The sequence below is a fragment of the Amycolatopsis sp. QT-25 genome (genome assembly GCF_029369745.1).
GTDB lineage: Bacteria > Actinomycetota > Actinomycetes > Mycobacteriales > Pseudonocardiaceae > Amycolatopsis.
On record NZ_CP120210.1, the window covers coordinates 6457305 to 6918677 of the forward strand.

Sequence of the window (461373 nt, forward strand, 5' to 3'; positions counted from 1 at the left end):
AAGCGCGCTCGGCTCCTGGCGGATGACCTCGGCGGCGATGTCGTTGATGTAGCCGCCCGCGTAGCCGTCCTCGGGAGCGGGCTCGCCCTTGGCGGCGGCGATCAGGGACCGGACGAAGCGGTCGATCTGCGCGCCGTGGTCGTTGAAGTAGTACTCCCTGGTGACCAGGCCGCCCTGCGCGGACAGCACGCGGCCCAGCGCGTCGCCGACCGCGGCCCAGCGCGTGCCGCCGAGGTGGATCGGGCCGGTCGGGTTCGCCGACACGAACTCGAGGTTGATCTTGACGCCCGCCAGCGTTTCGCCGACGCCGTACTTCTCGCCGGCGTCGAGCACCTGCTGGACGATCTGGCCCTGCGCGCCCGCGGCGAGCCGCAGATTGAGGAAGCCGGGCCCGGCGACCTCGGCCGAGTCGATCCCGTCGGTCGCGGCGAGGGCTTCGGCCAGCGCGTCGGCGAAGTCACGGGGCTTCATCCCCGCCTTCTTGGCCACCTGCAGCGCCAGGTTGGTCGCGTAATCGCCGTGCTCGGGGTTGCGGGGACGTTCGATCGTCACCTTCTCCGGCAGCACGGAATCGTCGAGGCCGCGCGCGGTGAGAACCTGCACGGCGGAGTTACGGACCAGGTCGGCGAGAGCTGCGGGAGTCACTCGCGGAATTCTAGGTGTGACCTGGTCCGCGGTTCGCAGCGACCGCCGGAAGGTGTGAGCCAAGCCGGTGATCAAGCGGTGCGTTCACGGTGATCAGACGCGCGGTCTCTACACTGGCCCGCGCAGGGACCACCCCCTTTGGAGAACGCAGGAGCCATGGCTAACGGGACAACCAGAAAAAAGGGCGCGTCGTCGAAGAACGCCATGAAGGCCGCCCGTAGTTCCGTCGTGTCCAAGAAGGGCACGCCCTGGGGCACGATCATCGCCGTCGTCGCGATCGTCGCCCTCGCCGCCTCGGTGGTCACTTATTACATGATCGCCTCGGCTCCGAAACGCGAGCAGAAGACCCGCGAAGAAGCCGCTGCCGCCTTCGCGCCTTCGCAGCAGGACCCGGACCCCTCGAAGCGCATCTCCGGGGTCGTGACCGCCGTTTATCCTGGCCAGGCGCACGTCACGGCCACCGAGCGCGTCGCCTACGACAAGATCCCGCCCTTCGGCGGCCCGCACGACCAGTCCTGGGCCGCGTGCAACGGCGTCGTCTACGAAAAGGCCGTCCGCAACGAGAACATGGTCCACGGTCTCGAGCACGGCGCGGTCTGGATCGCCTACAACCCGGCCCAGATCTCCGGCGACGCGCTGGAGCTGCTGCGGGTCCGCGTCGAAGGCAAGCCGTACACGGTGATGTCGCCGTACCCGAACCTGGACAAGCCGATCTCGCTCCAGTCCTGGGGCCACCAGCTGAAGCTCGACTCCGCCTCCGACGAGCGGATCGACCAGTTCATCGCCGCGCTGCGCACCAACCCGTACGGCGCGTACCCCGAGCGTGACGCCACCTGCGACGCCCAGATCGAGCCGGGCGACTTCGACCCGACCCCGCCGGGGCCGGACGCGAAGCCGATGGACTACAAGGGCACCGCCGGCACGCAGCAGGACCAGCCCGGCGCCGGACAGAGCGGCATGCCGTCCGCGCCCGCCACCCAGCCCTCGGCGCCCGCGAGCAAGTAGTGAGCCAAGTGGACCCCGATCTCCAGTACATCGACGAGCCGGACGACACCTCGAAGTCGACCAAGAGCCGATGGCTGGTGATCGGGGCCGCCCTGGTCGTCATGCTGATCCTCGGCTTCGGCCTCGGTGCCCTGACGACCAGGCTGACCGACTCCGACTCCGACACCGAGCCCGCGACCCCGGCCGCGGGCTCGATCGAGGTCGGCTTCGCGCAGGACATGTCCGTGCACCACCTCCAGGCCGTCACCATGGCGGGCTGGGCGCGGGACCACACGACCGATCCGGCGATCCAGACCCTCGCCTTCGACATCGAGCGCACCCAGACCGGCCAGGTCGGCCGGATGAAGGGCTGGCTAGGCCTGTGGGGGCAACCCGAGCAGGCGACCGGCGCCTACATGACCTGGATGACCGAACCGATGGCGGGCCACGGCGCACACGGTGACGCCGGCATGAAACCGTCGAACGGCGCCCCGATGCCCGGTATGGCGACGACGGCCGAACTGACCAAACTGCGATCGCTGACCGGCAAGGAGATGGACGTCTTCTTCCTCCAGTTGATGCTGCGGCACCACGAGGGCGGGACGGCGATGGCGCAGTACGGCCACGACCACACGACGATCGCGGACGTGAAGTCGCTGACGCGGAGCATGCTGGTTTCGCAGGGTGCCGAGATCACTTTGATGAAGGGGTTGTTGCAGGAGCGCGGGGCGGCTCCGCTTCCTGCTTGATTCGCCGCTTGGGGCTTGTGATGTACATGAAGGCCCCCTTCCTTGCGCCTGGCGCAAGGAAGGGGGCCTTCATGTACTCGGGAAGGTGCGCAGGGGGTCGCTTTAAGCATCGTTCACGCCCGTCGAGGGCCGACGATGGAGGATTCGGGACGTCGAGTGTCCCGAATCCTTCATCGTCGCGAGGCACGCCGGTCCACGTCAGGCGAGCGGGGAAGCTTCGGGACGTCGAGCGTCCTGAAGCTTCCCCGCTCACCTGACGAAAATACCGCAGGCGGCTACCAGGAAAGCTCCCGGCAGCGCTGCGCGCATTGGGGCACTTCTATCTGCAGCGTCGCGTGCTCGATCGAGTAGCGGTCCGCCAGGAGGTTCTGTGCTTCGGTCAGCACCGCGGCCTGCTCGACGGTCGGCGCGATGGTGAGGTGCGCCGAAGCGACCTCCATCCCCGACGTCAGCGTCCAGACGTGCAGGTCGTGGACGTCCTCGACACCCTTCAGCCCGCCGAGTTCGGCCTGGATCCCGGCGACGTCGACCCCCTTCGGCGCGTGCTGGAACAGGATCCGCAGCGCACGCCGGGCGAGGGCGTAGGTGCGGGGCAGGACGAACAGGCCGATCGCGACACCGATGATCGGGTCGGCGTAGCGCCAGCCGGTCAGCAGCGTGATCGCGCCGCTCAGCAGCACCCCGACGGAGCCGATCAGGTCGGCGAGGACTTCGAGGTACGCGCCGCGGACGTTGATGCTCTCCTCCGCGCCTTTGCGCAGGACCAGAAAGGAGACGATGTTCGCGACGAGACCCGCCGCGGCGGCCAGCAGGACGGGCAGGCCGGGTACGACGGGCGGGTCGCTGATGCGGCCGACGGCCTCGATCAGGACGTAGCCCCCGACACCGAACAGCAGGATGGCGTTGCCCAGCGCCGCGAGCACTTCGGCCCGGTAGAACCCGAACGTCCGGGTGAGGGTCGGGCCGCTTCGCCGGGCGAGCAGGATGGCCGCCAGCGCCATGCCGACCCCGAGGACGTCGGTGAACATGTGCGCGGCGTCGGAGATCAGCGCGAGCGAGCCCGTGGCGAACCCGACGATGAACTCCATGACCATGAAGCCGGCGCCGATGACCAGGGCGATCGTCAAGCTCTTGAGGTAGCGGCCTGACGCGCTCGACGGCGAGGCCGTCCCATGCCCGTGCCCGTGACCCATTGCTCCGCCTCTCGTGAAGTCGACAGGCCGAATATATTGTCACATGCGCATATGTGCAATACAGGTGAGCCTAAGTTCACCATGTCTTAAGCGGCACAAGGAAGCCATCCCCCAGGAGGGCCTTCCCGAAACCCGGAACCGACACGCACCGCTACCGAAGTGACCGGAAGAACCTTCGGAGCTGGCCGACGAAGGCCGCGGGCTGTTCGAATGCGGCGAAGTGTCCGCCCTCGGGCAAGACCTCGTACCAGCGAAGATCGGTGTAACGCAGCTCCGCCCAGCACCGGGACGGCCGGATGATCTCCCGCGGGAAGATCGAGATACTCGAAAGAACCTCAACAGCCGAGAGTTCTCGCTCCTTGCTCTCTTAGTAGATCCGCGCCGACGAGGCCGCCGTCCCGGTGAACCAGTAGACGGAGATCGCGTCGAGCAGCTGCCGCCAGGAGAGCGCGGTCTCCGGCGAGCCGTCGTTGTCGGTCCACTCCCGGAACTTTCCCGCGATCCACGCCGCCTGCGCCGCCGGTGAGTCGGTGAGGCCGTAGCCGAGCGTTCGCGGACGTGTGGCCTGCTGCCGCGAATACACGGACCCGGCCACGCGGAACCGGGCGAGATCGCCGATCGCCGCTTTCCCCTCCGCCGTCGGCTCACCCAGCCGGGCTCGTCGTACGGAACTCCCGCCATGCCACGTCGACCGCTCTCCCGACCCGGCCGACGGCAGACGCAACCTGATCAACCTCACCGACCCCGGCACCCGGCGCCTGGACCAGCTGGAAAGCCTGGTCAGCGACACACAGGACACGTTCCTCGCACCACTGGACCCCGCCGAACGGGAGCAGCTGACCGGACTGCTCGCCCGTCTCGTCGAGCACCACAACGGCTAACGACCACCACTCGCGAGAGCCCAGGGATACATGCGCTAAGCTTCCCACGTCGCTCAGGCGGCAACGCCCTCGTAGCTCAGGGGATAGAGCACTGCCCTCCGGAGGCAGGTGTCGCAGGTTCGAATCCTGCCGAGGGCACACTTCAGATCAGCACGAATCGGCCTCTACCGGCGAAACCGCGGTAGGGGCCGATTCGCGTCATTCCCGGCTGACCACGCGGAACCCGGCCATACCCCAGGTGTGCGCGGACAGAGCTTTCCGGCCACCCAGGGTGTCGAGCTCGGCCCTCGTTTGATTCCCCTGATGTTCAGTCGTTGCCCCCTGATCAGGATGATCTTGTCCGGGCCGGCCGGTAATCTCCGGCGGACGAGGCGAACAAGGGGGAAATGCTCGTGTCCAGCCACTTCGAGGCCATCGGGATCGGCGTCACCGACCAGGACGAATTCCGGGAGAGGGTCGTCTCCCTGATCAGTATGGGCGAAGCCCGGCAGATCACCGCGAAGCTCAGCGAGCACGTTTGGACCGATCCCTCGGGCGCCCGGCTGGTCGCGCAGGTCCACCACCGCGGGATCGAGTACCTCCTGCCGTGCCTGGCAGGCACCACGCCCGCGATACCGGTGCGCGACGTTCGCCTTGTCGGCGACGAGACCGTGACGCTCGAACTCCTCGACGGCGTCGATGGGAAGTCGATCTGTCCCGCCGCGGTGGAGCTGGAAGACGCAGCGGTCCTCGCCCACTCCGGCGGGCGGCTCGAGACCGGGTCCCTGGTGCCGGCCGCGTTGGCCGAAGACGTCACCGTGCACGCCGACGCCGAGGCCTACTTCGCGGCGCAGAATGACGACAGGCCGAAATACGCCGCCGACCACTTCATCCCTTCCGGCACCTTCGCGCTCGGAGAACCCTCGTCCGACTGGACGCCTTCCGCTCACGCGCTGTTCGCCGGCGAGGTCCTCGAAGCCGAGACACCCGTGAACACCGTCACCGGTGCGGCGTTCCATCGGATCCGGGTCCGCACCATCGCCGCGATCGAACTCGACGTCGCCATCGCGGCCACCGACCTCGCGGAACCCCCCACACGCGGCAACATCGTGACCGGGACCTTCTTCCTGACCGGCAGGCTGGGACTACAGCCCGCGGAGCCCACGGTGAAACGTCGGCGCTGGTTCCGACGCTAGCCCGCTACCGGGCTCCGGAAATGGTCCGGAGTCCGGTGATCAGGCGGTCGACGTGTTCGGCTGTCGTGCCGATGCCGATGCTCGCGCGGACCGCGGTCGGCGTGGTGGTGCCCGCTTCGTCCAGCAGCCGCCGGGTGAAGGGGTGGGCGCAGAACAGGCCGTCGCGCACGCCGATGCCGAACTCGGCCGCCAGGCGGGTGGACACCGTGCGTGTCTCCACGCCGTCGACGGTGAAGGAGACGATGCCCAGCCTGTCCGGCCAGCCGCCACCGGCCCCCAGTATCCGCACCGCGGGGAGTGCCGTCAGGCCGTCGTGCAACCGCGCCAGGAGAACGTCCTCGTCGGCCCGGATCGTGTCCGGGTCCGCGGCGGCGAGGGCGTCGCACGCGGCGGCGAGGGCCACGGCGCCGATGACGTTCGGGGAGCCAGCCTCGTGGCGCGCGGCGCCGGACGTCCAGCGGACGTCGCCGGGTTCGTCACCGACGTGCGCGGTGGCACCGCCGCCCGAGAGGTACGGCCGCGCGCGGTCGAGCCAGTCGGCGCGGCCAGCGAGTACGCCGGTACCGAAGGGGGCGTAGAGCTTGTGGCCGGAGAAAGCCACGTAGTCGAGGTCGAGCGCGGCGATGTCGACGCGCCGGTGGGGCGCGAGCTGCGCGGCGTCCACCGCGATCCGGGCGCCGAAGCGGTGGGCGGTGGCGGAGAGTTCGGTCAACGGCCAGACCTCACCGGTCACATTGGACGCTCCGGTGACGGCCAGCAGCACCGGCCCCTCGTGCTGCTCGGCGAGCGCGTCCGTAGCGGCGGAAACCGCTTCATCCGGCGACGAAGGTGCCGGGAGCCGGACGACTTCGTCCCAGGCCAAGAGGTTCGCGTGGTGTTCGCCTTCGAAGGTGAGGACGACGGTGCCCGGCGGAACGGCGTGCGCGAGCAGGTTCAGTGCGTCGGTGGTGTTGCGGGTGAACACCAGCTCGTCGTCGGGGCGGCAGCCGAGGAACCTGGTGACGGACTCGCGAGCGGCCTCGTATTTCTCCGTACACAGCCGGGAAAGCGCGCCGGCACCGCGGTGCACGCTCGCGTAGAGCGGGAGCAGGTCCCCCACCACGTCGGCCACTTCGCGCAGGCACGGCGCGCTCGCCGCGTAGTCCAGGTTGGCGTAGGCGATCTTCGTCCCGTCGGCCACTTCCACCTCGACGTCGGAGCCCAGCACGCCCAGCGTGTCCCCACTCATCCCGAAGCTCCTCCACCGGCCGGACCGCCTGTTGCCTCCACATGGTCGCAGCGTTCTCACTGGGCGGACATCTCCTGCGCTGCCGGGATCAGGAAAAGGTCCACGGCGAAGTGGCGATCGCGCAACCGTTCCGTTCGAACCGGCCGGGACGACGTGCCACGAGCGTGCCGAGATCACGCCGGACGGGCACCGCGATCGGGCCCAGTCTCCGTTCCCATTCCGCCACCGGCCGCTTGCCCAGCGCCTTGGTGATCGCGTCCGGCAATTCCTCCCTCAGCGGCGAGGAAATGTCCAGGAGCGAACACAGCGTCTCGACCTCTTCGGTCACGATCGCGAGCAGCCCGTCGGCCGCGGGGAAGACACCGTCGACGGCGGCGGACGACGGCGCGTGCAGCAGTGCGTCGGCCGCGGCCAGCAGCGACGTGGTGACCGCGCCACCGCGGCCGGTACGCTGACGCGCCACCAGCGCGGCCAGGATCCCTTCCGCCGAAACGAATCCGCCCGCGACGTCCACCATGATCATCAACGTCGGCCGCGCGGGGGCCCCGGCGGGAGCCAGTGCGTCGGCCACCCCGGAATAGGCCTGGACCATGTAGTCCGTACCGGCGGGCGGGTTCTTCCCCAGCGCGTCGCCCCAGCCGCACGCCGCCGCGTAGACCAGCCCGGGATTCACCGCGTGCAGGGTGGCCGCGTCCAGGCCGAGCTCGGCGTCCTTACCGGGCGCCCAGTTGTGCAGGAAGACGTCGGCGTCGCGGATCAGCTCCAGGACTTCCGCACGGCCCCCCGCCTGCTTGAAGTCGATCTCGGCGACCCGCTTGCCGTCGTTGAGCACGCGGAATTTCGCCGAGCAGTCACCCGCCATCGGCGGCATGCCCCGCAGCGGGTCGCCACCCGATGGTTCGATCCGGGTGACGGTCGCGCCGAGCAACGACAGCAGCCTGGTCGCCAGCGGACCCTGCACCCGCCGCGTCGACTCGACGACGTGGATCCCCGCGAGCGGCAGACCGGCGGTGGCGCCGGCTCCGGGCGGCGCCGCCCGTCCGGCACGGAAGGTCCACGGCGGCAAGCCCACGTCGGGGTCGGCGCTCCGGTCGGCCACCGTCCGCACCGGGCAGATGTGCATCCCGGTCGACGCGGCGATCGAGCGGATCTCCGCGAACGGGGCGGCCTCGGCCGCCTCGTGCAGCTCGCGCGGGAGCGACACCGACGCACGTTCGTAGCGGAGGAGGAACGGCCGCCAACCCTGGCCGATCGCGCGCCCCGGCGTTCCCAGCGAGTCCCAGAACCCTTGCCAGGCCTCACCGCTGAAGGCTTCGACCTCGAACGCGACCCCGTCGGCGGAGACGAACGGCGGCCGCGCCACCGACGGGTTCTGCTCCGGCCCCTCGGGATCTTCGTCCGCGGTGGCCGCCGCGATGTACTGCCCGACCGCGAGCAAGGCGACGTCGTCCGCGCCCAGCTCGACCCGGGACACGGGATTTCCGCGCAACTGGGCCAAGGTCGTGGCCAGCAGACCTTGCACGGCGGCTATTCCCGTGAGTGTCGAAACGTAGTCGACGCCCAGCGGACGCGGCTGCGCCTCGGACCGGCCGTGCAGTGCCATGATCCCGCAGTCGGCCTGCACGAGGTTCTCCGGGAACGGCCCGCGTAAACCTGCCTCGACGACCACACCCGGCCCGCTCAGGCCGAAGGCCCCAGGCCGCGCGGCATCGACTTCGGCCGCCAGCATCCGCAGCCGATCGAGCGCGGTCTCGACGGCCGGGCCGGATTCACCACACTGGACGTGGAAACCTTTCAAGGGGGCGGAAAAGGACACGACGAACCTCCGGGAAGCGGATGCGGGAACGGCCTGGCGTCCGCTGTGGCGGACACCAGGCCGGAGGGGTCCGATGGCGAAGGACTACACCGGAACCGATTCCCCACGCGGACGTGGCACCGCGGCGGCCTTGCGGGCGGCCCGCCGCTTGATGACCCGCTCGCCCCAGTTCATCAGGGGGCGTTCCAGCAGGTAGTACGAGATCGTCGACAGGATGATGGTGCCGACCAGGGTGACCAGTTGCAGTTCCCAGAACCCGGTGCCGGCGCGGATCAACATCAACGGCATCGGTTCCCCGTTGAAATAGGCGTTCGGCTTCTGCAGATAGAAATGCATCACCGCGAACTGCCACAGGTAGACGCCGTAGGAGATCTTGCCGACGAACAGGATCACCCGGTTGGTGAACACCGCGCGGATGAGGCGCGACTCGGGACCGGGCGCGACCATCGAAAGCAACAGGGTCGCCGAGAGAATGGCCAGCAGGCCGTAGAAGATCCCGAGCGCGGTGAGGCTGTAGTAGTCGTCCATGCCGATCTCACTGCCGGGGCGGGCGCAGTTGATGAGCAGGCAGGTCAGCGCGATGCCCAGGAACAAGACGCGGTGGCGGCCGGCGAAAGCGAGCAGCTTGGGCGTGTCCCGAGGCGACGCCTTCTGCAACTCCAGCCAGATCGCGATGACCATGCCGATCGCGACCTCCGGCATCAGGCCCATCGGGTACCAGAACAGCGCACGGGTGCCGAGGCCGTTCATCTGCGAGTACAGCAGCCAGGCGATACCGGCCGCGAACAGGAGCGGTACCGGGAGCATCATCCGGTACGCCCGCGCCCGCGCGGTCTTGCCGCGGGAGGCGAACTTGAAGGTGGCCCAGGCCAGCAGCGGCAGCAGGAGGTAGAACTGCGCCATGTCCGGCACGGTCCACGTGATCTCCATGCCGTTGCTCCAGCCGTCCCAGTCGTAGATGTGCAGCAGCAGCATCGGACGGAGGACGTCCCACAGGTTCTCGACCTGCTGGAGGTTCAGGGCGACCAGCACCACGAGGTACATCGCGTAGTAGGCGGGGAGCAGGCGCAGCACCCGCCGGATCACCGTGCCTTCGCGTTTGCGCGGGGTGCCGTTGATGATCGACTTCGCGAATCCCTGGTAGACGAACATGCCCGTGAGCACGAAGAAGACGCCGGCGAAGATCTGCAACCCACCGGTGAAGAAACCACCGACCGCACTGGTCGAAGCGATCGTGCCGCCGAGTTCCTTGGTGCCGAGCACTCCCGCGATCATCGCGACGTGGGTGAAGAGCAGGGCCAGCGCGCAGACCCCGCGCAAGCCGTCGACGGCGAGATAGCGTTGCTTGGCTGGCTTTTCCGCGGCTGCGGGCGGCCCGCCAGTCCGCGTTGCGGTAACGCTCATTTGTGCGTCCTTTCTCCCAAAAGCAGAGGGGGCGAACCGCGCTCGAGCATTTCCACGTCACGCGGCGGAACCCAGACCGGTAACCGGCTGCCTCGCAAGCTTCGCACCGCCGCACGAGCTACGTCTTATCCCATTCTGCGAGCATTTTCGCCGAATAGGCCGTGCTTCAGTGGGCGTAAGTCCGTGAAGGCCTCCTTGAGGACTCTGGGTCCCTCAAGGAGGCCTTCACGGACTGGACGAGGCTCAGGCGGCTTCTTCTTCGAGGCGTCGCGCGATGTCCGCGCGCAGGACCTTCTTGTCGATCTTCCCGATCGGCGTGCGCGGCATCGCGTCGACGACGACCAGTCGCTCCGGCAGTTTGAACCGGGCGACCCCCGCCGTCTCCATGACGTCGATGACGTCCTGCAGCGCGACGGAATTGCCGGGCGTCGGCACGACGTAGAGGCAGCCACGCTCCCCCAGCACCGGATCCGGCATCGCGACCGAGGCCGCCATCTCCACCGCGTCGAGCTGGTAGGCGAAGGACTCGACCTCCTCGGCCGCGATCTTCTCGCCACCTCGGTTGATCACGTCCTTGGTGCGTCCCTCGACGACGACGTAGCCGTCCGGGCGCAGCCGCACGACGTCGCCCGTGCGGTACCAGCCGTCCGGGGTGAAGGCGCGCTCGTTGTGCTCGGGCGCGCGGTAGTAGCCGCGGATCGTGTACGGACCGCGGGTGATCAGCTCGCCCTGCTCGTCCGGCGGGACCGGGTTCCCGTCGGGGTCGACGACGCGCAGTTCGTCGGCCGGGTTGATCGGTCGGCCCTGGGTGTCGCAGGTGATGTCGAACGGGTCGTCCAGCCGGGTGAGGTTGGTCAGCCCTTCCGCCATCCCGTAACCCTGCTGCAACGTGCAGCCGAAGACCGAGCCGATCTGCCGGACCAGCTGGTCCTGCAGCCGTGCGGCGCCGAGCGTCAGCACCTGGAACGAGGACAGGTCGTGGTGCTGGTCGGCTTCGCGGTATTCGAGCCAGCGCACCACGATCGCCGGCACCACCGACGTCACCGTGGCCCGTTCGGCTTCGATCGCGCCGAGCGAGTCACGCGGGGACGGCGACGGCGAGACGACCACGCGGCCGCCTGCCCACAGCACGCCGAGAATCGCGCTCAGCGGGTAGTTGTGCCCGAACGGCAGCACCGCGAGATACACCGAAGACGCGTCGAAACCGAAGGCGTCGGCGGATCCGTCGACATAGCAGGCGTAGTCGTCGTGGGTACGCGCGATGAGCTTCGGCAGGCCCGTGGTGCCACCGGAAAGGATCAGCAGCGCGACCGAGCGCGGGTCGGGGGTCAGCGCGTCCAGCTCGGCGCGCGCCGCCGCCGCATCCGTGGCGGGCGCGCACAGGGCGCGCAGGTCGACGTGGCCGTCGCGGACGTCACCGGCGACGATGACGTGCTCGATCGTCTCGGCCCCGGCGGCGATGCCGGCCGCCAGTTCCTGGTGGTCGAAGTCCTTCACGCGATCCGGCACGGCGATCGCCCGCGCCTCGGACAGTTCGGCCAGATAGGACAGTTCGTGCCTGCGGTGCTGGATCAGCGCCATCACCGGGATCACCCCGAGCCGGAAGCACGCCAGCGTCAGCACGACGAACTCCCAGCCGTTGGGCAGCTGGACCAGGAGCCGGTCGTCGGGCCGGAGCCCCAGCGCGCGCAGCCGCTGCGCGGCACCGTCCACCCGCGACAGCAATTCGGCGTAGGTCAACCGGAAGTCGCCGTCGGTCAGCGCTTCGACGTCCGGAGTCACGTCGGCCGCGGTCACGAAGCGCGAAGCGAGCGCCTGGCCCTTCCAATGGCCTTCGGCGACGTAGCGCTCGACGAGGTCGGCGGGCCACGGGACCGTTCCCGCACGGCTCGGCTGGACAGGTTTCGAGGGCACGACGGCCTCCCTTTCTCGTGGAATCATCCGAAGCGCGCGGGCATGGTCTTGGCGCCGTTGACGAAGTTCGATTCGAGCCGGGTCACCGGACCGGTCAGGCGCAGGCGGGGCAAATGCGGCAGCAGTGCGGTCAGCAGCGTCGACATCTCCAGCCGGGCAAGATGCGCGCCGAGGCAGAAATGCGGGCCGATGCCGAAGGACAGGTGGGGATTGGGATCGCGGCCCAGGTCCAGCCGGTCCGGGTCGGTGAACACGGCCGGGTCGCGGTTGGCCGAGGTGTAGTAGACGACGACCTTGTCGCCCTCGGCGATGGGCTGCCCGGCGATCTCCGTGTCCCGGACGGCGGTGCGGCGGAACTGCATGATCGGCGTGACCCAGCGGATCAGCTCGTCGACCGCGGTGGCCACCGGCACCTCACCGGACACCAGTCTGTCCCGTTCCGCCGGGTGGTTCACCAAGGCCTCCAGCGAACCGGAGATCAGGTGACGGGTGGTTTCGTTGCCCGCCACCACCAGCAGCAACCAGAAGCTGCAGAACTCGCGGTCGCTCAGGCGTTTTCCGTCGACCTCGGCGTTGACCAGCCGGCTGATCAGGTCGTCGGCCGGGGTCTCGCGCCGGGACATGCCGAGCTTCATCGCGTAGGCGAACGCTTCGGCGAAGGTCCGGCGGTACGCCTCGACGTCGCCGCCGCCGAACTCCGGGTCGTCGAAGCCGACCAGCGCGTTGCTCCAGCGGTAGAGCAGGTGCCGGTCTTCCGGTGGGAACCCGAGCAGATCGCACAGGACCAGCAGGGGCAGCTCGGCGGCGAAGTCGGCGACGGCGTCGAACTCGGCGCCGCCGGTGACCTTCTCCACCAGCCGCCGCGCGTGCCCGGCGATGCCGTCGCTCAGCCCGCGGACCGATTTGGGGGTGAACACGGTCGCGACCAGGCGGCGGATCCGGACGTGTTCCGGGCCGTCCATGCTGACCAGCAGTTGCCGGGTCTGCTTGAGGTCACCCGGCGTGCGCGGGTCGGGCAGGAAGGCGCCCTTGGCCGCGGACGAGAACTCCTCGGGCCGCCGTGACACCGAGTAGACGTCGTCGTAACGCGTCACCGCCCAGTAACCGGACCCGCGCTGGGTGGTGCTGCCGACGCTGGAATGCCGCGTCAGCAACGGTTCCGGGGTCCAGGCCACCGGTTCGGTCTCACGACGGCGAGCGAACTCCACGTGCGGCACGCCCTTGGCGAACGTCGCCGGATGCGCGATGTCGGGCCGCTCGATGCCGATCGCGGCGAAGCTCTTGCGCAGCACGTCCTTGCGGAGTTTGCCGGTCGCTTCCCGGGGCAGCCGTTCGATGACGTGGTACGTCCTCGGGGTCTTGAAGCCCGCCAGGGACCCACGGCAGAACGGGTCCAGCAGGGCGAACAGATCGGCGGGGGCGGCAGGAGCGTCGGCGGTGACCTCGACGACGGCGGCCACTCGTTCTCCGAACTCGTCGTCGGGGACCCCGATGACGGCGACGTCCCGGACCACCGGATGGTTGAGCAGCACGGCCTCGATCTCGGCCGGGTAGACGTTGACCCCGCCGGAGACGATCATGTCCTGCGCGCGGCCGGTGAGATAGAGGAAGCCGTCCTCGTCGAGATGACCGACGTCGCCGAAGGTGAAGGTGCCCGGTTCCAGATGCGCGGACCGCGTCTTCTCCGGGGCGTTGTGATACGAGAAGCTCCGACCTTTGCCGCGGCGGACGAACACCTGCCCGGAAGCACCGGGAGGTTGCGGGGTGCCGTCCTCGCCCAGGATCACGATTTCGTTCGGGGGAATGGCCTTGCCGACACTGCCGGGGTGCGCGAGCCAGTCACGCGAGCCGGTGATCGTGACCGCGCCGCCCTCGGTGGCGCCGTAGTACTCCGTCAGCACGGGGCCCCACCAGTCGATCATCCGGCGTTTGACCTCCGGCGGGCATGGTCCGCCACCGTGCCATACGCGGCCGAGGCTCGTCCCCGAGAACCGCGCGCGGACCTCCGGCGGCAGCCGCAGCAGGCGGATGAACTGGGTGGGCACCAGATGCGCGGCGGTGATCCGTTCGCGGTCGATGGTGTCCAATGTGGACTCGGGGTCGAACGACCGGCGGAGCACCAGCGTCGAGCCGAGCAACAGGCCGAGCAGGGAGAAGAACAGCTGGGACGAGTGATACCAGGGACCGTCGAGCAGGCACCGCTCACGTGACGGGACGTCCAGGACGACGTGCGCGTACCGGGTCAGTTTCGCCACCCGGGAGAACGGCGCGCCGACGACGAAAAGCCCGTTCACCACGCCTTTGGGCGCGCCCGTGGTGCCCGAGGTGTACAACATCGTGGCGCCGCAGGTCTGTCTCTCGGGTTCGGCCGGGGACATCCGCGCCAGCAACGGTTCCGCCGCTTCGAAGCCGGCCTCGTCCGCGGAGCCGGTGACGATCAGCGTCGTGCATTCCCCGGTGGACCGCGCCACCGCGCGGCCCGCCGTCTCGGCGTACGAGGGCTCGGCGACCAGCGCCTTGCTCCCGGAATCCGAGACGATGTAAGCGATCTCGGGATCGGTGAGATGCCAGTTGACCGGTACCACGGTGATCCCGGAGTGCAGGCACGCCAAGAGGACCTCGAAGGTCTCGCGGCGGTTTCCGAGGACACAGGCCAGCCGGTCGCCCTCGCCGAGCCCGCGGTCACGCAGCAGGGCGATCCAGCGGTTCACCCGCTCCCCCAGCAGCCGCCACCCGACCGCGCCCGCCTCGTCGACGATCGCGCTCCCGGCCCCGTCCTCGGCGATGTAGTCGTTCAGTAGCGTCGGCATGACCTTCCCCTCAATCTCCTTCGGTGAACCCGCGACCGCGATCGACGTCGGCAGGGCGCTGCCTGGTCGTTCCACGTCACGACGGCGGATCAGGCGCCCTGCCACCGCGATAGCGGGGCCTTCGGCCGGGCGGGTTCAGGTGTCCGGCCGTTTTCAGCTCCGCCGGCAGGCTCAGTTCAGCAAATCCGGTTGGCGGCGCACGAGGTCGGCGTACAGCGGCCGGAAGTTGAGCCGCCCCATCCCCGGCGTGCCGATCATCGACGCGGTGTGCCGCGCGACCCCGGGCTCGATCGGCACCGGCTTCCCGGCCGCCTCCGCGAGCAACTGCACGTGACAAGAGCTGTCCATGGTGGTGAACCACCAGGCCGCCTCCTGCACCGTGCCGCCGACCGTGAGCAGCCCGTGGTTGCGCAGGATCACCGCCTTGCCCGTGCCGAGGCGCACCGCGATCCGCTTGCCCTCGTCGGAATCCAGCACCACGCCGCCGAACTCGTCGAAGACCTCGTGGTCCTCGTAGAACGCGCAGGCGTCCTGGGTGATCGGGTCGAGTTTGCGGCCCAGGGCCGCCCACGCGCGCCCGTAGGTGGAGTGCGCGTGCGCGACCGCGACGACGTCGGGCCGCGCCGCGTGGACGTGCGAGTGGATGACGAACCCGGCCGGGTTGATCCTCCCGTCGCCTTCGACGACCGCACCCCGGCTGTCGACCAGCAGCAGGTCGCTGACCCGGACGTGTCCGAAGTGGACACCGAACGGGTTGATCCAGAACCGGTCGGGGTCGCCGGGGTCGCGGGCGGTCACGTGCCCGCCCGCGCCCTCGTCGAAACCGCGTACCGCGAACAGCCGCATGGTCGCCGCCAGGCGTTGCTTGCGGTAGAGCCGTTCCTCTTCGACGGTCCTCATCCGCAACCGCCCGGGCTGTCCCAGTCGTAGGCGGCGCCCTCGTCCAGCAGTTCGGCGGGCACGCCGTACCACTGGTCCGTGGGCAACTCGGTGACCGTGGCCTCCTGGTCCTCGCTCATGCCGCACGCTCCTCTCGCACCGTGGGCCGCCACACCCCGAGGAATCCGTCCAGCCGGTCGAATCCCCAGAAGCGGTGCCGGCCCCATTTGAAGTAGGGGATGCCGAAGATGTCGTCGAGATAGGCCTGGTAGAGGCACTCGACGCCCTCGGCACGGATCTCCGGGTCGTCGACGGCGCCGACGGCCAGCTCCGGGTCGAGCCCGGCCCGCTCGGCCGCGGCGCGCACGACGTCGGGCTCGCAGATGTTCTCGCCGCGGCCCCAGCGGGCGTCGTTCAGCGCGTCGTAGAACGGCCACTCGGCACCCTCGCGGCGTGCGCGCAGCCAGGCCAGATGCGGCAACTCCCACCACGGTTCGATGTCGATCGGCCAGGCCATCTTGCGGCCCTGCTGCTCGGCGATCCGCTTGGTGTCCATCAGCATGTACAGATGCTTCGCGCGGCTCATCTGCACGTAGTGGAACTCGCCACCGCGTTCGTCGAGGCCCGCGCCGGTCACCGTGTCCGGATCCCAGTACGGGAAACATCGCAGCTGTTCGAGTGCGCCGGGCACCTCGGCGCGCAGCTTGTTGATCGCGAGCCAGCTGTACGGGCTGCGCAGCGAGAAGTACAGCTTGGCGGGACGGCTCATGCCCGGTCCCCGATCAGCGCGTGCACGACACCCTCGTCGAGCTGGGCCATCCCGCCCGCGCCGGGGCCTGCCGCGATGGCGTAGCCGTGCAGGATCTGGGCGGTGGCCACCGGGACCAGCTCCTGGCCGCGCTGGACGTAGCAGTCCATCCGGCCGTCGAACATGACCCCGCGCAGGATGTCGGTGACGGTGAACACGGTGTGCACCGTCTCCTCCATGCGCGCGTCCTCCAGCAGCCGGACGCGGGCGCGGGAGACGACCGGGATCCACGCGCGTTCGGACAGCATGCGGCCGACGGAGATGCCGCGGTCGGCGAGGTACCGGTCGACGACCTCCTCCAGCGTCCGGACGAAACCCGAGTGCTGGACGCGGTCGGAGTAGTGGCAGTAGAAGTACGGCGCCCGCCAGGACCACAGGAACGCGCCCGGCGCCTCGGTCAGCACCGACTCGGCGGTCTCGCCCGCCGGGATCGCGATCCGCTCCACCGTGGACGTCAGCGCCGGGACCTCCAGCCGCGCCAACGCCTCGGGCGCGGCCGCCGTGCTGTCGGCCGCCCGCTCGCGGACCAGCGCGACGGTGACCTTGCCGCGCAGCACGGTGACCTTCTCGCCGTCGCGGACCACCGAAAGCTGGACGTTCAGCTTGTCGCCGCGGCCGGGGGCGACCTCGACCTCGACCTCGTCGTCGAGTTCCAGCACGGCGGGCAGCTGCACCGAGCAGTCCACGATCTCCGCGCCGAGGCCGTGCTCGAGGAACAGGTCGCGCGCACTCGTGCCCTGGTCGCGCAGCCACTGCAGGACACCTTGCTCGACCAGGTACATGAAGTGCTTGAACCCGATCCAGGTGCGGATGTTGGCGCCCTCGAACGCGGGGCGGCCGTGCGTGACGGTCCGGCCTGGCCGCAGGACTGCGGTCATCGGAGCTCACCTACCTTCGGAAGGGCCCGGACGTCTTCGACGAGGCCGGTCACCTCGGCCGCGGCGTACCGGGCGTAGCGAACGTGGAAGAAGTGGTCACCGCGGTCGAGCGTGCGCAGCGTCGCCCCCGGCATGCCGTCGGCGAGCGCGACGGCGGATTCGGCGGGCAACGTCGGATCCATCCCGCCGACCAGCACCTTCGTCGGGATCTCGACGTTGCCGAGCTGGAGATCGGCGCTGGCGGCGTAGCGGTCGAACACCGCCGCGAAGCCGAGCGGCCCGGCGCGGTTCAACGCGATCTTGACCATGCCGTCGACGACCTCGGGGTCCAAGGTGGCCGCTCGTTTGCCGAGCCGGGCGCGGACCCCCTCGCCGACGTGCGCGGTGAACGTCTCGCGCGAGCGCTCGAACATCCGCCAGGTCACCTCGTACCGGGGCAGCCGGTAGAACGGGCAGAACAACGCCACCGACGCACCGACACGCGGGTCGAGCCCGCACATCAGTTCCAGCGCGGCGTTGGCGCCGAAGGAATGCGCGACCAGGACGTCCGGGACGGCACCGACCATGTCCAGGCCGTCGCCGAGCCAGGTGCCGAAGGAGCGGTTGCGCCAGCGGAAATCGTTGCCCGCCTTCCACGGCAGCTCGAGCGAAACCACCCGGTAGCCCTGATCGAGATGCGTGGCCAGCGGCGTCCAGCTCTTCCAGTGGCCCTCCATCCCGTGCGCGAACAGCACCAGCGGCGCACCGGGCCTGCCGGGCGCGATCGTGTGCGCCTTCACCGCCGAACCGTTCACCGGTACCCCATCTCATCGCTGTGGTCTGTGTCTGTTGGTGAACCCGCGTCCGCGATCGACGTCGGCAAGACGCTGCCTGGCCATCCACGTCACGACGGCGGACAAGGCGTCCTGCCACCGCGATAGCGGGGCCTTCGGCCGTGGCGGGTTCACGCGTTCGGTCCTGTTCGCGGGTTCGTCTCAGCTCCGCCGACAGGCTCTGTGACGGCGACCGAGACCGCCGGCCTGCCGTCCGGCCGGTGCGGGCCGATGCCCACGCGGCCTTCGCCTTCCGCCACGGCGAGGTGGGCGGCGAGCGCGAGCTCCACGACCCCGTGCGCGCCGGAGAAGTCGCCCCACCGTTCCTTGACGTCGAAGCCGCCGGATCCGACCGTGCGCCGGGGCGGCGCCTCAGCCTCCCCCGGGTCGACGTCGACCACGACGGACCCGGTTTTCTCGCGCCACGGCTCGAGGAGCACGCAGGCGCTCCCGGAGCGCAGCGGTCCGTCGTGCAGGATCGAGGCGATCTCGTCCTCCGGTTCGGCACCGACGAGCACCACCCGCGTGGCCCGGCCGGAACGCAGCAGCAGACTCGCCATCCGCAGGCCGGCCTGCCCGGCCGTACTGCCGGAACACAGCATCAGGTTGGGGCCGCCGAAACCGAACCACAACGCGACCGTGCTGGCCACGACGTTCGGTGACACGTTGGGCGCGTCGAGCACGCTCACCCCGCGGCCGCCTTCGGCCTCGACCGCGCGCGTGACCTTCGCGACCGTCTCGACGTTGCCGAGGTTGCTGCACGCGACCACGGCGGTGCCGGTTTCGATCGGCCCGGAAACCCGGTGCCCTGGTTCGAAGCCGAGGGCGCGATGCACCGCGCACAACGCCAAGCGGGTCGCGGGTTCCTTGTACAGCAAGCCTTTCCGGCCGAGTACGGTGGCGGCCTTCTCCGGCGGCGCGCCGTCGAACTCCTCGATCCCCGGCAGGTGCAGGCTCCAGCCGGTGAGCAGCGACCGGGTCTCCCTGCCGCGGCCGGTCATACCCGCTCCAGCAGGGTGACGGCGTTGACGCCGCCGAAGCCGAACGAGTCGACCTGCACCAGCTCCGGCCGCGCGGCGACCGTGTCGCCGATGACCAGCCGTAAGCCGATGCCCTCGTCGAGTGGGTCGGTCAGGCCGGCGACCGCGGGAACCTCGCCGGAGGCGAAGATCCGCAGCGCGACGTCCACGTTGACCAGTGCGGCGCTGCCCGAGGTGTGCCCCGTCGACCCCTTGACCGCGGTGACGAGCGGATTCCCGCCGCCACCGAGCACGACCTTCCGCAGCGCTTCGCATTCGACCGGGTCGTTGAGCGCGGTGCCGGTCGCGTGTGCCACCACCACGTCCACATCGGACGGTGCGCGGTCCGCACGCGTGTAGGCGTCGGACATCGCACGGGCGATGCCCTCGATGTCCGGCGCCGTGGCGTGGTGGGCGTCGCACGAAAGACCGGTCGCGGCGACCCGGCCGAGCACCGGGCCGTCCCAGCTCTCGGGCACGACCACGAGCGCCGCCGCACCCTCGCCGAGGAGTACGCCGGTGCGCTCGCGGTCGAACGGGCGCACCCGCTCGGTCGGCGTCTCGGCGACGCGGCCGACCATGGCGAGCATCGACCGCGTCATCGCGTCGGCGGCGGCGACCACGACGGCGTCGCATTCGCCCAGCTCCAGCATGTCCTGGGCGAGCGCGAGGACATGACCGCCGGCGCTGCACGCGTTGACGATCGTGGTCACGTACGTGGCATCGGGCAGCGTCTCCGCCACGACGTCGGCGAAGTCCAGCCGTCCGGCGGACACCGGCTCGCCGGTGAGTGCCAGCCGTTCCACCGCGGACAACTCGCGCAATCCCGTGCCGACGAGGACGGCGACCCGCCGCGCAGCGGTGTCCACAGTGTCCACAGTGTCCGCGGTGTCCACAGTGTCCGCAGTGTCCAATCCGGACTGAGCGACCGCTTCCTTCAGGCATTCGGCCAGGAGCCGCCCCGCGCGGAACGGCTCACCGGCCAGCTCTGCGTGATAGCCGTAAGCCACGTTCAGCCGCCCGGAATCGCCGTACCGCAGCGGTGAGACGCCGCAAACGCCGCGGAGCAGGCCGTCGAACGTCTCCGCTCCCGCACCGAGGCAGGTGCGCACCGCGCTACCCGCGATCAAGACCGCCATCGGCGTACCTCCTCACGATGGCGGCGCCCACGGCACCGTCCGCGCCCCGCGCGGTGAGCAGGCTCAGCCCACCGGGGCGGGCATCGCGGTCTTCGGCCAGCAGTACACCCAGTGCCACCGCGCCGGAGGCCGCGTCGCATTCGCCGAACAGCCGCTTGACCATGACCCGGTCCGGGCGGTGGCCCAGTGCCCGGGCGATCGGGCCGAACTCGCGCTCGTCTCCGTCTTCGACCTCACCCGTGTACACAGTGGACACTTCGAAGGCGTCGATGCCGGCCTTCGCCAGCACGCGGTGCACACAGCCGGCGAGCGCGGTCTCGGCCGCCTCACCGCCACCCGGCCCGTAGGCCGTCGCGACCGCGAGGACACCGGCGCGCTGCCGCGTGCCCGCCCACTCGGGGGTGTTCTCCTTGGCCAGCACGAACATCCCGGCGGCCTCCCCGGCGGCGACGACGTCGGCCACCCCGGTCAGCCGGGTCGCCCACGCGCGGTGCGGGGTGAACTCCTCCACGGCGCCCGCGACGACGACGTCGACGTGCCCGCGCTCGATGGCGTTGCCGGCGTACCGAAGCACGTTGAGGAAACCGAGGGTGCCGCCCGCGATGGTGGTGTTCGCCCCCCGGAGACCGAACCGGATGGCGACCTGCCCGGCGGCGCAGTTCATCACCGTGTTCGGGAACAGCATCGGGTTGACCAGGTAAGGCTTGTCCTGCACCAAGGTCTCGCGGGTGTAGTCGCTGGTGGACTTGAAGCTGCCCAGCGAGGTCCCCAGCACCACGCCGATCCGCGGCCGGACTTCGTCGTCGAGGGACACCCCGGCTTCGCGCAACGCCTCCTGGCAGCACACCACGGCCAGCCCGGTGGCCCGGTCGAAGGTACTGGTCCCCTTGCGCCCCAGATGTTCCCGCGGGCTGAAGCTGGGGAGGAAGTGCCCGTTCGCCGCGGGCATCGGCTCTTCGTAGAGGTCGCCGATCTCATGGCCTTTTTCGACTTGGCCTGCCTCGGCCAGAGCGAGCCGCTTCGCCAGCGCGTCCACACCGACGCCCGCGGAGGTCAGCGCGCTCCAGCCGGTCACCACCACACCGCTCATTCTGGCGCTCCCAACATCACGATGGCGTTGTTGCCACCGAAGGCGAAACCGTCGTTCTGGACCACCCGCACGGTCGCCGGACGGGCCGCGTTCGGCACCGGGTCGACGCCCAGTTCCGGATCCGCGGTGGTCCAGTTGACCGTGGGCGGCAGGAAACCGCGGTCGATCGCGATGGTCGAGGCGATGGCCCCGAACCCGCAGGCCGCGCCCATGGTGTGGCCGAGCATCGACTTGATCGAGCTGATCGGCGGCGGGCGCTCACCGAAGACCTCGATCACCGCCTTGCTCTCGACCAGGTCGTTCACCTGCGTGCCGGTGCCGTGCGCGCAGATGTAGTCCACATCGGACGGGGAGACACCGGAGTTGCGGTGTGCGATGCGCATGCACTCCGCGACCGTCGGCGCGTCCGGCGTGACCGGGTGGATGGCGTCGCAGTTGACGCCGTACCCGAGCAGTTCCGCGTAGACCGTGGCGCCCCTTTTCCGGGCGTGGTCGTAGGTTTCCAGGGTGAGCACGGCGCCACCCTCGCCGGTGAGGATGCCCGCGCGGTCCTTGTCGAACGGGGTGCAGGCGTCCTTCGCCAGCGCGCCGAGCCGGAAGAACCCGGCGTGTGCCCAGCGGCACACCGAATCGGCGCCGCCGGCGAAGACGACGTCGGCCTCGCCGCCGGCCAGCAGGTCGTAGGCGTAGCCGATCGCGTAGTTGCTCGCCGAGCAGGCGGTCGCGATGGTCAGCGACTCGCCGGACAAGCCCAGCTCCTCGCTGACCGCGTTCGCCAGCCGGTTGGCGGGCAACTGGGTCAGCAGGGCCGGGTCCTGCGCGGCGAACCCGCCTTCGATGATCTGCGCGGTGAGCGCCTCCGCGACCGCGGACTCACCACTGGTGGTGCCCATGATCGCGTGGGCACGCCCCGGCGCCACCGACGTCAGGTCGAGCCGGGCGTCGGCCAGCGCCAGCCGAGCGGCGCCGGCCGCGAACTGGCTGGACCGGCCCCACTCCGCCGGGTCGACCCGGCGAAGATGGGCCGCCGGATCGAAGGTGTGGACCTCGCCCGCGTTCCGGTGCGGGAACCCGGCCGGGTCGAAGCTGGTGATGGGCGAGATCCCGGATCGGCCGGTGCGCAGCGCCTCGGCGAACGCGGCTATCCCGATCCCGATGCTCGACACCGGGCCGACCCCGGTCACGACAACGCGGGCCACGGTTCATCCCTTCTTGACGGAGTGCCGGATCAGGGCGTCGTTGACCGCCTTGAGCGTGCGCAGCTCCGGCAGTTCGGCCTGCGGGATCTCGATCTTGTACTGCTTGTCGATCCGGGCGAGGATCTCGATGGCACGCAGGGAGTCGGCCTCGTAGTCGTCGATGAAGTCCCCGTTGTCCTCGAGTTCCTCGGGCTCGAGTTCGAGCACCTCGGCGACCAGCTCGCGGAGCTCCTCGAGCTGGGTGTCGGTCTGCGTCATGACGATCCTCCGGTTTCGTTGTCCGCGTGCGGTTCTCACGCCGCGGGCCGCACTGGGCGCCGCGTCGCGGTCAAAGTGGTGACGGTCGCGATCAGGCGATCACCGACCCAGGTCCGGCCGGTGGCGAAGGCCGTGTCGGCCAGTACCGACTCCAGCCGGACCTCGTGGCGCAGCACGTCACCAGGGCGGGCGGCGGCCGTGAAGTGGTAGTCACGGGCGCCGATGAACATCAACGTCGAGTCGTCGTCCTCCACCGGCGCGCGGCCGTCGAGCCAGAGGAGCGCCGCGCTCTGCCCGAACGACTCGATCATCAGCGACTTCGGGTAGTCGTAGCTGCTCGCCGGCGCGCCGTCGGGGATCCCCGCGTAGCACGGCTCGGTGCCGGTGACCGCCTTGATCGTGACGATCGACTCGCCGGGGACCAGGTCCAGCACCCGGTCCACCAGCAGCAGCGGATACCGCTGCGGCAGCAGGATCCGGATGTCGTGGTGCCCGGTCATGCCGCGTCCTCCTCGAAGGTGGCGCGGACCTTGGCCGTCGTCGTCTCACCGAGTACGGCCTTGCCGATCACTTCCCAGCCGTCCCGGACGCGCTTCGCGGTGGCCGTGAGGACCATGAGGTCGCCGTCGAGCAGCGGCGCGAGGAACCGGACCGAGCGGACGGTGCGCAACCGGGCGTTCACGGCCTCCCGCATCGCCTGCTCCAGCGTCTCGATGACGAAGACGCCGGGGTACACGGCCTGGCCGGGGAAATGCCCGCGCAGATTGGGTTCCTTGCCGTCCACGGTGATCCGGGCGACGAGTTCGAAATCGTCCCCCTGCTGCCGGACGTCGAGGGTGTCGACCGCCCGCAACGGTGCGGCGAAGGCGGGAATCCCGATCACAGCGTGATCCCCCCGTCGATCTGCAGCACCTGTCCGGTGATGTAGGAGGCGCGGTCGGAGACCAGGAACGCGACCAGTTCGGCGACGTCCTCGCCGGTGCCGAAACGTTTGGCCGGAATCTGCGTGAGTGCCTTGGCGCGCTGCTTCTCGCCGAGGGAGCCGGTCATGTCGGTCTCGATGAAGCCGGGCGCGACCACGTTGACCCGGACACCGTGCCCGGCGACCTCCTTGGCCAGCGACTTGCTGAAGCCGATGATCCCGGCCTTGCTGGCGGAGTAGGCGGTCTGGCCCGCGTGGCCGTGGACGCCGGCGACCGAGGACATGTTGACCACGACACCGCCGCGGTTCTTCATGAACCGGAAGGTCATGGCGCGGCAGAAGTTCCAGGTGCCGGTGAGGTTCGTGGCGAGTACCGCGTGCCAGTCCTCGGCACTGGCGAGCACCAGCGGGCTGTCCTTGGTGATCCCGGCGTTGTTGACCAGCAGATCGATCGGGCCGAGTTTCTCCTCGGCGTCCTTGACGAATCGCTCGACCGCTTCGGAATCGGCGACGTCGCATTCCGCGAAATACGAGGGAACCCCGACGGCGGCGATGTCCTCTTCGGTTTCCTCCGACGCGGCGCTCGCTTTCGAAAAACACCCCGCGACGGCGTAGCCCTCCTGGGCCAGCCGCAGCGCCACGGCCCGGCCGATCCCTCGTGAAGCCCCGGTGACCAGGGCCCGGTGGTGCTCCGCCACGACGCCTCCTCGTTTTCCAGCACAATTTGTTTCCATTTTAAGAAGCGCGGCGCAAACTATTCTTCTCATCGTTTGCCGCGAGCTCGGCGAGTACTTCGGCGGTGTCCGCGCCCGGCCGCGGCGCACCGTGGCGGACCTTCGTCGGCGTACGGGAGAATTTCACCGCCGGCCCGACGATCGGCGCGGTGGTCCCATTGCTCAGCACCGTTTCCTGGAGCATCGCCCTGGCTCGGACGTGCTCGTCGGCGACGGCTTCGGTGAGCGTGCGCACCGGCGCGGCGACGAGCCCGCGGCCGTTCAGCACGTCGAGTGCTTCGGCGAGCGGCCGTCCCGCGCACCAGCCGGAGATCATCGTGTTGATCGCTTCCCGGTTGGTCATCCTCGCGGCGGCCGTGCGGAATCCGTCGGCGAGGCCGAGTTCCGGTCTGCCGATGATCTCGGCGAGCGCGCGCCAATGCCGGTTGATCGCGACGGCGAGGTACAGATGGCCGTCCGCGCATGCGTAGACGTTGGCGGGTACGACGAAATCGGTCTCGTTGCCCACCCTCGGCGGCGGAGCGCCCGTCGCGGCGAGCGTCGGTAAGCCACTGCTGCTGGCGAGCAGGCAGTCCACCATGGACACGTCGACGTGCTGCCCTTCGCCGGTCCGGTTCCGGTGCGTCAGCGCGGCGAGCGCGCCGATCGCCGCGTGCAGGCCTGCCAGCTCGTCGGCGAGGAACGTCGGAGCACGCACCGGCGGCCCCTCGGGCAAGCCGTTGAGCGACATCCATCCGGCAGCGGCCTGGATCGCGGGATCGTAGGCGGGCAGATGGGCTTTCGGGCCGTACTGCCCGAAACCGGACACCGACACGAACACGACGTCCTCGCGTGCCGCCCGGCAGGCCTCGTACCCGGCGCCCCAGCCGTCCAGCGTGCCGGGTTTGTAGTTCTCGACCACGATGTCCGCGTGCGCCACCAGCGCCAGGAAGCGCGTGCGGTCGGTGTCGTCACGCAGGTCCAGCCCGGCACTGCGTTTGTTGCGGTGCACGGTTTCCCGGAACCACGACAGCCCGGTGCCGGGGATGTTCGGCGGCACCTCGCCGTCGTGGCCGTCGGCGAGCTCGACGCGGACCACGTCGGCCCCCATGTCGGCCAGCACGCAGGTGGCGAGCGGACCGGACCAGACCTTGGTCACGTCCAGCACGCGCACGCCCTCCAGCGGGCCGGCCGAACCCGTCCGCGCCCGGCGGAAGAACTCCTCTTCGCGCATGGTCAAAGCCTTTCCAGCAATGAGGCGGTGCCGAGCGAACCGCCACAGCACATGGTGATCAGCGCGGTCGAGGTGCCGGTGCGCTCGAGTTCGTGCAGCGCCGTCACGAGCAGCCGGGTCCCGGTCGCGCCCAGCGGATGGCCGAGTGCGATGGCACCGCCGTTGACGTTGACGCGGTCGATGTCCGCGCCGTGCGCCTTGGCCCAGTTCAGCACCACCCCGGCGAAGGCCTCGTTCACCTCGCAGATGTCCACATCGGACAGTTGGCGGCCGGTCCGGCGCAGCACCCGTTCGGTGGCGACCACGGGCCCGTCGAGCAGGTAGTAGGGGTCGGCGCCGGTGACGACCTGGCCGACCAGCCGCGCGCGTGGCGTCAGGCCGAGCGCGCGGGCCTTCCCGTACGACATCCAGAGAACGGCGGCGGCCCCGTCGGAGATCTGCGACGTCGAACCGGCGGTGTGCACCGCGCCCTCGACGTTCGGCCGCAACGCGGCGAGCCCCTCGCGGGTGGTTTCGCGGAGGCCCTCGTCGCGGGTGACCGTGCCGACCGGGGAGACTTCGCGGTCGAACCGGCCCTCCTGCCACGCGCGGGCCGCGCGCTGCTGGGAAAGCAGGCCGTAGTCGTCGGCGTCCGCACGGCCGATGCCTTCGCGCGCGGCGATCCGCTCGGCGCCGCCGAATTGGGCCTTCGGCGGGTCGTCCCACGGATAGTCGCGCGTCTTGTAGTGCCCGGGGCCCTGGTAGAGGTTCGTCCCGATCGGCACCCTGCTCATCGACTCGACGCCGCAGGCGATCCCGGTGTCGATCGCGTCCGCGGCGATCAACGCGGAGATCAGGTGGTTCGCCTGCTGCGCCGATCCACAGGAGACGTCCACTGTGGAGCATCCCACGGCCGGATCGTGGCCGGAGTTCAGCCAGGCGTTGCGGGTGACGTTGAGGCTCTGCTCACCGGACTGGGTCACGCAGCCGCCGATGATCTGGTCGACGTCGCCGGGCTCGATACCGGCGCGGGCGATGACCTCCAGCTGGACGTGCCGCATCAGTTCGACGGCCTTCAGCTCGGCGAGCACCCCACCGCGTTTGCCGAGCGGGGTGCGGACGGCGGAGACGATGACCGGGGTCCGGTCGTTCAGCGCGGCCACGGGCGGGTACCTGCCTCTCCGCCGGACGGGGTGCCCGGCTTCCCCATCGTGGTGCGGCGCCCGGCGGGCGAACGTCTCACGGATTGCGGAGCCGACCAGCGGTTCTCCGTAGTTGCGGGAATGGCTCGCGTGCCCCCTCACGATCATCGACGCTGGTTATGGTGCGTACATGCGGCTGGACGACAGCGAAGAGCAGGCGGCATTCCGGGCGGGCCTCGAAACCTGGCTCGCCGAACAGTTACCCGACGCCACGCCGAGCGCGCCTCGTGCTTGGTCCGCCGACGAACTGCGCGCCTGGAGCAAGGCACTGCACGCGGCCGGATACGCCGGTCTGACCTGGCCCGCCGAGCACGGCGGGCGCGGGCTTTCCCCTGCCTACCAAGCGATCTACGCCGAAGAGAGCGCGCTGGCCGAGGCGCCGGACCACGCCGGGGTGATCGGGCTCGGCATGGTCGGCCCCGCGATCGTCCACTATGGAACGGACGCGCAGAAGGCCACCCATCTTCCCCGTATCCTTTCCGGGGAGACGATCTTCTGCCAGGGCTTCTCCGAACCGGACGCCGGCTCGGACCTCGCCTCGGCGCGCACCCGTGCCCGCCGCGTCGACGGCGGTTACGTCGTCGACGGCGAAAAGGTCTGGTCCTCCTACGCCCATTTGGCCGACCACTGCCTGCTGCTCGCCCGCACCGACCCGGACGCGGCCAAACACCGCGGCCTGACCTGTTTCCTGCTCGACATGCGCGCCCCCGGGGTCGAGGTGCGGCCGCTGCGGCAGTTGTCCGGCGACACCGATTTCAACCAGATCCTGTTGTCCGGCGTCGAGATCCCCGAGGACCGCGTGCTCGGTGAACCGGGACAGGGCTGGCGGGTCGCGTTGACCACCCTCGCGCACGAGCGCGGCACGTTCGGCATCACGCTCACCGCGCGGCTGGCCGTCCAGCTCGACAGGCTGGTCAAGACCGCCAAGGTGTGCGGAGGCGACACCGACCCGCGGGTCCGCGCCGAAATCGCCGAGCTCCACGTCGAGCTGCAGGGCCTGCGCTTCACCGGATACCGCGCGCTGGCCGCGATGGAACGGACCGGTGAACCCGGACCGGAAAGCTCGATCCTGAAGCTGCGCTGGTCGCGGGCGAACCAGCGGGTGAGCGCGCTCGCGCTCCGGCTGCTCGGCGCGGGCGCGGCGGCCGACGGGACCGATGCCTTCTGGGGCGGCTACTGGCAGCATCAGCGGTTGCGCAGCCGGGCCAACAGCATCGAGGGCGGGACGTCGGAGATCCTGCGCGGCATCGTCGCGGAGCGGGTCCTCGGCCTGCCGAAATCACGATAGGGACGGTTGGCGGAGCTGAAGATGGACCAGAGCAGTGCCCGAACACGCGGACCCGCCCGGCCGAAGGCCCCGCTGTCGCGGTGGCAGGGCGCACTACCGACCGTCGTGAGGCGGAAGACCGACCCGCGGCCTGCCGACGCCGATCGCGGACGCGGGTTCACCAAGGCAGTGAGGGAGCATCGATGGACTTCGCGCTGACCGAGGACCAGACCGGACTCAAGGCCGCCGCCCGCACCTACCTCGAGGACACCTACGGCCTCGATCGGATCGCGGCGCTGGCCGACGACGGCGAGCAGGACCTCGCCGCCTGGCCCGAGCTGGTCCGGCAAGGCTGGCTGGACACGGACCTCGGCCTGGCGGAGTTCGTCCTGCTGGCCGAGGAGGGCGGCCGGGCGCTGCATCCGGTGCCCTGGTTCGCCACGGCCGGGCTCGCCCTGCCCGTGTACCGGGCCGCGGGCGTCGTACCGCCCGGCCCGGCCACCCTGGCCGACGGCGGCGACACCTGCCGCGCGGTACGTCGCGACGACGGCTGGCGGCTGGACGGCGCGGTACAGACCGTCCTGCACGCCGACGTCGCCACGGAACTCCTGGTCGCCGCCCGCACCCCGGCCGGGGTGGCGTTGTTCGGTGTCGACCCGGCCGCCGCTTCGCTGTCCGCGCGCGACGGCGTCGACCCGCTCCGGGCGACGTCCGACGTCGCGCTGGCCGGCGCCGAGGGACGGTTGCTGATCGGGCCCCCCGGCGCCGCGTCACTGCTCTCCGCGCTCCGCGACCGGGCGACGACCCTGCTCGCGGGGGAGGCCATCGGCGTCGCGGACCGGGCGCTGGCGATCGCCGTCGAGCACGCGAAAGCGCGGACCCAGTTCGACCGGCCCATCGGTTCCTTCCAGGCGGTGAGCCAGCAGCTCGCCGATGGCTACGCCGAGGTCGAACTCGCGCGTTCGCTGGCCTACCGCGCCGCGGCGGGCGAGGCCCGCTCCGCGGAAGCGGTCGCGTGCGCCGCGCACGCCGCGAGCCGCGCGGCGATCACCGTCTGCGAGACGGCGATCCAGGTCTGCGGCGGGATGGGCGTCACCTGGGAATTCCCGCTGCACCGCTGGTTCCGGCGCGCGTTGTGGCTGGAGGCGGAACTCGCCTCGTCGAGACCGTTGGCAGCGATCGCGCATTCACTGTTCGGGGAGCACTCATGAGCCTGCAACTGCACTGGTTCCTGCCGTCACACGGCGACGGGCGGGAGGTCGCCAAGACCGCCGACGGGGTCGCGGCACCCGGCGCCCGCCGCGAACCGGACATCGAGTACCTGACCCAGGTCGCGCTCGCCGCCGACCGTTTCGGGTTCACCGGGATGCTGACGCCGTTCGGGTTGTTCTGCGAGGACCCGTGGGTGGTGGCGTCGGCGCTGGTGGGCGTGACACGCTCGGTGAAGTTCATGATCGCCATGCGACCGGGCTTCGTCTCGCCGCTGCTCGCCGCGCAGACCGCGGCGACGTTCCAGCGCGTCTCCGATTCGCGGCTGCTGCTCAACATCGTGACCGGCGGCGACCCCGACGAGCAACGCCGCTACGGCGACTGGCTCGACCACGACCAGCGGTACGCGCGCACCGGCGAGTTCATGGACGTCTTCCGCCAGGCTTGGCCGGGTTCGCGGTTCGACTTCACCGGCACGCATTACACATTGAAGGCCGGCCTGGTCGCCCGGCCGCACGCGGTGCGGCCCACCTTGTTCCTGGGTGGCTCTTCGTCGGCCGCGCTGGAAGTCGCGGCCGCGCAGGCGGACGTGTTGCTGATGTGGGGCGAAACGCCCGCGGCGATGGCCTCGCACCTCGAACGGTCCCGTGCGCGAGCGGAGGCGTTGGGCCGTTCGCTGCGCTTCGGGACGCGGTTCCACGTGATCAGCCGGGACACCTCCGCCGAAGCGTGGAAGGTGGCCGACCAGCTGCTCGCCGGAATGGACCCGGCCCGGATCCGGCAGGCACAGGAACGGTTCGCCGCCACCGAATCCGAAGGCCAGCGGCGGATGGCGGCGTTGCACTCCGGCACCACCGACTCGCTGGAGATCCACCCCAACGTCTGGGCGGGCTACGGCCTGGTGCGTCCCGGCGTCGGCACGGCCTTGGTGGGCAGCCACGAGGAAGTGGCCGAACGGATCGAGGAATACCACGCCCTCGGGCTCGACCACCTGATCCTTTCCGCGCAGCCGCATCTCGAAGAGGCCTATACCTTCGGCGAAGGCGTCATGCCGATTTTGCGGAAACGCGGCCTGCTCACGGACCCGCTCTGACCCGAAACTCGCGTGATTGGAATCGTAACTCGCGTGATCGAAGCCGTAACTCGCATGATTGGAATCGTAACTCGCGTGATCGAGGCCGTAACTCGCCGAAACCGGTCCGCATCGTGAGTTACGGCTGTGGACACGTGAGTTACGGCTCCGATCACGCGAGATACGGCTGGAAACACGTGAGTTCCGCCGCCAAGCCCGAGATACTTGAAGGACCCCTTCCTCGCGTCTGACGCGAGGAAGGGGTCCTTCAGGTACTTTCACGTGCGCTATCCTCTTGCTCGACGGTGGGGGAATTGGGACACGCGACGTCCCAATTCCTCCATCGCCGTTCGATCCGGCCGCGAGCGTCAGCTGAAGCTGATGATCACCCCGCCACCGTTGCCGGCGGCGTCACCGAGACCGACGACGCAGGTGATGGCCTTGCAGTCCACCGCGCCGTAGCTGCTGCCGTCGGGCAGCACGCCGGTGAAGTTCTTCTGCACGGTGACCGAGGCCGAGATCTTCCCGGCCGCGTCAGCGACCAGCGACTGCTGCGAAGGGCTGCAAGGGAACTGCCCCGTCGCGTCCTGGGCGCACTCGCCGACGCGATAGGTACCGCCCGGCGTCAGGCCGGTTCCGACCACCTGGACCACCGCACCGTCCGAGAGTCCCGACGACGGCGTGACCGTGACGGCCGCCGCGGCGGAGGCACCAGGGGCGACGACGGCCAGCAGGCCGAGAGCGGCGATGGCGGAACCGGCGAACTTGGCGACAAGCTTTGCGGACACAGTAATCACTCCGATTCATTGACAGGGAATTTCCGACTTCACCAGGCGCGGGTTCCGTTACCCCCCGGCGTCCTGGTAACAACGTTACGATCACCGGACCTAGATCGTCAACGATTTCTTCGAGCAGTTTTCGAGTAGGCCGTAAGAAAAAAGGTGCAATAAACTCGCGCGCTTCGTGCGTAATTCACAGGCCGCGGGCAAGCCAGGAGAAGAAGGCGCGACGGCGCGCACGGGAACCTGATTCAGTGACCTCTGGGACCTCCGTGACCTCTGCGACCTCTGCGACCTCTTCCAGCTCCGATTTCCTGTTCGGTGGCGCACCGGAAAGGCACGCCGCCTATACCGCGCTGCGCGAAACCGGCCCGGTCCGGAGGATCATGCTTTCCTCCGGCACCAGCGGCTGGCTGGTCAGCGGTTACGCCGAAGTGCGCCAGGCCCTCGCGCATCCGGGGCTGAGCGGGCGCACCGGCGTCGTCGGCGACCGGCGCGGGTTGTCCGAGGACGTCCGGCTCGGCATGAACACGCATATGCTGAACCTCGATCCGCCGGATCACACCCGGCTCCGGAAGCTGGTGTCCGCCGCGTTCACCGTGCGCCGGATCGCCCAGTTGCGCCCCAGGATCGAAGCCATCACGGCGGAACTGCTCGACGCCGTGGCCGACCTCGACGAGGTCGACCTGATCAAGGCACTCGCCTTGCCGCTGCCGATCCGCGTCCTCACGGAGATGCTCGGCGTGCCCGAGGACGAGGCCGGCGCCTTCCACGGCTGGACCGAGATCCTCACCGCCAGTGCCCTCCCCGTCGACGAACTCGACGCGGCCGCCGCCGAAATGCTGCGCTATGTCAGGAAACTTCTCGCCGCGAAGCGTGAGAACCCCGGCACGGACCTGCTTTCGGCGCTCGTCACGGTGCACGACGGCGAAGACCGGCTGACCGAGCACGAGCTGACGTCGATGGTCTTCCTCCTGTTGATCGCCGGACACGAGACCACCGTGCACCTGATCGGCAACGCCACCCTCGCCCTGCTCGAGAACCCGGCGCAGCTCGCCGCGTTGCGCGCGGATCCGGACGGGATGCCCGCCGCGGTCGAGGAATTCCTGCGTTACGAGAGCCCGGTGCACGCGGCGATGCGGTACTCCACCGAGGAAGTCGAGCTCGGCGGCGTGACCATCCCGGCGGGCTCACTGGTCATCGTGTCGTTGCTGGCCGCGAACCGCGACCCCGCCCGTTTTCCCGGCGCCGACACTTTGGAACTCGGCCGCGCGGACAATCCGCAGCTCGCCTTCGGACACGGCATCCACCACTGTCTCGGCGCGCCGATGGCCCGGCTCGAAGGCGGGATCGCCCTCGCCGCCCTGCTCACGCGGTTCCCGGACCTGCGCGAGGCCGTGCCCGCGGAAAGCCTCCGCTGGCGCGTCAGCATGGTGATGCACGGCCTCGAAGCGCTTCCCGTCCGGCTTCGCTGACCCCTTGTCCTCAAAGGACGGTCGACCGGTGGACGCGGGCGGCAAACCCGCAGGCTGGGATAAGACGCGGCCGAAAGCGCGGTGCGACACTTTCGGAGACGATCACGAATTCGCGGTGCGTATCTCACGTCCGTGAGCCGCGTCATCTCCTATTCCTGGGAAGGGAGTAGAACGTGTCCCAAGACCTAGGCACCCCGGTCACGAGCACCCCACCGCGGGGCGCCGCCCCGCCCGCGCGGACGCCGAAGAAGAAGACCAAGACGGGGTTGTCCGCATCGGCGGCCAGACGCGTCGCCGTCCTGAGCGCGCTCGTCGCCGGCGTCGCCTACGGGTGGGGTATCGGCGGGAACGCCGCACACTACGCCTACGCCGCCGCGGTCCGCGGCATGTCTCAGAACTGGCACAACTTCCTTTACGGCGCCTACGATCCCGCCGGGTTCATGAGTGTCGACAAGGCACCCGGCGCGCTCTGGTTGCAGGCACTGTCCGTCCGTGTCTTCGGCTACGAGACGTGGGCGCTGCTGCTGCCCGGCGTCATCGCGGGCGGTGTCTCGGTGTACGTCCTGTTCGTGCTCGTGCGCCGCTGGGCCGGGCACGCGCCGGCGGCACTGGCGGCCGTCCTGCTCGCCGCGACGCCGATCACCGTCGCGGCCACCCGGGTCAACCTGCCCGACTCGACACTGATCTTGACGCTGCTCGTCGCGACCTACGCCTTCTGGCGGGCACTGGAGAAGGCGTCGCCGCGCTGGCTGCTGTTGACCGCCGTGCTCGTCGGCGTCGGCTTCCACATCAAACTCGCCATGGCGCTGGCCATCCTGCCGGTGCTCGGGATCGTCTACCTCGTCGCCGCGCCGGTCTCGGCGGGACGCCGGGTGCTGCACCTGCTCGGCGCCGGTGCGGTCACCGCCGCGGTTTCGTCGATCTGGATGCTCATCGTCTCGTTCACGCCCGCGGGCTCCCGCCCGTACATGGACGGCAGCACCTCGAACTCGGTGTGGCAGATGGTGTGGGCCTACAACCTCTTCGACCGCGCGGACGCCGCGAAGGCCGGGAACTCGGCCGAACTGCCCGTTCTGCCCGACGGCAAGGTCACGCCGGTCGACCAGGGCGGTGACACCGGGGTGTTCCGGCTGTTCAACGACCTGATCGGCGGCCAGATCTCGTGGCTGCTGCCGCTGGCGCTGCTGCTGCTCGTCGTCGGCCTGGTCGCCACGGGCCGCGCCCCGCGCACCGACAAGCAGCGCGCGGGCTGGCTGCTGTGGGGAGGCTGGCTCGTTCTCTTCGCCGGCGCGCTCAGCTTCTCGCAGAGCATCCACCCGTACTACACGAGCCTCCTGGCACCCGCCATCGCCGCGATCGGCGGCGTGGGCCTGCACCTCGCCTGGACGACCCGCCGTCACCCGTGGGTGCTGCCGGTCGGGCTCCTCGCCACCGGCGCCTGGGCGTTCGTGCTGATGAGCCGTTCCAGTGACTACGTGCCGTGGCTGCGGCCGGTCGTCGTGGCCGCCACCGTCCTCGCCGCGGTGCTGGTCCTCCTGCGCCGCACGGGGAAGTTCGCCGTCGTGACCGGGGCCGTGGCCGGGGTCGCGCTGCTGGCCGGGCCGGTCGCCTGGGCGGCACCGGCCTTCCACCCGCCGACGGATCCGCGCACGGCGATGTTCCAGAACTTCAACCCGCTCGCGGGGCCGGACCCGAACGCGCTCTCCACCGGCATCGACCTGACGAAGCTCATGGCCGGCGGCCCGAAGCCCGGCGCGGCCGGCGGACAGGCCATGCCGCTGCCACCGCCGATCATGTTCCAGATGATGCCCTCGGACGCCGACCGGAAGCTCCTCGGTTTCCTCCGGGCCAACGACCGCGGCGAGCGGTTCGACCTGGCGACCTTCGGCGGCACCGGCGCCTCGCCCTACATCCGGGCGGGCCTGTCCGTCATGCCGATGGGCGGCTTCGTCGGCACGATGCCGATGCCGACCGCCGCCGGTCTCGCGGAAGCCGTCCGAAGTGGACAGGTCAGGTTCGTGCTGTTCGGTGGATTCGCCTACGACAGCCCGACCGCGCTGGCCCGCAAGGACTGGGTGGTGCGCAACTGCACCCGGGTCCCGCCGCCCGCCTACACCGCGAACCCGTGGATGGGCTTCACCTCCGCCCTGTTCGACTGCAAACCGGGAGCGTGATGCCCGATGACGGCTGAACTCACCGCGGCACCCCGCCCAGCCACGGGAGGCCGCCGGACGGCGACCGTCGAGATCGTCATCCCGGTGCTCGACGAGGAACGTGCCCTGCACGGCTGCATCACCACGCTGAGCGCGTTCCTCGGCGACGGCTTCCCGTTCCCCTGGTCCATCACCATCGCCGACAACGGCAGCACCGACCGGACGTGGGAGATCGCCACCGAACTGGCCGAGCGGAACCCGCGCATCTCCGCGCGGCGGGTGCCGGTCCGCGGCCGGGGCGCGGCGATCAAGGCGACGTGGGGAGCCAGCACCGCCGACATCGTCGCCTACATGGACGTCGACCTGTCGACCGGGTTGGAGGGCCTGCTCCCCCTGATCGCGCCACTGGTCAGCGGGCACTGCGAGATCACCATCGGGACCCGGCTCGGCCGCGGCTCGCGGATCCGCCGCAGTCTCAAACGCGAGATCGTCTCCCGCACCTACAACGCGATCACGCGGCACGTGTTCGGGCTGCGCAGCACCGACACGTCCGCCGGCTTCAAGGCGGCCCGGCGCGACGCCGTGGTCGGCCTGCTGGAAGCGGTCGAGGACGACCACTGGTTCTTCGACACCGAGCTGCTGATGCTGGCCGAGCACAACGGCCTGCGGGTGCACGAGGTGCCGCTGGACTGGGTCGAGGACGTCGATTCGCGGGTCAAGGTCACGCAGACCGCGATGGGGAATCTGAAGGGCCTGGTCCGCGTGGGCCGGGCGATCGCCGCCGGTAAAGGACGGGTGAACGTGCCGGAGATCCCGCAGTTGCGCGCCACCCATCCCGACGCCGTGCTCGCCGAACCACGGGCCGCGACCTTGGCGAAATTCCTCGGGTTCGCGGTCATCGGTGTCATCTCGACAGTGCTCTACACACTCCTGTATCTGCCCTTGCGCGTGCCGCTGACACCGGCGGGGGCGAACCTGGTCGCGCTGGTGCTCGTCGGGGTGGCCAATACCGAGGCCAACCGGCGCTGGACGTTCAACCGCGGCGGCGGGCACCGGCTCGGGTTGCACGCCCGCGCCGCGATCCTGTTCGCCACCACGTATCTGCTGACCACGATGGCCGTGACCGGGCTGCACCTGATCGCCCCGGGTTCCGGGCCGATCGTCGAACTGCTCGTGCTCATCGTCGCCTACGGGCTGATGACGCTGCTGCGGTTCGTGGCCCTCGACCGCTGGGTCTTCGCCCGGCACCGGAAGGAGCGCCGGTGAAGACGGCGGACGTCACGCGCATCACCGAGATGGAGGACCGCCACTGGTGGTTCCGGGAGAAGCGGCACCTGCTCGCCGACGAGCTGAACCGGCTCGGCCCGCCCGGCCGCGCGCTCGACATCGGCGCGGCGGGCGGCGGCAACACGCGGGTGCTGCGCTCGCGAGGCTGGGACGTCGTCGCCACGGACTACGACGAGAACGCCGTCGAGATCGCCCGTTCACGCGGCCTCGACGCGATCCACGCCGACGCCCGTGACCTGCCCCTGCCGTCTTCGTCCTTCGATCTGGTGGTGGCGTTCGAAATCCTCGAGCACATCCAGGAGGACGACCAGGCCGCGGCGGAACTGTTCCGGGTGCTGCGGCCCGGCGGCTCCGCGCTGATCAGCGTCCCGTCCGGAATGGACCTGTGGTCGGCGCACGACGTCGCGGTGCACCACGTGCGCCGCTACGACCGGGCTTCGCTGCGGAAGGTCGTCGAGGACGCCGGCTTCGTCGTCGACGAGCTGTGGAGCTGGAACGTCCTACTCCGGCCAGTGGTGGCGCTGCGGCGGCGTTCGGCCCGCGGGAACGAACTGAACGAGCACACGCCCTGGCTGGTCAACCACGCCCTGACCGCGATCGTCACGGCGGAGCGGTACCTCCCGACGCGCTCGCGCCGGGGTGTCTCGCTGATCCTGAAGGCCCATAAGCCTTAGCGGTACATGAAGGCCCCCTTCCTTGCGCCTGGCGCAAGGAAGGGGGCCTTCATGTACCTGGTCGCCGAGGCCGCGTGGGTCGGTGAAGGGCACGCGCGTCAAGGCCCCTTCCCCCGGTTGAGCCGGGGGAAGGGGCCCTTGACGCGCTTGTGGAGCTAGGCGGCGCGGAGGCCGGCCGGGGGAACGTCCCAGGCGGTGCCGCGGTGCTCCAGGTACCAGTCCACCGTCTTCGTCATGCCTTCCTCCAGCGTGACCAGGGAGTCCGGCTCGATGCCGACGGAAAGCAGGGTCGAAACGTCGGCCGTGACCGGGGTGTTCGGTGTCTCACCCGGGCGCATGGGCAGGTCGGTGATGCCGACCCGCGGGTAGCCGCGCTGCTCGCACAGCTCGATGACGAGCTCCGCCACCTCGCGGATCGTGACCGAATCGGCAGGCCCGATCTCGACCGTGTGCTCCAGCACCCGTCCCTCGGCGGCGACCTCCAAAGAGGACACCAGGGTGCGGGCGACGTCGCCGACCCACACCATGTCCGAGATCTGCCGCCCACCGCCGTAGAGCTCCACCGGGATGCCGGACAGTGCCCGGCAGACCAGCGCGGGGGTGATCTTGCGGACCTTCCCCGCGGCGAACGGCGGCGCGGCCTTCTGGCGCGGGCCGTAGGCGTTGACCGCGCGGACGCAGTTCACGCGGGTGCCGCGGTCGGCGTTGAACATGCGGACGAACCGCTCGACCGTGGTCTTCGAGATCGAGTAGCTGTTGTTCATCCAGTGGTTGCCGACGCAGATGTACACGCCGGGCAGGTCGTACTGGGCGACGGCCTCGAGGAAGTTCAGGCCGCCCATGACGTTGGTCTCCACCGCGGGGCGCGGATTGGTGATCGTCTCCTGGGTGCCCAGCACGGCGGCCAGATGGATGATCCCGTCGCAATGCGCGGCGAGTTCGGTCAGCGCCGTCGCGTCACGGATGTCGCCCAGCATGACCTCCCACGGCCCGCCGTCCCCCTCGCCACGATGGTCGAACACGACCGGCGTGTGCCCTCGCGCGGCGAGTTCCTCGCAGACGTACTGCCCGATGAACCCGGTGCCACCGGTAACACCAACCTTCATTTTAGCCACCTTTGCCCGATAGGCTGGGAATTCCAGGACTTTTTCCTTTTCGCAGAATCCCATCGGCGGGTTCGCCGGGACGCCTCCAATACTGCCCCGAAAGGCAGTATCGGAAGGCGGGATTCAGCCGAGGAAGTTCTTCAGCGCGCCGACGACCTGAGCGGGCTGTTCCTCGGAAAGGTAATGTCCGGCCCCGGCGATCTTGACCACCCGCGGATCGGCCGCCTTGGCGGGCAGCACCTGGGTGAAGTACTGGTGATTGAACTCACCCGCGAGGCCGAGCACCGGCATGGTCAGCTTCCCGTACGACGACCCGGCCGCGATGTCCTGGGCGAGCGTCCGGTACCAACCGTTGCCCGCCCGGACGGCCTCCCGTGTGTGGTAGGCCCGCGCGTAGACGTTCCGGTCGAAGTCGCTGACCGCCGACGGCGCCACCGAGAGCTGGTCGATCATCGCGTCCACCAGATACCGCGAGCGACCGGAGACGAGCTGCTCCGGCAGGCCTTGCAACTGGTTGAACGTCCACCACCACGGGGAGAACTGGCCGGGCCCACTGGGCAGCAACGGCAGCTGGTAAAGGCTCTTGTCGGGCGCGACCACGTCCATCAGCGCCAGTTTCCCGACCGCCTGCGGGTACTTGATCCCGTAGCTGTGCGCGACCATCGCGCCGATGTCGTGGCCGACCAGATCCGCCTTGGCGTACCCGAGCTCGGCGAGCAACGCGTGGATGTCGGCGGCCATCGTCTCCTTGTCGTAGCCCGCCTGCGGCTTCGACGATCCGCCCATCCCCCGCAGGTCGACGGCGATCACCCGGTGGTTCGCGGCCAGCGCCGGCATCACCTTGTGGAACGCCCACCACGTCTGCGGCCAGCCCGGCAGCAGCACCACCGGACTGCCGGAACCACCGGCGACATAATGCAGCCGGACGCCGTTGACGTCGGCGTGGGAGCTGGTGAACCCGCCCTGCAGCGACCGGGCGAGCGCCGCGTCGGAATGTCTCCAGCTCGTATTCGCGGAGCTTCCCGCCGCCGCGCCCCCCAGCAGTATCACCGCCGCGACCGCGGCCAGCGCGATCATGACCTTCTTGAATCTGCTCATGAATTCTTCTCCCACCGCCAGGGAAATGGTCATCGACACATCAATGATCAGCCGCGTTGGCCGAAAAACACATCTCGATTGTTGCGGAGGAGAGAAAAACTCACGAACCCCGGTGCCGGATCAGCGGATTCGCGTGATTGAACGGACGACACGCGCGTTCAAAGGGACGACACGCGCGCGGCCGCGTTCCGCCGCGAGCCGTCCGCCTGATCACGCGTGTCGTCCCTCCAGGCACGGGAAAACGTCGTTCGCGCCGAGCCACGGTCACGCCGCGCGCGACTCGCTGTCCGGGCGGGGCAGCTCCGTCACGGTCGCCCCCGGCGCGGGACGACGCCGGCCTGCCCGCAGCACCCTGCGCACGATGCCCGGTTTCATCAGCGCGGCCGGCGGGTCGACCAGTCCGGCCACCCGCATGAACGCCGCCGTGATCCCCGGATCGATCGTCGCCGCGTACTGGACCTTCGCCATGTACGCGTTGCCCATCTTGACCTTGAGCGTCCGCTTTCCCTCCACGCCGGGGAAGTCCAGGTCACCGCTGGTCGAAATGTCCCACGGGTCGTTGACGACCTTGCCGATCTCGCGCAGGAACCGCCGCGAGTCCGGTTCGGAACGACGACGGAGATGCTCGCGCAGCGCGATCGCCTCCATCGACGCGACCGTCATGCCCTGGCCGTACACCGGGTTGAAACTGCAGAACGCGTCACCGAGCACGAACAGCCGCTCCGGGAACCGCTTGAGCCGTTCGTAGCGCCGCCGCAGGCTCGCCGGGAACTTGAACGTCACCGGCTCGATCAACGGCTGCGCGTCCTTCACCGCTTCGTAGATCTCCTTGGCAGGCAGCGACTTCACGTAGTCGAGATAGCCGCGGGCGTCGGTCGGCGGATGGTCGCCGAGGAGGCCGGTCAGCGAAAGGATGCACTCGTCTTCGTTGACCTGGCCGAAGAACGCGCCCCGTGGATGCGCGGGCGAGGCGACCGGGTTGATCGACTGCCAGCCGCCGAACATCTCCGGCCGCTTGCGGAACATGCGAGTCGTGTACGCCAGCCCGACCTTCACGCGCTCCTCGGCTGGCCGTTCGAAGCCCAGTTCCTCCAGCCAGACCGGCGTGCGCGTACCTCGTCCGGAGGCATCGACGACCAGGTCCGCGCCGAGGCGTTCCTCCGGTGAGCCGTCCCGCGCCTGCACGCGGACCCCGATGATCCGCTTGCCCTCACGCGTGGCGAGCAGGCCGTGGACGTCGGTGCGCTCGCGGTAGGTGACGTTCGGCAGTGCCGCCGTACGCAGCCGCAGGTGGTGCTCCAGCACCGGGCGCAACGCCGTGATCGACGGCAGCCCGCTGTCGGCGGGCATGACCTGCTTCCCGTCGAAGTACCACTTCATCCGCGCGAGATCGCCGACCGGGACACCCGAGTCCCGCAGGTCGCCGAGCAGGTTCGGGAAGAGTTCCTCGAGGATGAAGTAGCCGCGTGCGTGCAGGCCGTGCGCGTGCCAGGTGTGCGGGGTCCCGCGCCGCGGCTTGTCCACCCCGAGCACCTCGTCGCGGTCCACGACCACGACCTCGCGGTAGAACTCGGAAAGCACTCTCGCCGCCAGGGTGCCGGCGACACTGCCGCCGATCACCACCGCGCGTTTGCCGACGGGTTCGTTCATGACCATGGCTCCTTGGTGCTCAGGCCGCGAGGTCGCCGGACGCGGGCGGAGCCTGGCCGATCGTGGCGGTGGGGACAGTGGAATCGACCGGGCCTGCCGTCTTGACGCGCCGCGCGGTGCGCAGCACGCCGACCACCAGGCTCGGGCGCATCAGCGCGGTCGGCGGGTCGACCAGGCCCGCGGCCCGGAAGAACGCCTCGGTGAACCGGCCGTCGAGAGTCGCCGCGGAGTGCAGCTTCGCCATGTACGCGTTGCCCATCTTGACCTTCAGCGGACGCGGGCCCTCGACACCGGGGAACGCGAGGTCCCCGCCCGCCGAGATGTCCCACGGCACGTCGATGATCGGGCTGATCTCCTTGAAGAACCGCAGCGGCCGCACGCCACCGGCGTCGAGATGCGTGGCGAGGTGGGCGGCCTCCATGGCCGCGACCGTCATGCCCTGGCCGTACACGGGGTTGAACGCGCAGACGCCGTCCCCGATCACCAGCATGCCTTCGGGGAAGCGGCGCAGCTTGTCGAACCGGCGGCGGACGCTGGCGGGCACCTTGAAGCTGGTGATCTCGCTGATCGGCTTCGCGGTGCGCACGGCCCGGTGGATCTCGGGTGCGTCGAGTGTCTTGGCGAACTCGAGGAAGCCCTCGGCGTCGCGCGGCGGGTGGTCGCCGAGCAGGCCGGTCTGCGACAGCAGGGCGACGTTCCCCGGCAGGTTCACGAAGAACGCGCCGCGCGGGTTCGCGGGCGAGGCGACCGGGTTGATCGCGAGGTCGTCGCCGAACGGGTCGGTGTCCAGCTCGAACAGCCGCGAGGTGTAGGCGAGGTCGATCTTGATCTTCTCCTCGGCGGGCCGCTCGTAGCCGAGTTCCTCCAGCCACACCGACGAACGGCTGCCACGGCCGGTGGCGTCCACGAGCAGGTCGGCGAGGATCGTCTCCGGTTCGGCGTCGTCGCCGGTCACCCGTACGCCGACGACCCGCGAGTGGTCGCCGGTGGCGACGAGCGACTGGATCACCGTGCGCTCGCGGACCTCCACGTTCGGCAGCGCGACGACCCTCGCCCGGACGTGCTCTTCGAGCTCCGGGCGGGTCGCGGACACGCTGAGCAGGCCGGAGTTCTTCTGCCGCAGGCGTTTGCCGTTGAAGTACCAGCGCAGGCTGCCGGAGAGGTCACCGCTGGGGACGCCGTTGTCGGTCAGCTCCGCTTGCAGGCCGGGAAACAGGTCTTCGAGGATCTGCTGGCCGCGGGCGAGCAGCGCGTGCGCGTGATGCGCCTGCGGCACGCCGCGGCGGGTCCCGGCGACGCCGACGATCGTGTCACGCTCGACGATCACGACCGAGCGGTAGCGTTCCGAAAGCACGCGGGCGGTCAGCAGGCCGGCCATGCCGCCGCCGAGCACGACGGCGCGTTCGCCAAGGTATTCGCCCATCGCGGGGTTCCTCCAATAGGGTAGTCGGCCGGGCCGTCGGAGTCCGACACGTGAAGAATCGTCGTCCGCCCGCGGCCGGGTGGCGTCTCTTCGACTGCGGTTTCACCAAAGCCTTGTGCGGCAACGAGTTCTCGAGCGGATCTCCAGTCCCGGTTGTTAGCGTCGATCAAGTAATTCCGGCTGTCGGCGTAGTTGGAGAGGTCTCATGCGCGCAAAGACCCGGATCCTCGTGATCGGCGGCGGACCGGCGGGTTCCACCGCTGCCGGGCTGCTGGCCAAAGAGGGATTCGAAGTCACCCTTCTCGAGCGGGAACATTTCCCGCGCTACCACATCGGCGAATCGCTGCTGCCCTCGTGCCGTCCGATCCTCGAACGTCTCGGCGTCTGGGACAAGATCGCGGCGGCCGGGTTCCAGCCCAAAGGCGGCGCCTACTACTTCTGGGGACCCGAAGAGTGGGAGGTGCGCTTCCGGCCGCACGGCCGTGACGGCAGCACCAGCGCGTGGCAGGTCATCCGCGCCGATTTCGACAAGATCCTGCTCGACCACGCGCGCGAGGTCGGTGTCGAGGTCCACGAGGGCATCGCGGTGAAGAAACTCGACTTCGACGGCGACCGCCCGGTCGCGGCGCACTGGGCCGAGGCCAAGAACACGGCCAACAGCGGCCGGATCGAATTCGACTACCTCGTCGACGCCTCCGGCCGCGGTGGCGTGCTGGCCACCAAGTACCTGAAGAACCGCAAGTTCCACAACGTGTTCCGCAACGTCGCCGCCTGGTCGTACTGGAAGGACGCGAAGGAACTCGACCGCGGGCCGCGTGGCGCGATCACCGTCGCCTCGGTCGGTGACGGCTGGTTCTGGGGGATCCCGCTGCCCGACGGCACGATGAGCGTCGGGCTGGTCACCGGCCGGGACTCGTTCAACGCCGCGCGCAACGAACTCGGCGGCGTGGATCCGGTGTACCACAAGGCGATCGGCGACTGCCCGGCGATACAGCAGCTGCTGGTCGAGGCCGAGCAGGTCACCGAGGTCAAGGTCGAGCAGGACTATTCGTACGCGGCCGAGCAGTTCCAGGGCCCCGGCTACCTGCTCGCCGGCGACGCCGCCTGCTTCCTCGACCCCCTGCTGTCGACCGGCGTGCACCTGGGCACCTACAGCGCGCTGATCGGCACCGCCGCGATCGGCAGCGTCCTGCGCGGTGAGATCAGCGAACCCGAGGCCTGGGACTTCTACGAGGTCGTGTACCGCCGCGCCTACGAACGGCTGCTGGTGCTGGTGTCGACCTTCTACGAGAGCTACCGCGGCAAGGAGCACCACTTCTTCCGCGCGCAGCAGCTGTCCGAAAAGGACTGGGCGGGAATGGACGTGCAGGCCGCGTTCGACCGGTTCGTCACGGGTATCGCCGATCTCGAGGACACCGAGGAGGTCTACCGCCGGATCCAGGGTCACCTGCTCGGTGACGAAAGCGGCAAGCACAACCCGCTGGACAACCTCAACCGCGTGCACGAGCACAAGCAGGCGCCGGAGAAGCCCGAAAAGGCGATCAACGGGCTGTACCTGAGCTACGAGCCGCAGATCGGCATCCGGCGCGCGTGAGCGCCGCCACTCTTCCACCGGCCTAGGGAAAGGGTCCCCATGTCAGCCACGCTTCACGGTATGCCCGAGCGGTTCGACGTCATCGTCATCGGTGGCGGCCCGGCGGGCGCGACCTGCGCCGGTCTCCTCGCGAAGGAGGGGCGTACGGTCCTGGTCCTCGAGCGCGAACGGTTCCCCCGCTACCACATCGGCGAATCGCTGATCCCGGTCGGGATGCGCCCGCTGCAGGAACTGGACCTGCTCGATCGCATGGAAGCCCGCGGCTTCGAACGCAAGTACGGCGGCAGCCTGGTGTGGGGCAACCGGGACGTGCCATGGAACTTCTCGTTCATGAAGGCCGCGGAGGGCACCTACGCCTACCACACCCGCCGCGCCGACCTCGACACGCTGATCCTCGACCGCGCCCGCGAACTCGGCGCGTACGTCGTGGAGGAGACGACGGTCAAGGACGTGCTCCAGTCCGACACCGGCCGGGTCACCGGTGTCCGGTTCACCCTGCGCGGTTCGGCGGGCGACTACGAGGCCAGCGCCTCGCTGGTCGTCGACGCGTCCGGCCAGTCCCGCGTGATCGGCCGGAAGTTCAGCGACATCACCTGGCACAACGAGCTCCGCAACGTCGCGGTCTGGACCTACTACGACAACTGCGACCGGCTGCCCGGTGACGAGTGGACCAACATCCTCATCGAAGGCACCGCCGACGGATGGTTCTGGGGCATCCCGATCGACAAGGGCACGATGAGCGTCGGCTACGTGACCAAGTCGGACCTCGCCAACGCGGACGACCAGTCGCTGGAGCAGCTCTTCCTGAGCGAGCGGGACAAGACCACCCGGCTCAAGGGGCTGCTGGCCAACGCCCGTCAGCACGCGGGGTACCGGACGGCGCGGGACTGGTCCTACACCAACGAAACCTTCTACGGTGACGGCTGGGTGCTCGTCGGCGACGCCGCCGCTTTCGTCGACCCGCTGTTCTCCACCGGTGTCGCGCTCGCGACGCTGGCGGGCAGCTCATTGTCCAAAGTGGTCGACAAGATCCTGGACCACCCGGCCATCGAGGAGAAGGCGCTCGACCGGTACGCCGGCAACTACCGCGCCTTCTTCGACGAGATCCGCAACTTCGTCGAGCGCTTCTACGACCGGACGAAGTACAAGGAGTACTACTACGACCTCGCGCAAGAGGTCGTGGACCCGGAGCAGCTCCACGCGCCGAGCATCGACTTCGTCACGCTGGTCTCCGGCCTGTCGGGCAAACACCCGCTGTTGAAGATCAATCTCGACGACCTGATCGCGAACGTCACCGAGCCCTGAGCGGGGATCCGAAAGTGGAAAGCAAACCCGGCACCGGCCACCGGTCGCTGTTCGTCTACATAGGACTGGTCGTGGTGCCCGTCGTGGTCGCGATCGTCCTGCTGGCCCGTGGCGACGATGGTGACGTCGTCGCCACGGCGAAGGCGTCCTCCGGGCCGTCGCTGGCGCAACTGCTGCTGGCGATCGCCGTGGTGGTCGGCGCCTGCAAGGTGGTGGGCTGGCTGGCCCAGCGGATCGGGCAGCCCGCGGTGATCGGCGAGATCACCGCGGGCGTCCTGCTCGGTCCGTCGGTGCTCGGCGCGCTGTGGCCTTCGGGCGCGGCCGTACTGATCCCGCCCGCGGTGGTGCCGCAGCTCAACGTCGTGGCGCAGCTCGGCGTGATCTTCTTCGTGTTCCTCGCCGGGCTGGAGCTGAACACCCGGCTGCTGCGCGGACGCGGACGGCTCGCGCTGGTCGTCAGCCACGTCAGCATCGCGCTGCCGTTCCTGCTCGGCGTCGGGCTCGCCATGGTCGCCTACACTCGGTTCTCCCCACCCGGCGGCGGATTCCTGCCGTTCGCGCTCTTCTTCGGCGTGTCGATGAGCATCACGGCGTTGCCGGTGCTGGTGCGGATCCTGCACGAGATCGGGCTCTTCCGCAGCGAGATCGGCGTGGTGACGCTGACCTGCGCGGTGGTCGACGACGTGACGGCGTGGAGCCTGCTGGCGCTGGTGATCGCGCTGACCACCGCGTCCTCGCTGTTCGGCGTGGTGCTGACGGTCCTGCTGACGGCGGCGTTCGTCGCACTGCTCGGCCTGGTCGTCCGGCCGCTGCTGCGAAAACTCGTGACGCGGGTTCCGGTGGCGAGCCTGCAGAAAGCCGCGCCGCTTTCGGTGGTCGGCGTGCTGGTGTGCGCGATGGCGACCGAATGGATCGGCGTGCACGCGATGTTCGGCGCGTTCGTGTTCGGCGTGGTCTTCCCCAGGGACAACCCGATCGCGACCTGGCTGCACGACAAGGCAGGGGGGCTGACGACGGCGTTGATGCTGCCGTTGTTCTTCGCCTACAGCGGGTTGCGCACCGACATCGGCCTGCTCTCCGGCGGCGGCGCGTGGCTCTGGTGCGGCGCGATCCTGCTGGTGGCCGTCGCGGGCAAGTTCGGCGGCTCGGCACTGGCCGCGCGTGCGGTCGGCGAGAACTGGAACCGCTCGCTGCAGGTGGGCGCGTTGATGAACTGCCGCGGCCTGACCGAATTGGTCGTCCTCAACATCGGGCTCGACCTCGGCGTGCTGTCCCCGACGCTGTTCACCATGCTGGTGATCATGGCGCTGGTCTCGACCGCGATGGCGGCGCCGATGGCGACCTGGTTCGCCCGGCGCGACGGCCAGAACGTGGTGGATTTCCTCGACCGCACCTCCGAGCGTGCGGCGGCTTGACCCACCGGCAAGCAGGAAGACGCGGGGGCATCCGCCCGCTGCGAAGCTGGAACAGTCGACGATCTAGGAGGTCAAGGTGTCGAGCACCGATGTTCCGACGCGGGAGGAACTGGTTCGCCGCGTGGCCGAACTCGCCCCCGCACTGAAGAAGCACTCGAACTGGCAGGAACAGAACCGGCGGGTGCACGAGGAGTCCATCGAGGCACTGGCCGACGCCGGCGTCTTCAAACTGCGCCGCCCCAAGCGTTACGGCGGCTACGAAGCCGACACCCGGACTCTGGTCGACGTCGCCACCGAGATCGGCCGCGCCGACGGCTCCACCTCGTGGGTGGCCTCGGTGTACTGGATCCCGACCTGGATGGCCTGCCAGTTCCCGGAGGCCGTGCAGGACGAGGTGTTCGCCACCCCGGACGTCCGCGTCTGCGGCACGCTGAGCCCGTCCGCGATGGCCGCGCCGGTCGACGGCGGGGTCGTGGTGAACGGCAAATGGGGTTTCATCAGCGGGGCACTGCACGCCCAGTGGCAGGAGATCATCGCGATCCTCGTGCCGCCGGAGGGCGAGCCGTACCCGATCATGGCGCTGGTGCCCATCTCGGATCTGCTGATCGTGGACGATTGGGACACCTCGGGCCTGCGCGGCACCGGCAGCGTGTCGACGGTGGCACAGGACGTCTTCATCCCGGCCGAGCGGGTGCTCCCGCTGCCGGCGGTGCTGGAGGGCCAGGGCACCGCTTCGGTCTCGATCTACCGGGCACCGCTGCTTCCGGTCGCCTCGGCGTCCTCGGTGGGGACGCTGGTGGGGATGGCGAAGGGCGCGCAGGACACTTTCCTCAAGCGGTTGCCGGACCGCAAGATCACCTACACCGCCTACGATTCGCAGCGCGAAGCCCCGATCACGCACCACCAGGTGGCCGAATCGGCGCTGAAGATCGACGAGGCCGAGTTCCACGCGCATCGGCTGTCCACTCTGGTCGACCGGAAGACCGCGGACGGCTCGCCGTGGAAACTCGACGAACGCGCGATAGCGCGGGCCGACCTCGGCGCCGTGGTCCGCCTCGCCAAGGAAGGCATCGACATCCTGGCCGGCGCCTCCGGCGGTTCGTCGGTCTACCACGGCATCCCGATCCAGCGCATCGCCCGCGACGTCGCCGCGGTCAACCTCCACGCGCTGATGCACCCCAACACCAACACCGAGCTGTACGGCCGCGTGCTCTGCGGGCTCGAGCCCAACACCCTCTACATCTAGGAGGATCCTCCGATGACCACGACCGAAACCGGTACCGCCGCCGACCAGGCGGCCATCGCGGCGCTGACCCAGAAGGTGATCGCCGCGTGGGCCTACCACGACGCCGACTCCTTCGCCGGCGTCTTCACCGAAGACGGCACGATGATCCTTCCCGGCGTCTACAAGAAGGGCCGCGACGAGATCCGGTCGTTCCTCGTGGAATCCTTCGAGGGCGACTACAAGGGCACCCAGGTCACCGGGCGTCCGCTGGAGATCCGGTTCTTCACCCCGGACTCCGGCGTCCTGATCACCCAGGGCGGCGTGCTCGGCCCCGGCGAGACCGAGGTCGCGGACTCGCAGTCGATCCGTGCGTCGTGGACGGTCGTCAAACGGGACGGCGCCTGGCGGCTGGCGTCCTATCAGAACACCCCGGCCAAGCAGCAGCTGCCCAAACCGGGCACGGCCGCCTGACCCTCCCCCTCGGAACCCGGGCCTCCCCTCCTTCTGGGCCCGGGTTCCGCCCTGTCCGGGGATGCTTTCGGCCGGGAGTTCGTGAAATCCGTGAAGGCCTCCTTGAGGGACTCTGGGTCCCTCAAGGAGGCCTTCACGGATTAGCGGGACTGCACGTGCCCACGCGAGTGACGGCCACCTACCCGATGGCGAAGACCTCGACCGGATGCGGGATGCGAACGTGCCCCGCGGAAACCGTGCCGAGTCCGGCGACCGCGTCGAGCAGTTCCCCGCGACCGGTCCCGCCGCGCCACGGCTGGTGCCGGGCGAAGGTCAGGAATTCGAGCAACCGGTGCGCCGGCGCGGAAACCGGCACCGCGATCTCCGCGCCCACCGTGACGGACCGGAACTCGATGCCGAACCGCGCCAGTTCCGCCGCGAGCGTCTGCGCGAACAGCGGACGCGTGACGCCTTGCCGTGCGAGAGAGTCCGCGAAAGGACCGTTCAGCCGGTTCAGCGGGGTCACCGCCACGATCAGGACCCGGTGCCGGTTGCGGGCCTCCTTCAGCACGGCCATGCCGTCGTCCGCGTCGAGGTAGCACAGCGACTGGACGAAGAGGCCGTACTCGGTCGGGCTGACCCGGAGGTCGGCGACGTCGGCCATGCTCACCGTGAGCACGCGATGGCCCCGCACCTTCGGCAGCCCGGCGAGCTCCGTGCGCAGCCGTGCCACCGCTTCACCGTTCGTGTCGACGCCTTGGAACCACACCGTTCTCCGCGGCACCCGAGCGATCAGTTCCAGTTCGAACATGCCGAACCCGCAGCCGTACGACGTGAGTTCGAGATCGGCGTCCGCACCGATCAGTCTCGACGTCTCCTCGACCATCAGCCGCTGCTGATCGGTCAGGCTCCGGAAGGTGGCATTGCAGGTGTTGTAATCCCATTCGTCCATCGGCGCTCCCCGGTCCAGGCCCCCGAAACACCGAAGCCGTGGCGCGCGGGCGTCACGGCTTCGGTGGTCGAGCGGCGAATACTCAGATCCGCTTCTTCAAGGCACGTACCGAAAGCGCCCCGAACACGATCGCGATCACGGCCGCCCAGATGAGCGACCAGACCACCGCCGAGGTGACCCCGACGCCGCCGTTCATCAGGCCGCGGCACGCCTTGAGCAGGATCGCCACCGGGCTGACCTCCGCGAAGGCCTGGAGCCAGGAGGGCATCGACTCGACCGGCGCGAACACCCCGCTGACGAAGTTCAGCGGGAGGATCACCGCGAACGCGAACACCTGGACCTTCTCCGCCTGGTCGGCGGCGACACCCACCAGCGTGGGCACCCAGGAGAACGCGATCGCGAACACCAGCAGCAGCAGCCCGGCCGCCAGCACGCCGAGGAAACCCTTCTCCGGCCGGAAACCGAGCAGGAGACCGACGCCGACCACCAGCAGTACGGACCAGACCTGCTTGAACTGGTCGCCGATGATCCGCCCGGCCAGCGGCGCCCAGCGTGCGATGGGCAGCGAACGGAACCGGTCGAACACGCCCTGGGAAAGGTCGGTGTTGAGGCCGATGCCGACGTTGATGGTCGCGAACAGCATGCTCATCACCAGCATGCCCGGAATCATGAACTGCAGGTACGCGTGCCGGTCCCCGGAAATGGCGCCACCGAAGACGAACGTGAACAGCAAAGTGAAGATGATCGGCTGGAAACTGATGTCGGCCAGCTGTTTCGGCTCGTGCTTCACCGAAACGGTGCTTCGCCAGGCGAGGGTGAACATCTGCGAGACGCCCTGAAAGAACCCGACCCTGGCCGACAACTGCCGCGGCGGCAGCGTCGTGGTCACGGCGGTCATCGGATCTCCTCGGTCTCTTCAGCGGTCTCTTCGGTCGTCTCCTCGGCCGGACGCCCGGTCAGGCTCAGGAACACCTCGTCCAGGCTGGAGCTGCGCAGGGACAGCTCACCGATGACGATGCCCGCCTCCTCCAGCCGCCGGACCGCGCCGGGCAACGCCGCCGGGTCGGTGACCGGGACGCTGACGACCTGGCCCGAGATGTCCGGCGTCACGCCGGCGATCTCGCCGATCAGCCGGGCGACCTTCTCCAGGTCGGCGGGCTGGGCGCCGCGCACCGTCAGGCGCTGGGCGCCGGTGCTGGCCTTGAGTTCGTCCGGGGTGCCCTTGGCGATCACCTTGCCGTGGTCGACGACCACGATCTCGTCGGCGAGCGCGTCGGCCTCTTCGAGGTACTGGGTGGTCAGCAGGACCGTGACGCCGTCGGCGACCAGGCCGCGCACGACGTCCCACAGTTCGAGCCTGCTGCGCGGGTCGAGGCCGGTGGTGGGCTCGTCCAGGAACAGCAGGCGCGCGTTGCCGACCAGGCTGGCGGCCAGGTCGAGCCGGCGGCGCATACCGCCCGAGTAGCCCTTGGCGGCCCGTCCGCCCGCCTCGGTGAGGGAGAACCGCTCCAGGAGCTCATGCGCGCGGGCCTTGGCCGCCCGCCGTGAAAAGCCGAGCAGCCGCCCGATCAGCAGCAGGTTCTCCACGCCGGTCAGGCTTTCGTCGACCGAGGCGTACTGCCCGGTCAGTCCGATCAGCTGCCGCACCTGGTGGGCGTCTTTTTCGATGTCGTATCCGGCCACGGTGGCGTGGCCCTCGTCCGGGGTCACCAGCGTGGACAGGATCCGGACCGTGGTGGTCTTCCCGGCGCCGTTCGGCCCGAGGACCCCGAGCACGGTACCCGTGCGGACGGTCAAGTCGACCCCGTCGAGCGCGGTCGTCTCGCCGAACCGTTTCACCAGCCCTTCGGCGTGGATCGCGAATTCCGTCTCGATCCCCCGCGGCCCCGGGCCGGCCCTCGACGCGGTCGCGGGTTCGACGTTCTGCAACATGACGCACTACCTTCCTGTTCCTCACTACGGAGACACTCTCGTGCGGTTACATCATGCGACCGGGCGCGGCGCGGGAGGAGTGAATGGTTAATCTCTCGGGTATGAATTCTTCATTTTCGGGATGAATGTCCCATCATCGCAACAGCACACTGCACCGACAATACCCACGCGGGCCGCGGTCGCACTTCTCCATAATTGCGGCAAATAATCGTGGTCGGTTCCCGAATTCCGCTGCTAACCTGCGAATGTCCGCCTTTCGGCGAAAACGCGATTACCCAGCCAGGAAAGGACCGTCTCGGTCATGGTCGCCGTCATCACCGCAGCTCCGCGGGCCGGCACGGTCTTCGCCGGATTCGCCGCGTACGGCGCGTTGTGGGGTCCGTATCTTTCGATGCTGCCGGACGTCCGCCACGCCACCGGCGCCGGTGAGGCGCAACTCGGTGCCGCGTTGCTGATCGGCGCACTCGCGGCGATGCCCGCCATGTTCGCGATCGGCAAGCTGCTCGACCGGTTCGGTCGTCCGGTGGCCGTCGCGACTTTCGCCGGCTTCGCGCTCATCGCGCCGACCCCCGCTCTCGCCGGATCCGTTCCCGGCCTGTTCCTGACCCTGGGTTTGTTCGGCTTCGGATCCGGTGCCTGCAATGTCGTCGTGGTCGCGCTGGCGGCGTCCGCCGAAGCAGGCGACGGGCCCCGCGTGATGAACCGGGCGCACGCGTTGTTCAGCGTCGGCCTGTTGACGTGCAGCCTCGGCACCGGGGCGGCGCGGAGCGCGGGTGTCCCCGCGGAGGTGATCGCGCTGACGCTTTCGACGCTGGTCGTGCTCGGCGCGGTCGTGGCGAGGAACTCCGTGCCGGGGCGGCTGGTGCGGCAGGGCCGCGAACCCGGACAGCGGACGCGGCTCGGCCCGGCGGTCCTGTTGCTGTGCCTGCTCGCCGCGCTCGCCATGGTCGTGGAGAGCGGTGTGCAGCAGTGGAGCGCGGTGTTCCTGGCCGACGTCACCCGGGCACCGGTGGGGATCTCCGCCGCCGCGCCCGGCATCTTCGCCGCGGGCATGGCACTGGGCAGGCTCGGCGGGCATTGGCTGTCCGGCCGCGCCTCGGATCGCCGGGTGCTGCTCGCCTCCGGCGCGCTCTCCGGAGTGGGCGTGCTGCTGCTTTCCCTCGCCGACGCGCCGGTACACGGCCTGATCGGCACCGCCGTGGTGGGCGGCGCGATCTCGGTGTCGACACCCACCGTCTACGGCCTGATCGGGCGCGGGGCGGCGCCGGAGGACCGCGGCGCGGTGATCGGCTCGGCCGCGTCGCTGGCCAGCGTCGGCCTGCTGCTCGGCCCGGCCGTGGTCGGCCAGATCGCCGGACACACCGACCTGAGGGTCGCCATCGCGGCCTTGTCCGTGGCCTCGGTCGCGGTCTGCCTGCTCGCGCTGCGCGTGCCCGCCCGGAACGACTGATCGACAGGAGGAACCGGATGACCGGCGTAACAGGAGGTCGTGGAGGCTCGGATTTCGCCGAGGGACGGCATCGGCGGCTGCTCGTCGGGGACGACGTCCCGGCCGGGTGTCCTCTCGGTTCCCGCTCGCGCGACGGGCGGCGTGAATGGCTGGTGAGCAGCTATTCCGAAGCGCGCGAGTTCCTGCGCGACAAGCGGTTCAGCCGGGCCGTGCTGGCCGAGACGACCCATCCGCGTGGTCCGGCCACCCGGATGTCGGTGACCGATCTCGACCCGCCCCGGCACACCCGGATCCGGAAACTGATCGGCGGCGCGTTCTCCGCGCGCCGCGCGGAACAGCTGCGCGATCACGTGGAAACCGTCGCCACCGATCTGCTCGACCGGCTGATCGCGACGGGCCCCACGGCGGACCTGATCGCCGATTTCTGCGCTCCGCTGACCTTCGGCGCACAGGCCGAACTGCTGGGGGTGCCGCCGTCGCGGCGCGAGGCCGTCCGCAAACGCGCGAACGCACGGCTCGGCAAGCCCGGCTCCCCGCGATCCGCCGTCTATCAGGGTGAACTGCTGCTGCACGACGAGGTCGCCATGATGCTCGCCGACACCGAGGACCCGCCGTCCGGGCTGATGGCGGAACTCGTCGCGGCACACCGTTCGGGTGCTCTCGACGAAAGCGAGCTGACCGGTCTGGCGGCGTCGCTGTTCTTCGACGGGCACGCGCTGGCCGCCGCGCAGATCACCAACACGGTGCTGTGCGTGATCTCCCGTCCGGGAACGCTGGCCGAGCTGGACGCGAAGCCGGCGCTGCTGGACGCCACCGTCGAGGAAGCGCTGCGCTACAGCCCCGCGGTGAACTTCAGCATGACGCGGATCGCGACGGAAGACGTCACCCTCGCGGGCACCCGGATCGCACCGGGCGACCTGGTGACCGCGCTGCTCCCGGTGGTCAACCGCGACGAGGACGTCTTCGCCGAACCGGACCGGTTCGCGATGGACCGCAACGGCAGGCATCTGTCCTTCGGGCACGGCACGCACCACTGCATCGGCGCCCACCTCGCCCGGGTCGAGATCCAGTCGGCGTTGCGCGCGCTTTCCCGTCGCGCACCGGAACTCTCGCTCGCCGTGCCCGAATCGTCCCTGGACTGGACCGTCTCGCCGACGATGCGCGCATTGTCGGCGTTGCCGATTCGCTGGAATTCTTCGGTCGTGCCGGACTCTTTGGAGCGTCGCGATCGGCAGTGGGAGGATCGGCCCGCGGCCTGAACTCAGGCTTCCGGTCAACGAAGGAGTTTTCATGCGCGAAATCGCCGCGGGATTGTTCATGTCGCTGGACGGGGTGGCGGAACAGCCCGATCGCTGGATGGGTCAGTACTGGTCCGACGAGATGAGCGAAGGCATCGCCGAGAGCCTCGCCGCCTCGGACGCCATTCTGATGGGCAAGGACACCTACTTGGCTTTCGAGCAGTTGTGGAAGCCCCAGGGGGACAGCAACCCGATGGCGGCGTTCCTCAACGGCACGCACAAATACGTCGTTTCTTCGACGCTCGACGAAGCGACACTGACCTGGCCGGACACGAGCCTGATCACCGGCGACGTCGCGGGTGAGATCATCCGGCTGAAGGAAGCGCCCGGCAAGACGATCCGCGTGCCCGGCAGCCCGAAACTGGTGAGCTGGCTGCTCGCCGAAGACCTGCTGGACGAGCTGGCGCTCAACATCATGCCGCTGGTGGCCGGCGAGGGAGCACGGCTGTTCGACGGCATCGGCAAGGAAATCCCGCTGACCCTGACGAAGTCGGATTCGCTGAAGACCGGCGTCATCGGAGCCGTCTACAACCGGGCGGAGTGAAGCACGGAAAGCGCGGCTCGGCACCGACGTGAAAAATTCATTCTTCCGTCGTGAAGAAAACATACCCCGATCGCACGTGAACGGACTTCCGGGGAACCCCTCGGCACTGCGATACTGGCGAGCAGGCGCGATCGTTCACGCGCGACGGCGAGGAAAGGACCTTCTGTGACTGCCGCAGCCCGCAAGACCAAGCAACCGGCGGGTGAGGGAATCCGCGTCACCGGCGCTCACGAGAACAATCTGAAGGATGTCTCCCTCGAGCTCCCGAAGAACCAGATCACGGTTTTCGTCGGGGTGTCGGGTTCCGGGAAGTCTTCCGTCGTCTTCGACACGATCGCCGTCGAGGCGCAGCGTCAGCTGAACGCCACCTTCCCCTGGTTCATCCGCAACCAGCTGCCCAAACACGAACGACCGCAGGTCGACGGGATCGAGAACCTGACCACCCCGGTCGTCGTCGACCAGCGCCCGCTCGGCGGGAACGCCCGTTCGACGGTCGGCACGGTCGCCGACATCCATCCGCTGCTGCGGGTGCTGTTCTCGCGTCAGGGAAAGCCCAGCGCGGGCAACCCGTCGCTGTACTCCTTCAACGACCCCAACGGGATGTGCCCCGAGTGCGAGGGAATCGGGCGCGCGCTGCGCCCGGACCCCGAGCTGATGCTCGACATGACGAAGTCGCTCGACGAGGGCGCCATCCTGGTGCCGGGCTACCCGGTCGGCAGCCCCGGCTGGCAGTTCTACGCCAACCACGACGCCATCAACCCGGCCAAGAAGCTGAACAAGTACACCGCCAAGGAGATGGACACCCTGCTGCACGGCAAGGAGGGCAAGGTCCAGCTCACCTTCAAGAACGGCAAGACGCAGACGCTGACGTTCGAGGGCCTGGTCGCGAACTTCACCCGGCGCCACCTCAAGCGCGACACCGGGTCGATGAGCGAGAAGACCCGCGCCCAGGCGGAGAAGTTCATCACCGAAGGGCCCTGCCCGGCCTGCCGCGGCGGAAGGTTGAGCGAGACCGCGCTGGCGACCAAGCTGGCGGGCAAGAACATCGCGCAGTGGTGCGAACTGCAGATCACCGACCTGATCGAGCTGATCCGGTCCATCAAGGACAAGCAGACCAGCGCGATGGCACAAGGGGTGCTGGCCGCGCTCGAGCGCATCGAGGCGATCGGCCTCGGCTACCTTTCACTGGACCGTGCGACGACCTCGCTGTCCGGCGGCGAGGGGCAGCGGCTCAAACTGGTCAAGCATCTGGGCAGCGACCTGACCGGCCTGACGTACATCTTCGACGAGCCCAGCGTCGGCCTGCACCCCCGCGACGTCGGCAGGCTCAACGACCTGCTGCGGGCGTTGCGGGACAAGGGCAACACGATCCTGGTGGTCGAACACGACCCGGACGTCATCGAGATCGCCGACCACGTGGTCGAGATCGGGCCGCGGGCGGGTGTGCACGGCGGCGAGGTGGTCTTCCAGGGAACGTACCGGCAGTTGCGCGCCGGCAAGACGCTGACCGGGGCCGGGCTGGCACGCGCGGGTGCCGTCAAGACGGATCCACGGCGTGCCAAGGGAAAGTTGCCGATCAAGCGGGCTTCATTGCACAACCTGAAGAACGTCACGGTCGACATCCCGACCGGTGTGCTCACCGCGGTCACCGGTGTCGCGGGTTCGGGTAAGAGCTCGTTGATCTCCGGTGTCTTCCGCGAGGCGCATCCGGACGCGATCTTCGTGGACCAGGCGCCGATCGCGGCGTCCTCCCGGTCGACGCCGGCGACGTACCTCGGCCTGATGGACCCGGTGCGCAAGCTCTTCGCGAAGGCGAGCGGCGCGAACGCGGCGTTGTTCAGCTTCAACTCCCAGGGCGCCTGCGAGGAATGCCAGGGCCGCGGCGTGCTGATCACCGAGGTGTCCTATATGGACCCCATCACGACGCATTGCGAAAGCTGCGACGGGCGGCGGTTCAAAGACGAGGTGCTCGCGCACAAGCTGCGTGGCAAGTCGATCGCCGACGTGCTGGAGCTGTCGGCCGAGCAGGCGGCGGAGTACTTCACCGAGGCACCGGTGCTGGCGAAGGTGAACGCGCTGATCGAGACCGGGCTCGGATATCTCGGGCTGGGACAGGCGCTGAGCACGCTATCCGGTGGTGAACGCCAGCGCATCAAGCTGGCGGACCGGCTTTCCGGCGGCGGCAACGTCTACCTCCTCGACGAACCGACCACCGGCCTGCACATGACCGACATCGACATGCTGCTCGGCCTGCTCAACGGCATGGTCGACGCGGGTAACACGGTGGTGGTGATCGAGCACAACCTGGCGGTGATCGAGCAGGCCGACTGGATCATCGACCTCGGCCCCGGCGGCGGCAAGAACGGCGGCGAGATCGTCTTCACCGGCCCTCCCGAAAAGCTCCTGACCGCGGAGAGTTCGCTGACCGGCGAGTATCTCAGGCGCTACCAGCAGGCCTAGGCGTTGTCCTGCAAGTCCCGGCTCCTCGACTGAAGGGGACGTCCCACGCGGGGCGTCCCCTTCAGTGCGTTCGGGCTCGTTCGCCGCAGGATGCGAGACGCACGACACCGCCGGGATCCGCCATGCTGGGAGCCGATTCGGTGAGGAGGCTCGGATGGCGGTGCGGCTGGAGCTGACCGGCGGGCTGGAATGGCTGGATTCGCTTCCGGAAAGCGAACGCGCGACGGTTTTCACCGCGTTGTTCGCCCTCTGCGACGGCTCCGCGTTCCTGACCTACGGCGTTTTCCAGGTCGGCGGTGGTCCCGACCGGTTCCTGCTGACCGTGGCGCCCGAACTGGCGATCCGGATCCGCATCGCTTGGACGCGTTCGGAATTCGAACTGCTCGGGTTCACCAGGAAGGCCCTTCACTGGCCGCAGGAGCTGGACGCGCTGTGAGAGCCGATTCCGTTGCGGCATCCGGCTGCGGGCAACGACGTGCCCGGTGTCCCCCGATCGCCACACCGGAAAGTGCTGCTCGCCTGAGACGTGCACATGGTCCGCGGTGCGCTCGTCGCGCTGCTGAACCTGGAATCCGACATCGAGGTCGTCGCCCGAGTCGCTTCGGGTGACCAGATCCTCCCGGCCGTGAAGGCCGTCCAGCCCGACGTCGCGGTCATCGGCATCGGCCTGCCGGGCAAGGACGGGCTGACCGCCGCCACGGAGATCCGCGAATGCCCGCCCGGCTGCCACACGCTGATCCTCACCAGCCTCGGCCGCCCTCCGCCGGCGAGGAAAACGGGTCCCGCAGCGGTTACGCGGAGACCAAGTCGCACGCGGAGCAGCTGATCAGCACCGCGTACCAGCGTGGGCTGCCGTCGGCGACCTACCGGTTGCCCCGGATCGTCGGCGACTCGCGTACCGGACAAGGGAACACGCGGGACATCATGCTGCGTGTCCTGCGGATCATCCTCGAACTCGGCTGCGCGCCCGACACCGAGATCGAGGAACCGTGGATCGCGGTGGACGAAACGGCGGGCGCGCTCGCCAGGCTCGGCATGGCACAGCACCGGGACGGCGGCCGGTTCGTGCTGGCGAGCCGTCGGCCGATGCGGCTCACACACCTGGTCGAGCTCCTGCGGAGCACCGGCACGGAGATCGGCGTCCGGCCGGTGGCGGACTGGCTCGCGCTGCTCGAAGCCCACTCCCCCGAGGAACACGCCATCCTGCAGTCGCTCTTCGGCTCCGCCACTCCCACCGGACGGCCGAGCAGTGACTTCGCACCGATCGTCGTGCCGAGCCCCGACGACGGCGCCCTGCTCCGGTACGTCGACCGCATGCTCGTCCGGACCTCCGTAGAAGGCACAGAAGGGCTGTCGCGAAAATGACCAGTGAAATCCGGGTGGCCCGGTACCGCTCCATGAAACAGATCAGGGAATTCGAAGAGCGCTGCCTGGCCATGGCCATCGCCGGTGAGATCGACGGCGGCATCCACCCGTACATCGGGCAGGAAGCGGTGGCCGTGGGCATCTGCGCGAACCTGACCGACCGGGACTCCATCACCAGTACGCACCGGGGGCACGGTCACGTGCTGGCGAAGGGAGCGGATCCGCGCCGTCTGCTCGCCGAACTCCTCGGCACCCTCGAAGGCTTCAACAAGGGTCGCGGCGGGTCGATGCACGCCGCGGACATGAAGCTGGGCATCCTGGGCGCCAACGGCATCGTCGGTGCCGGCGGGGCGATCGCCTCCGGCGCCGCCTGGGCCGCCAAGGCGCGAGGGAACTCGGAGGTCGTCGTCAGCTTCTTCGGCGACGGGGCGATGAGCCAGGGTGTCCTCCTGGAGGCCTTCAACCTGGCCGCGATCTGGTCACTGCCGGTGCTCTTCGTCTGCGAGAACAACATGTACGCGACGAGCCTCAAACTCGAATCGGGGCTCGCGGGCGGTGCGGCACGGCGCGCGGAAGGCTTCGGGATGGTCGCGCGCACGGTCGACGGCATGGACGTCGAGGCGGTGGCGGAAGTCGCGGCGGAACTCGTCGAAGGGTGTCGCGCGGGCCGGGGCCCGGCGTTCCTGGAATGTCGGACGTACCGGTTCTTCGGGCATCACTCCGTGCTCGAACTCCTGGGCGTCGAGTTCCGCGATCCCGGCGAAGTGGCCCGGTGGCGCAAGCGGGATCCGCTTCTCCTGCTGGGAAACCGGCTGGGTGAAGACGTCGTCGCCGAGATCGACGCCGCTGTGAAGACCGAAATCGACGAGGCGGTCGAGTTCGCGAAGAACGCCCCGTCGCCCGATCCGAAGGACGCATTGATGTACCTGTACGCGGGAACGACCGCCGTCCGGCCTGGGGTGATCCTGTGAGCGAGCTGCCTTCTCCGTCGAATTTCGGCTACATGCACGCGATGAATCTCGCCCTGCACGCCGAGATGGCGGCCGACGAGGACGTGTTCCTGCTCGGCGAAGACGTCGGCGTCGGCGCGAGCGGGGTCACTTCGGGGCTGCTGCCCCGGTTCGGCCCGGAGCGAGTGCTGGACACGCCGTTGTCCGAGCAGGCCTTCACCAGTTTCGGGACCGGCGCGGCGATGGCGGGCAAGAAACCCGTGATCGAGTTCCAGATCTCTTCGCTGATCTACCTGGTCTTCGAGCAGATCGTGAACCAGGCCCACAAGTTTTCGCTGATGACCGGCGGGCAGGTGCGGATCCCCGTCACCTACCTCGTGTCCGGTTCGGGTTCGCGGTTCGGCTGGGCGGGTCAGCATTCGGACAACCCGTACAGCCTGCTCGCCCACGCCGGGATCAAGACGGTGGTCGCCGGCCTGCCCGCGGACGCCTACGGGCTGCTGCGGTCGGCGATCCAGGATCCCGACCCGGTCGCCGTGTTCGCCCCGTCGTCGTTGCTGGGGGCGACGGATGTGGTCTACGGGGGTGAGGAGGAGATCGTCCCGCTGGGCGAGGCGAACGTCGTCCGCGAGGGCGGCGACCTGACGGTGGTGGCGGTGGGCCAGCACGTCGGTACGGCGATCGAGGTCGCCGAGAGCCTCCACGGCCGGGCCGACATCGAGATCGTCGACCCGCGAACGGTCTACCCCTTCGATTGGGAGTGCCTGCGCAAATCGGTCGACAAGACCGGGCGGCTGGTCGTGATCGACGACTCGAACCGCATGTGCGGGCTCGGGGCGGAGATCGTCGCGACGGCGGCCGAGGAGTTCGACCTGGCGGCGCCGCCGAGGCGGGTGTGCCGCCCGGACGGCACCGTCATCCCGTACGCCCTCGCGCTCGACAAGGCCTTGGTGCCGGGACCCGGACAGTTGCTGGCCGCCATCAACGCGACGCTGAAATGAGGTGCCGATGAACGAGACCTCGGACCGCTACCGGCGGACGCAGGACGCCTTCGACGCCGTACTCGCGGCCGTGCCCGAGGACCGGTGGAACGCGACGTCGGCATGCGAACACTGGACGGTGCGTGACGTGACGGGTCACGTCATCTGGGGCTTGGAGGTGCTGCGGCAGCACGCGGACGGGCGGGAATTCTCGGTGGAGGACGGGCCCGCGGGTTCGGAGAAGCCCGGCGAGCTGGCCGGCGACGCCCCCCTCGCCGAATGGCGCGCGACCCGCTCCGCGACCGACGCCGTCCTCACCGACGAGATGCTTCTTCGGCCTGCTCCGGCTTGGTACGTGGCCAACCGTCCCGATGCGACGGTCACGGATTACCTGGCCTTGCTCACCTTCGACACCCTGGTCCACACCTGGGACATCGGCTCGGTGCTCGGCATGGACGTGCGCATGGAACCCGACCTCATCGCACCGTCGTTCTCGCTGGCCCGGTTGATCATCAGCCGCACGCCGGGCACCTTCGGCCCGCGGGTGAAACCACCCGCCGACGCCGACCCCCAGGCCCGGTTCCTGGCCTTCCTGGGCCGCACGGCCTGAGAGTTCCGCCCCCAAACACGCGAGTTCCGCCTTCAAACACGCGAGTTCCGCCTCCAAGCACGCGAGTTCCGCCTCCTTGAGGGATCCGGGGTCCCTCAAGGAGGCCTTCACGGACTCCTGTGTCGCTTATGCTCCCCGTGTGTACTCACCGATCCCCGTCCTGAACGAGCTGAAGGACCTCTACGACTCGGCCGGCGACTTCATCGCCGATGGCTTCGAACTCCACGACTACGACGACAAGGACCGTTTCCCCAAGGAGCTGGACGACCCGGAGTTCCTGTCGCGTTTGATTCCCTTCGCTCAGGCGAACGGGAGCGGCTCGACGTACGCGATCTGGCGATCCGGCGACGAGACGGACCTCGCCCTGTCACCCGTCGTGGTCTTCGGCGACGAGGGCGGGGAGCAGGTCGTCGCCCGCGACTTCCGGGATTTCCTGCGGCTGCTGGGCTACGACGGTGAGGTCATGGTCGACCACGATTCGGCCGACTACTTCCGCGAGGAAGACGACGACCACAGCGGCTCACACGACGAGCTCGTCGAGTGGCTCCAGGCGCGAGACCTGACGCCTGCCGAAGACCCGGATGCCATCGTGGCCGCCGCTCAAGAGGCTTACGGGGAGCGATTCCGGGCGTGGATCACGCCGTTCTACGAGCAGGTCGGCTGGGTCTGACCAGGTACTCGCCTGTCCGCGAAGGCCTCCTTGCCTGCTTTGAAGAGCCTGAAGGCCGTACTCGCGTGCTTGAAGGCGGAACTCTCGCACCGTTAGACCCCTCTCACTTTTCCTCTTGACGCTCACCGCCGTTTCGTTATAGCTTCTAACTATAGCGAGAGCTGCTAACGAAGCGGCTCGCGACCAAGAGGAGAAGGATCATGTTCGGCACCGCACGCCACCGGCTCGCCGCCCGCGCCGCCCTGCTCACCGTCCCGCTGACCCTCGCCGGCGTCCTCGGCGCCACGACGCCCGCCCAAGCCGCTCCCACTCCCGCTCCCACTCCCGGTCACGGTCACGGTCCCGGTCACGGTCACCAGCCGGCTTCCCTCACCTGCCAAGGCAAAGGCATCGACCGCGCCGCCAAGGTGCACTATCGGACCGAGACCTTCGTCAAGGCACCGCCGCGCACCGTCTGGAACCTGCAGACCGACGTGGAGGCCTGGCCGACGTGGCAGAACCCCGCCATCCCCGTCACCATGAAACGCTTGGACGACGGCCCGTTCCGCAAGTATTCCCGCTTCCAGTGGACCATCCCCGTCCCGCCCGGCATGCCGTACCCGCCCGGTGACGTGACCATCGTTTCCACCGTCCGCCAGCTCCAGCCCGGCAAGTGCATCCGCTGGACCGGGCCCCTCGACGGCCCGGGCGGCATGCACATCGACGGCGTCCACGTCTGGAACTTCGTCAAGGTCCCCGGCGGCGTCATCGTCCGCACCGAAGAGAGCCACACCGGCCCCCAGGTCGACAAGGACGTGCCCAATTCCACCGAGATGCTCGGACAGGGCCTCGAAATCTGGCTGAAGGACCTCAAGACGGCCGCCGAAAAGCGGTAGCGAAGACGGCATGCCGACCGCGGCCAAGGCATGTCCCCAGGGGTGGCACGGCGCCGCGCACCTTCCGAAGAGCTCCCTGCCCCTCGATAGGCTTTCCAGATGCGGATCATCGGGCCGGACGATGCTCTTCCCGGACGCCGGCTCCGGCGAGTCGCGGTGGCGGATCCCGCCGGAGCCGGCAAGGTCGACGCCGGCGCGGACCCTGTGCGAGCGCAGGGGATTACCGATCGTCGAGTTCGAGTCCTTCTTCCACGCGCCGGGCTGGACCGTGCGGGAGACCTGGCAGGCCGGCGTCCTGGAATTCATCGACGGTGACGAGTGGGCCATCGAATGGCAGGGCGAACAGGTCCGGGAGCGGATGACCGCACGATCGGACGTCCTCGTCCGGCTCGATCATCCCCGTGCCCTGACTGTGGCACGCACGGTCGTCCGGACGCTGAAACGTCACATGGGGTGCGGCTCGAAGATCGCCGGGGGGGGAACGTCGAAGGCCCTCTGTACACGTTCTTCACCGACGACGACCACATCGTGAAGCTCGCCTGGCGCTACCGCCCGATCATGCGCGCTCGCGTGCACGGGGTCATCGCCGAGAACCGGTATCCGGACCTCGGCGTCGTCCGCCTGCGAGGTCAGCGTCAGGTCGATCGCCGGCTCGACGGCCCCCTGGCCCGGAATCTCCGCTAGCGGAGATTCCGGAAGCGCCACACCACACCGAGCCGAGGGTCCCCCGTGGGACTCGGTTCGATCCGTTCCACCGCGAAACCCTCGCGTTCGTAGAAGGCTCCCGCGCGTTCGTTGGCCACGAAATGCTCGATGTACAGCCGCCGGGCGTCCGCGGGCAACTGTCCGATGAGGACTTCGAGCAGCCGCTTGCCCAACCCGCCACCCCGGTGACGAGGATGCACGTACAGCTTGTAGATCACGTGCTCGGCGCCATCGAGTCCGCGCTGGCCGACCCCCACCAGGTGCCCGCCGTCTTCGGCGACCACCACCGCACCGCGGGCCACGGCGCCGGCGACGTTCGTCTCGTTCCACCACATCCGCACCTGCTGGGCAGCGGCTTCCTCACCGATCAGCGGCGTGTAGTGGGCTCGGACGTGCTCCTCACCGAAGCGGCAGATGGCCATGACGTCGTCTCGATCGGCGTCCCGCACGATCGGTTCGCTTCCCATCGCGGTACCTCTTTCAGGCTCTGGCCCGAATTATCACCACCGGAGGGCCTTTCGGGCACTTCCCGTTCCCCCGGGTTGTCCGGACGCCCGTGCGATGGTAACGATACGTGACGATCTCGGGCAGTTCCGCGGACCGCCTCGTCGACCTCGCACTTTCTCCGATCGTGCCCCGACCCAACCGAGCCAAGGCGACGCATGCAACCCAATTTCGACGCAGGTGAGGACTTCGCCCTTCTTTTGGAGCGAGAAGCCAGGAAACTCCAGGAAAAAGCCGAAGCCCTGACGGCCGCGTTCACCTCCTCCGCGTCCACGGTGCGGTCCCCCGACGGCTCGGTGACGGTGACGGTCGAGGCCAACGGTTCGCTGAGCGCGATCGAGTTCGGCGACCGGGCCACCGCGCTGGGACCGGCCCGGCTCTCCTCCCTGGTCATGCGGACGGTGCGCGAGGCCCAGCGCAAGACCGTGGAGAAGGTCACGGAGTCCTACACCGGGATCAACGGCAACGACGAGGCCGCCGAACTGGTCCGCACGTTCCTGCCGAAGGTCGAGGACGAGGAAACCGCCCCGGAGAACCCCGAGCAGGACAAGTGGGCTCCCGAGGCGCACCACGAGGACCCGCGTCCGCAGGCGGCGTACCGGCCGCCGCCCCCGCCGCAGGCAGGCCCCCCGATGACCCCGCAGCCGGGCCGTCCCGTGCGGCCGTCGCAGCCACCGGCGCCGCGACCCCGGCGACCGGCCACCCCCGACGACGACGAAATGAGCCCGTGGTGAGCGGATTCGGTGTCAAGACGGAAACCCTGAACGAGTTCGCCGGCCACCTCGACAGACTCGAGGACGCGTTGCGCAAGAGCGCCGACATGGTGGGCGGCTGCGTGGCGGACCCCGGCATCTTCGGCATCTTCGGCGGCCAGATCTACGGCGCCGGCGCGAGCATGCACTGCGGGAAGGCGCGGGACCACCTGAACAAGTACTCCGAGAACGTGCGGGAGTTCTCGGACAGGGTGCGCGAGGCCGCGAAGAAGTACGACGCCAACGAGCAGGAGTCGGAGAAGCTGATCACCGAGGCCGGCAAGGGCGTCGACGAGGTGAAGGTCAAGTGAGCGACGAGTACCACCGGAACGACTTCGGCAACAACAGCGGCACCAAGGCCGAGGACTTCAAGGACGAGAAGAACAGCTTCCTCGCCGGCAGTGGGGACACCACGGGCGCGGGATTCTTCGACTCCGCGTTCGCGCTGAAGAAGGCGGTCGACGAAGGCGACAGCCTCAGCATCGGGCTGGCCTCGGCGGGGATGGCGATCGAGGCCCTCGGCATGGTCGTCGACCCGATCGGGTCGCTGCTCACCGCCGGGATCGGCTGGCTGATCGAGCACATCGTCATCTTCCGCTGGCCGCTGGACTTCCTCCTGGGTGACCCGAAGGGCATCGAGGCGGCCAAGACGGCTATCTACAACGAGGGCAAGGCCGTCAAGGAGTGGTCGGAGGACCATGCGGCCGCCACCAACAAGTTCCTGGAGAAGTGGGACGGCGAGGCCGCCGACAAGTTCCGTGCCGACATGGAAGGCGTCGCCGCCCAGATCGACGCGCTCGCCGAGTACGTCGATTTCGCGGGCAAGCAGATGGGGATCGCGGGTGCCGTCATCGGTGCGGTCCGCGGCATCGTCCGCGACATCATCGCCATGACGCTGGCGGGCATCATCAAGGCCGCGATCGTGGCGGTGGCACTGGCACCCGTCACCTTCGGCGGATCGATCATCGCGGCGATCACCTCCATCATGACCACGGTCGGCGTGGCGATCGCCAAGATCGCCAAGCAGATCGCCGACACGGCCAAGAAACTCGCCGAGATGCTCAAGATCCTGGCCAAGACCCGCGGAGCGGCGGACGACGTCGTGAAGCTGACGCTCGGCGGCGGCAAGGTGACGCTGCCCAAGCCGAAACCCGGTGGTGGCACGCCGATGCCCGGCGGCAAGAAGCCGATCGAGGGCCCGCCCGCCAAACCGGCCGACACCACTCCGGACGCGAAGCCCGACGGTCCCAAGCCTCCCCTGGAGAAGCTCAGCGACATCCCGTCCAGGATCGTCGGCGAAAAGCTGGGGAAGGTACTGGATGGGCACCCGGACAAGGCCAGGATCATGGAGAACTTCAACTACTGGAACAGCTTTCCGCTCGGCCGGCTGGCACAGAAGCATCCCGACATCGCGAGGGCGATCGACTCGACGATCAAGGTGCTCAGTGACCCGACCTACGGTGCGTCGGGCCTGGCCGGGAAGACCATCGTCGAGCTGACGAAGGCCATCCCGCCGGCCGTGAAGGAGCAACCACCGGAGGACAAGGAAGAGAAGTGAGCGTCGGCGGCTCCGTACCGGTTTCGGTACGGGGCCGCTTTGTGCTTTCGTCCGGTCCATGACGGAACGGGTGAACATCTCCTCCGGCGGGGACTTCGAGCGGGTCTTCGGCTACAGCCGGGCGGTGCGCGTCGGCGAGCACATCCACGTCTCCGGGACGACGGCGCGGGAACCCGCCCGATCCGGTGAGGCGTACGAGCAGGCCACGGCCGTGCTGTCGATCGTCGAGACCGCGTTGCGGGACGCCGGTCCGAGTTCGGTCGCGGTGGTCCGCACAGTCACTTACGTGACCGACATCCAGGACGCCGAACTCGTCGCGCGGGCGCACCGCGAAGCCTTCGGTGACGTGCTTCCCGCGGCCACGATGGTCGAGGTCTCGGCGTTGCTCGACCCGAAGACGAAGGTCGAGGCCTACACCCTCGAAAAGTAGGTCACCTCCCGAACGAACCGACCAGCGCCTCGGGAGCCTCGCCCGTCTCGTGGAGCCTGCGGGCTCGGAGACGTCGGCGACGAACCCGCTCGCCTCGATGCCGTCCTCGGCGAGTTCGGCGACGAGTGCTTCGAGGTTCTCGGTGGTGCGCGCGACGAGGGCGATGCGGAACCCCTCGCGGCCGAAGCGACGCGCGAGAGTCACGGTAATCGAGATCTGGCGCTATCCCGGGAGCCGGCCTGGGTGCCCCCGGCCCTACCTCAGGAATCGATCTCCGGCGTGATCCCGCCCGCCGCGGCGAGCGCGCGATGCAGCGCCAGCTCCGCGGTCGGCCCCTCGGCCAGCACGATCCCGGTGCAGGACCGCTGATCCGCGAGGTGCCGGATCTCGTCACCGGGGCTCGCCGTCGGATACCACTCAGGCGCGCCCGGGAGACCGGGCAGCCTGTCGAGCCCTGACCAACCCTCCAGCACGCCTTCCGCGGCCGGATACGCCAGGACGAACGCGACGCCCGGTCCTCCGCCGAACTCCTGGGTGAGCAATACGGGCTCCTCACCGAGCGCCATGGCGATCATCGCGGAGTAGACGTTGGTACCCAAAGACCGGCAGAGTGCCTCACCGAGCATCGCCCCGCCGATCCGGATGTTGATCTCGACGACTTCCGGCCCGTCGGCGGTGAGCACGAATTCGGTGTGCGCGAAGCCCTGCTCGTGTCCGGCGGCCTTGAGCACCCGGCCGATCCAGTCGGCCAGTCCGGCGTGTTCGGCCGCGGGGAAGGCCACCGGGAACGCGGCGGCCTCCTCACGCCGCACGGGTTCGGGCGACAACTGCCGGGAGAGGATCCCGAGCAGCCGCGTCCTTCCTTGCCAGGAAACGGTTTCGGCACTGTAGAGCGGGCCGGCGAAGTACGGTTCGGCGATCAGATGGCCCTTGAGCGGCGTTTCCTTCGCCTCCAGCCTGGCTCGCTCGAGTTCGTCCCGGTCGCGGACCAGCCACACCCCGCGTGACGACGTTCCCGAAGAGTCCTTGACCACCAACGGAAATCCCAGTTCTTCGGCGACCATGACCGGCACCGGCCTGCCGCGCGTGAGCCCGTGTTCGTACAGCAGATCGCGTACGGAACCCTTGTCCCGCAAGACACGGACGGCGGCGGCGGCGGGACCGGGCAGACCGAGCCGAGCGGTGAGTTCCGCACCGGGAAGTGCCCAGGTGTCGGTCGAATTGATGATCCCGGCCAGATCCGGGATGGCGCGCAACGCCGTTTCACAGGCCTCGATGTCGGTGGTGTCGATGTCGACGACCTCGACCCTGTCCGGTCCGAGGGTGCCGAGTTCGTACCGGTAGATGTCGCGGTTCCCGGTGAACAGCACCAGTCGCCGCCCGGCTTCCGCCGCGGCGTCGGCCAGCCTGCCGAGACCGAAGGTCAAGGCTTCCAACAGGACGACGGTCACGACGCCCGCTCCTTCCGGTACAGCGACTGTGCGGGAACCCCGAATCGGCGGCGGCTCCAGTCCATCGCCGCCCACGGCAGGGCGAGTTCGTCCAGTGAAGCGATCTCGCGCGGGGCGAGCCCCGCCGGGTCGACAGCCTCCCGGTGCCGGGCGAAGACCCTTGCCGTGTAGCGATGTCCGGTGTCGGCGCCGATCACGACGTGGTTCCGGTCCGGATCCCGCGCCGCCTCCCAGCCCGCGACGAGGTACGCGGCACCGGTGGAAAGCCCGGCGAAGACGGCGTGGTCGCGCATCAAGCCGATGGTCCCGGCCATGGCGTGCACGAAGTCCAGCCAGTGGATCCGGTCGTACAACGCGTGATCGACGTTGCCGAACGGGATGGCGGACCCGATCCCGGCGATGATCGCGTCCGGATCGGTGAACCGCTCGCTGCCGAAGGTGACACTGCCGAACGGCTGGACGCCGGTGAGGCGGACGTCCGGATCGCGTTCGCGCAGCGACCGCGCGATCCCGCCGGTCGACGCGCCGGTGCCGACACTGCCGACGACGGTGAGCGGGCCGGACGGCAGCGCGCGGGCGACGAGGTCGGCGACCTCGCCGTAACCCAGGTAGTGCACGGGATCGTGGTACTGACGCATCCAGTGCATACTCGGATGGCGTTCCAGCAGTTCGTGCACGCGCGCGACGCGGCGCCGCTGGTCGAGGCGGAGGTCGTCCGACGGCGGCATCTGATCCACCGTCGCGCCCAGGATCTCCAGCTGCGACCGCATGGTGAGGTCGACGGTGGTGGAGGCGACGATATGGCAGCGCAGACCGTAGCGGTGACAGGCCATCGCCAGCGCGAGCGCGTAGATCCCGCTGGAGCTGTCGATCAGCGTCTGTCCTTTTCGGACTGTTCCGTCGGCGAGCAGTGACCGGACCGCGCCGAGCGCCGCGTAGACCTTCAGGGTTTCGAAGCGGATCAGCACGACGTTCGGCGTGAGCCGGATCAACGCCGGGGTCTTGATCGCGTCGGTGACGTGTGCGTGGACCAGCGCGGACATCCCGTTCACCGGCCGATCGAACGCAGGTACGCGGCCAGCGATTCGGCGGCCGCCGCGTTGCGCGGACCGCTCACCAGATCGCCGTAGGAGACGACGTGGAACCGGTTGTCGCGCACGGCGGGGGTGTTCTTCAGTTGTGGCGCGGAGCTGAGGAACGCGATCTTGTCCCGCGCGGGCTGGTCCGCGTAATCCACCACGACGATCACCTCGGGTTCGGTCTTCACCACCGCTTCCCAGCCGACGCTGCCCCAGCCGTCCTGGAGGTCGCGGAAGACGTTGGTCCCGCCCGCGGCGTCGATGATGTCGTGGGGAGCGGCGTGTTTTCCCGCGGTGAAAGGCTGGTCGGTGCCGGAGTCGTAGACGAACACCTTGGCGGGCGGGGTCTTCGGCGCTCCGGCGCGGACCTTGTCGAAGCGTCCCTTGAGTTCCGTGACCAGTTCGTCGGCCCGCTGACGGACGCCGAAGATGTCACCGAGGTTGCGCAGGTCGGTGTAGAGCGCTTCGAGCGGCGTCACTTCCGACTTCGCCGCCGGGTATTCCCAGCAGGTCTCGGTGTGCAGATAGCTGCGGATGCCGACCTGTTCCAGCAGTTTCGGGGTGATCCCGCGCTCCTCGCTGAAGCCGGAGTTCCAGCCGGCGATCACCCAGTCCGCCTTGGCGTCGACCAGGATCTCGCGGGTGACCCGCGAGGTGCCGAGCCGTTCGACCTTGGCGTAGTCGTCCTTCCACGGCGACCCGGCGATCGACGGATCACCGAGCGAGTTCATCACGTAGCCGCGCATCCGACCGGCGAGCCCGAGCGCGAACATCTTCTCGGCGCCGGAGACGTCGTAGGCCACCGGGCGCTGCGGCGCCGGAAAGGTGACCTGCGCGCCGCAGTTGGTCACCGTGGCCTGTGCCGGTGCGGCCGGTCCGGCCTCGACCTGGGCACCACAGGCGCTCGACAGCAAGGCCGCGGTGAAAAGCGCGGCCACCCTGGACGGCTTCATCGGGAGATCCCCTCGGTTTCGTCGGCGGGAAGGTCGTACAGCAGTTGGAGCGCCCCGGTCACGGGATGGGTCACCTGGGTGACCTCGACGCCGAACACGGCGCGGACCGTCGCGGGCGTGAGCACTTCGGCCGGGGTCCCGCAGGCGGCGAGCGACCCGCCGCGCAGCAACGCGATCCGGTGACAGACGGCGGCGGCGAGGTTGAGATCGTGCAGGGCGACGAGCACGGTGAGCCCGCAGTCGCGCAGGAATTTCAGCAGTTCCACCTGATGGCGGACGTCGAGGTGATTGGTCGGCTCGTCGAGGACCAGCACCTCCGGTTCGCCGACGAGCGCCCTCGCCACCAGGACCCGCTGCCGTTCGCCGCCGGAAAGCGTCAGCACACTGCGCTGGGCGAGATGGGTGATGTCCAATCGCCGCAACGCTTCCCGGCACAGCGCGCGTTCGCGGGCCGAGAGCCGGAGGTTGCCACGCTGATGCGGCGACCGGCCGAGTGTGACGACCTCCTCGACGGTGAAGTCCAGATCCGCGCGGCTGTCCTGGGTGAGCGCGGCGATCCGGCGGGCGGTGTCGCGCAAACCCTGCTCCGCCAGATCGATGCCGTCGAGCAGGACGGCACCCCCGGACGGGGTCAGCGCGCGGTAGACGCAGCGCAACGCCGTCGACTTGCCGCTGCCGTTGGGGCCGAGAAGGCCGACGACCTCGCCCGCCCCGACGTCCAGGCTCAGTTCGCGGATCAGCGTCGATCCGGCCACCTCGACGGAAAGCGCGCTCAAGGACAGCATCAGCGACCCCCGAACGCGTAGCCGCGGCGCCGCATCACGACGAGGAACACCGGGACGCCGATCAGCGCGGTGATCACGCCGAGCGGCAGTTCCTCCGGCGCGACGAGCGTACGGGCGAGCAGATCGACCCACACCAGGAAGACCGCGCCCACGAGCGGGGCGAGCGCCAGCACCCGGCGATGCCCCGAACCGGCGATCATCCGCACCACGTGCGGCAGGACCAGCCCGACGAACCCGATCGAGCCGCTGACCGCCACCAGCAGTCCGGTGACGACCGCGGTGAGCAGGAAAAGCCGGCGGCGCAAGGCGGCCGCGTCGGTGCCGAGGCTCATCGCGGTCTCGTCGCCCATGGACAGGACGTCGAGCGCGGTGCCGTACCGCAGCAGGACCACGATCGCCACGGCCACCCCGAGCGCGGCCAGCGGCAGGGCCGCCCAGGTCGCCGCGCCGAGGCTGCCCAGCAGCCAGAACAGCACGGTCTGCGCGGCCTGGCCGCTCGGCGAGAGGTAGACGAGCACGCTCATCACGGCTTGGAAGGCGTAGGTGAGCGCGACCCCGGTGAGCACGAGACGCAACGGCGTCAGGCCGAATCCACCGCGGGCAGCCAGATACACGAGCGCCGTCGCACCCAGCGCGCCGAGGAAGGCGGCCGTCGACAGCGCCAGCACGCCGAGCCCGGCGAACAGGCCGAACACCACGACGGCGGCGGCGCCGACGGAGGCGCCCGACGAGATCCCGAGCACGAACGGATCGGCGAGGGCGTTGCGGACCAGGGCCTGCACGGCGACCCCGACCACCGCGAGCCCCGCGCCGACCACGGCCGCCAGCAGTACCCGTGGGGTGCGGACCTGCCAGACGATCGAGTACCCGGTGACGTCGTCGCCGGTGATGGTGCCACCGATGATCGCCTTTCCCAGATAACGCAGGACATCCGGGAGCGCGACGGTGGTCGGGCCGAGTGCGATGCCCGCGATCAGCGAGAGCAGGAGCGCCGCCGACAGCAGCAGCACCGGGCCGGTGAGCCGCAGCGGGCGAGCGGCTCGTTCGCCGGACCCAGCGTCGTCCGGTTCGGCGAACAGGCGAAGCGGTTCAGCCGGCACGTTCACCACGCACGATCAGGCGGCGTGCGTGGTTGTCGTACGGCGAGCCGTCGAAGTCACCGAAGCACTCGACGCGGTGAAGCCCACCGTCTCGAACAGCGCCTTCAGCTCCGCGGCGCTGTAGAGGAAGGACAGGATCGACGCCTGCTTCGCCACACCATCGCGGATCAGCGTCCATTCGGTCTCGAGGCGGGTCCAGTCGTCGAGGATGGTGTCGCGCATGAACACCGTCCCACCGTCGACGTCGACCGCTTTCGGGTGGCCGACCCAGCCCGCGAGCACCTCCTTGCCGAGGACGTCGACCAGCAGCCTGCCACCGGGTGCGAGACTCGCGTAGGCGTTCCGCAGCACGGTGAGGTTGTCACCCGGTTCGGTGAAGTAGCCGAACGAGGTGTACATGTTGACGATCAGGTCGTACGCGCCGGACTCGGTGTACTCCAGCATGTCGGCCTGGATCAGTTTCGCGGCGACTCCGGCGCTTTCACAGGCCTCGCGCGCGCGTTCGAGCATCGCCGGGCTGAGGTCGACGCCGGTCACGTCGGCACCCTTCCTCGCCAGCGGCACGACGTGGATCGCCGGGCCGCACGCCAGATCGAGCACTTTCGCGCCATCGGCGACCTGGAGCAGCGGTGACGTGGCCGTCAGGCGTTCGGCCTCTTCGGCCCGGCTGGGCGGGAACATCACGTCCGCGAAGCCGACCCACAGGTCGTCGTCCTCGTACCAGTGCATCTCTCTCCGCTCGCCGGGCCGCAGGATTCAGCCCCACAAGTCGTCGAAAGGTCGTCTCCGGTTCCCGGTTTCGCCGCCTTTCTCGTGGAGTGATCACGCGAGTGCCGGTCGGGATGGGCGTGAGGGGCGTGTGCAGTACATGAAGGACCCCTTCCTGTACCCAGGCGCAAGGATGGGGTCCTTCATGTACCGGGGACCGGCTGGGGCAGGTGAGCGAGTCTTCCGCGGTACGGGCCGGACCGGGGGGTCGTGAGGGGCGATTCCGATTATCGAGAGGTAAGTCGAGCCTGTCGTGTCGCAGGGCTTGTGGTCGCTCTGTGCAGGCGGTCTCGAAGTCCGTGAAGGCCTCCTTGAGGGACCCTGGGTCCCTCAAGGAGGCCTTCACGGACTTGCCACCTACACGAACGCTTGCCTTACCCCTCAATGGGCCGGCCGCTCAGGGAGGCGGGATCAGCTCGATGAGGAACGCCTGGTCGGGCGCGCCGGAGCAGCGTTCCCGGACGACCTCCGTACCGGCGACGGTGTCCATGTCACGCAGGCCGAGGCACTGGCTGGTGCCGATAGGGCGGATGACGAAACGCCCCTCCTCCGCCGGACCGGCCGAGCCGATGGTGAACAACTGGTCCATACCATCGTCGTCGCAGTCGTCGCGGGGTTCGATCAGGTCGTGCCCCGGCCCCTCGTTCACGACCGTGAGGCAGCCGACCCCGCTCTCCGGATGGTGCCACTGGATCTGCACGGCGTTTTCTTCGCCGACCGGGTCGATGAACAGATGTGGCGACGTGTCACCACCGCAGAGCTGCTGGGCGACGATGGTGCCGGCATAGTGCCTGGTCCGGTCCGTCCCTTCGGCGAGACAGAACTCGGGAGAGCGGGCGGGGCGGATCTGCGCCCAGCTGCCCACCTCCCGGATGTCCAGCCCCGGCACCACGGCCACGGTGTCCTTGCCCTTCGACGCCACGCCGAAGGACCGGGTCAGATAGCCCAGGGTCCCGACGAGGACGACGCTCACGACCGCGGCCACGATCAGCGGGCCACGCCAGCGCCGAGGTCGCCGCGTCTCCGGCGCGGGCTCCGGTTCCGGCGGAAGCGCGGGGGTCACCTTCACGTCGTCGACGAGCCGCAGCGGAACCCCCATCGCGATCCGCGTCCGGGCGCCGAGCCACCGTCGTACCTCTTCGTCGTTCAGCCCGCACGCGCGCGTGAACGTCTCCACGAACGATTCGCGGGGCAATGTGGTCCGGCCGAGAGTGGTCGCGACCGTACTCGCCGGAAGCGTTCCCCCGAGTTCTTTCGCGCGTCCGGCCAGCTGTCGATAAGTCAATCCGGACCACGTTCTCAATACACGCAGTGCCGCCGTGAACTCAGCCGGTGAAGACGCCGAGTCCGGTGCTGGAACAGCCGTCGACGACTCCCCGTCGCCGTCCCCCTCATCCACGATCATCGCTCTAGATTGACTGAACCGATCTCGACCGTGATACCGCCATTCAGCGGCGCCGAAACCTGCTGTTCGGGCGACTCGAACGATTTCGAACAAGGCCGAACTGGCCGAAGGTTGCCCACGCGCTGGTCAGGAAGTCAGGCTGACCCCAGTCGGTCCCCAAGCCGGCCCCCACGAGGGGAGCTCGGGAATACCGGGCCGAAGAAACATGAGCAAACCAGAAGAGTCCGCACGATCATCGTCAAGGGCGACGGTGAACCCGGCGGAAACACCTGGTTCACCTCGGAAGGTATCCACTGAAATTCCTGCTTTGAAAGACCGGATGACGTTCGACGTCGCCCTCATCGGGCCATGACCTGCTGATTCCGAAGAGAAATCCTCGTGCGCCGCACATCTGAGCACACGCGAGGAATGAAAGCTGCGATTCCAGCAGCGAACCGGCGGTTCGCAGACCGACCCACCGCGCCGATCGTATCGGCCCGGTGACCGTGCGTGGACATAAGCGACAACCATGCCTGACGCGGTATGCCCGGTCTCGGTCGAACCCGGTCGTCCATAAATGGCGAACATCGGATTGTGTGGAGCGTTGTTGATGTATAGCGGGCAAAATGCCGTGGCCGAGAGGCAGGTCGTCGTCGTCGGGGCCGGTAATGCGGGTCTTTGCGCGGGTATAGCCGCGCTGCAGGAGGGCGCGATCTCCGTCAGTGTCCTCGAAGCCGCGCCGAAAGAACTGCGCGGCGGTAACAGTTCCTTGACCAGGACCATGCGTTTCTCTTGGACAGGAAGCCGCTTCATCGCGAGCCTGTTGCGAGAGGCGGACAAAAGCCGGGTCGAAGAGATCTTGGCCGGCCGGCCGGGGTACACGGACGAGCAGTACCTCGACGACTGGTTGCGCGTGTGCGGGGATCAGGTGGACGTCGCGCTGATCGAATCGATCGTCCGCCGTTCCACCGAAACGATCACCTGGATGCGCGGCTTCGGCCAGCGCTGGGCACCGCGGCCGACCCCGCTCCCCGGCGACGTGCCGATCGTGCTCGACGGTGGCGGCCAGCGCCTTCAGGACCGCAACTTCGACCGGTTCGAACGGCTCGGTGGAACGGTCTTCCACGACAGCGCGGTCACCGGCTTCGAGAAGACCGCCGACGGCCGGTACCTGGTCCACGGATCCGGGCCCGCCTTCCCGGTGATCGCCGACGCGCTGGTGCTGGCGTCCGCGGGTTTCGAGGCGAACACCCGGCTGCGGGAACGCCACCTCGGCGAGGACTGGCGGGACGTGAAGCTGCGCGGCATACCGTTCAACGACGGTGTCCCGCTGGCGGCGGCCGTCGAATTCGGCGCCGACACCGCGGGCAACTGGGAAAAGTGCCACACCACGCCGCAGGGTGTCGAGCTGCCCGACCACATGCTGCCCGGGCAGATGCACGAATCCCACGGCCTCGCCAGGTACGCCTTCCCGCTGGGTGTCGTGGTCAACCGGGAAGGGCACCGGTTCTTCGACGAAGACGGCGGCTACAGCAACCTCACCTACGTCTCGCTCGGGCAGAAGATCCAGGAACAGCCGGGACGGATCGCGTTCCAGATCTTCGACGACAAGGTCGTCTCGGCCGGGGCACTCCCGAAGGGCTACCTCGGCGATCCGGCGTCGGTGACCGTCTCCTCGATCGAGGAAGGCGCCCGTCGGCTCGGCATCGACGCCGCGAACCTGGCGGCCGAGATCGAGCGGTTGCACGCCGGCCGAACGGAGAAGCGGCTCGACACGCCGCCGTTCCTGTTCGTCCCGGTGGTCTGCGGTCTGACCTTCACCTATGGCGGGCTGTCCGTGACCCCCGGCGCCGAGGTGCGCGGCGGCGGTGAACCGATCGACGGTCTCTACGCGGCGGGCGTGATCGTGGGCGGGCTCTACGACCAGGGCTATCCGGGCGGAACCGGCTTGATGGCGGGCGCCGTCCTGGGCCGGATGGCCGGCACGTCCGCCGCCCGCCACGCCATCCGGTCGCGGGGAGGGGAAGCCCGTGTCGGCACCGTCGCTGGCTGAGAAGACGATCGTGATCGTCGGACTCGGCAAGATCGGGTCCCTGTACGCCGCGTGCTACGGGCAAGCGGGTCATCGGCTCCGCACGGTGGACCTCGGCGACGGCGCCGAGTGGGACCAGGTGGCGCGGGTGCCGGATCCGACGGGCGTCGACGCCTGGGTGGTCGCCACCCCGACGGCGACCCATCTCTGCGTGGTCGAAGAGATCCTGCGGCTTCAGCCCGACGCGCGGATCCTGCTCGAGAAACCGGCCTGCTACCCGGACGAACTCGACGCTCTCGGCCGCACGATGCTGCGGCATCCCCGTGCCCGGATCATCGTCAACGACGTCTATTCCCACAGCGAGGCCGTGCAGCGCTTCGCGGCGTCGGTGCGGGAAGCCGGTGCTTTCGACGCGATCCGGAAGATCACCATCGAATTCACCAAGAACCGGGAGTTCGACGTCGCGAACGGCAGGTTCGTCGACACTCGATACGGCGAGGCCGGCTACGAGGGCTTCCACATGCTCAGCATTCTGCGCGCGATCCTTCCGGTCGATCAGTACCGGACGTACCTGCGCACGGTGCCTTCGTCGGTGACGGCGGAAATGCGGGTGCTGACCTCGGCGATCGACCTGCCGGACGTCGAGCTCTACACGTCGTCGACCGGCGCTGTCGCCTTTCCGGCCTTGGCCGGATTCGCCTTCCCCGAGGACGTGTCGAGGGACTTCGTCATCCCCGCCACCATTCCCTACGGCTCCGAGTTCCGGTATCGCTTCGCCGACGTGGAATTCCACTCCGGCAAACACGTCACCCTCGTCTTCGAACCGTTCTTCGGCTCCGGACTCGACCACAAGAACATCCACGCCGTTCACGTCCGGCACGCCGGCGACCTTCTCGAACCGGTCGCGGCACGCCATTTCCTGATCACCGTCAACCACTTCAAGGAGGCACTTCTGACCCAGCTGAACCTGTTGGGGCACCTCGACGAGGGCAGCACGGTGACCCGGCCCGCCGAGCACCGGTTCCTCGCCGCGCTGGGTTCGGCGATGTTCACCGGCACCTTCCCGCAGACATCGGAAAACGACCACGAAGAGTTCGCACGAATTGGGAGCGAAGCATGACACGAAGCATTGAGGACCTTTCGACGCTGTTGCGACCGGCCAAGGACATGCTGGCCGAGGTCTCGGACCGCGAAGCGGCACTGACCGAGGTCACGAGCCAGCTCAAGAACGACGACGCGGCCCGCGAATTGTTCGGGAAGGTGTGCCGATTCGAGGCCCCCTTCACCGCGAGCTGGATCCACGGTCCCGGCGACAAATCCCCTTACCTGTCCCTGGAACTGGCCGCGGCTTCCCTCGACGACGACCGGCATCGCGCCCTGCTCGCCGACATCGTGCTGTCGACGTCGCCCTCCATCCCTTACGACTACCGGGCGCTGGCCGCGGAAAAGCTCGTCCAGGTCGGCACGGGTCGGTTCGCCGACGCCCTCCAGGAAGTCGTCGACTCGTACGAACCGCTGCCCAACCGTGGCCTCCAGGCCAAGATCGCCGTTCCCACCGACGGCATCGACCACCTCTTCGACATCCCGGAAACGGTGACCGGCAGGCTCGATCTCCTGATCGCGGCCAGCAAGGCGAAGACGCTGGAGACCAGGCACCTGCTCGCCGTCCGGGTCCTCGCGAACGGCGTCCTGCCGACGGAACCGGCCGGCGAAGCGGAGCGGCTGATCCTCGAAGACGTCGGGACGACCATGGTGGCGGCGTCGGACTACCTCGTGCCGTGGGACCAGGAGTTCCCCGGGGAGCACGGTTCCGGTCTCACCCTCGCGGAACTGGTGCGCATCACGCTGATGTGCGGGGAATTCTCGCTTCCGGACACGACCGTCCGGCCGATCCTGGTCGACTTCTACCGCTCGGTGCTGCGGACCGGCGGCCGGTCGATCATCGGCCTCTCGGCCGGCGTCTTCCACGTGGAGCACGGCACGCTCGCCACGCCCTCGTACTACTACCAGGGCCGCGACGCGATCCTCGGCAAGGGCTGCGTGATCGACTGCGTGGGCGGGGCGGTCCTGCAGGCGGGTTCGTTCCTCGGCGGCGGCTACATGCCGATCCTGATCCACACCCACAAGCACATCCGCAAGGGGGGCCAGGCCGCCGCCTCGGAGCGCAAGCAGATCCTCCCGTGCGTTTTCGCGGCGGAAGCGGGCGCTCGCTATCCGATGGACGCCATCGGCCTGTTCGAGACCGTGGACTACCTCGGCAAGGAGACCCCGTACCAGGGAATCCGGGCGATCCCGCACGCGTGACGCACGACTTGTTCGGCTGAGCACGAAATCCGTATCTCGCGATGCCATCGGGCAGGGCGGTTCCGTCCTGCCCGATGGCATCGCAAAGTGGAGGGTGAAGAGAATGGGTGCAACATCGGGGGCCAAGGTCGCCGTGATCGGCGCGGGCTACGTCGGTCTCACGACGGCCGCGTGCCTCTCGTCCTTGGGACATCGGGTCGTCTGCGCGGACGTCGACCAGGAGAAGGTCGACGCGTTGCGGCGCGGCGAGGCGACCATCAGGGAACCGGGTATCTGCGAACTGGTGGTCGGCGGGCTGGCGTCCGGGCGGCTGGGCTTCGTGCTCGGCGCGAGCGCGGCGGCGGCCGGGGCGGACATCGTGATCCTGTGCGTGCCGACGCCGATGGGCGTGACCGGCGCGGCGGATCTGACCACACTGGAGTCCGTCGTGACCGAGGTGCGGGACCTGCTGCCGACCGGCTGCGTCGTGGTGAACAAATCGACGGTTCCCGTCGGCACGGCGGCCCGCGTCGCGCGCCTGATCGACCGCGCCGACGTGGCGGTGGTGTCCAATCCCGAATTCCTGCGCGAAGGGTTCGCGGTCCGCGACTTCCTGAACCCGGACCGGATCGTGGTCGGCTCGGCCGATCGCGACCCGGTCTCCGCCCGCCGTGTCGCCGAGCTGTACGAGAAACTCGACACCGCCGTCCTGGTGACCGATTCCGCGAGCGCGGAGATGATCAAGTACGCGTCCAACTGCTACCTGGCGACGCGGCTGTCCTTTGTGAACACCGTCGCCGAACTCTGCGAATACCTCGACGCGAACGTCGACGACGTGACCGCGGGGATGGGGTACGACGCGCGGATCGGCAAGGCGTTCCTGCGGCCGGGGCCGGGCTGGGGTGGCTCGTGCCTGCCGAAGGACACTTTCGCGCTGCTGCACATCGCGGAATCCGCGGGCAGTGACTTCACCCTGCTGCGAGCGGCGATCGAGACCAACCTCAAGCAGCAGGACCTGGTGGTGGACAAGGTGCGCAAGGCCGTCGGCGGCACCCTCGCCGGCACCCGGATCGGCCTGCTCGGCTTGACCTTCAAGGCCGGAACGGACGATCTGCGGGACTCCCCGGCCCTGGCCATCGCGGCCCGGCTGGCGGCCGAAGGCGCGGACCTGTCCGGCTACGACCCCAGCGTCCGCGCGCCGGTGCCGGGCGTGACCGACAACGTGCGGATCACCGGCACCGCCTATCACGCCGCGAAGGGCGCGGCCGCGCTCGTGGTGCTGACCGAATGGCCGGAGTTCCGCGCCCTCGACTGGTCCCGGATCGCCGACCGGCTCGACGGCCGGGCCGTCATCGACACCCGGAACCTCCTCGACCCGGTCGCCGTGGCCGGGACGGGGCTCTCGTATCAGGGCATCGGCCGTCCGGACAGCGCCGGGAAGCCGTCGCCGAGCACCGTCGGCATGGTGCGGCAAGCAGGGTGATCACGGGGCGGACGGCGAGTGGCCCTGCTCGTCGTCCCACCCCTCCGGCGTCGCCGAACAGGAGGACGGATGCCGAAGCGAACCAAGTCCTGGTCCGCGCTTTTCGCATTGTGCCTGGGTTTCTTCATGGTCATGCTGGACGTCGGCATCGTGAACATCGCGGTGCCTTCGCTGGTGCGCGAACTCGGCACCGACCTGACCACGGTGATCTGGGTGACCAGCGTGTACCTGCTCGCCTACGCCGTCCCGATCCTGCCCGCCAGCAGACTGGGTGACCGGTTCGGGCCGAAGCGCGTCTTCGTCGCCGGTCTCCTGGTGTTCACCGCCGCCTCGCTGTGGTGCGGGCTTTCCGGCACCGTGGAAACGCTGATCGTCGCCCGCGCGGTGCAGGGTTTCGGCGCCGCGCTGCTGACCCCGCAGACCACGGCTTTCATCACGCGGTTGTTCCCGCCGGACGAACGCGGCCCGGCGATGGGCGCCTGGGGCAGTGTCGCCGGACTCGCCATGATCGCCGGTCCGGTGCTGGGCGGCGTGCTCGTCGACGATCTCGGCTGGGAGTGGATCTTCTTCGCGAACGTCCCGATCGGGCTGATCGCGCTGGTGCTCACCCTCGTCCTCGTCCCCGACTGGCGACCGGGGAATTCGCACCGGTTCGACGTTCCCGGCATCCTGCTCTTCGGCGCCGGTCTCGTCTGCGTCGTCTTCGGTGTCCAGAATGGACAGACCTACGGCTGGGGCACGGTCGCCGCCGGGATCTCGGTCTTCGACCTCATCGTGGCCGGGGTGCTGCTGCTGGGCAGTTTCGTCCTGTGGCAACGGGTCGACCGCCGCGAACCGCTGCTGCCGTTGCGGATCTTCCGCCACCGCGACTTCTCCCTGGGGACCGCGACCGCGGTGGCGGTCGGCTTCGCGATGACCAGCATGCTCCTGTTACTGGTCATCTACGTGCAGTCGGTACTCGGCCTGTCCCCGGCCGAAGCCGGCCTGCTCATCGCACCGCTCGCCCTGGTGTCCGGCGGCGTCGCGCCGTTCGCCGGACGGCTGTCGGACCGGGTGAATCCCGGGTACCTGGTGATGTTCGGGTTGCTCTGCCTGTCCGGCGGCCTCTGTGTCCTCTCGCTGGTGATCATCCCGGCGAGTTCGCCGCGGGCCCTGATCCCCGCCCTGCTGCTCTGCGGTCTCGGCGTCGGGTTCACCTTCTCCCCGATGAACAACGTGACCATCGGCTCGGTCGACCGTGCGCTGGTCGGCAGCGCGTCGGGCATCTTCAACACCGCGCGCCAGGTCGGCGGGGTGCTCGGCGGCGCGGCCGTCGGAGTGCTGCTGCAGGCCCGGACCAGCGCCTCGATGGCCGTCCGGGCGAACGAGGCGGCGGCCGCGCTGCCCGCCGAATTCCGGCAGCGCTTCGTCGAGGGCTTCACCGGTGAGGCCGGGTCGGCGGCCGCCGCCACCGAGTTCGGCGGCTCCCCCGCGGTCCCGGCGGACCTGCCGTCCGAGGTCGCCGGCCAGGCACGGGAACTGGCCGCGCAAATCACCGGGGCCGCGCTCACCGATGCCGTCAAGACCGCCTTCCTGCTTCCGGTCGGTGTGCTGCTCGTCGGTGTGCTGTGTTCGGCGGGTATGCGAGCCACCCGGCGGCGTCCGATCGGGCAGGACAGATCGCCCGATCGGATGGCCGCGACCCGGTGATCACCGGCCCGGCCTCGCTACCGTCACTGCATGGCACTCGTACCGCCGGTCGGCCTGGGCATCTGGGACGACGTCGACCGCGCAGAAGGCGCGCCGGTGGTGAACCTCGGCGACCTCACCGCGCGGTGGACCAACGACCGCTGGCGCTCCGCCCTGCACCGGGTCGTGCCGGGTCCGTCAGCGGCGAAGGGTGGCGTTCTTCTTCGGCGGCGACCACGACGCGCGGTTCGCAGGCCTCCCGGCCTGCCGCTCCGCCGAAATATCCGCCGGACCGCGGCTGTGGAAAAATTTCCGGTGGAAGACGTCCGGTCCTCCTCCGGCGGCTCCGACGTCCCCGGCAGAAGGCACCGACGCGGTGCCCGCCGAGAGGAGAGAACCGTGAAGTACATGATCATGATGATGGGGTCGCAGCAGGACCTCGACAGCATCGGTGGCAACTGGAGCGCCGACGACGTCACGGCCCTGCACGAGTTCATGGCCGACTGGAACAACGCCCTGGTCGAATCCGGGGAGTTCGTCGACGCGCAGGGCCTTTCCCAGCCTGCTCACGCCCGGCGCATCTCCCTGCGCGACGGCGCGCCCGTGGTGACCGACGGACCGTACGCCGAGACGCAGGAGGTCCTGGTCGGCTACACCATCGTCGACACCGCGAGCTACGACCGCGCGACCGAGATCGCGGCGAAGCTGGCGGACACCCCTCATCCGGAGGACATGTCGCTCGGCCGCGAGTGGTACGTCGACATCCGGCCGTGCGCCGACAGCTTCGAAGAACTGGAGCTGTAAGTGCCGGACAGCGGTGCCGAGGAGCTGCTGCGCACGCTGTCGCCGCAGGTCCTCGGCGCCGTCGTCCGCCGCTACGGTCACTTCGACCTGGCGGAGGACGCGACCCAGGAAGCACTGCTCGCGGCCTCGACGCGATGGCCCGCCGGCGGACGCCCCGACGATCCGCGCGCCTGGCTCATCACCGTCGCCTCACGGCGGCTGACCGACCTGCTCCGCGCCGAGCAAGCGCGGCGCCGTCGCGAGGACACCGTCGTCCAGCGGACGTTGCCGGAGGAGCACCTCGCCCCTTCCGCGGACCGGCGGGCCGCCGACTCGGACGACACACTCGTCCTGCTCTTCCTGTGCTGTCACCCGTCGCTCTCACCCGCGTCGCAGATCGCGCTGACCCTGCGGGCGGTCGGCGGCCTCACCACGGCGGAGATCGCCCGCGCCTTCCTGGTCCCCGAAGCGACGATGACCCGGCGGATCACCCGCGCGAAGGCCGGCATCAAGTCCAGCGGCGTCCCGTTCGGCATGCCACCGGCGGCGGACCGCGCCGCGCGGCTCGACGCGGTGCTGCACGTGCTGTACCTGATCTTCAACGAGGGTTACGTCAGCACGTCCGGCCCCGATCTGGTGCGGGGCGAGCTGTCCGCCGAAGCCATCCGGCTGACCAGGATCGTCCACCGGCTGTTGCCGGACGACAGCGAGGTCGCCGGCCTGCTCGCGCTGATGCTGCTCACCGACGCGCGCCGCCCGGCGAGGACGGGGCCGGACGGCGCGCCGATCCCGATGTCCGGACAGGACCGGAGCCGGTGGGACACCGAGTACGTCACCGAGGGCGTCGCGCTGCTGTCCGAGGCCTTGCCGCACGGCCCGACCGGGCAGTTCCAGATCCAGGCGGCGATCGCCGCATTGCACGACGAGGCGCCGAGCGCCGAAAAGACCGACTGGCCGCAGATCGAGGCCCTCTACGAACTGCTGTTGCGTCTCTCCGACAATCCCGTGGTGGCGTTGAACCACGCCGTCGCCGTCGGGATGGCTCGCGGTCCGCGAGAAGGGCTGGCGGCACTGGGAAAACTCGGCGACCGGATCTCCGGTGACCACCGCTACCACGCCGCCCGCGCGCATCTGCTCGAACTGGCAGGCGAAACCGCCGCGGCCATCGAGTCCTATGTGGACGCCGCACGGCGGGCGACGGGCCTGCCGCAACAGCGCTATCTGCACTCACGCGCCGCACGCCTGCGCTGACTCGTGTGGATCCCGGCAAGGCACGGAGGGCGAACGTGGTGAGCTGGAGGCGGAGCGACCTCGCCGAAGCTCTGGCCCGCCCTCGACGACGTCGTGAGTGACAAGGAGCGTTCTATTGAAGGGTAAGGCAATCGTGTCGTGTCGCCGGAGCTTCGGATGGCCCGATCGCCGGAGTCCGGCACGGCTGTCATTGTCCACAAAGGACTTCAGAAAGGTTCTCGGCGCCCGGTTTGAGCATTTGTACAGCCTTACGCGGGGTCGTGAATGGCGAGGACGGTCAGGTCGAAAGTGTCTCGGATACCACCGCATTTCGACCTAAGCTGATCACAGGCCCGTGGCGGCCCCCCTCCCTACACCGAAGGCACGGCAAGGAGGCCCTCACGCACTTCGGCAGACGAGGGTCGGGTCTCGTCGGCTTCGCCGGTGCGCTGGGGGCGAACATGGGGTACATGAAGGCCCCTTCCTTGCGCTAGACGCAAGGAAGGGGCCTTCATGTACCCCACAACAGAGAACCACGGCGGGCACAGGGGTCTATTCGCCACTCACGCCCCCCGGTACAGACCTCGCACCAGCCCGGCTTCTAGCAGCTCAGCAGCAGCCCGGTGACAGCCGTGCAAGTCGATGTCGACGTGTCGTTGGCCGCGTTCGGGTCGGCGACGGAGCTCTGCGTGATCTTCGCGGTCGTCTTGACCTGCCCGAGGGACAGCAGCCCGGCGGCCACCGAGAACTTGGCCGTGCCACTGGCTCCGGAGGCGAGCGACGAGAAGTCGCAGTGGACGGTCTTCGTACCGCCCGGATTCGAGCAGGTGGACGAGCCGGTGAAGTCCAGCCCGGTGCCCAGGGTGGACACCACCCGGACGCCGGACGCCGCGGCCGGGCCCGCGTTCGTGACCTTGACCGTGTATTCGATTGACGACGTCAGGACCCCGCGCGGCGACGCGGTCAGCGTGACACCGAGGTCGGCGGCGCTCGGCGTGTCGGTGACGGTCAGCACGGGACCGTCGAGGATCTCGAAACTGTAGTTGTCACCGACGAACTGGTGCTGCAGGGTGACGTCGCCCAGCGGGGCGTCGTCCTTGATCCGGAAGGTGAACACCACGGTCTTGCTCTGGCCGGGGGTCACGGTGCCGACCCCGCCGCGGATACTGCCGCCGAGCATGTCGCAGGCGAACGCACCGGGGCAGGACACCAGGTCGACGATGCCCGGCAGCGAGGATTCTTTGCCATACAGCGTCGCCTTGCCACCTTCGACGGTCGACGTGGCGTCGGCGTTGTAGACGGTTTGCGTGACGGTGAACGTCTGTCCACGTTGGACGGTGGTCGGCGAGACCGCCACCGCGCTGGTCGGCGGGGCCGCGTTCGCGGAAACGGGCGTCACGAGCATGATCGTGGCCACCGCGGCCACCAGAGACAGAAGTGAGGCTCTTCGAAGCTTCATCGTTTCTCACTGTTCCGGTCGGGGGCGTCGCGCCGATCGGTGCGGACAACGATCAGTCGCCGAAGAACGGGCGTTCGTTACCGTTGTCTCGCCCCGAGTGGCCCGCCGGCCCTCACCCGCTCGGACCAACAGTGCCGCGTGTTCCCTGGTCACGGCGACATCGTGGCGGCACGGCGGAGCGTGGAAGCGCATTCGCCTCCGCGTAGGCGAATTGATCCTTTTAGCCCCTTCGCGCCCCGTTCGACTTCTTCCCGCAGGGCACCACTTTCGCTGTACTCCCGGCGCAGCCGTCCGATGTCGGCGCGAGCCGGGATGGGCGTCGCGCAGGGTGTCCGCGCCTGGCAGAGAGCGCTCGCACCGCTGATCCCGGCCGAACGGCGCGTGGTCGTCGATACCCTGCACGCCTGCGAAGACGGACCGGCCGATCAGGAGGAGCGGTGCGCTACCTGCTCATGCTTTGCGGGAGCGTCGGCGACGACGCGCTCGAAACGGACATCACCGAGCCCTGCCGCGCCTGGGGTGAAGAGATGACGCGACGGGGCCTGCGCGTCAACGACATGGGTCTGCGTCCGCCCGAGTCGGCGACGGCCGTCCGCGTCCGCGACGGCGAGGCGCTGCTCACCGACGGGCCGTTCGCCGAGACCAAGGAACAGATCGGTGGCAGCACCATCCTCGAATGCGAAAGCCGCGAACAGGCCGTCGAGGCGGCGAAAACCCACCCCTGGGCCGCGATCGGGACGATCGAAGTGCGCGAACTGCTCGAGCCGGTGAGCTGATCGCCGTCGTCAGAGTTCGTCCGGCAGGCCGTCGCGCGCGTACACGAGAGCGAAACGATCGCAGTTGCGCGGCGGCCCGTTCGGTTCCTCCGGATACGGACCGCGTATCCGGGTGCGGAACATCCGGGGCCGGTTTCGTTGCGGTAACCGAGGGGTGCGCTCCTAGCATCGCGTTCGCCGCCGGTGATCGGAAACCGGCAAGGGAAAAGGAGCACGATGAGCAGGATCGTCATCTTCGGGGCAGGCGGACGCGGAGGACGCCGAGCCGTCGCCGAGGCCGTGAGCCGCGGGCATCAGGTCACCGCCGCCGTCCGGGATCCCGGACGCCACGCGGACCTCGCCGGGGACCACGTCACCTTGACCGCCGCCGACGTCACGGTCGCGGACGACGTCGCGAAGGCGGCCACCGGGCACGACGCCGCGATCAGTTCCATCTACCGCGCGGATCTCCCGTCGCGGGAGTACTACCCGGCCGCCGCGCACGCGCTGATCGACGGCCTCGGCCGGGCCGGCGTCGCGCGACTGGTCGTCGTGGGGGTCGGATCGGCGTTGGAGATCGCGCCGGGCGTCGCGTTCCACGACCAGCCGGGCTGGCCGCCGGAGCACCGCGAGTTCTCGCTCGGGCACACGGCGGAACTGGAGGTCTTCCGTGCGTCCGGCGGCGATCTCGACTGGGTGATCATCGCGCCGCCGCCGGGGATGCTCGACGAACACGCCGACCGTACGGGCGAATACCGCAGCGGGGACCACCGGGTACTGCCGCGCGCGGCGGACGCGGCGCCGTTCTCGTACGCGGATCTCGCGGTCGCGCTGCTCGACGAGGTCGAACGGCCGAACCACGCACGAGCGATGGTCGCCGTCGACCACTGAGGGAAGAAGGCCTTCACGGACAGACGATCGACACCCTCACCACAGGGAGCCACAACGGCGGCGTGTGAAGGCCCCTTCGCCCGTCTCGATCGAGGGAACTCGACGGCCGCAAGTACCTGGAGGCCTTCTTCAGCGCGGCGAAGGGGGCCTCCAGGTCCTGCAACCTCAGCGCTCCGGCGTCTCGCCACCGTTCTGCTCGGCCAGGAACCGCTCGAACTCGGAGCCCAGCTCCTCGGCGGTCGGCATGTGCTCGACCGACTCCGCGAGCAGGCTCTCCTTGTCCGACGCCTCCATGAAGGTGTCGTACTGCTGTTCCAGCGCGCGTACGACGTCGGCGACCTTCTCCGAACCGGCGACCTGGCGGGCGATCTCGGCCTCCGCCTCGTGTGACGCCTCCCGCAGGTCGCCGTCCGGCAGGTTCAGCCCGGTCGCCGAGGCGACGGCGCCGAGCAGGTTCAGCGCGGCGCTCGGGTACGTCGAATCCGCCAGGTAGTGCGGCACGTGCGCGGCGAAGCCGGAAGCGTCGTGTCCCCACTCGCCGAACCGGAACTCCAGCAGCCCGGCGACACTGCCCGGCACCTGCATCCGGTTGGGCAGCGGGCGGTGTTCGCCGACCAGTTCGTTCCTGGTCGCGTGTGCGGTCACCCCGAGCGGGCGGGTGTGCGGCGCGCCCATCGGGATGCCGTGGAAACCGGTGGTGAGCCGGACGTCCCAGCGTTCCACCAGCGCGCGCACGGCCGCGCAGAACCGCTCCCAGTCGTGATCCGGTTCCGGCCCGGTGAGCAGCAGGAACGGCACGCCGTCGGCGTCGTGCAGCAGGTTGACGACCAGTTCGGGGGCGTCGTAGGCCTCCCAGTGGTCGAGGGAATAGGTCATCGCGGGGCGGCGCGAGCGGTAGTCGATGAGGCGGTCGACGTCGAAGCGCGCGATCACGCGGTGCTCGAAGGAGTTCAGCAGATGCTCGGCGACGAGCTTGCCCGCCGAACCGGCGTCCATGAACCCGTCGAAGTAGTGCAGGAGCACGGCCCCGCCGAGGTCAGGGACGTCCGAGTCCACCTCGTACAGGTCTTCCGGGTCCAGCGCCACCAGATCCTCCAGGTTTCATGGGTACGACCGTCCACCGGTGACAACGCCCCGACAGGGGGTATCCATTCCGCCGACGGTGGTCTGGATCCTATCGGGCCGTGACGATTGTCGTGGGCGGTCCGCACGGAGGTGGTGCAGGGTGAAGGGGTGACAGAAGAGACGCTCAGCCTGCGCCCGCCCGCCCATCGGGTGAGCCGTCGCGCCATCGGTTACTGGACGGTGTGGGCCGCGGTCGGCTGGGCGGTGCTCCTCGGCGTCCAGCTGGTGTTCGTCCTCACGAGTGACGACGCGCCGACGTGGCTCACGGTGACGCTCATCGTCTCGTGCGTGCTCGCGCCGCTGCATCTGCTGGTCATGCCCCGGTGGCGCTACCGGATCCACCGCTGGGAGGTCACCGGCGAGGCCGTGTACACCCAGGAAGGATGGCTCAAACAGGACTGGCGGATCGCGCCGATCTCGCGGATCCAGACCGTCGACATCGAGCGGGATCCGGTCGAGCAGCTGTTCCGGCTGGCGAAGATCACCGTGACGACGGCGTCGGCCGCGGGCCCGGTCAAGATCGCCGGTCTCGACCACGCCGAAGCGCTGGCGCTGGCCGCGGAACTCACGAAGACCACGCAGGCCACCCCCGGTGACGCGACATGAGCACCGAGGCACCACCGGACGCCGCCGTCGGCCAGTGGCGACGGCTCGATCGCCGGATGCTGCTGATCCGGCCGGTGCTCGACGTGGTCAAATCGCTCCCGGTGCTGATCGGGACGGTGCTCCTCGGCCGGGGCAACGGCTGGGAGTGGTTCGGGCTGGGGATCACCGCGCTGACCGTGCTCGTCGGTGTCTCGCACGTGCTCACTTCGCGGTATCGCATCGCCGAGGGCCAGGTGGAATGGACCACGGGCCTGCTGCTGCGCAAACACCGCGCGATCCCGCTGGACCGGGTGCGCACGGTCGACGTCACCTCGGAACCGAAGCACCGCCTGTTCTCCCTCAGCGCCGTGCGCATCGGCACCGGACGGCATTCGCCCGCGCGGGGCGCGAGCGGCGACCAACTGGTGCTCGACGCCGTCAGTCAGGCCGAAGCGGATCGGCTGCGCACGGTTCTCCTGCACCGCAAGGAGCTCCCGGCCGAAGCCGAGGCCGCCCCGCCGCCGGAGGAGGTCGTCGCGGAGGTCGACCGGAAGTGGGTGCGGTACGCGCCGTTCACCCTCTCCGGGCTCGCCGTGGTGGGCGCGGTGTTCGCCACGGTGTGGCATTTCGCGCACCAGTTGAACATCGCCCCGGAGAACGTCGGCCCGCTGCGGGAGCTCTTGGACGACCTGGCGAACACGGCGGTGTGGCTGATCGTGGTCGTCGCGGCGGTCGCCCTGCTCGTGGTGGTCTCGCTGCTTTCGGTCGGCGGTTACGTGCTCTCGTTCTGGAACTTCAAGCTCACCCGGGAGGCGGAGGGCACCCTGCACGTCCGGCGCGGGCTGCTCACCACGCGTTCGGTGTCCATCGAGGAAGACCGGCTGCGCGGCGTCGAGGTGAAGGAACCGCTCCCGCTGAGGATCGCGGGCGGGGCGCGGCTCACCGCGATCGCGGGCGGACTGCGCGAGGGCAAGGGCGGGGACAAGGGCGGCGGGCTCCTGCTGCCACCCGCGCCCGTCGGCCGGGTCCACGAGGTCGCCGCCGACGTGCTGCGGGAGAACTTCGCTCCGGCCACCGTGCCGATGAACCGGCATCCCCGACGGGCACTGACCAGACGGCTCACCCGTGCGGTGGGTGCCGTGCTGCTGCCGGCGGCGGCCCTGTTCGGCCTGGCCTGGATCGATTTCCTGCCGTCGTGGATGTGGCAGGTCGCGCTCGGCCTGGTGCCGCTCGCCGCGTTCGTGGGCTGGGATCGTTACCGCGCTCTCGGCCACGCGATCGTCGGGCGCTACCTGGTCAGCCGTTCCGGCTCATTGGCGCGAGCGACGGTGGCGATCCGGCGTGAAGGGGTCACCGGAATCGTCGTCAGCCGCTCGTTCTTCCAGCGCCGCGCCGGGTTGATCACCGTGACGGCCCCGATCGCGGCGGGCAGCGGCAGCTGTCAGGTGGTCGACGTCGGCGAATCGGCCGGACTGGCGATGGCGGAGCAGGCCGCGCCCGGTCTGCTCACCCCCTTCCTGCGCCGGGAGACTCAGCGGTAGCCGGTGACGTCCGCCGGTGGGCCGCGATCCTGGACCTCGACGAGATAGCGCCAGCAGTCGGGACGGCTGCCGTCGAGGTCGGTGAATCCGTATTTTTTCGCCAATTCGCCACTGGACACCGATTTCCCGTTCCAGCGGCCGACTTCCGCGTCATCGGCCAGTGCCGCGACGGCCCTGCCGGCGAACGCGGGGCTTTCAGAAATGGCGAAATGCGGCTGCGCCTTCGTGGCGTCCTGGCAATTCTCTTCGGTGACCCGGTAAGCGTCGAGCATCGCCTCGGAACGCGACCGGTCCGGCGTGACCGCCACCGCGGTACCGCCATGCGGTGCCAATTCGTGGCCAATTCGTGGCCGAGGGCGAACGCCATCCGGTTCACCGCGGTCTTGACGAGGCCGCGGAAGAACGAAACACGGTAGTTCTCCGAGTCGTACTCGGCCGTTCCGTCATCGACCGCCACGACCAGTGCCCCCGGCTTCCCGATCATGAGCGGAAGCGCGAAATGGCTGGTGATGACATGGGGTGTCGACGGCGAGCCGCAGGGTCCCGCAGCCCGATGTCCAAAGTGGACTACCAGACCGTTTTGTCCCACTCGATGGGCGCGCCGTAGATGTCGTCGACCAGCACGTGCAACGCGCCCTGTCCGGCGTCGATCCGTTGCACCAGTTCGCGGACCTGGGCTGCCTCCAAATGGTCCACACCGATCGCGATCCCGTGCGCGCCCGCTTCGCCGACGAGCGCCGCCGTCTCCTCGATCGTCTCCGGGCGCTTCATTTCCGGCCGCCGGGAACGGGTACTGCGGCCGGTCACGTAGACGGTCGCCCCGGCGGCACCCGACCGGACCGCTATTCCCCGCCCGGCGCCGCGGGTCGCCCCGGTGACCAACGCGATCTTGCCGGCCAATGGCTTTTCCCTGGTCTCAAAGCCAGCAAGAAGTCCGCTTGTTCGTGGACCAAAGACCCTGGTCCGCAATTCACACAATGTGCTATTTTCTTGACTCTTTGTGATTGCCCCGGCGAGAGGTCGAGATGACGCCTGCCGCACGATCCCTGGACACCACCACCCCGCCGAAACGCACCCCCGGCGCCAGCAGCTCACGCAAGGTCCTGCAGCTGCTGCTGTCCTTCTCCGAACGCCGCTGGGACGCCAGCGTCGCCGAACTCGCCGCGAGGATCGGCACCCCGGTCGCCACGACGTATCGCTATGTCGCGCTGCTGAAGGAACTCCAGCTCCTGGAGGAGGGAAGGACGGGGCGCTATCACGTGACGAGCCAGGTGATGCCGCTCGCGCGGGCCGCCCAGCTGGCCAACGACCTCGCCCGCCTGGCCCGGCCGGCGATGGAGGAGGCGGCGCGCGCGCTCGGGGAGACGGTGCTGTTGTTCCAGCATTTCGGCGACTCCGCCGTCTGCGCCGACCGGGTGGAATGCGAACGCGCGATGCGGTTCACCTTCCAGCCCGGCCATTCCGTCCCGCTCGGCACCGGCGCGTCGGGCAAGATGCTGCTCGCCATGCTGCCGGAGGGCGAACGCGAAAGACGGCTTTCGTCGATCGTCCACCGCCGCGGCCCGAGCGTGCGAGAAGAGGTCAAACGCGCCGGGGCGAACCGGTATTCGGTCAGCTGGGGCGAACTGGACGACGGTGTCTGGTCCTGTTCGGTGCCGATCCCGGGCACCGGGCCCCGGCCCGCCGTGCTGACCCTCGCCGCCCCGGCGACCCGGATCGGCGACGACGAGAAACGGGCCGCCATCGTCGCGCTCCAGTCGTACGCGAGCAGGATCCACCGGGCCATCTCTTCGTTCTCCCTCTGATCCGCGCGGCCAAGTGAGCGCCGGTGAAGCGTGTCGTCCGTCCAGTCACGCGTGTCGTCCGTCGGATCACGCATGCCGTCCCACCAGTCACGCGAGATCGCCAAGTCGGTACCGGTGCCCGCCAGAAGTCCGCCAATTCGCGCGCACCCGCTCCCGGCGGCGGGTAGAACTCGATCCGTGATCCGACTCGCCACCCCCGAAGACCTGCCCGCGCTCCAGGACATCGAACGCGCGGCGGGCGAACCGTTCCGCACACTCGGCATGGCCGCGATCGCCGACGACGACCCGCCGTCGATCGCGGACCTCACGGCCTTCCAGCGCGAGGGCCGGGCCTGGGTGTGGGACGACGGCGACGGCCCGGTGGCGTATCTGCTCGCCGAGGTCGTCGACGGCCACGGCCACCTCGAGCAGGTGTCCGTCCATCCGGATCACGCGCGGCGGGGCCTCGGGCGCCGGTTGATCGACCACGCCGCCGGCTGGGCCGCGCGCGAAGGCCTCGCGGGGCTGACGCTGACGACGTACGCCGAGGTGCCGTGGAACGCGCCGTACTACGCCCGGCTCGGCTTCGAGCCCCTCGACGAGGAGAGCCTCACCGAAGGTCTGCGCACCATCCGAGCGCACGAAATCTCCCGTGGGCTGGACGCGTGGCCGCGGGTGACCATGCGGCGATGACCCGCCCGAGGGGGTCGGATTGGCGAGGGTCGTCGAACATGTGTTCTACTGTCCGCGCCGGCCCCGGAGGGGGAAGCTCCGCGGGCCGGCACCGGACTTCAGGGAGGCACGGATGGCGGTCAAGATCACCCATCTCACCAACGGCCAGCAGGTGCGCTTCGCCAACGCGGACGGCGCCCGGCGGTACGCCGAGATCATCGGCGGCGGGGTCGACAAATGGCGATTCACCGTGGTCAGCGGGCACGAGTTCCCGGAAATGCCGGGGCGGGTGGTCAATGTGCCGGTATGGCGTATGACCTCCAGATGACATCGAGACCGTCCGCGGTGTTCGTCACCGCGGGCTTCGAGGGCGAAGAACTCCGCCTCCAGCGCGGCGGGCCCATGCGGGTCCGCCGCGCTGGGGGGTCATGAAGGGACTTGGTCCCGTCGGCTGTGCCCTTCATGACCGCGCGCGCGGCCCTCGTGCACGTCACGCACCGCACTCGACACTTGCCCGTGCCGGTTGCGGCGGACGTGACATGAAGGGGCCTTTCCTGGCGAAATTCGCCAGGAAAGGCCCCTTCATTGCGTCTTGGCCTGACGAAGCCCGCTGGACCAGCCGGTCGAGCGCGCGGGCAGGGCCGAAGCGAGCAGGTCCAGTTCGGCCTCCGCCGCGATCAGCGGCGGCGACGCCGCGATCCCCTTGGCCGGGTTTCGCACGAGGACGCCCTCCTCGCGCGCGCCGGCCCGCTGCGACCGGTTCGGCGCGCCCGCGTCGGAGGCGAGGAAACGACCCGACGCTCAATCCCGCCGGCCGTAAGCGGCCAGCAGCTGTTTCTCCGCGTCCCGCAGATATTTCTCCAGCGCCGTCTCCGCGGACCCGAACCGTCCTCGTTCCAGCTCCCGCAGGATCCGCTCGTGCCGCCGCAGGAACGGCTCGAAGAACGCGCGCGTGTTCTCCGTCAGGACGAAGAAGAGCCGCGTCTCCGCCAGTACCTGACGCATCGTCGTGCTGACCCGCTCGCTGCCCGCCAGGTCGCCCACCGCTTGGTGGAACGCGATGCTCGCGGTCCCGACGGCCTGCCAGTCGTCTTCGCCCGCCGCGGCATGTCCCTCCCGCACCGCGGTCCCGATGGCCGAAAGGTCCACAGTGGACAATTCGGACGCCCGTCGCAGCGCACCGCATTCGGTGACCCGCCGCATCACGTAGAGATCCGAGATGTCCTGCACGGTCAGTTCCCGGACGAACACGCCGCGGTTGAGTTCGTGTACCGCGAGCCGCTCGTGCGCCAGGAGCTGGAAGGACTCGCGCAGCGTGTTGCGTGAAACACCCAGTGCGGCGCTGATCGACGGTTCGGAAAGCCTCGACCCGGGCGGGAACACCCCTTCGGTGATGCGCTGGCGCAGGATCTCGGCGACCCGCTCCGCTGTCCCGCTCCGTTCGAGCAAGGGTCTGTCGCGGGCCAGTGCCTCCTCGGCGGCCGAAGTGGACATGGCGCTACCTGACGCCGAGTTCGAAGTCGAGACCGTACCGGTTGCCCGGCAGGGCACCGGCGGCCTCGGCACCGTCGATCGGCAGCGCGACCCCGTTGCCGGACCGCGACTCGTCACCGGCCGGGAAGACGACCGCCTTCGCGACCTCCCACGCCTCGCCGACCCGGTCGGTCTCGGCGAGTACGAACTCGTCGACCTGTCCTTCGTCCGCCGCGTCCACAAGGGAGTGCCGGACACCTTCGGCGGGTTCGGCGAGTTCGCGGACGTCGCTGGAGAACACGGCCGTGCCCTCGGCGACGAACTCCTTCACCGTGGCGAGGCCGATGCCCCTCGCGCCGCCGAAGACCACCGCGACCTTGCGCCGTATCTCCAGCACGTCACGGAAACCGGCCGTCGCCGGCAGGGCGGTGCGTGCTCCCTCCCGCTCGATCAGCGCGTTCGTGACCAGCGTGGTCCCGTGCACGAACTGCTCGACGTCATCCGCGTGCGACCCGGCGTCGGCGAGTGTCCTCTTGAGACCTTCCTCCACCGCGCGAGCAGGCTCGTCGCGGGTCGTCAGCACCTTGCCGGGGGCGACGGCACCGCTCTCGTCGAGCACGCAGAGATCGGTGAACGTGCCGCCGATGTCCACGCCGACGCGAAGGCCGGTCACGGGGATTCCTTGCGATACCAGCGCGGCGAGGCGTTGAGCGGTGGCGCCATCTTCGCGCGGACGACCAGTACGTTCGGCTCGTCGGACTCGACGAACTCACCGAGCAGTCGCCGGAACGCGCGTCCGAACCCGGACACGCGGTCCGCGTGCACACCGAAAGACCGCGCCAGGCCGACGAAATCGGGACTGTCCCAATCGATGCCCCGGCGCGGCAGGCCGGCCCGGTCCTGGTCGTAACGCAGCATTCCGTAGCCACCGTCGTCGACGATGATCACCGTGACCGGCAACTGCTCCTGCGCCATCGTGGCGAGATCACCGCAGGCGAACAGGAATCCGCCGTCACCGCTGACGCAGATCGCGCGGCCCGTGCCCGCGACACCGGCGCCGAGCGCGGCAGGGAAGCCGTAGCCGAGCGTGCCCCAGCCCATCGGGTACGCGAGTTTGCGCGGCGCGCGGACACGGTGGAAGCCGCCGATCCAGTATCCGGCCACGCACATGTCCGCGACCACGACCGCGTCCGGCGGCAACACCTCGTCGAAAGTGGCCAGCAGATCCGCCGCCTGCGGTTCTTCTTCCCTGATCCGCCGGCGGACCCGCGCGGAGACCTTGGCGAGCCTGCCGACGAGAGCCGCGATACCGGGCCGTTCCTCGACCTTGAGCGCCTCGGTGAGCACCCGGGCGTCGCCGACCAGCGTGATGTCCGGCTGGTAGTTCTTGGCGGCGTCGTCCGGATCGACGTTGATCGCGATGAGCTTCTCCGGCTGCGGCATCAGCCAGTTCTGCGTCATCAGCCCGTCGAAGTCGGTGCCGATGGCGAGGACGACGTCGGCCTCGTCCCACAGCGCCCCGACCTCGGGCGCGTGCACCGGATTCGGGGCGAGACAGGGATGATCGACCGGCAGGAGGCCGCGAGCGCCGAACGTGGTGAGCACCGGCGCGGCCAGCCGTTCGGCGAGCTTCCCGATCGCCTCACCCGCCCCGGCGCGCGACGCGCCACCGCCCGCCCAGATCAGCGGCCGTCCGGCGGTGGCCAGGGCTGTCTCGGCCTCGGTGAGATCCGGGATCTCGGCGGGCCGGGCGTGCGACCTCGGCGGACGACGCGCCGGTGTCCGCTCCGACAGGAAGTCGGCCGGGATGCCGAGGTACACCGGCCCGCTCTGTGGCTGGAGCGCGAGCCGGGCCGCGCGGTGGAGCGTCGCGGCGACCTGGTCGGCGCTCGGGACGGTGAACCCGGCCTTGGTGACCGGCGCGAACATCGCCTGCTGATCCGAGGTCTCGTGCAGCACGCCGCGGACCACGCCGGGCCGCCGCAGCGTGGACGGGATGTCGGTCGCGATGACCAGCACCGGCGCGGCCGACGCCATGGCCTCGCCGACGGCGGCGAGCGTGTTCGCCGCGCCGGGCCCCGTGGTCACCAGCGCGACACCGAGCTTGCCGGTCGCGCGGGCATAACCGTCCGCCGCGTACCCGGCCGTCTGCTCGTGCCGGACACCGACGAGCCGGATGTCCGTAGCGGCCAGCGCCTCCCATAACGGCAGGTTGTGCACCCCGGGGAGACCGAAGACGACTTCGGCCCCCAGAGCGGTCAGCGCGTCGGCCAGATGCTGGGCTCCGGTGGGTGCAGGCACCCCGCCGATAGTGCCAGATCGTTCAACGATCCAGCAACCATCACGCCGTCCCCGGTATTGGCTACCTAACCTTGACCAGGGCGGTGATGCGGGTCGACCACTCGGCGCGTGCCGGGTGTCGACGATGGAGGATTCGGGACGTTGAGTGTCCCCATTCCTCCATCGTCGAAGAGGCGTTCCGGTCCCGGTACTGATCACCCAGCGAACGAAGGTCCGCCAAGGCTGCCTTCACGGACAGTGGCCTCAGTACAGCCCGGTCGCGTAGGCGGGACCGTAGTAGGTCTCCAGGTCGGCGAGGGAATCCTCCGGCCGTTCGAAGGTCTTGGAGAGCATCGCCCGCGACGGCAGCGCATCGGGCGCCCAGCTTTCCGGCGACCAGAGCTTCGACCGCATGAACGCCTTCTGGCAGTGGTGGAAGATCTCGTCGATGTCGACCACCAGCGCCAGCTTGGGCCGGCTGCCCTTGACGATCATGTCGTCGAAGAACGGCGCCTCCCGCACGAGCCGCGCGCGGCCGTTGATCCGCAGGGTGTCGCCGCGGCCGGGGATCAGGTAGATCAGCCCGACGTGCGGGTTCGACAGCACGTTGCGGAACCCGTCGGCGCGCCGGTTGCCGGGGCGCTCCGGGATGGCGATCCGCGAGTCGTCCAGCACCAGGGTGAACCCGGCGGGGTCGCCCTTCGGCGAGACGTCGCAGGTGCCGTCGGCCGCCGACGTCCCGATCAGCACGAACGGCGACTCCGCGAGCCACTGACGGTCCATCTCGTGCAGCTTCGGGCGCGCCTTGTTCGCGGTCCGCTCCAGCGGCGGCGGCAGGATCTCGCGCAGTTCCGCCTCGGTGGTGACTTCGACGAACTCAGACAATGTTGTGCTCCCTCGTCACGGCCCGGTCGCCGGCGAACCGGCGGACATCGAGCCCGGTGATGTCGATGGCCGGGACCCGCCCCAGGTAGAGGTCCCGCACGAGCTCCCCCACCGCCGGGCCCATTTGGAACCCGTGTCCCGAAAAGCCGGTGGCGTAGAAGAACCGCGACAGGTGGACGCTTTCCCCCACGATCTGGTTGCGGTCGGGGGTGACCTCGTACAGCCCGGCCCAGCCGCCGCGGATTCCCGCGCCGAGTACCGCGGGCACCCGGCGTGCGGCGATCTCGGCGAGTTCCGGCAGCCAGTCGCCCGGCTGGTAGCGGGTGTCGAAGCCGGGATCGCCGTCACCGTCGCAGAAGGACATCGCCAGGCCGAGGCCCTCGCGGTGGAAGTAGAACGCGGACGGCATCTCGATGGTCAGCGGCACCGATCCGGGCAGGCCCGCGACCGGCCCGGTGAACACGACCTGCCGCCGGAACGGCCGCACCGGAAGGTCGACGCCGGCGAGTTCGCCGATCCGTCCCGACCACGCACCCGCCGCGCAGACCACCGCGTTCGTCCGCACGAGGCCTTCACCGGTCAGGACACCGGTGATCTCGTCGCCGTCGCGTTCGATCCCGACGACTTCGACACCGGTCCTCAGCATCGCCCCGTGCCCGCGGGCCGCCCGCGCGTAGCCCTGGACCGCGGAGTCCGGTGTCGCCTTGGCGTCGTCCGGCGACCACAGGGCCGCGATCACGCCTTCGGTGTCGATCAGCGGGGAGAACCGCCGCGCTTCGGCGGGCTCGACGAGCCGGCTGCGGACGCCGTAGGAGTTCTGCAGTTCGGCGCAGCGTTCGAATTCGGGCAGGTCGGCGGCGTCGGTGACCAGGTACAGGTAGCCGTCGCGACGGAAGTCGATCTCGGTCCCGTACGTCTCGGCGAAAGAGGCATACTCGGCCAGCCCGCGCAGCCCGATCTCGATGTTGACGCGCGTGGTGAACGACGACCGGATCCCGCCCGCGGCCTTGGCCGTCGAGCCCCCGCCCAGGAGCCCGCGTTCGAGCAGCAGCACCGAGACCCCGGCCGCGGCGAGCCGGTACGCGCAGCTCACCCCGATGATGCCGCCGCCGATCACGACGACTTCGGCGCGTTCAGGGAGTGGCTCCATCCGGGTCCCCGATCCGTTCGTCCTGGGGCGGCGGTCCCGGCGGCGTGCCGTCGCCGAACGGGCGCCCGCCCAGCTGCTCCCGGTGGTGCGGCGCCGTCCAGCCGGACAGGTCCGGTCCCAGTGGGACGATCCGCGTCGGGTTCACCTGCTCGTGCACCGCGTGGTAGTGCCGCTTGATGTGGTCGAAGTCGACGGTGTCACCGAAACCCGGCGTTTGGAAGAGATCACGGGCGTAGGCCCACAGCACCGGCATCTCGGTCAGTTTGTTCCGGTTGCATTTGAAATGCCCGTGATAGACCGGATCGAAGCGGACGAGCGTGGTGAACAGCCGGATGTCCGCTTCGGTGATCGTGTCACCGACGAGGTAGCGCTGTGTTTCCAGCCGCTCGGAAAGCACGTCCAGCATGGCGAAGAGCCGGATGTACGCGTCTTCGTACGCGGCCTGTCCGGTCGCGAACCCGGCTTGGTACACAGCGGCGTTGACGTCCGCGTAGACGCCTACGTTGACGTCGTCGATCTCGTCACGCAGTCGCTCCGGGTAGAGGTCGGGCGCACCGGGCCGGTGGAGACTGGTCCATTCGGTGGACAGATCGAGGGTGATCCGCGGGTAGTCGTTGGTCACGAGCCGCTTGCTCGGAATGTCCACAATGGCCGGAACGCTGATCCCGCCCATGTAGTGCGGGTCGGCCGCGTGATAGGCCTCGGCCAGGTACTTGATGCCGAGTACCGGATCCCGGTCGTCGGGATCGAGGGTGAACCGCCAGCTCTTCTCGTCCTGGATCGGGTCGGCCACGGCCACGCTCAGCGCGGACTCGAGACCGAGCAGCCGCCGCACGACCAGCGCTCGGCTCGCCCAGGGACAGGCCCGGCTGACCACCAGCCGGTATCTCCCCGCCTCCACCGGCCAGCCGTCACGGCCGTCGGCGGTGACGCGCGCGTCGAAATGGTTGGCGGACCGACGGAACTCTCCTGAGGGGTTCTCGGCGGGAAAACGTACCTCGAACCTGCCCGTCTGCGGATCGGTCGGGATCGTCATGTGATCCACCCTAAAGCGTGAGATGGTGGTTTCGGTGTGCGTAAACTCTGGCACCCGGCGTGCTCGCACGCCGTAGCGCGGAAGGTGGTCCGACGATGCCGTTCATGCCCGTGACCGACTCGATGTTCCTTCTCGTCGAGACGCGTGAACATCCGATGCACGTCGGCGGGCTGCAACTGTTCAAGAAACCCGAGGACGCCGGACCCGACTACCTGCGCGACATCCGGCGGAAACTGCTCGATTCCGACAACATGCGCCCGGTGTTCCGGCGCCGTCCCGCCCGGCCGCTCACCACCGCGGGCCACCTCGCCTGGTCGACCGACACCGACCTCGAACTCGATTACCACTTCCGGCATTCGGCGCTGCCCCGGCCCGGCCGGATCCGCGAACTGCTGGAGCTGACCGGACGCTGGCACAGCACCCTCCTCGACCGGCATCGCCCCCTCTGGGAGATCCACCTGATCGAGGGGCTGCAGGACGGCCGGTTCGCGATCTACAGCAAGATCCACCACGCGCTGATGGACGGCGTCTCGGCGCTGCGGCATCTGCAGGGCACCCTGTCGGAAGACCCGTTCGACCTCGACTGCCCGCCGCCGTGGGGCTCGCGGCCCGAACCCGACGGGAGCCGCAACGGCAAGGCTTCCGCCTCGCTGTTCCAGACCATGGGCAAGACGGTCAACCAGCTCGCCGGGATCGCGCCCGCCGCGATGAAGGTGGCGCGCGAGGCGTTCCAGGAACACACCCTGACGCTGCCCTCGCAGGCGCCGAAGACGATGTTCAACGTCCCGATCGGCGGCGCCCGGCGGTTCGCGGCGCAGTCGTGGTCGCTGGACAGGGTCCGCGAGATCGCCACGGCGGCCGGGGTGTCGCGCAACGACGTCGTCCTCGCGATGTGCTCGGGCGCGCTGCGCGACTACCTGATCGAACAGAACGCGCTTCCCGACACGCCGCTGACCGCGATGGTCCCGGTGTCCCTGCGGCGCAGGGACACCGGGGACGCGGCGGGGAACAACATCGGCGCGCTGCTGTGCAACCTGGCCACCCACCTGACGGATCCGGCCGCACGGCTCGCGACGATCAGCGCGTCCATGCGGAACGGCAAGAAGCTGTTCTCGGAGCTGACCCCGCTACAGACACTGCTGCTGTCGGGGATCAACGTCGCCCGGCTCGGCGTGTCGCCGATCCCCGGTTTCGTGAACAACACGAAACCACCGTTCAACCTGGTGATCTCCAACGTGCCGGGGCCGCGCAAGCGGCTGTACTGGAACGGCGCGTCGCTCGACGGCATCTACCCGGCGTCGGTGCTGCTCGACGGGCAGGCGCTGAACATCACGCTCACCAGCAACGGGGACGAGCTGGACTTCGGCATCACCGGCTGCCGCCGCAGCGTCCCGCATCTCCAGCGCATCCTGACCCACCTGGACACCGCGCTGGTCGAACTCGAACACGCGGTGTCCGTCGGGCGCGGCTGACCCCGCGTTTCGGCACCTGGTTGCGGCGGTTCGACGTGGGACCACCGCAACCAGGTGCCGAAACGCGTCGGGGGGCTAGCTGCCGTCGGAGACGTAGAGCGCGCCCGGCGTGATCGTGTACAGGCGGCCGTCCGGGCCGGCGACCGCGTCACGCGTGCGGCCGAGGTTGGTCCAGAGCTTGCCGCCGTTGCCGTTCAGGTCCAGTTTGTACGTGCCGCCCTTGAGCGAAGCCATGTACAGCGAGCCTTGGTAAGCCGCGAGTCCGCTCGGCGTCGCCGAGGACGTCGGCCAGGCCTTGACCGGGTTGGTCATCCCCGCCGTGCTGCACGGACCCTCGCAGGTCGGCCAGCCGTAGTTCTTGCCCGGGTCGATCTTGTTCAGCTCGTCGAGCCTGTTGGCGCCGATGTCGGAAACGTACAGCTGCCCGTTCGCCCAGGTCAGCCCCTGGACGTTGCGGTGGCCGTAGGAGTAGACGCGGCTGTTGAACGGGTTGCCGGGCGCGGCCGCGCCGTCGGTGGTGACGCGCAGGACCTTGCCGCCGAGGGAGTTCTTGTTCTGCGCGTTGGCGCCGTTCTGACCGTCGCCGGTACCCGCGTAGAGATGGCCGTCGGGGCCGAACCTGATCCGCCCGCCGTGGTGGTACTGCGAACCACGCGGGATGCCGGTGACGATCGGCGTCGGGGTCTGGCCCAGCTTCAGCTTGGCGATCCGGTTGTCGGAACTGGTCGTGTAGTAGATGAAGACCGTCTGGTCGGCGGCGTAGTTCGGCGAGACGGCGATGCCGAGCAGGCCGGCTTCCGCGGTGACGCTCACCCCGGGGATGGTCTGGACCGTGGTGACCTTGCCCGCCTTGTCGATCTTGCTGATCGTCTTGGCGTCCTTCTGCGTGAAGAGGCCGGTGCCGTCGGGCAGGAAGTCGATCGACCAGGCCTGGTCGAGGCCGCTCGCGAGCTGCCTGATCGCCTGGACGGACGGCGCTTCGGCGGCCGCCGCCGGGACGGCCGCGATCGACACGGCCGTCGCCGCGGCGAACGTGGCGGCGAGAGTACGACGTAAGGACATGGGACGCCTCCTTCAGCTACACCCCTGGAGCTCGGATGGCGGCGGTGGACGGATGGTCGGGTGCATCCGCCAAGTTGGATACAAACACACCATAGGATGAAACGGACACCACTGGACGGGCTATCGGAAGCCCCTGTCGTTAACCGTTGCGTGTGCCGAGGGTGACCATCGGGGCGGCTCGATCGGCCATAGGTAGGAACCTTTACAAAACCCCGCCGGAAGTCGGTTCTTACGTCTGGTCAGAATCGGCGGCCCGCTTCTAGGGTGACGGGGGCTCGGCCCCTGTTCGATCCCATGTGGACGTTAGGAGTAGAAATGAGCGAAACCGTCGAGGTATGGACCACCCCCGACTTCGTCGAGTACGAGACCCCCATGGAGGTCACCGCCTACGCGGCCCGCATGGAGGACTGATCTCGCATCCGGTGGTGGGGGGCCCGCCCCCACCACCGCACCGCCCGTCCCGATCAGCGAGCCGTTGGAGGCAGCACGGTGTCCCTCATGTCGTCGTCGGACTTCATCGCGGCCTTGCGCGGGCTTTCGCACCGCTATTGGGGCACCCATCCGTTCCACGAGCGGATGCACCGCGGCGACCTGTCCGAAGACGAGCTGAGGATCTGGGCCGCGAACCGCTGGTACTACCAATGCGTGCTCCCGCAGAAGGACGCGGCGATCATCAGCAACTGCCCGGTACCGGAAATACGCCGGGAATGGCTCGACCGCATCGTCTATCACGATGGGACCAAGGCCGGAGACGGCGGAATCGAGCGATGGCTCCGCTTGTGCACCGCGGTGGGGCTCGACCGCGAGGAGGTTCTCGATCAGCGACACGTCGCCCCCGGCGTACGGTTCGCCGTCGACGCCTACGTGACTTTCGCCCGCACGAAACCTTGGCTCGAAGCGGTCGCTTCGGGGCTGACCGAAATGTTCGCCGGCCATCTCATGCAGCGCCGGGTCGCCGACATGCTGGCGAACTATTCGTGGATCGCGCGGGACGACCTCGACTATTTCACCAATCGCATCGACAAGGTCTCCGGTGAGGGCAAGGGGACGCTCGACATCGTGGTGCAGCACGCCGTCACCCGTGAGCAGCAGGAGAAGGCGATCGCGGCGTTGTCGTTCAAGACCGACGTGCTCTGGTCGATGCTCGACGCCATCGAGCGCGCCGCGGACCAGGAGTAGCGATGAGCACCCTCGAACCGGGCTCGGTGCCGCGGCTGCGGCGCGGGGTCCGGCTGAGCTACGACCAGACCAGGGAAACGCACGTCCTCCTGTTCCCCGAAGGCGTGCTCGTCCCCAATCCGACCGCCGCCGCCGTGCTCGGGCTCTGCGATGGCGTCGCAGACGTCGCGGCGATCGCTTCGGCCTTGTCCGAACGCTACGCCGGTGTGCGCGAAGACGAAATCCTGGACCTTCTGTCCCGGCTGGGAGAACGGCGGATCGTCGAATGGACCTGAAACCCGCGGCACCGCCACTGGGCATGCTGGCCGAGCTGACCCATCGCTGCCCGCTGCACTGTCCGTACTGTTCGAATCCGGTCGAGCTGATCGCCCGCGACGGCGAACTGTCCACTGAGGAATGGCTTTCCGTGCTGTCACAGGCACGGGAACTCGGTGTGCTCCAAGTGCACCTGTCCGGCGGCGAACCACTCGCCAGACCGGACCTGCCCATCCTGGTCGAACACGCCACGAAACTGGGTTGCTACGTGAACCTGGTGACGTCCGGGCTCGGTCTGACGGAGTCCAGATTGGACGATCTCGTCGAACGCGGCATCGCGCACATCCAGCTGTCCGTGCAAGGCGCGACAGCCGAACGCGCGGACCGGCTCGCCGGCGCACGGGCCCACGACCGGAAACTGGTCGCGGCCGAGCTGATCAAGAAGGCGGGCCTGCCGCTTTCGGTGAACGTCGTCCTGCACCGGCAGAACCACGATCAGCTCGCCGGGATCATCGACCTCGCCGAAGCGATGGGCGCGGACCGGCTCGAACTGGCCAACACGCAGTACTACGGCTGGGCCCTGCGCAACCGCGACGCCCTGATGCCGACCAGGCGGCAACTCGACGAGGCCGAGCCGATCGTGCGCGCGGCCATCGAACGGCTGCGCGGTCGCATGGAGATCATCTACGTCGTCGCCGACTACTACGAGCGGTACCCGAAGCCCTGCATGTACGGCTGGGGCGCACGGCAATTGACCGTGGCGCCCGACGGGAACGTGCTGCCGTGCCCCGCGTCGACGGCGATCGAGACGCTGGAATTCGACAACGTGCGGGACAGGCCGCTGGCGTGGATCTGGTACGAATCCGGTTCCTTCAACGCCTATCGCGGCGAGGACTGGATGCCGGACACCTGCGGCACCTGCGAACGCCGCGCGATCGACTTCGGCGGCTGCCGGTGCCAGGCGTTCCAGCTCATCGGCGACGCCGCGGCCACGGATCCGGTGTGCTCACGATCGCCCCAGCGCGACGTCGTCGACCTCATCCTCGCCACGCCCCCGAAAACGGACGACCTCGTGATGCGGGCGCCGCGATGAGGGTGATCCTGCTCGGCACCGCGGCGGGCGGCGGTTTCCCGCAATGGAACTGCGCCTGCGCGTTGTGCGTTTCGGCCGCGCCGCCGCGGACGCAGGACTGCGTCGCGGTGAGCGCGGACGGGCAGGGCTGGTACCTGCTCAACGCGTCACCGGACATCCGCGCGCAGATTCTCGCCACACCACCGTTGCGCGCCGGGCCCGGGCCGAGGGAGATCCCGCTGCGCGGGGTCCTGCTCACCGACGCCGAACTCGATCATTCACTCGGCCTGCTTCTGCTGCGGGAAGCGGGCGGGCTGCCGGTGTGGGCGCCGGACGCCGTCCTGCACGCGCTGTCCGAACAGTTCCCCGCGCGCTCGATCATCGACGGCTACGGCGGCTGGGACTGGCTGCCGTCGTCGGAGGTCGCCATCGACGGTCTTCGGGTCAGCACGCTTCCCGTGAGCGACAAGCGGCCGAAGTACGCGCGTTCGTCCACCGAGGATGGTTCGTGGGTGGTGGCGTACCGGATCGAGGATCCGCAGACCGGCGGTGTCCTCGTGTACGCTCCCTGTCTGAAGAGCTGGCCGGACGGCTTCGACGAGTTCACCCGCGATGCCGGCCTCGTGTTGCTGGACGGAACCTTCTTCGCGCCGGACGAGATGTCGGGTGCCACCGCGGCGAAGGTCGGCGACGGCGCCCAGCTGGCGATGGGGCATCTGCCGATCACCGGAAGTCTAGCGAAGCTCCGCCCCGGCCCGCGTTGGGCGTATACGCATCTGAACAACACGAACCCGGTGATCGACCCTGCCTCGCCGGAGCACGCCGCCGTCCTGGCCGGCGGCGCCTCACTTCCCTTGGACGGCAGTGAATTCAAGCTCTAGGCGACGTCTTCCGGGCTCGCGCCCGACACGGGAACGGCGTCGGTAATGAGCCGATCGAGTTTGGTGAGGTCTTCCGCGGTGAGGTCGGCTTCGGCCGCGGTGAATTCTTTGAGCCGGTCGACGACGGCGAGATCGCGCCGGAAGATCTCCCCGGTGAACGCCGAAGACCGGGAACGTCAGTCGGCCTTCTCGAACGTCGTCTCCGGCGTGAAAAACCGGTCAGCAGGCCACTGCCCAGCGGGCTGTACATGAGCACGCCGATGTCGTTCTTCCGCGCGTACGGCAGCACAGTGGTTTCGACGTCACGGCGGAACAGGTGGTACGGCGGCTGCCAAGTCTCCACCGGACGGGTCCGGCCGAAGGCGGCCGGCCCCGCGGCGTCGTCGTTCGAGACACCGACGTGCCGGATCTTTCCGGCGTCGACGAAATTCCTGCCGAGGTCGATGTGGTCGACGTCGAGGAAACGAAGGCTGTCCTCGATTCCCTGCGTCAGCCACTCACACCGGGAGTCGCGCGAGCGGTCGGAACGCGGCTCGATGCCGCCCTTCGTGGCGAGGACGAGGTTGTCGCGGTCGCGCTTGAGCTCTTCGCGCAACACCTTCCCGAGCATCGCTTCGGACATCCCGAAACCGTAGGCCTGGGCGGTGTCGAAGAAGTCGACTCGGAGTTCGCGGGCATAACGGATCGCGGCGATGGCCGCGTCCTCGTCGAAGGAACCTCAGTCCCCGCCGAGCCGCCAAGGTGCCGAAAGCGATCCTCGAGACCACTCCTGCCCGGTGGCGTCGTACGCATGACTTCAGCAGTGCACAGACGCCGGTTCACCACACCGGATCTCCCAGCCGACGAACCCCCAAATAACTGTTTGACGGTCGGCGTCCGGCAGCCGATACTCGCCTCATGTCCGAATCTCCCGGCCTCGACGGGCTGCGTGTCCTCGCCCACCCCGTACGGTTGCGCATTCTGTCGCTTTTGACCGGTGTCGCGATGAGTGCGGCCGAGGTCGCGCGCGAACTCGGTGAGACACAGGCGAATGTCAGCTATCACCTGCGGCGGCTGCACGAGGCCGGCCTGCTCGACGTCGCCGAGGTGGTGCGGATTCGAGGAGGGCTGGCGAAACGCTACCGGCACGATCCGGAGTCCGGAGCGCGGTTCACCTCGACGAACCCGCGGGAGGAGCAGCTTCTCCTCGCGACAATGGCCGAAGAACTCAAGCGCCGCAGCGAATTTCGCGTTCCGGGCGAACGCGCGTCGATGACGGACGCGGAGATGTGGGTCGACCGCGAGACCTGGGAGAAGGCGCTCGAACACGCGCGCGAACTGAGCAGGCTGCTGCACTCGGCCGCGCGGCCGCCCCGCACTCGGGACACGATCCCGGTCAGCGCGACGGTGTCGCTGTTCGAGATGACACGATCGTGACGTCGCTGCGCGAGCCCCTGCGCCACCACAACTTCCGCTGGCTGATCGGCGGTCGCACGTTCGGGGAGTTCGGCAACGCCGTCGCCCCGCTCGCGCTGGCGTTCGCGGTGATCGACCTGACCGGTTCGGCCGTCGACATCGGCATCGTCGTGGGCGCGCGTTCGGTGGCGAGCGTGGTGCTGCTGTTGTTCGGCGGGGTGCTGGCGGACCGGTTGCCGCGTTCGGTGATCCTGCAGGGCACCGAACTCGCCGCCACACTGACCCAGGCGGTCATCGCGACGAGTGTCCTTTGTGGATTCGCGTCGATCCCGCTGCTGGTCGGCCTCAGTGTGGTCAACGGCGCGGTGTCCGCGATCTCCGCGCCCGCCTCGGCGTCACTGACCCCGTCGACGGTGCCCGCCGAACTGCTGGCACCGGCCAACGCCCTCGGCAGGCTGCTCTCGAACTCCGGCCGGATCGCCGGCGCCGGCCTCGGCGGCATCCTGGTCACCGCGGCCGGCCCCGGCTGGGCACTCGGCGGGAACGCGCTGCTGTTCCTGGGTTCCGCCCTGTCCTACCGGCGTATCCGCCTCAGCCGCCGGGAACGGGTCCCCGGCAGTCGCCCGCTGGCGGAACTCGCCGAAGGCTGGCGCGAGTTCCGGTCACGGACCTGGGTGTGGGTCGTGGTCGCGCAGTTCATGGTGGTGAACGCGGTCATCGCCGGCGGGATCGCGATCCTCGGTCCCGTCGTCGCCGACAGTAGTTTCGGCCGCTCCGGTTGGGGGTTCGCCCTCGCCGCGCAAACGATCGGCTCACTCGTCGGCGGGATCCTCGTGGCTCGATGGCAGCCACGGCGCGCGTTGTTCGTCGGCGTCGCGGTGATCCTTTTCGAAGCGCCGCCGTTGCTCCTTCTCGGCCAAGCGCCGTGGCTGCCGCTGCTGCTGGCGGCCATGTTCGTGTCCGGCCTGGCGATCGAACAGTTCGTGGTCGCGTGGGACGTCTCGCTGCAGGAGAACGTGCCCGGCGAAAAGCTCGCGCGTGTCTACTCCTACGACATGCTCGGCTCCTTCATCGCCCTGCCGCTCGGCCAGATGGCGGCCGGGCCGGCCGCGCAGCACTTCGGGGTCGGCACGACGCTGCTCGCGTGCGCCGCCCTGGTCGTGACGGCCACCTGTCTCGCACTGTGCAGCAGCCAGGTGCGAGGGCTCGTCCGGAAGACCCACGCCGCCCGGCTCTGACCCCGTGGAAGTGACAGCAAAGGTCCCTTGCTCCCTTTCCGCAGGTCACGGCCAGGGACGGACCTCCTCTAGCAGCTTCGCGACCGCGAGGACCAGGTCGTCGGAGTGCCGCGGGCCCACGATCTGCAGACCCACCGGGAGCCCACGGGAGGTGCGCCCCGCCGGGACGCTGATGGCGGGCTGCTGGGTCATGTTGAACGGGTAGGTGAACGGCGTCCAGTCCGGCCAGCCGCTCAGTCCGCTGCCCGGCGGCACCTCGTGCCCGGCTTCGAAGGCGGGAATCGGCAGGGTGGGCGTGATCAGCACGTCGTAGCGCGTGTGGAACTGGCCCATCAGGATGCCCAGCGCGGCCCGCTCCGAGTTGGCGTCGAGGTAGTCGCTCGCCGAGAAGGTCTTGCCGAGTTCCCACACCTTCCGCAGTCCGGGATCGACCTTCGCCTCCGAACCGGCGGGGAAGGCGTCCAGCCACTTGGCCGCCCCCGTCGACCACAAGATGTCGAAGGCGGGTTTGGGGTCGGTGAAGCCGGGGTCGGTCTCCTCGATGTGCAGACCCGCGTCGCCCAGCGACTGGACCGCCGACTTGACGATCGCCGCGACTTCCGGGTCGACGTCGACGAAGCCGAGCGTCGGCGAGTACGCGGCGATCAGCCCGCGCACGTCCCGGCGGACGGCTTCGCGGTAGGCCGAGACAGGCGGGGCGAGCGCGGCCGGGTCACGATGGTCGGGCATCGCGAGGACGTCGAGGAGCAGCGCCGTGTCGTCGACCGAACGCGCCATCGGGCCGGCGTGCGAGAGCGGCCCGAACGGGCTCGCCGGGAACAGCGGAATCCGGCCGTGCGTCGGCTTGAGGCCGACAATCCCGCAGAACGAAGCCGGAATCCGGATCGAGCCGCCGCCGTCGGTGCCGACGGAGAGTTCCCCCATCCCCGCCGCCACGGCCGCGGCGCTGCCCCCACTGGACCCGCCCGCCGTCTTCGACGGGTCGATCGGGTTGCGGGTGATCCCGGTCAGCGTGTTGTCGGTGACGCCTTTCCACGCCAGTTCCGGCGTCGTGGTCTTCCCCAGCAGCACCAAGCCGTTCTCCCGCAGTCGCGCGGTGACCGGGCTGTCGACGTCCCATGCCTGGTCCGGGTCGATGCACCGCGAACCGCGCAGCGTCGGCCAGCCCTGGGTCAGGAACATGTCCTTGATCGAGGCCGGGACGCCGTCGAGCCAGCCGATCGGATTGCCGTCCCGCCAGCGGATTTCGGACGCTTTCGCCTGTTCGAGCGCGCCATCGGCTTCGACAAGGCAGAAAGCGTTCGTCTCACCGTCGCGTTCTTCGATGGCACGCAACGCGTTTTGAGTGGCCTCGACGGGGGACAGCTCTCCGGTGGCATACGCGGCGACGAGCTCACTCGCGGTCGACTTGGTGTCGTTCATCCGGCCCCTAACCTTGGCGAAGCGTCTCCGACGGCACGTATCCGAGTTGCTTGTCCACGACGTTGCGCAGCGGCTCCCCCGCGCGCCAGCGACGGAAGTTGTCCGCGAACACCTCTACCAGAGTATTGCGCCAGCCGACGAAGTCACCCGACATATGCGGCGAGATCAGCACGTTCTCCATAGTCCACAAAGGACTCTCAGGAGGTAGCGGCTCGGTGTCGAAGACGTCGAGCGCCGCCCCTCCGAGCGAGCCGTCCCGCAGCGCGCCGACCAGGTCCGAGGTGACCACCAGTTCGCCGCGGCCGACATTGACGAACCGCGCGCCGGGCTTCATCGTGGCGAAGGCCTCGGCGTCGAACATGCCTTTCGTCTGCTCGGTCAAGGGCGCGACCGCGACGACGTAATCCGCCTCGGGAAGATGGCGAACCAGGTCCGAAGAGGCGTACACGTCTCCGAAATCGGGATCGCCTGCACGAGGACGACGTCCGACGCCCGCCACCGACATCCCGGCCGCCCGCACCAGCCGCGCGATCGACCGGCCGATCGGCCCGGTGCCGACCACGAGCACCCGGCGACCGGAGATCCGCTCACTTTCCCGGTGCTTCCACTGCTTATGCCGCTGCAGGTCCCACGAACGGACGAAATCCTTGGCGAACGCGAGGACGACCCCGAGGACGTACTCGGCTATCGCCCCGTCGAACACCCCTCGCGAGTTGGTGAGTACGACGTCGCTCTCCCGCAGCCCGGGAAAGAGCACCGGGTCGACGCCCGCGCTGGCGATGTGCAGCCAGCGCAGCCGGTCGGCCGCGTGCCAGGCACCCGGGACGGCGGTCGAAAGGAAGTCGTAGACGAAGAACGCGTCGGCACCGGACAACGCGTCGGCCAACCCGGCCTCGTCGGTGTACCGAACCACCGCTTGGGCCTCGATGGCGCGCATGTCCGGGGGGCGCGTGTCTCCGCAGAGCACCGCCAGCACAGGGGTCTCCGAGGCGATCACGTTGACACCGTAAAAGTGGCTCGTATGATTGTCAACAATCCGAGGACGACCCCCGGAGCACCGGACTGTGACAGCAGAAGTTTCCGGAGGCTGAGACTTGGATTTCGACTTACTGGAGTTCGAAGGCCCGTTGGCACAACGTGGCATCGGCGTGATCGCCCCCTTCGACCTGGCCCTGGAACGCGAGCTGTGGCGCTGGGTGCCCATGGAGGTCTCCCTCCATCTGGCGCGGACGCCGTACGAACCCGTCCCCGTCAGCATGGAGATGGCCCGGCTCGTCAGTGACAGCAGGCATCTCTCCGCCGCCACGCGAGACGTGCTCCACGTGGAGCCCGAAGTCGTCGCCTATCTGTGCGCCTCCGGAAGCTTCGTCAATGGTGTGGTCTACGAACGTTCTTTGACCAAGGCGATCTGCGACGCCGGCGCGACGGACGCCGTCACCACGTCCGGAGCGCTGGCCGAGGTCCTGCACCAACTCGACCTTCACCGGCTCTCGGTGTTGACGCCCTATGACGGCGACCTGACCGGGAAGCTGCACGACTTCCTGGCCGAACTCGACGTCCGCACCGTCTCCAGCGACCATCTCGGCCTGGGCGGCGGCATCTGGAAGGTCGGCTACCGGACCATCGCCGAACGCATCCTCGCCGCCGACCACGCCGACGCGGAAGCCATCTTCGTCAGCTGCACCAACCTCCCCACCTACGATCTGATCGAGCCGCTCGAAAGCGCGCTCGGCAAACCCGTCCTCACCGCGAACCAGCTCACGATGTGGGCCTGTCTCCGGCGGATGAACCTGCCGATCGTCGGGCCCGGCAAGTGGCTACGAGAGGTCGACTGACCTCTTCCCTTACGATTGTCGACAATCTGCCCTCCGGAGGTCCCGTGCCCATCTCGCCGCTCACCCCACCCGAGCCGCCGTCCGCGACGACCACGATCGGATTCATCTACCCCGACCACGCGGCCGAAGACGACTACCCGCTCGCGGAGCAACTCCTCGGTGGGGACATGGCCGGGATCAAGCTGCCGGTCGAGCACATCTACGGGACCGATCTGCACGCCGTCCCGGAACTGCTCGACCTCGGTAGCGAAAGCCGGCTCGCCGACGGCGCCGCACTGCTGGCCAAACACGAACCGGACGCGGTGGTGTGGGCGTGCACCAGCGGCAGTTTCGTCTACGGCTGGGAAGGCGCCCGCGACCAGGCCGACCAGCTGGCCGCCGTCGCCGGTGTTCCGGCGTCGAGCACCTCTTTCGCCTTCGTCCACGCCGCTCGGGCCCTCGGTGTCCGGCGGGTCGCGGTCGCCGCCAGCTATCCGGACGACATCGCGCGGTTGTTCGTCGAGTTCCTCGGCGCGGGCGGGATCGAAGTGGTCTCGATGGGCAGCGCGGACATCGACACCGCCGCCGAGGTCGGCGAGCTCAGTCCGGAAGCCGTCGTCGAACTCGCCGTGAGCCGCGATCACCCGGCCGCCGACGCGCTGCTCGTCCCCGACACCGCCATGCGCACCCTCGGCGAGATCAACACGCTCGAGACCCGGCTCGGCAAGCCGGTGCTGACCGCCAATCAGGTCACCGTCTGGGAAGGGCTGCGGCTCACGGGAAAGTCGCCGCTCGTCCGCACACTGGGCGCGCTGTTCGGAAGAAGGAGCGACTGAACCATGTCCTTGCCGGAAATCGAGCCCGTCAGCCGGGAGTCGACCGCCGGGATCATCGCGCGCCAGTTGCGGGACGCGATCATGACCGGCGCTCTCCCTCCCGGCACCCAGCTCGGTGAAACGGATCTCGCCTCCCGGTTCCAGGTTTCGCGGGGACCGTTGCGGGAGGCGATGCAGCACCTCGTTTCCGAAGGGCTCCTGCGCAGCGAGCGTCACCGCGGCCTGTTCGTGATCGACCTCGAACCCGGCGACGTCTACGACATCTACTCGGCGCGCTCGGCCATCGAGCGAGCCGCGATGCTGCGCGCGCTGCGCGGTGACCGGGAACGGGTCGCCACCGAACTCGAACAGGCGGTGAGTGCCATGGCCGCCGCCGCGGACGACGACGATCCGACCGCGCTCTCCTGGGCGGACCTCCGTTTCCACGAGGCGCTGATCGCCGCCTCCGGCAGCAAGCGGCTCGTTCGGATGGCCCGGACCCTGCTGATCGAGACCCGGATGTGCCTCACCGCGCTGCAGGCGACCTACCAGCAGGTCGAAGAACGGGTCACCGAGCACACCAGGATCATCGAGGCCCTGCGGGCGGGAGACGAAGAGACCACATTGTCGCTGCTGGAAGCCCATATGGAGGACGCCGTCCAGCGACTGGCCCCGGGAACCAGCCTGAAAGCGGGCGAAGCTCCCGCGGTGCCTTGAGATTTCAGCCACGGCCCCGCGCCCCCAGCACCGGCTGCCCGCCCGTCCCGCCGCGGAACTCCCTGTCCCACGGCCATTTGCCGTGCTCGTCCTCGTAGACCAATTGCAGGGCACGGATGTCCTCGCCGTACAGGAGCGCGGCGGTGAGCAGATGCGCCGAGGGCGAACTGAGCGGAACGACCTCGAACGCCGGCCATCCCACCGCGGCGGGCAGCACCTCACCCGCTTCCGGCGGCCCCGACCGGACCACCTGCTGGGCGAAATAGTTCAGCAGCTGCCCGGATCTTCGCTCTCTCAGCCCGGTGACGACGAGTTCCGGCAACCCGGCGTCGGTGAGCCCGACCGTGTACGCGAAACCGGGTTGGGCGCTTCCGCGCTCGACCGTCTGCACCATCCAGCCGTACTTCCGGATCAGCGGACGGACCTCCTCGATGAGGTAGTCGCTGCGGCTCTTCCCGGGGTTGTCGCAATGCCAGCACATCGGCACTCCTCCAGTCGTCGAATTCGATGATCGACACTCTGCACCGGGGCACCGACAAAAACTCACGGCCCGGATGGCGCGCAGGCGGCGAACGCTCCTTTCGCGACGGGTTTCGTGCCGTGATTCCCTTTCAGGGCAACACTTTCGCCTTGCTCGAAAAATCTGTCGAGTCGACACTCTCCATGTGGCATGGGGGACGTTCGACGTTCCAGCGCCACATGAAGCCACGGCGTGCGACACGTCGGTTTCTCCTTGCTCCACAAGGTGCATCCGGCGCGCCTCTAACCGGTTTGGAGCCGCGAAGGCCGCTTGGGGACGCCGAAGGTCCTGGAAGTGGCTTTCGCGGTGTCCGGGTTGAACCGCTGACGTCGCGCAGGTCATCGACGACGCCGAAGCGCGTGTGCGCGCGAAGGTGCCGACGGCGAAGCTGATCTACCTGGAGCCGGACTTGGACCGCACACTGACCTGAGCCTCGGCCTGTCAGGTTCGCGCTTTGCGTGCCAGGAAAGGTCCCTTCCTTGCGAAATTTGCAAGGAAGGGACCTTTCCTGGCACGGGGAAGTCGGACTCGCCTACTCGGAAACCGAACTCACGTGCTTGGAGACGAAACTCGCGCGCTTGGGGGCCGAACTCACGTGACCGGGGACCAAACTCGCGCGCCTGAGGAGCGAACTGGCGTGATCGGAAGCGGAACTCGCACATCCGGCCCGGGACACGCGTGACGCGGCAAGGCCGTCTAGGGCCTGGGGGTGACTGGTCGCTCCAGAGACATGAGTGGCGACTCGACAGTCGAGCCGGATCCCCAGTTCGCATCGAAGACACTCAGTGTCCCAATGCGACAGCGAAACACCGATCGCTGTGGCGTCGCACCCTGCCCGCACGAAACATCAAGATCGCCTCACCCCCCGAACACGGGAAGGCCCCTTCCTTGCGCCTGGCGCAAGGAAGGGAGCCTTCCTGCACCTGGAAGTCATGAATGGACCATTCATGACTTCCGGGACTTGACACACCCCTATGCGGAGGGTTCAAGATAGAGCGGCGACCACCGCGGACCCGAGTTCGGCGGTGGTGGACTTCCCCCCGAGGTCAGGGGTCTGCACGGTCTCCTCCTCGAGAACCTTTTCCACCGCGGTACGAACAGCTTGTGCCGCAAGGGTTTCCCCGAGATGGTCGAGCAACATCGCCCCCGCCAGGATCTGCGCCACCGGATTCGCGATGCCCTGCCCGGCGATGTCGGGAGCGCTGCCGTGGACCGCCTCGAACATGGAAGGGAACTCACCGGTCGGATTGATATTGCCCGAAGGCGCCATTCCGAGCCCGCCCGTCACGGCCGCCGCCAGGTCGCTCAGGATGTCGCCGAAGAGATTGGAAGCGACCACGACGTCGAGCCGGTCCGGCGCCTGCACCATCCGCGCGGCCAGCGCGTCGACATGGCACTGTTCGGCGTGCACGTCCGGATACTCCGAAGAGATTTCGACGAAGATCTCGTCCCAGAACGGCATCGAGTGAATGAGCCCGTTGGACTTGGTCGCCGAGCAGACCCGACCCGTCCGCGTCTTGGCCAGTTCGAAGGCGTAACGAATGATCCGCTCCACCCCGACCCGCGTGAACACGGATTCCTGTAGGACGAACTCGTTTTCCAGACCACGATTGTGCCTGCCGCCGATCTCCGAGTACTCACCCTCGGAGTTCTCCCGGACGATCACCATTTCCAGCTTTTCGGCACCGCGGCCCGCCAGTGCCGACGTCGTCCCCGGCAGCAGGCGGACCGGCCGGAGGTTGACGTACTGACTGAACGCGCGCCGCACCGGAATGAGGAGACCCCACAACGACACATGGTCCGGAACGCCGGGGAAGCCGACGGCGCCGAGAATGATCCCATCGAAAGAGGAAAGCTGCTCGATACCGTCGCCGGGCATCATCGAGCCGGTCTTGGTGTACCGCTCACAGCTCCAGTCGAATTCTTTCCAGGACAGGGAGAAACCATGCGATGCCGCCGCGCGGTCGAGGACCTTGCGGGCCTCGACCGTCACATCGACACCGATCCCGTCGCCGGGAATGCTCGCGATCCGATAAGAAGTCACAGAGCCACCGCGATGTACTTGGTCTCGAGGAACTCCTCGATGCCGACAGTGCCACCTTCACGACCGAGCCCGGATTGCTTGATCCCGCCGAACGGTGCCGCCGGATTCGATACCAGCCCTTGGTTGAGGCCGATCATGCCGGCTTCCAACCGTTCCGAAACGCGAAGAGCCCGCTTGAGATCGGAGGTGTACACATAGGACACGAGACCGAATTCGGTGTCGTTCGCCGCCGCGATGGCCTCGTCCTCGCTGTCGAAGGGAGTGATCGGGGCGACCGGCCCGAAGATCTCCTCCGAAGCAAGCCTGGCGCCCTTGGGCACGTCGGTGAGCACCGTGGCCTGATAGAAGTTACCGGGGCCGTCCACGGTAGATCCGCCGGTGAGGACGCGCGCTCCCCGATCGGTGGCGTCGGAGACCAGGCTGCGCACCTTCTCGACGGCGGCTTCGTCGATGAGGGGGCCGACGACGACACCCTCTTCGGTGCCGCGCCCCATCGGCAGGGCCTCCATGCGCTCGGTGAGGCGCCGGGAGAACGCGTCGACGATGCCTCGCTGGACGTAGAAGCGGTTCGCGGCCGTACAGGCCTCGCCGATGTTGCGCATTTTGGCGGTCATCGCGCCTTCGATCGCCGCGTCGAGGTCGGCGTCTTCGAACACGAGGAAGGGGGCGTTGCCACCGAGTTCCATCGAGGTGCGGAGCACCTTGTCCGCGCACTGTTCCAGCAGCTTCCGCCCGACGCCGGTCGAGCCGGTGAAGGACAGCTTCCGGGCACGGCCGTCCCGGATCAGCGGCTCCATCACGCCGCCGGAGTCCGACGTCGTGAGCACGTTCAGCACACCTTCCGGCAATCCTGCCTCGGCGAGGATCGCCGCGAGGGCCAACATCGAAAGGGGGGTCTGAGCAGCGGGCTTGATGATCATTGTGCAGCCGGCCGCGACCGCGGGGCCGATCTTGCGGGTGCCCATCGCCGTGGGGAAGTTCCACGGGGTGATCAGCAGGCACGGTCCGACGGGCTGCTTCGTCACCAGGAACCGGCCCGACCCGTTGGGAGCGACGGCGTAGCCACCGCCGATCCGGACGGCCTCTTCCGCGAACCAGCGGAAGAACTCGGCCGCGTAGGTGATCTCGCCCTTCGATTCCGCGAGCGGCTTGCCCATCTCTAGCGTCATCAGCAGCGCGAGTTCGTCGGCGCGCTTGATCAGCAGTTCGTAGGCGCGGCGCAGGATCTCGCCGCGTTCACGCGGGGCGACGTTCGCCCAGTCGGCCTGGGCGGCGACGGCCGCGTCGAGTGCGCGGACGCCGTCCGCCGGTGACGCGTCGGCCACCTCGCACAGGGCTTCGCCTGTCGAGGGGTCGAGAACGGGGAAGGTCTTCCCGTCCGTGGCGGTCACCCACTTGCCGCCGATGAACAGTTCCTTGCCGACCGCCTTGATTACGCCGGCCTCACTGATCGAGCTCATCCCCACGCTCCTCCATGTTGTCCCGAAAGCCATGCTATGGATATTGTCAACAATCGACAACAGCTCAGCCGACCTAGGAGCGCAGCCCATGGCCCAGCTATCACCGCTGCTCAAGCAGGCAACGCCGGTCGTGGTCGACCACGGTGAGGGGGTTTACCTCTATGACACCGAGGGCAAACGTCACCTGGATTTCACCGCCGGCATCGGGGTGACCAGCACCGGCCACTGTCACCCGCACGTGGTGCGCGCGGCACGGGAGCAGATCGGCAAGCTCATCCACGGGCAGCACACGACGGTCATGCACAAGCCGATGCTCGAGCTGACCGAGAAGCTGGGCAGTGTCCTTCCGGAGGGCCTGAACTCCCTCTTCTACGCGAACTCCGGCAGCGAGGCGGTCGAGGCGGCGCTCCGCCTGTCGCGGCAGGCGACCAAGCGGCCCAATGTCATCGTCTTCCAGGGCGGGTTCCATGGCCGGACCATCGCGGCGGCGACGATGACGACGTCGGGCACCCGGTTCAGCGCCGGTATCTCGCCGCTCATGTCCGGGGTGCACGTCGCGCCGTTCCCGTACGCCTTCCACTACGGCTGGGACGAGGAGACCGCCACGAAGTTCGCCCTGCGCGAGCTCGACTACCTGTTCGCGACGGTCTGCTCGCCGAACGAGACAGCCGCCTTCTTCGTCGAGCCGGTGCTCGGAGAGGGCGGGTACGTGCCGGCGAACCGCGAGTTCCTCGCCGGGCTGCGCGAACGCGCCGACAAGCACGGGATCCTGCTGGTGATGGACGAGATCCAGACCGGCTTCGGCCGGACGGGCAGATTTTGGGGACACGAACACTTCGGGGTGAGCCCGGACATCGTGCTCATCGCGAAGGGGCTGGCGAGCGGCTTTCCGATCTCGGGCATCGCCGCGTCGGAGGAGCTGATGGCGAAGGCGCTCCCCGGTTCGCAGGGCGGCACCTACGGCGGCAACGCGGTGGCCTGCGCGGCGGCGATCGCCACGCTCGAGGTGATCCACCAGGAGGGTCTCGTCGAGAACGCCGCCGAACGAGGACGCCGGCTCCTGGAAGGTGTCCGGGTGATCGCGGACAAGTCGCCGTCGATCGGCGACGTCCGCGGGCTGGGGCTGCTGGTCGGTTCCGAGTTCACCACCCCGGACGGCGAGCCGGACACCGCGAAGGCCCAGGCGGCTCAGAAGGCCGCTGGCGCCAACGGATTGCTGCTGCTCACGTGCGGGGCGTACATGAACGTCGTGCGGATGGTGCCGCCGCTGGTCGTCGACTCCGAGCAGGTCGACGAGGCGCTGCGGATCTGGGGTGACGTCGTGGCGGGGGTCGGGTGATGGCCCGCTACCTCACGATCACGCTCGACAGGCGCGGAGTCTCCTGCCGGGCCCGGCTGCTCGACGCCGAAGCCCCGCGGACCTGCCGGGCGGTGTGGGAAGCGTTGCCGCAGAGCGGTTCGGCCTACCACGCGAAATACGCGCGCAACGAGGTCTACACCCTCGTTCCGCCCTTCGCCGAACCGAAACCGGGCCGCGAAAACCCCACGGTGACCCCGATTCCGGGGGATGTCGTGTATTTCGGGTTCGAGGCGTGGGAAATCGGCAACCCGGCGTACGGCTACGACGAGGGCAGCGAGGCCCACAGCGACCAGGGCGCGACGGATCTCGCGATCTTTTACGGCCGCAACAACCTGCTGATCAACGGCGACGCGGGCTGGGTGCCCGGCAACGTCTTCGCGACGATCGAAGAGGGACTGGCCGAAATGGCGGAAGCCGCCCAGGACCTCTGGCTGCGAGGTGTCGAGGGCGAGACGCTTTCGTTCGCCCGCGCGTGAACCCGTGGACGGTGCGGGCTCCCACCCTTCACCGCCCACGGGCCGGCACCCCTCCCTGGCTTACTGTCGCGCTTCGGTCAGCCGGTATTCGACGCCGCCGACCTCTTCACCGCGCTGGTCGACCTGGGTCACGTGGACGGTGTACTGCCCACCGGCCGCCTCGGCTCCGGCGGTGAAGCTCAGCTTGGCGTCCACCTGTTCGCCCGACTTGAACGTCAGGCCGCTGATCCGGGCCTGCTGCGGGTTCACGATCGCCAGCTCGGTCTCACCGACACGTTCGACGCCCTCACCCTTCGCGCCGGCCGCCCGCCAGCGGGCGGCGAGGTCGGGTCCGAGGTCGATGGTGATCCGTCCCGGACCGGTGAACGGCCTGCCCGGCTGGGTGAAGACGATGTCGCCGACCGCCGTGGGCTCGCGACCGTCCCAGCCGAACACGATCGGCCGCAGCACCGGGACCTTGATCTTGAACGGTACGGCGTTCACGTTGTGCCAGCCGATGTTGTTGTTGTTCCGCGCGTTCGCCGACGTGCTCAGGCCTTCGGTCGGCAGGTCCGTCGGCGAAAGCCACCGCGCCAGCAGGCAGAAGTGCGAGCCGATCGGCACCTTCCACGGGATGACGACCCGTTTGGTGCCGTAGGGCACGCTCACGTTGGTGGCCGATCCGATGTAGTTCCACTGGCTCGGCCACTGCGCCACGGTGCCTTGCTTCGTGTAGTAGACCTGCAGTGTCCCCTTCTCGAGGCCGTCCCCGTACGGGCCGGGGTTGTTCAGCGTGACATGGATGTAGGCGGTGCTCCCCTGGACGATCGGGTCGTCGGTCGCGCAGAGGACCGTCGCCGAGAAACACACCCGGATGTCGGGGCTGGAGTAGAGCGAACCGGCCGAGGGTTCGAACCCGACATCGGACGTGTTGTCCCGGATGAAGACGTCGCTGCGAGCCTCCGGCGCGGCCTGCACCGCCGGTGCGACACCCGTGAACAGCGTCGCGGCGGCCAAGACGGCCGAGGCGAGCAACGTTCGGCGACGCCGCGGATTCCTGCTGATCATGTACCCCTCCTTGGGCGAAAGGATCGATCCGTTGACCCTCTGCCAGGCCGGTTGTGGCGGGGTTGTCGAGATCGTGTGCCCTAATTGGCCGATTTCGGTGAGACTTCGCCCGGATACGCTCACCGAGGTCACATGCCGGAGGGAGCAGGGTGCCCGGGCCAGGGGAATTGCGGGTGCTGGGCCCGGTCGAAGCGATCGGCCCCACCGGGCGGGCGGAGTTGCACGGCGCCCGCCAGCGAGCCGTGCTGGGCGTGCTCGCCTTGCACGCGGGCTCGGTCGTCCCGATCCCCCGGCTGGTCGACGTGCTCTGGGGTGAGGATCCGCCCCGCACCGCGGTGAAGACCCTGCACAGCCACGTCGCCCGGATCCGGCAGGCGCTGGAGGACTGCGGCTTCCCGCCCGTCCTGCTGACACGCAAGCCCGGGTACGTCGTGACGATCGCACCGTCCTCAGTCGACGCTCTCCGCTTCGAAGAGGAACTTCGTGCCGCCAAGCGGAGCAACGCCGGCCAAGCGGTGGCGGCGTTGCGTGAGGCGTTGCGGCTCTGGCGCGGCGATGCCTTCGCGGATGCCGAACTCGACGGCTGGGGCCAACGCGAGGTCGAGCGGCTCCAAGAATTGCGGCTGTCCGCCTGGGAAGAACTCTGGGACGCGGAGCTTCGGCTCGGCGAACACGAAGAGGTCCTCCGGGAGCTTCCGCGGTTGCGGGCCGAACAGCCGTACCGCGAACGGCTCGCCGCGCTGCACATGCTCGCCCTGCATCGCTGCGGGCGGCATGCCGAGGCGTTGGAGACGTTCCGGGCCGTGCGCCGGGGACTGGCCGACGAGTTCGGCGTCGATCCCGGCCCGGAACTGGTCGAGCTGCACACGTCGATCCTGCGCCGGGCGCCCGAACTGGACGCGCCCGCACGGGGCACCGCGCCCGCGCAACTGCCCGCCAGGGTCGGCCATTTCACCGGACGGCACCAGGAACTCACTTCGCTCGACAAGCTCCTCGACGAACCCGAACCTCCGGTCGTGGTCATCTCCGGCGCGGCGGGGATGGGCAAATCCGCGTTGGCCGTGCAATGGGCGCACCGCATCGCGGACCGCTTCCCGGACGGTCAGCTCTTCCTCGATCTGGCCGGACACGACCCGCACGAAGCGGTCTCACCGGGCGACGCGCTCGCGCACTTGTCGCGTGGACTCGGCCTCCCCGACGATCGACTGCCCGACGCGACGGCCGAACGCGCGGCGCTCTACCGATCCCTGCTGCACGGCAGGCGTTGTGTGATCGTCGCCGACAACGCGGGCGGGGTCGACCAGATCCTCCCGCTCGTTCCCGGCACGGCGAAGGCGATGCTGATCGTCACGAGCAGGCAGACCCTGGCCGCGCTCGGCAGCAGGCACGCCGTCCGCGTGTTCGCCCTCGACGCGCTGGCCGATCCGGAGTCGATGACCCTGCTCACCCGGGTGCTGGGGGCCGAACGGGTCGCCCGCGAACCCGCGCAGGCCGCGCGGCTGGCCAGGTTGTGCGACGGGATGCCGCTGGCGCTGCGGATCGCCGCCGCGCGCCTGACCGGTGAACCGGGCCGTCCGATCGCGGAACTCACCGACGAACTGACCGGCGTCGGCCGATTGGAAACCCTTGCGGTGCAAGGAGATTCTCGTACGGTCGAAACCGTTCTCGCGAGCGCCTACCTGCCGCTGGAGCGTGCACCGGCTCGGCTGTTCCGGCTGTCCGGGCTGATCCCGGGGGCGTCGTTCAGCTCGGCTCTCGGCAGCGCGTTGTGCGGGGTGCCCGTCGAAGCGGGCCGGACCGCGGCCGCCGCACTGTCCGCCGCGCATCTGATCACCCCGGCGGGTCCGGATCGCTTCCGCCTTCACGATCTGATCCGCGAGTTCGCCGTCGCGTGCGCCCGCGCCGACGAAACGACGTCGAGCCGCGCCGAGGCCGCGGACCGGCTGATCGATTGGTACCTGCACGTGGCCGCCGAGGCGAACCGGGTCATCGACCCGAACCGCGATCTGGTCACCCCGGCGCTGTGCCACCCGCCACCCGGGCGGCCGTTCCCGGCGGAAAGGCGTTCGGCGTTGGCGTTCCTGAGTGCCGAACGCGCGAATCTGCTGCCCGTGGTGCGGTTCGCGCGCGAACACGGCCGCAACACCGCCGCCTGGCAGCTCACCTACCTGCTCACCAGTTTCTACGACACCACGGGTGGCTGGAACGAGCGGATCGGACTCTGCCGCGAAGGGGCCGCGGCGGCGGCCGAACTCGAGGATCCTCTGGCGGAGGCGGAAATGCTGCGCGCGCTGGGCGCGGCTTACTTCATGACCCGCAGGCTGACGGACGCGCTCGAAACGAACGCCCGTGCGTTGAAGGCCGCCCGCGCGGCCGGTGATCTCGAAGGTGAAGGGCACATCTACAACAACACCGCGAACGCCTACGCCGCGCTGCGCCGGTTCGACGAGGCGATCACCGCGTACCGGCTCGCGGTCCAGCGGTGCACCTCGGCGGGCAACCGGCTCGGGCGTGCGCTGTCGCAGCGCAACCTCGGCCACGCCTACATCCGCCGTGGCCAGCCGATGGACGGTCTCAACCCGTTGACGGACGCGTTGGAGACGTTCCGCGCGCTCGGCAACGCGCGGCTGGAAGCCGCCACCCTCGACACGCTCGGCGAGGCTTACGAGGAACTCGGCGATCACGACGTCGCGCTGGACCATCTCGGCAAGGCGCTGGCCGCGTCCCGGGCGATCGGCGACCGGTGGCAGGAGTGGGAATCGCTGCTGCACGCCGGCCAGGTCCACCTCGCCCGCCGGGATTTCCGGGCCGCGCGGGACGATTTCGACCAGGCGCTGCTGATCAGCCGGGACGTCGGGAACCGGCACAGTGAGGCGGCCGCGCTCGACCGGCTCGGCCGCGCCCACCTGGGGCTCGGCGATCTGGCGGCGGCGCGGGAACACCTCGAGCGCGGTGTCGCCGTCCGGGCGGGCGTCCCGGATCCGTACGAGGAGGCGCACCTGCACCGCGACCTCGGTGATTTGGAGGCACGATGTGGTGACACGGCCGCCGCGGCCGCCCACTGGGCTCGAGCGATCGAGCTGTACCGGCGGGCGAACGCGACGGCCGACGCCGACCTCGTCACCGGGCGGAGCTGATCACCACGGTCGAGGTCCCGTACACGAGCTTGCCCTGCGACGGATCGAAGAACTCGACCCGCGCCTTCCCCGGTTGACCGGACAAGACCGTGAACTCCGCGTATCCCCTGGTCTCACCGGGCCGGAAGGTGACGACACCGTCCTTCACCGGTACGTGAGCGGATCCTTCGGTGCGGTAGCGGATCGTGAGCGGACCCGCGAGCCACGGCCGGGACAGCACGACCGGCACCCTGCAACCGGTGCCCGGCGCGAAATTGGGCGGGATCGACCAGCAGATCTCGCCTTCCTGAGTGGTGGCGAGCGGCGGGGTCTTGGTGGCGTCGTCGTCGGCCACCCAGGCGACGCCGACGCTGTGCCCGATTCGCACGCCTTTCTCGCCGGACAGGCGCAGGGAGAACATCTCGTCGTTCTCCACGAGGGAGTCGGCGCGGACCCTGACCGCGACGGTTCGCGTGCCCGCCGTCCCGGACCAGGTCAGCGTGCCCGTGCTCGGCAGGTAGTCGACGCTTTCCTTCGCGATGAACGCCGGGTCGACCGGCGAGCCGTTGCCCTCGATCGTCCGGTATTCGACCGAGCCCTGCGGCGCGCAGCCGCCATCGGCGAGCGAAACGGTGAAAAGAAGGGTGGTGTATCCGGCGCTGGTTCCCTCGGCCTGGCTGACCCCGCTGACGTCGACCACGGGAGCGGTGCAACCCGTTTCCCCGCCTTCGGCCGCCGGTACCGCGATTCCGAACGTGACCGCGAGCGCCGCCCCCAGCGTCGCGATCCGTCTCATCTTCGTTCCCATCGTGCGTCCACCCCTTCCGGCGGGCCGCCGCGGCCCGCTGCGACATGGGTAACCGAGTGAGGTTGTCGTGAGGTTGTGACCAGCGGAGACAAACATGAAAATGATTCATGGCCATCCCCGTCCATGACGTACTACGCTTCGGTAACCAGGCAAAGAAGCGTGAGGAAGGGCAGTCGATGGGCGATGTTGCGGCACGGTTCGCCGAGATCGTCGGGGACGCGAACTTGCTGTCAGGCGAGGCGATCCCCGAGGACTACGCACACGACGAGGCTTTGACCACCTCCGCGCAGAGGCCCGCCCACCTGGCGAAACCGGGAAGCGCCGAAGAGGTGGCGGAGCTGCTCAAGGCGGCGAGCGAACACGGCGTGCCGGTCACCGCGCGAGGGTCGGGCACCGGACTTTCAGGTGGTGCGCGGCCACGCGAGGACAGCCTGGTGCTCTCCTTCGAGCGGATGAACGCGGTGCTGGAGATCGACACCGAAAATCACGTCGCCGTCGTCCAGCCGGGTGTCACCTTGTCCGAATTGGACGAAAAGACCACGGCGGCCGGACTCGGCTACACCGTCTACCCCGGCGAGCTGAGCGCGAGCGTCGGCGGCAACGTCGGGACGAACGCGGGCGGCATGCGCGCGGTCAAGTACGGCGTCACCCGGCACAACGTCGTGGGCCTGCAGGCCGTGCTGCCCACCGGTGAGATCATCCGGACCGGTGGCAAAACCTCGAAGGTGTCGACGGGGTATGACCTGACTCAGCTGATCATCGGCTCCGAAGGCACCCTTGCGATCGCGACCGAGGTCATCGTGAAGCTGTACCCGCGTCTGCCGCACGGCGCCACGGTGCTCGCCCCGTTCGAGACCTTCGACGAGGTGATGACCGTCGTCCCGAAGATCATCGCCAGCGGGCTCGCGCCGCATATCCTCGAGTACATCGACAATCTGACGCTCGCCGCGATCAGTTACAACGAGAAGCTCAGCCTCGGCGTGCCGGACTCCATCCGCGACACCGCGCAGGCGTATCTGGTGGTGGCGCTGGAAAACCGCCACAACGACCGGTTGCACGCCGACATCGAGGAACTCGGCGGCATGCTGGGCGAGCTCGGCGCAATGGACGTGTACGTGCTCGAAGGCAATTCGGCGCGCAAGCTCATCGAGGCCCGCGAGAAGGCGTTCTGGACGGCCAAGTCGGTCGGGGCCGACGACATCATCGACGTGGTGGTCCCGCGGTCCGCGATGCCGGAATTCCTGCGCAAGGCCAGGGAAATGGCGTTGTCCCGCGAGTCGGGCGCACTCGGCTGCGGGCACGCCGGCGACGGCAACGTCCACCTCGCCATCTTCTGCAAGGACCCGGGCAAACGGAAACAGCTGCTGACCGACATCTTCGCGCTCGGCATGGAACTCGGCGGCGCGATCTCCGGCGAGCACGGTCTCGGGAGGACCAAGTCCGGCTACTTCCTCGAACTGGAGGACCCGGCGAAGATCGCGCTGATGCGCCGGATCAAGGAGAGCTTCGACCCGGCCGGGATCCTCAACCCCGGCGTTCTTTTCGCTGAGAGGGCTTGAAAAGTGAGTGAGATGAACGGCGCCCGGTCCCTGATCCGCACGCTCGTCGACAGCGGTGTCGACGTGTGCTTCTCGAATCCGGGCACTTCGGAGATGCACTTCGTGGCCGCGCTCGACACCGTGCCCGAGATGCGCGGCGTGCTCGGCCTGTTCGAAGGCGTCGTCACCGGTGCCGCGGACGGATACGCGCGCATCGCCGGTAAGCCCGCGGCCACGCTGCTGCACCTCGGCCCCGGCCTCGGCAACGGGCTGGCGAACCTGCACAACGCGCGCCGCGCGCACACGCCGATCGTCAACGTGATCGGCGATCACGCGACCTATCACAAGCAGTACGACGCCCCGCTCGAATCGGATATCGAAGGTGTCGCCGGTTCACTCGAAGGCTGGGTCCGCCGTTGCGAGCACACGAAGGACGTCGGTGCCGACGCCGCCGCGGCGGTCGCCGCATCCCAGGACGCACCCGGGCAGATCGCGACGCTGATCCTCCCCGCCGACGCGTCCTGGGGTGAAGGCGGCGAGGCTTGCCCGCCCATCCCGCCACGGATTCCCCAGGCCGTCGACGCGACGACGGTGAAGAACATCGCCGAAGTGCTGGCCAGTGGTGAACCGGTCGCGCTGCTCGTCGGCGGTAGTGGCTGCCGGGCGGCCGGCCTGCTCGCGACCAGCCGGATCGCCGCCGCGACCGGGGTGAAGGCGTTCGTCGAAACCTTCCCCGCCCGGCTCGAACGGGGCGAAGGCCTGCCGACGATCGAGCGGCTGGGCTACCTCGCCGAGCAGGTCGCGTACCAGCTCGACGGGATCAAGCACGTCATCGTCGCCGGGACGAAAGCGCCCGTGTCGTTCTTCGCCTACCCCGGCAAGGCGAGCAACCTGGTTCCCGAAGGCGCGCGGGTCCATGTGCTGGCCGACGTCGGGCAGGACGTGCCGCGTGCTCTGAACGACGTCGCGGCCCTGGTCGCGGCCGAGACGGAGCCCGTGCTGCAGGAGGCCGCCCGGCCAGCCCTGCCGTCCGGGCCGTTGACCCCGCAGAACTGGGTCGACGTGATCGGCGCGCTGCTGCCGGAGCGCGCGATCATCGCGGACGAGGCGAACACCTCCGGTCTGCTGCTCCCCGCCGCGACCGCGGGCGCGCCGCGGCACGACGTGCTGACCCTGACCGGCGGCGCGATCGGTTACGGCATGCCGGTCGCGACCGGGGCGGCCGTCGCCGCGCCGGACCGGCCGGTGATCAACCTGCAGTCCGACGGCAGCGCGCTGTACACGATTTCGGCGTTGTGGACGCAGGCGCGGGAGAACCTCGATGTCACCACGGTCCTGCTGAACAACCGCGCGTACGCGATCCTCCGGCTGGAGTTGCAGCGGGTCGGCGCGGACGCCAACGGGCCCAAGGCGAACGACCTGCTCGACCTTTCCCGGCCCGACATGGACTTCGTCAAGATCGCCGAAGGCATGGGCGTCCCGGCGACCAGGGCGACGACCGCGGAAGAGCTGGCCGAACAGTTCCAGCGCGCGCTCGCCGAGCCGGGACCGCATCTGATCGACGCGATCGTCCCGACGCTCTTCTGATCCCACGGGGACTAGTGGACCGGGACGACCAGAGGTTCGGGCTGGCGTTGTTTCGGGACGAAAGCGGTCAAGACGAGGCCGAGCAGTGCCGCACCGGCGGCGACCACGAAGCTCAACCGGAAACCGTCCGCGGACGGGACGGACACCCCGCCGACGGTGATCGCCAGCGACGCGAGCATCGTCGCCATCACCGCACTGGACGTCGACGTGCCGACGGAGCGCATCAGCGAGTTCAATCCGTTCGCGGACGCGGTTTCGGTGACCGGGACCGAGCCCATGATCAACGCGGGCATGGCCGCGTACGCGATACCGACGCCGCCACCGATGATGATCGACGCCGTGATCAGCTCGAAAGCGTTGTCCATCAGCACAGCCGCGAAGACGTACCCGGCCGCGATGGTGGTGGCACCGACCATCAGCGTCGTACGCGGGCCGTAGCGCTCGATGAGCCGGGCCGAAACCGGCGACAGCATGAACATGACCAGCCCGTTCGGCGCGAGGCAGAGTCCGGCCTGCACCATCGTCAAACCGAGCCCATAACCGGTCGACGCGGGCGCCTGGAGCAGCTGCGGGAACGACAACGCCATCGAGTACAGCGCGAACCCGATCATGATCGACGCGAGATTGGTGAACAGCACCGGCCGCCGCGCGGAGACCCTCAGATCCACGAGCGGATCGCGGCGGCGTAGCTGGTAGGCACCCCAACCCAGCAGGATCACCACCGCCGTCCCGGCGAAGCCGAGAGTGCGGCCGCCGCCCCAGCCCCACTCGCCGCCTTTGACGATCGGCAACAGCAGGCAGACCAGCCCGACCGTCAGCCCCAGGGCACCGAGGTGGTCGAACGGCGCCGGCGTCTTCACCGGCGACTCCGGCACCACGAACAGGATCAGCAGGCCGCAGACGAGCCCGAGCCCGGCCGACGCCCAGAAGAGGACGTGCCAGTCGGCGTTCTGCGCGACCAGCGCCGACACCGGGAGCCCGATGGCACCGCCGACACCGAGCGTCGAGCTCATCACCGAAATCGCGGCGCCGACGCGTTCCGGCGCGAGTTCGTCGCGCATGATGCTGATCCCCAGCGGGATCGCGCCCATCGCGCAGCCCTGCAGACCGCGGCCGACGACCATCAGCGCGAGCGAGCTGGTCAGCGCGGACACCACCGAACCGGCGACCAGGAAGCCCAGGCTGATCAGCAGCAACTTGCGCTTGCCGTAGAGATCGCCGAGCCTGCCGCTCACCGGCATCACCACGGCTGCGGCGATCAGGGTCGCCGTCACCACCCATGACGCGTCGGACGGGGTCGTGCCGAGCAGCCGGGGAAACACCGGGATGAGGGGGATGACGAGCGTCTGCATGAACGAGGCCACCAGACCGCACGTGGCGAGCACGATGACGAAGATCCGGGGCGAAGGTGCCCGTCCGGCCGGTTTCACCCTGCGCGTCCCATGATCCGACCTTACCCAGCACCACCCATCTCAGTGAACGGTTGACGGACAGGATCACAACCAGGTGCGGACCCCACCGTGCCCGGAACAGGTACCGCGACGATTCTGGCTGTAGCTGTAGGAACCGTCCTCGCAGAGAGCGGTCGCCCCCTCGGCCGCGCCGGGTCCGGTCGCCGGCCGGTGGACACAGACACCGTCGGTGTTGCGGTAGTGGTCGCTTCCGCACTCCGCCGGATTCGGCGCCTTGGCGGAGGGCGTCGTTTTCGGACGAGTCTTCGTCGGAGCCGGCTCGACCTGCTTCGGCACCTTGACCGCGGTCGTGGTCGGTGGCACGAACTGCTGAGGTGCCGGAGTCGGTGTGGCCGTACTCGTGGGCGGTGCCCAGCTACTGCTCGGCGTCGAGGTCGTCAGCGTTGTTCGCGCTGTCGACACCGGCCCGGTCTGCGGTGTGACCCGCCCGGTGGGCGCGGTCTCTACACCGCAGCCTCCGGCGAACAGAAGCCCGATCGCCAGCGCCATGCCCAGCTTCGTCGCTTTCTTCGGCATAACGGCCTCCCCGGCACTTGGTAGTGCCGCGTAGTCGGGAGATCGTTCACCGGTGTTACAGAGAGAACGTCGGTCGGCCATCGCGCCGCAACTGGGGTTCGACGCCGTCGCCGTCATGCTGCGCGCGTGGTCCGACGCGGCGAAGGCGGCCACACGTGCGACGTCTTCGAGCCCGGCGCCCGGCCGGAACGCGCCTGATGGCTGCCGCGGTGGCTGGACCGGCGGTGGCCGGAGGTGGCGCTGGAACCCGCTTCCCACTAGCCCCCGGATGCAATGAAAGGCCCCTTCATCACAAATTTCGCGATGAAGGGGCCTTTCATGTCACGCGCTTATTCGTAGATCTCGCCCTTCGCGGCCTTCGCGACCAGCGACTCCGGCGGGGTGAAGTGGTCGCCGTAGCGCTCCGCCAGCTCACGGGCGCGGTCGACGAAGCCTTGCAGGCCACCTTCGTACTGGTTGATGTACTGGATGACACCGCCGGTCCACGCCGGGAAACCGATGCCGAAGATCGAGCCGATGTTGGCGTCGGCGACGGTGGTGAGCACGCCTTCGTCGAAGCACTTCACGGTCTCGAGCGCCTCGGCGAACAGCATGCGCTCCTTGAGATCCTCGAACGGGACCTCGGCGCTGCCCGACTTGAACGCGTCACGCAGGCCCGGCCAGAGACCGGTCCGCTTGCCTGCTTCGTCGTAGTCGTAGAAGCCCGAGCCGGTGGAACGGCCCTTGCGGTCGAACTCCTCCACCATCCGGTCGATGACGCCCTCGGACGCGTGCGCGTTCCAGGTGCCGCCGGCGGCCTCGATCGCTTCGCGGGTCTCCTTGCGGATCTTGCGCGGCAGCGTCAGGGTCAGCTCGTCCATCAGCTGCAGCGGCGGGGCCGGGTAGCCGGCCTGGGCGCCGGCCTGCTCGATCGACGCCGGCTCGACACCCTCGCCCAGCGCGGCGACGGCCTCGTTGAGGAACGTGCCGATGACGCGAGAGGTGAAGAAGCCGCGGCTGTCGTTGACGACGATCGGGGTCTTCTTGATCTGCAGCGTGTAGTCGAAGACCTTCGCCAGTGTGGCGGGCGAGGTCTTCTCCCCGCAGATGATCTCGACCAGCGGCATCTTGTCCACCGGCGAGAAGAAGTGGATCCCGATGAAGTCCTCGCTCCGCTGCACGCCCTCGGCGAGCGCGGTGATCGGCAGGGTCGAGGTGTTGGAGCCGAGTACGGCGTCCGGGTCGACGAAGCTCTCGATCTCCTGGAACACCTTGTGCTTCAGCTCGACGCTCTCGAAGACGGCCTCGATCACGAAGTCGACACCGGCGAAGTCCTCCGCCTTGTCGGTCGGCTTGATCTTGGCGAGCAGCGCGTCGGACTTCTCCTGCGTGGTCTTGCCGCGGGAGAGAGCCTTCTCCTCCAGCTTGACCGCGTAGCCCTTGCCCTTTTCGGCGCCTTCGAGTGTGACGTCCTTGAGCACGACGTCGATGCCGGCCTTCGCCGAGACGTACGCGATCGCGGCGCCCATCATGCCCGCGCCGACGACACCGACCTTCTTGGCGGTGTACTTCTCGAAGCCGTCCGGCCGCGAGCCGCCGGAGTTGATGCTCTGCAGGTCGAAGAAGAACGCCTTCGTCATGTTCTTCGAGACCTGGCCGGTGGCGAGGCTGACGAAGTAGCGCGTCTCGACGGTGATCGCGGTGTCGAAGTCGACCTGCGAACCCTCGATGGCCGCGGCCAGGATCGCCCGCGGGGCGGGCATGTTCGCGCCCTTGATCTGCTTGCGCAGGTTCGCCGGGAACGCGGGCAGGTTCGCCGCGAAGCCCGGGTTCGACGGGGTGCCGCCAGGGATCTTGTACCCCTTGACGTCCCACGGCTGCACGCCGCCTTCGGGGTTCGCCTTGATCCACGCCTTCGCGGCCGGGACCAGTTCCTCGACCGTGCCGACGAGCTCGTGCACGAGGCCGATTTCCTTCGCCTTGGCCGGGCGGTGCCGCTGACCCTGCAGCAGCACGTTCAGCAGCGCGCTCTGGATGCCCAGCAGGCGCACGGTGCGGACCACGCCACCGCCACCGGGGAGCAGGCCGAGGGTGACCTCGGGAAGGCCGATCTGGCTGCCCTTGACGTCGGCCGCGATGCGGTGGTGCGTGGCGAGCGCGAGTTCGAGGCCGCCACCGAGCGCGGCGCCGTTGATGGCGGCCACGACCGGCTTGCCCAGCTGCTCGAGCCGTCGCATCTGGCCCTTCATCAGGCCACTGCTCCCGGTGATCTCGGCCGCGTTCTCCGGCTTGGCCTGGATCAGGTCGTTGAGGTCGCCACCGGCGAAGAAGGTCTTCTTGGCCGAGGTGAGGACGACACCGGTGATGCTGTCCTTCTCCGCCTCCAGGCGGTCCACGACGACGCCGAGCGACTCACGGAAGTCGGCGTTCATCGTGTTGGCGGACTGCTTCGGGTCGTCCAGGGTGAGCACGATGATGCCGTCGGCGTCCTGCTCCCAGCGGATGGTCTTCGCTTCAGTCATTGTCTCTTCCTCAGACCCGCTCGATGATGGTCGCGACGCCCATGCCGCCGCCGATGCACAGGGTGACCAGGGCGCGGCGCGCCTGGCGACGCTCCAGCTCGTCCACGACGGTGCCGACCAGCATCGCGCCGGTGGCGCCCAGCGGGTGCCCCATCGCGATGGCGCCGCCGTTGACGTTGACCTTCTCCTCGTCGAGGTGCAGGTCCTTGATCCACTTGAGGACGACCGAAGCGAAGGCCTCGTTCAGCTCCCACAGGTCGATGTCGTCCGGGGTGAGGCCGGCGAGCTTGAGGACCTTCTCGGTGGCCGGGGTCGGGCCGGTGAGCATGATCGTGGGCTCGGAGCCGACGGTCGCGGTGGCCACGATGCGGGCGCGCGGGGTCAGGCCGAAGTCCTTGCCGATCTGCTCGTTGCCGACCAGCACCACCGCGGCGCCGTCGACGATGCCGGACGAGTTGCCGCCGGTGTGGACGTGGTCGATCTTCTCGACCGAGTGGTACTTCTGGAGCGCGACGGCGTCGAAGCCGCCCAGCTCACCGATGCCGGCGAAGGCGGGCTTGAGCTTGCCGAGGCCCTCGACGGTGCTGCCGGGGCGACGGTGCTCGTCGTGGTCGAGGATCGTGACGCCGTTGATGTCCTTCACCGGGACGACGGACTTCGCGAAGTAGCCGCCGGACCAGGCCGCTTCGGCCCTTTCCTGCGAGCGGACGGCCCACGCGTCGACGTCCTCGCGGGAGAAGCCCTCGATCGTCGCGATCAGGTCGGCGCCGGTGCCCTGCGGGACGATGTAGTTGTCGTACGCGGTGGCCGGGTCCATGAACAGCGCGCCGCCGTCGGAGCCCATCGGCACGCGCGACATCGACTCGACACCGCCGGCGATGATCAGCTGGTCCCAGCCGGAGCGCACCTTCTGCGCGGCGGTGTTGGTGGCTTCGAGGCCCGAAGCGCAGAAACGGTTCAGCTGTACGCCGGCGACCGTCTCGGGAAGACCCGCGTTCAAGGCCGCGGTGCGCGCGATCACGGCGCCCTGCTCGCCGACCGGGGACACGACGCCGAGGACGATGTCGTCGATCACCGCGGGATCGAGGTTCGGGTGCCGGACCTTCAGTTCTTCGATGAGGCCGACCACGAGATCGACCGGCTTGGTGCCGTGAAGGGCACCGCCCTTGTTCTTGCCGCGAGGCGTACGGATCGCCTCGTAGATGTAGGCCTCGCTACTCACAGAAAAACTCCTCCGCAGTACGGCGCTGTATCGGGGATGGACACAGCCGGATCGTACCGGCCGGTAGCCATGCTAATCGCCATTAACATAAACCGCGATAACCCCACGGTGTCAATGGGTTGCGATGTACGCAACCGGCGCTATCGTGGGTTCACCTATGGAGCACCCGACCGAGCGTTCAGCCCGACCGCGCGACCGCAAGGCCCAGCTGGCAGGCCTCGCCGCGGAGCTGTTTCGCGCCCGCGGGTTCCACGGCGTCGGCATCAACGACATCGCCGCCGCGGCCGGCATCACCGGGCCCGCGCTGTACCGGCATTTCACGGACAAGCAGGCCGTGCTGTCCTACGTCGTGCTCTCCGGCATCGACGACATGGAAACGGCCACCATCGAGACCCTCGCCGACGTCGACCTTCCCGTTCCCGCGCAGGTCAACGCCCTGTTGGGCACTCTTGCCGCCCAAGCCGTGGAGCGGCGCGAAGTCGCCGCGCTGTGGCGCTGGGAGGGCAGGCATCTGCCCCGTGAGGGGCGCCGGGAGATCCGCCGACGGTCGGGCGCGGTGCTGGCGGCGTGGGCCAAGGCGCTGCTCGCGTTGCGCCCGGAACTGACCGCCGACGACGCCGAGCTGCTGTGCTGGGCGGGGCTGAGCGTGTTCGGCAGCGTCTCCGTACATCACACGTCCGTGGCGAAGAAACGCTTCGCGCAGATCCTGGTGCGGCTGGCGGAGTCGGTGCTGCATGTCACACTGCCCGAGCCCCGGGAACCGCCGGACGAGACGCCGTCGATGGCACTCGGCGAGCCGTCCCGCCGCGAGCGGATCCTCGCGGCCGCGACCGAGCTGTTCGGGCACCGCGGCTTCCGCGCGGTGAGCATGGAGGAGATCGGCGCGGCGGCCGGGATCGCCGGACCCAGCGTGTACCGCCATTTCCCGAGCAAGGCGGCGCTGATGGTGGCGATCGGGCACCGCGCTGCCGACCGACTGGCGCTCGCCGCGGAACGCGCGTTGCGGACCGGCGACGAACGCGACGCGCTGCGCAGGCTCGCGGCGTCCTACGTGCACACCTTGCTGCACACGCCCGAACTGCTGGTGTCGTTCTCCGGCAGCCCCATGGAGCTGCCGGAACGCGACAAGGCGGACCTGATCCGCGTCCAGCGGGACTACGTCGCGCGCTGGATCGCGCTGGCGTCGGAAGTCCGCCCGGAACTGAGCCTGCGCGAAGTGAAGATCACCGTGCACGCGGCGCTGACCATCGCGAACGACCTCGCGCGCACCCGGCGGGTCAACGGCCGCCCGAACATCGAAGCCGAGCTGACGACGCTGACGCACGCGGCACTCGGCGTCTGAAACCGGCTTGCGCTCAGTGGCGAGGTGCGGCTGGTCGTGAGTGGCGATTCGGGCGGTCGGCCACCAGCCGAGGAAACTCGACCTTCACGCCTTCCCACTACATGAAGGCCCCCATCCTTGCGCCTAAGTACAGGAAGGGGTCCTTCCTGTACTTCGACTGAGGCTCGTCAGGACTTGGATCGCACTCACGCGCGGCCTCCAGAGGCACCCACCCTCGCCTATCTCGTCACCTGGTGAGCAATCCGCCTCAGGGGAGGACCCGAATCACTCACGAGCGTGACGTTCGCCGCCCCCGTGGTGGCGCATCCGCCCGAGGAGCGTTAACCTACTCACGAGTAGGTAACGAGGCAGGGAGACTCACCGTGGGTGCGCCTAGGAAACGAGACGCGATGGGCCTTGGCCTGTCCGCGCTCACCCGGCTGGCCGGGAGCAAGGTCATTGAACGGGCCGGACTTCGGAAGCCCGTGCAGAACCTGGTCAGTGCCGGGACGCGCAACGGCTTCCGGGTCGCGGGCGCGGCGGGACGGACCTTCAAATCCGCCAAGAAGCTCGGCAAGCCGGCGCGGCTCGCGCCCGCCGGGGACACGGGGCTGTTCGACCTCACCCCCAGTGAGGACCAGCAGCTCATCGTCGAGACCGTGACGGAATTCGCGGCCGAGCAGCTTCGGCCCGCCGCGGCCGACGCCGACGCGAAGCTTCAGGCGCCCGAGGGGCTGTTGAGCCGTGCCGCCGAGCTCGGCATCACGCTCGTCGGCATTCCCGAGGAGCTGGGCGGCGTCGGCACCGAACGGTCGGTCGTCACGAACGCGCTGGTCGCCGAGGCCCTCGCGCACGGCGACCTCGGCCTCGCGGTCGCGGTGCTCGCGCCGTCCGCGGTCAGCACCGCGCTGGTGTCCTACGGCGACGAGCAGCAGCAGGCGGACTACCTGCCCGCGTTCGTCGGCGAGAACGTCCCGGCCGCGGCGCTCGCGCTGCAGGAGCGCACCGCGCTGTTCGACCCGTTCAAGCCGGCCACCAAAGCCCGCCGCACGCCGAGGGGCTACCAGCTCGATGGCGTGAAGTCGCTGGTCCCGAGGGCCGCGGACGCCGAACTCTTCATCGTGTCGGCCGACCTCGAAGGCCGGGGTCCCGCGTTGTTCCTCGTGGAGTCGTCCAACTCGGGCGTCACCATCGAGTCCGAACCGGCGATGGGCCTGCGGGGCGCGGCGACCGGGAAGCTGCACCTGGAGAAGGTCGCGTTGCCCGCCGGAGCACTGCTCGGCGGCGGCAAGACCGAGGTGTTCACCGAGGTCGTCCGGCTCTCACGGCTCGGCTGGGCCGCGTTGGCCGCCGGTACCGCGAAGGCCGTTCTCGATTACGTGGTGCCGTACGTCAACGAGCGCAAGGCGTTCGGGGAACCGGTGAGCCACCGGCAGGCCGTCGCGTTCTCGGTGGCCGACATCGCCATCGAGCTGGAAGGGCTGCGGCTGGTCACCCTTCGCGCCGCTTCCCGCGCCGAACAGGGCAAGCCGTACGCCCGCGAGGTCGCGCTGGCCCGGAAACTGGCCGCCGACAAGGGAATGCAGATCGGCAGCGCCGGTGTGCAGCTGCTCGGCGGGCACGGGTTCGTCAAGGAACACCCCGTCGAACGCTGGTACCGCGACCTCCGTGCGATCGGCGTGCTGGAAGGCGCCGTCCTCCTCTAGGACTTGTGAAAGGCGATCATGATCAACCTTGAGGTTCCGAAGAAGGCCGGCACCCTGATCAATCAGGCGTACCAGGCCGCGGCCGAGGTGTTCCGGCCGATCTCGCGCAAGTACGACCGCGCCGAGCACACCTATCCCGCCGAACTTGACATGTTCGCCGCACTGCTCGACGGGCTGAACTCCTCCGGCGAGGGCGGCGCGGGCGCGGCGGGCGTCCGCCGGTCAGAGAAGAACGAGAAACCGGGCAACCGCAACGGTTCCAACCTCAACATCGTGCTCGGCACGATCGAGATGTGCTGGGGCGACGTCGGTCTGCTGCTGTCGATGCCGCGTCAGGGGCTCGGCAACGCCGCCATCGGCTCGGTCGCCACCGACGAACAGCTCAAGAAGTTCTCCGGGCTGTGGGCCGCGATGGCGATCACCGAACCGGACTGCGGCTCGGATTCCGCCGCGATCACCGCGACCGCGCGCCTGGACGGCGACGAGTACGTGATCAACGGCGAGAAGATCTTCGTGACCGCAGGCGAACGCGCGGACGCCGTCGTCGTCTGGGCCACCCTGGACAAGACGAAGGGCCGCGCGGCGATCAAGTCCTTCGTCGTCGAGAAGGGCACGCCGGGCTTCGAGGTGGTGCGCGTCGAGCACAAACTCGGCATCCGCGCCTCCGACACCGCCGTGTTGCGGTTCGAGAACGTCCGCGTGCCCAAGGAGAATCTCCTCGGCACGCCGGAGATCGACACCGCCAAGGGTTTCGCCGGGGTCATGCAGACCTTCGACAACACCCGCCCGCTGGTCGCCGCCATGGCCATCGGCGTCGCCCGCGCGGCGCTGGAGGAGACCCGGAAGGTCCTCATCGACGCGGGTGTGGTCATCGACTACGACAAGCCCGTCCACGGCCAGCACGCCGCGGCCGCGACGTTCCTTCAGCTGGAGGCGGACTACGAATCGGCGTACCTGCTGACGATGGAGTCGGCGTGGATGGCCGACAACCGCAAGCCGAATTCGCTGCAGGCCTCGATGGCCAAGGCTAAGGCGGGCCGGTCGGTCGTCGAGATCACGCTCAAATGCGTCGAGCTGGCCGGAACCTGGGGATACACCGAGGAATCGCTGCTGGAGAAGTGGAGCCGGGACGCCAAGATCCTGGACATCTTCGAAGGCACGCAACAGATCCAGCAGCTCATCGTGGCGCGCCGGATCCTGGGCAAGACGAGCGCCGAGCTGAAGTAGCGCCCGAACTGCCGTGAAGAGGCCCGTGCAGCTGCACGGGCCTCTTTTTCGTTTGTTCCACCATAATGACAACACCATCAAGTGAACGGCCTTGACGGCCGGACAGAGGTACTCTCGAACCTTCCTTTGCCCGCCGAGGCCGGAGTCGCGATGAGACCGCTCTCCCCCGCCGCACGCTGGTGTCTCATCGTCCTCGGCGTGACGATCTGCTACTTCGCGACCGCGCAGATCGGGATCCAGTGGGCGATCGTGCGCGAGCAGATCTCGCCGCTGTGGCCTGCCGCGGGTGTCGCGCTGGCGGTGCCGATGCTGCTGGGTCCGCGGTTCTGGCCAGGGATCTTCCTCGGCGCACTCCTGACGAACATCGCTCTCGGCCCTTCGCCGGTCGCGATCCTGGTGATCTCGTCGGGGAACACGATCGGCCCGATGCTGGCTCACGCGGTGATGCGGCGGCTGGGTGGCCGCAACCGGCTCGACCGGCTGCCCGACGCCGTCCTCCTGGTGGTGGTCGGGGCGATCGGCGGCACCATCGTCAGTGCCGTGCTGGGCACCGGTGTGCTGATCCTCGACGGCGCGCTGGTGCCCGCGGATTTCTGGGCGACGGCGCTCGTCTGGTGGACCGGCGACGCGATGGGCGTGCTGACGATCACGCCGCTGCTGCTCCTGGCGCCGAGGTTCCGCCTGCCGAGGGGCGTTCCGCTCGCTCGCTGGGGTGAGGCGGCGGCGCTCTCGCTGTTCGGTCTCGGTACGGCGATCCTCGCGTCCGTCACCATGTCCAAGCTGTTCCTGGTCTTCCCGGTGCTCGTCTGGGCGGCGCTGCGGTTCCGGCAAGCCGGGGCGCTGATGTGCTCGTTGTGCGTCTGCACCTTCACGATCTTCGCCGCCATCCACGGACTCGGCCCTTACGGTTCCTACGCGCTGGCCGTCCGGATGTTGCACGTCCAGGCGTTCGACGCCACCGTGGGGCTGACGGCCCTCGTGTTGTCCACGATCGTCCTGCAACGCGATCGTGCGACCGCCGAGATCACCGACGCCTGGTGCCGGATCACCGAAATGGTCGACTTGATCGCGCCACGCCAGTCGCTGCGCAGTGCCATCACCCAGCGCAAGGACGCCGAGGCTCAGGCGGCCTGTTCGTCGAGGAAGCGGTCGAGGTAGCGCCAGGTGGTCCCGCGCGCCTTCCGGCCGGTCAGCACGCCCAGATGCCCGCCGGGGGCGGTCTCGAAGGTGACCGAAGGCGAGTTGTCCAGCAGCTCGGTGAGCCGTTCGACGGCCGCGCGCGGGGCGATCGTGTCGTTCTGCCCGGCGATGACCAGCGCCGGCACCTTGATCCCGGACAGCGCGATGATGCGGCCGTTGAGGTCGACCGTGCCCTCGGCGAGGTCGTTGGCGCGGAAGAACCGGTGATAGATCTGGCCGAACGTCCGCCCGGGGTAGGCGATCATGTTGTCCATGAAGTGGTCGACGGCCTCGATCTGCGCCAGGTAGTCCCGATCGTCGAGATTCTTCAGGATCGCCAGCGGTTTGGTGATCTCCTTGCTGATCCCGGTCGCCCGGAAGACCCGGCTGACCAGATAGGACGGTGCGCCGCCGAGTACGCGGTAGATCGGGGTCAGCAGATGGCCGCCGGTGAGGTCCACCAGCGGGCGGAACGGCGCGATCAGCGGGATCGCGGTGAAGTCGAACGGCGAGGCGATGGTCGCGATCGATTCGATCGGCAGCTTGGGCTGGTCCGCGGCGGTCAGCAGGGAGAAGATCCCGCCGAGGCACCAGGCGACGACGTGCACACCCTGGCCGCCGGAATCCTCGCTGACCTTGCGGATCGCGCGCGGGAGCACTTCCTCGACCCAGTGCTCGATGCCGAGGCGCCGGTCGGAGAAGGCGACGTTCCCGTAGTCGACCAGATAGGTGTTGCGGCCGCCGTCGACCAGGTGCTCGGCGAGGCTGCACCCTCGGCGCAGGTCGAAGCACAGCGCGGGCGCGGCCAGCGGCGGCACCAGCAGCACCGGCGGACCCGGCATTGGGGCCTTGCCGTTCGTCAGCCGGTACAGCGAACGGTTCGGGCCCTGGTCGATCAGGACGCGCGGCACCGGGCGAAGATCGGCGACACCACCGTGCAGCACCTTCCCGACGACGTTCGACGCGGCGGCGGCGAGCCGTGCCGGGGGTGTGGCCATGGTGTGCCTCCTGAGGAATCGACGCGGTAAGAGGTAATCTTGCCGCGTGCGGGCGCACGACTCAACACCGTGGCCGCCTCAGGCCGTCCATTTCGGACAGTGACTGGGCCGTACGAGTCAAGCATCGGCGTCCTTTTCCGCCGCCGGGGCACTCCGCGCGGCACGCGATTCGTACTCCGCGCGAGCACTGGAATGCGTTGCGGAGGACAAGATCTTGTCGCCGCCGAGCGCGCGAAGCAGTCCCTCGCCGAGGCGCCGCGGAAGCAGCCGTGTGATCCTGCTTATGACGTCCAGCGACGCGGGAACGAAGACGTCGAATTTGGGACGACGCACCACATCGACAATGGCCTGCGCCACATCTTCCGGCTGCACCGACTTGAAGAACTTCGCCTCGCCGAGTCCGCTCGCCAGCTCCGTGCGCACCACCGCGGGCATCACGCAGGAGACCAGCACACCCGTTCCGTGCAATTCCAGGTGCACCGATTCCGACAAGCCGACGACGGCGTGTTTCGTCGCGCAGTAGGTGGCGGCACCGGGGAAACCCGCCTTGCCCGCCATCGAGGCGATGTTGACGATATGGCCGGTGCCACGCGGGCGCATCCGCTTCACGGCTTCCCTGGTGCCGTGGACGACCGCGTGCAGGTTGATCTCGATCAGCCTGCGGGTCGCCGCGTCGTCCTCTTCTTCGAGCGGCGCGAGCGGCATGATGCCCGCGTTGTTGATCAGCACGTCGATCGGGCCGACGCGCCGCTCGACCTCGTCGAGGAACTCGGTGAAACCCTTCGTGTCGGTGACGTCGAGCGGCAGCGCTTCCGCGCCCAGTTCGGCGGCGGTCTTCTCGGCGAGGACCTGGTCCAGATCGCCGATGACCACCTTGGCGCCGAGCCGGGACAGTGCCGCCGCGGTACTGGCGCCGATGCCCCGCGCCGCTCCGGTGATCACGACGACCTTGCCGGTCAGGGAACGTGCACGCTTGGCCATGCCGGTCTCCTCTGCGACTTCACTGTCCCGGGGCACTGTTGGCGATGTGTCAACTATGGTGCCCCGGAAGCCGCGCGAACGCCAGTCCTACGGGCGCTGCTCGAACACCTGCCCGATCCAGCCCTTGACGTCGAAACGTTCCGTCGGCTTGAAACCCTGGCTTTCGTAATACCGCTGAAGGTCGCCGTCGCCTCCGGCCCAGCAGTCGACCCGCACCAGCCCGATGCCCCGTTCCCGAGCCTCGGCCAGCGCGAACTCGATCAGCCGTGAGCCGACCCGGTGACCGGTGAACCGGCGTGAGGTCAGCAGCAAGCCGATGTAGATCTCCGGTTCGTCGACCGGCGAGACATGGGGAAAACGGTCACCGAGGATGATCGCCCCGGCCGCCTGGCCGTCGATCTCGGCGAGGTACAGCCCCGGCCCGTCGGCCATCCCGCGAACCCGCTCGACCCGTTTCGGGATCGTGGACCACGGCTCGGTGCCCCACTGCCCCGCGCTGCCGCGTTCGGCCAGCCACGCGACGACCTCGTCGAACATGTCCAGCAACGTCGGCAAGTCCCCGGAACCACCCTGGCGGATGACGAAATCGCTCATGCTTCCGTTCTACAACATCGCGAGGAAGCGCGGGTGTTCTGTCGGATCAGGCGACACCGAGGTGCCGCGCGATCAGCATACGCTGCACTTCCGAGGTCCCCTCGCCGATCTCGAGGATCTTCGCGTCCCGGTAGAAACGGCTCACCGGGAACTCGTTCATGAAGCCGTATCCGCCGAAGATCTGCGTCGCCTCCCGCGAGTTGTCCATGGCGGCGTTCGACGCGACGAGCTTCGCGATCGACGCCTCCTGCTTGAACGGCTCACCGCGCAGCATCTTCGACGCCGCCGCGTAGTAGGCCAGCCGCGCGGTGTGCGTGCGCACCTCCATGTCGGCGATCTTGAACTGGATCGCCTGGTACTCACCGATCTTGTGCCCGAACGCCTCGCGTTCCTTCACATACCGCAGGCATTCGTCGACGCAGCCCTGCGCGAGTCCGACGCTCAGCGCGGCGATCGCGACCCGGCCTTCGTCCAGAATGGACAGGAACTGGGCGTAGCCGCGACCGCGTTCCCCGACCAGGTTCCCGGCCGGGACGCGGACGTCGTCGAACGAGAGCTCGTGCGTGTCCGAGCAGTTCCAGCCGACCTTGGAGTACTTCGGCGCGACGGTGAAGCCCGGCGTGCCGGACGGGACGATGATCGCCGAGATCTCCTTGCGGCCGTTTTCCTTCACGTCGGTGACCGCGGTGACCGTGACCAGTTTCGTGATGTCGGTGCCGGAATTGGTGATGAACGACTTGCTGCCGTTGATCACCCAGGTGTCGCCGTCGAGTTTCGCGCGCGTGCGGGTGGCGCCGGCGTCCGAGCCACCACCGGGTTCGGTGAGCCCGAAGGCGCCGAGCGCGGTGCCGGCACACAGCTCCGGAAGCCACTTCTGCTTCTGCTCCTCGGTGCCGAACCGGTGGATCGGCATGGCGCCCAGGGAAACACCGGCCTCGACGGTGATCGCGACCGAGGAATCGACGCGCGCCAGCTCCTCCAGGGTCAGGCAGAGCGCGAAGTAGTCGCCGCCCATGCCGCCGTACTCCTCGGGGAAGGGCAACCCGAACAGGCCCATCTCGGCCATCTTCGCGACGATCTCGTACGGGAACTCCTCCCGTTCGTAGAGGTCACCGATGACCGGGGCGACCTCGGAGCGCGCGAATTCCTCGACCGTCTTGCGCAGCGCCTCGTACTCGTCATCCAGTCGAAAGTCGATCATTGGCCATCCTTTTGGGGTGTCACAACGGCTACCGTCTCGTCCAGCGCGACCGGTTGGCCCACCCGGACGGGGAGTTCGCTGACCACGCCGTCGATCGGCGCGGTGATCGTGTGCTCCATCTTCATCGCCTCGACGACCACGAGTGGCGTTCCGGCGCTCACCACGTCACCGGCGGCGGCCTTGACCACCAGCACGGTTCCGGGCATCGGGCTGGTGACCGGTCCGGCGCCACCCGCGGCGCCGGCGGCCGAGCGCAGCCTTTCGCGCTCGCCGATCGCGAAGCTGTGACCGTCACGCGCGAGCCACACGGTCTTTCCGGAGCCGACGGCGTGCCGGTACCGATGGAAACCGCTGGGGTGCCGGACTTCCAGCAGGTCCCCCTCGCGTCGCGCGGACACCCGGACCGGCTCGGCGCCGTCTGCGCCGTCGACGCCGACGATACTGACGAGCGCGTCCGCCGGAGTGCCCTGCACCCGCACGACGACTTCGGAACTGCCCGACTTCAACGCGAAGTCGATCCCGCCGGAAGCGCCGAGCCGCCAGCCATCGGGAACGTCCCAGGGATCGATGACGGAACCCTTCGGCTGCAAGGAAAGCAGCCGGTCGAGCGCCGCCGCCACGAAGAACTCCGGCGGCACTTCTTCGGAGACCAAAGTGGACAATCGCCGGTCGACGAGCTCGGTGTCGAGCTTGCCGTCGCGGACGTCGCCATCGGCGAGGAGCCCGCGCAGGAAGGCGATGTTCGTGCCGAGGCCGAGCAACGCGGTGTCCGCGAGCGCCAGATCGAGCCGGTGCAACGCGGCCGCGCGGTCCGGGCCCCAGGCGATGACCTTGGCCAGCATCGGGTCGTAGTTCGACCCGACGACCGCGCCCTCGCTCATCCACGAGTCGACCCGCACTCCCTCGCCGGAGGGCTCGTGGACCGCGAGCACGGTTCCGCCCGTCGGAATGAAGCCGCGAGCGGGGTCTTCGGCGTAGACGCGGGCCTCGACGGCGTGACCGTCCAGCCGGACGTCGTCCTGCGAAACGGTGAGCACGTCACCGGCGGCGATCTTGACCTGCCATTCGACCAGGTCCAGCCCGGTGACCAGTTCGGTCACCGGATGCTCGACCTGCAGGCGCGTGTTCATCTCCATGAAGAAGAACTCGTCCGGCGCGGTGGCGGAGACGATGAACTCGACCGTCCCCGCGCCGACGTAGCCCACCGAGCGCGCGGCCTCGACCGCGGACGCGCCCATCTTCGCGCGCGTGGCTTCGTCGAGGAGCACGGAGGGTGCTTCTTCGATGATCTTCTGGTGCCGCCGTTGCAGGCTGCACTCGCGCTCACCGAGGTGGATCACGTTGCCGTGGGTGTCGGCGAGCACCTGGATCTCGATGTGGCGCGGCGTGGTGACGAACCGCTCCATGAGCAGCGTGTCGTCACCGAAGGACCCCTTGGCCTCCCGGCGGGCGGACTCGACGGCCGAGTCCAATTCGGACAGTTCGTTGACCAGCCGCATCCCCTTGCCGCCCCCGCCGGCGGACGGCTTGAGCAGCAAAGGGAACCCGACGCTCTCGGCGGCGGCGGCGAATCCGCCTTCAGGAATGTCCACATCGGACGCACCCGGTACCACCGGGACACCGGCCTCGGACACCGTCGCCTTGGCGCGGATCTTGTCGCCCATGGCGTCGATCGCCGCGACCGGCGGGCCGATGAAGACCAGCCCCGCCTCGGCGCAGGCGCGGGCGAATTCCGCGTTCTCCGCGAGAAAGCCGTAGCCGGGATGGATCGCCTGCGCACCCGTGTCGAGCGCCGCGCGGACGATCGCCGGGATGGACAGATAGCTTTTCGCCGCTTCGGCCGGGCCGATGCGCACCGCGGTGTGCGCCTCCCGGACGTGCCGGGCGTCGGCGTCCGCGTCGCTGTACACCGCGACCGAACGGATGCCGAGCCCCCGCAGCGAGCGGATCACGCGGACGGCGATCTCCCCGCGGTTGGCGACCAGAACCGTGTCGAACATGCTCACATCCCGTGTTTTCCGGCGGCGCGCGGGTTCGGGTCGTACACAGCGCGCCGGCTTCGGCCGAGTAGGACGATCCTCCGCATCGTCGCGCTCACATCCTGAAGACGCCGTAGTTGACATCGGACAACGGCGCGTTGGCCGCCGCGGACAGCGCGAGGCCGAGCACCGTGCGGGTGTCCGCCGGGTCGATCACGCCGTCGTCCCACAGCCGCGCCGTCGAGTAGTACGGACTGCCCTGCGCCTCGTACTGCTCGCGGATCGGATCCTTGAACGCCTCTTCGTCCTCGGCGGACCAGTCGCCGCCACGGGCCTCGATGGCGTCCCGGCGGACGGTGGACAGCACCGACGCCGCCTGCTCGCCGCCCATCACCGAGATCCGCGCGTTCGGCCACATCCACAGGAACCGCGGCGAGTACGCGCGGCCGCACATCGAATAGTTGCCCGCGCCGAACGAGCCGCCGATGACGACGGTCAGCTTCGGCACGCGCGCGCAGGCCACCGCGGTGACCATCTTCGCGCCGTGTTTGGCGATGCCGCCAGCCTCGTAGGCGCGGCCGACCATGAAACCGGTGATGTTCTGCAGGAACAGCAGCGGGATCGAGCGTTTGTCGCACAGCTCGATGAAGTGCGCGCCCTTCATCGCGGACTCGGCGAACAGCACGCCGTTGTTCGCGACGATGCCGACGGGGTGGCCGTGGATCCGGGCGAACCCGGTGACCAGCGTCGAGCCGTACTCCTTCTTGAACTCGCCGAACCGGCTGCCGTCGACGATCCGCGCGATGACCTCGCGGACGTCGTACGGGACGCGCGGGTCGGTGGGGACGACGCCGTACAACTCGTTCGGGTCGGCGACGGGGGCCTCAGTCGGATGGAGGTCCCACGGACGTGGCGTCCGCGGCCCCAAAGTCGACACGATCGAGCGAACGATGCGCAGGGCATCGGCGTCGTCCTCGGCCAGGTGGTCGGTGACGCCGGATTGGCGCGAGTGGACGTCGCCGCCGCCGAGTTCCTCGGCCGTGACGACCTCACCCGTCGCGGCCTTCACCAGCGGGGGGCCGCCGAGGAAGATGGTGCCCTGGTTCCGCACGATGACCGCTTCGTCGCTCATCGCCGGGACGTACGCGCCGCCCGCCGTGCAGGAGCCGAGCACCGCGGCGATCTGCGGGACACCGCGTGCGGACATCGTGGCTTGGTTGTAGAAGATCCGGCCGAAGTGCTCACGATCCGGGAAGACCTCATCCTGCCTGGGCAGGAACGCGCCGCCGGAGTCCACCAGGTAGACGCACGGCAGATTGTTGTGCAGCGCGACCTCTTGCGCCCGCAGGTGCTTCTTGACGGTCATCGGGTAGTAGGTGCCGCCCTTGACCGTGGCGTCGTTGGCGACGATCACGCATTCGCGGCCCGAGACCCGCCCGATCCCGGTGATGATCCCGGCCGACGGCGCTTCGTCGTCGTACAGTCCGGTGGCGGCCAGCGGGGACAGCTCCAGGAACGGCGATCCCGGGTCGAGGAGGGTGTCGACCCGGTCGCGCGGCAGGAGTTTGCCCCGCTCGACGTGGCGGGTGCGGGATTTCTCCGGGCCCCCGAGCCGGGCGGCGGCGAGCCGCTTGCGCAGATCCTCGACCAGCTCGGCGTGGGAGGTGACGCTGCGGGCGTACTCGTCGCTGCCCGGATCGGCCGAAGTGCTCAGTACGGGTGTGTCCATGGCTCCTCGTCGCCAAGTTAGCCGTCGTTAACTCGCGCTCGTAGGTTAACGCCCACTAACCCGCTCTGTCCACCGTGCCCCGCAAGTACGTGAAGGCCCCCTTCCTGCACATGGCGCAAGTAAGGGGGCCTTCATGTACCTCGTGCAGGTCAGCCGATCGCGGAGACCAGCGGGGCGTAGTAGCCGCCGCGCTGGCCGGCGGCCGTCGGGTGGTACGAGTTCACGATCGGCCAGGTGAGGCTGTGCAGGTAGTCGTTGGCCGCCGAGCAGATGTTGTGCCCGGTGAAGGCGGGCCGCACGTCGACGAACTTCGCGCCGTTCGCGGAAGCGCGGGCCGAGAGCACCGACGCGAGCGCGTCGGAACCCGAGTTGATCGCCGTGCGCTTGGTGTCGCTCAGCCCGACCGAGCACGAACCCGGCACCGTGTAGAAGCGCGGGTACCCGAGCACGACCAGCTTCGCGCTGGGCGCCTTCGCCTTGATCTTGCCGTAGACGTTGTCCAGCAAGCCCGGAAGCGTGTTGTTCACGTAGGTCTTCGCGGTGTTGACCCGGTTGATGCAGGTCTGGTCGCTGCCGGTGGTGCAGGTGGTCATGACGTCGGCGAACCCGGCGTCGTTGCCGCCGACCGAGACCGTCACCAGCGTGGTGCTGGAGGTGACGTTCGCGATCTGGTTCAAGACGTCGCCGGTGCGCGCCCCCGAGCACGCGACGAACTTGAACGTGGTCCCGGCGTGGGCGTTGGCCCACAGCTGGGGATAGGCGTTGGCACTGCGCAGGCAGTCGCCCGAGTTCCCGTAGCTGCCGGCACCGACGCCGGACGAGTACGAGTCACCGAGCGCCACGTAGTCGGTCGCCGCCTGGGCGGTGCCCGCGAGACCGAGGGTGGCGAGGACAGCGACCCCCAAGGCCGCACCTAAACGAGTGAAGGAAAGAGCTTTGATCCGAGCAGGGACGGCCATGGGTCACTCCTTCGTGACAAGTTAACGAGACACAGCATTACCAGGTGGTAGTCACCCGCAAAAGGGCCATTTCCGCAGGTAACCCGCTTGGCCCAGGCTGGAAGTACGGCCGCGTGTTAGCGCTCGCTAACACGCGGCCCTAATATGGCCAGATGCCGGCGAACTCCACCCCACTCGTGAACGGCGAGAAGGCGAACAGGCGCGAACAGATCATGTCCGCCGCCGCCGAGCTCTTCGCCCACCACGGTTTCCACGGCGTCGGCATCGACGACATCGGTGCCGCGGTCGGCATCTCCGGTCCGGCGTTGTACCGGCATTTCCGCAGCAAGGACGCCATTCTCGGCGAGATGCTGAACTCGATCAGCCGCTATCTGCTCGACGGCGGGACGGCGAGGGCGGGCCAGCGGGACGAGCCGGGCGAGGTTCTCGAAACATTGGTGCATTTTCACGTCGATTTCGCGCTCGCGCATCCCGCGCTGATCACCGTCCAGGAACGCAACCTCGCCAATCTCACCGACAGTGACCGGAAACAGGTCCGCGCCCTGCAGCGTCAGTACGTCGAGGTCTGGGTGCGTGCGATCAGTGACGCCGTCCCCGGAATCGGCGAACGTCAGGCGCGCTCGGCGGCACACGCGGTCTTCGGATTGATCAATTCGACGCCGTACAACCGCCATCTCGGTGACAGCGAACTGGCCGAGATGCTCTGCCGTCTCGCGCTGGGTGCACTGCGCGCCGCGAAGTGACCACGTCCGGGTTTCGGCCTATCCCCACATGTCCGTCCTCTGGTGTTTGATAGGCACGTGGAGCCGGACAGGAGCGAGTACGAGCGGAGGCTCGTCGAAAAGGCGCAGCGTGCGCTCGTGGCGATCAGCCTCGGGGAGGACGCCGAGGCGCTCGACGAGCTCATGCCGACCGCCGCCGAGCCTCGAGCCCGTTCCGAAGAGACCAAAGAGCTCGTGATGATGCTGTTCGGCGAATGCAGCGCCATGGTGTCCACTCTCGGCGACGGCGGGAGCGCGCCGGTCAAGGTGCAGGTGTTCGACGAGGACGGTGAAGAGGTCTCGATCGACCAGGCGGACCCGCCCGTGCGGACGGCCGTGCGCACCCTGCTGGCCGAAGTGCACGGCAACAGCGAGGCCGCGCAGGAGCAGGTCGAGATCGCGCTCGCCAACGCCGCGCCCGACGAGGTCGACAGCCTGGTGCTGCAGGCGCTGCGCTGGACGATCCGGCTGTCGTCGGAATGCCTGGACCGGGACCTGCCGGTGGCGCCGTGGATCTCGGACGCCGTCGCGGACTAGCCGGGCGTGGCCGGGCCGGTGATCCGGCCGCCCCGTGACGGACGCCCCGCGTGCTCAGCCGGCCATCACGCGCGTCGCCTAGTCGAGCAGGAGTTTCACCAGCCGTGCGATCTGCTCGGTCTCGATCAGGAACGAGTCGTGCCCGTAAGGCGACCCGATGACGGCGAACTCCGCCCCGTCGATCCCGTCCGCGATGGCCCGTGACTGGTACAGCGGGTAGAGCCGGTCACTGTCCACCCCGGCCGCGACGGTGCGCGCGGTGATCCGGCCGAGCGCGTTCGCGGCACCGCCCCGGCCCCGGCCGACGTCGTGGGTGTTCATCGATGCGGTGAGCACCACGTAACTGCCTGCGTCGAACCGGCGGGACAGCTTCCCGGCGTGATGGTCCAAATAGGACTCGACGGCGAATCGCCCACCGTGAAGCGGGTCTTCGCCGTCCTGGTGACGACGACCGAAGCGTTGCGACAGTTCGGCTTCACTGCGGTAGGTCGCGTGCGCGATACGGCGCGCGATGCCGAGGCCGGCGTCCGGGCCGCCACCGGGGCCGTCGTGGTAGTCACCGCCGCGCCAGCCCGGATCGGCGCGGATGGCGTGCAGTTGCGGCGCCGCCCAGGCGATCTGGTCGGCCGACGCCCGCGCCGTCGACGCGAGGACGAGCAGGGCCTCGACCCGGTCCGGCTCGCTCACCGCCCATTCCAGCGCGCGCATCCCGCCCATGGATCCGCCGATCACCGCGGCCCACCGGCCGATGCCCAGCGCGTCGGCGAGGATGGTTTCGGCGCCCACCTGGTCCCGTACGGTCACGGCGGGAAACCTGCTCCCCCAGGGCTTTCCGTCCGGATGCCGCGAAGACGGGCCGGTCGAGCCCTGGCAACCACCGAGCACGTTCGGGACCACGACGAAGAACGCGTCCGTGTCGATGGCCTTGCCCGGCCCGATCAGGCCGTCCCACCAACCGGGGCTGACATGGCCTTCCTCCGCGGGACCGACGGCGTGGCTGTCCCCGGTCAGCGCGTGCTCGACGAGGATCGCGTTGTCGGCACCCGGATTCAGCGTTCCCCAGGTCTCGTAGGCGAGCGTGAACGGCAGCGTCCCACCGGTTTCGAGCGCCTGGACGCCGCTGACGAATCGACGCCGACCGGGCGGATCTCCCTCCCGCCACGCACCGGTGGCGGGAGGGAGATCGGAAGCCTGGGTCACAGAGCCGCCTTGGCCGCCCGGAATCCGGCTTCGAGATCGGCTTTGAGGTCCTCGACCCCTTCCAGCCCGACGGCGAGCCGCACGAGACCCGGCGTGACCCCGCTGGAGGACTGCTCCTCGGGCGTGAGCTGGCTGTGCGTCGTCGAGGCCGGGTGCACGATCAGGCTGCGCACGTCGCCGATGTTGACCAGCTGGCTGTGCAGTTCCGTACCGTCCACGAAGGCCCGTCCGGCATCGACACCGCCACGCAGTTCGAACGACAGCACCGCACCGGCCCCCTTGGGCAGGTACTTCTTCGCGGCCTCGTGGTACGGGCTCGACGGCAGCCCGGCGTAGTACACCTTCTCGACCTCGTCGCGCTGCTCCAGCCACTCGGCCAGCGCCTGCGCGTTGGACACGTGCCGCTCCAGGCGCAGCGAAAGTGTCTCGATCCCTTGCAGGATCAGGAAACTGTTCAGCGGCGCGATCGCGGCGCCGGTGTCACGCAGGATCTGGACGCGGGCTTTGGCGGCGTACGCGCCCGGGCCGAGGGCCTCCCAGTACTTGAGACCGTGATAGCTCGGGTCGGCCTCGTTGAAGCCCGGGAAGCGCCCGGGGTCCTTGCCGAAGTCGAAGGTGCCGCCGTCGACCAGCACCCCGGCGACCGTGGTGCCGTGCCCGCCGAGGTACTTGGTGGCCGAGTGGACCACGATGTCGGCACCGTGCTCGATCGGGCGGACGAGGTACGGCGTCGGCACGGTGTTGTCCACGACCAGCGGGACCCCGGATTCGTGCGCGGCGTCGGCGACCGCGCGGATGTCGAGCACGTTGCTGCCGGGGTTGGCCAGCGTCTCGGCGAAGAACAGCTTGGTGTTGGGCCGGACGGCCGCCTTCCACTGCTCGACGTCGTCCTGGTCCTCGACGAACGAGACCTCGATGCCGAGCTTCGGCAGCGTGTAGTGGAAGAGGTTGTAGGTGCCGCCGTAGAGCGCCGGGCTGGAGACGAAGTGGTCGCCCGCGTTCGCGAGGTTGAGGATGGCCGCCGTGGTGGCCGCGCTCCCGGAGGCGAACGCGAGCGCCGCGACGCCGCCTTCGAGCGCGGCGAGCCGCTGCTCCAGCACGTCCTGCGTGGGGTTGTTGATCCGCGTGTAGATGTTGCCCGGCTCGGCGAGGCTGAAGAGATCGGCGCCGTGCTGGCTGTCGCGGAACACGTACGAGGTGGTCTGGTAGATCGGGGTCGCCCGCGCACCGGTGGCGGTGTCCGGCGCCGCACCCGCGTGGATCTGCTTGGTCTCGAACGACCATCCGTCCGCGCTCATCGCGATTCTCCTAGCGGCTCAAGGTTTCGGCTGTGGGCTCCGAAGCTAGCTCCGCCGAACGGAGCACCCAACTGTTCTCAAGAGGTGGGATTCTTTTCCTGTAGAACGAACCGGTTGCCCTCCGAGTCGGTGAACATGGCCCACCAGCCCCACGGCTGCTTTTCCGGCCGCGCCGGGAACTCGACACCCTTCGCCGAGAGCTCCTCGTACGTCCTTTCGACGTCGTCGGCGTAGAAGAAGAAGTTGGCCGTCGGGAGTTCGTCCCGCACCTCGAATCGCTTGAGATCCTCCGGCGCGGTGCTCAGGACGAGCGCCGTCGCACCGTCGGCGGACGTGACCTCCACCCAACGGCTCCCCTTGTCGCCGTAAGGCACGTCGGTGGTGATCTCGAATCCGACGACCTCGGACCAGAACCGCTTCGCCCGCTCCTGGTCGGTCACCCCGACGACGATCTTGTGCACGCCTCGAATCGCCACGTCCGGCCCCTTGTATCCATAGTGGATATAACGAGATCGGAGTGTATGCTCCCCGGATGGCCGACGGCAACCCGCAGCTCACCCCCGCGGCGTTCCAAACCCTGCTGGCGCTCGCGCGAGGTCGCGCGCACGGCTACGCGATCATGGGTTTCGTCGACGAGGTGAGCGGCGGGACCGCCCAGCTCGGCCCGGGCACGCTGTACCGGACGCTGGCCCGGCTCGTCGCCGACGGCCTGGCCGAAGAGGCCCCGGACGCAGGCGAGGACCAGCCGCACGATTCGCGCCGCCGTTACTACCGGCTGACCCGCGCCGGCCGGGCCGTCGCCGCCCGCGAGGCGGAGTTCCTGAGCAGGCTCGTCGCCGTGGCCGGGCAAGCCGGGCTGCTGAAGCGGGCGGAATCGGCGTGAGCCGGGCGCTCGGTTTGGTGCCGCATTTGTTCGTCAAGGACGTCGACGCGTCACTTTCCTTCTACGCCAAGGCGTTCGACGCCGTGGAGCTGTTCCGCAATGTGCTGCCGAACGGCGTCGTACTGTTCGTGGAACTCGCCGTCGGCGACGCGCGGCTGCTGGTGAGCCAGGAGATCCCGCGGCTGGACGCGCTCGCGCCGTCGACCCTCGGCGGCACACCGATGCTCCTGACGCTGGAGACCGGCGACCCCGACGACCTCGTGCGGCGCGCGGTGTTCGCGGGCGCACGGGTGGAGGCGCCGGTCGAGGAGATGTTCTTCGGCGAGCGCTACGGCCGGATCGTCGGCCCCGACGGGCACCGGTGGGCGCTGACGACCAAACGAGAGCGGTTCACCCCCGAAGACATCGACGCGAGAACTCCCCGCGAGGTCTGACGTGTGCGGTGGTCCCACCTGCTGGACAATCGCCCCATGGTTTCCGTGCGGAGCGTGGTCGATCGGGTCGGTCCGACGCTGTTGCACGCCCTGCGGATCCCCGAGGAGTCCCCCGCCGTCGGCGACGTCGTCATCGCCGAGCCCGGCAACACCCTCGCCGCGGGCGACCTCGTCCTCGGCGTCGCGATCACGGAGATGGCGGACGCGGCCGAACTCGTCAAGGTCAGCGCGTCGAAAGGTGCCGCCGCGGTCCTGCTGAAGCCGCCGCTCGCGGCGAAACCGGCAGTGAAGCGGGCGGCGAAGTCGGCGGACATCGCGTTGATCGAAGTGCGCTCGGCGACGTCGTGGGCTCAGCTCGTCTGGCTGCTCAGGACGGTCCTCGACGCGCTGGCCGACGAATCGGACGCGCTCGAGGACGGCGGCGGCCCCGGCTCCGGCGACCTGTTCCGGCTGGCGGACGCCGTCGCTTCGGTGGTCGACGCGCCCGTCACCATCGAGGACACCAACTCACGGGTGCTCGCCTACTCGGCCCGGCAGGATCTGACCGATTCGGCGCGCGTGTCCACGATCATGGGCCGCCGCATCCCCGACGACGTACTCGCGCGGTTCCGGTCGCGAGGGGTGTTCCGCGAGCTTTCCCGTGGGCGGCAAACGATCTTCGTACCCGCACAGCGCGACGGCACGCTGCCCCGGCTCATCGTGCCGATCCGGATGGGCGGTGAACTGCTGGGGTCGATGTGGGCGGTCGTCGCGGGTCCGGTCTCCGACGAACGCGCGGCCGCGTTCGCCGACGCCGCGCCCGTCGTCGCGCTGCACCTGCTGCGCCGCCGCGCGCACACCGACTCGCAACGCCGGGTTTCGGCCGAACTCCTGCGCGCGGTGCTGGAGGGGAACGCCAGCCCGCGCAAGGCGATCGCGGAACTCGATCTTTCCGAGGAGCCGCACCGCGTCGTGGTCGTCGAAGTCGCCGGCGGCGACGGCCGCGACGACGAGGGCCTGCGGCTCGCCCTCCTCGAACGGATCTCGCAGGGCGTCGGCAGGCGGCCGGTGGCCACGGAACTCGGCGGCGTGCTCTACGCCGTCGTCCCGGACGGCGACGGCTGGGCCGAACTCCGGGCCGCGCTCGAAGCCCTGCCGTCGTCGAGGAAGGGCGGGACACCACGGGCCGCGGCGGGGTCGGCCCGCGAAATCGGCGAGCTGGCGAGGTCGCGTGTCCAGGCCGATGAGGCACTGGGCCTGCTTCGCGCGAAGCTCGTCCCCGGGCGTGTCGTGGTCTTCGACGAGGCGTGGACGGCCCTTTCGCTGCACCGCGGAGCGACAGCGGCGAGCAGCGCGAAGGTCGCCGAACTCGGCCCGCTCGGGCTGCTGCGCGCGCACGACGATGCCCACGAAAGCGGCTACGTCGACACGTTGTACCAATGGCTACGGCATCCCGGAGATCCGCGCGCGGCCGCGAAGGAACTCCGGATCCATCCCAACACCCTGCGATACCGGATGCGGCGGCTGCTCGACCTCGTCCCGCTGGATCTCGACGATCCCGACGTCCGGCTGGCGCTGATCACCCAACTCGTTTCCCTGCGCTGGAGTTGATTCGACGACAAAATGCTCGGTACCGAACACTTTGTAGCGCGAAAGGGTCTTTCACGACGAAAATCGTCGTGAAAGACCCTTTCCCGACATCCGACGGTTCAGTGCGCGCTGGCGCGATATCCGTCCTCGATGGTCTGCCGTACCGCGGCGAGCAGATCCGCACCGGGGTAAAGCGGCAAAAGGACTCCCGGGCCACCGTCGACCCGCAGCGCGGCTTCGTAACCGTGCCCCGGGGTTTCGACCAGGCCCACGATGACATCGGCCGGATTGCCTTCGGTGTCGACGGTGCGGACGCGCCGCTCCCGCCGCCAATCCTGATTTGTCATGCGGAACAGAATGGCAGCTTACCGGCCAGTAAGATCAACATCTTGACTCGATCGTGCTGCATTTATCGTTTCGCGGGTTGCCCGGCCGCGGCGACCCTTGCCGTGAGCGGACCGGCGAGGAAGTCGTCGACGTCGAATATCAGAGTCGGACATCGGAGTCGGACATCGGAGTCGGACATCAGATCTCGAGCAACGTCTTGCCGATCGCGCCCCGCGACTGCATGACCGCGTGCGCGTCCGCCGCCCGGTCGAGCGGGAATCGTTGACCGATCACGGGTTCCAGCCGTCCGGCGGCGGCTTCGGCGAGCGCGGACTCGGTGAACGCCCGCATCTCGGCGGGCCCGCCGAGGCCCCGGACGACCGTGACCCCGCGCGCGAAGGCATCCTCTTCGGACACCTCCGTCCACGAACCACTCGAGAGCCCGTAAATCAGCATCCGGCCGCCCGGCCTGAGCAACCGGAACGACGTCGCTCCGATGTCGCCGCCGACCCCGTCGAACACGACGTCGACTTCGCCCGCCTTCGCCGCCCAGTCCGGCTCGCGGTAGTCGACCGCCAGATCGGCGCCGCGGTCCCGGACGTGCCCGGTCTTCTCCGGACCGCCCGCCGCGCCGACGACCTCGGCGCCCGCGGCCTTGGCCAGCTGGACGACCAGCCCGCCGACCCCGCCCGCCGCGGCCTCCACCAGCACGCGCTCGCCGGGGCGGATCCGCGCGGCGGTGACCAGCGCGGTCGCGGTGCGGCCGTCGGCGAGGATGGCGACCGCCGCGTCGAGCGCCAGGCCGTCCGGCACCGCGAAAACGGAATCGGCGGCGACCGCGACCCGTTCGGCGTACGCCCCGGAACCGCCGGTCGAGGTCACGACTTGCTTGCCGACCAGGCCGGGGTCGGCTCCTTCCCCGACCGCGCTGATCACGCCACCGACGCCGTTGCCCGGGATCATCGGCAGTTCGACGCGGAACGGCCCGCCCCCGCCGGCACGGAACTGCGTCTCGACGAACGTGATGTTGGCGAACGCCACCTCGATGAGGACCTGACCCGCTGCGGGCACCGGATCCGGGGCCTCGCCCGCGACGAGCACTTCGGGCCCGCCGAACTCTTTCAACCACACCGCTCTCATGGAGCCCAAGGTGCAAGCTCCAGATAACTGGAGGTCAAGCGGTTGTGCCACGAACCTCATGATCGGTGCCCAACATTGTCGCGCGCACACGATGACACCACTGTGCGGGTGGCTCACCGTGAGTGGCAGCACCTTTGTTCGCAGACCCGCCGCCAGGAGGCATCCCGTGCGTATCGCCGTCCCCCGTGAGATCAAGAAACACGAATACCGGGTGGCCCTCACCCCGGCGGGCGTGCACGAACTGACCGGGCGCGGCCACGACGTCTTCGTCGAGACCGGGGCCGGCCTCGGCTCCTCCATCACCGACGAGGAGTACCTCGCCGCGGGCGCGAAGATCCTCGCGACGGCGGAGGAGACCTGGTCCGAGGGCGAACTCGTGCTCAAGGTCAAGGAGCCGATCGCCGAGGAGTACCCGCGGTTGCGCGCCGACCAGGTGCTGTTCACCTATCTGCACATCGCCGCGGACCGTCCGCTGACCGACGCGCTGCTGGCCGCGGGCACCACCGCGATCGCCTACGAGACGGTGCAGACCCCGAACCGCGCGCTGCCGCTGCTGGCGCCGATGTCCGAGGTCGCCGGACGGCTGGCCCCGCAGGTGGGCGCGTTCTCGCTGATGAAGCCGAGCGGCGGCCGCGGCGTGCTGCCCGGCGGCATCCCCGGCGTCCACCCGGCGCGCGTGGTCGTGATCGGCGGCGGTGTCGCCGGCCTCAACGCGGCGCGGGTCGCGCTCGGCCTCGGCTCCGACGTCGAAATTCTCGACACCAACGTCGACCGGCTCCGCCAGATCGACAACGACTTCGGCGGCCGGATCCGCACGGTGACCTCGAACGCGCTGTCGGTCGAGCAGTCCGTGCTGGAGGCCGACATGGTCATCGGCGCGGTGCTCGTGCCCGGTGCCAAGGCGCCGAAGCTGGTCTCGAACGAACTCGTCTCGCGGATGCGCCCGGGCAGTGTGCTGGTGGACATCGCGATCGATCAGGGCGGCTGTTTCGCCGACTCGCGGCCGACCACGCACGACGAGCCGACCTACAAGGTCCACGAGTCGGTGTTCTACTGCGTCGCGAACATGCCGGGCGCGGTGCCCCGGACGTCGACCTACGGGCTGACCAACGTGACGCTGCCGTACGCCGTCCAGCTGGCGGAGCACGGCTGGCGCAAGGCGCTGCAGGCCGACACTTCGCTGGCGAAGGGCCTCAACACGCACGCGGGCGCCCTGACCAACGCCCCGGTCGCGGCCGCGCACGGCTTGCCCGCCACGGAACTGGCCGACGTCCTGGCCTGACCCCCACGCCACTCTCCCACGCGGGGGACCTTTGCCACCTCGGTGCGCAAAGGTCCCTCGCTCCTTTTTGCGCACTTCCACTTCCGGCGGAGGCGAGCCGGTGCTCAGCCGACGCTTCGTGGTCCGGGCTCCGAGACCGGACCAGGGGTCTCCCGATGCCACATCGGGACACCGAACAAGCCACTTCCGGGAGCTGAAGCAACAGCGGGATCCGTGATCGCCCAGCCCCCTTGCGCTCCCCGCCGCCGTCCCCTCACCAGACCACGGCGCCACGCCGTAGGCCACGGCGTCCGCGCCGCCGACCCTCACCAGGCCACGGCGTCCGCGCCGCCGACCCCTCACCAGGCCACGGCGCCCGCGCCGCCGGCCCTCACCAGGCCACGGCGCCCCGCGCCGTAGGCCCCACCCACCCGCCAACCGCAGCCGGACGCACCGTGGGGGTCCGGGGGGCTCGGCCCCCCGGGTGATACGACGAAGCCCCACCTTCGGGAAGACGCGCCAGCGTCGACCGAAGTGGGGCAAAGGGGCTGAGGGCGGCCCGCTCGACCAGCCTGGGGGTCACTGGGAGCGGGCCGCCTCCTTCATCGTAGGTAATAAGTCGCCGTCGCGCTGCATGGGGTCGCCATGTCTTCGAAATTATTTCTTCACGGGTCACCGTGATGGTCGGTGAATTTCCGCGATTCACGGCACATAACCGGTAGTCAGCGGCCATTCGGCCCAGTGACGGCTGCGCTGGCGGACGGAGCAGACACCACCCCGAACGTGACGAAGGTCGCTATCGCCGGATTGACCCCTTCCGCGCGTGCGGCGCCACCCGGTGAGGCAGGATGTCGCGTGATCGGCCTTCGTCAACAAAAGGGGACGGTATGCACGACGGCAGTGGCCGCATCGCGGTGCAGAACCTGAGCAAGCAGTTCGGTGCGGTCAACGCGGTCCAGAATCTGAGCTTCACGGTGGAACCCGGTTCGGTGACCGGCTTCCTCGGCCCGAACGGCGCCGGAAAGACGACGACGCTCCGGATGCTGCTCGGGCTGGTGACGCCCACGAACGGCACGGCGACCATCAACGGGCGCCCGCACGACCAGCTGGGGAATCCGGCACGGGTCGTCGGTTCGGTGCTGGAGAACGAGGGTTTCCACCCGGGGCGCACGGCGCGCAATCACCTGCGCGTGTACTCGGCGGCGATCGGGATGCCGGATCAGCGGGTGGACGAGGTGCTGGGGCTGGTCGGCCTTTCGTCGGCCGCGGACCGCAAGGCGGGCGGGTTCTCGCTCGGCATGCGGCAGCGGCTGGCGCTGGCGACGGCGTTGCTGGGGAACCCGCAGGTGCTGGTGCTGGACGAGCCGACGAACGGGCTCGACCCCGAGGGCATCCTGTGGCTGCGGAACTTCCTGCGCGCGTATGCGCGCGAGGGGCGCACGGTGCTGGTCTCGAGCCACCTTCTGAACGAGGTGGAGCAGACGATCGACCAGGTCGTGATCATCAGCCAGGGCATGACCCGCTACAACGGCTCGCTGGACCAGTTGCGCAAGAGCAACCAGTCCCGGGTGCTGGTGCAGTCGGCCGACGCGAGCGGGCTCGTCGCGGCGTTGCAGGAGGCGGGCATCACGCAGGTCGCGCCGATGCCGGACGGCCGTGTCGCGGTGTCGGGTGCGACGGTGCAGCAGATCGGCGACATCTCGGCCAAGGCGAGCATCGCGGTCTACGGCATGCAGGAGGAGACCGCGGATCTGGAGCGGATGTTCTTCCAGCTGACGCAGGGCCAGTACGCCGCGCCGCCGCCCGGTTTCCAGCAGGGCCCGCCGCCGGGATACCAGGGGCCGCCCCCGGGTTATCAGGGTCCGCCGCCCGGTTACCAAGGTCCGCCTCCCGGCTACGCGCCGCAGAACACGCCGCCGCCCGGTTTCGCGCCGCCGCAGCAGTTCCAGCAGGGCCAGCCGCCGCAACCGCAGCAGTACCAGCAGGCGCCGCCTCAGCAGCAGGCGCAGCAGCAGGGCCAGAACGAGGGCTGGGGAGGCCAGGGCTGATGGGCAACCTGATCAAGGCGGAGTTCCGCAAGACGCTCACGCTCAAGGCGTGGTGGGCGCTGATGATCCCCGCGGTGGTCTTCGCCTTCGCGTTCGCCCTGTTCTGGGGCATGATCACCAACGACTTCAGTGACTTCCTCGGCCGTTCCGACACCCGTGAGCTGACCGAGGCGCTCGGCATCTCGACCGGCGAACTGCCCGTCGGCCTGCTCGCGCTCGGGCACGGCATCAACATCGGCACGATGATCCCGATCATCTTCGGTGTCTTCGCCCTCGCCGGCGAGTACACGAAGAAGACGATCACCACGACGTTCCTCACCGCCCCGAACCGGGTTTCGGCGTTGAGCGCGAAGATGATCACCTACATCGCCTGGGGCGCGATCTACGGCGTGATCATCGTGGGCGCGGCGAGCCTCGGCACCGTGATCACGGTCGACAGCGCGCGCCTGCCCACCGCGGGCCAGTGGCTCGGCGTGCTCGGGGCGGGTGTCCTCGCGACCATCCTGGCGACCCTGTTCGGCATCGGGGTCGGCGCGGTCTGGCGCAGCGTCGTCGGCAGCATCATCACGCTGACCATCTGGATGCTGGTGGTCGAGAACGTCCTCGTGTTCGTCATGTTCGGCGTCGCCGACGTCACGTGGCTGGGCGGCGTCCTGCCGAACGGCACGGTCAACGGCATCGTGGGCGCCATCGGTGCCGAGGCGTTCGGCGCCGCCGGCGTGAAGGTCCCCGGCCTCCAGGACGAGACGGCGTGGGCACTGCAGTACGCGGCGGGCGCTCCCGGCGCGTTCTCGTGGTGGGCCTCGGCGCTCATCTTCTTCGGCTGGACGATGATCTTCTTCCTCGCCGGCTGGGCCGTGAACCAGAAGAAGGACATCACCTGAGTCACCGTTCACAAGTGCCATGAAAGGTCCCTTCATTGCAAATTTTGCAATGAAGGGACCTTTCATGGCATTCGGCTCTGCGCGAACCGGCCGGTCCTGTCGGTGAGGCCGCCTAGGCTTGCGGGGTGACTACTGCTCCACCTCGTCCGCGTCAAGCGAGCCCGGCCCGTGAGACGGCCCCGGTATCCACCGGAGGCTGGATCCGCCGCCTGGCCGCTTCGTGCTGGAAACATCCCTGGCTCGTCGTGCTGTCGCTGGGTGCGGCCATCATCGGCGTCGGGTTGCAGGCCGCCGCTCCGCTGCTGATCCGCGAGGCGCTCGACGACGCCGTCGCCGGCGACACCTCCCGTCTCGGCCTGCTCGCCGCCGTGATGGCGGTACTGCAGGTGCTGACCTTCGGCAACGCCTTCGCCCGCCGGTACGTCGGCGGGCGGCTGGCCCTCGACGTCCAGCACGACCTGCGCCGCCAGGTGTTCAACGCGGTCTCCCGGCTCGACGGCGGCAAGCAGGACGCGCTGCGCACCGGGCAGGTCGCCTCCCGCGCGATCTCGGACCTGCAATTGGTCACGTCGGTCCTGATGCAGGTGCCGCTTTCGGCGGGATCGGTGATCTTCGCGCTCCTGTCGCTCGGCGCGATGCTGTGGATGTCGCCGACGCTGACCCTGATCGCGATGGTGGTCGCCCCCGCGATCGCGATCATCATGGCGGTGAGCCGGAAACGGCTCTTCCCGGCGACGTGGGCGGCCCAGCAGCGCGCGGCCGACGTCGCGCAGCAGGTCGAGGAAACCGTCACCGGCGTACGCGTCGTGAAGGGCTTCGGCCAGGAAGCGCGCGAGGTCGCGAAGCTGGAAAAGACGGCGAAGAAGCTCTTCGCCGAACGCATGCGCGCGGCGCGGCTCTCGGCCTTGCCGACGGCGACGACGGCGGCGCTGCCCGCGGCCGGTCAGGTCGCGGTGCTGGCGGTCGGCGGCGTCCTCGCGCTGAAGGGCGAGATCAGCCTCGGCACCTTCCTGGCGTTCGCCACCTACCTGTCCATCCTGATCGGCCCGGCACGGATGATTTCGAGCCTCATCGTCCAGGCCCAGCTGACCAGGGCCGGGGCGGAACGGGTCAACGAACTGATCGACGCGCAGCCGGACGTCGTCGACAGCCCGGACGCGCGGCCACTGCCCGAAGGCCCGCTCGGCGTCCGGCTGGAGGACGTCTCCTTCGGCTACACGCGGTCGGATCCCGTGCTCGACGGTCTCACGCTGGAGGCCCGGCCGGGCGAAACCCTCGCGCTCGTCGGCACCGCCGGTTCGGGCAAGTCGACGATCTCCTTGCTGCTGCCCCGGTTCTACGACGTGCACAGCGGTTCGGTCCAGGTCGGTGACCTCGACGTCCGCGACGTCCGGCAGCACGACCTGCGCGGCGTGATCGGCGTGGTCTTCGAGGAGGCGTTCCTCTTCTCCTCGTCGGTGCGCGACAACATCGCCTACGGCAGGCCGGACGCCGGCGACGAAGAGATCCGCGCGGCCGCGCGAGCGGCGGAGGCGGACGAGTTCATCCAGCGCCTTCCCGAGGGGTACGACACGCTCGTCGGCGAGCGCGGCCTCACGCTTTCGGGCGGTCAGCGGCAGCGGCTCGGCCTCGCCAGGGCGCTGATGACCGACCCGCGTGTCCTCGTCCTCGACGACGCGACGTCCGCCATCGACACGGTCACCGAGGCGGCCATCCACGACACGCTGCGGTCCGTCACCGCGAGCCGGACCACCCTGCTGATCGCGCACCGCCGCTCCACCCTCGCCCTCGCCGACCGGATCGCCGTGCTGGACAAGGGCCGCGTCGTCGACGTCGGCACCGAGGAGGAACTGCTGGCTCGCTGCCCGCTGTTCCGCGAACTCGTCGCGGGTCCCGGTGACGACGTCGAGGAACCGCACCGCTGCGAAGGACTCGACTGTGGCCCCGCGGGCATCACCCCCGCTCTGTGGCCGGAGCAGGACAAGGCCGACGAACTGTCGGGCGAGCGCAAGGGCACCGGCGGTGAATGGGACGTCGACCTGCCGCCGAGCGGAGAACTCCTCGAAGGCGTCCGGAAACTGCCGCCCGCCACGGACGCCCCGCACCTGCCGGGCACCGACGTCACCGCGCCCGAGCCGAAGTTCCGGCTCGGGCGCCTGCTGAACCCGGTGCGCGGCCCGCTCGCCGTGGTGATCGGGCTGGTGGCGGCGGACGCGCTGGCCACCATCGCGATGCCCGCGCTGTACCAGTACGGCATCGACGGCGGGGTGCGTGCCGGAGCGGAGGCGGTGATCTGGCTGGCCGCCGGCATCGGTGCCTTGGTGATCCTCACGGACTGGCTGGTGGTCTACCTCCAGACCAGGATGACGGCACGGGTCGGGGAGACGGTGCTGTATTCGCTGCGCGTCCGCAGTTACGCCCATCTGCAACGGCTCGGGCTCGACTTCTACGAGCGCGAACTGTCCGGGAAGATCATGACCCGGATGACGACCGACGTCGACGCCCTCTCGACGTTCCTGCAGACCGGCGTCGCGCAGGCCGTGGTGAGCGCGCTGACCCTGGTCGGGATCGCGGCGGCGCTGATGATCACCGACATCGGGCTGGCGACGTACGCGCTCGCGGTGCTGCCGATCCTCGTCGTGGCGACGGTGATCTTCCGCCGGGCGTCGTCCAGGGCGTACACCGAAGCCCGGGAGCGGGTGAGCGTCGTCAACGCGGACATGCAGGAGAACGTGAACGGTCTGCGGGTCGCGCAGGCCTACACCCGCGAGGAGCGGACGGCGGAGAAGTTCGCTTCCCGCAGCGACGAGTACCGGCGTTCGCGGCTGCGCGCCCAGCGCTATGTCGCGACATACTTCCCTTTCGCGGCAATGCTTTCCGGATTGGCCGAGGTCGTCGTGCTGATCGTCGGCGCGAACCGGGTCGCGGCGGGCACGCTGTCGGCCGGTGTGCTGGTGGCGTTCCTGTTGTACCTCGGCCAGTTCTTCTCGCCGATCCAGCAACTGTCCTCGGTGTTCGACGGCTACCAGCAGGCGCGAGTCGGCCTGACCCGCATCGGTGACCTCCTCCGCACGCCGACTTCCGTTCCGGCGGCGGAAAACCCGGTCCCGGTCCCGGAGCGGTTACGAGGCGAGGTCTCCTTCAAGGACGTCGATTTCGCTTACCCCGCGACGGATGACCCCGCTTTGAAAGAGCTGACGCTGGAGGTCGCTTCCGGGGAGACCGTCGCCTTGGTCGGCGCGACGGGCGCCGGCAAGTCGACAGCGGTGAAGCTCGTCGCGCGCTTCTACGACGCCACAGGCGGCGTGGTCCGGATCGACGGGACCGATATCCGCGAGTACGACCTGGCCGCCCTCCGCACGCGAATGGGCGTGGTACCACAGGAAGCGCATCTGTTCTCGGGAACCGTCGCGGACAATGTGCGCTACGGCAGGCCGACCGCGACGGACGCGGAGGTCGAGGAAGCGGTGCGATCCGTCGGCGCGCTCGACGGGGTCGCCGCGCTCCCGGCCGGTTTCCACCAGCCCGTCGGTGAACGCGGACGGTCGCTTTCGGCCGGGCAACGGCAACTCGTCGCCCTCGCCCGCGCCGAACTCGTCGATCCGGACGTCCTCCTGCTCGACGAAGCGACCGCGGCCCTCGACCCGTCCACCGAAGCCGCCGTCCTGCGCGCCACGGAACAACTCGCCCGCCGCCGCACGACGTTCGTGGTCGCGCACCGCCTCGCCACCGCCGCCAAGGCCGACCGGATCGTGGTGCTGGACCACGGCCGCATCATCGAACAAGGCACCCACGCGGAACTGGTCGCCGCGGATGGCCACTACGCGCGCCTTTGGTCACTGGGCTGACCAAGCACGCAATTGGTCACCTGTTTGCGCCTTCTCCACAACGCAAGCAGGTGACCCAATTGCGCAGCAAGGCCATCCGCTTCCCGGCAGGCAAGGAATTTCGGTCGCGCGTGAATCCGCGTACCTGTCATCATCACGCCAAATGAAAGAAGAGCTCCCGGCACGGCAGATCCGCGCCGTGCACACCGAAACCACGATCCGCGTCTATCAGGCGTACTCGCCGGCCATCGCCGACGCCGCCGTGAAGGCGGGCACGTTCGTGCCGCCGTTCAAACGCGAACGCATGACCTGGATCAAGCCGTCCTTCCTCTGGATGGCGTATCGCTGCGGTTGGGCCGCGAAGCCCGGTCAAGAACGCGTACTCGCCCTCGACATCACTCGCGAAGGTTTCGCCTGGGCGCTCGAACACGCGGCGCTCAGCCACTACGACCCGGACGTCCACCCCGACCGGAAGACGTGGCAGGACGAGGTCAAGACCAGCCCCGTCCGCGTCCAGTGGGATCCGGAACGCAGCATCCGGCTCGGCGCCTTACGGCACCGTTCACTCCAGATGGGCCTGAGCGGCGAGGCCGTCGATCGCTATGTCGACAAATGGATCACGGCCGTCACCGACGTCACCTCGACCATGCGCGAGATCGGGGCCCTGGTCGCGGCGAACCGCATCGAAGACGCCGAAGCGCTGCTACCCGCGGAGCGCCCGTACCCCGGTTAAGGCCGCCACTTGAGGCCGCTCATCCCGGCGGCCTCGAGATCCAGGGTGGAAGCCCACCGGAAGGTCCCGGGCCGGACGTGCACCCCGGCCGTCACCGCCCAGTCCGGCTCGTCGGGCTCGACGTGTTCCATCTCCTTGAAGTCGGCGAGCGTCGGCCAGACCGCCGAGCACGAGTCGCACATCAGCACGACCTCACCGGACTCGGTGACCAGCGGGCGCACACGCCCCTCGTCCCAGAACGACGGGCACTCGTCGAGCCACATCGGCTGTCACCACCTCGCGGGTGATCGGCGGCCGGCACGACACCGGCCGCATCGTCCAGCCAGCGAAGCCCCCTGACGTGAACTTCAGGCTGTCCAGACCCGACGAGACGGCGAACCTTCACCGACGAAACAGCGATTTGACCTGCACGGACGGCGAAAACGACAGCAAAGGTCCCCCGCTCCCCCGAACGGCCGAGGACCGGGGCGACGGGGAAATATTTTCGGTCTCTTGATCGAGACAGTGACCCATCACCTAGTGCGCCACGCCTCACACAGGCCAGTTCCATCACACGGCTGCGACCGAGGGGGTTAGCCTGGTAGGCGCATCAGCGGTGTTCAAGATCTCGAGACGGATAGAGGCGAGTCCAAGCCGTGTCCAGCAGCAGCCCTGCGTCACAATTCGGCCCCAACGAGTGGGTCGTCGAGGAAATGTACGACCAGTTCCTCGCCGACCCCAGCTCAGTCGATGCCGCCTGGCACGACTTCTTCGCGGACTTCAAGCCAACGCAGGCCGCGCAGACCAAGGCTGACGACGCGCGTCAGACCTCCGCGGAGACCGCCAAGGAGGGCCCGGGCTCCAACGGCCAGGCCTCCGCGCCGTCCCCGCAGACGGTCCGCAACGCCGAGTCCACCGCGAAGCAGACGGCCCCGAAGACCGAGGCGAAGCCCGCCCCCGCGAAGCCCGCCCCGAAGACCGAGGCGAAGGCGGCGGCCCCCAAGTCCGCGCCCAAGGCGGCCGAGAAGGCCCCGGCCAAGCCCGCCGAGAAGGACGCCGAGCCGGAGTCGAAGCAGCTCCGTGGTGCCGCGGCCGCGATCGCGAAGAACATGGACGCCTCGCTGTCCGTGCCGACGGCCACGAGTGTGCGCGCCGTCCCGGCGAAGCTGATGGCCGACAACCGCATCGTCATCAACAACCACCTCAAGCGCACGCGCGGCGGCAAGATCTCCTTCACGCACCTCATCGGGTACGCGATGGTGCGCGCGCTGAAGAACTTCCCGAACATGAACCGGCACTACCAGCTGATCGACGGGAAGCCGTTCGCGGTCACGCCGGAGCACGTGAACTTCGGTCTCGCGATCGACATGAAGGGCAAGGAAGGCTCCCGCACGCTCGTCGTGGCCTCCATCAAGGCCACCGAGAACATGACCTTCATGCAGTTCTGGCAGGCCTACGAGGAGATCGTCAAGAAGGCCCGCAACGGCAAGCTGACCGCTGACGACTTCGCCGGCACCACGATCTCGCTGACCAACCCCGGCGGCATCGGCACCAACCACTCGGTGCCGCGGTTGCAGGCGGGCCAGGGCGCGATCATCGGCGTCGGCGCCATGCAGTACCCGGCGCATTTCGAGGGCACCAGCGAGAAGGCCCTGGTCGACCTCGGTGTCTCGAAGATCATGACGCTGACCTCGACGTACGACCACCGCATCATCCAGGGTGCGGAGTCGGGCGAGTTCCTCAAGCGCATCCACGAGCTGCTGCTCGGCGAAGACGGCTTCTACGACGACGTCTTCACCAGCCTGCGCCTGCCCTACGAGCCGATCCGCTGGGTCGCCGACATCCCGGACGGCCCGGTCGACAAGACCGCGCGCGTGATCGAGCTGATCGACGCCTTCCGCATGCGCGGTCACCTGATGGCCGACACCGACCCGCTGAACTACCGGCAGCGCAGCCACGCCGACCTCGACGTCCTCTCCCACGGCCTGACCCTGTGGGACCTGGACCGCGAGTTCCCGGTCGGCGGCTTCGCCGGCCAGGAGCGGATGAAGCTGCGTGACATCCTCGGCGTGCTGCGCAACTCCTACTGCCGCACCGTCGGCATCGAGTACACGCACATCCTCGACCCCGAGGAGCGTCGCTGGATCCAGGACCGCATCGAGATCCCGCACGAGAAGCCGGACCCCGCGGTCCAGAAGTACGTGCTCTCGAAGCTGAACGCCGCCGAGGCGTTCGAGACCTTCCTGCAGACCAAGTACGTCGGCCAGAAGCGGTTCTCCCTCGAAGGTGGCGAGACCGCGATCCCGCTGCTCGACACGCTGCTGGACAAGGCCGCCGAGCACGAACTCGACGAGGTCGTCATCGGCATGCCGCACCGCGGCCGCCTGAACGTGCTGGCGAACATCGTCGGCAAGCCGATCGCGCAGATCTTCCAGGAGTTCGAGGGCAACCTCGACCCCGGCCAGGCGCACGGTTCGGGTGACGTGAAGTACCACCTCGGCGCCGAGGGCAAGTACTTCCGCATGTTCGGTGACGGCGAGACCAAGGTGTCGCTGACCGCGAACCCGTCGCACCTGGAGACCGTCGACCCGGTGCTCGAAGGCATCGTCCGCGCGAAGCAGGACATCCTCGACAAGGGCGACAGTGACACAGGGGGCTTCTCCGTGCTGCCCGTCCTGATGCACGGCGACGCGGCCTTCGCGGGCCAGGGCGTCGTGGCCGAGACCCTGAACCTGGCGCTGCTGCGCGGGTACCGCACCGGCGGCACCGTGCACGTCATCGTCAACAACCAGGTCGGTTTCACCACCGCGCCCGAGCACTCGCGTTCGAGCCAGTACGCCACCGACGTCGCGAAGATGATCGGTTCGCCGATCTTCCACGTGAACGGCGACGACCCCGAGGCCGCGCACTGGGTGGCCAAGCTGGCCGTCGACTACCGCCAGGCGTTCCACAAGGACGTCGTGATCGACCTGATCTGCTACCGCCGCCGCGGCCACAACGAGGGCGACGACCCCTCGATGACGCAGCCGGCGATGTACGACATCATCGACACGAAGCGTTCGGTCCGGAAGACCTACACCGAATCGCTGATCGGCCGCGGCGACATCTCCGTCGAAGAGGCCGAAGCCGCGTTGCGCGACTTCTCCAGCCAGCTGGAGCACGTGTTCAACGAGGTCCGCGAGCTGGAGAAGCACCCGGCGAAGGCCAGCCCCTCCGTCGAGGAGGAGCAGCAGGTCCCGGCCAAGGTGCCCACCGCCACCACCAGCGAGGTCATCGAGCACATCGGTGACGCGTTCCTCAACGTGCCCGAGGGCTTCACCCCGCACCCGCGGGTCAAGCCGGTCATGGAACGCCGCCACAAGATGTCCCGCGAAGGCGGCATCGACTGGGCGTTCGGTGAGCTGCTCGCCTTCGGTTCGCTGGCCATGGAAGGCCGCCTCGTGCGGCTGTCCGGCCAAGACTCCCGCCGCGGCACCTTCACCCAGCGCCACTCGGTGCTGATCGACCGCAAGACCGGCCAGGAGTACTCGCCGCTGGCCAGCCTCGCCGAGGGCCAGGGCCGCGTCATGATCTACGACTCGGCGTTGTCCGAGTACGCCGCGGTCGGCTTCGAGTACGGCTACTCCGTGGCCAACTCCGAAGCGCTGGTCATGTGGGAAGCGCAGTTCGGTGACTTCGTCAACGGCGCGCAGACCGTCATCGACGAGTACATCTCCTCCGGCGAGGCCAAGTGGGGCCAGCTCTCCGACGTCGTGCTGCTGCTGCCGCACGGCCACGAAGGCCAGGGCCCGGACCACACCTCCGGCCGCATCGAGCGCTTCCTCTCGCTGTGCGCCGAAGGCTCCATGACCGTCTCCGTGCCGTCGACCCCGGCGAACTACTTCCACCTGCTCCGCCGCCACGCCCTCGACGGAGTCAACCGGCCGCTGGTGGTCTTCACCCCCAAGTCGATGCTGCGCAACAAGGCGGCGACCTCGGCGGTCGAGGACTTCACCGGCCAGTCGAAGTTCATGTCGGTCATCGACGACGCCGATGTCGACCCGTCGAAGGTGCGCAAGGTCCTGCTGACCTCGGGCAAGCTCTACTGGGAGCTGGTGGCCGAGCGGACGAAGCGCGAGGCGAACGACATCGCGATCGTGCGGGTCGAGCAGTACTACCCGCTGCCGAAGAAGAAGCTGCTGGCGGCGCTCGAGCGCTACAACGGCGCTCCCGCGGTCTGGGTCCAGGAGGAGCCGGAGAACCAGGGCGCGTGGCCGTTCTTCGGCCTGAACCTGCCGCGGAAGCTCCCGGAGGTGTTCTCCAGCCTGGACGTCGTTTCGCGTCGTCCGATGGCGGCCCCGTCGGCCGGTTCGTCCAAGGTGCACGAGGTCGAGCAGAAGGCGCTGATCGCGCGGGCGTTCGACTGATCGCCTGACTTGAGCTGAAGGGCCCTTCACCGCTCCATCCATGCCCCCGCCGCCCTCGACTGAGGCGCTGCGCGCCCGGCCTGGATTCCAGCGGTGAAGGGCCCCTTCGCTGCGTCTGATGCGGGGAAGGGGCCCTTCAGCCGATCGCCTCGGAGGTCGCCTTGGCCATCTTCAGCGCGTTCTCCTTGCAGACCGTCTGGTTGACCGTCCCGGACGCGTCGGGGCCGGTCACGATGATCTCGCCTTCGATGTTGCCCTGGTAGAACTTGATCTGACACTGGCTCGGCGAATCGAGCTTGGTGTGCACGGCTTTGGTCGACTTCGCCATGCCGGGGATGAGCACGCCCCCATCGGTCACGGCGTTCTCGACGCCCGCCTTCGCCCACGCCTCACCGGCGCCGGACCCCGGCTCCTTCGACTTGGACAGGTACATCGAGACGGTCGCCGAAGGCGCGTTGGGCTCACGCCAGCTGCAGAACGAACGGGTGTAGGTGATGTCGTCGTTCGACGTGCTCGCCGGCTCCTCGCCCTTCGGCGTTTCCAGCGGCGGCAGGTTCCTCACCTTGCTGCCGATCTTCTCGCAGCCGGGCATGGAGGTGTACTTGTCCGGCGGCCCGGTCTTCTTGGAAGAGGTCGGCGCCGCGGTCGGGGACGAACCGGAGTCGTCGGACAACAGCAGGAAGGCCGCGACCCCGCCACCGCCGAGCAGCACCACCGCGCCGATGACGAGCCCGACGATGAGCCCGGTGTTCGATTTCTTGGGCGGCGGCCCGTATCCGGGTGGCGGATAGCCGGGATATCCCTGCGGCGGATACGGCTGCTGAGGTCCCTGCGGATAGGGCGGTCCGGGGTGCATGCGGAGAGGGTAAGGCCTCGTGATGGTCCTTAGTGGACGAACGCCGCAACTGGGCGCCGAATCACTCTCCGGAGACGGGAAGGTCCCCTTCCCAGCAGGAGGAAGGGGACCTTCACGTATTCCAGGGGTGGATCAGACGGTCAGCGACCAGCTGTTGAGCGAGCCGGTGTCGGCCCGGTACACGTCCTGCACCTTCAGCTTCCAGGCGCCGTTCGCGGCCTCGGCCGAGACGTTGGCGGTGTAGGTGGTGTTGATGTTGTCGGACGAGTCGTTGTTCGAATTCTTCAGGCGGTACGAGCTGCCGTCCGGTGCGACCAGGTCGATGACGAGGTCACCGACGTAGGTGTGCGTGATGTTCACCGCGACCTTGGTGGTGGCCGAGGCGTTGCGGGCGCAGTTCGCGACGGTGATCGTGCTGGTCACCGCGGCACCGGCGTCGGGGATGGCGACGACGCCGCTGTTGGTCTGCGTGCCACAGGGGGTCGGCTCGGGGCCGGGGCCACCGTCGGCGCCGGTGTAGAGCAGCACGTTCGGCGAACCGGCACCCGGGTTGGTCACCTTGTCCTTGGTGCCGTTGGCGACCAGGGCGTCACGGACCTGCTTCGGCGTGGCCGTCGGGTTGGCGGAGGCGTACAGGGCCGCCGCGCCGACGACGTGCGGGGTCGCCATCGAGGTACCGCTGATGGTGTTGGTGCCGTTGTTCAGCCACGTCGACGTGATGTTGCTGCCCGGCGCGAAGATGTCGAGGCAGGTGCCGATGTTGGAGAAGCTGGACCGCGCGTCCGTGTTCGTCGTCGAGCCGACGGTGATCGCTTCCGGTGTACGGGCGGGCGAGACGTTGCAGGCGTTGGCGCCCGTGTCGTTACCGGCCGCGACACCATAGGTGACACCCGACGCGATCGACCGCTGGACGGCCTGGTCGAGGGTGGCCGACGCGCCGCCGCCGAGGCTCATGTTCGCGACGGCCGGCTTGACGGCGTTCGCGGTCACCCAGTCGACACCGGCGATGACGCCGGCGGTCGTCCCGGAACCGGAGCAGTTCAGCACGCGGACGGCGACGAGCTTGACGCCCTTGGCCAGACCGTGCGCGGTACCGCCGATGGTGCCGGCGACGTGGGTGCCGTGGCCCTGGCAGTCCGTGGCGTCGTTGTCGTTGTCGACGGTGTCACGGCCGTGGGTCGCGCGCCCGCCGAAGTCGGGGTGCGTGGTGAGGATGCCGGTGTCGACGACGTAGGCGGTGACGTTCGAGGCCGTGGTGCTGTAGCTGTACTTCTGGTCCAGCGGAAGGTTCCGCTGGTCGACCCGGTCCAGGCCCCACGACGGCGGGTTCGGCTGATCCGCCGAAATCGAGACCGTCTGGTTCTGCTCCACGTAGGCCACCGCGGGGTCGGCGGCGACGCGCTTCGCCTGCTTTTCGGTCAGCACACCGGAGAAACCGTGGACCGAAGAAGCGAAGGTCTTCTCGATCGTGCCGCCGTGGCGCTTGGTCACGCTCTTCGCGGTGGCTTCGACCGACGAGCCGTCCTTCAGCACGACGATGTAGCTGTCCTTGACGGCCTTGTCGCTACCCGCGTTGACGATCGAACCCTCCGCCGCCGACGCGACGGTGGTACCGCCCAGCGCCGTCAGCACGGCGACGGCCGCGGCCACACCGAAGGCGGGCAGTCGTCTCTTCAGGGTTCCCAGGGAATTGTTCAAGATATTCCTCCCAGGCAGGGGCGACCCACGGGCGTGAATGGCCCGCCGGATCGTTGGGGTGACTCAGAGGTGAAGCGCGTTCCACTTGGGAGCGCAGGCTGAGACTAAGTCTCGGATTCACCCCAAGGAAGACCTTGCATTACGGACATCTCGGTAGTAGTGGACGGCACGTCGGCGCAGTTCGGGCACCGTTCAGCCCCCGCCTTTAGTCGCGTTTTGCGCCCGTACGGCCCACGAAGAATTGGGGATCCGCACATCCGGTGGTCGCTTTCCGGCCCACCGGAAGTTTCAGTGGCGTGGAAGTACACACGGATGGCCGCCTACTAAAGTAGCGACCTCGGCGGGCGGAAATCGATTTCCACCCTACCTTCGGAGGGAGCACACTCGGGCGCATGCTGCTCCGACAGGAAATCCCGGCCGACCGCGCGGCGATCCACGCCGTGCATCTGGCCGCGTTCGCGAAACACAGTGTCTCGGTGGTCGAGGCGAGACTCGTCGATGAACTGCGGGAGGACGGCGCCCTGATCGGCGCACTGTCCATCGTGGCCGAACGCGAGGGCAAGGTCGTCGGGCATGTCTGCTGCAGCCCGGCCCAGCTCGGCTCCGACGAGAAGTCGGCGGTGGGCCTCGGTCCGCTCGGTGTCCTGCCCGAGTACCACGCCTCCGGCATCGGCTCCGCGCTCGTGCACGCGGTTCTCGGCGCGGCGGACGCCCTCGGCTACGGCGCCGTCGTCCTGCTGGGCGACCCGGCTTACTACGCCCGCTTCGGCTTCGTACTCGCCGCCCAGCACGGGATCACGCCGCCGGTCGCGGAATGGGCGCCGCACTTCCAGGTCCGCACCCTTCGCGCGTACAGACCCGATCTCCAGGGCGAGTTCCGCTACTCCCCCGCCTTCGACCGCCTGTGACCCCACCGTAATTCGGCACCTGGTTGCGATAGTTCGAATGACGAACTATCGCAACCAGGTGCCGAATTGCGTGGGGATCAGGCGGGCGCGAGGAGGTTGTTCCGGCGCAGGAACTCGTCGGCGATGTCGAGCGGGTTGCGCTTTTCCTCGCTGAACCGGACGTTCAACTCGGTCAATTGCTCGGTCGTGAGCGCCGCCGAAACGCGATTCAGCGCGTCGACCTCCTTCGACGACAAGGTCCCCTTCGCCGCGAGGGGCACGATGTTCTGCGCGGGGAACATGTTCTTGTCGTCCACCAGGGGCACGAACCCGTTCGCGGCGATCGACGAGGACGTGCTGAACAGATCGGCGACCTGGATGTCGCCGGACTTCAACGCGGCGACCGTGACCGGGCCGCCGGTGTCGGTCGTGCGGATCTCGGCGAACTCACAACCGTAGAGGGTCTTGATCTTGTCCTTCCAGCGGCTGCTCCACTGACCGGGACCGCCGAACACGAGTTCCTTGCACCGCTTGCCGAGATCGGAAAAGGTCCGCACGCCGGAATCGGCGAGTTCCCTGCGCACCACCAACAGGTCCTTGTCCTCCGCGGGCGCCTGCTCGAGGACTTCGAATCCGGACGGCAGCTTCTGCTTCAGTTGCGTGTAGACGTCTTGCGGGGTGGTGGCCTGCGTGTCCTTGTCGAAGTAGCGCAGCAGGTTCCCGCTGTAATCCGGGACGACCGAAAGTGATTTGTCCTGCAGTGCCTTGACGACGACCTCGCGGCTGCCGACCGGTGGCCGCACGGTCACGTTCTCCGCGCCCGCGTTGCGCAGCGCGCCCGCGTAGATCTGGGCCAGCAGCAGGGTTTCCCCGACATCCGAGGCGCCGATGACGATGTCGCCGGTGGTACCGCCCTCGGCACCGCCGGCGAGCGGGTTGCCACAGCTCGCCGTGAGCAAAGCGAGCCCGGCGGCCAGCGCCGCCATCCTCCGCCTCATGCCTTCGCCTTCTTCCCGCTCGCGGCCTGCGCCAGCCGAACTCCCTTGGGCACCAGCAGACGTTGCACGCCCGCCAGCGCCAGATCCAGTACGACGGCGAGCAACGTCGTCAGGAGCGCCCCCGCGACCACCTGTGGATAGTCCAAAATGGCCAGTCCGTCGAGCAGGAACCGGCCGAGCCCGCCGAGTCCGACGTAGGCGGCCACGGCCGCCGTCGCCACCAGTTGCAACACCGAATTCCGCACTCCGCCGAGCACGAGCGGCAGCGAGATGGGCACCTCGACCTTCCACAATCGCTGCCAGCCGGTCATTCCGATGCCCTGCGCCGCGTCGACCACCCCTCGGTCGGTGGCCTGGAGGCCGGCGTAGGTCCCGGCGAGGATCGGCGGGATGGCGAGCACCACGAGCCCGATGATCGTCGAAAGCTCGCTCTCGGTGAAGAGCAGGAACAGGAAGGTCACCAGCCCCAGCGTCGGCAGCGCGCGGATCGCGTTGCCGCCGCTCACCAGCAGCACCGCGCCGCGACCGGTGTGCCCGACGTAGAGCCCGAGCGGGATCGCGATGATCAACGCGAAGACCAGCGCCAATGCCGTGTAGCCGAGGTGCTGCAGCAACCGGGCCGGCACGCCGTCCGTGCCCTGCCAACGGGCCGGGTCCCCGAACCAGTTCAGGACGTCGCCGATCATTTCGCCCCCGCCGTGGTCGCCACCCGGTCCCAGGGTGTGAGGAGATTGCGGAGCTGAACCAGCGCCAGGTCGACGACCAGGGCGAGCAACAGTGTCGCGACGATCCCGACGACGATCGGCGAGAAGTACTCACGCTGGAAGCCGTCGGTGAACAGCACGCCGAGCCCGCCGGTGCCGATCAGCGCGCCGACACTGACCAGGCTGATGTTGCTGACCGAGGCCACCCGGACGCCTGCCGCGAGCACCGGCACCGAAAGCGGCAGCTCCACGGTGAGGAAGCGGCGCGCGGGTTCGTAGCCGATGGCCGTGGCCGCGGCGACGACGTGCGGCGGGACCGCGTCGAGCGCGTCCAGCACCGGGCGCACGAGCAGGGCGGCGGTGTAGACGGTGAGTGCCACGATGACGTTGACGCTGTCGAGGATCTTCGAACCGATGATACCCGGGATCACCACGAACAAGGCGAGCGACGGGATCGTGTACAGCAGGTTCGACACCACCAGCAGCACGGACCGCGCCGCGGCGAACCGGTGGCCGAGCCAGCCCGCCAGCACCGCGATCAGCAGGCCCAGCACCAGCGGCACCAGGGAGAGGTAGACGTGGTCGAGGAGGTTGCCGAAGAACTGCGAGCGGTTGTTGGCACTGCCCAGGTAGCGGCCCAGCTCCGCGAAGAAGCCGCCCATCAGGAACTCAGCGACGGCGCTTCGATCACCTCGAGGACTTGCCGGGCTCTGACCACGCCGAGGACCTTCTGGTCGGCGTCGACCACGACACCGAGGCTGGCGGGCGAGGAGAGCGCCGCGTCGAGCGCGCCGCGGATCGGTGCACCCTGGACGTACAGCGAGCCGCCCGCGACGAGATCGGTCTCGGCGAGTTCACCGTCCACAGTGGACCCAGGACGCAGCCAGCCGCGCGGCTGTCCGCCGGCGTTGACCGCGACCCGCCACTCGTCGGACGGTCCGGGACCGGGCTTGCCGACCTCGACCCGCTCGACGTCTTCGACGACGATCCCTTCCGCCGAGAGGAACGAAAGCCCGCGGTAGCCGCGGTCCTTGCCCACGAACGAAGCCACGAAGTCGTCGACGGGATGACGCAGCACCTCGGACGGCGTGCCGTACTGCGCGAGCACCCCGCCGACGCGGAGCACCGCGATCTTGTCGCCGAGGCGCACGGCCTCGTCGATGTCGTGGGTGACGAACACGATCGTCTTCCCCAGCTGCGATTGCAGGCGCAGCAACTCGTCCTGCAGTTCTTCGCGGACGATCGGGTCGACGGCGGAGAACGGCTCGTCCATCAGCAGCACCGGCGAATCCGCCGCGAGCGCCCTGGCGACGCCGACGCGCTGCTGCTGGCCACCGGAAAGCTGGGCGGGATAGCGCTTGCCGAGTTCCGCGGGCAGGCCGACGGTTTCGAGCAGTTCGGCGGCGCGTGCGCGGGCCTTGCCCTTGTCCCAGCCGGACAGCAGCGGCACGGTCGCGACGTTGTCGAGGACCGTCCTGTGTGGAAAGAGGCCGGCGTGCTGGATGACGTAACCGATGCCGCGGCGCAGCAGCGCCGGGTCGCCGTCGCTGACGTCCTCGCCGTCGAGCAGTACCGTGCCCGACGTCGGCTCGACCATGCGGTTGATCATCCGCAGCGACGTGGTCTTGCCGCAGCCGGAGGGCCCGACGAAGACGGTGATCGTGCCGTCCTCCACGGTGAGGTTCAGGTCGTCGACCGCGACCGTCCCGTCCGGATACCGCTTGGTCACGCCACGGAACTCGATAGTCACGTGTCTCTCCCCATGTCTGGTCGAAAAACCGTAGCCCAGATCGTGGGCGTTGGCACGGTGTCTCAGGGGGCGGGTCACTAGGCTGCTGCCTGTGAGTTCCCCCCTCGATGACGTCTTCGCGGCGCACGGTGTCCACGTGCGACCGCTCCATCAGGTGATATCCCTGCTCCGGACGGATTGGCGTGCTCTCGGCGAACTGGTCCGGCTCAGCACCGCGCCACGCCGGAGTGTCGAAGACGTCCTGACCGCGCTCGGCGACGACCTCGAGCGGAACGAGTCGCGCGTCCGGCTGGCCCCCGCCGCCAGGGAGAAGTACGCGCGCTTCGAGGCACGGGACCGGAAATCCGACCCCGACCTGCTGAAGACCATCACCAGCTACGTCGAGCACGTGCCGATGCCGCTGGCCGCGCTCGACCACGTGCAGGCGACACCGGAGACCGTGCTGAACCGCGCGTTGTGGCTGGACGAGCGCTACGACCTCGCGACGGCGAAACTGCTGTTCCTGGGTGACCACGACCTCACTTCGCTGGCCGTCCGCGCGTTGCGGCCCGACGCGGACCTCACCGTCGTGGACCTCGACGATCGTGTCCTCGCCTACATCGACGAACTCAGCGAGCGGTCGATCCGCACCCTGCACACCGATCTGCGCGTCGGCCTGCCACCCTCGGTGACCGGCCGGATGGATCTCGTGTTCAGTGATCCGCCTTACACCCCCGAAGGAATGGGCTTGTTCGCGGCACGCGGGGTGCAGGCACTCGCCGAACCCTCGGAGGGGCGGCTGCTGCTCGCCTACGGTTACAGCCCGCGCCATCCCGCGCTGGGCGCGCAGGTGCAGCGGGCACTCGCGACGCTCGGGCTGACCTTCGAAGCGATCCTGCCGGACTTCAACCGGTACTTCGGCGCGCAGGCGATCGGCAGCGCGGCGGATCTCTACGTCTGTCAGCCGACCGCGAAGTCGAAGAAGAACCGCGGTGGCAAGGGAAAGACCTCGATCTACACCCACGGCCCGCAGTCGGTGGAATCCGCCGGCGCGGCCAAGCCGTCACTGCTGGACAAGCTGCACGAGATCGCCACCGAGGGCGGGCTGGCGCTGGAGTCGCGGCCGGTCGACTGGTCCGGTTCCGGACCGGAGGGCGACGCGGTCGCGATGGATCTTTCGGCAGACCCCGGCCCGTGGCTGCTGCGGACCTTGCTGGGCACCAACGCGCGACGGCTGGCACTGCTGGTCCCGAACTCGCATCCCGACCTGACGAACGCCGAGGCACAGGGCGCGCTCAACCGGCTGGTCGGGGCGAAGTACAAGCTGCGGCTGCTGCGGAGCACCCCGGACAACCGGCACGCCATCGTCGTCGCGGACGCCGTCGAGCACCAGGACGAACTGCTGACCCGCGCGCACGCGCGGCTGGCGAACGTGTCACTGGACGTGCCGTCGGACCTCACGGACGCGCGGCTGATCGACCTGCCGCGGCACCGGCTGGCGGAGCTGCTCGGCTGAGCCGCGCTCGTCATCGGAACTTCACCCGTTGCCGACGGATCACGGCCGGGAACGTGGACAGTCCGCGACTCGACGCGGAAGCGTGTCTACACCGACCTGGGCTGCTTGAAGCCTGAGCGCGACGTCGGGAAGCACGACGTGCGCACCGTCTTCCACACGCTCCATTCGCCCGGCTCGCGGCTGGCCGATTCCACTCTCGTCCCCTGCGCCGATCCGGCCGTCCCGACCGGATGACCAGCGCAACCCCCGGATGCCATGAAAGGCCCCTTCATGGCGAATTTTGCCATGAAGAGGCCCTTCATAGCGCTTGAGCGAACGTGAAAGGGACCGTCACACCACGCCGTCGGCCTCGGCGGCCTTCGCGACGGCCGCGGCCACCTCGGGCGCGACCCGCGGGTCCAACGGGCTCGGGACGATCCGGTCCGGGCCGAGGTCGTCCTGCGCGACGGCGAAGATCGCTTCGGCCGCGGCCAGCTTCATGTTCTCCGTGATCGCCCGCGCGCCGGAGTCCAGCGCGCCGCGGAAGACACCGGGGAACGCCAGCACGTTGTTGATCTGGTTCGGGTAGTCGCTGCGCCCGGTCGCCACGATCTTGGCGTACTGCGACGCCACGGCCGGGTGAACCTCCGGGTCGGGGTTCGACAACGCGAACACGATCGCGTCGCCTGCCATCCCGGCCAGCAGGCTCTCGTCGATGGTCGCCCCGGACAGCCCCAGGAAGACGTCGGCACCCTTCAGCGCCTCGCCGAGGCCGCCGCGCAGACCGGCCGTGTTCGTGGTCTCGGCGAGCTTCTGCTTGATCGGGTTCAAGCCGTCGCGACCGGAGTGGATGATGCCGCGCGAATCGAGCACGGTGACGTCCGCGACGCCGGCGTTCCGCAGGATCCTGGCGCAGGCCACCCCCGCCGCGCCCGCTCCCGAGACGACCACGCGCTGGCCGGAGATGTCCTTGCCGAGGACCTGGTTCGCCCCGCGCAGCGCGGCCAGCGTGACGATCGCCGTGCCGTGCTGGTCGTCGTGCATGACCGGGCAGTCGAGGGCCTCCTTGAGGCGGTCCTCCAATTCGAAGCAGCGCGGCGCCGAGATGTCCTCCAGGTTCACCGCGCCGAACGACGGGCGCAGCCGGACCAGGGTCTCGACGATCTCGTCGACGTCGGTGGTGTCGAGCACCAGCGGGATCGAGTCGAGCCCGCCGAAGGTCTTGAACAGGACCGACTTGCCCTCCATGACCGGCAGCGACGCGCTCGCGCCGATGTCACCGAGGCCGAGCACCGCCGTACCGTCGCTCACCACCACGACCAGCCTGTCCGCCCACGTGTACCGCTTCGCCTTGGCCGCGTCCTCGGCGATCGCAAGGCTCACCTTCGCCACCCCAGGCGTGTACGCGACCGAGAGGTCACGGGGCGAGGAGATCGGGCGCGTCGCGGCCACGGAGAGCTTGCCGCCCTCGTGGCCCGCGAAGATCTCGGTGTCCGTCACTGGCGTGGTCATCGTGGTTCCCGTCGTTGCTTCCGCCGCGGCTAAGGACGGCGAAGACTCGATTCGAGCGAAGGTCATGGGATTCTCCTGGGACTGCGAGCGGGGGAACTGGCCGGTGAGCAGGCCGAAACTGGGCAGGGCCCGGCCACCTGGGGTAACTCGTCCTCCGACACGGCAGCCCAGCGCGGTAGCGCCGGCCTGTCGGCGAAGCGTCCAATCGGCCATCGGTGCCGTGGGTGTGGCGACGGCCGCGGACGCAGCGGTCAGATCATTGTGACAGGCAGGCGGACCAGTGTGCCCCTCTGGTGCGGTTCATGTCACAAAGCGGTCCGGCTTTCCGCAGCTCACGAGAGGTTTCGCAAGACGTCCATCCGGTTTGGGAACGCCTGGTTAGCATTGACGTCATGCAAGCCAGGCGCCTCGGCATCCCCGACTGTTTCGAGTTCACCCCGCACGTTTTCCCCGATCACCGCGGCCTGTTCGTGGCGCCGTTCCAGGAAGAGGTGTTCGTCGAAGCGGTCGGCCACCGGCTTCGCCTGGGACAGACCAACACCAGCGTCTCGCGGCGCGGTTCCCTCCGCGGCGTGCATTTCGCCGACACGCCGCCGGGGCAGGCGAAATACGTGTACTGCCCGAGTGGTTCGCTGCTGGACGTGATCGTCGACCTCCGGGTCGGCTCGCCCACTTTCGGCGAATGGGCGTCCGTACTGCTCGACAGCTCCGAATACAAAGCGGTCTACCTCGCCGAAGGCCTCGGCCACGCCTTCATGGCACTCGAAGACGAAACGGTCATGGCGTACCTCTGTTCCGAGCCGTACAACCCGGCGGGCGAGCACGGCGTCAACCCGATGGACATCGATCTCGCCTTGCCCTGGCCGCAGGACATCGAGCCCGTCGTGTCCGAAAAGGACATCGCCGCACCCCATCTGAAAGAGGCCTTGGAGCAGGGGTTGCTGCCGCGTTACGACGATTGCGTGGCGTACTACGAGAAGTTGCGGACCGCGGGCTGAGCTAGCGCGTCAAGTCCTCCCGCAGCACGCGTTCCACGTTCCGCTCGGCCAGCGCGGTGATCGTGACGAACGGGTTCACCCCGGTACTGCCCGGGATCAGCGATCCGTCGGTCACGTAGAGGTTTCGATAGCCCTTCACCCGGCCGTACGGATCGGTGGCCTCACCCAGCACCAGCCCACCCAGCGGGTGATAGGTGAACCGATCCTCGAACGACCGCGTATCCCCAAACAGGTCACTCCGGTAGATCGTGCGATTCGCGCGGTTGACCTTGTCGAACAACGACTTCGCCGCGCCGATCGACGACCGCCCCTGCGCCGCGTCCCACCGCAGTCGCGCGGAATCAGTGGCGGCGTCGTAGGTGAAGTGGCCGCGTTCGGGGTTCTTCGTGATCGCCAGATACAGGCTCAGCCAGGTCTCGATCCCGGCAGGCACCGGTGCGACCTCGGCGAAGACCGGGTTCACCGGGTCGTCCCACGCGTCGATGCCGAGCGCGGGCATCCCCGATTGCAGCGATCCGCCGACATCCCACGCGTGGCCGGCGCGGCCCAGCATCACGTTGCCGTTGGTGCCCCAGCCGCGGCCGACCTCGTCGTTCAGTTCGGGCAGCGTCCCGGTCTCCCGTGCCCGTACGAGCAGTTCCGTCGAACCCAGGCTGCCGGCGCCGAGGAACAGGTACTTCGCGCCGAGTTGCTTCCTCGCCACGACCACGCCGTCCTCCGTGGTCTCGTGCACGGTGAGGACGTAGGTGCCGTCGGCCTGGCGGGTGATCCCGCGAACCTGGTGCAGCGTCTGGATGGTCACCTTCCCGGTGCCCAGCGCGGCCGCGAGGTAGGTCTTGTCGAGGGAACGTTTGCCGTGGTTGTTTCCGTAGATGACCTCCGACGCGAGCGCCGACCGCGGCACCGTGCCGTCTTCTTCCCGCTTCATGTACTCGAAGTCGTAGACGCTGGGCACGAACACCGTCTTGAGTCCCGCTCGCGCCGCCGCCTTCCGGGAAACCCTCGCGTAGCGGTAGGAACGGCAGGTCTCGAACCAGCGCGGATCGATGTGGTTCACGCCGAGGGCCTGGTTGGCCCGCGGAAAGTACTTCCCGTACATCTCGTCGGCGTCGACGGCGGGCAGGATCTCCTCGAAGTACGACCGCCTCGGTGTCACGGCCATCGCGCCGTTGACCAGCGAGCCGCCGCCGACCCCTCGTCCGACGTAGACGGACATGTCGCCGTGGTCCACCCGGTCGAGGACACCGGGGTACCGTTCGATGTCGCGGTTGGCCAGGTCCAGCCACAGGAAGGACGCGAGCGGGGCCTGCGTGCGGTCCTTGAACCACATGGCCCGCCGGTCCGGCCGGAGCATGTCGCAGAAGACCTTGCCGTCCGGGCCGGGTTCGGCCCACAACCTGCCCATTTCGAGCATGACCGTGGGAATCCCGGCTTCACCGAGGCGGAGCGCGGTGACCGCGGCGCCGTAGCCGGTGCCGACGACCACGGCCGTCGAGAAGCCCGGAGACGATTCTCGAGCCCGCGCGGTGGAAATCGTGGTGAGCCCGAGAGTCGCGGCGGAGTTGAGCGCGGTGAACCCGAGGAACTCGCGGCGCGACAGTGCGGACATGGGCCGATGATCACCCGCCGTTCGACGCCGCTTCAAGGCCGAATCCGAAGCAAATTCGCGTCAGCTGGGTAAACACCGTTTATTTTCACTCGAACGTGGCAACTCCAGGGATCCCCCTGGGAACCTTCCCCGATGTGACCCAGGCCGACGCGGGCCAACGACCTACGTCCGGTTCAAGCCCCTCTGACCATCGCAATTAGTCACCTGGTTGCGGTAGTTGCACGCGCAAGGACCGCATTCACGTGCCGAATGGCGGGCGCGAGAGCGTCTTACTTCTTTTTGGTCACCCAGATGGTGATGGTCGCCGTGACAACGGATTTCCCGTTCGTGTCCGTGATCGTCACCGGCACGGGGAGCTCGAAGCCCTCGTCGCCGAATTCCGGCAACTCCGGCAGTTCGGCGACCGCGCGCAGGCCCGTTTCGGCCTTCGCCACGTAAGCGACCGTCATCCCCTTGGGCAGCCAGCGATGCGTCGTCGGGACGGTCGCCTCGGCGAGCATGCCCATGGCGATCTCGGCGAGGTTGCAGGCCGCGATCGCGTGATAGGTCTTGATGTGGTTGTGCACACCCCACCACTTCGGGGACGTCACCTCGCACCGGCCGGGACGCAGGTCGCGCACCGCCGGGAGCACCGTCCGGAAGTACGGCACCCGCAGGCACATCGCCGCCGAGAACAGCTGTTTGCCGACCGGCTTGCCCGCCAGCCGGTTCCACATCGCGTAGGTCGGATTCTGCGCCATCACGGTCTCCTCATCATGTTACTCTCCAGTAGCATAACCGGGACACAGGCTATATTCGCACCGTGGCAAATCGGCTCTTTCTCCTCCGGCACGGTCAGACCGAGTGGTCCGCCAACGGACGGCACACCGGACGCACCGACATCCCGCTCACGGCCGACGGCGAAGGGCAGGCCCGCGCGGCGGGCGGCACCCTGCGCGCGGTGCTCGGCGGCTCTCCCGCGCTCGTGCTGTCCAGTCCCCGCACCCGCGCGCTGCGGACGGCCGAACTGGCCGGGCTGCACGTCGACGAGGTCACCGAAGAGCTGGCCGAATGGGACTACGGCGATTACGAGGGCGTCACCACGCCGGTGATCCGCGAGACCGTGCCCGGATGGACGGTCTGGTCGCATCCGATCCCCGGCGGTGAAAGCGCGGAGGACGTCGACGCCCGCGCGGACAAGGTGATCGAACGCGTCCGCGGCCCGCTCGGCGAGGGCGACGTGATCCTCGTCGGTCACGGGCACTTCAGCCGCGTGCTGGTCGCACGCTGGATCGGCCTGCCGTCGACGGCGGGGGTCCACTTCGGACTCGACCCGGCCGGCGTCGCGGTGCTCGGCGACGAACGCGGCGAGCCCCAGATCGACCACCTCAACCTGCTCCCCACCTCAGAGGACGGACCGTGACCGACGACCGCATCCGGCGTATCCGCGAAGAAGACGTGGACGCCGTCGTCCAGCTCGTCTACGACCTCGCCGAGTTCGAACGCGCCCGGGACGAATGCCACCTCACGCCCGGGCAGCTGCGCACGGCGCTGTTCGGCGCGGCTCCCGGCCTGTTCGGGCACGTCGCCGAGGTCGACGGCGAGATCGTCGGCTACGCGCTCTGGTTCCTCAACTTCTCCACCTGGCGCGGTGTGCACGGCATCTACCTGGAAGACCTCTACGTCCGCCCCGAGCAGCGCGGCTCCGGCCTCGGCAAGGCGCTCCTGGCCACCCTCGCGGCAGTCTGCGTCGAGCGTGGGTACGCCCGCCTCGAATGGTCGGTGCTCGACTGGAACCCCGCGCAGGGCTTCTACAAGTCACTCGGCGCGGTGCCGATGGACGAATGGACCGTCGACCGCCTCACCGACGAACCCCTGAAGGCACTCGCCGCCCAGGCCTAGGCGTAACTCGCGTGATCAGAGACGTATCTCGCGTGATTGAAGGCGTAACTCGCGAGTTACGCCTTCGATCACGCGAGTTACGTCTCCAAACACGCGAGTGTGGAGTCAGGAGTCCCGCTCTTCGCGTTCGCGCCGCGCCGCACGGCCCGCGGCGCCGTCGCGCTCGGCGGCCTCCTCCTCGCTTTCGCCCTCCCGCATCCCGAGCGCCCACGCTCGCGAGGGGCGGCGGAACAGCAGCACGATGACGGCGACGCCGATCAGCGCGAGCGGCACTCCCCACAGCGGCTGCCCGGACGGGCCCGCGCCGTACCAGCCGACCCCCACCAGGATCAGCGCGACGACCACACCGGGCGACCTCGCCCACGTCTTCCCCAGCATCAGCCCGGCGGCGCAGGCCAGCGTTCCGGCGGCGAGGACGAGGTAATAGGCGACCTCGGCCACGAGGTTCTCCGGTCCCGCCTGGCCGTCGACCAGGAGCAGGATCGCGAACACGACGAGGGCGAGCCCCGGCAGCGCGGTGACGGCCCCGGCGAGGCGGACTTCACGGGGCGCGGGCGAGAGCTTGTCTGCGATGGACACGGCGAAACAGCCTTCCAGGCTTCCGGTCACGGCGCTCCACCAGGGCGGGTCACCGTACGTGAGCACTTTCGATCGTATGCCACCCGGTCGGCCGGTTTCCCCGGACCGCCGTACAGGAAGAATCGGAGGCGTCGTCGATGAGCGGGCGGTCGGCCCGGGTGCACTTGTCACGACACACTGCACGACACACTGTCGGTCACGGCGGTGAGGAGGAACGCCCGCCACAGGGGTCATACGGTGCTGCTTCGAGGCGCACGGGCACTGAGCTTCGCGTCACCTGACGCTCCCCTCTTCGGGCCGAAGAGGCTTACCCTGCGGTGTGTGCGTGCCATCCTCGTCGTGAATCCCCAGGCCACCTCGACCACCGCCGGTGGCCGTGACGTGCTGGCGCACGCACTGGCCAGCCAGGTCAAACTCGACGTGGTGGAGACCGACTACCGCGGCCACGCGATGGCCGTGGCACGGTCCGCCGCCCGTGACGGGATCGACCTGGTGGTCGCCCACGGCGGCGACGGCACGGTCAACGAGGTGGTCAACGGCCTGCTCGCGGACGCCGACGGTGATCCGGCGAAGGTGGGCGACGTCCCCATGCTCGGTGTCGTGCCGGGCGGCTCGGCGAACGTCTTCGCCCGCGCGCTGGGCATCGCGCACGATCCCGTGGAAGCGACCTATCAGCTTCTCAACGCCATCGAGAACGACCGGAGCCGCAAAGTCGGGCTCGGGATCGCCGACGGCCATTGGTTCACCTTCAACGCCGGCCTCGGCTGGGACGCCGACGTCGTCGGCCGGGTGGCCAAGCGACGGGGCAAACAGACCACCGCCGGGCTCTATCTGAGGGCCGCCGTGGTGTCGCATCTGCGGCCTCCGCTCGGCCGTCCGCCCCTCACGGTCCGGATTCCGGGTGAAGAGCCCACCGAAGTGCTGACCGCTTTCGTGTCGAACACCGATCCGTGGAGTTATCTGGGAGACCGTCCCGTCCACCTGAACCCGGGCAGTTCGTTCGACACCGGATTGGGCCTTTTCGCGTTGAACGGTCTGCGATTGCCCACCGTGTTCAAGCATGTACGGCAGGCGTTGCTCACGAAGAGCGACCAACGCGGACGACGTCTCCTTCGTCACGATGACCTGCCGATGATCCGCATCGACGCTGCTGAACCGGTAAACTTCCAGGTGGACGGCGACCTCGTCGGCCAGCGGAAGCGGGTGGAGTTCTTCAGCGTCCCGGAAGCACTGACGGTAATCGTCTGACGACCGGACCGCTGATCGTCTGCGGCAAAGTGCGACCTGCCGCTCATCGACGCAGAACCTCCGCTCACCGCATCGGCCTTCCCTCCGGAAGGCTGTTTCGGAACGAAACCGCAGGTCAGAAGCGTCGCTCGGCCGGGTGAGCTGACTCACCGATCTGCAGAAAACCCTTGTCGAAACGAGTGCTTCGTGAAAGCATTCACAAGCACCCAAAAAAACGACCGCCATGACGACTATGGCGCGGAGTACCGCGCCGTTATGAAGGAGCTCAGAAACATGGACTGGCGCCATGACGCGGCCTGCCGAGACGAGGACCCCGAGCTGTTCTTCCCGGTGGGAACCAGCGGTCCTGCTCTGTCGCAGGTAACTCAGGCGAAATCCGTGTGCCACCGCTGCACCGTCGCTTCCGACTGCCTGGCCTGGGCTTTGGCCAGCGGGCAGGACGCAGGCGTCTGGGGCGGGATGAGCGAGGACGAGCGACGGGCCCTGAAGCGCCGTCGTACGCACATCGGCACGCGTACCTCCGCCTGAGTTTTCAAGACTCAGCACGCTTCATCGAAATAACCGAAATCGAGTAGCACCCCAAGCTTCGGGAATCCCGCGGCGCGACGGCTGCATGGCCCTGCGTCGCGAGGGGACACCTACCCGACTTGAGCTTAACAAGCGAGGCCGACACGCCCTCACGGGGGTATGGCTTCACCGGACTTTCTCCAAGTCCTCCCGCGGAACCGTTACAGGGCCGGCGCCATCTTTCTCTTCGGGCGCCGGCCCTAAAACGTGTCCGGATGAGACAGTCCACAAAGGATGATCACCAGGGACAGTCCACTAGAGACGCCGCGACAACGGGATCCGCAGGGCCGCTTCGGTTCCCGCACGGCGGCCGCCGATCTCCTCGGATTCTCCGCGCAGTCCGCGCAGTGACAGCGATCCGCGCAGTTCCGACTCCACCAGGGTCCGCACGATCTGCAACCCGAGTCCGTCGCTGCGTTCCAGCGAGAACCCGGCGGGCAGCCCGCGGCCGTTGTCGCGGATGACGACGTCGAGCCAGCGGGCCGAGCGTTCCACCTCGAGTTCGACCTTGCCCGGCCGTCCGCCGGGGAACGCGTGCTCGATGGCGTTCTGGACCAGTTCGGCCAGCACCATCACCAGCGGCGTCGCGATCTCGGCGACGACGACGCCGAACGAGCCCGTGCGCGAAAGACCGACCTGCGATTCGGCCGTGGCGACCTCGCCGACCATCGGGAGGACGTTGTCGAGCAGCTTGTCGAGATCGACCCGTTCGTCCACCGAGATGGACAGCGCCTCGTGCACCATCGCGATCGAAGAGACCCGGCGCACGGACTCGCCGAGCGCGAGCCGCGCCTCCTCGCTGGCGGTCCGGCGTGACTGGAGCCGCAGCAGCGCGGCGACGGTCTGGAGGTTGTTCTTCACCCGATGGTGGATTTCACGGATGGTCGCGTCCTTCGAAAGGAGGGCGCGGTCACGGCGCTTGACCTCGGTGACATCGCGCACCAGCACCAGCGCGCCCGCGGCCTGGCCGGCGGGACGCAGCGGCAGCGCACGGAACAGCACGACGGCGCCGCGGCGGGAATCCGCCTCGGTGCGGCTGCTGGGCTTGCCGTCGAGCGCTTCGATGATCCGGTGCGACACCTCGGTCGCGTCGAACGGGTCACGGATCAGAGAGCGGGTCAACGGCGCGAGGCGCTGCCCGACGAGGTCGGATTCGTGCCCCATCCGGTGATAGGCCGACAACCCGTTCGGACTGGCGAAGACCACGGTGCCGGTCGGGTCGAGGCGGATCAGGCCGTCGCCGACGCGCGGGCTGGTGTGCGTGTCCGTCTGGTTGCCCGGGCTGGGGAAGGTGCCGTCGACGATCATCTGGCACAGGTCGCCCGCGCTGCCGAGGTAGGCGATTTCGAGCGGGCTCGGCACCCGTGAGGCCGCCAGGTTGGTCTCGCGGCTGAGAACGGCGATCACCGTGCCGGCGAACACCACCGGGATCGCCTCACGGCGCATCGGCAGGTCGCGATACCAGTGCGGATCCTCTTCGCGGCAGATCCGCACCTCGCGGCTCGCCTTGGCCAGCTGGGGATGCTCGTCGACGGTGAAGCGGGAGCCGACGACGTCCTCCGGATGGGCGGTCGGCGCCGTCGTCGGGCGCGCGTGCGCGACGCAGACGTAGTCGCCACCGTCGGGCTGCAACTCCTCCGAGACGGCGACCCAAAGCAGGAAGTCGGCGAAGGACAGATCGGCCAGCAGCTGCCATTCGGCGACCACGGTCTGGAGATGATCCGCGGCCTCACCGGACAGGCCGGTGTTCTCCGCGAGCAGATCGGCAAGGGTGGACACGTCCCCATCCAAGCAGGGTGAGGGCCGCATGACACACTGGAGAGGTTGACCCTGGCCCAGCGGTGTCGTATCACCCCGCGAGGGCCACTCGGACGAGGAGTGAAACATGTCGAAGCGCGCCCGCAAGCGTCGCGACCGTAAGAAGAACGGCGCGAACCACGGCAAGAAGCCCAACTCCTGATCATTCGATCAGACGACGAAGGCCCCCGCACCGATCCGGTACGGGGGCCTTCGTGTGTCCCGAGTCGCCTTACTCGAAGGTCTGCTCGATCTTGACCTCGGTGCGCTCGATGGTGATGGCGCCCTTGGTCTGCACGGTCTGGCGGATCGACGCCCGCAGCCGGGACTTGAGCTCGTCCGGCGCGTGGTCGCCGCCACACTTACGGGCGAGCAGCTGCTTGATGTGCTCGTCGATCCCGTATTCCTCGAGGCACGGCGGGCAGTCCTCGATGTGCTTGCGCAGGGCGGCGTCGCGCTCGGCGCTGCATTCCTTGTCCAGCAACAGGTAGATGTCGGCGAGCGCCTCCTCGCACCTGACCTTGTCGTCCGCGCCGGCGCAGTAGTCCTCGCTCATCGCCCCGCCACCTCCCGCTGTTCGTCCGCGCGGATGAAGCCCCGCTCGCGGGCGACATCGGCGAGCAGGTCACGGAGCTGGGCGCGGCCGCGGTGCAGCCGGGACATCACGGTGCCGATGGGCGTGTCCATGATCTCGGCGATCTCCTTGTACGCGAAACCTTCGACATCGGCGAGGTAGACCGCGAGGCGGAACTCCTCCGGCAGCTTCTGCAGCGCTTCCTTGACGTCGGCGTCGGGCAGGTTGTCCATCGCCTCGACTTCGGCCGAGCGCAGCCCGCTGGAGGTGTGGCTCTCCGCCTTGGCGATCTGCCAGTCGGTGATCTCCTCGGTGGGCTGCTGCACCGGCTGGCGCTGACGCTTGCGATAGCCGTTGATGTAGGTGTTCGTGAGGATGCGGTACATCCACGCCTTGAGATTCGTACCCGCCTTGAAGGACGCGAAGGCCGCGTACGCCTTCAGGTACGTCTCTTGGACGAGGTCCTCGGCGTCGGCGGGATTCCGGGTCATCCGCATGGCGGCCGAGTACAGCTGGTCGAGCAGGGGCATCGCGTCCCGCTCGAAGCGCTCGGCCCGCGCGGCCGCCTCTTCGGCGTCCGTGCCCGTGTCCGGCGCGGGATTCTGCGTGCTCGGCAAACCGTTCCCTTCCCGATCGGCGTCGATGCGCTTGTGCGCATGAGACGACGTCGAGTTTACGCGCGGACGGATCACCTGGCCGCCCGGCGTGCGCGGGATCAGGATTCGGGGAGCTTCGAGTGTGGTGGACACGTGCCTTCCAACAGTGCGGCCCGGCGGGGCATTCCCGGCGCGCTCGTAGACTCCGCCCATGGCAGGCAAGGGAACCCCGGCGACGGCACTGCTGGCGAAGCAGAAGGTGGCACACGTACTGCACGCCTACGACCACGATCCACGGGCCGAGTCGTACGGTCTCGAAGCCGTCGAGGCGCTGGGGCTCGATCCCGCGCGCGTGTTCAAGACACTGGTCGCCGAGGTCGACGGGAAACTGACCGTCGGCGTGGTCCCGGTCACCGGCCAGCTGGACCTGAAGGCGCTGGCGGCCGCCGCGGGCGGCAAGAAGGCGAAGATGGCCGACCCCGCCGCCGCGCAGCGCGCGACGGGCTACGTGCTCGGCGGCATCTCGCCGCTCGGGCACCGGAGCCGGCTGCCGGTGGTGATCGACGCCTCGGCGGAGAAGTTCGAGACCGTGCACTGCTCGGCCGGGCGCCGGGGCCTGGAGGTCGAACTCGCGCCCGGTGACCTGGTGCGGCTGACCGGTGCCGTGGTGGCTCCCATCGCGGGCTGACGCCCCGTCTCAGCGGTCCGTGAAGGCCTCCTCGGCGGATCCTTGTTTGCTTGCCCAGGGGAATCCGGCCTTCTCTCGCTGTCGCTGTGGGCGGCGTGTCCTCCGGCGATCAAGCACCGGAACGCCCTCTCGACGATGGAGGAATAGGGATACTCAACGTCCCGATTCCTCCATCGTCGGCACCCGGTACGCGCTGAGCGATCACCACATACCCCTCCGCTTTCCTCGCGCCAGGCGCACGGAAGGGCTTTCGCGGCAGCGGCACTGAGGGAGCAAGGGACCTTTAGTATCGCTAGCTTTCCTAGCGGCGCTAGCGCAATCGCAGGCGCCGCGGCAGCCGAGGAGGCGCGAATTTCACCCCAGCGAGGGAGCGGGGTCGGTCCGCGGCGGGAAGCTCACGCGGCCGCGTCCGGGAATCGTCGTCGGCAAGCGAACGACGACTTCTGGGAGCGACGAAATGACCGAGACCTTGCCCGGTGTGCCGAGATGGGCGAACCTCGCCGCCCACGCGACGCTGCTAGTGACGTTGCCGTCCGGGCTCTGGCGGATCGCGATGGGCCTCGGCCTGCCGGTCGGGTTCACCGCGCAAGGGTTGGAGGAGTTCGGCATCCCCGGCTGGGGCCAGGCCTACGTCTTCGGCCTGAGCCTGCTCGCCGAAGCGCTCGCGTTCCTCACCCTCGGGCTGGTCCGGCCGTGGGGTGAGGTGTGGCCGCGCTGGATCCCGGGGCTGCGTGGCCGCCGGATCCCGCCGCTCGCCGCGATCCTCCCGGCCGCCGCGGGGGCGATCGCGCTGACCGCGCTGAGCGTTCAGGGGTTGTTCGGCTGGGCGGAGGCCGGTTCTTCGATGGCGCAGGGCAGCTGGGAGGGTTCGCCGGTCTACGGCATCGTCATGGCGGCCTGTTACGCGCCGCTCCTGCTCTGGGGTCCGTTGCTGGCGGTCGTCACCGTGCACTACGCCCGGCGACGGCTCTCAGGCGAGCGGCCGCAGCACACGCTCCAGCCACTCGGCGGCCGCGCGTGACACGCCCTCCAGGTCCGCGCTGAGATCGTGGTCGCCCTCGAGCACCACGATCTCGTGATGCGGTCCCGCCTCGGGCAGGCCGAACGGGTCACGCGCGCCCTGCACCACGAGCGTCGGGACCTCGACGGCGTCCAGCTCGCCCTGCCGGGACTTCTCCGGCTTCCCGGGCGGGTGTTCGGGGAAAGCCAGGCAGAGCACCGCCACCGCCTGTCCCGCCGCGGCGGTCCGGCAGGCGACGCGGGCCCCGGAGGATCGGCCGCCGAAGACGATCGGAAGGTCGTCGAAGCGCGCCGAAATCTCGTCGGCCACGGCGAGCCAGGCGGTGTCGAGCTGGGTGGCGGGCGCGGGAGCACGACGGCCCGCCACCCGGTACGGCTGTTCGACGAGCGCGACGTGGACACCGGCCGCCTGCGCCGCCCGGGTGACCGCGACCAGGTCGTTCGCGCCGATCCCGCCGCCCGCGCCGTGGCCGAGCATCAGCACCGCGATGCCGTCGGCGGCACAGTGCAGCTCGACCCGCGCGGGGCCGTGGGCGGTGTCGATCTCCAGTTTCGTCATGACTTCGGCACGTCGAAGAGCGCGGTGTCGGCGGCGGGTTCGACGCGGTCCAGCAGCTGCGGGCCGTTGTTGCGGACGTTGTTGACCAGGCTGGAGACCGGCCGCAGCTCGATCGTATCGACCAGGTCCTCGGCGGGCGGGACGAGCAGCTCGGTGACGTCGGGCCGATCGGGGTCGAGCCAGGTGTCCCACTTCTCGCGCGGCATCAGCAGCGGCATGCGGTGGTGGATGTCGGTGAGCCTGCCGACCGAGTCCGTGGTGATCACGGAGAAGGTGATCAGCGGGTCGGCGTCCTTGTCGTCCTTCGGCCGCCAGGTCTCCCAGATTCCGGCGAACGCGAGCGAGCCGTCATCCGGTCCGGTCATGAAGAAGGGCTGCTTCTCCTTGCCGTCTCGCCGCCACTCGTACCAGCCGTCGGCGGGGACGAGACAACGCCGCGCGGAGACCGCCTTCTTGAACGACGGCTTCTCCTCGGCCGTCTCGGCACGCGTGTTGATCATCTTCGAGCCGACTCCCGGGTCCTTCGCCCAGAAGGGGACCAGTCCCCAGCGCATCATCCGCAGCGACCGGACGGCGGGCTCGTCCTCGAGCACCGCGCCGTCGGCGTCCCGCGGATGCCGCTGGACCACGATGGGGACGTCCTTGGTCGGCGCCACGTTGTGATCGGTCCGGATCCGGCCCTCGGTCAGATCCACCGCGGCGAACTCGTCGATCAGCGCCGCGGGGTCCTTGGTGGCGGCATAGCGCCCGCACATGCGAAAACCTCCCTGATCGACCGCCATCGTTACACGCCGGCCCGGCGATGGCGAACAGCATGGGATCATTGGTCCGCGGTGGGCGAAGAGCAGGAGGCGGTTTGGCTGGCAAGGACTGGCACAGGCTGGACGAATCCGACGTGCGGATCCGTCCCGGCAAGGGCACCAGGCCGCGCAGCAAACGCCGTCCCGAGCACGCCGACGCCTCCACCGCGATGGTCGTCGGCAAGGACCGAGGGCGGTGGACCTGCGCGATCGACTCCGATCCGGAGCGGGTCGTCACCGCGATGCGGGCCCGCGAGATGGGCCGCGTCTCGGTCGTCGTCGGCGACACCGTCGGCATCGTCGGCGACGTGAGCGGCAAGCCGGACACCCTCGCCCGCATCATCCGGGTGGAGGAGCGCTCCAGTGTGCTGCGCCGGACGGCGGACGACACCGATCCCTTCGAACGGGTGGTCGTCGCCAACGCCGAACAGTTGCTGATCGTGACCGCGCTGGCCGATCCCCCGCCGCGCACCGGCTTCATCGATCGCTGCCTCGTCGCCTGTTACGCGGGTGGCCTGAAACCGGTCCTGTGCCTGACGAAGGCCGACCTCGCGAGCCCGGACGAACTCCTCGCCGGTTACGCGGGCCTCGACATCCCGGCCGTGGTCACCCGGCACGACGAGCATCCGGAGGAGCTGACCGGACGGCTCACGGACCGGGTCACCGCGCTGGTCGGCCATTCCGGCGTCGGGAAGTCCACTTTGGTCAACCGGCTGGTGCCGGACGCCGGACTGGCGACCGGGGTGGTCAGCGCGGTCGGCAAGGGCAGGCACACGTCCGTCGCGGCGGTCGCGCTGTCCCTGCCCGGCGGCGGCTGGGTGGTCGACACGCCGGGCATCCGCTCCTTCGGGCTCGCGCACGTGACCGCCGACGACATCGTGCTCGCCTTCGAGGAGTTCGCCGAGGCGGCCGAAGAGTGCCCCTCCGGCTGCGGCCACCTCGGACCGCCTTCGGACCCGGACTGCGCGCTCGACGACGTGGTCACCGAGGGTCACGCGAGCACGGAGCGACTGGGCTCGTTGCGTCGACTTTTGGGTTCCCGAGCCGGGCATGACGACGACCGGTAACTAATTCCCGTCCGCAGCGATAACCCGTTCGGATTAGATCAACTTTTCTGAGGGGTCCTTTTGAAGCGCGTAACCACGCTCGCCGCCATCACCACGGCCGCCGTCCTGGCGCTGTCCGCCTGCGGTGGCGAGAAGCAGCCAGGCGCGGCTGCTCCCGCTCCTTCCGAAACGAAGAGCATGCTTTCGTCACCGCTGGGCGACGCGGTCCAGCTGGCCGCTCTCACCAGGGAGAGCACGACGAAGGCCAAGTCGTCGAAGGTCTCCATGGAGGCCGCCTCCGGCGGCCAGACCATGACCGTGACCGGTCAGGGCCTGTACGACGGCGACAACAGCAAGTTCTCGATGTCGATGGACAGCGACGGCAAGAAGATGGACATCCTGTTCGTCGACAAGGCGCTGTACTTCAAGCTCGACGCCGCCGACAAGGCGGAGATGAAGACCGACAAGGAGTACGTGAAGATCTCGGCCGACGGCCAGGATCCGATGTCTCAGCTGCTCGGCAAGATGATGTCGAAGGCCGTCAAGGACAGCGACCCGTCCCGCACCCTCGAGCAGGTCGCGAAGGCCGGGAAGATCAAGAACGCCGACCAGGTCCAGCTGAACGGCGAGCTGACCAACCACTACGTCATCGACATCGAGGTCGAGAAGGCCATCGCGCTCGTCGTGGGCGAGGCCGGTGTGCCGCTCCCGCCGGAGGCGCAGAAGCAGATCGACGCGAAGCTCAAGGGCAAGAACGTCACCATCCCCACCGAGCTGTGGCTCAACGCCGACAACCTTCCGCTGCAGGTCACCATGGACCAGACCGCGTTCATGAAGGCGCTGGGCGCTCCCGGTGAGGGCTCGTCGAAGGCCACGATCAAGTACACCGACTGGGGCACGCCGATCACCGTCACGGCCCCGCCCGCCGACCAGGTCGGCGACCTGGCGGAGATCATGAAGAAGGCCGGCGGCCGGTAGTGCGTCGCACCTTCGAGGTGGCCGCGGTGGGCGGCTGACCACTGCTCGCGCGTGAAGGCCCCTTCCTTCGGTTCAGCCGAGGGAAGGGGCCTTCACGCGTACCCCGACATTCGGACGGTGGAAATCCACACGACAGGCACTACGGTGGTGGTACAGACCATTCACCCGAGGGAGTCCTATGCGTGCCACCGGATTCGCTGCCGTCTGTACCGCTCTCCTGCTGCTGGGCGGCTGTTCCGGCGGAGAGGAACCGGCGGCGCCACCCGCGCAGGACGCGGCGCAACTGGCTTCGGCCGCCACCGCGGGCACCCAGAAGGCCCGTTCGTCCAAGATCGCGCTCGAGACCACCGCGGCGGACGGCCGCAAGGTCGTCGTCACCAGTTCCGGGCTCTACGAGGGCCCGAACAGCAAGTTCTCCATGGTCGCCGAGATCGGCGGTGAGAAACGGGACCTGATCTTCGCCGACGGTGTCCTCTACTACCACCTGTCGGACGCCCAGCTCCAGGAGAACAAGAGCGGCAAGGAATGGGTCAAGATCACCGCCGACGGCAAGGACGCGCTCTCCGCGGCCAACGGCGCTTTGATGACGAACGTCGTCGAGACGTTGGATCCGACCCGCACGATCGACCGGATCGCGAAATCGGGCAAGGTCACCAAGTCCGAACAGGCCGACGTGAACGGCACGGCCGCCACGCACTACGTCCTCGACCTCGGCGGCGCCCCCGCCGAGGTGTGGCTGGACGCCGAGCAGCGGCCGGTGCGGGTCGACATCGACAAGGCCACGGTGAAGTACGAAGGCTGGGCTTCGGACGTGGTGATCATCGCGCCGCCGCCCGAGGCGGTCGGCGACAGCCGCTGAGCCGTTCCCCCGATCGGGGCGAGGTTCGCGGCTGTGTTTCGCGGCTGTGTTTCGCTGGGGTGCCCGCACTGTGAAAGCAGGTCCTCATGCGAAGAACGGCCCTGTCGACCGTCGTGTTCGTACTCTGCGCACTGCTCGGCGCGTGCGACGGCGAGGCCGTCTCGTTCCCCGACGCCCGCGCGCTCGCCGACGGGGCCATGTCCGCCATGAACGGCAAGGCCGCGAAGTTCGCCACGGACGTCACGGCGGGCTCGATGCGTTCGAAGAGCCAGGGACGGGCGCGGGTGGCGGGGATGGGCACCGCACTGGCCATGACCACGGACTTCCTCGGTGAGGCGCTCGAACTCCGGCTGGTCGACAAGACCGTCTTCGCCAAGGTTCCCGAGACCACCCGTGAGGACGTTCCCGGCGGCAAACCGTGGGTCAAGGTCTCCCCCGACGGCGCGGACCCCTTCTCGCAGGTCGCCGGCGGCAGCATCGACCAGCTGGCGAAGCAGAACGATCCCGCCCGCGCGCTCGACCAGGTCCGGCGGGCGGGCACACTGACCGAATCGGGGCACGTCGAACTCGACGGCGTGACCGCCGAGCACTACCGGCTCGACGTCGACCTGGCCGCGCTGGGCGGTGACCTGCCCGCCGGGTTGTCGGCGGAAGCCGTCGGGGAGCTGCCCGGCGAACTCGGGAAGCTCCCGATGGAGGTCTGGCTCGACGACGCGCACCAGCCGCTGCGGATCGTGCTCGACCTCGCCCCCGTCCTCGCCGCTTCCGGCGTCCCGGACAGCGCGCTGGCCAGGATCGTCACGCAGTACCGCGAATGGGGCACACAGGCCGACATCCAGGCGCCACCGCCGGAGGAAATCGGGGAGATCCCGCCAGGCTGACCCGGTCACGTTCCCCGAGCCCGTCTCGTCCCTGCGGTGAAGGCGACAGGAGGAACGAACATGCGCGTGATGGTGACCGGGGTGCTGGGGCGACCACTGGTGCGCCGGCTGCCGGCCGAAGGCCACGAGGTGAGCGGGCTGACCCGCGGCGTGGACCGCGTCGTGGCGGTGCGGGCCACCGGTGCGAAACCGGTGCGGGGCTCGCTGTTCGACGTCGATGCGCCGGCAGGCGCGCTGCACGGACACGACGCGGTGGTGAACGTCGCGACGCGGATCCCGGACGCGCGCCACGGCATGACGTCGTCCGACGGGGCCGAGAACGACCGAGTGCGGATCGACGGCAGCCGGACCCTCGCCGACGTCGTCCGACGGGTCGGCGAGCTGGAAATCGTCGTGCAGGAAGGGATTCGTTCGTCTACGCCGACGGCGGCGACAAGGAGCTGGACGAAGACGCGCCCCTCGCGCCGCGCGGCGCCATCGCGTCCTCGACGGTGGCGCACGCGAACATCGCGGCACTGGCGGACGAGGGCCGCACCGCGATCCGGCTGCGCGTCGGGGCTCCCGGTCACCGCAATTCGGCACCTGGTTGCGATCGTTGCACGCGCAAGGATCGCAACCGGGTGCCGAATTGCGGAGAAGAGCTAGAGGAGTTCCAGCAAGAACGGGAGTTCTTGGGGCGCGTACCAGGCGAGTTCGTGGTCTTCGGCGTCACCGAGGGTGAATTCCGCGTCCGGATCGCCGAGGTCGGCCTGGTCGATCACCGCGGCGGCGGCCCGCACGGACTCCGCGGCCTCGGCCGCGTCGACGTGGATCGCGGCGACGTCGGCGATCTTCACCGGCCCGGGCAGCCGGACGACGGCGGCGTCGAGATCCGGGCGCGGCGTGACCTCCTCGACGTCGGCCGAGATCACCACCCGCCGCGGCTCGGGCTTCTCCTCGGCCGAGATCAGCCGCAGCGACGCCCTGGCCGCGTCGAGCAGCGCGGCGTACTCGAGTTCTTCGTCGGATCCGCTGGCATAGGACTCCCGCAGCGCCGGGGTCAGCGCGAATCCCGTGCCGCTGCGCGCCCGGAACTCTCCCGAGGTTTCGAGTTCACGGAGCATCGTGATCGTCGCCGGTAGATAGACCCTCACCAGTGCGCACCCTTCAGCTCTTCCAACGATTCCTCGATCATCCCGGCGAGCAGGTCCACATCGGACACGGCCTTGCGGTCGCCGTTCAGTCCGAAGTAGACACCGCCGTGATACGAGGTGACCCCGATCGCCAGCGCCTGATTGCGCACCAGCGGCATGACCGGGAACATCTCCACCATCTTCGCCTGTCCCGCGTAGAGCGGCACCTGCGGGCCCGGCGAGTTCGTGATCAGCACGTTGAAGATGCGCCCCGACATCGATCCGGCCACCCGCGCGCCCAGCGAATGCAGCGTCGCCGGCGCGAACCCGCCGACCGTCAGCAGCCCGCGTGCCGCGACCGAACGGCCGGAGTCGAGGTGGTCCGCCATCGCGTGGCCGATGTGCTGCAACCGCAGGACCGCGTTCGGCTCGCCCACCGGAAGATCCACCAGATAGGCGTCGACCTGGTTCCCGACCAAGGCCGGCGTCGAGTATTCGGCCGTCTCGGCGTCGCGGACGGCCATCGGCACCAGCGCGCGCACGGTCGTCGTCGCGGTCAGGTGCGAACCTCGGGAAAGCAGCCATTCCCGCAACGCGCCGGTGATCACCGCGAGCACGACGTCGTTGACCGTGCCTCCGTGGTTCGCGCGGACCTCGCGGAAGTCCTCCAGCCGCGTTCGGACGACGGCGAACACGCGACCGCCGGAGGTGCGGACGTTGAGCGGCCCGGACGGTGCCGGATGCACCATCGTCTTCAGCGCCGACGCGACGTCACCGACCGTTTCGGAGACCTTGCCCGCCATCGCGGTGGCGTCGTGGGCGATGGACCGGACGTTCTCCACCAGCTCCGTCGGCCGCTGCACGGTCTCGGCGACCGCGTCGAGGATCAGCTGGGTGCGGCTCGGTTCCCGGCGCGGCTGCCAGTTGTCGTCGACCGGTTCCGGCTCCTGCGGGGTGGCGTCGAGGATCAGCTGCCCGAGATCGATGGTGCCCAGCCCGTCCACGACCGATTGGTGCGTCTTGGTCACCAGCGCGACGCGGTCCCCCGCGAGCCCCTCGACGAAGTACGCCTCCCAGAGTGGCCTTCCCAGGTCGAGCCGCCTCGACATCAGCCGCGCCACGAGCTCGAAGAGCTGGCCGTCGGAGCCCGGCTGCGGCAGCGCGGACCGGCGGACGTGGTAGTTCAGGTCGAAGTCGACGTCGTCGGCCCACACCGGCCGGGCGAGATGCCCCGGCACCTCCAGCACCCGTTGCCGGTAGCGCGGCAGGAACGCCAGGCGCTGCCCGACGAGGTCCAGCAGCTGCTCGTGGCCGAAGCCGTCGCGCGGTCGCTCGAAGATCGCCACCCCGCCGACGTGCATGGGGGTCGAGTGGTCTTCCACGTACAGGAACGAGGCGTCGAGCGCGGAAAGGCGGTCGGGCATGGGCCGATCCTTACACAGTGGGACACTCGCCGGTGTGGGTGATGAGTCGGTGATCTCGCCGAAGGACCGGTTCCTGACGGTGTACGGGCGCAAACCGGTGCTCGAGGCGCTGGACGACACGACGCTCGAGGTGGACAAGGTGATTCTCGCCGACACCGTGCGCGGGCCGAACGCCGCCGAGATCGAACGGGCCGCCAAGGCCGCCGGGGTGCCGGTGCGGCGCGCGAGCGCGCACCGCGTCAAGGTGCTGGCCGGCAACGGCAAACAGGACCAAGGGGTGCTGGCCGACGTCGTCGCCCCGCGAATGCGGTCGCTGCACGCGGCCCTTTCCGACGGCAGGCCGCCGTCACGGGTGCTGCTGCTCGACGGCATCACCACCCCGGCGAACGTCGGGATGATCCTGCGCACGGCGACCGCCGCCGGGTTGGACGGCGTCGTGGTGCCGCGGCGCGGGGTCGCCGCCCTCGACCCGATGGTGGTCAAGGCTTCGGCCGGGGTCGCGTTCCGCGCGCCGGTGCTGCGGTGCGGCAGCGCGCGCGAAGCGGCCGAAATGCTCACCGAAGCCGGGTACGGGATCTACGCCCTGGGCGCTTCGGCACCCGGTTCGGTGTTCGATGTCGAGCTGCCCCAGCGCGCGGCCTTCGTACTGGGCGGGGAAACGAACGGGGTCGGCGCCGAGGTCGGCGAACTGGTGACCGAATGGGTGTCGATCCCGATGCCCGGCGAGGTCGAGTCGCTCAACGTCTCGGCCGCCGCCGCGGTGCTGTCCTTCGAGCTGGTGCGCCGGGTCACGGCTTCGGGAACAAAGCGCTGAGCTCGGTCAGCGTCTCTTCGACCGACGTGTGGTGCACTCCCGCCATTCCGGCCGACACCGCGGCGCGGACGTTGTGCGCCGCGTCGTCGACGAACACGCACCGGTCGGCAGGCAGGTCGAGCAGCCCCGCGGTGAGCAGGTAGACCTCGCGTTCGGGTTTGGCCACGCCGACCTCGCCGGAGAAGACCAGCACGTCGAAGAACGGGGCGAGCGACCGCTTGGCCTCGTCCGACGCGCCGGGTGCGTTCGACAGCAAGGCCGTTTTGATACCGCGGCCCCTGGCCGCCCGCAGATAGGCGTACAGCTCGTCCGCGCCGTCGTCCGTGAGCACCCCGACGTAGTCGACGACCAGCCCGTTCAGCACCGGCCCACCGTACACAAGCGATCACCGCACGGTTCATCCTCTCGGGCGGTCCCTGTCGCCGGTGGGCCCGCCACCGGTCCCTTACTTGCTGGGCGTGGCCGAGGGGCCGCGAAGGGGGACTGTCTGATGAGTTCGTACGTACTGAGACGGCTTGAACCGTTCGAACCGCCGTATCGGCTCGACGGCAGGCCGGGCAGGGCGGTGCACCGGGTGGCGCCGCCGGACAACCAGCTCGTGCTCGATCTGCCGCTGGCCGGCGAAAAGACCGTGGAAGTACCGGAGCCACGGCCCGACACGCCGGACAGGCGGCAGGTCGGCAGGCTGCTGACCACCATCCTCGAAGCCTGTGACGGACGCCGTCCGGCGGTCCAGGTGCGGCCGATCCTCGACCCCGCGCTCCACAGCGCGCTGCTCGACCAAGGCCGGCGCCGTCCACCGGGCGGCTATCGCCCGAAGTCGGTACATCTGTGCCATCCCGCTGACGGCGTCATCGAGGCCTGCGCGACCGTCGAACAGAACGACCGCTGCCTCGCCTTGGCCGCGCGTTTCGAGCGGACGTCGGCGGGCTGGGTGTGCACCCGCTTCCACCTGTTGAAGCCACCGCGCCGCGTCTCCGCGCTCCGGCTCACCGCATGACGGTGTCGCTTCGCGGGCGAGCGGCTCACGGCTGCCCGGTGGCCATGTCGCGTCGCCCTTCGGACCCGACTCCGCCTGCGTGAAGCGCGTGAAGGCCCCCTTCGCTCGGCTGGTCACTCGAAACCGTGGCCGAGGGAAGGAGGCCTTCAGGCACTTGAGGTGCTTAGCGGCGCGGGCCCTTCTTGCCCTTCTTCTGGGAGGCGCGCTGCGCGGCACGACGCTCCCGGCGGGTTCCGCTCTGGTCACCGGCGTCGCCGGCGCCACCGTCCGAATGCGACTCGACGCCACCGTCCTCGGACGGACCCGACATGGTCAACCCGGACTGCGAACCGCCGCCGAGTCCCTTGCCCCGCAAGGCGGTCGGCACGGATTCGGTGTCGGTCGCCGGAGCCTGCGGCGGCGTCGGCCGGGCGTGCCGTCCGCCGTCGCGGTTGGCGGCCTGGCCGTTCCCGGAGCCGACCCCGGCCGGCAGCGCGGACGCGGACTCCGGCGACGGCGTGGTGGGCTCGGCCTGCTCGACCTGGAGGTTGAACAGGAAGCCGACGGCCTCCTCCTTCAGCGATTCCAGCATCGCGCGGAACATGTCGTAGCCCTCGCGCTGGTACTCGATGACCGGGTCGCGCTGGGCCAGGGCCCGCATGCCGATGCCCTCCTTGAGATAGTCCATCTCGTAGAGGTGCTCGCGCCACTTGCGGTCGAGCACGGTGAGCATCACCTGACGTTCCAGGCTGCGCATCGCGCCTTCGCCGACCTTGGCGTCGATGTCGGCCTCACGCTCGTCGTACGCGCGGTGGGCGTCTTCGAGCAGCGCCTCACGCAGCTTGTCCGCGTCCAGGTCGTCGTCCTCGGTGAGCTCTTCCCAGGTGACCTTGACCGGGTACAGCGTCTTGAGCGCCGTCCACAGCTTCTCGTGGTCCCAGTCCTCGGCGTAGCCCGAAGAGGTCTCTTCGGTGACGTACGCGTTGATGACGTCGACCAGCATGTGCTCGATCTGCTCGCGAAGATCCTCGCCCTCGAGGACGCGCAGGCGCTCGGCGTAGATCACCTTGCGCTGCTCGTTCATGACCTCGTCGTACTTGAGGACGTTCTTGCGGATCTCCATGTTCTGCTGCTCGACCTGCGTCTGCGCGCTCTTGATCGCCTTGGAGACCATCTTGTGCTCGATCGGCACGTCGTCCGGCAGCCGCATGGTCGTCATGACCCGCTCGACCATCGTCGCGTTGAAGCGGCGCATGAGCTCGTCACCGAGCGACAGGTAGAACCGGGACTCGCCCGGGTCGCCCTGACGACCGGAACGACCGCGGAGCTGGTTGTCGATGCGGCGGGACTCGTGCCGCTCGGTACCGAGCACGTACAGGCCGCCCGCCTCGCGAACTTCCTCGGCCTCGGCCTTGGTCTCCGCTTGGATCTCTTCGAGCACCTTCGGCCAGGCGGCCTCGTACTCCTCGGAGTGCTCCACCGGGTCGAGACCGCGGGCACGCAGGACCTCGTCGGCGATGATGTCCGGGTTGCCGCCGAGCACGATGTCGGTACCGCGGCCCGCCATGTTGGTGGCGACGGTGACCGCGCCCTTGCGCCCCGCGCGGGCGACGATCAGCGCCTCCCGGTCGTGGTGCTTGGCGTTGAGGACCTCGTGCGGGACACCCAGCTTGAGCAGCAGCTTCGACAGGTGCTCGGACTTCTCGACACTCGTGGTGCCGACCAGCACCGGCTGGCCGTTCTCGTGCCGCTCGGCGATGTCCTCGGCGACGGCCTCGAACTTGGCCTGCTCGGTCTTGTAGATCAGGTCGGCCTGGTCGGCGCGGACCATCGGCTTGTTGGTCGGGATCGGCACCACACCCAGCTTGTAGGTCTGGTGGAACTCGGCCGCCTCGGTCTCGGCGGTACCGGTCATCCCCGACAGCTTGTCGTAGAGCCGGAAGTAGTTCTGCAGCGTGATCGTGGCGAGCGTCTGGTTCTCGGCCTTGATCTCGACGCCTTCCTTGGCCTCGATCGCCTGGTGCATGCCCTCGTTGTAGCGGCGGCCGTGCAGGATGCGGCCGGTGAACTCGTCGACGATGAGGACTTCGCCGTCACGGACGATGTAGTCCTTGTCGCGCTTGTAGAGCTCCTTGACCTTCAGCGCGTTGTTCAGGTAGCCGACCAGCGGCGTGTTCGCGGCCTCGTAGAGGTTGTCGATGCCGAGCTGGTCCTCGACGAACGCGACACCCTTCTCGGTGACGCCGACGGTGCGCTTGCGGATGTCCACCTCGTAGTGGATGTCCGGCTTCATCAGCGGGGTCATCCGGGCGAACTCGACGTACCAGCGCGAGGACTGGTCGGCGGGGCCGGAGATGATCAGCGGCGTCCTGGCCTCGTCGATGAGGATGGAGTCCACCTCGTCGACGATCGCGAAGTTGTGGCCGCGCTGCACGCAGTCGTCGAGGCTCCACGCCATGTTGTCGCGGAGGTAGTCGAAACCGAACTCGTTGTTCGTGCCGTGCGTGATGTCGGCGGCGTACTGCTGGCGGCGGACCTCGGGCGTCTGGTCGGCCAGGATGATGCCGACCTCGAGGCCGAGGAAGCGGTGGATGCGGCCCATCCACTCGGCGTCACGTTTGGCGAGGTAGTCGTTCACTGTGATGACGTGCACGCCCTTGCCGGACAGCCCGTTCAGGTACGCGGGAAGGACCTGGGTCAGGGTCTTGCCCTCACCGGTCTTCATCTCGGAGACCTGGCCGAGGTGCAGCGCGGCGCCGCCCATCAGCTGGACGTCGTAGGGCCGCTGGCCGAGCACGCGCCAGGCCGCCTCCCTCGCCACCGCGAAGGCCTCCGGCAGGAGGTCGTCGAGGGACTCGCCGTCCGCGTTCCGTTTACGGAACTCGTCGGTCTTGGCCCGCAACGCGGTGTCCGAAAGCTCCTTGACGTCGTCTTCGAGGGTGTTGATGTGATCGGCGATGTGTCGCAGCCGCTTCACCATTTTGCCCTCGCCCGCGCGGAGCAGGCGGTTCAGCACCATCCGGTCGACCTCACTAGCTGATTGTGATCGCACCCGAGCCGGTCCCGGGCAATCTCGTACGCGGTGGCGCCTGGTAACGCACCACCGTCCGACCCCATCGTAGGGAACACCTCGGTGTTCGCGCACGCACCGTCGGTCGGTACCTGACCGGACGGGGGCGTATCCCGCCTGATCCGGACACGACGGCGGCCCGCACGGGACGCGTGCGGGCCGCCGTCGTGGACGTAGGGGCCGGCTAACTCAGCCGGATGACGCCGTAGTCGAAGCCTCGCCTCCGATAGACGACGCTCGGGCACCCGGCGTCGGAGTCGTTGAACAGGTAGAAGTCGTGACCGACCAGTTCCATCTCGTAGAGAGCCTGGTCGACCGTCATGGGCTGCGCGTCGTGCTTCTTCTCGCGGACGATGCGACCGGGCTGGTGTTCGGTCACCCCGTCATCCCAGCGCTGCTGGGGCATGTCGAACTCTTCACCGCTCTCGACAGCGAAACCGTCGGCCAAGGATCCGGCCTCGGGCGCTTCGAGCACAGCGGTTCCCGCCAACTGCCGGGTGTCGGTGGTCATGCCACCGGCAGCCACGATCGAAGTCGCCTCGGCGACGGATTCCGGACGGCTGCGGCCGTAGTGCACGCGCCGTCGGTCGTGTGTCTTCCGCAGTCTGCTCTCGAGCTTGTTCAGTGCGGAATCCAGCGCTGCGTAGAAGTCGCCGGCACACGCTTCGGCGCGTACGGCGGGGCCTCGGCCCTTCCCGGTGATTTCGACGCGCTGGCAGTTCTTCGACTGCCGGCGATTGGGCTCGTGGAAGAGCTCCACGTCGTAACGGATGACCTTCTTGTCGTAGCGCTCTAGCCGGGCCAGCTTTTCGCTGACAAGTGCCCGATAGTGGTCGGGCACCTCCACGTTGCGGCCCTTGACGACGATGTCCATACACGACCTCCCTCGCTGAAATGACTGCGAGCTGTAGATGTGTTCACTAAGACGCCGGTAAAGCGGGGACGAAGCCCGCATCGCGGGCGATGAGAGAACTCGGCCTACGGGTCACGACGTCTCGTGTCGGATGGCCGAACTCGGACTCAGCGCGGCTCCGACGCCAGGGTCATGGGCTCGTCACCTCCCTGCCTGCCGGGATTGCTGATAGCGCTGCACGTTAGCTCCAACCCGTCGCGAGCAACAGCCCCCGAGCCGGGGGATATCAAGACGTGAGAGCCCGTCACCGCATGCGACGACGACCGTGCGCCCAGCGACACGATCCGGCCGGTCGGGCGTCGTTCCCGTGAGTTGTCTTCACGCGGACGGCGCAAACCTTCGGACGGGAAAAAGCCGAGGGTGACGCAGCCGGGGGAAACCGCCGCCACCCCGGTGGAGTGGCGGGCCGTTGGAGTGTTCCCCGGAAGGTCCCTCATATCGCGTCAACGCCCCTGTACCCATTCGCGTTCCCGAACATTCACCACTCTTGTAGGTGACCTCCCCTCACCCGGCGGCGGCCAGTGCGATCGCCGCGGAAACCTGTATTCCGTTTGCCCGCAAAAGGCGGGTGCAAGCGGCGACGGTCGTTCCGGTCGTGATGACGTCGTCGAGAAGAACAACTTTCTCCGGACAATGCCCCGGAAGAAGGCGAATCCGGCCGTCGAGGTTCGCCGCCCGCTCGGCGCGGGTGAGCCCCACGGCGTCGCGGACTCCGGCTCCGAGCCTGAGCAGCGGCGCCACCATCGCCGGATTTCCTTCGCTCGCATGCACTTTCACGCATTCTTCGGCGACGCGCTGGACATGCGGTCCACCCCGGACACGAGAGGCGTGCCGTCTCGACGGGACAGGGACGAGACAGGGACCTCGTGGTTCGCCGGGCAGCTGCCGCAGGGCGTCGGCAACCGCTCGCCCGAGGGACGGCGCGAGGTCGCGACGGCCGCGTTCCTTGTAGGCAAGGATCAGGCGACGGGCTTCGTCGGCGTAGCGGGCCAGGGCGTAGACGGGCACTAGACCGGCCGTCGGGCCTCGGGTGATCTCGCTGAGCGAGCCCCAGACGGTCTGGCAGACCGCGCAACAGGGCGCACCCGGCACTCCGCAGGACGCGCAACGGGCGGGGATGAGGAGATCGAGGATTTTGGACATGGGATGAGTGTCGGCCGGGGATCCGACAGTTCTGCGGCCGTTTTGTCGTGACAGGTCCCGTTTGGCCACTTTCCGGTTTGAAGGGGCCAGTCACGACAGCAATTCCGGAGAAGGGGCCGCCTTCGGCGCGCCAGCTCCTTCGCCCTCCTTCGCTCTCCTTCGCTCTCCTTCGCCCCTCCTGCCGTCCTACGTCACTTTGGGGCGCGGTCCGTGAAGGCCTCCTTGAGGGACTCTGGGTCCCTCAAGGAGGCCTTCACGGACTTCCGACGTCCAGTAATCGCTAGCGCCGCTAGGAAAGCTAGCGATACTAAAGGTCCCTTGCTCCCCCAGTGCGCTCCGCGAAGGTGCCAAGTACGTGAAGGCCCCCTTCCTTGCGCCTGGCGCAAGGAAGGGGCTTCACGTACTTGCGCGAGCCCTCAACCCGGATAGAACGGGTCCGCTTCGGTGACGGTGTGCGCCTGCGGCCGCCACACCTCGCCCAGTTCGGAGGCGACCCACAGCCCACCCGCATCCGCGACCAGGTTCTGCCTGCTCGGAGCCGCCGTGACGCCGTGCACCGGCGGGGTCAGGTTCGAGCCGCTGAAGGTGTCCATCCGCTGTCCGTCCAGCGGCACCTTGACCACCGGCAGGGTGCTCGACGAGGTCGCGGCGATCAGGTGGTCCTGGGTCGCCCAGTCGACGTCGACGACGTCCTTGAGGTCGCGTTCCTGCAGTTTCCGCGGCGCCCGCAGCGCCACCGAATCCGCCGTCCGCACGATCGAGGCGACCACCAGCTGCCCGTTGACGACCGCGGCCAGTCGTGAGCCGTCACGCGACAGCCGCAGTTCGGTGATCTGGCCGAGGCCGGTGAGCATGGTCGCGTCGACGCCGGCCTTCACCCAGCGGCCGTCTGCGGCCAGGGTGACCCTGGCGACGGTGTTGTGGTCGACGACCGTCCAGACCTCGCCCGACACCCCGCCACCGCCGCGCGCGATCGGCCGCCAGGTGGGGCGGCTCAGGCTGCCGCCGAACAAGTCCACCGACCCGAGGTCGTGCCCCAGTTCGCCGACCCGCAGCCACTGCCTGCCGTCGCGTTCTTCGACCACCGCGAGCCGTTTGCCGTCGACGGACTGCGCGGCGCTGACGACCTTGTACCCGCCGTTGCCCGCGGGCCCGCCGACCGGCGCCCCGTCACCGAGCGACCGGATCCGCCCGTTCACGGTCATCAGCCCCAGCAGCTCCGAGTTGGGCGCGATGTCCACGTTGTAGTTGGGCAGTTCGCTGGAGCGCCAGTATTCGTGTTCGGGCACCAGCGCGGTGCCGTCGGCCAGCAGCCGGATCCGGCTCAGTGTCACCGTTTGCAACGAGAGGACGATCTGCGCGGCGATCAGGTTCCGGTCCGCGAGGCTGGGCCCGCCGACGCCGGTCAGGTTGATGTCCAGGGTCCCGTCGTCCGTGCTGCGGACGTTGGACTCGGTGGTGACCTGATCGCCGAGCAGGTCCTTGACCGCGCCCTTCAACCCTTCCGACGGTCCCTGTAGCACCAGGTCCATCACCCGGCCGGGCAACCCGGCCTGCGGTTTCGCCGCGACGTATCGGAGGTCCGGCACGAAGGCGCCGGAGTCGGGCGAGTAGAAGCTGATCGGCACCCGGAAGTAGTTGAGCGCGAAATCCTCGTCGGTGACGGCGAGTTCCTGCGGCGGGTCCACGATCCGCCACTGGCCGTTCGGCTGCTTGCGCAGCTTGAACTGCTGCGAGTACTCGGCCTTCACCGGGATGAACGCGCTGTCGGGGCCCAGGTTGCCGAGTTTGAACCCGCGGACGTTCACCGTCTGTTCGTCCGGATCGCCCGTGGGCGACGACGTGTCGTAAACGGTGCCGAAGGTGTTGTCGATGATCGTCAGCCCCGGCGACGGCTTCCAGTTGCGACGGCCTTCTTCGTCGAGGTACACCCGCGCGTCGGCGTTCGCCGTGCCCGGCGTCGCGGAGTTGCGGATGAACTGGCGGGTGACGGTCAGCGGGTCGATCCCCGCCGCCGGTTCGGCGACGTCCGCCGGCGCCGTCCCCGGCTTTTCCCCGGGAACGGCGACGGGCTGGGATTCGAGTGGGATGTTGGCGCAGCCCGCGACCAGCAGGAACGCCGCGAGCAGGGGCAGCAGCCGCTTCACCGGCCCACCTCCTCGGGTTCGGCGAGGATCGCGTCGGGCGCGGGCCGGACCTCGAGCAGCCCGGAGGACCCGTGCGGATCGGCCCCCTGGTAATCGGACGGGGGCAGGACCAGCGGACTCTCCCCCATCGGCGTGTCCTGCTGGCGCGGGAGCACGAGCCGGAAGCAGGCACCGTGACCGGTCTCGCCCCACGCGTCGAGCAGGCCGCCGTGCAACCGGGCGTCCTCCTGGCTGATCGCGAGGCCGAGCCCGGTCCCGCCGGTGCGGCGGTTGCGGGACGGGTCGGCACGCCAGAACCGGTTGAACACCAGTTCCGCCTCGCCCGACCGGAGCCCGACACCGTGGTCCCGCACCGTGATGGCGACCGCGGTCTCGTTGACCGCCAAGGTCAGCACCACCGGATTCCCTTCGCTGTGGTCCACCGCGTTGGCCAGCAGGTTCCGCAGGATCCGCTCGACGCGGCGCGCGTCGACCTCGGCGGCCGCCTCCTCGTCCGGCAGGACCAGCTCGACCGAACTGCCCGCGTTGCCTGCGATCACCCGGACCTGTTCGACGGCCCTGGTCGCGATCGGCCGGACGTCGATCAGCTCGGCCGAAAGCTCCTCGACCCCGGCGTCGAGCCTGCTGATCTCCAGCAGGTCACCGAGCAGTGCCTCGAACCGGTCGAGTTCGTCGACCAGCAGTTCGGTGGAGCGGGCGAGCCCGGCCGGGAACTGCTCGCGCGACGCGTGCAGCACGTCGGCGGCCATCCGGACGGTGGTCAACGGGGTGCGCAGTTCGTGCGAGACGTCGGAGGTGAACCGGCGCTGCAACCCGCCGAACTCCTCCAGCTGGCGGATCTGCCGCTGGATGCTCGCGGCCATCTCGTTGTAGGAAACGGCGAGTTTGGCGAGATCGTCTTCGCCGAGCACGGCGAGCCGCTGGTCGAGCTCACCACCCGCGAACTGTTCGGCCGCCGCGGCGGCCTGCCGGACCGGCCGGACCACCTGTCTGGTGACCAGGTTCGTGATCCCGGCCAGCAGGAGCAGCAGCACGAGACCGCCGACGAGCAGCGTGTTCTGCACGGTCGAGACGGTGTTCTGCTCGCCGGTCAGCGGATAGAGCAGGTAGAGCTGGAGCGGGTTGATCATCGTGGCCACCGGCGCGCCGACGATCAGATACGTCGTCTTGCCGCCGTCGGCCTCGGTGACGGTGTGCATCAGGAAGCTGACCTGCTCGGTCTCCACGAACTGGCGCAGCCGCACCGGCACCTTGTCGTACGGGCCCGCGGCGGCGGGCCTGCTCGACTGGTCGCGACCGCCTGCGGCCAGCACCGGTTCGAAGGTGCCCGCGGCCGAGCCGGCGCCGTCCTGCGCGGTCGTGGTGCTGGTGATCTTCTTCAGCGCGTTGTTCAGCCGCGCGTCCATCGCTTCGCGCGTTTCGGCGCCGACGCCGACCAGCTCACTGGCCGCGGTCTCGACGACCGCCCTGGTCTGCGCGATCGCCGCGTTCTGCTTGGTCTCGAGCAGCCGTTCGGTGATCTGGTTCTGCAGCACCATGCCCAGTACGAACACCACGGCCGACGAGAGCGCCAGCGTGGACACGGTGACCCGGAACTGCAGCGAATGCCGCCACAGTTCGTTGAACGAGACGATCTTGTGGCGCACGAAAACCACGATGCGCCGGAGGTGGCGCATCGTGGTTTGGGCAAGCTTTCGCGAGCGTCCGCTCATGGGGTGATCACGGCGGGCCGGCCTTGTACCCGACGCCGCGAACGGTCAACACCACCTCGGGGTGTTCCGGGTCCTTCTCCACCTTCGAGCGCAGCCGCTGGACGTGCACGTTCACCAGACGGGTGTCGGCGGCGTGCCGGTAACCCCACACCTGCTCGAGGAGCACCTCGCGGGTGAACACCTGACGCGGCTTGCGGGCGAGCGCGACCAGGAGGTCGAACTCCAGCGGGGTCAGCGGGATGGCCTTGCCCTCCCGCGTCACCTCGTGGCCGGGGACGTCGATCGCGAGGTCGCCGATCGTCAGCGACTCGGCGGGCTCGGCCTCGGTGCGGCGCATCCGGGCGCGGACGCGGGCCACGAGTTCCTTCGGTTTGAAGGGCTTGACCACGTAGTCGTCGGCACCCGACTCGAGCCCGAGGACGATGTCCACGGTGTCGCTCTTGGCGGTGAGCATCACGATCGGCACGCCGGACTCGGCGCGGATCGCCTTGCAGACGTCGATGCCGTTCATCCCGGGCAGCATGAGGTCGAGGAGGACCAAATCGGGTTTCAGCTCACGGAGCGCGGGCAGCGCACGTGAGCCGTCGGCGACGACGGCTGTGTCGAACCCCTCCCCACGCAGCACGATGGTGAGCATCTCCGCGAGAGCAGGGTCGTCGTCGACGACCAGAACGCGTGCCTTCATAAACCTATGTTCGCACTAGTTTCCCCGCGCAAGCGCGCGACCCGGCGATGTGACCACCAGAAAGATCATCGAATCGGGCAAATTGCTCCATCCGAGTAGGGTCTTCGGACCGTGGAGAGCACGCCGAAGCCTGGTGAACGGCCGTGGGGAATCGATCGCGAACACGCCGGTCAGGACGTCGTCGCGGGGATAGGTCGCGACGAAGCGCTTCGAGGCGACGTCGCCTTCGACGACCCGCACGCCTTCCGTGTCCACTCCGGCGAATCGGAGCCGCCGTCCGTACTGATCGGACCGGAAGTAACCGTGTCGTGCGAAATGCGTGACGGTCGAACCGGCGAGGGGGTTCGCCACCGCGACGCCCGGTTGGATCGCCCGCCGCCGTCCAGTGGTCGGCACGGACCCGCCCGCCGCGCGGACGGCAGCGGTACCGAGCGACGTCACCCACCGCGATCACCCGCGGATTCGCTGTGACACAGCCGGAATCGACCAGCACGCCGCCGTCGACGGCGATCCCGGAGCCGGTCGGCCAGTCGACGGCGGGCCGCGCCCCGGTGACGCGGCCCGCCCCGGGGAATTCCGCGACGGGCACTGCCGTGAGCAGCCGGACGTCGTTTTCGGCGTGCAGTTCCCCGTAGACCGCACCCATCCGCGCGCCGACGACGGACGCGAGCGGCACGCGGACGCGACCTCCGCGCCGATGAATCACGCGCCGATGACGGCCACCGAAGAAGGCCCCGCCGCGAGATCCCGTTTCAGCGAGACGGCGTCGCCGAGCGTCCGCAAAGTGTGCACACCGTTCAGGTTCCTTGCCGTATACAGGGTTTTGGCCACCGCGCCGGTCGCGATGACGAGGCCGTCGGCGGCGATCGTGGTGCCGTCGCCGAGCGTCACGCCTTCGCGGCCGAGCCTTTCGGCGCGGACGCCGAGTGCCATTCAGCGGCCAGCGCGAGGTCGTCGGCGGAAGCCTTGCCCAGCAAGAACTCCTGTGCCGAAAGCAGTCCCGCCAGCGAGGTGACGCGGCGAAGATCCGGCGCCGATTCCCGACGATGGTTCCAGCGAACCACGAAATCGCGTTGTACGAGGAGAAAGTTCCCCCGTGGCGGCAGCCGGAGCTGCTCGCCGAACTCGGCGTCGAGTTCACCATCGAACGCCAGGTCCAGTACTGGTTCGCGCCGACGACCCTCCACCGGATGTACCCGCTCGCGCCGGACCGGACGGTCGTCGAACGCGACTGGCTCTACTCCTGGCTACTCACGCAACTCGGCACCTGATTGTGATCCTTTCGCATGCGAGACCTCGCAAGTAGGTGACTAATTGCGGAGGAGGGAGGTGGCGAGAGCCGGGGTGTCGACACCGGCGACGCCGTCGAGGACGTGCCAGGGCGCGAGCCAGCGCGTCGCGGCGAGTTCGTCGTAGACCACCGAGCACCGCTTCTGGAGCGCGTCGTCGGTCTCGAAGGAGTCCCGCGCACGGTCGGCGTCGCTCTCCGCGCGGCGCTGCGCGCGCTCGGCGGCGACGTCGGCGGTGACCCGGAGCAGCAGATGTGCGACGGGCACCGGCAGGCCGAACCGGTCGATCTCCAGCTCCTTGAGCCAGCGCACGAACTCGCCGTCCGCACCCTGATGGAGCCGGGCGGCACCGTACGCCGCGTTCGACGCGACGTACCTGTCGAGCAGGACGACGTCGTGCTCGCCGAGGCCGGCTCGGATCTCGTCGGCCGCGCCCCGCCGATCGAGCGCGTAGAGCATCGCCATGCCGTAGACGGAGTCGGCGAGGTCACCGTGGCCGCGGTGCAGCGCTTCCTTCACGAGGTCGGCGTGCACGCTCTCGCCGTACCGCGGGAACGCGATGGACGCGACGCTCGCTCCGGCCGCGTTCAGCGCCCCGGTCAGCGCGTCGGCGAGGGTGCGCTTGCCCGCGCCGTCCAGCCCTTCGATCACCACGAGTCGTCCCACGGCCCCAGAATATGACCAGCACCGCGAAGCGGTCCCGTCGAGGGCGGCGGCGGGGGCATGGCTGCAAACGCCGTGGTCGACCGGCGGGCCAGACGGGGTCAGCACACGTCCGGCCCACCGGTCCGCTAGGGGACGCGCCTCTTCGAGTGCAGGAAGAAGCCGGCGACACCGATGAGGAGCAAGCCACCGAAGATCAACAGTGGCACGAACCCGGTGTCCTGCGCGTCGGGCGCGGGGCCGCCGTCGCCGCGGGGCATCACTTGGGCGTTGTAACCGCCGGCCTTGCCCTCCTGGGCGTAGGGCGAGTTCGCGAGCAGGCCGCCGTAGCGGCCGGAGACCGTCTTCTGGTACTCCGCGAGGGTGACCGAAGCACCGGCCGCGGAACCACTGGCGCCCGAGTCGAGCAATGTCACCCGGCCGTCGCGCAGCGCGTACCAGGCGTCGACCTGGGGTTCGTGGAGCAGCGCCGCGCCGGCGGGCAGCCGTCGGGCCAAGGTGCTTTCCCGGTCACCCGAAGCGATGTTGCCGACGCGCCAGGCACCGTCGTCGCCGCGGACCGACCAGATGGTCGCGGTCCGCCCGTCGGACGCGGTCACCGGGACCGCGACGTAGGCGAGCCGTCCGGCGACCGCGCCCTCACCGGCGACGAAGTCCCTCGAAAGCTCGTAAACCGGGAAGGTTTCGTCGGTGACGTTGATGGCGCTGATGGCGTTGATGGCGCTGACCGACGACGTTCGGCTCGAATCACCCGTCTGCGTGAAGAAGCGACCGATTTCAGCACGCAGCGTAGGGTCGTCCGCAGCCGCCTTCGCGGCCGCGAGATCTTCACTCGACAGCTGTTCCGCGTGTGCTCCGGGCGCCGAGATCAGCAGTGTGACCGCGACCAATCCGGCGAGCCCGAGAAGACGCCGCGCGCTCATCGCCGGATCCCGGACAGCGTGTGGGTCCAGGTGAACGACTTGTTGCCGGCGTAGAAGTCGTAGGTCGACCAGTGGTGGCGGCTTCCCGTGGGCAGTGGATCCCCCCACGAGACCCACTTCCGGCCGGCGTCGGCGCCGTAGAGCACGTGCATGTGACCGCCGCCCGCGGCCCAGCCGACCCGCGTCTGGACCGGCTTGCCCGCTCCCGTCTGCGCCTGGACCGCGGCGTGGGGAATGCGGCCCTCGACGTAGTTCCCCGGGGCGGAGAAGCCGAGCTTGCCGAAGGCGCGCCGGACGTCGCCCAGCGTTCCCGGCTCGTCGGCGCACTCCCGGCGTCGCTCGTCGTGGGCGATCCGGCAGAATTCGTTCTGACTGAGGGCCACGCCGTGGTGTGCCGCGATGGTGTTGCCGGAAGCCACCCAGCACCACTGGGACTTCTCCTGCGCCTGCATGGCGATGGGGTGGCGGGCAGCCGGCGAGGGCAGCGCGCTCGCCGGGGTCTGGATCGCCAGCCACGCCGCGAGACTCGCGGCGCCGGCGGCGCAAACCCTGCTCGAGAACACAGGCACGACGGGCCTCCTGGTCACCATGGCGAACCAATGTGGTCACAACGGTGAACAGAAGGTTCACGCAGAGCAAGATGGGCACTCGGCGGAACGGACCGTTCCGGGGCGTTTCCACACCCCGGAACGGTCACTCTTCCGGGGTCAACCACCCCGAACGGGGGACGTAGTGTTCACAGTGCGCTGCTAACGTGAACGTTCCGCGGTGTTCACGCTCAGCGCACACACTGGTCTGGTGAAGGGACGAGCGGTGACACGAGACGGTGCTGATGCGTCCTCGGCGGAAAGGCGTGCCTCGGCCGTGGACGACACCCCGACGATCATCGACGGCACGCGCCGTCAGTCGCTCGAAGCCCTGCCCAAGGAACTCGTCGAGGCCCTCCGCAGTGGCGAGTTCCACCACGCCCTGCGGCAGGCGATCGCCTACCGGGGGCTGTCCCTTGCCCGGCTCCGGGCCCACCTCGGGCTCCGCGGTGTCCAAATCGGACAGTCGACGTTGAGCTACTGGCAGCGCGGATTGCGCCAGCCGGAGGTACCCAAGGCGCTTCCGGCCGTCCGTGCGCTGGAATCGGTGCTGCAGCTTCCCGCGGACGCGCTCGTCGTGCTGATCGGGCCGCGGACGGCGCGAGCCCGCGGGCATCAGATGGCCGCGTCGTTCCACGACATCCGGTCCGGCGACATGGGCTCGATCGTCGACCAGCTGCTGGCCGAACTGGGCGCGTACCCGTCGTCCAACCGCTACAACGCCGACCTCGAGATGCTCTCGGTGCACGACACGATCACCTTCGACGCCGCGCACCGGCAGGTCGGCCTCCAGACCCGGCTGGTGTGCCGGGCACGGCGGCACGGCCCGGACCGGTACGTCACCGTCTACAACGGCGACCCCGGTTGCCACATCGGCGACGTCGAGCTGTTCACCGCCGAGGGCTGCCGCGTCGGCCGGATCCGGCGCAACGCCGAGGCCGAGACGATGGCCACCGAACTGCTCTTCGACCGGAAACTGGCCGAGGGCGAAATCCACGTGTTCTGCTTCGAGGTCCGCGACGATTCCGGCACCGCGTCGCCCGGTTACTTCCGGATGCTGCGGGACCAGTGCTCGAGCTATCTGGTGCAGCTCAAGTTCGCGCTCGGCGCCCTGCCCGCCCGCTGCACGCGGCAGTTCCGGACACGCGACGACGCCGTGCCCGTCGAGTCCGAGGAACTGCCGCTCGACATGGGCGGCGTGACCAGTGGTTTCTTCAGCGACGCCGGGCCGGGGCTGGCCGGCATCGAGGTCGAGTGGCGCTAGCGTGCGATGAAAGGCCCCTTCATCGCAAATTTTGCGATGAAGGGGCCTTTCACTGCAGCGCTCAGTACCGGTAGTGATCTGTCTTGAAGGGGCCTTCGACGTCCACGTCGATGTACTCGGCCTGCTCCTTGGTCAGCTTCGTGAGTTCACCGCCGAGCGCGTCGAGGTGGATCTTCGCGACCTTCTCGTCGAGCTTCTTCGGGAGGCGGAAGACCTCCTTGTCGTACTCCTCGTACTTGGTGAACAGCTCGATCTGAGCGATCACCTGGTTGGAGAAGCTGTTCGACATCACGAACGACGGGTGGCCGGTCGCGTTGCCGAGGTTCAGCAGGCGGCCTTCCGACAGCACGATGATGCTCTTGCCGTCGGGGAAGACCCACTCGTCGACCTGCGGCTTGATGGTGATGCGCCGGATGCCCGGGTAGCGCTGGAGGCCCGCCATGTCGAGCTCGTTGTCGAAGTGGCCGATGTTGCCCAGGATCGCCTGGTGCTTCATCCGGGCCATGTGCTCGACGAGCACGACGTCCTTGTTGCCGGTGGTCGTGATGATGATGTCGGCCTCGCCGAGAACGTTCTCCAGCTTCTTGACCTGGTAGCCGTCCATCGCCGCCTGCAACGCGCAGATCGGGTCGATCTCGGTGACGATCACCCGCGCGCCCTGGCCGCGCAGCGATTCCGCGGCGCCCTTGCCGACGTCGCCGTAACCGCAGACGACCGCGACCTTGCCGCCGATGAGGACGTCGGTGCCGCGGTTGATGCCGTCGATCAGCGAGTGCCGGATGCCGTAGCGGTTGTCGAACTTCGACTTGGTCACCGCGTCGTTCACGTTGATCGCCGGGAACAGCAGTTCACCGGCCGCGGCGAGCTGGTAGAGCCGCAGCACGCCGGTGGTGGTCTCTTCGGTGACCCCGCGGACGCCTTCGCCGATCCTGGTCCACTTGCCGGTGTCGGCCGCGACCGAAGCACTCAGCAACTGCAGGAACACGCGGAACTCGTCCGAGGTGTTCTCGTCCGGCGCGGGGACGACGCCTGCCTTTTCGAACTCGGTTCCCTTGTGCACCAGCATGGTGGCGTCGCCACCGTCGTCGAGGATCATGTTGGGACCCTCGCCGTCCCAGGTGAGCATCCGCTCGGTGCACCACCAGTACTCCTCCAGCGACTCGCCCTTCCAGGCGAACACCGGAACACCCTTGGGCTCCTCGGGAGTGCCGTGCGGGCCGACGACGATCGCCGCGGCGGCGTGGTCCTGGGTGGAGAAGATGTTGCAGGAGGCCCAGCGCACCTCGGCACCCAGTGCGACGAGGGTTTCGATCAGGACCGCGGTCTGTACCGTCATGTGCAGCGAGCCCGAAACCCGGGCTCCCCGCAGGGGATAGACCTCGGCGTATTCACGGCGCAGCGCCATCAGGCCCGGCATCTCGTGCTCGGCGAGGCGGATCTCCTTGCGGCCGAACTCGGCGGCCTCGAGATCGGCGACGGCGAACTCGATGCCGTTGCGGGTGTCGTGCCGCTTGGCAACGCTTTCGGGGGTCATATGCGCGCTTCCTCCAAGGTTGGATGACATCGGAACAGTACCGTTGTCGGTTCAGTCCCCACTGAAACGGTTTGGAGGCCTTCGCCGTGGTCATGCCGGGTCCCGATACCCGCGTCGTCGAAATACGCGTACCCGGGCTGGTGGGCACGAGCGGCGAAAGCCTGCTGGATTCGACGTCCGTCGTGGACGTCGCGGGCGACGGGGTCGGCAGGCTGATCCGGCCGTCGGACCGGCTGCGCCGTCCCGCTCCCGGTCCGGTGCTGCCCGCGCTCGGCCGTTCGATCCCGCGCATCCTCGAAGGTTACCTGTGGAGCGGGATGACCTCGGGTGGCGCGGCGAAGGCGACATGGGCGCTGCTGTTCCCGTTTTCGCTGGCGAACGTCGCGCATTGGATGCTGCCGCCGGTCCCGGAGGGCAGTCGGTCCGCGGCACTGCTCGGCGCGGTCTGCCGTGGGCTGCTGCGGGTGGCCTCGCTGCTGCTGACGATGTTGCTGATCAGCCAGCTCGCCGTGGTCTCGCTCGACCTGTTCGCCGCGCAATGCCTCGCGCCCGGTTCGACCTGTCTCGAAGGGGCGCCGTCGTTCCTGCGTGACTTCGCGCCACTGCGGATCGCGATCGGGGTGCTCCCCCTGCTGGTGCTGATCTTCGTGCTCGACCGGATCCCGTCGTCGGACTGGCGATCGCGGAACAAGGTGCACCGCGCCCAGAGTTCGAGCCCGCTGCAACCGCAGGACCTGCCCAGGACGCCGGGCCTGCGCACGCTGCACACCGTCGCCGCCTTGACCTGTGTCGCGCTCCCGTTGCTCGGTGGGCCGTTCCGGCTGCCGGCGGTGACCTTCGACCTGATCGTCTGGATCTGCGCGCTGGCGCTCGTCTTCGCCGCGCTGGTGGCCTCGACGGTCGGTTTCTCGGCCGGACCGGTGATCCGGGGCGGGGTGATCGCGGCCGCCGTCGTACTGGTCGGGATCGCCGTCGTGCGCCGGACACCGCTGCCCGCGGGACTGCCGGGTGGCGGGCTCGGCGGAGCGGACGGGACGGTCGAGGCGCTGGGCGCGGCGATGGTCGCGGTGACCGTGCTGTTCGCGCTGGTGCTCGTCCCGGCGGCACTGCTCGGCCGGTCGGCCTGGAAACACCTGCCGCACCGGCTGCGGCCCTGGCTCGGCGGCTGGGCGGCGGCCCCGGTCCTCGCACTGGCCGGCCTGCTCGGTGGCGGTTTCGGGGCGGGACTCGCGGTCGCGCTGCGGCAACTGGTCGGCGCGACCGATCTCCGGCTGCCCGACACCTACTCCCTGGTGACCGTGCTGTGGGGCGCCGGGCTCGCGCTCGCCGTCGTACTCGGCGTGCTGGGCTTCGCGGTGGCCGTCCCGTTGCGAAGGCTGCGCCGCGGCATCCCGAAGATCGTCGCGCTGATGGAGATCGACGAGGCGCAGGAGGAGGAGGCCGCGAGCGCGTGGGCGCGTGCTTCGTGGGAGCGCAAGCATCTGCATCATCTGGCGTTCACCGTCGCGCTGGCGATGGCGGCGGGCGGCGGCGCGCTCCTGGTGCTGCGCTTCGGGTTCGGCCCGCTGCCCGACTGGTTCGAACCGATTTCGGCGATCGGCGTGTTCGCGCTGGGCGCGCTGGCGGCGGGCCTGCTGCGTGTCGTGTTCGCCGCCGCGACCACCCCCACGCGGAGCCGTCACCTCGGCGCGCTGGCGGATCTCGTGTGCTTCTGGCCGCGGGCCGCCCATCCGACCGTGCCGCCGAGTTACGCGCTCAAGGTCGTCCCGGAACTCGCGGACCGGGTCAAGGAGCATCTGGCCGATCCGGGCACGCGAGTCGTGCTGTCCGGATACAACCTCGGCAGCCTGCTGACCGTGCTCGCCGCCGCGCGGGTGATCGCCGATCTGCCGCCGGAGGACCGCGACCGAGTGGGACTGCTGACCGCGGGCTCGCCGCTGCAATGGGGTTATCAGCGCGCCTTCCCCGCGATGCTGCCGCAGGAACAGCTCGCCGGATTGTACGAGGATCTCGACGGCCGCTGGCGGGCGCTGTGCCGCGGGACGGACATCTTCGGCGGCGGCGTCACGACGTGGCGGCATCGTGTGGTGTCCGGGAAACTGCTGGGCGACGGATACCTGCCCGGCGGCGGAACGGGGCCGCTGATCGCCGAGGCCGACGAGCAGGGTGTCCTGGTGCTCGGCGGCGATCACTGGCTGCCCGACCCGATGCGCGGGCCGACCGGACGGCACCGCTGGGCGCCGGGCGTCCTCAAGCACACGGACTACGTCGTCGACGCCGAATGGGACAACGCCGTCGCGATGGCCGCCGGTCTCGGCCGCCCCCGCCCGAAGCATCCGTGGGGCGAGCAAGGATCGTTGTTCGGGGATTTCCCGCAAATGCGCTGAAGGCCCCCTTCGCGAGGAAGAGGGCCTTCAGGCGTCAGCTAGCTTCAGTTGGCCTTGCGACGCACGCGCAGCAGGACCAGGACGCCGGCCCCGGCCAGCACCAGCAAGCCACCGGCCCACAGCAGCCAGGCGTTGTCGAAACCGGTGTCCGCGAGGCCGCCACCGTTGCCGCCGTTGCCGCCGACGTTCGGGGCGGGCACCGCGGTGCTCGACGGGGCGGAGGTCTCGGACGGCTTGTCCGTGGTGGTCGGCGCGCTCGTGGGCGGCTTGACCGTCGAGGTCTTCGTCGGCTCGGTCGGCTTCGGCTGCTCGGTCGGCTTGGTCTTCTTCTCGCCGCAGGCGAACCAGTGGCTGATGTCGGCCTGCTTGCCGCCACCGTTCATCGGCGAGCGCAGCTTCTCCCACGGCGGGGTCTCGGCGAGACCGCGCTTGCCGGGCTCGTAGATGTTGTAGCCGTCGCCGCCCTTGACCACGATCGCGGTGACGGTGACGCCTTCACCGACCGCGGTGATGTTGAGGTACTTGTCCTTCTCCGTGCCACCGGTGAAGGTCAGGTCCTTCGTCGAGACCTCGGTGCCCGGCAGCTTCGCCTTTTCACAGGTGCTGACGTTCTTCGGGGTCGGGATGGCGCGGGGATCGTCGGTGTGGCACGCCAGCGCGGTGCCCGTGACACCGAGCAGGGCGGCGGTCGCCAGCGCGACGACGGTGGCGGCGGAGCGGACCCGCCGTCCGGTGATGATCTGCATTCAGAGCTCTCCTGTACCGATCGGGGGACAACCGAGCAAAGCGTGGTGCCTCTTTGGAGGGATGAAGGTCGACTCGCGGTACAGCTCCACGAGTCCCGTTCACCCGTCAGGGGGAAGCAGGGACCGGACGCTATCGCACACCGATTTCACACCGAAATCGGGGTCCCCGACCAAGCGGCCCACCATCCACAAAGGAATGGTGGGCCGCCGAAACGAGAAAGATCAGTCCGATTCGGACGTCGTGACCTTGTCCTTGTTCTGCTTGCCGAGCAGCGAATTGCGGCGGCTGTAGGCGAAGTAGATGACGATGCCCAGCGCCATCCAGGCCAGGAACCGCAGCCACGTGAGCACGGTCAGGTTCAGCATCAGCCAGATGCAGGCGACGATCGCGAGGATCGGGACCAGCGGGACCCACGGCACCCGGAAGGCCCGGGGCAGATCGGGCCGGGTCTTGCGCAGCACCAGCACGCCCGCTGAGACCAGAACGAAAGCGAACAGCGTCCCGACGTTGACCATTTCCTCGAGCTTGTCCGCCGGGAAGAACGTCGCCGCGACCGCGACGAGCCCGCCGACGACGATGGTCGCCCGCTTCGGCGTGCCGTGCTCCCCGGTCTTCGCGAGACCACGCGGCATCAGACCGTCACGCGACATCGCGAAGATGATCCGGATCTGGCCGAGCATCAGCACCATGACGACGGTCGTCAGACCGGCGAGGGCACCGACGGAGATGATGTTGGCCGCCCAGTCGACGCCGTTGACCGCGAAGGCGGACGCGAGCGTCTTCTTGCCGCCGTCACCCGCCGAAGTGGCGAGATCCTTGTAGTTCACCATGCCGACGACCACGAGCGACACGGCCACGTACAGCACCGTGACGATGGCGAGCGAACCGAAAATGCCGCGGGGCACGGACTTCTGCGGGTTGCGGGTCTCCTCGGCGGTGGTCGCGACGATGTCGAACCCGATGAACGCGAAGAACACCAGTGACGCCGCGGCCAGCAGGCCGAAGACCCCGAAGGAACTGCTGCCGCCCCCGGCGACCAGCGAGAACAGCGACTGGTCGACCCCGGTGGACGCCGACTCCCCGGCGGACTGCGCCTCCGGGACGAACGGCGTGTAGTTGGCCCCCTTGATGTAGAAGATGCCGAGCACGATCACGAACAGCACCACCGCGACCTTGATCCCGGTGATCACCATGGAGAACCGCGAAGACAGCTTCGTGCCGAGCGCGAGCAGCGTGGCCAGCACGAGCACCACGAGCAGGGCACCCCAGTCGACCGGAACCGGGCCGATCTCGAAGGTCGTCTTCGTGCCCTTGCCGAAGATGTAGGAGAGCACGGTTTCCAGGTAGGCGGACCAGCCCTTCGACACCGCGGCCGCGCCGACGGCGAGTTCCAGGATGAGGTCCCAGCCGATGATCCACGCCATGAACTCGCCGAACGTGGCGTAGGAGAACGTGTACGCGCTCCCGGCCACCGGGACGGTCGACGCGAATTCCGCGTAACAGAGGGCGGCCAGCGCACAGGCGATGGCCGCGAACACGAACGCGAGCGAGACCGACGGCCCCGCGAAGTCACCCGCCGTGCGCGCGGTGAGGGTGAAGATACCGGCACCGATGACGACGGCGACACCGAAGACGGTCAGATCCCAGGCGCTCAGGTTCCGCCGGAGCTTCGTTCCCGGTTCGTCGGTGTCCGCGATGGACTGTTCGATGGTTTTCGTACGCCACAGACCGTTTCCGGGCACCCTTGACCTCCTACACCTGACTGCGGTTCAAGGGACCCTATCGCCCGGCCGTGACGGCAGCGCGGTGGGAGAGCAACGAAGTAGCCGGAGGTCGCGGGGGTGATCGGCGGTGTACGGACAGTTGCTCCGAACGGCGCACGCGCGTCCCGTCACCAAACACACGAGTTCCGGCTTCAAGCACACGAGTTCCGGCCTTCCGACGCAAGGAAAGGTCCTTTCCTCGCAAATTTCGCAAGGAAAGGACCTTTCATGGCACGCGAAGCGCGCGAAAGCGACAGAGGCGGCTCAGGCCAGCGCGCGGTCCAAGTCCGGCTCCAGGTAGATCAGCTTCGCCGTCGGCACCTTCGCGCGCACACGCGCTTCGGCGTCGTCGATGGCCTGCGCGATGTCGGCGGTGTCCAACCCGGGCACCAGCGCGAGCTTCGCGGCCACCAGCATCTCGTCCGGGCCGATGTACAGCGTGCGGATGTGGATGACCCGCTCGACCTTGCCCGCGGCGAGTTCGTCGACGATCACGTCGAGGTCGGTTTCGGAGGCGCCTTCGCCGATCAGCAGGCTCTTCATCTCGATGATCAGGATGATCGCGATGATCCCGAGGAGCACGCCGATCGTGACGGTGCCGATGCCGTCCCACACCGGTTCGCCGGTGATGACCGAGAGCCCGACGCCCGCGAGCGCGAACACGAGACCGAGCAGCGCGCCCGCGTCCTCCAGGAGTACGACTGGCAGCTCGGGCGTCTTGGCTTGGCGGATGAACGCCCACCAGCCCGCGTCGCCCTTGATCTTCTTCGATTCCTGGATCGCGGTGTAGAAGGAGTAGCACTCCAGCCCGATCGCCACCACGAGGATGCCGACGGCCACCAGCGGCGAGGTCAGCGCCTCGGGGTGCGAGATCTTGTGGATGCCCTCGTACAGCGCGAACACCGAGCCGAGGCTGAAGAGCATCAGCGCGACGATGAACGAGTAGAAGTACCGGTCCCGGCCGAAGCCGAACGGGTGGGTGCGGGTCGCCTTGCGCTGCGAAGTCTTCTGGCCGAGCAGCAGGAGGCCCTGGTTCGAGGTGTCCGCGAGCGAGTGCACGGACTCGGCCAGCATCGAGGACGACCCCGTGATGAGGAAGCCGGTGAACTTCGCGGCCGCGATTCCGGCGTTCGCCACGAGCGCGGCGATGATCGCCTTGGTTCCGCCACCTGCAGACACGTGCAACTCCCCGATTGGTGTCCCGATATGCCGGGTTCGAAGGCTAGCAGTGCAGATGAACCGGTACACGGTGGGCGGGACAGGTCACAGAATTGTCGGGCCCCCTCGCTAGTCTCGCCCCTCTCATGACCTGGGGAGGTGCCCGTGCCGCGATTCGGCGTGCTCGGACCGTTGACGATCGAGAGCCCGTCCGGGCGGCGGACGACGCCGCGCGGCGATCACCAGCGTGCCCTGCTGGCCGTCCTGTTGCTGAACGCGAACTCGCCCGTCCCGGTCGACGCCCTGGTCGAGACCCTCTGGCCGGAAACGCCCCCGAAGTCGTACGCCTCGAATCTGCACACGTATGTCTCCCGTCTGCGTGCCCGCTTCGCGGGGCTGGAGATCGAGCGGGACCCACACGGTTACCGGCTGGTGGTCGAGCGCGGCGACCTCGATCTGCTGTCCTTCCGCGAAGCCGCCGCGGCCGGGAAGGCGGCGGCGCGGGCGGGCGATCCGGCGGCGGCCGCCGGGCACTACCGCCGGGCGCTGGCGGAATGGCGCGGACCGGTCCTGTCCGGGCTGCACGTCCCCCGGCTCGACGCGGACGTCGCCCGGCTCGAATCGGAGCGGCTCGCCGCCTTCGAAGACTGTGTCGACGCCGAACTGTCCGACGGCAGGCACGCCGAGCTCACCGGCGAGCTCCAGGCGATGATCACCGAACATCCCCTGCGCGAACGGCTCGCCGCACAGCTGATGATCGCGTTGCACCGCGCCGGGCGGCAGGCCGATTCGCTGGCCGTCCATCGCGATCTGCGGGCCACCCTCGTCGAGGAGCTGGGGGTGGAACCCGGCGCCGAGGTCCGCCGCGTGCACGCCGCCGTGTTGCGCGGGGAGGATCCGGTGCCGGCGGTCAAGCCGGCGCCGGTCTTCCCGATCTGCCAGCTGCCGCCGGACATCGCGGATCTCGCGGGCCGCGAGGACGAGATCGCGGAACTGTCCGGGCTGCTCGGCGACGGCGCGGGTGTCCCGGTCGCGGTGATCACCGGCCAGCCCGGCGCGGGCAAGTCCACCCTCGCGGTCAGCACCGCCCACCGGCTCCGCCGGTCCTTCCCGGACGGGCAGCTGTTCGTCCCGCTGGCCGGCGCCTCCACCCCTCGCGACCTCGCGACCGTCCTCGGCGACCTCTTGCGCGCGCTGGGCGTCACCGGCCCGGCCATCCCGGACGACGTCGAAGCCCGGGCGGCGGTGTACCGCGGGCGCCTCGCCGACCGGCGGGTCCTCGTGGTGCTCGACGACGCCGCGAGTCCCGACCAGGTCCGCGCCCTGCTGCCGGGAACCCCGGGCAGCGCCGTCCTGATCACCAGCAGGCGGCGGCTTTCCGGGCTCGCCGGAGCGGAGCGGCTCGCCCTCGCACCGTTGTCCGGCGCCGAGGCGCTGGCCCTGCTGGCTCGGCTGGCCGGACGCGACCGGGTGGGCGCCGAACCCGCGAACGCGGAGCGGATCGCCAAGGCCTGTGGCAATCTCCCGCTGGCGCTGCGGATCGCCGGCAGCAGGCTCGCCATGCGGCCGGGGCTGGCGCTCGGGAAGCTCGCCGGGAAGCTGGAGGACGAGGTCTCGCGCCTCGACGAACTGCAGGTCAGCGATCTCCAGGTGCGGGGCAGTATCGCGTTGAGCTATCAGGCGCTGAGCCCGGCGGCGCGCCGCGCTTTCCGGTTGATCGGCCGCAGCCGCACCCTCGACCTTCCCGCGTGGGCGGTGTCGGCCCTGGTCGACGACAGCGCCGACGAGGGCGCGGACGAGGCCATCGACGAACTCGTCGAGGCCAGTCTCCTCGAAGCCACCGGTCTCGATCCGACGGGTGAGCAGCGGTTCCGCGTGCACGACCTGGTGCGCGTGTTCGCCACGGAACTCGGCCGGGAACTGGAGACCCGCGCCGAGCGGGTGGCCACGGTCGCGAAGGTGTCGGACGCGGTGCTGTGCCTCGCCGACACAGCGGCCCGCCGCCTGCCGAGGACGGTGCCGATGCCGTTGTCGGATCACGACGTTCCCGTGCAGCCCCTGGCGGGCGAACTGGTCGAGCGGCTGCTGCGCGACCCCGGCACCTGGTTCTCGGTGGAGCGGGCCAATCTGGTCGCCGCCGTCTCGTCGTTGTGCGCCGTCGGCTGGCTGCGGAAAGCGTTGCGAATACTGGAAAGACTGAGCGCGTACCTGTATTTGCACAGTCATTACACCGATATGCGGACGGCGTACGAGACGTTGCGCGACGCCGCCCGTGAGGCGGGTGACCGGCACATCGTGGTCATCGCCGAGGCGAATTTGGCGGTATTGCAGCATGTTCGCGGCGAGTACGAACGCGCCGTCGAGGGCTACCGCGAATGTTCGAGGGAATTGGCGGAGCTGGGCGACCTGGCCACGCGGGCGTGGGTGGAGACCAATCTGGCGCACAGCCTGGTCGGCCTCGGCCGGGCCGGGGAATCGCTGCACGCCGCGACCCAGGCTCGCGAACTGTCCACTGTGGAGGATTCCGGAACCCACGCCAGGCGAGCGGAATCCGCCGCTCTGCACAGGCTGGGGAAGATCTCCGAGGCGCTGGAAATCGACCGCCGGATTCTCGTCCAAGCGCGTGAAAGCGGCGACGAACGCCAGCTCGGTGTCGCCCTGCAAGGTCTTTCGTGGTCGCTGATGCTCGACGGGTGTCCCGCGGAGGCACTGGAAACGATCGAGGAATCGGTCCGGGTGCTGCGCCGGACGACGGCGAAATCGGCGCTGGCGAAGTCGTTGCGCACCCAGGGCGCCATCCTCGCGGGCGCCGGACGGCGTGCCGGCGCGGTGAAGGCCTACGAGAACGCGCGTCGGCTGGCCGGAGCGCTCGAAGAGCGGCCGAGGGAGCTTTCCTGCACGCGGGCGATCGCCGCGAGCTGGATCGGCGACGGCCGGGCCGATCGCGCGATCCCCGTGCTGCGCCGCTGTCTCGACGAATTCCGGGCCATGGGCGGGAAACCCGCGACAGGCCTCACCCTGCACGTGTTGCGCAGAGCGTACGAGGCCGTCGGGGAAACGAAAGCGGCCGAGGCGGCGGGCGAAGAGGCGAAGCGATTGGAAGTCCCCCACGACGCCAACGCTTCGACCCTTGTCCGGTTGCTGTTGTCGCTCACCGAACCCGCCCCGGCCTGACCGGGTGGTGCCCGACCCCTCAGACGGGCACCACCCGGAAATCTCCATCACTCGGAAGTCACCATCACTCAAGGTCGCCATCACTCGAGGTCGTCGCCATCACTCGAGGTCTCCATCACTCAAGGTCACAGCGCGGCGGCCTTGTCTCACGCCGCTAGGCGGAGAGCCAGGTCAGCGTGATCACCAGCACACCGCCGGCCGTGGCGTCCCACACCGGCGGCGAGGCCGGCCCGAGTCGTGCGACCGCGACCGCGGCGAGCGGAGCGGTGGGGCGCGCGGAGACCGGCACCCGGTAGGCACGCCCGCTCGCCCGCGTCGGGATGAGAAGTCACTACTGCTGCTCCTTGGCTATCGACCTCCGGGACGAGCCGACACCAAGCGCCGGGTCACCCCTTCGGGTGATAGTTACGGAAGCCACCACACGGAACGCACACACTTCGGCCCGGCGAGACCCGCAATTCGGCACCTGGTCGCGGTCCTTGCCCGGGCAAGGACCGCAACCAGGTGCCGAATTGCGGGGAGGGAGTGGGCTAGCAGGTGCCGGCGGTGGCGCGGAACACCTGGGTGCGCTCAGCGGAAAGCGGCCGCACGCGGACGGCGGGGTCGGCGGCCGGGAGCCACACCGACTGGCCGCGACGGAGTTCGACCTGCTCGCCGTCGTCGGCCGTGACCAGCAGGCTGCCGGCGGTGCACAGCAGGATCTGCGGGCCGACGTCGTGGACGGCGACCTCGCCGCCGTCCCCGGCCTCCCATTCGATCCGCGACAGCTCGAACTCCGGCGCGTCGGTGCGGTACACCGAGAGCCGCCGGTCCGAGGCGGTCTTTCCCGCCGAGGGCCCGCCGGCATCGCCGCACTCGCCGCGCTGGACCGGCATCTCGCCGCACGCGAAGTCGACGACGCGGAGCAGCTCCGGCACGTCGACGTGCTTGGGGGTCAGTCCGCAGCGCAGGATGTTGTCCGAGTTCGCCAGGATCTCGACGGCGGTGCCGTGCAGGTACAGGTGGAGATTGCCGGCGGGCAGGTAGATCGCCTCGCCCGCGCTGAGGGTGAGCCGGTTGAGCAGCAGCGCCGCGAGCACCCCCGCGTCCCGCGGATGCGCTTCGCCGAGTTCGAGGATGGTCCGGCATTCGACGTCGAACTCGCCGCGTTCCCGGACGTGTTTCACACACGAATCGAGGACCTCGGGCAGCAGTTCGTCGAGCGCGGCCTGCGGCAGCGTGATCCAGGTGGTGAACAGCGCCCGCAGTCCGGCCGGGTCCGGCTGTGCCTCCAGCAGCACCGCGTACTTCGCCAACCCCGGCGTTTCGATCGCCTTCAGCAGCGACATCGTGCGTTCCGGGGCACGGAAGCCCGCCAGCGCGTGGAACTCGGTCAGCGCGCAGACGAGTTCCGGTTTCGCCGTCGGATCCGGGTAGTTGCGGTTCGAGGCGTCGCGCGGGATCCCCGCCGACTCCTCGCGCGCGTATCCCTCCGCCGCCTGCGCGGCCGAGGGGTGCGCCTGCATCGAAAGCGGCTCTTCGGCGGCGAGGATCTTCAGCAGGAACGGCAGCCTGCCGCCCCAGCGTCCGGCGCAGGCGGTGCCGAGCTGGCCGACCGGATCGGCTTCGACGAGCTCCAGCAGGCTCCGCTCGGTGCCGTCCGGGCCGATGACGTGGGACGGGTCACCGGGGTGGGCGCCCATCCACAGCTCCGCCTCCGGATGCGGCGCCGGCACCGGTCGCCCCAGCAGCTCGGGGATCGTCGTTCTCGACCCCCACGCGTAGGGCCGCACCGCATTGCGCAGCAGCTCCACTGTCACCTCAACTCCTCGCCGGGCACGGGTGGTGCCGGCCCTCATTGCCTACGTCGCGCCCGGGATTCACGCCGTCGCGGGCGTGTACCTCCCGGCGCCGCCGATGCTGCCGACGGCCAGCCCCAGATAGACCGCGGCCAGCTCGAAACGCAGCGCGAGAACGGCCGCACGCACGATCTCGTCCGTTTCGATCTCTTCGGCCGGGGCGAGCACATCCGCACCGGGTAGCAGGTCTTCCGCCTGATAACGGGCCGCGTCCGCGGCCGGTCCCGTCCGCACCGAGAGGAGCAGCACCCTCGGCGCCGAACCGCTCCCCTCCTCCGGGTCCGCGAAGATATCGCGATCCCGGCCGCCGGACAACGCCGCCCGCCGCAACGCGGGCCTGGCCAGTGCCTGTCGGTAGTCCGCCGCGTCACAGACGACGGCGGCGTGCGCGGCGAACGCGTGGGCCGCGTGCTCGGCGACGGCGACCGCGACCGGGTCCAGCCCCCACAGCAGTGGCTGCCGCTCGGCCATCTTCAGCGCCATCGCCTTGGCCGGGTTCGCGAACGAATCCCTGGCCAGGTAGTCCTTCTCGGCTTCCGCGTCGAGGTGGTCGGCGAGCTGCTCCAGATCGGCCACGAGCAGGCCGAGCGCGTTCGCGGTGAGCAGGGCCGCGGCGAGCCCGCGCGGGAAGGCCATTTCCGGCGGGACCGGGAGCCTCGGGGCGAGCAGCAGACCCTTGCCCGCGACGGCGGCCGCGACCGGTCCTTCGGCGGGCGCGGACAGCACGACCGTCGCCCCGAACCGGGCAGCCCGTTCCAGGGAGGCGGCCAGCTCGCGATCACCGGCGTCGTCGGTGTGCGCGAAGACGACGTCGAGTGCGCCGATCCAGCTCGGCACCACCTCGGCGACGACCACGGGCACCGGGCACGACGGGGTGAGGAGCGCGCCGATCATCCGGGTCAGCGTCCGGCTGACGCCCGGCCGGTCGATCAGCACGAGCGACCGCGGGCGGCCGACGTCCAGGCGATCGCTCAGCTCGAGTTCGGCCGCGGCTTCGGCCGTCGCCCGGACCTGGGCGCCCGCCATCGCGGCGGCACGGAGAAGCCCCGCGGTGTCGGCCTCGGCCAGCCTCGCGGGATCGTCGAGCAGGGAATCGTCAGGGGCCGTCGGCATGATCGCCATCCGGGGTCGTCGGCGCGGTGGCTTCGTCCAGCAACAGTACCGGGATTCCATCACGGACCGGATACACCCGACCGCACTCGGTGCAGGTCAGTGCGTCGGCCTCCGGGTCGGCCGTCGTCCCCGGCCGCAGCGGCGCGTGATCGGGGGACGGGCAGGCCAGGATCTCCAGCAACTGTGCGTCGAACGTGACGGCCATGGTTACTCCCTACCTGTGGGACGTCGCTCTGGGTGTGTTCACGCCACCTTCGTCACCCACGGACGATCGCCAACACGTCTTCGGTCAGCGCCCGGACGGCCTCGGCGTCGGCGGCCTCGACGTTCAGGCGGAGCAGCGGCTCGGTGTTGGACGGGCGCAGGTTGAACCAGCCGCCACCGGGCAGCTGCACGGTGAGCCCGTCCAGTTCGTCGATTTCGACGCCGTCGCGGGCACCGAACGCGTCCTTGACCGCCATCATGCGCGCGACCTGGTCGTCGACCGTCGAGTTGATCTCACCGGAGGCCGCGTAACGCGAGTACTCCGCCGTCAGCTCGGACAGCGGGCCCGTCTGCTCGCCGAGGGCGGCGAGGACGTGCAGCGCGGCCAGCATGCCGGTGTCGGCGCGCCAGAAGTCGCGGAAGTAGTAGTGAGCGGAGTGCTCTCCGCCGAAGATCGCGCCGGTCTTGGCCATCTCGGCCTTGATGAACGAGTGCCCGACCCGGGTGCGCACCGGCTTGCCGCCGTGCTCGGCGACGATCTCCGGGACACCCTTCGACGTGATCAGGTTGTGGATGACGGTGCCGCCCGGCTCCTTCTCCAGCTCCCGGATCGCGACGAGCGCGGTGATGGCGCTCGGCGACACCGGCTCGCCGCGCTCGTCGACGACGAAACAGCGGTCCGCGTCGCCGTCGAAGGCGAGACCCGCGTCGGCGCCTTCTTCGCGCACCTTCGCCTGGAGGTCGACGATGTTCTTCGGGTCGAGCGGGTTGGCCTCGTGATTCGGGAAGTTTCCGTCGAGCTCGAAGTACATCGGCACGACCTCGATGGGCAGGCCCGCGAAGACCGTCGGGACGGTGTGGCCGCCCATGCCGTTGCCCGCGTCGACGACGATCTTCAGCGGGCGGCTGCCGGACAGGTCGACGAGTTTGCGCAGGTACGCCGCGTAGTCCGCGAGGACGTCCTTCTCGGTCACCGCACCGCGCTGGCCCGCGAAAGCGGGCACGCCCTGCTCGACGGTGTCGCGGATCTCCGCGAGACCGGAGTCCTGGCCGACCGGGGCGGCGCCGGAGCGGCACAGCTTGATGCCGTTGTACCGCGCCGGATTGTGACTGGCGGTGAACATGGCGCCCGGCAGGTTGAGCGATCCGGACGCGAAGTACAGCTGGTCGGTGCTGGCGAGGCCGATCGACACGACGTCGAGGCCCTGCGAGGTCACGCCGTCGGAGAAGGCGGCGGACAGCTCGGGCGAGGAGTCGCGCATGTCGTGGCCGATGACGATCGCGTCCGACTCGGGTTTGATCAACAGGGCGAAGGCCGAGCCGAGGTCGCGGACGAGTGCCGCGTCCAACTGCTCACCGACCACGCCGCGAATGTCATAGGCCTTTACGATGCCCGAAAGGTCTGGCACGCCTGCTCCCCGCCAATAGTCTCGTTACAACGCCCTCTGGCGCGCTCGAAAGCCTACCGGCGAGCCCCTGTGTCAGGCTCGGCCGGGCAGGACGCGCAGGTGGCCGCGCCTGCCGGAGGGTCCCTCGGGTTCAGGCTCGGGCGCGGGCTTGTCGGAGCGGCCCGCTTCACGCACGGCCTCGGCCAGCGCGGTCAACTCGTCCGCCGACGGGTCCGGCGCGGCGAACGCCCCTTCGTGCCGGACGACCTCCCAGCCCTTGGGCACGGTCAGCCGGAGAGCGTGGGCTTCGCAAAGGTCGTAGGAGTGCGGCTCGCTCGCGGTGGCCAGTGGGCCCACGACGGCTGTCGAATCGCTGTAGGCATACGTGAGCGTGGCGACAGCGGGTTCGAGACAACCCGTTCGCGAACACTTTCGTACGCTCCGCACGATCGAGAACGATAGCGCGTCGCGAGCCGGGCGTACCGGCGACACGCGCTTTGATTCGCCGAGCGCGTACCCTTCGGTTCGTGGCGACGGCTCGTGATTCCCGACAGCGACGGCGGATGCGCCGGGACCGGCACGGCCGGGGCCTGCGCGGAGCGCTGTATCCGTCGACCCTGCCCGCCGCCGCCAGCAGGGCCGAAAGGTTCGACGCGCTGGTGCTGGACGCGCTCGAACCGATCGAAGCGCGGTGGCGGCACGAGCTGACGAAGCTCGACGTCGCCGTCGACGACGTCCCCGAAGTTCGCTCGGATGGCGCACCGACCGGCGTGGACGGTGTGTTGCACGACGGAGCCGTCCCGCTGTCGCGGCTCGTGCCCGCCGGCGTCGACCGCGCCGGCCTCCCGACACGGGCCCGCATCGTCCTCTACCGACGCCCCCTCGAAGCGCGCGCGAAAGACCCCGGCGAACTCGCGGAACTCGTCCACGACGTCCTGGTCGAACAGGTCGCGGGCTACCTGGGCGTCGAACCCGACGTCATCGAAGGCGAATAGCCCTCACCCTCCGCACCCAGCCCTACCCCAGCCCCCGCCCTTCCCGGGGGGGCGTCCCCAGCCCGGTCTATCGCGCGGTGGGGCGGGGACCTGCGGAAACGGCGTGGAAGCGCCGAGTTGTCCACAAGGAGGAAAGGCTGTGGACAACTCCTCGGCGCCGGAAGAAGCGCTGCGGAAGGGGGCACCAGCCCTCACCGCGAGAAAGCGCTCACGAGACCGGGGAGCGCCGCCGCGTAGGCACAGCCGTCAGCAACGTGAACAGCACCGCGGCCATCTGCGCCAGCAGCAGCAGGTTCCGCGTGGTGCCCTGGTGCTCCACCACCACTTCCGAAGGCGTGGGCGGCACCGAGACCGCCACCTGGTGCCCCCAAGCCCGCACGATCGGCACGGCTTTGCCGTCCACACTCGCCCGCCAGCCCGCCTCGAACTCCGCGGCCAGCACGAGCAGCCGCCCGGTCGGCCCCTCCGACACGCGCACCCGCACGTCCGGCAGCCCGGCCTGAACCGGAGCCACCCCCGGCGAAGCACCGGGAGCACCCTTCCCGGTCACGGCGGCCTGCGCCAGTTCCGGGGAGAGCAACGCCACCTGTCCACCGTCGGGGACCAGGCGAAGCACCGGGCGTCCGTCCGAAGTCGGCGCCGCCGGGGCGACCAGGTCGCGCGCGAGTCCGACGAAAGCGCCGCCGTCGGCACCGCTCGGCAGAACGACATACGAGACCCCCGAGGCCAAAGCCGCCGCGAAAGCCTGGTGGACCGCGTCCGGAGAGCCCTGGAGCAGGTCTCTCCGCCATGAGGCCAGCCGGTCGGCGCTGCCGGGTGTCGGGGCGAGTTCGTCGTCACCGTAGAGCGGCAACCGCCCCCCGGTCTGCCGCACCGGCTCGGCCGAGGAACCCACCACCAGCACCGAACGCCCGCTCGCGGCCAGCTCCGCCGAAATCGCCGGATCCAGCGAAGGACGCTCACCCGACCGCAGAGGGCCTTCCCGCCCGGCGACGACCGCACCGGTCGCCAGCGCGAGCAGCACCAGCACCCCGGCCACTGCCGTGAATTTCACCAGCCACGGCGCGGGGTCGACACCGGACCCACCCCGCTGCCACGTCGCCAGCACCGTCCACGACAACCCCGCGCTGATCACCAGCAGCGGCACCCCGGCGTACCCGGTCGTGTGCGCGCCGCCCGACATCGGCGTCACCGCCACGAACCGCACCGCCACGAGACCGAGCACCCCCAGCACGACGACCGCGACACCGCCGGCCGCGCCCTTCGTCGGGCGGACGACCAGCGCGACGATCGCGGCCGCGACCAGCGCCACGCCGATCGGCCAGGCACCGGGGCCGCCCGGATCCAGTCCGGCGAGGTCGGCCCCGGACGCGGCCGGGACACCGCCGCCGAGTCCGTGCAGCAGCAGTTCCGGATGCCGCAGCAGCACACTCGGCCACGGCAGCAGCAACGCCAGCGGCAGGAACACCACGATGCCGACCGACGCGATCCGCCGCGCGAGCCCGGTCGGCGAAGGCAGCACCACGAACCCGAGCACCAGGCCGACCACCGCCAGCGCGTGCCCCAGCGGCGAGAAGGCGCCGATCAGCGCCAGCCCGATCGCGCTCAGCGCGGAAACGTGCAGCCATCGCGAGTCCGCGCGGACCAGCAGCCCCACGATGCCCGCGATCACCAGAGGCAGCAGCAGGTGCACGACGACGACGTCGAGTCGTCCCTGGGCGACCGAAGCCGTGGCCGCGGGCAGCACGCCGTACGCCGCCGCGACGACGGCTCGAACCCAGCGACGCACGCGAAGGTGCCGAGTGGCGGCGTACGCGCTCAAGGCGGCGAGCGGGATGTCGGCGATCAGCAGGATCGCGACCAGCGCCGCGGGTCCGCCGATCGGCGTGAAGAGCGCACCGAGGGTGCCCAGCACCGGCAGCGTCGCGGGCGCGGGACTCGCCGTCCCGCCGTCGACCGCGTGCCACGGCGCGAGATACGACGACCAGATCTCGCCGAGCCCGCCGACCGGCAGCAGCCTCCCCCCGAAGAGATCCAGGCCCAGCCGGGAACCGTTGATCACCAGCGCGAGCGCCGTCAGCACCACGAGCACGATCACCGGCGGCGCGAACACGGTCGCGCCGAGCACGCGCTTGCGGTCGACCTCGACGAACACGAGTTCCGGTTCCGGCCGCCGCCCGCCGTCCCGCGGCACCGGCGACGGTTTGAGCCCCTCCGAAACGGGTTTCTCGGGAACAGCGACCGCGACGACCGCGCTGGGCCGCCGCAGACCGGTCCCCCGCGAGCCGACCCCGCGCATCGCGCCCGCGGGCAGCGCGCCGGGTCCGATCGGGCGATCTTGCCCGGACTTCACCGCCTCCGGCGGGATCCAGGCCCCCTTCCGATCCGCGCTTTCGGGCACCGTCCCGAGCGCGAAATCGCGTTCCACACCGCGCCGGACGAGACCGACGACACCGGCGCGGACGGCGTTGCGCAGCCGCGTCGTGCGCCCGGTGAACAGACCGCGGACGCTGCCGGTCGCCGTCCGGCGTTCGGCGCGGGCCGCGCGCAGCCCGCCGCGACCGCGCAGCAGGTACCAGGTGGCCGCCAGTTCCGCCCCCGCCTCGCCGGTGCGCCGCAACAGCAGGAACGCCAGCGCCCGCAGCACCGCGAAAACCGGAATTCGAAAAAGACCGAACCACAAGGACGGTGCGGAACAGTTGACGAGGAACACCCGGAGCCCGTGCGCGCGGTTCGCCGTCGCGAGGGAAAGGCCGAGCGCGTCCGGTTCACGCTGTCCGGTGCTGAGCGCGCGGGCGTGCCGGAGCCGGGCCGCCGGCACCGAAAGCACGCGGCCGCCCGCGGCGTTGGCCCGCCAGCCGAAGTCGAGATCCTCGCGCAGCAAGGGAAATCCGGAGTCGTAGCCGCCGAGGTCATGCCAGACTTCCCGCCGCACCAGCGATCCCGCACTCGGTACGGCGAGCACCACGGTGTCGGTCTCGTCCGGTGAGATCTGCTGCCGGTGGCCGATGGCGTCCGTCGACAGTCCCGCTTCGACGATGAGCCTCGGGTCGCTCCAGTCCACCGCGAGCGGACCGAGCACCGTCGCCGCGGGCTCGTTTTCGGCCGCTGCCAACAGCTTTTCGAGACAGTCGGGTTCCGGCGCGCAGTCGTCGTGCAGCAACCAGAGCCAGCCGCCGGGATCACCCCAGCGTTCGATGGCGTGCTCGACGGCCTCGCCGACGGCGGCGCCGAAGCCGACATCACTGGAAAGTGTGAGAATTCCGTCCAAGACCGGAGCCTCGCCGACCGACGCCGCGTCGGCGAGGATCTTCGCCGTCCCGTCGGTGGATCCGGTGTCGACCGCGAGGACGTGCCGCGGCCGGACACCACTGCGCCGCAGCGCGGAAAGCGCCAGGGGCAACCAGTTTTCGCCGTTGTGACAGACCACAATGGCCAGTACGGGGACCGTGCGCGGCACAGGTGACGCGGCAGTGCGAGACAACGGGCACTCCAGATGTGGCGGCGAAGTCGGGTGCCGCCACCCTACGACGCGACCCTGTCACCCGTTGGTGGCCCCACTGGATGGAGGCGGGCGGAAGCGATCTCCGGCACCCGAGGCCACCGGAGATCGCCGTCACACAACTCGCTTTTTCAGTTTCCTACGCTCACGTTCGGAGAGCCCGCCCCAAATACCGAACCGCTCGTCATGTGCGAGGGCGTACTCGAGGCACTCGTCCTTCACCTCGCAACCGAGGCAGATCCGCTTGGCTTCGCGGGTGGAGCCGCCCTTCTCCGGGAAGAACGCCTCCGGGTCCGTCTGCGCGCAGAGGGCCCGTTCCTGCCAGTCCTGTTCTTCCGCGGAGGCATCGTCGAAAAGCTCGGTGAGATCGCCCAGTTGCTGCTCCGGGACCTCACCCCAGCCCACGACTTGCCCCCATTCCCTTCCATCTGCTTCCAACCGCACGTCCGCCTCCTCGCTGTCCACGCACTCCCCAGGCTGGCGGTGTTGAAACACCATCCGCCGCCCCCTTCCAGCGACGAATGACATCACTGTGATTACACCCGTGTAGTGCGGTCAGGTCAAGCGGAGTAGCGAGTTCGGGGGATACCCGCGCCTCATCGCGCAAGGGGACACGCCGAGAACTTCACATCGGGCATACGGAAGACTGGAGGGGTGCAGAGATCAGCAGTGCGGCCAAGCCCGATCTTCCTCGGCATCCTCGCGGTCACCGTCCTGGGCGGTGTACTGGCGGCTTTCGGTGACACGACCACTATTTCCAGCCAGAAGTACGACCCGCTCATCATCACCGGCGTCGTCCTGCTCGTCGCGGGCGGCTGGGTCGCGTCACTGACGCTCCACGAGTTCGGTCACGCGCTCGTGGCGTTCCGCGGGGGTGACCACAGCGTCGCCCACAAGGGTTACCTGTCCATGGACGTCCGGAAATACACGGATCCGGCACTGTCCATCATCCTGCCGTTGGTCTTCCTCTTCATCGGCGGCATCCCGCTGCCGGGTGGCGCGGTCTGGATCGAACACGGGCGTCTGCGGTCGCGCGGTGTCCAGTCCTGGGTGTCGCTCGCCGGACCGCTGAGCAACCTCGCCGTCGGCGTGGTGCTGACGCTTCTCGTCACGCTGGTGCCGATGTCGTCCGGTCTCGTGATCGGGCTCTCGTTCCTGGCGCTGCTCCAGATCGTCACGTTCATCCTGAACATCCTGCCGATCCCCGGTCTCGACGGCTGGGGCGCGATCGAGCCGTACCTTTCGCCCGGCGCGCGCGAGTTCGGCGCGAAGGCCCGGCCGTGGGCGCCGCTCGTGCTGTTCGCCGTGCTGTTCCTCGTGCCCGGGGCCAGCTCGCTGCTGTGGCAGGGGTCCTACGCGGTCTTCGACTCCGTCGGAGGGTTCACGCTCGCCGCCCAATACGGACAAGACGCGTTCATGTTCTGGAAGTGAGCGGTGACTCGCCTTCGGGATGCCGGGTGAACCATTCGTGCGCCCGCTTCCAGACGCGTTTGAGGCCGGACCGCTCGGCGAGGTAGTCGCCCGCCATCCCGACCACCGGAAGCTTCCCGAGCGCACGGTGGAAAAGACGGCCACGAGGCCGCTTCTCGAGTTCGTCGACGATGCCCAGCAGTCCCCGGCCGAGCCGCCACAGCGTGCCGGCGGCCGCCTTCAGGGTGATCTTGCCGTGCTTCTTCTTCGCGTCGTCGAGTTCTTCGGTGAGCTTCGCCGCTTCGTCGTCTTCGGCGACCTTGTCGTGTTCGGCGTGTTTGCCCGCCGCGATCACGGGATCGATGTCGCGTTCGAAGAGCACCCACGCGATCAGCCGGACCCGTGCGCCGACGTCGGTCACGCCGTATTCCCCCGCGATCGCGCACAACAACATCCCCTGCGCCGCCGAGCCGAGCGCGTCCTGTATCGGCAGCCGGTCGGCGAGCACGCCGCCGAGACCGGGGATGGCGGTGATCAGCGCGGTGAACCGGCCGACCCGGTTCACCCACCAGTCGGTCCGCTGATAGTTCGACATCTCGGCCCACGCCGCGGTGCCGGGCACCTTGACCGAGGTGATCCCGTTGAGCAGCTTGTCCTTCAGCTTCGGTTCGACGCCGTCCAGATCCTCGTGGCGGCGGCCCCTGGCCTGCAAACCGAACGGATCCGCGTCACGCAGCGCGTCGACCATCGGCCCGCAGGCCCGGACGAACGGCCGCAGCACCGCCACGACCTGGCGGTCCGAAATCGCTTCACCCACTGCTGACTCCCTTCGCGACCTTCGCCGCACTGCCCAGACCGCCACCCAGCGCCAGCGCCCCCGGCAGCGCCCCGCCGCCGATCAGCAGCAGTGCGCGCCAGTCCTGTATCAGCACCAGATCACCACCTGGTCCGGTCACACCCACCCCGAGTACGACTAGTACCCAGACGAGCAGCGGAATCACCGAAAAGGAGGGCCGCACCACTTTCGCGGTCGTCCGCACCAGCAACGGGGTGGTGACGACCGCGAGCACCACGGTCACCGGCATCGGGAAGTCACCGAACTTCGGCAGCACGATGCCGTCGAGCCGAAGCGGGAGGAAGAACAATTCGAGTACCCCGAGCACCAAGGCGTCGAAGGCCAGCAAAACGAGCAGCAGGCGCTGCCGCGAAGTGAGCGGCTGTGACGGCTGTGACGGCTGTAACGACGGTGAAGACACGGTCACCGCGCGAGTCCCCCGAACAGATCGGCCGCGGCACCTTCGGCCGGTCCGTGGGCGAGCACGAAGTACTCGTTCGGGGTGATCGGCTGCGCGACGTCGTTGCTCAGCGCGAAGTGATCGGCGAGGGCAGGCGCGGCGGGCACGCTGACCTGGGTCGCGTGCGCCCGCAGCGCGGCGGCCTTCGCGGGAATGTGCGCGCCGACGTCGAGGACGGTCGTGATGGTCTCGTCCGGTGTCACCGGCAGTTCGCCGTCTTCCGGGACGCGGAACGACGAGCGTCCGCGGAGCGCGGCGAGCCCGGCAGCGACCGCGTCGCGAGAAGAAACCGTGTGGAAGACCCGCTCGACCGACCCGGCCTTCGGCGCCGCGGCCATGGTGACCTCGTGCGCGCGGATGTGGTCAGGATGCCCGTAACCCCCGAAGGCGTCATAGGTGACGACGACCCGGGGCCGGACCTCGTCCAGGATTTCCGCGAGCTGAGCCGCCTGCTCCCCGAGGTCACCGCCGGAGAACGCGCGCGGATGGGCCGCGGACGGCGTCCCGGCCATCCCCGAATCACGCCAGCGGCCGATGCCACCGAGATACCGGTGCCTGGTGACGCCCAGCGCGGCGCACGCCGACGCCAGTTCGCCCGCGCGATAGCCGCCGAGCTGATCGGAGGCCCACGAACCGAGCCCGTCGAGGGAAGGCGGGATGATCTCGCCTTCCTCACCGAGCGTGCACGTGACGACAGTCACTTCGGCGCCTTCGGCCGCGTAGCGCGCGATGGTGCCGCCGGTGGTGATGCTTTCGTCGTCCGGATGGGCGTGCACCAGGAGCAATTCGGACCGGTCGGAGATCACGGCTTGAAGACTAATTCGAACACGGCGCGCTTTCCTTTATAGGGTGTCGGGAACGGAAGGCCCGAGAGCACCGACCTTAGTCGGGCGACTCTCGGTTATCCTCGCGCACGTCCGAGGCACTCTTCACCGCCGAGGGCGCGTTGACACCGTCATGGCCGATGCGCCGTGACCATATGTACCCCCACGAAGGGCATCTTGGTGAGCACTGAAGCAGCATCGTCGGACCTCGGCGGCGTGTCGGGTTCGGTTCTGTCCATCTCCGACCTGAGCGTCTCGTTCCCGACCGACGACGGCGTGGTCGACGCCGTCAAGGGCATCGGATTCGACGTCAAGCCGGGCGAGATCGTCGCGGTGGTCGGCGAGTCCGGTTCCGGCAAGTCGGTGACCTCGATGTCGGTGCTCGGGCTGCTCCCGAAGACGAGCCGGATCGCCGGCGAGCTTCGCCTCGGCGAGCGCAACCTGGCCGACCTCAAGGAGAAGGAGCTCCAGGAGATCCGCGGCAACCAGGTCGCGATGATCTTCCAGGAGCCGATGACCGCGCTGAACCCGGTCTACACCATCGGCTGGCAACTGCGCGAGGCGCTCCGCTCGCACCAGGACATCTCGAAGGAAGCCGCCGACAAGCGCGCCATCGAGCTGCTCGAAATGGTCGGCATCCCGAACCCGCCGCTGCGCTTCAAGCAGTACCCGCACCAGCTCTCGGGCGGTCTGCGACAGCGCGTCGTCATCGCGATGGCGATCTCGTGCGACCCGAAGGTGATCATCGCCGACGAGCCCACCACGGCCCTCGACGTCACCGTGCAGGCGGAGATCCTCGGCCTGCTGCGGAAGCTGCGCGACACCCTCAACACCGCGATCGTGCTGATCACGCACGACATGGGCGTCGTCGCCGACCTCGCCGACCGCGTGGTCGTGATGTACCAGGGCAACATCGTCGAGCAGGCGCCGGTGCGCGATCTGTTCGCGTCGCCGCAGGTGGAGTACACCCGCAAGCTGCTCGCCGCCGTTCCCGTGCTCGGCCAGCGCCCGGAAGGACGCCGCCTGCTCGACGACTCCGGTATCTCCGCCGACAGCGACGAGGCCTCGAAGATCGCCGAAGAGATCCGGCTCGAAGACTCCGAACTCGCCGCGGTGATCGAGGAGAACGCGCCCGCGCTCGAAATCAAGAACCTCGTGCTGGAGTACCCTGGCCGCCGCGGCCAGGCGAAGAACCGCGCGGTGGACGACGTCTCGCTGAGCATCGCCAAGGGCGAGATCGTCGGCCTGGTCGGCGAGTCCGGTTCCGGCAAGTCGACGGTCGGCCGCTGCGCGATCCGCCTGCTGTCCCCGACCGCGGGCACCGTGTCGATCGCGGGCAAGGACATCACGAACATGTCGAACAAGGAGCTGCGCCCGCTGCGCCGCTACTTCTCGATCGTGTTCCAGGACCCGGCGTCCACCCTGGACCCGAAGATGACCATCGGCGAGTCGATCGCCGAGCCGATGGTGCTGCACAAGTTCCTGCAGGGCAAGGCCCTGAACGAGCGCGTGGCCTCCCTGCTGGACAAGGTCGAGCTCGGTGGCCACTACCGCAACCGGTACCCGCACGAGCTGTCCGGCGGCCAGCGCCAGCGCGTCGCCATCGCGCGGGCGCTCTCGCTCGACCCGGCGCTGCTGATCGCGGACGAGCCGACCTCGGCGCTGGACGTGTCGGTGCAGGCCCGCGTACTGGACCTGTTCCTCGACCTGCAGCGCTCGCTGCAGTTCGCCTGCCTGTTCATCAGCCACGACCTCGCCGTCGTCGACCTGCTGGCCGACCGCGTCGCGGTGATGCAGTACGGCAAGCTGGTCGAGGTCGGCACGCGGGACCAGGTGCTGCACTCGCCGCGTGAGGACTACACCCGTCGTCTGCTGTCGGCCGCTCCGGTCGCGGACCCGGTGCTGCAGGCCGAACGGCGTGCGGCCTGGGAGGCGGGCAAGCTGGCCCCGGTGGCCGACTGACCCTCAGCAGTACGTCAAGGCCCCCTTCACCGCGTCTGACGCGGTGAAGGGGGCCTTGACGTAGCTACGGCACCGCGTGTCCGGAGCCGGATCACGCGTGTTTGAAGCCGTAACTCGCGTGCTCAGAGCCGTAACTCGCGTGCTTGAAGCCGTATCTCGCGAGTTACGGCTTCAAGCACGCGAGTTACGGCGGGAAACACGCGAGTGACGGCTTTCCGCCCCCGGGCATGAAACGCGTGAAGGTCCCCTTCTTCCGGCTGAGCCGGAAGAAGGGGACCTTCACGCGTTAAAGAGGGCCTTACGCCTTCATGCGGCGCTGGCGCGGGTCGAAAGCGTCCCGCAGGCCGTCACCGATGAAGTTGATCGTCAGCGAGATCAGCACCAGCACGACGAACGGGCCGAAGAACAACGCCGGCCGGTTCTGCAGCTGCGAGTAGTTCTCGAGGATGACGCGGCCGAGCGAGGTGTCCGGCAGCTGCACCCCCAGCCCGATGAACGACAGCGCCGCCTCGATCAGCACGGCCTGCGCGATCGCGAGGGTCGCGTTGACCGTGATGAGGCCGACCATGTTCGGCACCAGGTGCTTGAACACGATGTGGAACGTCCCGGCGCCGGACGCGCGGGCGGCGTCCACGAACTCGCGCTGGGACAACGACATCGATTCGGCCCTGGCGATCCGCGCGATCGGCATCCAGCCGAAGGCCGCCAGCACCATCGCGACGATGTACCAGCTACCGCCGCCGAACACCTTCGCCAGGATGGCGGCCGCGGCGATCTGCGGGACGATCAGGAACAGGTCCGTCACGCGCGAGATGGCCGAGTCGGTGAAACCGCGCAGGTAGCCGGCCATGGCGCCGAAGACGGTGCCGATGGTGGTGGCGACGATCGAGACGATGAGCGCGATCAGCAGCGAGTACTGGGTGCCGCGCAGGATCTGCGACACCATTTCCTTGCCGACCTGCGTCGTGCCGAGCGGGTAGTCCCCACTGGGCTTGGCGAAGGACGGGAAGGAGCTGTCCTCGTAGCTGTACGGCCAGAAGATCGGCATGATGAGGACGATCAGCACGAGCAGCAGCAGAATGCCCGTGCAGACCATCGCCAGCTTGTGCCGGAGGAACTTCCGCAGGACCAGCTTGCCCTGGCTCCGGGGTTCGGGCAGTGCCTCGTCCGGAAGCTTGCCATCGGCGGACTTGGGGTCTTCCGCCGCGATAAGGGAGTTCAAGTCAGCCAACGCGAATCCTCGGGTCCAGGATGCCGTACATCAGGTCGGCGATCAGGTTGGCGACGATGATGCTGCCGGCGATGAGCACCAGCCACCCCATCATCACCTGCGTGTCGCTCTTGGTCACGGCTTCGACGAGCAGCTTGCCCATGCCATTCCAGTTGAACACCGTCTCGGTGATGATCGCGCCCGAGAGCACGGCACCGAAGTTGACGGAGAACAGGGTGGTCACCGGGATGAGCGCGTTCCGGAAGGCGTGGCGGAAGATGACCCGGCCGTTGGCGAGTCCCTTGGCGCGCGCCGTCCGCACGTAGTCCGCGTTCAGCGTCTCCAGCATCGAAGCGCGCTGGAACCGGCTGTACGCGGCGAAACTGATCGCCATGATGGACAGGGTCGGCAGCAGGTACGCACCGACGTAACTGGCCAGGAAACCGCCTGGACCGTCGAAATTCAGCGATTCCGGGCTCGTCGTGCGGATCCACGGGTTGCCGAGCACATCGGACAGTCCCAGATCCCGGACCCAGCCGTTGAACTCGATCGCGTAGCCCTTCAGCACGATGGCGACACAGAAGATCGGCATCGAGAACAGCAGGAAGGCCAGCGTGGTCGCGACGTAGTCGACGATCGAGTACTGCTTGACCGCCGCGACCACACCGACGAGGACGCCGAGGACGAGCGCGAGGATCTCGGCTCCGACGACGAGCTTCAGGGTGACCTCGAACGCGGCCATGACCTTCGGGAACACCGGGGCCTGCGCGTTGCCCTGGGCGATGGAAACGCCCCATTCCCCGGTGACGAAGTTGCCGAGCCAAGTGAAGTACCGGGGCACGATGCTCTGGTCCAGCCCGAGCTGCGAGGCCATCTGCGCGATGGCCTCCTTGCTCATGGCCGGGTTGCTCTTCATCTCGGCGAGCGGGTCGCCGGTGCCGGCGACCATGATGAAACACAGGAAAGTCCCGACCAGAAGGACGGGAATCGATATCGCCAGACGGCGAAGAATGTAGATCACCAGGTTCAACGAACTGCTCCTCATCCGGGCCTGGTCGCCGAAGTGCTGGACCGCTGCCCGGTTGTCCACCGTAGTGGCGGTAACCCTACGGTCAACAGCTACTTCCGGCGGGTACGGGGGCCCGGCTTGTGGCCGGACCCCCGTACCACCAGGATCGCTTAAGCGAGTGGTGAAAAAGCGGGGCGTGAGCCCTACTTCTTCTGCTCCCACTCACCGGCGTTCCACAGGACACCGTTGTACGACTGCATGTAAGTGCGGTCGATGCCCTTGAACGCCCACATGGACGGGACCTGGAAAAGCGGCAGGGACGCGTACTCGTCCGCGATCGCCACGTCGGCCTTCTGGTAGTTCTCCACCTGGGCCGTCTCGTCGGTGGCCTTCACGGCCGCCTCGAAGGACTGGTCGATCGTCGGGTTGGACAGCCCCTGGTAGTTCTGGCTGCTGTCGTCGACACGGGTGATGTAGATCGATTTCGCCTCGGCCTTGAACGGCTGCTGCGACCAGGCGAAGAGCGCGGCGTCGTAGTCGCTGGCCGCGAGACGACCGCCCTTGAGGAAGTTGGCGTCCTGGTCGTCGGTGATCTCGATACCGGCGGCCTTGGCCTGGGAGATGATGATCTCGACGGTCTGCTGACGGCGGGCGTTCTGGTTGTGCGAGATCTTGAACGCCGCCCGCTGGCCGTTCTTGGCGAAGATGCCGTCGCCGCCCTTGACCCAACCGGCGTCGGTCAGCGTCTTGGCCGCCGCCTCGGCACCGAGACCGGCCTTGCTGCCGTACTGGTCCTTGAAGCCCTGCTCACCCGGGAAGAACACGATGCTGTTCAGCGGGGTCGCGTCGGCCTGAACCTCCTTGAGCAGCTTGTCGGTGATCTCCTGGCGGTTGACGACCTCGAAGAACGCCTTGCGCAGATCCTTGTCCTTGAACATGCGCCCGTAGTTGAGGTCGATGTGCTCGAAGCTCAGCTGCGAGGCCGAACCGTAGGTGACGCCCTGGGCACCGAGGTTCTTCATGGTGCCGGCGGCGGTGGCGTCGGGCTGGGTCGAAGCGGCGATGTCGATCTCACCGTTCTGCAGCGCGGTCGCCATGGCCTTGGTGTCCTCCATCGCCTTCACGACGATCCGGGAGGGGCCACCCTTTCCACCGATCCAGTTCGCGTTCTTCTCGAGCGTGACGGCCTTCTGGTTGGCGTCGAACGCGGTGATCTTGTACGGGCCGGAGGCGGGCATGATGTCCGCCTTGAAGCCCTTCCAGCCGTTCGTCCAGAACTCGCCTGCCTTCTTCAGCTCGGCCGCGTCACTGGTCGGGGTCAGCTTGGTGACGTCCGCGACGCCGGTCTGCGCCTCGAGGACGTGCGCCGGCATCAGGGCCGGTGAGCCGAAGAGGCCCTTGTAGTCGAGGTACGGCTCGGTGAACTTGGTCTCGAAGGTCAGGTCGTCCTTGCAGGTCGCCTGGTCGATCAGCTGGTAGCCGGTGGTCGAAGCGGCCAGGAAGGCCTGCTTGCCGTCCGCGGTCTTGGCCTTGCCGCTGTGGGACAGCCAGGCCAGGTAGAAGTCGTCGCAGTCCCAAGCCTGACCGTCGGACCATTTGACGTTCGGCTTGATCTTGTACTCGACGACCTGCGGCGACTTCGACGTGACGGTCCAGGAGTCCAGCACGTCGTTGTTCATCAGGACCTTGTTGTTGCCGTCGAGCACCAAGGAGCCGGAGAGCACAGCGGTCAGGACGTAGTTGTTGTACGACGTGTTGGTGTCGGGCGTGTCGTTGTTGTAGCCCGAGTACCCGTCGTCGATGCCCACCGTGACGGTGCCTTCGTACCCCGGAACGTCCGCGAGCTTGAAGTTCTCGCCGTTCTGCGCCTTGCCGAGCGCCATGGTCTTGATGTCGGTCGTCGACCCGTTCTGGTCGGTATTGCCGCTGTCGCCACCGCTGCATGCACTCAGCACGAGCGCGGAGGCCGCGACCAGCGACCAGGCGGAGACTGCCTTGGACTTCCTCATGAAGTGTGCCCTCCTAGCACTGGGTTCCTGAGATCGGAACAGGACCCCACACCGCTCCGGTGAGATGGCCCGGAGCTTATGACACGCCAAGCAACACTCATTTGGCGCACTGCGGGTGCACGCTAGAAAGGAAATGCACTAACAGTCACCAGTTACCGGACGATCGTGACCAAAGGGTAACTTGCGGCCGACATCGAGAAATAGCGCGGTCACCTTGCGGAATCACTCAGCCACTCGAACGTGCCGGGAAAGGTCACCCGCCGGAGACCCGCTCGGACTCAAATCGGCTACTTCGGGCCCCGCGTCCAGTTCACCGCTGACCCGAAAGGGCCCACCATAGGAGGACCAGCGGTTACTCCGGAAATACCAGAGCCGATGGCGAGGGTATCGGCCAGCTGGAACAACGGAATGACGACATTCCGGCGCCACAATTCCGGTTCCAGGGTCGAAAGCGTGTCGGCGACCGGGGTGGCGCCGGTCAGCGCGGCGTCGATCGACGGCTGCAGGGCGGGGTCGCAGAAGCCCAGCGGGTTCCCCGGGACGACGGCCTTGGTCTTGTCGGTGAGCTGATCGGGACGGCAGCCGAAGGTGGACGCCAACGCCGAAGCGACGTCCGCTCCCCCGGTGACCTGGCCGATCACCGCGATGTCGATGCCGACGTTGCCCGCGCCTTCCGGGGTCGTCTGCTGGATCCCGTCGAGCACCGGCATGGCCAGCAGCGTCGAGAACAGCTCTCTCGGCTGCGGTGCGATCGCGTTGACCTCGATCCCCGCGGCCACCAGTTGCGCCGTCAGTTCCTTGGCGATCGTCGCGTACGGCTCCTGTTTGGCAGGCGAGGCCACGACCAGCGAAAGGTTCTTCCCGTTCTTGCGCCAGGTTCCAGCTTCCTTGGTGTACCCGGCGGCTTTGAGCAGTTCCTCGCCCTTCGCCGGATCAGCCGTCGACGGCGGGCCGGGGGCCGGGATCGTCGGCCGGAAGCCGGGGGCCGAGGGGACGCGGACCTGGGCGTCGGCGCGGAGTTTGCCCGAAGGGCCGCCCTCCGTGGCCTCGGTGATCAGCTTGCCGCGGTCGATCAGCGCGGTGAGGCCTTCGCGGACCTTCGAATCCGACAGCGTCGAACTCACCGGCCGCAGGAGGAGCTGCGCCACCGTGGGGCGGGCGACCGTGTGCAGCTGGACGGCGGAACCGAGTTCGCCGAGCCGTTTGAGGCCGGTGCCGTCGGTCCTGGTCATCGCGAACTGGTCGTTGCCGCTGCGCAGGGCGGCCAAGGTGCCGTCCTGATCGGCCGCACGCAGCACGATCCGGTCGAGGGCGGAGGGTTTCTCCCAATAGCGCTCGTTGCGCTCCAGGGTGATCTCCCCGCGCGCGGTGTCGAGGCCCTTGATCGAGTACGGCCCGGCGACGGCGGGGAACGTCGTCGCCAGCGCGCCTCGCCACCCGTTCGGGGCGTCCTTGAGCAGATGGGCGGGCAGGAGGTTGGCGAAGAGTGTCTGCCAGCCCGGATACGGCTTGGCGAAGGTGACCTCGACCCGCTTGCCACCTTCACGCGATTGGATGTCCGAGATCAACCGGTAACCCGCGGCGCCGATGACGCCGGGCTGGTCGCGCATGGCCTCGTGGAGGTACGCGAAGTCCTCGGCGGCGATCGGCGCGCTGTCGGACCAGGAGGCGTCCGGCCGGATCGTGTACGCGACCGTGAACGGCTGCTGCGAAACGACCTCGGCGGCCTTCATCAGGTTCTTGTCCAGCTGGAAACTGCCGTCGTCCTTGGCCCGGAACACCGACGGGAGCAGCAGCTGCGAGAGCGCCGACGTCACCTGGGAGGCGTCGGCGAGGTTGTGCGGGTTGTAACCGCCGAGGACGTCGTCCACACCCACGACGACCTGCGAAGGCGCCTTCGTGGTCGACGTGCTCACCGGGGAGGCGGAAGAGCTGACCACCGGCGGCGGTGGCGTGTTGCTGCACGCGGCGAGGAGCACGGCCGCGCACGCCAGCATGGGCGCCGCTGTGTTCACTACCCGCACGCCTGAATCCTCCCGGTCGGTCCCTCACCCCGTCGCCATAGAGCTACCACGCCGGGCATGGCCTCGGCAGCGAGATTCCCATATCGGCCCGGCCGCCGCCCGACCGGCTGCCGTCTCCTCCGGTGGACGTCCGAGAGGCCCCGAAGGTTCCTGTCCGGGCCGAAGCATTTCGTCCGCATCCGATCGCGCTCCTTCGGCAATGGGTTCCGCAAACCCGGAACATTCCGGAACACCGCACCGGAATGTTCGCCACCGCACGATTGACGACCGATCCGATCACGAACTCGAGTCCTCTCCGGACCCATTCGGCTTTCCTTGTTTCGCGCCGGTCCGGTTCCGCGTTCTCGATCGAGTCGAGGCGGCAGCCCGGCCGGTCCGTTCCGGTGATGTGAACATCGCTCGAAAAGGAGCTCGGCTTTCCGGCGGAAATTGTCGGAAAAAACTTTTCTTAACCAGGAACGCCCGATCGAATACGGTGCGTGATCGCTTTCGAGGCCGAAAAAGCCGGAGGGCGCCTGCTCACGGTGAGTGAGCAGGCGCCCTCCGGCTGAGGCTCGACGCGGGTCAGCCGCGGTTCTTGTTGCGGTTGCGCTCCTTGGCACGCTGGTTGACGTCCAGCGTGACCTTGCGGATCCGGACGACGTCGGGGGCGACCTCGACGCATTCGTCGACGGAGCAGAACTCCAGCGCCTCCTCCAGGCCCATCTTGCGCGGGCGGGCCAGCGTCTCCATCACGTCGGCGGAGGACTGACGCATGTTGGTCAGCTTCTTCTCCTTGGTGATGTTGATGTCGAGGTCCTCGGCACGCGGGTTCTCGCCCACGACCATGCCCTCGTACACCTCGGCGCCCGGCTCCACGAAGAAGGTGCCGCGGTCGGCGAGCTGGATCATCGCGTACGCGGTGATGGGGCCCGAACGGTCGGCGACCAGCGAACCGGAGTGCCGGGTGCGGATCTCGCCGGCCCACGGGAAGTACCCCTCGAACACGTGGTTCGCGATACCGGTGCCGCGGGTCTCGGTGAGGAAGTCGGTGCGGAAGCCGATCAGGCCACGCGCCGGGAGGACGTAGTCGAGCTTGATCCGGCCGGAGCCGTGCCCGCCCATGTGCTCCATGCGGCCCTTGCGGGCGGCCAGCAGCTGCGTGATGCCGCCGAGGTGCTCCTCCGGGGCGTCGATCGACAGCCGCTCGAACGGCTCGTGCAGTTTGCCGTCGATCATCCTGGTGACCACCTGCGGCTTGCCGACGGTCAGCTCGAAGCCCTCGCGGCGCATCTGCTCGACGAGGATCGCCAGCGCCAGCTCGCCACGGCCCTGGACCTCCCAGGTGTCGGGGCGCTCGGTCGGCAGCACCTTGATGCTGACGTTACCGATCAGCTCCTGGTCCAGCCGGGCCTTGACCAGCCGGGCGGTGACCTTGTCACCACCGCTGCGGCCGGCCAGCGGCGAGGTGTTGACCCCGATGGTCATCGAGATGGCGGGCTCGTCGACGGCGATCCGGGGCAGCGCCTCCGGATTCTCGACGTCGGCGAGGGTGTCGCCGATGGTGATCTCGGGGATACCGGCGATGGCGACCAGTTCACCCGCGCTGGCCTCGGTCGCCGGGACGCGGGTGAGCGCCTCGGTGACGAGCAGCTCGGAGATCCGGACGTTCTGGATGGTGCCGTCCTCGCGCATCCAGGCCACGGTCTGGCCCTTGCGCAGGTTGCCGGAGTGGATGCGGATCAGCGCGATCCGGCCGAGGAAGTTCGACGCGTCGAGGTTGGTGACCAGTGCGCGCAGCGGGCCTTCGCGGTCGGCGAAGGGCGGCGGCACGTGGCGCAGCAGGGTCTCGAACAGCGGGTCGAGGTTCTCGCTCTCGGGCACCGCGCCGTCGGCGGGCTGCTCGAGGCTCGCCTTGCCCGCACGGGCGGAGGCGAAGACGACCGGGAGGTCGAGGATCGCGTCGAGGTCGGCGTCCTCGATGTCACCGGCCAGATCGAGCAGGAGGTCGTGGGTCTCCTCGACGACCTCGGAGATCCGGGCGTCGGGGCGGTCGGTCTTGTTGACCACGAGGATCACCGGCAGACCGGCCTCGAGCGTCTTGCGCAACACGAACCGGGTCTGCGGCAGCGGCCCCTCGCTGGCGTCCACCAGCAGGACGACGCCGTCGACCATGGCCAGCCCGCGCTCGACCTCGCCACCGAAGTCGGCGTGGCCGGGGGTGTCGATGACGTTGATCGTCACCGGGCCGTTCTCGGTCTCGCGGTGGATGGAGGTGTTCTTCGCGAGGATGGTGATGCCTTTTTCCCGCTCGAGCTCCCCGGAGTCCATCACGCGGTCGACGAGTTCGGCGCGTTCCTCGAAGGCTCCGGACTGCCGGAGCATCGCGTCGACGAGGGTCGTCTTGCCGTGGTCGACGTGGGCGACGATGGCGACGTTGCGCAGGTCGGGCCGGGTCTTGCCGGACGAGCGGCCGGCATCGACTGCGGTGGCGCTGGCTGCGGGCACGCGAAGGCTCCAAAGGTTTCAAGTTCGGGTGTGGTGCCCGCGCCGCCCCGAGTGCTCATTAGCGCGATCGGGTAACGTCGGCCGACTTTGGCCATACGCGGACCACACCAGGGTACCTGTAGCCGAACTGTGAGCACCCCCACGCCCCCGGACCGGTAAGCCTCACCTAACGTGGGCGGGTCGCCGACGCCGTCCGACGAGGAGCGCGAGTGGGCAAGAAACCATCCGACGACCCGCGCGAACTCGTGCGCAAGTGGACGAAGTCCGGCAAGGTCAAGAAGAAATGCTGCCGGTCGAAGCCACGGTGCGGCAAATGCCCCGTTCTCGCCCTGAAAAAGGCGAAGAAAAAGATCGCGAAAGCGGCTTAGCGCCCGCGGTTCCGGAAGGGGCCGGTCGCGAGGATCGCCCCCGGCTTTGCCCTGTTCACGGGCTTGGCGATGAGGACACCGCCGACGCGCGGCGTGATCCGGGAGCACGTGGTCGATTTCCTCGAGAGGGGCGATGCAGGGCAGCAGCACGACGAACAGGGAAATAAGGTGGCCGCGGTTCTCCACCGTGCCGGGCGTACTGCGCCGGCCGATATGAATCATCGACGCCACGTGCATCCCATCAATGACTCTCCCTTGCTTTTCACTCCGCAAGTAGTCCTCTGGACGCGACGGTTCGAGGACCGCTTGCGCGGGGTGGGTAGGATCGTCGGCATGCGCGCGCAGAACGCCCAGTGGTGGCCGCCCTCCGGCGGCCCCGAAGTCCTGCGCTGAACCAGACGAGCGCACCACCAGGCCGCCCCACCGGGCGGCCTTTTTCGTGCCCGGACCCCGGGGCGGCCCGAATCCGAGAGGAAGAAGGCAGATGATCAGGTTGTCCGGGATCACCCCGTCCGGCCACGTCCACGTCGGGAACCACCTGGGGGCCATTCGGCGCTGGGCGGACGAGGGCGGGCCGGACGACCTGTATTTCGTCTCCGACCTGCACGCGATGACGAACTCGCACAATCCGGCGAAGCTGCGTTCGATGGCTTCCGAGCAGCTGGCCGTGCTGATCGCGGCCGGGATCGAGCCGGACCGCGTGTTCGTGCAATCCGACCTGGCCCGCGAGCTGGGCGCCCTCAACTGGGTCCTCGAGTGCACCTGCAACTACGGCGAGGCGGCCAGGATGATCCAGTTCAAGGAGAAGTCGAAGGGTCGGGCGGGGGTCCGGCTGTCCCTGCTGACCTATCCGGTGCTGATGGCGGCGGACATCCTGCTGCAGGGTGCGGACGAGGTCCCGGTCGGCGAGGACCAGCGTCAGCACGTCGAGCTGGCGCGAACGCTGGCGAAGCGGTTCAACGCCACGTACGGCGACGTGTTCACCATGCCGAAGGCGGTGCTGCCGCCCGCCGGGGCGCGGGTCATGGACCTCGCCGAGCCGACGCGGAAGATGTCCAAGTCGACGCGGGAGGAGGCCGGGGTGATCTTCGTGCTCGACGAGGCCGACCAGGTCCGGCGGAAGGTCAAACGCGCGAAGACCGATGGCGGGTCGACACCGGCCTACGCGCCGGAAACGCGGCCGGGGATGGCGAACCTGCTGGACATCCTCGCGGCGTGCGTCAAGGAGAAGCCGGAAGTCCTCGCGGACCGGTTCGACTCCTACGGCCAGGTCAAACAGGCCGTCGCCGAGGCGCTCATCGAGGAGCTGCGGCCGGTCCGGGAACGCGCGCTGGCGCTGCTGGCCGATCCCGGCGAACTGGAGCGGGTGCGCAAGGCGGGCGCCGTCCGGGCCGCGCAGCGGGGTGAGCACCGGCTGCAGTCCGCGCTGCGGCTCATCGGCGCCGGCTGAAGAAGTACCTGAAGGACCCCTTCCTTGCGCCCAGGTATCGGGAGGGGTCCTTCACGTACTCGAAAGCAGGGCGTGCAGGTCTGGCAGGAGCACGCGGTCGGCGGGCAGCCAGTCGAGGTCGCCGAGTTCGCCGGCGGAGACCCACTGGACGTCCCTGTGTTCCACCGCGCGCGGCTCGTCCCCCGCGCTGACCAGCGAAGCGGCGTAGATCCGCAACAGCTTCCCGTTCGGCAGCGGCACGTCGTCGCCGACCCGGCCCGCGACCGTCACGACGACGTCGAGCTCTTCCAGGCATTCCCGCGCCAAGGCGGCTTCGTCGCTTTCGCCGTCCTCGACGCGCCCGCCCGGCAGCTCCCACTGCCCGGCGTGGTCGGCGGGCCAAGCCCGCTGCTGCGCCAGCACCTGTCCGTTCCGCACGATGGCGGCACCCACGATCACCACGCCCTCACCCTACGGGCGTGAGTTCCGCCTTCAGTCACGCGTGTTCCGCCTTCGATCACGCGTGTTCCGTGCCGGGACACGGGAATCACGCGGTCCGGCCGAAGGACATCACGCGCCGGGCCGTGCCGCCTGCCAGACGATCTGGAACCGAGCCCCGCCATCGGGTGATTCGCCGACGCGCACCCGGCCCCCGCGCCGCCGGACGGCCTCCCCGACCATCGCCAGCCCGAGCCCGGTGCCACCGGAGGACCGTGCCCGCGAGTCGGAGACGCGGTAGAAGCGGTCGAAGACCCGCTCCCGGTGTTCCGGTGCGATACCGGGCCCGTCGTCGTCGACCACCACCCGCACGGTGGACCGCGCCGCGAGCACCGACACCACGATCTGCCCGCGCGCGTAGCGGCACGCGTTGCGCAGCAGGTTGCTCAGCACCAGTTCGACCTCGGCGTGCGTCGCCAGCGCCCAAGCGCTCCCGACCGTGCCGCTCACCCGGATCTCGGGCGCGTCGGCGGGCATCCGCGCGATCGCCGCGCGCACCTCGCTCACCAGCTCGACCGGTTCCGCGGGCGGGACCTCCCCGGCGTCCGACCTCGCCAGCGCCAGCAGCCCGTCGAGCAGCGCGGACAGCCGCTCGGCCTCTTCGAGGACGTCGGAAAGCGTCTCCTGGGCGAGTTCGGGATCGGGATTGGTGACGGCGACCTCGGCCTGCACGCGGATCGACGCGACCGGCGACCGGAGTTCGTGCGCGGCGTCGCCGGTGAACCGCCGCAGCCGTTCGGCGCCCTCCTCCTGCCTGGCCAGCAGGGCGTTGAACTCCTCGGCGAGCGCGCGGAGTTCGTCGTGCGAATCCGGGAGCGGCAACCGCGCGCCCGGCGGGAGCGCCCGCACCGAGCCACGCATCCTCGCCACCGGCCGCAGCGCGAACCGCACCAGCAGCCACGTCGCGACCCCGGCGCCCACCGCGCCGACGGAGGCGATCACGAACAGCCACAGCCCGCCGGAGTGCACCGCGGTCGCGAAGCCGACCAGACCCGCACCCGCGACGACGAGCCGTTGCTGCCCGTCGGGCGCGGTGACCACGGTGCCCGCCCAGCGCCGGCTGTGCTCGCCGCCGGTGGTGACCGGCTCCCCCGCCTTCAGCGCGCGAATCTCCGCGGGGCCGAGATCCGGGGGCGGCAGGCCGTCGACCGGGCCGCCCCCGGTGTCGAGGACGCGGACGGTGACCACCGTTCCCGACGGCGTCCGTCCCGCGACGACCTCGGCCTTCGCGGTGTCCAACTGAGCACTCAGCTCGTCGTCGACCGAGCCGATGAGCAACGGCTGGAGGTTGTCCCCGGCGACCGCCGCCAGCCCGAGCAGGAAACCGAGCGTGACCGCGGCCGTGAGCAGGGTGATCCGGACCTGAAGCGAGCGGCGGCGCCACCAGGACGGCGAGCCGATCACCCCTGTCCCGCCGGGGCGATCACTTCGTCGAGCTGCGGATCCGAGGCCAGGTAACCGTGCCCGCGCACCGTCCGGACCAGCGCGCCGGCCCCGGCCGCGTCGAGTTTGCGGCGCACGTAACCGACGTAGACCTCGACGACGTTGCGGGTCGCGGCCTGCTCGTCCCCCCAGACGGCGCGCAGCAGCTCGTCCTTCGTGACCACCGTCCCCGCCCGGCCCGCGAGCACCTCCAGCAGCGCGAACTCGCGCGGGCTGAACGCCACTTCGATGCCGTCGTAACGGACCTGCCGCAGGCTCCGGTCGACTTCGAGCGCGCCGATCCGCAGCGGCCCGCGGATCCCGTCCGGCGCCGCCCGCCGCAGCACCGCGCGCACCTGCGCGACCAGGACGACGAACGAGAACGGCTTCACGAGGTAACCGTCGGCACCGAGGTCGAGCCCGTCCGCCTGGTCGACCTCGCCGTCCTTCGCGGAGATCATCAGCACCGGGGTGGTGACGCCGAGCGCACGCAGGCGTTCGAGCACGCGGTAGCCGGAAAGCCCGGGGAGCATGATGTCGAGCAGGACGACGTCGAAGGAGCCCGTCTGCGCCAGGCGCAGGCCACTGGGTCCGTCGGCCGCCGTGACCACGTCCATGTCCTCGGCGCGCAGTCCCCGCTGCAACGCCTTGCGCACGCCGGGCTCGTCGTCGACCACCAGTACTCGAGGTTTCACGGTCCTCATCATTCACGCTTTCACCAGCTCACGCGCGAGCTCTCAGCGCCATCTCAGCTCGGGCGGTGGAGTCTGAGTGGTATCTCAGCGTTTCCGGGGAAGCGTGGTCGCCGAGACCCGAGCACACTCCGGCTTCGGGGAAACAGGGAGAGACAGCATGGATCCGAAGAGGAAGGCCATCACCGCGGCGGTGGTGGGGACGGCACTGGGTGTCGGCGGGCTCGCCGTCGTCGCGATGCCCGCCACCGCGGGCGACGCACCCGTCTTGCCGCAGATCAGCGCCGAAGAGCTGGTGCAGTCGACGCTCAACGCGAAACCGTCGGCGTTCGACGGGAAGGTCAAGGTCGACAACGATCTCGGCCTGCCGCGGGTCGGCAGCACGCTGCCCGGCGCGTCGGCGCTCAGCATCGACTCGGCGCAGGTGTCGACCGACGGCGCGGGCAAGAGCAAGGTGTCGCTCACCGAGGGCTCGAGCCAGCAGACCATCGTCAAGAACGGTGGGACCGTCTGGGAGTACGACTCCAAGGACAACTCCGCCACCAAGATCACCATCCCGGCCGACTTGGCCAAGGAGCACCAGAACAAGGTCGAGGGCAAGGCCGTCGATCCGGCGACGGTGGCCGCGGAACTGCTCGCCAAGGTGCGTGAGAGCAGCACGATCGCCGTGGACGGGACGTCGTCCGTGGCGAGCCGCTCGGCGTACGAACTGGTGCTGACCCCGAAGCCGGCCGAGCGGACGCTCCTGCGCGAGATCCGCGTCGCGATCGACGAGCAGACCCGGATGCCGCTGCGCGTCACGGTGCTGGCCAACGGCGCGTCCTCCCCGGCGTTCGAGGCTTCGTTCAGCGAGATCAACTTCGCGAGCCAGCCCGCGTCGAACTTCGAGTTCACCCCACCGAAGGGCGCGAAGGTGACCGAGAAGGCCGCCGAGGTCGACCCGAAGAGCCGTGAACTCGCCGAGCAGGCGAAGTCCGAGATCAAGGTCGTCGGCGACGGCTGGGACACCGCGATCACCGGCAAGATCCCGGCCGACGCGCTGGCGAAGGCCGCAGACGCCAAGGACGAGGAAGGCCGCCAGGTCGACCCGAAGGCGTTGCTTTCGCGGTTCGCCAAGCCGGTCAGCGGTGCCTGGGGCAGCGGCTGGCTGGTGACCACCAAGGTCGGCAGCGGCGTGCTGACCGACGACGGCCGCTACGCCGTCGGCGCGGTTCCGGAGCAGGTCCTCTTCGAGGCCTTGGCCGCGAAGTGACCACCACGTTCGAAGCCGGGACGGACGCCTCTCGGGAGGCGTCCGCTCCGGCGGTACCCATGGCGGCCCGCACCAGGGGCCTGCGCAAGGTCTACGGCCGCACGGTGGCCGTGGACCACGTCGATCTCGACGTTCCCGAAGGCGCCGTGCTGGGGATGCTCGGCCCCAACGGATCGGGCAAGACGACGACCATCCGGATGCTGCTCGGTCTCGTGCGGCCCACCGAGGGCGAGGTCGAACTGTTCGGCAAGCGGATGCCCGACGAGGCGGCGCACGCGCTGCCCGACGTCGGCGCGCTGGTCGAAGGGCCGGGGTTCCACCCTTTCCTTTCCGGGCGGGAAAACCTGTTCCGGGTGGCCGCGGCCGAACCGAGGCTGGCCTCGGCCGGGATCCCCGGCGCGGTCGACGCGGCGCTCGAACGGGTGGGGCTGACCGACGCCGCGAACCGGCGCTACAAGGGGTATTCGCTGGGGATGAAGCAGCGGATGGGGCTGGCGAGCGCGCTGCTCGTGCCGAGGCGGATGGTCGTGCTCGACGAGCCGACCAACGGCCTCGACCCGGCGGGCACCAGGGAGATCCGCCGGATCATCGGCGAACTGCACGCCGACGGCGTCACTGTGCTGGTGTCGTCGCATCTGCTGGCCGAGGTCGAGGCGACCTGCACGCACGTCGCGGTGCTCCAGTCGGGGAACGTGATCGCCCAGGGCGAGCTCGCGGAACTGCTGGAGTCGGGGAACGCGGCGCTGCTGGTGCGGACGCCGGACGGTGAACTCGCGGTGGACACGTTGCGGGAGAACAGGATCGGCGCCCGGCTCACGCCCGACGGCGTCCGCGTCGATCTCACCGCGGCCGAGGCTCCCGACGTGCTGCGCCACCTGGTGACGGCCGGAGTGGCCGTGCACGAGGCGGCGAGGGCGCGCACCGGGCTCGAGGACCTGTTCGCCCGGCTGACCCAGCCGGAGTCCACTGTAGACGGTGAGGGGGAGTCGTGACGCACGCTCTGGCCGCGGCACCCGCGGCGCGAACCGGGCACGACAACGTCGGCCTGCTCAGGTTGTACCGTGCCGAACTCCGCTGGATCTTCCGACGCCCTCGCACGCTGGCCGTACTGGGCCTGCTCGCGTCGATCCCGGTGATCATCGGCGTCGCGCTGACCTTCGTCGACGCTTCGGAAACGAGAGGCGGACAGGACGGCGAACTGCTCGCGTCCGCGGTCAACAACGGCTTCGTCCTGCCGGTCGCGGCGCTGACCATGACACTGGCGCTGCTGCTCCCGCTCGCTTCGGCGATGGCCGGGGCGGACGCGATCGCCGGCGAGGCGGCCCACGGGACACTGCGGGGCTGGCTGATCGCCCCGGTCGGCCGGGGCAGGCTGCTCGCGATCAAGGCGTTCGGCGTGGCGACGGTTTCGACGATCGCCGTACTGGCCATGACGTTCACCGGGTTCGTCACCGGCCTGATCATCAGCGGCACCGAATCGATGTTCACCCTCACCGGCTCGACCCTGAGCGTCTGGGACGCGCTGGGCCGCATCCTGCTCGTGGCCGCGTGGGTGATCCTGCAACTGTGGGCGGTCGGCGCGGTCGCGCTCGCGATCTCGGCGTTCACCGAACATCCGATGCTGGTCGTGGCCTCGGTGCTGGCCGGGACGATCGTGTTCACCATCCTCGGGTTCCTCGACGCGGTTTCCTGGCTGCATCCGTTCCTGCTCAACGAGAACTGGTCAGAGGCGCCGGCTTCGGTCCTGATGGACCCGTTGGACACCGCGATGCTCGGCGAGGGCGCGCTGCGCGCCGCCTGCTACATCGCCATCGGGCTCTCGATCGCCTACGCGCGCCTGACCACGCGGGACGGCTGACCTCGCAAGTCAGTGAAGGCCTCCTTCCTGCCTTGAGGGTCGTGAAGGGGGCCTTCACGGCGTCGAGGCGCGGTAAGGTCGGGGCATGTTCGAGGTGGGGGCCGTCAAGTGGACGGGGGCGGGCTGTCTGGTGGGGCCGCTGCTCCTGCTCGGGCTCGGTGTCGGCGTCGTGTTCCAGGAGGTCTTCGACGGGCGACAGCTGATCACGGACATCGCCTGGGTGGCGGGTTTCGCGCTCAGCGCGATCCTGATCCGGGTGATCGGCCGCAGGCTGAACAGGTACGGCACCGCGCACACCCTGTACGACTCGCCGATGGAGGGCTACGCGTGGCTCGCGATCGCGTGCGCCGCCCTGACCCTCGGCCTGGTCTTGCTCATCCGCTTGGTCGCCGTCTGAACTCCCGCAATTCGGCACCTGAGTGCGATAGTTCGCGTTGCCAACCATCGCACTCAGGTGCCGAATTGTGTCGGTTGGGTGGGCGAAGCGTCGCAATCAGGTGACTGGTTGCGGAGTTGGGCGACGCCGTCCGGGTCCAGGGCGAGCCGGACGCGGTCGCCGGGGCGGAGGTCGGCCGTGACCGGCGCGACGGCGTCCACAGTGGAGGGATCGCCGCCGGGCGCGACCACGAGCCGCACGTGCTCCCGCCGGTGCACCACGGCGACGACCTCGCCCTCGACGCCGTCCGGGGAGACCCGCAGCCCGTGCGGCCGCAACCCCAGCCGCACCGGACCGTCCTCGACGTCGGGCAGCGTGACGTCCCCGAGCACCGTCCGCACCACACCGCCGGACGCCTCGCCGTCGACGAACGTGGTCACGCCGAGGAACCGCGCCACGTCCTCGTCCACCGGCTGCCGCCAGACACGGCGCACCGCGCCCTCCTGCCGGATCTCGCCGTCGTCGAGCACGGCGACACGGTCGGCGAGCGTGAACGCCTCTTCCTGATCGTGGGTGACCAGCAGCGCGGTGATCTTGCTGCGCCGCAGCAGGGCCGCGAGGTCGATCGCGAGCTGTTCCCGGAGTCCGGCGTCCAACCCGGACAGCGGTTCGTCCAGCAGCAGCAGCCGCGGTTCCGGCGCCAGCGCGCGGGCCAAGGCCACCCGCTGCGCTTGCCCGCCGGACAGCTCGGTGACCCGCCGTCGTTCGTACCCGGCCAGCCCGACCAGGTCGAGCAGCGCACGGACCCGCTCCGCGTGCTCGGCACGCGGGACGTCGTGCATCCGCAGGCCGAACGCGATGTTCGCGGCGACGTCCTGGTGCGGGAACAGCTGCCCGTCCTGGAACACGAGGCCGAACCCCCGGCGGTGCACCGGGACACCGGCGAGGTCCTCGCCGTCCCACCGCACGGTCCCCGACGTCAGCGGCTCCAGCCCGGTGATCGCCCGCAGCAAAGTCGACTTCCCCGAACCGGACGGGCCGAGCAGCGCCAGCACCTCGCCGTCGGCGATGTCCAGCCGGGCGTCCTCCACCGCGGTGAACGATCCATAGTGGACGGTCAGATCCCGTACCGACAGCGACACTAGAACTCCCCTACCGAATGCTGCCCGCGGACCGCGCCGAACCGGTCGATCAGCACCACCGCCACCACGGTCACGATCATGAGCAGCGCGCAGGCCGCGTAGGCCATCTGGTTGTTCAGCTCCCCCGGCCGCGAAATCAGCGTCGCGACGGCGACCGGCAGTGTCGGCGCGTCCGGCCTGGCCAGGAAGCTCGTCGCGCCGAACTCGCCGAGCGCGACCACGTACCCGAAACCGGCCGCCGCGACCAGCGAACGCGCGGTCAGCGGAAGATCGATCTCCCGCCACACCCGGCCGGGGCTCGCGCCGAGCGTGGACGCGGCTTGGCGCAGCCGGACGTCGACCGAGCGCAGCACCGGCAGCACCATCCGCACGATCAGCGGGATGATCACCAGCGCCTGCGCGAGCGGCACCAACAGCGGCGACGTCCGCAGGTCACCCGGCAGCGCGTCGAGCGTGACGAGGTACCCGAAACCGACGGTCACCGCGGACACGCCCAGCGGCAGCATGAGCGCGGCGTCCATCGTCTCGCCCATGCCCCTGGCCAGCCCGCCCGGCGTGCGGCGCAGCGCCACCAGCACGACCGAGGCCGGCACCCCGACGATCATCGCGAGCGTCGTCGCGTCGAACGCCGTCCGCAGTGACATCGACGCCGCGTCCCAGCCGGAAACCCCAAGCGCGCCACGGGAGCCCTGTCCGGCGAGTGCCTCGTAGCCGGAGAGGCTGAAACCGTCCGAAGCGGACACGGACTCGACGAGCAGCGCGACGATCGGTGTCATCAGGAGCGCGATCACCGCGAGGCCCGCGGAGACCGCCCACCACTCGCCGCCCCTGGGCCGCCGCGCGGTCTCGTTCCGCGCACGCAGCCGCACCGCGTTCTCCCGGCGCCGCCTCGCCAGCGCGCCGACGACGAGCGCGGCGACCACGGCGGCGAACTGCACCAGCGACAGCGCGGCCGCGCCGGAGAGGTCGAGCAGTTCCACCGTGCGCAGGTAGATCTCGGTCTCCAGGGTGCGGTACCGCGCCCCGCCGAGAATGAGCACGACCCCGAAGCTGGTGGCGCAGAACAGGAACACCACCGCCGCCGCCGACGCGATGGCGGGCGCGAGGGCGGGCAGCGTCACCGAGCGGAAGGCCCGCCACGGCGACGCGCCGAGTGCCCGTGCGGCGTCCACGGTGCGCGGATCGAGGTGGCTCCACAGCCCGGAAACCGTGCGAGCGACGACGGCGACGTTGAAGAAGGCGTTGGCCAGTACCAAAGGCAGCAGCCCACCGTCGGGCCAGAGCGCGCGGAACGCCAGGCCGACCACGACGGTCGGCAGTACGAACGGCACCAGCACGAGCGTCCGCACCAGCGAGACCCCCGGCAGCCGCACCCGCGCGAGCAGGAACGCCACCGGCAGACCGGCGAGCACCGCGACGATCGTCGAGACCCCCGCGCTCGCCACGGTGAACCCCGCGAGTTCCCAGGTCAGCGGGTCGCCGATGGCCGTGCCGACCCCACCGGAACCGAAGCCCCGGCCGACGATCGCCGCGACCGGCCAGGCGAAGAACACCACGAGGAAACCGAGCGGCGGCACGGCGAGCGCCGTCAGCCCGGCTCCTCGGAAAGTCGGCCTGGTGGTACTCAGCCTTCGAGAAGCGTGCGCCACTGGGCGATCCACTGCTCGCGTCCGGCCTGGATCTTGGCCGGTTCGAGCGTCTTCGGCTGCTGCGGCAGCGGGGCGGCCTGCGCCCAGCCCTGCGGGAGCTCGACGCCCTGCCGGGCCGGGTACACGTACATGTTGCCCGCCACGGTCACCTGGAACTGCTGGGACAGCAGGAAGTCCACGACCTTGCGGGCCTTCTCGACCTGCTTGCCGCCCGCCAGCACGCCCGCGTACTCGACCTGGCGGTAGCAGGTGTCCAGCAGCGCCTTCGTCCGCGGTTTGCCGTCGTCGCCGATTTCGGCGGCGGGCGAGGAGGCGTAGGAGACGACGATCGGACGCGGGCCCTTGCCGGAGGAACCCGAGAATTCCTTGGTGTAGGCCTCTTCCCAGCCACTGACCGTCTTGAGCCCGTTGGCCTTCAGCCGCGTCCAGTACGCCTGCCAGCCCTGCTCGCCGAACTGCGCGACGGTGCCGAGCAGGAACGCCAGCCCCGGCGACGACGTCGCCGGGCTCTCGGCGACCATCAGGTCCTTGTACTTGGCGTCGGCCAGGTCCGCGAACGACTTCGGCTCCGGGATGCCCTTGTCCACGAAGTACCGGGTGTCGATGTTGACGCAGACGTCGCCGAGGTCGACCGCGGAGAGGCGGTGCTCGGGGTCGACGGAGTAGCGCTGCGGGCCGCGATCGGCCTCCGGGCTGGTGTACTGCTCGAAAACGCCTTCGGTGAGCGCGCGGGAGGCGAACGTCGAGTCGATGCCGTACGCGACGTCGCCGATCGGGTTCGCCTTGGTCAGCACCAGTTTGTTGGTCAGCGCCCCGGCGTCACCCTGCTTGAGCACGGAGATCTTGATTCCGGACTGCCGCTCGAACGCGTCGAGGACCTCCTGTGGGGCGAGCCACGAGTCGTGTGTCACGAGCGTGACCGTCGCCGGCGCCTGCGGGTCGTCCCCCGTGTTCCCGGAGAGCGAGCAGCCCGCGACGAGGGCGGCCACCGTGCCGGCCGCGACGACCGTGCGGAGGGCGCGTTTCATCTAGCCTCCTGCGTTCTTCAAGGGGGATCCGTGGCGAAAGTGCAGCGTAGCCGACGGCGTACCACCATGGAGTCATGGCGGAAATCTTGAACGACCAGCAGGCCGACGAAGCCGTGACCAAGCTCTCCGGCTGGAGCCGCGACGGCGTCACGATCGAGCGGACGGCGAAGCTGCCGAGCTTCCCGAAAGCCATCGAAGCCGTGGACAAGGTGGCCGGACTGGCGGAGGCGGCCGACCATCATCCCGACATCGACATCCGCTGGCGGGCGGTCACGTTCCGGCTCAGCACCCACTCCGCCGGAGGACTGACGGAGAAGGACTTCACGCTGGCGTCGCAGATCGACCAGGTCCTCGGCGACGTGTGACGTCCGCGACGATCGCGCCACGACACCGCGTCCCGGACGTCTTGCCGGTACGACCGACGAGAAAAGGACGAGTGATGACGCAAGCGATCATGGTGGGATTCTCCGCGTTTGGCGCGATGGTGGCCGCCGCTGCCGGAGTGCTTTGGTACACGGCACGCGACCGCCACCACCAACACGATCAGTGATCTTGGTCACACCAGGGTGCCGAAGGTAACGCGGCGCCTGATCAACGCGCTGTTCCCGGCGGACCTGTCGCTTCTCTCCCCGGGGGGAACCGCCGTGAACAACGCCTCGATCACCGCCGCCCAGCGCGCCTGGGTGACCACCTTCGCCGCGGCCGTCACGCTGCTGACGATCGTCGTGCTCGGCCTTCTCGGCTAACCCGGGTAAGCCTTGCGCGCGGCGACAAGCTCCGGCAGGTGCTTGACCGCCCACTCTCGGCACGCTTCCATCGGCTCGAACAACGTCCGGCCGAGCGAAGTGAGCTCGTATTCCACGCGCGGCGGCGTCTCGTCGTACGCCGTCCGCGTGATCATGCCGTCGCGCTCGAGTGCCCTGAGGGTCTCCGTGAGGACCTTCGCCGTGACGCCCCTCAGCGGCACCCGTAGTTCGGAGAACCGGCGCGGGCCTTCTTCGAGACACAGCACGACCAGACCGGCCCACTTGTCGCCGATCCGGAACGGGGTCAGGTTCGACGGGCAGCCCGGGGCGAACATGTCGGGGCTCAACGGCTTCACCCGCCCGAAGTTACCCCCGCTCGCGCTTTTCGCGCTGGAGCTCCGCCAGCAGCCTCCCGGTGACCTCGGCCAGGCGTTGCGCCGCCTCGGGTTCGAAACCGGGTCCGGCCGGCTCGATCCGCCGTCCTTCCACGAACGCGCTGAGCGGTGCCGCGGGCGGGTCGTCGATCCGCGCGATGATCGGCACGACGCCTTCCTCGACCGGTTTGCCGTACCTCTTCAAGGCTTCGACGTGGGCGGCGGTCGCCGCGTCGTAGTCGCCGGAGAAGCTGGTCGCGACAGGGCCCGGGTTGACCAGCACGTAAGCGATGCCGCTCCCGGCGTGCTCGGCGGCGAAAGCGACTCCGAGCAGGTCGTTCGCCCGTCCGGCCTGAAGTTGCGCGGCGACCCCCTGATAGCTCCGCGACAAGGAGACGTCGTGCCAGCGGATCTCGGGTTTGGCCGTGCCCGGCCCGGACACGTTGACGATGACCGGCCGCTCGGCCCGGCCCAACGCGGTGGCGAGACCATGGCTGAGCAGGTGGCGGCTGAGGTATTCCAGCGCGAAGGTGCTTTCGATGCCTTCGGCCGTCTCCACTCTGGCCGAGCGGAAGTGGCGTGCGCACAACACGAGCGCGTCCACGACGGGGAAGCGCCGGGTGATCAGCTCGACGACTTCCCGGTTGCGCGCGACGAGGCCGAGATCCGCGGGGATGAACGTCGCCCGGCCTGCTTCGGCGAACAAGGCGCCCTTGACCGGATCACGGCCGAGGACGACGACGCGGTCACCGCGGCCGAGGTATTCCATCGCCAGGGCTTTGCCCATTCCGTCGGTGCCGCCGGAGATCACGATCGTCTTCACCGGTCTCCCCTTCCCGGCAGGCGGGTCGCGGCGGCGAGCAGGACGAGCAGGGTGCCCGCCACGAACCAGTACACCCCGTGCAGACCGGCGACCGGGCCGGTCGCGGTGCCGAGGAGCAACGCGACCACGGCGACCCCGATCGAACCGCCGAGCTGGTTGAGCATGTAGAGCACCGAACTTCCCTGCGGCACCAAAGGCCCCGGCAGTGTCCGGTACACCGCCCCCATCGCGGGCGGCCCCACGAAACCGAGTCCGGCGCCGAGGACGAGCCCGGCGAGCACGAGGGCCGCGTCACCCGTCCCGGTGTCGACCCGGGTGAAGAAGACGGCACTCAAGGCGGCCACGAGACCACCGGCCAAGGCGAGGTTGCGGGAACCGATCCGGTCGCTGACGCGCCCGGCCAGCGGGGCGGCGACGGCGGCCCCGACGCCCAGCGGTGCGACCAGCAGTCCGGCCGCGAGCGCACCGTGTCCCTTGACCTGCTGGAAGTGGAGCGGGAGCACGATCAGGCTCGCGAACAGCACCAGGCCGGTCAGCGCCATGACCGTGACGCTCGCGGCGAAGCCGCGACGGGCGAACAGCCGGACATCGACCAGGGGCGCCTCGCCGCGCAGCGCGCGGAGCACGTAACCCGTCAGCAGGAGAGCACCCACCGCCAGCGGGACGAGCACGGGCGAAGAGACGAGGCCTGCCCCGTCCGCGGCCTGGGAAAGCACCAGGAGCAGGCTCGCGAAACCCGGCCCGAGCAGGGCGACACCGAGGACGTCGAGCCGTTCCCGTCGCTCGACCGGGGGATCGGCGGGCATCACGCGCACCGCGAGCAGCACAGCCAGCGCGCCGAGGGGCACGCCGAGCAGGAACATCCACCGCCAGCCGAGCCCCTGCAGCACCATCCCGCCGAGTACCGGCCCGAGCACGGGACCGAGCGAGAGCACGGCGGCCATCAATCCCATCACCCGGCCCGCGCGCCGCGGCCCGGCGGCTCTGGCGAGCAAGGTGAGCACGAGCGGATCGAGGACGCCCGCGCCGATCCCCTGCAGCACGCGAAAGGCGATCAGGCTTTCGATGTCCCACGCCAGCCCGCACCCCAGCGAGCCGGCGAGGAAGACGGCGAGCCCGGTGAGCCACATCCGCTTGCCACCGAACACCTCTCCCGCCCAGCCGGTCACGGGGATGGTGACGGTGACCGCGAGCAGGAAGCCGGTCGAAACCCAGCCCACGGTGCCCAGGGAGGCTTCGAAGTCCTCGGCGAGGTCGCGGATCCCGACCGCGACCATCGTGCTGTTCAGGATGCCCAGCGCGCCGCCGAGCAGGATCACACCGATCAGCAGCCGCAGCGAGGAGCCCAGCCGATCGTCTCGGATGGTTGTCATGTTCTTCCCGTCCATCGACTCGAATCAGACTTGCCAGTCTGGTTTTTCAGACCAACGAGTCCGAGACTAACAGGTCTGCCAAAACAGACTCACGGGTCTGGTTATCCGGTCGGCGCGGTACGCTGTCGACATGAGTGCGACTGGTACCGCCCGAGGCCGGATCGACAAGCGCCAAGCGATCCTCGACGCGGCTTTCACCGTGTTCGCGCGAGAGGGGTACGCGCTGGCGGCCGTGGACGTGATCGCGGCCGAAGCCGGCGTCGCCAAAGCCACCGTGTACAGCCACTACGGCGACAAGGAGAGCCTGTTCCGCGAGACCGTCTCCGCGTCGGCGGATCAGGCCCTGGCCGACAACCTGGCCGTGGTCGAGCGGCTCACCGGCGCGGGCGACGAGCTCCGGGCCACCCTGGAAACAGTCGGCGTGAAACTGCTCAAGTGCTACTGCGCCGACCGCTCATGGGCGCTGCGGCGGCTGCTCGCCGCCGAGGCAGGGCAGTTCCCCGACCTGCTCGACGTCATCCACACCCGCGCGGCGGACCGAGTCGCCGAGGCACTGGCCGACCGGCTCGCCCGCCTGACCGTCTCCGGGCACCTTCACACCACGGACCCGCTCCTGGCCGCGGACCAGTTCTTCGCCCTGTTGTCCGGTCCGGCCGACAAGCGGGCGAGACTCGGCACTCGCCGCACTCCCGATGCCGACCTTCGCGCCATCGCCGAGGCCGCCGTCGACACCTTCTTGAAAGCCTTCGGCGCCGAAGCCTGAGGGAACGTCACGGAAAAAGGGGACGAACGGAGGTTGCTCTCCGAGCCGCGCGTCTATTGGCTACTCGAACGAAGGTTCTCCGAGAAGTGAGGGGTGCTCCATGGCAGGTCTGCGCAGACGTGAGGTGCTCGCGGGCGCGGTGGCACTGGCGGGCGCGGCGACGATCGGGCTGAACCCCGGCACCGCCGCCGCGGCCACGCAGCAACGTCCGGGTGCGCAGTTCCCACCGTCGCTGGAGTTCGGCGACTACCCCGTGGTCGCGCGGGTCCGTTCGCGGCGGGCGCTGGAACACCTGCGGGTGCTCAGCGACCGGATCGGCCCCCGGATCGCCGGCACCGAAGGCGAACTGCGGGCCAAGGAGTACATCGCGAAGGTGCTGCGTGAGCTGCGCTACCAGGTCACCCTGCAGCCGTTCCCGATCGCCGACAAGTTCCTCGGAACTCTCTCCATCGGCCGCGACAGCTGGCAGACCGGCTCGTCGCCGCAGGGCGCGCAGGACGTCACCCGCGAAGCCGTCGTCGTCGACGCCGGTGACGGCAGCACCCTGCCCGAAGACCTGACCGGCAAGATCGTGCTGATCGCCGCCGTGACGAACAAGGCCGACGCGTACCTGACGGCCGCGCAGCGCGGAGCGGACGCCGTGCTGCTCGGCCGGATCGGCGCCGACCCGGCACGCAAGCTGTCCGCGTTCTCCCCGACGCTCACCACGCCCGTCACGATCCCCGTGCTCGGCCTGGCCCAGGTGCAGGTGGAACGCCTGCGCGAGCGGCTCGCCAAGGGGTCGGTCAAGGCGAAGGCGACGGCCACCCACCACAAGAACCTGACGTCGTACAACGTCATCGCCGAACGGCCCGCCACGTTCCCCGGCAAGGACAACGGCGTCGTCATGGTGACGGCGCACTACGACAGCGTCCCCGGCTCCCCCGGCGCCAACGACGACGGCAGCGGCACCGTGCTGTGCCTAGAACTCGCCCGCGTCCTGCGCTACCTGCCGACGAACAAGACGCTGCGGTTCGCGTTGTGGGGCTCGGAGGAGTACGGGCTGATCGGTTCGCGGCACTACGTCAGCAACCTGTCCGACGCCGAGGCGCGGCGGATCACCGGCTGCTTCCAGAACGACATGGTCGCCACCAGCTGGGACCCGGCGATCACCTACTGGCTGCTCTCGGTCGACGGTGCCGACAACGCCACGACCGCAGCCGTCAACGCCGCCGCCAAGCGACTCGGCTACGACCCGCGGGTCAAGGGCCCGGTCGCGCGCGGTTCGAGCGACCACGTGCCGTTCTTCGAGCGCGGCATCGCTTCGGGCAACTTCAGCTGGCGCGGCGAGTCGGGCCCGGCGTTGCTGGAACCGACGTACCACACGCCGGAAGACACCATCAAGGACAACGTTTCCCTCGATCGGCTTCAGGTTTCGCTGGAGCTGATCGGGGCGGCGGCGTACAACCTGCTGCGGAAGTAGAGGGATCGTGAGTGGTTCGGGCGGCTCGACGGCCCAAACCACTCACGACCTTCGTCCGCCGGCGAGAGGTCGGCGCCGCCGAAGGTCGGTCATCCTGCTTTCCGGCCCGGTCGGCGGCTTCCGCATACATCAGGAAGCTCACCGTGCGCACCGCGTCGCCGACGAGATCCGGGTAGGCACGGCGAACCGCCCGCTCGACCTTTTCCTCGATTCGTCGCCGGTCACGCTGGTTCACCGCGTGCTCACCTCTTCGCCGGTCGCGGGAGACGCGCATCCCGGCGCACGCCTGCTCCGCGGTGGCGATCACCCGCATGGGATCCAGCCGTTCTCACGGGAGAAGAGAACCTCGGTCATGCGACCCAACCACGGGCGACCTAGCCGACGACGGCGACGATCCCGCGGGAAACGACCTCCAGCCGACTGCGGCTGCCGATGATCGGGCGAGGATAGGGCGGGTTCGGATCGGGCTCGCACGGGATCGGCGGATGGTCCACGCGATCGTGTGCAGCGTCTCGGGCTGCCCCTGCCGCTCCCCGTCCGTGAGTACCACCAAACCGCACTCTTGGGAGTTGAGTCCCCCGCCCGAGCTGGATCGCCAGACTGCACACGGTCCGTCCGCGGTGGACGACCGGTGGCACGGGTTCGAGGGCTTCGTTCCTCGCGAAACCGCGGCCCCGGCCGGGCGATACGCCTACATGAACTCGCTCGCGGGGAGTGCGGCGAACGCACCACTCGCGGTCAGCGGGGAGTCTTCCTCGTAGGTACCCGTCGCCTCGGCTGCCCAGTCGCGCTTGGTGTCGCACCAGCGATACCAGTTCTCCGCGAAGTCCGTGCGCGCCGGAGCACGGGTGAGCGGTGAGAGAGAGCGGAGCTCGTCATGAGTTCATCCTCGGTCCGTGGCGGCGTGCTCGAAAGGCCACATACCGTAGTGATCGAGCGCGATCTCGCGAACGACGTCCCGGTACTTGACCTCGCCGCCGTGTCATAAATGTTCCGACTTACGCTGCATGTTGACGCGTGGCTCAGACGTTGAAGGGAACTCCACCGGATTGCCCCGCTGGAAAAAATCAATTGGACAAGTACCGGCCAAAGCGGTCTCATCCACGGTCGAGCGCCCCGACGAGCAGGTCACCGACCAACCTCAAGTCGTCGATCTCCACATCTCGCCCCTCGGGCACGGCTCTGATCTTTCTCAGCGATTGACCTTCAAAACGATCGAACCATTGTCGAGTATGAAGGAGTGCGTCGGCGCGTAATTGCGCTTCAGCGGACTCAAGCTGATCTCGCGACGCTGGCCCACAGGTGCGGTCAAGCGTAAGGCGTACGACGTCCAGGAGATCCGTTCCCTCTTTGGCTGCGCCGCGATTCATTGTCGACTGCAGTTTCCTCGCGATAAGGGGACCCGGCTCGGCAACTCGCACCTTGAGGGGCAGGATCCCCTCCGCGCTGAGCAAGAGCTCGGATGCGGTTTACGCCACCCACGCGTGAGATTGGACATGAAGGCGATCGGTAGGGTCATCCGGAAGGTCATCGATGTCCGCGTCGGTAACCTCAAGGACGTCGACCTGCACCTCACCCCACGGAGTACGGACCAAGGCACCGGCCGGCCCGCTCGGCGTCGCACCGGCAGCCACGAGGAGTTGCAGCTGAGAGTCCTCGTTCACGGCCCGCCGATCAACCGTGTCGAGGTCGGTTGTCACCCGGTACGGCGTCGTCAGCCGACACATGACGGCGAGACCGCCCACGAGCACTACCGCACGCCCCGTCTGCTCGGCGACCACGGGTATCGCGCTGACGATTTGAGTCATCGACCTTCCGGCGAGAACCACGACCGCCGGTTCACCAGACACGGGCCCCGCCCCTTCCAGGGGTCCAGCCGTCAAGAATTTCCTTGCCTCGGCCCGGATCCTGCGCCAGGTCCAGTGCGACGAACAGCGGATTCGCCAGCGGCCACTCCTCGGCCGCCCACTCTGTGGCATCTATGCGACGCGCGCACACCAGCGACACCGGGGCGATACGGACACGACCCGCTCGCATGGTGGCCGTCGTGGCCGTCCCCAGCAGTTGCACGGACCGTCTCAGCGTGGCCTGATCAGGAACGTAGAAATCCGGTGGGTGATCAGCACGGATGGACACGGGTGCACCGTAGGCGGCGGCCGCGACGGTGTCGGTCAACGCCCATCCCACGGTCGATTCGACGTCGTCCATACCCAACCGGAGCGCGGCGTTGTCCCGTCCTCCGCCCGGCATCGGGACACTCGCCACATCACGGCTGACCGGCTTCCAGTGCTCGGCGAGTTCCCAGAAGAGGGCAGGTAGGACCGGCTTGTTGTTTTCACCTACGAGTCCCGCGCCTCGCAATGCCACGAAGGCTTCGGAAATCGAACTGGGCGCGCGCGACAACGCGACAGCAGCCGCACGGACACCGATTCGCCGAGCGGGGTCGAGTAGCAGCAGAGCGGCGAGCTCGATGCCGACCCGGCCGATGATCCCGTGCCGGTCCGTCTCCGGCCTTGGGAAAGCGGGAACATCCGAGTCTATGAACAGCCCGGGACCGGTAAGTCTCAAATGGCCGCGTAGGTCCAGCCACCCCCAACCCGCCTGGTTGAGAGCAACCCGCGCTTCCGCTGTAATCCTGTCCGCCACGACCACTCTGCCTCCCGTTATCTCGCTCGTCGACCAGCGACGGAGCAGACCGGGCAAACTGTCGGTCGTGAGCAACGCGACCGTCTTGACTTGAAGGCCGATTTCCCTGCCGTCAGGAAGCACGGCGGCGAGGTCCCTGCCAGGGAGCGCATCAGCCTCTCCCGGGCGCACGGCGAGCCCCAGTGAGCCGAACGCGCTGATCAGGGCGTCCAAAGCATTCTGCGCTCGCTGAAGGGGATCCACGAGCATATGCTCCATGCTGTTCGGTGTTCGGTCAGTACCGAACACCGAACAGTCACTCCATGCCACGAACCGTAGGTGGAAGTGGTACCCCACTCGATCAGACGTTGAAGCGGAACTCCACGACGTCCCCGTCGGACATGACGTAGTCCTTGCCCTCCATGCGCACCTTGCCCGCGGACCGGGCGGCGGCCATGGAGCCGTGCTCCATCAGGTCGGCGAAGGACACGACCTCGGCCTTGATGAAGCCGCGCTCGAAGTCGGTGTGGATGACGCCGGCGGCCTGCGGTGCGGTCGCGCCCTTCGGGATCGTCCAGGCGCGTGATTCCTTGGGGCCCGCAGTCAGGTACGTCTGGAGGCCGAGGGTGTGGAAGCCGGCGCGGGCGAGCGAGTAGAGGCCCGGCTCGTGCTGGCCGACGGATTCCAGCAGCTCGCGCACGGACTCCTCGTCGTCCAGTTCGAGCAGTTCGGCTTCGACCTTGGCGTCGAGGAACACCGCGTCGGCCGGGGCGACCAGTTTGGCCAGCTCCTCGCGGCGCGACTCGTCGGTGAGGATGCCTTCGTCGGCGTTGAAGACGTAGAGGAACGGCTTCGTGGTGAGCAGGCTCAGCTCGCGCAGTGCCTCGAAGTCGACCTCCTTCTGCGCCTGGAAGAGGGTGCGCCCGGCGTCGAGGATCTCTTTCGCCTTCTGGGCGTTGTCGAGCGCGGGCTTGTTCTCCTTCTTCGTCCGCGCTTCCTTCTCCAGCCGCGGCAGCGCCTTCTCCAGGGTCTGCAGGTCGGCGAGGATCAGTTCGGTGTTGATCGTCTCGATGTCGCTGGCCGGATCGACCCGGTCGTCGACGTGGATCACGTCCGGGTCGTCGAAGACGCGGACGACCTGGCAGATCGCGTTCGCCTCGCGGATGTTCGCGAGGAACTTGTTGCCGAGGCCGGCGCCCTCGGAGGCACCCTTCACGATGCCCGCGATGTCCACAAAGGACACGACGGCGGGCACGATCCGTTCGGAGCCGAAGACCTCGGCGAGCTGATCCAGCCGCGGATCCGGCAGCGGGACGACCCCGACGTTGGGCTCGATCGTCGCGAACGGGTAGTTCGCCGCGAGCACGTCGTTGCGGGTCAGCGCGTTGAACAGGGTGGACTTGCCGACGTTGGGCAGGCCGACGATGCCGAGGGTGAGACTCACGGGCCAGAAGTCTACGTGCCGCCCGCCGCCCCATCCCCCGAGGCCTTGATCGCCGTGTCGGATTTCCGCCAGCCGCGCCCTCGACCTGGTGGCACGATCGAGGTCATGACCGAGCAGACCTTGGCCGAACGGGCCGTGTGGCGCGACACCGAACGGTGTTATCGCGCCGTCGCCGCCCGTGATTCCCGGTTCGACGGCCAGTTCATCATGGCCGTCGCCACCACCGGGATCTACTGCCGCCCGTCCTGCCCCGCGTCGACACCGAAGCAGCAGAACGTCCGTTTCTACCCGACGTCGGCGGCCGCGCAGGCGAACGGTTTCCGCGCCTGCCGCCGCTGTCTCCCGGACGCCGTCCCCGGCTCGCCGGACTGGGACATCCGGGCCGACCTCGCCGCGCGGGCGATGCGGCTCATCTCGGACGGGGCCGTCGAACGCGACGGCGTTCCGGGGCTCGCGCGGCGGCTCGGCTATTCCGAACGCCAGCTCGGGCGGGTCCTCACCGCGGAACTCGGTGCCGGGCCGCTGGCGCTGGCCAGGGCGCACCGGGCGCACTCGGCGCGCCTGTTGATCGAAATGTCCGGCCTCCCGCTGACCGACGTCGCGTTCGCGGCGGGTTTCTCCAGCGTCCGTCAGTTCAACGAGACGATCCGCGAGGTGTTCGCGACGACGCCTTCGCAGCTTCGCGCGGTGAGCCTGCGCCGTCGCAAGGCCGAGGAGCTGCCGACCGGGACCAGGCTGAGCCTGCGGCTGCCGTTCCGGAGACCGTTCGACGCGGCCGGGGTGCTGGAGTTCCTGGCCGACCGGGCCGTCCCCGGCGTCGAGCACGTGACGCGCGACGAGTCGGGCGTGACCGGCTACGGGCGCACGCTGCGGCTCGCGCACGGCACGGGCGTGGTGTGGCTGACGGCGAAGGACGACCACGTCCGCAGCGAGCTGCGGCTCGCCGACCTGCGCGACCTGAGCAGCGCGGTGGCCAGGGTGCGGCGGCTGCTCGACCTCGACGCCGACCCGGAGGCGGTCGCGCGGGTGCTCGGGGCCGACCCGGCACTCGCACCGCTGGTCGAGGCGATCCCCGGCATCCGGGTGCCCGGCACGGTCGACGGTGACGAACTCGTGCTGCGCGCGCTGCTGCCCCCCGCCGAGGCGGCGTCCCTCGCCGACGCCCTCGGCGAGCGCCTGCCCAGCTGTGACGAGTCGCTGGCGGGGCTGACCACGCTGTTCCCGACGGCGGCCCAGGTCGCCGAACACGGTCCGGACCGGGTGGCCGCCGTGGCTCGTGCGCTGGCGGACGGGGTTTCGGTCCACGTCGGCCGTGATCCCGCGGAGTTGCGCACGGAGCTGTTGGGCATCCCGGGGATCGGGCCGCGGACCGCGGACTACGTCCTGATGCGTGTACTGGGCGCGCCCGACGTCCTGCTGACCGGTGATCCGGTGTTGCGCCGAGGCGCGGCCGCGCTGGGGATCGCCGACGACGAACCGTCGCTGGCCGAACGCGGACGGGCCTGGCAGCCCTGGTCCTCGTACGCCGGCATGTACCTGTGGCGCGCCGAAAAGGGAGAATGATGAGCATCGCGTATTGGTCCACAGTGGACACGAAAATCGGCCCGTTCACCGCCGTGGTGGCGGGCGACGGGGCCGTACTCGCCTCGGGCTGGACAGGCGACGTCGCCGAACTGACGCCGCTGATCTCGCCGTCGCTGACCCCCGTCGAGGTGAAGGAGCGGCGTGACCTCGGACCGGTGACCACCGCGATCCGCCGCTACCACGACGGCGACCTGGACGCGGTGGCCGACATCGAGGTGCGGCAGCGGTCCGGCGCTTTCCGGCAACATGCCTGGGAAATCTTGCGAAAGGTGCCTGCCGGCGAGCCGGTGAGCTACGCGGAATACGCGATGCTGACGGGGAATCCGTCGGCGGTGCGGGCGGCCGCGTCGGCGTGCGCGAAGAACGCGGCGGCGTTGTTCGTGCCGTGCCACCGGGTGGTGCGGACCGGCGGGGGCGTGGGGAACTTCCGGTGGGGTGTGCCGGCGAAGCAGTGGCTGCTGAGCCACGAAGCGGCCTGATCTCGCCGCCCGCAAGTGATATGAAAGGTCCCTTCATTGCAAAATTTGCAATGAAGGGACCTTTCATATCACGGGGCGGAGCACGGTCAGGCGGCGTGGATCTCCACCGCGGAGCCCGTACGCGACTTCCGGATCCGCAGCCGCGTCGGGATCCGCTGCCGCAGCTCCTCGACGTGCGAGACGAGCCCGACCACGCGGCCACCGGCGCGAAGCTCGTCGAGGATGTTCATGACGATGTCGAGCGTCTCGGCGTCCAGGGTGCCGAAGCCCTCGTCGATGAACAGTGTGTCCAGTAGCGCTCCGCCGGTTTCGGCGGCGACGACGTCGGCGAGGCCGAGCGCCAGTGAGAGCGACGCGAGGAACGACTCGCCACCGGAAAGCGTCTTCGCGGGCCGGACGGTGCCGGAGTAGTCGTCGAGCACGTCGAGGCCGAGCCCGCCGCGGGTGCCCCGCGCCCCGGCCGCGTCGGAGTGCACGAAGGAGTAGCGGCCCTGGCTCATCGTCCGCAGGCGAGCGGTGGCCGCGACCGCGACCTCCTCCAGCCTCGCGGCGAGGACGTACGAGCGCAGCGACATCTTCCGCGTGTTCTGCCCGCGGCCGTTGACCACCTCGGCCAGCGCCTTCAGTTCGAGGTATCGCTCCTCGACCGGCGCCAGTTCGGCCATCAAGGACGTCATCCGCTCGGCCAACCCGGTCAGGTCCGTGTGCCGCGTCTTCGCCGTCCGCAGTGCCGCGAAGGCCTGCTCGGCCTCATCTCGCGTGTCCTGCGCCGCGTCCGCCGAAGCACCGACGTCGATCTCGTCCTCGGGCGAGATGCCGAACAACTCCGGCTGCGCGAGTTCCTCGCGGGCGGCCCGCTCCATCACCTTCGCGTCGGCGAGGCTGTTCTCCAGTTTCGCGATCTGTTCGTCCGGCCGCGACGCGGCGCGCATCTCGTCGAGATCGGCGAACCCCTTGGCCCGCAACGCTTCCTCGACCAGGTTCGCTTGCTCGTCACGACGCTCACGAGCTCCCGCGACGGCCAGCCGCGCTTCGGCCAGCGCGTCGAGGCGGGTCGCGAAGCCGAGCAGGTGCCGCCGTCGTGCGGCGACGTCGGCGAATTCGCCACGCGCGGTCTCCAGTCGCCGCCCGCGCTCGGCCAGCCGCTCCGTCAGGCCGCGCACCTCGGTCGCCACCTCGACCGCTCGCCGCTCGGCCTCCCCGCGTTGCCCGGTCAGCTGCTCGATCTTCCGTTCCAGTTCGAGGAGCCGCGTCTCGAGAACGGGCTTTCGGCGAGCCGACTCCGACAGCGTGGTGACCAGATCGCGCGCCTCATCGAACCGTGCCCGCAGTGTCTCGGCGGTGTGCTCACCCAGCCGCTCGACCAGGACCGCCAGGCGATTTTCGGCTGCCTGCAACGCGGTTTTCGCCTGCTCACGCCGCATATGTGCCTGCTGCTCCGCGACTTCGGCGCGGCGCTCGTCCTCGGGATCGACCAGACCGCCGGTGTGCGTCGCCGGCGACGGATGCTCGGCCGACCCGCAGACCGGGCAGTCCTCGCCCGCGCGGAGACCGGCGGCGAGCTCGGCGGCCATTCCTTCGAGACGCCGCTCCCGCAGGTCCAGCCGATGCTGGCGCGCCTGCTGATGGCCGTCCACGGCCTCGCCGACCGCCGCACGTGCCCGCTCGACGGCCTGCCGTGCCCTCGGCACTTCGTCGGCGTCGCGAGCCAGCGTGGTCAGCTCGTCGACCCGAGCGCGGGCGCCGTCGAGCTTCACTTCGGCTTCGGCGGCGGCAGCCGCTTCGGTACGCAACGCCGCGAGCTTCTCCGGCGCCGCACCCAGTTCGGCGGCGAAGTCTTCGGCTTGCTTCTGCGCCTTCTCGACGGCGGCGTTCAGCTGCTTCCGGCGAACCAGATCCCGTTGCTGCTGTTCGCTTTCCGCCACGAGTTCGGCGAGCGCGCCCGCTTCTTCCCGCAGTCCGCCGACGCGCGCGCGAAGCTCGGCGGCGGAGCTGTCCGCGGCGTCAGGCACCTCTTGAGCACGAAGCGCTTCAGTCGCCTCGGCCTCGATGAGCTGGTCCGACCTGCGTTCGAGAAGGTCCGCCTCCGCGGCCACACCCGCCGCGCGATGAGCCGCCTCGACCTCTTCGGCCCACTCCGCACGCTGGTCCGCCTGCTCGGCGATCACCGACAGCCGCGTGTACGCGGTGCGCACCCGGCGGATCCGTTCGGCGGTGGACCGGTTCTCCTGCCACACGGTCTCGGCCGTCTTGGCCGCCACGCGGGCCGTCGCTTCCCGTTCCCGTGCCTGGTCGACGCGCCGCGCCGACTCGGCGAGCACCTCCTCGACCCACTCGGCTTGGCCCTCTTCGGGCGCTTCCTGCTGAGCGACCTGCGCGAACCGCGCGACCCACTCCCGCAGCGATTGTTGCCGCGCCTGCACTTCGCGGCCGCGTTCGGCACGCAGATTCGCGAACCAGTTCTCGACGTCGGAGAAACGCTCGGTCCCGAACAGCCGCTCCAGCAGCTCCTCCCGTTCGGCCGTGGTCGCGCGCAGGAACCGCGCGAATTCGCCCTGCGGCAGCAAGACCACCTGGAAGAACTGTTCGTGCGTCATGCCGATGAGCCGCTCGACCGTGCGCGCGACCTCGTCGATGCGCGTGACGCCCTCGGCGACGTGCCCGGCGGGCACCGTGCCGACCCAGCTCAGCACCGCCTTCGCCTGCTGGACGGTCATTCCCTCGCCGCGGCGCTTGGGCCGCTGGTACTCGGGGTTGCGCGCGATCCGCATCCGCTGGCCCTGCACGGTCAGCTCCAGGACGACCTCGGTGACCTGGTCGGGCTCGGCGAGGTCACAGCGCAGCCGTTTGACCTCGCCACGAGCGCCGGGGACGGTGCCGAACAACGCGAACGCGATGGCGTCGAGCAGGGTCGTCTTCCCCGCCCCGGTGTCACCGTGCAGCAGGAACAGCCCGTCGGTGCCGAGCACGTCGAAGTCCACCACCTCACGGCCCGCGTACGGACCGAAAGCGGCGACTTCGAGCCGGTGCAACCTCATACTTCGCGCTCCCTGCCCGCCGCGCCCAGCGCCGCGAGCACGAGCCGCTCCTCGCTCTCCGACGGCGCGGAGCCCCGGCAGTCTTCGAGGAAACTGCGGGTGATCTCGACATCGGACCGCCCGCGGACGGCTTCGGCGTACTTCAGCGCGGCCCCGTCGTGCCCGCCTTCCGGCTGCCAGTCCATGTGCACGGCGTACGGGAACCGTTCACGCAGTTTGCGCATGGCGTCGATCGGCCGGACCCGGTCGGTGACGGTACAGGAAAGGAAGTGTTCGGTGAGGCCGTCGTGCTCCGGATCCGCAAGGAGGTCCGCCAGCTCGCCGCGCAGCATCGCGAGGTGCCGCGGCACCGGCAGTTCGTGCCGCCGGACTTCGGCGGGCCCCCGCGCGCCGAGATCCACCAGCCAGACGGATTTACGTTGGCGGGTCTCGGAAAAGGAGTACGCCAGCGGGCTGCCCGAATAGCGCAGGTGCTCGGCGAGGGTCTGCGGGCCGTGCAGGTGGCCGAGCGCGACGTAATCGACGCCGTCGAACACCGAACCAGGTACCTGCTCGACCCCGCCGACCGCGATGGTCCGCTCGGATTCGGTCGGCTCGCCGCCGGTGACGAAGGCGTGCGCGAGCACCACCGACCGCGTCCCGGACGGCCGGGTGGCGAGATCGGCCCGGATCCGTCGCATCGCCTCGGTGAGCACGCCGGTGTGGCCGCGGGCCTCGGGCACGCCGAGGGCGTGGCGCGCGGGCTCCGGTTCGAGGTACGGGATTCCGTAGAGCGCGACTTCGCCGTGTTCGTCGGGCAGCAGCACCGGTTCGGCGAGACCGTCGATCGTGGCACGCAGGTACAGCCCGCCCGCCGCGGCGAATTCGGCGAACGCGCCCAGCCGCGGCGCGGAGTCGTGGTTGCCCGGTGTCATCATCAGTTTCGCCCCGGCCTGCCGGATCCTGCCCAGCGCGGTGGTGGCCACCCGGACGGCTTCCGCCGAGGGCACCGCACGGTCGTAGACGTCCCCGGACACGAGCACGACGTCGACCGACTCGGCGAGCACGACATCCGCGAGATGGCCGAGCACGGCTTCCTGTTCGGCGAGCAGATCGGCGCCGTGGAAGGTACGGCCGATGTGCCAGTCGGACGTGTGCAGGAGCTTCACGCAGCCCAAGGTAGGGCCGCGCACCCGCCGGAGAGGGGAGGCGCGCCCTTGGCGGCACCGCGCTTTCCGACACGCCGGGGACGGCGCAGGTCAGATACGGAGCGCGATCGCGTCGCTGAGTTTTGTCGGTGGGTTCCGCCATGATGTCCCCGACTCGGATCCGGAGGGGAGGTACCGGTGGCGACGGTGATCACCACCGCGGCCGTCGTGCTCGCGTTGCTGCTGCTCGTGGCCGTCGCGCTGCTGTGGCGGCTGTACAACGACGGCATGCGGCGGGTGGACGCGGCGGCGAAACTGGTCGCCGCCGAACGGTCGAAGGCGGATCAGCAGCAGCTCGCGCTGCGCCGGTACGAGGTGGCGTTCGCCTCGATCAGCGGCCGCGGCGAACTGGGCGAGCAGGTGCTCCTGGAGACCGCACGCGCGCTCGGGCTGCGCGAGGAACTGCACTTCACCCTGCAGACGGATCTGGCGGGCGGCGGCGCCGCGAAACCGGACATGGTGCTGCGGGTCGGCGGCGGCCGGACCGTACCCGTCGACGCGAAGGCGAGCATGGCCTGCTGGGCAGAGGCCGTCGAAACGGACGACCCCGAGGAGCGGCTCGACGCGCTGCGCGTCCACGTCCGGCAGCTCCGGTCGAGGGCGGCCGAGCTGGCGGGCAAGGGCTACCAGCGCTGGGCCGACGCGATCTACGGGACGATCATGTTCGTCCCGTCCGACGCGGCCGTGGTGGCCGCGCTGGACACCGAACCGGAACTGCTGCGCTGGCTGCTGGACCGGCGAGTCTTCCTCTGCGGGCCGACGGGGTTCGCCGTACTGGCCTCCGCCGCGCTGTTCGCCGCGACCGAACGGGCACTGGTCGAGGACGTCGAGCAGGTCCGGGCGGGCGCCGCGGCCGCGCACCGGGCCGCGGGCAACGCCGTCGACGCGCTGAACCTCTCGAGCACCCACCTGCAGCGCTTCATCTCGGCCCGGCGGCGAGAGCTGGAAGCGCTCGAGAGCTTCCGCAGCACGGTCTCCCCGCTGACGGACGCCGCGGGCAGCCCTGCGGCGGTGCCCCTGATCAGGAAGGCGGACGAGCTCCCTGCCTCGTGACCACCCTGCAATCAGTCACCTACTTGCCACGTTGACCTGCACCTTCCGGATTGGAGGCTCCATTTCGCCCGGTCCGACAACCTTGCCGGTCACGTACTCGTAGTACCTTCCGTAACCATCCGGACGGTCCGTCCGGGTGGTCCGGACTGACCACTACCAGGCGATAGACACACCGCCTGTTGGCGGTATGCCCGCAGCTTGGATATACGGTGGGGCCTGTGACCGCGATTCGCGATCGCCAGCGCGATCCTGATGCCGACGACGTTCCCGTTGCCTGGGACGAGCGTCCGCTCGTCGGCGCCAGGCGTGGGCTGCCCTGGTGGGCGGCAGTACTGGTCGGCTTCGGGCTCGCCATCCTTGGCGCCTTCGTCGACATGATGCTGCAGAAGGACTTGGGCCTGCTGTTCAAAGCCTGCTACGCGCTCGGCGCGGTGGCCGCCGTGGTGACCGTCCAGCGCCGCGGGCTGTTCGGCCCGATGGTGCAGCCGCCCCTGGTCCTCGCCGTGACCGTCCCAGGAGTCATCCTCCTGACCTCGGACGGCAGCAAGGGCACGGACCTGCTCTCGAGAGCCTTCGATGTCGGAACGCCACTGATCAACGGCTTCCCGACGATGGCCCTCACCACCGCCCTCACCTTGGCGATCGGCCTCTTCCGGATCTACCGCGAGCGCGATCCCGACGCCCCGGTGAAGGTGAAGCCGGGTACCAAACCGGACCGTCGCGACGAGGCCAAGCCCGCCGCCCGTCCCGCCGCGGCCGCCGCGCCGGGTCGGGCCCGCCCCGCGTCCCGGACCGGCCAGACGCCGCCCCCGCCTTCCCGCCGTGGCGCTCCGCGAGACGGTGCGCCGCGAGACGGTGCGCCGCGAGAGGGTGCGCCTCCCCGCCGTCGACCTGTCGACGACGAGCGACGCCCTCGCCGCGACGCCGAGCCGGGCGCCCGCAAACCGTCGCCGTCGAGACGTCAGCCCCGTGGGCCGCGCCCGCCGGAAGAGGGCGAACCCCGCCGCCGCGACCCGCGTGGCGAAAGCGCCCCCGGTGCCCCGCGCCGCCGTCCGCCCCGCGCGGACGACTCGCGCCGTGGCGGACAGCCTCCCCGCCGCCCTTGGGACGACGAGCGGTGAAGCAAGGGACCTTTGCTCTCGCTTGATCCCGTGACCAGCGGAAAGGGCCGCCCGAGGAACTCCCCGGGCGGCCCTTTCTCGTCGCGGGCGTCAGGCCTTGGCGGCCTTGCGCAGCTCGTGCGGCAGCGCGAACGCGATCTTCTCGTTGGCCGTGGTGACCTCGTCGACGTCGCCCCAGCCGCGTTCGGCCAGCCACGCCAGCAAGTCCATGACCAGCACCTCCGGCACCGAAGCACCACTGGTGACGCCGACGGTCTCGACACCGTCGAGCCACGCCTCGTCGACTTCGTGCGCGAAGTCGACGAGGTACGACGCGCGCGCCCCCGCCTTCAGCGCGACCTCGACCAGCCGCTTCGAGTTGGACGAGTTCGTCGAGCCGACCACCAGCACCAGGTCGCACTCGGCGGCCATGGCCTTGACCGCGACCTGACGGTTCGTGGTGGCGTAGCAGATGTCGTCGCTGGGCGGGTCGGCCAGACCGGGGAACTTGTCCCGCAGCTGATCGACGCGCTCCATGGTCTCGTCCACCGAAAGGGTGGTCTGCGACAGCCAGATGACCTTCGACGGGTCGCGGACCTCGACCTTGTCGACGTCCTCGGCGGTGTCGACGAGCTGCACCTTGTCGGGAGCCTCGCCGGCGGTGCCTTCGACCTCTTCGTGGCCTTCGTGGCCGATCAGCAGGATGTCGTAGTCGTCCTTCGCGAACCGGTTGACTTCCTTGTGCACCTTCGTCACCAGCGGGCAGGTCGCGTCGATGGTCCGCAGGTTGCGCTCGGCCGCCTCGGCGTGCACCGCGGGCGAGACGCCGTGCGCGGAGAACACCACCAACGCGCCTTCCGGCACCTCGGAGGTCTCGTCGACGAAGATCACGCCCCGTTCGCGCAGGGTCTCCACGACATGCCGGTTGTGCACGATCTCCTTGCGCACGTACACCGGTGCGCCGTAGAGCTCGAGTGCCTTCTCGACGGCGATGACCGCGCGATCGACCCCCGCGCAGTAACCGCGAGGCTTGGCGAGCAGGACACGTTTGCCCCCTGCCGGCACACCGGCCTCGGTGATCGTCGGACTGCCGGCTGGCGTGATTCCGGGACTCGCAGAACTCATGCCCCCAGGGTACGGGCTGCCCAGGGGGCTCCTCGCACTCACGTTCAGGTGACCAGGGATCCCCTCGAAAGGATGTGCGTGGAGTCACGTCCCGTGAGCCGACCCACCCGTTCGGTTGGGCAGGATGGCTCGGATACGGCAGGCTGGACGCATGAAGCCTCTCCCGCTCCCCCTCCGGGTCGCCGCGGGCCTCGCCGTCATCACCGCCGAGCGGGTTCGCGAACTCCCCAAGCAGCTCACCGGACTCCCCGTCACGGTGGTCAGCCAGGTGCTCCAGCTCTCCATGCGCGTGCAGCAGCACGTCACCGAGCTCGCGATCAAGGGTGACGACGCGCTGTCCGTCCTCCGCCCGGTCGAAGACACGCCCAGCTGGGCCACGTTCGACGAAGATCTCCCGCCGGACGTCGGCGAACGCCGCTACGAACGTGAGTCGTGCGTCCTCCCGCTGCGGGAAGACACCGGAAACTCTGGAGTCCCCGAACCGCGTACCGAGACCGACGGCCACGACCTCGAAGCGCTCACCGAGGATCCGTGGGCCGAGGAGGAGCGCGCGCTCGCCGAGGACCACGCCGACGGCGAGTTCGACAGTTCCACGGCCTTCATCGGCGCGAATCCCGCCGGGTTGGACGACTACGACACGATCACCCTGCCGCAGCTACGGGCCCGCCTGCGCCGGTTCGACCTCGCGCAGCTGGAAGAACTCCTGGCCTACGAACGCGCGAACGCCGACAGGCCGTCGTTCGTCGGCATGCTCGCGCGCCGCATCGGGAACGTGAAGAAGGCCGACGGCGACGGCGCGGAAGGCCAGTGAGCGCCGAGCCCGCCTCCGCTCAGGCCGGTCCGTCCACCACCGCCGAGAACCCGTGGCCGGTCCGCACGGTCGCCCGCAAGGTCGGCGAGTGGATCAACCGGCTCGGCGCGGTCTGGGTCGAGGGCCAGGTCACGCAGATCTCGGCCCGCCAGGGCACCAACACCGCGTTCCTGACGTTGCGCGACCCGTCGGCGGACGTCTCGATGTCGGTGACCTGCCCGATGGGCCTGCTGCGCACGATCGAACCGCCGTTGCGCGAAGGCGCGAGCGTCGTGGTGCACGCGAAGCCGACGTTCTTCATGAACCGCGGTTCGCTGAGCCTGCGCGCCACCGAGATCCGCGCGGTCGGCATCGGCGAACTGCTCGCGCGGATCGAGCGGCTGCGGCGGCTGCTGGCCGCCGAGGGCCTGTTCGCGCCGGAACGCAAACGCAAGATCCCGTTCCTGCCCAAGGGAATCGGCCTGATCACCGGCCGCGCGTCCGCCGCCGAACGCGACGTACTGGTGAACGCGCAGTCCCGCTGGCCGCATGTCGCGTTCAAAGTGATCAACACCGCCGTGCAGGGTTCGCTCGCCGTGCCGCAGATCCTCCAGGCACTGTCCGAACTGGATCGTGACCCGGACGTCGACGTCATCGTGATCGCGCGCGGCGGCGGCAGCGTGGAGGATCTGCTGCCGTTCTCCGACGAGACGCTGTGCCGTGCCGTGTCCGCGGCCGGGACGCCGGTGGTCAGCGCGATCGGGCACGAACCCGACACCCCGTTGCTCGACCACGTCGCCGATCTCCGCTGCTCGACGCCGACCGACGCCAGCAAGCGGATCGTGCCCGACGTGCGCGAGGAGACGCAGCGCGTCCGCCAGATGCGTGATCGCGGCCGCCGCGCACTGCACGGCTGGGTGGACACCCAGGTCCGGCTGCTGACCCAGATGCGCAGCCGTCCCGTGCTCGCCGATCCGCTCGGCCCGATCCAGCGGCGCTCGGACGACGTCGGGATCCACCGCGAACGCGGCCGCCGCGCGATGCTCACCCTGCTCGCCAAGGACCAGGCCGAAATCGCCAGTGCCCGCGCGCGGCTGACCGCGCTCGGCCCGGCGGCGACCCTCGAACGCGGCTACGCCGTGGTGCAGTACACCGACGCGCAAGGCGACCTTCAGGTACTCCGGTCCGTCTCCGAAGTCGCGGACGGCGCGAACCTGCGCGTCCGCGTGGTCGACGGCGCGCTCGGCGCCGTCGTATCGGGCGCGCCGGAGGAGGAGCGTTGACGGCGAGTTTCCTGCCTTTGACCATCGACGCCGCGAAGCGCGCGGACGCGCCAGAGGTACTACGCAACGCGTTGCTGACCGACCACGCCGCCGCCGAGTGCTGGACCGTGCTGCTGGCGGGGTGCCGGGCCGAGGCGTTCTCGTCCGCCGAGGGTTCGTCAGCGCCGTCTTCGACGAAGCGGGGACTCGACGCCCAGTTGCGCAAGCTCTCCGAGGCGACGGCCGAGCACGTCGGCACCCGATGGTGGTTCGCCGACGGCACCCTGCACCGCAGACGGGTGGCGCGAGCCCAGGAGAACCTCGTCGCGGCGATCGCGGAGGGTGACGGCCAGGAGTTCGCTCTCGCCTTCGTGGGTTACGACAACGCCATGGCCGGCGCGGTAGTGTGCGCGGGTATCGGCAAGCACCGACGTCCGGTAGAAGGAAGCACAGCGTGAGCAAACCCGGTGGCGAGACCGCCGAACTCGGCTACGAGCAGGCCCGCGACAGGCTGGTGGAGGTCGTCCGCGAGCTCGAAGCGGGCGGGCTGTCCCTGGAACAGTCGCTCGCCCTGTGGGAGAAGGGCGAGCAGCTGGCGAAGGTCTGCGAGCACCACCTCGAGGGCGCGCGTGAGCGGATCGAGGCGGCGCTGTCCTCCGTCGAAGACGGCTAGAACTCATGGGCGCTCAGCGGAGAAGAGTACTTCGATTCCGGCAACGGTCAGTGACGTTCACCATGCTCCTGTGCCACCGAACCATCGCGGGTATCTGAGAGACTGGGACCCCGCCGAGTTCCTGACCCGGGAGGCCTCATGCCCACCCCCACCCCGTCCGCCAGCTCTTCTCGACGCCGTGAAGCGCCCGACCGCAACCTCGCGATGGAACTGGTCCGAGTGACCGAAGCCGCCGCGATGGCCGCGGGCCGCTGGGTCGGGCGCGGGGACAAGATCGGCGGCGACGGTGCCGCCGTGGACGCGATGCGCCAGCTGGTCTCGACCGTGTCGATGCGCGGCGTCGTCGTCATCGGCGAAGGCGAGAAGGACGAAGCCCCGATGCTGTTCAACGGGGAAGAGGTCGGCAACGGCGACGGGCCGGACTGCGACGTCGCGGTCGACCCGGTCGACGGGACGACCCTGATGGCCAAGGGCATGCCGAACGCGCTGGCCGTGCTCGCGGTCGCCGAACGCGGCGCGATGTTCGACCCGTCCGCGGTGTTCTACATGGAGAAGCTCGCCGTCGGCCCCGACGCCGCGGGCAAGGTCGACCTGGCCGCCCCGATCGCGGAGAACATCCGCCGGGTCGCCAAGGCCAAGAACTCCAGCGTCTCCGACGTCACCGTGTGCATCCTCGACCGGCCGCGCCACGAGAAGCTGATCCAAGAGGTCCGTGAGGCCGGCGCCCGGATCCGGTTCATCTCCGACGGCGACGTCGCGGGTGCGATCGCCGCGGCCCGGCCGACCACCGGCGTCGACATGCTGCTCGGCATCGGCGGCACCCCCGAAGGCATCATCGCGGCCTGCGCGATGAAGTGCCTCGGCGGCGAACTGCAGGGCCGCCTGTGGCCGAAGGACGACGCGGAGCGCGAGAAGGCGCTGGCCGCGGGCCACGACCTCGACCGCGTGCTCGGCAACGACGACCTCGTCCGCGGCGACAACGTGTTCTTCTGCGCCACCGGCGTCACCGACGGCGACCTGCTGCGCGGCGTGCACTACCGCGCGGGCGGGGCGACCACCCAGTCGATCGTGATGCGCTCGAAGTCCGGCACGGTCCGGATGATCGACGGCTACCACCGGCTGACCAAGCTCCGCTCGTACTCGTCCGTCAACTTCGACGGCCACCTCGACGATTCGCTGGAAGACGACGTAGTCCCCCCGCTTCCCTGAGGAGATTCCGTGCTGAAGCGCGTGCTCGTGGTCCTGCTCGCGGCGATGGTCTTCACGCCGGTCGGGCAGGCCACGGGCACGGGCGGCCTCATCGGCGGCCGGGAGGCCGACGAGCCGTATCCGTTCATCGCCTCCCTGCATTCGTCCTCCGGCAAGGTCTTCTGCGCCGGGACGCTGATCGCGGCGGACTGGGTGGTGACGGCGGGGCACTGCGTCGAGGGCAAGAACCCGGCGAACCTGAGCCTGCGGATCGGCAGCAACGACAACACCCAGGGCGGAGAAATCGCGAAACCCGCCGAGATCGTCGTGAACCCGTCCTACAACCCCGCGCCCGAGCACGCGGGCGGTGATCTCGCCCTGGTGCGGCTGGCCGCGCCGGTGACGACGGCGCCGATCGCGATCGGGGCCGTCGTGGCGCCGGGGACGCCGACGCGGCTGCTCGGCTGGGGTCAGTCGTGCCCGACTTCGGGTTGCGGCAAGGGCCCGGCGATACTGCGGCAACTGGACACGAAGATCGTCGAAGGCGTGCGCTGCACCGCGAAGTTCGACGGCGCCGTCGAGTTGTGCACCGACAACCCCGGTGGGAATTCGGGCTCGTGTTACGGGGATTCCGGCGGGCCGCAGATCGCCAAGGCCGACGGGAAGTGGGTCCTGCTGGGCGCGATCAGCCGTCCGGGAAACGCCGACCCGGTATGCGCGACCTCGCCGTCGATCGCGACTTCGGTGGTGGCTTACGCGCAGTGGATCGCGGAGAAGATGACACCGCCTGCGCCCGCTCCGCCCGCTTGAAGCGCAATGAAGGGGCCTTTCCTCGCAAATTTTGCGAGGAAAGGCCCCTTCATTGCGCGCGCTACTCCGCGTTACTGGAGTGCCCAGGGAACAGATGCGCGTCCGGATCCAGCAGGACCGCGATGTTGTTCACCGCCGTCGCCGCTTCCCCGAACCCGGTCGCGATCAGCTTCACCTTCCCCGGATACGCCGCGACGTCACCCGCCGCGTAGACGCGCGCCCGCGGGGTCGCCATCGTCGAATCGACGGCGATCGCGCGGTGGTCGATCCGGAGTCCCCAGCTTTCGATCGGCCCGAGGTCCGCGGTGAATCCGAGCGCCGCGACGACCGTGTCGGCACGCAGCACCTCGGGCTCCGCCCCCTTGATCCGGACCTCGACCTCCGCCAGCGCTCCGTCACGGTCGGAGAACCGGGTGACCTCGGCGTCGGTGATGATGCGCACGCCGAGTTCCCTCGCCTGCCGCACGATCGACTCGGCCGCGCGGAATTTCGCGCGCCGGTGCACGAGGGTGACGTGCGCGGCGACCGGGTGCAGCGCGAGCACCCAGTCGAACGCCGAGTCCCCGCCGCCGACGACGACCACGTGCTGTCCTTCGTGCGCCTTGAACGAGGGCACGAAGTGGACCATGCCGCGCCCGAGCCAGCCCTCGCCGGCGGGCAGCGGCCGCGGGGTGAACTCGCCGATCCCGGCGGTGATCAGCACCGCCCCGGCGCGCAGGAGCTGTCCGCCGTCGAGCGTGACGGTGATGCCGCCTTCGACGCTTTCGAGTTTCTCGGCCTTGCGCCCGAGCAGATACACGGGTGTGAACGGTGCCGCCTGATCGAGCAGGCCCCGCACCAGGTCACGGCCCCGGACCTCGGCGAAACCGCCGACGTCGTAGATCATCTTTTCGGGGTACATCGCGGTGACCTGGCCACCGGCCTCCGGCAGTGAATCCACGACAGCCATCGAAAGGCCGCGGAATCCCGCGTAGTAGGCGGCGAACAAACCCGTCGGACCGGCCCCGATGATGACGAGGTCGTACGACGTCTCCCCAGCGGACTCGCTCATTCGGCACTCTCCAGGCCGGTGGTGGGCGGCGTGATCGAGAACACATTCGATCCTAGCCCTCGCGTGCCGAAAGACACGGAGCGCGCCAGAGGTCCCTGCGCGAAACTTGAGGCATGGCTGAACAGGAATACCGGATCGAACACGACACCATGGGCGAGGTGCGCGTCCCCGTCGACGCCCTCTACCGCGCGCAGACGCAGCGCGCCGTCGAAAACTTCCCGATCTCCGGGCGAGGCCTGGAACGCGCCCAGATCCGCGCGCTCGGCCTGCTGAAGGCGGCGGCGGCGCGGGTCAACGCGCGGCTCGGCGTGCTGGACGCCGACGTCGCCGAGGCCATCGCGAAGGCCGCGGACGAGGTCGCCGAGGGGAAGCACGACGCGCATTTCCCGATCGACGTGTTCCAGACGGGTTCCGGGACCTCGTCGAACATGAACGCCAACGAGGTCATCGCGACGCTCGCGTCGAAGGCGCTGGGCCGTGACGTGCACCCGAACGACCACGTCAACGCTTCGCAGTCCTCCAACGACACCTTCCCGACGACGATCCACGTCGCCGCGACGGAAGCCGTCCTGTCCGACGTGATCCCGGCGCTGGAATACCTGGCCGTCGCCATCGAGACGCGGGCGGCCGACTGGGCGGACATCGTGAAGTCCGGCCGTACGCACCTGATGGACGCCGTCCCGATCACCTTCGGCCAGGAGGCGGGCGCGTGGGCGTCGCAGATCCGGTTCGGTGTCGAGCGGGTGAAGTCGGGCCTGCCGCGGCTCGGCGAACTGCCGATCGGCGGAACCGCGGTCGGCTCCGGATTGAACGCGCCCGAGGGTTTCGGCGCGGCGGTCTCGCGGGAATTGGCTTCGGTGACCGGTCTTCCGCTGACCGAGGCACGCGACCACTTCGAGGCGCAGGCGACGCAGGACAGCGTCGTCGAGACGTCCGGGCATCTGCGCACGGTCGCGGTGTCGCTGAACAAGATCGCGAACGACCTGCGCTGGCTGGGCTCCGGACCGCGCACCGGGCTCGCCGAACTCGCCCTGCCGGATCTCCAGCCGGGCTCGTCGATCATGCCGGGCAAGGTGAACCCGGTGATCCCGGAGGCGACGCTGCAGGTGGTCGCCCAGGTGATCGGGAACGACGCGGCGGTGGCCTTCGCGGGCGCGGCGGGCAACTTCCAGCTCAACGTCAACCTGCCGGTGATCGCGCGCAACGTGCTCGAATCGGCACGGCTGCTCGCGGCGGTCTCGCGGTTGCTGGCGGACAAGGTTTTCGCGGGCGTCACGGTGAACGCCGACCGCTCACGCGAGTACGCCGAGGGCTCGCCGTCGATCGTGACGCCGCTGAACAAATACATCGGCTACGAAGAGGCCGCCGCCATCGCTAAGCAGGCGCTCAAGGAGCTGAAGACGATCCGTGAGGTCGTGATCGAACGCGGTCACGTCGCGAACGGCAAGCTCACCGAAGCCCAACTGGACGAAGCCCTCGACGTGCTCCGCATGGCCCGCGGAGGCCGCTAAGCGCCGAGAGCGACCACGGCCGCGTGAAGCGGTGAGGCAAGCGAAGCCGCCAGCCCACCCGAAGGCGGCAGCTCGGTGAACAAGTGCAGCCACGTCAGCACCGGGCCGAGCAGGAGCGCGTGCACGAGAACCGGGTCGGGCCGTCGTGGGAGTTCCCCTCTCGCGACGGCCCGATCCAGCAGCTGGACCAGATATCCGCGTTCGCGACCCAGGAACACCTCGCCGAACCGCGTTTCCAGCACCGGATCCGCCCGGATGTCGGCGAGCAGCGAAGGCAGCGCCCGCCGCAATTCCGTACCGTCCAAAGAGGACTGAATCACTTCGAGAACCGCTCCGACGTCGCCCCGCAGCGAACCGGTGTCCGGCGGCGGTTCGAGCTCGATGGGATGGATCACCGCGGCGAACACCAACTCCGCCTTCGAGCGCCACCGCCGGTACACCGCCGCCTTGCCGACCCCCGCCCGCGCCGCGACCGCGTCGATCGTGCAGCACCGGTAACCGGTCTCGATCAGCAGCGCCCGCACGGCCTCGCGGACCGCGTCGTCGATGCCTTCTTCCCTCGGCCTGCCTCGCACCATGCACCCAGTTTACGAGACTGGCAGTTCCGTATATCGTCCGGGCATGACCTGGACCAGAACCTCCCGCGAAATCCTGCCCTGCCCGCCGTCCGCCCTCTGGGTGCCACTGGCCGACTTCACCCGCTGGCCCGAGTGGGATCCCGACCTCGCCGGCGTCGAACTGCACGGTCCCGCCGAGGTGGGATCGACCGGTTTCCTCGTACCGAACGGATTCCGCGGCCGGGTGCACTCACGGGTCGCCGAGCCCTTCACCATCACGTCCCTGACCGAGCACCGCGAGATCGCCCTCCGCCAGCCGATCCCGCTCGGTGCCATGGATCTCGTGCTGAACCTGGCCGAGGTCGACGGCGGGACGGAGTTCGTCCAGAAGGTCACCTTCGGCGGGCCGCTGCGTTCGGTCATGGTCGCGATCATCGGCGGCGACGTCGTGAAGCACTTCGACGTCAAATGCGCCAGGCTCGCCGAGCTCGCGGCGACGCAGGCCGATCACGACGCCTGAGGACACCAGCGCGACCCCGATCACTTGGGCGAAGCGGAAATCCTGCATGCCGAGCAGGAGCGAGACGGCGAGCCCGGAGGCCGGCATCAGCCCCACCAGCACCCCGGCCCGATCCGCGCCCAGCAGCGAAACCGCCGAATACCAGAGAAGAAACGCGATCGCGGTGACGACGACCGTCAAGTAGCCGAGCGCGATCAGTTCACGCCAGTCCGGCCAGGCCCAAGCGACGGCCGGGTCGGCGATCGTGCCCACGACGGCACCGCCGGCCCCCGCGGCGAAACACGCCCAGGTCGCGGTCGCCAAGGGGCCGAGCCGCTCGAGCACGCCGACGGCCAGCAGCGTGAACAGCGCTTCGCACACCATCGCCAGCGCCGCGAGCGCCAGCCCCTGCCAGCGCGCCGCGCCGCCGCCGGAGAGGACGGCGATCCCGAGTCCGGCGAGCACCGCCCCGGTCACCGGCGCCCACGACGGCCGTTTCCCGTTGGCCAGCGGGCCGGCGAGCGCGAGCACGAGCGGCGTGCCGCCCAGGAACGCCGCGACCAGACCCGGCTCGGCGTAGCGCTGCGCGAACAGCAGGCACGCCTGGAACCCGATCATCCCGGTCGCCGCCAGGGCGAGCAGCGACGGCACGTCGCGTGCCCCCGGCAACGGCAACGGACGCCCGCTCAGCCGCGCCCATCCCCACAGGAGGACTCCCGCCAGCGCGTAGCGCAGCGCTTGTCCGGTGATCACCGGATACCCGTCGAGCATCCCCGTCACCGGCACGGACGCGCCGACGATCAGCACCCCCAGTACGCCGATCGTCACGGCTCTTCGTTCGCTGTCCATGCTTAGACGATGGCGGCTCTTTGGCCCGGACCGAAGAGCCAAATCGCCCTGGATGGACAGGGCCATAATCAGGTTCGGGAGCAGTCGACGGGGCCGATCGCGCTCGAAGTGTCCACAAGGGACGCTTCTCCGACCACGTTTTCGTGCGGGTCGTGAGTGATAAAGAGCGTTATCGAGAGGTAAGGCAATGCGTCAGGCCGCCAAGCATCGAATGATCCGATCGCCGGAATCCGGCGCGCCCATGAGCATCCACAAAGGACTCCAAGCGGGTCTCGGCGCCCGGTTTTGAGCACTTCGCGCGGCCGCACACAGGGTCGTAATCGGCGAGGACGGTCAGGGCCGAAAGTGTCTTGATCACCTACTGCATTCCGGCTTCGGCTGATCGCAGGTCTGAAGGCAGGCAGGGAAGAAGGCCCTCACGTACTTCGAACAGGGTGAGGGTCGGCTTTCGTCAACTGCGCCGGTGCGCCTGGGCGAACGCTGGGTACATGAAGGCCCCCTTCCTTGTGCCTAGCGCAAGGAAGGGGGCCTTCATGTACTTTTGCGAGAGAGAATCATGGCGGCGGCACAGCACCGCGTTATCGAGAGGTAAGTCGACCTCTCGCGTGCAGGGCGTATGGCCGCTTTGTGCAGGCGGTCTGCCGGTCGTGAAGTCCGTGAAGGCCTCCTTGAGGGACCCTAGGTCCCTCAAGGAGGCCTTCACGGACTTGCCACCCACACGACACCTTTGCCTCAACCCTCAATATCGAGCACGACCCCGTCGGGAATCAGCCGAGAAAGCTCGCCCCGGGTCCGTGAACAGCCTGGGTCTGTCAGGACCAGGCACGCACCCGCGCGATCCGGAATACTCGACGGTATGACCGAGACGGCCGAACTGGGCGACTTCCTCAAGGCACGCAGGGCCGCGCTGGACCCGGCGGATCTCGGCCTGCCGACGGGGTTCAACCAGCGCCGGGTCGCCGGGCTGCGCCGTGAGGAGCTGGCACAGCTGGCCGGGATCAGCGTCGACTACTACACGCGGCTGGAACAGGGCCGGGCGCGCAACGTGTCCGATTCCGTCCTCGAATCGCTGAGCCGGGCGTTGCGGTTGCACCGCGACGAGGAGACCTACCTGCGCAACCTGGCCGCGCCGAAACGCAAACGCGTCGCGCGACCGAGGGCGCAGCGGATCCGGCCGGAACTCCAGCTGATGATGAACGCCCTCCACTCCCCGGCGTTCGTCTTCGGCCGGTACGGGGACGTGCTGGCCTGGAACGCGCTCGGGGCCGCGCTCACCTTCGACTTCGCCGCGTGCCCGCCCGGCGAGCGGAACATCCCGAGGATGTTCTTCCTCGACGAAAGCGCCCGCGAGATGCACCCCGAGTGGGAAACCGTGGCGAAGGAGGTCGTGGCGAACCTGCGGTCCGAGAGCGGGAAGTACCCGGACGACCCGTACCTCGCCCAGCTGGTCGGCGAACTCTCCCTCGGGAGCGAGGAGTTCCGGAAGCTGTGGGCGAAGCACACGGTGCGCGAGAAGGCGCACGCGTGGAAGGTGATGATCAACCCGATCGTGGGTGAACTCCGGCTGCGTTACGAGACGCTGCGGCTGCCCGCCGATCCGGACCAGGCCCTGGTGATCTACACCGCCGAGCCCGGCTCCGACAGCGAGCGGGCGCTTCGCCTGCTCGCCAGCTGGGTCGCCGATCCCGCACCCGCCTGAGCCCCGGCTCGGCCAGCAAGCCGGTGAAGGACTCCTTCCCTCCCTGAAGCCGCACGACGTCATCGACCGGCGAACAGCCCCGCTCAGCGCGAAACTGTCGGTGGCCGGGGTCATGATGGACCCATGTTGCTCACCGCGGTGGTGACCGCGTCGGCCGAACTGGCCGCCACGAGGTCCAGGAAGGCGAAGATCGCCACCCTGGCCGCGGTGCTGCGCGCCGCGGCCGAGCTGGAGCTGCCCGCGGTCATCGCGTTCCTCACCGGGCAGCCGACGCAGGGCCGCATCGGCGCCGGTTGGCGGACGCTGGCCGAGCTGAAGACCGCCCCGGCCGCCGAGCCGTCGTTGACCGTGGCCGAGGTCGACACGGCACTCGGCACGGTGGGGGCGGCGTCGGGTTCGGGGTCGGTGAAGCTGCGCGCGGACACGCTGCGGACGTTGTTCGGCAAGATGGCCAAGGAGGAGCAGGACTTCCTGATCCGGCTGCTCACCGGCGAGCTGCGGCAGGGCGCGCTCGAAGGGATCATGGTGGACGCCATCGCGGCGGCGTCCGAGATCCCGGCCGAGGACGTCCGGCGGGCGTTCATGCTGTCCGGGCAGCTGCCGGTGACGGGCCTGGCGGCCATGACAGGCGGCCGGGAACGGCTGGCGGAGTTCCGGCTGGCCCTGGGCAGGCCGATCCGGCCGATGCTGGCGTCTCCGGCGGAGTCGCTGGACGAGGCGGTCACCGAGCACGCCGAGGCGATCGTCGAGTACAAAATGGACGGTGCGCGGATCCAGGTCCACCGCGACGGCGACGAGGTGCACATCTACACGCGGACGCTGCGGGAGATCACCGGCAGCGTCGGCGAACTGGTGGCGCTCGTGCGCTCCCTGCCCTGCACGTCGGTGGTGCTCGACGGCGAGACGCTGGCGCTGACCGACGACGGGAGGCCGAGGCCGTTCCAGGAGACGATGAGCCGGTTCGGCAGCAGCCGCGAGGAGCAGGTCAAGGCGCTGCTGCTGCGGCCGTACTTCTTCGACTGCCTGCACCTCGACGGCGTCGACCTGCTGGACGCGCCGCTGTCCGAACGGAACGTCGCCCTCCGGCGGGTGGCGGGTGAGCACGTCATCCCGGGCGAGATCGCGCCCGCCTCGGCCGAAAGCGTGCTCGACGCGGCGATGGCCGCCGGACACGAGGGCGTGATGGTCAAGGACCTCGCGTCGCCGTACGCGGCGGGCCGCCGCGGGCGCGCTTGGCTCAAGGTGAAACCGGTGCACACGATCGACCTGGTCGTCCTCGCCGCGGAATGGGGGAACGGCAGGCGCACCGGCACGCTGTCGAACCTGCATCTCGGCGCCCGTGATCCCGACGGAGGGCCGCCGATCATGGTCGGCAAGACCTTCAAGGGCATGACCGACGAGTTGCTGGCCTGGCAGACGAAGACGTTCCAGGAGATCGAAACCCACCGCACGGACTGGGTGGTGCACGTGCGGCCGGAACTCGTCGTCGAAATCGAACTCGACGGCGCCCAGGTGAGCACGCGGTATCCCGGCGGGCTGGCGCTGCGCTTCGCGCGCGTCGTGCGCTACCGGCCGGACAAGGAGGCCGCCGATGCCGACACCATCGACACCGTGCGCGGCCTCCTCAAACCCGGCAATTAGTCACCTGCTTGCGATCCTTGCGCATGCGAGGACCGCAAGGGGGTGACTACTTGCGTCAGTGGCAGCGGCCGGGAAGTCCTCGCGGCGTTCCGCACCCCCGATCGAGTGGCGGCGTGCGGTGGTGACGGGACGTCTCCACCCGATCACCCATAGGGTAGGTGGAATGCAGGCTTCCAAGATCGCGCGTGCCTGGTTCGGCGCGACGGCGCTGGTGGTGCTCGCCGGGCTCGCCGCCCAGATCCCGGTGTCCGCGGGCACCACCGGCGACACCTTCCACACCCCGGCCGGACGGGTGGCCAACCTGCTGGCCTTCTTCACCATCGACTCGAACATCCTGGTCGGCGTCGGCAGCCTGCTGCTCGCGCTCGGGGTCGCGGGCCGGTCGACGCTGTTCGGCGTGCTGCGGCTGACCGGCCTCGTCGGTATCACCGTGACCGGGGTCGTCTTCCAGGTCGCGCTCGCCGATCTGTACGAACTGCACGGCTGGGCCGTCTTCGCCGACACCATGCTGCACAAGGTGTCGCCGCTGATGTGCGTCGCGGGCTGGCTGCTGTTCGGCCCGCGCGGCCAGTTGTCGTGGCGGGTGCTGTCGTGGTCGCTGCTGTACCCGCTGGGCTGGCTCGCGATCACGCTGGTGCGCGGCGCGGTCATCGGGTTCTACCCGTACCCGTTCGTCGACCCCGGCATCAACAGCTACGGCGGGGTCGCGTTCAACTGCGTCCTGATCGGCGTGCTGTTCCTCGGCCTCGCCGCGGCCGCGGTCGGTTTCGACCGCACGTTCACCCGCAGAGACGAAGTCGACGAGAATGGGGATTGGGAGGGCGGCTCCTCGGTCGAGGGCGGCGGTGGAGGTATGGCCGGCTCAGCCCCGGACCCGGCGGAAGGCGTTGAGCGGATCCGCGACGCCGGCACGTACTAGCGTCCGGACCGCGCCGAGCCGCCGATCCACCGGTTTCCCGGCGGCCACCCGGTGCATCTGCTGGGTGTGCCACTGGATCTCCAGCAGGCTGTCGGCGAGCCGGATGCCGGTCTTCGGGGCCGTGCGCCGGGCGCGGACGTCCTCGCCACCGAGCAGGCGGCCGGGCAACGCCGGGTCGACGATCAGCGGCCTGCCGAGGCCGATCACGTCCAGTGAGCCGGAGCGCAGCGCGTCCGCCATTCCGTGCGGACTGGTGAAGCCGCCGGTGACCATCAGCGCGACATCGGTGATCCGCCGCGCTTTCGCGGCGTAGCCGAGGAAGTAGGCCTCGCGGCTGACGGTGCTGGTCTTGCCGGCCTTGCTTGCCTTGGCGGCGCCCATCATGGCCGCCTTCTCGTAAGTGCCACCGGAGACTTCCAGCAGGTCGATGCCCGCTTCACCCAGTGCGCGGACGACTTCGAGCGATTCCTCCTCGCTGAACCCGCCGCGCTGGAAGTCCGCGCTGTTGAGCTTGACCGCGATCGGCACGGCGTCGCCGACCTCGGCGCGCACCCGGGCGACCACTTCCAGCAGGAACCGGCGCCGCCGGAGGGCATCGCCGCCCCAGCCGTCGGTGCGCCGGTTGGTCAGCGGTGAGAGGAACTGGGAGACCAGGTAGCCGTGCGCGCCGTGGATCTGGACCCCGGCGAACCCGGCGTCGACGACGGTCCGCGCGGCCACGCCGAACCGGTCGATGATCACCTCGATCTCCTCGCCGGTCAGCGCCCGCGGCGTCGCGAACACCGAGCGGATGCCGCGGTCGCCGAAGGGCACCGCCGACGGCGCGACCGGCTGACGGGACAGGAAACGCGGGCTCTGCCTGCCGGGATGGTTGAGCTGGACCCACAACCGGGTCTCGGTTCCGTCCGCCGACCGTGCCCACGGCTCGAACTCGGTCACGTCCGGTTCCCTCGGTACCGCGACGTTGCGCGGTTCGCCGAGCGCGGTCGGATCGACCATGACGTTGCCGGTGATGAGTGTGCCGGCGCCACCACGCGACCATGTCCGGTAGAGCGCGGCCAGTTCGGCGGTCGGCCGGTTGCGGCGGTCGCCGAGTTGCTCGCTCAGCGCGGCCTTGGCCAGCCGGTTCGGCAGGATCGCGCCGCACCGCAGTTTCAGCGGCTCGGCCAGCAGTTCCCTGGGCTCGCTCATCGCGCTCTCTCCCGCCGCTACCTACTGAACAGTATTCCTACTCGAAGTAACTTACTCGCGGTATGTCGACTCCTCAAGGCAAACCGATACTGAAGGGATTGTCGATCGCATAGCGTCACAGGTTGTCCTCACCACGTCGAGCGACGTGGGTGGCGGTCGCCGCGAGATGCCCTTCGATGCCCCAGTCGACGACGAGCAAGACCAGGTCACCGGCCGCGTGCACCTGGCGCGGCGCGACCTTGACGGGCTACCCGAGCGCGAGGATCCCGCCGTTCACCCGTACGCCGTCCCGGCGGACGAACACGGCGTCCGGCTCGTAGACCGGGTCCAGGACGTCGGCGGATCCGGTGGTGAAGGCAGCTTGAAAGACGAAGGGATGCCCGGCGGGGCTGTCCCTGCGGCCGCCGCTGGTCGAGCTGTACCGCTCAGGCTCGGCGCTATCGGCCCTTCAGGCGCGGCGCGATCGGCTCCACCCTCGCGCGCACCTTGATCTCTTCCGCCATCTTCCGTGCCCAAAGCTGCAGGCCGGGGATGTCGATTTCGTGCGGACGGGCCGCGCAGAACGGCTCGAGGTTGTCCGCGCCACGCTCCAGCAGCGAGACGGCGCCGTTGCCGTTCCCCCTGGCCACATGGGTCAGCCCCACGGCGAGCTGCGCGAGGCCACGCCACAGCTCCCGCTCCGGCCCGTCGGTGGATTTCCACGCGTCCTCGAACACCTCGTGGGCATGGAACGGGCGGCCCGCGTCGAGCAGGCGCTGCGCCTCGGAGAGGGTGTCCTCCGGGCTCCGTTCGATGCCCTCGGGCTGGCGCTCGACCCCGTCGGCACCGTACGGGAGCGGCCTGCCGAGGCCGTCTCGCGGGCGGGCGTTACGGGCTCGTCCGGTTTCGTCACGGTCCCGGTCGGTCATGCCGACAGTGTCCCACGCGGGTATCCTGGCACCTCGTGCGCTTTCTCGACGGGCATCGGCCCGCTCACGACCTGACCTACGACGACGTGTTCCTCCTGCCGAACCGGTCGGACGTGGAGTCCCGCTTCGACGTCGACCTGTCCACTGTGGACGGCACCGGCGCGACGATCCCGATCGTGGTGGCCAACATGACCGCCGTCGCCGGTCGCCGGATGGCCGAAACGGTCGCCCGGCGCGGCGGGCTCGTCGTGCTGCCGCAGGACGTCGACGTGGCCGCGGTCGCCGACATCGTCACCTGGGTCAAGAGCCGTCACACCGTGTGGGACACCCCGCTCGTGCTGACCGGCGGGGACGCGGTGGCCGACGCGCTGAACCTGGTCGGCAAACGTGCCCACGGTGCCGTGGTCGTCGTGGACGAAGACGGCAAGCCCGTCGGCGTCGTCGACGAAGCGGCCTGCGCCGGTGTCGACCGCTTCGCGCGGCTCGCCGATGTCGCGGAGCCCGCGATCGTCACGGTGCCCCTGACCACCCCGCCGCGTGAGGTGTTCGAGCGCCTGCACGATCACGGCGGCCGTCTCGCGCTCGGCATCGACGAGCACGGCAGGCTCGCCGGCGTCCTGACCGAGATCGCGGCGCTGCGCGCGGAGATCTACACCCCGGCCGTCGACGACGGCGGCAGCCTGCGCGTCGCCGCCGCGATCGGGGTGAACGGCGACGTCGCGGCGAAGGCGGAGGCCGTCCTCGCGGCGGGCGTCGACGTGCTGGTCGTCGACACCGCGCACGGCCACCAGGAGAAGATGATCGCCGCGCTCAAGGCCGTCCGATCGGTGAACCCGCGGGTCCCGGTGGTCGCCGGGAACGTGGTCACCGCGGAAGGCACCCGTGACCTGATCCACGCGGGCGCGGACGTCGTCAAGGTCGGCGTCGGCCCCGGCGCCATGTGCACGACCCGGATGATGACCGGTGTCGGCCGCCCGCAGTTCTCCGCCGTCGCCGAATGCGCGGCCGCGGCCCGCGAACTGGGCAAACACGTCTGGGCGGACGGCGGCGTGCGGCATCCGCGCGACGTCGCGCTCGCACTGGCCGCCGGCGCGTCCGCGGCCATGGTCGGCTCGTGGTTCGCCGGCACCCACGAATCCCCCGGCGACCTGCGCCACGACGAACAGGGCAAGCCGTACAAGGAATCGTTCGGCATGGCGTCGAAGCGGGCCGTCGGCGCCCGCACGCGCACGGACAACACCTTCGAACGCGCCAAGAAGGGCCTGTTCGAAGAGGGCATCTCGGCGTCGCGAATGGCGCTGGACCCGGCCCGCCCCGGCGTCGAGGACCTGCTCGACTCCATCGGCTCCGGTGTCCGGTCGGCCTGCACGTACGCGGGCGCGCGGACGCTGGAGGAGTTCCACGAGCGCGCGCTGCTGGGGATCCAGTCCGCCGCGGGCTTCGCGGAAGGACGGCCGCTGCCGTCGGGCTGGTGAACCGGCGTGCCCGAAGCACTAGGGTGCACCGGGTGAGACGCCTGAGACGGATCGTGGCGGCGGCGATGGGCGACCGCCGCCACGCGGAAAACGGGGAAATCGCCGCACTGCGGTCCGCGGTCGCGGACCAGGCCGCGGAGATCGAGCGGTTGCGCGCGAGGCTGGAGCACCACACCGCGTGGCTCGAAGATCACGGCAGGGCGTTGCGGGACGGCGACGCGCGCACCGCCACCGTCGAGGCAAGGCAGGCCGCCCTCGACGCACGGCAGGAAGCGCTCGACGGCTGGCTGAAAAGCCACGACACAGCCTTCGCGGGCCTGCACATCCGGATCGGAAACCTCGAAGCCGCGCGAGACGTCCGCACGTTCACGCACTGGCTCGATCAGCACGAACTCGTGGCCACGCCGAAGATTTCGATCGTCCTGCCGACACACGACCGGGCCACGCTGCTGCCGCGCGCCGTCGCTTCGGTGCTGGCCCAGCGTTACGAGAACTGGGAACTGGTGATCGTCGACGACGCCAGTTCGGATGCCACGCCCAAGGTGATCGCCGGTTTCGCAGACCCCCGGATCCGGTCGATCCGGGTCGAACACGGTGGTGTCTGTGCCGCCCGCAACGCCGGGCTGGCCGAGGTCACCGGGGACGTCGTCGCCTACCTCGACGACGACAACACCATGCATCCGTTGTGGCTCAAGGCGTTGGGCTGGGCGTTCGGCGAGCACCCGGAGATCACGGTGGCCTACGGCGGTTTCGTCGTCGACGACATCGGCGGTCTGCCGACGCTGTTCTTGCGGCCCTACGAGCGGGAAATCCTGATACAGGAGAACCTCGCCGACATCGGCGCCGTCGCGCATCGAGCGGGTCTTCCCGAGGCCCGGTTCGACGAGTCGCTGGTCGAGATGGACGACTGGGACCTGCTCCTGGCGTTGACCGCGGACCGCGACCCCTTGGTCGTCCCGGCGATCTCCTGCTACTACACGACGACTTCCGGGGACCGGCTTTCCCACGGGCCGACCTACGACGACGACTTCGCCGCCATCCGCCGCAAGCACGCGGGACCGGAGCACCGACCATGACCGATCCTCGCGCTCGACGCCCGCGACCCCGGCACGATCCGCGAGCTCGCCGCGGCGGGTGAGGTGCCGACGGTGGCGCGCCTGCTCGAAACCAGCGCTTCGGCGACCACGCACATGGCCTTCTTCTCGCCGGCGGGCCCGGTTTCGAACCGGGCGCGAAACCGCCGGACCCGACCGTCGTCGACCTGGGCGCGACGCTTTCGTCCATGCTCGGCGTCGAACTCACCGACGACGTGGGCGGACGGCCGCTTCCCTGGGCGAAGCCGGTCACCTAAGCGCCCGAAGGCTGCGATGAAGGGGTCTTTCCTCGCGAATTTTGCGAGGAAAGACCCCTTCATCGCACGCGCTAGCCGTGGTCCTCCAGCATCTCGGTGACGAGCGCCGCGATCGGCGACCGCTCGGACCGGGTCAACGTGACATGCGCGAACAGCGGATGCCCCTTGAGCTTCTCGATCACCGCCGAAACGCCGTCGTGCCGTCCGACCCGCAGGTTGTCGCGCTGCGCGACGTCATGGGTGAGCACGACCCGCGAGGCCGTGCCGAGCCGCGAAAGCACGGTCAGCAGCACGTTGCGTTCCAAGGACTGCGCCTCGTCCACGATGACGAACGTGTCGTGCAGCGACCGGCCGCGGATGTGGGTCAGCGGGAGCACCTCGAGCATGCCGCGGTCGAAGATTTCGTCGAGGACGTCCTGGCTGACCAGGCCGCCGAGGGTGTCGAACACCGCCTGCGCCCACGGCTGCATCTTCTCGCTCTCGGAACCGGGCAGGTAGCCCAGATCCTGGCCTCCGACCGCGTACACCGGCCGGAACACCACGACCTTGCGGTGCTGGCGGCGTTCCATCACCGATTCCAGGCCCGCGCAGAGCGCGAGCGCCGACTTGCCGGTACCGGCGCGTCCGCCCAGCGAGACGATGCCGACATCGGGGTCCAGCAGGAGATCCAGCGCCACCCGCTGCTCGGCCGACCGCCCGTGCAGGCCGAAGGCCTCCTTGTCACCCCGCACGAGCCGGATCCGCTTGTCCGCGGTGACCCGGCCCAGCGCGCTCGAACTGCCCGCGAGCAGCCTCAGCCCGGTGTGACAGGGCAGTTCACCGACCTCGGGCAGCCCGAATTCCGCCGGATCCACCGAAGACCCGCCGAACAGCGCGTCGACCAGGGTCTGCGGGACGTCCACGTCCGCCATCCCCGTCCAGCCCGAGGGCGTCACCTCCTGCGCGCGGTACTCGTCGGCCTCGAGACCGACGGCGCCCGCCTTGACGCGCAGGGGGATGTCCTTGGTCACCAGCGTGACCGACGCGCGTTCCGCCGCCAGGTTGAGCGCACAGGCGAGGATGCGGTGGTCGTTGGAGTCGGTGCGGAAGCCGACCGGGAGCACCGTGGGATCGGAGTGGTTCAACTCCACCTGCAGGGTGCCGCCGTGCTCACCGATCGGGATCGGCGCGTCGAGCCTGCCGTGCTGACGACGCAGGTCGTCGAGCATGCGAAGCGCTTCGCGCGCGAACCATCCCAGTTCGGGATGGTGACGTTTCGCCTCCAGTTCACTGATGACGACCAGCGGAAGCACGACCGCGTGTTCGGCGAACCGAGTCACCGACCAGGGGTCAGAGAGCAGGACCGACGTGTCGAGCACGTAAGTGGACCGCTGGGATTCGGGCGAGATCGAGGCTTTCTCCGGGCCAGAGGCACCGGTCGAAGAACGGCCAGAGGCCTTGCGGGGTGAACGCTGCGCAGTCACGACGGCATCTCCCTCGTGGGCGTGGCACCACGCCCGCACTCGCTGGGCCGGGCACTTCCCTGGCCAACCGTGCCTTCCGACGCTGTCACGTCAGTCGGCGCGGCCACGAGGGCCGGGTGCCGGCCCCCTCGCGCATCCACTGGGCGGCTGTGCCGCCCTGTCGACTACCGCCACGACCAGGGCCTCCCGTGAGAGTCCGCATGGGACGCGAACCCTCACTTCCGGAAGGTACCGGCGTCCGGCCGATCGCGCAGGCAGCCACCACGGTGATTCGCCAAACCGTCATCTCACTGTCGGTCGCGCGACATCGACGCCCGGTCACCATCACGACGAGTAGTGATGATCTCCCTTCGAAGACGCTCGCCGATGCGGCCTAAATGGACCTGAAGGGGTCTGAAGGGGTCTGAAGGGGTTTGAAGGGATCGAAAGTCTTACCACTCTTGGTAGCGGCCTGCCCGTTCCGATCGGGACAGAGAACCGGACCGAGTGAACAGGACCCTGTTCGCCTCACACAATGGGCTGACGAGCAGGTCACGACTTTCGGCTATCCAGTACTTTCTCACCCGCAGGGCACCCCCACCGGATTCAGGTGCCCCGATAACTGAATATCTTCACCAAGGAGTGTGCGAAGTACTGAAGAAGGCAGGTTTCGTTCCGCCGTCGCCGCGGGCATCGGACCCGACGTTCGGCGGGGCCGACCACCCCTTCCTCGGGGGAGATGGTGCGCTGGGTCACCGTGCGGCTTCGCTGGTCGCCGACGTCTGCACGGGCGTCGCCACCACGCCGGTCTCGACCCTCCACTCGCTGGAGCACCATCGCCCCTGATCTTCAGCGTGGAAGACGAAGGCCCCGGAGTGCACGCCGGGGCCTTCGTCCTGTCGCGGGTCAGGAACCGAAGCGCCGGTGCCGCCACGCGTAATCACGCATGGCACGCAGGAAATCGACCCGGCGGAACGCGGGCCAATAAGCCTCGGTGAACCAGAATTCCGAATGCGCCGATTGCCAGAGCAGGAATCCGGAAAGCCGCTGTTCCCCCGAGGTGCGGATGATCAGGTCCGGATCCGGCTGACCGGAGGTGTACATGTGTTCGGAAATGTGATCGACGTCCAGGATCTTCGCGAGCTCACGGATCGAGGTGCCCTCGTCGGCGTGCTGGAGCAGCAGTTTGCGGACCGCGTCGGCGATCTCCTGACGCCCTCCGTAACCGACCGCGACGTTGACCTCCATCCCGGAGCGCCCCTCGGTGCGCTCCGCGGCCCCGCTGAGCGCCTTCGCGACCTCCGGGGGAAGCAGGTCGAGGGCACCCACGATGCGGAGCCGCCAGGGCGTGTGCGGTGCGGCGAGTTCGTCGGTGACGTCGGTGATGATCTTCAGCAGGGGACTCAGTTCCTCGGCCGCGCGGCCGAGGTTGTCGGTCGAGAGCAGCCACATGGTGACGACCTCGACGTCGGCCTCGTTGCACCAGCTCAGGAAGTCGGCGATCTTCTTGGCGCCCGCCCGATGCCCGTCGGCGACGTCGGTGAAGCCCGCTTCGCGCGCCCAGCGGCGGTTGCCGTCCAGCATGATGGCGATGTGGCGTGGATGGCGCCCCTTGGCCTGCTGGATCAGGCGCCTGCCGTAGGCGCTGTACACGACGTCTGACAAGAAGGACCGAAGACTCACGCCACTGGAGGGTAGTCACCCCGCGGGCCTCAGTGGGACGCGCCACGGACACTGGCGAAAAACCTACGGTGCCGTAACCTGGGAGGAGTGAGCGTAGAGTCCGAACAGCAGCCGTCCGGCCCCGCGCCCGTGGTGGACACCCGTCCTCGGTTGAGGGGGCACATCCACTTCTGGTCCTTCTTCGTCGCGGTCGCCGGCGCGGTGGTCCTGATCAGTCTCGCCGCGTCCACCGTGTCGCCTCTGGCCGCTTTGTCCACTTCGGTCTACGGGCTGACCGTGCTCGGCCTCTTCGGCGTCAGCGCGCTGTACCACCGTCGCTTGTGGAGCCCACGAGCGTACGAATGGATGAAGCGCGCCGACCATTCGATGATCTTCCTGTTCATCGCCGGTACCTACACGCCGTTCACCCTCCTGGCGATGTCCCAGCCGACCGGGTACATCGTGCTGGCGATCGTCTGGGGCGGCGCCATCGGCGGCGTCACCCTGAAGATGCTGTGGCCGAACGCGCCCCGCTGGCTGGGCGTGCCGATCTACATCGCACTGGGCTGGGTCGCCGTCTTCGTCCTGCCCGAGCTGGGTGCCCACGCCGGTGTCCCCGCACTCGTCCTCCTCTGCGTCGGCGGGCTGTTCTACACGCTGGGCGCGGTGTTCTACGCGGTCAAGTGGCCGAACCATTTCCCGGAAACCTTCGGCTACCACGAGTACTTCCACGCCTGCACGGTCCTTGCGGCTGTTTCGCACTACGTGGCGATCTGGCTGGCGATGTACTCCTAACCGCGTGGTACCACTGCTCGCCTGAGGTACAGGAAGGGGCCTCCTGTACCTGGCGACCAGGACGGACACACACGTGTTCCCTCTGGCACAAGAAAGTGCCTTCTTCCGCGCCCTCGCCGCACGAGCCATGCTCACCATCATGGCCAAGAACGCACCACCCCGCCCCCTCGACGACGCGGCCCTCAGCGGCTTCCTCGCCGAGCACGCCTTCGGCGCCCTCGCGACCCTCAAGCGCGACGGCCGCCCTCACCTCTCCACGGTCGTCTACACGTGGGATCCCGAGGCGCGCGAGATCCGGATCAGCACGACCGAAGACCGTCTCAAGGTCGAACAGCTTCGCGACGACCCCACCGCATCCCTCTACGTCTCCAGTGCCGACCACTGGAAATTCGCGGTCGCGGAAGGAAAAGCGGAACTCTCCGAAGTCACCCGGACACCCGGCGACACGGCCGGGCTCGCGTATCTCGCCGCACAGCGCCAAAAACCTGAGAACGAAGCGGAGTTCCTCGAGACCATCGCCGCCGAACGAAGGCTCTACATCACCCTGAAAACCGACAGACTCTATGGAACGGCCCTCGACATCGCTTAACGTGCACCTGGAAAAGCCAGGTGAGGAGACGCCCGATGTGGGAAAAGCGGATGGAGTGGCCGCTCAACGCCGCCGCCGTACTGTTCCTGGCGGCCTACGCGTGGCCGATCCTCCAACCCTCGCTCGGCCACACCGGCCGGGTCTGCTGCGAGGTCGTCACCTGGGTCGCTTGGGCGGTCTTCGCCCTGGACTACGGCGTTCGCCTCAAGCACGCCAAGGACAAGCGGGACTTCCTCGAGAAGAACATCTTCGATCTGCTGATCATCGTGCTCCCGCTCATCCGGCAGCTGCGGCTGCTCCGGCTGGTCACGGTGCTCAACGTCCTCAACCGCAACGCCGGTCTGTCGTTGCGCGGCCGCGTCGTGGTCTACACGGTGGGCGCGACGGCGCTCGTCGTGTTCTGTTCGGCGCTGGCCGTGCTCGACGCCGAACGCACACAGGCGGACGCGCCGATCACCGACTTCCCGGACGCGGTGTGGTGGTCGATCACGACGATCACCACGGTCGGTTACGGCGACCGCTATCCCGTCAGCGGGACCGGCCGGATCGTCGCGGTCGGGCTGATGGTGGCCGGGATCGCCCTGCTCGGCGTGGTCACCGCGACGCTGGCGTCGTGGCTCATCCGCCGAGTGACCGAAGCCGACGAGAACGCGCAGGCCGTGACCCGCGAGCATCTCGACGAGCTGACCCGCGAAGTCAAGGCGTTGCGGGCCGAGCTCGCCGAGCAGCGCGCCGGAGTCAGTCCCGCAGCATCGGAGCCGCTAGGTACTGCTCGGGGATAGCGAAGGCGTCCACGAGCGTCCGCGCGTGCGGGCGCAGGTCGGCGCACAGGGCGTTCACCGCGGCGGTGACCGCCTTCGAGCGCCCGGAGGTCAGGCGTCCGTGTTCCAGGAACCAGCCGCGATCCGCCTCGATGTTCGCGAGCGCGTAGAGATCGCACACCCGCTCCAGCAGCTCGCGGGCATCGGTGTCGGCGCAGCGTTCGATGGCGTCGATGAACGCTTCCAGCACCACCCGGTCGACGTGCGCGCGCCCGGCGCGCAGTACATGGTCTTGCGCGTCGTTGAAGACGCCGAACGGATCCGAACCTGCCTTACGCAGGCGCTGCGCGACACCGCCGAGTACATGCTCTTCGCGGTCTTCGAACAGCTTCAACTGCCACTCACGCGAGTACAGCACGTCGCCGTCGTCGGCCTCGGTGAGCCGTTCGACGACCTTGCGCGCGGACGTCCGCTCGATCACGGCCCCGACGAGCTGCTCCGCCACGAACCGCGCGGTCGCGAGCGGGCTGAGGTCCTCGAATTGCTCCTTGTAGCTGGTCAGTAAGCCCTTCGCCACCAGCTGCAGCAGCACGGTGTTGTCGCCCTCGAAGGTGGTGAAGACGTCCGTGTCGGCCTTCAACCCGGGAAGCAGGTTCTCGGAGAGGTAGCCGGAACCGCCGCAAGCCTCGCGGGCGGCCTGGATGGCCGCCGTCGCGTGCCAGGTCGAGACGGCCTTGATCCCGGCCGCACGCGATTCCAGCTCTCGCTGCTCTTCTTCCGGCGCGTCCTCGGCGATGTCGTTCAGCTTCGAGACGAGTGCTTCCTGCGCGAAGTGCAGGGCGTACGACGTCGCCAGCGCGGGCAGCAGTTTCCGTTGGTGGGCGCGGTAGTCGAGGATCACGACCTCCTCCCCGTCGGGCCGCGCGAACTGTCGCCGCTGCTCGCCGTACCGGATGGCCAGTGCGAGCGCGCGTTTCGTCGCGCTGCCGGCGCTGCCCGCCACGCTGACCCGGCCGCGGATGAGGGTGCCGAGCATCGTGAAGAACCGGCGGCCGTCGCTTTCGATCGGGCTGCTGTAGGTGCCGTCCTCGGCGACGTCACCGAAGCGGTTGAGCAGCGCCTCGCGCGGAACCCGCACCTGGGTGAAGGTGAGTCGTCCGTTGTCGACGCCGTTGAGGCCCGCCTTGCGGCCACAGTCCTCGATCTCGACGCCGCTCGCGTTCTCCCCGCGGATCGGCACGAGGAAAGCGTGCACGCCACGCGATTCGCCGCCGGTGATCAACTGCGCGAACACCACCGCGACTTCGCCGTCGCGGGCGGCGTTGCCGATGTACTCCTTCATCGCGCCCCGGTCCGGCGTGTGCACGACGAACTCACGGGTGGCCGGATCGTAGGTCGCGGTGGTGCGCAGCTGCTGGACGTCCGAGCCGTGGCCGTGCTCGGTCATCGCGAAGCAGCCCAGCAGCTCCAGGTCCTTGATCTTCCGCAGGTAACGCTCGTGGTGGCGTTCGGTGCCGAGCAGCTGCACCGCCCCGCCGAACAGACCCCATTGGACACCGGCCTTGACCATCAGCGAGAGGTCGCCGAAACCGAGCATCTCGAACGACATCACCGAGCCGCCGACGTCACCGCCACCACCGTGCGCCGGATCGAAGCCGAGCCCCGGCCGGTCGGTACGGGTGAGGAGGCGCAGCCATTCGAGCACCTGGGCGCGGTGCGCTTCGACGCCGAGGTCGACAGGGTCCTTGAAGTCCTCCGCCGCCATCTGCGCGCGCACCGCGCGGCGGAGTTCGGCCCACCGTCCATCGAGGACGGTGGTCAGCGCGTCCGGGTCGATCTTCGCGGGAAGTCCTGGTGTGTCCACGATTCCTCCGATGCGGTGCGGTCTGCGTTCAGCCTGCCGCACCGCATCGGGGGCCGCAGCACGAATCGGAGCGGTCTCCCGATGCTCGCCCCGTTCTCGAACCGCAGGTCATCGCCGTGCTCAGGACGTTTTCCGTGTTCGCGACGCCATCGAAGCGGCCGGCGCTCACCCGCGGCCCTCGAACGTGTGAGTTGGGCGACTCTCTTCGGGGCGGACCGCGGAATCCCCCGGCCTCAGGAAAGGTCCGGTCCCTGCGAGCGGAGATCGTCCACTTTGGTCATCGCCTCCCGCAGCTCGGCGAGCCAGGCGTCCGCGTGTTCCCCGACCAGCCGGACGGCCCAGGCCAGCGCCTCCGACCGCGACCGCGCGACGCCCGCGTCGACGAGGGTGTCGAGGACGAGGCGTTCCGGCTGCCGCAGCCTGGTCATGACCGGCGCCGAATGCGTGGTGAACAGGTGCCTCGTGCCACCGAGGCGCGCCCCCCAGGCGACCTTGCGCTGATACCGGTGCTCGGCCTGGCGCGCGATCTCGATCCGCTCGTCGCGGGTCTCCTCGCGGAACCGGCTGATCCGGCCGTCCTCGGCCGCCGCGCGGGCGGCAGCGTCGGCAGTGTCGGCGTGGTCGCCGGTGAGCGGCTGGAGTTCGCCGACGATGACGATCTCTTCCCGATCCACCGTGACCTCGGGATCCCCGGTGAACCAGCCGTCCGGGAGCCGCCCGCCGAACCACGCGGCGGCGTCGTCCGCCGAGGGGATGTCCGCCTGCTGCCAGCCGCCCCGGCCCTTCCAGCCACTTCGTCCCATGTGTCTCGCCGTCCTGACGTAGGTGTACATGCTCGCCTCCGCGATTACATGATTACAACGCTACCGACGCTACGCGCGCAACAGCCGATGTTCCGTTTTGTTCTCCCCCGGCGAAAATCCGAGGCAACCTGACGACCGGCGCGGACGTGTTCCCACCAGCGGTCGACAGGGAAGGGGAACCCCATGCTGAAGAAGGTCGTGCTCGGCGCTCTCGTGCTCGGAGCGGCCCAACTGGCGATGATCGCGCCCGCCACGGCGGCCACCGATCCCAGTTGGTACCTCGGCCCGGGTGAAGTGGGGCCCGGTGCGCAGATCTACGCCGAGACCAGAGCCGGCGCGGGCGGCTGCACGCCGAAGGGACCGGTGACCTCGTCGGGTCTCGCCGAGCCGATCACGTGGACCATCGGCGGGAACTTCGGGAAGTACGGCGGTTACGGGCGGGTGGTGAAGACTCCCGGCGAGTACGTCGCGACCCTCACCTGCTCCGACGGCCGGAAGTCGACCCGGCCGTTCACGGTGACCGGTGTTCCGCCTGCCACCACGACGAAGCCACCGACATCCACGAAACCACCGAAGCCACCAAAGCCATCGAAGCCATCGAAGCCATCGAAGCCGACGAAGTCCGCCACGACCGAACCGAAGGCACCGCAGGTCGCGGTGAAACCGGCGGGGGCTCCGCAGACCGGCGGCGGCGCCTTCGGCCCTATGGCGTGGGATTGGTGAGTTGAGCGCGCAGGTCCTCGGCGGTGGTGACCGGGCGTTCGCAGACATAGCCGCGGCACACGTACGCGGCGGCGGCGCCCGCCACCAGCGGCCGGTCGGCGAGCAGCGGCACCCCCTCGGCGTCCGGGACCCCGCTCACGACGACGGCGCCGTCCGGTGCCGACGCGACGGCCGCGGCCAGCAGGTCCTCGCGTGAAGCGGGATCCGGCCCGACGACGGCCACCTGCACGGGACCGGCGGCGGCCGCCTCGGCGACGGTGAGCCAATGCCCGGCGAACCGCGGCGCGTGGGCGGCGAGCCGTCCCGCACGGGCCAGCGCCTGCTCGGCCGCCTCGCGGTAGCGGCCCACCTGCTCGTGCCCCGCCAGCACGGACGCGGTCAACAACGCGTTCGCCAGCGCCGAAGCCCCCGACGGGCTCGCGTTGTCGGTCGGGTCGGAGGGCCGCTGCACCAGCACTTCCGCGTCGTCGGCGGTGTCGTAGTAGGCACCCGGCGAGTCCGGGACACCGAAGTGGGCCAAGGCGAGGTCCAGCAAGGTGACCGCGTCGGCCAGCCAGCGCGGCTCGCCGGTCGCCTGATGGAGTTCGAGCAGCCCCTCGGCGAGACACGCGTAGTCCTCCAGCACTCCAGCCGTCGTGCCGACGACGCCGTCGCGCGAGGTCCGGCGCAGCCGTCCGGCCACGAAATGGGTGTCCATCAGGAAAGCCGCGGCACGAGCCGCCGCATCGATCCAGTGTGGACGATCCAGCCGCGAACCCGCTTTGGCGAGCGCACCGATCGCGAGCCCGTTCCACGCGGCGATGACCTTGTCGTCGCGGGCGGGCTGAGGACGCTCGTTTCGCGCCGTCAGCAGTGTGCGTCGCACCCGCTCATAACGTTCGACGTCCTCGGGGTGCGGCTCACGCAGCCGCAGAGTCGACGCGCCGTGCTCGAAGTTGCCCCGTTCGGTGACCTGGAACAGTCCGGCGGCCCAAGCGCCGTCCTCCTCGCCGAGTACTTCGGCGAGTTGCGCGGGAGTCCACACATAGGTGAGCCCCTCGACGCCGTCGGTGTCCGCGTCGAGCGAAGCGGCGAAGCCTCCTTCGGCCGTCCCGAGGTCGCGCAGCAGGAACTCCGCGGTCTCTTCGACGGTCCGCCGCGCGTAGTCATACCCGGTCACACCGTGGAACTGTGCGTAGAAACGCAGAAGCAACCCGTTGTCGTACAGCATCTTCTCGAAGTGCGGCACTTCCCAGCGCGGGTCGACGGAGTACCGCGCGAACCCGCCGGCGAGCTGATCATCGAGCCCGCCGAGCGCCATCGCCTCCGCCGTGTGCCGCACCGGGGAGAGATCGGCGCCGGTGCGCTCGTGGTGCCGGAGCAGGAAGTTCAACGCCATCGTCGGCGGGAACTTGGGCGCTCCGCCGAATCCGCCATTCGCGGCGTCGTAATCCTTGCGCAGCGAAGCGACCGCGGCTTCCAGCGCCGCGCCGTCCACGACGGACTCCGGCAGCGGTCCGCTCTTCTCCGTGAGGTGGGCGATGATCTGCCGGGCGCCGGAGCGCAGGTCGTCCGGGCGCTCACCCCAGGCTTCGGCGACCGCGACGAGCAGCTGCGAGAACGACGGCATCCCCGGCCGCGGCGACGGCGGGTAGTAGGTGCCGCAATGGAACGGCTCACCCTCCGGGGTCAGGAAACACGTCATCGGCCAGCCACCCTGACCGGTCATCGCCTGCGTGGCCGCCATGTACACCGAGTCGATGTCCGGCCGCTCCTCGCGGTCCACCTTGATGTTGACGAAGTTCGCGTTCATCAGCGTGGCGGTGGCCTCGTCCTCGAACGACTCGTGCGCCATGACGTGGCACCAGTGACAGGCCGCGTAGCCGACCGAAAGCAGGATCGGCACGTTCCGCCGTTTCGCCTCGGCCAGCGCCTCTTCACCCCACGGCCACCAGTCCACCGGGTTCTCGGCGTGCTGCAGCAGGTACGGACTGGTCGCGGCCTTCAGGCGATTCGACATGTCACCAGGGTCGCACGGGGAAAAGCGGGCGCGCAGAACGGCCGTCTGCGCGACACTCATCCGGTGCTCCTGACCATGACCACCACCCGGAACCCCGCCACCGATCTCGGCTTTCTCCTGCACAAGCATCCGGAGAAGGCACAGTCCTTCCCGCTTTCGGCCGGGAAGGCGCACGTCTTCTACCCCGAGGCGGCCCAGGAGCGCTGCACGGCGGCGCTGCTGGTCGAGATCGATCCGGTCGACCTCGTGCGCGGCGGCGGGACGTCGTCGACCCAGTACGTCAACGACCGGCCGTACGCGGGCGGCTCCTATCTGGCAGTGGCGCTGCGGGCGGTCTTCACCACGGCGCTGGCCGGGCGCTGCGCGAACCGGCCGGAACTGGTCGACGAGGCGTTCCCGCTGGAGATCCGCGTGCCTTCGCTGACCGCGCGGGGCGGCGCGGAGGTCGTCCACAAGCTGTTCGAACCGCTCGGCTGGCAGGTCGACGCCTGCCCCATCCCACTCGACCCCGAATTCCCGCGGTGGGGCGCTTCCCGCTATGTCGATCTCCGGCTGACCGGGACCCAGCGTGTCGTCGACGCGTTGCGGCACCTGTACGTCCTGTTGCCGGCTCTCGACGGGGACAAGCACTACTGGATCGGCCAGGACGAGGCCGACAAGTTGCTGCGCTCAGGCGAAGGGTGGCTCGCGGGGCATCCGGAACGGGAACTGATCACCAACCGGTACCTCGAACGCCGTCGTCCGATCGTTTCGTACGCGCTCACCCGGCTGGCGGAAGCGGACGACGTGCCCGCCGAGGCCGAAGCGCGGGTCACCGAGCTGCCGGACCGGCCAGAACCACTGGCCGTCCAACGGCACGGGAGCGTGCTCGCGGCCCTGCGGGCGGCGGGCGCGCGGCGGGTGCTCGACCTCGGCTGCGGCGCCGGGGCGCTGCTGCGCGTGCTTCAGAAGGAGCCGTCGTTCACCGAGATCGTCGGTGTCGACGTGTCCGCGAACGCGCTCGACATCGCCGGCAAACGGCTGAAAAATCAGTCCGATGCGCTCTCGGCGGGAAAGAGTGCCTCGAGCGGGACGCGGATCACCCTGAAGCAGTCCGCGCTGACCTACGCGGACCCGTCGCTGGCCGGCTACGACGCCGCCGTGCTGATGGAGGTGATCGAGCACGTCGACGAGGAACGCCTGCCCGCGCTGGAGCACGCCGTGTTCGGCGTCGCCGCGCCGCGGACCGTGCTCATCACGACGCCGAACGCCGAGTACAACCGGCACTTCGAGTTCCTCGAAGAGGGCCGGTTCCGCCACGCCGACCACCGTTTCGAATGGACCCGCGAGCAGTTCCGCTCCTGGGCCGAGGGGGTCGCGACGCGGCACGGTTACGAGGTCCGGCTCCTTCCGGTGGGGCAGGAGTCCCCAGAATCAGGACCGCCGACCCAAATGGCGGTCTTCACGTCTCGAAAGGAGGCCGTGGCATGAAATTGACCATTCCCGACATGTCCCTCGTCGTGCTCGTCGGGGCCTCCGGCTCCGGCAAGTCGACCTTCGCGCGGACGCGTTTCGCGCCGACACAGATCCTGTCCAGCGACTACTTCCGCGGCCTGGTGGCCGACGACGAGAACGATCAGAGCGCGTCAGCCGCCGCTTTCGACGTGCTCCACTACGTCGCGGCGAAGCGGCTCGAAGCAGGCCGGATCACGGTGATCGACGCGACGAACGTCCAGCGCGCTTCCCGGGCGAGCCTGGTGAAGCTGGCCAGGGAGTACGACGTCCTGCCGACGGCCATCGTGCTCGACCTGCCGGTGAAGATCTGCCAGGAACGCAACGAGTCCCGGCCCGACCGTGACTTCGGTGAGCACGTCGTCCGGCGTCAGCGCGGCGAGCTGCACCGCTCGTTGAAGTCGCTGGAGCGCGAGGGATTCCGTCGCGTGCACGTGCTGCGGAGCGAGGCCGAGATCGCCGAAGCGGAGATCGTCGTCGAGCCGCTGCGCAACGACCGGCGGGAGCTGACCGGGCCGTTCGACGTGATCGGTGACGTCCACGGCTGCCGCGAGGAACTGGAGGAACTGCTCACCGAACTGGGCTACGTCGACGGCGTGCATCCCGACGGCCGCACCGCGGTCTTCGTCGGCGACCTCGTCGACCGCGGCCCCGACACACCCGGGGTACTGCGCCGTGTGATGGCGATGGCCGAGGCGGGCAGCGCGCTGGTCGTCTGCGGGAACCACGAACAGAAACTGGTCCGCGCGCTCGACGGGCGCAAGGTCAGGACGACGCACGGACTCGCGGAGTCACTGGAGCAGCTTTCCGCACAGGATGACGAATTCCGCGCGAAAGCACACGCCTTCTGCGAAGGGCTCATCGCGCACTACGTCCTCGACGGCGGCAAGCTCGTCGTCGCGCACGCAGGCCTGCCCGAGAAGTTCCACGGGCGCGCGTCCGGCCGGGTGCGGAGCACCGCGCTCTACGGCGACACCACCGGCGAGACCGACGAGTACGGCCTGCCGGTGCGACTGCCGTGGGCGCGCGACTACCGCGGCCGGGCGATGGTCCTCTATGGACACACGCCGACGCTGGAGCCGGAGTGGATCAACGGGACGATGTGTCTCGACACGGGCTGTGTCTTCGGCGGCAAGCTGACCGCTCTGCGCTACCCGGAGCGGGAAGTCGTGTCGGTGAAGGCGAAGAAGGTCTGGTACGAGCCGGCACGTCCGCTCGAACCCGCGCGGCCGCTGGGCGGACGCGAACCCGCGGTACTGGAACTGGGCGACGTCACCGGGAAACGGATCGTCGAAACGCGGCACCACGGCCGGGTCGGGGTGTCCGCCGAACAGTCGGCGGCGGCGCTCGAGGTGATGAGCCGCTTCGCCGTCGACCCGCGCTGGCTGCCGTACCTGCCGCCGACGATGGCACCGTGTTCGACGTCCGCCATGGACGACTACCTCGAACACCCCGAGGAGGCCTTCGCCGAGTTCCGCGCGGCGGGTGTCGATCACGTCGTGTGTGAAGAGAAGCACATGGGCTCACGCGCCGTCGTGCTCGTGTGCCGTGACGACGACGTGGCTCCCGCGCGGTTCGGGATCCAGGGGCCGGGTGCGGTGTACACCCGTACCGGACGGCCGTTCTTCACCCCGGAGCAGAACGCGCGGCTGCTCACCGGCGTGCGGGAAGCGGCTGCGGGACTGTTCGAGGAACTGGACACCGGCTGGCTGCTGCTCGACACGGAACTGCTGCCGTGGAGCGCGAAAGCGGACTCGCTGATCTCGGGACAATACGCGGCCGTGGGCGCGGCTGCCCAGTCCGTGCTGCCCGCCGCCGTCGCTTCACTGGACGCCGCCGCGGCTCGCGGCGTCGACGTGGCGGAACTGCTGGAACGAACCCGGACCCGCGAGTCCACTGTGGACGCTTATCGGCAGGCGTACCGGCGCTACTGCTGGCCGACCGACGGCCTCGACGGCGTCCGGCTCGCGCCGTTCCAGGTGCTGGCTTCGGAAGGACACGCGTACCACGACCGGCCGCACGCCTGGCACCTCGCGGTGCTGGACCGGCTCACCGGCGACCTGTTCACGCGTACGCGGACCCTTTCCGTCGACACCACCGACCCGGCATCGGTGGCGCGCGGCGTCGAGTGGTGGCTGGAGCTGACCGGCGCGGGCGGCGAGGGCATGGTCATCAAACCGGCGGCGAACCTCACCCGCGGCGCACGGGGGCTGGTGCAACCGGGAGTGAAGGTGCGCGGGCGGGAGTACCTGCGGATCATCTACGGGCCGGACTACACACTGCCGGAGAACCTCTCGCGCCTGCGCAAGCGGGGTCTCAACCGGAAGCGGGCGCTGGCGTTGCGCGAGTACGCGCTGGGGCTGGAGGCGCTGGAGCGGCTGGCGCGCGCGGAACCGTTGTGGCGGGTGCACGAGTGCGTGTTCGCCGTGCTGGCACTGGAGTCGGATCCGGTCGACCCGCGCCTTTGACGCGCTTCGGACGTGCAATGAGCCTTTTCCAACTTGGTTTGGGTTGGTGGGGTGTGTTGGTGGGCTGGGTATGGCGAAGCTCCTGGTAGATGCGTGGAACGACCAAGAACCATGCACTGCCAGGAGCTTCGCTGTGTTGTCTTACCCCTCGGCGATCACGTTGTCCAGCCAGACACTGGCCGGGTTGACCCGGATCATCCAGCAACACCGGCGCGCGATCAGGTCGCGCTGGCGCCGGCTGTCCTGCCAGCGCCAGGCCCTGCTCGTGCTGGCCCACTTGCGTAACGGCGACACCTACGCCCGCCTGGCCGCCGGATTCCGTATCGGCGTGGCCACTGTGTGCCGCTATCTGCGCGAAACCATCGACCTGCTCGCCCAGCGCGCCCCGTCCCTGACCGCCGCGTTGTGGCAGCTCGCCTGGAGCCACAACAACTACGCCATCCTCGACGGCACCGTCATCCGCACCGACCGCATCGCCGCGAACAAGCCCTACTACTCCGGCAAACACCGCCACCACGGCATCAACCTGCAAGCCCTCACCGACCCCTACGGCCGGCTGCTGTGGATCTCCGACGGACTACCCGGCGCGACCAACGACACCACCGCCGCCCGCCACCACCGCATCTGCGACCTGGCCGACCAGTCCGGGATCCGGCTGCTGGCCGACAGCGGCTACGACAACGTCGCCTACGGGGTGATCACTCCGTACAAGAACCACCGAACCGCCCACCAGCCCAAACGCCCACTCGGACCTGCCTACACACAGGCCAACACAACACTGGCGGCCGTACGCGGCCGAGGCGAACGCGGGTTCGCCACCCTCAAAAACTGGCGAGTACTCACCCGCGTCCGCACCAGCACCCACCGCGTCACCGCACTAGCCAAAGCCATCCTCACCCTCGAACACAGCCTCAGCTAACCAAGATGGAAAAGGCTCAATGAAGGGACCTTTCCTCGCAAATTTTGCGAGGAAAGGTCCCTTCATTGCAGCGCTTTAGTCGGATCTGGCGGCCGGCTTCTCCGTCTTCGCGACCGGCTCGGCGTCGACCTTCAAAGCCTTTGAAGCCTTCGAAGCCTCGGAAGCCTTCGAAGCCTCGCGAGCCTCCTCGACAGGAGCCTCCTCGGCAGGAGCCTCCGCGACGGCGGCCGGCTCGTCGAAGCTCTCCGGAAGCCGCTTCAGGTGCTTGGTCATCGACCGCACCAGCAGCGCGACGGCGATCAAGAACAGGATCAGGATCAGAAACCCCACCGGCGACGACTTGCCGAAGTCCTCACCTTGGCCACCGTTGTCGCCGTTGCCGGGCTGTTGTGCCAGGAACTGCGACGTCGCCGTCACCGGGACGACGGCGAACGCCGGCACCACGACCGCGCTCATCGCGCCTCCGCGGGAAGGATTACGTCGGCGTGCATCTAGCCCTCCTTCAAACCGGCGAACAGATCGTCCTCCGGCAGGGTGCTGTCCACCAGTGAGCGGACCAGCTCGTACTCCTCGGTCGGCCAGACCTCGCGCTGCAGCTCACGCGGGACGGCGAACCAGCGGCTGTTCGGGTCGATCTGGGTGGCGTGCGCCTTCAGCGCGTCGTCACGCTGCTCGAAGTAGTCGCCGCATTCGACGCGGGTGGTCACCCGCTCCATGACGTCGGCCTTCTCCGGATCCCACGACTTGAGCCACTCCTCGTACGGCGACTCCAGGCCGCGTGCGAGCAGGGCGTCGTGGAACACGGTCATCCTGGCGCGCGAGAACCCGTGCACGTAGTAGAGCTTCATCGGCTGCCACGGCTCGCCCGCGTCCGGGTAGCGCTCCGCCTCGCCGGCGGCGTCGAAGGCCGCGACCGAGATCTCGTGCGTGCGGATGTGGTCGGGGTGCGGGTACCCGCCGTTCTCGTCATAGGTCACGATCACGTGCGGACGGAACTCTCGGATGACCTTCACCAGGGCACCGGTGGACTCTTCGAGCGGGATGACCGCGAACGAGCCTTCCGGGACCGGAGGCAGCGGGTCGCCCTCCGGCAGGCCCGAGTCGATGAAGCCGAGCCAGGCGTGGCTCACCCCGAGGATCTTGGCCGCGCGGGCCATTTCCTCACGGCGGATCTCGGTCATGTTGGCCACTACTTCAGGCCGGTCCATGGCCGGGTTCAGCACACTGCCCGCTTCGCCGCCGGTGCAGGTCACGACCATGACCTCGTGCCCTTCGGCGGCGTACCTGGCCATGGTGGCGGCACCCTTGCTCGACTCGTCGTCGGGATGCGCGTGCACCGCCATCAGGCGGAGGCGTGACTGCGGCGGTTCGTTGGCTGACACCATGCTCCGAACGTCCCCTTCTCGTTCCCTATTCCCCTGCGACCCTGCCTGACGGCTCGCCCGGCCGGGCGCGGATACTCGAGGGGAACCACTCGCATACGACCCCATTGTCCCTGCGAGCACGACGACACCGACCGGGAGGCCCGGGTTGAGCACGGGACAGGACGCTCCCACCGCGGAAAGCACCCGGATGGACGTGCCCGAAGGCCGGTACGGCAAACCCCGAGCCGCGAAGCCCACTCACTGGCGGCGCCTGGTGTTCGTGGTGATCGCCCTACTGGTCAGCGGTGGTATCGCCTATGTCGCGTACACGAACTTCGGCAGCGCGCCCATCGAGGGCGAACGTGTCCTGTTCGAAGAGAAACCGGGCGACGCGATGGAGATCACCATCAACGTGACCAGGGACGACGTCAACCGTCCCGGCGTGTGCGTCGTCCGGGTCCGCGACAAGACCGGGGCCGAGAGCGGCCGCAAAGAGGTCCTGATTCAGCCCGGTTCGAAGAACAGCAGGGTGACCACCACCATCAAGAGCATCGGAAAGCCGGTCACGGCTGATATCTTCGGATGCTCATACGACGTACCACGGTACCTGTCAAGGCCATAGCGGCCAACGGGGTGAAACGCGCGCCCAACGCCGAGGCGCGACCGAATTCGACCGGCGGCGATGCCTCGCGCCGTGTTACTCTGATCTACCGGCACGGCCCAAGACGGGCCGTGTTTTTCCTTTATCTCAGCCAGGCCGACGAGCCATGCCGGCCTGGTGGCCGGTTTGTACACCCAAGCCTGGCAGGCCCTACTAGGAGATGGTGACCGTGAGCGACACAAAGGTGACCTGGCTGACCCAGGATGCCTACGACAGGCTCAAGCAGGAACTCGACCACTACATCGAGCTCCGCCCGGTCATCGCTGCGAAGATCAACGACAGCCGGGAAGAGGGCGACCTCAAGGAGAACGGCGGTTACCACGCCGCCCGCGAAGAGCAGGGCCAGCACGAGGCCCGCATCCGCCACCTCCAGGAGCTTCTGCGTTCGGCCAAGGTGGGCGAGCCGCCCGCCAACGACGGCAGCGCGGGACCGGGCAAGGTTCTCACCGTGCGTTACGACGGTGACGACGAGGACGAGAACTTCCTGTTGGCGACCCGTGAAGAGGGCACCGAGGGCGACCTGGACGTCTACTCGCCGGAATCCCCCCTCGGCAAGGCGCTGCTCGGCGCCAAAGAGGGCGAGACCCGCGAGTACGAACTGCCCAACGGCAGCATCCAGAAGGTGACCCTCGTCAAGGCCGTGCCCTACACCGGCAAATGAGACTCCGCGCGCCCGGCCCGACATGGCCGGGCGCGCATATGAGCCGTTAGCGTGACTTCCGGAGAAATCTGGAGGGAAACGATGAGCGAGCTGCCGATCTGCGTCGCCTGCGGCATGCAGTACGCGGAAACCCGGTCCGACTGCCCGATCTGCGAAGACGAACGTCAGTACGTCCCGCAGGCCGGCCAGCGGTGGACCGATCTGAACACCGTCCGCGCGAGCGGAACGTACCGAGCGCGTGTCGAGGAGCAGGGACCCGGCCTCGTCGGAGTCGGGTCCACCCCCGGCTTCGCCATCGGCGAGCGGGCGCTGCTGGTCAAGGCCGAGTCCGGCAATTTCCTGTGGGACTGCGCGGGCTACATCGACGACGACCTGGTCGCCAAGGTGCGTGACCTCGGCGGGATCACCGGCATCGCGATCAGCCATCCGCACTACTACACCACGATGGTCGAGTGGGCCCACGCCTTCGACGTGCCCGTGTACCTGCACGAAGGCGACCGGCAGTGGATCGGCAGGCCGGATCCGGCGATCAAGCTGTGGAGCGGTGCGACCCTCGACGTCGCCCGCGACCTGCGGCTGATCAACCTCGGCGTGCACTTCGAGGGCGGGACCGTACTGCACTGGCCGGGTGGCGAAAACGGCCGCGGGGCGCTGCTCTCGGGCGACATCCTGCAGGTCGTCCCGGACCGGCGCTTCGTCGGCATGATGTACAGCTACCCGAACCTGATCCCGGAACGCCCGGAAGTCGTCCGCCGCGCCGCCGAGATGCTCGACCCGTACGAGTTCGAGGCGATCTACGGCGCCTGGTGGGACGCGATCATCCGCACCGACGGGCACGAAGCGGTCCAGCGGTCGGCGAAGCGGTACCTCCGCCAGGTCGGCTAGCTTCGCGCCAGCCGTTCCAGCAGTGGCCGTACGCGCGGCGGAACCGGCGTCGACAACGCGATCGACGTCGAGGTCCGCCGCACGTACGGCGCGCCGACCACCTCGTCCACCACCCGCTGCAGGTCGTCGTTGTCGCGCGCCACCATCCGCACGAAGAGGTCGCCCTGACCGGTCGTCGCGTGGACCTCGCACACCTCGTCGATCGCGGACAGTGCCTCCGCGACCTCGGCCCGGCGCCCCTGCGCGATCTCCAGGACGGCGAAGGCGGTCAGGCCGTATCCCATCGCCGCGAGATCGAGTTCGGGCGGGAACCCGCCGAGGATCCCGCGTTCGGTCAGCCGGTCCAGCCGCGCCTGCACCGTGCCTCGCGCGACGCCGAGGCGGCGGGCGCATTCGAGCACCCCGAGCCGGGGTGAATCGGTGAGCAACAGCAGCAGCCGCGCGTCCAGCGCGTCGAGTGCTTCCGGCATCGGGCCTACCTCCTACACAGGTTGTCCACTGTGACCGCGCCAACCCGGCCATCACTGGTCAGAGTGCACAGCAAAATCTTTGACCATTGCGCATTTTGTCACGCGCTCGGATCCTTCATGGCATGACGCACACAGTGGAACCCCAGGGTGCTCTTGACGACGTGAGCTACGACCAGCTGCGTCAGCTCGTCGGCCTCGTCGACCACGACTCTTCGACCGACCCCTTCCCGGTGAAGTCGATGGACGCGGTGGTGTTCATCGCGGGCAACGCCACGCAGACCGCGTGGTTCTACCAGGTCGCGTTCGGCATGCGGCTCGTCGCGTACTCCGGCCCCGAGACCGGGAACTTCGAGCGCAAGTCGTTCGTGCTGAAGTCCGGCTCGGCGCGCTTCGTGATCACCGGAGGCGTCAAGCCCGACTCCCCGTTGCTCGACCACCACCGCCGCCACGGCGACGGCGTGATCGACCTCGCGCTCGAGGTCGCCGACGTCGACCGGTGCATCGAGCACGCCCGCTCGCAGGGCGCCACCGTCCTCGAGGAGCCGCACGACGTCTCCGACGAGCACGGCACCGTGCGCATCGCCGCGATCGCGACCTACGGCGAGACCCGCCACACGCTGATCGACCGGGCGCGGTACACCGGCGTGTACCTGCCCGGTTACGAGCCGCGCGAGAGCAGCGTCGTCCGCCCCGAAGGCGCGCCGAAGCGCCTGTTCCAGGCCGTCGACCACTGCGTGGGCAACGTCGAACTCGGCAAGATGGACTACTGGGTCGACTGGTACCACCGCGTCATGGGCTTCGTGAACATGGCGGAGTTCGTCGGCGACGACATCGCGACCGAATACTCGGCGCTGATGAGCAAGGTGGTCTCCAACGGCAACCACCGCGTCAAGTTCCCGCTCAACGAGCCGGCGATCGCGAAGAAGAAGTCGCAGATCGACGAGTACCTCGAGTTCTACGGCGGCGCGGGCTGCCAGCACATCGCGCTGGCCACCAACGACATCATCACGACGGTGAAGGCGATGCGCGCGGCGGGCGTCGAGTTCCTCGACACGCCGGACTCCTACTACGACGACCCGGAGCTGCGCGCCCGGATCGGCGAGGTCCGGGTGCCGATCGAGAAGCTGAAGGAGCACCGGATCCTGGTCGACCGCGACGAGGACGGCTACCTGCTGCAGATCTTCACCAAGCCGATCGGCGACCGCCCGACGGTGTTCTACGAGCTCATCGAGCGGCATGGTTCGCTCGGTTTCGGCAAGGGCAACTTCAAGGCCCTGTTCGAAGCCATCGAGCGTGAGCAAGAGCGCCGAGGCAATCTTTAACGGCGAGGCGCCATCGGCGCAGCGCCGAGGCAATCTTTAACGGCGAGGCGCCATCGGCGCAGCGCCGAGGCAACCTCTGACCCCGGCAGTTCGCAAGGCGTGAAAGGGCTCTTCATCGCACTTCGTGTGGTGAGGGGCCCTTTCGCTGCGTTGCGGGGCCGACTTCGTCGTCCGGGAGTGGTACACCGGACGAGCACTAGGCTGTTCGACGAAACTTCGCGCTCATCGGAACCGGTGGCGTTTTCGGACCGTCAGTGTGAAGACGTCAGCACGCAGCTTTGGGAAGGGTCCCGATGCCGGACAACGTCGACGCCAGCGAACGAATGGTGGACGACTGGACCAAGCAGATCCAGGAGACCGCCGCGCGCTATCAGGCGATGGCCGCCCGCGTGCAGGGCCAGACCGTGACGGAGCGGTCGAAGGACAACACCATCGAGGTCACGATCGACTCGAAGGGCCTGCTCACGAACCTCGTCATCGCCGAAGCCGCGAGCGGCAAACGCATGGCGGAGGTCTCGTCGCAGGTCATGCGCCTGGTCCAGCTCGCGCAGTCACGCATCCCGGAACTGCTGCAGGCGGCGATGGCCGAAACCGTCGGCACCACCGACGAGACCGCGAGCCGGGTGATCGCGGAGGCGCAGAGCACCTTCCCGGAGGCTCCTCCGGAGGAGGACGTCGCCCCGCCCGAGCCCGACCGGCACCACCGCTTCGGCCCGGAAGAGGAAGAGCCTCCGCCCGCCTCCCAGGCGAATTCGCCCCAGAGTCCACCTCAGCCGAAGCCGATCCCGCGCCGCCGCCGCACGCAGGACGACGATGACGACGAATTCGGCGGCAACATCCTTTCTTAGACGTTCATCCGGCCTGGTAGAGGGGAGAAGCCATGGCAGGCAAGGGTTACGAGCTCGGCGCCGACCTCGACGCGCACGCCAAGCAGATCGACGGCATCGCCGACGGACTGCGCACGGCGGTCGACGCCGCGCAGCAGGTGAGCATGCCGACGGACGCGTACGGGATCATCTGCCAGCCGTTCCGGATGATGCTCGACCCGGTCGAGGAGTTCGGCATCAACGCGCTGACCAAGGCCGTCGAGGCCGCGACGACGGTGGCGAACAACGTGCGGTCCGCCTCCAACGCCTACCAGACGCAGGACGAGAACTTCGCCGCCGAGTTCAAGAACGCACAGGTGCCTGACTGATGCCCGAGGGAAACCCGCTCGTCGCGAAGGCACCGACGGATGGCGACGGTCCCGGGCCGCTGACCGCCGGGAACAGCGAGTACGGCTACGCGGCGGGCATCGGTGTCGCCGAGTCGGCCATGGACGCCTTCAACGGCATCTCGAACGGTGACTGGATCGGCGGCGGTCTCGGTGTCCTGAGTCTCGCGGGCGAGATGGCCAGCGCCGCGATCGACCCGTTCGGCTACCTGATGTCGTCGGTGGCTTCGTTCCTGATGGAACACATGCAGCCGCTGAAGGACATGCTGGACGCCGTGGCGGGTGATCCGCCGGTCATCCAGTCGTACTCGGAGACCTGGGGCAACGTCGCCAAGAAGCTGGAAGACACCCAGGTCGAGTTCTCGAACGCGGTCAAGAACGGGACTTCTGGCTGGACCGGTGACGCGGCCGACCAGTACCGCAAGCAGGCCGCGGAGCAGGCCGAGGCGATCAGCGGCGCGGCGACCGTCGCCGGCGCGATCAGCACCGTGGTGATGATCTTCGGCGAGATCGTCGCGTTCGTCCGCGAATTCATCCGCCAGCTCATCGCGGACGCGGTCGGCAAGCTCATCGCGTGGGTCATGGAGACCGTGTTCTCCCTAGGTTTCGGCACGCCCATCGTGGTCGCGCAGGCCGTCACCGCGATCGCCAAGTGGGCCGCGAAGATCGCCGACAAGCTCAAGGAACTCTGTGACGCGATGCGGCGGGTCTCGCCGCTGCTGGGCAAGCTGGTCGACGTCTTCGAAAAGATCATCAAGATCTTCGGCAAGATCGCGGGCAAGGTCACCGGCCTGGACGTGCTCAACACCAAGAACATCAAGCCGGGCGGCTTCGTCCAGCGCGGCGGCAGCGGCGGCGGGTCCGGTGGATCCGGTGGCGGCACCGGCTCCGGTGACGGCCCGGACGGCGACGGTTCCGGCAGCGGCTCCGGAGACGGCTCCCCCGGTTCGGGCGACGGTTCCACTGGTTCGAACCACTCCGACGGAGACTCGGGTTCTTCGAGTGATTCCGATCGCTCCGGTGATTCCGGCGGCGACGGTCCGTCGAACACCACGCGAGCCGGTGACGGCGGCGGCTCACCGTCCACAAGGGATGGTGGCGGCTCACCCCGCTCGGACGGCGGCTCTCCCGACCGCGCGGGCGATGGCGACGGACCGTCCACTTCGGACGGAAATTCCGGCGGCACGCCGGACGGCGGATCCCCCAACGCCGCCCGCTCCGCCAACGGGTCTCCCGGCGATTCCGCCACTCCGAACCGCACGCCGGACACCGGCTCGCCGAGCCCGAACCGCGCGGACACCGGCGGTTCGCCCAACCACACACCGGACAGTGGCTCCTCCACGCCCCACACCCGCACCGACACCGGCGGCTCTCCCAGCCACCCACCCGACGCTCCGCACACCCGTACCGACAGCGGCGGCTCGCCCAACCACACACCGGACAGTGGCTCCTCCACGCCCCACACCCGCACCGACACCGGCGGTTCGCCCAGCCACCCACCCGACGCTCCCTACACCCGCACCGACAGTGGCTCTCCCGCGCCCCACACCCGCACGGACACCGGCGGCTCTCCGAGTCACACACCCGACGCCACTCCGCACACCCGCACCGACAGCGGCGGCTCCCCCAACCACACACCGGACAGCGGCGGCTCCCCCAGTCACACCGGCGACGGCGGCGGCTCGCCCCGCACGCACGGCGGTGACGGCGGCGGCTCACCCACGCCCCGTTCGGATCCGTCGCCCGGCCAGCACGGCGGTAGCAGCCCCGGTGACGGTGGCAGCCCCACCCGGCCGACCGACAGCGGCACGACGACAAGCGGCACCGCACCGACGGCACCACGTCTCGGCGATGCCGGCCCGTCGCACGTGCCTTCGCAGCGTGGCGGCACCGGTGGCGACGGTTCGCCTGGTGTCCCGCCGCAGGGTCAGCCGATGGCAGGCGGGATACCGCCCCAAGGGACACCGGGTGGCACTCCCGGCGGCAGCCCGGGTTCGCCCGGCGGCAGGCCGCAGGGGGGCGGCTGGACGGGTACGCCCGGTTCGCCGCGCACCCCGGACGCACACACCCCGCGTACTCCCGACACCAACCCCGGCCGCGGTCCCGGCGGACGGCCGGACCAGCCGCAGCCCGTCGCCCGTGGCACCGACTTCGGCCCCGGCGTCCAGCCGCACACCGGCACACCGGGAACGCACGGCCCCGGCCACCGGCCCGGCGGCACCGGCTCCGGCACCACCGGACCGGGCGGCCGCGGCCCCGGTGCCCACTCCGGGCCGCCGCATTCACCGGACGGGCACGGCCCCCGCCAGGACCCGAACGGCCACCCCGGCGGCACGCCGCGCGACCGCGGCCCCGACGGCGAGCCGGATCGTCCGCCGACACCGGACGAGGTCAACCAGCGGCATGCGGAGAACACCCCCGCGGGTAGCTCGTACCACCGCGGTGACTCGGACATGGGCGACCTGCCGCACCGGGTCCGACCGGATCCGGACGGCCGCTACACCGTCGACGTGCACGTCACCCCGGACGGTCACGCCCGCATCGGCAACCGCACCTACACGCCGGAAGAATTCGCGGACATCCTGCGGCGCAACGGGGATTACGACGGCCGCCCGATCCGGCTGATCGGCTGCGACGCCGGCTCGAACGACTTCGCGCGCCGCCTGTCGCGCGAACTCGACACCGAGGTGATGGCGCCGAGCAGGCCGGCGTGGACGGACTCGAACGGGCGCGTCTTCTCGTCCGACTACGAGATCGGCCCCGACGGCCGCACCCGGCCCCGGATCCCGCCGAACGGCGAATGGGACGTCCACCGCCCCGACGGCACCACCCGCCGGGCGAGCGACGACGGCTTCACTCCGGACACCTCGCACACGGACAAGCAAGGCGTGGACGCCGACAGCGCCCGCAGCCGCGGTGACGGCGACGACGACACCTCGTCCCGTCGCGACCAGCCGCCACCGGGCGCGGACCCCGACAGGGCCCCCCAGCGCCAGGACCCTCCCCCCAGCGCGGACAGCGACCTCCCCCGTGACCGGAACCCGCGGTCGGTGCGGCAGGAAGGCGAACTGCTCGACGGCGACCGTCAGCAGAACGTCCACCGCAACCCGCAGCACCAGACCGATTTCGATCCGCCGACCACACCGGGCGCCACCCCCTCGCGGATCGGCGGGCCGGACCCCGACACCGACCTCCGCCCGCCCGCCCGCGGCGAGCGGTTCCCCGGCGAGCAGAAACTGGGACGGAACCAGGCGTACGAGGTCTTCGACGACGCCGGGAACCGGCGCGGCGTCTACCACACGGACGGCACGGGGCGGGTCACCCACATCGACACCCACCACCCGAACCAGCAGCCGCGCGTCAAGGTGGAGGACCCCAACGGCAACGTCGTCTACAAGCCGAACCCGGACTATCACCCGAACCCCGACGTCGCGACCCCGCACCCGAACACGACGTACCGGGTGGAGGTCGAAGGACGGCACCAGACGTTCTCGACCGACGCGGACGGAACCCCGCATCCGTCGGTGGTGTTCCACCGGCCGGACTTCGAGGGCGACCCGGTCACGGTCGGCCGCGGCGACGCCCTCGCGCCGGACCCCAAGGCGTCGTTCGCGAGCGGTGGTCCCTACGCGCCGCACACCCGTTACGAGGTGACCGACTCGGCGGGGGTGCACCGCGGCACCTTCTACACCGACGCCCAGGGACACGTCCGCTGGGCGGACCTCGAGTCCGGCCGGATGATGCGCAAGCATCACGACATCGAAGCGAACAACAAGTACGGCGTCGGCGAAGGCGACCCCCTCGTCCGCCAGCGGATCGACCCCGACGCCGAAGTACCGCACGGGGCAAAGGATCCGGAGCGATTCCGCGGGAACGAACGGGAGGACGTCCGCCTCGACAGGGGCAAGTCGTTCCTCGACAGCCGCCCGAAGGACGCGGACGGCAACCCGATCCTCGAGCCGAACAAGAAGTACGTCGTCACCAGCGAGTACCGGAACCCCGGCCGTGAGGACCACACGCGGTCGATCTACTGGACCGACGAGCACGGCAACGTCGTCGTCGAGACCTACCGGCCGGCGAGTCCCGACCTCAACAACCCGGCGCCGAACATGGTCTACCACATCGACGGCGGGAAGTTCGTCTACCACACCGGTCCCGAGTTCGACGGCGGCAAGGTGGACACCGTGCGCGGCCGTGCCAACGACCTGGAACTGCAGGAAGACGGCGCGGCGCCGAACCGGGACTCTTCGGCACAGGAAGCGTCGAACAAGCAGGCCAAGGGAACGCCGGGCAAGTACGACGGCGGCCACCTCTTCGGCAAGCAGTTCGACAGTCCCGGTGAGCTGCTGAACATGATGGCCCAATGGCGGCCACAGAATCAGGGCCGGAAAATCGCGGGGCCGGATCACTGGCACGCCTTCGAAAGCGACCTCGCCAGCTTCCTCGAGAAAGGCGGCGGGAAGCGGAAGATCGAAGGAATGGAAGTCTTCCCGATGCGGGACGGCAGCCAGGTGCCGCACACGATCCAAGTACGCTGGATCGAGGTCGACGAGTTCGGCAACAGCAACGTCCACATGCGCAGCTTCCCCAACAATCCTCCGGCGAGGCCGTGATGACCGCGGTGGCACCAGCAGAAAGGGACCGCTCCGATGCCCCGTGACGCGGAAGAGCTCCAGCAGCTGAAGTACGACATGGTGTACGCGCTGTCGGACGCGGCGCCCGAGGGCTGGCGCCGGATCGACCTGGTCTGCCGCGCCAACATCGACGTGCACGACTTCACGATCGCCGTGCTGATGTCCGACGGCGGGTACGCGACCATCGAGGTACCGCAGGAGGCCGTGCGGATCGCGCTCCGGATGCGGGAGCTGTACTACGAGGACGGCGAGGGCACCTGGTTCTCGATGCGGTTCATCGTCGACCCGCCGACCCGGTTCCGGATCATCCACAACCTCGAATGGGATCCGCGGTGGCAGCCGTCGATCGACCCCCTCGGCTGGGCGCGGGACCTGGAGGCGTTTCCGCGGGACGCCGAGCACGTTCCGGCGTGGTTGCGGGAAAAACTCGCCGAAGCCGGGCAACCGGTGGCGGAACCGGCGGACGGGGAACGCACCGAGCCGCTCGACGCGGAAGAGCAGAACCGGCTCTGGGTCCGGATCGCCAACGTCATCGCGCTGAACGTCCCGACCGACTGGGCACAGATCATGCTGACCTACCGCGTGATCGGCGGCTACACCGAGCCGGTGGTGATGGTCCGCCGGGAGAGCGACGGCGGTTTGCAGCTGTGGGACCTGCCCGAGCAGGTGCCCTCGCTCCTGGCCGAACTCCGGAGCGGGATGTACCGGCCCGGCCGGGGAACGTGGTTCCAGGCCGTCGCCCACATCCCGCGCGATCTGAGCGCCGAGTACGAGTACACCTGGGACGATCAGCCCGCTTGGGACGGCGAGCCGCCCGCCTCGGAGTTCGCCGCCGAACTGACCGCGTTCCCCCGCGATCCGGCGAGGGTCCCGGACTGGCTGAACGAACGGCTCGGTTCCGGCAACGTGGCCGCCTCCGGTGGGAACGACGACCCCGAGACCGTCGCCAAGGAGGCCCTTGACGCGGCCGCCGAACTGGAACTGGACCCGGCCCGGTACCGCGTCGGCGAGGTGGCCGACGGTGCCTGGTGTCTCGTGGCCGAAGACGGCCGCTGGGCGGTTTTCCAGGCACAGGGCGAAAACCGGCTCGAAGAAGTCGTCTTCGACACCGCGCGAAAGGCTCTCCGGTACTTCGTCGGGCACCTCTATCTGAACCGGGCCGACTTCCGCGGCGAACTCCCGCCGGACGCCAAGCGGCCGACGGAGGACTGGCCGATTCAGCCGGTCGGCGGCGACGTCGGGCTCCAGTTGTACGGCGGGAAACGGGTGGCGACCCTGCCTCCCGGTACCGAGATGGACCGCTACGGCAGTCCTTCCGGCAACACGCTCTACGCGGCGCGGACCGAGTTCACCCATCGATCGCAGCCCGCCGGCGAGCAGCGGTTCGAGTACCACGTGTACCGGACGCTCCGTCCCGTGCGCGCGATCGTCGGGTCGCCGATCCCCTGGTACGACCAGGTCGGCGGGGGCACCGTATACGTGCTCGAACGCTCGATCGCGGAACTGCTCGCCGACGGCTCCCTCGTGGAGATCCCGCAGGCGACGACGCAGCCCCCGCCGCCGCGCACCTGAGGGGAGCATCGATGACCACGCCACCCGCGCCGTTCGGCCCGGAACAGCAACAGCAGATCGTCGCCCAGATCGGCAACGGTCTCGCGTCGATGGCCCCGCCCGGCTGGCGACGGCTGCGGACCGAGCACCGGGCCGTCGGCAGGCACCTGGAGACCGACGTCCTCATCACCGGACCCGACGGCACGACGCAGCCCATCGCACCGCCTCCGGAACTGGTCCAGCTCCTAGGCACGCTGCGGGCCGGGATGTACCAGCCCGGCCAGGGCACCTGGCTGGGAATGACACTGACCTTCGACGCCGTTCAGGGCACTTCCGTCGATTTCACGCTCGACCAGGAACCCGCTTGGCGGCGCACCCCGCCGCCGATCGGTTTCCAGGACGAACTCCGGTTCTTCCCGCGGGCCGACCAGTACCTCCCGCCGTGGCTGCGGCAGCGGGCGGGTCTGGAGCCGGCACCGGTGGCCACTCCGCCCGCGAAAGCGCCGGAAGCCTTGAAGTCGCCGCGGGTCTACGACGGTCTCGACGAGTCCGGGCGCCCGGTGGTGAATCGCGAGCCGCTGCCCCCCGCCGAACGGGATCGCGTGCTGGAGTACCTCGACGGCGCCCCGGTCGTGCTGGCATCGCGGACCTACGACGCCGATGCCTTCGATCCCGAGAGGGAATCGTCGGTGCCGTTGAACTTCCGCACGGACGGCCGGTGGTACTGGCCCGGCGCGGTCGCCTATTACCTGCGTGAGCACGACGTCGCGCCCGATCCCGAACTGCTCGGCCACATCCGGGCGCTGCGGTTCACCCTGCCCGAGGTCGGCGAGCCCGAACGCGCACTCGCGATCGCCGCCATCACCGGTCAGCCGTCCACTTAGGACCAGAGCGGTTCGCGGGCGTCCGGACGGCCGGATGATGCCACCTGATGGATACGTCACGTGACAAGTTCACCGTCCGGGTACTCTTGACGATGGCGGCGAAGGCGACCAGGGAGCGCGCATGGCACGGGGGAACATCGGCAGGGTCCGGGCGACCCGTTCCGCCGGGATGCTCCCGGTCGTGCTGGCCCTCACCTCGGCCGCGCTGCTGACCGGCGCCGCCGTCTACACGGTCGACCACGCCGGTTGCGTGGACCCGGGCCAGTACATCCGGCACGACAACCACATCGAACTCGTCGGCGGCTGCATCGACGGTTCAGATCTGCCTGCCGCGCCTCAGGGCACTTCGCACGAGGCGGACGCGAAGAGCGGCGTCACCCCCAGCAACTTCCGCCCGTAACCGGGCGATTTCTCCCACCACACCGCGCTGACCAGCGTAAACGGAGCAAGGGACCTTTGCTGTCACTTGGTTGGCGTAGCTACGCTAACGGTAGCAAGGGTCCCTTGCTACCGCCTGGGCTCGGCGGCGGTCAGCCCAGGGCCTTGGCCAGATCGTCGACCAGGTCGCTGCCGTCCTCGATACCGACGGACAGGCGCACCAGGTTGTCCGGCACCTCCAGGGTGGATCCGGCGGTGCTCGCGTGCGTCATCCGGCCCGGGTGCTCGATGAGCGATTCGATCCCGCCCAGCGACTCGGCGAGGATGAACAGCTTCGTCTTCGACGCGACGTCGAGCGCGGCCTGCTCGCCGTCGATGTGGGTGAACGAGATCATCCCGCCGAAGCGCCGCATCTGCTTCGAAGCGACCTCGTGGCCGGGGTGCTCCGGCAGGCCCGGGTAGTAGACATGCTCGACCTTCGGGTGCTTCAGCAGCATCCGGGCGATCAGCTCGGCGTTGTCGCTGTGCCGCTCCATCCGCAGCGCGAGGGTCTTGATCCCGCGCAGGGTGAGCCACGCGTCGAACGGACCGGGCACCGCCCCCGCCGCGTTGCGCAGGTAGAACAGTTGCTCGCGCAGTTCGTCCTCGTTCGTCAGGATCGCGCCGCCGACGACGTCGGAGTGCCCGCCGAGGTACTTGGTCGTCGAATGCAGGACGACGTCGGCGCCCAGCGAAAGCGGGTTCTGCAGGTACGGGGTGGCGAAGGTGTTGTCGACGACCAGACGGGCGCCGGCGCCGTGCGCGGCGTCGGCCAGCGCGGCGATGTCGGCGATCCCCAGCATCGGGTTCGTCGGCGACTCGCACCAGATCAGCTTCGTCTCCGGCCGGAGCGCGGCGCGGACCTCGGCGATGTCACCGAGGTCGGCGACCGTGTGCTCGACGCCCCACAGGCTGAGCACCTTGTCGATCAGCCGGAACGTGCCGCCGTACGCGTCGTTGCCGAGCACGAGATGGTCACCGGGTCGCAGGGTCGCCCGCAGCAGGACGTCACTGGCCGCCATCCCCGACGCGTAGGCCAGACCGTGCCGGGCGCCTTCGAGCGCCGCGAGCGCGACCTCCAGCGCGGTGCGCGTGGGGTTCGCGGTGCGGGAGTACTCGTAGTCGCCTTCGCGCGTGCCGCCGACGCCGTCCTGCGCGTAAGTCGAGGTCTGGTAGATCGGCACGATGACCGCACCGGTCCGGGGATCAGGGGTCTGCCCGGCGTGGATCGCGCGTGTCTCGAAGCCCAGCAGAGAGTAATCGTCGGCCATACGGTCCAGGGTACGACCACCCGCTCGAGATCCCATGGTCTGGGACTGAACTCACCACTGCCCGGTCGGTGGCCCGCCCCGCCGGTGCGCGCCGGGAGCGGGCGGATAGCCGGGCGGCGGGGGCGAGTAGCCGAAGTGCGGCGGTGGGACGAGGAAGGACTGCTTCTTGGCCGCCAACCAGCGCGCCGTCGGCGGGATCAGCGCCAGCACGAAGGTCGCGATCGCCGGGACCAGCACCACGATGAGGAGCCAGCCGACGCCGAACCGCAGGGTCACTCCGCTGTACGAAAAGAACTGCGTGCCGAATGCCCGCAGCAGGAAGGTCGAGGCCACGAGCACGACCGTGGCTCCGGCGCCGATCACGGTGAGCGTTCGCCCGGCGCTCTTGCGCAGGAGCAACAGGATCCCACCGCTCAAGAGCAAGGCCGCGGAGAGGAAGTCGAGCACCGCGCCGACCACGAAGAACGAAAACGCGAAATCGACGAGGTAGATGACGTGGAAAGCGAGTCCGGCGAGGAACCAGAGCCCGCCGAGGATCGCGAGGATCCCGGCGATCGTCGCGGTGGCACCGCTCGGCTGCCGCGCCGTTCCCGGTGGCGGATAGCCGCCCTGCGGCGAGTACTGCTGGTAAGTCATCTTTCCTCCTGTCGAAATCCCTGTCAGCCGACGCGCGCAGTACTCACCGACCGCCTTGCCGGGGGATCTGGTTCCGCGGCCGATAGGGCTGGGCCGGGGCGGGCCGCCGCAGGTACTTCCACGTCGGCGGGAGAGCCGCCAGTAGCAGCGCCAGAAGACCGAACACGATCATGGCCAGCCGCAGCACGCCGTCGAAGGTCGCGAACCGGAGCAGGATGTCGAGGTGGATCCGGTACGGCACGCGGAACGCGACCGGCTCCAGCGCGACGGCCGCGATGGCGAGCAGTGAGCCGAGGATCAGCAGGACGGCACCGATCACCGACCGGAAGAACGTCGTCAACGCGCCGATCAGCAGGAACAACGCGGCGAGCAGGTAGAGCACCAGCTCGACGAGCGCGAAGCCGGGCAGGTTCGAGAGGCTGAGGCCCGACGAGAGTCTGATGAAGTAGCGGATCGGGATGAAACCGGACGCGAGAGCCCCGAGGAGCCCGAGCACCGCGGCGACGATCGCCGTCACACCGGAGGGCCGGGCCTGCCGCGCGGGATGGCCGAAACCCGCCGGTCCGGGCTGCGGTGCGGGATATCCGTCCGGACCGGTCACGTCGCTCCCGTCGGCGAGGGGGTGAGTCAACGGCGCTCACCCTAACCTCGCGGACCTGGCCGCGGCAGGCGAATCCGGAAACGCGGGACGCCCCCGGCCGACGGGCCGGGGGCGTCCTGAGCGAAACCGTTCAGTGGTGGCGAATCACCACTGCTGCGGCGGCTGACCGGGCTGCTGACCCGGCTGACCGAACCCGCCGCTGGGCGGCCCCTGCTGACCGGGCTGCTGCCCGAAACCGCCGGGCTGCTGCTGAGGCTGGCCGAAGCCACCCTGCGGCGGCTGACCGGGCTGGCCGAAACCACCGCCGGACGGACCCTGCTGGCCCGGCTGCTGCCCGAAACCACCAGGCTGCCCCTGCTGCGGGAAACCACCCGAGGGCGGACCGGCCTGGCCGTGCTGACCGTACTGACCTTGCTGCGGCTGGCCGTAGTGACCCGGCTGCGGCTGGCCGTACTGACCGGGCTGACCGGGCTGACCGGGCTGACCGGGCTGACCGAAGCCGCCCTGCGGCGGACCGCCGAAACCACCGGGCTGGCCGCTCTGCGGGCCACCGAGCACCGAACCGCCGCCACCGAGACCGACGAACCGCGCGGTCGCCGGGATCAGGCCCAGCACCCCAACGATCAGGATCAGGATGCCGAAGATCAGATGTGGCAGGCCGATCCCGATACTGACCTCGCTCGGGACGCCATCGCCCGACGCGGTCGTGGCACCCAGGAGCAGGATGCCGAAGAGGAGCAGCAGCGCGCCGCCCACGGCGACCGCGATCGGCACGATCTTCTTGAGCGAGGCCGGGAGCTTGCCGGCCAGCGCGAGACCGGCACCGGCCGCCGTCGCGACGATCGACGCGACCAGCAGCAGGATCACGTAGAGCCAGACGGTCCCTGGCGAAGCCAGGCCGAACTGGTCGAGAGCCTTGTTGACGGACTCTTCGCCGATCTTGGAGGCCTGATTGTCGACGCCTTCGGAGAAGTCGCTCGCGTCACCGAAGTAGACAAAGGTGAAGATGAGCGCCAGAAGACCGAGAAGGCCGACGAGGCCACCGGCGATGAACCCGAACAGCGGGTTGGCGCCGCCGGCACCACCGGCGGGGCCGTAACCCTGCGGAGGCCCGCCGAAACCGGGCTGCTGGCCGAAGCCGCCCTGCGGCGGTCCGCCGAAGCCCTGCTGCGGCTGGCCGAAGCCGGGCTGCTGCTGGCCCTGCGACGGGTCGAACCCGCCCTGCTGGGGCCCGCCGAAGCCTTGCGGCTGACCGAAACCGCCACCCTGGGCGCCATAGGCACCGGCGGCCGGGTTGTCGGCCGCGCTCGGCGGCGGGGCGTACGGGATGGCGGGCGGCTGCGAACCCGGCGGCACGAGCTGGGTGGACTCGGCGGTGGGCGATTCCCCGCCACCGCTCATCGGCTGCACGACCTGGGTCGCGCTCGAATCACCGGAACCGGGCTGGGCCGGCTGCACGACCTGAGTGGGCTCCGGCGTGTCGCCGAACCCGCCACCCTGGGGCTGCTCATAGGAAGGCTGCTGCCCGTACTGCGGTTGCCCGTAGTCGGGCTGGGGCGGCTGGCCGGGCTGCACCACCTGGGTCGGTTCCGGGGAACCGAACGGGTTGTCTTGCTGCGGCTGAGGGCCACTCGGGGGTCCCTGCGATGGCTGGGCGCCACCCCAAGGCTGATTCGGTGGCTGCGGAGCACTCATTTGGGTCTTGAACCCCCTAGACGAGGACATAAAAGTTCAACTCACCCGACACGCTATCGGATAGCCGGGTGGGCCGCTCGTAACGCCCCGGCCCGGCCATTCGATGGAATGCCTCTTTACCGTCCCGCGAGAAACGCGAGCAGGTCCTGCCGGGTGACGACCCCCGCCGGCTTGCCGTCGACCAGCACCAACGCGCCGTCCGCGCCCGAGAGCGCGTTCATCGCCGCGCTCACCTGTTCGCCGGCGCCGATGGTCGGCAGCGGCGGCGACATGTGCTGCTCGAGCCGGTCGGCCAACTGGGCCTTGCCGGTGAAGAGCGCTTCGAGCAGGTCGCGTTCGTTGACCGCGCCGACGACCTCGGCCGCCATGACCGGCGGTTCCGCGCTGACCACGGGCATCTGGCTGACGCCGAACTCGGAGAGGATCGACACCGCTTCGGCGACCGTCTCGTTCGGGTGGCTGTGCACGAGGCTCGGCAGCGAGCCGCTCTTCTTCATCAGGACGTCGCCGACGGTGGCACCGCTGGAATCCGGCGGCAGGAAGCCGAAGGAGGACATCCAGCCGTCGTTGAACACCTTGGTGAGGTAGCCGCGGCCGCCGTCGGGCAGGAGCACGACGACGACGTCGTCCGGACCGAGGCCCTCGGCGAGCTTGAGCGCGGCGGCGACGGCCATCCCGCACGAACCGCCGACGAGCAGTCCCTCTTCGAGGGCGAGGCGGCGGGTGATGTCGAAGGAGTTCGCGTCCGACACCGCGATGATCCGGTCGGCGATGTCCCGGTCGTAGGTGTCCGGCCAGAAGTCCTCACCGACGCCCTCCACGAGGTACGGGCGCCCGGTCCCGCCGGAGTACACCGAGCCTTCGGGGTCCGCGCCGATGACCTGCACGCGGCCGTCGCTGACCTCCTTGAGGTACTTGCCGGTGCCCGAGATCGTGCCGCCCGTGCCGACACCCGTGACGAAGTGCGTGATCTTGCCTTCGGTCTGGCGCCAGAGTTCCGGCCCGGTCGAGTGGTAGTGGCTGGCGGGGTTCTCCGGGTTGGCGTACTGGTTCGGCTTCCAAGCGCCCTCGATTTCGCGGACGAGGCGATCGGAGACGTTGTAGTAGGAGTCCGGATGCTCCGGCGCCACCGCCGTCGGGCAGACCACGACGCGGGCGCCGTAGGCCTTGAGCACGTTGCGCTTGTCCTCGCTGACCTTGTCCGGGCAGACGAACACGCACTGGTACCCCTTGCGCTGAGCCACCATGGCCAGCCCGACGCCGGTGTTGCCGGAGGTCGGCTCGACGATGGTGCCGCCGGGCTTCAGCGCGCCCGAACGCTCCGCGGCTTCGATCATCCGCAGCGCGATGCGGTCCTTGACGCTGCCGCCGGGGTTGACGTACTCGACCTTGGCCAGGATGAGCGGTTGCAGCCCCTCGGCCAGTGCGTTCAGCTTGACCAGAGGGGTGTTGCCCACGAGGTCCACGATGTGCTCGACGTATTCCACTCCTACAGCCTAAACGCCGCAGGTCGTGCTGTGTCCACTCAACCGGGCGGGGAAACCGCAGCGGAACAGCTCAGTCCGACTGCTGAGTCCGACAGCCCAGTCCGACTGCGCAGTCCGACAGCCCAGTCCGACAACGCGGTCGAACAGCGCGGTCGAACAGCGCAGGCGAAAAGAGTGGCGTGGGTCGCGTTCGCCTTTGACCCGCACCTCCCTCCGGTGGAGGATGCGAGGTGAGCAACCGCTTAGCGCATCTGGATCGAGAACAAGGGAGTGTCGTTCCATGCCCGAAGCCGTCATCGTCTCCACCGCCCGATCCCCGATCGGCCGCGCCGGCAAGGGATCGCTGGTGAGCATCCGCCCGGACGACCTCACCGCGCAGATGGTCCGCGCCGCGCTCGACAAGATCCCCGAACTCGACCCGACGCAGATCGAAGACCTCATGCTGGGCTGTGGTCTCCCCGGTGGCGAACAGGGCTTCAACATGGGCCGCGCGGTCGCCGTCGAACTCGGTTACGACCACCTGCCCGGCTGCACGATCACGCGGTACTGCTCCTCCAGCCTCCAGACCACCCGCATGGCGCTGCACGCGATCAAGGCCGGCGAAGGTGACGTGTTCATCTCCGCCGGTGTCGAGACCGTGTCCCGTTTCGCCAACGGCAGCTCGGACTCGTGGCCGAACACGCACAACCCGCTGTTCGCCGACGCCGAGGCCCGCACCGCGCAGGTTGCAGCCGAAGGGGCCGACAGCTGGACCGACCCGCGCGAGAACGGCGCCCTGCCGGACGTCTACATCGCGATGGGCCAGACCGCCGAAAACCTGGCGCGGCTGAAGAACGTGTCGCGTGAGGAAATGGACGAGTTCGGCGTCCGCTCGCAGAACCTCGCCGAGAAGGCCATCGCGGACGGCTTCTGGGCCGACGACATCACCCCGGTCACCCTGCCGGACGGCACCGTGGTCTCGAAGGACGACGGCCCGCGCGCCGGCGTCACCCTCGAAGGCGTCTCCGGCCTCAAGCCGGTCTTCCGCCCCGACGGCCGGATCACCGCGGGCAACTGCTGCGCGCTCAACGACGGTGCCGCCGCCTTGATCATCATGTCCGACACCAAGGCTCGCGAGCTGGGTCTGACGCCGCTGGCCCGCGTCGTCTCGACCGGTGTCTCCGGGTTGTCGCCGGAGATCATGGGCTACGGCCCGGTAGAGGCGTCGAAGCGGGCGCTCGCGCGCGCCGGGATGGCGATCGGCGACATCGACCTCGTCGAGATCAACGAGGCGTTCGCCGCGCAGGTCATCCCGTCCTACAAGGACCTCGGGATCGACCTCGACCGGCTGAACGTCAACGGTGGTGCGATCGCCGTGGGGCACCCGTTCGGCATGACCGGCGCGCGGATCACCTCCACGCTGATCAACTCGCTGCGGCACCACGACAAGCAGTTCGGCCTCGAGACGATGTGCGTCGGCGGCGGCCAGGGCATGGCGATGGTCCTGGAACGCCTCTCCTGACGTCCTGACCTGCGAAAAGGAGCAAGGGACCTTTGCTACCGTTTGTCTCGACGTCGAGAGAAGCGATAGCAAAGGTCCCTTGCTCCCCCTGCGCGCAAGAAGGCCCCTTCCCTCAGCCGAGCCGAGGAAAGGGGCCTTCACGTGCCTGCGGTTACTCCGCCGCCTTGATGCAGATCGTGGTCGGCGGCGTCGAGTACACCGCCACTCGCGTCGCTTCGGTGCCCTCACAGGACGCCTGGTCCGCGGCGTTGGCGATCTTCACCAGTTCCGCGTCCTTGGCGGGATCGGTGCAGGCGACCTTCTGGTAGCCGGCGGTCTTCGACAGGTAGCCCTTGAGGCAGTCACCCTGCTTGACGTTGGGGAGCAGGCACAGCTTGTACGAGATCCGGCCGGACATCGAGATGCTGTCGTAGTCGCCCTCCGGGCAGGCCTCGTCGCCGCCCACGCGCGCGGCGATCTTGACGTTCGCCTCCTGCGCGCCGCAATCGGCCTTCTTCGGGTCGTCGGCCGTCCGGGAGAACTCGGTCACGCTGAGGCATTCGCCTGCCTGGGCGTTGCCCGTCCCGGAGAAGTGGTTGAACAGGAAAAGACCGCCGCCGATCACGACGACGAGCACCGGGATGGCGAAGCGCAGCCAACCGAGCTTGGACTTCTTGGGCGCCGCCGGCTGACCGGAAGCGTCGGGTTGTCCCACCGGCATTTGGCCCCCAGGGGCCGGCTGGGAAGTGGTCACCGAAAAACCTCACAGGTGTGAAGAGGAATGAGAACTTCGGTATCAAACACGCACGGTAACCAGCCCCGCCAACCGGGCCCCGAAAGAGTGAATTGCCCTGCTCAAGCCGGCTGTTTGGTGCTCTTCACGCAGACTGTCGACGGCGGAGTCGAGTAGCTCTTGAGATGCGTCGCTGCGGTGTCTTCGCAAGTCGCGACACCGTCGACCACCTTCAGAACCTCCGCGTCCCGCGCGGAATCCGAGCAGGAGACCTTCTGATAGGCCACGCTGTCGGCCAAGAAGTTCTCGAGGCAGTCGCCCTGCTTGGCGTTGAGCATCATGCAGAGCTTGTACGAGGCGAACGTCTTGTCGACAATGAGCTGGTCGTACTCACCCGCCGGGCACGCGCCGCCGGCGTCGGTCTTCACCCCTGCCTTCGCATTGGCCTCGACCGAGCCGCAGTCCGCCTTGACCGGATCCTCGTCGACGTCACCGAACGTCGTGACCGCGTAGCAATCACCCTCCCGGACATCGTCCGTGGTGGACAGGTACCCGACGATCCACGACGACGCGCTGAGGACCACGATCGCGACCGGCACCAGGATGCCCACCCAGAACCATTTGGAACGCCTGTGTTCGGTCATGTCAGCAGGGTATTCGCCACCACGGAAAAGGGCGCCCCGATCGCTCGGAGCGCCCTTTCGCGGAGTGTGACTACGGTCAGTCGCTCTGGAAGTAAGACAGCAACCGCAGGATCTCGAGGTACAGCCAGACCAGCGTGGTCATCAGGCCGAAGGCGACGTACCAGGACCACTTCGAGGGCGTGCCTTCGCGGATCATCCGGTCGGCCTGGTCGAAGTCGAGCAGGAAGCTGAACGCCGCGACACCGATCACCACGAGGCTGAAGATGATCGCGATCGGACCGCCGTCACGCAGCGGGTTGAAACCGAAGAAGAGGCTGGTGACGAGGTTGACCAGCATCATGATCGCCACGCCGACCACGGCGCCGATGATCCACTTCGTCAACTTCGGGGTGACCTTGACCGCACCCGTCTTGTAGACGACCAGCATCGCGATGAAGACACCGGCGGTACCGACGATCGCCTGCAACGCGATACCGGGGTACAGCGCTTCGAACAGGCCGCTGATCGCACCGAGGAAGACACCCTCGACGGCCGAGTACGCCAGCGTGAGCGGGCCACTCGGCATCTTCTTGAAGATGATCACCAGCGAAATCACCAGGCCGACGATCATCGAGCCGACGAGCGCGCCGATCACGGCACCGGGGATGCCCAGGATCTTGCCGGACGCCGACATCGGGATCTGGCTGATCGCCCAGATCGCGGTGAGCACACCGGTCACCAGCGCGGTGCCGAGGCTCAGCGCCGTCTTGATGACGACGTCGTCGACGGTCATCGGACGGTCGCCGGCACCGGCGGAGGTCTGCGGAGGGCCGTAGCCGGGCACGCCGCCCTGGGGTTGGTTGAAGCCTACGTTGGGTCCGTACTCCGCCGCACCACGCGGCAGGTTCCGGAACGCCGGGTTGCTACTGGATCGCACCTGATCCTCCTGGATATACTGGCACCTGCATCGGGTTCAACGACCGCGTGGGCCGCCCGGTTCCCGTCGGAGTAAAGACGACTTTACTCACATTCGGCGTGAGGCCCATCCCCCACACCGTATGCGGCGGAGATCACCGACCGTTCACCGATACCCCACCTGATGACCTCTTGCCAAAACCGCTGATCACACGCGACCCTCCCACGGTGCGTGTCCGGGTAATCACCGGAGGCGTGTCGGGGAACCTATCGATCGTGTGATCTGCGTCGACGTAAAGGCGTCGAGGGCAGCGCACGGCCAAAGGAGTCAACACACCATGGGGTGGACCACACGCCCGAGCGTGCGTTCGCGCGCCTCGACCAGCCTGATCGCGACGTGCCTGCTCGGCGCTTTGTCCGCCACCGTCGCGGCGGCACCGGCCTCGGCCGCCAAGGAAGAAGGCGTCGGCTATCAGGTCACGCCCGGCCAGACGGTCGGCGGCGAATCCAGAGACCGCGATTGGCTCGGTTCCTACGTCGTCGACGGAAAGCACGTGTTCTGCGTCTCCTTCCAGTTGAAGGCGCCGGACACGAACGAGAAGTACCAGCCCGGTGACGAACTCCTCGACAAGTGGGGCGCGAAGCTCCCCGAGGACACCGCCGCCAACATCTCTTACCTGCTGCTTCGCTACGGCGGCACCCGGGACAACGCCGAGGCCGCAGCGCTCGCGCACCTGCTGCACTCGTGGACTTCGAAACCACGTTCATCCGAGGATCTCAAGCCGACCCTCTCGAAGGAGAAGATCGGCTACGACGTCCAGAACCAACTCGCCAAGCTGAAGGCGCAGCACGCCGACGCCGCCACGGCCGTCGAGAAGCTGACCAAGGACGCCGAGGCGAACCGCGGCCCGTGGACCACCGCGATCGCGCCACCGAAGGAAGACCAGCACATCGGCACCGCGGGCGAGTGGACGATCAGCGTCAAGAACGCCAAGGGCAAGGGCGTCTCCGGCGTGCCGGTGCAGCTCACACCGTCGAACGCGACCGTCGAAAGCGGCGAGAGCACGAAGCCCGCGTCGACCTCGAACGCCAAGTCCGTGAAGGCCACCACGGTGAAGACCGGCGAGGACGGCACCGTCACGGTGAAGGTGACACCGACCGGTGACCAGCCGAAGCTGTCCAGCTCACTGTCCGCCCCCGCGGACCGGCCGTACGTGCAGTTCCCCGTCGAGACCGGCGTGCAGAAGGTGGTCTCGACCGGCGGCGAGAAGGAACTGAAGGCTCAGGGTGTCGCGGTCGTCTCGAAGCCGGGCAAGGTCCAGGTGACCAAGGTCGACGCGAAGACCGACAAGGGCATCGCGGGCGCCGCGCTGCGGATCACCGCCAAGGACAAGGCCACCGCCGCCGCCGGCCACGACGGCAAACCGCTCAACGGTGCCGACGGCAAACCCGCCGTCGTCACCACCGAGGGCGAGAACGGCACGGTCACCGTGGAGAACCTGCGGACCCCGCAGGAGATCTGCGTGGTCGAGGTCAGCGCGCCGCCGGGCTACACCAACGCGTTCGACCCGAAGAATCCGTCGTCCGCCTGCGGCGAGCTCAAGCCGGGCGAGACGCTGGCGCTCGAGGTCGCCAACACGCCCAACGAGGTACCGCGCGCCATCCCCGCCGGCGACCGGCCGGTGGCGATGATGCAGGGCACCGTCGAGAACTCGGCGTCGACCGCCGGGATCCTCGGCGTCGGCGCGCTCGCGCTGCTCGGTTCGGTGATGGTGGGCGTGGCCGCGCGGCGGTCTTCGCGACGTTAAGGATCCGGGAATGTCAGTACGACGCGGGTTCGCGCTGGGAGCCGTCACGGTCCTGTGCGCGGACCTCGTCGCGGCCTTGATCATCTGGCCGCCGACGACCGTGGTGGCGGGGACGGCTCAGCCCGTCTCCGTCGCCGTCGCGGGCGGCGCCCCGGCCGCGCCCGCGCAGCAGGAGGTGCCGCCTTCGCCGGACATCGTTCCCACGACGCCGACGGCCGCTTCGCCACCGCCGTCCTCGAAGGCTCCCGAGCCTCCGAAACCCCAGGGGCCGGGGACCATCCAGCTGCCCGCCGGCGGCGCGGCGAAACTCGTGCGCAAGGAACTCGGGCCGGGCGCGGAGCTTCCGGTGCCGGAGAACCTCGGCGAGGTGACCTGGTGGGGCGCCGAACTGAGCGCGGCCACCGGCGCGAGCGTGTTCGCCGGGCACGTGAACTGGAAGGGCGCGACGGGTCCGTTCGCGGAACTGTGGACAGAGCGGATCGGCGGCACCGTCACCGTGGTGGACAAGGCCGGGAAGTCTTGGCGGTACAGGGTTTCCCAGCTGATCACGCTGAAGAAGAACGAACTGCCACAGCGGGCGGACGAACTGTTCGGCCAGTCCGGTCCACCTCGGATAGTCCTCGTGACCTGCGGCGGCCGCTGGGTCGGCGGAGAGACCGGCTACGCCGAGAACCGGGTCGTCATCGCCGACCCGGCCTAGCTACCCGCAAGTAACTTCGCCGCTGTCTTGGTGGTCCTCGCCGTCGTCATACAGCACAATGCCGGTGGACGCGGGCGAACACGGTGAAGGGTGAGGCACATGGCGACTTTTCTGGTGACCGGGGCGACCGGACTGATCGGGCGCCACTTCACCCGGCTGCTGCTCACCAGGGAGGACGTCGAGAAGGTCGCGCTCGTCGTCCGCGTGTCCTCACGGGACAAACTGGCGAAACTCGTGAACGCCTGGCCGCATCCCGAACGCGTCACCCTTGTCACCGGCGACCTCGGCGAACCACTGCTCGGCGTCGGCGAAGAGGAGCGAGAGATGCTTCGCGGCGTCGATCACGTCGTGCACCTCGCCGCCCTCTACGACCTCACCGCCGATGACGAAGCCAGCATCAAGGCCAACGTCGAAGGCACCGCGCAGGCGATCGCGCTCGCCGCCGAACTGAACGCGGGCTGCCTGCACCACGTGTCCTCGGTCGCCGTCGCGGGGGACCACGAAGGCATGTTCACCGAGGAGATGTTCGACGTCGGCCAGCGGCTCCTCACGCCGTACCACCGCACGAAGTTCGAGGCGGAGCGCCTCGTACGCGAACAGCAGGACGTACCGTGGCGGGTGTACCGGCCCGCGGTCGTCGTCGGGGACTCCGCGACCGGCGAGATGGACAAGATCGACGGGCCGTACTACCTGTTCCCCGCGATCGACAGGCTCGCCGGGCTGCCTGACGTGCCGATCGTCGGCCCCGACCTCGGCGACACCAACGTCGTCCCGGTCGACTACGTCGCCGAAGCGCTGAACGCCCTGGTCACCACGAAGGGGCTCGACGGGCGCGCGTTCCACCTGGTCAACCCGGAACCGCAGCCGGTCGTCTCGGTCTACAACGCCTTCGCCAAGGCTGCGGGCGCGCCGACGATCTCCGTGCAGCTCAACGACCGCTTGTCCAAGGGCATCGTCAACCTGGTGAAACTGAGCGAGCACATCCCCGGTTTCACGATCGCGCGCGACGCCGTGCTGGAACGGCTCGGCATCCCGCCGGTGCTGCTGGACACCATGGCGTTCCCGTCGGTGTTCTCGTCGGCGTCGACGCGCAAGGCGCTCATCGGCTCGGGTGTCGAGGTGCCCAGGATCGAGGACTACGCGCCCACGCTCTGGCGCTACTGGCGTGAGCACCTCGACCCGTTCCGTGCCCGCAAGCACGGCCCGCGCGGGGAACTGGACGGCCGCCGCGTGATCATCACCGGCGCGTCTTCGGGTATCGGCCGGGCGACCGCGATCAAGGTCGCGGCCGCGGGCGGGGTGCCGCTGCTCGTGGCGCGGCGCCGTCACGAACTCGAAGAAGTGCGGGACGAGATCATCGCCGCGGGCGGCACGGCGTCGGTGTACCCGGCCGACCTGACCGACGAGGAGTCGGTGCACAAGGCCGTCGACGCGATGCTCGCCGAGCACGGCCGGATCGACATGCTCGTGAACAACGCCGGCCGGTCGATCCGGCGGTCGATCAAACTGTCGTACGACCGGTTCCACGACTACGAACGCGCGATGGCGATCAACTACTTCGGCGCGGTGCGGCTGATCCTCGCGGTGCTGCCGCATATGTCCGAGCGGAAATTCGGGCATATCATCAACGTCTCGTCGATCGGCGTGCAGGGAATCGCACCGCGCTTTTCGGCATATGCGGCTTCGAAGGCCGCTTTGGACTACTTCTCGCGGATCGCCGCGACCGAGACCCACGGTGACGGGATCACCTTCACGACCATCCACATGCCACTCGTGCGCACGCCGATGATCCGGCCGACGAAGATCTATGACGCGTTTCCGACCAAATCCCCGGATCAGGCCGCGGACATGGTGATGAAGGCACTGAAAGAACGCCCGAAGCACATCGGCACGCCTGCCGGACAGGCGATCGGGCTCGCGTACACCCTCACGCCGGGACTCACGGATGCCGTGGCCTACCAAGGATTCCGCGTGTTCCCGGACTCCGCGGCCGCGGGCGGCGAGGGCGGTCTCAAAATCGGGAAAGGCGAACAGCATCTGTCCCGGGCGGCGATGGCGCTCGCCCGGCTCAGCCGCGGCTTCCATTGGTGACACTGCGCACACGGGTGGCGGCCGTTCAGGTGAGGAATCCCAGCTGAGAGCCAACACACGTCGGTGAATCACCAAGCCTGGCAACGGCGACGCCCGGTACGCAGGTACCGTCGTGACCATGGTTCCCGAGCGAGACAACGGCCTGTTGCCCCTGCGGCGCGAGTACACCCAGGCCTGGCACGGCTTCGACCGGAACGAAGTGCGCCAGTATCTGGATCATCTCGAAGCCCAGCTGCGTCGCGTGATCACCGACCGCGACGCCGCGATCACGCAGGCGACCTCGGCCACCCGTGAACTCGAAACCGTCCGCCACGAGGTGGCGAAGCTGAACGCCAGGATCGAGGAGCTGAAGAAGCCGCCGGAGCGGCTCGAAGATCTCGACGAGCGGATGCAGCGCACCGTCACGCTCGCTCAGGCGCGCGCGGAAGAGATCACTAAGCGTGCCGAAGTCGCGGCGGAGAAGCATTGGGCGTCTTCGAGCGAGGCCTCGAAGAAACTCCGTGAGCGCTACACCCGGCTCGTCGCCGAGCTGGACAAGCAGGCGGACGCGTTGCACTCCGAACACGAATCCGCGCTCGCCGAAACGCGGGCCGAGGTCCAGCGGCTGACCGTCGAGGCCGCCCAGCGCCGGGAACTGCTGGACAACGAGGCCGAGCGCAAGCGCCGGAAGATCGAGCGCGAGTTCGAGCAGACGATCGCGGCTCAGCGCGCCTCGCACGAAAAGCACATCGCCGACCAGCAGACGGCCAGCAAGAATCAGGCCGAACGCCGGATCGCGGAGGCCACCGCGGAGGCCAAGCGCCGCGTCGACGAGGCCACGGCCGAGGCCAAACGCCGTCTCGATGAGGCCACCACGACAGCCGCCCAGCGCACGACGACCGCCCAGCGGAAGGTCGAGCGGCTGGCGGAGATCCGCGAGCAGGCCCGCAAGAGCCTGCAGCAGGCCGACGAGGTCCTGAAAGGCAGCGAGGCGCTGCTCGCCGCCCTGCCCGAGGAGTCGGTGATCCCGCACGCCTCCAAGCTCGTCGGCGGCGACAGCAAGGCTGAGGAGACCAAGCCGGCAGGCAAGCCCGCCGAGCCGCTCGCGTCGAAGGCCACCCCTCCGGCATCCGCCAAACCCGCTCCCGCGAAGCGCGCTTCTTCGGCGCCTGCCGCCGCTGCGCCGAAGAACGGACAGAACGAGCAGAACGGCCAGAAGCCGAACGGCCAGAAGCCGTCACCGGCCAAAACCGGCTCCTGACCTGCGCGAAGGAGCAAGGGACCTTTGCTATCACTCTCCTTGAGGAAGTGGTGGCAAAGGTCCCTTGCTCGCTTTTCGGACGCCGTCAGGAGGCGGTGGTGCGAGGCCAGGGGTTGGCCGCTTCGAGCTGGGCGGCAAGGCCGAGAAGAAGTGCTTCCCCACCGGGCGAGGCGACGAGCTGGACGCAGGCCGGGATGCCCGAAGGGTGCACGCCGACCGGCACCGACATCGCCGGGTAGCCCGCGAGATTCCAAAAGCCCGCGAACCCCGCCACGCGTACGGACGGCAAGACGTTGGCGATCCACCGGGCTTCGTGCCACCTGCGGGCCTTGAGCGGAAGAGTCGCCAGCATGGGCGTCACCAGGACGTCGTGGTCGGCGAAGAATTCCTCGGCACGCTCCAGCCAGCGCTCTCGGGTGCCGTCCCGGACATACTTGGCCAGCACACGCCCCAGTCGGACGTGGGTGCGCGTCCGGGGCTGAAGCGCACCGAGATCGAAGCCTTCGGCCTGCTCGGCAGGGCCCGCGACCCAGCGCGCGAAGAGGCCACCGACGGCTCCCGCGCTGTACCGGGGCGCGCCGGACGCGACGGTGTGCCCGGCCTCACGGAACAGCTCTCCGGCCCGTGCGACGGCTCGGCCGAACGCGCGCGGCAACGGCGCCCTCGTCAAGGGGACCTGAGTCGACAGAGTGATGCGAGACGGCTTCGGGTCGGTGAGATCCGCCAGACCGGGCTCTTCGGCGAGGACCGACATCAGCACGGCGGCATCGGCCACGGTGGTCGTCATCGGACCGTGCGTGGACAGGCCGAACCAGCCGTTCTCCCCCGGTACACGGACCCACACCCCTGCCCGGTTTGAGACCGACGAGCCCGCACATAGCGGACGGCAACCGGATCGAACCCAAGCCATCGGTGCCGTGCGCGATCGGTACCAGCCCGGCCGCGACGGCCGCGGCGCTGCCACCCGACGAACCACCCGCGGCGTAGGCCGGATTGCGCGGATTACGCGCCACTCCGTCCGGATCGTCGCTCGACGGCCATACGCACAACTCCGGCACCCGGGTCAGGCCGATGATCACCGCACCGGCCGCCCGCAGCCGTCGCGCTATCTCACCGTCCTCTGTGGATAGCGCCGACGAAACCGCGCGCGACCCCCAAGAGGCGTACTCGCCCTCGACCGGCGCGACGTCCTTGACCGCGATTGGTACGCCGGCCAAGAGAAGGTCGGCCAGGTCCGCGCGTTCGGCTACGGCGGCTGCCTCGGCCAGCGCCTCCTCGGCCCGGACCCGGCGGAACGCACCGACCACCCCGTCCGCCGCCGCGATCCGGGCCAACGCCTCTCGCGTCACTTCGACCGGGTCGAGTTCCTTGGCGCGCACAGCCGCCGCGATGTCCACTGCCGTCTTGACCATCCCCGCACTGTAAAGCGGGCGGCGAAGATCAGCTGCACGCCGAACAGGCGAACTTCGCCGAGTCCGGTTCGTACGCCGGGAAGTCGGTGTAGCCGTCGAGCCGGGCGCCGTAGTAGACGTCGTGGTCGGCCCGAGCGAGCGGGGCATCGAGAGCGAACCGGGCGGGCAGGTCCGGGTTCGCGATGAACAGCCGTCCGAAGGCGACCACGTCGGCCAGACCGGATTCGATCAAGGACTCCCCCTCGTCCCGGGAGGTGGGTTCCTCGGAACGCAGGTTCGCCACCAGCGCCCCCGGCCACAGTGGCCGCAGGTGGGACAACGCCACAACGTCCGGAGTGTCGATGATGTGCAAATACGCGAGCTCGTACCGGCGTAGTTCCTCGAGCAGTCGTGAGTACACCTCCTTTCCCTCGTCTTCCACGATGTCGTTCTCCGGGTTGCCCGGCGAGATCCGCAGAGCGACCCTGGCCGCCCCGATCCGCTCGGCCACGGCCGCCACCACCTCGAGCGGGAACCGGAGCCTGGCGGCGACCGAACCGCCGTAACGGTCCTCCCTGAGATTGGTGTTGCGAGCGAGGAACTCCTGAATGAGGTAACCGTTGGCGCCGTGGAGTTCCACGCCGTCGAATCCCGCCTCGACGGCCCGGCGTGCCGCCGCGGCGAAGCTCTGGACCACCTCGCCTACCTCTTCCTCGCCGAGCGGGCGCGGTTCGACCGTGTCCGTCCAGCCGTCGGCGGAGAAGATCCGCCCGGCCTGCCGGACCGCCGACGGCGCCACCGGTGTCCGGCCCATCACTCGAGGATGGCTGACACGACCCGCGTGCCAAAGTTGCGCGAAGATACGGCCGCCTTCTTCGTGCACGGCGTCCGTCACCGCACGCCATGCCTCGGTTTGCCGTTCCGTCACGAGTCCGGGGATACCTGGACCGCTCTTACCGGTCTGGTCGACCCAGATACCCTCACTCACGATCAATCCGGCGCTTGCACGTTGCGCGTAGTACTCGGCCGTCCGTGGATGCGGCACGCCCGTGACGTCGTCCGCACGCCCCCGGGTCATCGGGGCCATCGCGATGCGGTTCGGCACCTGGATCGTGGTGCCGCGGAATGCTTCGAGCAACTTCGTGAACGCGAAGCTAAACCCTGACACCGGCGTCACGGTCAACCTCGGTTTCCGCGGCTACTGTGGATGGATGCGGATCGGCGAACTGGCGAAGCGGACCGGGGTGAGCGTCCGCTCGTTGCGGTACTACGAGAAGGAAGGCCTGCTGCGCCCCAATCGATGCGACAACGGCTACCGCACCTTCACCGAACACGACGTCGGCAGGGTGCTGCAGATCCAACTCTTCTATTCGGCCGGGTTGTGCAGTGGCAAGATCGCGGAACTCCTTCCCTGTGTTTCCGGGGATCACACACATTTGGTGCCTTCGCCGGGAATGACCGGCGAACTGGAGATCGCCAAGACTCGGATCCAGAACCAGATCTCCTTGCTCACCACCTCTCTATCGGTTCTGGAACGTGTCCTGGCCGCGGCCAAGGGGACCGATACCGCCGAGGTACCGGTTCCTTCCCGGCCCGTCCGGCGGCACCGTGGAATCCATGTCTGACCCGGATCACGCGTTCGGGTCGCGGCCCAGCAATCCGAGCAGCCTGTCCTGCAAGGGTGCGTCTTCGGGCACCTTCACTTCAGGGCCGAAGACGACGATGCCGGGCCCGAAAGCGCCGGGGATCCTCATCTGTTCGGGGATCGCCTGCGCACCGGGCCACATCCGGGCGACCTCCTCCGGATCGATCGTGTCGTCCTGACCGGTGGCACGGGCCAAATCCCAGCCGTGGAGCACCATGTCGGCACTCACGACCTGGTCGATGTGCTGTTCTGCCGTCATCTTCCCTGCCGGTGTCTCATGCTCCGTGGCCGCGAGCGCGGGATCGGTGAGGATGGCTTCCACATCGGCCCGAGCCGCCTGGAAGGCGCCGAGCGGATCGTCCGAGAGCGAGGGCGCCGGCCCGAGATCACGTCCGAAGGGACGCACCATCGCGCCGTGCATGTCGACGATGTGCCCGACGACATCCTTGGCAGTCCACTCTTCACCGGGAGACCTGTTCTCCCACTGCCCGGCTTCGACGGCGGCGACTTTGCTCTCGAAGGCGTCGGCCCGGACCCGGTAACGGTCCGCGACGGTGTTCATCGCGTTCCCGCCCTCTCCGGAGTGGCGACGACCTCGGCCAACTTGTCGAAGCCCTGGCCGACGCCGCTCTCCATCCCGGATTCGAGCATTGCGTCCCGAACTCGCTTCGAGGCGTACCGCACGACCTGGGTCAGCGTGGTGACCTCGCCATGTTCGGCCAACGTCAGCGTCGCCAAGGCCTGTCCTTCCGAGGCATCGCAATCCTCGTTCGTCTCCAGGGAGACGAACCTTTCCGGACGGTCGATCTCCTGGTAGACACCCTGCAGCAACATCTCTGTCCCGCCGTGGTGACGCAGCCGGTAGCGCCACCTTCCGCCTACTCGCAGGTCGATCTCGCATTCGACGACCTCCCAGTCGCGCGGGCCGAACCAGCGGCGCACCAATTCCGGTTTGGTCCACGCGTCGAACACCAACGCCCTCGGCGCGTCGAAGGACCTCGTCATGACGATCTCGAGATCGCCGGATTTCGTCACGCTGAGAGTGCGTCCCATCGTGCTGTTCCTTTCCGCTCGTGCGGTGGTCAATCGGTCTCTTCCCGGCGCTCCGGGTGCTTCATTTCTTCGTCCAGGACGAGGTCCAGCTGCAAGAAGGTTTCGTCCCAGTAGCGGCGGTAACCGCCGAGCCACTCGTTCGCGTTCTTCAGCGGTTGAGCCACCAACCGGCAAGGGCGACGCTGCGCATCACGCCCCCTTGCCACCAATCCAGCCCGCTCCAGCACTTTCAGATGCTTGGAAATGGCGGGCTGGCTCATCGCGAACGGCTCGGCCAACTCCGTCACCGTGGCCTCACCGTGGGCGAGCCGCGCGAGGATCGCGCGGCGGGTGGGATCGGCGAGAGCCGCGAAGGTGACATCGAGCAGATCTTGTGTCACGGTCGCCCGCCTTCCGTTTGTGGTTCGAGCTGTTCTCACGAGTTCCGGTTCTCACGATCCGCGTCGTCAGCAGCCGTCGCTGGATAACCTTGCGGTTTCATAACCATGTGGTAATCTACGGCGGAGCAGATCGAGTTGTCAAGGCCGAACACCGGCTTGAAGAGGGAGAACACGAAACAGGAGGGAGGTGGGACCGAGCCGGTCTCGCACCAAAGGACACGCGAGCGCGTACGAAAGGGCAACTGGGGTTACCGTCGACACCGGCATGGACGACGAACGAAACGAGCCGATGAACTCCGGGCGACCGAAGACGACGAAGCGGTGGGCGGCCGTCATCCTGGGCACGACCGCCGTTCTCCTCACCAGCGTGCAGTGCGGTACGACGAACGACCGGGCCGGATCGGCACAGCCGGCGGGCACGACACCTCCGCCGAGCAGCAGCCTCACTTCGAACCCGTCCACCTCCGGTGAGCCCGCGCCCTCGCCGTCACCGAGGGCGGAGCAGGCACCTGCTCCTGGCTGCGAAGCCGTCGCCGCCGGGATGAGCCCCCGGCAGCGGCTGGCCCAGCTGATGGTGGTCGGCGTGAACGCCGGTGACCCGCAGGCGGCGGTGAAGCTGGTGCGCGATCAGCAGATCGGGGGGATCTTCCTCGGTGGCAACGAGACGGCCTTGTTGCAGAACGGTGCGCTGGACGAGGTCCAACGCGCCGCGAAGGTCCCGGTATCGGTGGCGATCGACGAGGAAGGCGGTCGTGTTCAGCGGATCGACGCCCTCGACGGCACCATGCCCAGTGCCCGGAAGATGGCCTCGACCCTGACGCCGGAGCAGGTGCGGAAGAAGGCGGCCGAGCGAGGACGGCAGATGCGGGCTCGTGGCGTCACCGTCGACTACGCGCCCGATGCCGACATCACCGATCAGCCGGACCGCGACATCGTCGGTGACCGGTCGTTCGGCTCGGATCCGGAGGTCGCGCGCAAGTACGTCCTGGCGTTCGCCCAGGGCCTGAGGGATGCCGGAGTGCAGCCGGTGCTGAAGCACTTCCCCGGACACGGGCACGCCAGCGGGGACTCCCACAAGGGGCTCGTGCGGACACCGCCACTGGCTTCGCTTCGCAAGGTCGACCTGGTGCCGTACCGTGACATCAGCGAGTACGGCGAGATCGGCGTCATGGTCGGGCATCTGGATGTGCCCGACCTGACCGGCGGCATACCGTCGACCCTGTCGGCGCCGGCGTATCGGTTGCTGCGAAGGGATTACGCGTTCAACGGTCCGGTGATCACGGATGATCTCGGGGCGATGAAGGCGATCACGTCGCAGTACCCGTTGCAGACGGCTGTACTCAAGGCCTTGCAGGCCGGGGCGGATCAGGCGTTGTGGTCTTCCGGTGGCAACGTCGGGACGGTGCTGGCAACGTTGGAGCAAGCGCTTGCGTCCGGCGAGCTCCCGGCCGCCCGGGTCGACGAGGCAGTGGTCCGCGTGCTGGCGGCGAAACACGCCTGCGGCTGATCGACCCCAGTCCACGGGGCGATCAGGCCGGTTCACCCGGCGGATGATGTGAGGCGGCCCGAAAACACCATCCTGACCAGGTCGTGTCAGGGATACCCTGAGCACCGCCCTGCCGCTCGACCAAAGAGGATCGCGCGCCTGGTTCCACCAAGTCCCTACGCCGTCTCGCGCTGACGGCCGCCGCCGTTGCCAGACCCAGCCTCCTCGCCGCGCCAGAAGCGTCAGCCGCGCCAATGGCCCCGGCCGCGCCAGTGACGTGAGCCGCGCCAGTGACGTGAGCCGCGCCAGTGGCGATGGATCATCCGGTGCGGACTATCGGTTGTCACCGGAGCCGCCGGGGAGACATCACTGCGGATGGTGAAGTCCAGGGCTGGCCCGCGAGTACACGGTGCATGTTCCGGCGCGATACCGGCCCTCGCGGCCGTACCCGCTGGTGCCGTCGATCCATGGCCATAAACGGACGTCGAAATATGAAGATGAGCTGTCCGGTTTTTCGGGTATGACGCAATTTCGTCTACCCGCAAGGATTTCCGGGGACTGACGGTGAGTCCACATGGACGGGCGCGCCGTAGTCCGCGGCCGTTGACGACGTGCTCTTCACCAGCGATCTGCTGAACACGCTCCAGCGGGAACTGTGTCGACTCCCGCCGGATCTACGCGACGGGCAAGTCGAACGGCGGTGGTTTCGTCGGCGTCCTCACCTGCCGGATGCCAGGCCGGAGCGCAGCGTTCGCCCTGGCCCCCGAGCGTTCCATCCACAAGGTGGCGAAAGCCACCTGGCACGTTCCCGCTCGATCCTCGATTTCCACGGAACGGCCGACGCGACGATCCCCTACACCGGGGAAGCCTGCCAAGGGGCCCGCCGACGCTGCGGTGCTGGTTCTCCGCGTGGTCCGACCGAAAAGGCTGCTTCCCGAACCCGATTCAGCACTCACCGCGGACCGATGTCACCGTCCGGCGCCGGCCAGGTCGCTCACTCCAGCACTACCGGATCGAAGGCGCCGGACATGTTCGGCGGAGCACGGCACCGAACAACGACTCCTCCACTCCGACCGTCATCGACGCCACGCCGGTCGTCTGGAACCTCATTCTCTTGCGCCATCCGCGTCAGAACTCGTCGATTTCCTTGCCGGATCCCTGCACCGGCGCTACGGTCGAATGACCGGATGACCAGTTTCACGAATCTGGTCACAAAGTCAGGCACTGGGAGCGCACGTGGCAGAACGTCCGGACCGCACCGTCGGCCGCGCCGACCGCATCCTCGACGCGGCCGGCGTCCTGCTGTCGCGGCTGGGCTATCGCAAGGTGACCATCGAGGACATCGCGAGCCAGGCGGGCATCGGGAAGGGCACGATCTACCTGCATTGGCCCACCAAGGAAACCCTCTTTCACGCGTTGCTCCTGCGTGAATCCCTCCGAGCCGCCGAGGCCATTCTCGATCGGCTGGAAGAAGATCCGGCGGAAGTCGTCCCGCATCGGTTCCACCGGGCCGTTTTCCTGTACACCCAGCGAAATCCTCTGCTCGGCGCGCTCATCACCGACAACACCGAGATGTTGGGCAGGCTGAAGAAACATCCCTTGCAGGATCAGGACACGGTCGTGACCGATCGGTACCTGAAGACGATGACCGACCGGGGCCTGCTGCGCGACGACATCCCGAACCTGCTCTTTTCCCTCCGCGCCTCGGCGCTGGGGTTCTACCTGATGGACAACTTCACCACCGACGGCACCGGCCTCACCTCCGACGAGAAGGCCGACGCTCTCGCGCACATCATCCGGACGGCGTTCGAGCCGCCGGAGCCACCGTCCACGGCTGATGTGGCCACCACCGCGGCCGAAGTGATCCAGGCGTTCCGGGAGCTGATCTCGTCCTATCGCGCCTGGATCTACCGGAAGGACGGTGCCGGGGAGCCCGCTTGATCCGAGCTCCTCCACCACGAGAAGAAGGGGGCAAGCCATGACCACGATCGCCGAAACCTGGGGAGTCGACGAAGGCCAGTTCTGGCTTCGAGGCGAATTCCCGGCCGACCCGGTCCGGTTCGACGCCGAGACGGGCATGTGGAATGTCCACGGCCATGCCGAGGCGTTGGAGACCCTGAGTGATCCCAAGGTGTTCTCCTCCGACACCGCCCGGCTGATCCCGAAGGAGATCGCACCGGACAAGGACCTGTTCGTCGAGGGCAACCTGCTCCAGATGGACCCGCCGGATCACAAGAAGCTGCGCACGCTGGTGAGTCACGCCTTCACACCGAAAGTCGTCGCGAATCTCGAACCGCGGATCGCCGCGTTGACGAACGAACTCCTCGACGCGGTCGACGGCGCGGACTCGATGGAACTGGTGACGCATCTGGCTTATCCGCTGCCGGTGATCGTCATCGCCGAACTGCTCGGCATCCCGGCGAGCGATCGCAACCTGTTCAAGGAATGGGTCGACACGATGCTGCGGAACAGTCAGCAGCGATCGCTGATCAAGCAGACCGAGGCGGACAAGAAGGCCTCCGAGGAAACGGCGGAGCAGCTGAAGAACCTCGTGAACTACCTTGCCGAACACGTCGAAGACCGACGGCGGAACCCGCGCGAGGACCTGCTGACCAAACTCGTCGAAGCCGAAGTGGACGGCACGAGACTCACGCAGAACGAGGTCGTCAACTTCGCCAACGTGCTGCTGCTCGCCGGGCACATCACCACCACGATGTTGCTCGGAAACACGGTGCTGTGCCTGGATTCCCATCCGGCCGAGTACCGGCGCGTCCGAGAAGACCGGGCGCTGTTGCCCGCCACCATCGAGGAATCGCTGCGTTTCCTCAGCCCGTTCGCCCTCGTCGCCCGCGCCACGACGACCGAGGTCGAACTGGGCGGAAAGACGGTCCCGGCGGACAGCATGCTCGCTGTCTGGGTCGCGGCGGCGAACCGGGATCCGCGCACGTTCAAGGATCCGGGCACCTTCGATCCGGCAAGGGCGCACAACCCGCATCTGGCCTTCGGCCGCGGAATCCATTTCTGCATCGGTGCCCCGCTCGCCCGGCTGGAAGGCAAGACCGCGCTCACCATCCTGCTGGACCGGTTCCCCGCTCTGCGTACCGATCCGGCCGTTCCGCCGTCGTTCATCCCCAGCCCGAACATGACCGGCGTGAACGAACTCCAGCTGTTGCTGAAGCCCTAGCGGCCGGCGAATCGGGAGGCGAGTGGCACCACCACTCGCGGGATCCGCTTTCCGGAGGTGTACCGCAGTTCGGTGATGTTTCCGTTCGGCACCTGGTAGGTGTCGGCGAACGTCCGGAACCCGCGCATGGCCTCGCTGTCCGGGGTGGTGATCCCGGTCAGCAGTGACCACATGACCGCTCGGATGAAAAGGCCGTGCGTGAAGACGGCGATCGGTCCGGGTTCCCGTTCTCCCAACCGCGCCAGGAAGTCCTGGGTCCGGGCGTAGAGGGTCGCGAAGGATTCCGCGCCGTTCACCGCGTGGTGGGGATCGGCCCGAGCCCAGTAGGCCTCGGTGTACGGCTTACGGGTGGCGGTAGTGGTGACCTGTCCATGGAGTTCGCCGAGGAAGGTGAACTCCTGGACAGGCCACTCCTCGAGCTCCGCGCCGGGGAACCGCTCGATCGTCGGCTCGGCGGTCTGCCGCGCCCGTACGAACGGCGACGTCACGATCAACCGAGGCGGTTCGGCCAGCGAATCCGCGATTTCGACGGCTTGCCGCCTGCCGAGATCGGTCAGTACCGAAGCCCCCGGTTCCCCGCCGGCAAGACCCGCGTTGGACTCGCTTTCACCATGCCTGATCAGCCACACCCTTGCCACGATCGCCTCCTAGACCCCGTGTGCCCACGACGATCGCACCGAGCGGAGTTGATCGCGACTTCCAGAATGCCGTAATCGCGACGGAAATGGCGCGGTTTCAGCGGTCGAACTGCCCCGGCGCGCGTCCCTCGCCCGCGGGGCCGCGGTACGCCTGCGCGATGTCCAGCCAGTGGTCCGCCAGCGCACCTTCGGCACGGAGGTCGAGGTCGTCGCGATGACGGCGCCGCGTGACGAGGAGACAGAAGTCCTCCGCGCTCCCGGTGATCCGCTGCCGCGAGTCCTCGGGTCCGAACGTCCACAACCGACCGGACGGCGAGGTGATCTCGAACCGGAACTCCTCCTCCGGCGGGGTGAGGCCTCGGGCCTCGTAGCCGAAGTCCCGCACCCGGACGGCGAAGCCGACGAGGTACGCGAGCCGGTCCGTCCGCTCCGGACGCACGCCCAGCGCGTCCGCGACGTCCTGCCCGTGGGCGAACAGTTCCATCATCCCGGCGCAGGCGAGGATCGCCGGCGGCAGCGGATTGACCAGCCACGGTACGACCTGGTCCGCCGGGACCGCGGCGAGTGCCTTGATGCCGGCGTCGCGTTCGGCGCGCCAGCGGCTGAGCAGGACCTCGTTGGGGTCACCGAGATAGTCGTCGAGGGCCGCGTTGACGGCGGCGTCGAATCCGCGCGCCATCGAGCTCTCCATGACTTCGGCGAACTTCTGCGGCTCGCCCGCGGACAGCCCGGCGATCTTGAAGATGAAGGAGAGATGGGCGATCTGGTGTTTGACCGACCAGCCCGCCGCGGGTGTCGGCAGTTCCCATCCCGCGTCGTCCAGGCCGGCCACCAGGGCGTCGACCTGTTCGCCCTCCGTGGTGAGGTCCTTGATCACGTTCCGGAAGTCAGTCACCGTGCCGTCCTCTCGCCGTTTCCACCCTCTCGAATGATGCGGACGCGCGGAACCGTCGTCTTCTCCTGATGAGCCCGGTCGAATTTCGAGCTTGATTCTGGAGCCGGGTCCAAGTTCTACCCTCGAGTCATGCGAACCGAAGCGACGACGGCGCTGACGGCGTTGACCATGTCCCAGGTGACCGCCCGCGCCGGGGTGCGGCCGGACACCGTGCGCTACTACGAGCGCATCGGCCTTCTGCCCGCCCCGGCGCGGACGACCGGGGCGCATCGGCGCTACGACGAGAACGTCATCGACAGGCTGCGGTTCATCCGCGGCACCCAGCGGCTCGGGCTGACACTGACGGAGATCGGTGACCTGCTGAGCGTGCGCGACACCGGGGTCTGCCCGTGTGAACCCGCCGAAACCATGCTGGAACGCCATGTCGCCGAGATCGAAGCGGAGATGACGCGGCTCGGCGAACTGCGCGCCGAGCTCACTTCCATGCTGTCCGGGATGTCCGGCGACAAGTGCGCCGATCCGCTTCCCGGCGCCTGGTGCCCGCCTGACCGCGAACCCGAAAGAGGAGGTGGATGATGCGTAACGACGATTGGTGCGACTGCGACTGTAGCGGCACCGGCTGCTGCTGACCCGCTTCGGCGGGCCGGCCGGGCTTGACGTCACCCGGCCGGTCATCCGAGGTCAGTCCTGTGGCAGGAGCACCGTCCTGCCGATCCGGTCCTTGCAGACTTCAACCGAGTAGGCCATCAGCCCGCCTGCCTGCGCGTCCCGGAACAGGCGCTGGATCGGCGAAGTGCGCAGGAAGCCCGAACCGCCGCCCGCCTTCAGCGCCAGCTGGGCGACGTCGCGGGCGATCTCGTTCGCGAGCACCTTCGCCGTCATGGTCGCGGGCAGGAATTCCGGCGAGTTCCCATCCGCCAGCCACGCCATGTTCCGCGAGTACATACGCGCGGCTTCGAGGCGCGTGTGGACGTCCGCGACTTCGAAGTGCAGCCATTGCATTTCGGCGAGTGGATACCCGGTCGCCGGAATGACCCGGCTTCGCGAGTGGGAGACCAGAGCCTCCTCCGCCGCGTCGGCGATCCCCAAGGACAAGAAGGCGAGGCCCGCCGCGATGTGGTTCGGGCGTTGCTCGGCCGAGGGCGGGCACCTGCGGTCGCCCCGCAGGACCGTCCCTTCGAAGGAGACGAGCTGACTCCGGCTGGCACGGAGTCCCATCGTGTCCCAGATGGGCACGAAGGTCATCGTTTCGTCCGGCGATACACCGAAGAACGTGGGCACGCCGTCGACGAGCGCGTTCACCAGGAAATGGTCGGCGACTTCACAGCCGGAAACGAATCGCTTGGCACCGGTGAGCCGGTGTCCGCCCTCGGCGGGCTCGGCGTTCTGTTGCGGCATCAGGAACATGTTGCCGCCGCTCGGTTCCGACAGCGCGTTGGCGAACCGCTTGCCGTCGATGAGTTCCCTGGCGTAGAACCGGCCCACGTCGGGAGCGGACAGCTGCGCCAGCCCGACGGCGGCACCGATGTGCATCACCCAGACGCACGCCGTCGACGAACAGGCGGCGCTGAGGATCCGGACGATCTCGCCGTAGGTCCGATAGCTGAGGTCTTCGCCGCCGAACTCCGCGGGCAACGTCGCCCTGTCGAGTCCGGCCGCGTGCAACGCGCGCAGGTTGGCGATGGGCAACTCGGCCGTTTCATCGAACTCGGCGGCACTCGCCGCGAAGTCCCTCGCCAGTTCGGTGACGGTTTCGATCCAGTGGCGTTCGTGGGCGGGCGGGGCGAACGGATGCGTCATGAACCGCATCATGCCGGAATCGCGAAGCCCTCCTCAGCACTCCGAGAACGACGAAGGAAAACTTCTGCGGTCCGGCCGTCACACTCCGGTTCAGGCGGCCATCGCGAATTCACCGGAAGCGGTCTTTGGTCGAACCCACGGCGCCGTCGACGGCTTCGAAATCATCGAAGGCCGTCGATTCCGACCAGCACGAGCAGCACGGCGATCCCGTACTGCTTGCCGAGCGGGCTTTCTCCCGGCCTCCGCCCACGAGCGCGCGACACCCCGGCGGGGCGGTCCGGGCGAGCCGGCCTGCAAAGCCACCACCACGACGGCCAGCAGCGTCGATCCGGCGGATGAAGCGCCGGAGCACCACTTGGCACCGAATCCCGCGATCGCGAAACTTTGGTGGACTGGCTCTCCGGCGGAACAACACCCGCGGCGCTACGCGAGCCTGGCGAGGACGACGGCCGCCTCCTTCGGGTGGATGAGGAAACGGACGTGGCTGCTCACGAGCGAGCGCACGTCGGTCGGGTTGTCCGGGGTGAGCGCGTCCGCCTCCTTGATGAAGCGGTCCTGCAGCGCGAGCGGCATCGACCGGTCCTCGGTGAGCCTGACATACGTGCGCGGGATTCGGCCCCACTTGGCCGCGTCGGCGAGTTCGGTACCGACGTCGAGGCTCTCGTCCGGCTCAAGAGTGTCGGGGTAGGCGAAGAACTCCTGCTTGGTGCCGTCTTCGAGCATCACGGTCTTCAGCGCGGCCAGCAGTGCGGGCTCGGCGGTGCGCCAGTTCGTCCGGAGCGCGCCGAGCGCCGCGGGATCGGCGACCACGACCCCGCCGACGTCGTTGAGCGCGCTGCTCGCGTACTCGGGTCCCTGCATGTACTCGCCCACTGTCGCGTCGACGCAGCACCACGCGGAGATGTAGACGATCCGGTCGATCAGTTCCGGGACCGCGCTGCCGACCCCGGTGAGCGCGAGCCCGCCACGGCTGTGCCCGACCAGGACGACCGGCCCGTGCTCGGCGACCGTGCGCACGACGTCCACCACCTGCTCGACGTCCTCGGCCAACGTGGCACCCGCCTGGTTCGACGGCGTCGTGGCCGGCGCTTCGAGGTCTTGCGGCGCCTGGTAGGCGGCCGTGGAAACCGGCGCCGAAGCCGTGTCCGGGAAGGTCGGCGGCCAGCGTGCGGTGGCCGAGCGGGGCGAGCTCGCGTTGCAGCGGGCCCCAGGTGGACGAGGCACTGTTGGAACCGTGCACGAGAACGTTAGGTCGGAGTCACGGCTCGTAGCCTGACATCCCGGCTTCGCCCCGGTGATGATCAGTCCGCGATGAGCACCTGGCTCGCCCCGTCGAACCGGTAACCGACCCCGCGCACCGTCGTGATCGGCGTCAGCACGGGTTCGAGTTTCCCGCGGATCTTGCGGACGTGGACGTCCACGGTGCGCCCGTTACCGCCGGACAGCCCCCACACCTTCGTCATCAGCGTGAGCCGGTCGAAGACGCGGTCCGGATTCCGGCTCAAGAACAGCAGCAGGTCGAACTCCAGTCTGGTGAGCTCCAGCACCTCGCCGCGCAACAGCACTCGTCGCGAACCGGGTTCGATGCGCAGTGGTGGCGTGGATTCGCCGAATCGTCGCCGTCTTCCGGCGAGTTCGATGACCTGGCCGGAGTCCACCTGGACGGTGCGTGCCGTCAGGGTCACCCCGACAGTGTCCTCAAAGGACCGAAGCAGGCGCGCGGCGATCGCGGCGGCGTGCTCGGAGTCGGTGTTCACCCGTAACGCCAGGGTCAGTTCGACGGCCTGATCCCCGCTCGCCGCGACCGACTGTGTCATCTCACACCACCCGGACCGGATGCCGGACGACGGCGTCGAACAGGTAACCCTGGGTGTTGAGCGGGGTGACCTCCGGCTGGGTGGCGCCGGTGATGTCCGTCGCCCGCGCCCGGAGGATATGGGCACCGGAGACAGCGGGGCGCCAAGGGAATTCCCAGCGTTGCCAGCCCCGATCCGCCGCGGCGTCCACGAACTTCGCCTGCCGCCAACCGGCACCGGTGTCGACTTCCACGCGCCGGATCCGGCCGTTGCCCGACCATGACCGGCCCCGCAGCACCTGCCTGCCACCTGCCGCGAATTCGGCGTTCCAGGGCAGTTCGAACGCGCTCTTGACCACCTGCCGGGCGACGACCGTGCCGTCGGCCGGATAGTCCGGCCCGAGCAGCCGGTAGTACTGCGTGTTCCACGGTGACACCAGTGGCGTTTCCGAAACTTCGATACGCCCCAGCCACTTGATGGACGAGATCCCGACCCAAGACGGCACGACGACCCGCACCGGATGACCGTGGTCCGGTGGGAGCGGGCGTCCGTTCATCTCGTAGGCCAGCAAAACGTCTTGCAACGCCTTCGCGACCGGCAGCGGACGGCGCACCTTCCCCAGATTGACCCCGCCGGTGACGTAATCGGCGTCCAGCCCTTCCGGCAGGACGTCCACCGCGTGCCGCGTCAACCCGGCCTTGGCCAGCACGGTGGAAAGCCGGACACCGCGCCAGCGCGCGACCCCGATCGCGCCGAGCTTCCACGCGGTGCCGGACACCGTCTGTCCTTGCTGAGCGGTGAAGAAACTCCGTCCGTTGCCCGCGCATTCGATCGCGGAAGTGATCGTCTCCGAAGGCAACCGCAGCAGGTCCCGGTAGGTGAATTCGACGGGCCTGTCCGCGGTCGGCGCGCCGCGCAACCCGGTCCCGAAGAGTTTCAGCCGCCAGGTGCCGGCGTCGATCAAGGGAGTGGCGGTGTGGTTTCGTACGAAGAAACGCTCGACCGGCGTCAGACAGCCCTGCCCGCTCAACGCCTCCCAGCGTGTCTCCGCATTGGTGCCGTAGATCTCGAAGATCTCCGGCGGCAAGGGTTTCACGATCGGAGAGGCCGCCGTCGCCGTTCCGGCGGGAAGCGCGCCGAACGCGGTCAGCGCGAGTGACCCACCGGCCGCCAGCCGCAGCAGCGCACGGCGCGATATCCCGTCACCCCGTGCCTCCCCGGCACGCCACTGGGTGAGCCGAGCGCGGTCGTAGGTGGCTTCGTCGGTCGGGCCGGTTCCGGTCATGCGGGTCATTGTCGGCAGCCGTGGTCCGCGCGGACCAGGACGTCCACAGAGCGGAACATCCCGAGTCGGTGGGATCCCGTTCGTGCCCCGGACGGGGATCGAACCCGCACTGGGTCGATTTTAAGTCGACTGCCTCTGCCAGTTGGGCTACCGGGGCACGGGACAGCCTAAGGGATGACCCGGCCCCGAATGCCGTGAAGGCCTCCTTCCCTGCGCTCAAGGCAGGGAAGGAGGCCTTCACGGACCTCCGGACTCAGGACTTCGACAGCCGGTCGAATTCCTCGCGCGGGTTGTTGATCTGGCCGAGCGAGATGACCTCGCGCCGGAAGAGACCACCGAGCATCCAGTCGAACAGGATGCGGATCTTGCGGTTCCACGTAGGCATCGCCTTGAGGTGGTACGCGCGGTGGAAGAGCCAGGCCGGGAAGCCCTTGATCTTCAGGTTCAGCGCGTCGGCGACACCCTTGTGCAGGCCGAGGCTGGCCACCGCGCCCAGGTTCTTGTGGTAGTAGTCCTTCGGCTTGCCGCCGCGGATCACCTTGATGATGTTCTTCGCCAGCAGACGCGCCTGGCGAACGGCGTGCTGCGCGTTCGGCGGGCAGGTCGCGGTCGGGTCCTGCTCGGTGCGCGAGAGGTCCGGCACGGCGGCGTTGTCACCGGCGGTCCAGACGTCGGGGTGCCCGACGACCTGCATCGCGGCGGTGGCCTCGACGCGGCCGCGCTTGTCCAGCGGCAGGTCCGAGCCGGCGAGCACCGGGTTCGCCTTCACACCGGCGGTCCAGATGATCGTGTCGGTGTCGAACTCGGTGCCGTCCGAGAGCACGACGTGACCGTTCTCGAACGACTTCGCCGCTGTCGACAAATAGACTTCGATACCGCGCTTTTCGAGCTGCTCGACGGTGTACACACCGAGCGTCTCGCGCACCTCGGGGAGGATCCGCCCGGCCGCCTCGACGAGCACCCAGCGGATGTCCTCGACCTTGAGGTTCGGGTAGTAGTGCTCCACCGCGAAGCGGGTCATGTCCTCGAGTTCGGCGAGGGCCTCGATACCGGCGAACCCGCCGCCGACGACGGTGAAGGTCAGCAGGCGTTTACGCTGCTCGGGATCGAGCGTGCTGGCGGCCTCGTCCAGCTTCGTCATGACGTGGTTGCGCAGGTAGATCGCCTCACCGATGGTCTTGAAGGCGATACCTTCCTCGACCAGGCCCGGGATCGGCAGGATACGCGCGACGGCGCCGAGCGCGACCACGAGGACGTCGTAGTTCAGCTGCTCGACGTGCCCGTCTGCGGCCTCGACCGTCACGGCTTTGCGCTCGTGTTCGATCTTCGTCACGCGCGCGGTGAGCACGTGGCAGCGCTTGAGCACGCGCCTCAGCGGCACGACCACGTGCCGCGGTTCGATCGCACCGGCCGCCGCCTCGGGCAGGAAGGGGGCATAGGTCATGTGCGGCTGCGGGTCAACGACCGTCACGGACGCTTCGTTGGCCCGGAGCATCTTCTGGAGCCCGTACGCCGTGTAGAGCCCGACGTATCCACCACCAAGGACGAGGATCCGTGTCGGTTCCGACTTAACACCAGCCATATTTCTATAGTCGCACCCATCTGCTGAGATCGCTCGGAGACCCCATCCGGCTGTGACCAGCGTCGCCACGGTTTCCGCACCGATTCAGTTCAGGCCGGCCACCGAGGTCGCGGAGGCCAGGACGTCGCACACCATGTCGAGGGTCAGGCGGCCGGTCTGGACATTGCGCTGCGACACGTGATAACAGCCGAATAAACGCAGGTCGCCGAGGTCCGCTTCGGCTCCGTGGCCGAACTTCGGGCGTGGCGCGGGCACCGGCCAGCCCGCCTCCGCGAGCACCGGCAGCAGCGCCTGCCAGCCGAAGGCGCCGAGCACCACGACGGCTTTCAGCGTCGGCCGCAGTAACGCCAGCTCGGCCGCGAGCCAGGATCGGCAGGTTTCCCTTTCCTCAGGTGTGGGCTTGTTGGCCGGTGGCGCGCATCTCACCGGGGAGACGATCCGGGTCCCCCGCAGCTCGAGACCGTCACCGATATGGGTCGACGTCGGCTGCGAAGCGACCCCGACCCGGTGAAGCGCCTTGAAGAGGACGTCCCCGGAAGGGTCACCGGTGAACATGCGGCCGGTCCGGTTCGCGCCGTGTGCCGAAGGCGCGAGGCCGACGATCGCCAGCGACGCGTCCGGCGGGCCGAAGCCCGGTACCGGCCTGGCCCAGTAGGTCTCGCCGGCGAAGGCCGCGCGTTTGACCACGGCGATCTCCTCGCGCCACGCGACCAGCCGCGGGCAGGCGCGGCAGTCGATGACCTCGGCGTCGAGGTCGGCGAGGGAATGGAACCTCATAACGCTCCCTTCAACGCGTCACGGGCGAGACGGTCGGCGTGCCGGGTCGTCTCCGGCTGACGGAACGAAGGACACAGCCGCAGCACCTGGCGGCACGCGTTGTCCAGCGAGATCTTGTGGCCGACGGAGACATAAACGGGTTTCACCCCGTTCTGGGTGCGCAGGACCGCGCCGACGACTTCACCGTCGTCCAGCAAGGGTGCCCGCGAGCCGCGTTCCGCGCCGGGCTCGTCGTGTTCGCCGACGAACCGGGTCTTGCCGACGCCGATGGACGGCAAGCCGGTCACCACACCGACATGGCACGCGAGCCCGAACCGGCGCGGGTGTGCCAAGCCGTGCCCGTCGCAGACCAGGAGGTCCGGGGCGTGGTCGAGCGCGCGGAGGGCGTCGAGTAGCGGGGGCAGCTCGCGGAAGGCGAAAAGGCCCGGTTCGTACGGGAACGAGACCCGGGAAACGACGGTGCGCTTTTCCACGACGCGGAACCCGGACGTTTCGAGGGTGACCGCGGCGGCGGCGATCAGGTCGCTGCCCTCGTCGTAGGCGACGTCGAGTCCGGTGACCGTGGCGATCTCTTGTGGACAGCGGTCCTCGGGATCGACCAGGCCACGCAGGGTTTCCTGGATCTCGATCGCCTGCCCGGCGGTGCTCGGGCGATCATGCGCCGTGTCGATGTCCACTCCTACAGACTGCCAGTAAGTTGGGGGCATGCCGGACACCAATGCCGATTCGAACACGGCCACCGACGATAAGGACGCCCCGTCGGTGGAAACCAAGGTCGAGCCGACCGACGACCTGGTCACCACGAAGCACACGCTGACGCTCAAGCGCAAGAAGCTCGCCTACACGGCCCAGACCGGGCGGATCGTGCTGCGGAAGGAGGTCATCACCGACGGCAAGTCCGAGGGCCACCAGGCCAAGGCCGAGGTGTTCGTGACCTCCTACACACTCGACGACGCGGAGCCCGGCTCGCGCCCTGTCACGTTCGCGTTCAACGGCGGGCCCGGCTCGGCGAGCGTCTGGCTGCACATGGGCCTGCTCGGCCCGCGCCGCGTGCTTTCGGGTGACGTCGAAGACCCGGTCGCGCCGCCCTACGGGCTGACCGACAACCAGGAAACCCTGCTGGCGCACAGCGACCTGGTGTTCATCGACCCGGTGTCGACCGGTTATTCACGCGCCGTGGACGGCGAGGTGGCCAAGGAGTACCACGGGTACACGGCCGACATCGAGTCCATCGGCGAGGTCATCCGGCTGTGGGTCTCACGCAAACAGCGCTGGCTGTCGCCGAAGTTCCTGGCGGGCGAGTCGTACGGCACGTTGCGCGCGGCGGGGCTGGCGGCTCATCTGCAGGAACGTCATGGGATGTACCTGAACGGGCTCCTGCTGATCTCGTCGGTGCTGGATCTGGGCACCCTGCGGTTCACCGAGGGCAACGACCTGCCGTACTCGCTCTACGTGCCGACGTACGCGGCGATCGCGCATTACCACGGACTTCACGGTGACCGGCCGCTCGACGACGTCCTCGCCGACGCCGAGGACTTCGCGGCCAAAGAACTCCCGTGGGCCCTCGCGCGCGGCGCCCGCCTGTCCACACAGGACCGCGCGGAAGCCGTGGCGACACTCGCCTCCCTGACCGGGCTGAGCGAGTCCTATGTGGATCGGGTCAACCTGCGGATCGAGCACGTCCGCTACTTCACCGAGCTGCTGCGGGACAAGGGCCTCGTCGTCGGCAGGATGGACGGCCGGTTCACCACCTGGGAACCCGACGGCGGCCGCGAGCACATGAGCGACGACCCGTCGATCTCGCGGATCATCGGCGCTTACACGGGCGGGCTCAACCATTACGTCCGCGCCGAACTCGGCTACGAGAACGACCTGCCGTACGAGGTCCTGTCGACGGACGTCTTCAAGGCCTGGTCGTACTCCGACTTCGAGGGTCGCTCGGTGTCCTCTGTGGACTCCCTGGCTTCGGCCATGCGGGCGAACCCGCACCTGCGGGTGCATGTCGCCTTCGGTCACTACGATGGCGCTACGCCGTACTTCGCTTCGGAGCACGTGCTGGCACGCTTGCAGATTCCCGAGGAGCTGCGGGAGAACATCGACACCGCGTATTACCCGGCCGGGCACATGATGTACGTGCACGAGGAGTCGCGGGTGCGACAGGCGAAGGACCTGGCGAAGTTCGTCAAGACCGCCTCGGGGAAGTAACCCTCCTTCGCGAACCCCGCCTTCTGGTGCCATGAAAGGTCCTTTCCTTGCGAATTTTGCAAGGAAAGGACCTTTCATGGCACTCCAGGATCAGATCTTGTCGGACCTGCCGTTCACCATGTCGGCATGTACCTATCAAGAGCTCCGCTCACGGATTCACACCTACGTCAACACAGTCGGCACGGCGTTATCCGCGTGGCGACCCTGAAGAAACTAGGAGTCACGCAAAGCACGTCGTATCGAAGATGCCAGCCTGGCGGGCGGTGGACCCACCTGCTGCCAGGCATCGTCCTTCTTTCCAAAGAACAACCGACCGCGCGGCAACGAGTGGAAGCCGCGTTGATGCTCACCGATTCCCGGGGGATCGTCACCGGATTCGAGGCCGCGCGACGATATGGCCTAAGGCAGTCCGGCCCCCATGGGACAGTCCATTTGCTCATTCCACAACATCGCAAGGTGCGAAGCGTCAAGTTCGCGATCATCGAAAGAACGATCGCCTTGCCGGAACGTCGTGTGCTCGAAGGTGTACCGCTAGCAGCACCGGCCCGAGCGATCTTGGATGGTGTAAGGCGCATTCGGGACCTCGATCCCGTTCGGGCCCTGCTCATCGAAGCCGTCGAGGCGGGCCTCTGCACAGCGGACGAGCTGAGCGTCGAACTGGAGTCCGGAAGCAGGCGAGGAACGGCGCTTCCTCGTGCCATACTCCGAGAACTTTCGAACGATGTCAAATCGGTCCCTGAAGCAGCGGCGCTGGCGATCTGGAAGAAGGCCGGTTTGCCGCCTGCCGAACGGAACGTCAAGATCTTCGATGCTTTCGGCAACTACATCGGCATGCCCGATTCGTGGTGTGATGAGCTCGCCATGGCATGGGAACTCGATTCGTATGCCTACCACTTCGGCCGGGATGCGTACCGAAAGACGCTCCACCGCAACAATCGGTACGCGGCCGCTGGGATCGTCGTCGTGCAAACCTTACCGTCCCGGATTCGCGACGAACCGGACAAGGTTGCCGCTGAACTCCGTGCCGCGGCCAACGCGGCGGCAAAGCGGCCGAGACCCGACGTCACTGTGGTCCGCACCGACCGAGCCGCCTGACAATCAGGCCCGAGCGCGCTATGAAAGGTCCTTTCCTTGCAAAATCTGCAAGGAAAGGACCTTTCATGGCGTCGACTCGAACCGAGGGATCAGCCTCGCAGGTACTGCGAACCCCGCGTAACGGCCGACCAGGCGTCCACGGCACCGTGACCGTAGAAGCCGTTGAACGAAGCGTCACCGGTGCAGGTCGCGGTGAACGACGCGTCCCGGCCCTCGTCCAGGTAGTCGACGGTCCGCGGCACCGGGCAGGCGATGTCCGAAGCCGTGCCTTCGAGGACCCGCTGCACAGCGTCGGGGTTCATGCCGAAGTCGCGCGAACCCTTGCCGTACTGCGAGACGATGAGCGCCGCGACGCCCGCCGCGTGCGGCGACGCCATCGACGTGCCCTGCAGCCACTGGTAGTAGCCGACGCGGCCGTCGGCGGTGGTCGCCTTCTTGATGCCGGCGGTGACTCCCTCGGGGGTGATGTTCCCCGCCTGGTCGATGTTGCCTTCCGCGACGCCGACGTTGCGCGGATACGTCGAGAGGATCTGGTTCTCGAGCGTGCGGTGCCACGGGGTGCCGAAGTAGTCACGGTAATAGCCGCCGGGCGCGGACACCGAGATCTGCTCGACGCCGTAGTTCGAGTAGTCCGCCTTCGCCTGCGAAGGACCGAAGGACGAGACGCCGATCGTGTGCGGGCCTTCGACGGGCAGCGAGAGACAGCTCGCGTTGTCGATCTGCCTCGGGTGCGTGCTGTTCGACGGGTAGCCGGGGCTCGACGCGTCCGGCTGCGGGGCGGCGAGGTCGCTGTGCTGGTTGCCCAGCGAGACGACCTGGGTGACGCCCTTGCGGTGCGCGTAGTTCAGCGCGCGGGTCGTCGCCTCGATGACGGTGCGCTGCTCGGCCTGCTGCGCGGGCGTGTCCGCGGGGTTGGCGGCACAGTTGTACAGCCAGGGGTCCGTGTAGAAGCTCATGTTCACGACGTCCACACCGGCGTCGCCGGCGTAGGTGATCGCGTCCACGGTCGACTGCAGGAAGAAGAAGCCCGAGTCCTGCCCGGCACGGATGTTCACCAGCGTCACGTTCGGCGCGACACCCGAGACACCGAAGCCGTTCACCGCGGCGCCGATCGTGCCGGCGACGTGCGTGCCGTGCCCGTTGTCGTCGTGGTCCGCCGGGTCGACACAGCTGCGATATTCACACGGCCCGTCGACCACGGTGCCGTTGACGTCGGCGACGATGTCCTTGGTGAAGTTCCGCGAAGCCGCGGAGTCGAAGTTCGGCGCGATGTCGGGATGGCTCGCGTCGACACCGGTGTCGATGATGCCGACCTTCACCCGCTTGTCACCCGGCTGCTTGGTCCGCGCGAGGTCCGAACGGACGGACTTGAGTCCCCAGAGCTGATCGTCGAGCGGGTCCATGCCGACGGCCTGCGCTTGCGCCGGCTTCTTGGCGGACGGGGCCGCGGCACCCCGGCCCTCCTTCTCGACGACGCTCGGCTTGACCTTCGCCTTGCCGTGCTTCGGCGCGGTGCCGATCGGCTTCGCTTTGGCCGCGCCGAAGACCGAGCGGTCCGCGGAGACGCGTTCCGCGAAGCCGTTGGCGGGCGCGGTCGCGGTGATCAGGCCGACCGCGGCGTTGCTCGTCACGACGGTGCCCCCGGCGGCGCGGATCGCCTTCTCCACCGAAGCGACATCGTATGTATCAACACCGCGCCCTTCGCGGGCCAGGACGGAGAATTCCGTGGTGGCGCCGGAAAGCTGTGGTTGCGCGGACGCCACCGGCGCGGCGACGATTGCACCGAACAGCGGTACCGCCAGCGCGATGACGAGAGATCTGGGCTTTTTCACTTCCTGCCTCCTGAAGAAAGCTGTTCGTGCAAGCTACGTCAGCGACCTCTTCTTATCAACGAAGTCCCTACGAAAGTCAGGGGACGACCGTTTTCTCCTCCGCGAAATGACAGGCCGACAAATGCCCGCCGGACCGCGTGATCAATTCGGGTTCCTGATCGGCGCAAATGTCCCGCGCCTTCCAGCACCGCGTGCGGAACCGGCAGCCCGACGGCGGATCCAGCGGGCTCGGCACGTCGCCTTCCAGGCGGATCACCTGCCGTTGCCCGCGCAATGCCGGGTCCGCGACCGGCACCGCGGACAGCAACGCCTGCGTGTAGGGATGTGACGGGTGCTCGTAGATCTCCTCTTCGGTCCCCATTTCCACGATCTTGCCGAGATACATCACCGCCACGCGCGTGGAAAGGTGACGGACAACCGAAAGATCGTGTGCGATGAACACATAGGAAAGGCCGAATTCCTTCTGCAGTTCACCGAGCAGGTTCATCACCTGCGCCTGGATCGAAACGTCCAGCGCGGAGACCGGCTCATCGCAGATGATCACCTTCGGCCGCAACGCCAGTGCCCGCGCGATCCCGATGCGCTGACGCTGGCCACCGGAGAACTGGTGCGGATACCGGTTGATGTGCTCGGGATTCAGCCCGACGACGTCGAGCAGCTCACGCACCTTCGCCGCCCGCGACCCCTTCGGCGCCACCTCGGTGTGGATCTCGAAGGGTTCGCCGATGATGTCGCCGACCGTCATCCTCGGATTCAACGAGGTGTACGGGTCCTGCAGCACGATCTGGATCTCGCGCCGCAGCCTTCTCAGTTCGGCTCCCCGTAACGCGAAGATGTCACGGCCCTCGAAGGTCGCGAGCCCGCCCGTGGGTTCCTCCAGCCGCATCAGCACCTGGGCCAGCGTGGACTTGCCACAGCCGGATTCGCCCACGACACCCAGCGTTTCCCCCGGCATCAAGTCGAAAGAGACGCCATCGACGGCCTTCACCTGCCCGATGGTGCGTTTGAAGAGGACTCCGGCCCGCACCGGGAAGTACTTCACCAGGTTTTCGACCCGCAGAATGGGTTCAGACACGGCCGCTCACCACCTCGCCGGCGAAGTGGCAGGCACTGACCCTGCCGAAGCCGAGGTCGTGCAGGGCGGGCCGTTCGGTCTCGCATCGGCTCTCCGCCCGCGGGCAGCGCGGGTGGAACGGGCAACCGGGCGGGACGTTCAGCAGGCTCGGCGGCAGGCCCTTGATGGTCTCCAGCGTCTGTCCTTTGAGGTCGAGCCGCGGCAGCGAGGCCATCAGCGCCTCGGTGTAGGGATGCCCCGGCGAACGGAACAATTCGGCGACGCCCGCCTGTTCGACGATCCGGCCCGCGTACATCACGGCGATCCGGTCGGCGACCTCGGCGACCACCGCGAGATCGTGCGTGATGAGGATCAGCCCCATCCGCCGTTCGGCCTGGATCTCCGCCAGCAGATCCATGATCTGGGCCTGCACGGTGACGTCGAGCGCGGTCGTCGGCTCGTCCGCGATCAGGAGATCGGGGTCGAGCGCGAGTGACATGGCGATCATCGCGCGCTGCCGCATCCCGCCCGAGAACTGGTGCGGGTACTCGCGGACCCGGCGGGCGGCGGCGGGGATGCGCACGGTGTCGAGCAGTTCGATCGCCCGCTTGCGTGCGTCCTTTTTGGACATCCCGAGCCGGACCCGCAGCTGCTCCTCGATCTGGAATCCCACGGTGAAGACGGGATTCAGCGCCGAAAGCGCGTCCTGGAAGATCATCGCGATCTCCCCGCCCCGGACTGCGCGCCGCCGCTCTTCGGTGGCCGTGAGCAGATCCTCACCGCGATAGCGGACGGCGCCGCCGGTGACGACGGCGGGCGGGCTGTCGAGGATGCCCATCACCGTCTGCGCGGTCACACTCTTGCCCGAACCCGATTCCCCCAGCACGGCGAGGGTCTCCCCGGCGTGCACGGAGTAGTCGACGCCGTTGAGCACGGTCGCGACCCCGTCGGACGTGCGGAACTCGACGTGGAGGTCTTCCACCTCTAGCAGCAATTCGTCGGTCACAGCCGCTCACCGGGCCTTCGGGTCGAGCGCGTCGCGGATCCCGTCACCGAGCATGACGAACGCGAGCACGGTGATGGTGACGAATCCGGCGGGGAACAACAGCATGTGCGGGTTCACCCGGAAGTAGTCCCGCGCGTCGCTGATCATCACGCCCCACGAGACGACCGGCGGCCGCACACCGACACCCAGGTACGCCAGCGTCGCTTCCGCGCCGATGAACGCGCCGAGCGCGATGGTCCCGTAGACCAGTACCGGCGCGACCGTGTTGGGCAGCAGGTGCCGGAACACGATGCGCGGCGTGCTGGCGCCGAGGCCGCGCGCGGCCTTGACGTAGTCGAGTTGCTTGGCCACCAGCGTCGCCGACCGCATGATGCGCATCGCCACCGGCCAGCTCAGCGCGGCGATCGAGACCACCACCTGCACGATGATGGTGACCACGCCGGGGTTCGAACCGGGTGCGTTGAAGGTGGTCAGGATGACGATCGCGCCGAGCACGAACGGCAGCGCCGCGAAGATGTCGCCCACCCGTGAGAACAGGCTGTCGACGAGGCGGCCGTAGTACCCGGCGACGATCCCGACCACCGAGCCGATCAGGATCGTCAGCACCGTGGCGAAGACGCCGACCAGCAGCGACGCGCGTGCGCCGTGGATGGTCCGCGCGTAGACGTCGTAACCCTGGTTGTCGTAACCGAACCAGGCGTCCGCGGACGGGCCTTCGTTGGCGTGGAGCAGATCGCTGAACCCGGCGGGCCGGGAACTGAACAGGTCGGGCGCGATCGCGATGAGCACGACGAGCACGATGATGGCGGCGGAGATGATGAACGACGGCCGTTTGCGCAGCATCCGCCAGGCGTCGCCGCCGAGACTGCGCGGTTTGTGCGCCACCGCGGAATCGTCGGCGACTCCGGCGCCGGCGACGTCCACGGAGGACATGCCACCCGCCACATTGGGGTCAGTCATAACGGATCCTCGGGTCGAGAACGGCGTAGAGCAGGTCGACGGTGAGACTCACCAGCAGGTACACCATCACCAGCAGGACGACGACGCCGGTGACGGTGGCGCCCTCCCGGTTCTGGATACCGCGGAAGATGAGCCCGCCGATGCCGTTGATGTTGAACACGCCTTCGGTGACGATGGCCCCGCCCATGAGCGCGCCGATGTCGGTGCCGATGAAGGTCAGCACCGGGATCACGGAGTTCCGGAGCAGGTGCACGCCGACGACGCGGCTGCGCGGCTGGCCTTTCGCGACGGCCGTCCGGACGTAGTCGGCGTGCCGGTTTTCGGCGATGCTCGTCCTGGTCAACCGGGCGATGTAGGCCATGGAAAGGCTGCCGAGCGCTATTCCCGGCACGATCAGTTCGCCGATCGTGGCGTCCTCGGAGACGCTCGCGTCGATGAGGCCCAGCTCCGAACCGAGGACGATCTGGAGCACGATCGCGGTGACGAACACCGGGATCGAGATCAGGAACGTGGTGGACATCAGCACGAGGTTGTCGAGGAAACCCTTGCCGCGCAGGCCGGTCAGGATGCCGGCGGACAGGCCGATGATCGCTTCGATGGCCACCGCGATGAGGGCGAGCCGGACGGTGACCGGATAGGCGTTCCCGATCAGTTCGCCGACCGAGACGCCGTTGAAGGTCTCGCCCCAGTCGCCGGTGAACAGGTTGCCGAGGTATTTGAAGTACTGGACGAAGATCGAATCGTCGAGGTTGAACTTCGCGGTCATCATCTCGATGTAGGCGGGCGGGCAGGCGACCTGACCGCATTTGCCGGCGAACGGGTCACCGGGCACCGCCCACACGAGGGCGTAGATGAGGAACGTCGTGCCGAAGAAGACCGGGATGAGTTGGAGTAGACGTCGGAGGATGTACTGGGACATGAGCGTGCCGTCCTGGGGATCGCGTGGTGGGAGCTGTCGGTCCGGCGGGTCGTGAGTGGCGATTCGGCTTGGTACCCGAATCGCCACTCACGACCGCACGACCACGCGATTACTTCGCCGCGACCTCGATGGACGCGTAGTCCGCGAGTCGACCGAAGTCGAGCTTCACGGTCTTGAGGCGGTTCGACTTACCGCCGACCCCCTTCTCTTCCCACACGGGGATCTGCGGCAGATCCTTCGCGATCAGGTCTTCGGCCTGCTGGTACAGCTTGATCGCGGCCGCCTTGTCGGCGGTCTGGTCCGCCTGGGTCAGCAGCGCGTCGACGGCCGGGTTGTTGTAGGTGGAGTCGTTCGACGAACCGGTGCTCTTGTAGCGCGGGTTCAGGTAGTTCTCGATCGACGGGTAGTCGGCGGCCCAGTCGGAACGGCCCATGCCGGTCAGCTGGCGGTTGTTGACGATGCTGCGCCACTGCCCGAAGTCGGTCGCCGGCACGAAGTCGCATTCGACGCCGAGCGCGTTCTTGATGCTGTTGCACGCCGCGACCAGCGGTTCCTTACGCCCACCGTCGGCGTTCGACGCGATGGTCAGCTTGCCGGTGTAGCCGGACTTGGCGAAGAATTCCTTGGCCTTCACCGGATCGAACTCGCAGTATTCGCAGATGCCGGGCCGGTAGCCCTCGATACCGCGCGAGACGTAGCCGTCGGCGGGCGCGTAGGTGTCGTTCATGACGGTCTTGACGATCTGCTCACGGTCGATGGCCAGTGAGATCGCCTTGCGCAGGTCCAGGTTGTTGTAACCGGGTACGTAGTACGGGAGCGCGAGCGCGCTGATGCCGAGCAGCTTCCCTTCGACCAGCCGCTCACCGAGGTCGGTCTTGTACTTGCCACCGGCCTTCGCCGCGGGCGGGAGCGCCTCCATGAAGTCGAGGCGATTGCTCAGCAGATCCTGGTACGCGGTCTCCTGGCTGGTGTAGATGCGGACTTCGAGGTCCTTGAACTTGACCTTGTCCTCGCCCTGGTACTCCTCGAACCGCGTGAGCTTCATGTTCTGGTTGGGCGTGCGCGAAACGAACTTCAGCGGCCCGTTGCCGATCGGCGCCTTGGCGAACGCCTCCGGGTCGGCGAAGAACTTGTCCGGCAGCGGCGCGAAGGCGAGGTAGCCGATCTTGGTGGAGAACACCGAGAACGGGCCCTTGAGGGTGACCTGGAACTCGTAGTCGTTCACGACCTTGAGCCCGGACATCTCCTTGACGGCGGGCTCTTTGGCGCTGATCTCGTCGTAGCCCTGGATCTGCTCGAAGAACGACGCGTTCTGCATGCCGTTCTTGCCGTTCGCGCTGTAGTTCCAGGCGTCGACGAAGTTCTTGGCCTTGACCTCGGTCCCGTCGTGGAACTTCCAGCCCTTTTTGATCTTGATGTCGAAGACCTTCGAATCGGTCGTGGTGATCGATTCGGCCATCAGGTTGTACGGTTCGGCGGTGTCGGCTTTGTAGCCGACCAGTGCCGAGAAGACCGGCTTGAGGGCCTTGGACCCGCCGAGCTCGTTGGTGTTGGCGGGAATCAGCGAGTTCTCCGGCTCGGTGCCGTAGACCGAAACCGCCGCGTTGGCGTCCGTGGCGCCGGATCCCTTGTTCTCCCCGGACCCACCACCCCCACAGGCCGTCAGCAGCAGGGCCGCCGTGGCCACCACCGCCGTCGCTCCCCAGAACCCGCGTGAAGCCCGCATGTCCCCTCCAACTCTCGTCGTCGGATAGCCCGGCGGGCGCCGGTCGCGCCCTACCGCCCAGAAGGTGAGACGACGCTATGGGACAGGTGAAGCCGATCACAGTGCGTTGATGTTGCAAATGTGTGACAGTCTTCCGGACCACCCGGTCAGAGCACAACGTTGGTAGGCACGACGCTGCGCCGAATGGCCCCATCCGGACTGGAGGTCACCACTTGATCACCTAAAGAAATGGCTTCGTTCAAGAGAAAATGGACGGTCAAGCCAACGAGAGCGCGATGCCGTCGAGGATGTCGTGTTCGGAGACCACCAGCCGGTCGGGACCACCGCGCGTGGCGAACTGCTCGGCCAGCACCTGCACGATCACGGAGCCACCACCGATCACATCGACCCGGCCGGGATGGATCACCGGGTTCGCCGCACGGGCCGCGTGGTCGGCCGTGAGCAGCGACCGCGCGACACGGTCGATGTCCGCGTGGGAGAGCTTCGAGAGATGGGTGCGCTCGGAGTCGTACTCTGGCAGACCCTGTGCCACGGCCGTCAAGGTCGTGACCGTCCCGGCGACCCCGATCCACGTCTTGGCGGTGGACACGTCCACGACGTCGAAGGCCTCGGTGAGGACCTTGGCGGCCAGCTCGCGGGCTTCGGCGATTTCGGCCGCGGTCGGCGGATCGGACTTCAGCGCGCGTTCGGTGATCCGCACACAGCCGATGTCGACCGACTTGGCCGCGATCACCTCGGCCTGACGGCCGTCCCAGGTCCCGACCACGAGTTCGGTCGAGCCGCCGCCCACGTCGACCACCACGAACGGGCCGTCGTCGGGATCCTGCTCGCCGACGGCGCCGGTGAAGGACAGCCGCGCCTCTTCGTCCCCGCTGATGACTTCGGCCTCGGTGCCGAGCACCGCACGCGTCATCGCGAAGAACTCGTCGCGGTTGCTCGCGTCACGGGTCGCCGACGTCGCGACCATGCGGACCTTTTCGACACCTTTGCGGCGCGCGGCGATCGTGTAGTCGGCCAGTGCCTCGCGGGTGCGCTCGAGCGCCTCGGGGGCCAGCCTGCCGGTGGCGTCCACTCCTTGGCCGAGGCGGACGATCCGCATCTCCCGGTGCAGGTCGCGCAGGTCGACCGTCCCGTCGTGCCGGGGGGTCAGCTCGGCGACGAGCAGGCGGATGGAGTTGGTCCCACAGTCGATCGCGGCAACACGAGGCATGCTCCGGAGATTACAGCGGAGCGAAGCTTCTCCGTCGAGGGTGGTGGCGGGGCACGGACGGAGCAGTCGACGCGATCAGGGGGATCTGGTACCGCCGGTGCCCGTTGGCGTCACCGTGGTGGTCGTTGTGGTCGTCGTCGGCGAAATACAGGTCGACGGCGGAGGCGAAGTCTTGGTCGAAGTCGTGTTCGTGGTCGTGGGGCTGGTGCTCGATACCGTCTCCGTCACGGTGACCGCCGGGCATTGCGGCGGCTTCGAGGTCGTCGGCGATTTCGAGGAGGACGAACTCGAACTCGTACTGGTCCCCGGCAAGGTGCTCGACGGCGGCGTCACCGAACCGGGTGGCGTCGACGGCACCGGAGGCGGCGGTACCGACGCGGGCGGCGGAGCGGCACCGGCGTTCGGGGCGCCGATGGGCACCCGGCTGTCCGGCGTCGGCAGCACACCCGTGCGGTAGGCCTCGGCCCAGATCAGCACGGTGTTCACGTAGGTGTCGGAGTGGTTGTAGCGGAAGACGGCCGTGCGCAACTGGTCCGGTTTGGACAGATCGAGCCCGCCGGAGCACAGGTACCGCCCGGTGCCCAGCGCCGCGTCGAAGATGTTGTTCGGGTTGGACTCGCCGTCGCCGTTGCCGTCGGAGGCGTAGCCCTTCCACGTCGAGGGAATGAACTGCGTCGGGCCGACGGCGCGGTCCCAGACCGCGTCACCGTCGAACTTGCCGCCGTCGCTGTCCGGGATGGCCGCGAACGGTCCGGCGCCGTTGAGCTGCGGGCCGAGGATCGGTTCGAGGGTGTTGCCCTTCGCGTCGACGTAGCCGCCGCGAGCGTGGTTGGACTCGATGCGGCCGATACTCGCGATCAACGCCCAGTCGATGTGACAGGTGGGCTGTTCTGCGATGAGGATGTCGGCGGCGTTGCGGTACGCGGCGAGCGCGGTGACCGGGATGCCCAGCGGTCCGTCGGGGAGTTCGTCCGCGGGGAGCGGGAGCGGAGTCGGGGCGTTCGGCAGGCTGCCGTCGACACCGATCTGCTGGACGAGCGGGTTCTTCGGGTCGTAGCCACCGACGAGGGCGACGTTGTCGGAATGGACCGTGCTGGCCGTCGCGGCCCAGCTGCCGGCACCGATGACCGCGGCACAGGCCGGGACGATGGCGAGGACGCCTCCGGTCACCGCGGCGATCGTGCGGTGACGGAGACAGAGTCCGCGGACGGCTCGAGGTACGCGTCTCAGGCGTGAGCCCACGAATACAGCACCGGTCACCGCGCCTGGCACGTGCCTCACGCGCATACCTCAGAACCCTCCCGGCGGATCGCGACCCGGCGATCCGGTACCTGCCCGCCCCGTCAACCCCGGCCACGCCCAGCCTGCCGCATACGGTCACCGGTTTCACCCCATTGGGGAGGACCAGTTGGTCGACATCGGGTGAATTAACCCACCTGGAGGAACTATCTGTGCACCGGGGGCCGGTGTTACTCCTGGCAGTCGCCCGACGGCCACCCGTTGGCCTTGAGCAGCGCGAGGGTCTCGTCGCCGAACGGGTTCACCCCGGGACCGGCGGCAAGCGTGTGCGCCAGGTGGACGTGCAGGCATTTGACGCGTCCGGGCATCCCGCCCGCGCTGACCTCGTGGCCGAGCGGGTCGATGGCGTCGCGTTCGGCGAGGTAGCCCTCGTGGGTCCGCTGGTAAGCGGCCGCCAGCTCGGGGTCCTCGGCGAGCCGGTCGGTCATTTCCTTCATCAGCCCGGACGCCTCGAGCGTGCCCACCATCGAAGTCAGCTTCGGACAGGTCAAGTAGTAGAGCGTGGGGAACGGGGTGCCGTCGTCGAGGCGAGGACTGGTCTGCACGACCGACGGGTGGCCGCTCGGACAGCGCGCGGCGACGGCGCGCAGCGCACGGGGGGCCCGGCCGAGCTGGTCCGCGATGATTTCGCGGTCGGCGTCGGTCACAGGCTCGAAGGAAGACTTTTCCGTGCTGTTCACGCCCGTAAGGCTAAACGGAGAGCTTCAGCCGCCCGCGACCTGATCCCACAGCTTCTCGTACCAGGAGCCCGCGGGCACCGGCTGCTGACCTTGTGGCTGCGCCTGTTCGGGCGCCTTGTCCTCGGGGAGCTGCACGATGTACGGCGTCTCGCCGGGCTTCACGAAACCGAACCGCTTCCGCGCTTCCGCCTCGATCTGCGCGGGGTCGCTCAGCTCGGCCTTGCGGCCTTCCAGCTGAGTGACGCTCCGCTGGAGTTCGGACTGCAACTGCTGCTGCTCGGTCACCTCGGACTTCTGGCTGAGGTACGTGCGCAACGGGACGGCGATGGTGAACGCGAGCGCGCACACCACGATCGCCACCACCGCGGCCCGGCGGGTGGTGGACATGCCGAGCACCTTCGCGGCACCCGATGCCCGTTTCGCCGCCAGGCTGCGGCGCAGCCGGGTTCGGGCGCGGACCTCCGTCGTCGTCGTGCGACGGGCACGCTCCGGACGACGGCCCCTGCCGGAGCCACCGCCGCCCGCGCGCCCGCTGCTCCGACGGGTCGTCCGCGCCCTCCCCCGGTCCGACATGGCCGCTTACCCCTCCGGGGTGAACCGCGGGAACGCGAGGTCGCCGGCGTAACGCGCCGCGTCGGCGAGGGTCTCCTCGATACGGAGCAGCTGGTTGTACTTGGCGATCCGCTCGCCGCGCGCCGGGGCGCCGGTCTTGATCTGGCCGACACCGGTCGCGACGGCCAGGTCGGCGATGAAGGTGTCCTCGGTCTCGCCGGACCGGTGGCTCATCATCGACTTGTAACCGTAGGAGGTCGCCAGGGAGATCGCGTCGAGGGTCTCCGACAGCGTGCCGATCTGGTTGACCTTCACCAGCAGCGCGTTGGCGGCGCGGCGGGTGATGCCTTCTTCGAGACGGTCCGGGTTGGTGACGAACAGGTCGTCGCCGACCAACTGGACCTTCTCGCCGATCTCGGTGGTCAGCTGGACCCAGCCGTCCCAGTCGTCCTCGCTCAGCGGGTCCTCGACGGACACGAGCGGGTAGTCGCGGACGAGCTCGCCGTAGTAGGCGGACATTTGCTCGGCGCTCTTCTTCGCACCCTCGAAGGTGTACGCGCCGTCGGAGAAGAACTCCGTCGCGGCGACGTCGAGCGCGAGCGCGACATCGCGGCCCGGGGCGTATCCGGCCTTCTCGATCGCCTGGAGGATCAGGTCGAGCGCTTCGCGGTTGTTCTTCAGGCTGGGTGCGAAGCCGCCTTCGTCACCGAGGCCGGTGGCCAGGCCGCGGCCCTTCAAGACCGACTTCAGCGAGTGGTAGACCTCGGTGCCCCAGCGCAGGGCCTCGCGGAACGACTCGGCGCCGATCGGCGCGATCATGAATTCCTGGATGTCGACATCGGTGTCGGCGTGCGCGCCACCGTTGAGGATGTTCAGCATCGGCACCGGCAGCACGTGCGCGTTCGGCCCGCCGAGGTAGCGGAACAGCTCCAGCTCGGCCGACTCCGCGGCGGCCTTCGCGACGGCGAGCGACACGCCGAGGATGGCGTTCGCACCGAGGCGGGACTTCGCCGGCGTGCCGTCGAGGTCGACCAGCTTCTGGTCGACGATGCGCTGGTCGACGGCGTCGGTGCCGACCAGGTCCGGGCCGATCTCGTCCAGGACGGCCGCGACCGCGCGCTCGACACCCTTGCCGTTGTACCGGCCGGTGTCGCCGTCACGCAGCTCGACGGCTTCGTGTTCGCCGGTGGACGCACCCGAGGGGACCGCGGCCCGCGCCAGCGTGCCGTCGTCGAGAGCCACCTCCACTTCGACCGTCGGGTTGCCTCGCGAGTCCAAAATCTCGCGAGCGCCTACCTGCTCGATGAGCGCCACGCCATGCTCCTCATGTGGGTTGTGCCTGCGGTGACCGGGCTCAGCCTAGCCGTCGGCGCCGTTCACCCGGTGGAGGCACGCGCCACACTGCACGCCGATCGGACTTCTCCGACCTTCCTCCCCGCCACCACCCTCGACCGAGGAGCCGCGCTCCGCAGCACCTATTCCGGAACTGGTTCACCTGCCCGGACTTCACGCCAGCCGGACGGAAGCTCGACGGTGTCGGAGAACTGCTGCCAGAAAGTCCAGCTGTTGCCCCCGATGTCGGAGACGGTGAACACGCGGGCGCCGTAGGGCTGGTCCTGGGGCGCGTCGATGTCGGCGTCGTCGCCCAGTGCGGCGCGGACGCGCTCGTACTGCGCGTCGGCGTCGGGGACGTACACGATGTTCAGCTGCCCGACCGGGCCGTCGACACCCTTCGCCTGCCAGTATTCGGGGCCGACCCCGGCCAGCTGGATCTTGGCCGGACCGGCGCACAGCGTGGCCTGGAACACCTCTCCGGAGGCGTCGGCGAAGCGCACTTCCTCGGTGAACCCGAACACTCTGACCAGCCACGCGACCGCCTCGGTCGCGTCGGCGTAGTAAAGGTACGGTGCGAGCCCGAGGTAGCCGGGCTTATCCGTTTCGGCGCTGCTCATGGCAGGACAGTCCACCATGACCGTTTCAGCGCCTCGTGGACGGCCCCGCCCCGGCGTATCGTGGAGCGGACCATGATGGATGCCGAACCCGCCCCAGAACCCGGTCAGGACCCGTCCGGCGAGTCGCGGTTCCGTGCCTTCCGCCAAGCGGAGGCGCTGGTCGAAAGCCGCAGGCCGCTCGACGCCCTCAAAGCCCTCGAACCCCTGCTCGAAGAGGAAACCGACAAACCGAGTGTCCAGTTGCTGGCGGGCCGCGCGTACTTCCACTCCGCGCAGTTGCGCCGGGCCGAACGCGCCTTCACCCGGGTGCTGGAACTGGATCCCACCGATCATTACGCCCGATTCGTGCTCGGGCGGACCCTTCAGCGCCTCGGCCGGTTGACCGAGGCGCTCGCGCAGATGCGGATCGCGTCGGCGATGCATCCGATCCCGGAGTACCTGGAAGCGATCAGCGAGGTCAGCGCGCGGATCGCGTTGCGCGACTGACCGCCGCGGGAGCAAGGGACCTTTGCTCTCGATCCTGATCGCCGTCACCCTCGGAGCAAGGGACCTTCGCTGTCACGTGGACCTGGCCCGCAGATGGGCGCGCTCGCCCTGCTTGCCGAACAGCACCAGCAGTTCCACCGGGCCCGGCCCCGCGCTCCCGAACCAGTGCGGCACCCGCGTGTCGAACTCCGCGGCCTCGCCGGGCCCCATCGTGAAGTCACGGTCACCGAGGAGCGCCCGCAACCGTCCACTGAGGACGTACATCCATTCGTAGCCCTCGTGGGCCCGTTGCACCGGCTCGACGTCCTCGACCGGGATCAGCAGTTTGAACGCCTGCGGCTGACCCGGCTGCGCGGTCAGCGACCAGGCGGTGAACCTGCCGAACTTCTGCGCTTTCATCCGCACCCGGGGGTCGGCCGGTTCGGGTTCGCCGACCAGTTCGTCGAGCGGGACCTGATGCGCCGCGGACAACGTGAGCAGCAGCTCCAGCGTCGCCTTCCGAGTGCCCGATTCGAGCCGCGAGAGCGTGCTGGCGGAGATGCCCGTCGCCTCCGAAAGCGCGGAAAGGGTGGTGCCGCGCTCCTTGCGAAGCCGCTTGAGCTTCGGGCCGACTTCGGAAAGCCGCCGTTCGATGTCCTCCATCCCGCCAGTTTGCCAAATCGGCAATGAACTTTGCCAGCTTCCGAAGAATTCCGGATGCTCGGCAGCATGAACAACGACTACGACGTGGTGATCATCGGTGGTGGCGTCGCGGGCCTCAGCGCGGCGCTGGTCCTGGGCAGGGCGCGGCGCAAGGTCGTCGTGATCGACGGCGGTACCCCGCGCAACGCGCCCGCCGCGCACGCGCACGGATTCCTGACCAGAGACGGCATCCCACCCAAAGAACTGCTGGCGAAAGGCCGCGCCGAGGTCCGCGGCTACGACGTCGAGATCGTCGACGACGTCGTCCACCGGTTGCGGCACGACAAGGCGGTGGAACTGGCGAGCGGAAGGGTCATCAGCGGCCGCCGGATCGTGGTGACCACCGGGCTGGCCGACGAACTGCCGGACGTCCCCGGCGTCGCGGAGCGGTTCGGCGCCGACGTGCTGCACTGCCCGTACTGCCACGGCTGGGAAGTGCGGGATCAGCGCTTCGGTGTGCTCGCCACCTCCGAGAACTCGGTCCACCAGGCGCTGATCGTCTGGCAGTGGAGCAAGGACTTGACCTTCTTCACGCATACGCGGCAGATCTCGGCCGAAGACCGGGCGAAGCTGACCGGGCTGGGCATCCGGATCGTCGACGGGAAGGTGTCCGAGCTGGCGGTCGGGAACGACCGGCTGACCGGTGTCCGGCTCGTCGACGGCGAATTCGTCGAACGCGATGTCGTGTTCGTCGGGCCGAGGTTCGTCCCGCACGACCGGCTTCTCGGTCAGCTCGGCTGCGCGCGCACCGAAAGCGGTTCGATCGCGGTGGACGCACAGGGCCGCACGAACGTGGACGGCGTCTGGGCGGCGGGGAACGTCGTCGATCCGATGGCGCAGCTGGTCGTCGCGGCCGGCGACGCCTACCGGATGGCGTCGGCGCTCAACTTCGATCTGGTGCTCGAGGATCAGGGCGCGACGCTGGCGTCCGCGTAGGCGTCGGCCGCGCTGAAGACTTCCTGGGCGTAGGACACGGCCGGATCGAACATCCGCATCGCCTTCCACCAGCCCTCCGGGGTGGCGACGTCGTCGCCGGCCGCGCACAGGTAACGGGAGGCGGCGAAGGCGGCGTCGTCGAGGTCCTCCGGGTCGGGCTGTTTGCCATCGCTCCTGGCCCGGGCGGCGTGCTTGGCCCAGACGTCGGGCGGCAGCGTGATCGGGCCCGGTCTGCCCTGCGCCGCCTCGACATGGGCGATACCCGCGAGAGTCGCCCACGAGAGGTGACAACCCGGCTTCTGCCGCCGAAGCCACATCTCGGCGCGGCCGTAAGCGGACAGATCGGTTTCGGCCAGGCGGGTCTTCCCCGCCACGCGTTTCGCCCAGATCTCGAGTTCGGCCGCGTCGGAAACGGTGGGCCGGTCGGGCGGCGCGGCGAGCCCGGCGCGCGGCGTCATCACCCCCGGTTGCGGTCTCTGGTCGGGGACCGCGAGGGCGGGCTGGGGCCGGGCAGGCGGGGGCGGTTCCTCCCCGCCCGGCCGGCTCACCCCGACGGTCATGATCAGGACCACACCCGTGAGCACGAGCCCGCCCGCGAAAGCGAGCCTCGGGACGTACGGCGGCAGAGGGTGCGCGAAGTGCTCCGGGGCGTCGGTGCTCGACTGGGTGGTTTCGGCCACCCGGTCAGGTTACTTCGCCACAATGCCGGGCGAAGACCCATTCGGCGCATGAAGCCGACTGACGGTGAAGCGAATCGACGATTCCGGCTGTCGCGGAACATCGGCACCGCGCACTTGACCTCCAGTCAAGTGGAGATCGCAGTCTGGATCCATGTTCAGTGAAGCGGAACTCGACTACCTCGCCACTCAGGGACTCGGACGGCTCGCGACGGCACAACCGGACGGCACGCTGCAGGTCAGCCCGGTCGGCTACACCTACAACACCGAGACCCGCACGATCGACATCACCGGCTACGACCTGGCGAAGAGCAAGAAGTTCCGGAACGTGGCCGCCAACGGGCAGGCCGCGTTCGTGGTGGACGACATGCCGTCGCAGGATCCGCCGAGGATCCGCTGCCTCGAGATCCGCGGCCGGGCCGAGGCGCTGACCGGTGCCACCACCCCCGACGGCCATCTCGACGGCGCGGTGATCCGGCTCCACCCGTCGCGGATCATCAGCCTCGGCGTCGACGACCCGGACCACGACCCGCTCGACCTCGTCCCGCACAACCGCGACGTCTGACCGGGGAAGGGAAAGGGGCGTTCCCGACGAATTTTGCCGGGAACGACCCTTTCTTCGACAGAGTCAGCGACGGGCACCGTAGACCGCGTAGGCACCGAAGCCCACAACGGCGAACACCACGGCGGTCCACAGAGCGGTCGCCACGCCGGCGGGTTGGAACAGCCAGGTCGCCACCAGGTCCACGGTGTCCGTACCCGACGACGCCACCGTCACCACAAAGGCGACCACGAGTGCGAACAGCGGCAACGTCCACCCGAAGGCCCCGCCGAACAGCACCGCGGCGAGCCCGGCGAGACCGAGCAGTCCGGCCGTGTTCCGCACGATGATCTCCAGCGGAACCCGCTCCGCCTCCCACAGCCGCGGCAGGAGCACGGCTCCGACGCCGAGGCCGCCGATCACCAGCAGATGCAGGCCACGACGGGGAATCCACCGGATCGCCGCGGTCCGGTCGAGATCGACGTCCTGCCCGCTCAGCCCGGTGGCCAGTACCGCGACCGCCACCGCGAGCGCCAGGGAAACCGGGATCTCCGACCAGCGGTCCCGGGCCAGGAACCACAGCACGGCCATGCTCACCACCAGCACCGCGAACGACGCGGGCAGGGCACGCGAGCGCGCGTACAGCACCGCCCACCTCATCGGGTGCCGCCGAGGAGGATCTCGAGTTGGTCGCCCTCGCAGGTCAGGCCCGCCTGCCGGTGCGCGATGATCCGCGTGCGCTGCACGTCGGACGGCAAGGCACGGAAGGTCTCCCAATCGCGGAGGACCTCGTTCTTCTTCTCCTCGCTCAGCCAGGAACCGTCGAGCATCTTCCACTCACCGAGGAACCAGCTCGACGAAATCGACCGCGCGGTGAGTTCGTCCAAAAAGGCCCTGTCGGCGCCGTAGAGGGTGTAGCAGGTCGCCGTCCCGGCGCCGGCGACCAGTGCCCGCGTCATGGCGTCCGAATCCTCGGCCGAGCGGAAGGACCAATCCAGCAAATCCACGAAGAGGGTGTCGGCGGCACGCGGCGGCACCTCGTCGGAAGCCACCCGCCGGTTCAAGGCCGTGACCCTGACCGGCGCGTCCGGCAGTGTCCCCAAGAGCCGCAACGCCTCTTTGCCAGGCCCGGCGAACCGGGCGAGGTCGGGTTCGAGCAGGCGGGGAACACAGACCGGGCCGTCGCAGACCATCGCCGTCGCGCGCGGATCGACGGTCTTGGCCTCGGCGTAGGTCGCGGGCAGGATGGGCGTCGCGATCGCGACCGCCACCAGCGCGGGGACGACGGAGAGTGCCTTCGAGCGCTTGGAGCGGGCCGCCAGCAAGAGGAATCCGGTCGCGGCCAAGCCGGCGAGCCAGATTCCCTGGCCGAGATCCACCCGGCTCGCGGTGGTGATGAACGGATCGTTGGTGACGTCCATCGCGGGAGAGAGCGAAGAGACCCTGGCCGGAACAGCGCCCATGAGCACGCTGCCCTCCGACCCGGCGATCTGGAGCACGATCACGGTCACGAGCGTGGCCACGGCCACCGCCGGCGCGGTCAGCGGATGCGGCAGCAACCGGCCGATCCCCAGCCCGAGCCAGGCCCCCGCGAGCATCGCGAGCACGCCGACCACGACTATCGGCAGCCAGCCGAAGGTGAAGAACGGACCGCTGAAGATCACTTGGACGGCACCGACGGCGAAGATCAGCAGATAGCCCAGCACGAGCAGTCCGCCCAGCGCGCCGGCGAGTTTCGCGGCCCGGTGCCAGCCGGGCCGCGGCGTCGTGGTGAGGAGTTCGACCATCCCGGACCGACTGTCCCGCATGCCTTGGACGACCCCGGCGCCGATCGCGATCGGCCACAGGAAGACGAGCAGGAACCGGCTCCATTCCGCGGCGGGGACCCAGTTCTCGGTCCAGGCGAGCGGCGCCTTCGACCACGGCCCGCTGAACGAATACAGGAAGCCGAACGCGACGACGAGGATGGCGAGCGTCGCCCAGGGGGCGATGGAGCGGCGGATCTCGGTCCGCAGGATACGGACGTTCACCAGTTCCCCCTCCCCGGCTCGTGCCCCAGCAGCGCCGAGTAGCCGCGCTCGATCGGGCTGTCGCCGACGTGTTCCTCGCTCCCGGCCGCGGCCAGTTCGTCCGGAGTGCCCTGGAAGACCAGTTTCCCGTTTTCGAACAGGACGACGTCGGTGCAGGCCGTGGCGACGTCCTCGACGAGATGCGTCGAGACGACCACGCAGGCGTCACGGCCGATTTCCTGAAGGAGGTCCCGGAACCGCACGCGCTGCGCCGGGTCGAGTCCGGCGGTCGGCTCGTCCAGCAGGAGGATGTCCGGATCGTTCACGATCGCCTGCGCGATCCCGACCCGCCGCACCATGCCGCCGGACAGCGTCTTCATCCGGTCGTCGGCGCGATCGGCGAGACCGACCCGTTCGATCGACCGCTGCACCGCCCCCGGGATGTCCTCTTTCGCCATTTCCTTCAGCCACGCGATGTACTCGACGAACTCGCGGACGGTGAAGCGCTTGTAGAACCCGAAATTCTGCGGCAGGTAGCCGATACGACGGCGCAGGCGGCGCTGATCGGTGAACCCCCCGACGGATTCACCGAGCAGCGCCAGCCCTCCCTCCGCCGGCCGGAGCACCGTCGCCAGTGCCCGGATCAGCGTGGTCTTCCCCGCCCCGTTCGGGCCGAGCAGACCGTGCACCCCCGTGCCGAGTTCCAGGTCGAGCCCGTTCACGGCGAACTTGCGTTTGCCGACCCGGACCTTCAGTCCCTCCGCCTTGATCTGCCACGCGTAGGTCGTCGACGCGACCTCCGCGGCCCCGACAGCACGCATCATGTTCTCCCCTTCGTTCATCGTTCGGATCCGGTGAGCAGGCCGAAGACGCTCCGCCGGAGCACCACCACGGCCGCGGTCAGCGCGAAGATCGCGCCCCACACCGGGAGCAGCCGGGGTTCGAGCGCGGTGGCACGTCCTTGCGAAGCCACCGCGGGCGCCAGGATCACCGCCACCCAGACCCCGGCGAGGACACAGGCCGCCCGTACCACCCCGATCAGCCCGCCGAGCGCGAGCGTCCCGGTGGTGAAGGCCAGGCTCGGCAGGAGACCGAGCCCGAATCCGCCGTCGCCGAGCCAGCCCGAGAGGGCCTGGATCGGCAACACGACGGCGAGGACCGCCGTCGTCCGGCGCAGCAGCAGGTAGAGCCCGGCCCTCGGCGTGGAAGTGACGAGTTCGTAGGCGGGATCGAGCCCCTTGGACCACGAGACCGCGACCCCGAGCACCGGCAGCAGCGGTGAGAAGAGCTGGGCGAAGGAGTAGTTCTCGCTCGCCGTCCACCCAGCCCAGTCCAGGACGAATCCGAGTGCCGGGATCAGGACGATCATCACCAGCCAAGGCAGCATCACCGGCGTCACCCAGGTGTGCAGCCATCCGGTCCACCGAGTTCGCATCGGCCCCGGCCCCGCCTCGGCGAGCTTCGTGTCCAATCCGGCCCAGACCTCGTCCACCAGCGCCGACACCGCCGGCATGCCGACCGCGGACAGCCTCCCCCGGCATTCCGCGCACTTTTCGAGATGGGCTTCGACCGCCCAGACCTCGTCACCGGCCAGACCGCCGTCCCCGTGGACGTAACCGGCGAGAAGCTTTTCGGACACGTGTTCCTTGTTCACGACAGCGCCTCCCGCATCGCGATCCGAGCCCGCCTCGCGCGGGTTTTGACGGTTCCTTCCGGCAGGCCGAGCAGGACCGCGGTCTCGCGGACGGTCAGCCCGTCGAGCACCATGGCCTGCAGGACCTGGCGTAGTTCGGGAGCGAGCCGGCGCAACGCGTCGCCGACGTGGTCACCGACCGCACCGGCCAGCGCCTCGTCTTCGGCGGCGGGCGCGACGGCCGTTTCGGCGATCGGCGGTGGCTGCGCGTATTTCGCCCGGCGGCGGAACGCGTCGACCAGCCGCCGCGCGGCGATCGTCCACAGCCAGCCGACGGCGCTCCCGCCGACGGCCGAACCGGCGAACGCCCCCGCCGCACGCCAGACCGCGAGGTAGGTCTCCTGCATCACCTCGGCGACGATCTGCTCGTCGGCGCAGCGACGGCGCAGGCGCACGGCCAGCCACGGCGACGTGCGGCGGTAGAGCTCCTCGAACGCCGCCCGGTCACCTTTGGCGGTGCGGCGGACGAGCTGCTCCTCGTCCGGTTCCGTTCCCTTCACATCCGGCAAGACGCGGAGGCCGCCGAACCGGTTCTCACTCGATTGTGTTCCGCGTCACAGCGGCTTCGGCGTTCGGGCCCAGTCGTCAGGAAGTCGGCCAGAACTTGCGCCAGCCGTCGGCCTCCAGCGTCGCCGGTTCCACACCGGCGTCGCGCGCGGCCTGTTCGGCATCGCGGATTTCGCGCGCGAACCGCTTCGCCACCGCACGGAGCTCACCTTCGGGATCGATTCCCGCCCTGCGCGCGATCGCGGCCACCCGGAACAACTGGGCCGCCGCTTCGGAACCTTCGGGGAACAGGTCGAGCGGGATCCCGGCCCGGCCGCTGCGCTGGCCGAGCTTCCCGGCGAGCGCCACGGCGGGCTGGCCGAGCGCGACGCCGTCCACAATGGACTGGCGGCTCTTCTCGGCCTGTTTCAGTTCTTCCCACTTGAGGTTCTGGTCGCTGACGGTCTCGACCCGTGGAGCGTCGGCGAAGACGTGCGGATGACGTCCGACGAGTTTCGCGACCAGTTCGGACGCGACCTCGTCGATCCCGAACGGATCATCCGCGTCTTCGCGGGCGACGCGGGCGTGGAACAGCACCTGGAGCAGGACGTCGCCGAGTTCCTCGCGCAAGGCGGCCCGGTCGCCCTCCTCGATCGCGTCGAGCAGTTCGTAGGTCTCCTCGACCAGGTACTGCCGCAGCGATTCGTGCGTTTGGACGGCGTCCCACGGGCATCCGCCCGGCGAGCGGAGGCGGTCCAGCACCTCGGCGGCCTCGACCAGCGGCGGAACGGGCGCTTCGAGCACCCGCGCCCCGGCCCCGATCAGCGCCGCGGCCCGGGGTTCCCGTCGCGAACCGGCGATGAGCACGAGGTCACGCACCTGCGTGTCTCCGAACGCCGGCACCCCGAAGACCTCGGGATCGACATCGGAGGCCGCGTACACGGCACCACTGCTTCGCAAGATCGGAAGTGCCGCTGCGGGCAGCGTCGCCCCGCGGGCGATCACGACGACGGCAGCGGTCACGGGTTTTGCGGGGCGGCACCGTGCACAGGCAGCACGATGCCCTTCTTCGAAGCTTCGTTGGGCGCGAGGTCCATGCCGACGACATCCCACACGCCGTAGCGCGGGTTCACCTTGAGGTCGACCTGGTCGAGGTACGACTGGAGGATCCGGACACCGACCTTCGCCAGCTGCTGAGCGTTGGGCCGCGCGGCCTGATCCGAAGCGACGGGCTTGTCCGAGGTCCGCTCGCGCACCACGACGACGACCCACAGCGGCTGCTGGGGTGTCGGCTTGAACGCGGCGACGGTGTTGGCTTCGAGACCGAACAGGACGGTGGCCGCGGTCGCGGGCGACTGCATCGCCGGCAGCTTCTGCCCGGTGCCCGCCTGCATGCCGGGCGTCTGCTCGTCCTGCGCGATCAGCTCGGCGGCCGCGTTCGGCGAGGCGGCGAAGCGCCGGGCCTTCTCGATCGCCTGCTCGCGCAGCTGGTCCGCGTCGGAACCGGTGGCGTCGGTCGAGGAGACCGAGCTGAAATCGAACGTGACGCTGAGCTTGTCCAGGTACTTCATCGCGAGCTGGGTCTGGATCGCCGCGTCGACCAGGGATTCACGGTGGTCCCGCACCCTCGCCACGAGCTGCTGGACGCTGAGCTCGGGATCGTCCTGCGGGTTGGCCTCCATCGGCTTCGCCAGCGGATCGTTCCGCAGCGCGTTCACCACGAGGGACTCGTCGACCCCGATGCCTTCCCGCCGAGCGGCGCGCTCGGTGAGGTCGTGCAGGATCTCCTGGCGGACGATCTCGCGGCCGACGAGGTCGAGCTTGTGCTCCTTGGCGAGCTGCTGTCCGTACGGGTGCTCACGAACGGCCTTGTCGATCAGCTGCTGCACGCGATCCACCGAAACGGTCCTGCCGTCGACGACCACCGCCGTGCCGACCTGCCCTGGTCCGGCGTTGCATCCGGCGAGCAGGAGAGAACCGGCAAGAACCCCGACCAGCGCGCGACGGCGCCCCATGATCCGCATCACAGCGCCTACCCTCTCACACCGCTCCTGGCGTGGAAACCGGTCGTGAGTGGCGATTCGGCTTCCGTCCCGCATCGCTTTGCGCCACGGCCTCCTACGCGACGGGTGCCGGCGACTTCATCAGATTCGTCAGCAGCTTCGCGCACCAGTCCAGCAGTTCCTCGTCCCGCAGTACCGGGGCGCCGATCCGGCCGCCCGCCGGGCCCTCGGTCGGCTTCGGCACGGAAACCGTGTTCGTCACCGCCTTGTAGAGAGCCTTGGGATACAAGCGCTTCAGCCGCACCAGCTGCGAATCCGCCAGCGACAGCGGCGCGAACCGGATCGACGTGCCCTGCACGGCGACCTCGGTGACCCCCGCCGCGCGGCAGGTGTGCCGGAACGCGGCGACGGCGAGCAGCCTCCGCACCGGAGCGGGCGGCTGGCCGTAGCGGTCGATCAATTCCTCGCGGACGGCGTCGAGCCCCGCCTGGTCGGGCGCGGCCGCGATCTTGCGGTACGCCTCCAGCCGCAGCCGCTCGCCGGGGACGTAGTCGTGCGGGATGTGCGCGTCCACCGGGAGATCGACCCGGACGTCGGCGAGTTCTTCCTCCTCCGGCGTGTCCGCGCCCGCGTGACGGCGGAACGCGTCGACCGCCTCGCCGACGAGCCGTACGTACAGATCGAAACCGACGCCCGCGATATGCCCGGACTGCTCGGCACCGAGGATGTTGCCCGCACCGCGGATTTCGAGGTCCTTCATCGCGACGGCCATGCCCGCGCCCAGTTCGGTGTTCTGCGCGATGGTCGCCAACCGGTCGTGCGCGGTCTCGGTGAGCGGCGCCTCCGGCGGGTACAGGAAGTACGCGTACCCGCGCTCTCGCCCACGCCCGACCCGGCCGCGCAGCTGGTGCAGCTGTGCGAGCCCCAGCAGGTCGCCGCGTTCCACGAGCAGCGTGTTCGCGTTCGAGATGTCCAGCCCGGTCTCGACGATCGTGGTGCAGACGAGCACGTCGTACTCGTTCTCCCAGAAGCCCTGGATGATCTTTTCGAGTTTGTCCTCGTTCATCTGCCCGTGCGCGGTGACGACCCGAGCCTCCGGAACCAGCTCGCGAATACGTTTCGCCGCCTTCTCGATCGAGGAAACCCTGTTGTGCACGTAGAAGACCTGGCCGTCGCGCAGCAACTCGCGCCGGATCGCGGCGCCGACCTGCTTGTCGTCGTACGCGCCGACGTAGGTCAGGATCGGGTGCCTGTCCTCGGGCGGGGTGAGGATCGTGGACATCTCGCGGATCCCGGCGAGCGACATCTCGAGTGTCCGCGGGATCGGCGTCGCCGACATGGTCAGCACGTCGACGTGCGTCCGCAGCGCTTTGATGTGTTCCTTGTGCTCGACGCCGAACCGCTGTTCCTCGTCGACGATCACCAGGCCGAGGTCCTTGTACCGGATCCCGGTCTGCAGCAGGCGATGGGTGCCGATCACGATGTCGACGTCACCGGAGGAAAGCTGTTCGAGAATCGCGTCGGACTCGGTCTTGTTCGTGAACCGTGAGAGCCCCCTGATCTTCACCGGGAACGAACTCATCCGTTCGGTGAAGGTGTTCAGGTGCTGCTGCGCGAGCAGGGTCGTGGGCACCAGCACCGCGACCTGCTTGCCGTCCTGCACCGCCTTGAACGCCGCCCGCACGGCGATCTCGGTCTTGCCGTAGCCGACGTCACCGCAGATGACGCGGTCCATCGGGACGCCGCGTTCCATATCCGCCTTGACCTCGTCGATCGCGGCGAGCTGGTCGTTGGTCTCGGTGAACGGGAAAGCGTCCTCGAGTTCGCCCTGCCACGGGGTGTCCTGCCCGAAGGCGTGTCCCGGCGCGGCCTGCCGCGCGGCGTAGAGCTGGACGAGCTCGGCGGCGATCTCCTTGACCGCCTTCTTCGCCTTGGCCTTGGTGTTCTTCCAGTCCGAGCCGCCGAGCTTGTTCAGCGTCGGCAGCTCGCCGCCGACGTAGCGGGAGACCTCGTCGAGCTGGTCGGTCGGCACGAACAGCCTGTCCCCCGGGTGCCCGCGTTTGGAGGAGGCGTACTCCAGCAGCAGGTACTCGCGGGTGGCGCCGGCGACGGTGCGCTGCACCATCTCGACGAACCGCCCGATGCCGTGCTGGTCGTGCACGACGTAATCGCCCGTCTTGAGGGCGAGCGGGTCCACGGCGTTGCGGCGCCGCGACGGCATCTTGGTGCTGAAGTCCTTTGTGGACGTCCCGGCGCCGGCGCCGCGGCCGGTCAGATCCGATTCGGACAGCACGACCAGTGCTCGCTCCGGCGAGACGAAGCCGTCCGAAAGGCCGCCGCAGGTCACCGTCACGACGCCGGGCGTCAACGGACCGGTGATGCCTTCCGCGAGCGACGCGGGCACGTCCCCCGCCGAAAGCTGCTCGACGGCGCGGGCCGCGGTGCCGTGCCCGGCGACGACGAGGACCGCCGTCCCGCCCGCGGCCGTGTGCGCGCGCAGATCGGTCGTCGCCCGCTCGACCTCGCCGCGGTAGTTCGGGGCGGCCTCGATCGAGACGCGGTAGACGTCGGGATCGTCGGTGGCCAGCTGCGTCAGCGTCCACCAGGGGCGCTTCGTCTCTTGAGCGTGCTTCGCGATCTCCGCGAGGTCCCGGTACGCCGACGCGCCGAGGTCGATCGGTGCCTGCCCGCCCGCGGCGGCCGTCGTCCAGGACGCTTCGAGGAACTCCTGCCCGGTGCGGACCAGGTCGGCCGCGCGGGCGCGGATCTTCTCCGGATCGGCCAGCAGGACATGTGTGCCCTGCGGCATCGCGTCGGTCAGCAGGTCCAGCTCGCCCTCGCACAGCACCGGGATGAGCGCCTCCATGCCTTCGACGGGAATCCCGCCGGAAAGCTTGGTGAGCATCTCGGTGAGCTGGGCGTCCGCCTCGTACGTCGTCGCCAGCTCGGCGGCCTTCGCGCGCACCGGCTCGGTGAGCAGCAACTCACGGCACGGCGGCGCGCTGACGTGCCGGATCTCCCCCGGCAGCGACCGCTGGTCGGACACCGCGAACGCGCGGATCTCGCTGACCTCGTCGCCCCAGAACTCGACTCGCACCGGATGCTGCGCCGTCGGGCCGAACAGGTCGAGGATGCCGCCGCGCACGGCGAACTCGCCGCGCTTCTCGACCATGTCCACCCGGGTGTAGGCGAGCTCGACCAGCCGCTCCAGCAGCCCGTCGAAGCTCTGCTCCTCGCCGACCACCAGATCGACCGGGGCGAGCGAGCCGAGGCCGGGCGCCATCGGCTGGATGAGGCTGCGGACGGTCGCGACGACGACGCGCAGGCCGTCGGCGCCCGTTTCGAGCCGGTGGAGCACCTCCAGCCGCCGCCCCACGGTGTCCGCCCGCGGGGACAGCCGCTCGTGCGGCAGCGTCTCCCAGGACGGGAAGTCGGCGACGGCGCCTTCGCCGAGGAACGACTTCAGCGAAGCGGTCAGCTCGTCGGCCTCGCGGCCGGTGGCGGTCACCGCGAGCACGGGGCGACCGGCGCCCTCGTCCGCGGCGAGGGCGCCCGCGACCAGCTGGCGGGTGGCGATCGCGCCCTGGAGTTCGAGCACCGGGGCACCGGCCCGCTCCACGACCCCGCGCAGGGCCGGATCGGGAAGGATGGAATGAAGGAGTCCGGACAATGGAGCGTTTGTCACCGTCCCAGCCTACGTGGGGGCACCGACAGTCCGCCGCGCGATTACCCGGGCAGTGCGCCGGCCACCTTCGTGAGCTGCTCGCCGAACTCGGCCGGTTCCTGTGTCGCGACGCGGATCAGGACGTGTTCGGCGCCCGCGGCCTGGTATTCCCGCAACCTGTCGGCGACTTGCGCCGCGCTCCCGGCGATCTGCACCTGGATCTTTTCGACGAAGTCCAGCGGAACGCCGTAATTCCGCTGCGCGTAGTCCTCCAGCCGCTCGCGTGCCCTGATCGGGTCATTCTCGATGAGGACAGTCGCGAACAACGCGGCCGTCACGGGGCGGACGGCCGCTTCGCGGATCTTCGCGAGCCCGTCGGCGTAGTCCGCGACGTCGGGCGGGTACGGCAACCAGCCGTCGTAGAGCCGTCCCGCGCGGTCCAGCGCACCCGGTGTGAAGGCGGCCAGCCACACCGGCGGACCCCCGGGACGATGCGGCTCCGGGTACTCCGGAAGCGTTTCGTAGTGCAAGACCTCGCCGTGGAACGGGCCGCTCTTCCCGCTCCAGACGTGCCGCCACAACGCGACGATGTCGTCGAGCCGGGCGCGGCGGCGTTCCCACGGAACGCGGGTGAAAGCGAATTCGGGTTCGCTGCGGCCCGCGAAACCCGCGCCGACGCCGAGGGTGATCCGGCCTCGGCTGAGCAGGTCGAGCGAGAGGATCGCGTTCGCGGAAAGGACCGGATCGCGCAACGCCGGAAGCAGCGCGGCGGTGCCGAGGGTGACCCGTTCGGTGGTGGCGGCGAACGCGCCGAGCAACGTCAACGGATCGACGGGCGCCCGTGCGAGAGTGTCGCCGACCCACACGGAATCGAAGCCGAGGCGTTCGGCTTCGACGGCGATGGCGACCATTTCTGGCGCGGTGCGCCCGGCGTCGAGGATGGACCGATAGGTGGGGACGACCAGACCGAATTCCATGCCGGAAGCATCACCGTGGCGGGGAATCGTCTCAATTCCTTCGAGGGAATGGCGGCGCCGCGTGCGACTCGGCCAAGATGACGACCATGGTTTCCGGATTCGGCCCCGCGCTCCGGGGCTGGCGCGAGCGACGGCGGTTGTCCCAGCTGGAACTGGCGCTCCGGGCCGGAACCACCCAGCGGCACGTGAGTTTCCTGGAGGGCGGCCGGTCGATCCCCGGCCGCGGCCTGGTGCTGCGCGTCGCGGAATCACTCGAACTCCCGCTCCGGGAACGCAACGGCCTGCTCCTCGCGGCCGGGTTCGCCCCCGGATTCCCCGAAACCGAATTGACCGACCCGAGGCTGCGGCCGGTCCTCGACGGTATGCGGCGGCTGCTCGACGGGCACCGGCCGTATCCGGCCATCGTGGTCGACCGGTACGGCGTGCTCGTCGCCCGCAACGACGCGCTCGACCTGCTCTTCGAGGACGTGGCGCCGGAACTGCTGGAGGAACCGGTCAACACCCTGCGGCTCGCGCTGCATCCGAAGGGGATGGCTCCGCGGGTGCTGAACCTCGCGGACTGGGCGCGGCACATCCTGGAACGGCTGACGCAGGAGATCGCGCAAGCGCCCGACGAGCGGCTCGCTGAACTGCTGATCGAACTCAAAGGTTACGTTCCGGAGCCGGGCCCGCCCGGGCCCGATCACCTCGGCTTCGCGGTGCCGATGCGCCTGTCCACTTCGGCGGGTGAACTGCGCCTGATCACGGCCATCACGACGTTCACGTCCGCCGCCGACGTCACGGTGTCGGAATTGAAACTGGAGACGTTCCTTCCCGCCGACGCCGAGACCGCCGCGATCCTCACCGGATGACCGGTTCGTTGCCTCGCGGGTGATGGACGAGGCTGGCATGCTGATGCCATGCGCAGAACCGCCGTCGTCGCGTTCACGTCCCTGTTCTTGCTGGTCACGGCCTGTTCCGGGGCGTCGAGCGAATCGGTGCAGAGCGCGCCGCCGGTCGCCTCGAAGCCCGCCGTGACGGCGCTCAAGGTCGAGCAGGTGACGGCCGGGCTCGAACACGGCTGGGACGTCGGCTTCCTGCCGGACGGGAAGATCCTCGTCACCCAGCGCCCCGGGAAGCTGGCCCTAATCGACGGCGGCACGAAACGTGACGTCGCCGCCGACTTTTCCGACGTCCACGTACGCGGCGAAGGCGGTCTGATGGGGATGGTGATCAGCAAGGACTTCGCGACGTCGCGTGAGTTCATCACCTGCCAGACCCACAAGGAGAGGGACAAGGCCGTCGACATCCGGCTGGTCACCTGGCGGCTTTCCGACGACGGCGCGAACGCCACGAAGGTCAAGGACCTGCTGACCGGGTTGCCGGTGAACGCCAGCGGCAGGCATTCGGGCTGCCGTCCCGCGTTCGGCGCGGACGGCGCCCTGCTCGTCGGCACCGGCGACACGGCCCGCCCGCAGCACCCGCAGGACCGGACGAGTCTCGGCGGCAAGGTGCTGCGTATCGACGCGAAGACGGGCAACGCGTTGCCGGACAACCCGTTCATCTCGTCGGCGAACCCGAACGAGCAACGCGTGTTCACCTTCGGGCACCGCAACGTCCAGGGTCTCACGGTGCGGCCGGGCACCGGACAGGTGTTCACCGCCGAGCACGGGCCGACCATCGACGACGAGGTCAACCTGGAACGCGCGGGCGCGAATTACGGCTGGGACCCGTCGAAGGGCGGCACCGAGACCGGCTACGACGAAGGCGTGCCGATGACCGACAAACAACGCTTCCCGGACGCCGTCGGTCCTGTGTGGACGACCGGTGAGATCACCGAAGCCATCTGCGGCGCGGACTTCCTCACCGGATCGCAATGGGGCCCGCTCGAAGGTTCGCTCGCCGTGACCGCGTTGAAGGGGCAGAAACTCCTGCTGTTCCGCCTCGACGACACCGGCAAGGTCACCGAAGTGACGCTCCCGCCGGAGTTCGACGACAAGTTCGGCAGGCTCCGCGCCGTCCGCGGCGGCCCGGACGGCGCGCTCTACATCACGACTTCGGAAGGCGAGGACGACAAGCTGCTCCGCGTCACCCCCGGCGCCTAGCGGCCGAGGTGCGCGCCGCCGTTGACGTGGACGACCTGCCCGGTGACATGCCGTGCTTCCGGGCTCGCCAGGAAGGCCACCACTTCGGCGACGTCCGCGGGCTCGCCGGCGCGTTTGGTCAGTGTGGTGCCGATCAGCCACGCCCGGCGCTCGTCGGAGAGCCGGCCCCGGAAGAACTCGGTGTCGCCGACCAGTCCCGGCGCGACGATGTTCGCGGTGATCCCCCGCGGCCCGAATTCCCTTGCCACGTCGACGTTCCATGCTTCCAGCGCGGCCTTGGCGGCACCGTAGGAACCGGCTCCGGTGTGGGCGGCGATCGAGCCGATGGTGACGATCCGCGCGCCGTCCGCGAACCTTTCCCGCAAGGCGCGGGTGACCAGTACGGCACTGAACACGTTCGCGTCGAGGTTGGCCTGCCAGTGCGCGGCGAACGCTTTCAGGTCTCCAGCCGGTCCGTTCCGGAAATCGGTGTTCCCGCCCGCGTTGTTGACCAGGACGTCGACGTGCTCCGGCAGGTCGGCCAGTGCCCGCTCCACCGCGTCCGGGTCGGCCGCGTCGAACGGGACCGGGTGCGCGCCGAGCAACGTGGCGGCCTCGGTGAGGACTTGTTCGCGTCGGCCGGTGATCGTCACCCGGTCGCCTCGCGCGGCGAACACCGCCGCGACCGCGTAGCCGATTCCCGTTCCGCCGCCGGTGATCACGACTTCCCTGTGCTTCCCCATACCTCCAGCATAGGGACACTAGGCTTGCCCGTATGACGAAGATCGACCCGGCGACGACCGCGCTCGTGCTGATCGACCTGCAGACGCGGATCGTGGCACTGGAGACCGTCCCCCTCGAAGGCACCGAAGTCGTCTCGAACGCCGTCCTGCTGCGAGAAGCCTTCAGCGCGGCGGGATCTCCGGTCGTCCACGTGCGGGCGCACCGGCCGAACGTCGACGAGCAGCCGCCCGGTAGTGAACTGGTCACCGAGCTCACGCCCCGCGAGGGCGAGCACCTGGTCACCAAACACACGATCGGCGCCTTCTACGGCACCGGGCTCGACGACCTCCTGCGCGGGCTCGGCGTGAAGACGCTGGTGCTCGCCGGCATCGCCACGGAGTACGGCGTCGAATCGACGCTGCGCGCCGCGATCGACCACGCCTACGAGACCATCGCCGTCTCCGACGCGATGGCGGGTATCGCCGCGATCTCCCACGAATCGGCGATCACGAAGGTGTTCCCGCGACTGGGCGAAGTGCTCACGACCACCGAGACCGCCGCGGCGCTGGGCTGAACCGTGATCGACAAGATCGCTTGGCTGCACCTGGTGGACGGCCGGATCCTGAGCACCCGCTCTCGCGGCAAGTCCGTGTTCTACCTGCCCGGTGGCAAACGTGAACCCGGCGAAAGCGACGCCGAGACGCTGATCCGGGAAATCCGCGAGGAACTGACCGTCGAGATCGATCCGGCCAGTATCGAGCCCGCCGGGGTCTTCGAAGCGCAGGCCGATGGGCACGCGTCGGGACTCCTCGTCCGGATGACCTGCTACACCGGCGAATTCAGCGGAACACTCGCGGCCAGCAGCGAGATCGACGAGGTCGAGTGGCTCGGTCATACGGACAGGGACCGGGTCTCCGCGGTGGACAAGATCATCTTCGACCACCTGCGGGACACCGGCCTCCTGCGCTGACGAGCGCTACTCGAGCTTGACCAGGCACAGCACCCGCGCCTGCGGGAGCCCGCCGCCGGACCGCTGCCCAGCGATCTTCCCGTCGGTCGACGGCACCTGGGTGCACACGGTGCCGTCGTCGAGGAGGACCGCCGTGCTCTTCTCGATGGCGAGCACCTTGTAGGCGGCGTTCACGCAGTCCACCTTCGTGAGTTTCTTCGTCTCGACCACATCGGCGGGAAGGCAGTCACCGACGACCGGCGGCCGCTCACCCGGATTCTTCAGATTTCGAGGCACGACAAGGCGCCGTCACTGCTGTCCTTCTTCCCCCGGAAGAAGGACGCATCGGTCGTCGGATGGTCGTCGCATTCGGATCCATCCGAAAGCTTCAGTCCGATTTCGGACTTTCCGTCCTGTTCGCCGACGACCTTGAAGTTTCGCGTCCGGCGTTCCGCGTTCGGCTTTCTCGAAGCTGTCCGCGTTGCCGACGTCGCCCTTCAAACAGGCGCCGACCGAAGATGCCCAGCCGCTGATCTTCATGGGGGCCTAGCGCTCATCGCGGGGAAAACGTCATGGCCGCGCGACGCAGGTCTCAGTACAACCGCAGCTTCGGTTTGTGTTCCAAATTGGACAGACCGTTCCACGCCAGGTTGACCAGATGCGCGGCGACCTCGTCGCGCTTCGGCTTCCGGGCGTCGAGCCACCATTGCCCGGTCAACGCGACCATCCCGACGAGCGCCTGCGCGTACAGCGCGGCCAGCTTCTCGTCGTAACCCCGCGCGGCGAACTGCTGCGCGAGGATGTGCTCGACCTGGCTGGCGATGTCGTTCAGCACCGTCGAGAACGTGCCCGTCGAACTCGCGACCGGCGAATCCCGCACCAGGATGCGGAAGCCGTCGTGCGAGTCCTCGACGTAGGAGAGCAACGCGATCGCCGCCTGCTCCAGCATCACCCTCGGATGTCCACCGTGGAGGGTGGAGACCATCCGGTCGAGCAGCAGTTGGGTCTCGCGGTCGACGACGACGGCATAGATGCCTTCCTTGCCGCCGAAATGTTCGTACACCACCGGTTTGGAGACGTTCGCGCGGTGCGCGATCTCCTCGACGGACGTGCCCTCGAAACCCTTCTCCGCGAACAGGGCCCTGGCGACGTTGAGCAGTTGCTGCCTGCGCTCGGTCCCTGTCATCCGCACCCTGGCCACCGGGGCGACAGGACGCGCCCCGGTGACCGCTTCACGTTTGGTCCGCCTTCTCCCCGCCATCGCAGAAGACTAGCGTGACCTCGCTATTTGCTTTCAGCGGCGATGCGCGCGAGGCGCTGTGGAGTCGGCCAGCGCACGTCGTAGGCCCAGCCGAACTTCTCGAACATCCAGATGAGCCGCGCGGAGATGTCGATCTGGCCGCGCTGCACACCGTGCCGTGCCGAGGTCGGGTCGGCGTGGTGCAGGTTGTGCCACGACTCGCCGAAGGAGAAGATCGCCAGCGGCCAGAAGTTGGCCGACTTGTCGCGGGCGGCGAACGGGCGCTCACCGATCATGTGGCACACCGAGTTGACCGACCAGGTCACGTGGTGCAGCACGCAGACGCGCACCAGCCCGGCCCAGAAGAAGGCGGTCACCGCGCCCCAGAACGACCAGGTGATCAGTCCACCGAGGATCGCGGGCAGCACCAGGGTGAGCAGGCTCCACAGCCAGAACAGGTCGTCGACCTTCTTGATGGCCGGGTCCTTCACCAGGTCCGGCGCGAACCGCTCCGCGTTGGTCTGGTCGCGGTCGAACAGCCAGCCCATGTGCGCGTGCCAGAAACCCTTGGCGATGGCGACCGGAGTGGTGCCGAACAGCCACGGCGAATGCGGGTCGCCGTCGCGGTCGGAGAAGGCGTGGTGGCGCCGGTGGTCGGCGACCCAGGTGATCACGGGGCCCTGGACGGCCATGCTGCCGGCGATCGCCATCGCGACGCGCAGCCACGGCTTGGCCTTGAACGAGCCGTGCGTGAAGTAGCGGTGGTACGAAACGGTGATACCGAGTCCGCTGATCGCGTAGAAGACCACGAACAGGCCGACATCGACCCAAGTCAGTCCCCAGCCCCAGGCGAACGGGACGGCCGCGAGCAGCGCGGCGAGCGGGAAGACGACCCCGAGGTACACCGAGAGCTGAACGCCACTCGATCGATGTCCTTCGATTACCGGCTTGGGGCCCTTCGCGGGCTTCTGGGAACGGTCCAGGGTAGCCGTCATGCAGTCACTTCTTTTCTATGCGCAACCCTCAGGGCTTCCCTAAGGGTGACCTTACCTACGTTTCCGTAAGTTACGGTACAGGAGGTTTCGTCCCCTGTGGAGTGCCCGCGAAGGTGAGGCAACCCCCGGGCGCACACGGGCGTCCCCGGCATGGCTATCCTGACCAGGATCGATCCGCCGTAGTGTAATCGGCAGCACTTCAGATTTTGGTTCTGACAGTTCAGGTTCGAATCCTGGCGGCGGAGCAGACGAACAGATGACCAGCGGCGTTTCCGACGGTGGGGGTGGGTGCGGCTGACCGAGGACGCGACGACCAGCGGCAGGCGGCCGGCGCTTGCGGAGATGTCCGACGCCTGGCTTCATGGCCGCGCGCGCGAACTCGGGGCGGCCATCCAGCGCGTCAGCTTCGCCGAACAGCTGGACATCGTCACCAGCCTCGACGAACTCCTCGACGAGACGCAGCGCCGCGGTGAGCCCTTGCTGGTCGCCCAGCTGTTGCGTTACTCGGCGATGGCGAGGCTGGTCACCCGCGGTCTCGCCGCCGAAGCCGAACCCAGGCTCGACGAGATGCTCGCGCACACCAGGCGGCACGGTCTCGCGTTGATGCGGGCCGACGCGCACGCCATGCGCGGCCGCCGTCTGGTGATCGCCAAACAGGAGGACGCCGCCCTCACCGAGATCGCCAGGGCACTGGCCATCCTCGACGACTCCGCCGTCCCCGATCGCCAGGTCGGCAGGCGCAACTGGGACCGGATGCTCTCCACGACCCTGGTCGACTGCTGGCTGGTGCTGAACCAGCTGGGCGTCTACGAGGCGGCCGAGGAGGCCATCGCCCGCGCCGCGCAGGCGATCCGGGACAGCGCGAGCCCGCACGAGATCGCGCTCCAGCTGATCAACCGGGTCAAGATGCTGCTGGGCTGGGGCCTGCGGCTCGAACGCATCGAGCGCTACGACGAAGGAGCGGACAAGTTCCGCACCGCGGCGTCGATGGCGCAGGCGGCCGAAGGCCCGTTCACCGAGTCGCTGTTCCCGCGCAAGGCCGGGGTGCCCGCGATCGACCAGGTCGGCGTCCTCGCCGCGGCGGCCGCGCTGGCCTCCCCCGATTCCTCCCATATCGAGCGGTTGGGCTCGTTGCTGCATCCGGAACTGGTGTTCCCGCACGAACGCGAGATCATCGCCATCGCGCTGGCCCGTTGCCTGGACAACGAGGGTCGCCGCGAAGACGCGCTGCAGGTGCTCAAGGACGTTCGCGAGGACAACGAAGAAGGCTCGCTGCCGTCGATGCGGTTGAACCTCGCCCGCGAGCTGGCCAGGCTCGACACCACCCCGGACTACGCGTCCGGGGCGAGCCAGTCGCTGATCGACTACGCGACCATCCTGGAAACGGAGATGTGGTCGCTGCGGGAATCCCAGATCGCCACGCTCAACGCGCGCCGGGAGCACGAACGCCTGTCCGCCGAGCACGGCGCGATCACCCAGCAGGCATTGCAGGATCCGCTCACCGGGCTGCCGAACCGGCGCGCGCTCGACGAAAAGCTGCGGTCGCTGGCGTCGTCCGCCGACGCCCAGCCGCTCGCGGTCGCGCTGGTCGACCTCGACGGATTCAAGGACGTGAACGACAAGCAGTCGCACGCCGAGGGGGACAACGTGCTCCGTGTCATCGCGAGCACGCTGCGCGACGCCCTGCGCGGCGACGACGTCGTCGCCCGCTACGGCGGAGACGAGTTCATCGTGCTTCTACCTGGGGCTCCGGCCTCGGCGGCGAAGCAGGCGCTCGGTCGTTCTGTGAATGCCGTCGCATCTCTGCCGCACCACCTTTCGCACGGCGTCACCCTCTCCGTCGGGCTCGTTTCGCTTCGGCCGCAGGAGCGGGCCGAACAGGTCCTGGCACGCGCCGATGCGGCCATGTACCAGGCGAAACGCGGTGGCGGGAACCAGGTCTCGTCGGTGAACTCGATGGCCATCGATCCGACGACCGGATGGCCCGGTGAGGATGCTCCGACCGACCCCGCGTGGGACGCCGGGCAGCCCACGTAGGATCAATGCCCGACAACCACCGTTGGTGAAATGTTGGGAGTGCCGTGACCGGCCCGCTGAGCACGTTGATCCTCGCCGCGGGTGAGGGCACCCGCATGCGCTCGTCCACCCCGAAGGTGCTGCACCCGATCGCCGGCCGCCCCTTGGTCGAGCACGCGGTCCGGGCCGCGGCGGGACTGAGCCCGGACCATCTGGTCGTGGTCGTCGGCCACGGTCGCGACTCGGTCGGCGCGCGGCTGGCGAAGGTCGGCGAGGCACTCGGCCGCGAGGTCGTCACAGCCGTCCAGGAAGAACAAAAGGGGACCGGGCACGCCGTCTCGTGCGCGCTCTCGGCACTACCGGCCGGACTGACCGGCACCGTCGTCGTCAGCTACGGCGACGTCCCGCTGCTCGACACCGAAACGCTGTCTTCCCTGGTCGCCGAGCACACCTCCACCGGCGACGCGGTCACCGTGCTGACCGCGATGGTCGAGGACCCGACCGGCTACGGCCGCATCGTCCGCGACGAGAACGGCGTCGTCACCTCGATCGTCGAGCAGAAGGACGCCACCCCCGAACAGCGCGAAATCGCCGAAATCAACTCCGGCGTCTACGCCTTCGACGCCGCGATCCTGGTCGACGGGCTCTCGAGGCTTTCGACGGACAACGCGCAGGGCGAGCTCTACCTCACCGACGTCCTCGGCATCGCCCGCGGTGACGGCAAGGGCGTCGGCGCGCTGGTCATCGACGACCCGTGGGTGACCGAAGGGGTCAACGATCGCGTGCAGCTCTCCGTCCTCGGCGCCGAATTGAACCGCCGCATCGTCCGCGGCTGGCAGCGCGCGGGCGTCACCGTCGTCGACCCGGCGAGCACCTGGATCGAGGCGGGCGTGACCCTGTCGCGCGACGTCGTCATCGAGCCCGGCGTACAGCTGAAGGGTTCGACGTCGGTCGGCGAGGGCGCGCTGATCGGCCCGGACAGCACCCTGGAGAACGTGTCCGTCGGCGCGGGAGCGTCGGTGGTGCGGACGCACGGTTCGGATTCGGAATTGGGCGACGGCGTGAAGGTCGGCCCGTTCACCTACCTGCGCCCCGGTTCCAAACTGGGGACCAAGGGCAAACTCGGCGCGTTCGTCGAAACGAAGAACGCCGACATCGGCGCCGGGACGAAGGTTCCGCACCTGACCTACGTCGGCGACGCGACCATCGGCGAGAACAGCAACATCGGGTGTTCCAGCGTCTTCGTCAACTACGACGGCGTGAACAAGCACCACACCACGATCGGCTCCCACGTGCGGCTCGGCGCGGACAACACGTTCGTCGCCCCGGTGACCATCGGTGACGGTGCCTACAGTGGTGCGGGCACCGTGATCAGGCAAGACGTGCCCCCGGGCGCGCTCGCCGTGTCCACCGGGCCGCAACGCAACATCGAGGACTGGGTGCCCCGGCGCAGGCCGGGCACACCCGCGGCGGAAGCAGCTTCCGCCGCGAAGCAGGACACCACCGCCGTGTCCGATTCGAACAAGGGAAACGACGGGGAGTCGCCAGCATGAGCTCGAAGTCCGGAACACCGAAGAAGAACCTGATGCTCTTCTCCGGGCGCGCACATCCGGAACTAGCGGAAGAGGTCGCCAAGCACCTCAACGTGTCGGTCGTTCCGCAGACCGCGCACAACTTCGCCAACGGGGAGATCTTCGTCCGGTTCAACGAATCGGTGCGCGGGACCGACGCGTTCGTGATCCAGAGCCACCCGGCGCCCATCAACGAGTGGGTGATGGAGCAGCTGATCATGGTGGACGCCCTCAAGCGCGCGAGCGCCAAGCGGATCACCGTGATCATGCCGTTCTACCCCTACGCGCGGCAGGACAAGAAGCACAAGGGCCGCGAGCCGATCTCCGCGCGCCTGATCGCGGACCTGTTCAAGACCGCGGGCACCGACCGGATCATGACGGTCGACCTGCACACCGCGCAGATCCAGGGCTTCTTCGACGGCCCCGTCGACCACCTGCTCGCGCAGAACGTGCTGGCCGCGCACATCAACAAGACCTACCAGAACGAGAACATCACCGTCGTCTCGCCGGACTCGGGCCGGGTGCGGCTCGCCGAGAAGTGGGCGGCGCAGCTGGGTGACCGGCCGATCGCCTTCATCCACAAGACCCGTGACCCGGACAAGCCGAACCAGGCCGTCGCCAACCGCGTCGTCGGCAAGGTCCGCGGCCGGCTTTGCGTGCTGATCGACGACATGATCGACACCGGCGGCACGATCGTGAAGGCCACCGAGGCCCTGCTCGACGAAGGCGCGGCCGACGTCGTCATCGCCTCGACCCACGGCATCCTGTCCGACCCCGCCACCGAGCGGCTGTCGAACTGCAAGGCGCGCGAGGTGATCGTCACCAACACGCTGCCGATCCCGGAGGCGAAGCGGTTCCCGGGCCTGACCGTGCTGTCCATCGCGCCGCTGCTGGCGCAGGCCATCCAGCAGGTCTTCGAGGACGGGTCGGTCACGTCCCTCTTCGACGGCAACGCCTGACCCCATCGCAGCGAGGGACCTTTGCTGTCGCTCTCTTTCGGAGAGTGACAGCAAAGGTCCCTCGCTGCGTTTTCGGCTCCTCGCGAAACGGCGCGCGCCCGGCCACCCGACGGGGCTACGTTGCCGTTCATGGGGAAATTCAAGTTCGGCGTGAACCTGTGGGGCGCCGAGAACCGCGAACACTGGGTCGCGAAGTGCCGCCGCGTCGAGGCCCTCGGATTCGATGTCCTCTCCGTGCCCGACCATCTCGGGCCAGGACGCAACGCGCCGTTCCCGGCGCTGACCATGGCCGCCGCCGTGACCCGACGGCCACGCGTCGGCACTCTCGTCACCAACATGGCCTTCTACAACGCCGCGCTCTTCGCACGCGAAGTCGTCACGACGGTGAAGATGACGGGCGACCGGCTGGACCTCGGCCTCGGCTCCGGTCATATGAAATCGGAATTCGACCGTGCCGGCCTGCCGTGGACTCCGGCGAAGGAACGGATCGAGTACCTCGCCCAAAGCCTGGACCACCTGCGCGAACACTTCGCTGAAGAAGAGATCACGCCCCCGCCGCTGCTCCTCGCGGGCAACAGCGATGGCGTGCTCTCCCTCGCCGCCCGCGAAGCCGACATCGCCGGCTTCGCGGGCCTTCGGCAAGCACCGGGAAAGCCGCCCGGCACCTTCCGACTCGACGACGCCGAGCGCATGGACGAACGCGTCGCCTTCTTCCGCTCGCACACGAACGGCCGGGCTCCCGAACTGAACATGCTCGTCCAGCGGGTCGTGGTCACGGACGACCGGCGCGCGGCCGCCGAGGCCTGGCGCGAAGAAGTCAAAGACCAGGACGGCCTCGACGTCGACGTCCTCCTCGAAACACCTCAACTGCTTTTCGGCACCGTCGCCGAAATCGTCCGCCAGCTCCAGGAGCGTCGCGAGCGGTACGGCTTCTCCTACATCACCGTGTTCGAACCGATGCTGGAAGCATTCGCGCCGGTCGTGAAGGAACTGTCCGGTCAGTAAGCGACGCAGAACCGCTGACGGCGGTGTTCCGGCTTGTCGATCTCGTCGACGAACGCGATCGCGTAATCGGTGCCGCCGATCTTCGAATTCCCGTTCTCGTCGGCGAGGAGCACGTCACCGCCGAGCCGGAACTCACCGGTCCGCTGGCCTTCGGCCCACGCGCCGAACTCCGCGGCCGGGCTGAGGTAGAACCAATCGACGTCCTCGGGAAGCTTCCGGAAAGCTTCCAGCACCTCGGCGTGCGCCCCGGCTTCACCCTTGTACTCGTCCGGGAACTCGGGGGTGTCGATCAGTCGCGGCCCGCCCTCGGCCACGCGCAGGCTGCCCGCCCCGCCGACCACGCCGATCCGCGCACCGTTGTCCTTCGCGATCTGCGCGATCGAGGGCACCGCGTCGAGCAGACCGCTCTGCCCGTGCACCGCGATGACCAAGACGTCGGCGCCCTTGGCGACATCGGCGAGGAAGGCCTCGTCGTAGAGTGACCCCGCCCGGGTCCCCTCGCCTTCGGCGTTCCTCGACACCGCCAGGACCTCGTAACCGCGGCCACGAGCCTCCTCCACGATCTTCCCGCCCGCGTATCCGGTTCCTCCGAAAACAACCAACTTCGCCATTCGCGTTCTCCCTTTTCCTCGGCGACCACGCCGATGCTAAGAACGCGAGTTCGGCTACTTCAACGTAGGCAACGCACCCCGAGGTGAGCGTGCAGGTCAACCGCCCAGCGTGGCGAACTCGGCCTTGAGCTTTTCGCGAACGCCGTTGACGTCGACCGGCACCCGGACTTCCCCGCGGGCCGACGGCTTCGCCTGGACTTGATAGCTGGCGTTCCGATTCGGCAGTTTGAACTTGACCTCACAGGTCATGCTCGTCGTCGTGTCCGGCGCCGCGTCGGCGGCCGCCGTGCAGGACTGCGCGCCGAGGGACTGCGCGGTGAAGTCGACGGTCAGCGTCAGGTGGACGGGCGTCCCGCTCGCCCCGCCGAGGACGGTGTTGGCGACATCGATGGTCGCCCGGCAGGTTCCGACGAAGTCCGCGCAGTCCAGCTTGTCGTTGACGACGCTGACGTTGACCTGGGTGAGCGCGTCGAACGGCTGCCCGATCCCGCCGACCGCGCCGTCCAGCTCGGTTTGGAGCTTTTTGAGCGCGTCCCCCGTGAGCGGCTCGACCCGCATCTCGGCACCGAGCGTCTTGCCGGCCGCCGCCGCGACGAGGGAAGGCGCGAAACCGACGACGCGGTGCGGCGCCGCGGCGGTCACCCGCAGTACCCCGAGCCCGCTCTCGACGTCGTAGACCTCGGTCCCGTCCGGCAACTTCGACCGGACCGGATCGGTCAGCGGGTCCATCCCGGCCACCGCGGTCCGGAGTGTCGACGCGGTTTTGCGCGGATTGAGCACCTCGACGACGTTCACCGGCAGGTCCGAGCTGTCCGTGCGCACCCAACCGGTGCCGTACAGGTCGCTGTTGCCGAGCCCGTGCGCCTTCCAGTACTCCGGCGTCGCCGAAACGTACAGCTGCTTGTCTGCCGAGATGACCTGGACGGCCTTGCCGTCGACCGGCAGCGCACCGTGCGCGCTGCCGTTGCGAGTGATCCGGAACTGCAGTTCGGCGGGTTGACCCGAAGCATCTTTGATTGTCGACTTGTAGACAACGGCCGGTGCTTGTTCCAGCGCCTTGAGCGCGCTCTCGACAGCGCCGCGCTGCTCAGCGCGCCGGTCGACCCGCTGTTGCTCGGCCGGCGAGATCCCCGCCGCGCCGTCGATCGCGACATCGCAACCGGCCACGAGGCAGCACAGGGCAGCGACCGCGCCGATCCTCGACCGTCGTACCGGCATTCCGCCCCCTTTGTCTCACGTGCGAGGAGATCACACCTTAGGAAAGGGCCACGCACCACCGCATTCGCGGGTTCCCGAAGCAGCTGTCACCGACTTGTCACCTGAACGAGCCACCCGGCGGGACCCCCGCGCGACCGGTTGGTCTACACTTTCCCGGTCTCGGCGAGGCGGGTTCCGTGAGCACCTGGTGCCCGACGTGATCGACGCGGCGGCTTGAGTGGCCACACGCGGTCGAGCACGCCTGTGGAATTCGCCGCCGAACACCAGAACCGCCCCGAACCATCCCCACCTCAGCATGATTTCGCTGAACATGTTGGTGAATTGAAGGAGTGCTACACCGTGTCCGAGGTACGCCTGTCCGTCGAGCCCCGCACCGAATTCGGCAAGGGTGCCGCGCGCCGCACGCGTCGCGCCGGCAAGATCCCCGCGGTGCTGTACGGGCACGGCTCGGAACCGCGCCACTACGCCCTGCCCGCCATCGAGTTCGCCCGTGTCGTGCGTGAGAACGGCAGCAACGCCGTCATCACCCTCGACCTCGAGGGCAAGAGCGAGCTGGCGCTGACGAAGACCATCGTCGTCCACCCGCTGAAGAACTACATCGAGCACGTCGACCTGCTGGTCGTCATCCGCGGCGAGAAGGTCACCGTCGACATCCCCGTCGTCGTCACCGGTACCCCCGGCCCGGGCACCCTGGTCACCACCGACCTCGACGCCCTCCAGATCGAGGTCGAGGCGCTGCACATCCCCGAGCAGGTCGAGGTCTCGGTCGAGGGCGTCGTCGCCGGCACCCAGATCAACGCCTCGGACGTGGTCCTGCCGAAGGGCGCCTCGCTGGTCACCGACCCCGATGCCCTGGTCGTCGCCGTGAACGAGGCGCCGTCCGAGTCCGCGCTCGAGGGCGACGAGGGTGCTGCCGAGGCGGCCGAGACTCCCGCCGAGGACGCCGAATAAAGTCACTGATGTGACCGAAGCAGTACTTCCCGGGGCCGGCGAGCAGATCCTGCTCGCCGGCCTCGGCAATCCCGGCCCCCAGTACGCGGGCAACAGGCACAACGTCGGCTTCATGGTGCTCGACGAGCTCGCCCACCGCGTCGGCGGCAAGTTCAAGGCCCACAAGAGCGGTGCCGAGATCCTCGAAGGACGGCTCGCTGGGCGGCGGGTGGTCTTGGCCAAGCCGCGCTCGTACATGAACCTTTCGGGCGGTCCCGTCGTGGGCGCGGCCCGGTTCTACAAGATCCCCCCGGCCGGTGTCGTGGTCGTCCACGATGAACTGGACGTCGACTTCGGCGCGCTGAAGCTGAAACTGGGTGGCGGCGACAACGGGCACAACGGTCTCCGCTCGATCACCAAATCTCTCGGCACGAAGGACTACTACCGTGTCCGTTTCGGTGTCGGCCGTCCGCCGGGACGGCAGGATCCGGCGGATTTCGTGCTGAAAGACTTCTCGACGGTCGAACGCAAAGAGCTCGCTTTCGAGATCGATCGTTGCGCCGACGCCGTCGAAGCACTTATCGGCACCGGACTCGTCGCGGCCCAGAACACCTTCCACGCTGGGTGAAACCGAGCACGTGGCGTTGTGTCACACCACATCACCCGAAGGCGTTCATCACGTCCCTGATCGAGTCGTGAGACAGCGCGAGCTCTTCCGGGGAACTCTCAAACCCGTTAGGACGGAATGCGGAGATCGCATTCCCCACCGAAACCGGAGAGAGTTTCATGTCGTTCACGGCCGAAGACATCACCGGCGCCACTTTCCCCAACGCCCCGATCGGGCGGCGCGGATACGCCAAACACGAGGTCGACGCGTTTCTGGAGCGGATCGCCGACACGATCTCGGACCGGGACGACCTGACGGCCGCCGAGGTTCACCACGTCATGTTCTCGCGCCCGCTGATCGGCAAGCGCGGCTACGACGAACGCGAAGTCGACGATTTCCTCGACACGGTCGAAGAGCAACTCGCTCACCGGACCGGCCAGCCCGTACTCAAGGTGCCCGGCGCGCGTGGAGAGGATGAGGCGACCGCCGAACGCGCCGTTCCGGAACGCGGCCTCGTCGAGTTCCTGCGGGAGCGCTAGTGCCCGTAACCGCATTCGAGGCCAGAACCCGGCAGTTCGACCGTGCGCCGATCGGCGCACGGGGCTATCACGAACCGGCGGTCGACGCGTTCCTCGAGCGGGTCGCGGCAACTCTCGACGGCGACGACGACCTGTCGGTTTCGGACGTCCACAACGTGGCGTTCGCCAAAGCGCCGCTTTCGAAACGAGGCTACGACCCGGCGGCCGTCGACGCGTTCCTCCGGGATATCGAAGGAACGCTGGCCGGACTGTCCCAGTCGGCCGACTACTACATCGCGCCCGCCTTGGAACACACCCACACCCGTAAGCCACCCTGGCGACGCCGCTGACCACCGGGAGATGCCACGAAAAGGCCGGGCCCGCGTCATCGGCGGGTCCGACCCTTTCGGGTCAGCCGGTCGCCGCGTTCTTGGCGATCTTGTCCGCGAACTGGGTGGCGGTCGCGGCCCGTTTCACCTTGCCCGAGGGCGTCTTGGGCAGGCTTCCCGCCGGCACCACCACGACCGCGAAGGGCCGCATGTCGACGGCACCGCGCACCTTGGCCGCGATCTCCTTCGCCAGCGCCTTCTCCGTTTCCGGGTCCCCGGCGAGCTTCGATTCGACGACGACGGCGAACCGCTCCCGGCGGCTGCCGGCGTCGATCCGCACGGCCACGGCGTTCCCCGCCCGGACCCCTTCGACCGAGGTCGCCGCCCGTTCGATGTCGGTCGGATACAGGTTCCGGCCGCCCATGATGATGACGTCCTTGCGACGGCCGCAGATCACGATCATGCCGTCGACCAGATAACCGAGGTCGCCGGTGAGCAGCCAGCCGTTCTCGCCCTGTGTCGCGAGCGGGCCTTCCATGGTCAGGTACCCCGGCGTCACGGCCTCGCCGCGCAGGCGGATCTCCCCGACCTCGCGCTCACCGAGCACGGTGCCCTTGTCGTCGACGATCTCGGCTTCGAGCCCGTCGAGCGGTGGCCCGAGCACCGCGAAAGAGCGGACCTCGTCGGTCCCGCGCCGTGGGTCGTCTTCGGGGACCGGCACCGCGCGGTTGTCCGCCTCGAGCGCGTCGGCTTCGATGACGTCCAGCGTCAAACCGGTGAACAAAGGCGCGAACGACACCGCGAGAGTCGCCTCCGCCATGCCATACGCGGGGAAAACGCATTCGGCGGGCATCTTGAACCGGGCCCCGGCCTCGACGAACGTCTGCACGGCCGTCTCGTCGATCGGCTCGGCGCCGTTCAACGCGATGCGCAGCTTCGAGAGATCGTAAGCGTTGTCGTCCTCGACACGGGCCATTCGCTTGCCCACGATCGCGTAGGCGAAGTTCGGCGCGGCCGTGGTCGTGCCGTTGTACTTGCTGATCAGCTGCGGCCAGATCAACGGTCCCGACAGGAACTCGAGCGGCGTGATCTTGACGAGTTCGACGCCGAACGTCATCGGGACCGTCAGGAAGCCGACCATTCCCATGTCGTGGAACGTGGGCAGCCACGAAACCATCACGTCGACGTCGAAATCGAACTCGGCGCGTTCGACCATCGCCTTGACGTTCGAGTACAGATTTCCGTAGGTGATTCGAACGGCCTTCGGGTCGGCTGTCGATCCACTGGTCAGCTGCAACAGTGCCGTGTCCGATTCGGCCGTCGGCACCGGCTCCGCCAGCGGTTCGGCTTCGAGCAGTTCGGTGATGACCTGGAACGCGATGCCGTGCTCGGTGAGTACCGGCGCCAGCTGGTCGAACGGCTCACCGAGCAGCACCAGGTCGGAGCCGATCATCCGCAGCACGCGAACGGTGTCCTCGGCCCATTCGGCGAGGTCGGTGCGCTGCGTGGGCTGGTGCAGCATCGTCACGCTGCCGCCCGCGAGCCATACCGCCTGGACCGTCGGCGCGATCAGCGACGGCGCCGCCGCCAGGACCGCCACCGCCTTGCCCGGCTCGAGCCCGGCCGTCACCAGACCCCCGGCGACCCGCTTGGCTTGCTCGTGAATCTCGGCCCACGTACGCCGAACCGGCTCCTTGGGCTCCCCGGTGACCATTCCCCGCTGCTGACCTCGCCCCGCCGCGGTGGCGACGAGCGTGTCCACGAACCGACTCATGCGCGTCACACTACTGTCCGCGCCGAAAGACGCGCTCGCCGTCGAGTGAACTCACTCCGCGGCTTCGGAGGTCTCCAGCCACTGGGCCTCGACCTCCTCCTTCTCCGTTTCGACGGCTTTGAGTTCGGTGTTCAGTTCGATGAGCTTCGTCGGGTCGGTGGCCGCGCCGAGCAGTGCCGCATGCAGCTTCTCTTCCTTCGCGTGCAGCTGGTCGAGCTTGCGTTCGAGACGGGACAGCTCCTTCTGCGCCGCACGCTGTTCCGCGGCGCTCTTCTTGGGCGCGGAGGCCTGCCCGTTGCCCTGCTTCCGACCGACACCGGCCTTTTCAAGGCTCTTGACGCGCCGGTCCAAGTACTCTTCGATCCCGCCCGGCAGATGCGTCACCTGCCCATCCCCGAACAAAGCGACGATCGTGTCGCAGACGCGTTCCACCAGGTACCGGTCGTGCGAAACGACGACGAGGCTGCCCGGCCACGAATCGAGCAGATCTTCCAGCTGTTGCAAAGTGTCGATATCGAGATCGTTCGTCGGTTCGTCGAGCAGCAGCACGTTGGGCTCGGCCATCAGAAGCCGGCACAGCTGGAGGCGGCGCCGTTCCCCACCGGAAAGGTCTTCGACCGGCGTCCACTGCCTCGACGCGGGGAACCCCAGCTTCTCGGCCAGCTGCGAAGCGGTGAGCTCCTGCTTGCCGAACACAACTCGCCCCGAGACTTCTTCGATCGCCTGCAGCACGCGCAGATCACCTGGCAGATCGTCGAGCTCCTGCCGCAGGTGCGCGAGGCTGACCGTCTTGCCTTGGACACGCCGCCCCGTTTCGGGGTCGGTGTCACCGCCGAGCAGCTTGAGCAGTGTCGTCTTGCCCGACCCGTTGACGCCGACCAGACCGATCCGGTCGCCCGGCCCGATCCGCCACGTGACGTGGTCGAGCAGGGTGCGGTCGCCGACGGTCAACGTGGCGTCCTCGATTTCCAGCACGGTCTTCCCCAGCCGGCGGCGGGCGAACGCCTGCAGCTCGACCGAATCCCGCGGCTCCGGCACGTCGGAGATCAAGGCCTCCGCCGCCTCGACACGGTAGCGCGGCTTCGACGTCCTGGCCTGCGGACCGCGACGCAGCCATGCGAGCTCTTTACGAGCCAGGTTCTGCCGCTTTTCCTCGGCCGTCGCCGCCAGCCTCGCCCGCTCGGCCCGCGCGAAGATCCAGTCCGCGTATCCGCCTTCGTACTGCTCGACGCGACCGTTGGCGACCTCCCAGGTCACACTCGCGACCGTGTCGAGGAACCACCGGTCGTGGGTGACGACCACGACCGCGATCTTGCGGTTGAGCAGGTGATCCGCGAGCCAGCGCACACCTTCCACGTCCAGGTGGTTGGTGGGCTCGTCGAGGACGACGAGATCCAGTTCACCGGTGAGGGCGGCCGCCAACGCCACGCGGCGCCGTTCGCCACCGGACAGGTTCGCCGTCGCCTTCTCGATTCCGAGAGCGGTGATGCCCAGACCGTCCATAATGGACCGGACTCGCGCGTCAGCGGCCCACTCGTGCTCCGCGCCGTAGCGCTCCAGTACGACATCTCCGACCGTGCTGCCGTCGGGAAGTTCGGTCCGCTGGGTGACCACGGCCATCCGCAGGCCACGGACTTGGCTGACGCGTCCCGTATCCGGCTCGGCGATCCCCGCGAGGACCTCCAGCAGCGTCGTCTTTCCGCCCCCGTTGAGACCGACGACACCGATACGCTGCCCCTCCGCCACACCGAGCGAAACACCGTCGAGCAGCGGGCGCACCCCGAAGGACTTGCTCACCGACTCCAGGTTGACCAAGTTGGCCATGCCTCAGCCGATCCTTTCCGAAAGCTTGCAACACAACGAATTAGTCGGTGTCCATTTCGGACACCCTCATGCGTGCACCCGAGGCGGCGACGGCCGCGGCGCGTCATCCCCGCCGACCAGCCGGGCCCCGGGAACCGGCCCGTGTGCGACACGCACCGTGCGACAGACCCCCGCACCGGACAGCTCCGCGGCGACCTCGACGGCGGACTGCGCGTCCGCGCACAGAAAGGCGCAGGTCGGCCCGGATCCGGACACGGTGCCGGCGAGCGCGCCCGCGTTGACCCCCGCCCGCAACGTACGCCGCAATCCCGGCCGCAACGAGACCGCCGCCGCCTGCAGGTCATTGCCGAGAAGCAACGCCAGCTGCCGCGGATCACCGGAGGCCAGCGCCTCGACCACCGGAGTGTGCGAACCGATCCGAGGCGGGCTGCCCTCTTCGCGCAACCTGTCCAGCTCGCCGAACACCCGCGGAGTCGAAAGACCACGCTGGTCGAACGCCAGAACCCAGTGGAACGTGTGCCTCGACAAGACCGGCACCAGCTGCTCACCTCGGCCGGTGCCCAGCGCCGTTCCGCCGTAGAGAGCGAAAGGAACATCGCTGCCGAGCTTCGCGGCGATACCCGCCAATTCGTCTCGGGAGATGTCGAGCTTCCAGAGCGACGCGAGGCCCACCAGGGTCGCGGCCGCGTCGGCGCTGCCACCGGCCATCCCACCCGCTACCGGGATGCCTTTGCGCAGCACCACTCGGACCTTGGGCTCGCCGTCCGCCTTGCCGACGTGGGCCGCCAATGCCTGCGCCGCCTTCCAGGCGAGGTTGTTGGCCCCTGTCGGCACTGCGCCTTCACCTTCGCCGTACACCTCGACGCCGGGATCTTCAGTGACCGCGACGGTCACCTCATCGGTCAGGGAAAGCGCCTGGAACACGGTCACCAACTCGTGGTAGCCGTCCGGGCGTACGTCACCGACCGACAGGTGCAGGTTGACCTTGGCGGGGACCCTGACGGTCACTGGGGGCGGTACGACGGCGAGCACCAGTCAAGACTACGTGGCCGCTCCCCTTGCGCTGTCAGCAGGAGAAAGGAGAACGGGACGAGTCAGACACGAAACGGGCCGTCCGGACAGGTTTCGTCCTGGGCGGCCCGTTCGCGGGGAAATCAGGCGGCGACGCCCTGCGGTCCGCGGACCGGGTGGGTCACATGGCCGCCGCGTTCGACGATCCAGGCGAGCGCGGCGTCCGCGCGCTCACCGCGCACACCGAGGCGGAACCGGCCGACCGGCGTGTCACCGATCCGGGTCAGGCCGCCGCCGATGGTGGCGAGTTCGACGTCGAAGCGACCGGCGGCTTCCGGCAGCAGCGCACCGACCGAAGCGAAGCCGATGAGCACGACGTCCACCGCTCGATCGTACTTCGACGCCTGCGCCCGTCCGGTCTCGATCGCGGGAAGCAGCGCCTGCGCGGTCCGGCTGTTCGGGTCGGAGACCAGGTCGAGCACGGTTCCCCGTTCGATGATCGCTCCGGCCTCGAGGACCGCGACGTCGTCGCAGACACGGCGGACCACGCCGGCGTCGGGAGTGGTGAGCAACACGGTGACCCCGAGCTCGGCACGCGCCCGGTCGAGCACGGTCAGGACCGCGCCGGACTCCTCGGGCTGCACACCCGCGGTCGGGTCGTCGGCCAGGAGCACGGACGGCCCGGCGGCGAGAGCCTTGGCGATGGCCACCCGGCGCAGCTGCCCCTCGGTCAGGTCGCCCGGCCGCTGGCCGGCCCTGGGACTGAGTCCGACCAGGTCGAGCAGGTTACCGACCCGGGTGCGGCGTTGCGGCCCGTCGAGGCCGAGCTGTTCGAGCGGCGAGGCGATGTTGCCGGCGATGGTGCGCTCGGCGAGCAATTCCGGTTTGGTGCTCACGACACCGACCTGACGGCGGATCTCGCGCAGCCGACGTCCGTCGAGGGTGCCGGTGTTGAGGCCGTCGAGCCGGACGACACCGCGGTCGGGGCGCTCCTGAAGGCCGATGCAACGAGCGAGGGTCGACTTGCCGGAGCCGGCCGGACCCACGACTCCGAAAAGCGAACCGGCTTGGATGTCCACGCTCACGTCGCGCAGGGCGACGACGGGATTTCCGTTGAGGGGAAAGGATTTGGACAGGTTTTCGACAGTGATCACGAAGGGCTCCATGCACATGGGGCGCTGCTTCTTTCGAGCGCGCCAACCGTCACCGAGTAGCCGTCCGGAACGGACGGATTCAGAGATAAGGGAAGAACTCAGGCAGTAACGGTGGAGCGTCGACACGCACTTACCGTGCGGCGACCTTCATCGACGACACGTCGCCTGGTCAGCAGGAGCGGGTGGGTGACCCTGTTCATTCGGCACAGCCTCCATCGGTCCTGGCTGTAGCACCTGCCCTGTGGAGGGTGGTTGCTGCGACGTCGGCGAGCCAGGTCTCTCAGTCGCTCGGGATGGCTCACTGAGTAAAACCGATCCCACTGGATGAAAGCAAGCACGTAGGCGCAGATCACACGTCTGGTCGCGTCCACAATACAGGAACAGTAGTTCATATCATGAGACGCAGAGAGGTGCTCCCGAACTATGGCAGGCGTGCTGCCTGCCAAGACGGCTTTGACTCGGGTAGATCGAGAAGAGGATTTACGCAGCCGTGCTTACCTTGACGAACCCGCGTCCACACCGTGCCGGCCACCCCGGCCGCGGTCGGTCAGACGGCCGCGGCGGCGATCCGAGCGAACTGGTGGACATCCAGCTGCTCGCCGCGGGTCTTGGGGTCGATCCCCGCCTTCTCGAGCAACTCCTCCGCGCGTTCGGCGGAACCGGCCCATGACGCCAATGCGGCACGCAAGGTCTTCCGCCGTTGCGAGAAGGCGGCGTCCACCACCGCGAACAGCCGCTGTCGGTCGACGGACCACACCACTTCACCCCGTTCGAACGCGACCAGGGCGGAGTCCACATTCGGAACCGGCCAGAACACGGTGCGAGGCACCGCGGCGACCTTCCGCGCCTTCCCGTACCACGCGAGTTTGACGCTGGGCACGCCGTAGGTCCGGCTCCCCGGGCCCGCCGCCATTCGGTCCGCGACCTCGGTCTGGACCATTACGAGGCCGCTGGTCAACGACGGCAGCTCGGCGAGCAGGTGAAGCACGACGGGGACCGCGACGTTGTACGGCAAGTTCGCGACGAGCGCGGTCGGCCGTGCGGGGAGATCGTCCGCTGTGATCCGTAAAGCGTCCGCGCCGACGACCTTCAGCCTTTCGGCCCCGCCTCGTTCGGCGACGGTGTTTGGCAGTCGCTTCGCCAACACGGGATCGATCTCCACCGCGACGACCTCGGCACCGGTCGCGAGCAGCCCGAGGGTCAGCGAGCCGAGGCCCGGCCCGACTTCCAGCACGACGTCCCCTTCGCCGATCCCGGAAAGGTCGACGATGCGGCGCACGGTGTTGGGATCGTGCACGAAGTTCTGGCCGAGCTTCTTGGTCGGACGTACGTCCAGCTCGGCCGCAAGCGCCCTGATCTCCGCAGGGCCGAGCAGTTCAGTCACCCGACGATCGTAGTCAGCCGCGGTAAGCCACGATTGGCCGGTGGACGACGTCGTACTCGAAGGTGAGAAAGTCCGGCTGCGCGACTGGGGGCCATCCGATCTCCGATCGCTCGAGGACCTGCTCGATCCCGCGCGGCCTTGGCACCAGACCAACGGGCCCTACTTCGGCGCCCCGACCGCGGCGGCCGCCGAAGCCACGGCGATCGAGCTCACCACAACCACAGCCGAACGGCCCGACCCCCGCGCCAGCCTCGCCGTGTGCGACCAGAGTGACGGCAAGTTGATCGGCCGAGTCAGCTGGTATTGGGAAAGCAGGCAGACCGACTGGCGGCGGATGGGACTGGTCATCTACGACGAGCGGTACTGGGGCGGCGGATTCGGCACCGAAGCCTTGGGACTGTGGACGACTTACCTGTTCTCCCGCACCGACGCACTGCGGCTCGACTTCGCGACGTACTCGGGCAATCCGGGAATGATCGCAGTCGGACGACGGCTGGGTTTCAGCGAAGAAGGCCGGTTCCGACGTGCTCGACGCTGGCCCGGCGGCGTGCACGACGCCGTCGTCTACGGGGTGCTCCGCGAGGAGTGGGAACAGCTGAACCTCTCAGGCAGGCGGCCGACGTGATCCCGCCTCCACCAACCTTGTGGGGTCTTCGAACTGACACGCGTCCCACTCCAGGGTGATACCCGCAGGTCGGCGCACCCGGAGGGTAATGATCATCCACCCGATCGATACCGTGCATTCGTTCGAATTTGCCTCGACAATCGAGGGATGACCAGTACAAACACTTCCCAGGCCTTCCCGCTCAACCTGCCGGAAGGCGACGCCGAACTGCTTCTCGACGAGTTGCAGACACGGCTACGCGAAGGGCGACGTCTGATCGCCGAAGTCGGCCAGATCCTGGCCGAGATCGAGTCACGCGGTGTCCGTGACCTTTACGGATACAACTCGATCGCCGTCTTCTACGAACATGTGGCTCGGGTGCCTCGAGCGGAGGCCCAGAAGGTGACCGCTCGAGCGCTCGCGCTCAACTCGAGACGGGCGCGCGACGGTACGTCGATCGACCCCGTCGCGCCTTTGACCGGTATCGCGGCCTCCGCCGGTGCGCTGGCCGAGGCCGGCATCGACCGGATCGTCACCGTCATGAAACGACTGCCCGACCACGTCACCGCAAGCACGCGGCATGAGGCCGAGAAGGGTCTCGTCGAGCTCGCCGGCGTCGCCAGACCGCGCGACGTCACGGTGGCGGGGACGGAGTTGCTCGCGCGCTTAGACCCGGACGGGAATCCCAAAGAGGATCCCGGTCCCAAGCTTCAGCGAAGCGAGTTCTGGTTGCGGCAGAAACGCACCGGTCGTTGGGATCTGCGTGGCAATCTCGATCCCGAGACAGGCGCCCGCCTGAACGCGCTCATGGTGCCGCGGGCGTATCCGGCTCCGAACGGAGAAGCCGACGACCGCACGCCTGCGGAGAGACGCGGTGACGCTCTCTCGGAGATCGTCGATCTCGCGGAAAGCAGCCCGGATATCCCGTTGCCTCGACAGACGTCGGAGCGGGTCACCGAGGAGTCTCCACTCGCGGAGCCGGTCGGGACACCCGCGAACCGTCCTAAACCGTCCCAGGCACGGTCTCAGGGCTTCCCAAGCCCACACCGTGGCGACGGAGCCGCGCGACCGGGTAATCCGGCCGAACGATCTCGGAACGTGGCCCATATACGGCCTTCGCGATGGTGGACACGGCTGTCGAGACCAAGATCCGGAGGCGCTACGCCGCCACAGGAGCCCTTAACGGCCTGAAGACCACCTTGCGGACGGAACCCACACGATGGCCTTCAGGAAAAGGGAACTATTCGGCGATCAGGCCTTCTTGCCACAGTGCGGCCAAGCGCCGTAGCCACCGCGGTCGTCGCGGAGCTTTTCGGCGACAGCGATCTGCTGGGCCTTGCTGGCCTGGTGCGGGTACGCGGCGTACTTATCGCCACCGTAGGCGTCCCAGGTGCTCTTGTTGAACTGGAGGCCACCGTAGTAGCCGTTGCCGGTGTTGGCGGACCAGTTGCCGGTCGACTCGCACTGCGCGATGCGGTCCCACGCGCCGGCGTCCCCGATGACCGGATCAGCGGGCTTCTTCGTACCGATCTTGACGATCTTGGGCTTGGCCTCGGTGAGGACCTCTTCCGAGACCTTCTCGCGGCCGACCTCTTTGCCGTTGCGGTTGGTGACCTTGTAGGTCACGGTCTTCTGGCCCGGGGTGCCCGGTTCTTCGACCTTGGTCTTGCCCTTTTCGAGCTCCGGGTCGTCGACCTTCTGCTCGGGCGGAGCGATTTCCTCGTTCTGCTTGACCATGGTGACACCGGTCCGGCTGATGTGGACCTCGGCGCCGTCGACCAGCTTGACGTCGAGGCCGCCGACGGCCTCGTCGTCCGGGCCGAGGGTCATCCGGAGCTCACCGAGGAATTCCTTGGTGGTGATCGAGTTGGTCTGAACCTTGCGCGGCTCGTTCGCGCCGTCGAAGACCGTGACGTTCTTGAGGGTCTTGACCTCCACGGTGGCGCCCTCGAGCGGCAGCTCACCGTTCTGCGGGAGCGACGTCCAGGTGCCTGCCTTGGCGAGATCGGCACGGCCAAGCTGGTTCAGCGCTTCGCCGAGGTTGGTCGCGCGGACCCAGGACTCCTGCTGCGGTGAGCCGTCGACGATCAGGTTGAGCTTGCGGCCGCGCTCCAGCTTGATGACACCGCCGTCGCCCACCTCGGCCTGAGGCGAGGGCGAGAGCGAGTCGTGCGCGCCGACCGAAAGGCCGGCGTCTTCGAGGACCTCACCGACCGTGTCGCCGAAGCTGTGGATGGTCTGCTGCTTACCGTCGATGTCGAGCGTGACGCTCTTGTTCATCGCCATCGCGGCCGCGCCGCCACCGCCGAGGGTGAGCAGCACCGCCATGACGGTTCCCTTGAGGAACCGCTTCTTCCAGACGCGGGTCGCGCTCGAAATGACCTCGTCCTTGGTCGCCGCCTTCATCGGCGCGCCCGCGGTGCGGTCTTCGGCCACCTCGTCCGGAATGACGATCGGCGGGAGCATGGTGGTCTCGGCGCTGATCAGGCGGATCAGCTCGTCGACGTCGACGTCGATCTCGGCCATCAAGGTGTCGGCGTCGGGGCCGAGCGCGGCCAGGACGTCCTGGTGCGTGATGCGCGGATCGTCGGAGTAGTCCAGCTCGCCGTACTGAGTGTCGCGGTCGAGCACGGCAACCGAACCGGCGGAAGCGAAGGTGTTCGTCTCTGCGCCGAGGCGCGAGCCATCCTGCCTACTGCTACCAGTCACTGGGTCGTTCCCTTTCCCAAGACGTCGAGGAGCTCGACAACCACTCCACTACGTCCTTCGTCTCGATGCGCACTTCGGCACACCTCTAGAAGTCCGACACCCGCAGCCAGCGCCATCGTCACGGTTCCAGGCCGTACCTCTCCTGGTTCCGCTTCCCCGACGTGCACTGACGTGACTGTGGGCGTAACAGCCGGAAACCGCATGAGCGGATACCGACCGGCACGATCACGGGACAGTAACGAACCTCGTCGGGTTGCGCAAACACCGCCCGGAGTGTCGTGACGTTGGTCACTCATCAGAGTGGACCATTGTTGATCACTGATGTCGCAATCCGTTCAACCGGTGGTGACTGTCGGCAAACCGAAGACCCGCTCAGCGGTCGTTCGCACCGATTCGGCCACCTCGTGCACCGCCTCGCCTCTGAGCGCGGCCAGGTGCCGGACCGTGTAGGCGGCGCAGTAGGGCTCGTTCGGTCGCCCACGGAAGGGATGCGGGGTCAGGAACGGCGCGTCCGTTTCGACGAGGTACCGGTCCGCCGGCACGATTCGTGCCGCCTCGTGGAGCCCGCGGGCGTTGCGGAAACTGACCGTTCCCGCGAACGAGAGGACATATCCCGCGTCGACGCACCGGCGCGCGATGTGCTCGTCCCCCGAGAAACAGTGGAAGACGACCTGGTCGGGCGCTCCCTCCTCCTCGAGGATCCGGAGCACGTCGTCGTGAGCGTCTCGATCGTGGATCATCAGCGGCTTGCCGATCCGCTTGGCAAGATCGATGTGCCATCGGAAGGCGTCCTGTTGAGCGTCGTGGGGCGAGTAGTCCCAGTAGTAGTCGAGGCCGGTCTCACCGACCGCGACCACTCTGGACTCCTTCGCGAGACTCTCCACTTCGGATTTCTCGGCCTCGCCGAATTCCTTGGTACGCGTGGGATGGATCGCCACGGCCGCCCAGACCCGGGTGTCCCAAGTGGACGCCTGCGCGGCCCAACGAGCGGAGGCGAGATCGTCCGCGACGGTGATCAACCGCGAAACACCGGCGCGTTCGGCGCGGTCGACCATGGCCGTCACATCTGCCGCGGTGACCGCGCCGCACGCGTCGAGGTGGGTATGCGCGTCCACCACCGATACCGGCAACCTGTCCGGGATCGGCGGTGGCTCCTTCTTCTCCGCACCCATCAGCTGATCATTTCGAGATCGGCGCCCACTCGGGCCCGGTCTCGCCGAGCTCCGGGTCCAGCTTGGCGAACAACGGCGTCGGCTTCTCGAGCGGCTTGCCGACTTCGATCGGCACGGACTTCCAGCGTGCCTGCTCTGCCTGGTAGTCCCCGGTGATGATGGGGTTGATCCGGCCGGGAATGTCGAGATCCTCGACTTCCTGCAGTTCGGGCTGGGCCGCCCAGACACCGCTGCCGCCGAGTGCCTCGTGCACCTTCTGCGCCGAGTGGGGCAGGAAAGGGGTCAGCAACGTGTTGGCGTCCGAGACGACTTGCAGGGCGGTGTGCAGGACACTGTCACGGCGAGCCGGATCGTCCTTGAGCTTCCAGGGTTCCTGGTCCGAGAGGTACCGGTTCGCGGCGGTGACGACACGCATGGCCTCGCTGGCCGCCGCCTTGAACCGGGACCGCTGGAGGTGGGCACCGGCGGTGTCGAACGCCTTGCGGGAGAGTTCCTTGAGCTCCTCGTCGGCGGCCGCGGGGGCGTCGGGACGCGGAATGGCTCCGACGTTCTTGTGGGCCATGGAGATGGACCGGTTGACGAGGTTGCCCCACTCGTTGGCCAGCTCGAAGTTGGTCCGTCGGACGAATTCGTCCCAGGTGAAGTCGGTGTCCTGGGTCTCGGGACCCGCGACCGAGATGAAGTACCGAAGCGTGTCCGGCCCGAAGTCGCGCAGGAAGTCGTGGACGTAGATGACGGTGCCGCGCGAGGTGGAGAACTTCGAGCCGCTCATCGTGAGGAACTCGCTGGACACGATCTCGTCCGGCAGATGCAGTTTGCCGTACTTGCCGGCCACACCGCCGCGATCACCCTCACCGTTGTGGCCGAAGAGCAGGGCGGGCCAGATCTGGGCGTGGAAGGTGATGTTGTCCTTGCCCATGAAGTAGTAGGAGCGCGCGTCCGGGTTGTTCCACCACTCCTGCCAGGCGTCCGGGTTGCCGGACCGGCGCGCCCACTCGACGCTCGCGGAGAAGTAGCCGATGACCGCGTCGAACCAGACGTAGAAGCGCTTGAGTGGCTGGTCGCGCCAGTCGTCCAGCGGAATCTTCACCCCCCAGTCGAGATCACGGGTGATCGGCCGCGGCCGCATGTCGTCGATCAGGTTCTTGGTGAAGTTGAGGACGTTCGGGCGCCAGTCGGTCTTGCTGGACAGCCACGTACCCAAGGTTTCGACGAACGCCGTCAGGTCGAGGAAGTAGTGCTCGGTTTCGACGAATTTCGGCGTTTCCCCGTTGATCCGCGACTTCGGGTTGATCAGCTCGGCGGCGTCGAGCTGGTTGCCGCAGTTGTCGCACTGGTCACCGCGCGCGCCGTCGTAACCGCAGATCGGGCAGGTGCCCTCGATGTACCGGTCGGGCAGGGTGCGGCCGGTCGAAGGGCTGATGGCGCCACGGGTCGTCTTGGGGACGACATAGCCGTTGCGGTGCAGCGCGAGGAAGATCTGCTGCGTGACGTCGGCGTGGTTGCCCGTGGTGGTGCGGGTGAACAGGTCGTAGGTGAGACCTAGCCCCTGCAGGTCCTGACCGATCTGACGGGTGTACTTGTCGGCCGTCTGCTGGGAGGTCATGCTTTCTTTGTCGGCCTGGACGGTGATCGGGGTGCCGTGTTCGTCGGTACCGGACACCATGAGCACCCGATTGCCGGCCATTCGCTGGTAGCGGGAGAAGACGTCGGACGGGACGCCGAATCCGGACACGTGGCCGATGTGGCGGGGGCCGTTGGCGTAGGGCCAGGCCACCGCAGTCAACACTGGGGTGCTCATGCTTGTTTAGCCTACGGACGTCGTCCAAGGCATTGTTGTCCGGGAGAGGATCGGAGGCCTCGGTGTCCGCCACGCGTCTGCTGGTGCTGGGTGTCGTGCGCATGTACGGGAAGGCCCACGGCTACCAGGTCCGGCGCGAACTTCTCTCGTGGGCGGCCGACAAGTGGGGCAATGTCCAGCCGGGTTCGATCTATCACGCGTTGAAGAAGATGACCTCCGAGGGTCTCCTGGCACAGGTCGAGGACGCTGAGGCGGGTAGCGGGCCCGATCGGACCGCGTACAGGTTGACCGAGGACGGCGAGACCGAATTCCTCGTGCAGCTCGGCAGAGCGCTGTCGAGCGACGACGCGACCGGGTACTCGCTGTCGGCGGCGGTCACGTTCATGCCGACGTTGCCCCGCGCACAGGTTCTGACTCTGCTGAAACTGCAGCTGGCGAATATGGAAGCGCACGCCCAGTCGACTCATTACGCCCGTGAGCATGCCGTCGATCTGGGAAAACCTCCTCATGTGAGCGAGCTGTACCGCTTGTGGAGCGCGCACGCGGAAGCGAACGTGACGTGGATGCGTGAGCTGATCGGCCGTCTCGAAGCCGGCGAGTACGTGATGGCGGGCGAAGGCGACGACGAACCGGTGTTCGGCGCACCGCCCAAGTAATCAAATTTGACTATGAAACGACTCCTGAGGCACAGTACGTCCGACAACTAGTCAAACTTGACTAGTCGAGCATCGGAAAGGGGTAGACATGATCAAGGCACGCGGCCTTGAGCGGTGGTTCCGCCGCAAGGGCCGCAATGGGGGCGAGGTCCACGCCGTCAAAGGCGTCGATCTCGACGTGTCGGCCGGAGAACTGGTCGGCTTCCTCGGACCGAACGGCGCCGGCAAGACGACCACCCTGCGCATGCTGACGACGCTCCTCAAGCCCACCGCGGGTGAAGCGACGGTCGGTGGCTGCGACCTGCTCACCGACCCGCTCGGGGTACGCCGTCGAATCGGCTACGTCGCCCAAGGCGGCGGCACCGCGCCGGCGAGCAAGGTCGTCGAGGAGATCGAGTTCCAGGGCAGGCTGTACCGGATGAGCAAGGCGGACGCGCTCGCGCGCGGGGCCGTCCTCGCCGAACAACTGGACTTGGCCGGACTCGACCAGCGCACCACCGCGACCCTGTCGGGCGGGCAGCGCCGTCGGCTCGACATCGCGCTCGGGCTCATTCACTCGCCTGGTCTCGTCTTCCTCGACGAGCCGTCGACGGGACTCGACCCGCAGAGCCGGGCGAACCTGTGGGACCACATCCGCAGACTGCGCGACGAACAGGGAGTCACGGTCTTTCTGACGACGCACTACCTGGACGAGGCCGACGCGCTCTCGGACCGGTTGATCGTCATCGACGACGGGAAGATCGTCGCCGAAGGAACGCCGGACTCGCTGAAGGCGAGAGTTTCCGGCGACAGTGTCGTGATCGGTGTCTCACCGGAATCGGTGGCGGAGACCGCGGAGGTCGCGGGCCGCCTCGACGGGGCGCACGAGCTGACCGTCACCGACGGCATCGTGCGTTTCCGGGTGCCACGCGGGGACACCGCGATGCCCGAATTGCTGCGGGCGCTGGACGCGCGCGGCGTAGCGATGACGTCCATGCAGGTGCACCGGCCGACGCTCGACGACGTCTTCCTGACCCTGACGGGACGGAGCCTGCGCGACGCCGAAGAGGGCGCGCCGGTCGACGACGCCGAGGAAAAGGAGGCCACTCATGTTGCATGACACTTGGTTGATCTTCCGCCGTGACATGCTCGCGGCGTTGCGCAACCCGACTTGGCTCGTCATCGGCATCATGCAGCCGCTCCTCTATCTGTTCTTCTTCGGGCCGCTTCTGGTGAAGATGCTCACCACACAAGGCCTGTCCGATGTGGACGGCTGGATGATCTTCATCCCGGCGATCATCGCGCAGCTCGCGCTGTTCGGCAGCTCGTTCGTCGGATTCGGGCTTCTCGCCGAGTTCCGCTCGGGCGTGGTCGAGCGGATGCGGGTGACGCCGGTGAGCCGGGTGGCGTTGTTGCTGGGCAAGGTGCTCGCCAACGCGCTGCAGACGGTCGTCCAGGCTCTGCTCGTCATCGCGCTGGCGTATCTGGTGTTCGACCTGAACGCGCCGTTCGGCGGTGTCGCGCTCAGCCTGGTGATCGTCTTCCTCATGTCGGTCGCGTTGGCGTCCTGCTCGTACGCGCTGGCGCTGACCCTCAAGAGCGAAGACACCTTCCCGGCTTTGCTCAACGCGGTTCTCATGCCGTTGCTGCTGCTTTCCGGAATCCTGATCCCGATCACCGCGGGCTCGGCGCCGGAGTGGCTGTACACGATTTCCCGGATCAATCCGTTCCGGCACGTGGTGGATGTCGAGCGGAACAGTTTCCGCGGCGACTTCTCGATGGACGCGTTGTTCACCGGGAGCGTCGTGGTGCTGGTCATGGCTGTGCTGGCCATCTGGTGGGGCGCGAGGACATTCCAACGCGAAAACGCCTGAGACACGCTGTACCGAAAGGTCGCCTTACGGCCGGTCCGCCGACGTAAGGTGACCTTTCGGTCGTACTGGGGCGAAATTCGAGGCAGGTGAGTTCGATCGATCCGGAAGGTGAGCACGGCGTCACCCTGTCCCACCGCGAGACGGTGCGGGACTGGGCGGCGGTGCGCGGCGCCGACATCCGGTTCGCGTCGGTCACCGTCACCGAGAACACCAACTGGCGGGACGTCGCGGCGGAACGCAATCTCGCGGGCGCGCAGCACGTCGGTATTCACACCGGTGCACGGCACTACGCACGGCCCGGTGCCGTCCACGACCAAGCCGACCATTTCGTGCGGACGGCGAGCGCGCTCGGGGCCTTCGCACCCGGTTCGCTCGCGCCGGCGCTCGAAGTGGAGGCGCCCAGCGTCGACGACCGGTTCGTCAAGGCGTGGATCAAACACGTCAGGCACGCCGCGCGCGTCGAACGTGTGCTCGTTTACGCGGGGATCGACTGCTGGACGAACCGCTTGCAGCCGGACAAGTGGGCGGACAGCGAAGTGGTGCTGTGGCTGGTGAGGCACAACGAGATCCCGGGAAGGCCGGGCTGGTTCCACTCGCGGCTGGGCTTGCACCAGCACGGTTTCGGCACCGGGCTGCCCGGAGTGGACGGACCGATCGCGCAGGACGCCGTGGTCTACCCCTTCACACTCACGGACGTACTCCTGTAGTACCCACTCCGTGACGACGGATGCGCGTGTTGTCACCGCGTGGTCGCGGATCTCACTTTCCGGTGAAGATGGGTTGCGGTTCCGGTCACTCGAACGGTGACAATGTCACGTGCGGTTGATGTGCCGGAGGCTGCGGACGGACGTCGGGCCCGAACGGGCACTGGCGGTTCTCGGTGTACGCGCCGGGAACCTCGGGCTGGCGCCACCTGCCGCACTTTGCGGAGAGTGGTTCTCTTCGCGCGCGGTCATCGCGCTGAGTGCTCCCCTGACTCCCGTCAGGGACGTGGCCGAAGCCTTCGCCATCCCCGCACGAATGCCCTTCGTGCGTGACGCGGTGCCTGGTGCCGTCGGAGGCGGCTGGTTCGGTTACCTGGGTTACGACCTGATCGATCCGTCGGGTCGTTCCGGCGCGCTTCCTCCGGCTGTCTGGGGTTGGGTCGACAGGGTGCTGCGACTGGACGCGGACGGTTCGTGGTGGTTCGAAGCCCTGCTTTCCGATGGCGCCCCGGATCCGATCGACGAGGTGGCCGCGGTGGAGTCCTGGCTCGCCGAGGTTCCCGAATCGACGACTTGGCGTTCCGGCCTGTTGTCGCGTCCGCTTCCATCGGAGCACTATGACGCCGTCAAGGCGTGTGTGCACGCGATCGAAGCCGGCGAGCTGTTCCAGGCGAACATCTGCGCTCGCTTCAGCGGAGAGTTCACCGGTGATCCGACCGCGTTGTTCGCCGAAGGCTCGCGTCGCCTCGGTGCCCGCCGGGCGGCTTTCCTGGCCGGCGACTGGGGTTCGGTCGTCTCGTTCTCCCCTGAACTATTCCTTGCCAGGCACGGACAACGTGTCCGATCGACACCGATCAAGGGCACGCTGCCGCGAAGGGACGCCTCCGATGAGCACCTCGCGCAGCGGCTGCGGGAATCCACCAAGGACGTCGCCGAGAACGTGATGATCACCGATCTCGTCCGCAACGACCTCGGGCGGGTATGCGCCACCGGCACGGTGCGTGTCCCCGAACTGCTCGCGGTCCGGCCCGCGCCGGGCGTCTGGCATCTGGAGTCCACTGTGGAGGGATCGATCGCCGAAGGGATCGACGACGCGGCCTTGCTCGCGGCCACCTTCCCGCCGGGTTCGGTGACGGGCGCGCCGAAGATCCGGGCGCTGGAGCTGATCGCCGAGCTGGAGCCGGTCGCGCGTGGTGTCTACACGGGTGCGATCGGGCTCGCTTCGCCGATCGCCGGGCTGGAATTGAACGTCGCGATCAGGACCTTCGAGATCCACGAAGGCACGATCGAGCTCGGAGTCGGCGGCGGGATCACCGCCGACTCCGACAGCGAAGCGGAATGGCAGGAATGCCTGCACAAGTCCGCTCCGCTGGAGCGCCTGCTCGGCTGAGCTACTTGGCGGGATCCAGCAGGAGCTTGCCCATCGTGCCGCGAGAGCGCAGGGCCTCGTGGGCGGCGCGCGCGTCGGACAGGGCGTACTCGCCGCCGGCGATGGCACGGACCCGGCCCGCGAGGGCCAGTTCGAAAAGCTCGTCGAGCGCGCGGCCGAAAACGTTTCCGGGGAGTTTGAAGGCGTGCGGCAGCCACATGCCGGACACGGTCGTGCTGTGTCCGAGGAGATTGCCGGCCTCGATCGGCTTCGGTTGCTCCCGGCTGGCCATGCCGTAGAACGCGAGGCGGCCGAACGGCGCGAGGGCGGCGATGCTCTGATCCGTGACGGTGCCGCCGGTCATGTCGAGCACGATGTCGACACGTTTGCCACCGTTCGCCTCACGAAGCGCGTCGGTCATGTTCTCGGCACGCGAGTCGATGGCGACGTCGGCGCCGAGTTCGAGGGCGAGGGCCCGCTTCTCGTCGCTGCTGGCGGTCGCGATGACCCGGCTCGCTCCCCAGGCTTTCGCGAGCTGCACGGCGATGGAGCCGACCCCGCCCGCGGCCGCGTGCACGACGACGGATTCGCCGGGTTCGAGGTGGGCGGTCTTGCGCAGCAGGAGTGCGGCGGTGGCGCCCTGCACGATGAAGGACAACGCGGTCAAGTCGTCGACGCCGTCGGGCACCTCGAAACTGGTGACTTCGTCGGCCACCGCACGCTCGGCGTAACCGCCACCTCCGCTGAGCAACGCGACGACGCGCTTGCCGTCCGCGGTATGGCCGACGACCTCGCCACCGGGCACGAACGGGAGCTTGCTCGGCGCGAGATAGGAGTTCTCGGCCTGGTGCGTGTCGGCGTAGTTGACGCCGATCCGGTCGACCGCCACCAGCAGCTGCCCCGGCCCGGGGACGGGATCGGGCAGGTCGACGGGGGTGAGCACCTCGGGTCCGCCGAATTCGGTCACCTGTACAGCGCGCATTCGCATCCTCCTCGTCGAGACGAGACATTCTTGCATATGTCTCATCCATGAGACATGACGTGATATGTTTCACTCATCGAAACCGCACTCGGACGCCACCTGACCGCGCCGCGCCCGGACGCTCTGCGCGCGTTCACGATCGCGCGCGCCCGGTTCCTGGAGGGGCGACGGGTGGACATGGGCGACCTCGCGGGCGAGCTGGGGATCAGCCGCGCCACCCTGCACCGATGGGTCGGCGGCCGGGATCAGCTGCTCGGCGAGATCCTGTGGTCGATGACCGTCGAGGTCTTCGAAGCACGCGCTTCGGGCGAATTCGGACGCGGCGCGGAAGGGATTGCGGAGCTCGTCGGCACCTTCGTCCGGACCGTGAACGGCTCGAAACCGTTCCGGGAATTCCTGCGCAACGAGCCCGAGCGGGCACTGCGGATCCTGACGACGAAGGCCAGCGTGGTGCAGAGTCGCGCGATCGCGAAGATGCGCGAGTTCCTGGACGAAGAGGTCGCGGCCGGACGGCTGACCCCGCCTTTGCCGGTCGATGACCTAGCCTATCTGCTGGTGCGGATCGGCGAGTCTTTCCTCTACACCGACGTCATCACCGGCGCGGAGCCCGATGCCGCGAAGGCGCATGCGGCCGTGACGGCCCTGCTGTCCTAGCTCTTACGGGACGCGAGCACGGCGTCGTACAGTTCCTTCTTCGACACACCCGTCGCTTCGGCGACTTCGGCGGCGGCCGACTTGAGGCGTTCGCCGGCCGCGACCCGCGACGACACTTCCGAGACCAGGTCCTCGACGCTCACCGAACGCGGCGGCGCACCCGCGAGAACGACGGTGATCTCACCCTTGACCCCGTCGGCGGCCCAGGCGGCCAACTCCGGCAGGTCGCCTCGTTTGACCTCTTCGTAGGTTTTGGTCAGTTCGCGGCACACGGCGGCCCGGCGGTGGGCACCCAGGACTTCGGCCGCGTCGGCGAGCGTGCTCGCGAGACGGTGCGGAGACTCGAAGAACACCGCCGTACGGGGCTCGTCCTTCAACGAACCGAGCCATTTCGCGCGTTCACCGGGCTTACGGGGGGCGAAACCTTCGAAACAGAAACGGTCACACGGCAGACCGGACAGTGCGAGCGCCGTGGTCACCGCCGACGGACCGGGCAGGCAGGTCACCGGTATGTCCGCCTCGACACAAGCCGCCACCAGGCGGAACCCGGGATCCGAGACGCTCGGCATGCCGGCGTCGGTCACCAGGACCACCGTCTCCCCCGACCGGAGCGATTCGAGCAGTTTCGGCAGGCGAGCGGTCTCGACGTCTTCGTAGAAGCTGACCACGCGGCCGACCGGTGAAACGTCGAGGGCGGTGGTGAGGGAACGCAGGCGCCGGGTGTCCTCCGCGGCGATCACGTCCGCCGCCGCGAGGGCCTCGGACAGGCGCGGCGAAGCGTCGCGGACGTCTCCGAGCGGGGTGGCTGCCAGCACAAGGCGTCCTTCGGTCATTCCCGAAGGTTAACCGGTTCGCAGATCCGGACACCGAGTTCACTCTTCCGCCCGTAGGATCATGCCCCGTGACCGCACTGCTGACCCGTGACAACGAGAGCGTGCGGCCGGATCCGGTCGACGCGCTCCGGCCACCCAGCGATCGGGAGGCCTCCCTCCTCGGCCGCGGCATGCCGACCGATCGCCTGCGCGGCTGGGTCGTCACGCTGGTGCTGACGCTCATCGGCGGCATCGTCCGCATCCAGAACCTGGGAACGCCCACGGACAAGGGCACGCCGGTCTTCGACGAGAAGCACTACGTCCCGCAGGCGTGGCAGATGCTGCGCAACGGCGGTTACGAAGACAACTACGGCTACGAGCTGATCGTGCACCCGCCGCTGGCGAAGCATCTCATCGCGATCGGCGAATGGCTGTTCGGCTACAACGCCTGGGGCTGGCGCATCATGCCCGCGCTGGCGGGCACGCTGATCGTGTTCCTCGTCATCCGGATCGCCCGGCGGCTCACCCGTTCCACCCTGCTCGGCGCGGTCGCCGGGATCCTGGCGATCAGCGACGGCGTCCTGCACCTGCAGTCGCGCATGGGCATGCTCGACATCTTCATCGCGTTGTTCGTGCTCGCCGCGTTCGCCTGCGTGCTGTGCGACCGCGATCAGGTGCGGCAGCGGCTCGCCGTGGCCGTCCGCGAAGGCTGGATCGACGAATCCCGGTTCGGCCCGAAGCTGGGTTTCCGATGGTGGCGGTTCGCCGGGGGCCTGATGATCGGGCTGACCTTCGGTGTCAAGTGGTCTGCGCTCTACTACATCGCCGCGTTCGGGCTGCTCACCGTGTTCTTCGACGTGGCCGCGCGGCGCGCCGCCGGTGTGCAGCGGCCCTGGGTCGGCACGCTGCGCCGTGACGTGCTGCCCGCGCTGTGGGCGATCGTCGTCATCCCGGTCCTGGTGTACTTCGCCTGCTACTGGGCCTGGTTCGCGAGCGAGACCGCGACCGACCGCAACTACGTGGCGATCAAGGACGTCGACCCCGGTTTCTGGGCGTGGATGCCACCCGCGTTGCGGTCGCTCGGCGACTATTCGATGAACGTCCTCGACTTCCACGCGAACCTGGTGACGCCCAAGGACAAACCGCATCCCTGGGAGTCGAAGCCGTGGACCTGGCCGATGGGGCTGCGGCCGATGCTCTACGCGTATGCGGGCGGGACCGACGCGACCGGGTGCGGCGAGTCGACCTGTGTGCGGGCGACGATGCTGATCGGGACGCCGGCGATGTGGTGGCTCGCGCTGCCGATGCTCGGCTGGAGCGCGTGGCGGTCGTTCTTCCGCGCCGACTGGCGCTACGCCGCCGTGCTCGTCGGCTACGCGGCCGGGTTCCTGCCCTGGTTCACCAACCTCGACCGCCAGATGTACTACTTCTACGCCACGCCGCTGGCGCCGTTCCTGATACTCGGGTTGACGTTGATCCTGGGGCAGATCCTCGGCAGCGCGAAACTCGGATTCGAACGGCGGGGCACCGGCATGCTCGTCGTCGCCCTCTACGTGGGGCTTGTCGTGGCCAATTTCGCCTGGTTGTGGCCGATCCTCAACGGCAACGCGATCACCAACGAGCACTGGAACGCCGAGTTGTGGCTGCCGTCCTGGAGGTGACCGCGACCGGTTGCCCCAAGACCCAGCGAGACCGCTGAAAGCGATTTAGACTCCTGCCCGAATCAGGGATTTTGGGGGTCATCATGTCTCGTTGGCCGTATTTCGTGGCCATCGCACTGCTGCTCACGGGGTGTTCGAGTGCCGTCGACGGAAAAGCCTTCCGTGAGGGTGCCGCTCCGGCCGCCACCACCGGCGGCGGTGAAGCGAAGTATCCGAAGTACGACCCGCCCGCGGACGGGTCGGGGTTCAGTGCCCAGGTGCTCGATCAGCCCCTGGCCCTGCCCGTGAAACAGGGCGAAGAAGGCTGCGATTGGCTGGATTCGATCAAACCGGATCTCCAGCCGCTCGGCCTGGTCAGCACCAAGGGCACGCTCAGCGGCTGCCAGTTCGTGTTCCCCGGCAACAAGGGTGCGCAGGTGCACGCCTACAGCCCGTACAGCTGGATCACGCAGGACTCCGCGGTGATGGAACCGGTGGAGATCGCCGGGATCAAGGGCCGGACCTATGCCTTCGATCCGGAACCGGCGACCTTCTGCTCGGTCAACATGGACGTACGCGCCTACGCCTCGATCGCCGTCGACGCCTATGACGTCGACAACGACGAAGGGGGCGTCCGCGCCGAACACTGCGAACTGGCGAAGAAGGTCGCCGAAGTGGTGGTGAAGAAATTCGTCCCGCTCGCCGGTGGCAGGCCGGCGCCGAGCACCGTTCAGGAACCGCCGGCGGAGGCGCTGAAGAACGCCGACATCTGCGAGGTGGTCAAGTTCACCCACGCGAATTACGCGGGTGTCAACGCGGGCCGTGAAGGCGCTCAGAAGGGCGAGAGTCCCGTCGGGCCGACCTGCACCCACGAGGTTCCCTACGCGAAAGCCGTCGGGATGTACACGACCGGCACCGGCGGTCTCGAAGCCGTGCCGCCGAAGCAGGGCGCGGACGTACGGGACGGGAAGTTCGGCCTGCTGAAGGCCAGGTACGAACAAACCGAGGAGACCTGTGCCGTGAGCGTCCAGCTTCCCAACGGTCAGGTGGTGCAGGTCGATTTCATCGGCAAGAAGAAGGAAGCGATGAAGCGGACCTGCGTATCCGCTCAGCTCATCTTGGCGGTGTCGATGGTCGCCTTGATCGAGGGTGACGCGTAGCGCGTTTCCCGATTCGCCTGTGACACTTGGGGCTCAGTTGTTACTCTCCCCTGGTCAATCGCAGTTCGACAGGGGGCATCATGAGGATCCGACCGCTCGGAGCGGCCTGCGCGGCCGTGGCGTTGTTCTTGATCGCGGGCTGCGAGGAGCAGACACCGGGGACCGCGTCCCCACAGGCTTCGGCCGTTCCGAGCACTTCCGAAGCGCCCAGCAGTAGCTCGAGCGCGCCTTCGTCGACTACGCCCGCCAGCGCTACAGCCCCTTCGGCGACCGCCGCGACGGTCACCAAGCCCGCCAACGGCGGGGCGGTGGCGCATACGCCGGACGGCGCCGCGAGCGTGATGGAGGAATTCCATCACGCGCTGGGCGCCAAGGATCTGGATACCGTCTGCCGGATTTCGGCGCCCGCCTACGACGGCGGGATGAAGGAGTGCCGCAGCCTCACGCCGATGCTGTTCGGGATGTTGACGCCCGAGGATCTGAAGAACCTGAAAGCCACCAGGGTCGATCGCGCGAAGGTGAAGAGCAAGGGGCCTGACCAGGTGACCGTCCCGCCGACGGCGATCGCGCCGAAGGCGACGATCATGGACGGGGAACCCAAGATCTTCACCATGGCCTGGCGCGACGGGACCTGGGTCATCATCGACTGAGGGCGAGCGAGGGACCTTTACCGGCGTTCGTTAGCCCACTAACTGACGGCAGCAAAGGTCCCTTGCTCTCTTTACGCAGGTCAGCGCGGGTGCCGCTGAGGCTGCGGTTGCTGGCGGGACTGCGGCTGCGAAGCGCGGCGCGGGACGATCTGGGTGACCGGGCCGTCCGGCGACTTGCCCGCGCGAGCGAGCCAGCCTTCGACGTCGCGCCGCACGGCGGTGAGCGTCGGACGACGGCGTGGCTCCTGGTCGAGCGACGCGATGAGGATCCGGGCGTGCGCGCTGCGGTTCGGCAGCTTCGACACCGGTTCGGCGCGGGCGGCGGCCATCAGCGCGGCCATCGGGGTCTCCCTGGTGCCGCGTGGAGGCTGGCCCGACAGCGCGTAGCTGACCGTGGCGGCGAGCTGCCAAGCGTCCGAAGCCGGGCTCGCCGGCGAGCCCATCGCCTGCTCGGGAGCGACGAAGTCCGGCGTGCCGATCATCATCCCGGTCGCGGTCATCTTCGAGTCGCCCTGACTGCGGGCGATGCCGAAGTCGATGAGATGGGCGAGCCCGTTGCGGTCGAGGATGATGTTCGACGGCTTCAGGTCCCGGTGCAGCACCCCCTTTTCGTGCGCCGCGGCGAGCGCGCCCGCCATGGTCGACCAGAGCCGTCCGGCGGCGATGTCGTCGAGCGGGCCCTGCGAGTCGACGATCTCGGCCAGCGAACGCCCTTCGAGGTACTCCATGACCAGCGCGAGCCCGTCGGGCTCCTCGACGAGGTCGTACACGCGGACGCAGTTGGGATGGTTCACCACGGCCAGCGCACGGGCCTCACGCTGCATCCGCTCTTCGGTGTCCCGGTCCGGCGCGTGCGCGATCTTCAGCGCGACAGTGCGGTTGAGCTGCGTGTCGATCGCTTCCCACACGGTGCCGAAGCCACCGTGGCCGAGCCGCCGGACGCGCTTGTAGCGACCACCGCCGGAGTTGCGGGACCCCGGAGGCTGCGGGATCGGGCCGGGGGCCGCGGCCAGCGCGGGAGGTTCGGGCGCCTGCGCCAGCGCGGTCGCCGGGTACTGCTTGGCGGGCGGGGGCGGCAGTTGCTGCTGCGGTTTCGGCGCGGGCGGCTCCGGGCGGTACGGCTCGATCTTCTGCCGGGGCTGCGGGTCCGGCCGGTTGATCACCGACCACGGCGGCGGGCCGACCAGCGCGACCGGGATCAGGCCCAGCACGCTGAACGGCAGGAAACCGAGCCAGAAGTGCACGGCGGTGTTCGCGCCCATGCCGATGCTCGCCAGCACCATCAGCACGAACGGGATCCAGAAGAACCGCGAAGGCCATTTCGGTCCGCGGCGGAACGCGGTCCGCGCCTGCAACATCACGAAGAGCAGCGACAGCGCGGGCAGCCCGACCAGCAGGAGCAGGTAGAAGATGTAACTCAGCTGCATCCCGCTCGGATAGAACAGGACCTCGTACACGTTCTGGCCGCGGCCCAGGTACTCGCTCTGCGCGCCGATCAGCGGACTGTAGTCGGCGTTGAAGGTCGAGAGGTCACTGCGGGAGAAGCCGGACTCACCGCCCGCCTCCGACGAGGCGGCCTCCTGGTAGACCTGCGAAACACCGGTGGCCAGCAGCCACGGCAGCAGGAAGACGGCGACGACGCCGATCCCGCCGAAGATGGACAGGGTCACCACGTCGTAGCGGTTGCCGGTGCCTTTGCGGATGATCGCGACGATCATCGCTCCCAGTGCGGGCAGCAGCGCGACCAGCGCTCCCGCGGTGCTCGTCGCCCACACCCAATCCCCTGGCCAGATCCCCGGCCCGAACAGGCTGTGCGCGAACGAAAGCAGCGCGCTCGCTAGTCCCATGGACCCTGCTCCCCTCGCTCGTGAAGGCCGTTTCCGGCGATTTTGCCCCTAGTCCAGCTTAGGACGCTCCATGCCCGTCCAGGGTTGCCGGGTTGCCGCGGGTGTCTCCTCGCCGTTATCACCGGGCATCGGCGTGGCCGGAAGTCCATGATGGGGTCCGGGTACCCGAGCGCGAAGGAGCATTCGATGCACGCCGAGACGTATCAGCGGAGCCTCGAAGACCCGGAGGGTTTCTGGCTCGAAGCCGCACAGGCGATCGAGTGGACCCGTCCGCCGACGCGGGCACTCGACGCGTCGAAGGCGCCCTTCTACCGATGGTTCCCGGATGGCGAGCTGAACACTGCGTTCAACGCGCTCGACCGGCACGTGCGGGACGGCCGCGGCGAGCAGACCGCGCTCATCTGGGATTCTCCCGTCACCGATTCGGTACGCCGGTTCACCTACGCGGAACTGCTGGACGACGTCGCGCGTTTCGCCGGCGCGCTCGCGTCGCTCGGTGTCGGGAAGGGCGATCGCGTCATCGTGTACATGCCGATGGTCCCCGAGGCCGCCGTCGCGATGCTCGCGTGCGCCCGGCTCGGCGCGGTGCACTCGGTGGTGTTCGGCGGGTTCGCGCCCAAGGAACTGGCGGCGCGGATCGAGGACGCGAAACCCAAGGTCGTCGTGGCCGCCTCGTGCGGGATCGAGCCAGCACGGGTCGTGGAATACAAGCCGATCATCGACGAGGCACTCGCGGGCACGGCCCATCGACCGGACAAGGTCGTGGTGCTCCAGCGGGAGCGTGCTCGCGCCGAACTGGGCGAGCGGGACGTCGACTGGACCGAACTGGTCGCGAAAGCCTCCCCCGCGGCTCCGGTGCCGGTCGCGGCCACCGATCCGCTGTACATCCTGTACACCTCCGGCACCACGGGGAAACCGAAGGGCGTAGTGCGCGACACCGGCGGGCACGCGGTCGCGCTGGCCTGGTCGATGGGCGCGATCTACGATATCCGGCCTGGCGATGTGTGGTGGACGGCGTCCGATGTCGGCTGGGTCGTCGGTCATTCCTACATCGTGTACGCGCCGCTCCTCATCGGGGCGACATCGGTCGTGTACGAGGGCAAGCCGATCGGAACCCCGGACGCCGGCGCATTCTGGCGGGTCATCGCCGACCACGGGGTGAAGGCGCTGTTCACCGCGCCGACGGCGTTGCGGGCGATCAAGAAGGTCGACCCGGACGCGGCCGAAATCGAAAAATACCAGCTCAGCGAGTTCAGCACGTTGTTCATGGCCGGTGAACGGCTCGATCCGGAGACCTATCACTGGGCACACGACAAGCTCGGCGTACCGGTGATCGACCACTGGTGGCAGACCGAGACCGACTGGCCGATCGCGGCGAATCCGCGCGGGCTGGAACCGATGCCGGTCAAACCCGGTTCCGCGACGAAACCGGTGCCGGGCTGGGACGTGCGGATCCTGGACCAGGCGGGTGACCCGCTCCCCGCCGGACGGGAGGGCGCCATCGCCCTCAAGCTGCCTCTTCCGCCGGGATCGCTGCCGACGTTGTGGCAGGACGACGAGCGGTATCGCGAGGCGTACCTTTCGCGGTACGACGGCCACTACCTGACGGGTGACTCCGGATACGTGGACGAAGACGGCTACCTGTTCGTCATGGGCCGCACCGACGACGTCATCAACGTCGCGGGCCACCGGCTTTCGACCGGTTCGATGGAGGCCGTGCTGGCGTCCCATCCCGCCGTCGCCGAATGCGCGGTGATCGGCGTCCGGGACCAGCTCAAGGGGCAGCTTCCGCGTGGCTTCGTGGTGCTGAAGTCGGGCGTGGAGTTCGACGCCGAAACGCTCAAGGCCGAATTGGTCGCGCTGATGCGGCGGGACATCGGCCCGGTCGCGGCCTTCCGTGACGTGTCCATTGTGGACGCCTTGCCGAAGACGCGCTCCGGGAAGATCCTGCGCAAGACCATGCGCGGGATCGCCGACGGCCGCGACGAGCAGGTGCCCTCGACCATCGAAGACGCGAGTGTTCTCGATGCCTTGAAAGCGGTGCTGCGCGGCGCGTGACCGATGACCGGCACGGCGTACTGGTCCGATCGGGTGTTGTCGTGTTTGCCCTATTGGTCTATACCTCTATCAGCAGTGAGTCTCCAGGTACCCGACCGGAGGTGCTCCATGAGTAAACGCCTGTCCAGAACCGTGCTCGGCGTGGCCGTCCTGAGCCTCGTGACGTTCGGCCTGCCCGCGACGGCGAGCGCGGGACAGCACGCCAAACCCGAACGGACCGTCACCGACGTCGTCCCCGCGCCCGTCGACGCGAAACCCGATCCTCGCGCGAACTTCCGGCTCAACCCCGCCACCGTCATCCGCACCGACCGCGAAGGCAGGCAGGTCGCCGAATACCTGGCCGGACTGCTCCGGCCCGCCACCGGCTACCGGTTGCCCGTGGTCACCGGCCACCGCGGCGGCGGCCCGGCCATCTCCCTCGAAACCGGTCGCGCGAGCGATCGGGTCGGCACCGAGGGCTACCAGCTCAAGGTCTCCTCTTCCGGCGTGAAGCTGACGGCGAACACCGACGAGGGACTGTTCCTCGGAGTGCAGACGCTGCGTCAGCTGCTCCCGTCGGCGATCGAAGCGAAGACCGTCCAGAAGCGGTCATGGGTGGTTTCGGGCGGCACAGTGCTCGACTATCCGCGCTTCGGCTACCGCAGCGCGATGCTCGACGTCGCCCGGCACTTCTTCACACCGGCGCAGGTCAAGCTCTACATCGACCAGATCGCGCAGTACAAGATCAACACCCTCCACCTGCACCTGAGCGACGACCAGGGCTGGCGGATCGAGATCAAGAGCTGGCCGAAGCTGGCGACCGTGGGCGGGCAGACGGCCGTCGGTGGCGCTCCCGGCGGCTACTACACGCAGGAGCAGTACAAGGACCTCGTGCGCTACGCGGCTTCGCGGCACATCACGATCGTTCCCGAAATCGACATGCCGGGGCACACCAACGCGGCCCAGCACTCCTACGCCGAACTGAACTGCGACGGGGTCGCGGTCCCGCCGCGTACCGACATCGAGGTCGGCTACAGCTCGCTGTGCATCAACAAGGACATCACCTACAAGTTCGTCGACGACGTCATCCGCGAACTTTCGGCGATCACCCCCGGCAAGTACCTCAACATCGGCGGTGACGAGGCCCACTCGACCACCCCGGCGGACTACCAGACCTTCGCCGCGAAGGTGCATCCGATCGTCGCGAAGTACGGCAAGACGATCACCGGCTGGCACGAAATCGCCAAGACGAAACCGCCGGTTTCGGCCGTTCCGCAGTTCTGGGGCACGACCGGTACGGACGCCAACGTGGCCGAGGCGGCGGCACGCGGCAACAAGATCCTGATGTCGCCGGCGAACAAGGCATACCTCGACATGAAGTACCACCCGCAGACGCCGCTCGGGCTGAGCTGGGCCGGGCTGATCGAGGTCAAAACCGGTTACGACTGGGATCCGGCCACGTTCCTGCAGGGTGTTTCGGAGAAGAACGTCATCGGCGTCGAGGCCCCACTGTGGTCGGAAACGCTGATCACCAGTGACAACATCGAGTTCATGGCGTTCCCGAGGCTGCCTGGGCACGCCGAGATCGGCTGGTCGCCGAAGGCTTCCCGGACCTGGGACGCCTACCGGCTCCGGCTGGCGAAGCAGAGCCCGCGGTGGGTCCAGCAGGGGATCGACTTCTACCGGTCCACGCAGGTCGACTGGAAGTAGAGCGCTACGACCGGTCCGTTCCTCGCGAAATTCGCGAGGAACGGACCGGTCCTCGTTCGGCCGCCGCGTCGAGGCGGGCGGTGATGGCGGCGCGGGCCAGCGCGTAGGGCTCCGTGCCGCCGAACATCACCGAATCGGCGTTCGCGGCCCGGCCCAGCGCGTTCAGTTCGAAGGCCAGTTGGTTCACGTCGACCGATTCCCGCAGGTGCCCCGCCTTCCGCGCCTCGGTGACGGTGGACCGGATGAACTGGGCGAAGCCCCGGCTCGCTTTCGCGACCGCGTCGTGGACCCGGCCGGTCCGCGCGTCGAACTCGGCGCCGGTGTTGAAGAAGAAGCAGCCGCCCGGGAAGACGCGGCGTTCCGAGTAGTCGAGCCAGTTCGCGCACAGCGCGCGCAGCCGGGTGATGCCCTGCTCGACCTCCAGTGTCGGCTCGACGACGTTTTCCGCGAAGATCGCGCTCGCCGTCTCGACCGCCGCGAGCTGCAGTTCCTCCTTGGAACCGAACAACGCGAACACCCCGGATTTGCTCAGTTCCAGCTCGGTGGCGAGCCTGCCGAGGGACAACCCGTCGAGGCCTTCGACGGACGCGATGTCGACGGCGCGCCGGAGCACGATCCGCCTCGTCGCGTCGCCGCGGGCCACCCGGCCGTCAACCGGCATTCCGTTCCTCTCGCCGCCGTTTCGCCGATTCCAGGCCGTCACGGTACTGCCGGGAAAGCGCGGGCGCCGCGAGCACCCGGTCCAACAGCGCCCAGTACGCGTCCCGGCGGTCGTCGTCCAGCGGGGCGACGTTGGTGAACGACGCGACGTACACCTCGGCGATCGTCGGATTCACCGGATCGCGTTCTTCGAGCGTCATCCGTCCCGTGGTGGGGACCTCGCCCGTCCGGAGCACCCGCAGGTACCAGCCGCTGCGGCCGGAGTCGATCATCGCCGGGATGACGTCCTTACGTCCCGTCTTCATCGCGAGCTTGAAGCACGGCGTCCGCGGCTGCGAAACCTGGACCAGCGCCTCTCCCCACGCCCAGACGTCATCGACACGCACGTCGTACTCATCGACACCGGTCACCGAAGCGTTCTCGCCGAAATCACCCGCGACCACCGGGAACCCCTGCTCCGACCAGGCCGCGTAGTGCGTCGCCGGGTAGACGTAAACAGCTTTGTCGACGCCGCCGTGGACGGTGCGATCCGCCTGGTCGTCACCGGCAAGATTGATCTCGTCCAGTTTCAGGAACGGTGCCTCCACTCGCGATTTCGCGATGGCGCTGTACACCGGGACGTCCCGTTTCGTCCCCAGCACCGACGGCCGCCCGACGAAGACCTCGTTCACTTCGAGTGTGCTCACCTCTAGAAGATAGCACGATCGTTCGTATACTTTGAGGCTCATGGACTTCCTCGCACTGACGACCCGGGCACATCACGTCACCGGAACCACGATCGCCGGAATCGGCGCGGACGATTGGGGCCGTCCGACCCCCTGCGCCGAATGGACCGTCCGCGACATCGTGAAGCACCTGATCGACAACAACGAGCACCGCGCCGCGCAGGCGACGGGTCTTCCCCGGAAGACCCGACCGACAGCGGACGGCGACCTCGCCAGGTCTTATGAGGAGAGTTCCGCCGAATTCCTCGCGGCCTTCGGCGCCCCCACGCTCGAAAAGATCTTCGACTTCGGGGACTTCGGTCCGCTCCCGGCAAAGAACGCCTTGGCCGTGCTGTTCGTCGACACGCTCACGCACAGTTGGGACCTTGGTACCGCCCTCGGCCGCGGATACCGTTGGGACGACGAATTGGCGACGGCCGCGTTGACCGTGGCGAGCCGCTACCCCGACGCGATGCCGGTGCGCGGGCCCGGTGGCGCCTTCGACCACGCCGTCGAAGCACCGCCGGGCGCCACGCCGGGCGACCGGCTCATCGCGTTGCTGGGCCGTTCGGCCCAGCCGATCCCTCATCGCTGAAACCGGGAGCAGGCCAAGAAGCGGCGTGCCGTCCACCGCTCTCCCGAGCCTTGAGTAGACAGCGTCTACGTCAGTTTGATAGACAGTGTCTACAAGATGAACTCGCGGTTACGGAGATCTGGATGGGCTACCAACGTTTCGTCGCGCTCGGCGACAGCTGCGCCGAAGGGCTGGCCGATCCGCATCCGTCGGGTGGCTTCTACCGCGGCTGGGCCGACTTCGTCGCGGCACGCCTCGCCGAAGACGAGCCCGGTTTCCGCTACGCCAATCTCGCGGTCCGCGGCCGCAGGCTCGACCAGATCCACGCCGAACAGAGCCCGGCGGCGACCAGGCTCCGGCCGGATCTGATCGCGTTGTTCGGCGGCGGCAACGACGTGATGAGCCGTGGCTGGGACGCGCGCACGGTCGCCCGGCGCGTCGACACGGCCATCCGCACCTGCACCGAGATCGCGCCGGTGGTCGTCACCTTCACCCTCAGTGACATCTCCCACCGCATGCCGATGGGTCATCGCATGCGCCCGCGCCTCACCGCGCTGAACGACGCCGTCCGCGAGGCGTCCGTCAGTTACGGCGCGACCCTCGTCGACCTGTGGCCGGACGACGCCGCGCACGATTCCCGTTATTTCGGCCCGGATCGGCTGCATCTTTCCGAACAGGGCCACCGCCGCCTGGCGGGGCACGTGCTCGGGAAACTCGGTGTCAGCCATGACCCGGCGTGGCTCGCCCCACTGCCCGGTTCGGCCGGGCGTCCCGGCCTGCGCGCGGATCTGCAGTGGCTGAAGCGGGAGGTCCTCCCGGTCGCGGTCACCCGCTTCCGCAATCGGATCGCCGGCCGCCAGCCGGGCGACGGTTTCCTGCCGAAACGCCCCGAACTCCTGCCCGTCCACGAGGAGACCCGGTCGTGGGCGCCCGAACCCGCTTGATCGACACCGCGGCGAACCTCCTGGCCGAAGAAGGCGTCGGCGCCGTGACGCTGCGCGGCATCGCCAAGGCCGCCGGTGTTTCGCACGGCGCGCCGCTACGGCATTTCTCCGGCCGCGCCGCCCTGCTCTCGGCGGTCGCCACCCGCGGCTACACCGAACTGCTCGATCGGGGCACCGGCCTGCCGGAGGGGACACCGCGCGAGCGGCTCGTCGCGGCCTGCCACGGTTACCTCGATTTCGCGCTGGCCCATCCGGCGATGTTCGAGCTGATGTTCCGTCGCGACCTCATCGACCCCGGCGATCCCGAGCTCGCGCGGGTGAGCAGCGCGGTGTTCGATTTCTTCGCCGCGATGGTCGCGGAACTGCAGGAAGGCGGCTGGCATCCGTCGACCGACCCACGGCTGCTCGCGTCCTCCCTGTGGGCGTCGCTGCACGGTCTCGCCCAGCTGTGGCTGTGGGGCGGGCTGGCGGGGGCGAGCTTCGCACCGTCACCGGAGAGGGCGCTGGCCGTCACGCTGGATGCCTATCTCGGGCCGTGAACAGACGCTCGGAGTCCTTTCCCGGTATGGATTCCGCGGCCCTGCCCGGTCACGGCCGAACACAGGAAGACGCCGCCGAGCGGAGCATCGCCGTCCGGGCCGGGAAAGAGCGCGGGTGGCGCACATCCCCGAGCAGCAGATCGGCCAGTTCACGGCCGGCGGACCCGAACAAGCGGCGTCACCGGGGAGCGTCCGTACCAAGGACGTCACAGGTCCGGTCGAAATCTTCAGGGGCCGGTCCGGCCCGGTTACCGTCGAACGGGTGCGCGTACACGATTTCCGGCCGCATGAGGTCGACGCCGTGCCCGGCGAGGCCGAACCGGCGATGGAAAGGGGACGCCGCCGCGAGCCTGTTCGGGCCCGCGCCGACCACCGCTACGTCGATCGCCATACCGCCCCCTTGCCGGGAGGCGGACATCCCGCCCGAATATTGTCGGACCTCTCTCCTAGATTGATCCGCTCCAACCCAATCAGGAAGGAGGGCCATGCCCGATCATGACACGCTGCTCGCGCGCGTCCGGAAACTCCTCGCGAAGGCGGAGGACCCGGCGGTCACCGAGGCCGAAGCCGAGTCGTACAACACCAAGGCCGCCGAACTGATCGCCCGGTACGGCATCGATCAGGCGTTGCTGGCCGCCTCCGGGGCGACGGCGGACGAGATCACCCAGATCATGATCCCGCTCGACAACCCGTACAGCCGGGACAAGGCCGGACTGCTCACGAACATCGCGCATCCGCTGCGCTGCCGGGCCCTGCTGCACCGGCTCGGCCAGTCGGTCACCGCGGTGACGGTGTTCGGCTTCCGCTCCGATCTGGAACGGACGGAACTGCTGTACACGAGCCTGCTGCTGCAGGCGACCACCCAGCTGACCCGGGTCCGCCCGGAGAACCGGGTGTTCGCGGGCGAATCCCTGGCCGCGTACCGGCGCACCTGGCTGCACGGTTTCTCCGGCGCGGTCTACGAACGGCTCCGCAACAGTGAGGACACCGCGGCCCGCACCCACACCACCGCGGCGGGTCATCGCTCCGCCGAACTGGTCATCCAGGACCGGACGGCGATGGTCAAACAGGCGTACGACGAACAGTACGGAGACCTGCGCTCGGCACCGCCGAGGCGGTTGTCCGGCAGCGGCTACCTCGACGGTCATTCCGCCGGCGAGCGCGCCAACCTCAACACCACCGGGATCACCGGACGGCGCCGCGCGCTGCCCGTGCGCTGACCGGCCGCACCACCTCGCACGGATGACGCCGTGCCCGAAAACCACCTCGTGAGAATCGCGTGTCCTCGGCTCTACTGAGGACATGATCGTGATCGAAGACCTGGCCACCCGGCCCGGCTTGCGCGAGCCCGCGCTCGCCCTCGGCGGTGTCGGCGGCGAATTCCTCCAGCACGACCCGGCCGGTCTGCTGGCGAAGTCGTCCCATCTCGCCGCCCGCTGGCCGGAATACTTCCTCATTCTGCTGGAAGACGATGTCCCGGTGGCGAGAGCGGCCGCCGTCCCGGTCGGCTTTCCGACGGCCGAACGTCCGGAACTGCCGGACCACGGCTGGGACGCCGCCTTGCTCTGGGCCGCCGAAGATCTGATGAGCACCCGTGAGACGAATACGCTGATCGCGCTCGAAGTGATGGTCGCGCCAGGCCGTCGTGGTGGCGGCCTGGCCACAAAAGCGTTGGAAGCATTGAGAAAGCGCGCCTGGGAAACAGGTATGCGCAAGCTCGTCGTGCCGGTCCGTCCGGCCGGGAAGGAGCATTCGCCAGCACTGTCCTTTGAGGACTACATCGCCCGTCGTCGCCCGGACGGGCTGCCGGAGGATCCGTGGCTGCGCACACATGAGCGGCTCGGCGCCCGGTTCGCCAAAGTGGCGCCGTTCGCGATGACGGTCACCGGCACCTTCGCCCAGTGGAAGGCGTGGACCGGCGTCGAACTCCGGGACGGCCTCACGGCCGTACCGGGCGGGATCGCGCCGGTGCTCGCTTCCTCGGCACTGGACCTCGGCGTCTACGTGGAGCCGAACGTCTGGTTGGAGCACCTGGTAGTTCAGCCCGGCACCTGCTAGATTTTTCTGGCATGTGCAGGAGTGCGGCATGACCGCCACCGGACCGTCCGGCGACGAGCTGCTGCGGCTACTGGGTGCGCTGGCGAATCCACACCGCTTGCGGATCGTCGCGGCGTTGCGCGCGGAGCGCGCGTACGTGAGTCAGTTGGCGCGAGAGCTCGGCATCAGCCGGGCGCTGTTGCAGCTCCACCTGCGCAAACTGGAGGCGGCCGGGCTCGTGTCGGCCGCACTGGAGCTGTCGGAGGACGGGAAGGCGATGAAGTTCTACGAGGTGAGTCCGTTCGTGGTCGAGCTGAGCCCGGACACCATCGCCGCCGCGGCGCCGACGCTGAGCACACCGGCACCCGGCAACGAGGGGGAACGACCGTGAAGTGGCATCAATGGCAGGAGGTCGCCGGGCTGATCGGCATCTTCGTGTTCCTCACCGTGGTGATCACGGTGGTCGTGTGGCAGTTCGGCGCGACCGTTCGGGCCAGGGGCGCCCTCGCGCGCGAACAGGAATACCGCAGGCTCGCCGAAAAAGCCGTGCGGGCGCAGGAAGAGACCGAACGCAAGCTCACCGAACTCGACGGACACCTCGCGGATCTGCGGAAAAGCGTGGGCACGGTCGAGCGAATCCTCAAGGAGGTCGACTAGACACCGCCAGACCACCGAGGAAAGGCCCTGGGCCGCCGAGCGGCAACTCGACGGCCCAGGAAAGAAGAAGCAAAAAACCTCGCCCGAGGCATCTCACTCCTTCACGCAAAGGACTGTAGTTCATGCTGCCCGAAAAGATCGCCGCCTGGTCCCTGCGGCACCGCGCGGTCACCCTCGTCGGCTGGGTCGCCCTCGTGGTGTTCGCCCTGCTGCCGGGAATGGTGCTGAACGGCGAAAGCCGGCGAAGCACCGATCCCGGTGAGTCCGGTCGCGCGCAGACCGCTTTGCACGCCCAGAACGCCTTCGAACCCTTACGCGAGAACGTCCTCGTCCAGGCGAAGGAACCCGGCTCACGACCGTTCGCCACCGACGAGGAACTCCGGCGGGCGACCGAAGACCTGGTCACCACCCTCACCCGATCCGGCTCCGTCACCGACGTGCGCTCACCGCTGGCCGCCGACGGCGCCGACCGGATCTCCGCCGACGGCGCGTCCGGCCTCGTCGGCTTCTCGATCGCCGGCGGGAAGAAGGACATCCGCCCGAACTTCGAAATCGCGGCCGCGCTGGTCGACGAGGTCGCTTCCCGGCATCCGTCGGCCCGGTTGGGCCAGTCCGGAGATCTCAGCCTGTCGACCGTGGTCGACAAGGGCATCCGGGAGGACGTCAAGCGGTCGGAACTGTTTTCGCTGCCACTGACCTTGATGATCCTGCTGATCGTCTTCGGTGCGCTGGTCGCGGCGTCGGTCCCGTTGCTGCTGGCGGGCACGACCGTCGCGGCGACCTTCGGCTTCCTGTCCGTCGTCGACGACTTCACCCCGATCAACAGCGCGACGACGGTGATCACCCTGCTCATCGGGATGGCGGTGGGCGTCGACTATTCGCTGTTCTTCCTCAGGCGGCAGCGAGAAGAACGCGCGCGTGGCCACTCCGTCAACGACTCGATCCGCAGTGCGGCGCGGACGTCCGGACACGTCGTGGTCGTCTCCGGCGTCACGGTCGTCCTGTGCGTGAGCGGACTGGTGTTCACCGGACTCGACAACTTCACCGGTCTCGCGATCAGCACGGCGTTCGTGGTCGGATTAGCCGTACTCGGCGCGGTCACCGTGCTGCCGGCCCTGCTTTCGCTGCTGGGCGACAAGGTCGACCGCGGCCGGATTCCCTGGCTGGGCAAGCGCCGCACCGCGGCGGAGAAGTCACGGTTCTGGTCCGCGACGGCCCGGGTCGTCACCCGGCGGCCGTCACTGTGGGGAGGGCTCGCGGTGGCGCTGCTGATCCTGCTCACGCTGCCCGCGCTCGGCATGCGGCTGCAGGATCCGACACCGGCGGAGAGCCTGCCGCGGTCGGTCGCGACGATCGACGCCGCCGTCCGCACCCAGGAAGCCTTCCCGGGAGTCGTCTACCCCGCGACGGTGGTGCTGACGGCGGAAAACGGCGGCCCGGTCGACAGCCCGGCGCTGCGGTCGGCGATCACGGATCTCGACCGGCGGATCGGGGAGACCTCCGGCGTGCTGAACAAACCCGTCGCGGTGGCGAACGTCGACGACGCCGTGGTCGTCCGCGTCCCGCTGTCGGGCGCGGGCCGCGACGCGGAAGCCGATGCCGCACTGGCGAAGCTGCGCACCGAGGTACTTCCCGAGACGATCGGCGAGGTGGGCGGCGTCGAGTTCGCGGTTTCGGGCCGCACGGCGAGCGCCCGCGACTTCGCCGACCGGGTCGTCGAGCGGATGCCGCTGGTGTTCGGGTTCGTCCTGCTGGCGGCGTTCGTGTTGCTGCTGCTGGCTTTCCGGTCCGTGGCGGTGGCGCTGGGGTCGATCCTGCTGAACCTGCTGTCGATCGGCGCGGCCTACGGCGTGCTCACCTGGATCTTCCAGGACGGCCATTTCGCTTCCCTGCTGGGATTCACCCCGTACGGCGGAGTCGTCGGCTGGCTGCCGATGTTCATGTTCGTCCTGCTGTTCGGGCTGAGCATGGACTATCACATCTTCATCCTCAGCCGCATCCGTGAACGCCGGGCCGAAGGCGCCGTCACCGCGATCGTCCAAGGCACCGGCACCAGCGCGGGAGTGATCAGTGGCGCGGCGGTGATCATGGTCGGGGTGTTCAGCGTCTTCATCACCCTGAGCGCGATCGAATACAAGATGCTGGGCGTCGGGATGGCGGTCGCCGTGCTGATCGACGCCACCCTGGTCCGTGGCGTACTGCTGCCCGCCTTCCTGGCCTCGCTGGGAGAACGGGCCTGGCGGCGTGACCGTAAATCCGTGGCCCCCGAACGCGACCCGGAACTATCGTCGCCGCATGCCTGACGCGCTCTTCGCCCACGCCCGGCTCGCATCGATCTACGACGCCTTCGACGGCGCTCGCGACGACCTGGATCACTACCTCGCCATCATCGGCGAACTCGGGGCGAAGAGAGTGCTCGATGTCGGCTGCGGCACCGGTTGTCTGGCCGTGCTCCTGGCCGGGCGCGGGATCGAGGTCGTGGGAGTCGATCCGGCCGAGGCGTCGCTGAAGATCGCGAAGGCCAAGGATCCGGAAGGGAGGATCACCTGGATCCACGGTGACGCGAAGGCCGTGGGCGCGGCGGGCGCCGATCTCGCGGCGATGACCGGGAACGTGCCCAGGTCTTCCTGACCGACGACGACTGGCGCCGGACCCTCGAAGGCGTCCGCACCGCGTTGGTACCCGGTGGTCACCTGGTGTTCGAGATCCGGCGCCCCGGTCGCCGCGCGTGGGAGGACTGGGCCGCCGACACCGCGCACGTCGTCATCGACGTCCCCGGCGTCGGCGAAGTCGAGCAATGGCGCGAAGTCACCGAGGTGGACCTCCCGTTCGTGTCGTTCCGGTACAGCTACCGGTTCGCCGACGGCGAGGTCGTCACCTCGGACTCGAAGCTGTGGTTCCGCGAACGCGACGAACTCGAATCCTTGCTGGCCGAACACGGCTTTCGCGTCCTGGACGTCCGGGACGCCCCCGACCGTCCAGGACGCGAATACGTGTTCATCGCTCAGCGTGACTAAAGGATCTCCCCGTCCGGAACGGTTTTCGGCCCGGTGATCTTCACATCGCCCCGGACGACGACGTTCTTCCCGAAGGTGACGTCACCGTCCACCGCGAGGCTCGTGCACTCCTTCAGCGAAGGCGCGGAAGGGATACGCGCGTCGAAGTCCGGCAGGAGCTTGTAGAACTCCTTGCTCAGCGACACCACCGGCGGGGTGGTGAACTCCGGGATCATCTCCCCGCCCTCGTCGAGTACGTACGCGTCGGACCGGACGACGAGCAGGTCGTCGGTGGTCTTCACCGGCGCGAAGCGGCTTCGCGGGATCTCGATGGCCCGCGCGCCCTCGACCGAGCCGATCGCCGCGCCCATCGCCGTCTCGAGCTGGATCACCGGCGTACTGGCCGAATCGGCCGGGTCGACGGTCTTCCGGTTCACGATCAGCGGCAGCTGGGGCGCGGCCGGGTCGGCGTCCTGCAGGGCCTTCAGCCGCTCGAGGTCCACCCAGATGTTGTTGGTGTTGTAGAACCGCCATTTGCCGACGTCGCCGAACGAGTCGTCGCCGTCGGGGACCTGGGCGGATTCACGCAGGACGATCCTGCCCCCGCGCCGCGCGAGGTGCCCGCCCTTGCGGTCTGCCGCGGTGCCGAGCACGGTCTCCATCGCGAACGGGACGTTCTCGCTCGCGAGCCACGCGGCGATCCGCGCGTCCGGCAGCGCGCCGAGATTGTCTGCGTTGGACACGAAACACCAGCGGATGCCCTCCGCCAGCAATGTTTCGAGCATCCCGCTCACCGCGAGCGCGATGTAGATGTCGCCGTGTCCCGGCGGGCACCATTCGAGTTCCGGGTTCGCGGGCCAGGCGACGGGCCGCCCGTCGGCGGTGATCTTCGGTTCGCGGCCCTGCAGGAAGTCGGCCGGGATGACGTCGTCGGCGAGATCGGGATACTTCTTCAGCAACTCCAGCGAAGGTTCGCGGGTGCCCGCCGAGTTCATCAGGATCAGCGGAAGCCGTGCGTCGTACTTCTCGCGGGTCGAAAGCACCTGCATGGCGATGACGTCGAGGAACGTCTTCCCCGGCTTGATCTCCAGCAGCGACTTCGGCCCGGTGAGCCCCATGCTCGTGCCCAGCCCGCCGTTGAGCTTCAGCACGGCGGTGCGGTCCAGCACCCGGCGCGCTTCTTCGGCGTCCGGCTCGGGCAGGTCGACGAGCCTGCTGATGTCCTCGAGCGGTTCGAGCTCGTTGCCCGGCAATTGGCCGGCGCCGGGTTCGGACATCTGCTCGAGACGCCGTCGCAGGGCCGCCAGCTCCATGGCGTGGGCTCCCGCGGAACGCATTTTCGCCAGCGTTTCGGCGAACTGATCGGACAGGTGCGCGTCAGAGCTCATTGTGCCCTTTCTGAACCACTGCGTCGGGGCGTCAGTCTATTACCGGTCGAGGCGCTAGGCCTTGCTCCGGGGTCAGTACCCCGGTCATGCGGACGTCATGCGGTTCCGCGGGCAACTCACGCACGAGTTCCGCGTCACGGACGACGGCGATCAGCGCGGCGCCAGGCGCGGCGAAGGCCAGCGACCGGTCGTAGTAACCGGCGCCGCGGCCGAGCCGGACGCCTTCGTCGTCGACGGCGAGCGCGGGGATCAGCACCAGATCGGCCGTCCCCAGCGTGTCGGGACCGAGGCGGCGCCCCGTCGGTTCGAGCAGCCCCCGCAACCTGCCCGGCCCAAGACTCGTCGGGTCTTCGTAGACGGCCCACTCCAGCGGTCCCGGCGCCTCGGGGACGATCGGCAGTAACACACGTTTGCCCAGGTCGAGAAGTTGATCAAGCAGTGCCGTCGAACCCGGTTCGGTACCGAACGGGACGTAGGCGCAGACGATCTCACCCGGCAGCCGAGCGGCCGCGACGGTGAGCTGCGCGGCCTCCCGCAGCCGCTCTTCCTCCACCTGCGAACGTCGTTCGGCGGTTATCCGGGAACGCCACTCCGCTTTGCTCGGGTGTTCATTGCCAGGCTCGACCACGCGGTCAGGTTAGGCTTCACGTCTATGACAGGCGCAGCGACCACCCCGGCGGCACGGACCACGAGGAGCTTGCCCGATCGGGCGATTTCCGCGGCTTCGGACCGCATCATTCCTGGTAACGGTGGTGAACTTCAGTTCACCGACGGGCTTTTACCGCGTGCCTGGTCGAACGAACGGATCGAGATCCCCCAGTCATGACGGAGTCCATCGCCGAGGCAGCCGAGACCGAAGACGCGGGACAGTTCCGTTCCGTCGAGGAGCAGATCGCGCTGACCCTGGACGCCGCGGTGCGCCCGCGCCCGGTGCGGGTCGCCATCTCCGAGGCCCAAGGTCTCCTGTGCGCCGAAGAAGTCGTCGCCGAACACGCGTTGCCCGGTTTCGACCAGGCGGCCGTCGACGGCTACGCGGTACGAAGCGTCGATGTCCGCACCGCGGCCCAAGAGCCGGTGCAGTTGCCGGTGGTCGGTGAGATCGCGGCCGGTTCCCGCCAGCCGCGGCGGCTCCAGCCGGGCCAGGCCGTACGGGTCGACACCGGGGCGCCGCTGCCCACGCTCGCCGACGCCGTCGTCCCGACCGCCTACACCGACGGTCACCAGGCCAAGGTCACCGTGCACAAGTCCGTGCCGTCGGCAGGCTACGTCCGCCGGACCGGCGAGGACGTGCAGATCGGCGACGTCGCCGTACGCAAGGGCGACACCATCGGCTCGGCCCAGGTCGGGCTGCTCGCCGCGGTCGGCCGGGCGAAGGTCCTGGTCTACCCGCGGCCGCGGGTTTCGATCGTGTCCGTCGGCGACGAACTGGTCGACATCGACCGGACCCCGTCGGTCGGGCAGGTCTACGACGTCAACTCCTACGCGCTGTCCGCCGCCGCGCGCGACGCGGGCGCCGAAGTCAGTCGCGTCGGCATCGTCGCCGGCGATCCGAAACGACTGCGCGAGATCGTCGAAGGCCGTCTGCTGATGTCGGAGATCGTCGTCGTCGCGGGCGGAGCCGGCGGAAGCGCGGGCGACGAGGTGCACGCGGCGCTGTCCGACCTCGGCCACATCGACCTGACCCGCGTCGCCATGCACCCCGGTTCGGTTCAGGGCTTCGGCAGACTCGGCCCCGATTCGGTGCCGACGTTCCTGATCCCCGGCAATCCGATGAGCGCGCTGGTCGTGTTCGAGGTCCTGGTCCGCCCGCTCATCCGCGCCGCACGCGGCACCCGCAACCCGCACCGCCGGATCGTCGGCGCGCGGCTGCTCTCCCCGATCACCTCGACCAAGGGCCGCAAGGGTTTCCTGCGTGGACAACTTCTGCGTGACGAGGGCAACGGCGAGTACCTGGTGCAGCCGCTCGGCACCTCCGGCGCGCATCTGCTGGCGTCGCTGGCCGAGGCGAACTGCCTGATCAACATCGACGAAGACCTCACCGAGGTCGCCGCGGGCGAGCAGGTCAAGGTGACCTTCCTGGCCCAGCGGGCGTAATGGGCGCACCGATTTCCGGCGTCGCGTATCCGATCGAGAGCAGGCATCCGGGCTGGCCCGCGAAGCTGGGGCCGCTCCGGGTGCCCGCCGGGATCCTCGCCGTCCGGCCGGTTCGGTTACGGGACGCCGGCGAATGGAGCCGCGTCCGGTTGCGGGACCGCGAGCACCTCGAAATGTGGGAACCGACCGGTGTCGGGCCGTGGCCGGATCGCAACGCGTACTGGTCGTGGCCGTCACAATGGCTGGCTCTGCGCGGGTTGGCCCGGCGCGGGCAATGTCTCCCCTTCACCATCACGGTGGATGGGCGCTTCGCCGGGCAGATCACTGTGGGTAACGTCATACGGGCGTCGCTTCGTTCCGCCTGGATCGGCTACTGGGTGTCATCGGACATCGTCCGGGGTGGCGTGGCGACCGGCGCCGTCGCCCTCGTCACCGACCACGCCTTCGCCTTCGGCGGGCTGCACCGGCTCGAGGCGACCGTTCGTCCCGAAAACACGCCCAGCCTGCGAGTTCTCACCAAAGCCGGGTATCGAAAAGAAGGCCTTTTCGAGCGATATCTCGATGTCGCGGGCGGCTGGCGTGACCACTTCTGTTACGCCGTCACCAAGGAGGAGACCGGTGACGGATTGGTGTCGCGGCTCATCGCGCAAGGCATCGCGGAGCGCGTTTGACCCCGTCACCGGGCCGTTCCGCCGATCGCGTTACCACAACCTGTGAGTTTCACCTAATTCGGTGAGGCATTTTCCGTGATCGAAACCGGCGAGTCTGCGCGGCGTGTGTGACTGTTGTGGCTAGCGTGACTACAGCAGTGGATCGGGGGAGGTGACGGGAGATGCCCAGTTCGGTGATCATCGTCGCGCTCGCAGCGGCATGGCTCGTCGTTCTCGTGCCCATGGTCGCCCGTAAGCGCCAGCAGGTCGCGCGGACGACGGACTCGGCCTTGGCGGCGCGAGTCGTGCGGAGTGGGAGCACGCGCCACGAGGGACCGGAGGAGTTCGCGATGGCGGAGAACACGGAACCATCGGTAGAAGACGACCTGGCCGAACTGGAGGCGGAGCTCGACGCCGACCTCGAAGACGAGGCACCGGAAGCCGAACCGCTTCCCCAGCCCTCGCGCGCGGCCCGTCCCGAAAGAGACCGCCAAGGCGCCGGCTACCGGCCGGGCCGGGGCGGTTTCGACCCGGAGGCGGCGGACATGGCCGCCCGCGCCAAATACGCGTTCCGGCAACGGGTCGTCATCGCTCTCCTGGCGCTGGTCGTCACCACCGCGGCCGTCGCCGGCTTCCTGACCCCGACGGTCTGGTGGGCCAACGGTGTCGTCGACGCCGTCCTCATCGGCTACCTCGCGTACCTACGCCGCCAGGTCCGTATCGAAAACGAGATCCGGCAGCGCCGCCTCGCCCGCTTCAACAACAGCCGCGCCCCGCACCACCCGGCGAACACCGGCGACGAAACCCACGAGTCCCGCGACGACGTCGAAGTCACCGCCGCCGAACGCCCGCCCGCCGTGCAACGCAAACCGTCCCCGACGTCCCGTCTCCGGCGCCAAGCCGTCGTCGTCGACCTCGACGACGAGGATCCGGCCTTCCACGAGCTCGACGAGCCCGGGACCAGGCCTTTCCGCCAAGCTGTCGGAGAGTGACCCCCCTCGTCGGGAGCTCCGTAGACCACTGATAGGCTCATGGAGCTCCCAATGAGGGGTCAAGCTTCACCAGGGGCTGTAGCGCAGTTGGTAGCGCGTCTCGTTCGCATCGAGAAGGTCAGGGGTTCGATTCCCCTCAGCTCCACACATGAAGTTGCAGATGAACCCCCTAAGAGCCCGGAAAACCCAGGTCAGGCGCTCGTAGGGGGTTCATCTGTGTCGGGGGTTTGGTCGGGGCACGTTGGGTCGTTTACTAGAATCTCGGCCGGGCTGTCTGGATCTTGATCCGGGTCGCCATCCAGGCTTCTTGCGAGCTCAACGAGGACTTTGGCGATCTTGTGCGCGTCTGGCGGATCGTGTCGCACACCCCGAATCCGGACCTTTGACACATGGGTTCGGGGCTTGCGTCCCCGCCTCTTTGGTTTGGCCACCAGAGTCACCACCATGTCGCGACGGTCGTAGGTCACGCAGATGGGGACGAGGACTTCGCTGTTCGTCATCGAGGCTGCTGACACTGATCTCGATCTCTCGTCAAGGATAAACTCGCGGCATTCGGATGTCTCCTTTTGTGAAGCGCCGCAGGTTGGCTGTTTCGGTGGGCGCCCAGCTCGTGCACGGGCCGTTCCGGCCTGGTAGCCCAGCGATGAGTTCCTGGACCTGATCGGCGTGGAGTTGGCGGGCCTACGTGGTTTGGGGCCGATCGCCGGGCGGTGGAGCCAGTTCAGTGGGTCTGGCAGCTTCCGAAGCAGGGTGTCGCGCGACGGCAACGCGTCTCGTGAGTGCCCGGGCACTATCGTTGAAGCACTCGATCCGAGTAGCACCCTTGGTGGCAGGATCGTCACACAAGGTTACATAAGGGATGGATGCCGCAGAATGGACAGGTCACCCACACATATTGCCGTCGGCTCGTGCGCGCGCTCGGGGCTTGAGGTAGGCAAGGGGGTGGCGTCGTAATGGCCCTCAAGAAGTCGGACTTGTACAGCTCGCTCTGGCGGAGCTGTGACGAGCTGCGTGGCGGCATGGACGCGGGCCAGTACAAAGACTACATCCTGACGCTGCTGTTCGTGAAGTACGTGACAGACAAGGCGAAGTCTGATCGCACCTCCTTGATTGACGTCCCTGACGGCGGCTCCTTTGACGACATGGTCGCCCTCAAGGGCGATAAGGAGATCGGCGACGGGATCAACAAGATCATCGGCAGGCTCGCCGAGGCTAACGGACTGGAGAAGGTCATTGACCTGGCCGACTTCAATGATGAGGAGAAGCTCGGCAAGGGCAAGGAGATGCAGGACCGGCTCTCGAAGCTGGTAACGATCTTCGCTGACCTGGACTTCCGGGGTAGCCGCGCCGAGGGGGACGACCTGCTCGGCGACGCTTACGAGTACCTGATGCGGCACTTCGCCACGGAGTCTGGCAAGTCGAAGGGCCAGTTCTACACCCCGGCCGAGGTCTCGCGTGTACTCGCCAAGGTTGTCGGCATCGGGCCGGGTACCCGGCAGGACCACACGGTCTACGACCCCACGTGTGGGTCGGGCTCGTTGCTCCTCAAGGTTGCAGATGAGGCCCCGCGTGGCATCACCATCTACGGCCAGGAGAAGGACAACGCCACCTGGGCGCTGGCCAGGATGAACATGATCCTTCACGGCAGCGAGGACGCGGACATCCGCAAGGGCGACACGATCACGAGCCCGCAGTTGATCGCGGGAAGTCAGCTGCGGACCTTCGACTTTGCCGTCGCCAATCCGCCGTTCTCGATCAAGTCGTGGAGCAACGGCTTGGAGAATGAGTACGGGCGATTCGAATTTGGCCGGCCGCCGGAGAAAAATGGCGACTACGCTTTCCTGCTGCATATCCTCAAGTCTCTTAAGAGTAACGGCAAGGCTGCGGTCATCCTGCCGCATGGCGTTCTCTTCCGTGGTAACGCCGAGGCCAGCATCCGCAGGGAGTTGCTGCGTCGCGGCTATATCAAGGGCATCATCGGCTTGCCTGCCAACCTATTTTATGGCACAGGGATCCCAGCCTGCATCATCGTTCTCGACAAAGAGAATGCCCAGGCACGCACCGGCGTCTTCATGATCGACGCATCCAAAGGGTTCATCAAGGACGGCAACAAGAACCGCCTCCGTAGCCAAGACATTCACAAGATCGTCGATGTCTTCAACAAGCAGACCGAGATAGAGTGCTACTCGCGCATGGTGCCGTTGCACGAGATCGCCGATCCGAAGAACGACTACAACCTCAACATCCCCCGTTACATCGACTCCTCAGAACCTGAAGACATCCAGGATCTCCACGCGCACCTTCACGGTGGGATTCCGGACCGCGATCTGGACGCGCTGGGCGGGTACTGGGAGGCGTTCCCGAGTCTTCGTGCCACGCTCTTCGTGTCAAACCGCCCTGGCTACAGCGACCTCGCGGTCAGCGTGACCGAGGTGCAGCAGACCATTCTGGACTCGAACGAGTTCCAGAAGTTCGCCACCGATGTACGCAGTCAGGTTGACGACTGGTTCGCCACTCATCGACCCATTTTGCAGGCGCTCGACGCTAATACCGTCCCCAAGGACCTGATCGCTCATATCAGCGATGACCTCTTGGTGCGATTCAAAGACACGCCGCTGCTCGACGAGTACGACGTGTACGAGCAACTTATGACGTACTGGCACAGCGTCATGCATGATGACGTCTTCCTCATTATGAACGAAGGATGGCTCGACGCGGCGAAGCCTCGCAAGACCATCGAGGACAAGGAACGCAAACTCACCGAGACCCCGGACCTCATCGTTGGTTCGGGCCGGAGCGCCACCAAGTACAAGATGGACCTGGTCCCACCTGCGCTCGTGGTCGCTCGCTACTTCGCGAACGAGCAGGCCGAGGTGGACACACTGAACGCGGTGGCTGAGGAAGCCGGCCGTGCCGTTGAGGAGTACATCGAGGAACATGCCGTCGAAGACGGCCCGCTTGCCGAGACTATGGACGACGGCAAGATTTCCAAGGTCCTTGCCTCTGCCAGGCTGAAGGTGGCCCGACACGAAGGGGCTGACCCAGAAGAGGTCAAGGCACTCCAGCGTTTGATCAAGCTGTACAACGACGAGACCATCGCCAAGAAAACCGCCAAGGAGGCCCAGGCCGCGCTCGATCTTACGGTCCTCAAGAAGTACGGCGACCTTACGTTGCCCGAGATCAAGCAGCTTGTGCTCGATGACAAGTGGGCAGCCATGGTCCGCGACCGCATTGCTGGCGAAGCCGAAGCCCTCACTCTCATCCTCGTAGCCCGGATTCAGCAGCTCGGCGAGCGCTACGCCGAGACCGTCGGCAAGCTCGATGTCACGCTCAAGATGCTTGACGCAAAGGTTGTTGGCTACCTCGCCGACATGGGAGTCAAGTCGTGACCATTGCTGGCAACGTTCATGCCCCAAGTCTGCCTTGGAAGCACGTACTTCTTGACGACGTTGCTGCTCGAGGCAGCGGACACACGCCGGACAAAAAGCGGGCGGACTATTGGAATGGCGGCATCCCTTGGGTCTCACTCAAGGACACCTTCAGGCTGGACCGAGGCCCAGTTCTAACAACAACTGAGACCATCACACGCATGGGATTGGCGAACTCGTCGGCGGTGGTACACCCTATGGGTTCGGTTGTCCTCCTGCGGGATGCTGGAATTGGGAAGAGTGCCGTCCTTGGTGCCGACATGGCTGTGAGCCAACACTTCATGGCGTGGAATTGCGGCCCCCGCCTCGATAACTGGTATCTTTACTACTATCTCCAGTACATGAAGCCTGAGTTCGAGCGAATCTCCAATGGAAGCACAATCAAAACCATTGGACTCGACTACTTTCGGCAGCTTGAGATTCCCCTGCCGCCGATTGAAGAACAGCGCCTGATCGCCCAGGCGCTTCGCGACGTCGACGATCTAATCGATATGTTGGAGCGGATGCTCGTCAAGAAGCAGGCGATCAAGCAAGGCATGATGCAGAAGCTTCTCACTGGTCGCACGCGCCTGGCTGGTTTCACGAAACCATGGGAGCTGAAGCGGCTCGGCGACCTGTTGGCGTACGAGCAACCTGGTCGCTATCTGGTGTCCACCACCGAGTACGGTGATGTCGGCACGCCAGTTTTGACTGCTGGCAAGACCTTCGTTCTCGGTCGCACAATGGAAACGCACGGCGTCTACTGCGCGGTGCCAGTAATCATCTTCGATGACTTCACGACAGCATCAAAACTCGTCACCTTTCCTTTTAAGGCGAAGTCGTCGGCAATGAAAATATTGGGTGCTCGCCCGGGCGTGAATCTTCGCTATGCGTACGAACGGATGCAGTTGATCGACTACACAGTCGTTGATCACAAGCGACGGTGGATCGCAGAGTACAGCAAGATCGAGATCGAAGTACCCGAGAATGCCGAGCAATGCGCGATCGCGTCGGTCCTCGACGACGTAGACGCGGAGGTCAATGCGCTGGAGGCTCGTATCGCCAAGACTCGCGCGATGAAGGCCGGCATGATGCAGGAACTGCTCACTGGCAGCACTCGCCTGCCTGTGGTGGTCGCGTCATGAACACCAACTGGGCGTTGAAGGAGCTGGAAAAGTTTATCGACCAAACTGTGATGCGCAACGCAAGCGGTGGCGGCCTCATTACCACGAGGAATGTAACGGCCGTACCTGATGCTGAGGTTACGAAGCAGGCGCAGGTGGTCGAACAGATCCTCGACCGCGTTATACCAGGGTGGCCGTCGAGATACAACGAGACTCGTAACAATCGGTGGACCGGCCACCGTGAAGCAGTGATACGCGCGCGTGAGGCCTTGCTCCGCAAGCAGGAGCTTGATGAGAATCTCGGCGAGAACGCGCCAGAGCTGTCAGCCGCCGAACTGCATCCTTGGATCTGGGGTGGAGCCAAATCACTCTGGCAGTCTGGGCATTTCCGTGAAGCAGTCGAGGGTGCGATTAGGAAGCTCAACGCTGAGACTCAGAACAAGGTCGACCGTCGCGACGTGAGCGAGACGGACCTGTTCAGACAGGCGTTTTCGCTCGACGATCCGAAAACTGGCAGAGCGCGCCTGCGGCGAATGAAAGACGATGGTAGCGACACCTACAGGTCTGTACAGCGTGGTGCGATGAACCTTGCCGAGGGTGTGTTTGCTGGTATCCGGAACCCTCTCAGTCACGAAGCCGATCAAGAGCTTAGCGAACAGGAAGCACTCGAATACCTTGCTGCGTTGAGTGTCCTTGCTCGTTGGGTCGACACCGCAGTGGTGGCGCGGGTGGAGGGCTAATAATGAGTAACGTCGGCCAACCTGAACGCAAAGCTCAGGACCATGTCATTGAGCTGTTCCTAGATTCGTTGGGTTACGAGTACCTTGGTAACTGGGGGCACCGCGACGGGAACTCGAACGTCGAGGTCGAACTGCTTGCGCAGAACCTTCGCGCCCGCGGCTACAGCGACAACCTGATCAACAAGGCGGTCGACAAGCTGAAGAGCGACGCTTCGCTCGGTGGTGGTCGTGATCTATACGAGGCGAACCGTGACGTCTACGGCCTGCTGCGCTATGGGGTGAAGGTCAAGCCTGGCGTAGGCGAGCGCACGGAGACGGTGTGGCTCATTGACTGGGCGCGGCCAGAAGCCAACCACTTCGCGCTGGCGGAGGAAGTGACGGTGCTAGGCCAGCACACCAAGCGCCCGGACATCGTGCTGTACGTCAACGGTATCGCGTTCGGGACGATCGAGCTCAAGCGCTCGAAGGTCGCCGTCTCCGAAGGCATCCGGCAAAGCTATGGGAACCAGCGGCCCGAGTTCATCCGGTCGTTCTTCACGACGGTGCAGCTCGTGATGGCCGGCAATGATGTGGAGGGGCTGCGCTACAGCGTCATCGATACGTCGGAGAAGTACTGGCTGGCGTGGCGTGAGCCGTCCGACATCGTCGACCCCATCGATCGTTCCTTGATCCAGCTCTGCTCGAAGGAGCGGCTGCTCGAGCTGGTCCATGACTTCATGGTCTTCGATGCGGGGCAGAAGAAGACGTGTCGGCATAACCAGTACTTCGGCGTCAAAGCAGCCCAAGAGCGCATTGCGAAGCGCGAGGGCGGCATCATCTGGCACACACAGGGCTCAGGCAAGTCGCTGACGATGGTGTGGCTGGCCAAGTGGATCCGCGAGAACCAGCCGGACGCCCGCGTGCTGCTCATCACCGACCGCACCGAGCTGGACGAGCAGATCGAGAAGGTCTTCAGCGGGGTCAACGAGTCAATCTACCGGACCAAGAGCGGTGCCGACATGCTGGCCACCCTCAACACCAGCGACGAGTGGCTGATCTGTTCGCTGGTCCATAAGTTCCGCGACTCTGAGGACAACGCTGCTCGAGACCAAGCGGAGAGCGAGTTCATCCGCGAGCTGACCGCGACGATCCCCAAGGACTTCCGTGCCAAGGGCAACATCTTCGTCTTCGTCGACGAGGCCCACCGAACCCAGTCGGGCAAGATGCACGACGCCATGAAGGCACTCATACCAGGCGCGATGTTCATCGGCTTCACCGGCACACCGCTGCTCAAAGCGGACAAAGCAACTACGATCGAGAAGTTCGGCAGCTTCATCCACACCTACAAGTTCGATGAGGGCGTGGCCGACGGTGTCGTACTGGACCTGCGTTACGAGGCGCGCAACATCGACCAGGAGCTGACCTCGCCCGCGAAGGTCGACAAGTGGTTCGAGGCCAAGACGAAGGGCATGACAGACCTGTCCCGCGCGGAACTCAAGAAGCGCTGGGGCACCATGCAGAAGGTCGTCAGTTCCGAGCCGCGTGCCCGGCAGATCGTCAACGACATCCTGCTCGATATGGAGATCAAGCCGCGTCTGTCGGATGGCCGTGGCAACGCGATCCTCGTCAGTTCGAGTATCTACCAGGCGTGCAAGTTTTACGAGCTGTTCACTCAGGCCGGGTTCAAAGGCAAGTGCGCCATCGTCACGTCGTACACTCCGCAGGCGAGCGACATCGCTAAGGAGGACTCCGGCCACGGCGCCACCGAGCGGCTGCGCCAGTACGAGATCTACCGGCAGATGCTGGCCGACCACTTCAACGAGCCTGCCGACAAGGCGATGACCAAGGTCGAGCAGTTCGAGAAGGACGTCAAGGACCGTTTCGTCAATGATCCGGGACAGATGCGTCTCCTCATCGTCGTCGACAAGCTCCTCACCGGCTTCGACGCGCCGAGTGCGACATATCTGTACATCGACAAGAAGATGGCCGACCACGGTCTGTTCCAGGCGATCTGCCGGGTCAACCGCCTCGACGGCGAGGATAAGGACTACGGCTACATCGTCGACTACCGTGACCTGTTCAACTCGCTTGAGTCCGCGATCACCGACTACACCGGCGGTGCCCTGGAGGGCTACGAGAAGAAGGACATCGAGGGGCTTCTGTCCGACCGGCTCGAGAAGGCCCGGGAGGATTTGGACGAGGCGCTGGAGAAGATCCGGGCGCTGTGCGAACCGGTTGCACCGCCGAAGAACACGCTTCAATACCAGCAGTACTTCTGCGCCCGTGAGCATGGCAACGCCGAGCAGCTCAAGGCCAACGAACCCAAGCGAGTGGAGCTCTACAAGTCTGTCGCGGCCGTGACCAGGGCATACGCCAACCTCGCCAACGAGATGAGCGCCGCAGGCTACAGCGACGGGGAAGCCGCTGCGATCAAAGACGAGATCGCGCACTACGCCAACGTGCGTGATGAGGTCAAGCTTGGTGCTGGCGAAAACGTCGACTTCAAGCAGTACGAGGCCGGCATGCGTCACCTGCTCGACACCTACATCAGTGCCAAGCCGTCCGAGGTGGTCTCCGACTTCCAGGACGCCGGCTTGATCCAGCTGATCGTCGATATGGGGGCCGGTGCTCTCGGCAAGCTGCCCGCGGGCATCAAGAGGGAACCTGAAGCGGTCGCGGAGACGATCACCAACAACATACGCAAGCTCATCATCGACGAGCGGGCGATGAACCCGAAGTACTACGACAAGATGTCGGAGTTGCTTGACGCCATCCTCGAGGAACGCCGCCAGGGGGCACTGGACTACCAGGAGTACCTCGTGAAGTTGCTGGAGCACGCGACCAAGCTGGGTAAGGGCGAATCAGATACTCCATACCCGGAGTGGGCCGACAACGGAGCCCGCCGTGCCCTGATTGACTTCTGTTATCCATCCATCGGGCTTGCGATCGAGATCGACGCGACCATCTGGCACACCAAGCCTGACTCGTGGGTGGGCAATCCGATCAAGGAGAAGAAGGTCAAACGCGCGCTCGCACAGACACTGCCGGACGACTTCGACCGTCTCGACGAACTGTTTGAGCTGGTGAAGGCGCGTCATGAGTACCGCTAGTGCTTACCTAACCGTCCGCGGTATCAACGTCGATGTGGTCTACAAGGACATCAAGAACCTCCACATCGGCGTCTACCCGCCACTGGGACGCGTCCGGGTCGCCGCCCCGTTTCGGCTTGACGACGAGCGTGTCCGGTTGGCCGTGATCCAGCGGTTGCCATGGATCAAGCAGCAGCGCGAGCAACTTCGCTCAGCCGCGCGCCAGTCTGAACGAGAAATGATCACGGGCGAGTCTCACTACGTGTGGGGGATTCGTCGCCGAATGAAGGTGATAGAGCGCCCCGGACGGGCTCACTTCGAGGTAGACGGCGAGCGGTTGCTGCTCTATGTGTCGGCTGGCACCACAGCAGAACGCCGACGCGACCTGATCGATCGTTGGTACCGGGAGCAGCTACGACAAGCGATCTCACCCCTGATTGCCAAGTGGGAACCGAAACTGGACGTATCGGTACCGCGCTGGACCATCAGACGGATGAAGACCAAGTGGGGATCATGCAACCCCGGCAGCGGGCACATCTGGTTCAACGTCGAACTCGCCAAGAAGCACCCAGACTGTCTCGAGTACATCGTCGTCCACGAAATGACGCATCACCTCGAGCGTAACCACGGACCACGCTTCACTGCACTCATGGATAGGTTCATGTCGAACTGGCGGAGCCTCCGTGATCAGCTAAACGAGGCGCCACTCGGACATGAAGAATGGAGTCAGACTGTATGAATTGGTTGCACGGCTGTCGAATGAGCTTGGAGGATCACGATCGCGGTCGTCCGTGGGTATCTCGCGTGGGGACGCCGCGTTCGCGCAGCTTGTTCAGCACCGTGGTGTGGTTGACGCCCAGGTGTGCGCCGACCCGCGCGAGGGACCAGCCGAGGTTGTAGAGGTAGATGGCGTCGTCGACCTGCTCGGGAGCGAGCCCACGGCGGCGCATCAGCACTTCGTGTCGTTTGAGGATGTTGCTGACCGTGCGCCGTTCGATGCCGAACCGGGTGCCCAGCTCGTACACGGTTGCTCCGGCTTGGTACCCAGCGATGAGGTCCTTGACTTGGACGGCATCGAGTTGCCGGGCACGACCTGGTTTCGGCCGGTCAGCGGGCGGCGGAGCGGGCGTGGCGGGGTCGGGCAGCTTCCAGAGCAGCGCCTCCAGGGCTTCTACCTGGGGTTTTGTGTTGTAGTAAGTTCCCCCAAGGTCCACAGCAGCTCAAAGGCCCTTCCCAGGGAATCGGGAAGGGCCTTTTGCTACCCATACAGCAGCAAGGTCATCGCAGGCCGCCGTCGATGAATTTCGACGAGCTTGACCTCTCGCGCCGCAACGACCCGGCATGGCGGCTGCTGCGTGCCGACAACGCACCGCTGGTGCTTGGGTTTCCATCTTCCGGACGAGGCCGGCCTCTACATCGACCTCGTGGAGGATGCGCTGGGCAAGTCCATGCGACTGGAGCAAGAACGCATCTCGTACACGGCCATCCAGCGGGCAACCCGGGAGTTCGCCTAGGACGGATCACCGCGATGACGGCTCACCACCTCCGCGGCGGCCCCGCTTGATGCGGTCGTTCGTGCTACCCAGTGAGCATGCGAGCGATCGCGGAGCACCAGCGGGATCGTGGCCAGCGCGAGCGCGGCGCCGATCCACGGGATGGCGGTCAGCGAAGCTCCCAGGTTCAGTGCCCCGGCGGCGAACGCCGGAGTGAGGCTGATGCCCAACTGGAAGGCCGAGACCGTGGTCGCGCCGGCGAGAGTCGGGGCGGAAGCGGCGATGGTGAACACCCGCCCGTAAAGCGCCGGATTCAGCACGAAGGCCGCGGCTCCCAGCAGGAACACCGTAGGCACGACAACCCAAGTGAAGGTGGCGAAGAAGGCAAGTAGTGCCGAAAAGACCACGATGCCGACGACGCCACCAAGCAGCGCATGGTGCGGGTGGCGGTCGGAAATCCGGCCGCCGAGGGACAGCCCGGCGAAGGCACCGATCCCGAACAACGCGAGCACCGCGGGGATCCAGACCGCCGGGAGGACGTCCGCCAGCATCGCCGCCAGGTAGTTGAAGGACACCATGTACGCGGCGGTGCTCAGGATGGTGATCGCGTAGATGCCCCAAAGGCGTGGTGTCCGCATGGCGAGCAGTTCTCCCGAAAGGCTCGGCGCGGTGGACGCGGTGGCGGGCAGGCCGACGGCGCACACCCCCACACCCAGCACGGTGAGCGCCACGACGCCCCAGAAGCCGCCGGTCCAGTCGGTGAGGCTGCTCAGCAGCGTGCCCGCCGGTCCCCCGGCCACCATGGCGACGCTGAGTCCGGCGACGACGACACCGGAGGCGCGGGCGTTGTGGTCGGGGGTCACGAGGCTGATCGCCGTCACGGCGGCGACCGCGAAGAAACCGGCGTAGGCCAGACCGGCGACGAACCTGGTGATCAGCAGGATCCAATAGTCGTCGGCGAGCAGACCGGTCGCGATGGCGGCGGCGAAGACGGCCTGCGTGGTCATCAAGGCCGTTCGCCGGGGCCACTTCAGGCTCAGCACGGCGAACGGTGGACCGCCCAGCACGACGCCGAGGGCGAACGCGGTGATGAGCGCGCCCGCGGACGACAGGGAGACGCCGAGATCGGCGGCGGCCGAGGGCAGGACCCCGGCCATCAGGAACTCGGCACTCCCCATCGCGAACAAACTGAAAGCGAGCAGGTAGACCCCGGTGGGGAGGCGCTTGGTCTCGATCATGGCGCCAGCTTCGGCGGCTTCTGGCTGTTTCGGCAAAGAACTTTGCCGGATCCGGGACGACCTGCTGTGCTGACGCGATGGGAAGCGACCCCACCGTCACCGCGGCGATCGAACTGATCGCGCCCCGGCTGCGCCGCGCCCGGGAGAAGAAGGGCACGACGCTGACGGAACTCAGCCGCGCCACCGGCATCTCCACCAGCACCCTGTCCCGGCTCGAATCCGGACAACGCAAGCCGAGCCTGGAACTGCTGCTGCCGGTGATCGCCGCGCTGGGTCTGCGTGTCGACGAGATCGTCTCGTCACCGAGAGTGCTCGAAACACCCTCGGACGGCCGCGTTCTCATTCCGCTCACGCGGCACGAGAACGGGCCGCGTGCCTACAAGATGACGATCCCGGCGGGCGACGACGAGCCCCGCCCTCGAACGCACGCCGGCCGTGAATGGCTTTACGTGCTGCGGGGCAGGCTCCGGCTCGTACTCGGGGACCAGGACGTCGTGCTCGGTCCCGGCGAGGCCGCCGAGTTCGACTGCCGGACACCGCATTGGTTCGGCGCCGCCGGTCGCGGGCGGGTCGAGGTACTCAGCTTGTTCGGCGAACAGGGCGAACGGGTCCACGTCCGCGCCCGCACCCGGTGACGTCAGACGCGTTGCTGGATACGGAGCAGATTCCCGGATGGGTCGCGGACGGCGCCGTCACGCAGGCCGTACGGCTGGTCGGTGGGCTCCTGGATGACCTCGGCGCCCGCTTCCTGGAGGTGTTCGAAGAGGCCATCGAGGTCGTCGGAGGAGAACAAGATGCTCGCGTAGGTGCCCTTGGCCATCATCTCACCGATGACCCGACGCTCGTCCTCGGTGACACCCGGGTCGACGGCGGGCGGGTGCAGCACGATCGACACCGGCTGCCCCGGCGGGCCCACGGTGATCCAGCGCATGCCGTCGTAGCCGACGTCGTTGCGCACTTCGAAGCCGAGGATGTCGCGGTAGAACACCAGCGCGGCTTCGGGGTCGGTCTGCGGGAGGAAGCTCCCGTGAATGGCGATGTCCATGACGGTCACGCTAGGTGAGACCGGTTCGCGACGCTTCTCGATTCCTGATCGGTCCGCGGCTGAAAAATCCGCTTCGTCAGCCGTACGGTGACCTCGTCACCGATCTCCTTCCGGAGCGGCAACATGCTCGCTTCGTAGTCGTGGCCATCGACGGTCCCGCTGACCTTCACGGCCTTGCCGGTGCCGAAGGACTCGGCGGAGTCCGGCTTGTTCACACAAGGTCAGCCGCTGTTGGAGTCGGGGACGCTCGGCGGTGAACGTCACGTCGATCGCCTGCGGTGTCCGTCAGCCATGCTTTTCACTCCTGCTTGCCGCCTGGATGGCGGCGACGCTGCGGTCCACGTCGGCTTCGGTGGTACTCCAGTTGGACACGGAGATGCGCATCAGCCGTTCGCCGTGCCAGGTGGTCGCGCCCATCCAGCACTCGCCGGACCGCTGGACGGCTTCGACGACCCTCTCCGTTTCGTCGCCGAAGCTGACGAGGACCTGATTCAGCACCACGTCGTTCACGACGGTGATACCTTCGCTCGCTTCGAGTTTCTCGGCGAACCTCCTGGCCAGCGCGCAACAGCGTTCGACCATCTCGGCGATCCCGGCGCGGCCCAGTTCGCTGAGCGCCGCCCACGTGGCGAACCCTCGTGCCCGGCGGGAGGACTCCGGGACGAAGTCGCTCGGCGCTCGCACCCCGTCATCTCCCTGGCCGGTCAGGTACGCGGCGGTAAGTGCCATCGCGGCCCGGTGCGATTCAGGGTGGGCGCAGAAGGCGTAACCGCTGTCGTAGGGGACGTTGAGCCACTTGTGCCCGTCGACCGCCCAGGAATCGGCCGTCTCCAGTCCCGCGGTCAGCCGCCTGAG

The 461373-nt window shown here is 68.6% G+C and carries 426 protein-coding genes, 4 tRNA genes, 8 pseudogenes and 1 riboswitch (2 of these 439 running past the window's edge); of the genes and pseudogenes, 210 read left to right on the forward strand and 228 right to left on the reverse strand.

Annotated features, from left to right (window positions below):
• Positions 1 to 645, reverse strand: the beginning of a protein-coding gene (gene argS / locus P3102_RS30105; RefSeq protein WP_276363725.1) for an arginine--tRNA ligase. 1011 nt of this gene lie to the left of the window's left edge; 645 of the gene's 1656 nt are visible here — the first part of the coding sequence; the start codon lies at positions 643 to 645; its stop codon lies off the left edge, out of view.
• A gap of 204 nt (positions 646 to 849) precedes the next feature.
• On the opposite strand from argS, the gene P3102_RS30110 reads away from it, so the two are divergent.
• Entirely contained in the window at positions 850 to 1650 is an 801-nt protein-coding gene (locus P3102_RS30110) for a DUF3105 domain-containing protein (protein ID WP_276371417.1), read from the forward strand.
• A gap of 8 nt (positions 1651 to 1658) precedes the next feature.
• Positions 1659 to 2378 carry a DUF305 domain-containing protein gene (locus P3102_RS30115; RefSeq protein WP_276363727.1) on the forward strand — a complete coding sequence of 240 codons (720 nt, stop codon included), beginning with the start codon at positions 1659 to 1661 and terminating at the stop codon, positions 2376 to 2378.
• Positions 2379 to 2653: 275 nt separating this feature from the next.
• Here the strand turns inward: P3102_RS30115 and P3102_RS30120 are convergent, their stop codons facing one another.
• Entirely contained in the window at positions 2654 to 3571 is a 918-nt protein-coding gene (locus P3102_RS30120) for a cation diffusion facilitator family transporter (RefSeq protein ID WP_276363729.1), read from the reverse strand.
• A 151-nt stretch (positions 3572 to 3722) separates the two neighbouring features.
• Positions 3723 to 4151: pseudogene (locus P3102_RS30125) on the reverse strand (epoxide hydrolase); the annotation flags it as partial.
• Between P3102_RS30125 and P3102_RS30130 the strand changes: the two are divergent.
• The 3 genes from P3102_RS30130 (at position 4132) to P3102_RS30140 (ending at position 5627) form a co-directional block, all read left to right on the forward strand.
• Entirely contained in the window at positions 4132 to 4452 is a 321-nt protein-coding gene (locus P3102_RS30130) for a MarR family winged helix-turn-helix transcriptional regulator (RefSeq protein WP_276363730.1), read from the forward strand. The pseudogene P3102_RS30125 and the gene P3102_RS30130 sit on opposite strands and share 20 nt — an antisense overlap.
• A 65-nt stretch (positions 4453 to 4517) precedes the next feature.
• A tRNA-Arg gene (locus P3102_RS30135) sits at positions 4518 to 4590 on the forward strand.
• Positions 4591 to 4838: 248 nt separating this feature from the next.
• Positions 4839 to 5627, forward strand: a complete 789-nt coding sequence (locus tag P3102_RS30140; RefSeq protein WP_276363732.1) for a hypothetical protein — start codon at positions 4839 to 4841, stop codon at positions 5625 to 5627.
• A 4-nt stretch (positions 5628 to 5631) separates the two neighbouring features.
• Here the strand turns inward: P3102_RS30140 and P3102_RS30145 are convergent, their stop codons facing one another.
• The 20 genes from P3102_RS30145 to P3102_RS30240 form a co-directional block, all read right to left on the reverse strand.
• The gene (locus tag P3102_RS30145; protein WP_276363733.1) at positions 5632 to 6855 is read right to left on the reverse strand and encodes an aminotransferase class V-fold PLP-dependent enzyme; all 1224 of its coding nucleotides are present in this window, start codon (positions 6853 to 6855) and stop codon (positions 5632 to 5634) included.
• 88 nt (positions 6856 to 6943) lie between these two features.
• On the reverse strand, positions 6944 to 8671 hold the full coding sequence (locus tag P3102_RS30150; RefSeq protein WP_276363735.1) for a CoA transferase: 1728 nt from the start codon (positions 8669 to 8671) through the stop codon (positions 6944 to 6946).
• Between the two features lie 84 nt (positions 8672 to 8755).
• Positions 8756 to 10075, reverse strand: coding sequence for an acyltransferase (locus P3102_RS30155; protein ID WP_276363736.1), 1320 nt, complete (start codon positions 10073 to 10075; stop codon positions 8756 to 8758).
• A gap of 243 nt (positions 10076 to 10318) precedes the next feature.
• Positions 10319 to 11989, reverse strand: a complete 1671-nt coding sequence (locus tag P3102_RS30160; protein ID WP_276363738.1) for an AMP-binding protein — start codon at positions 11987 to 11989, stop codon at positions 10319 to 10321.
• Positions 11990 to 12012: 23 nt separating this feature from the next.
• Positions 12013 to 14799, reverse strand: coding sequence for a cytochrome P450 (locus P3102_RS30165; RefSeq protein WP_276363739.1), 2787 nt, complete (start codon positions 14797 to 14799; stop codon positions 12013 to 12015).
• 171 nt (positions 14800 to 14970) lie between these two features.
• Positions 14971 to 15699, reverse strand: coding sequence for a class II aldolase/adducin family protein (locus tag P3102_RS30170; RefSeq protein ID WP_276363741.1), 729 nt, complete (start codon positions 15697 to 15699; stop codon positions 14971 to 14973).
• Positions 15696 to 15818 carry a hypothetical protein gene (locus P3102_RS30175; protein ID WP_255431380.1) on the reverse strand — a complete coding sequence of 41 codons (123 nt, stop codon included), beginning with the start codon at positions 15816 to 15818 and terminating at the stop codon, positions 15696 to 15698. Before P3102_RS30175 ends, P3102_RS30170 begins: the two co-directional genes overlap by 4 nt.
• Positions 15815 to 16447: a DsbA family protein gene (locus tag P3102_RS30180; RefSeq protein ID WP_276363743.1), complete on the reverse strand. Its 633-nt coding sequence runs from the start codon at positions 16445 to 16447 to the stop codon at positions 15815 to 15817. The genes P3102_RS30175 and P3102_RS30180 overlap by 4 nt, the downstream gene beginning before the upstream one ends.
• Positions 16444 to 17364 (reverse strand): thioesterase family protein, encoded by a 921-nt coding sequence (locus P3102_RS30185; RefSeq protein WP_276363745.1) that lies wholly within the window; start codon positions 17362 to 17364, stop codon positions 16444 to 16446. Before P3102_RS30185 ends, P3102_RS30180 begins: the two co-directional genes overlap by 4 nt.
• Entirely contained in the window at positions 17361 to 18158 is a 798-nt protein-coding gene (locus tag P3102_RS30190; RefSeq protein WP_276363746.1) for an alpha/beta hydrolase, read from the reverse strand. The genes P3102_RS30185 and P3102_RS30190 overlap by 4 nt, the downstream gene beginning before the upstream one ends.
• 149 nt (positions 18159 to 18307) lie before the next feature.
• Positions 18308 to 19177 carry a beta-ketoacyl synthase N-terminal-like domain-containing protein gene (locus P3102_RS30195; protein WP_276363748.1) on the reverse strand — a complete coding sequence of 290 codons (870 nt, stop codon included), beginning with the start codon at positions 19175 to 19177 and terminating at the stop codon, positions 18308 to 18310.
• Complete coding sequence (locus tag P3102_RS30200) at positions 19174 to 20334, reverse strand: beta-ketoacyl synthase N-terminal-like domain-containing protein (protein ID WP_276363750.1); 1161 nt, start codon at positions 20332 to 20334, stop codon at positions 19174 to 19176. The genes P3102_RS30195 and P3102_RS30200 overlap by 4 nt, the downstream gene beginning before the upstream one ends.
• Complete coding sequence (locus tag P3102_RS30205) at positions 20312 to 21424, reverse strand: beta-ketoacyl synthase N-terminal-like domain-containing protein (protein WP_276363752.1); 1113 nt, start codon at positions 21422 to 21424, stop codon at positions 20312 to 20314. Before P3102_RS30205 ends, P3102_RS30200 begins: the two co-directional genes overlap by 23 nt.
• Complete coding sequence (locus P3102_RS30210; protein WP_276363753.1) at positions 21421 to 22623, reverse strand: beta-ketoacyl-[acyl-carrier-protein] synthase family protein; 1203 nt, start codon at positions 22621 to 22623, stop codon at positions 21421 to 21423. The genes P3102_RS30205 and P3102_RS30210 overlap by 4 nt, the downstream gene beginning before the upstream one ends.
• A gap of 3 nt (positions 22624 to 22626) precedes the next feature.
• On the reverse strand, positions 22627 to 22881 hold the full coding sequence (locus P3102_RS30215) for an acyl carrier protein (RefSeq protein ID WP_005155526.1): 255 nt from the start codon (positions 22879 to 22881) through the stop codon (positions 22627 to 22629).
• Positions 22882 to 22916: 35 nt separating this feature from the next.
• Complete coding sequence (locus P3102_RS30220; RefSeq protein WP_276363756.1) at positions 22917 to 23381, reverse strand: beta-hydroxyacyl-ACP dehydratase; 465 nt, start codon at positions 23379 to 23381, stop codon at positions 22917 to 22919.
• Entirely contained in the window at positions 23378 to 23764 is a 387-nt protein-coding gene (locus P3102_RS30225; protein WP_276363757.1) for a 3-hydroxyacyl-ACP dehydratase, read from the reverse strand. The genes P3102_RS30220 and P3102_RS30225 overlap by 4 nt, the downstream gene beginning before the upstream one ends.
• Entirely contained in the window at positions 23761 to 24501 is a 741-nt protein-coding gene (gene fabG, locus P3102_RS30230; protein WP_276363759.1) for a 3-oxoacyl-[acyl-carrier-protein] reductase, read from the reverse strand. Before fabG ends, P3102_RS30225 begins: the two co-directional genes overlap by 4 nt.
• A gap of 37 nt (positions 24502 to 24538) precedes the next feature.
• Entirely contained in the window at positions 24539 to 25750 is a 1212-nt protein-coding gene (locus P3102_RS30235; protein ID WP_276363760.1) for a CoA transferase, read from the reverse strand.
• Between the two features lie 2 nt (positions 25751 to 25752).
• Positions 25753 to 26892, reverse strand: coding sequence for a steroid 3-ketoacyl-CoA thiolase (locus P3102_RS30240; RefSeq protein WP_276371419.1), 1140 nt, complete (start codon positions 26890 to 26892; stop codon positions 25753 to 25755).
• Positions 26893 to 27061: 169 nt separating this feature from the next.
• On the opposite strand from P3102_RS30240, the gene P3102_RS30245 reads away from it, so the two are divergent.
• From P3102_RS30245 to P3102_RS30255, 3 genes are all read left to right on the forward strand, one after another.
• A complete protein-coding gene (locus P3102_RS30245) occupies positions 27062 to 28219 on the forward strand; it encodes an acyl-CoA dehydrogenase family protein (RefSeq protein WP_276363762.1) in 1158 nt (385 codons plus the stop codon).
• A 182-nt stretch (positions 28220 to 28401) separates the two neighbouring features.
• Positions 28402 to 29409, forward strand: a complete 1008-nt coding sequence (locus P3102_RS30250; RefSeq protein WP_276363764.1) for an acyl-CoA dehydrogenase family protein — start codon at positions 28402 to 28404, stop codon at positions 29407 to 29409.
• Entirely contained in the window at positions 29406 to 30500 is a 1095-nt protein-coding gene (locus P3102_RS30255; protein WP_276363765.1) for an LLM class flavin-dependent oxidoreductase, read from the forward strand. The genes P3102_RS30250 and P3102_RS30255 overlap by 4 nt, the downstream gene beginning before the upstream one ends.
• A 347-nt stretch (positions 30501 to 30847) precedes the next feature.
• Here P3102_RS30255 and P3102_RS30260 read toward each other — a convergent pair whose 3' ends face one another.
• On the reverse strand, positions 30848 to 31267 hold the full coding sequence (locus P3102_RS30260; RefSeq protein WP_276363767.1) for an enediyne antibiotic chromoprotein: 420 nt from the start codon (positions 31265 to 31267) through the stop codon (positions 30848 to 30850).
• Between the two features lie 263 nt (positions 31268 to 31530).
• Between P3102_RS30260 and P3102_RS30265 the strand changes: the two genes are divergently transcribed.
• The 4 genes from P3102_RS30265 to P3102_RS30280 all read left to right on the forward strand — a co-directional run bounded on the left by P3102_RS30265 (position 31531) and on the right by P3102_RS30280 (position 36847).
• Entirely contained in the window at positions 31531 to 32733 is a 1203-nt protein-coding gene (locus P3102_RS30265; RefSeq protein WP_276363768.1) for a cytochrome P450, read from the forward strand.
• Between the two features lie 173 nt (positions 32734 to 32906).
• Entirely contained in the window at positions 32907 to 34907 is a 2001-nt protein-coding gene (locus P3102_RS30270) for a glycosyltransferase family 39 protein (RefSeq protein ID WP_276363770.1), read from the forward strand.
• Positions 34908 to 34913: 6 nt separating this feature from the next.
• Entirely contained in the window at positions 34914 to 36152 is a 1239-nt protein-coding gene (locus P3102_RS30275) for a glycosyltransferase (protein WP_276363771.1), read from the forward strand.
• On the forward strand, positions 36149 to 36847 hold the full coding sequence (locus P3102_RS30280) for a class I SAM-dependent methyltransferase (protein ID WP_276363772.1): 699 nt from the start codon (positions 36149 to 36151) through the stop codon (positions 36845 to 36847). Before P3102_RS30275 ends, P3102_RS30280 begins: the two co-directional genes overlap by 4 nt.
• Before the next feature lie 155 nt (positions 36848 to 37002).
• Here the strand turns inward: P3102_RS30280 and P3102_RS30285 are convergent, their stop codons facing one another.
• The 4 genes from P3102_RS30285 to P3102_RS30300 all read right to left on the reverse strand — a co-directional run bounded on the left by P3102_RS30285 (position 37003) and on the right by P3102_RS30300 (position 42124).
• Positions 37003 to 37953: an NAD-dependent epimerase/dehydratase family protein gene (locus P3102_RS30285; RefSeq protein WP_276363774.1), complete on the reverse strand. Its 951-nt coding sequence runs from the start codon at positions 37951 to 37953 to the stop codon at positions 37003 to 37005.
• Positions 37954 to 38076: 123 nt separating this feature from the next.
• Entirely contained in the window at positions 38077 to 39051 is a 975-nt protein-coding gene (locus P3102_RS30290) for an alpha/beta hydrolase (protein ID WP_276363776.1), read from the reverse strand.
• A gap of 264 nt (positions 39052 to 39315) precedes the next feature.
• Complete coding sequence (locus tag P3102_RS30295) at positions 39316 to 40701, reverse strand: FAD-dependent monooxygenase (RefSeq protein WP_276363777.1); 1386 nt, start codon at positions 40699 to 40701, stop codon at positions 39316 to 39318.
• A 19-nt stretch (positions 40702 to 40720) separates the two neighbouring features.
• Positions 40721 to 42124, reverse strand: coding sequence for an FAD-dependent monooxygenase (locus P3102_RS30300; RefSeq protein WP_276363778.1), 1404 nt, complete (start codon positions 42122 to 42124; stop codon positions 40721 to 40723).
• Positions 42125 to 42329: 205 nt separating this feature from the next.
• On the opposite strand from P3102_RS30300, the gene P3102_RS30305 reads away from it, so the two are divergent.
• The 5 genes from P3102_RS30305 (at position 42330) to P3102_RS30325 (ending at position 48134) form a co-directional block, all read left to right on the forward strand.
• Positions 42330 to 43718 carry an NAD(P)/FAD-dependent oxidoreductase gene (locus P3102_RS30305; RefSeq protein ID WP_276363780.1) on the forward strand — a complete coding sequence of 463 codons (1389 nt, stop codon included), beginning with the start codon at positions 42330 to 42332 and terminating at the stop codon, positions 43716 to 43718.
• Positions 43719 to 43778: 60 nt separating this feature from the next.
• A complete protein-coding gene (locus P3102_RS30310; protein ID WP_276363781.1) occupies positions 43779 to 45023 on the forward strand; it encodes an NAD(P)/FAD-dependent oxidoreductase in 1245 nt (414 codons plus the stop codon).
• 14 nt (positions 45024 to 45037) lie between these two features.
• Positions 45038 to 46438, forward strand: coding sequence for a cation:proton antiporter (locus tag P3102_RS30315; protein ID WP_276363783.1), 1401 nt, complete (start codon positions 45038 to 45040; stop codon positions 46436 to 46438).
• Positions 46439 to 46514: 76 nt separating this feature from the next.
• A complete protein-coding gene (locus tag P3102_RS30320) occupies positions 46515 to 47684 on the forward strand; it encodes an acyl-CoA dehydrogenase family protein (protein ID WP_276363784.1) in 1170 nt (389 codons plus the stop codon).
• Between the two features lie 12 nt (positions 47685 to 47696).
• The gene (locus P3102_RS30325; RefSeq protein ID WP_276363786.1) at positions 47697 to 48134 is read left to right on the forward strand and encodes an SgcJ/EcaC family oxidoreductase; all 438 of its coding nucleotides are present in this window, start codon (positions 47697 to 47699) and stop codon (positions 48132 to 48134) included.
• Between the two features lie 178 nt (positions 48135 to 48312).
• Here the strand turns inward: P3102_RS30325 and P3102_RS30330 are convergent, their stop codons facing one another.
• From P3102_RS30330 to P3102_RS30340, 3 genes are all read right to left on the reverse strand, one after another.
• Positions 48313 to 49065 (reverse strand): hypothetical protein, encoded by a 753-nt coding sequence (locus tag P3102_RS30330; protein ID WP_276363787.1) that lies wholly within the window; start codon positions 49063 to 49065, stop codon positions 48313 to 48315.
• Between the two features lie 82 nt (positions 49066 to 49147).
• Positions 49148 to 49963, reverse strand: coding sequence for an ABC transporter permease (locus P3102_RS30335; protein ID WP_276363789.1), 816 nt, complete (start codon positions 49961 to 49963; stop codon positions 49148 to 49150).
• The gene (locus P3102_RS30340) at positions 49960 to 50997 is read right to left on the reverse strand and encodes an ATP-binding cassette domain-containing protein (protein WP_276363791.1); all 1038 of its coding nucleotides are present in this window, start codon (positions 50995 to 50997) and stop codon (positions 49960 to 49962) included. The genes P3102_RS30335 and P3102_RS30340 overlap by 4 nt, the downstream gene beginning before the upstream one ends.
• Positions 50998 to 51298: 301 nt before the next feature.
• On the opposite strand from P3102_RS30340, the gene P3102_RS30345 reads away from it, so the two are divergent.
• The 14 genes and pseudogenes from P3102_RS30345 (at position 51299) to P3102_RS30410 (ending at position 62883) form a co-directional block, all read left to right on the forward strand.
• The gene (locus P3102_RS30345) at positions 51299 to 52447 is read left to right on the forward strand and encodes an MFS transporter (RefSeq protein WP_276363792.1); all 1149 of its coding nucleotides are present in this window, start codon (positions 51299 to 51301) and stop codon (positions 52445 to 52447) included.
• A gap of 17 nt (positions 52448 to 52464) precedes the next feature.
• Positions 52465 to 53706 (forward strand): cytochrome P450, encoded by a 1242-nt coding sequence (locus P3102_RS30350; protein ID WP_276363794.1) that lies wholly within the window; start codon positions 52465 to 52467, stop codon positions 53704 to 53706.
• Between the two features lie 31 nt (positions 53707 to 53737).
• Positions 53738 to 54289 (forward strand): dihydrofolate reductase family protein, encoded by a 552-nt coding sequence (locus P3102_RS30355; protein WP_276363796.1) that lies wholly within the window; start codon positions 53738 to 53740, stop codon positions 54287 to 54289.
• Positions 54290 to 54454: 165 nt separating this feature from the next.
• The gene (locus P3102_RS30360; protein ID WP_276363797.1) at positions 54455 to 56749 is read left to right on the forward strand and encodes an excinuclease ABC subunit UvrA; all 2295 of its coding nucleotides are present in this window, start codon (positions 54455 to 54457) and stop codon (positions 56747 to 56749) included.
• Between the two features lie 154 nt (positions 56750 to 56903).
• Positions 56904 to 57185 (forward strand): DUF6235 family protein, encoded by a 282-nt coding sequence (locus P3102_RS30365; protein WP_276363799.1) that lies wholly within the window; start codon positions 56904 to 56906, stop codon positions 57183 to 57185.
• A 96-nt stretch (positions 57186 to 57281) separates the two neighbouring features.
• Positions 57282 to 57509: pseudogene (locus P3102_RS30370) on the forward strand (response regulator); the annotation flags it as partial.
• Positions 57461 to 58114, forward strand: a complete 654-nt coding sequence (locus P3102_RS30375; RefSeq protein ID WP_276363800.1) for an SDR family oxidoreductase — start codon at positions 57461 to 57463, stop codon at positions 58112 to 58114. The pseudogene P3102_RS30370 and the gene P3102_RS30375, both read left to right, overlap by 49 nt.
• The gene (locus P3102_RS30380; protein ID WP_276363802.1) at positions 58111 to 59085 is read left to right on the forward strand and encodes a thiamine pyrophosphate-dependent dehydrogenase E1 component subunit alpha; all 975 of its coding nucleotides are present in this window, start codon (positions 58111 to 58113) and stop codon (positions 59083 to 59085) included. Before P3102_RS30375 ends, P3102_RS30380 begins: the two co-directional genes overlap by 4 nt.
• Positions 59082 to 60065, forward strand: coding sequence for a transketolase C-terminal domain-containing protein (locus P3102_RS30385; protein WP_276363804.1), 984 nt, complete (start codon positions 59082 to 59084; stop codon positions 60063 to 60065). The genes P3102_RS30380 and P3102_RS30385 overlap by 4 nt, the downstream gene beginning before the upstream one ends.
• Positions 60066 to 60072: 7 nt before the next feature.
• Complete coding sequence (locus tag P3102_RS30390; protein ID WP_276363805.1) at positions 60073 to 60654, forward strand: TIGR03086 family metal-binding protein; 582 nt, start codon at positions 60073 to 60075, stop codon at positions 60652 to 60654.
• Positions 60655 to 60793: 139 nt separating this feature from the next.
• Complete coding sequence (locus P3102_RS30395) at positions 60794 to 61324, forward strand: hypothetical protein (RefSeq protein ID WP_276363807.1); 531 nt, start codon at positions 60794 to 60796, stop codon at positions 61322 to 61324.
• A 200-nt stretch (positions 61325 to 61524) separates the two neighbouring features.
• The gene (locus P3102_RS30400) at positions 61525 to 62199 is read left to right on the forward strand and encodes an SRPBCC family protein (RefSeq protein WP_276363809.1); all 675 of its coding nucleotides are present in this window, start codon (positions 61525 to 61527) and stop codon (positions 62197 to 62199) included.
• A gap of 121 nt (positions 62200 to 62320) precedes the next feature.
• Positions 62321 to 62731, forward strand: a complete 411-nt coding sequence (locus P3102_RS30405; protein ID WP_276363810.1) for a hypothetical protein — start codon at positions 62321 to 62323, stop codon at positions 62729 to 62731.
• Positions 62728 to 62883 carry a hypothetical protein gene (locus tag P3102_RS30410; protein WP_276363812.1) on the forward strand — a complete coding sequence of 52 codons (156 nt, stop codon included), beginning with the start codon at positions 62728 to 62730 and terminating at the stop codon, positions 62881 to 62883. The genes P3102_RS30405 and P3102_RS30410 overlap by 4 nt, the downstream gene beginning before the upstream one ends.
• Here the strand turns inward: P3102_RS30410 and P3102_RS30415 are convergent.
• Positions 62880 to 63371: a GNAT family N-acetyltransferase gene (locus P3102_RS30415; RefSeq protein WP_276363813.1), complete on the reverse strand. Its 492-nt coding sequence runs from the start codon at positions 63369 to 63371 to the stop codon at positions 62880 to 62882. The genes P3102_RS30410 and P3102_RS30415 overlap by 4 nt on opposite strands.
• A 195-nt stretch (positions 63372 to 63566) precedes the next feature.
• On the opposite strand from P3102_RS30415, the gene P3102_RS30420 reads away from it, so the two are divergent.
• The 4 genes from P3102_RS30420 to P3102_RS30435 are packed head-to-tail and all read left to right on the forward strand — an operon-like array spanning position 63567 to position 66148.
• Entirely contained in the window at positions 63567 to 64142 is a 576-nt protein-coding gene (locus tag P3102_RS30420; protein ID WP_276363815.1) for a YbaB/EbfC family nucleoid-associated protein, read from the forward strand.
• Positions 64136 to 64471 (forward strand): type VII secretion target, encoded by a 336-nt coding sequence (locus tag P3102_RS30425; protein WP_276363816.1) that lies wholly within the window; start codon positions 64136 to 64138, stop codon positions 64469 to 64471. Before P3102_RS30420 ends, P3102_RS30425 begins: the two co-directional genes overlap by 7 nt.
• On the forward strand, positions 64468 to 65718 hold the full coding sequence (locus tag P3102_RS30430) for a hypothetical protein (protein WP_276363818.1): 1251 nt from the start codon (positions 64468 to 64470) through the stop codon (positions 65716 to 65718). The genes P3102_RS30425 and P3102_RS30430 overlap by 4 nt, the downstream gene beginning before the upstream one ends.
• Before the next feature lie 58 nt (positions 65719 to 65776).
• Positions 65777 to 66148 (forward strand): Rid family hydrolase, encoded by a 372-nt coding sequence (locus P3102_RS30435; RefSeq protein WP_276363820.1) that lies wholly within the window; start codon positions 65777 to 65779, stop codon positions 66146 to 66148.
• A gap of 260 nt (positions 66149 to 66408) precedes the next feature.
• Here the strand turns inward: P3102_RS30435 and P3102_RS30445 are convergent, their stop codons facing one another.
• The 7 genes from P3102_RS30445 to P3102_RS30475 form a co-directional block, all read right to left on the reverse strand.
• Positions 66409 to 67599, reverse strand: a complete 1191-nt coding sequence (locus P3102_RS30445; RefSeq protein ID WP_276363821.1) for an ATP-grasp domain-containing protein — start codon at positions 67597 to 67599, stop codon at positions 66409 to 66411.
• Positions 67596 to 68651: a cysteine synthase family protein gene (locus P3102_RS30450; RefSeq protein WP_276363823.1), complete on the reverse strand. Its 1056-nt coding sequence runs from the start codon at positions 68649 to 68651 to the stop codon at positions 67596 to 67598. The genes P3102_RS30445 and P3102_RS30450 overlap by 4 nt, the downstream gene beginning before the upstream one ends.
• Positions 68648 to 69631, reverse strand: a complete 984-nt coding sequence (locus tag P3102_RS30455; RefSeq protein ID WP_276363825.1) for an ABC transporter substrate-binding protein — start codon at positions 69629 to 69631, stop codon at positions 68648 to 68650. Before P3102_RS30455 ends, P3102_RS30450 begins: the two co-directional genes overlap by 4 nt.
• Positions 69628 to 70416 (reverse strand): ABC transporter ATP-binding protein, encoded by a 789-nt coding sequence (locus P3102_RS30460; RefSeq protein WP_276363826.1) that lies wholly within the window; start codon positions 70414 to 70416, stop codon positions 69628 to 69630. The genes P3102_RS30455 and P3102_RS30460 overlap by 4 nt, the downstream gene beginning before the upstream one ends.
• The gene (locus P3102_RS30465) at positions 70416 to 71525 is read right to left on the reverse strand and encodes an iron ABC transporter permease (protein WP_276363828.1); all 1110 of its coding nucleotides are present in this window, start codon (positions 71523 to 71525) and stop codon (positions 70416 to 70418) included. The genes P3102_RS30460 and P3102_RS30465 overlap by 1 nt, the downstream gene beginning before the upstream one ends.
• Positions 71526 to 71531: 6 nt before the next feature.
• Positions 71532 to 72245, reverse strand: a complete 714-nt coding sequence (locus P3102_RS30470) for a class I SAM-dependent methyltransferase (protein WP_276363830.1) — start codon at positions 72243 to 72245, stop codon at positions 71532 to 71534.
• 436 nt (positions 72246 to 72681) lie between these two features.
• Entirely contained in the window at positions 72682 to 73689 is a 1008-nt protein-coding gene (locus P3102_RS30475) for an XRE family transcriptional regulator (protein ID WP_276363831.1), read from the reverse strand.
• A gap of 610 nt (positions 73690 to 74299) precedes the next feature.
• Between P3102_RS30475 and P3102_RS30480 the strand changes: the two genes are divergently transcribed.
• The 7 genes from P3102_RS30480 (at position 74300) to P3102_RS30510 (ending at position 83168) form a co-directional block, all read left to right on the forward strand.
• Positions 74300 to 75721, forward strand: a complete 1422-nt coding sequence (locus P3102_RS30480) for an FAD-dependent oxidoreductase (protein ID WP_276363833.1) — start codon at positions 74300 to 74302, stop codon at positions 75719 to 75721.
• Complete coding sequence (locus P3102_RS30485; protein WP_276363835.1) at positions 75699 to 76820, forward strand: hypothetical protein; 1122 nt, start codon at positions 75699 to 75701, stop codon at positions 76818 to 76820. Before P3102_RS30480 ends, P3102_RS30485 begins: the two co-directional genes overlap by 23 nt.
• Positions 76817 to 78004 carry a hypothetical protein gene (locus P3102_RS30490; RefSeq protein ID WP_276363837.1) on the forward strand — a complete coding sequence of 396 codons (1188 nt, stop codon included), beginning with the start codon at positions 76817 to 76819 and terminating at the stop codon, positions 78002 to 78004. Before P3102_RS30485 ends, P3102_RS30490 begins: the two co-directional genes overlap by 4 nt.
• Positions 78005 to 78107: 103 nt before the next feature.
• Positions 78108 to 79466: a UDP-glucose/GDP-mannose dehydrogenase family protein gene (locus P3102_RS30495; RefSeq protein ID WP_276363838.1), complete on the forward strand. Its 1359-nt coding sequence runs from the start codon at positions 78108 to 78110 to the stop codon at positions 79464 to 79466.
• Positions 79467 to 79535: 69 nt separating this feature from the next.
• Positions 79536 to 81155, forward strand: a complete 1620-nt coding sequence (locus P3102_RS30500; RefSeq protein ID WP_276363840.1) for a DHA2 family efflux MFS transporter permease subunit — start codon at positions 79536 to 79538, stop codon at positions 81153 to 81155.
• Positions 81156 to 81185: 30 nt separating this feature from the next.
• Positions 81186 to 81938 carry a YciI family protein gene (locus P3102_RS30505; RefSeq protein ID WP_276363842.1) on the forward strand — a complete coding sequence of 251 codons (753 nt, stop codon included), beginning with the start codon at positions 81186 to 81188 and terminating at the stop codon, positions 81936 to 81938.
• Positions 81939 to 83168 carry a sigma-70 family RNA polymerase sigma factor gene (locus P3102_RS30510; RefSeq protein WP_276363843.1) on the forward strand — a complete coding sequence of 410 codons (1230 nt, stop codon included), beginning with the start codon at positions 81939 to 81941 and terminating at the stop codon, positions 83166 to 83168.
• 580 nt (positions 83169 to 83748) lie between these two features.
• Here the strand turns inward: P3102_RS30510 and P3102_RS30515 are convergent.
• Positions 83749 to 84606 carry a hypothetical protein gene (locus tag P3102_RS30515; protein WP_276363845.1) on the reverse strand — a complete coding sequence of 286 codons (858 nt, stop codon included), beginning with the start codon at positions 84604 to 84606 and terminating at the stop codon, positions 83749 to 83751.
• A 437-nt stretch (positions 84607 to 85043) separates the two neighbouring features.
• On the opposite strand from P3102_RS30515, the gene P3102_RS30520 reads away from it, so the two are divergent.
• Together P3102_RS30520 and P3102_RS30525 are read left to right on the forward strand one after the other, a co-directional pair.
• Positions 85044 to 85382: a YciI family protein gene (locus P3102_RS30520; RefSeq protein WP_276363846.1), complete on the forward strand. Its 339-nt coding sequence runs from the start codon at positions 85044 to 85046 to the stop codon at positions 85380 to 85382.
• 216 nt (positions 85383 to 85598) lie between these two features.
• Positions 85599 to 86252, forward strand: coding sequence for an NAD(P)H-binding protein (locus P3102_RS30525; RefSeq protein ID WP_276363848.1), 654 nt, complete (start codon positions 85599 to 85601; stop codon positions 86250 to 86252).
• A gap of 165 nt (positions 86253 to 86417) precedes the next feature.
• Here P3102_RS30525 and P3102_RS30530 read toward each other — a convergent pair whose 3' ends face one another.
• Entirely contained in the window at positions 86418 to 87338 is a 921-nt protein-coding gene (locus P3102_RS30530; protein ID WP_276363850.1) for a PAC2 family protein, read from the reverse strand.
• 105 nt (positions 87339 to 87443) lie between these two features.
• Between P3102_RS30530 and P3102_RS30535 the strand changes: the two genes are divergently transcribed.
• Positions 87444 to 87983 (forward strand): PH domain-containing protein, encoded by a 540-nt coding sequence (locus P3102_RS30535; protein ID WP_276363851.1) that lies wholly within the window; start codon positions 87444 to 87446, stop codon positions 87981 to 87983.
• A complete protein-coding gene (locus P3102_RS30540; RefSeq protein ID WP_276363853.1) occupies positions 87980 to 89503 on the forward strand; it encodes a PH domain-containing protein in 1524 nt (507 codons plus the stop codon). The genes P3102_RS30535 and P3102_RS30540 overlap by 4 nt, the downstream gene beginning before the upstream one ends.
• On the opposite strand, the pseudogene P3102_RS30545 reads toward P3102_RS30540, so the two are convergent.
• Positions 89494 to 90403 (reverse strand): annotated as a pseudogene (locus P3102_RS30545) (SDR family oxidoreductase). The gene P3102_RS30540 and the pseudogene P3102_RS30545 overlap by 10 nt on opposite strands.
• Positions 90404 to 90528: 125 nt before the next feature.
• On the opposite strand from P3102_RS30545, the gene P3102_RS30550 reads away from it, so the two are divergent.
• From P3102_RS30550 to P3102_RS30560, 3 genes are all read left to right on the forward strand, one after another.
• Positions 90529 to 91308: an IclR family transcriptional regulator C-terminal domain-containing protein gene (locus P3102_RS30550; RefSeq protein WP_346660204.1), complete on the forward strand. Its 780-nt coding sequence runs from the start codon at positions 90529 to 90531 to the stop codon at positions 91306 to 91308.
• 177 nt (positions 91309 to 91485) lie between these two features.
• Positions 91486 to 91980 (forward strand): GNAT family N-acetyltransferase, encoded by a 495-nt coding sequence (locus P3102_RS30555; RefSeq protein ID WP_276363856.1) that lies wholly within the window; start codon positions 91486 to 91488, stop codon positions 91978 to 91980.
• A 112-nt stretch (positions 91981 to 92092) separates the two neighbouring features.
• A complete protein-coding gene (locus tag P3102_RS30560) occupies positions 92093 to 92287 on the forward strand; it encodes a hypothetical protein (RefSeq protein ID WP_276363858.1) in 195 nt (64 codons plus the stop codon).
• Between the two features lie 288 nt (positions 92288 to 92575).
• Here the strand turns inward: P3102_RS30560 and P3102_RS30565 are convergent.
• The 7 genes and pseudogenes from P3102_RS30565 to P3102_RS30595 form a co-directional block, all read right to left on the reverse strand.
• A pseudogene (locus tag P3102_RS30565) lies at positions 92576 to 92745 on the reverse strand (aspartate aminotransferase family protein); the annotation flags it as partial.
• A 15-nt stretch (positions 92746 to 92760) separates the two neighbouring features.
• A complete protein-coding gene (locus P3102_RS30570; RefSeq protein ID WP_276363859.1) occupies positions 92761 to 93453 on the reverse strand; it encodes a GntR family transcriptional regulator in 693 nt (230 codons plus the stop codon).
• 4 nt (positions 93454 to 93457) lie between these two features.
• Positions 93458 to 94105, reverse strand: a complete 648-nt coding sequence (locus P3102_RS30575; protein WP_276363861.1) for a hydantoinase/oxoprolinase N-terminal domain-containing protein — start codon at positions 94103 to 94105, stop codon at positions 93458 to 93460.
• Entirely contained in the window at positions 94102 to 95733 is a 1632-nt protein-coding gene (locus P3102_RS30580; protein WP_276363863.1) for a thiamine pyrophosphate-binding protein, read from the reverse strand. Before P3102_RS30580 ends, P3102_RS30575 begins: the two co-directional genes overlap by 4 nt.
• Before the next feature lie 243 nt (positions 95734 to 95976).
• A complete protein-coding gene (locus tag P3102_RS30585; RefSeq protein WP_276363864.1) occupies positions 95977 to 96597 on the reverse strand; it encodes a pyridoxamine 5'-phosphate oxidase family protein in 621 nt (206 codons plus the stop codon).
• Positions 96590 to 97747 (reverse strand): FAD-binding oxidoreductase, encoded by a 1158-nt coding sequence (locus P3102_RS30590; protein ID WP_276363866.1) that lies wholly within the window; start codon positions 97745 to 97747, stop codon positions 96590 to 96592. Before P3102_RS30590 ends, P3102_RS30585 begins: the two co-directional genes overlap by 8 nt.
• Positions 97731 to 98783, reverse strand: a complete 1053-nt coding sequence (locus P3102_RS30595) for a glutathione S-transferase C-terminal domain-containing protein (RefSeq protein ID WP_276363868.1) — start codon at positions 98781 to 98783, stop codon at positions 97731 to 97733. The genes P3102_RS30590 and P3102_RS30595 overlap by 17 nt, the downstream gene beginning before the upstream one ends.
• A 95-nt stretch (positions 98784 to 98878) precedes the next feature.
• Here P3102_RS30595 and P3102_RS30600 point away from each other — a divergent pair, with 95 nt between their 5' ends.
• The gene (locus P3102_RS30600; RefSeq protein ID WP_276363869.1) at positions 98879 to 100255 is read left to right on the forward strand and encodes a wax ester/triacylglycerol synthase family O-acyltransferase; all 1377 of its coding nucleotides are present in this window, start codon (positions 98879 to 98881) and stop codon (positions 100253 to 100255) included.
• A 75-nt stretch (positions 100256 to 100330) separates the two neighbouring features.
• On the opposite strand, the gene P3102_RS30605 is transcribed toward P3102_RS30600, so the two are convergent.
• Entirely contained in the window at positions 100331 to 101317 is a 987-nt protein-coding gene (locus tag P3102_RS30605) for a PQQ-dependent sugar dehydrogenase (protein WP_276363871.1), read from the reverse strand.
• 315 nt (positions 101318 to 101632) lie between these two features.
• Between P3102_RS30605 and pqqA the strand changes: the two genes are divergently transcribed.
• The 5 genes from pqqA to pqqB all read left to right on the forward strand — a co-directional run bounded on the left by pqqA (position 101633) and on the right by pqqB (position 104704).
• Positions 101633 to 101728, forward strand: coding sequence for a pyrroloquinoline quinone precursor peptide PqqA (gene pqqA, locus P3102_RS30610; RefSeq protein ID WP_276363872.1), 96 nt, complete (start codon positions 101633 to 101635; stop codon positions 101726 to 101728).
• 87 nt (positions 101729 to 101815) lie between these two features.
• Complete coding sequence (pqqC, locus tag P3102_RS30615) at positions 101816 to 102496, forward strand: pyrroloquinoline-quinone synthase PqqC (protein WP_276363873.1); 681 nt, start codon at positions 101816 to 101818, stop codon at positions 102494 to 102496.
• Between the two features lie 2 nt (positions 102497 to 102498).
• The gene (pqqD, locus tag P3102_RS30620; RefSeq protein WP_276363874.1) at positions 102499 to 102771 is read left to right on the forward strand and encodes a pyrroloquinoline quinone biosynthesis peptide chaperone PqqD; all 273 of its coding nucleotides are present in this window, start codon (positions 102499 to 102501) and stop codon (positions 102769 to 102771) included.
• The gene (pqqE, locus tag P3102_RS30625) at positions 102762 to 103844 is read left to right on the forward strand and encodes a pyrroloquinoline quinone biosynthesis protein PqqE (RefSeq protein ID WP_276363875.1); all 1083 of its coding nucleotides are present in this window, start codon (positions 102762 to 102764) and stop codon (positions 103842 to 103844) included. The genes pqqD and pqqE overlap by 10 nt, the downstream gene beginning before the upstream one ends.
• Positions 103841 to 104704, forward strand: coding sequence for a pyrroloquinoline quinone biosynthesis protein PqqB (gene pqqB, locus P3102_RS30630; RefSeq protein ID WP_276363876.1), 864 nt, complete (start codon positions 103841 to 103843; stop codon positions 104702 to 104704). Before pqqE ends, pqqB begins: the two co-directional genes overlap by 4 nt.
• Here the strand turns inward: pqqB and P3102_RS30635 are convergent.
• Positions 104694 to 105398, reverse strand: a complete 705-nt coding sequence (locus tag P3102_RS30635) for an aldo/keto reductase (protein WP_346660205.1) — start codon at positions 105396 to 105398, stop codon at positions 104694 to 104696. The two genes, pqqB and P3102_RS30635, sit on opposite strands and share 11 nt — an antisense overlap.
• Positions 105399 to 105601: 203 nt before the next feature.
• On the opposite strand from P3102_RS30635, the gene P3102_RS30640 reads away from it, so the two are divergent.
• Both P3102_RS30640 and P3102_RS30645 read left to right on the forward strand, forming a co-directional pair.
• Positions 105602 to 106120 (forward strand): helix-turn-helix domain-containing protein, encoded by a 519-nt coding sequence (locus tag P3102_RS30640; protein ID WP_276363878.1) that lies wholly within the window; start codon positions 105602 to 105604, stop codon positions 106118 to 106120.
• The gene (locus P3102_RS30645; RefSeq protein WP_276363880.1) at positions 106117 to 107337 is read left to right on the forward strand and encodes an MFS transporter; all 1221 of its coding nucleotides are present in this window, start codon (positions 106117 to 106119) and stop codon (positions 107335 to 107337) included. Before P3102_RS30640 ends, P3102_RS30645 begins: the two co-directional genes overlap by 4 nt.
• A 45-nt stretch (positions 107338 to 107382) precedes the next feature.
• Here P3102_RS30645 and P3102_RS30650 read toward each other — a convergent pair whose 3' ends face one another.
• Together P3102_RS30650 and P3102_RS30655 are read right to left on the reverse strand one after the other, a co-directional pair.
• The gene (locus P3102_RS30650) at positions 107383 to 108759 is read right to left on the reverse strand and encodes an amidase (protein WP_276363882.1); all 1377 of its coding nucleotides are present in this window, start codon (positions 108757 to 108759) and stop codon (positions 107383 to 107385) included.
• 7 nt (positions 108760 to 108766) lie between these two features.
• Positions 108767 to 109756, reverse strand: a complete 990-nt coding sequence (locus tag P3102_RS30655) for a D-2-hydroxyacid dehydrogenase (RefSeq protein WP_276363884.1) — start codon at positions 109754 to 109756, stop codon at positions 108767 to 108769.
• Between the two features lie 97 nt (positions 109757 to 109853).
• On the opposite strand from P3102_RS30655, the gene P3102_RS30660 reads away from it, so the two are divergent.
• The 3 genes from P3102_RS30660 to P3102_RS30670 are packed head-to-tail and all read left to right on the forward strand — an operon-like array spanning position 109854 to position 112105.
• On the forward strand, positions 109854 to 110594 hold the full coding sequence (locus P3102_RS30660; protein WP_276363886.1) for an Asp/Glu/hydantoin racemase: 741 nt from the start codon (positions 109854 to 109856) through the stop codon (positions 110592 to 110594).
• A gap of 44 nt (positions 110595 to 110638) precedes the next feature.
• Positions 110639 to 111409: a maleate cis-trans isomerase gene (locus P3102_RS30665; protein WP_276363887.1), complete on the forward strand. Its 771-nt coding sequence runs from the start codon at positions 110639 to 110641 to the stop codon at positions 111407 to 111409.
• Between the two features lie 3 nt (positions 111410 to 111412).
• Complete coding sequence (locus P3102_RS30670; RefSeq protein ID WP_276363889.1) at positions 111413 to 112105, forward strand: GntR family transcriptional regulator; 693 nt, start codon at positions 111413 to 111415, stop codon at positions 112103 to 112105.
• A 4-nt stretch (positions 112106 to 112109) separates the two neighbouring features.
• Here P3102_RS30670 and P3102_RS30675 read toward each other — a convergent pair whose 3' ends face one another.
• Positions 112110 to 112586 carry a DUF4262 domain-containing protein gene (locus P3102_RS30675; protein ID WP_276363890.1) on the reverse strand — a complete coding sequence of 159 codons (477 nt, stop codon included), beginning with the start codon at positions 112584 to 112586 and terminating at the stop codon, positions 112110 to 112112.
• Between the two features lie 337 nt (positions 112587 to 112923).
• Here P3102_RS30675 and P3102_RS30680 point away from each other — a divergent pair.
• Positions 112924 to 113055, forward strand: a pseudogene (locus P3102_RS30680) (cation transporter); the annotation flags it as partial.
• A gap of 555 nt (positions 113056 to 113610) precedes the next feature.
• Here P3102_RS30680 and P3102_RS30685 read toward each other — a convergent pair.
• Both P3102_RS30685 and P3102_RS30690 read right to left on the reverse strand, forming a co-directional pair.
• On the reverse strand, positions 113611 to 114669 hold the full coding sequence (locus tag P3102_RS30685; RefSeq protein ID WP_276363892.1) for a tartrate dehydrogenase: 1059 nt from the start codon (positions 114667 to 114669) through the stop codon (positions 113611 to 113613).
• Positions 114666 to 116129: an NAD-dependent succinate-semialdehyde dehydrogenase gene (locus P3102_RS30690; RefSeq protein WP_276363893.1), complete on the reverse strand. Its 1464-nt coding sequence runs from the start codon at positions 116127 to 116129 to the stop codon at positions 114666 to 114668. The genes P3102_RS30685 and P3102_RS30690 overlap by 4 nt, the downstream gene beginning before the upstream one ends.
• Before the next feature lie 88 nt (positions 116130 to 116217).
• On the opposite strand from P3102_RS30690, the gene P3102_RS30695 reads away from it, so the two are divergent.
• Together P3102_RS30695 and P3102_RS30700 are read left to right on the forward strand one after the other, a co-directional pair.
• Entirely contained in the window at positions 116218 to 117468 is a 1251-nt protein-coding gene (locus tag P3102_RS30695; RefSeq protein ID WP_276363895.1) for an aminotransferase class III-fold pyridoxal phosphate-dependent enzyme, read from the forward strand.
• Positions 117468 to 117965, forward strand: a complete 498-nt coding sequence (locus P3102_RS30700; protein ID WP_276363896.1) for a DUF3830 family protein — start codon at positions 117468 to 117470, stop codon at positions 117963 to 117965. The genes P3102_RS30695 and P3102_RS30700 overlap by 1 nt, the downstream gene beginning before the upstream one ends.
• A gap of 60 nt (positions 117966 to 118025) precedes the next feature.
• On the opposite strand, the gene P3102_RS30705 is transcribed toward P3102_RS30700, so the two are convergent.
• Positions 118026 to 119012: a hypothetical protein gene (locus tag P3102_RS30705; RefSeq protein WP_276363898.1), complete on the reverse strand. Its 987-nt coding sequence runs from the start codon at positions 119010 to 119012 to the stop codon at positions 118026 to 118028.
• Between the two features lie 173 nt (positions 119013 to 119185).
• Between P3102_RS30705 and P3102_RS30710 the strand changes: the two genes are divergently transcribed.
• The gene (locus tag P3102_RS30710) at positions 119186 to 122149 is read left to right on the forward strand and encodes a BTAD domain-containing putative transcriptional regulator (protein ID WP_346660206.1); all 2964 of its coding nucleotides are present in this window, start codon (positions 119186 to 119188) and stop codon (positions 122147 to 122149) included.
• Here the strand turns inward: P3102_RS30710 and P3102_RS30715 are convergent.
• Positions 122133 to 122924 carry a Calx-beta domain-containing protein gene (locus P3102_RS30715; RefSeq protein WP_276363901.1) on the reverse strand — a complete coding sequence of 264 codons (792 nt, stop codon included), beginning with the start codon at positions 122922 to 122924 and terminating at the stop codon, positions 122133 to 122135. The two genes, P3102_RS30710 and P3102_RS30715, sit on opposite strands and share 17 nt — an antisense overlap.
• A gap of 188 nt (positions 122925 to 123112) precedes the next feature.
• Between P3102_RS30715 and P3102_RS30720 the strand changes: the two genes are divergently transcribed.
• Together P3102_RS30720 and P3102_RS30725 are read left to right on the forward strand one after the other, a co-directional pair.
• Positions 123113 to 124495 carry an FAD-linked oxidase C-terminal domain-containing protein gene (locus P3102_RS30720; RefSeq protein ID WP_276363902.1) on the forward strand — a complete coding sequence of 461 codons (1383 nt, stop codon included), beginning with the start codon at positions 123113 to 123115 and terminating at the stop codon, positions 124493 to 124495.
• A 12-nt stretch (positions 124496 to 124507) separates the two neighbouring features.
• The gene (locus P3102_RS30725; RefSeq protein ID WP_276363904.1) at positions 124508 to 126061 is read left to right on the forward strand and encodes an acetolactate synthase large subunit; all 1554 of its coding nucleotides are present in this window, start codon (positions 124508 to 124510) and stop codon (positions 126059 to 126061) included.
• Positions 126062 to 126072: 11 nt separating this feature from the next.
• Here P3102_RS30725 and P3102_RS30730 read toward each other — a convergent pair whose 3' ends face one another.
• From P3102_RS30730 to P3102_RS30750, 5 genes and pseudogenes are all read right to left on the reverse strand, one after another.
• Positions 126073 to 127491 (reverse strand): MFS transporter, encoded by a 1419-nt coding sequence (locus tag P3102_RS30730; RefSeq protein ID WP_276363906.1) that lies wholly within the window; start codon positions 127489 to 127491, stop codon positions 126073 to 126075.
• Positions 127492 to 127557: 66 nt separating this feature from the next.
• Positions 127558 to 128049, reverse strand: coding sequence for a DUF3761 domain-containing protein (locus P3102_RS30735; RefSeq protein ID WP_276371421.1), 492 nt, complete (start codon positions 128047 to 128049; stop codon positions 127558 to 127560).
• A 72-nt stretch (positions 128050 to 128121) separates the two neighbouring features.
• A pseudogene (locus P3102_RS30740) lies at positions 128122 to 128226 on the reverse strand (3-oxoacyl-ACP reductase); the annotation flags it as partial.
• Positions 128227 to 128378: 152 nt separating this feature from the next.
• Positions 128379 to 130550, reverse strand: a complete 2172-nt coding sequence (locus P3102_RS30745) for a 3-hydroxyacyl-CoA dehydrogenase NAD-binding domain-containing protein (RefSeq protein ID WP_276363908.1) — start codon at positions 130548 to 130550, stop codon at positions 128379 to 128381.
• 10 nt (positions 130551 to 130560) lie between these two features.
• Entirely contained in the window at positions 130561 to 131772 is a 1212-nt protein-coding gene (locus P3102_RS30750; RefSeq protein ID WP_276363910.1) for an acetyl-CoA C-acetyltransferase, read from the reverse strand.
• 157 nt (positions 131773 to 131929) lie between these two features.
• Here P3102_RS30750 and P3102_RS30755 point away from each other — a divergent pair, with 157 nt between their 5' ends.
• From P3102_RS30755 to P3102_RS30770, 4 genes are all read left to right on the forward strand, one after another.
• Positions 131930 to 133114 carry a TetR/AcrR family transcriptional regulator gene (locus P3102_RS30755; protein WP_276363911.1) on the forward strand — a complete coding sequence of 395 codons (1185 nt, stop codon included), beginning with the start codon at positions 131930 to 131932 and terminating at the stop codon, positions 133112 to 133114.
• A 389-nt stretch (positions 133115 to 133503) separates the two neighbouring features.
• A complete protein-coding gene (locus P3102_RS30760) occupies positions 133504 to 134799 on the forward strand; it encodes an acyl-CoA dehydrogenase family protein (protein WP_276371422.1) in 1296 nt (431 codons plus the stop codon).
• A gap of 18 nt (positions 134800 to 134817) precedes the next feature.
• Entirely contained in the window at positions 134818 to 136026 is a 1209-nt protein-coding gene (locus P3102_RS30765) for an acyl-CoA dehydrogenase family protein (RefSeq protein ID WP_276363913.1), read from the forward strand.
• 150 nt (positions 136027 to 136176) lie between these two features.
• The gene (locus P3102_RS30770; protein ID WP_276363915.1) at positions 136177 to 137184 is read left to right on the forward strand and encodes an MASE1 domain-containing protein; all 1008 of its coding nucleotides are present in this window, start codon (positions 136177 to 136179) and stop codon (positions 137182 to 137184) included.
• Here P3102_RS30770 and P3102_RS30775 read toward each other — a convergent pair.
• The 7 genes from P3102_RS30775 to P3102_RS30805 all read right to left on the reverse strand — a co-directional run bounded on the left by P3102_RS30775 (position 137148) and on the right by P3102_RS30805 (position 145646).
• Positions 137148 to 138203: an alpha/beta fold hydrolase gene (locus P3102_RS30775; RefSeq protein ID WP_276363916.1), complete on the reverse strand. Its 1056-nt coding sequence runs from the start codon at positions 138201 to 138203 to the stop codon at positions 137148 to 137150. The two genes, P3102_RS30770 and P3102_RS30775, sit on opposite strands and share 37 nt — an antisense overlap.
• A 117-nt stretch (positions 138204 to 138320) precedes the next feature.
• On the reverse strand, positions 138321 to 139184 hold the full coding sequence (locus P3102_RS30780; RefSeq protein ID WP_276363918.1) for an SDR family oxidoreductase: 864 nt from the start codon (positions 139182 to 139184) through the stop codon (positions 138321 to 138323).
• 87 nt (positions 139185 to 139271) lie between these two features.
• Positions 139272 to 139778 (reverse strand): GNAT family N-acetyltransferase, encoded by a 507-nt coding sequence (locus P3102_RS30785; protein WP_276363920.1) that lies wholly within the window; start codon positions 139776 to 139778, stop codon positions 139272 to 139274.
• 46 nt (positions 139779 to 139824) lie between these two features.
• Positions 139825 to 140979, reverse strand: a complete 1155-nt coding sequence (locus P3102_RS30790) for an acyl-CoA dehydrogenase family protein (protein ID WP_276363922.1) — start codon at positions 140977 to 140979, stop codon at positions 139825 to 139827.
• Positions 140976 to 142979: a biotin carboxylase N-terminal domain-containing protein gene (locus tag P3102_RS30795; protein WP_276363924.1), complete on the reverse strand. Its 2004-nt coding sequence runs from the start codon at positions 142977 to 142979 to the stop codon at positions 140976 to 140978. Before P3102_RS30795 ends, P3102_RS30790 begins: the two co-directional genes overlap by 4 nt.
• Before the next feature lie 94 nt (positions 142980 to 143073).
• Positions 143074 to 144687: a carboxyl transferase domain-containing protein gene (locus P3102_RS30800; protein ID WP_276363926.1), complete on the reverse strand. Its 1614-nt coding sequence runs from the start codon at positions 144685 to 144687 to the stop codon at positions 143074 to 143076.
• A 149-nt stretch (positions 144688 to 144836) separates the two neighbouring features.
• The gene (locus P3102_RS30805) at positions 144837 to 145646 is read right to left on the reverse strand and encodes an SGNH/GDSL hydrolase family protein (RefSeq protein ID WP_276363927.1); all 810 of its coding nucleotides are present in this window, start codon (positions 145644 to 145646) and stop codon (positions 144837 to 144839) included.
• A gap of 152 nt (positions 145647 to 145798) precedes the next feature.
• Here P3102_RS30805 and P3102_RS30810 point away from each other — a divergent pair, with 152 nt between their 5' ends.
• Together P3102_RS30810 and P3102_RS30815 are read left to right on the forward strand one after the other, a co-directional pair.
• Positions 145799 to 146389: a TetR/AcrR family transcriptional regulator gene (locus P3102_RS30810; protein ID WP_276363929.1), complete on the forward strand. Its 591-nt coding sequence runs from the start codon at positions 145799 to 145801 to the stop codon at positions 146387 to 146389.
• A gap of 57 nt (positions 146390 to 146446) precedes the next feature.
• Positions 146447 to 146944, forward strand: a complete 498-nt coding sequence (locus P3102_RS30815) for a hypothetical protein (protein ID WP_276363930.1) — start codon at positions 146447 to 146449, stop codon at positions 146942 to 146944.
• Between the two features lie 78 nt (positions 146945 to 147022).
• Here P3102_RS30815 and P3102_RS30820 read toward each other — a convergent pair whose 3' ends face one another.
• The 3 genes from P3102_RS30820 to P3102_RS30830 form a co-directional block, all read right to left on the reverse strand.
• Complete coding sequence (locus P3102_RS30820; protein WP_276363932.1) at positions 147023 to 148144, reverse strand: homoserine O-acetyltransferase; 1122 nt, start codon at positions 148142 to 148144, stop codon at positions 147023 to 147025.
• Positions 148141 to 149442: a bifunctional o-acetylhomoserine/o-acetylserine sulfhydrylase gene (locus P3102_RS30825; RefSeq protein WP_276363934.1), complete on the reverse strand. Its 1302-nt coding sequence runs from the start codon at positions 149440 to 149442 to the stop codon at positions 148141 to 148143. Before P3102_RS30825 ends, P3102_RS30820 begins: the two co-directional genes overlap by 4 nt.
• A 77-nt stretch (positions 149443 to 149519) precedes the next feature.
• The gene (locus tag P3102_RS30830; RefSeq protein WP_276363935.1) at positions 149520 to 149918 is read right to left on the reverse strand and encodes a VOC family protein; all 399 of its coding nucleotides are present in this window, start codon (positions 149916 to 149918) and stop codon (positions 149520 to 149522) included.
• 56 nt (positions 149919 to 149974) lie between these two features.
• Here P3102_RS30830 and P3102_RS30835 point away from each other — a divergent pair, with 56 nt between their 5' ends.
• From P3102_RS30835 to P3102_RS30845, 3 genes are read left to right on the forward strand one after another with little or no spacing between them, the layout of a single operon-like run.
• Positions 149975 to 150325 (forward strand): PadR family transcriptional regulator, encoded by a 351-nt coding sequence (locus P3102_RS30835; RefSeq protein WP_276363937.1) that lies wholly within the window; start codon positions 149975 to 149977, stop codon positions 150323 to 150325.
• Positions 150322 to 150759 (forward strand): VOC family protein, encoded by a 438-nt coding sequence (locus tag P3102_RS30840; RefSeq protein ID WP_276363939.1) that lies wholly within the window; start codon positions 150322 to 150324, stop codon positions 150757 to 150759. Before P3102_RS30835 ends, P3102_RS30840 begins: the two co-directional genes overlap by 4 nt.
• Positions 150760 to 150795: 36 nt before the next feature.
• Entirely contained in the window at positions 150796 to 152349 is a 1554-nt protein-coding gene (locus P3102_RS30845) for a helix-turn-helix domain-containing protein (protein ID WP_276363940.1), read from the forward strand.
• Between the two features lie 98 nt (positions 152350 to 152447).
• Here P3102_RS30845 and P3102_RS30850 read toward each other — a convergent pair whose 3' ends face one another.
• Together P3102_RS30850 and P3102_RS30855 are read right to left on the reverse strand one after the other, a co-directional pair.
• The gene (locus tag P3102_RS30850) at positions 152448 to 152675 is read right to left on the reverse strand and encodes a hypothetical protein (protein WP_007033850.1); all 228 of its coding nucleotides are present in this window, start codon (positions 152673 to 152675) and stop codon (positions 152448 to 152450) included.
• A 178-nt stretch (positions 152676 to 152853) separates the two neighbouring features.
• The gene (locus P3102_RS30855; RefSeq protein WP_276363945.1) at positions 152854 to 153795 is read right to left on the reverse strand and encodes a zinc-binding dehydrogenase; all 942 of its coding nucleotides are present in this window, start codon (positions 153793 to 153795) and stop codon (positions 152854 to 152856) included.
• A gap of 166 nt (positions 153796 to 153961) precedes the next feature.
• Here P3102_RS30855 and ald point away from each other — a divergent pair, with 166 nt between their 5' ends.
• The 5 genes from ald (at position 153962) to P3102_RS30880 (ending at position 162548) form a co-directional block, all read left to right on the forward strand.
• Positions 153962 to 155077, forward strand: a complete 1116-nt coding sequence (gene ald / locus P3102_RS30860; RefSeq protein WP_276363946.1) for an alanine dehydrogenase — start codon at positions 153962 to 153964, stop codon at positions 155075 to 155077.
• Between the two features lie 866 nt (positions 155078 to 155943).
• Positions 155944 to 157104 carry an ABC transporter ATP-binding protein gene (locus tag P3102_RS30865; protein ID WP_276363948.1) on the forward strand — a complete coding sequence of 387 codons (1161 nt, stop codon included), beginning with the start codon at positions 155944 to 155946 and terminating at the stop codon, positions 157102 to 157104.
• The gene (locus tag P3102_RS30870) at positions 157104 to 157988 is read left to right on the forward strand and encodes an ABC transporter permease subunit (protein WP_276363949.1); all 885 of its coding nucleotides are present in this window, start codon (positions 157104 to 157106) and stop codon (positions 157986 to 157988) included. Before P3102_RS30865 ends, P3102_RS30870 begins: the two co-directional genes overlap by 1 nt.
• Positions 157989 to 158188: 200 nt before the next feature.
• Positions 158189 to 161836: an ABC transporter ATP-binding protein gene (locus P3102_RS30875; protein WP_276371424.1), complete on the forward strand. Its 3648-nt coding sequence runs from the start codon at positions 158189 to 158191 to the stop codon at positions 161834 to 161836.
• Between the two features lie 142 nt (positions 161837 to 161978).
• On the forward strand, positions 161979 to 162548 hold the full coding sequence (locus tag P3102_RS30880) for a DUF4291 domain-containing protein (RefSeq protein WP_276363951.1): 570 nt from the start codon (positions 161979 to 161981) through the stop codon (positions 162546 to 162548).
• Here the strand turns inward: P3102_RS30880 and P3102_RS30885 are convergent.
• Positions 162545 to 162811, reverse strand: coding sequence for a hypothetical protein (locus P3102_RS30885; protein WP_276363953.1), 267 nt, complete (start codon positions 162809 to 162811; stop codon positions 162545 to 162547). The genes P3102_RS30880 and P3102_RS30885 overlap by 4 nt on opposite strands.
• Positions 162812 to 163183: 372 nt before the next feature.
• On the opposite strand from P3102_RS30885, the gene P3102_RS30890 reads away from it, so the two are divergent.
• Positions 163184 to 166933: a multifunctional oxoglutarate decarboxylase/oxoglutarate dehydrogenase thiamine pyrophosphate-binding subunit/dihydrolipoyllysine-residue succinyltransferase subunit gene (locus tag P3102_RS30890; protein ID WP_276363954.1), complete on the forward strand. Its 3750-nt coding sequence runs from the start codon at positions 163184 to 163186 to the stop codon at positions 166931 to 166933.
• Between the two features lie 136 nt (positions 166934 to 167069).
• Here the strand turns inward: P3102_RS30890 and P3102_RS30895 are convergent, their stop codons facing one another.
• Positions 167070 to 167789, reverse strand: a complete 720-nt coding sequence (locus P3102_RS30895; RefSeq protein WP_276363956.1) for a hypothetical protein — start codon at positions 167787 to 167789, stop codon at positions 167070 to 167072.
• A 132-nt stretch (positions 167790 to 167921) separates the two neighbouring features.
• Entirely contained in the window at positions 167922 to 169487 is a 1566-nt protein-coding gene (locus tag P3102_RS30900) for a S8 family peptidase (RefSeq protein WP_276363957.1), read from the reverse strand.
• A gap of 392 nt (positions 169488 to 169879) precedes the next feature.
• Here P3102_RS30900 and P3102_RS30905 point away from each other — a divergent pair, with 392 nt between their 5' ends.
• Positions 169880 to 170395 carry an N-acetyltransferase gene (locus P3102_RS30905; protein WP_276363959.1) on the forward strand — a complete coding sequence of 172 codons (516 nt, stop codon included), beginning with the start codon at positions 169880 to 169882 and terminating at the stop codon, positions 170393 to 170395.
• A gap of 77 nt (positions 170396 to 170472) precedes the next feature.
• Here the strand turns inward: P3102_RS30905 and P3102_RS30910 are convergent, their stop codons facing one another.
• Genes P3102_RS30910 through P3102_RS30925 form a run of 4 tightly spaced genes read right to left on the reverse strand, consistent with a single transcriptional unit; the run spans position 170473 to position 173826 of the window.
• Positions 170473 to 171372 carry an ABC transporter substrate-binding protein gene (locus P3102_RS30910; protein ID WP_276363960.1) on the reverse strand — a complete coding sequence of 300 codons (900 nt, stop codon included), beginning with the start codon at positions 171370 to 171372 and terminating at the stop codon, positions 170473 to 170475.
• On the reverse strand, positions 171369 to 172058 hold the full coding sequence (locus tag P3102_RS30915; RefSeq protein ID WP_276363961.1) for an ABC transporter permease subunit: 690 nt from the start codon (positions 172056 to 172058) through the stop codon (positions 171369 to 171371). Before P3102_RS30915 ends, P3102_RS30910 begins: the two co-directional genes overlap by 4 nt.
• The gene (locus tag P3102_RS30920) at positions 172055 to 172738 is read right to left on the reverse strand and encodes an ABC transporter permease subunit (RefSeq protein ID WP_276363963.1); all 684 of its coding nucleotides are present in this window, start codon (positions 172736 to 172738) and stop codon (positions 172055 to 172057) included. The genes P3102_RS30915 and P3102_RS30920 overlap by 4 nt, the downstream gene beginning before the upstream one ends.
• Positions 172738 to 173826, reverse strand: a complete 1089-nt coding sequence (locus P3102_RS30925) for an ATP-binding cassette domain-containing protein (protein WP_276363964.1) — start codon at positions 173824 to 173826, stop codon at positions 172738 to 172740. The genes P3102_RS30920 and P3102_RS30925 overlap by 1 nt, the downstream gene beginning before the upstream one ends.
• Positions 173827 to 173917: 91 nt before the next feature.
• On the opposite strand from P3102_RS30925, the gene P3102_RS30930 reads away from it, so the two are divergent.
• A complete protein-coding gene (locus P3102_RS30930) occupies positions 173918 to 175321 on the forward strand; it encodes a bis-aminopropyl spermidine synthase family protein (protein WP_276363966.1) in 1404 nt (467 codons plus the stop codon).
• Between the two features lie 105 nt (positions 175322 to 175426).
• On the forward strand, positions 175427 to 175555 hold the full coding sequence (locus P3102_RS30935; protein WP_276363968.1) for a hypothetical protein: 129 nt from the start codon (positions 175427 to 175429) through the stop codon (positions 175553 to 175555).
• Positions 175556 to 175651: 96 nt separating this feature from the next.
• Here P3102_RS30935 and P3102_RS30940 read toward each other — a convergent pair whose 3' ends face one another.
• Positions 175652 to 176812 carry an NADP-dependent malic enzyme gene (locus tag P3102_RS30940; protein WP_276363969.1) on the reverse strand — a complete coding sequence of 387 codons (1161 nt, stop codon included), beginning with the start codon at positions 176810 to 176812 and terminating at the stop codon, positions 175652 to 175654.
• A gap of 392 nt (positions 176813 to 177204) precedes the next feature.
• Here P3102_RS30940 and P3102_RS30945 point away from each other — a divergent pair, with 392 nt between their 5' ends.
• On the forward strand, positions 177205 to 177810 hold the full coding sequence (locus P3102_RS30945; protein ID WP_276363971.1) for a dTDP-4-dehydrorhamnose 3,5-epimerase family protein: 606 nt from the start codon (positions 177205 to 177207) through the stop codon (positions 177808 to 177810).
• A 1-nt stretch (position 177811) separates the two neighbouring features.
• On the opposite strand, the gene P3102_RS30950 is transcribed toward P3102_RS30945, so the two are convergent.
• Together P3102_RS30950 and P3102_RS30955 are read right to left on the reverse strand one after the other, a co-directional pair.
• On the reverse strand, positions 177812 to 179419 hold the full coding sequence (locus tag P3102_RS30950) for a GMC oxidoreductase (protein ID WP_276363973.1): 1608 nt from the start codon (positions 179417 to 179419) through the stop codon (positions 177812 to 177814).
• Positions 179420 to 179688: 269 nt separating this feature from the next.
• Positions 179689 to 180159, reverse strand: a complete 471-nt coding sequence (locus tag P3102_RS30955) for a hotdog fold domain-containing protein (RefSeq protein ID WP_276363975.1) — start codon at positions 180157 to 180159, stop codon at positions 179689 to 179691.
• 62 nt (positions 180160 to 180221) lie between these two features.
• Here P3102_RS30955 and P3102_RS30960 point away from each other — a divergent pair, with 62 nt between their 5' ends.
• Both P3102_RS30960 and P3102_RS30965 read left to right on the forward strand, forming a co-directional pair.
• The gene (locus P3102_RS30960; RefSeq protein ID WP_276363976.1) at positions 180222 to 180821 is read left to right on the forward strand and encodes an acid phosphatase; all 600 of its coding nucleotides are present in this window, start codon (positions 180222 to 180224) and stop codon (positions 180819 to 180821) included.
• Positions 180818 to 181300, forward strand: coding sequence for a GNAT family N-acetyltransferase (locus tag P3102_RS30965; protein WP_276363978.1), 483 nt, complete (start codon positions 180818 to 180820; stop codon positions 181298 to 181300). The genes P3102_RS30960 and P3102_RS30965 overlap by 4 nt, the downstream gene beginning before the upstream one ends.
• Before the next feature lie 105 nt (positions 181301 to 181405).
• Here P3102_RS30965 and P3102_RS30970 read toward each other — a convergent pair whose 3' ends face one another.
• On the reverse strand, positions 181406 to 181909 hold the full coding sequence (locus P3102_RS30970; RefSeq protein ID WP_276363980.1) for a hypothetical protein: 504 nt from the start codon (positions 181907 to 181909) through the stop codon (positions 181406 to 181408).
• A gap of 291 nt (positions 181910 to 182200) precedes the next feature.
• Here P3102_RS30970 and P3102_RS30975 point away from each other — a divergent pair, with 291 nt between their 5' ends.
• Both P3102_RS30975 and P3102_RS30980 read left to right on the forward strand, forming a co-directional pair.
• Positions 182201 to 183127: a diacylglycerol kinase family protein gene (locus P3102_RS30975; RefSeq protein ID WP_276363981.1), complete on the forward strand. Its 927-nt coding sequence runs from the start codon at positions 182201 to 182203 to the stop codon at positions 183125 to 183127.
• Positions 183128 to 183400: 273 nt separating this feature from the next.
• Complete coding sequence (locus P3102_RS30980) at positions 183401 to 183655, forward strand: WhiB family transcriptional regulator (protein ID WP_026466945.1); 255 nt, start codon at positions 183401 to 183403, stop codon at positions 183653 to 183655.
• Between the two features lie 294 nt (positions 183656 to 183949).
• Here the strand turns inward: P3102_RS30980 and P3102_RS30985 are convergent, their stop codons facing one another.
• From P3102_RS30985 to P3102_RS30995, 3 genes are all read right to left on the reverse strand, one after another.
• Positions 183950 to 185473: a PAS domain-containing sensor histidine kinase gene (locus tag P3102_RS30985; protein ID WP_276363983.1), complete on the reverse strand. Its 1524-nt coding sequence runs from the start codon at positions 185471 to 185473 to the stop codon at positions 183950 to 183952.
• A 250-nt stretch (positions 185474 to 185723) separates the two neighbouring features.
• Positions 185724 to 186047: a mycothiol system anti-sigma-R factor gene (gene rsrA, locus P3102_RS30990; RefSeq protein WP_276363985.1), complete on the reverse strand. Its 324-nt coding sequence runs from the start codon at positions 186045 to 186047 to the stop codon at positions 185724 to 185726.
• Complete coding sequence (locus tag P3102_RS30995) at positions 186044 to 186682, reverse strand: sigma-70 family RNA polymerase sigma factor (protein ID WP_276371426.1); 639 nt, start codon at positions 186680 to 186682, stop codon at positions 186044 to 186046. Before P3102_RS30995 ends, rsrA begins: the two co-directional genes overlap by 4 nt.
• A gap of 190 nt (positions 186683 to 186872) precedes the next feature.
• Between P3102_RS30995 and ybaK the strand changes: the two genes are divergently transcribed.
• Together ybaK and P3102_RS31005 are read left to right on the forward strand one after the other, a co-directional pair.
• The gene (gene ybaK / locus P3102_RS31000) at positions 186873 to 187349 is read left to right on the forward strand and encodes a Cys-tRNA(Pro) deacylase (RefSeq protein WP_276363987.1); all 477 of its coding nucleotides are present in this window, start codon (positions 186873 to 186875) and stop codon (positions 187347 to 187349) included.
• A 457-nt stretch (positions 187350 to 187806) separates the two neighbouring features.
• A complete protein-coding gene (locus tag P3102_RS31005) occupies positions 187807 to 188370 on the forward strand; it encodes a hypothetical protein (RefSeq protein ID WP_276363988.1) in 564 nt (187 codons plus the stop codon).
• On the opposite strand, the gene P3102_RS31010 is transcribed toward P3102_RS31005, so the two are convergent.
• Complete coding sequence (locus P3102_RS31010; RefSeq protein WP_276363990.1) at positions 188320 to 188928, reverse strand: alpha/beta family hydrolase; 609 nt, start codon at positions 188926 to 188928, stop codon at positions 188320 to 188322. The genes P3102_RS31005 and P3102_RS31010 overlap by 51 nt on opposite strands.
• Positions 188925 to 189683 (reverse strand): SOS response-associated peptidase, encoded by a 759-nt coding sequence (locus tag P3102_RS31015; protein WP_276363991.1) that lies wholly within the window; start codon positions 189681 to 189683, stop codon positions 188925 to 188927. The genes P3102_RS31010 and P3102_RS31015 overlap by 4 nt, the downstream gene beginning before the upstream one ends.
• A 101-nt stretch (positions 189684 to 189784) precedes the next feature.
• Here P3102_RS31015 and rsgA point away from each other — a divergent pair, with 101 nt between their 5' ends.
• The 5 genes from rsgA (at position 189785) to P3102_RS31040 (ending at position 194137) form a co-directional block, all read left to right on the forward strand.
• Entirely contained in the window at positions 189785 to 190795 is a 1011-nt protein-coding gene (gene rsgA / locus P3102_RS31020) for a ribosome small subunit-dependent GTPase A (protein ID WP_276363992.1), read from the forward strand.
• 60 nt (positions 190796 to 190855) lie between these two features.
• Positions 190856 to 191752 carry a hypothetical protein gene (locus P3102_RS31025; RefSeq protein WP_276363994.1) on the forward strand — a complete coding sequence of 299 codons (897 nt, stop codon included), beginning with the start codon at positions 190856 to 190858 and terminating at the stop codon, positions 191750 to 191752.
• A gap of 178 nt (positions 191753 to 191930) precedes the next feature.
• Entirely contained in the window at positions 191931 to 192611 is a 681-nt protein-coding gene (locus P3102_RS31030; RefSeq protein WP_276363996.1) for a hypothetical protein, read from the forward strand.
• A gap of 86 nt (positions 192612 to 192697) precedes the next feature.
• Positions 192698 to 193492, forward strand: coding sequence for a hypothetical protein (locus P3102_RS31035; protein ID WP_276363998.1), 795 nt, complete (start codon positions 192698 to 192700; stop codon positions 193490 to 193492).
• A gap of 60 nt (positions 193493 to 193552) precedes the next feature.
• A complete protein-coding gene (locus P3102_RS31040; protein WP_276363999.1) occupies positions 193553 to 194137 on the forward strand; it encodes an NAD(P)H-binding protein in 585 nt (194 codons plus the stop codon).
• Here P3102_RS31040 and P3102_RS31045 read toward each other — a convergent pair.
• Together P3102_RS31045 and P3102_RS31050 are read right to left on the reverse strand one after the other, a co-directional pair.
• Complete coding sequence (locus tag P3102_RS31045; protein ID WP_276364001.1) at positions 194134 to 194625, reverse strand: hypothetical protein; 492 nt, start codon at positions 194623 to 194625, stop codon at positions 194134 to 194136. The genes P3102_RS31040 and P3102_RS31045 overlap by 4 nt on opposite strands.
• Positions 194622 to 196028, reverse strand: coding sequence for a wax ester/triacylglycerol synthase family O-acyltransferase (locus P3102_RS31050; RefSeq protein WP_276364003.1), 1407 nt, complete (start codon positions 196026 to 196028; stop codon positions 194622 to 194624). The genes P3102_RS31045 and P3102_RS31050 overlap by 4 nt, the downstream gene beginning before the upstream one ends.
• A 34-nt stretch (positions 196029 to 196062) precedes the next feature.
• On the opposite strand from P3102_RS31050, the gene P3102_RS31055 reads away from it, so the two are divergent.
• The gene (locus tag P3102_RS31055; protein ID WP_276364004.1) at positions 196063 to 196842 is read left to right on the forward strand and encodes an RNA methyltransferase; all 780 of its coding nucleotides are present in this window, start codon (positions 196063 to 196065) and stop codon (positions 196840 to 196842) included.
• On the opposite strand, the gene P3102_RS31060 is transcribed toward P3102_RS31055, so the two are convergent.
• Positions 196817 to 197221 carry an HAD-IA family hydrolase gene (locus tag P3102_RS31060; protein ID WP_276364006.1) on the reverse strand — a complete coding sequence of 135 codons (405 nt, stop codon included), beginning with the start codon at positions 197219 to 197221 and terminating at the stop codon, positions 196817 to 196819. The two genes, P3102_RS31055 and P3102_RS31060, sit on opposite strands and share 26 nt — an antisense overlap.
• A 111-nt stretch (positions 197222 to 197332) precedes the next feature.
• Here P3102_RS31060 and P3102_RS31065 point away from each other — a divergent pair, with 111 nt between their 5' ends.
• Positions 197333 to 197842 (forward strand): Rv3235 family protein, encoded by a 510-nt coding sequence (locus tag P3102_RS31065; protein WP_276364008.1) that lies wholly within the window; start codon positions 197333 to 197335, stop codon positions 197840 to 197842.
• Between the two features lie 163 nt (positions 197843 to 198005).
• On the opposite strand, the gene secA is transcribed toward P3102_RS31065, so the two are convergent.
• The 9 genes from secA to P3102_RS31110 all read right to left on the reverse strand — a co-directional run bounded on the left by secA (position 198006) and on the right by P3102_RS31110 (position 208555).
• Positions 198006 to 200840 carry a preprotein translocase subunit SecA gene (secA, locus tag P3102_RS31070; protein ID WP_276364010.1) on the reverse strand — a complete coding sequence of 945 codons (2835 nt, stop codon included), beginning with the start codon at positions 200838 to 200840 and terminating at the stop codon, positions 198006 to 198008.
• 235 nt (positions 200841 to 201075) lie between these two features.
• The gene (gene raiA, locus P3102_RS31075; RefSeq protein WP_276364012.1) at positions 201076 to 201765 is read right to left on the reverse strand and encodes a ribosome-associated translation inhibitor RaiA; all 690 of its coding nucleotides are present in this window, start codon (positions 201763 to 201765) and stop codon (positions 201076 to 201078) included.
• 543 nt (positions 201766 to 202308) lie between these two features.
• Positions 202309 to 202947 carry a ComF family protein gene (locus P3102_RS31080; protein WP_276364014.1) on the reverse strand — a complete coding sequence of 213 codons (639 nt, stop codon included), beginning with the start codon at positions 202945 to 202947 and terminating at the stop codon, positions 202309 to 202311.
• 416 nt (positions 202948 to 203363) lie between these two features.
• Positions 203364 to 205094 (reverse strand): LpqB family beta-propeller domain-containing protein, encoded by a 1731-nt coding sequence (locus P3102_RS31085; protein WP_276364016.1) that lies wholly within the window; start codon positions 205092 to 205094, stop codon positions 203364 to 203366.
• Positions 205091 to 206770, reverse strand: a complete 1680-nt coding sequence (gene mtrB, locus P3102_RS31090) for an MtrAB system histidine kinase MtrB (RefSeq protein WP_276364018.1) — start codon at positions 206768 to 206770, stop codon at positions 205091 to 205093. Before mtrB ends, P3102_RS31085 begins: the two co-directional genes overlap by 4 nt.
• 43 nt (positions 206771 to 206813) lie before the next feature.
• Positions 206814 to 207491 (reverse strand): MtrAB system response regulator MtrA, encoded by a 678-nt coding sequence (gene mtrA / locus P3102_RS31095; protein WP_005150760.1) that lies wholly within the window; start codon positions 207489 to 207491, stop codon positions 206814 to 206816.
• A gap of 15 nt (positions 207492 to 207506) precedes the next feature.
• Entirely contained in the window at positions 207507 to 207746 is a 240-nt protein-coding gene (locus P3102_RS31100; RefSeq protein ID WP_276364020.1) for a hypothetical protein, read from the reverse strand.
• A 447-nt stretch (positions 207747 to 208193) separates the two neighbouring features.
• Positions 208194 to 208382 carry an FAD-dependent oxidoreductase gene (locus P3102_RS31105; RefSeq protein WP_276364022.1) on the reverse strand — a complete coding sequence of 63 codons (189 nt, stop codon included), beginning with the start codon at positions 208380 to 208382 and terminating at the stop codon, positions 208194 to 208196.
• Positions 208379 to 208555 carry a hypothetical protein gene (locus P3102_RS31110; protein ID WP_276364024.1) on the reverse strand — a complete coding sequence of 59 codons (177 nt, stop codon included), beginning with the start codon at positions 208553 to 208555 and terminating at the stop codon, positions 208379 to 208381. Before P3102_RS31110 ends, P3102_RS31105 begins: the two co-directional genes overlap by 4 nt.
• 9 nt (positions 208556 to 208564) lie before the next feature.
• Here P3102_RS31110 and P3102_RS31115 point away from each other — a divergent pair, with 9 nt between their 5' ends.
• The gene (locus P3102_RS31115; protein WP_276364025.1) at positions 208565 to 208762 is read left to right on the forward strand and encodes a hypothetical protein; all 198 of its coding nucleotides are present in this window, start codon (positions 208565 to 208567) and stop codon (positions 208760 to 208762) included.
• Positions 208763 to 208801: 39 nt separating this feature from the next.
• Here P3102_RS31115 and P3102_RS31120 read toward each other — a convergent pair whose 3' ends face one another.
• The 3 genes from P3102_RS31120 to P3102_RS31130 form a co-directional block, all read right to left on the reverse strand.
• A complete protein-coding gene (locus P3102_RS31120) occupies positions 208802 to 209434 on the reverse strand; it encodes a dTMP kinase (RefSeq protein WP_276371427.1) in 633 nt (210 codons plus the stop codon).
• A gap of 137 nt (positions 209435 to 209571) precedes the next feature.
• Positions 209572 to 210366, reverse strand: coding sequence for a hypothetical protein (locus P3102_RS31125; RefSeq protein ID WP_276364027.1), 795 nt, complete (start codon positions 210364 to 210366; stop codon positions 209572 to 209574).
• Positions 210363 to 210929: a papain-like cysteine protease family protein gene (locus P3102_RS31130; protein WP_276371429.1), complete on the reverse strand. Its 567-nt coding sequence runs from the start codon at positions 210927 to 210929 to the stop codon at positions 210363 to 210365. The genes P3102_RS31125 and P3102_RS31130 overlap by 4 nt, the downstream gene beginning before the upstream one ends.
• A 301-nt stretch (positions 210930 to 211230) precedes the next feature.
• Here P3102_RS31130 and P3102_RS31135 point away from each other — a divergent pair, with 301 nt between their 5' ends.
• A complete protein-coding gene (locus tag P3102_RS31135; RefSeq protein ID WP_276364028.1) occupies positions 211231 to 212217 on the forward strand; it encodes a hypothetical protein in 987 nt (328 codons plus the stop codon).
• Positions 212218 to 212278: 61 nt separating this feature from the next.
• Here the strand turns inward: P3102_RS31135 and ahcY are convergent, their stop codons facing one another.
• Positions 212279 to 213751, reverse strand: a complete 1473-nt coding sequence (gene ahcY / locus P3102_RS31140; RefSeq protein WP_276364030.1) for an adenosylhomocysteinase — start codon at positions 213749 to 213751, stop codon at positions 212279 to 212281.
• Between the two features lie 92 nt (positions 213752 to 213843).
• Here ahcY and P3102_RS31145 point away from each other — a divergent pair, with 92 nt between their 5' ends.
• A complete protein-coding gene (locus P3102_RS31145) occupies positions 213844 to 216138 on the forward strand; it encodes a hypothetical protein (RefSeq protein WP_276364032.1) in 2295 nt (764 codons plus the stop codon).
• A gap of 44 nt (positions 216139 to 216182) precedes the next feature.
• On the opposite strand, the gene P3102_RS31150 is transcribed toward P3102_RS31145, so the two are convergent.
• The 3 genes from P3102_RS31150 to P3102_RS31160 all read right to left on the reverse strand — a co-directional run bounded on the left by P3102_RS31150 (position 216183) and on the right by P3102_RS31160 (position 219827).
• Entirely contained in the window at positions 216183 to 216884 is a 702-nt protein-coding gene (locus P3102_RS31150; RefSeq protein ID WP_276364034.1) for an LPXTG cell wall anchor domain-containing protein, read from the reverse strand.
• A 222-nt stretch (positions 216885 to 217106) separates the two neighbouring features.
• Positions 217107 to 218627 (reverse strand): amino acid permease, encoded by a 1521-nt coding sequence (locus tag P3102_RS31155; RefSeq protein ID WP_276364035.1) that lies wholly within the window; start codon positions 218625 to 218627, stop codon positions 217107 to 217109.
• Between the two features lie 285 nt (positions 218628 to 218912).
• Positions 218913 to 219827 carry a cation diffusion facilitator family transporter gene (locus P3102_RS31160; RefSeq protein WP_276364037.1) on the reverse strand — a complete coding sequence of 305 codons (915 nt, stop codon included), beginning with the start codon at positions 219825 to 219827 and terminating at the stop codon, positions 218913 to 218915.
• A 144-nt stretch (positions 219828 to 219971) separates the two neighbouring features.
• Here P3102_RS31160 and P3102_RS31165 point away from each other — a divergent pair, with 144 nt between their 5' ends.
• Positions 219972 to 222980 carry an AfsR/SARP family transcriptional regulator gene (locus tag P3102_RS31165; protein ID WP_276364039.1) on the forward strand — a complete coding sequence of 1003 codons (3009 nt, stop codon included), beginning with the start codon at positions 219972 to 219974 and terminating at the stop codon, positions 222978 to 222980.
• A gap of 154 nt (positions 222981 to 223134) precedes the next feature.
• Here the strand turns inward: P3102_RS31165 and P3102_RS31170 are convergent, their stop codons facing one another.
• The 6 genes from P3102_RS31170 to P3102_RS31195 all read right to left on the reverse strand — a co-directional run bounded on the left by P3102_RS31170 (position 223135) and on the right by P3102_RS31195 (position 227970).
• The gene (locus P3102_RS31170) at positions 223135 to 223269 is read right to left on the reverse strand and encodes a hypothetical protein (protein WP_276364040.1); all 135 of its coding nucleotides are present in this window, start codon (positions 223267 to 223269) and stop codon (positions 223135 to 223137) included.
• Between the two features lie 241 nt (positions 223270 to 223510).
• On the reverse strand, positions 223511 to 224773 hold the full coding sequence (manA, locus tag P3102_RS31175; RefSeq protein WP_276371430.1) for a mannose-6-phosphate isomerase, class I: 1263 nt from the start codon (positions 224771 to 224773) through the stop codon (positions 223511 to 223513).
• Positions 224774 to 224839: 66 nt separating this feature from the next.
• Positions 224840 to 225931, reverse strand: coding sequence for a hypothetical protein (locus P3102_RS31180; protein ID WP_276364042.1), 1092 nt, complete (start codon positions 225929 to 225931; stop codon positions 224840 to 224842).
• Positions 225915 to 226136: a Trm112 family protein gene (locus P3102_RS31185; protein ID WP_276364044.1), complete on the reverse strand. Its 222-nt coding sequence runs from the start codon at positions 226134 to 226136 to the stop codon at positions 225915 to 225917. Before P3102_RS31185 ends, P3102_RS31180 begins: the two co-directional genes overlap by 17 nt.
• A gap of 52 nt (positions 226137 to 226188) precedes the next feature.
• Positions 226189 to 227544 (reverse strand): phosphomannomutase/phosphoglucomutase, encoded by a 1356-nt coding sequence (locus P3102_RS31190; RefSeq protein WP_276364045.1) that lies wholly within the window; start codon positions 227542 to 227544, stop codon positions 226189 to 226191.
• Positions 227545 to 227616: 72 nt separating this feature from the next.
• On the reverse strand, positions 227617 to 227970 hold the full coding sequence (locus P3102_RS31195; protein WP_073848429.1) for a DUF3499 domain-containing protein: 354 nt from the start codon (positions 227968 to 227970) through the stop codon (positions 227617 to 227619).
• A 116-nt stretch (positions 227971 to 228086) separates the two neighbouring features.
• Between P3102_RS31195 and P3102_RS31200 the strand changes: the two genes are divergently transcribed.
• Positions 228087 to 228518 (forward strand): metallopeptidase family protein, encoded by a 432-nt coding sequence (locus P3102_RS31200; RefSeq protein ID WP_007028954.1) that lies wholly within the window; start codon positions 228087 to 228089, stop codon positions 228516 to 228518.
• Positions 228519 to 228726: 208 nt separating this feature from the next.
• Here the strand turns inward: P3102_RS31200 and P3102_RS31205 are convergent, their stop codons facing one another.
• A complete protein-coding gene (locus P3102_RS31205) occupies positions 228727 to 232002 on the reverse strand; it encodes a glycosyltransferase family 2 protein (protein ID WP_276364050.1) in 3276 nt (1091 codons plus the stop codon).
• Between the two features lie 132 nt (positions 232003 to 232134).
• Positions 232135 to 232518 (reverse strand): WhiB family transcriptional regulator, encoded by a 384-nt coding sequence (locus tag P3102_RS31210; protein WP_346660147.1) that lies wholly within the window; start codon positions 232516 to 232518, stop codon positions 232135 to 232137.
• A gap of 171 nt (positions 232519 to 232689) precedes the next feature.
• On the opposite strand from P3102_RS31210, the gene P3102_RS31215 reads away from it, so the two are divergent.
• The gene (locus P3102_RS31215) at positions 232690 to 233451 is read left to right on the forward strand and encodes a site-2 protease family protein (RefSeq protein ID WP_276371435.1); all 762 of its coding nucleotides are present in this window, start codon (positions 232690 to 232692) and stop codon (positions 233449 to 233451) included.
• Here the strand turns inward: P3102_RS31215 and P3102_RS31220 are convergent.
• From P3102_RS31220 to mshB, 3 genes are read right to left on the reverse strand one after another with little or no spacing between them, the layout of a single operon-like run.
• Positions 233435 to 234247, reverse strand: a complete 813-nt coding sequence (locus P3102_RS31220) for a hypothetical protein (protein ID WP_276364051.1) — start codon at positions 234245 to 234247, stop codon at positions 233435 to 233437. The two genes, P3102_RS31215 and P3102_RS31220, sit on opposite strands and share 17 nt — an antisense overlap.
• The gene (locus tag P3102_RS31225; protein ID WP_276364053.1) at positions 234240 to 234692 is read right to left on the reverse strand and encodes a hypothetical protein; all 453 of its coding nucleotides are present in this window, start codon (positions 234690 to 234692) and stop codon (positions 234240 to 234242) included. The genes P3102_RS31220 and P3102_RS31225 overlap by 8 nt, the downstream gene beginning before the upstream one ends.
• A complete protein-coding gene (gene mshB, locus P3102_RS31230) occupies positions 234689 to 235531 on the reverse strand; it encodes an N-acetyl-1-D-myo-inositol-2-amino-2-deoxy-alpha-D-glucopyranoside deacetylase (protein ID WP_276364055.1) in 843 nt (280 codons plus the stop codon). The genes P3102_RS31225 and mshB overlap by 4 nt, the downstream gene beginning before the upstream one ends.
• Before the next feature lie 198 nt (positions 235532 to 235729).
• Between mshB and P3102_RS31235 the strand changes: the two genes are divergently transcribed.
• A complete protein-coding gene (locus tag P3102_RS31235) occupies positions 235730 to 237511 on the forward strand; it encodes an ABC transporter ATP-binding protein (protein WP_276364056.1) in 1782 nt (593 codons plus the stop codon).
• Between the two features lie 298 nt (positions 237512 to 237809).
• On the opposite strand, the gene P3102_RS31240 is transcribed toward P3102_RS31235, so the two are convergent.
• The 5 genes from P3102_RS31240 to typA form a co-directional block, all read right to left on the reverse strand.
• Positions 237810 to 238733: an ABC transporter permease gene (locus P3102_RS31240; protein WP_276371437.1), complete on the reverse strand. Its 924-nt coding sequence runs from the start codon at positions 238731 to 238733 to the stop codon at positions 237810 to 237812.
• A gap of 1 nt (position 238734) precedes the next feature.
• The gene (locus tag P3102_RS31245; protein ID WP_276371439.1) at positions 238735 to 239751 is read right to left on the reverse strand and encodes an ABC transporter permease; all 1017 of its coding nucleotides are present in this window, start codon (positions 239749 to 239751) and stop codon (positions 238735 to 238737) included.
• A 182-nt stretch (positions 239752 to 239933) separates the two neighbouring features.
• Positions 239934 to 241739 (reverse strand): ABC transporter family substrate-binding protein, encoded by a 1806-nt coding sequence (locus tag P3102_RS31250; RefSeq protein WP_276364058.1) that lies wholly within the window; start codon positions 241737 to 241739, stop codon positions 239934 to 239936.
• Between the two features lie 287 nt (positions 241740 to 242026).
• Positions 242027 to 243736, reverse strand: a complete 1710-nt coding sequence (locus tag P3102_RS31255) for an ABC transporter family substrate-binding protein (protein WP_276371441.1) — start codon at positions 243734 to 243736, stop codon at positions 242027 to 242029.
• A gap of 591 nt (positions 243737 to 244327) precedes the next feature.
• Positions 244328 to 246250 (reverse strand): translational GTPase TypA, encoded by a 1923-nt coding sequence (typA, locus tag P3102_RS31260; RefSeq protein ID WP_276364059.1) that lies wholly within the window; start codon positions 246248 to 246250, stop codon positions 244328 to 244330.
• A 209-nt stretch (positions 246251 to 246459) separates the two neighbouring features.
• On the opposite strand from typA, the gene P3102_RS31265 reads away from it, so the two are divergent.
• Together P3102_RS31265 and trpS are read left to right on the forward strand one after the other, a co-directional pair.
• Entirely contained in the window at positions 246460 to 246618 is a 159-nt protein-coding gene (locus P3102_RS31265; protein ID WP_276364061.1) for a hypothetical protein, read from the forward strand.
• 484 nt (positions 246619 to 247102) lie between these two features.
• Positions 247103 to 248068, forward strand: a complete 966-nt coding sequence (trpS, locus tag P3102_RS31270) for a tryptophan--tRNA ligase (protein ID WP_276364062.1) — start codon at positions 247103 to 247105, stop codon at positions 248066 to 248068.
• 51 nt (positions 248069 to 248119) lie between these two features.
• Here the strand turns inward: trpS and P3102_RS31275 are convergent, their stop codons facing one another.
• The 3 genes from P3102_RS31275 to P3102_RS31285 all read right to left on the reverse strand — a co-directional run bounded on the left by P3102_RS31275 (position 248120) and on the right by P3102_RS31285 (position 250674).
• Positions 248120 to 248509 (reverse strand): NUDIX domain-containing protein, encoded by a 390-nt coding sequence (locus P3102_RS31275; protein WP_276364064.1) that lies wholly within the window; start codon positions 248507 to 248509, stop codon positions 248120 to 248122.
• 108 nt (positions 248510 to 248617) lie between these two features.
• Positions 248618 to 249949, reverse strand: coding sequence for an ATP-binding protein (locus P3102_RS31280; RefSeq protein ID WP_276364066.1), 1332 nt, complete (start codon positions 249947 to 249949; stop codon positions 248618 to 248620).
• On the reverse strand, positions 249946 to 250674 hold the full coding sequence (locus P3102_RS31285) for a response regulator transcription factor (protein ID WP_276364067.1): 729 nt from the start codon (positions 250672 to 250674) through the stop codon (positions 249946 to 249948). Before P3102_RS31285 ends, P3102_RS31280 begins: the two co-directional genes overlap by 4 nt.
• A gap of 145 nt (positions 250675 to 250819) precedes the next feature.
• Here P3102_RS31285 and P3102_RS31290 point away from each other — a divergent pair, with 145 nt between their 5' ends.
• The 4 genes from P3102_RS31290 (at position 250820) to P3102_RS31305 (ending at position 254166) form a co-directional block, all read left to right on the forward strand.
• Complete coding sequence (locus P3102_RS31290) at positions 250820 to 251911, forward strand: outer membrane lipoprotein carrier protein LolA (protein ID WP_276364069.1); 1092 nt, start codon at positions 250820 to 250822, stop codon at positions 251909 to 251911.
• On the forward strand, positions 251908 to 252903 hold the full coding sequence (locus tag P3102_RS31295) for an ABC transporter ATP-binding protein (RefSeq protein WP_276364070.1): 996 nt from the start codon (positions 251908 to 251910) through the stop codon (positions 252901 to 252903). Before P3102_RS31290 ends, P3102_RS31295 begins: the two co-directional genes overlap by 4 nt.
• Entirely contained in the window at positions 252900 to 253769 is an 870-nt protein-coding gene (locus tag P3102_RS31300) for an ABC transporter permease subunit (RefSeq protein WP_276364072.1), read from the forward strand. Before P3102_RS31295 ends, P3102_RS31300 begins: the two co-directional genes overlap by 4 nt.
• Before the next feature lie 85 nt (positions 253770 to 253854).
• The gene (locus P3102_RS31305; RefSeq protein ID WP_276364073.1) at positions 253855 to 254166 is read left to right on the forward strand and encodes a hypothetical protein; all 312 of its coding nucleotides are present in this window, start codon (positions 253855 to 253857) and stop codon (positions 254164 to 254166) included.
• A gap of 53 nt (positions 254167 to 254219) precedes the next feature.
• Here P3102_RS31305 and P3102_RS31310 read toward each other — a convergent pair whose 3' ends face one another.
• Genes P3102_RS31310 through P3102_RS31320 form a run of 3 tightly spaced genes read right to left on the reverse strand, consistent with a single transcriptional unit; the run spans position 254220 to position 257964 of the window.
• Positions 254220 to 255287: an ABC transporter ATP-binding protein gene (locus tag P3102_RS31310; protein WP_276364075.1), complete on the reverse strand. Its 1068-nt coding sequence runs from the start codon at positions 255285 to 255287 to the stop codon at positions 254220 to 254222.
• Positions 255287 to 256864, reverse strand: a complete 1578-nt coding sequence (locus P3102_RS31315) for an iron ABC transporter permease (protein ID WP_276371443.1) — start codon at positions 256862 to 256864, stop codon at positions 255287 to 255289. The genes P3102_RS31310 and P3102_RS31315 overlap by 1 nt, the downstream gene beginning before the upstream one ends.
• Before the next feature lie 47 nt (positions 256865 to 256911).
• Complete coding sequence (locus tag P3102_RS31320; protein ID WP_276364076.1) at positions 256912 to 257964, reverse strand: thiamine ABC transporter substrate-binding protein; 1053 nt, start codon at positions 257962 to 257964, stop codon at positions 256912 to 256914.
• Between the two features lie 74 nt (positions 257965 to 258038).
• Between P3102_RS31320 and P3102_RS31325 the strand changes: the two genes are divergently transcribed.
• Together P3102_RS31325 and P3102_RS31330 are read left to right on the forward strand one after the other, a co-directional pair.
• Positions 258039 to 258329: a 4a-hydroxytetrahydrobiopterin dehydratase gene (locus P3102_RS31325; RefSeq protein WP_276364078.1), complete on the forward strand. Its 291-nt coding sequence runs from the start codon at positions 258039 to 258041 to the stop codon at positions 258327 to 258329.
• A 201-nt stretch (positions 258330 to 258530) separates the two neighbouring features.
• A complete protein-coding gene (locus tag P3102_RS31330) occupies positions 258531 to 258710 on the forward strand; it encodes a hypothetical protein (protein ID WP_276364079.1) in 180 nt (59 codons plus the stop codon).
• Here P3102_RS31330 and P3102_RS31335 read toward each other — a convergent pair.
• From P3102_RS31335 to P3102_RS31345, 3 genes are read right to left on the reverse strand one after another with little or no spacing between them, the layout of a single operon-like run.
• Complete coding sequence (locus P3102_RS31335; RefSeq protein WP_276371444.1) at positions 258707 to 259045, reverse strand: helix-turn-helix domain-containing protein; 339 nt, start codon at positions 259043 to 259045, stop codon at positions 258707 to 258709. The genes P3102_RS31330 and P3102_RS31335 overlap by 4 nt on opposite strands.
• Before the next feature lie 31 nt (positions 259046 to 259076).
• Positions 259077 to 259907, reverse strand: coding sequence for an SDR family NAD(P)-dependent oxidoreductase (locus P3102_RS31340; protein ID WP_276364081.1), 831 nt, complete (start codon positions 259905 to 259907; stop codon positions 259077 to 259079).
• A complete protein-coding gene (locus tag P3102_RS31345; protein ID WP_276364082.1) occupies positions 259904 to 261280 on the reverse strand; it encodes a DHA2 family efflux MFS transporter permease subunit in 1377 nt (458 codons plus the stop codon). The genes P3102_RS31340 and P3102_RS31345 overlap by 4 nt, the downstream gene beginning before the upstream one ends.
• A gap of 130 nt (positions 261281 to 261410) precedes the next feature.
• Between P3102_RS31345 and P3102_RS31350 the strand changes: the two genes are divergently transcribed.
• Both P3102_RS31350 and P3102_RS31355 read left to right on the forward strand, forming a co-directional pair.
• A complete protein-coding gene (locus P3102_RS31350) occupies positions 261411 to 262043 on the forward strand; it encodes a TetR/AcrR family transcriptional regulator (protein WP_276364084.1) in 633 nt (210 codons plus the stop codon).
• A gap of 100 nt (positions 262044 to 262143) precedes the next feature.
• Positions 262144 to 263505, forward strand: a complete 1362-nt coding sequence (locus P3102_RS31355; protein ID WP_276364085.1) for a M28 family peptidase — start codon at positions 262144 to 262146, stop codon at positions 263503 to 263505.
• Positions 263506 to 264974: 1469 nt separating this feature from the next.
• Here P3102_RS31355 and P3102_RS31360 read toward each other — a convergent pair.
• The 3 genes from P3102_RS31360 to ychF all read right to left on the reverse strand — a co-directional run bounded on the left by P3102_RS31360 (position 264975) and on the right by ychF (position 267574).
• Entirely contained in the window at positions 264975 to 265313 is a 339-nt protein-coding gene (locus P3102_RS31360; protein ID WP_276364087.1) for a hypothetical protein, read from the reverse strand.
• Between the two features lie 31 nt (positions 265314 to 265344).
• Positions 265345 to 266400 carry a hypothetical protein gene (locus tag P3102_RS31365; protein ID WP_276364088.1) on the reverse strand — a complete coding sequence of 352 codons (1056 nt, stop codon included), beginning with the start codon at positions 266398 to 266400 and terminating at the stop codon, positions 265345 to 265347.
• A gap of 91 nt (positions 266401 to 266491) precedes the next feature.
• Entirely contained in the window at positions 266492 to 267574 is a 1083-nt protein-coding gene (ychF, locus tag P3102_RS31370; protein WP_276364090.1) for a redox-regulated ATPase YchF, read from the reverse strand.
• A gap of 105 nt (positions 267575 to 267679) precedes the next feature.
• On the opposite strand from ychF, the gene P3102_RS31375 reads away from it, so the two are divergent.
• Positions 267680 to 269137, forward strand: a complete 1458-nt coding sequence (locus P3102_RS31375) for an AlkA N-terminal domain-containing protein (RefSeq protein ID WP_276364092.1) — start codon at positions 267680 to 267682, stop codon at positions 269135 to 269137.
• Positions 269137 to 269637, forward strand: coding sequence for a methylated-DNA--[protein]-cysteine S-methyltransferase (locus P3102_RS31380; protein WP_276364093.1), 501 nt, complete (start codon positions 269137 to 269139; stop codon positions 269635 to 269637). Before P3102_RS31375 ends, P3102_RS31380 begins: the two co-directional genes overlap by 1 nt.
• Before the next feature lie 86 nt (positions 269638 to 269723).
• Here the strand turns inward: P3102_RS31380 and P3102_RS31385 are convergent, their stop codons facing one another.
• On the reverse strand, positions 269724 to 272675 hold the full coding sequence (locus P3102_RS31385) for an SMC family ATPase (RefSeq protein ID WP_276364095.1): 2952 nt from the start codon (positions 272673 to 272675) through the stop codon (positions 269724 to 269726).
• Positions 272672 to 273823 (reverse strand): exonuclease SbcCD subunit D, encoded by a 1152-nt coding sequence (locus P3102_RS31390; RefSeq protein WP_276364096.1) that lies wholly within the window; start codon positions 273821 to 273823, stop codon positions 272672 to 272674. The genes P3102_RS31385 and P3102_RS31390 overlap by 4 nt, the downstream gene beginning before the upstream one ends.
• 177 nt (positions 273824 to 274000) lie before the next feature.
• Here P3102_RS31390 and rmuC point away from each other — a divergent pair, with 177 nt between their 5' ends.
• Together rmuC and P3102_RS31400 are read left to right on the forward strand one after the other, a co-directional pair.
• Complete coding sequence (gene rmuC, locus P3102_RS31395; protein ID WP_276364098.1) at positions 274001 to 274915, forward strand: DNA recombination protein RmuC; 915 nt, start codon at positions 274001 to 274003, stop codon at positions 274913 to 274915.
• Between the two features lie 218 nt (positions 274916 to 275133).
• Positions 275134 to 276036 (forward strand): DUF6542 domain-containing protein, encoded by a 903-nt coding sequence (locus P3102_RS31400; RefSeq protein ID WP_276364099.1) that lies wholly within the window; start codon positions 275134 to 275136, stop codon positions 276034 to 276036.
• Between the two features lie 90 nt (positions 276037 to 276126).
• On the opposite strand, the gene P3102_RS31405 is transcribed toward P3102_RS31400, so the two are convergent.
• Entirely contained in the window at positions 276127 to 277140 is a 1014-nt protein-coding gene (locus tag P3102_RS31405; protein ID WP_276364101.1) for a 4-hydroxy-3-methylbut-2-enyl diphosphate reductase, read from the reverse strand.
• 151 nt (positions 277141 to 277291) lie between these two features.
• On the opposite strand from P3102_RS31405, the gene P3102_RS31410 reads away from it, so the two are divergent.
• The 6 genes from P3102_RS31410 to P3102_RS31435 all read left to right on the forward strand — a co-directional run bounded on the left by P3102_RS31410 (position 277292) and on the right by P3102_RS31435 (position 281863).
• Positions 277292 to 277951, forward strand: a complete 660-nt coding sequence (locus P3102_RS31410; protein WP_276364102.1) for a lipid droplet-associated protein — start codon at positions 277292 to 277294, stop codon at positions 277949 to 277951.
• Positions 277948 to 279213 (forward strand): exodeoxyribonuclease VII large subunit, encoded by a 1266-nt coding sequence (gene xseA, locus P3102_RS31415; RefSeq protein ID WP_276364104.1) that lies wholly within the window; start codon positions 277948 to 277950, stop codon positions 279211 to 279213. The genes P3102_RS31410 and xseA overlap by 4 nt, the downstream gene beginning before the upstream one ends.
• Positions 279210 to 279650 (forward strand): hypothetical protein, encoded by a 441-nt coding sequence (locus P3102_RS31420; protein ID WP_276364105.1) that lies wholly within the window; start codon positions 279210 to 279212, stop codon positions 279648 to 279650. Before xseA ends, P3102_RS31420 begins: the two co-directional genes overlap by 4 nt.
• Positions 279647 to 279865 (forward strand): exodeoxyribonuclease VII small subunit, encoded by a 219-nt coding sequence (locus P3102_RS31425; protein ID WP_181776612.1) that lies wholly within the window; start codon positions 279647 to 279649, stop codon positions 279863 to 279865. Before P3102_RS31420 ends, P3102_RS31425 begins: the two co-directional genes overlap by 4 nt.
• Before the next feature lie 138 nt (positions 279866 to 280003).
• The gene (gene glpX / locus P3102_RS31430; protein WP_276364107.1) at positions 280004 to 281074 is read left to right on the forward strand and encodes a class II fructose-bisphosphatase; all 1071 of its coding nucleotides are present in this window, start codon (positions 280004 to 280006) and stop codon (positions 281072 to 281074) included.
• Positions 281075 to 281083: 9 nt separating this feature from the next.
• Positions 281084 to 281863 carry a serine protease gene (locus tag P3102_RS31435; protein ID WP_276364109.1) on the forward strand — a complete coding sequence of 260 codons (780 nt, stop codon included), beginning with the start codon at positions 281084 to 281086 and terminating at the stop codon, positions 281861 to 281863.
• A gap of 61 nt (positions 281864 to 281924) precedes the next feature.
• Here P3102_RS31435 and P3102_RS31440 read toward each other — a convergent pair whose 3' ends face one another.
• Positions 281925 to 282914, reverse strand: coding sequence for an NAD(P)/FAD-dependent oxidoreductase (locus P3102_RS31440; RefSeq protein WP_276364110.1), 990 nt, complete (start codon positions 282912 to 282914; stop codon positions 281925 to 281927).
• A 113-nt stretch (positions 282915 to 283027) separates the two neighbouring features.
• On the opposite strand from P3102_RS31440, the gene P3102_RS31445 reads away from it, so the two are divergent.
• Positions 283028 to 284425: a class II fumarate hydratase gene (locus P3102_RS31445; protein WP_276364112.1), complete on the forward strand. Its 1398-nt coding sequence runs from the start codon at positions 283028 to 283030 to the stop codon at positions 284423 to 284425.
• Here P3102_RS31445 and P3102_RS31450 read toward each other — a convergent pair.
• A complete protein-coding gene (locus P3102_RS31450) occupies positions 284422 to 285003 on the reverse strand; it encodes a TetR/AcrR family transcriptional regulator (protein ID WP_276364113.1) in 582 nt (193 codons plus the stop codon). The genes P3102_RS31445 and P3102_RS31450 overlap by 4 nt on opposite strands.
• A 229-nt stretch (positions 285004 to 285232) precedes the next feature.
• Positions 285233 to 286330 carry a DMT family transporter gene (locus P3102_RS31455; protein ID WP_276364115.1) on the reverse strand — a complete coding sequence of 366 codons (1098 nt, stop codon included), beginning with the start codon at positions 286328 to 286330 and terminating at the stop codon, positions 285233 to 285235.
• Positions 286331 to 287186: 856 nt separating this feature from the next.
• Between P3102_RS31455 and P3102_RS31460 the strand changes: the two genes are divergently transcribed.
• The 3 genes from P3102_RS31460 to P3102_RS31470 all read left to right on the forward strand — a co-directional run bounded on the left by P3102_RS31460 (position 287187) and on the right by P3102_RS31470 (position 290589).
• Complete coding sequence (locus P3102_RS31460) at positions 287187 to 288029, forward strand: helix-turn-helix transcriptional regulator (RefSeq protein ID WP_276364116.1); 843 nt, start codon at positions 287187 to 287189, stop codon at positions 288027 to 288029.
• Positions 288030 to 288152: 123 nt separating this feature from the next.
• Entirely contained in the window at positions 288153 to 289670 is a 1518-nt protein-coding gene (locus tag P3102_RS31465) for an ATP-dependent DNA ligase (RefSeq protein ID WP_276364118.1), read from the forward strand.
• 163 nt (positions 289671 to 289833) lie between these two features.
• Positions 289834 to 290589, forward strand: coding sequence for a Pr6Pr family membrane protein (locus P3102_RS31470; RefSeq protein WP_276364119.1), 756 nt, complete (start codon positions 289834 to 289836; stop codon positions 290587 to 290589).
• Here P3102_RS31470 and P3102_RS31475 read toward each other — a convergent pair.
• Complete coding sequence (locus P3102_RS31475; protein WP_276364121.1) at positions 290533 to 291780, reverse strand: NADH:flavin oxidoreductase/NADH oxidase family protein; 1248 nt, start codon at positions 291778 to 291780, stop codon at positions 290533 to 290535. The two genes, P3102_RS31470 and P3102_RS31475, sit on opposite strands and share 57 nt — an antisense overlap.
• 437 nt (positions 291781 to 292217) lie before the next feature.
• Positions 292218 to 292688, reverse strand: a complete 471-nt coding sequence (locus P3102_RS31480; RefSeq protein ID WP_276364123.1) for a DUF309 domain-containing protein — start codon at positions 292686 to 292688, stop codon at positions 292218 to 292220.
• A 35-nt stretch (positions 292689 to 292723) separates the two neighbouring features.
• Here P3102_RS31480 and P3102_RS31485 point away from each other — a divergent pair, with 35 nt between their 5' ends.
• Complete coding sequence (locus P3102_RS31485) at positions 292724 to 294163, forward strand: GuaB1 family IMP dehydrogenase-related protein (RefSeq protein WP_276364124.1); 1440 nt, start codon at positions 292724 to 292726, stop codon at positions 294161 to 294163.
• Between the two features lie 32 nt (positions 294164 to 294195).
• Entirely contained in the window at positions 294196 to 295239 is a 1044-nt protein-coding gene (locus P3102_RS31490) for a glycosyltransferase family A protein (RefSeq protein ID WP_276364126.1), read from the forward strand.
• Positions 295240 to 295585: 346 nt separating this feature from the next.
• On the opposite strand, the gene P3102_RS31495 is transcribed toward P3102_RS31490, so the two are convergent.
• Positions 295586 to 296872 (reverse strand): PhoH family protein, encoded by a 1287-nt coding sequence (locus P3102_RS31495; RefSeq protein ID WP_276371446.1) that lies wholly within the window; start codon positions 296870 to 296872, stop codon positions 295586 to 295588.
• Positions 296873 to 297598: 726 nt separating this feature from the next.
• Here P3102_RS31495 and P3102_RS31500 point away from each other — a divergent pair.
• The gene (locus tag P3102_RS31500) at positions 297599 to 297802 is read left to right on the forward strand and encodes a hypothetical protein (RefSeq protein ID WP_276364127.1); all 204 of its coding nucleotides are present in this window, start codon (positions 297599 to 297601) and stop codon (positions 297800 to 297802) included.
• A gap of 60 nt (positions 297803 to 297862) precedes the next feature.
• Here P3102_RS31500 and P3102_RS31505 read toward each other — a convergent pair whose 3' ends face one another.
• Positions 297863 to 298639 (reverse strand): isoprenyl transferase, encoded by a 777-nt coding sequence (locus tag P3102_RS31505; RefSeq protein WP_276364129.1) that lies wholly within the window; start codon positions 298637 to 298639, stop codon positions 297863 to 297865.
• A 132-nt stretch (positions 298640 to 298771) separates the two neighbouring features.
• Between P3102_RS31505 and P3102_RS31510 the strand changes: the two genes are divergently transcribed.
• The 3 genes from P3102_RS31510 to P3102_RS31520 all read left to right on the forward strand — a co-directional run bounded on the left by P3102_RS31510 (position 298772) and on the right by P3102_RS31520 (position 300784).
• Positions 298772 to 299413, forward strand: coding sequence for a hemolysin III family protein (locus tag P3102_RS31510; RefSeq protein WP_276371448.1), 642 nt, complete (start codon positions 298772 to 298774; stop codon positions 299411 to 299413).
• A gap of 139 nt (positions 299414 to 299552) precedes the next feature.
• Positions 299553 to 300002, forward strand: coding sequence for a TIGR03618 family F420-dependent PPOX class oxidoreductase (locus P3102_RS31515; protein ID WP_276364130.1), 450 nt, complete (start codon positions 299553 to 299555; stop codon positions 300000 to 300002).
• A gap of 35 nt (positions 300003 to 300037) precedes the next feature.
• The gene (locus tag P3102_RS31520) at positions 300038 to 300784 is read left to right on the forward strand and encodes a potassium channel family protein (protein WP_276364132.1); all 747 of its coding nucleotides are present in this window, start codon (positions 300038 to 300040) and stop codon (positions 300782 to 300784) included.
• Here the strand turns inward: P3102_RS31520 and P3102_RS31525 are convergent.
• Positions 300741 to 302627: an acyl-CoA dehydrogenase gene (locus P3102_RS31525; protein ID WP_276364133.1), complete on the reverse strand. Its 1887-nt coding sequence runs from the start codon at positions 302625 to 302627 to the stop codon at positions 300741 to 300743. The two genes, P3102_RS31520 and P3102_RS31525, sit on opposite strands and share 44 nt — an antisense overlap.
• 233 nt (positions 302628 to 302860) lie before the next feature.
• On the reverse strand, positions 302861 to 303430 hold the full coding sequence (locus P3102_RS31530) for a hypothetical protein (protein WP_276371449.1): 570 nt from the start codon (positions 303428 to 303430) through the stop codon (positions 302861 to 302863).
• 183 nt (positions 303431 to 303613) lie between these two features.
• Between P3102_RS31530 and P3102_RS31535 the strand changes: the two genes are divergently transcribed.
• Positions 303614 to 304153 carry a hypothetical protein gene (locus P3102_RS31535; RefSeq protein ID WP_276364135.1) on the forward strand — a complete coding sequence of 180 codons (540 nt, stop codon included), beginning with the start codon at positions 303614 to 303616 and terminating at the stop codon, positions 304151 to 304153.
• On the opposite strand, the gene P3102_RS31540 is transcribed toward P3102_RS31535, so the two are convergent.
• Positions 304134 to 306152: a thioredoxin domain-containing protein gene (locus P3102_RS31540; protein ID WP_276364136.1), complete on the reverse strand. Its 2019-nt coding sequence runs from the start codon at positions 306150 to 306152 to the stop codon at positions 304134 to 304136. The two genes, P3102_RS31535 and P3102_RS31540, sit on opposite strands and share 20 nt — an antisense overlap.
• Before the next feature lie 63 nt (positions 306153 to 306215).
• Between P3102_RS31540 and P3102_RS31545 the strand changes: the two genes are divergently transcribed.
• From P3102_RS31545 to P3102_RS31555, 3 genes are all read left to right on the forward strand, one after another.
• On the forward strand, positions 306216 to 307622 hold the full coding sequence (locus P3102_RS31545; protein ID WP_276364138.1) for a 3' terminal RNA ribose 2'-O-methyltransferase Hen1: 1407 nt from the start codon (positions 306216 to 306218) through the stop codon (positions 307620 to 307622).
• A complete protein-coding gene (locus P3102_RS31550) occupies positions 307619 to 310111 on the forward strand; it encodes a polynucleotide kinase-phosphatase (protein WP_276364139.1) in 2493 nt (830 codons plus the stop codon). The genes P3102_RS31545 and P3102_RS31550 overlap by 4 nt, the downstream gene beginning before the upstream one ends.
• Positions 310112 to 310244: 133 nt before the next feature.
• Complete coding sequence (locus P3102_RS31555) at positions 310245 to 311030, forward strand: transposase family protein (RefSeq protein ID WP_276364141.1); 786 nt, start codon at positions 310245 to 310247, stop codon at positions 311028 to 311030.
• A 75-nt stretch (positions 311031 to 311105) separates the two neighbouring features.
• Here P3102_RS31555 and P3102_RS31560 read toward each other — a convergent pair whose 3' ends face one another.
• A complete protein-coding gene (locus tag P3102_RS31560) occupies positions 311106 to 311486 on the reverse strand; it encodes a hypothetical protein (protein WP_276364142.1) in 381 nt (126 codons plus the stop codon).
• Positions 311487 to 311521: 35 nt separating this feature from the next.
• The gene (gene mca, locus P3102_RS31565; RefSeq protein ID WP_276364144.1) at positions 311522 to 312415 is read right to left on the reverse strand and encodes a mycothiol conjugate amidase Mca; all 894 of its coding nucleotides are present in this window, start codon (positions 312413 to 312415) and stop codon (positions 311522 to 311524) included.
• 145 nt (positions 312416 to 312560) lie between these two features.
• On the opposite strand from mca, the gene P3102_RS31570 reads away from it, so the two are divergent.
• The 3 genes from P3102_RS31570 to P3102_RS31580 all read left to right on the forward strand — a co-directional run bounded on the left by P3102_RS31570 (position 312561) and on the right by P3102_RS31580 (position 314601).
• On the forward strand, positions 312561 to 313016 hold the full coding sequence (locus P3102_RS31570) for a DUF4307 domain-containing protein (RefSeq protein ID WP_276364145.1): 456 nt from the start codon (positions 312561 to 312563) through the stop codon (positions 313014 to 313016).
• Between the two features lie 199 nt (positions 313017 to 313215).
• Positions 313216 to 313716, forward strand: coding sequence for a transcription elongation factor GreA (gene greA, locus P3102_RS31575; RefSeq protein WP_016337198.1), 501 nt, complete (start codon positions 313216 to 313218; stop codon positions 313714 to 313716).
• 81 nt (positions 313717 to 313797) lie between these two features.
• The gene (locus tag P3102_RS31580) at positions 313798 to 314601 is read left to right on the forward strand and encodes an MBL fold metallo-hydrolase (RefSeq protein ID WP_276364151.1); all 804 of its coding nucleotides are present in this window, start codon (positions 313798 to 313800) and stop codon (positions 314599 to 314601) included.
• On the opposite strand, the gene P3102_RS31585 is transcribed toward P3102_RS31580, so the two are convergent.
• On the reverse strand, positions 314598 to 315071 hold the full coding sequence (locus P3102_RS31585) for an Lrp/AsnC family transcriptional regulator (protein WP_276364152.1): 474 nt from the start codon (positions 315069 to 315071) through the stop codon (positions 314598 to 314600). The two genes, P3102_RS31580 and P3102_RS31585, sit on opposite strands and share 4 nt — an antisense overlap.
• Positions 315072 to 315193: 122 nt before the next feature.
• On the opposite strand from P3102_RS31585, the gene hppD reads away from it, so the two are divergent.
• The 7 genes from hppD to P3102_RS31620 all read left to right on the forward strand — a co-directional run bounded on the left by hppD (position 315194) and on the right by P3102_RS31620 (position 325075).
• Positions 315194 to 316393 carry a 4-hydroxyphenylpyruvate dioxygenase gene (gene hppD, locus P3102_RS31590; RefSeq protein WP_276364154.1) on the forward strand — a complete coding sequence of 400 codons (1200 nt, stop codon included), beginning with the start codon at positions 315194 to 315196 and terminating at the stop codon, positions 316391 to 316393.
• A gap of 293 nt (positions 316394 to 316686) precedes the next feature.
• Complete coding sequence (locus tag P3102_RS31595) at positions 316687 to 317241, forward strand: YbaB/EbfC family nucleoid-associated protein (protein WP_276364155.1); 555 nt, start codon at positions 316687 to 316689, stop codon at positions 317239 to 317241.
• 32 nt (positions 317242 to 317273) lie between these two features.
• Positions 317274 to 317588: a type VII secretion target gene (locus tag P3102_RS31600; protein WP_276364156.1), complete on the forward strand. Its 315-nt coding sequence runs from the start codon at positions 317274 to 317276 to the stop codon at positions 317586 to 317588.
• Complete coding sequence (locus P3102_RS31605; protein ID WP_276364157.1) at positions 317588 to 322219, forward strand: hypothetical protein; 4632 nt, start codon at positions 317588 to 317590, stop codon at positions 322217 to 322219. The genes P3102_RS31600 and P3102_RS31605 overlap by 1 nt, the downstream gene beginning before the upstream one ends.
• Positions 322220 to 322255: 36 nt before the next feature.
• Complete coding sequence (locus P3102_RS31610) at positions 322256 to 323812, forward strand: TNT domain-containing protein (RefSeq protein ID WP_276364158.1); 1557 nt, start codon at positions 322256 to 322258, stop codon at positions 323810 to 323812.
• Positions 323813 to 323823: 11 nt separating this feature from the next.
• Positions 323824 to 324675 (forward strand): ferredoxin, encoded by an 852-nt coding sequence (locus P3102_RS31615; protein ID WP_276364160.1) that lies wholly within the window; start codon positions 323824 to 323826, stop codon positions 324673 to 324675.
• A 121-nt stretch (positions 324676 to 324796) separates the two neighbouring features.
• Positions 324797 to 325075, forward strand: a complete 279-nt coding sequence (locus P3102_RS31620) for a hypothetical protein (RefSeq protein ID WP_276364161.1) — start codon at positions 324797 to 324799, stop codon at positions 325073 to 325075.
• Positions 325076 to 325205: 130 nt separating this feature from the next.
• Here the strand turns inward: P3102_RS31620 and P3102_RS31625 are convergent, their stop codons facing one another.
• From P3102_RS31625 to P3102_RS31645, 5 genes are all read right to left on the reverse strand, one after another.
• Positions 325206 to 326363: a cystathionine gamma-synthase gene (locus P3102_RS31625; protein WP_276364163.1), complete on the reverse strand. Its 1158-nt coding sequence runs from the start codon at positions 326361 to 326363 to the stop codon at positions 325206 to 325208.
• 51 nt (positions 326364 to 326414) lie between these two features.
• Positions 326415 to 326999, reverse strand: a complete 585-nt coding sequence (locus tag P3102_RS31630) for a hypothetical protein (RefSeq protein WP_276364164.1) — start codon at positions 326997 to 326999, stop codon at positions 326415 to 326417.
• A 43-nt stretch (positions 327000 to 327042) separates the two neighbouring features.
• Positions 327043 to 327630: a hypothetical protein gene (locus P3102_RS31635; protein WP_276364166.1), complete on the reverse strand. Its 588-nt coding sequence runs from the start codon at positions 327628 to 327630 to the stop codon at positions 327043 to 327045.
• Between the two features lie 114 nt (positions 327631 to 327744).
• Positions 327745 to 329178, reverse strand: coding sequence for a hypothetical protein (locus P3102_RS31640; RefSeq protein ID WP_276364167.1), 1434 nt, complete (start codon positions 329176 to 329178; stop codon positions 327745 to 327747).
• 233 nt (positions 329179 to 329411) lie between these two features.
• Positions 329412 to 330782: a cystathionine beta-synthase gene (locus P3102_RS31645; protein WP_276364169.1), complete on the reverse strand. Its 1371-nt coding sequence runs from the start codon at positions 330780 to 330782 to the stop codon at positions 329412 to 329414.
• A gap of 280 nt (positions 330783 to 331062) precedes the next feature.
• Here P3102_RS31645 and P3102_RS31650 point away from each other — a divergent pair, with 280 nt between their 5' ends.
• Positions 331063 to 332283, forward strand: a complete 1221-nt coding sequence (locus P3102_RS31650; protein ID WP_276364171.1) for an acetyl-CoA C-acetyltransferase — start codon at positions 331063 to 331065, stop codon at positions 332281 to 332283.
• A 151-nt stretch (positions 332284 to 332434) separates the two neighbouring features.
• Here the strand turns inward: P3102_RS31650 and P3102_RS31655 are convergent, their stop codons facing one another.
• The 3 genes from P3102_RS31655 to P3102_RS31665 all read right to left on the reverse strand — a co-directional run bounded on the left by P3102_RS31655 (position 332435) and on the right by P3102_RS31665 (position 334555).
• Positions 332435 to 333016 (reverse strand): hypothetical protein, encoded by a 582-nt coding sequence (locus tag P3102_RS31655; protein WP_276364172.1) that lies wholly within the window; start codon positions 333014 to 333016, stop codon positions 332435 to 332437.
• A gap of 101 nt (positions 333017 to 333117) precedes the next feature.
• Complete coding sequence (locus tag P3102_RS31660; protein ID WP_276364174.1) at positions 333118 to 333639, reverse strand: hypothetical protein; 522 nt, start codon at positions 333637 to 333639, stop codon at positions 333118 to 333120.
• Positions 333640 to 333715: 76 nt separating this feature from the next.
• Complete coding sequence (locus P3102_RS31665; protein ID WP_276364175.1) at positions 333716 to 334555, reverse strand: Bax inhibitor-1/YccA family protein; 840 nt, start codon at positions 334553 to 334555, stop codon at positions 333716 to 333718.
• Positions 334556 to 334871: 316 nt separating this feature from the next.
• Between P3102_RS31665 and P3102_RS31670 the strand changes: the two genes are divergently transcribed.
• The 4 genes from P3102_RS31670 (at position 334872) to P3102_RS31685 (ending at position 340372) form a co-directional block, all read left to right on the forward strand.
• Complete coding sequence (locus P3102_RS31670) at positions 334872 to 336341, forward strand: SpaA isopeptide-forming pilin-related protein (protein WP_276364177.1); 1470 nt, start codon at positions 334872 to 334874, stop codon at positions 336339 to 336341.
• Between the two features lie 10 nt (positions 336342 to 336351).
• Positions 336352 to 337041: a class F sortase gene (locus tag P3102_RS31675; RefSeq protein WP_276364178.1), complete on the forward strand. Its 690-nt coding sequence runs from the start codon at positions 336352 to 336354 to the stop codon at positions 337039 to 337041.
• Positions 337042 to 337140: 99 nt separating this feature from the next.
• Positions 337141 to 339132 carry an SDR family oxidoreductase gene (locus tag P3102_RS31680; RefSeq protein ID WP_276364180.1) on the forward strand — a complete coding sequence of 664 codons (1992 nt, stop codon included), beginning with the start codon at positions 337141 to 337143 and terminating at the stop codon, positions 339130 to 339132.
• 118 nt (positions 339133 to 339250) lie between these two features.
• Complete coding sequence (locus P3102_RS31685) at positions 339251 to 340372, forward strand: cell division protein DivIVA (RefSeq protein WP_276364181.1); 1122 nt, start codon at positions 339251 to 339253, stop codon at positions 340370 to 340372.
• 85 nt (positions 340373 to 340457) lie between these two features.
• Here P3102_RS31685 and P3102_RS31690 read toward each other — a convergent pair.
• Together P3102_RS31690 and P3102_RS31695 are read right to left on the reverse strand one after the other, a co-directional pair.
• A pseudogene (locus P3102_RS31690) lies at positions 340458 to 341784 on the reverse strand (amidase family protein).
• A gap of 28 nt (positions 341785 to 341812) precedes the next feature.
• Positions 341813 to 342931, reverse strand: a complete 1119-nt coding sequence (locus P3102_RS31695; RefSeq protein WP_276364183.1) for an alkene reductase — start codon at positions 342929 to 342931, stop codon at positions 341813 to 341815.
• A 43-nt stretch (positions 342932 to 342974) separates the two neighbouring features.
• Between P3102_RS31695 and P3102_RS31700 the strand changes: the two genes are divergently transcribed.
• Positions 342975 to 343388, forward strand: a complete 414-nt coding sequence (locus tag P3102_RS31700) for a MerR family transcriptional regulator (RefSeq protein WP_276364185.1) — start codon at positions 342975 to 342977, stop codon at positions 343386 to 343388.
• 6 nt (positions 343389 to 343394) lie between these two features.
• Here P3102_RS31700 and P3102_RS31705 read toward each other — a convergent pair whose 3' ends face one another.
• The 3 genes from P3102_RS31705 to P3102_RS31715 are packed head-to-tail and all read right to left on the reverse strand — an operon-like array spanning position 343395 to position 344841.
• The gene (locus tag P3102_RS31705) at positions 343395 to 343970 is read right to left on the reverse strand and encodes a TIGR03086 family metal-binding protein (RefSeq protein WP_276364186.1); all 576 of its coding nucleotides are present in this window, start codon (positions 343968 to 343970) and stop codon (positions 343395 to 343397) included.
• Positions 343967 to 344461, reverse strand: a complete 495-nt coding sequence (locus P3102_RS31710; protein ID WP_276364188.1) for an SRPBCC family protein — start codon at positions 344459 to 344461, stop codon at positions 343967 to 343969. Before P3102_RS31710 ends, P3102_RS31705 begins: the two co-directional genes overlap by 4 nt.
• Before the next feature lie 29 nt (positions 344462 to 344490).
• Positions 344491 to 344841 (reverse strand): metalloregulator ArsR/SmtB family transcription factor, encoded by a 351-nt coding sequence (locus P3102_RS31715; RefSeq protein ID WP_276364190.1) that lies wholly within the window; start codon positions 344839 to 344841, stop codon positions 344491 to 344493.
• Between the two features lie 265 nt (positions 344842 to 345106).
• Between P3102_RS31715 and P3102_RS31720 the strand changes: the two genes are divergently transcribed.
• From P3102_RS31720 to P3102_RS31730, 3 genes are all read left to right on the forward strand, one after another.
• Positions 345107 to 346348 carry a glycoside hydrolase family 3 N-terminal domain-containing protein gene (locus P3102_RS31720; protein WP_276364191.1) on the forward strand — a complete coding sequence of 414 codons (1242 nt, stop codon included), beginning with the start codon at positions 345107 to 345109 and terminating at the stop codon, positions 346346 to 346348.
• 1215 nt (positions 346349 to 347563) lie between these two features.
• Positions 347564 to 348268, forward strand: a complete 705-nt coding sequence (locus P3102_RS31725; protein WP_276364193.1) for a TetR/AcrR family transcriptional regulator — start codon at positions 347564 to 347566, stop codon at positions 348266 to 348268.
• A 37-nt stretch (positions 348269 to 348305) separates the two neighbouring features.
• On the forward strand, positions 348306 to 349511 hold the full coding sequence (locus P3102_RS31730) for a cytochrome P450 (RefSeq protein ID WP_276364194.1): 1206 nt from the start codon (positions 348306 to 348308) through the stop codon (positions 349509 to 349511).
• Here the strand turns inward: P3102_RS31730 and P3102_RS31735 are convergent.
• Both P3102_RS31735 and P3102_RS31740 read right to left on the reverse strand, forming a co-directional pair.
• Positions 349508 to 350149 carry a histidine phosphatase family protein gene (locus P3102_RS31735; protein WP_276364196.1) on the reverse strand — a complete coding sequence of 214 codons (642 nt, stop codon included), beginning with the start codon at positions 350147 to 350149 and terminating at the stop codon, positions 349508 to 349510. The two genes, P3102_RS31730 and P3102_RS31735, sit on opposite strands and share 4 nt — an antisense overlap.
• 97 nt (positions 350150 to 350246) lie before the next feature.
• Complete coding sequence (locus P3102_RS31740; RefSeq protein WP_276364197.1) at positions 350247 to 351044, reverse strand: TIGR03084 family metal-binding protein; 798 nt, start codon at positions 351042 to 351044, stop codon at positions 350247 to 350249.
• A 129-nt stretch (positions 351045 to 351173) separates the two neighbouring features.
• Here P3102_RS31740 and P3102_RS31745 point away from each other — a divergent pair, with 129 nt between their 5' ends.
• Complete coding sequence (locus P3102_RS31745) at positions 351174 to 351620, forward strand: MerR family DNA-binding protein (RefSeq protein WP_276364199.1); 447 nt, start codon at positions 351174 to 351176, stop codon at positions 351618 to 351620.
• A gap of 105 nt (positions 351621 to 351725) precedes the next feature.
• Here P3102_RS31745 and P3102_RS31750 read toward each other — a convergent pair whose 3' ends face one another.
• From P3102_RS31750 to nfi, 8 genes are all read right to left on the reverse strand, one after another.
• Positions 351726 to 352844: an acyl-CoA dehydrogenase family protein gene (locus P3102_RS31750; RefSeq protein WP_276364200.1), complete on the reverse strand. Its 1119-nt coding sequence runs from the start codon at positions 352842 to 352844 to the stop codon at positions 351726 to 351728.
• 423 nt (positions 352845 to 353267) lie between these two features.
• The gene (locus P3102_RS31755) at positions 353268 to 354068 is read right to left on the reverse strand and encodes an alpha/beta fold hydrolase (RefSeq protein ID WP_276364202.1); all 801 of its coding nucleotides are present in this window, start codon (positions 354066 to 354068) and stop codon (positions 353268 to 353270) included.
• 77 nt (positions 354069 to 354145) lie between these two features.
• Positions 354146 to 354661: a winged helix-turn-helix domain-containing protein gene (locus tag P3102_RS31760; RefSeq protein ID WP_276364203.1), complete on the reverse strand. Its 516-nt coding sequence runs from the start codon at positions 354659 to 354661 to the stop codon at positions 354146 to 354148.
• A 1-nt stretch (position 354662) separates the two neighbouring features.
• Positions 354663 to 355925 (reverse strand): sulfite oxidase, encoded by a 1263-nt coding sequence (locus tag P3102_RS31765; RefSeq protein ID WP_276364205.1) that lies wholly within the window; start codon positions 355923 to 355925, stop codon positions 354663 to 354665.
• 83 nt (positions 355926 to 356008) lie between these two features.
• Positions 356009 to 356082 (reverse strand) — tRNA-Leu (locus P3102_RS31770).
• A gap of 96 nt (positions 356083 to 356178) precedes the next feature.
• A complete protein-coding gene (locus P3102_RS31775; protein WP_276371451.1) occupies positions 356179 to 357507 on the reverse strand; it encodes an NAD(P)/FAD-dependent oxidoreductase in 1329 nt (442 codons plus the stop codon).
• An 84-nt stretch (positions 357508 to 357591) separates the two neighbouring features.
• Positions 357592 to 358284 carry a uracil-DNA glycosylase gene (locus tag P3102_RS31780; protein ID WP_276364206.1) on the reverse strand — a complete coding sequence of 231 codons (693 nt, stop codon included), beginning with the start codon at positions 358282 to 358284 and terminating at the stop codon, positions 357592 to 357594.
• Complete coding sequence (gene nfi / locus P3102_RS31785) at positions 358281 to 358961, reverse strand: deoxyribonuclease V (protein WP_276364208.1); 681 nt, start codon at positions 358959 to 358961, stop codon at positions 358281 to 358283. The genes P3102_RS31780 and nfi overlap by 4 nt, the downstream gene beginning before the upstream one ends.
• Before the next feature lie 28 nt (positions 358962 to 358989).
• Here nfi and P3102_RS31790 point away from each other — a divergent pair, with 28 nt between their 5' ends.
• Together P3102_RS31790 and P3102_RS31795 are read left to right on the forward strand one after the other, a co-directional pair.
• Entirely contained in the window at positions 358990 to 360489 is a 1500-nt protein-coding gene (locus P3102_RS31790; RefSeq protein WP_276364209.1) for a peptidase S10, read from the forward strand.
• Between the two features lie 195 nt (positions 360490 to 360684).
• Complete coding sequence (locus P3102_RS31795) at positions 360685 to 361584, forward strand: hypothetical protein (protein WP_276364211.1); 900 nt, start codon at positions 360685 to 360687, stop codon at positions 361582 to 361584.
• A gap of 89 nt (positions 361585 to 361673) precedes the next feature.
• Here the strand turns inward: P3102_RS31795 and P3102_RS31800 are convergent, their stop codons facing one another.
• From P3102_RS31800 to P3102_RS31855, 12 genes are all read right to left on the reverse strand, one after another.
• Positions 361674 to 363416, reverse strand: coding sequence for a S8 family serine peptidase (locus tag P3102_RS31800; RefSeq protein WP_276364212.1), 1743 nt, complete (start codon positions 363414 to 363416; stop codon positions 361674 to 361676).
• A gap of 76 nt (positions 363417 to 363492) precedes the next feature.
• Positions 363493 to 364491 carry a dipeptide ABC transporter ATP-binding protein gene (locus tag P3102_RS31805; protein ID WP_276364214.1) on the reverse strand — a complete coding sequence of 333 codons (999 nt, stop codon included), beginning with the start codon at positions 364489 to 364491 and terminating at the stop codon, positions 363493 to 363495.
• Positions 364484 to 365476, reverse strand: coding sequence for an ABC transporter ATP-binding protein (locus P3102_RS31810; protein ID WP_276364216.1), 993 nt, complete (start codon positions 365474 to 365476; stop codon positions 364484 to 364486). Before P3102_RS31810 ends, P3102_RS31805 begins: the two co-directional genes overlap by 8 nt.
• A 6-nt stretch (positions 365477 to 365482) precedes the next feature.
• Complete coding sequence (locus tag P3102_RS31815; protein ID WP_276364217.1) at positions 365483 to 366436, reverse strand: ABC transporter permease; 954 nt, start codon at positions 366434 to 366436, stop codon at positions 365483 to 365485.
• The gene (locus P3102_RS31820; protein ID WP_276364219.1) at positions 366429 to 367355 is read right to left on the reverse strand and encodes an ABC transporter permease; all 927 of its coding nucleotides are present in this window, start codon (positions 367353 to 367355) and stop codon (positions 366429 to 366431) included. The genes P3102_RS31815 and P3102_RS31820 overlap by 8 nt, the downstream gene beginning before the upstream one ends.
• A 109-nt stretch (positions 367356 to 367464) precedes the next feature.
• Positions 367465 to 369081 carry an ABC transporter substrate-binding protein gene (locus tag P3102_RS31825; RefSeq protein WP_276364220.1) on the reverse strand — a complete coding sequence of 539 codons (1617 nt, stop codon included), beginning with the start codon at positions 369079 to 369081 and terminating at the stop codon, positions 367465 to 367467.
• Positions 369082 to 369337: 256 nt separating this feature from the next.
• The gene (locus P3102_RS31830) at positions 369338 to 370291 is read right to left on the reverse strand and encodes a Ppx/GppA phosphatase family protein (protein WP_276364222.1); all 954 of its coding nucleotides are present in this window, start codon (positions 370289 to 370291) and stop codon (positions 369338 to 369340) included.
• Positions 370292 to 370366: 75 nt separating this feature from the next.
• Entirely contained in the window at positions 370367 to 371578 is a 1212-nt protein-coding gene (locus P3102_RS31835; protein ID WP_276364224.1) for a lytic murein transglycosylase, read from the reverse strand.
• 182 nt (positions 371579 to 371760) lie between these two features.
• Entirely contained in the window at positions 371761 to 372270 is a 510-nt protein-coding gene (locus tag P3102_RS31840) for a DUF501 domain-containing protein (protein ID WP_276364225.1), read from the reverse strand.
• 24 nt (positions 372271 to 372294) lie between these two features.
• A complete protein-coding gene (locus P3102_RS31845; RefSeq protein ID WP_346660207.1) occupies positions 372295 to 372657 on the reverse strand; it encodes a septum formation initiator family protein in 363 nt (120 codons plus the stop codon).
• Between the two features lie 192 nt (positions 372658 to 372849).
• Positions 372850 to 374136: a phosphopyruvate hydratase gene (gene eno / locus P3102_RS31850; RefSeq protein WP_276364228.1), complete on the reverse strand. Its 1287-nt coding sequence runs from the start codon at positions 374134 to 374136 to the stop codon at positions 372850 to 372852.
• Positions 374137 to 374297: 161 nt separating this feature from the next.
• Positions 374298 to 374774, reverse strand: coding sequence for a VOC family protein (locus P3102_RS31855; RefSeq protein ID WP_276364230.1), 477 nt, complete (start codon positions 374772 to 374774; stop codon positions 374298 to 374300).
• 72 nt (positions 374775 to 374846) lie between these two features.
• Here P3102_RS31855 and P3102_RS31860 point away from each other — a divergent pair, with 72 nt between their 5' ends.
• Positions 374847 to 375260: a tetratricopeptide repeat protein gene (locus P3102_RS31860; protein WP_125782553.1), complete on the forward strand. Its 414-nt coding sequence runs from the start codon at positions 374847 to 374849 to the stop codon at positions 375258 to 375260.
• Positions 375261 to 375332: 72 nt separating this feature from the next.
• Here P3102_RS31860 and P3102_RS31865 read toward each other — a convergent pair whose 3' ends face one another.
• Positions 375333 to 375902 carry an XRE family transcriptional regulator gene (locus P3102_RS31865; RefSeq protein ID WP_276364233.1) on the reverse strand — a complete coding sequence of 190 codons (570 nt, stop codon included), beginning with the start codon at positions 375900 to 375902 and terminating at the stop codon, positions 375333 to 375335.
• 54 nt (positions 375903 to 375956) lie between these two features.
• Here P3102_RS31865 and P3102_RS31870 point away from each other — a divergent pair, with 54 nt between their 5' ends.
• Positions 375957 to 376877, forward strand: coding sequence for an NAD(P)/FAD-dependent oxidoreductase (locus P3102_RS31870; RefSeq protein WP_346660148.1), 921 nt, complete (start codon positions 375957 to 375959; stop codon positions 376875 to 376877).
• Here P3102_RS31870 and P3102_RS31875 read toward each other — a convergent pair.
• Complete coding sequence (locus tag P3102_RS31875; RefSeq protein WP_276364236.1) at positions 376850 to 377557, reverse strand: murein transglycosylase; 708 nt, start codon at positions 377555 to 377557, stop codon at positions 376850 to 376852. The genes P3102_RS31870 and P3102_RS31875 overlap by 28 nt on opposite strands.
• Positions 377558 to 377708: 151 nt before the next feature.
• On the opposite strand from P3102_RS31875, the gene P3102_RS31880 reads away from it, so the two are divergent.
• Positions 377709 to 378119, forward strand: coding sequence for a PPOX class F420-dependent oxidoreductase (locus tag P3102_RS31880; RefSeq protein WP_276364238.1), 411 nt, complete (start codon positions 377709 to 377711; stop codon positions 378117 to 378119).
• A 63-nt stretch (positions 378120 to 378182) separates the two neighbouring features.
• Here the strand turns inward: P3102_RS31880 and P3102_RS31885 are convergent, their stop codons facing one another.
• The 9 genes from P3102_RS31885 to P3102_RS31925 all read right to left on the reverse strand — a co-directional run bounded on the left by P3102_RS31885 (position 378183) and on the right by P3102_RS31925 (position 388927).
• Positions 378183 to 378743 (reverse strand): hypothetical protein, encoded by a 561-nt coding sequence (locus P3102_RS31885; protein WP_276364239.1) that lies wholly within the window; start codon positions 378741 to 378743, stop codon positions 378183 to 378185.
• A gap of 8 nt (positions 378744 to 378751) precedes the next feature.
• Positions 378752 to 380125, reverse strand: a complete 1374-nt coding sequence (locus P3102_RS31890) for a hypothetical protein (protein ID WP_276364241.1) — start codon at positions 380123 to 380125, stop codon at positions 378752 to 378754.
• The gene (locus tag P3102_RS31895) at positions 380122 to 380925 is read right to left on the reverse strand and encodes an ABC transporter ATP-binding protein (protein WP_276364242.1); all 804 of its coding nucleotides are present in this window, start codon (positions 380923 to 380925) and stop codon (positions 380122 to 380124) included. Before P3102_RS31895 ends, P3102_RS31890 begins: the two co-directional genes overlap by 4 nt.
• Before the next feature lie 17 nt (positions 380926 to 380942).
• Complete coding sequence (locus tag P3102_RS31900) at positions 380943 to 381758, reverse strand: zf-HC2 domain-containing protein (protein WP_276364244.1); 816 nt, start codon at positions 381756 to 381758, stop codon at positions 380943 to 380945.
• A complete protein-coding gene (locus P3102_RS31905) occupies positions 381755 to 382297 on the reverse strand; it encodes an RNA polymerase sigma factor (RefSeq protein WP_276364245.1) in 543 nt (180 codons plus the stop codon). Before P3102_RS31905 ends, P3102_RS31900 begins: the two co-directional genes overlap by 4 nt.
• 85 nt (positions 382298 to 382382) lie before the next feature.
• Positions 382383 to 383306 (reverse strand): MazG family protein, encoded by a 924-nt coding sequence (locus P3102_RS31910; RefSeq protein WP_276364247.1) that lies wholly within the window; start codon positions 383304 to 383306, stop codon positions 382383 to 382385.
• The gene (locus tag P3102_RS31915) at positions 383303 to 384307 is read right to left on the reverse strand and encodes a hypothetical protein (RefSeq protein WP_276364249.1); all 1005 of its coding nucleotides are present in this window, start codon (positions 384305 to 384307) and stop codon (positions 383303 to 383305) included. The genes P3102_RS31910 and P3102_RS31915 overlap by 4 nt, the downstream gene beginning before the upstream one ends.
• 94 nt (positions 384308 to 384401) lie before the next feature.
• Entirely contained in the window at positions 384402 to 387956 is a 3555-nt protein-coding gene (gene mfd / locus P3102_RS31920; RefSeq protein ID WP_276371452.1) for a transcription-repair coupling factor, read from the reverse strand.
• Between the two features lie 56 nt (positions 387957 to 388012).
• Positions 388013 to 388927, reverse strand: coding sequence for an LLM class flavin-dependent oxidoreductase (locus P3102_RS31925; protein ID WP_276364250.1), 915 nt, complete (start codon positions 388925 to 388927; stop codon positions 388013 to 388015).
• 86 nt (positions 388928 to 389013) lie between these two features.
• On the opposite strand from P3102_RS31925, the gene P3102_RS31930 reads away from it, so the two are divergent.
• Positions 389014 to 389778 (forward strand): helix-turn-helix transcriptional regulator, encoded by a 765-nt coding sequence (locus P3102_RS31930; RefSeq protein ID WP_276364252.1) that lies wholly within the window; start codon positions 389014 to 389016, stop codon positions 389776 to 389778.
• Between the two features lie 48 nt (positions 389779 to 389826).
• Entirely contained in the window at positions 389827 to 391011 is a 1185-nt protein-coding gene (locus P3102_RS31935) for a PQQ-dependent sugar dehydrogenase (protein ID WP_276364253.1), read from the forward strand.
• Here the strand turns inward: P3102_RS31935 and P3102_RS31940 are convergent.
• Positions 391008 to 391733 (reverse strand): SDR family oxidoreductase, encoded by a 726-nt coding sequence (locus tag P3102_RS31940; protein WP_276364255.1) that lies wholly within the window; start codon positions 391731 to 391733, stop codon positions 391008 to 391010. The genes P3102_RS31935 and P3102_RS31940 overlap by 4 nt on opposite strands.
• A 32-nt stretch (positions 391734 to 391765) precedes the next feature.
• Between P3102_RS31940 and P3102_RS31945 the strand changes: the two genes are divergently transcribed.
• Positions 391766 to 392287 carry an isochorismatase family protein gene (locus P3102_RS31945; protein WP_276364256.1) on the forward strand — a complete coding sequence of 174 codons (522 nt, stop codon included), beginning with the start codon at positions 391766 to 391768 and terminating at the stop codon, positions 392285 to 392287.
• Between the two features lie 3 nt (positions 392288 to 392290).
• On the forward strand, positions 392291 to 392683 hold the full coding sequence (locus P3102_RS31950) for an NUDIX domain-containing protein (RefSeq protein ID WP_276364258.1): 393 nt from the start codon (positions 392291 to 392293) through the stop codon (positions 392681 to 392683).
• Positions 392684 to 392689: 6 nt separating this feature from the next.
• On the opposite strand, the gene P3102_RS31955 is transcribed toward P3102_RS31950, so the two are convergent.
• From P3102_RS31955 to P3102_RS31965, 3 genes are all read right to left on the reverse strand, one after another.
• Positions 392690 to 392959, reverse strand: coding sequence for a hypothetical protein (locus P3102_RS31955; RefSeq protein WP_276364259.1), 270 nt, complete (start codon positions 392957 to 392959; stop codon positions 392690 to 392692).
• Between the two features lie 295 nt (positions 392960 to 393254).
• Positions 393255 to 393848, reverse strand: a complete 594-nt coding sequence (locus P3102_RS31960) for a TetR/AcrR family transcriptional regulator (protein WP_076160226.1) — start codon at positions 393846 to 393848, stop codon at positions 393255 to 393257.
• 98 nt (positions 393849 to 393946) lie between these two features.
• On the reverse strand, positions 393947 to 394897 hold the full coding sequence (locus P3102_RS31965; protein WP_276364261.1) for an acyl-CoA desaturase: 951 nt from the start codon (positions 394895 to 394897) through the stop codon (positions 393947 to 393949).
• 173 nt (positions 394898 to 395070) lie between these two features.
• On the opposite strand from P3102_RS31965, the gene P3102_RS31970 reads away from it, so the two are divergent.
• From P3102_RS31970 to P3102_RS31990, 5 genes are all read left to right on the forward strand, one after another.
• A tRNA-Gln gene (locus tag P3102_RS31970) sits at positions 395071 to 395142 on the forward strand.
• Between the two features lie 43 nt (positions 395143 to 395185).
• Complete coding sequence (locus tag P3102_RS31975; protein ID WP_276364263.1) at positions 395186 to 396934, forward strand: GGDEF domain-containing protein; 1749 nt, start codon at positions 395186 to 395188, stop codon at positions 396932 to 396934.
• A 44-nt stretch (positions 396935 to 396978) separates the two neighbouring features.
• Positions 396979 to 398466: a bifunctional UDP-N-acetylglucosamine diphosphorylase/glucosamine-1-phosphate N-acetyltransferase GlmU gene (glmU, locus tag P3102_RS31980; RefSeq protein WP_276364264.1), complete on the forward strand. Its 1488-nt coding sequence runs from the start codon at positions 396979 to 396981 to the stop codon at positions 398464 to 398466.
• On the forward strand, positions 398463 to 399443 hold the full coding sequence (locus P3102_RS31985) for a ribose-phosphate diphosphokinase (protein WP_276364266.1): 981 nt from the start codon (positions 398463 to 398465) through the stop codon (positions 399441 to 399443). Before glmU ends, P3102_RS31985 begins: the two co-directional genes overlap by 4 nt.
• A 129-nt stretch (positions 399444 to 399572) precedes the next feature.
• Entirely contained in the window at positions 399573 to 400448 is an 876-nt protein-coding gene (locus P3102_RS31990; protein WP_276364267.1) for a TIGR03621 family F420-dependent LLM class oxidoreductase, read from the forward strand.
• On the opposite strand, the gene P3102_RS31995 is transcribed toward P3102_RS31990, so the two are convergent.
• On the reverse strand, positions 400442 to 401059 hold the full coding sequence (locus tag P3102_RS31995) for an NAD(P)H-binding protein (RefSeq protein WP_276364269.1): 618 nt from the start codon (positions 401057 to 401059) through the stop codon (positions 400442 to 400444). The two genes, P3102_RS31990 and P3102_RS31995, sit on opposite strands and share 7 nt — an antisense overlap.
• 96 nt (positions 401060 to 401155) lie before the next feature.
• On the reverse strand, positions 401156 to 402277 hold the full coding sequence (locus tag P3102_RS32000; protein WP_276364270.1) for a hypothetical protein: 1122 nt from the start codon (positions 402275 to 402277) through the stop codon (positions 401156 to 401158).
• 339 nt (positions 402278 to 402616) lie between these two features.
• Between P3102_RS32000 and P3102_RS32005 the strand changes: the two genes are divergently transcribed.
• The 4 genes from P3102_RS32005 (at position 402617) to P3102_RS32020 (ending at position 404682) form a co-directional block, all read left to right on the forward strand.
• Positions 402617 to 403228, forward strand: coding sequence for a 50S ribosomal protein L25/general stress protein Ctc (locus P3102_RS32005; RefSeq protein ID WP_276364272.1), 612 nt, complete (start codon positions 402617 to 402619; stop codon positions 403226 to 403228).
• 10 nt (positions 403229 to 403238) lie between these two features.
• Complete coding sequence (gene pth, locus P3102_RS32010) at positions 403239 to 403835, forward strand: aminoacyl-tRNA hydrolase (protein ID WP_276364274.1); 597 nt, start codon at positions 403239 to 403241, stop codon at positions 403833 to 403835.
• A 158-nt stretch (positions 403836 to 403993) separates the two neighbouring features.
• Positions 403994 to 404353, forward strand: a complete 360-nt coding sequence (locus tag P3102_RS32015) for a DivIVA domain-containing protein (RefSeq protein ID WP_276364275.1) — start codon at positions 403994 to 403996, stop codon at positions 404351 to 404353.
• Positions 404353 to 404682, forward strand: coding sequence for a DivIVA domain-containing protein (locus P3102_RS32020; protein ID WP_276364277.1), 330 nt, complete (start codon positions 404353 to 404355; stop codon positions 404680 to 404682). Before P3102_RS32015 ends, P3102_RS32020 begins: the two co-directional genes overlap by 1 nt.
• A 61-nt stretch (positions 404683 to 404743) precedes the next feature.
• Here P3102_RS32020 and P3102_RS32025 read toward each other — a convergent pair whose 3' ends face one another.
• From P3102_RS32025 to rsmA, 5 genes are all read right to left on the reverse strand, one after another.
• Positions 404744 to 406435, reverse strand: coding sequence for a fatty acyl-AMP ligase (locus tag P3102_RS32025; protein ID WP_276364279.1), 1692 nt, complete (start codon positions 406433 to 406435; stop codon positions 404744 to 404746).
• Between the two features lie 51 nt (positions 406436 to 406486).
• The gene (locus P3102_RS32030; protein WP_276364280.1) at positions 406487 to 408259 is read right to left on the reverse strand and encodes an ABC-F family ATP-binding cassette domain-containing protein; all 1773 of its coding nucleotides are present in this window, start codon (positions 408257 to 408259) and stop codon (positions 406487 to 406489) included.
• A 66-nt stretch (positions 408260 to 408325) separates the two neighbouring features.
• Positions 408326 to 409291 (reverse strand): 4-(cytidine 5'-diphospho)-2-C-methyl-D-erythritol kinase, encoded by a 966-nt coding sequence (locus P3102_RS32035; protein ID WP_276364281.1) that lies wholly within the window; start codon positions 409289 to 409291, stop codon positions 408326 to 408328.
• 122 nt (positions 409292 to 409413) lie between these two features.
• Positions 409414 to 410424 carry an ATP-binding cassette domain-containing protein gene (locus P3102_RS32040; protein ID WP_276364283.1) on the reverse strand — a complete coding sequence of 337 codons (1011 nt, stop codon included), beginning with the start codon at positions 410422 to 410424 and terminating at the stop codon, positions 409414 to 409416.
• 209 nt (positions 410425 to 410633) lie between these two features.
• Positions 410634 to 410724: riboswitch (SAM riboswitch) on the reverse strand.
• Positions 410725 to 410971: 247 nt separating this feature from the next.
• Positions 410972 to 411808 carry a 16S rRNA (adenine(1518)-N(6)/adenine(1519)-N(6))-dimethyltransferase RsmA gene (rsmA, locus tag P3102_RS32045; protein ID WP_276364284.1) on the reverse strand — a complete coding sequence of 279 codons (837 nt, stop codon included), beginning with the start codon at positions 411806 to 411808 and terminating at the stop codon, positions 410972 to 410974.
• A 40-nt stretch (positions 411809 to 411848) separates the two neighbouring features.
• Between rsmA and P3102_RS32050 the strand changes: the two genes are divergently transcribed.
• A complete protein-coding gene (locus P3102_RS32050; protein ID WP_276364286.1) occupies positions 411849 to 412433 on the forward strand; it encodes a GNAT family protein in 585 nt (194 codons plus the stop codon).
• A 147-nt stretch (positions 412434 to 412580) separates the two neighbouring features.
• On the forward strand, positions 412581 to 413603 hold the full coding sequence (locus tag P3102_RS32055; protein WP_276364287.1) for a DUF222 domain-containing protein: 1023 nt from the start codon (positions 412581 to 412583) through the stop codon (positions 413601 to 413603).
• Positions 413604 to 413663: 60 nt separating this feature from the next.
• Here P3102_RS32055 and P3102_RS32060 read toward each other — a convergent pair whose 3' ends face one another.
• From P3102_RS32060 to metG, 3 genes are all read right to left on the reverse strand, one after another.
• A complete protein-coding gene (locus P3102_RS32060; RefSeq protein ID WP_276371454.1) occupies positions 413664 to 415043 on the reverse strand; it encodes a resuscitation-promoting factor in 1380 nt (459 codons plus the stop codon).
• Between the two features lie 413 nt (positions 415044 to 415456).
• The gene (locus P3102_RS32065; RefSeq protein WP_276364289.1) at positions 415457 to 416293 is read right to left on the reverse strand and encodes a TatD family hydrolase; all 837 of its coding nucleotides are present in this window, start codon (positions 416291 to 416293) and stop codon (positions 415457 to 415459) included.
• 7 nt (positions 416294 to 416300) lie between these two features.
• Complete coding sequence (metG, locus tag P3102_RS32070) at positions 416301 to 418094, reverse strand: methionine--tRNA ligase (protein ID WP_276364291.1); 1794 nt, start codon at positions 418092 to 418094, stop codon at positions 416301 to 416303.
• A 62-nt stretch (positions 418095 to 418156) separates the two neighbouring features.
• On the opposite strand from metG, the gene P3102_RS32075 reads away from it, so the two are divergent.
• The 5 genes from P3102_RS32075 (at position 418157) to P3102_RS32095 (ending at position 422697) form a co-directional block, all read left to right on the forward strand.
• A complete protein-coding gene (locus tag P3102_RS32075) occupies positions 418157 to 418750 on the forward strand; it encodes a PadR family transcriptional regulator (protein WP_276364293.1) in 594 nt (197 codons plus the stop codon).
• A gap of 88 nt (positions 418751 to 418838) precedes the next feature.
• A complete protein-coding gene (locus tag P3102_RS32080; protein ID WP_276364294.1) occupies positions 418839 to 419849 on the forward strand; it encodes an ATP-binding cassette domain-containing protein in 1011 nt (336 codons plus the stop codon).
• The gene (locus P3102_RS32085; protein ID WP_276364295.1) at positions 419839 to 420603 is read left to right on the forward strand and encodes an ABC transporter permease; all 765 of its coding nucleotides are present in this window, start codon (positions 419839 to 419841) and stop codon (positions 420601 to 420603) included. Before P3102_RS32080 ends, P3102_RS32085 begins: the two co-directional genes overlap by 11 nt.
• 86 nt (positions 420604 to 420689) lie before the next feature.
• Positions 420690 to 421310, forward strand: coding sequence for a GH25 family lysozyme (locus tag P3102_RS32090; RefSeq protein WP_276364297.1), 621 nt, complete (start codon positions 420690 to 420692; stop codon positions 421308 to 421310).
• A 109-nt stretch (positions 421311 to 421419) separates the two neighbouring features.
• Positions 421420 to 422697, forward strand: coding sequence for an aminodeoxychorismate synthase component I (locus tag P3102_RS32095; RefSeq protein WP_276364298.1), 1278 nt, complete (start codon positions 421420 to 421422; stop codon positions 422695 to 422697).
• A 1-nt stretch (position 422698) separates the two neighbouring features.
• Here P3102_RS32095 and P3102_RS32100 read toward each other — a convergent pair whose 3' ends face one another.
• Positions 422699 to 423658 carry an NADPH:quinone oxidoreductase family protein gene (locus tag P3102_RS32100; protein WP_276364300.1) on the reverse strand — a complete coding sequence of 320 codons (960 nt, stop codon included), beginning with the start codon at positions 423656 to 423658 and terminating at the stop codon, positions 422699 to 422701.
• Between the two features lie 177 nt (positions 423659 to 423835).
• Here P3102_RS32100 and P3102_RS32105 point away from each other — a divergent pair, with 177 nt between their 5' ends.
• Positions 423836 to 424312 (forward strand): QsdR family transcriptional regulator, encoded by a 477-nt coding sequence (locus P3102_RS32105; protein ID WP_276371455.1) that lies wholly within the window; start codon positions 423836 to 423838, stop codon positions 424310 to 424312.
• On the opposite strand, the gene rsmI is transcribed toward P3102_RS32105, so the two are convergent.
• Positions 424309 to 425145: a 16S rRNA (cytidine(1402)-2'-O)-methyltransferase gene (rsmI, locus tag P3102_RS32110; protein WP_276364301.1), complete on the reverse strand. Its 837-nt coding sequence runs from the start codon at positions 425143 to 425145 to the stop codon at positions 424309 to 424311. The two genes, P3102_RS32105 and rsmI, sit on opposite strands and share 4 nt — an antisense overlap.
• Positions 425146 to 425213: 68 nt before the next feature.
• Between rsmI and P3102_RS32115 the strand changes: the two genes are divergently transcribed.
• Together P3102_RS32115 and P3102_RS32120 are read left to right on the forward strand one after the other, a co-directional pair.
• On the forward strand, positions 425214 to 426785 hold the full coding sequence (locus tag P3102_RS32115) for a phospholipid carrier-dependent glycosyltransferase (RefSeq protein ID WP_276364303.1): 1572 nt from the start codon (positions 425214 to 425216) through the stop codon (positions 426783 to 426785).
• 83 nt (positions 426786 to 426868) lie between these two features.
• Positions 426869 to 427924, forward strand: coding sequence for a hypothetical protein (locus tag P3102_RS32120; RefSeq protein ID WP_276364304.1), 1056 nt, complete (start codon positions 426869 to 426871; stop codon positions 427922 to 427924).
• A gap of 40 nt (positions 427925 to 427964) precedes the next feature.
• Here the strand turns inward: P3102_RS32120 and P3102_RS32125 are convergent, their stop codons facing one another.
• Entirely contained in the window at positions 427965 to 428222 is a 258-nt protein-coding gene (locus P3102_RS32125; protein ID WP_276364306.1) for a hypothetical protein, read from the reverse strand.
• Positions 428223 to 428232: 10 nt separating this feature from the next.
• On the opposite strand from P3102_RS32125, the gene P3102_RS32130 reads away from it, so the two are divergent.
• A complete protein-coding gene (locus P3102_RS32130; protein WP_276364308.1) occupies positions 428233 to 428574 on the forward strand; it encodes a hypothetical protein in 342 nt (113 codons plus the stop codon).
• Positions 428575 to 428654: 80 nt separating this feature from the next.
• Here the strand turns inward: P3102_RS32130 and P3102_RS32135 are convergent, their stop codons facing one another.
• Positions 428655 to 430421 (reverse strand): serine/threonine-protein kinase, encoded by a 1767-nt coding sequence (locus P3102_RS32135; RefSeq protein ID WP_276364309.1) that lies wholly within the window; start codon positions 430419 to 430421, stop codon positions 428655 to 428657.
• A 150-nt stretch (positions 430422 to 430571) separates the two neighbouring features.
• Between P3102_RS32135 and P3102_RS32140 the strand changes: the two genes are divergently transcribed.
• Positions 430572 to 432479 carry a propionyl-CoA synthetase gene (locus P3102_RS32140; RefSeq protein WP_276364311.1) on the forward strand — a complete coding sequence of 636 codons (1908 nt, stop codon included), beginning with the start codon at positions 430572 to 430574 and terminating at the stop codon, positions 432477 to 432479.
• 108 nt (positions 432480 to 432587) lie between these two features.
• Positions 432588 to 434168: a beta-N-acetylhexosaminidase gene (locus P3102_RS32145; protein ID WP_276364312.1), complete on the forward strand. Its 1581-nt coding sequence runs from the start codon at positions 432588 to 432590 to the stop codon at positions 434166 to 434168.
• Between the two features lie 4 nt (positions 434169 to 434172).
• On the opposite strand, the gene P3102_RS32150 is transcribed toward P3102_RS32145, so the two are convergent.
• Together P3102_RS32150 and P3102_RS32155 are read right to left on the reverse strand one after the other, a co-directional pair.
• Complete coding sequence (locus P3102_RS32150; RefSeq protein ID WP_276364313.1) at positions 434173 to 434829, reverse strand: TetR/AcrR family transcriptional regulator; 657 nt, start codon at positions 434827 to 434829, stop codon at positions 434173 to 434175.
• Entirely contained in the window at positions 434819 to 435514 is a 696-nt protein-coding gene (locus P3102_RS32155) for an MOSC domain-containing protein (protein WP_276364315.1), read from the reverse strand. The genes P3102_RS32150 and P3102_RS32155 overlap by 11 nt, the downstream gene beginning before the upstream one ends.
• 40 nt (positions 435515 to 435554) lie before the next feature.
• Here P3102_RS32155 and P3102_RS32160 point away from each other — a divergent pair, with 40 nt between their 5' ends.
• The 3 genes from P3102_RS32160 (at position 435555) to P3102_RS32170 (ending at position 437589) form a co-directional block, all read left to right on the forward strand.
• A complete protein-coding gene (locus P3102_RS32160; RefSeq protein ID WP_276364316.1) occupies positions 435555 to 436127 on the forward strand; it encodes a TIGR03086 family metal-binding protein in 573 nt (190 codons plus the stop codon).
• Positions 436128 to 436249: 122 nt separating this feature from the next.
• Positions 436250 to 437050, forward strand: coding sequence for an SGNH/GDSL hydrolase family protein (locus P3102_RS32165; protein WP_276364318.1), 801 nt, complete (start codon positions 436250 to 436252; stop codon positions 437048 to 437050).
• Positions 437029 to 437589 carry a TetR/AcrR family transcriptional regulator gene (locus P3102_RS32170; RefSeq protein WP_276364319.1) on the forward strand — a complete coding sequence of 187 codons (561 nt, stop codon included), beginning with the start codon at positions 437029 to 437031 and terminating at the stop codon, positions 437587 to 437589. Before P3102_RS32165 ends, P3102_RS32170 begins: the two co-directional genes overlap by 22 nt.
• A gap of 178 nt (positions 437590 to 437767) precedes the next feature.
• Here P3102_RS32170 and P3102_RS32175 read toward each other — a convergent pair whose 3' ends face one another.
• The gene (locus tag P3102_RS32175; RefSeq protein WP_276364321.1) at positions 437768 to 437980 is read right to left on the reverse strand and encodes a hypothetical protein; all 213 of its coding nucleotides are present in this window, start codon (positions 437978 to 437980) and stop codon (positions 437768 to 437770) included.
• A gap of 94 nt (positions 437981 to 438074) precedes the next feature.
• Here P3102_RS32175 and P3102_RS32180 point away from each other — a divergent pair, with 94 nt between their 5' ends.
• The 6 genes and pseudogenes from P3102_RS32180 (at position 438075) to P3102_RS32205 (ending at position 443300) form a co-directional block, all read left to right on the forward strand.
• Complete coding sequence (locus tag P3102_RS32180) at positions 438075 to 438809, forward strand: DUF2786 domain-containing protein (protein WP_125782440.1); 735 nt, start codon at positions 438075 to 438077, stop codon at positions 438807 to 438809.
• A gap of 82 nt (positions 438810 to 438891) precedes the next feature.
• Positions 438892 to 439647 carry a GNAT family N-acetyltransferase gene (locus P3102_RS32185; RefSeq protein ID WP_276364324.1) on the forward strand — a complete coding sequence of 252 codons (756 nt, stop codon included), beginning with the start codon at positions 438892 to 438894 and terminating at the stop codon, positions 439645 to 439647.
• Positions 439648 to 439675: 28 nt separating this feature from the next.
• Positions 439676 to 440017, forward strand: coding sequence for a metalloregulator ArsR/SmtB family transcription factor (locus P3102_RS32190; RefSeq protein ID WP_276364325.1), 342 nt, complete (start codon positions 439676 to 439678; stop codon positions 440015 to 440017).
• A complete protein-coding gene (locus P3102_RS32195) occupies positions 440014 to 440283 on the forward strand; it encodes a hypothetical protein (RefSeq protein ID WP_276364327.1) in 270 nt (89 codons plus the stop codon). The genes P3102_RS32190 and P3102_RS32195 overlap by 4 nt, the downstream gene beginning before the upstream one ends.
• 122 nt (positions 440284 to 440405) lie before the next feature.
• The gene (locus tag P3102_RS32200) at positions 440406 to 442586 is read left to right on the forward strand and encodes an MMPL family transporter (RefSeq protein ID WP_276364328.1); all 2181 of its coding nucleotides are present in this window, start codon (positions 440406 to 440408) and stop codon (positions 442584 to 442586) included.
• Positions 442579 to 443300: pseudogene (locus P3102_RS32205) on the forward strand (class I SAM-dependent methyltransferase). The gene P3102_RS32200 and the pseudogene P3102_RS32205 overlap by 8 nt, the downstream one beginning before the upstream one ends.
• On the opposite strand, the gene P3102_RS32210 reads toward P3102_RS32205, so the two are convergent.
• Positions 443297 to 444667 (reverse strand): UTP--glucose-1-phosphate uridylyltransferase, encoded by a 1371-nt coding sequence (locus P3102_RS32210; protein WP_276364330.1) that lies wholly within the window; start codon positions 444665 to 444667, stop codon positions 443297 to 443299. The pseudogene P3102_RS32205 and the gene P3102_RS32210 overlap by 4 nt on opposite strands.
• 31 nt (positions 444668 to 444698) lie before the next feature.
• Complete coding sequence (locus P3102_RS32215) at positions 444699 to 445295, reverse strand: 5-formyltetrahydrofolate cyclo-ligase (protein WP_276364332.1); 597 nt, start codon at positions 445293 to 445295, stop codon at positions 444699 to 444701.
• A gap of 194 nt (positions 445296 to 445489) precedes the next feature.
• Here P3102_RS32215 and glp point away from each other — a divergent pair, with 194 nt between their 5' ends.
• From glp to P3102_RS32260, 9 genes are all read left to right on the forward strand, one after another.
• Positions 445490 to 446761: a gephyrin-like molybdotransferase Glp gene (glp, locus tag P3102_RS32220; RefSeq protein ID WP_276364333.1), complete on the forward strand. Its 1272-nt coding sequence runs from the start codon at positions 445490 to 445492 to the stop codon at positions 446759 to 446761.
• The gene (locus P3102_RS32225) at positions 446761 to 447432 is read left to right on the forward strand and encodes a GNAT family protein (RefSeq protein WP_276364335.1); all 672 of its coding nucleotides are present in this window, start codon (positions 446761 to 446763) and stop codon (positions 447430 to 447432) included. Before glp ends, P3102_RS32225 begins: the two co-directional genes overlap by 1 nt.
• A gap of 161 nt (positions 447433 to 447593) precedes the next feature.
• A complete protein-coding gene (gene glpR, locus P3102_RS32230) occupies positions 447594 to 448403 on the forward strand; it encodes a gephyrin-like molybdotransferase receptor GlpR (protein WP_276364336.1) in 810 nt (269 codons plus the stop codon).
• 72 nt (positions 448404 to 448475) lie between these two features.
• Positions 448476 to 448548: transfer RNA gene (locus P3102_RS32235), tRNA-Ala, on the forward strand.
• A gap of 808 nt (positions 448549 to 449356) precedes the next feature.
• Positions 449357 to 451792: a type I restriction-modification system subunit M gene (locus P3102_RS32240; RefSeq protein ID WP_276364338.1), complete on the forward strand. Its 2436-nt coding sequence runs from the start codon at positions 449357 to 449359 to the stop codon at positions 451790 to 451792.
• Entirely contained in the window at positions 451789 to 452955 is a 1167-nt protein-coding gene (locus P3102_RS32245) for a restriction endonuclease subunit S (protein WP_276364339.1), read from the forward strand. Before P3102_RS32240 ends, P3102_RS32245 begins: the two co-directional genes overlap by 4 nt.
• A complete protein-coding gene (locus tag P3102_RS32250; protein ID WP_276364341.1) occupies positions 452952 to 453674 on the forward strand; it encodes a TIGR02391 family protein in 723 nt (240 codons plus the stop codon). The genes P3102_RS32245 and P3102_RS32250 overlap by 4 nt, the downstream gene beginning before the upstream one ends.
• A gap of 2 nt (positions 453675 to 453676) precedes the next feature.
• On the forward strand, positions 453677 to 456763 hold the full coding sequence (locus P3102_RS32255) for a type I restriction endonuclease subunit R (protein WP_276364342.1): 3087 nt from the start codon (positions 453677 to 453679) through the stop codon (positions 456761 to 456763).
• A gap of 34 nt (positions 456764 to 456797) precedes the next feature.
• Complete coding sequence (locus tag P3102_RS32260; protein WP_276364344.1) at positions 456798 to 457481, forward strand: SprT family zinc-dependent metalloprotease; 684 nt, start codon at positions 456798 to 456800, stop codon at positions 457479 to 457481.
• 34 nt (positions 457482 to 457515) lie between these two features.
• Here P3102_RS32260 and P3102_RS32265 read toward each other — a convergent pair whose 3' ends face one another.
• Positions 457516 to 457767, reverse strand: coding sequence for a hypothetical protein (locus P3102_RS32265; RefSeq protein ID WP_276364345.1), 252 nt, complete (start codon positions 457765 to 457767; stop codon positions 457516 to 457518).
• 354 nt (positions 457768 to 458121) lie between these two features.
• Here P3102_RS32265 and P3102_RS32270 point away from each other — a divergent pair, with 354 nt between their 5' ends.
• Positions 458122 to 458256, forward strand: a complete 135-nt coding sequence (locus P3102_RS32270) for a Wadjet anti-phage system protein JetD domain-containing protein (RefSeq protein WP_276364347.1) — start codon at positions 458122 to 458124, stop codon at positions 458254 to 458256.
• On the opposite strand, the gene P3102_RS32275 is transcribed toward P3102_RS32270, so the two are convergent.
• Positions 458253 to 459473, reverse strand: a complete 1221-nt coding sequence (locus P3102_RS32275; RefSeq protein WP_276364349.1) for an MFS transporter — start codon at positions 459471 to 459473, stop codon at positions 458253 to 458255. The genes P3102_RS32270 and P3102_RS32275 overlap by 4 nt on opposite strands.
• A 77-nt stretch (positions 459474 to 459550) precedes the next feature.
• On the opposite strand from P3102_RS32275, the gene P3102_RS32280 reads away from it, so the two are divergent.
• Positions 459551 to 460108 carry an XRE family transcriptional regulator gene (locus tag P3102_RS32280; RefSeq protein ID WP_276364351.1) on the forward strand — a complete coding sequence of 186 codons (558 nt, stop codon included), beginning with the start codon at positions 459551 to 459553 and terminating at the stop codon, positions 460106 to 460108.
• A 2-nt stretch (positions 460109 to 460110) separates the two neighbouring features.
• On the opposite strand, the gene P3102_RS32285 is transcribed toward P3102_RS32280, so the two are convergent.
• The 3 genes from P3102_RS32285 to P3102_RS32295 all read right to left on the reverse strand — a co-directional run.
• Positions 460111 to 460518, reverse strand: a complete 408-nt coding sequence (locus tag P3102_RS32285; RefSeq protein ID WP_276364353.1) for a VOC family protein — start codon at positions 460516 to 460518, stop codon at positions 460111 to 460113.
• Positions 460519 to 460523: 5 nt separating this feature from the next.
• A complete protein-coding gene (locus P3102_RS32290) occupies positions 460524 to 460733 on the reverse strand; it encodes a DUF1905 domain-containing protein (RefSeq protein WP_276364355.1) in 210 nt (69 codons plus the stop codon).
• A 70-nt stretch (positions 460734 to 460803) separates the two neighbouring features.
• Positions 460804 to 461373 carry the 3' portion of an aminotransferase class V-fold PLP-dependent enzyme gene (locus tag P3102_RS32295; RefSeq protein ID WP_276364356.1) on the reverse strand. 813 nt of this gene lie beyond the right edge of the window, so only the last 570 of its 1383 coding nucleotides appear in the window; the start codon falls outside the window, past its right edge — the gene reads right to left on this strand; its stop codon occupies positions 460804 to 460806.

Excerpts from the sequence above, each read along its gene's own strand:
- P3102_RS30255 (WP_276363765.1), top strand. The coding sequence starts at position 29,406 with ATGAGCCTGCAACTGCACTGGTTCCTGCCGTCACACGGCGACGGGCGG.
- P3102_RS30915 (WP_276363961.1), bottom strand. The coding sequence starts at position 172,058 with ATGATCGGCGACGTCCTGAACTGGTTCGGGGACCCGGCCCGTTGGCAG.
- P3102_RS30845 (WP_276363940.1), top strand. The coding sequence starts at position 150,796 with ATGGTTTCCGTGCGGAGCGTGGTCGATCGGGTCGGTCCGACGCTGTTG.
- P3102_RS31185 (WP_276364044.1), bottom strand. The coding sequence starts at position 226,136 with ATGGCCGTCACGTTCGACGCACAGTTGCTGGAGATCCTGGCCTGCCCG.
- P3102_RS30340 (WP_276363791.1), bottom strand. The coding sequence starts at position 50,997 with ATGTTGCAGAACGTCGAACCCGCGACCGCGTCGAGGGCCGGCCCGGGG.
- P3102_RS31620 (WP_276364161.1), top strand. The coding sequence starts at position 324,797 with ATGGCACGGGGGAACATCGGCAGGGTCCGGGCGACCCGTTCCGCCGGG.
- P3102_RS31745 (WP_276364199.1), top strand. The coding sequence starts at position 351,174 with ATGCGAACCGAAGCGACGACGGCGCTGACGGCGTTGACCATGTCCCAG.
- P3102_RS30760 (WP_276371422.1), top strand. The coding sequence starts at position 133,504 with ATGGGCCTTGGCCTGTCCGCGCTCACCCGGCTGGCCGGGAGCAAGGTC.
- P3102_RS31830 (WP_276364222.1), bottom strand. The coding sequence starts at position 370,291 with ATGCCTCGTGTTGCCGCGATCGACTGTGGGACCAACTCCATCCGCCTG.
- P3102_RS32255 (WP_276364342.1), top strand. The coding sequence starts at position 453,677 with ATGAGTAACGTCGGCCAACCTGAACGCAAAGCTCAGGACCATGTCATT.
- P3102_RS31550 (WP_276364139.1), top strand. The coding sequence starts at position 307,619 with ATGAAATTGACCATTCCCGACATGTCCCTCGTCGTGCTCGTCGGGGCC.
- P3102_RS30460 (WP_276363826.1), bottom strand. The coding sequence starts at position 70,416 with ATGCTGTCCTTGAGCGCGCTTTCCGTCGAGGTGGCCGGATCGACGCTG.
- P3102_RS30185 (WP_276363745.1), bottom strand. The coding sequence starts at position 17,364 with ATGACCGCAGTCCTGCGGCCAGGCCGGACCGTCACGCACGGCCGCCCC.
- P3102_RS30310 (WP_276363781.1), top strand. The coding sequence starts at position 43,779 with ATGCCCGAGCGGTTCGACGTCATCGTCATCGGTGGCGGCCCGGCGGGC.
- P3102_RS31600 (WP_276364156.1), top strand. The coding sequence starts at position 317,274 with ATGGCAGGCAAGGGTTACGAGCTCGGCGCCGACCTCGACGCGCACGCC.
- P3102_RS30505 (WP_276363842.1), top strand. The coding sequence starts at position 81,186 with ATGGCACTCGTACCGCCGGTCGGCCTGGGCATCTGGGACGACGTCGAC.
- P3102_RS32275 (WP_276364349.1), bottom strand. The coding sequence starts at position 459,473 with ATGATCGAGACCAAGCGCCTCCCCACCGGGGTCTACCTGCTCGCTTTC.
- P3102_RS30400 (WP_276363809.1), top strand. The coding sequence starts at position 61,525 with ATGTTCGGCACCGCACGCCACCGGCTCGCCGCCCGCGCCGCCCTGCTC.
- P3102_RS31895 (WP_276364242.1), bottom strand. The coding sequence starts at position 380,925 with ATGCGTGCTGTCGGGGCCGCGGAGGTCGCGTCGACGACCTACGCGTGG.
- P3102_RS30495 (WP_276363838.1), top strand. The coding sequence starts at position 78,108 with ATGGGTGCAACATCGGGGGCCAAGGTCGCCGTGATCGGCGCGGGCTAC.
- P3102_RS30180 (WP_276363743.1), bottom strand. The coding sequence starts at position 16,447 with ATGAGCCGTCCCGCCAAGCTGTACTTCTCGCTGCGCAGCCCGTACAGC.
- P3102_RS31615 (WP_276364160.1), top strand. The coding sequence starts at position 323,824 with ATGACCACGCCACCCGCGCCGTTCGGCCCGGAACAGCAACAGCAGATC.
- P3102_RS30375 (WP_276363800.1), top strand. The coding sequence starts at position 57,461 with ATGCCCGCCCGGCTGCCACACGCTGATCCTCACCAGCCTCGGCCGCCC.
- P3102_RS30170 (WP_276363741.1), bottom strand. The coding sequence starts at position 15,699 with ATGAGGACCGTCGAAGAGGAACGGCTCTACCGCAAGCAACGCCTGGCG.
- P3102_RS30745 (WP_276363908.1), bottom strand. The coding sequence starts at position 130,550 with ATGACTGAAGCGAAGACCATCCGCTGGGAGCAGGACGCCGACGGCATC.
- P3102_RS31700 (WP_276364185.1), top strand. The coding sequence starts at position 342,975 with ATGCGGATCGGCGAACTGGCGAAGCGGACCGGGGTGAGCGTCCGCTCG.
- P3102_RS32160 (WP_276364316.1), top strand. The coding sequence starts at position 435,555 with ATGGACTTCCTCGCACTGACGACCCGGGCACATCACGTCACCGGAACC.
- P3102_RS30325 (WP_276363786.1), top strand. The coding sequence starts at position 47,697 with ATGACCACGACCGAAACCGGTACCGCCGCCGACCAGGCGGCCATCGCG.
- P3102_RS31335 (WP_276371444.1), bottom strand. The coding sequence starts at position 259,045 with ATGTTCGCCCCGGGCTGCCCGTCGAACCTGACCCCGTTCCGGATCGGC.
- P3102_RS30145 (WP_276363733.1), bottom strand. The coding sequence starts at position 6,855 with ATGAGTGGGGACACGCTGGGCGTGCTGGGCTCCGACGTCGAGGTGGAA.
- P3102_RS30650 (WP_276363882.1), bottom strand. The coding sequence starts at position 108,759 with ATGAACGACACCAAGTCGACCGCGAGTGAGCTCGTCGCCGCGTATGCC.
- P3102_RS31925 (WP_276364250.1), bottom strand. The coding sequence starts at position 388,927 with ATGGAATTCGGTCTGGTCGTCCCCACCTATCGGTCCATCCTCGACGCC.
- P3102_RS30455 (WP_276363825.1), bottom strand. The coding sequence starts at position 69,631 with ATGAAGCCGTCCAGGGTGGCCGCGCTTTTCACCGCGGCCTTGCTGTCG.
- P3102_RS31180 (WP_276364042.1), bottom strand. The coding sequence starts at position 225,931 with ATGCCGACGGCCCCTGACGATTCCCTGCTCGACGATCCCGCGAGGCTG.
- P3102_RS31675 (WP_276364178.1), top strand. The coding sequence starts at position 336,352 with ATGTCAGTACGACGCGGGTTCGCGCTGGGAGCCGTCACGGTCCTGTGC.
- P3102_RS31685 (WP_276364181.1), top strand. The coding sequence starts at position 339,251 with ATGGTTCCCGAGCGAGACAACGGCCTGTTGCCCCTGCGGCGCGAGTAC.
- P3102_RS30335 (WP_276363789.1), bottom strand. The coding sequence starts at position 49,963 with ATGACCGCCGTGACCACGACGCTGCCGCCGCGGCAGTTGTCGGCCAGG.
- P3102_RS31815 (WP_276364217.1), bottom strand. The coding sequence starts at position 366,436 with ATGACTGACCCCAATGTGGCGGGTGGCATGTCCTCCGTGGACGTCGCC.
- glp (WP_276364333.1), top strand. The coding sequence starts at position 445,490 with ATGACGGAGTCCATCGCCGAGGCAGCCGAGACCGAAGACGCGGGACAG.
- P3102_RS30895 (WP_276363956.1), bottom strand. The coding sequence starts at position 167,789 with ATGCACCCCGGACCGCCCTATCCGCAGGGACCTCAGCAGCCGTATCCG.
- P3102_RS30120 (WP_276363729.1), bottom strand. The coding sequence starts at position 3,571 with ATGGGTCACGGGCACGGGCATGGGACGGCCTCGCCGTCGAGCGCGTCA.
- P3102_RS31720 (WP_276364191.1), top strand. The coding sequence starts at position 345,107 with ATGGACGACGAACGAAACGAGCCGATGAACTCCGGGCGACCGAAGACG.
- P3102_RS31750 (WP_276364200.1), bottom strand. The coding sequence starts at position 352,844 with ATGACGCATCCGTTCGCCCCGCCCGCCCACGAACGCCACTGGATCGAA.
- metG (WP_276364291.1), bottom strand. The coding sequence starts at position 418,094 with ATGAGCACCCCAGTGTTGACTGCGGTGGCCTGGCCCTACGCCAACGGC.
- P3102_RS30790 (WP_276363922.1), bottom strand. The coding sequence starts at position 140,979 with ATGATCGACTTTCGACTGGATGACGAGTACGAGGCGCTGCGCAAGACG.
- P3102_RS31255 (WP_276371441.1), bottom strand. The coding sequence starts at position 243,736 with ATGCTGGCGTGCGCGGCCGTGCTCCTCGCCGCGTGCAGCAACACGCCA.
- P3102_RS31465 (WP_276364118.1), top strand. The coding sequence starts at position 288,153 with ATGTTGCTCACCGCGGTGGTGACCGCGTCGGCCGAACTGGCCGCCACG.
- glpR (WP_276364336.1), top strand. The coding sequence starts at position 447,594 with ATGCCCAGTTCGGTGATCATCGTCGCGCTCGCAGCGGCATGGCTCGTC.
- P3102_RS30595 (WP_276363868.1), bottom strand. The coding sequence starts at position 98,783 with ATGACGATCCCGACCGATCCGCAGACGGGCAGGTTCGAGGTACGTTTT.
- P3102_RS32250 (WP_276364341.1), top strand. The coding sequence starts at position 452,952 with ATGAACACCAACTGGGCGTTGAAGGAGCTGGAAAAGTTTATCGACCAA.
- P3102_RS31050 (WP_276364003.1), bottom strand. The coding sequence starts at position 196,028 with ATGCCCGACCGCCTTTCCGCGCTCGACGCCTCGTTCCTGTACGTGGAA.
- P3102_RS31285 (WP_276364067.1), bottom strand. The coding sequence starts at position 250,674 with ATGATGAGGACCGTGAAACCTCGAGTACTGGTGGTCGACGACGAGCCC.
- P3102_RS30355 (WP_276363796.1), top strand. The coding sequence starts at position 53,738 with ATGCGCGAAATCGCCGCGGGATTGTTCATGTCGCTGGACGGGGTGGCG.
- P3102_RS31835 (WP_276364224.1), bottom strand. The coding sequence starts at position 371,578 with ATGCGCGTGAGGCACGTGCCAGGCGCGGTGACCGGTGCTGTATTCGTG.
- P3102_RS31290 (WP_276364069.1), top strand. The coding sequence starts at position 250,820 with ATGGATCCGAAGAGGAAGGCCATCACCGCGGCGGTGGTGGGGACGGCA.
- P3102_RS31065 (WP_276364008.1), top strand. The coding sequence starts at position 197,333 with ATGAGTTCGTACGTACTGAGACGGCTTGAACCGTTCGAACCGCCGTAT.
- P3102_RS32190 (WP_276364325.1), top strand. The coding sequence starts at position 439,676 with ATGACCGCCACCGGACCGTCCGGCGACGAGCTGCTGCGGCTACTGGGT.
- rsmI (WP_276364301.1), bottom strand. The coding sequence starts at position 425,145 with ATGACCGAAGGACGCCTTGTGCTGGCAGCCACCCCGCTCGGAGACGTC.
- P3102_RS31530 (WP_276371449.1), bottom strand. The coding sequence starts at position 303,430 with ATGGGACGAAGTGGCTGGAAGGGCCGGGGCGGCTGGCAGCAGGCGGAC.
- P3102_RS32085 (WP_276364295.1), top strand. The coding sequence starts at position 419,839 with ATGTTGCATGACACTTGGTTGATCTTCCGCCGTGACATGCTCGCGGCG.
- P3102_RS30250 (WP_276363764.1), top strand. The coding sequence starts at position 28,402 with ATGGACTTCGCGCTGACCGAGGACCAGACCGGACTCAAGGCCGCCGCC.
- P3102_RS31935 (WP_276364253.1), top strand. The coding sequence starts at position 389,827 with ATGCGCAGAACCGCCGTCGTCGCGTTCACGTCCCTGTTCTTGCTGGTC.
- P3102_RS31730 (WP_276364194.1), top strand. The coding sequence starts at position 348,306 with ATGACCACGATCGCCGAAACCTGGGGAGTCGACGAAGGCCAGTTCTGG.
- P3102_RS32225 (WP_276364335.1), top strand. The coding sequence starts at position 446,761 with ATGGGCGCACCGATTTCCGGCGTCGCGTATCCGATCGAGAGCAGGCAT.
- P3102_RS31760 (WP_276364203.1), bottom strand. The coding sequence starts at position 354,661 with ATGACACAGTCGGTCGCGGCGAGCGGGGATCAGGCCGTCGAACTGACC.
- P3102_RS31385 (WP_276364095.1), bottom strand. The coding sequence starts at position 272,675 with ATGAGGTTGCACCGGCTCGAAGTCGCCGCTTTCGGTCCGTACGCGGGC.
- P3102_RS30910 (WP_276363960.1), bottom strand. The coding sequence starts at position 171,372 with ATGAGGCGGAGGATGGCGGCGCTGGCCGCCGGGCTCGCTTTGCTCACG.
- P3102_RS31210 (WP_346660147.1), bottom strand. The coding sequence starts at position 232,518 with ATGGTGTTTCAACACCGCCAGCCTGGGGAGTGCGTGGACAGCGAGGAG.
- P3102_RS30755 (WP_276363911.1), top strand. The coding sequence starts at position 131,930 with ATGGAGCACCCGACCGAGCGTTCAGCCCGACCGCGCGACCGCAAGGCC.
- trpS (WP_276364062.1), top strand. The coding sequence starts at position 247,103 with ATGATCAGGTTGTCCGGGATCACCCCGTCCGGCCACGTCCACGTCGGG.
- P3102_RS30765 (WP_276363913.1), top strand. The coding sequence starts at position 134,818 with ATGATCAACCTTGAGGTTCCGAAGAAGGCCGGCACCCTGATCAATCAG.
- P3102_RS30365 (WP_276363799.1), top strand. The coding sequence starts at position 56,904 with ATGGCGGTGCGGCTGGAGCTGACCGGCGGGCTGGAATGGCTGGATTCG.
- P3102_RS30715 (WP_276363901.1), bottom strand. The coding sequence starts at position 122,924 with ATGAGACGGATCGCGACGCTGGGGGCGGCGCTCGCGGTCACGTTCGGA.
- P3102_RS30215 (WP_005155526.1), bottom strand. The coding sequence starts at position 22,881 with ATGACGCAGACCGACACCCAGCTCGAGGAGCTCCGCGAGCTGGTCGCC.
- P3102_RS30570 (WP_276363859.1), bottom strand. The coding sequence starts at position 93,453 with ATGTCCACTTCGGCCGCCGAGGAGGCACTGGCCCGCGACAGACCCTTG.
- P3102_RS31015 (WP_276363991.1), bottom strand. The coding sequence starts at position 189,683 with ATGTGCGGGCGCTATGCCGCCACCAAGGACCCCGCGGCGCTGATCGAC.
- P3102_RS31250 (WP_276364058.1), bottom strand. The coding sequence starts at position 241,739 with ATGAGGAAGTCCAAGGCAGTCTCCGCCTGGTCGCTGGTCGCGGCCTCC.
- P3102_RS30380 (WP_276363802.1), top strand. The coding sequence starts at position 58,111 with ATGACCAGTGAAATCCGGGTGGCCCGGTACCGCTCCATGAAACAGATC.
- P3102_RS30110 (WP_276371417.1), top strand. The coding sequence starts at position 850 with ATGAAGGCCGCCCGTAGTTCCGTCGTGTCCAAGAAGGGCACGCCCTGG.
- P3102_RS30885 (WP_276363953.1), bottom strand. The coding sequence starts at position 162,811 with ATGTGGCTCGACGAGTGCCCGTCGTTCTGGGACGAGGGGCGTGTGCGC.
- P3102_RS31710 (WP_276364188.1), bottom strand. The coding sequence starts at position 344,461 with ATGGGACGCACTCTCAGCGTGACGAAATCCGGCGATCTCGAGATCGTC.
- P3102_RS31880 (WP_276364238.1), top strand. The coding sequence starts at position 377,709 with ATGTTCAGTGAAGCGGAACTCGACTACCTCGCCACTCAGGGACTCGGA.
- P3102_RS31705 (WP_276364186.1), bottom strand. The coding sequence starts at position 343,970 with ATGAACACCGTCGCGGACCGTTACCGGGTCCGGGCCGACGCCTTCGAG.
- P3102_RS30345 (WP_276363792.1), top strand. The coding sequence starts at position 51,299 with ATGGTCGCCGTCATCACCGCAGCTCCGCGGGCCGGCACGGTCTTCGCC.
- P3102_RS30600 (WP_276363869.1), top strand. The coding sequence starts at position 98,879 with ATGCCGTTCATGCCCGTGACCGACTCGATGTTCCTTCTCGTCGAGACG.
- mtrB (WP_276364018.1), bottom strand. The coding sequence starts at position 206,770 with ATGCGCCACCTCCGGCGCATCGTGGTTTTCGTGCGCCACAAGATCGTC.
- P3102_RS31560 (WP_276364142.1), bottom strand. The coding sequence starts at position 311,486 with ATGAGCGCGGTCGTGGTGCCGGCGTTCGCCGTCGTCCCGGTGACGGCG.
- P3102_RS32120 (WP_276364304.1), top strand. The coding sequence starts at position 426,869 with ATGTCTCGTTGGCCGTATTTCGTGGCCATCGCACTGCTGCTCACGGGG.
- P3102_RS30850 (WP_007033850.1), bottom strand. The coding sequence starts at position 152,675 with ATGACAAATCAGGATTGGCGGCGGGAGCGGCGCGTCCGCACCGTCGAC.
- P3102_RS30785 (WP_276363920.1), bottom strand. The coding sequence starts at position 139,778 with ATGAGCGATTTCGTCATCCGCCAGGGTGGTTCCGGGGACTTGCCGACG.
- P3102_RS30205 (WP_276363752.1), bottom strand. The coding sequence starts at position 21,424 with ATGAGCGGTGTGGTGGTGACCGGCTGGAGCGCGCTGACCTCCGCGGGC.
- P3102_RS31580 (WP_276364151.1), top strand. The coding sequence starts at position 313,798 with ATGAGCGAGCTGCCGATCTGCGTCGCCTGCGGCATGCAGTACGCGGAA.
- P3102_RS30290 (WP_276363776.1), bottom strand. The coding sequence starts at position 39,051 with ATGAGCAGATTCAAGAAGGTCATGATCGCGCTGGCCGCGGTCGCGGCG.
- P3102_RS31405 (WP_276364101.1), bottom strand. The coding sequence starts at position 277,140 with ATGAGTTCTGCGAGTCCCGGAATCACGCCAGCCGGCAGTCCGACGATC.
- P3102_RS30980 (WP_026466945.1), top strand. The coding sequence starts at position 183,401 with ATGGACTGGCGCCATGACGCGGCCTGCCGAGACGAGGACCCCGAGCTG.
- P3102_RS31535 (WP_276364135.1), top strand. The coding sequence starts at position 303,614 with ATGCTGAAGAAGGTCGTGCTCGGCGCTCTCGTGCTCGGAGCGGCCCAA.
- P3102_RS32105 (WP_276371455.1), top strand. The coding sequence starts at position 423,836 with ATGGGCGACCTCGCGGGCGAGCTGGGGATCAGCCGCGCCACCCTGCAC.
- P3102_RS30825 (WP_276363934.1), bottom strand. The coding sequence starts at position 149,442 with ATGAGCGCGGACGGATGGTCGTTCGAGACCAAGCAGATCCACGCGGGT.
- P3102_RS30550 (WP_346660204.1), top strand. The coding sequence starts at position 90,529 with ATGACGCCTGCCGCACGATCCCTGGACACCACCACCCCGCCGAAACGC.
- P3102_RS30560 (WP_276363858.1), top strand. The coding sequence starts at position 92,093 with ATGGCGGTCAAGATCACCCATCTCACCAACGGCCAGCAGGTGCGCTTC.
- P3102_RS31305 (WP_276364073.1), top strand. The coding sequence starts at position 253,855 with ATGTTCGAGGTGGGGGCCGTCAAGTGGACGGGGGCGGGCTGTCTGGTG.
- P3102_RS31345 (WP_276364082.1), bottom strand. The coding sequence starts at position 261,280 with ATGACAACCATCCGAGACGATCGGCTGGGCTCCTCGCTGCGGCTGCTG.
- P3102_RS30735 (WP_276371421.1), bottom strand. The coding sequence starts at position 128,049 with ATGCCGAAGAAAGCGACGAAGCTGGGCATGGCGCTGGCGATCGGGCTT.
- P3102_RS31790 (WP_276364209.1), top strand. The coding sequence starts at position 358,990 with ATGCCGGACACCAATGCCGATTCGAACACGGCCACCGACGATAAGGAC.
- P3102_RS32165 (WP_276364318.1), top strand. The coding sequence starts at position 436,250 with ATGGGCTACCAACGTTTCGTCGCGCTCGGCGACAGCTGCGCCGAAGGG.
- P3102_RS31670 (WP_276364177.1), top strand. The coding sequence starts at position 334,872 with ATGGGGTGGACCACACGCCCGAGCGTGCGTTCGCGCGCCTCGACCAGC.
- P3102_RS32185 (WP_276364324.1), top strand. The coding sequence starts at position 438,892 with ATGATCGTGATCGAAGACCTGGCCACCCGGCCCGGCTTGCGCGAGCCC.
- P3102_RS31320 (WP_276364076.1), bottom strand. The coding sequence starts at position 257,964 with ATGAAACGCGCCCTCCGCACGGTCGTCGCGGCCGGCACGGTGGCCGCC.
- P3102_RS30810 (WP_276363929.1), top strand. The coding sequence starts at position 145,799 with ATGCCGGCGAACTCCACCCCACTCGTGAACGGCGAGAAGGCGAACAGG.
- P3102_RS30195 (WP_276363748.1), bottom strand. The coding sequence starts at position 19,177 with ATGACCGGCCGCGGCAGGGAGACCCGGTCGCTGCTCACCGGCTGGAGC.
- P3102_RS31930 (WP_276364252.1), top strand. The coding sequence starts at position 389,014 with ATGGTTTCCGGATTCGGCCCCGCGCTCCGGGGCTGGCGCGAGCGACGG.
- P3102_RS31965 (WP_276364261.1), bottom strand. The coding sequence starts at position 394,897 with ATGACGGCTACCCTGGACCGTTCCCAGAAGCCCGCGAAGGGCCCCAAG.
- P3102_RS30470 (WP_276363830.1), bottom strand. The coding sequence starts at position 72,245 with ATGCACTGGTACGAGGACGACGACCTGTGGGTCGGCTTCGCGGACGTG.
- P3102_RS31990 (WP_276364267.1), top strand. The coding sequence starts at position 399,573 with ATGGGGAAATTCAAGTTCGGCGTGAACCTGTGGGGCGCCGAGAACCGC.
- P3102_RS30920 (WP_276363963.1), bottom strand. The coding sequence starts at position 172,738 with ATGGGCGGCTTCTTCGCGGAGCTGGGCCGCTACCTGGGCAGTGCCAAC.
- P3102_RS31350 (WP_276364084.1), top strand. The coding sequence starts at position 261,411 with ATGAGTGCGACTGGTACCGCCCGAGGCCGGATCGACAAGCGCCAAGCG.
- P3102_RS30435 (WP_276363820.1), top strand. The coding sequence starts at position 65,777 with ATGACGGAACGGGTGAACATCTCCTCCGGCGGGGACTTCGAGCGGGTC.
- P3102_RS30490 (WP_276363837.1), top strand. The coding sequence starts at position 76,817 with ATGACACGAAGCATTGAGGACCTTTCGACGCTGTTGCGACCGGCCAAG.
- P3102_RS30835 (WP_276363937.1), top strand. The coding sequence starts at position 149,975 with ATGGCCGACGGCAACCCGCAGCTCACCCCCGCGGCGTTCCAAACCCTG.
- P3102_RS31985 (WP_276364266.1), top strand. The coding sequence starts at position 398,463 with ATGAGCTCGAAGTCCGGAACACCGAAGAAGAACCTGATGCTCTTCTCC.
- P3102_RS30525 (WP_276363848.1), top strand. The coding sequence starts at position 85,599 with ATGAGCAGGATCGTCATCTTCGGGGCAGGCGGACGCGGAGGACGCCGA.
- P3102_RS32135 (WP_276364309.1), bottom strand. The coding sequence starts at position 430,421 with ATGGGACTAGCGAGCGCGCTGCTTTCGTTCGCGCACAGCCTGTTCGGG.
- P3102_RS30880 (WP_276363951.1), top strand. The coding sequence starts at position 161,979 with ATGAAAGAAGAGCTCCCGGCACGGCAGATCCGCGCCGTGCACACCGAA.
- P3102_RS30500 (WP_276363840.1), top strand. The coding sequence starts at position 79,536 with ATGCCGAAGCGAACCAAGTCCTGGTCCGCGCTTTTCGCATTGTGCCTG.
- P3102_RS30720 (WP_276363902.1), top strand. The coding sequence starts at position 123,113 with ATGGGCGATGTTGCGGCACGGTTCGCCGAGATCGTCGGGGACGCGAAC.
- P3102_RS30200 (WP_276363750.1), bottom strand. The coding sequence starts at position 20,334 with ATGGCGGTCTTGATCGCGGGTAGCGCGGTGCGCACCTGCCTCGGTGCG.
- P3102_RS31145 (WP_276364032.1), top strand. The coding sequence starts at position 213,844 with ATGCCGGGTCCCGATACCCGCGTCGTCGAAATACGCGTACCCGGGCTG.
- P3102_RS30870 (WP_276363949.1), top strand. The coding sequence starts at position 157,104 with ATGGGCAACCTGATCAAGGCGGAGTTCCGCAAGACGCTCACGCTCAAG.
- P3102_RS30905 (WP_276363959.1), top strand. The coding sequence starts at position 169,880 with ATGCTGCTCCGACAGGAAATCCCGGCCGACCGCGCGGCGATCCACGCC.
- P3102_RS31125 (WP_276364027.1), bottom strand. The coding sequence starts at position 210,366 with ATGAGCGCGCGGCGTCTTCTCGGGCTCGCCGGATTGGTCGCGGTCACA.
- P3102_RS31410 (WP_276364102.1), top strand. The coding sequence starts at position 277,292 with ATGAAGCCTCTCCCGCTCCCCCTCCGGGTCGCCGCGGGCCTCGCCGTC.
- P3102_RS30390 (WP_276363805.1), top strand. The coding sequence starts at position 60,073 with ATGAACGAGACCTCGGACCGCTACCGGCGGACGCAGGACGCCTTCGAC.
- P3102_RS30675 (WP_276363890.1), bottom strand. The coding sequence starts at position 112,586 with ATGTGCTGGCATTGCGACAACCCCGGGAAGAGCCGCAGCGACTACCTC.
- P3102_RS31940 (WP_276364255.1), bottom strand. The coding sequence starts at position 391,733 with ATGGGGAAGCACAGGGAAGTCGTGATCACCGGCGGCGGAACGGGAATC.
- P3102_RS31375 (WP_276364092.1), top strand. The coding sequence starts at position 267,680 with ATGACCGAGCAGACCTTGGCCGAACGGGCCGTGTGGCGCGACACCGAA.
- P3102_RS31860 (WP_125782553.1), top strand. The coding sequence starts at position 374,847 with ATGATGGATGCCGAACCCGCCCCAGAACCCGGTCAGGACCCGTCCGGC.
- P3102_RS32080 (WP_276364294.1), top strand. The coding sequence starts at position 418,839 with ATGATCAAGGCACGCGGCCTTGAGCGGTGGTTCCGCCGCAAGGGCCGC.
- P3102_RS32180 (WP_125782440.1), top strand. The coding sequence starts at position 438,075 with ATGCCCGATCATGACACGCTGCTCGCGCGCGTCCGGAAACTCCTCGCG.
- ahcY (WP_276364030.1), bottom strand. The coding sequence starts at position 213,751 with ATGACCCCCGAAAGCGTTGCCAAGCGGCACGACACCCGCAACGGCATC.
- P3102_RS32240 (WP_276364338.1), top strand. The coding sequence starts at position 449,357 with ATGGCCCTCAAGAAGTCGGACTTGTACAGCTCGCTCTGGCGGAGCTGT.
- P3102_RS31035 (WP_276363998.1), top strand. The coding sequence starts at position 192,698 with ATGCGAAGAACGGCCCTGTCGACCGTCGTGTTCGTACTCTGCGCACTG.
- P3102_RS32100 (WP_276364300.1), bottom strand. The coding sequence starts at position 423,658 with ATGCGCGCTGTACAGGTGACCGAATTCGGCGGACCCGAGGTGCTCACC.
- P3102_RS31855 (WP_276364230.1), bottom strand. The coding sequence starts at position 374,774 with ATGAGCAGCGCCGAAACGGATAAGCCCGGCTACCTCGGGCTCGCACCG.
- P3102_RS32065 (WP_276364289.1), bottom strand. The coding sequence starts at position 416,293 with ATGGGTGCGGAGAAGAAGGAGCCACCGCCGATCCCGGACAGGTTGCCG.
- P3102_RS32015 (WP_276364275.1), top strand. The coding sequence starts at position 403,994 with ATGTCGTTCACGGCCGAAGACATCACCGGCGCCACTTTCCCCAACGCC.
- P3102_RS31825 (WP_276364220.1), bottom strand. The coding sequence starts at position 369,081 with ATGCGGGCTTCACGCGGGTTCTGGGGAGCGACGGCGGTGGTGGCCACG.
- P3102_RS30775 (WP_276363916.1), bottom strand. The coding sequence starts at position 138,203 with ATGGCCACACCCCCGGCACGGCTCGCCGCCGCCGCGTCGAACGTCGTC.
- P3102_RS31450 (WP_276364113.1), bottom strand. The coding sequence starts at position 285,003 with ATGGTGCGAGGCAGGCCGAGGGAAGAAGGCATCGACGACGCGGTCCGC.
- P3102_RS30220 (WP_276363756.1), bottom strand. The coding sequence starts at position 23,381 with ATGACCGGGCACCACGACATCCGGATCCTGCTGCCGCAGCGGTATCCG.
- P3102_RS30670 (WP_276363889.1), top strand. The coding sequence starts at position 111,413 with ATGTCCTTGCCGGAAATCGAGCCCGTCAGCCGGGAGTCGACCGCCGGG.
- P3102_RS32025 (WP_276364279.1), bottom strand. The coding sequence starts at position 406,435 with ATGAGTCGGTTCGTGGACACGCTCGTCGCCACCGCGGCGGGGCGAGGT.
- P3102_RS31040 (WP_276363999.1), top strand. The coding sequence starts at position 193,553 with ATGCGCGTGATGGTGACCGGGGTGCTGGGGCGACCACTGGTGCGCCGG.
- glpX (WP_276364107.1), top strand. The coding sequence starts at position 280,004 with ATGCCCACCCCCACCCCGTCCGCCAGCTCTTCTCGACGCCGTGAAGCG.
- P3102_RS31515 (WP_276364130.1), top strand. The coding sequence starts at position 299,553 with ATGGCCAAGAACGCACCACCCCGCCCCCTCGACGACGCGGCCCTCAGC.
- pqqC (WP_276363873.1), top strand. The coding sequence starts at position 101,816 with ATGTCGTCGTCGGACTTCATCGCGGCCTTGCGCGGGCTTTCGCACCGC.
- P3102_RS30795 (WP_276363924.1), bottom strand. The coding sequence starts at position 142,979 with ATGTTCGACACGGTTCTGGTCGCCAACCGCGGGGAGATCGCCGTCCGC.
- P3102_RS31470 (WP_276364119.1), top strand. The coding sequence starts at position 289,834 with ATGCAGGCTTCCAAGATCGCGCGTGCCTGGTTCGGCGCGACGGCGCTG.
- P3102_RS31605 (WP_276364157.1), top strand. The coding sequence starts at position 317,588 with ATGCCCGAGGGAAACCCGCTCGTCGCGAAGGCACCGACGGATGGCGAC.
- P3102_RS30855 (WP_276363945.1), bottom strand. The coding sequence starts at position 153,795 with ATGAGAGCGGTGTGGTTGAAAGAGTTCGGCGGGCCCGAAGTGCTCGTC.
- P3102_RS30165 (WP_276363739.1), bottom strand. The coding sequence starts at position 14,799 with ATGCCGACGCTACTGAACGACTACATCGCCGAGGACGGGGCCGGGAGC.
- P3102_RS31630 (WP_276364164.1), bottom strand. The coding sequence starts at position 326,999 with ATGACTTACCAGCAGTACTCGCCGCAGGGCGGCTATCCGCCACCGGGA.
- P3102_RS30955 (WP_276363975.1), bottom strand. The coding sequence starts at position 180,159 with ATGGCGCAGAATCCGACCTACGCGATGTGGAACCGGCTGGCGGGCAAG.
- P3102_RS31475 (WP_276364121.1), bottom strand. The coding sequence starts at position 291,780 with ATGAGCGAGCCCAGGGAACTGCTGGCCGAGCCGCTGAAACTGCGGTGC.
- P3102_RS30295 (WP_276363777.1), bottom strand. The coding sequence starts at position 40,701 with ATGAACGAACCCGTCGGCAAACGCGCGGTGGTGATCGGCGGCAGTGTC.
- P3102_RS31080 (WP_276364014.1), bottom strand. The coding sequence starts at position 202,947 with ATGTCCAAAATCCTCGATCTCCTCATCCCCGCCCGTTGCGCGTCCTGC.
- P3102_RS31870 (WP_346660148.1), top strand. The coding sequence starts at position 375,957 with ATGCTCGGCAGCATGAACAACGACTACGACGTGGTGATCATCGGTGGT.
- P3102_RS32145 (WP_276364312.1), top strand. The coding sequence starts at position 432,588 with ATGAGTAAACGCCTGTCCAGAACCGTGCTCGGCGTGGCCGTCCTGAGC.
- P3102_RS31680 (WP_276364180.1), top strand. The coding sequence starts at position 337,141 with ATGGCGACTTTTCTGGTGACCGGGGCGACCGGACTGATCGGGCGCCAC.
- P3102_RS31845 (WP_346660207.1), bottom strand. The coding sequence starts at position 372,657 with ATGTCCACCACCCGCCGGGCCGCGGTGGTGGCGATCGTGGTGTGCGCG.
- P3102_RS31380 (WP_276364093.1), top strand. The coding sequence starts at position 269,137 with ATGAGCATCGCGTATTGGTCCACAGTGGACACGAAAATCGGCCCGTTC.
- P3102_RS30700 (WP_276363896.1), top strand. The coding sequence starts at position 117,468 with ATGGCCCGCTACCTCACGATCACGCTCGACAGGCGCGGAGTCTCCTGC.
- P3102_RS30330 (WP_276363787.1), bottom strand. The coding sequence starts at position 49,065 with ATGGACGAATGGGATTACAACACCTGCAATGCCACCTTCCGGAGCCTG.
- P3102_RS31460 (WP_276364116.1), top strand. The coding sequence starts at position 287,187 with ATGACCGAGACGGCCGAACTGGGCGACTTCCTCAAGGCACGCAGGGCC.
- P3102_RS30305 (WP_276363780.1), top strand. The coding sequence starts at position 42,330 with ATGCGCGCAAAGACCCGGATCCTCGTGATCGGCGGCGGACCGGCGGGT.
- P3102_RS31360 (WP_276364087.1), bottom strand. The coding sequence starts at position 265,313 with ATGACTCAAATCGTCAGCGCGATACCCGTGGTCGCCGAGCAGACGGGG.
- P3102_RS31445 (WP_276364112.1), top strand. The coding sequence starts at position 283,028 with ATGGCTGAACAGGAATACCGGATCGAACACGACACCATGGGCGAGGTG.
- P3102_RS31865 (WP_276364233.1), bottom strand. The coding sequence starts at position 375,902 with ATGGAGGACATCGAACGGCGGCTTTCCGAAGTCGGCCCGAAGCTCAAG.
- P3102_RS30350 (WP_276363794.1), top strand. The coding sequence starts at position 52,465 with ATGACCGGCGTAACAGGAGGTCGTGGAGGCTCGGATTTCGCCGAGGGA.
- P3102_RS31455 (WP_276364115.1), bottom strand. The coding sequence starts at position 286,330 with ATGGACAGCGAACGAAGAGCCGTGACGATCGGCGTACTGGGGGTGCTG.
- P3102_RS32175 (WP_276364321.1), bottom strand. The coding sequence starts at position 437,980 with ATGGCGATCGACGTAGCGGTGGTCGGCGCGGGCCCGAACAGGCTCGCG.
- P3102_RS30690 (WP_276363893.1), bottom strand. The coding sequence starts at position 116,129 with ATGAGCTCGATCAGTGAGGCCGGCGTAATCAAGGCGGTCGGCAAGGAA.
- P3102_RS30805 (WP_276363927.1), bottom strand. The coding sequence starts at position 145,646 with ATGGCCGTCCCTGCTCGGATCAAAGCTCTTTCCTTCACTCGTTTAGGT.
- pqqA (WP_276363872.1), top strand. The coding sequence starts at position 101,633 with ATGAGCGAAACCGTCGAGGTATGGACCACCCCCGACTTCGTCGAGTAC.
- P3102_RS31010 (WP_276363990.1), bottom strand. The coding sequence starts at position 188,928 with ATGACGAAACTGGAGATCGACACCGCCCACGGCCCCGCGCGGGTCGAG.
- P3102_RS31765 (WP_276364205.1), bottom strand. The coding sequence starts at position 355,925 with ATGACCGGAACCGGCCCGACCGACGAAGCCACCTACGACCGCGCTCGG.
- P3102_RS30725 (WP_276363904.1), top strand. The coding sequence starts at position 124,508 with ATGAACGGCGCCCGGTCCCTGATCCGCACGCTCGTCGACAGCGGTGTC.
- P3102_RS30175 (WP_255431380.1), bottom strand. The coding sequence starts at position 15,818 with ATGAGCGAGGACCAGGAGGCCACGGTCACCGAGTTGCCCACGGACCAG.
- P3102_RS31005 (WP_276363988.1), top strand. The coding sequence starts at position 187,807 with ATGACCGAGACCTTGCCCGGTGTGCCGAGATGGGCGAACCTCGCCGCC.
- P3102_RS32150 (WP_276364313.1), bottom strand. The coding sequence starts at position 434,829 with ATGCCGGTTGACGGCCGGGTGGCCCGCGGCGACGCGACGAGGCGGATC.
- greA (WP_016337198.1), top strand. The coding sequence starts at position 313,216 with ATGGTGACCGTGAGCGACACAAAGGTGACCTGGCTGACCCAGGATGCC.
- P3102_RS31960 (WP_076160226.1), bottom strand. The coding sequence starts at position 393,848 with ATGACAGGGACCGAGCGCAGGCAGCAACTGCTCAACGTCGCCAGGGCC.
- P3102_RS32140 (WP_276364311.1), top strand. The coding sequence starts at position 430,572 with ATGGGGTCCGGGTACCCGAGCGCGAAGGAGCATTCGATGCACGCCGAG.
- P3102_RS32280 (WP_276364351.1), top strand. The coding sequence starts at position 459,551 with ATGGGAAGCGACCCCACCGTCACCGCGGCGATCGAACTGATCGCGCCC.
- P3102_RS31945 (WP_276364256.1), top strand. The coding sequence starts at position 391,766 with ATGACGAAGATCGACCCGGCGACGACCGCGCTCGTGCTGATCGACCTG.
- P3102_RS31480 (WP_276364123.1), bottom strand. The coding sequence starts at position 292,688 with ATGACCGACCGGGACCGTGACGAAACCGGACGAGCCCGTAACGCCCGC.
- P3102_RS30415 (WP_276363813.1), bottom strand. The coding sequence starts at position 63,371 with ATGGGAAGCGAACCGATCGTGCGGGACGCCGATCGAGACGACGTCATG.
- P3102_RS31200 (WP_007028954.1), top strand. The coding sequence starts at position 228,087 with ATGCGCCGGGACCGGCACGGCCGGGGCCTGCGCGGAGCGCTGTATCCG.
- P3102_RS30275 (WP_276363771.1), top strand. The coding sequence starts at position 34,914 with ATGACGGCTGAACTCACCGCGGCACCCCGCCCAGCCACGGGAGGCCGC.
- P3102_RS30865 (WP_276363948.1), top strand. The coding sequence starts at position 155,944 with ATGCACGACGGCAGTGGCCGCATCGCGGTGCAGAACCTGAGCAAGCAG.
- P3102_RS31365 (WP_276364088.1), bottom strand. The coding sequence starts at position 266,400 with ATGCTCGTGGATCCCCTTCAGCGAGCGCAGAATGCTTTGGACGCCCTG.
- P3102_RS30285 (WP_276363774.1), bottom strand. The coding sequence starts at position 37,953 with ATGAAGGTTGGTGTTACCGGTGGCACCGGGTTCATCGGGCAGTACGTC.
- P3102_RS30640 (WP_276363878.1), top strand. The coding sequence starts at position 105,602 with ATGTCCGAATCTCCCGGCCTCGACGGGCTGCGTGTCCTCGCCCACCCC.
- P3102_RS32055 (WP_276364287.1), top strand. The coding sequence starts at position 412,581 with ATGACCAGTACAAACACTTCCCAGGCCTTCCCGCTCAACCTGCCGGAA.
- P3102_RS30405 (WP_276363810.1), top strand. The coding sequence starts at position 62,321 with ATGCTCTTCCCGGACGCCGGCTCCGGCGAGTCGCGGTGGCGGATCCCG.
- P3102_RS30780 (WP_276363918.1), bottom strand. The coding sequence starts at position 139,184 with ATGGCCAAGCGTGCACGTTCCCTGACCGGCAAGGTCGTCGTGATCACC.
- pqqB (WP_276363876.1), top strand. The coding sequence starts at position 103,841 with ATGAGGGTGATCCTGCTCGGCACCGCGGCGGGCGGCGGTTTCCCGCAA.
- P3102_RS30705 (WP_276363898.1), bottom strand. The coding sequence starts at position 119,012 with ATGATCAGCAGGAATCCGCGGCGTCGCCGAACGTTGCTCGCCTCGGCC.
- mtrA (WP_005150760.1), bottom strand. The coding sequence starts at position 207,491 with ATGAAGGCACGCGTTCTGGTCGTCGACGACGACCCTGCTCTCGCGGAG.
- P3102_RS31030 (WP_276363996.1), top strand. The coding sequence starts at position 191,931 with ATGCGTGCCACCGGATTCGCTGCCGTCTGTACCGCTCTCCTGCTGCTG.
- raiA (WP_276364012.1), bottom strand. The coding sequence starts at position 201,765 with ATGGACATCGTCGTCAAGGGCCGCAACGTGGAGGTGCCCGACCACTAT.
- pqqD (WP_276363874.1), top strand. The coding sequence starts at position 102,499 with ATGAGCACCCTCGAACCGGGCTCGGTGCCGCGGCTGCGGCGCGGGGTC.
- P3102_RS30245 (WP_276363762.1), top strand. The coding sequence starts at position 27,062 with ATGCGGCTGGACGACAGCGAAGAGCAGGCGGCATTCCGGGCGGGCCTC.
- pqqE (WP_276363875.1), top strand. The coding sequence starts at position 102,762 with ATGGACCTGAAACCCGCGGCACCGCCACTGGGCATGCTGGCCGAGCTG.
- P3102_RS31325 (WP_276364078.1), top strand. The coding sequence starts at position 258,039 with ATGGCGGAAATCTTGAACGACCAGCAGGCCGACGAAGCCGTGACCAAG.
- P3102_RS30140 (WP_276363732.1), top strand. The coding sequence starts at position 4,839 with ATGCTCGTGTCCAGCCACTTCGAGGCCATCGGGATCGGCGTCACCGAC.
- P3102_RS31820 (WP_276364219.1), bottom strand. The coding sequence starts at position 367,355 with ATGTCCCAGTACATCCTCCGACGTCTACTCCAACTCATCCCGGTCTTC.
- P3102_RS31355 (WP_276364085.1), top strand. The coding sequence starts at position 262,144 with ATGGCAGGTCTGCGCAGACGTGAGGTGCTCGCGGGCGCGGTGGCACTG.
- P3102_RS30940 (WP_276363969.1), bottom strand. The coding sequence starts at position 176,812 with ATGACCACGCCAGTGACGGACACCGAGATCTTCGCGGGCCACGAGGGC.
- P3102_RS30950 (WP_276363973.1), bottom strand. The coding sequence starts at position 179,419 with ATGTCCGCACTGTCGCGCCGCGAGTTCCTCGGGTTCACCGCGCTCAAC.
- P3102_RS31520 (WP_276364132.1), top strand. The coding sequence starts at position 300,038 with ATGTGGGAAAAGCGGATGGAGTGGCCGCTCAACGCCGCCGCCGTACTG.
- P3102_RS30605 (WP_276363871.1), bottom strand. The coding sequence starts at position 101,317 with ATGTCCTTACGTCGTACTCTCGCCGCCACGTTCGCCGCGGCGACGGCC.
- P3102_RS31775 (WP_276371451.1), bottom strand. The coding sequence starts at position 357,507 with ATGGCTGGTGTTAAGTCGGAACCGACACGGATCCTCGTCCTTGGTGGT.
- P3102_RS31915 (WP_276364249.1), bottom strand. The coding sequence starts at position 384,307 with ATGCGGATCATGGGGCGCCGTCGCGCGCTGGTCGGGGTTCTTGCCGGT.
- P3102_RS32030 (WP_276364280.1), bottom strand. The coding sequence starts at position 408,259 with ATGGCCAACTTGGTCAACCTGGAGTCGGTGAGCAAGTCCTTCGGGGTG.
- P3102_RS30420 (WP_276363815.1), top strand. The coding sequence starts at position 63,567 with ATGCAACCCAATTTCGACGCAGGTGAGGACTTCGCCCTTCTTTTGGAG.
- P3102_RS31780 (WP_276364206.1), bottom strand. The coding sequence starts at position 358,284 with ATGAGGTTCCATTCCCTCGCCGACCTCGACGCCGAGGTCATCGACTGC.
- P3102_RS32285 (WP_276364353.1), bottom strand. The coding sequence starts at position 460,518 with ATGGACATCGCCATTCACGGGAGCTTCCTCCCGCAGACCGACCCCGAA.
- P3102_RS30590 (WP_276363866.1), bottom strand. The coding sequence starts at position 97,747 with ATGGAGCCACTCCCTGAACGCGCCGAAGTCGTCGTGATCGGCGGCGGC.
- hppD (WP_276364154.1), top strand. The coding sequence starts at position 315,194 with ATGACGCACACAGTGGAACCCCAGGGTGCTCTTGACGACGTGAGCTAC.
- ybaK (WP_276363987.1), top strand. The coding sequence starts at position 186,873 with ATGGCAGGCAAGGGAACCCCGGCGACGGCACTGCTGGCGAAGCAGAAG.
- P3102_RS30945 (WP_276363971.1), top strand. The coding sequence starts at position 177,205 with ATGCAAGCCAGGCGCCTCGGCATCCCCGACTGTTTCGAGTTCACCCCG.
- P3102_RS30475 (WP_276363831.1), bottom strand. The coding sequence starts at position 73,689 with ATGATCGTGGATGAGGGGGACGGCGACGGGGAGTCGTCGACGGCTGTT.
- P3102_RS31540 (WP_276364136.1), bottom strand. The coding sequence starts at position 306,152 with ATGTCGAATCGCCTGAAGGCCGCGACCAGTCCGTACCTGCTGCAGCAC.
- P3102_RS30155 (WP_276363736.1), bottom strand. The coding sequence starts at position 10,075 with ATGAGCGTTACCGCAACGCGGACTGGCGGGCCGCCCGCAGCCGCGGAA.
- P3102_RS31150 (WP_276364034.1), bottom strand. The coding sequence starts at position 216,884 with ATGCAGATCATCACCGGACGGCGGGTCCGCTCCGCCGCCACCGTCGTC.
- P3102_RS31625 (WP_276364163.1), bottom strand. The coding sequence starts at position 326,363 with ATGGCCGACGATTACTCTCTGCTGGGCTTCGAGACACGCGCGATCCAC.
- P3102_RS30235 (WP_276363760.1), bottom strand. The coding sequence starts at position 25,750 with ATGCGCGAAGAGGAGTTCTTCCGCCGGGCGCGGACGGGTTCGGCCGGC.
- P3102_RS32200 (WP_276364328.1), top strand. The coding sequence starts at position 440,406 with ATGCTGCCCGAAAAGATCGCCGCCTGGTCCCTGCGGCACCGCGCGGTC.
- P3102_RS31650 (WP_276364171.1), top strand. The coding sequence starts at position 331,063 with ATGCCCGAAGCCGTCATCGTCTCCACCGCCCGATCCCCGATCGGCCGC.
- secA (WP_276364010.1), bottom strand. The coding sequence starts at position 200,840 with ATGGTGCTGAACCGCCTGCTCCGCGCGGGCGAGGGCAAAATGGTGAAG.
- P3102_RS30300 (WP_276363778.1), bottom strand. The coding sequence starts at position 42,124 with ATGGGCGAATACCTTGGCGAACGCGCCGTCGTGCTCGGCGGCGGCATG.
- P3102_RS30695 (WP_276363895.1), top strand. The coding sequence starts at position 116,218 with ATGGCCCAGCTATCACCGCTGCTCAAGCAGGCAACGCCGGTCGTGGTC.
- P3102_RS31440 (WP_276364110.1), bottom strand. The coding sequence starts at position 282,914 with ATGAGCGAGTCCGCTGGGGAGACGTCGTACGACCTCGTCATCATCGGG.
- P3102_RS31660 (WP_276364174.1), bottom strand. The coding sequence starts at position 333,639 with ATGACCGAACACAGGCGTTCCAAATGGTTCTGGGTGGGCATCCTGGTG.
- P3102_RS31995 (WP_276364269.1), bottom strand. The coding sequence starts at position 401,059 with ATGGCGAAGTTGGTTGTTTTCGGAGGAACCGGATACGCGGGCGGGAAG.
- P3102_RS32210 (WP_276364330.1), bottom strand. The coding sequence starts at position 444,667 with ATGAGCTCTGACGCGCACCTGTCCGATCAGTTCGCCGAAACGCTGGCG.
- P3102_RS30770 (WP_276363915.1), top strand. The coding sequence starts at position 136,177 with ATGAGACCGCTCTCCCCCGCCGCACGCTGGTGTCTCATCGTCCTCGGC.
- P3102_RS32000 (WP_276364270.1), bottom strand. The coding sequence starts at position 402,277 with ATGCCGGTACGACGGTCGAGGATCGGCGCGGTCGCTGCCCTGTGCTGC.
- P3102_RS31595 (WP_276364155.1), top strand. The coding sequence starts at position 316,687 with ATGCCGGACAACGTCGACGCCAGCGAACGAATGGTGGACGACTGGACC.
- P3102_RS30800 (WP_276363926.1), bottom strand. The coding sequence starts at position 144,687 with ATGGACACACCCGTACTGAGCACTTCGGCCGATCCGGGCAGCGACGAG.
- rsrA (WP_276363985.1), bottom strand. The coding sequence starts at position 186,047 with ATGAGCGAGGACTACTGCGCCGGCGCGGACGACAAGGTCAGGTGCGAG.
- P3102_RS30515 (WP_276363845.1), bottom strand. The coding sequence starts at position 84,606 with ATGAAGCTTCGAAGAGCCTCACTTCTGTCTCTGGTGGCCGCGGTGGCC.
- P3102_RS30540 (WP_276363853.1), top strand. The coding sequence starts at position 87,980 with ATGAGCACCGAGGCACCACCGGACGCCGCCGTCGGCCAGTGGCGACGG.
- mca (WP_276364144.1), bottom strand. The coding sequence starts at position 312,415 with ATGGTGTCAGCCAACGAACCGCCGCAGTCACGCCTCCGCCTGATGGCG.
- P3102_RS31610 (WP_276364158.1), top strand. The coding sequence starts at position 322,256 with ATGCCCCGTGACGCGGAAGAGCTCCAGCAGCTGAAGTACGACATGGTG.
- P3102_RS31585 (WP_276364152.1), bottom strand. The coding sequence starts at position 315,071 with ATGCCGGAAGCACTCGACGCGCTGGACGCGCGGCTGCTGCTGTTGCTC.